Origin of the sequence: Pseudomonas sp. UBA6562 (assembly GCF_002434265.1) — a bacterium.
Classification (GTDB): domain Bacteria; phylum Pseudomonadota; class Gammaproteobacteria; order Pseudomonadales; family Pseudomonadaceae; genus Aquipseudomonas.
This window is the reverse complement of record NZ_DJJS01000001.1, coordinates 1-403,138: the sequence shown is the minus strand read 5'-3', so window position 1 is coordinate 403,138 and position 403,138 is coordinate 1. Positions and strand designations below refer to the sequence as shown.

The 403,138-nt window shown below is 64.4% G+C and carries 368 protein-coding genes, 5 tRNA genes and 2 pseudogenes; 161 read left to right on the top strand and 214 right to left on the bottom strand.

Annotation, left to right across the window (positions count from 1 at the left end; translation table 11 throughout):
* From B4M43_RS01865 to B4M43_RS01855, 3 genes are all read left to right on the top strand, one after another.
* Nucleotides 1–198, top strand: a 198-nt coding sequence (locus B4M43_RS01865; RefSeq protein ID WP_296263594.1) for a hypothetical protein, incomplete at its 5' end; no start/stop codon positions are given.
* A 27-nt stretch (nucleotides 199–225) separates the two neighbouring features.
* Nucleotides 226–1,125, top strand: coding sequence for a formate/nitrite transporter family protein (locus tag B4M43_RS01860; RefSeq protein ID WP_296263591.1), 900 nt, complete (start codon nucleotides 226–228; stop codon nucleotides 1,123–1,125).
* Between the two features lie 184 nt (nucleotides 1,126–1,309).
* Nucleotides 1,310–2,383, top strand: coding sequence for a diguanylate cyclase (locus tag B4M43_RS01855; protein ID WP_296263588.1), 1,074 nt, complete (start codon nucleotides 1,310–1,312; stop codon nucleotides 2,381–2,383).
* On the opposite strand, the gene B4M43_RS01850 is transcribed toward B4M43_RS01855, so the two are convergent.
* The 5 genes from B4M43_RS01850 to B4M43_RS01830 form a co-directional block, all read right to left on the bottom strand.
* Nucleotides 2,352–2,699, bottom strand: coding sequence for a DUF2025 family protein (locus B4M43_RS01850; protein ID WP_296263586.1), 348 nt, complete (start codon nucleotides 2,697–2,699; stop codon nucleotides 2,352–2,354). The genes B4M43_RS01855 and B4M43_RS01850 overlap by 32 nt on opposite strands.
* A 123-nt stretch (nucleotides 2,700–2,822) precedes the next feature.
* On the bottom strand, nucleotides 2,823–2,939 hold the full coding sequence (ccoM, locus tag B4M43_RS01845; protein WP_296263584.1) for a cytochrome c oxidase subunit CcoM: 117 nt from the start codon (nucleotides 2,937–2,939) through the stop codon (nucleotides 2,823–2,825).
* Between the two features lie 133 nt (nucleotides 2,940–3,072).
* On the bottom strand, nucleotides 3,073–3,234 hold the full coding sequence (locus B4M43_RS01840) for a hypothetical protein (protein ID WP_296263581.1): 162 nt from the start codon (nucleotides 3,232–3,234) through the stop codon (nucleotides 3,073–3,075).
* A 62-nt stretch (nucleotides 3,235–3,296) separates the two neighbouring features.
* Nucleotides 3,297–3,629: an aspartate-semialdehyde dehydrogenase gene (locus B4M43_RS01835; RefSeq protein ID WP_296263579.1), complete on the bottom strand. Its 333-nt coding sequence runs from the start codon at nucleotides 3,627–3,629 to the stop codon at nucleotides 3,297–3,299.
* 115 nt (nucleotides 3,630–3,744) lie between these two features.
* Entirely contained in the window at nucleotides 3,745–4,437 is a 693-nt protein-coding gene (locus B4M43_RS01830; RefSeq protein WP_296263577.1) for a M949_RS01915 family surface polysaccharide biosynthesis protein, read from the bottom strand.
* A gap of 117 nt (nucleotides 4,438–4,554) precedes the next feature.
* On the opposite strand from B4M43_RS01830, the gene rapA reads away from it, so the two are divergent.
* Entirely contained in the window at nucleotides 4,555–7,404 is a 2,850-nt protein-coding gene (gene rapA, locus B4M43_RS01825; RefSeq protein WP_296263575.1) for an RNA polymerase-associated protein RapA, read from the top strand.
* Between the two features lie 51 nt (nucleotides 7,405–7,455).
* Here the strand turns inward: rapA and B4M43_RS01820 are convergent, their stop codons facing one another.
* Complete coding sequence (locus B4M43_RS01820) at nucleotides 7,456–8,343, bottom strand: NAD(P)-dependent oxidoreductase (protein WP_296263573.1); 888 nt, start codon at nucleotides 8,341–8,343, stop codon at nucleotides 7,456–7,458.
* Nucleotides 8,344–8,500: 157 nt separating this feature from the next.
* Nucleotides 8,501–8,812, bottom strand: a complete 312-nt coding sequence (locus B4M43_RS01815; protein ID WP_296263571.1) for a DUF2288 domain-containing protein — start codon at nucleotides 8,810–8,812, stop codon at nucleotides 8,501–8,503.
* 357 nt (nucleotides 8,813–9,169) lie between these two features.
* On the opposite strand from B4M43_RS01815, the gene B4M43_RS01810 reads away from it, so the two are divergent.
* From B4M43_RS01810 to B4M43_RS01780, 7 genes are all read left to right on the top strand, one after another.
* A complete protein-coding gene (locus B4M43_RS01810) occupies nucleotides 9,170–10,285 on the top strand; it encodes a branched-chain amino acid ABC transporter substrate-binding protein (RefSeq protein ID WP_296263570.1) in 1,116 nt (371 codons plus the stop codon).
* 222 nt (nucleotides 10,286–10,507) lie between these two features.
* Nucleotides 10,508–11,431, top strand: a complete 924-nt coding sequence (gene livH, locus B4M43_RS01805; protein ID WP_296263568.1) for a high-affinity branched-chain amino acid ABC transporter permease LivH — start codon at nucleotides 10,508–10,510, stop codon at nucleotides 11,429–11,431.
* Nucleotides 11,428–12,684, top strand: coding sequence for a high-affinity branched-chain amino acid ABC transporter permease LivM (locus tag B4M43_RS01800; RefSeq protein ID WP_296263567.1), 1,257 nt, complete (start codon nucleotides 11,428–11,430; stop codon nucleotides 12,682–12,684). The genes livH and B4M43_RS01800 overlap by 4 nt, the downstream gene beginning before the upstream one ends.
* A complete protein-coding gene (gene livG / locus B4M43_RS01795) occupies nucleotides 12,681–13,448 on the top strand; it encodes a high-affinity branched-chain amino acid ABC transporter ATP-binding protein LivG (RefSeq protein WP_296263563.1) in 768 nt (255 codons plus the stop codon). The genes B4M43_RS01800 and livG overlap by 4 nt, the downstream gene beginning before the upstream one ends.
* Nucleotides 13,449–14,150 (top strand): ABC transporter ATP-binding protein, encoded by a 702-nt coding sequence (locus tag B4M43_RS01790; protein ID WP_296263562.1) that lies wholly within the window; start codon nucleotides 13,449–13,451, stop codon nucleotides 14,148–14,150.
* A gap of 121 nt (nucleotides 14,151–14,271) precedes the next feature.
* On the top strand, nucleotides 14,272–14,946 hold the full coding sequence (locus B4M43_RS01785) for a COG3650 family protein (RefSeq protein ID WP_296263560.1): 675 nt from the start codon (nucleotides 14,272–14,274) through the stop codon (nucleotides 14,944–14,946).
* 104 nt (nucleotides 14,947–15,050) lie between these two features.
* Nucleotides 15,051–16,667, top strand: a complete 1,617-nt coding sequence (locus B4M43_RS01780) for an NAD(P)/FAD-dependent oxidoreductase (RefSeq protein WP_296263558.1) — start codon at nucleotides 15,051–15,053, stop codon at nucleotides 16,665–16,667.
* A gap of 92 nt (nucleotides 16,668–16,759) precedes the next feature.
* Here the strand turns inward: B4M43_RS01780 and B4M43_RS01775 are convergent, their stop codons facing one another.
* The 6 genes from B4M43_RS01775 to dinG form a co-directional block, all read right to left on the bottom strand.
* Nucleotides 16,760–17,224 (bottom strand): glycine zipper 2TM domain-containing protein, encoded by a 465-nt coding sequence (locus B4M43_RS01775; protein ID WP_296263556.1) that lies wholly within the window; start codon nucleotides 17,222–17,224, stop codon nucleotides 16,760–16,762.
* A 194-nt stretch (nucleotides 17,225–17,418) separates the two neighbouring features.
* The gene (gene pdxH, locus B4M43_RS01770) at nucleotides 17,419–18,066 is read right to left on the bottom strand and encodes a pyridoxamine 5'-phosphate oxidase (protein WP_296263555.1); all 648 of its coding nucleotides are present in this window, start codon (nucleotides 18,064–18,066) and stop codon (nucleotides 17,419–17,421) included.
* Nucleotides 18,067–18,084: 18 nt separating this feature from the next.
* The gene (locus B4M43_RS01765) at nucleotides 18,085–19,095 is read right to left on the bottom strand and encodes an OmpA family protein (protein ID WP_296263553.1); all 1,011 of its coding nucleotides are present in this window, start codon (nucleotides 19,093–19,095) and stop codon (nucleotides 18,085–18,087) included.
* A 98-nt stretch (nucleotides 19,096–19,193) separates the two neighbouring features.
* A complete protein-coding gene (locus tag B4M43_RS01760) occupies nucleotides 19,194–20,339 on the bottom strand; it encodes a serine hydrolase domain-containing protein (protein WP_296263551.1) in 1,146 nt (381 codons plus the stop codon).
* Nucleotides 20,340–20,463: 124 nt separating this feature from the next.
* On the bottom strand, nucleotides 20,464–22,701 hold the full coding sequence (locus B4M43_RS01755; protein WP_296263549.1) for a beta-galactosidase: 2,238 nt from the start codon (nucleotides 22,699–22,701) through the stop codon (nucleotides 20,464–20,466).
* Nucleotides 22,702–22,797: 96 nt separating this feature from the next.
* The gene (gene dinG, locus B4M43_RS01750; RefSeq protein WP_296263547.1) at nucleotides 22,798–24,942 is read right to left on the bottom strand and encodes an ATP-dependent DNA helicase DinG; all 2,145 of its coding nucleotides are present in this window, start codon (nucleotides 24,940–24,942) and stop codon (nucleotides 22,798–22,800) included.
* A 95-nt stretch (nucleotides 24,943–25,037) separates the two neighbouring features.
* Here dinG and B4M43_RS01745 point away from each other — a divergent pair, with 95 nt between their 5' ends.
* Nucleotides 25,038–25,502 (top strand): DUF4149 domain-containing protein, encoded by a 465-nt coding sequence (locus tag B4M43_RS01745; protein WP_296263545.1) that lies wholly within the window; start codon nucleotides 25,038–25,040, stop codon nucleotides 25,500–25,502.
* A 29-nt stretch (nucleotides 25,503–25,531) separates the two neighbouring features.
* On the opposite strand, the gene B4M43_RS01740 is transcribed toward B4M43_RS01745, so the two are convergent.
* Complete coding sequence (locus B4M43_RS01740) at nucleotides 25,532–25,798, bottom strand: DUF1145 domain-containing protein (protein ID WP_296263542.1); 267 nt, start codon at nucleotides 25,796–25,798, stop codon at nucleotides 25,532–25,534.
* 128 nt (nucleotides 25,799–25,926) lie between these two features.
* Entirely contained in the window at nucleotides 25,927–26,631 is a 705-nt protein-coding gene (locus B4M43_RS01735; protein WP_296263539.1) for an OmpA family protein, read from the bottom strand.
* 161 nt (nucleotides 26,632–26,792) lie between these two features.
* On the opposite strand from B4M43_RS01735, the gene B4M43_RS01730 reads away from it, so the two are divergent.
* From B4M43_RS01730 to B4M43_RS01715, 4 genes are read left to right on the top strand one after another with little or no spacing between them, the layout of a single operon-like run.
* Nucleotides 26,793–27,287 (top strand): DUF6231 family protein, encoded by a 495-nt coding sequence (locus B4M43_RS01730; protein WP_296263536.1) that lies wholly within the window; start codon nucleotides 26,793–26,795, stop codon nucleotides 27,285–27,287.
* A gap of 4 nt (nucleotides 27,288–27,291) precedes the next feature.
* A complete protein-coding gene (locus B4M43_RS01725) occupies nucleotides 27,292–27,768 on the top strand; it encodes a YchJ family protein (RefSeq protein WP_296263533.1) in 477 nt (158 codons plus the stop codon).
* A 3-nt stretch (nucleotides 27,769–27,771) separates the two neighbouring features.
* Nucleotides 27,772–28,248 carry an LEA type 2 family protein gene (locus tag B4M43_RS01720; protein ID WP_296263531.1) on the top strand — a complete coding sequence of 159 codons (477 nt, stop codon included), beginning with the start codon at nucleotides 27,772–27,774 and terminating at the stop codon, nucleotides 28,246–28,248.
* Between the two features lie 6 nt (nucleotides 28,249–28,254).
* Complete coding sequence (locus tag B4M43_RS01715) at nucleotides 28,255–28,455, top strand: SEC-C metal-binding domain-containing protein (RefSeq protein WP_296263529.1); 201 nt, start codon at nucleotides 28,255–28,257, stop codon at nucleotides 28,453–28,455.
* 29 nt (nucleotides 28,456–28,484) lie between these two features.
* Here B4M43_RS01715 and B4M43_RS01710 read toward each other — a convergent pair whose 3' ends face one another.
* Complete coding sequence (locus B4M43_RS01710; protein WP_296263527.1) at nucleotides 28,485–29,261, bottom strand: EAL domain-containing protein; 777 nt, start codon at nucleotides 29,259–29,261, stop codon at nucleotides 28,485–28,487.
* Between the two features lie 253 nt (nucleotides 29,262–29,514).
* Here B4M43_RS01710 and B4M43_RS01705 point away from each other — a divergent pair, with 253 nt between their 5' ends.
* The 6 genes from B4M43_RS01705 (at nucleotide 29,515) to pdeM (ending at nucleotide 39,126) form a co-directional block, all read left to right on the top strand.
* Complete coding sequence (locus B4M43_RS01705) at nucleotides 29,515–31,944, top strand: penicillin acylase family protein (RefSeq protein ID WP_296263524.1); 2,430 nt, start codon at nucleotides 29,515–29,517, stop codon at nucleotides 31,942–31,944.
* Nucleotides 31,945–32,014: 70 nt separating this feature from the next.
* The gene (locus tag B4M43_RS01700; RefSeq protein ID WP_296263522.1) at nucleotides 32,015–33,031 is read left to right on the top strand and encodes a ligase-associated DNA damage response exonuclease; all 1,017 of its coding nucleotides are present in this window, start codon (nucleotides 32,015–32,017) and stop codon (nucleotides 33,029–33,031) included.
* Entirely contained in the window at nucleotides 33,028–34,686 is a 1,659-nt protein-coding gene (locus B4M43_RS01695) for an ATP-dependent DNA ligase (protein WP_296263521.1), read from the top strand. Before B4M43_RS01700 ends, B4M43_RS01695 begins: the two co-directional genes overlap by 4 nt.
* A gap of 100 nt (nucleotides 34,687–34,786) precedes the next feature.
* Nucleotides 34,787–35,902 (top strand): succinylglutamate desuccinylase/aspartoacylase family protein, encoded by a 1,116-nt coding sequence (locus B4M43_RS01690; protein WP_296263519.1) that lies wholly within the window; start codon nucleotides 34,787–34,789, stop codon nucleotides 35,900–35,902.
* 70 nt (nucleotides 35,903–35,972) lie between these two features.
* Complete coding sequence (locus tag B4M43_RS01685) at nucleotides 35,973–38,435, top strand: ligase-associated DNA damage response DEXH box helicase (protein ID WP_296263517.1); 2,463 nt, start codon at nucleotides 35,973–35,975, stop codon at nucleotides 38,433–38,435.
* Nucleotides 38,436–38,472: 37 nt separating this feature from the next.
* Nucleotides 38,473–39,126 carry a ligase-associated DNA damage response endonuclease PdeM gene (gene pdeM / locus B4M43_RS01680; RefSeq protein ID WP_296263618.1) on the top strand — a complete coding sequence of 218 codons (654 nt, stop codon included), beginning with the start codon at nucleotides 38,473–38,475 and terminating at the stop codon, nucleotides 39,124–39,126.
* A 6-nt stretch (nucleotides 39,127–39,132) separates the two neighbouring features.
* On the opposite strand, the gene B4M43_RS01675 is transcribed toward pdeM, so the two are convergent.
* Nucleotides 39,133–39,348: a hypothetical protein gene (locus B4M43_RS01675; protein WP_296263515.1), complete on the bottom strand. Its 216-nt coding sequence runs from the start codon at nucleotides 39,346–39,348 to the stop codon at nucleotides 39,133–39,135.
* A gap of 100 nt (nucleotides 39,349–39,448) precedes the next feature.
* On the bottom strand, nucleotides 39,449–40,015 hold the full coding sequence (gene dcd / locus B4M43_RS01670; RefSeq protein WP_296263513.1) for a dCTP deaminase: 567 nt from the start codon (nucleotides 40,013–40,015) through the stop codon (nucleotides 39,449–39,451).
* Between the two features lie 324 nt (nucleotides 40,016–40,339).
* Here dcd and B4M43_RS01665 point away from each other — a divergent pair, with 324 nt between their 5' ends.
* Nucleotides 40,340–40,549: a cold-shock protein gene (locus B4M43_RS01665; protein ID WP_209872702.1), complete on the top strand. Its 210-nt coding sequence runs from the start codon at nucleotides 40,340–40,342 to the stop codon at nucleotides 40,547–40,549.
* A gap of 110 nt (nucleotides 40,550–40,659) precedes the next feature.
* Here the strand turns inward: B4M43_RS01665 and apbC are convergent, their stop codons facing one another.
* Nucleotides 40,660–41,754: an iron-sulfur cluster carrier protein ApbC gene (gene apbC, locus B4M43_RS01660; protein ID WP_296263508.1), complete on the bottom strand. Its 1,095-nt coding sequence runs from the start codon at nucleotides 41,752–41,754 to the stop codon at nucleotides 40,660–40,662.
* Between the two features lie 156 nt (nucleotides 41,755–41,910).
* Here apbC and metG point away from each other — a divergent pair, with 156 nt between their 5' ends.
* From metG to B4M43_RS01645, 3 genes are all read left to right on the top strand, one after another.
* Nucleotides 41,911–43,950: a methionine--tRNA ligase gene (metG, locus tag B4M43_RS01655; protein ID WP_296263506.1), complete on the top strand. Its 2,040-nt coding sequence runs from the start codon at nucleotides 41,911–41,913 to the stop codon at nucleotides 43,948–43,950.
* 114 nt (nucleotides 43,951–44,064) lie between these two features.
* Nucleotides 44,065–44,703, top strand: coding sequence for an endonuclease III (gene nth / locus B4M43_RS01650; protein ID WP_296263504.1), 639 nt, complete (start codon nucleotides 44,065–44,067; stop codon nucleotides 44,701–44,703).
* A gap of 105 nt (nucleotides 44,704–44,808) precedes the next feature.
* Nucleotides 44,809–44,982, top strand: coding sequence for a PA3496 family putative envelope integrity protein (locus tag B4M43_RS01645; protein ID WP_296263502.1), 174 nt, complete (start codon nucleotides 44,809–44,811; stop codon nucleotides 44,980–44,982).
* Between the two features lie 39 nt (nucleotides 44,983–45,021).
* Here B4M43_RS01645 and B4M43_RS01640 read toward each other — a convergent pair whose 3' ends face one another.
* Nucleotides 45,022–45,645: a response regulator transcription factor gene (locus B4M43_RS01640; RefSeq protein WP_296263501.1), complete on the bottom strand. Its 624-nt coding sequence runs from the start codon at nucleotides 45,643–45,645 to the stop codon at nucleotides 45,022–45,024.
* A 308-nt stretch (nucleotides 45,646–45,953) separates the two neighbouring features.
* Here B4M43_RS01640 and B4M43_RS01635 point away from each other — a divergent pair, with 308 nt between their 5' ends.
* Entirely contained in the window at nucleotides 45,954–46,403 is a 450-nt protein-coding gene (locus B4M43_RS01635) for a hypothetical protein (protein WP_296263499.1), read from the top strand.
* 63 nt (nucleotides 46,404–46,466) lie between these two features.
* Here B4M43_RS01635 and B4M43_RS01630 read toward each other — a convergent pair whose 3' ends face one another.
* On the bottom strand, nucleotides 46,467–47,684 hold the full coding sequence (locus B4M43_RS01630; protein ID WP_296263497.1) for an argininosuccinate synthase: 1,218 nt from the start codon (nucleotides 47,682–47,684) through the stop codon (nucleotides 46,467–46,469).
* Between the two features lie 100 nt (nucleotides 47,685–47,784).
* Nucleotides 47,785–48,816: a flagellar protein MotY gene (locus B4M43_RS01625; RefSeq protein ID WP_296263495.1), complete on the bottom strand. Its 1,032-nt coding sequence runs from the start codon at nucleotides 48,814–48,816 to the stop codon at nucleotides 47,785–47,787.
* Between the two features lie 154 nt (nucleotides 48,817–48,970).
* Between B4M43_RS01625 and pyrC the strand changes: the two genes are divergently transcribed.
* Together pyrC and rnt are read left to right on the top strand one after the other, a co-directional pair.
* On the top strand, nucleotides 48,971–50,017 hold the full coding sequence (pyrC, locus tag B4M43_RS01620; protein WP_296263493.1) for a dihydroorotase: 1,047 nt from the start codon (nucleotides 48,971–48,973) through the stop codon (nucleotides 50,015–50,017).
* Nucleotides 50,014–50,688 carry a ribonuclease T gene (rnt, locus tag B4M43_RS01615; RefSeq protein ID WP_296263491.1) on the top strand — a complete coding sequence of 225 codons (675 nt, stop codon included), beginning with the start codon at nucleotides 50,014–50,016 and terminating at the stop codon, nucleotides 50,686–50,688. Before pyrC ends, rnt begins: the two co-directional genes overlap by 4 nt.
* Before the next feature lie 68 nt (nucleotides 50,689–50,756).
* Here the strand turns inward: rnt and B4M43_RS01610 are convergent, their stop codons facing one another.
* Nucleotides 50,757–51,359 carry a peroxiredoxin gene (locus B4M43_RS01610; protein WP_296263489.1) on the bottom strand — a complete coding sequence of 201 codons (603 nt, stop codon included), beginning with the start codon at nucleotides 51,357–51,359 and terminating at the stop codon, nucleotides 50,757–50,759.
* A 207-nt stretch (nucleotides 51,360–51,566) separates the two neighbouring features.
* On the opposite strand from B4M43_RS01610, the gene B4M43_RS01605 reads away from it, so the two are divergent.
* Both B4M43_RS01605 and bfr read left to right on the top strand, forming a co-directional pair.
* Nucleotides 51,567–51,788, top strand: coding sequence for a bacterioferritin-associated ferredoxin (locus B4M43_RS01605; protein WP_296263488.1), 222 nt, complete (start codon nucleotides 51,567–51,569; stop codon nucleotides 51,786–51,788).
* 199 nt (nucleotides 51,789–51,987) lie between these two features.
* Nucleotides 51,988–52,461, top strand: coding sequence for a bacterioferritin (gene bfr / locus B4M43_RS01600; protein WP_296263486.1), 474 nt, complete (start codon nucleotides 51,988–51,990; stop codon nucleotides 52,459–52,461).
* A gap of 123 nt (nucleotides 52,462–52,584) precedes the next feature.
* On the opposite strand, the gene grxD is transcribed toward bfr, so the two are convergent.
* The gene (gene grxD, locus B4M43_RS01595; protein ID WP_296263484.1) at nucleotides 52,585–52,920 is read right to left on the bottom strand and encodes a Grx4 family monothiol glutaredoxin; all 336 of its coding nucleotides are present in this window, start codon (nucleotides 52,918–52,920) and stop codon (nucleotides 52,585–52,587) included.
* Nucleotides 52,921–53,184: 264 nt separating this feature from the next.
* Between grxD and argF the strand changes: the two genes are divergently transcribed.
* Both argF and B4M43_RS01585 read left to right on the top strand, forming a co-directional pair.
* Complete coding sequence (gene argF, locus B4M43_RS01590) at nucleotides 53,185–54,105, top strand: ornithine carbamoyltransferase (RefSeq protein ID WP_296263482.1); 921 nt, start codon at nucleotides 53,185–53,187, stop codon at nucleotides 54,103–54,105.
* Complete coding sequence (locus tag B4M43_RS01585; RefSeq protein WP_296263480.1) at nucleotides 54,102–55,202, top strand: ABC transporter ATP-binding protein; 1,101 nt, start codon at nucleotides 54,102–54,104, stop codon at nucleotides 55,200–55,202. The genes argF and B4M43_RS01585 overlap by 4 nt, the downstream gene beginning before the upstream one ends.
* A 51-nt stretch (nucleotides 55,203–55,253) precedes the next feature.
* Here the strand turns inward: B4M43_RS01585 and ybaK are convergent, their stop codons facing one another.
* Nucleotides 55,254–55,724, bottom strand: a complete 471-nt coding sequence (gene ybaK / locus B4M43_RS01580) for a Cys-tRNA(Pro) deacylase (protein WP_296263478.1) — start codon at nucleotides 55,722–55,724, stop codon at nucleotides 55,254–55,256.
* Nucleotides 55,725–56,012: 288 nt separating this feature from the next.
* Between ybaK and B4M43_RS01575 the strand changes: the two genes are divergently transcribed.
* From B4M43_RS01575 to glpD, 4 genes are all read left to right on the top strand, one after another.
* Nucleotides 56,013–56,858 (top strand): MIP/aquaporin family protein, encoded by an 846-nt coding sequence (locus tag B4M43_RS01575; protein ID WP_296263475.1) that lies wholly within the window; start codon nucleotides 56,013–56,015, stop codon nucleotides 56,856–56,858.
* Between the two features lie 59 nt (nucleotides 56,859–56,917).
* Nucleotides 56,918–58,417, top strand: a complete 1,500-nt coding sequence (gene glpK / locus B4M43_RS01570; RefSeq protein WP_296263473.1) for a glycerol kinase GlpK — start codon at nucleotides 56,918–56,920, stop codon at nucleotides 58,415–58,417.
* 130 nt (nucleotides 58,418–58,547) lie between these two features.
* On the top strand, nucleotides 58,548–59,303 hold the full coding sequence (locus tag B4M43_RS01565; RefSeq protein WP_296263471.1) for a DeoR/GlpR family transcriptional regulator: 756 nt from the start codon (nucleotides 58,548–58,550) through the stop codon (nucleotides 59,301–59,303).
* Between the two features lie 183 nt (nucleotides 59,304–59,486).
* Complete coding sequence (glpD, locus tag B4M43_RS01560; protein ID WP_414707806.1) at nucleotides 59,487–61,085, top strand: glycerol-3-phosphate dehydrogenase; 1,599 nt, start codon at nucleotides 59,487–59,489, stop codon at nucleotides 61,083–61,085.
* Here glpD and B4M43_RS01555 read toward each other — a convergent pair.
* On the bottom strand, nucleotides 61,028–65,200 hold the full coding sequence (locus tag B4M43_RS01555; protein ID WP_296263467.1) for an NEL-type E3 ubiquitin ligase domain-containing protein: 4,173 nt from the start codon (nucleotides 65,198–65,200) through the stop codon (nucleotides 61,028–61,030). The genes glpD and B4M43_RS01555 overlap by 58 nt on opposite strands.
* A gap of 338 nt (nucleotides 65,201–65,538) precedes the next feature.
* Between B4M43_RS01555 and B4M43_RS01550 the strand changes: the two genes are divergently transcribed.
* The 7 genes from B4M43_RS01550 (at nucleotide 65,539) to metR (ending at nucleotide 73,082) form a co-directional block, all read left to right on the top strand.
* Entirely contained in the window at nucleotides 65,539–66,456 is a 918-nt protein-coding gene (locus B4M43_RS01550; protein ID WP_296263465.1) for a glutamate/aspartate ABC transporter substrate-binding protein, read from the top strand.
* A 143-nt stretch (nucleotides 66,457–66,599) separates the two neighbouring features.
* Nucleotides 66,600–67,346, top strand: coding sequence for an amino acid ABC transporter permease (locus B4M43_RS01545; protein ID WP_296263463.1), 747 nt, complete (start codon nucleotides 66,600–66,602; stop codon nucleotides 67,344–67,346).
* A complete protein-coding gene (locus B4M43_RS01540; RefSeq protein WP_296263462.1) occupies nucleotides 67,347–68,018 on the top strand; it encodes an amino acid ABC transporter permease in 672 nt (223 codons plus the stop codon).
* Nucleotides 68,015–68,749: an amino acid ABC transporter ATP-binding protein gene (locus B4M43_RS01535; protein WP_296263460.1), complete on the top strand. Its 735-nt coding sequence runs from the start codon at nucleotides 68,015–68,017 to the stop codon at nucleotides 68,747–68,749. Before B4M43_RS01540 ends, B4M43_RS01535 begins: the two co-directional genes overlap by 4 nt.
* A gap of 59 nt (nucleotides 68,750–68,808) precedes the next feature.
* Nucleotides 68,809–70,713: a sensor histidine kinase gene (locus tag B4M43_RS01530; RefSeq protein WP_296263458.1), complete on the top strand. Its 1,905-nt coding sequence runs from the start codon at nucleotides 68,809–68,811 to the stop codon at nucleotides 70,711–70,713.
* Nucleotides 70,710–72,035 carry a sigma-54-dependent transcriptional regulator gene (locus tag B4M43_RS01525; protein WP_296263456.1) on the top strand — a complete coding sequence of 442 codons (1,326 nt, stop codon included), beginning with the start codon at nucleotides 70,710–70,712 and terminating at the stop codon, nucleotides 72,033–72,035. Before B4M43_RS01530 ends, B4M43_RS01525 begins: the two co-directional genes overlap by 4 nt.
* A 129-nt stretch (nucleotides 72,036–72,164) precedes the next feature.
* The gene (gene metR / locus B4M43_RS01520; protein ID WP_296263616.1) at nucleotides 72,165–73,082 is read left to right on the top strand and encodes a transcriptional regulator MetR; all 918 of its coding nucleotides are present in this window, start codon (nucleotides 72,165–72,167) and stop codon (nucleotides 73,080–73,082) included.
* On the opposite strand, the gene B4M43_RS01515 is transcribed toward metR, so the two are convergent.
* Together B4M43_RS01515 and B4M43_RS01510 are read right to left on the bottom strand one after the other, a co-directional pair.
* The gene (locus tag B4M43_RS01515) at nucleotides 73,066–73,479 is read right to left on the bottom strand and encodes an NUDIX hydrolase (RefSeq protein ID WP_296263455.1); all 414 of its coding nucleotides are present in this window, start codon (nucleotides 73,477–73,479) and stop codon (nucleotides 73,066–73,068) included. The genes metR and B4M43_RS01515 overlap by 17 nt on opposite strands.
* A gap of 75 nt (nucleotides 73,480–73,554) precedes the next feature.
* The gene (locus tag B4M43_RS01510) at nucleotides 73,555–73,818 is read right to left on the bottom strand and encodes a type B 50S ribosomal protein L31 (protein ID WP_296263453.1); all 264 of its coding nucleotides are present in this window, start codon (nucleotides 73,816–73,818) and stop codon (nucleotides 73,555–73,557) included.
* 268 nt (nucleotides 73,819–74,086) lie between these two features.
* Here B4M43_RS01510 and B4M43_RS01505 point away from each other — a divergent pair, with 268 nt between their 5' ends.
* The 3 genes from B4M43_RS01505 (at nucleotide 74,087) to B4M43_RS01495 (ending at nucleotide 78,630) form a co-directional block, all read left to right on the top strand.
* The gene (locus B4M43_RS01505) at nucleotides 74,087–77,251 is read left to right on the top strand and encodes a transglycosylase domain-containing protein (protein WP_296263450.1); all 3,165 of its coding nucleotides are present in this window, start codon (nucleotides 74,087–74,089) and stop codon (nucleotides 77,249–77,251) included.
* 87 nt (nucleotides 77,252–77,338) lie between these two features.
* A complete protein-coding gene (locus B4M43_RS01500) occupies nucleotides 77,339–77,872 on the top strand; it encodes a PadR family transcriptional regulator (protein WP_296263449.1) in 534 nt (177 codons plus the stop codon).
* A complete protein-coding gene (locus B4M43_RS01495; RefSeq protein WP_296263447.1) occupies nucleotides 77,869–78,630 on the top strand; it encodes a siderophore-interacting protein in 762 nt (253 codons plus the stop codon). The genes B4M43_RS01500 and B4M43_RS01495 overlap by 4 nt, the downstream gene beginning before the upstream one ends.
* A gap of 5 nt (nucleotides 78,631–78,635) precedes the next feature.
* On the opposite strand, the gene B4M43_RS01490 is transcribed toward B4M43_RS01495, so the two are convergent.
* Nucleotides 78,636–79,277, bottom strand: a complete 642-nt coding sequence (locus B4M43_RS01490) for a Pr6Pr family membrane protein (protein WP_296263445.1) — start codon at nucleotides 79,275–79,277, stop codon at nucleotides 78,636–78,638.
* Nucleotides 79,277–79,498 (bottom strand): VF530 family protein, encoded by a 222-nt coding sequence (locus tag B4M43_RS01485; protein ID WP_296263443.1) that lies wholly within the window; start codon nucleotides 79,496–79,498, stop codon nucleotides 79,277–79,279. The genes B4M43_RS01490 and B4M43_RS01485 overlap by 1 nt, the downstream gene beginning before the upstream one ends.
* Before the next feature lie 207 nt (nucleotides 79,499–79,705).
* Here B4M43_RS01485 and B4M43_RS01480 point away from each other — a divergent pair, with 207 nt between their 5' ends.
* The 4 genes from B4M43_RS01480 to lon all read left to right on the top strand — a co-directional run bounded on the left by B4M43_RS01480 (nucleotide 79,706) and on the right by lon (nucleotide 88,423).
* On the top strand, nucleotides 79,706–81,751 hold the full coding sequence (locus B4M43_RS01480) for a TonB-dependent receptor (protein ID WP_296263441.1): 2,046 nt from the start codon (nucleotides 79,706–79,708) through the stop codon (nucleotides 81,749–81,751).
* Between the two features lie 221 nt (nucleotides 81,752–81,972).
* Entirely contained in the window at nucleotides 81,973–83,346 is a 1,374-nt protein-coding gene (locus B4M43_RS01475) for a carbohydrate porin (protein ID WP_296263439.1), read from the top strand.
* A 34-nt stretch (nucleotides 83,347–83,380) separates the two neighbouring features.
* Complete coding sequence (locus B4M43_RS01470) at nucleotides 83,381–85,792, top strand: glucose/quinate/shikimate family membrane-bound PQQ-dependent dehydrogenase (protein ID WP_296263436.1); 2,412 nt, start codon at nucleotides 83,381–83,383, stop codon at nucleotides 85,790–85,792.
* A gap of 210 nt (nucleotides 85,793–86,002) precedes the next feature.
* Entirely contained in the window at nucleotides 86,003–88,423 is a 2,421-nt protein-coding gene (gene lon / locus B4M43_RS01465; protein WP_296263435.1) for an endopeptidase La, read from the top strand.
* Nucleotides 88,424–88,605: 182 nt separating this feature from the next.
* On the opposite strand, the gene B4M43_RS01460 is transcribed toward lon, so the two are convergent.
* From B4M43_RS01460 to B4M43_RS01450, 3 genes are all read right to left on the bottom strand, one after another.
* Nucleotides 88,606–89,715 (bottom strand): hypothetical protein, encoded by a 1,110-nt coding sequence (locus B4M43_RS01460; RefSeq protein WP_296263433.1) that lies wholly within the window; start codon nucleotides 89,713–89,715, stop codon nucleotides 88,606–88,608.
* A gap of 272 nt (nucleotides 89,716–89,987) precedes the next feature.
* The gene (locus tag B4M43_RS01455) at nucleotides 89,988–90,977 is read right to left on the bottom strand and encodes an alpha-xenorhabdolysin family binary toxin subunit B (RefSeq protein ID WP_296263431.1); all 990 of its coding nucleotides are present in this window, start codon (nucleotides 90,975–90,977) and stop codon (nucleotides 89,988–89,990) included.
* Nucleotides 90,970–92,169, bottom strand: coding sequence for an alpha-xenorhabdolysin family binary toxin subunit A (locus B4M43_RS01450; protein ID WP_296263429.1), 1,200 nt, complete (start codon nucleotides 92,167–92,169; stop codon nucleotides 90,970–90,972). The genes B4M43_RS01455 and B4M43_RS01450 overlap by 8 nt, the downstream gene beginning before the upstream one ends.
* 518 nt (nucleotides 92,170–92,687) lie before the next feature.
* Here B4M43_RS01450 and cmoA point away from each other — a divergent pair.
* Both cmoA and cmoB read left to right on the top strand, forming a co-directional pair.
* Nucleotides 92,688–93,431: a carboxy-S-adenosyl-L-methionine synthase CmoA gene (cmoA, locus tag B4M43_RS01445; RefSeq protein WP_296263427.1), complete on the top strand. Its 744-nt coding sequence runs from the start codon at nucleotides 92,688–92,690 to the stop codon at nucleotides 93,429–93,431.
* A complete protein-coding gene (cmoB, locus tag B4M43_RS01440) occupies nucleotides 93,428–94,384 on the top strand; it encodes a tRNA 5-methoxyuridine(34)/uridine 5-oxyacetic acid(34) synthase CmoB (protein ID WP_296263425.1) in 957 nt (318 codons plus the stop codon). The genes cmoA and cmoB overlap by 4 nt, the downstream gene beginning before the upstream one ends.
* A gap of 6 nt (nucleotides 94,385–94,390) precedes the next feature.
* On the opposite strand, the gene B4M43_RS01435 is transcribed toward cmoB, so the two are convergent.
* Nucleotides 94,391–95,182, bottom strand: a complete 792-nt coding sequence (locus B4M43_RS01435; protein WP_296263423.1) for a class I SAM-dependent methyltransferase — start codon at nucleotides 95,180–95,182, stop codon at nucleotides 94,391–94,393.
* Between the two features lie 91 nt (nucleotides 95,183–95,273).
* On the opposite strand from B4M43_RS01435, the gene B4M43_RS01430 reads away from it, so the two are divergent.
* Nucleotides 95,274–95,894, top strand: a complete 621-nt coding sequence (locus B4M43_RS01430; RefSeq protein WP_296263421.1) for an energy transducer TonB — start codon at nucleotides 95,274–95,276, stop codon at nucleotides 95,892–95,894.
* Nucleotide 95,895: 1 nt separating this feature from the next.
* On the opposite strand, the gene B4M43_RS01425 is transcribed toward B4M43_RS01430, so the two are convergent.
* The 6 genes from B4M43_RS01425 to ppc form a co-directional block, all read right to left on the bottom strand.
* Nucleotides 95,896–96,585: an extensin family protein gene (locus tag B4M43_RS01425; protein WP_296263419.1), complete on the bottom strand. Its 690-nt coding sequence runs from the start codon at nucleotides 96,583–96,585 to the stop codon at nucleotides 95,896–95,898.
* Between the two features lie 10 nt (nucleotides 96,586–96,595).
* The gene (locus B4M43_RS01420; protein ID WP_296263418.1) at nucleotides 96,596–97,465 is read right to left on the bottom strand and encodes a DUF72 domain-containing protein; all 870 of its coding nucleotides are present in this window, start codon (nucleotides 97,463–97,465) and stop codon (nucleotides 96,596–96,598) included.
* Nucleotides 97,466–97,468: 3 nt separating this feature from the next.
* Nucleotides 97,469–97,759: a hypothetical protein gene (locus tag B4M43_RS01415; RefSeq protein WP_296263416.1), complete on the bottom strand. Its 291-nt coding sequence runs from the start codon at nucleotides 97,757–97,759 to the stop codon at nucleotides 97,469–97,471.
* A gap of 144 nt (nucleotides 97,760–97,903) precedes the next feature.
* Nucleotides 97,904–98,578 carry a tRNA (adenosine(37)-N6)-threonylcarbamoyltransferase complex dimerization subunit type 1 TsaB gene (gene tsaB, locus B4M43_RS01410; protein ID WP_296263414.1) on the bottom strand — a complete coding sequence of 225 codons (675 nt, stop codon included), beginning with the start codon at nucleotides 98,576–98,578 and terminating at the stop codon, nucleotides 97,904–97,906.
* Between the two features lie 87 nt (nucleotides 98,579–98,665).
* Nucleotides 98,666–99,313: an adenylate kinase gene (gene adk / locus B4M43_RS01405; protein WP_296263413.1), complete on the bottom strand. Its 648-nt coding sequence runs from the start codon at nucleotides 99,311–99,313 to the stop codon at nucleotides 98,666–98,668.
* A 257-nt stretch (nucleotides 99,314–99,570) separates the two neighbouring features.
* Entirely contained in the window at nucleotides 99,571–102,198 is a 2,628-nt protein-coding gene (gene ppc, locus B4M43_RS01400; RefSeq protein ID WP_296263411.1) for a phosphoenolpyruvate carboxylase, read from the bottom strand.
* Between the two features lie 129 nt (nucleotides 102,199–102,327).
* Here ppc and B4M43_RS01395 point away from each other — a divergent pair, with 129 nt between their 5' ends.
* From B4M43_RS01395 to B4M43_RS01385, 3 genes are all read left to right on the top strand, one after another.
* Nucleotides 102,328–102,663 (top strand): pilin assembly protein, encoded by a 336-nt coding sequence (locus B4M43_RS01395; protein ID WP_296263409.1) that lies wholly within the window; start codon nucleotides 102,328–102,330, stop codon nucleotides 102,661–102,663.
* A 360-nt stretch (nucleotides 102,664–103,023) separates the two neighbouring features.
* Nucleotides 103,024–103,437, top strand: coding sequence for a DUF4398 domain-containing protein (locus tag B4M43_RS01390; RefSeq protein ID WP_296263407.1), 414 nt, complete (start codon nucleotides 103,024–103,026; stop codon nucleotides 103,435–103,437).
* A gap of 50 nt (nucleotides 103,438–103,487) precedes the next feature.
* Entirely contained in the window at nucleotides 103,488–104,270 is a 783-nt protein-coding gene (locus B4M43_RS01385; protein ID WP_296263405.1) for an OmpA family protein, read from the top strand.
* Between the two features lie 91 nt (nucleotides 104,271–104,361).
* On the opposite strand, the gene B4M43_RS01380 is transcribed toward B4M43_RS01385, so the two are convergent.
* From B4M43_RS01380 to B4M43_RS01270, 23 genes are all read right to left on the bottom strand, one after another.
* Nucleotides 104,362–104,679: a hypothetical protein gene (locus tag B4M43_RS01380; protein WP_296263403.1), complete on the bottom strand. Its 318-nt coding sequence runs from the start codon at nucleotides 104,677–104,679 to the stop codon at nucleotides 104,362–104,364.
* The gene (locus B4M43_RS01375) at nucleotides 104,676–105,599 is read right to left on the bottom strand and encodes an alpha/beta hydrolase (protein WP_296263401.1); all 924 of its coding nucleotides are present in this window, start codon (nucleotides 105,597–105,599) and stop codon (nucleotides 104,676–104,678) included. The genes B4M43_RS01380 and B4M43_RS01375 overlap by 4 nt, the downstream gene beginning before the upstream one ends.
* Nucleotides 105,571–106,848: a flavohemoglobin expression-modulating QEGLA motif protein gene (locus tag B4M43_RS01370; RefSeq protein ID WP_296263398.1), complete on the bottom strand. Its 1,278-nt coding sequence runs from the start codon at nucleotides 106,846–106,848 to the stop codon at nucleotides 105,571–105,573. Before B4M43_RS01370 ends, B4M43_RS01375 begins: the two co-directional genes overlap by 29 nt.
* 24 nt (nucleotides 106,849–106,872) lie before the next feature.
* Nucleotides 106,873–107,427: a hypothetical protein gene (locus B4M43_RS01365; protein ID WP_296263396.1), complete on the bottom strand. Its 555-nt coding sequence runs from the start codon at nucleotides 107,425–107,427 to the stop codon at nucleotides 106,873–106,875.
* Between the two features lie 29 nt (nucleotides 107,428–107,456).
* Nucleotides 107,457–108,161 carry a TetR/AcrR family transcriptional regulator gene (locus B4M43_RS01360; protein ID WP_296263614.1) on the bottom strand — a complete coding sequence of 235 codons (705 nt, stop codon included), beginning with the start codon at nucleotides 108,159–108,161 and terminating at the stop codon, nucleotides 107,457–107,459.
* A gap of 94 nt (nucleotides 108,162–108,255) precedes the next feature.
* A complete protein-coding gene (gene lysS, locus B4M43_RS01355) occupies nucleotides 108,256–109,758 on the bottom strand; it encodes a lysine--tRNA ligase (protein ID WP_296263395.1) in 1,503 nt (500 codons plus the stop codon).
* Nucleotides 109,759–109,867: 109 nt separating this feature from the next.
* Nucleotides 109,868–110,963, bottom strand: a protein-coding gene (gene prfB, locus B4M43_RS01350; protein ID WP_296263393.1) for a peptide chain release factor 2 whose coding sequence is annotated in 2 segments (ribosomal slippage) — nucleotides 109,868–110,890 and nucleotides 110,892–110,963 — 1,095 coding nt in all. Because the reading frame shifts where the segments join, the coding sequence is not laid out codon by codon here.
* Between the two features lie 109 nt (nucleotides 110,964–111,072).
* Nucleotides 111,073–112,077, bottom strand: a complete 1,005-nt coding sequence (locus B4M43_RS01345; RefSeq protein WP_296263391.1) for a response regulator — start codon at nucleotides 112,075–112,077, stop codon at nucleotides 111,073–111,075.
* A 48-nt stretch (nucleotides 112,078–112,125) separates the two neighbouring features.
* Nucleotides 112,126–113,139, bottom strand: coding sequence for a chemotaxis response regulator protein-glutamate methylesterase (locus B4M43_RS01340; RefSeq protein ID WP_296263389.1), 1,014 nt, complete (start codon nucleotides 113,137–113,139; stop codon nucleotides 112,126–112,128).
* On the bottom strand, nucleotides 113,136–115,415 hold the full coding sequence (locus B4M43_RS01335; protein ID WP_296263387.1) for a hybrid sensor histidine kinase/response regulator: 2,280 nt from the start codon (nucleotides 115,413–115,415) through the stop codon (nucleotides 113,136–113,138). The genes B4M43_RS01340 and B4M43_RS01335 overlap by 4 nt, the downstream gene beginning before the upstream one ends.
* Entirely contained in the window at nucleotides 115,412–116,077 is a 666-nt protein-coding gene (locus tag B4M43_RS01330; RefSeq protein WP_296263385.1) for a chemotaxis protein CheW, read from the bottom strand. The genes B4M43_RS01335 and B4M43_RS01330 overlap by 4 nt, the downstream gene beginning before the upstream one ends.
* Nucleotides 116,074–117,414, bottom strand: coding sequence for a CheR family methyltransferase (locus B4M43_RS01325; RefSeq protein WP_296263384.1), 1,341 nt, complete (start codon nucleotides 117,412–117,414; stop codon nucleotides 116,074–116,076). The genes B4M43_RS01330 and B4M43_RS01325 overlap by 4 nt, the downstream gene beginning before the upstream one ends.
* Entirely contained in the window at nucleotides 117,411–117,929 is a 519-nt protein-coding gene (locus B4M43_RS01320) for a chemotaxis protein CheW (RefSeq protein ID WP_296263382.1), read from the bottom strand. Before B4M43_RS01320 ends, B4M43_RS01325 begins: the two co-directional genes overlap by 4 nt.
* A gap of 6 nt (nucleotides 117,930–117,935) precedes the next feature.
* The gene (locus B4M43_RS01315) at nucleotides 117,936–119,558 is read right to left on the bottom strand and encodes a methyl-accepting chemotaxis protein (protein WP_296263380.1); all 1,623 of its coding nucleotides are present in this window, start codon (nucleotides 119,556–119,558) and stop codon (nucleotides 117,936–117,938) included.
* Nucleotides 119,559–119,931: 373 nt separating this feature from the next.
* Complete coding sequence (locus B4M43_RS01310) at nucleotides 119,932–120,897, bottom strand: 2-hydroxyacid dehydrogenase (protein WP_296263378.1); 966 nt, start codon at nucleotides 120,895–120,897, stop codon at nucleotides 119,932–119,934.
* Nucleotides 120,898–120,905: 8 nt separating this feature from the next.
* The gene (locus B4M43_RS01305) at nucleotides 120,906–122,198 is read right to left on the bottom strand and encodes an MFS transporter (RefSeq protein ID WP_296263376.1); all 1,293 of its coding nucleotides are present in this window, start codon (nucleotides 122,196–122,198) and stop codon (nucleotides 120,906–120,908) included.
* Between the two features lie 59 nt (nucleotides 122,199–122,257).
* Entirely contained in the window at nucleotides 122,258–123,208 is a 951-nt protein-coding gene (locus tag B4M43_RS01300) for a sugar kinase (RefSeq protein ID WP_296263374.1), read from the bottom strand.
* Nucleotides 123,201–123,980, bottom strand: a complete 780-nt coding sequence (locus B4M43_RS01295) for a sugar phosphate isomerase/epimerase family protein (protein WP_296263372.1) — start codon at nucleotides 123,978–123,980, stop codon at nucleotides 123,201–123,203. The genes B4M43_RS01300 and B4M43_RS01295 overlap by 8 nt, the downstream gene beginning before the upstream one ends.
* 82 nt (nucleotides 123,981–124,062) lie before the next feature.
* A complete protein-coding gene (locus B4M43_RS01290) occupies nucleotides 124,063–125,085 on the bottom strand; it encodes a LacI family DNA-binding transcriptional regulator (protein ID WP_296263370.1) in 1,023 nt (340 codons plus the stop codon).
* 248 nt (nucleotides 125,086–125,333) lie between these two features.
* On the bottom strand, nucleotides 125,334–126,065 hold the full coding sequence (locus tag B4M43_RS01285; RefSeq protein WP_296263368.1) for a tellurite resistance TerB family protein: 732 nt from the start codon (nucleotides 126,063–126,065) through the stop codon (nucleotides 125,334–125,336).
* A gap of 424 nt (nucleotides 126,066–126,489) precedes the next feature.
* Nucleotides 126,490–127,596: an NADH:flavin oxidoreductase/NADH oxidase gene (locus B4M43_RS01280; protein ID WP_296263367.1), complete on the bottom strand. Its 1,107-nt coding sequence runs from the start codon at nucleotides 127,594–127,596 to the stop codon at nucleotides 126,490–126,492.
* A 160-nt stretch (nucleotides 127,597–127,756) separates the two neighbouring features.
* The gene (gene recJ / locus B4M43_RS01275; RefSeq protein WP_296263366.1) at nucleotides 127,757–129,466 is read right to left on the bottom strand and encodes a single-stranded-DNA-specific exonuclease RecJ; all 1,710 of its coding nucleotides are present in this window, start codon (nucleotides 129,464–129,466) and stop codon (nucleotides 127,757–127,759) included.
* Nucleotides 129,467–129,496: 30 nt separating this feature from the next.
* The gene (locus B4M43_RS01270; protein WP_296263365.1) at nucleotides 129,497–130,039 is read right to left on the bottom strand and encodes a YaeQ family protein; all 543 of its coding nucleotides are present in this window, start codon (nucleotides 130,037–130,039) and stop codon (nucleotides 129,497–129,499) included.
* A 143-nt stretch (nucleotides 130,040–130,182) separates the two neighbouring features.
* Between B4M43_RS01270 and B4M43_RS01265 the strand changes: the two genes are divergently transcribed.
* Nucleotides 130,183–131,394 (top strand): CaiB/BaiF CoA transferase family protein, encoded by a 1,212-nt coding sequence (locus B4M43_RS01265; RefSeq protein WP_414707800.1) that lies wholly within the window; start codon nucleotides 130,183–130,185, stop codon nucleotides 131,392–131,394.
* 161 nt (nucleotides 131,395–131,555) lie between these two features.
* On the opposite strand, the gene B4M43_RS01260 is transcribed toward B4M43_RS01265, so the two are convergent.
* The 14 genes from B4M43_RS01260 to ffh all read right to left on the bottom strand — a co-directional run bounded on the left by B4M43_RS01260 (nucleotide 131,556) and on the right by ffh (nucleotide 142,302).
* A complete protein-coding gene (locus tag B4M43_RS01260) occupies nucleotides 131,556–131,837 on the bottom strand; it encodes a DUF3509 domain-containing protein (RefSeq protein ID WP_296263363.1) in 282 nt (93 codons plus the stop codon).
* A gap of 75 nt (nucleotides 131,838–131,912) precedes the next feature.
* The gene (locus tag B4M43_RS01255) at nucleotides 131,913–132,332 is read right to left on the bottom strand and encodes a histidine kinase (RefSeq protein ID WP_296263362.1); all 420 of its coding nucleotides are present in this window, start codon (nucleotides 132,330–132,332) and stop codon (nucleotides 131,913–131,915) included.
* A gap of 240 nt (nucleotides 132,333–132,572) precedes the next feature.
* Nucleotides 132,573–133,982: a threonine synthase gene (gene thrC / locus B4M43_RS01250; protein WP_296263361.1), complete on the bottom strand. Its 1,410-nt coding sequence runs from the start codon at nucleotides 133,980–133,982 to the stop codon at nucleotides 132,573–132,575.
* 160 nt (nucleotides 133,983–134,142) lie between these two features.
* Nucleotides 134,143–135,447 (bottom strand): homoserine dehydrogenase, encoded by a 1,305-nt coding sequence (locus tag B4M43_RS01245; RefSeq protein ID WP_296263360.1) that lies wholly within the window; start codon nucleotides 135,445–135,447, stop codon nucleotides 134,143–134,145.
* Nucleotides 135,448–135,527: 80 nt separating this feature from the next.
* Nucleotides 135,528–136,286 (bottom strand): DsbC family protein, encoded by a 759-nt coding sequence (locus B4M43_RS01240; protein WP_296263359.1) that lies wholly within the window; start codon nucleotides 136,284–136,286, stop codon nucleotides 135,528–135,530.
* 153 nt (nucleotides 136,287–136,439) lie between these two features.
* Nucleotides 136,440–137,336: a site-specific tyrosine recombinase XerD gene (gene xerD / locus B4M43_RS01235; protein ID WP_296263358.1), complete on the bottom strand. Its 897-nt coding sequence runs from the start codon at nucleotides 137,334–137,336 to the stop codon at nucleotides 136,440–136,442.
* A gap of 172 nt (nucleotides 137,337–137,508) precedes the next feature.
* On the bottom strand, nucleotides 137,509–137,715 hold the full coding sequence (locus tag B4M43_RS01230) for a hypothetical protein (RefSeq protein WP_296263357.1): 207 nt from the start codon (nucleotides 137,713–137,715) through the stop codon (nucleotides 137,509–137,511).
* A 64-nt stretch (nucleotides 137,716–137,779) separates the two neighbouring features.
* Nucleotides 137,780–137,992 carry a cold-shock protein gene (locus B4M43_RS01225; protein WP_296263355.1) on the bottom strand — a complete coding sequence of 71 codons (213 nt, stop codon included), beginning with the start codon at nucleotides 137,990–137,992 and terminating at the stop codon, nucleotides 137,780–137,782.
* Nucleotides 137,993–138,151: 159 nt separating this feature from the next.
* Nucleotides 138,152–138,556, bottom strand: a complete 405-nt coding sequence (locus tag B4M43_RS01220; protein ID WP_296263354.1) for an acyl-CoA thioesterase — start codon at nucleotides 138,554–138,556, stop codon at nucleotides 138,152–138,154.
* A 195-nt stretch (nucleotides 138,557–138,751) separates the two neighbouring features.
* On the bottom strand, nucleotides 138,752–139,102 hold the full coding sequence (gene rplS / locus B4M43_RS01215; protein ID WP_296263352.1) for a 50S ribosomal protein L19: 351 nt from the start codon (nucleotides 139,100–139,102) through the stop codon (nucleotides 138,752–138,754).
* Between the two features lie 42 nt (nucleotides 139,103–139,144).
* Entirely contained in the window at nucleotides 139,145–139,897 is a 753-nt protein-coding gene (gene trmD / locus B4M43_RS01210) for a tRNA (guanosine(37)-N1)-methyltransferase TrmD (protein ID WP_296263350.1), read from the bottom strand.
* A 3-nt stretch (nucleotides 139,898–139,900) separates the two neighbouring features.
* Entirely contained in the window at nucleotides 139,901–140,437 is a 537-nt protein-coding gene (gene rimM / locus B4M43_RS01205; protein WP_296263348.1) for a ribosome maturation factor RimM, read from the bottom strand.
* A gap of 5 nt (nucleotides 140,438–140,442) precedes the next feature.
* Complete coding sequence (rpsP, locus tag B4M43_RS01200) at nucleotides 140,443–140,694, bottom strand: 30S ribosomal protein S16 (protein ID WP_296263346.1); 252 nt, start codon at nucleotides 140,692–140,694, stop codon at nucleotides 140,443–140,445.
* 231 nt (nucleotides 140,695–140,925) lie between these two features.
* Nucleotides 140,926–142,302, bottom strand: a complete 1,377-nt coding sequence (gene ffh, locus B4M43_RS01195) for a signal recognition particle protein (RefSeq protein ID WP_296263344.1) — start codon at nucleotides 142,300–142,302, stop codon at nucleotides 140,926–140,928.
* A 246-nt stretch (nucleotides 142,303–142,548) separates the two neighbouring features.
* Here ffh and B4M43_RS01190 point away from each other — a divergent pair, with 246 nt between their 5' ends.
* The 3 genes from B4M43_RS01190 to B4M43_RS01180 all read left to right on the top strand — a co-directional run bounded on the left by B4M43_RS01190 (nucleotide 142,549) and on the right by B4M43_RS01180 (nucleotide 146,146).
* Nucleotides 142,549–143,358, top strand: a complete 810-nt coding sequence (locus B4M43_RS01190; RefSeq protein ID WP_296263342.1) for a cytochrome C assembly family protein — start codon at nucleotides 142,549–142,551, stop codon at nucleotides 143,356–143,358.
* 9 nt (nucleotides 143,359–143,367) lie between these two features.
* Entirely contained in the window at nucleotides 143,368–144,573 is a 1,206-nt protein-coding gene (locus B4M43_RS01185) for a transporter associated domain-containing protein (protein ID WP_296263340.1), read from the top strand.
* Between the two features lie 274 nt (nucleotides 144,574–144,847).
* On the top strand, nucleotides 144,848–146,146 hold the full coding sequence (locus tag B4M43_RS01180) for an MFS transporter (protein ID WP_296263338.1): 1,299 nt from the start codon (nucleotides 144,848–144,850) through the stop codon (nucleotides 146,144–146,146).
* 50 nt (nucleotides 146,147–146,196) lie between these two features.
* Here the strand turns inward: B4M43_RS01180 and purT are convergent, their stop codons facing one another.
* From purT to B4M43_RS01155, 5 genes are all read right to left on the bottom strand, one after another.
* Entirely contained in the window at nucleotides 146,197–147,378 is a 1,182-nt protein-coding gene (purT, locus tag B4M43_RS01175; protein ID WP_296263336.1) for a formate-dependent phosphoribosylglycinamide formyltransferase, read from the bottom strand.
* 70 nt (nucleotides 147,379–147,448) lie between these two features.
* Nucleotides 147,449–147,916, bottom strand: a complete 468-nt coding sequence (locus B4M43_RS01170) for a VUT family protein (RefSeq protein WP_296263334.1) — start codon at nucleotides 147,914–147,916, stop codon at nucleotides 147,449–147,451.
* Nucleotides 147,917–148,038: 122 nt separating this feature from the next.
* On the bottom strand, nucleotides 148,039–148,236 hold the full coding sequence (locus tag B4M43_RS01165) for a DUF1289 domain-containing protein (RefSeq protein ID WP_296263332.1): 198 nt from the start codon (nucleotides 148,234–148,236) through the stop codon (nucleotides 148,039–148,041).
* Nucleotides 148,229–148,753, bottom strand: coding sequence for a gamma carbonic anhydrase family protein (locus tag B4M43_RS01160; RefSeq protein ID WP_296263330.1), 525 nt, complete (start codon nucleotides 148,751–148,753; stop codon nucleotides 148,229–148,231). The genes B4M43_RS01165 and B4M43_RS01160 overlap by 8 nt, the downstream gene beginning before the upstream one ends.
* Nucleotides 148,754–148,793: 40 nt before the next feature.
* Nucleotides 148,794–149,393: a CoA pyrophosphatase gene (locus tag B4M43_RS01155; protein WP_296263328.1), complete on the bottom strand. Its 600-nt coding sequence runs from the start codon at nucleotides 149,391–149,393 to the stop codon at nucleotides 148,794–148,796.
* Between the two features lie 138 nt (nucleotides 149,394–149,531).
* Here B4M43_RS01155 and B4M43_RS01150 point away from each other — a divergent pair, with 138 nt between their 5' ends.
* The 6 genes from B4M43_RS01150 to B4M43_RS01125 all read left to right on the top strand — a co-directional run bounded on the left by B4M43_RS01150 (nucleotide 149,532) and on the right by B4M43_RS01125 (nucleotide 161,548).
* Nucleotides 149,532–150,098, top strand: a complete 567-nt coding sequence (locus B4M43_RS01150) for an NUDIX hydrolase (protein ID WP_296263326.1) — start codon at nucleotides 149,532–149,534, stop codon at nucleotides 150,096–150,098.
* Between the two features lie 6 nt (nucleotides 150,099–150,104).
* Nucleotides 150,105–150,659 carry a L,D-transpeptidase family protein gene (locus B4M43_RS01145; protein ID WP_296263325.1) on the top strand — a complete coding sequence of 185 codons (555 nt, stop codon included), beginning with the start codon at nucleotides 150,105–150,107 and terminating at the stop codon, nucleotides 150,657–150,659.
* A 160-nt stretch (nucleotides 150,660–150,819) separates the two neighbouring features.
* Nucleotides 150,820–152,517 carry a ShlB/FhaC/HecB family hemolysin secretion/activation protein gene (locus tag B4M43_RS01140; protein WP_296263323.1) on the top strand — a complete coding sequence of 566 codons (1,698 nt, stop codon included), beginning with the start codon at nucleotides 150,820–150,822 and terminating at the stop codon, nucleotides 152,515–152,517.
* Between the two features lie 23 nt (nucleotides 152,518–152,540).
* Nucleotides 152,541–157,082, top strand: coding sequence for a hemagglutinin repeat-containing protein (locus B4M43_RS01135; protein WP_296263321.1), 4,542 nt, complete (start codon nucleotides 152,541–152,543; stop codon nucleotides 157,080–157,082).
* 140 nt (nucleotides 157,083–157,222) lie between these two features.
* On the top strand, nucleotides 157,223–159,277 hold the full coding sequence (locus B4M43_RS01130; RefSeq protein ID WP_296263319.1) for a PhoX family protein: 2,055 nt from the start codon (nucleotides 157,223–157,225) through the stop codon (nucleotides 159,275–159,277).
* 150 nt (nucleotides 159,278–159,427) lie between these two features.
* Nucleotides 159,428–161,548, top strand: a complete 2,121-nt coding sequence (locus B4M43_RS01125) for an HET-C-related protein (protein WP_296263317.1) — start codon at nucleotides 159,428–159,430, stop codon at nucleotides 161,546–161,548.
* Nucleotides 161,549–161,595: 47 nt separating this feature from the next.
* Here B4M43_RS01125 and B4M43_RS01120 read toward each other — a convergent pair whose 3' ends face one another.
* The gene (locus B4M43_RS01120; protein WP_296263315.1) at nucleotides 161,596–161,907 is read right to left on the bottom strand and encodes a YqfO family protein; all 312 of its coding nucleotides are present in this window, start codon (nucleotides 161,905–161,907) and stop codon (nucleotides 161,596–161,598) included.
* Between the two features lie 3 nt (nucleotides 161,908–161,910).
* Entirely contained in the window at nucleotides 161,911–165,810 is a 3,900-nt protein-coding gene (gene purL, locus B4M43_RS01115) for a phosphoribosylformylglycinamidine synthase (RefSeq protein WP_296263313.1), read from the bottom strand.
* A 233-nt stretch (nucleotides 165,811–166,043) separates the two neighbouring features.
* Here purL and mltF point away from each other — a divergent pair, with 233 nt between their 5' ends.
* On the top strand, nucleotides 166,044–167,501 hold the full coding sequence (mltF, locus tag B4M43_RS01110; protein ID WP_296263311.1) for a membrane-bound lytic murein transglycosylase MltF: 1,458 nt from the start codon (nucleotides 166,044–166,046) through the stop codon (nucleotides 167,499–167,501).
* Nucleotides 167,502–167,532: 31 nt separating this feature from the next.
* Here the strand turns inward: mltF and tadA are convergent, their stop codons facing one another.
* The 3 genes from tadA to B4M43_RS01095 all read right to left on the bottom strand — a co-directional run bounded on the left by tadA (nucleotide 167,533) and on the right by B4M43_RS01095 (nucleotide 170,108).
* Nucleotides 167,533–168,012 (bottom strand): tRNA adenosine(34) deaminase TadA, encoded by a 480-nt coding sequence (gene tadA, locus B4M43_RS01105; protein WP_296263309.1) that lies wholly within the window; start codon nucleotides 168,010–168,012, stop codon nucleotides 167,533–167,535.
* Nucleotides 168,012–169,394 carry a multicopper oxidase family protein gene (locus tag B4M43_RS01100; RefSeq protein ID WP_296263308.1) on the bottom strand — a complete coding sequence of 461 codons (1,383 nt, stop codon included), beginning with the start codon at nucleotides 169,392–169,394 and terminating at the stop codon, nucleotides 168,012–168,014. Before B4M43_RS01100 ends, tadA begins: the two co-directional genes overlap by 1 nt.
* A 111-nt stretch (nucleotides 169,395–169,505) precedes the next feature.
* Nucleotides 169,506–170,108, bottom strand: a complete 603-nt coding sequence (locus B4M43_RS01095; RefSeq protein WP_296263306.1) for a class I SAM-dependent methyltransferase — start codon at nucleotides 170,106–170,108, stop codon at nucleotides 169,506–169,508.
* Between the two features lie 396 nt (nucleotides 170,109–170,504).
* Here B4M43_RS01095 and B4M43_RS01090 point away from each other — a divergent pair, with 396 nt between their 5' ends.
* Together B4M43_RS01090 and B4M43_RS01085 are read left to right on the top strand one after the other, a co-directional pair.
* Nucleotides 170,505–176,222 carry a hypothetical protein gene (locus B4M43_RS01090; RefSeq protein ID WP_296263303.1) on the top strand — a complete coding sequence of 1,906 codons (5,718 nt, stop codon included), beginning with the start codon at nucleotides 170,505–170,507 and terminating at the stop codon, nucleotides 176,220–176,222.
* 96 nt (nucleotides 176,223–176,318) lie between these two features.
* Nucleotides 176,319–178,154 carry a tetratricopeptide repeat protein gene (locus tag B4M43_RS01085; protein WP_296263301.1) on the top strand — a complete coding sequence of 612 codons (1,836 nt, stop codon included), beginning with the start codon at nucleotides 176,319–176,321 and terminating at the stop codon, nucleotides 178,152–178,154.
* 81 nt (nucleotides 178,155–178,235) lie between these two features.
* Here B4M43_RS01085 and B4M43_RS01080 read toward each other — a convergent pair whose 3' ends face one another.
* Complete coding sequence (locus B4M43_RS01080) at nucleotides 178,236–179,111, bottom strand: isocitrate lyase/PEP mutase family protein (RefSeq protein ID WP_296263300.1); 876 nt, start codon at nucleotides 179,109–179,111, stop codon at nucleotides 178,236–178,238.
* Between the two features lie 464 nt (nucleotides 179,112–179,575).
* On the opposite strand from B4M43_RS01080, the gene B4M43_RS01075 reads away from it, so the two are divergent.
* Complete coding sequence (locus B4M43_RS01075) at nucleotides 179,576–181,027, top strand: MDR family MFS transporter (RefSeq protein ID WP_296263297.1); 1,452 nt, start codon at nucleotides 179,576–179,578, stop codon at nucleotides 181,025–181,027.
* 55 nt (nucleotides 181,028–181,082) lie between these two features.
* Here B4M43_RS01075 and B4M43_RS01070 read toward each other — a convergent pair whose 3' ends face one another.
* Complete coding sequence (locus B4M43_RS01070; RefSeq protein ID WP_296263295.1) at nucleotides 181,083–181,718, bottom strand: TetR family transcriptional regulator; 636 nt, start codon at nucleotides 181,716–181,718, stop codon at nucleotides 181,083–181,085.
* Nucleotides 181,719–181,969: 251 nt separating this feature from the next.
* Between B4M43_RS01070 and B4M43_RS01065 the strand changes: the two genes are divergently transcribed.
* The 5 genes from B4M43_RS01065 to B4M43_RS01045 all read left to right on the top strand — a co-directional run bounded on the left by B4M43_RS01065 (nucleotide 181,970) and on the right by B4M43_RS01045 (nucleotide 189,972).
* Nucleotides 181,970–183,124 carry an efflux RND transporter periplasmic adaptor subunit gene (locus tag B4M43_RS01065; protein ID WP_296263293.1) on the top strand — a complete coding sequence of 385 codons (1,155 nt, stop codon included), beginning with the start codon at nucleotides 181,970–181,972 and terminating at the stop codon, nucleotides 183,122–183,124.
* Between the two features lie 3 nt (nucleotides 183,125–183,127).
* Nucleotides 183,128–186,289 (top strand): multidrug efflux RND transporter permease subunit TtgB, encoded by a 3,162-nt coding sequence (ttgB, locus tag B4M43_RS01060; RefSeq protein WP_296263289.1) that lies wholly within the window; start codon nucleotides 183,128–183,130, stop codon nucleotides 186,287–186,289.
* Nucleotides 186,286–187,725, top strand: coding sequence for an AdeC/AdeK/OprM family multidrug efflux complex outer membrane factor (locus B4M43_RS01055; protein ID WP_296263287.1), 1,440 nt, complete (start codon nucleotides 186,286–186,288; stop codon nucleotides 187,723–187,725). The genes ttgB and B4M43_RS01055 overlap by 4 nt, the downstream gene beginning before the upstream one ends.
* Nucleotides 187,726–188,052: 327 nt before the next feature.
* Entirely contained in the window at nucleotides 188,053–189,306 is a 1,254-nt protein-coding gene (locus tag B4M43_RS01050) for an OprD family porin (protein ID WP_296263285.1), read from the top strand.
* 165 nt (nucleotides 189,307–189,471) lie between these two features.
* Nucleotides 189,472–189,972 (top strand): DUF962 domain-containing protein, encoded by a 501-nt coding sequence (locus tag B4M43_RS01045; RefSeq protein WP_296263284.1) that lies wholly within the window; start codon nucleotides 189,472–189,474, stop codon nucleotides 189,970–189,972.
* A gap of 45 nt (nucleotides 189,973–190,017) precedes the next feature.
* Here B4M43_RS01045 and pcaC read toward each other — a convergent pair whose 3' ends face one another.
* The 9 genes from pcaC to pcaR form a co-directional block, all read right to left on the bottom strand.
* Nucleotides 190,018–190,398 (bottom strand): 4-carboxymuconolactone decarboxylase, encoded by a 381-nt coding sequence (gene pcaC, locus B4M43_RS01040; protein WP_296263282.1) that lies wholly within the window; start codon nucleotides 190,396–190,398, stop codon nucleotides 190,018–190,020.
* Between the two features lie 9 nt (nucleotides 190,399–190,407).
* On the bottom strand, nucleotides 190,408–191,199 hold the full coding sequence (gene pcaD / locus B4M43_RS01035) for a 3-oxoadipate enol-lactonase (RefSeq protein WP_296263280.1): 792 nt from the start codon (nucleotides 191,197–191,199) through the stop codon (nucleotides 190,408–190,410).
* A gap of 11 nt (nucleotides 191,200–191,210) precedes the next feature.
* Nucleotides 191,211–192,575, bottom strand: a complete 1,365-nt coding sequence (locus B4M43_RS01030) for a 3-carboxy-cis,cis-muconate cycloisomerase (RefSeq protein WP_296263278.1) — start codon at nucleotides 192,573–192,575, stop codon at nucleotides 191,211–191,213.
* A gap of 9 nt (nucleotides 192,576–192,584) precedes the next feature.
* Nucleotides 192,585–193,874, bottom strand: a complete 1,290-nt coding sequence (locus B4M43_RS01025; protein ID WP_296263276.1) for an MFS family transporter — start codon at nucleotides 193,872–193,874, stop codon at nucleotides 192,585–192,587.
* Between the two features lie 237 nt (nucleotides 193,875–194,111).
* Nucleotides 194,112–195,320: a 3-oxoadipyl-CoA thiolase gene (gene pcaF, locus B4M43_RS01020; protein ID WP_296263612.1), complete on the bottom strand. Its 1,209-nt coding sequence runs from the start codon at nucleotides 195,318–195,320 to the stop codon at nucleotides 194,112–194,114.
* A complete protein-coding gene (locus tag B4M43_RS01015) occupies nucleotides 195,317–196,096 on the bottom strand; it encodes a CoA-transferase subunit beta (RefSeq protein ID WP_296263275.1) in 780 nt (259 codons plus the stop codon). Before B4M43_RS01015 ends, pcaF begins: the two co-directional genes overlap by 4 nt.
* Nucleotides 196,093–196,953 (bottom strand): CoA transferase subunit A, encoded by an 861-nt coding sequence (locus B4M43_RS01010; RefSeq protein ID WP_296263273.1) that lies wholly within the window; start codon nucleotides 196,951–196,953, stop codon nucleotides 196,093–196,095. The genes B4M43_RS01015 and B4M43_RS01010 overlap by 4 nt, the downstream gene beginning before the upstream one ends.
* 168 nt (nucleotides 196,954–197,121) lie before the next feature.
* Nucleotides 197,122–198,480: an MFS transporter gene (locus B4M43_RS01005; RefSeq protein WP_296263272.1), complete on the bottom strand. Its 1,359-nt coding sequence runs from the start codon at nucleotides 198,478–198,480 to the stop codon at nucleotides 197,122–197,124.
* A 300-nt stretch (nucleotides 198,481–198,780) separates the two neighbouring features.
* Entirely contained in the window at nucleotides 198,781–199,650 is an 870-nt protein-coding gene (gene pcaR / locus B4M43_RS01000; protein WP_296263270.1) for a pca regulon transcriptional regulator PcaR, read from the bottom strand.
* 587 nt (nucleotides 199,651–200,237) lie between these two features.
* Between pcaR and B4M43_RS00995 the strand changes: the two genes are divergently transcribed.
* The 7 genes and pseudogenes from B4M43_RS00995 (at nucleotide 200,238) to B4M43_RS00970 (ending at nucleotide 207,217) form a co-directional block, all read left to right on the top strand.
* Complete coding sequence (locus B4M43_RS00995) at nucleotides 200,238–200,447, top strand: hypothetical protein (RefSeq protein ID WP_296263268.1); 210 nt, start codon at nucleotides 200,238–200,240, stop codon at nucleotides 200,445–200,447.
* 141 nt (nucleotides 200,448–200,588) lie between these two features.
* Nucleotides 200,589–202,061, top strand: a complete 1,473-nt coding sequence (locus tag B4M43_RS00990; RefSeq protein ID WP_296263266.1) for an inorganic phosphate transporter — start codon at nucleotides 200,589–200,591, stop codon at nucleotides 202,059–202,061.
* 207 nt (nucleotides 202,062–202,268) lie between these two features.
* Nucleotides 202,269–203,288 (top strand): annotated as a pseudogene (locus B4M43_RS21050) (HAMP domain-containing protein); the annotation flags it as partial.
* 93 nt (nucleotides 203,289–203,381) lie between these two features.
* Entirely contained in the window at nucleotides 203,382–204,146 is a 765-nt protein-coding gene (locus tag B4M43_RS21045) for a methyl-accepting chemotaxis protein (RefSeq protein WP_409522250.1), read from the top strand.
* Between the two features lie 203 nt (nucleotides 204,147–204,349).
* Nucleotides 204,350–205,471, top strand: a complete 1,122-nt coding sequence (locus B4M43_RS00980) for a glycosyltransferase family 4 protein (RefSeq protein ID WP_296263609.1) — start codon at nucleotides 204,350–204,352, stop codon at nucleotides 205,469–205,471.
* Nucleotides 205,464–206,228, top strand: coding sequence for a polysaccharide deacetylase family protein (locus tag B4M43_RS00975; RefSeq protein WP_296263261.1), 765 nt, complete (start codon nucleotides 205,464–205,466; stop codon nucleotides 206,226–206,228). The genes B4M43_RS00980 and B4M43_RS00975 overlap by 8 nt, the downstream gene beginning before the upstream one ends.
* Nucleotides 206,225–207,217: a lysylphosphatidylglycerol synthase transmembrane domain-containing protein gene (locus B4M43_RS00970; protein WP_296263260.1), complete on the top strand. Its 993-nt coding sequence runs from the start codon at nucleotides 206,225–206,227 to the stop codon at nucleotides 207,215–207,217. The genes B4M43_RS00975 and B4M43_RS00970 overlap by 4 nt, the downstream gene beginning before the upstream one ends.
* Nucleotides 207,218–207,220: 3 nt before the next feature.
* On the opposite strand, the gene purU is transcribed toward B4M43_RS00970, so the two are convergent.
* The gene (purU, locus tag B4M43_RS00965; RefSeq protein ID WP_296263258.1) at nucleotides 207,221–208,072 is read right to left on the bottom strand and encodes a formyltetrahydrofolate deformylase; all 852 of its coding nucleotides are present in this window, start codon (nucleotides 208,070–208,072) and stop codon (nucleotides 207,221–207,223) included.
* A 285-nt stretch (nucleotides 208,073–208,357) separates the two neighbouring features.
* Between purU and mvaT the strand changes: the two genes are divergently transcribed.
* The gene (mvaT, locus tag B4M43_RS00960; protein WP_296263256.1) at nucleotides 208,358–208,735 is read left to right on the top strand and encodes a histone-like nucleoid-structuring protein MvaT; all 378 of its coding nucleotides are present in this window, start codon (nucleotides 208,358–208,360) and stop codon (nucleotides 208,733–208,735) included.
* Nucleotides 208,736–208,813: 78 nt separating this feature from the next.
* On the opposite strand, the gene sbcB is transcribed toward mvaT, so the two are convergent.
* From sbcB to B4M43_RS00945, 3 genes are all read right to left on the bottom strand, one after another.
* Nucleotides 208,814–210,244, bottom strand: a complete 1,431-nt coding sequence (gene sbcB, locus B4M43_RS00955) for an exodeoxyribonuclease I (RefSeq protein ID WP_296263254.1) — start codon at nucleotides 210,242–210,244, stop codon at nucleotides 208,814–208,816.
* Nucleotides 210,245–210,310: 66 nt separating this feature from the next.
* The gene (locus tag B4M43_RS00950; RefSeq protein WP_296263252.1) at nucleotides 210,311–210,670 is read right to left on the bottom strand and encodes a PilZ domain-containing protein; all 360 of its coding nucleotides are present in this window, start codon (nucleotides 210,668–210,670) and stop codon (nucleotides 210,311–210,313) included.
* 120 nt (nucleotides 210,671–210,790) lie between these two features.
* Nucleotides 210,791–211,177, bottom strand: coding sequence for a tetratricopeptide repeat protein (locus B4M43_RS00945; RefSeq protein ID WP_296263250.1), 387 nt, complete (start codon nucleotides 211,175–211,177; stop codon nucleotides 210,791–210,793).
* Nucleotides 211,178–211,367: 190 nt separating this feature from the next.
* Between B4M43_RS00945 and pyk the strand changes: the two genes are divergently transcribed.
* The 4 genes from pyk (at nucleotide 211,368) to B4M43_RS00925 (ending at nucleotide 218,977) form a co-directional block, all read left to right on the top strand.
* Nucleotides 211,368–212,822, top strand: coding sequence for a pyruvate kinase (gene pyk / locus B4M43_RS00940; protein ID WP_296263248.1), 1,455 nt, complete (start codon nucleotides 211,368–211,370; stop codon nucleotides 212,820–212,822).
* A 164-nt stretch (nucleotides 212,823–212,986) separates the two neighbouring features.
* Nucleotides 212,987–213,925 carry a hypothetical protein gene (locus tag B4M43_RS00935; RefSeq protein WP_296263246.1) on the top strand — a complete coding sequence of 313 codons (939 nt, stop codon included), beginning with the start codon at nucleotides 212,987–212,989 and terminating at the stop codon, nucleotides 213,923–213,925.
* Between the two features lie 19 nt (nucleotides 213,926–213,944).
* Nucleotides 213,945–216,539 carry a hypothetical protein gene (locus B4M43_RS00930; RefSeq protein WP_296263244.1) on the top strand — a complete coding sequence of 865 codons (2,595 nt, stop codon included), beginning with the start codon at nucleotides 213,945–213,947 and terminating at the stop codon, nucleotides 216,537–216,539.
* Nucleotides 216,536–218,977: an RHS repeat domain-containing protein gene (locus tag B4M43_RS00925; protein WP_296263242.1), complete on the top strand. Its 2,442-nt coding sequence runs from the start codon at nucleotides 216,536–216,538 to the stop codon at nucleotides 218,975–218,977. Before B4M43_RS00930 ends, B4M43_RS00925 begins: the two co-directional genes overlap by 4 nt.
* Nucleotides 218,978–218,996: 19 nt before the next feature.
* Here the strand turns inward: B4M43_RS00925 and B4M43_RS00920 are convergent, their stop codons facing one another.
* Nucleotides 218,997–219,917: an iron-sulfur-binding ferredoxin reductase gene (locus B4M43_RS00920; RefSeq protein WP_296263240.1), complete on the bottom strand. Its 921-nt coding sequence runs from the start codon at nucleotides 219,915–219,917 to the stop codon at nucleotides 218,997–218,999.
* A gap of 229 nt (nucleotides 219,918–220,146) precedes the next feature.
* Here B4M43_RS00920 and B4M43_RS00915 point away from each other — a divergent pair, with 229 nt between their 5' ends.
* Nucleotides 220,147–221,670 (top strand): fumarate hydratase, encoded by a 1,524-nt coding sequence (locus B4M43_RS00915; protein ID WP_296263238.1) that lies wholly within the window; start codon nucleotides 220,147–220,149, stop codon nucleotides 221,668–221,670.
* A 199-nt stretch (nucleotides 221,671–221,869) separates the two neighbouring features.
* On the opposite strand, the gene B4M43_RS00910 is transcribed toward B4M43_RS00915, so the two are convergent.
* Nucleotides 221,870–222,460: a GNAT family N-acetyltransferase gene (locus B4M43_RS00910; RefSeq protein ID WP_296263236.1), complete on the bottom strand. Its 591-nt coding sequence runs from the start codon at nucleotides 222,458–222,460 to the stop codon at nucleotides 221,870–221,872.
* A gap of 115 nt (nucleotides 222,461–222,575) precedes the next feature.
* Between B4M43_RS00910 and B4M43_RS00905 the strand changes: the two genes are divergently transcribed.
* The gene (locus tag B4M43_RS00905; protein WP_296263235.1) at nucleotides 222,576–222,974 is read left to right on the top strand and encodes a ketosteroid isomerase-related protein; all 399 of its coding nucleotides are present in this window, start codon (nucleotides 222,576–222,578) and stop codon (nucleotides 222,972–222,974) included.
* A 43-nt stretch (nucleotides 222,975–223,017) separates the two neighbouring features.
* On the opposite strand, the gene B4M43_RS00900 is transcribed toward B4M43_RS00905, so the two are convergent.
* Both B4M43_RS00900 and B4M43_RS00895 read right to left on the bottom strand, forming a co-directional pair.
* The gene (locus B4M43_RS00900) at nucleotides 223,018–224,169 is read right to left on the bottom strand and encodes a phospholipase D-like domain-containing protein (RefSeq protein ID WP_296263233.1); all 1,152 of its coding nucleotides are present in this window, start codon (nucleotides 224,167–224,169) and stop codon (nucleotides 223,018–223,020) included.
* Between the two features lies 1 nt (nucleotide 224,170).
* Nucleotides 224,171–224,752: a YceI family protein gene (locus B4M43_RS00895; protein WP_296263231.1), complete on the bottom strand. Its 582-nt coding sequence runs from the start codon at nucleotides 224,750–224,752 to the stop codon at nucleotides 224,171–224,173.
* Nucleotides 224,753–224,999: 247 nt separating this feature from the next.
* Here B4M43_RS00895 and olsB point away from each other — a divergent pair, with 247 nt between their 5' ends.
* Together olsB and B4M43_RS00885 are read left to right on the top strand one after the other, a co-directional pair.
* Entirely contained in the window at nucleotides 225,000–225,755 is a 756-nt protein-coding gene (olsB, locus tag B4M43_RS00890; protein WP_296263230.1) for an L-ornithine N(alpha)-acyltransferase, read from the top strand.
* Nucleotides 225,755–226,543, top strand: coding sequence for a lysophospholipid acyltransferase family protein (locus tag B4M43_RS00885; RefSeq protein WP_296263228.1), 789 nt, complete (start codon nucleotides 225,755–225,757; stop codon nucleotides 226,541–226,543). The genes olsB and B4M43_RS00885 overlap by 1 nt, the downstream gene beginning before the upstream one ends.
* Before the next feature lie 59 nt (nucleotides 226,544–226,602).
* On the opposite strand, the gene B4M43_RS00880 is transcribed toward B4M43_RS00885, so the two are convergent.
* On the bottom strand, nucleotides 226,603–227,187 hold the full coding sequence (locus tag B4M43_RS00880) for an ACP phosphodiesterase (protein WP_296263226.1): 585 nt from the start codon (nucleotides 227,185–227,187) through the stop codon (nucleotides 226,603–226,605).
* 146 nt (nucleotides 227,188–227,333) lie between these two features.
* Here B4M43_RS00880 and B4M43_RS00875 point away from each other — a divergent pair, with 146 nt between their 5' ends.
* From B4M43_RS00875 to B4M43_RS00850, 6 genes are all read left to right on the top strand, one after another.
* Nucleotides 227,334–227,636 carry an ArsR/SmtB family transcription factor gene (locus tag B4M43_RS00875; protein ID WP_296263224.1) on the top strand — a complete coding sequence of 101 codons (303 nt, stop codon included), beginning with the start codon at nucleotides 227,334–227,336 and terminating at the stop codon, nucleotides 227,634–227,636.
* Between the two features lie 43 nt (nucleotides 227,637–227,679).
* Nucleotides 227,680–228,729, top strand: coding sequence for an alkene reductase (locus tag B4M43_RS00870; protein WP_296263223.1), 1,050 nt, complete (start codon nucleotides 227,680–227,682; stop codon nucleotides 228,727–228,729).
* A gap of 293 nt (nucleotides 228,730–229,022) precedes the next feature.
* Nucleotides 229,023–230,408 carry a diguanylate cyclase domain-containing protein gene (locus B4M43_RS00865; protein ID WP_296263220.1) on the top strand — a complete coding sequence of 462 codons (1,386 nt, stop codon included), beginning with the start codon at nucleotides 229,023–229,025 and terminating at the stop codon, nucleotides 230,406–230,408.
* Complete coding sequence (locus B4M43_RS00860) at nucleotides 230,405–231,733, top strand: glycosyltransferase family 2 protein (protein ID WP_296263218.1); 1,329 nt, start codon at nucleotides 230,405–230,407, stop codon at nucleotides 231,731–231,733. The genes B4M43_RS00865 and B4M43_RS00860 overlap by 4 nt, the downstream gene beginning before the upstream one ends.
* 16 nt (nucleotides 231,734–231,749) lie before the next feature.
* Nucleotides 231,750–233,846: a hypothetical protein gene (locus tag B4M43_RS00855; RefSeq protein ID WP_296263216.1), complete on the top strand. Its 2,097-nt coding sequence runs from the start codon at nucleotides 231,750–231,752 to the stop codon at nucleotides 233,844–233,846.
* Nucleotides 233,843–234,877 carry an HlyD family secretion protein gene (locus tag B4M43_RS00850; RefSeq protein ID WP_296263215.1) on the top strand — a complete coding sequence of 345 codons (1,035 nt, stop codon included), beginning with the start codon at nucleotides 233,843–233,845 and terminating at the stop codon, nucleotides 234,875–234,877. The genes B4M43_RS00855 and B4M43_RS00850 overlap by 4 nt, the downstream gene beginning before the upstream one ends.
* A 150-nt stretch (nucleotides 234,878–235,027) precedes the next feature.
* Here B4M43_RS00850 and B4M43_RS00845 read toward each other — a convergent pair whose 3' ends face one another.
* The 3 genes from B4M43_RS00845 to B4M43_RS00835 all read right to left on the bottom strand — a co-directional run bounded on the left by B4M43_RS00845 (nucleotide 235,028) and on the right by B4M43_RS00835 (nucleotide 237,923).
* Nucleotides 235,028–235,849, bottom strand: coding sequence for an ATPase (locus B4M43_RS00845; protein ID WP_296263214.1), 822 nt, complete (start codon nucleotides 235,847–235,849; stop codon nucleotides 235,028–235,030).
* Nucleotides 235,850–235,996: 147 nt separating this feature from the next.
* Nucleotides 235,997–236,983, bottom strand: coding sequence for an NAD-dependent epimerase/dehydratase family protein (locus tag B4M43_RS00840; RefSeq protein WP_296263212.1), 987 nt, complete (start codon nucleotides 236,981–236,983; stop codon nucleotides 235,997–235,999).
* 49 nt (nucleotides 236,984–237,032) lie between these two features.
* Complete coding sequence (locus tag B4M43_RS00835; protein WP_296263210.1) at nucleotides 237,033–237,923, bottom strand: LysR family transcriptional regulator ArgP; 891 nt, start codon at nucleotides 237,921–237,923, stop codon at nucleotides 237,033–237,035.
* A gap of 127 nt (nucleotides 237,924–238,050) precedes the next feature.
* On the opposite strand from B4M43_RS00835, the gene B4M43_RS00830 reads away from it, so the two are divergent.
* From B4M43_RS00830 to rlmF, 9 genes are all read left to right on the top strand, one after another.
* On the top strand, nucleotides 238,051–238,650 hold the full coding sequence (locus B4M43_RS00830) for a LysE/ArgO family amino acid transporter (protein ID WP_296263208.1): 600 nt from the start codon (nucleotides 238,051–238,053) through the stop codon (nucleotides 238,648–238,650).
* 192 nt (nucleotides 238,651–238,842) lie between these two features.
* On the top strand, nucleotides 238,843–239,439 hold the full coding sequence (locus B4M43_RS00825) for a superoxide dismutase (RefSeq protein WP_296263206.1): 597 nt from the start codon (nucleotides 238,843–238,845) through the stop codon (nucleotides 239,437–239,439).
* A 273-nt stretch (nucleotides 239,440–239,712) separates the two neighbouring features.
* Nucleotides 239,713–241,764: a putative bifunctional diguanylate cyclase/phosphodiesterase gene (locus tag B4M43_RS00820; protein WP_296263204.1), complete on the top strand. Its 2,052-nt coding sequence runs from the start codon at nucleotides 239,713–239,715 to the stop codon at nucleotides 241,762–241,764.
* 147 nt (nucleotides 241,765–241,911) lie between these two features.
* Nucleotides 241,912–243,252, top strand: coding sequence for an imelysin family protein (locus B4M43_RS00815; RefSeq protein WP_296263202.1), 1,341 nt, complete (start codon nucleotides 241,912–241,914; stop codon nucleotides 243,250–243,252).
* 367 nt (nucleotides 243,253–243,619) lie between these two features.
* Nucleotides 243,620–245,041, top strand: coding sequence for a di-heme oxidoredictase family protein (locus tag B4M43_RS00810; RefSeq protein WP_296263200.1), 1,422 nt, complete (start codon nucleotides 243,620–243,622; stop codon nucleotides 245,039–245,041).
* A gap of 20 nt (nucleotides 245,042–245,061) precedes the next feature.
* Complete coding sequence (locus B4M43_RS00805) at nucleotides 245,062–246,126, top strand: imelysin family protein (protein WP_296263198.1); 1,065 nt, start codon at nucleotides 245,062–245,064, stop codon at nucleotides 246,124–246,126.
* Between the two features lie 2 nt (nucleotides 246,127–246,128).
* Nucleotides 246,129–247,226 carry a DUF1513 domain-containing protein gene (locus tag B4M43_RS00800; RefSeq protein WP_296263196.1) on the top strand — a complete coding sequence of 366 codons (1,098 nt, stop codon included), beginning with the start codon at nucleotides 246,129–246,131 and terminating at the stop codon, nucleotides 247,224–247,226.
* A 318-nt stretch (nucleotides 247,227–247,544) separates the two neighbouring features.
* Complete coding sequence (locus B4M43_RS00795) at nucleotides 247,545–250,391, top strand: valine--tRNA ligase (protein ID WP_296263195.1); 2,847 nt, start codon at nucleotides 247,545–247,547, stop codon at nucleotides 250,389–250,391.
* A gap of 123 nt (nucleotides 250,392–250,514) precedes the next feature.
* Entirely contained in the window at nucleotides 250,515–251,480 is a 966-nt protein-coding gene (gene rlmF / locus B4M43_RS00790) for a 23S rRNA (adenine(1618)-N(6))-methyltransferase RlmF (protein ID WP_296263193.1), read from the top strand.
* Between the two features lie 46 nt (nucleotides 251,481–251,526).
* On the opposite strand, the gene B4M43_RS00785 is transcribed toward rlmF, so the two are convergent.
* Nucleotides 251,527–251,808, bottom strand: coding sequence for an HU family DNA-binding protein (locus B4M43_RS00785; RefSeq protein WP_296263191.1), 282 nt, complete (start codon nucleotides 251,806–251,808; stop codon nucleotides 251,527–251,529).
* Between the two features lie 391 nt (nucleotides 251,809–252,199).
* Here B4M43_RS00785 and yejK point away from each other — a divergent pair, with 391 nt between their 5' ends.
* Nucleotides 252,200–253,207 (top strand): nucleoid-associated protein YejK, encoded by a 1,008-nt coding sequence (yejK, locus tag B4M43_RS00780; RefSeq protein ID WP_296263189.1) that lies wholly within the window; start codon nucleotides 252,200–252,202, stop codon nucleotides 253,205–253,207.
* On the opposite strand, the gene B4M43_RS00775 is transcribed toward yejK, so the two are convergent.
* Nucleotides 253,188–253,493, bottom strand: a complete 306-nt coding sequence (locus tag B4M43_RS00775; RefSeq protein WP_414707799.1) for a GIY-YIG nuclease family protein — start codon at nucleotides 253,491–253,493, stop codon at nucleotides 253,188–253,190. The two genes, yejK and B4M43_RS00775, sit on opposite strands and share 20 nt — an antisense overlap.
* Nucleotides 253,494–253,548: 55 nt before the next feature.
* On the opposite strand from B4M43_RS00775, the gene B4M43_RS00770 reads away from it, so the two are divergent.
* Complete coding sequence (locus B4M43_RS00770) at nucleotides 253,549–254,421, top strand: hypothetical protein (protein ID WP_296263187.1); 873 nt, start codon at nucleotides 253,549–253,551, stop codon at nucleotides 254,419–254,421.
* On the opposite strand, the gene B4M43_RS00765 is transcribed toward B4M43_RS00770, so the two are convergent.
* The 13 genes from B4M43_RS00765 to B4M43_RS00705 form a co-directional block, all read right to left on the bottom strand.
* Nucleotides 254,408–254,890 (bottom strand): nuclear transport factor 2 family protein, encoded by a 483-nt coding sequence (locus B4M43_RS00765; protein ID WP_296263185.1) that lies wholly within the window; start codon nucleotides 254,888–254,890, stop codon nucleotides 254,408–254,410. The two genes, B4M43_RS00770 and B4M43_RS00765, sit on opposite strands and share 14 nt — an antisense overlap.
* An 81-nt stretch (nucleotides 254,891–254,971) precedes the next feature.
* Entirely contained in the window at nucleotides 254,972–256,252 is a 1,281-nt protein-coding gene (locus B4M43_RS00760; protein WP_296263183.1) for a CynX/NimT family MFS transporter, read from the bottom strand.
* A 12-nt stretch (nucleotides 256,253–256,264) separates the two neighbouring features.
* The gene (locus tag B4M43_RS00755) at nucleotides 256,265–256,912 is read right to left on the bottom strand and encodes a FadR/GntR family transcriptional regulator (protein WP_296263181.1); all 648 of its coding nucleotides are present in this window, start codon (nucleotides 256,910–256,912) and stop codon (nucleotides 256,265–256,267) included.
* 135 nt (nucleotides 256,913–257,047) lie between these two features.
* On the bottom strand, nucleotides 257,048–258,094 hold the full coding sequence (gene hisC, locus B4M43_RS00750; protein WP_296263180.1) for a histidinol-phosphate transaminase: 1,047 nt from the start codon (nucleotides 258,092–258,094) through the stop codon (nucleotides 257,048–257,050).
* A gap of 2 nt (nucleotides 258,095–258,096) precedes the next feature.
* A complete protein-coding gene (gene hisD, locus B4M43_RS00745; protein WP_296263178.1) occupies nucleotides 258,097–259,422 on the bottom strand; it encodes a histidinol dehydrogenase in 1,326 nt (441 codons plus the stop codon).
* Nucleotides 259,423–259,545: 123 nt separating this feature from the next.
* Nucleotides 259,546–260,181: an ATP phosphoribosyltransferase gene (hisG, locus tag B4M43_RS00740; RefSeq protein WP_296263176.1), complete on the bottom strand. Its 636-nt coding sequence runs from the start codon at nucleotides 260,179–260,181 to the stop codon at nucleotides 259,546–259,548.
* Nucleotides 260,182–260,273: 92 nt separating this feature from the next.
* Nucleotides 260,274–261,539 carry a UDP-N-acetylglucosamine 1-carboxyvinyltransferase gene (murA, locus tag B4M43_RS00735; protein ID WP_296263175.1) on the bottom strand — a complete coding sequence of 422 codons (1,266 nt, stop codon included), beginning with the start codon at nucleotides 261,537–261,539 and terminating at the stop codon, nucleotides 260,274–260,276.
* A 23-nt stretch (nucleotides 261,540–261,562) separates the two neighbouring features.
* Nucleotides 261,563–261,802 carry a BolA family protein gene (locus tag B4M43_RS00730; protein WP_296263173.1) on the bottom strand — a complete coding sequence of 80 codons (240 nt, stop codon included), beginning with the start codon at nucleotides 261,800–261,802 and terminating at the stop codon, nucleotides 261,563–261,565.
* A 114-nt stretch (nucleotides 261,803–261,916) separates the two neighbouring features.
* Nucleotides 261,917–262,222 (bottom strand): STAS domain-containing protein, encoded by a 306-nt coding sequence (locus tag B4M43_RS00725; RefSeq protein ID WP_296263171.1) that lies wholly within the window; start codon nucleotides 262,220–262,222, stop codon nucleotides 261,917–261,919.
* Entirely contained in the window at nucleotides 262,219–262,872 is a 654-nt protein-coding gene (locus B4M43_RS00720) for an MlaC/ttg2D family ABC transporter substrate-binding protein (protein WP_296263169.1), read from the bottom strand. Before B4M43_RS00720 ends, B4M43_RS00725 begins: the two co-directional genes overlap by 4 nt.
* Nucleotides 262,873–262,881: 9 nt before the next feature.
* Nucleotides 262,882–263,367, bottom strand: a complete 486-nt coding sequence (mlaD, locus tag B4M43_RS00715; RefSeq protein ID WP_296263167.1) for an outer membrane lipid asymmetry maintenance protein MlaD — start codon at nucleotides 263,365–263,367, stop codon at nucleotides 262,882–262,884.
* On the bottom strand, nucleotides 263,367–264,161 hold the full coding sequence (gene mlaE, locus B4M43_RS00710; RefSeq protein ID WP_296263165.1) for a lipid asymmetry maintenance ABC transporter permease subunit MlaE: 795 nt from the start codon (nucleotides 264,159–264,161) through the stop codon (nucleotides 263,367–263,369). The genes mlaD and mlaE overlap by 1 nt, the downstream gene beginning before the upstream one ends.
* Nucleotides 264,161–264,970, bottom strand: coding sequence for an ATP-binding cassette domain-containing protein (locus B4M43_RS00705; protein ID WP_296263163.1), 810 nt, complete (start codon nucleotides 264,968–264,970; stop codon nucleotides 264,161–264,163). The genes mlaE and B4M43_RS00705 overlap by 1 nt, the downstream gene beginning before the upstream one ends.
* 242 nt (nucleotides 264,971–265,212) lie before the next feature.
* Here B4M43_RS00705 and B4M43_RS00700 point away from each other — a divergent pair, with 242 nt between their 5' ends.
* The 10 genes from B4M43_RS00700 (at nucleotide 265,213) to B4M43_RS00655 (ending at nucleotide 272,214) form a co-directional block, all read left to right on the top strand.
* Nucleotides 265,213–266,187 carry a KpsF/GutQ family sugar-phosphate isomerase gene (locus B4M43_RS00700; RefSeq protein ID WP_296263161.1) on the top strand — a complete coding sequence of 325 codons (975 nt, stop codon included), beginning with the start codon at nucleotides 265,213–265,215 and terminating at the stop codon, nucleotides 266,185–266,187.
* Complete coding sequence (locus B4M43_RS00695) at nucleotides 266,187–266,711, top strand: KdsC family phosphatase (RefSeq protein ID WP_296263160.1); 525 nt, start codon at nucleotides 266,187–266,189, stop codon at nucleotides 266,709–266,711. Before B4M43_RS00700 ends, B4M43_RS00695 begins: the two co-directional genes overlap by 1 nt.
* A gap of 8 nt (nucleotides 266,712–266,719) precedes the next feature.
* Nucleotides 266,720–267,295, top strand: coding sequence for an LPS export ABC transporter periplasmic protein LptC (gene lptC, locus B4M43_RS00690; protein ID WP_296263158.1), 576 nt, complete (start codon nucleotides 266,720–266,722; stop codon nucleotides 267,293–267,295).
* Nucleotides 267,282–267,806, top strand: a complete 525-nt coding sequence (gene lptA, locus B4M43_RS00685) for a lipopolysaccharide transport periplasmic protein LptA (RefSeq protein WP_296263156.1) — start codon at nucleotides 267,282–267,284, stop codon at nucleotides 267,804–267,806. Before lptC ends, lptA begins: the two co-directional genes overlap by 14 nt.
* Nucleotides 267,806–268,531 carry an LPS export ABC transporter ATP-binding protein gene (gene lptB, locus B4M43_RS00680; protein ID WP_296263155.1) on the top strand — a complete coding sequence of 242 codons (726 nt, stop codon included), beginning with the start codon at nucleotides 267,806–267,808 and terminating at the stop codon, nucleotides 268,529–268,531. The genes lptA and lptB overlap by 1 nt, the downstream gene beginning before the upstream one ends.
* 176 nt (nucleotides 268,532–268,707) lie before the next feature.
* On the top strand, nucleotides 268,708–270,201 hold the full coding sequence (locus B4M43_RS00675) for an RNA polymerase factor sigma-54 (protein ID WP_296263153.1): 1,494 nt from the start codon (nucleotides 268,708–268,710) through the stop codon (nucleotides 270,199–270,201).
* A 77-nt stretch (nucleotides 270,202–270,278) separates the two neighbouring features.
* Complete coding sequence (gene hpf / locus B4M43_RS00670; RefSeq protein ID WP_296263151.1) at nucleotides 270,279–270,587, top strand: ribosome hibernation-promoting factor, HPF/YfiA family; 309 nt, start codon at nucleotides 270,279–270,281, stop codon at nucleotides 270,585–270,587.
* 12 nt (nucleotides 270,588–270,599) lie between these two features.
* On the top strand, nucleotides 270,600–271,064 hold the full coding sequence (ptsN, locus tag B4M43_RS00665; RefSeq protein ID WP_296263149.1) for a PTS IIA-like nitrogen regulatory protein PtsN: 465 nt from the start codon (nucleotides 270,600–270,602) through the stop codon (nucleotides 271,062–271,064).
* A 2-nt stretch (nucleotides 271,065–271,066) separates the two neighbouring features.
* Nucleotides 271,067–271,921 (top strand): RNase adapter RapZ, encoded by an 855-nt coding sequence (gene rapZ, locus B4M43_RS00660; protein ID WP_296263148.1) that lies wholly within the window; start codon nucleotides 271,067–271,069, stop codon nucleotides 271,919–271,921.
* 20 nt (nucleotides 271,922–271,941) lie between these two features.
* Nucleotides 271,942–272,214, top strand: coding sequence for an HPr family phosphocarrier protein (locus B4M43_RS00655; RefSeq protein ID WP_296263146.1), 273 nt, complete (start codon nucleotides 271,942–271,944; stop codon nucleotides 272,212–272,214).
* Between the two features lie 28 nt (nucleotides 272,215–272,242).
* Here the strand turns inward: B4M43_RS00655 and B4M43_RS00650 are convergent, their stop codons facing one another.
* The 6 genes from B4M43_RS00650 to pmbA all read right to left on the bottom strand — a co-directional run bounded on the left by B4M43_RS00650 (nucleotide 272,243) and on the right by pmbA (nucleotide 277,501).
* Nucleotides 272,243–273,136 carry a ZIP family metal transporter gene (locus B4M43_RS00650; protein ID WP_296263143.1) on the bottom strand — a complete coding sequence of 298 codons (894 nt, stop codon included), beginning with the start codon at nucleotides 273,134–273,136 and terminating at the stop codon, nucleotides 272,243–272,245.
* Between the two features lie 11 nt (nucleotides 273,137–273,147).
* Nucleotides 273,148–273,759 carry a superoxide dismutase gene (locus tag B4M43_RS00645; protein ID WP_296263141.1) on the bottom strand — a complete coding sequence of 204 codons (612 nt, stop codon included), beginning with the start codon at nucleotides 273,757–273,759 and terminating at the stop codon, nucleotides 273,148–273,150.
* Between the two features lies 1 nt (nucleotide 273,760).
* A complete protein-coding gene (locus B4M43_RS00640; RefSeq protein WP_296263139.1) occupies nucleotides 273,761–274,222 on the bottom strand; it encodes a hypothetical protein in 462 nt (153 codons plus the stop codon).
* Between the two features lie 24 nt (nucleotides 274,223–274,246).
* Complete coding sequence (locus tag B4M43_RS00635; RefSeq protein WP_296263137.1) at nucleotides 274,247–275,623, bottom strand: class II fumarate hydratase; 1,377 nt, start codon at nucleotides 275,621–275,623, stop codon at nucleotides 274,247–274,249.
* Nucleotides 275,616–276,017, bottom strand: a complete 402-nt coding sequence (locus tag B4M43_RS00630) for a FagA protein (protein ID WP_296263135.1) — start codon at nucleotides 276,015–276,017, stop codon at nucleotides 275,616–275,618. The genes B4M43_RS00635 and B4M43_RS00630 overlap by 8 nt, the downstream gene beginning before the upstream one ends.
* Nucleotides 276,018–276,154: 137 nt before the next feature.
* Entirely contained in the window at nucleotides 276,155–277,501 is a 1,347-nt protein-coding gene (gene pmbA, locus B4M43_RS00625) for a metalloprotease PmbA (RefSeq protein ID WP_296263133.1), read from the bottom strand.
* A gap of 108 nt (nucleotides 277,502–277,609) precedes the next feature.
* Here pmbA and yjgA point away from each other — a divergent pair, with 108 nt between their 5' ends.
* On the top strand, nucleotides 277,610–278,131 hold the full coding sequence (gene yjgA, locus B4M43_RS00620) for a ribosome biogenesis factor YjgA (protein WP_296263131.1): 522 nt from the start codon (nucleotides 277,610–277,612) through the stop codon (nucleotides 278,129–278,131).
* Between the two features lie 63 nt (nucleotides 278,132–278,194).
* Here yjgA and tldD read toward each other — a convergent pair whose 3' ends face one another.
* The 8 genes from tldD to mreB all read right to left on the bottom strand — a co-directional run bounded on the left by tldD (nucleotide 278,195) and on the right by mreB (nucleotide 289,467).
* Nucleotides 278,195–279,634 carry a metalloprotease TldD gene (tldD, locus tag B4M43_RS00615; RefSeq protein WP_296263129.1) on the bottom strand — a complete coding sequence of 480 codons (1,440 nt, stop codon included), beginning with the start codon at nucleotides 279,632–279,634 and terminating at the stop codon, nucleotides 278,195–278,197.
* A gap of 2 nt (nucleotides 279,635–279,636) precedes the next feature.
* The gene (locus B4M43_RS00610; protein WP_296263125.1) at nucleotides 279,637–280,488 is read right to left on the bottom strand and encodes a carbon-nitrogen hydrolase family protein; all 852 of its coding nucleotides are present in this window, start codon (nucleotides 280,486–280,488) and stop codon (nucleotides 279,637–279,639) included.
* A gap of 10 nt (nucleotides 280,489–280,498) precedes the next feature.
* Entirely contained in the window at nucleotides 280,499–284,323 is a 3,825-nt protein-coding gene (locus B4M43_RS00605) for a YhdP family protein (RefSeq protein ID WP_296263124.1), read from the bottom strand.
* 70 nt (nucleotides 284,324–284,393) lie between these two features.
* Entirely contained in the window at nucleotides 284,394–285,851 is a 1,458-nt protein-coding gene (rng, locus tag B4M43_RS00600; protein ID WP_296263123.1) for a ribonuclease G, read from the bottom strand.
* Nucleotides 285,852–285,905: 54 nt separating this feature from the next.
* A complete protein-coding gene (locus B4M43_RS00595) occupies nucleotides 285,906–286,508 on the bottom strand; it encodes a Maf family protein (protein WP_296263122.1) in 603 nt (200 codons plus the stop codon).
* A gap of 153 nt (nucleotides 286,509–286,661) precedes the next feature.
* A complete protein-coding gene (gene mreD, locus B4M43_RS00590) occupies nucleotides 286,662–287,150 on the bottom strand; it encodes a rod shape-determining protein MreD (RefSeq protein WP_296263121.1) in 489 nt (162 codons plus the stop codon).
* Nucleotides 287,150–288,217 carry a rod shape-determining protein MreC gene (gene mreC / locus B4M43_RS00585; protein WP_414707805.1) on the bottom strand — a complete coding sequence of 356 codons (1,068 nt, stop codon included), beginning with the start codon at nucleotides 288,215–288,217 and terminating at the stop codon, nucleotides 287,150–287,152. The genes mreD and mreC overlap by 1 nt, the downstream gene beginning before the upstream one ends.
* Before the next feature lie 212 nt (nucleotides 288,218–288,429).
* Nucleotides 288,430–289,467 (bottom strand): rod shape-determining protein MreB, encoded by a 1,038-nt coding sequence (gene mreB, locus B4M43_RS00580; RefSeq protein WP_296263119.1) that lies wholly within the window; start codon nucleotides 289,465–289,467, stop codon nucleotides 288,430–288,432.
* 205 nt (nucleotides 289,468–289,672) lie between these two features.
* Between mreB and gatC the strand changes: the two genes are divergently transcribed.
* From gatC to B4M43_RS00555, 5 genes are all read left to right on the top strand, one after another.
* Nucleotides 289,673–289,960, top strand: coding sequence for an Asp-tRNA(Asn)/Glu-tRNA(Gln) amidotransferase subunit GatC (gene gatC / locus B4M43_RS00575; RefSeq protein ID WP_296263117.1), 288 nt, complete (start codon nucleotides 289,673–289,675; stop codon nucleotides 289,958–289,960).
* A gap of 15 nt (nucleotides 289,961–289,975) precedes the next feature.
* Nucleotides 289,976–291,427, top strand: coding sequence for an Asp-tRNA(Asn)/Glu-tRNA(Gln) amidotransferase subunit GatA (gatA, locus tag B4M43_RS00570; protein ID WP_296263115.1), 1,452 nt, complete (start codon nucleotides 289,976–289,978; stop codon nucleotides 291,425–291,427).
* 11 nt (nucleotides 291,428–291,438) lie between these two features.
* Nucleotides 291,439–292,884 carry an Asp-tRNA(Asn)/Glu-tRNA(Gln) amidotransferase subunit GatB gene (gene gatB / locus B4M43_RS00565; protein WP_296263113.1) on the top strand — a complete coding sequence of 482 codons (1,446 nt, stop codon included), beginning with the start codon at nucleotides 291,439–291,441 and terminating at the stop codon, nucleotides 292,882–292,884.
* Nucleotides 292,885–292,981: 97 nt separating this feature from the next.
* Nucleotides 292,982–293,353: a septal ring lytic transglycosylase RlpA family protein gene (locus B4M43_RS00560; RefSeq protein WP_296263111.1), complete on the top strand. Its 372-nt coding sequence runs from the start codon at nucleotides 292,982–292,984 to the stop codon at nucleotides 293,351–293,353.
* A 77-nt stretch (nucleotides 293,354–293,430) separates the two neighbouring features.
* On the top strand, nucleotides 293,431–294,456 hold the full coding sequence (locus B4M43_RS00555) for a calcium/sodium antiporter (RefSeq protein ID WP_414707804.1): 1,026 nt from the start codon (nucleotides 293,431–293,433) through the stop codon (nucleotides 294,454–294,456).
* A gap of 23 nt (nucleotides 294,457–294,479) precedes the next feature.
* Here B4M43_RS00555 and B4M43_RS00550 read toward each other — a convergent pair whose 3' ends face one another.
* The 4 genes from B4M43_RS00550 to B4M43_RS00535 all read right to left on the bottom strand — a co-directional run bounded on the left by B4M43_RS00550 (nucleotide 294,480) and on the right by B4M43_RS00535 (nucleotide 298,778).
* A complete protein-coding gene (locus B4M43_RS00550) occupies nucleotides 294,480–295,841 on the bottom strand; it encodes an amino acid permease (protein WP_296263110.1) in 1,362 nt (453 codons plus the stop codon).
* Nucleotides 295,842–295,895: 54 nt separating this feature from the next.
* Nucleotides 295,896–296,837, bottom strand: coding sequence for an AEC family transporter (locus tag B4M43_RS00545; RefSeq protein ID WP_296263108.1), 942 nt, complete (start codon nucleotides 296,835–296,837; stop codon nucleotides 295,896–295,898).
* 124 nt (nucleotides 296,838–296,961) lie between these two features.
* Nucleotides 296,962–297,522: a response regulator transcription factor gene (locus tag B4M43_RS00540; RefSeq protein WP_296263107.1), complete on the bottom strand. Its 561-nt coding sequence runs from the start codon at nucleotides 297,520–297,522 to the stop codon at nucleotides 296,962–296,964.
* Nucleotides 297,519–298,778 (bottom strand): ATP-binding protein, encoded by a 1,260-nt coding sequence (locus tag B4M43_RS00535; RefSeq protein ID WP_296263104.1) that lies wholly within the window; start codon nucleotides 298,776–298,778, stop codon nucleotides 297,519–297,521. Before B4M43_RS00535 ends, B4M43_RS00540 begins: the two co-directional genes overlap by 4 nt.
* Before the next feature lie 203 nt (nucleotides 298,779–298,981).
* Here B4M43_RS00535 and B4M43_RS00530 point away from each other — a divergent pair, with 203 nt between their 5' ends.
* The 9 genes from B4M43_RS00530 (at nucleotide 298,982) to B4M43_RS00490 (ending at nucleotide 310,494) form a co-directional block, all read left to right on the top strand.
* Complete coding sequence (locus B4M43_RS00530; RefSeq protein WP_296263102.1) at nucleotides 298,982–299,707, top strand: SIMPL domain-containing protein; 726 nt, start codon at nucleotides 298,982–298,984, stop codon at nucleotides 299,705–299,707.
* Between the two features lie 324 nt (nucleotides 299,708–300,031).
* Nucleotides 300,032–301,654 (top strand): ABC transporter substrate-binding protein, encoded by a 1,623-nt coding sequence (locus B4M43_RS00525; protein WP_296263101.1) that lies wholly within the window; start codon nucleotides 300,032–300,034, stop codon nucleotides 301,652–301,654.
* Nucleotides 301,655–301,717: 63 nt separating this feature from the next.
* Nucleotides 301,718–303,310, top strand: a complete 1,593-nt coding sequence (locus B4M43_RS00520; protein WP_296263098.1) for an ABC transporter substrate-binding protein — start codon at nucleotides 301,718–301,720, stop codon at nucleotides 303,308–303,310.
* Nucleotides 303,311–303,473: 163 nt separating this feature from the next.
* The gene (locus B4M43_RS00515) at nucleotides 303,474–304,847 is read left to right on the top strand and encodes an OprD family porin (RefSeq protein ID WP_296263096.1); all 1,374 of its coding nucleotides are present in this window, start codon (nucleotides 303,474–303,476) and stop codon (nucleotides 304,845–304,847) included.
* Between the two features lie 66 nt (nucleotides 304,848–304,913).
* Nucleotides 304,914–306,509 carry an ABC transporter substrate-binding protein gene (locus B4M43_RS00510; RefSeq protein ID WP_296263094.1) on the top strand — a complete coding sequence of 532 codons (1,596 nt, stop codon included), beginning with the start codon at nucleotides 304,914–304,916 and terminating at the stop codon, nucleotides 306,507–306,509.
* A 91-nt stretch (nucleotides 306,510–306,600) separates the two neighbouring features.
* Nucleotides 306,601–307,611, top strand: coding sequence for an ABC transporter permease subunit (locus tag B4M43_RS00505; protein WP_296263091.1), 1,011 nt, complete (start codon nucleotides 306,601–306,603; stop codon nucleotides 307,609–307,611).
* Nucleotides 307,612–307,644: 33 nt separating this feature from the next.
* The gene (locus tag B4M43_RS00500; protein WP_414707803.1) at nucleotides 307,645–308,547 is read left to right on the top strand and encodes an ABC transporter permease subunit; all 903 of its coding nucleotides are present in this window, start codon (nucleotides 307,645–307,647) and stop codon (nucleotides 308,545–308,547) included.
* Nucleotides 308,548–308,557: 10 nt separating this feature from the next.
* Nucleotides 308,558–309,526 (top strand): ABC transporter ATP-binding protein, encoded by a 969-nt coding sequence (locus B4M43_RS00495; protein ID WP_296263087.1) that lies wholly within the window; start codon nucleotides 308,558–308,560, stop codon nucleotides 309,524–309,526.
* Complete coding sequence (locus B4M43_RS00490; protein ID WP_296263086.1) at nucleotides 309,526–310,494, top strand: peptide ABC transporter ATP-binding protein; 969 nt, start codon at nucleotides 309,526–309,528, stop codon at nucleotides 310,492–310,494. The genes B4M43_RS00495 and B4M43_RS00490 overlap by 1 nt, the downstream gene beginning before the upstream one ends.
* Nucleotides 310,495–310,660: 166 nt before the next feature.
* Here the strand turns inward: B4M43_RS00490 and B4M43_RS00485 are convergent, their stop codons facing one another.
* On the bottom strand, nucleotides 310,661–311,569 hold the full coding sequence (locus B4M43_RS00485) for a hypothetical protein (protein ID WP_296263084.1): 909 nt from the start codon (nucleotides 311,567–311,569) through the stop codon (nucleotides 310,661–310,663).
* A gap of 255 nt (nucleotides 311,570–311,824) precedes the next feature.
* Between B4M43_RS00485 and B4M43_RS00480 the strand changes: the two genes are divergently transcribed.
* Complete coding sequence (locus B4M43_RS00480) at nucleotides 311,825–312,631, top strand: AraC family transcriptional regulator (RefSeq protein WP_414707798.1); 807 nt, start codon at nucleotides 311,825–311,827, stop codon at nucleotides 312,629–312,631.
* 25 nt (nucleotides 312,632–312,656) lie between these two features.
* Here B4M43_RS00480 and B4M43_RS00475 read toward each other — a convergent pair whose 3' ends face one another.
* On the bottom strand, nucleotides 312,657–313,004 hold the full coding sequence (locus B4M43_RS00475; protein WP_296263080.1) for a hypothetical protein: 348 nt from the start codon (nucleotides 313,002–313,004) through the stop codon (nucleotides 312,657–312,659).
* 469 nt (nucleotides 313,005–313,473) lie between these two features.
* On the opposite strand from B4M43_RS00475, the gene B4M43_RS00470 reads away from it, so the two are divergent.
* Genes B4M43_RS00470 through B4M43_RS00460 form a run of 3 tightly spaced genes read left to right on the top strand, consistent with a single transcriptional unit; the run spans nucleotide 313,474 to nucleotide 316,391 of the window.
* Nucleotides 313,474–314,880 carry an NAD(P)/FAD-dependent oxidoreductase gene (locus B4M43_RS00470; RefSeq protein ID WP_296263078.1) on the top strand — a complete coding sequence of 469 codons (1,407 nt, stop codon included), beginning with the start codon at nucleotides 313,474–313,476 and terminating at the stop codon, nucleotides 314,878–314,880.
* Between the two features lie 32 nt (nucleotides 314,881–314,912).
* On the top strand, nucleotides 314,913–315,254 hold the full coding sequence (locus B4M43_RS00465) for a cupin domain-containing protein (protein ID WP_296263077.1): 342 nt from the start codon (nucleotides 314,913–314,915) through the stop codon (nucleotides 315,252–315,254).
* Nucleotides 315,255–315,311: 57 nt separating this feature from the next.
* Complete coding sequence (locus B4M43_RS00460; RefSeq protein WP_296263075.1) at nucleotides 315,312–316,391, top strand: polyamine ABC transporter substrate-binding protein; 1,080 nt, start codon at nucleotides 315,312–315,314, stop codon at nucleotides 316,389–316,391.
* 57 nt (nucleotides 316,392–316,448) lie between these two features.
* On the opposite strand, the gene B4M43_RS00455 is transcribed toward B4M43_RS00460, so the two are convergent.
* Nucleotides 316,449–318,032: a peptide chain release factor 3 gene (locus B4M43_RS00455; RefSeq protein ID WP_296263074.1), complete on the bottom strand. Its 1,584-nt coding sequence runs from the start codon at nucleotides 318,030–318,032 to the stop codon at nucleotides 316,449–316,451.
* Nucleotides 318,033–318,535: 503 nt separating this feature from the next.
* Here B4M43_RS00455 and B4M43_RS00450 point away from each other — a divergent pair.
* The 5 genes from B4M43_RS00450 (at nucleotide 318,536) to B4M43_RS00430 (ending at nucleotide 323,598) form a co-directional block, all read left to right on the top strand.
* Entirely contained in the window at nucleotides 318,536–319,222 is a 687-nt protein-coding gene (locus B4M43_RS00450; protein ID WP_414707802.1) for an ABC transporter permease, read from the top strand.
* A gap of 12 nt (nucleotides 319,223–319,234) precedes the next feature.
* On the top strand, nucleotides 319,235–320,146 hold the full coding sequence (locus B4M43_RS00445) for a glycine betaine ABC transporter substrate-binding protein (protein WP_296263069.1): 912 nt from the start codon (nucleotides 319,235–319,237) through the stop codon (nucleotides 320,144–320,146).
* A complete protein-coding gene (locus B4M43_RS00440) occupies nucleotides 320,143–320,796 on the top strand; it encodes an ABC transporter permease (protein WP_296263068.1) in 654 nt (217 codons plus the stop codon). Before B4M43_RS00445 ends, B4M43_RS00440 begins: the two co-directional genes overlap by 4 nt.
* A complete protein-coding gene (locus tag B4M43_RS00435) occupies nucleotides 320,793–321,947 on the top strand; it encodes a betaine/proline/choline family ABC transporter ATP-binding protein (protein ID WP_296263066.1) in 1,155 nt (384 codons plus the stop codon). Before B4M43_RS00440 ends, B4M43_RS00435 begins: the two co-directional genes overlap by 4 nt.
* A gap of 487 nt (nucleotides 321,948–322,434) precedes the next feature.
* The gene (locus B4M43_RS00430) at nucleotides 322,435–323,598 is read left to right on the top strand and encodes a type III PLP-dependent enzyme (protein WP_296263064.1); all 1,164 of its coding nucleotides are present in this window, start codon (nucleotides 322,435–322,437) and stop codon (nucleotides 323,596–323,598) included.
* A gap of 66 nt (nucleotides 323,599–323,664) precedes the next feature.
* Here B4M43_RS00430 and B4M43_RS00425 read toward each other — a convergent pair whose 3' ends face one another.
* From B4M43_RS00425 to trmJ, 21 genes are all read right to left on the bottom strand, one after another.
* Entirely contained in the window at nucleotides 323,665–324,459 is a 795-nt protein-coding gene (locus tag B4M43_RS00425; protein ID WP_296263062.1) for an amidohydrolase, read from the bottom strand.
* Complete coding sequence (locus B4M43_RS00420; RefSeq protein WP_296263060.1) at nucleotides 324,447–325,595, bottom strand: pyridoxal phosphate-dependent aminotransferase; 1,149 nt, start codon at nucleotides 325,593–325,595, stop codon at nucleotides 324,447–324,449. The genes B4M43_RS00425 and B4M43_RS00420 overlap by 13 nt, the downstream gene beginning before the upstream one ends.
* 112 nt (nucleotides 325,596–325,707) lie before the next feature.
* A complete protein-coding gene (gene der / locus B4M43_RS00415) occupies nucleotides 325,708–327,171 on the bottom strand; it encodes a ribosome biogenesis GTPase Der (protein WP_296263058.1) in 1,464 nt (487 codons plus the stop codon).
* Nucleotides 327,172–327,287: 116 nt separating this feature from the next.
* Entirely contained in the window at nucleotides 327,288–328,430 is a 1,143-nt protein-coding gene (gene bamB / locus B4M43_RS00410; protein WP_296263056.1) for an outer membrane protein assembly factor BamB, read from the bottom strand.
* 1 nt (nucleotide 328,431) lies between these two features.
* Nucleotides 328,432–329,073, bottom strand: a complete 642-nt coding sequence (locus B4M43_RS00405) for a tetratricopeptide repeat protein (RefSeq protein WP_296263054.1) — start codon at nucleotides 329,071–329,073, stop codon at nucleotides 328,432–328,434.
* 39 nt (nucleotides 329,074–329,112) lie between these two features.
* Nucleotides 329,113–330,402 (bottom strand): histidine--tRNA ligase, encoded by a 1,290-nt coding sequence (hisS, locus tag B4M43_RS00400; protein ID WP_296263052.1) that lies wholly within the window; start codon nucleotides 330,400–330,402, stop codon nucleotides 329,113–329,115.
* Nucleotides 330,403–330,426: 24 nt separating this feature from the next.
* A complete protein-coding gene (gene ispG, locus B4M43_RS00395; RefSeq protein ID WP_296263049.1) occupies nucleotides 330,427–331,536 on the bottom strand; it encodes a flavodoxin-dependent (E)-4-hydroxy-3-methylbut-2-enyl-diphosphate synthase in 1,110 nt (369 codons plus the stop codon).
* Between the two features lie 3 nt (nucleotides 331,537–331,539).
* Nucleotides 331,540–332,523: a RodZ domain-containing protein gene (locus B4M43_RS00390; RefSeq protein WP_296263047.1), complete on the bottom strand. Its 984-nt coding sequence runs from the start codon at nucleotides 332,521–332,523 to the stop codon at nucleotides 331,540–331,542.
* Nucleotides 332,520–333,281, bottom strand: a complete 762-nt coding sequence (gene pilW, locus B4M43_RS00385) for a type IV pilus biogenesis/stability protein PilW (RefSeq protein ID WP_296263046.1) — start codon at nucleotides 333,279–333,281, stop codon at nucleotides 332,520–332,522. Before pilW ends, B4M43_RS00390 begins: the two co-directional genes overlap by 4 nt.
* A gap of 14 nt (nucleotides 333,282–333,295) precedes the next feature.
* Nucleotides 333,296–334,441, bottom strand: coding sequence for a 23S rRNA (adenine(2503)-C(2))-methyltransferase RlmN (gene rlmN / locus B4M43_RS00380; RefSeq protein ID WP_296263044.1), 1,146 nt, complete (start codon nucleotides 334,439–334,441; stop codon nucleotides 333,296–333,298).
* 28 nt (nucleotides 334,442–334,469) lie between these two features.
* The gene (gene ndk, locus B4M43_RS00375) at nucleotides 334,470–334,895 is read right to left on the bottom strand and encodes a nucleoside-diphosphate kinase (protein ID WP_296263042.1); all 426 of its coding nucleotides are present in this window, start codon (nucleotides 334,893–334,895) and stop codon (nucleotides 334,470–334,472) included.
* 88 nt (nucleotides 334,896–334,983) lie between these two features.
* Nucleotides 334,984–335,184: a Fe-S cluster assembly protein IscX gene (gene iscX, locus B4M43_RS00370; protein ID WP_296263040.1), complete on the bottom strand. Its 201-nt coding sequence runs from the start codon at nucleotides 335,182–335,184 to the stop codon at nucleotides 334,984–334,986.
* A 10-nt stretch (nucleotides 335,185–335,194) separates the two neighbouring features.
* Nucleotides 335,195–335,536: an ISC system 2Fe-2S type ferredoxin gene (fdx, locus tag B4M43_RS00365; protein ID WP_296263039.1), complete on the bottom strand. Its 342-nt coding sequence runs from the start codon at nucleotides 335,534–335,536 to the stop codon at nucleotides 335,195–335,197.
* A 3-nt stretch (nucleotides 335,537–335,539) separates the two neighbouring features.
* Nucleotides 335,540–337,402 carry a Fe-S protein assembly chaperone HscA gene (hscA, locus tag B4M43_RS00360; RefSeq protein ID WP_296263038.1) on the bottom strand — a complete coding sequence of 621 codons (1,863 nt, stop codon included), beginning with the start codon at nucleotides 337,400–337,402 and terminating at the stop codon, nucleotides 335,540–335,542.
* A 42-nt stretch (nucleotides 337,403–337,444) separates the two neighbouring features.
* The gene (hscB, locus tag B4M43_RS00355) at nucleotides 337,445–337,966 is read right to left on the bottom strand and encodes a co-chaperone HscB (protein ID WP_296263035.1); all 522 of its coding nucleotides are present in this window, start codon (nucleotides 337,964–337,966) and stop codon (nucleotides 337,445–337,447) included.
* 8 nt (nucleotides 337,967–337,974) lie between these two features.
* Entirely contained in the window at nucleotides 337,975–338,298 is a 324-nt protein-coding gene (gene iscA, locus B4M43_RS00350; protein ID WP_028695982.1) for an iron-sulfur cluster assembly protein IscA, read from the bottom strand.
* A 42-nt stretch (nucleotides 338,299–338,340) separates the two neighbouring features.
* Nucleotides 338,341–338,727, bottom strand: a complete 387-nt coding sequence (gene iscU, locus B4M43_RS00345) for a Fe-S cluster assembly scaffold IscU (protein WP_296263032.1) — start codon at nucleotides 338,725–338,727, stop codon at nucleotides 338,341–338,343.
* Between the two features lie 47 nt (nucleotides 338,728–338,774).
* Entirely contained in the window at nucleotides 338,775–339,989 is a 1,215-nt protein-coding gene (locus B4M43_RS00340; RefSeq protein ID WP_296263031.1) for an IscS subfamily cysteine desulfurase, read from the bottom strand.
* A 42-nt stretch (nucleotides 339,990–340,031) separates the two neighbouring features.
* On the bottom strand, nucleotides 340,032–340,523 hold the full coding sequence (gene iscR, locus B4M43_RS00335) for a Fe-S cluster assembly transcriptional regulator IscR (RefSeq protein ID WP_296263030.1): 492 nt from the start codon (nucleotides 340,521–340,523) through the stop codon (nucleotides 340,032–340,034).
* Nucleotides 340,524–340,689: 166 nt separating this feature from the next.
* The gene (gene cysE / locus B4M43_RS00330; protein ID WP_296263029.1) at nucleotides 340,690–341,478 is read right to left on the bottom strand and encodes a serine O-acetyltransferase; all 789 of its coding nucleotides are present in this window, start codon (nucleotides 341,476–341,478) and stop codon (nucleotides 340,690–340,692) included.
* A gap of 6 nt (nucleotides 341,479–341,484) precedes the next feature.
* Nucleotides 341,485–342,243, bottom strand: a complete 759-nt coding sequence (gene trmJ, locus B4M43_RS00325) for a tRNA (cytosine(32)/uridine(32)-2'-O)-methyltransferase TrmJ (protein ID WP_296263027.1) — start codon at nucleotides 342,241–342,243, stop codon at nucleotides 341,485–341,487.
* A 150-nt stretch (nucleotides 342,244–342,393) separates the two neighbouring features.
* Here trmJ and suhB point away from each other — a divergent pair, with 150 nt between their 5' ends.
* Entirely contained in the window at nucleotides 342,394–343,212 is an 819-nt protein-coding gene (gene suhB / locus B4M43_RS00320) for an inositol-phosphate phosphatase (RefSeq protein ID WP_296263025.1), read from the top strand.
* Nucleotides 343,213–343,469: 257 nt separating this feature from the next.
* The gene (locus B4M43_RS00315) at nucleotides 343,470–344,531 is read left to right on the top strand and encodes an SDR family oxidoreductase (protein ID WP_296263023.1); all 1,062 of its coding nucleotides are present in this window, start codon (nucleotides 343,470–343,472) and stop codon (nucleotides 344,529–344,531) included.
* Between the two features lie 172 nt (nucleotides 344,532–344,703).
* Here the strand turns inward: B4M43_RS00315 and B4M43_RS00310 are convergent, their stop codons facing one another.
* The 6 genes from B4M43_RS00310 to queA all read right to left on the bottom strand — a co-directional run bounded on the left by B4M43_RS00310 (nucleotide 344,704) and on the right by queA (nucleotide 350,789).
* Nucleotides 344,704–345,252 (bottom strand): glycine zipper 2TM domain-containing protein, encoded by a 549-nt coding sequence (locus tag B4M43_RS00310; protein WP_296263021.1) that lies wholly within the window; start codon nucleotides 345,250–345,252, stop codon nucleotides 344,704–344,706.
* 121 nt (nucleotides 345,253–345,373) lie between these two features.
* The gene (gene secF, locus B4M43_RS00305; protein ID WP_296263019.1) at nucleotides 345,374–346,282 is read right to left on the bottom strand and encodes a protein translocase subunit SecF; all 909 of its coding nucleotides are present in this window, start codon (nucleotides 346,280–346,282) and stop codon (nucleotides 345,374–345,376) included.
* A 10-nt stretch (nucleotides 346,283–346,292) separates the two neighbouring features.
* The gene (secD, locus tag B4M43_RS00300; protein WP_296263017.1) at nucleotides 346,293–348,155 is read right to left on the bottom strand and encodes a protein translocase subunit SecD; all 1,863 of its coding nucleotides are present in this window, start codon (nucleotides 348,153–348,155) and stop codon (nucleotides 346,293–346,295) included.
* A 62-nt stretch (nucleotides 348,156–348,217) separates the two neighbouring features.
* Complete coding sequence (gene yajC, locus B4M43_RS00295; RefSeq protein ID WP_028695973.1) at nucleotides 348,218–348,550, bottom strand: preprotein translocase subunit YajC; 333 nt, start codon at nucleotides 348,548–348,550, stop codon at nucleotides 348,218–348,220.
* Nucleotides 348,551–348,609: 59 nt separating this feature from the next.
* Complete coding sequence (tgt, locus tag B4M43_RS00290; RefSeq protein WP_296263599.1) at nucleotides 348,610–349,725, bottom strand: tRNA guanosine(34) transglycosylase Tgt; 1,116 nt, start codon at nucleotides 349,723–349,725, stop codon at nucleotides 348,610–348,612.
* A gap of 14 nt (nucleotides 349,726–349,739) precedes the next feature.
* On the bottom strand, nucleotides 349,740–350,789 hold the full coding sequence (queA, locus tag B4M43_RS00285; RefSeq protein WP_296263012.1) for a tRNA preQ1(34) S-adenosylmethionine ribosyltransferase-isomerase QueA: 1,050 nt from the start codon (nucleotides 350,787–350,789) through the stop codon (nucleotides 349,740–349,742).
* 107 nt (nucleotides 350,790–350,896) lie between these two features.
* Between queA and B4M43_RS00280 the strand changes: the two genes are divergently transcribed.
* Nucleotides 350,897–350,981 (top strand) — tRNA-Leu (locus B4M43_RS00280).
* A 211-nt stretch (nucleotides 350,982–351,192) separates the two neighbouring features.
* Here B4M43_RS00280 and B4M43_RS00275 read toward each other — a convergent pair.
* From B4M43_RS00275 to nhaA, 3 genes are all read right to left on the bottom strand, one after another.
* Nucleotides 351,193–351,621 (bottom strand): type VI secretion system amidase immunity protein Tai4, encoded by a 429-nt coding sequence (locus B4M43_RS00275; protein WP_296263011.1) that lies wholly within the window; start codon nucleotides 351,619–351,621, stop codon nucleotides 351,193–351,195.
* Complete coding sequence (locus B4M43_RS00270; protein ID WP_296263009.1) at nucleotides 351,621–352,121, bottom strand: type VI secretion system amidase effector protein Tae4; 501 nt, start codon at nucleotides 352,119–352,121, stop codon at nucleotides 351,621–351,623. The genes B4M43_RS00275 and B4M43_RS00270 overlap by 1 nt, the downstream gene beginning before the upstream one ends.
* 525 nt (nucleotides 352,122–352,646) lie before the next feature.
* Nucleotides 352,647–354,002 carry a Na+/H+ antiporter NhaA gene (gene nhaA, locus B4M43_RS00265; protein ID WP_296263007.1) on the bottom strand — a complete coding sequence of 452 codons (1,356 nt, stop codon included), beginning with the start codon at nucleotides 354,000–354,002 and terminating at the stop codon, nucleotides 352,647–352,649.
* A gap of 540 nt (nucleotides 354,003–354,542) precedes the next feature.
* Between nhaA and B4M43_RS00260 the strand changes: the two genes are divergently transcribed.
* On the top strand, nucleotides 354,543–355,196 hold the full coding sequence (locus B4M43_RS00260; protein WP_296263597.1) for a S1 family peptidase: 654 nt from the start codon (nucleotides 354,543–354,545) through the stop codon (nucleotides 355,194–355,196).
* A 43-nt stretch (nucleotides 355,197–355,239) separates the two neighbouring features.
* Here B4M43_RS00260 and B4M43_RS00255 read toward each other — a convergent pair whose 3' ends face one another.
* Nucleotides 355,240–356,313 (bottom strand): diguanylate cyclase, encoded by a 1,074-nt coding sequence (locus B4M43_RS00255; protein ID WP_296263006.1) that lies wholly within the window; start codon nucleotides 356,311–356,313, stop codon nucleotides 355,240–355,242.
* A gap of 181 nt (nucleotides 356,314–356,494) precedes the next feature.
* On the opposite strand from B4M43_RS00255, the gene B4M43_RS00250 reads away from it, so the two are divergent.
* Complete coding sequence (locus B4M43_RS00250) at nucleotides 356,495–357,400, top strand: bestrophin family protein (RefSeq protein WP_296263004.1); 906 nt, start codon at nucleotides 356,495–356,497, stop codon at nucleotides 357,398–357,400.
* Here B4M43_RS00250 and B4M43_RS00245 read toward each other — a convergent pair.
* The 13 genes from B4M43_RS00245 to B4M43_RS00185 all read right to left on the bottom strand — a co-directional run bounded on the left by B4M43_RS00245 (nucleotide 357,397) and on the right by B4M43_RS00185 (nucleotide 369,403).
* The gene (locus B4M43_RS00245) at nucleotides 357,397–357,789 is read right to left on the bottom strand and encodes a lysozyme inhibitor LprI family protein (RefSeq protein ID WP_296263002.1); all 393 of its coding nucleotides are present in this window, start codon (nucleotides 357,787–357,789) and stop codon (nucleotides 357,397–357,399) included. The two genes, B4M43_RS00250 and B4M43_RS00245, sit on opposite strands and share 4 nt — an antisense overlap.
* Nucleotides 357,790–357,954: 165 nt before the next feature.
* The gene (locus tag B4M43_RS00240) at nucleotides 357,955–358,518 is read right to left on the bottom strand and encodes a GNAT family N-acetyltransferase (RefSeq protein ID WP_296263000.1); all 564 of its coding nucleotides are present in this window, start codon (nucleotides 358,516–358,518) and stop codon (nucleotides 357,955–357,957) included.
* Nucleotides 358,519–358,634: 116 nt separating this feature from the next.
* Complete coding sequence (locus tag B4M43_RS00235) at nucleotides 358,635–359,021, bottom strand: YkgJ family cysteine cluster protein (protein ID WP_296262998.1); 387 nt, start codon at nucleotides 359,019–359,021, stop codon at nucleotides 358,635–358,637.
* Between the two features lie 163 nt (nucleotides 359,022–359,184).
* The gene (gene alaC / locus B4M43_RS00230; RefSeq protein WP_296262996.1) at nucleotides 359,185–360,393 is read right to left on the bottom strand and encodes an alanine transaminase; all 1,209 of its coding nucleotides are present in this window, start codon (nucleotides 360,391–360,393) and stop codon (nucleotides 359,185–359,187) included.
* A gap of 175 nt (nucleotides 360,394–360,568) precedes the next feature.
* Complete coding sequence (locus B4M43_RS00225) at nucleotides 360,569–361,696, bottom strand: hypothetical protein (protein ID WP_296262993.1); 1,128 nt, start codon at nucleotides 361,694–361,696, stop codon at nucleotides 360,569–360,571.
* Between the two features lie 124 nt (nucleotides 361,697–361,820).
* Entirely contained in the window at nucleotides 361,821–362,708 is an 888-nt protein-coding gene (gene cyoE, locus B4M43_RS00220) for a heme o synthase (RefSeq protein ID WP_296262992.1), read from the bottom strand.
* A gap of 11 nt (nucleotides 362,709–362,719) precedes the next feature.
* A complete protein-coding gene (cyoD, locus tag B4M43_RS00215) occupies nucleotides 362,720–363,061 on the bottom strand; it encodes a cytochrome o ubiquinol oxidase subunit IV (protein WP_296262990.1) in 342 nt (113 codons plus the stop codon).
* A complete protein-coding gene (cyoC, locus tag B4M43_RS00210; protein WP_296262988.1) occupies nucleotides 363,061–363,684 on the bottom strand; it encodes a cytochrome o ubiquinol oxidase subunit III in 624 nt (207 codons plus the stop codon). The genes cyoD and cyoC overlap by 1 nt, the downstream gene beginning before the upstream one ends.
* Nucleotides 363,685–363,687: 3 nt before the next feature.
* The gene (gene cyoB, locus B4M43_RS00205) at nucleotides 363,688–365,706 is read right to left on the bottom strand and encodes a cytochrome o ubiquinol oxidase subunit I (RefSeq protein ID WP_296262985.1); all 2,019 of its coding nucleotides are present in this window, start codon (nucleotides 365,704–365,706) and stop codon (nucleotides 363,688–363,690) included.
* A gap of 3 nt (nucleotides 365,707–365,709) precedes the next feature.
* The gene (gene cyoA / locus B4M43_RS00200) at nucleotides 365,710–366,654 is read right to left on the bottom strand and encodes a ubiquinol oxidase subunit II (RefSeq protein WP_296262984.1); all 945 of its coding nucleotides are present in this window, start codon (nucleotides 366,652–366,654) and stop codon (nucleotides 365,710–365,712) included.
* Between the two features lie 560 nt (nucleotides 366,655–367,214).
* A complete protein-coding gene (locus tag B4M43_RS00195; protein ID WP_296262982.1) occupies nucleotides 367,215–367,721 on the bottom strand; it encodes a disulfide bond formation protein B in 507 nt (168 codons plus the stop codon).
* A gap of 385 nt (nucleotides 367,722–368,106) precedes the next feature.
* The gene (locus B4M43_RS00190) at nucleotides 368,107–368,295 is read right to left on the bottom strand and encodes a hypothetical protein (protein ID WP_296262981.1); all 189 of its coding nucleotides are present in this window, start codon (nucleotides 368,293–368,295) and stop codon (nucleotides 368,107–368,109) included.
* A 151-nt stretch (nucleotides 368,296–368,446) separates the two neighbouring features.
* Entirely contained in the window at nucleotides 368,447–369,403 is a 957-nt protein-coding gene (locus B4M43_RS00185) for a LysR family transcriptional regulator (RefSeq protein ID WP_296262979.1), read from the bottom strand.
* A gap of 79 nt (nucleotides 369,404–369,482) precedes the next feature.
* On the opposite strand from B4M43_RS00185, the gene B4M43_RS00180 reads away from it, so the two are divergent.
* The 3 genes and pseudogenes from B4M43_RS00180 (at nucleotide 369,483) to B4M43_RS21035 (ending at nucleotide 372,398) form a co-directional block, all read left to right on the top strand.
* Nucleotides 369,483–370,400 (top strand): DMT family transporter, encoded by a 918-nt coding sequence (locus tag B4M43_RS00180; protein WP_296262977.1) that lies wholly within the window; start codon nucleotides 369,483–369,485, stop codon nucleotides 370,398–370,400.
* A gap of 357 nt (nucleotides 370,401–370,757) precedes the next feature.
* Nucleotides 370,758–371,282 (top strand): annotated as a pseudogene (locus B4M43_RS21040) (MCP four helix bundle domain-containing protein); the annotation flags it as partial.
* A 57-nt stretch (nucleotides 371,283–371,339) separates the two neighbouring features.
* A complete protein-coding gene (locus B4M43_RS21035) occupies nucleotides 371,340–372,398 on the top strand; it encodes a methyl-accepting chemotaxis protein (protein ID WP_414707801.1) in 1,059 nt (352 codons plus the stop codon).
* 97 nt (nucleotides 372,399–372,495) lie between these two features.
* Here the strand turns inward: B4M43_RS21035 and B4M43_RS00170 are convergent, their stop codons facing one another.
* The 3 genes from B4M43_RS00170 to B4M43_RS00160 all read right to left on the bottom strand — a co-directional run bounded on the left by B4M43_RS00170 (nucleotide 372,496) and on the right by B4M43_RS00160 (nucleotide 373,952).
* Nucleotides 372,496–372,714: a hypothetical protein gene (locus B4M43_RS00170; protein WP_296262973.1), complete on the bottom strand. Its 219-nt coding sequence runs from the start codon at nucleotides 372,712–372,714 to the stop codon at nucleotides 372,496–372,498.
* Between the two features lie 681 nt (nucleotides 372,715–373,395).
* Nucleotides 373,396–373,471, bottom strand: a tRNA-Thr gene (locus B4M43_RS00165).
* 52 nt (nucleotides 373,472–373,523) lie between these two features.
* Complete coding sequence (locus B4M43_RS00160; protein WP_296262972.1) at nucleotides 373,524–373,952, bottom strand: pilin; 429 nt, start codon at nucleotides 373,950–373,952, stop codon at nucleotides 373,524–373,526.
* A 222-nt stretch (nucleotides 373,953–374,174) separates the two neighbouring features.
* On the opposite strand from B4M43_RS00160, the gene B4M43_RS00155 reads away from it, so the two are divergent.
* From B4M43_RS00155 to B4M43_RS00130, 6 genes are all read left to right on the top strand, one after another.
* Nucleotides 374,175–375,380 carry a type II secretion system F family protein gene (locus tag B4M43_RS00155; protein WP_296262970.1) on the top strand — a complete coding sequence of 402 codons (1,206 nt, stop codon included), beginning with the start codon at nucleotides 374,175–374,177 and terminating at the stop codon, nucleotides 375,378–375,380.
* Between the two features lies 1 nt (nucleotide 375,381).
* Nucleotides 375,382–376,248 (top strand): prepilin peptidase, encoded by an 867-nt coding sequence (locus B4M43_RS00150; RefSeq protein ID WP_296262969.1) that lies wholly within the window; start codon nucleotides 375,382–375,384, stop codon nucleotides 376,246–376,248.
* Nucleotides 376,248–376,871, top strand: a complete 624-nt coding sequence (gene coaE / locus B4M43_RS00145; protein ID WP_296262967.1) for a dephospho-CoA kinase — start codon at nucleotides 376,248–376,250, stop codon at nucleotides 376,869–376,871. The genes B4M43_RS00150 and coaE overlap by 1 nt, the downstream gene beginning before the upstream one ends.
* Nucleotides 376,868–377,068 carry a DNA gyrase inhibitor YacG gene (gene yacG, locus B4M43_RS00140; protein WP_296262966.1) on the top strand — a complete coding sequence of 67 codons (201 nt, stop codon included), beginning with the start codon at nucleotides 376,868–376,870 and terminating at the stop codon, nucleotides 377,066–377,068. The genes coaE and yacG overlap by 4 nt, the downstream gene beginning before the upstream one ends.
* Nucleotides 377,069–377,152: 84 nt before the next feature.
* Nucleotides 377,153–377,782 carry a DUF1780 domain-containing protein gene (locus B4M43_RS00135; protein ID WP_296262964.1) on the top strand — a complete coding sequence of 210 codons (630 nt, stop codon included), beginning with the start codon at nucleotides 377,153–377,155 and terminating at the stop codon, nucleotides 377,780–377,782.
* Nucleotides 377,783–378,131: 349 nt separating this feature from the next.
* Nucleotides 378,132–379,427 (top strand): NAD(P)/FAD-dependent oxidoreductase, encoded by a 1,296-nt coding sequence (locus B4M43_RS00130; protein WP_296262962.1) that lies wholly within the window; start codon nucleotides 378,132–378,134, stop codon nucleotides 379,425–379,427.
* 189 nt (nucleotides 379,428–379,616) lie between these two features.
* Here the strand turns inward: B4M43_RS00130 and B4M43_RS00125 are convergent, their stop codons facing one another.
* From B4M43_RS00125 to rluD, 7 genes are all read right to left on the bottom strand, one after another.
* The gene (locus tag B4M43_RS00125) at nucleotides 379,617–380,828 is read right to left on the bottom strand and encodes an MFS transporter (RefSeq protein WP_296262960.1); all 1,212 of its coding nucleotides are present in this window, start codon (nucleotides 380,826–380,828) and stop codon (nucleotides 379,617–379,619) included.
* A 472-nt stretch (nucleotides 380,829–381,300) separates the two neighbouring features.
* A tRNA-Lys gene (locus tag B4M43_RS00120) sits at nucleotides 381,301–381,376 on the bottom strand.
* A gap of 6 nt (nucleotides 381,377–381,382) precedes the next feature.
* A tRNA-Pro gene (locus B4M43_RS00115) sits at nucleotides 381,383–381,459 on the bottom strand.
* A 4-nt stretch (nucleotides 381,460–381,463) separates the two neighbouring features.
* Nucleotides 381,464–381,539 (bottom strand) — tRNA-Asn (locus B4M43_RS00110).
* Between the two features lie 386 nt (nucleotides 381,540–381,925).
* Nucleotides 381,926–384,490, bottom strand: coding sequence for an ATP-dependent chaperone ClpB (gene clpB / locus B4M43_RS00105; RefSeq protein WP_296262958.1), 2,565 nt, complete (start codon nucleotides 384,488–384,490; stop codon nucleotides 381,926–381,928).
* A gap of 123 nt (nucleotides 384,491–384,613) precedes the next feature.
* Nucleotides 384,614–385,354 carry a peptidoglycan editing factor PgeF gene (gene pgeF / locus B4M43_RS00100; protein ID WP_296262957.1) on the bottom strand — a complete coding sequence of 247 codons (741 nt, stop codon included), beginning with the start codon at nucleotides 385,352–385,354 and terminating at the stop codon, nucleotides 384,614–384,616.
* Nucleotides 385,351–386,313, bottom strand: coding sequence for a 23S rRNA pseudouridine(1911/1915/1917) synthase RluD (gene rluD, locus B4M43_RS00095; protein WP_296262956.1), 963 nt, complete (start codon nucleotides 386,311–386,313; stop codon nucleotides 385,351–385,353). The genes pgeF and rluD overlap by 4 nt, the downstream gene beginning before the upstream one ends.
* A 148-nt stretch (nucleotides 386,314–386,461) precedes the next feature.
* On the opposite strand from rluD, the gene B4M43_RS00090 reads away from it, so the two are divergent.
* Entirely contained in the window at nucleotides 386,462–387,481 is a 1,020-nt protein-coding gene (locus B4M43_RS00090; protein WP_296262955.1) for an outer membrane protein assembly factor BamD, read from the top strand.
* A gap of 92 nt (nucleotides 387,482–387,573) precedes the next feature.
* Nucleotides 387,574–387,804: a PP0621 family protein gene (locus B4M43_RS00085; protein ID WP_296262954.1), complete on the top strand. Its 231-nt coding sequence runs from the start codon at nucleotides 387,574–387,576 to the stop codon at nucleotides 387,802–387,804.
* A 48-nt stretch (nucleotides 387,805–387,852) separates the two neighbouring features.
* Here B4M43_RS00085 and thiO read toward each other — a convergent pair whose 3' ends face one another.
* From thiO to pilV, 5 genes are read right to left on the bottom strand one after another with little or no spacing between them, the layout of a single operon-like run.
* On the bottom strand, nucleotides 387,853–388,950 hold the full coding sequence (gene thiO, locus B4M43_RS00080) for a glycine oxidase ThiO (protein ID WP_296262952.1): 1,098 nt from the start codon (nucleotides 388,948–388,950) through the stop codon (nucleotides 387,853–387,855).
* A 47-nt stretch (nucleotides 388,951–388,997) separates the two neighbouring features.
* Nucleotides 388,998–389,396 carry a type IV pilin protein gene (locus tag B4M43_RS00075; protein ID WP_296262950.1) on the bottom strand — a complete coding sequence of 133 codons (399 nt, stop codon included), beginning with the start codon at nucleotides 389,394–389,396 and terminating at the stop codon, nucleotides 388,998–389,000.
* 1 nt (nucleotide 389,397) lies between these two features.
* A complete protein-coding gene (locus B4M43_RS00070; protein ID WP_296262948.1) occupies nucleotides 389,398–389,868 on the bottom strand; it encodes a hypothetical protein in 471 nt (156 codons plus the stop codon).
* A complete protein-coding gene (locus tag B4M43_RS00065; RefSeq protein ID WP_296262946.1) occupies nucleotides 389,865–390,503 on the bottom strand; it encodes a PilW family protein in 639 nt (212 codons plus the stop codon). Before B4M43_RS00065 ends, B4M43_RS00070 begins: the two co-directional genes overlap by 4 nt.
* Nucleotides 390,500–390,862 carry a type IV pilus modification protein PilV gene (gene pilV, locus B4M43_RS00060; RefSeq protein ID WP_296262944.1) on the bottom strand — a complete coding sequence of 121 codons (363 nt, stop codon included), beginning with the start codon at nucleotides 390,860–390,862 and terminating at the stop codon, nucleotides 390,500–390,502. The genes B4M43_RS00065 and pilV overlap by 4 nt, the downstream gene beginning before the upstream one ends.
* A 110-nt stretch (nucleotides 390,863–390,972) precedes the next feature.
* On the opposite strand from pilV, the gene B4M43_RS00055 reads away from it, so the two are divergent.
* Nucleotides 390,973–391,464 (top strand): GspH/FimT family pseudopilin, encoded by a 492-nt coding sequence (locus B4M43_RS00055; protein WP_296262942.1) that lies wholly within the window; start codon nucleotides 390,973–390,975, stop codon nucleotides 391,462–391,464.
* 3 nt (nucleotides 391,465–391,467) lie between these two features.
* Here B4M43_RS00055 and ispH read toward each other — a convergent pair whose 3' ends face one another.
* The 6 genes from ispH to murJ form a co-directional block, all read right to left on the bottom strand.
* Nucleotides 391,468–392,415, bottom strand: a complete 948-nt coding sequence (gene ispH, locus B4M43_RS00050) for a 4-hydroxy-3-methylbut-2-enyl diphosphate reductase (protein WP_296262941.1) — start codon at nucleotides 392,413–392,415, stop codon at nucleotides 391,468–391,470.
* Between the two features lie 14 nt (nucleotides 392,416–392,429).
* Nucleotides 392,430–392,867: an FKBP-type peptidyl-prolyl cis-trans isomerase gene (fkpB, locus tag B4M43_RS00045; RefSeq protein WP_296262939.1), complete on the bottom strand. Its 438-nt coding sequence runs from the start codon at nucleotides 392,865–392,867 to the stop codon at nucleotides 392,430–392,432.
* Nucleotides 392,860–393,375 (bottom strand): signal peptidase II, encoded by a 516-nt coding sequence (gene lspA / locus B4M43_RS00040; RefSeq protein WP_296262938.1) that lies wholly within the window; start codon nucleotides 393,373–393,375, stop codon nucleotides 392,860–392,862. The genes fkpB and lspA overlap by 8 nt, the downstream gene beginning before the upstream one ends.
* Entirely contained in the window at nucleotides 393,368–396,199 is a 2,832-nt protein-coding gene (gene ileS / locus B4M43_RS00035; protein ID WP_296262936.1) for an isoleucine--tRNA ligase, read from the bottom strand. Before ileS ends, lspA begins: the two co-directional genes overlap by 8 nt.
* Nucleotides 396,196–397,146 (bottom strand): bifunctional riboflavin kinase/FAD synthetase, encoded by a 951-nt coding sequence (gene ribF, locus B4M43_RS00030; protein WP_296263596.1) that lies wholly within the window; start codon nucleotides 397,144–397,146, stop codon nucleotides 396,196–396,198. The genes ileS and ribF overlap by 4 nt, the downstream gene beginning before the upstream one ends.
* Nucleotides 397,147–397,264: 118 nt before the next feature.
* Nucleotides 397,265–398,803: a murein biosynthesis integral membrane protein MurJ gene (gene murJ, locus B4M43_RS00025; RefSeq protein WP_296262934.1), complete on the bottom strand. Its 1,539-nt coding sequence runs from the start codon at nucleotides 398,801–398,803 to the stop codon at nucleotides 397,265–397,267.
* A gap of 253 nt (nucleotides 398,804–399,056) precedes the next feature.
* On the opposite strand from murJ, the gene rpsT reads away from it, so the two are divergent.
* Nucleotides 399,057–399,335, top strand: a complete 279-nt coding sequence (gene rpsT, locus B4M43_RS00020) for a 30S ribosomal protein S20 (RefSeq protein ID WP_028695915.1) — start codon at nucleotides 399,057–399,059, stop codon at nucleotides 399,333–399,335.
* 119 nt (nucleotides 399,336–399,454) lie between these two features.
* Here rpsT and B4M43_RS00015 read toward each other — a convergent pair whose 3' ends face one another.
* The 3 genes from B4M43_RS00015 to B4M43_RS00005 are packed head-to-tail and all read right to left on the bottom strand — an operon-like array spanning nucleotide 399,455 to nucleotide 403,017.
* On the bottom strand, nucleotides 399,455–401,755 hold the full coding sequence (locus B4M43_RS00015; RefSeq protein WP_296262930.1) for a PqiB family protein: 2,301 nt from the start codon (nucleotides 401,753–401,755) through the stop codon (nucleotides 399,455–399,457).
* Nucleotides 401,748–402,371 carry a paraquat-inducible protein A gene (locus tag B4M43_RS00010; RefSeq protein ID WP_296262928.1) on the bottom strand — a complete coding sequence of 208 codons (624 nt, stop codon included), beginning with the start codon at nucleotides 402,369–402,371 and terminating at the stop codon, nucleotides 401,748–401,750. Before B4M43_RS00010 ends, B4M43_RS00015 begins: the two co-directional genes overlap by 8 nt.
* Complete coding sequence (locus B4M43_RS00005) at nucleotides 402,358–403,017, bottom strand: paraquat-inducible protein A (protein WP_296262925.1); 660 nt, start codon at nucleotides 403,015–403,017, stop codon at nucleotides 402,358–402,360. The genes B4M43_RS00010 and B4M43_RS00005 overlap by 14 nt, the downstream gene beginning before the upstream one ends.
* Between the last annotated feature and the right edge of the window lie 121 nt (nucleotides 403,018–403,138).

The following is a 403,138-nucleotide window of genomic DNA, read 5'->3' as shown; positions in this document are numbered from 1 at the left end:
CCTGCTGTCAACTGCCTTTTTGAAGATTTCGTCTGCTTGGCAAAGCCACTTCAGTTCCCACTTCAAACCCGCTTCGAAGTGCATCGCTGCGGGAGGCGAATAATACGTTATTCCAAAGCCGTGTCAACGCCTAAAGTAAAAAAAGGTGCTCCCCTCCCTTCATTCCAAGCAACTATTCAAATCCTCACCGATCTGTAGATAATCCCCTCCTTCGAGCACACCGGCATGAACGACGAGAACAACGACGAAAAGACCCCTGGCCTCTCTGCAGACGAGGAGCAGGAGGTCGACGAGCGCCAGCCCCCGCGCGCGGCCGTACTCCACGAAATGATCAGAGCGCAGGGCGATCATGAGCTGGAGCGCACCATCGCCGCTCTATGGTGGTCGGCACTCGCAGCGGGCCTGACCATGGGCCTATCGTTCATGGCCATGGGCTTGCTCTCTTCGCGACTTCCCGAAGGCGATGCGTCCCATGCCATTGCAAGCTTCGGTTACTGTGCAGGTTTTCTGGCCGTGATCATTGCGCGTCAACAGCTATTCACAGAAAACACCCTCACTGCCGTCCTGCCGGTCATGACCAAACCGACACTGAGCAACTTCGGCCGCTTGCTACGCCTTTGGGGCATCGTGCTATTAGGCAACCTCGTCGGTACCATTTTCGTGGCCTGGGTCATGCTCGAGCTGCCGATCTTCGACCATAAGACCGACATCGCCTTCCTGGAGATCGGTCGCAAGGTCATGGAAAACGACATTGGCCAGATGTTCGCCAAAGGCATCATCTCTGGCTGGATGATCGCAACCTTGGTCTGGATGATCCCGTCGGTGGAAAACGCCAAGATCTGGATCATCGTGCTGATCACCTACCTGATGGCATTGGGCGATTTCACCCACATCGTCGTAGGCACCGTGGAAGTCTCCTACCTGGTATGGGCAGGTGAAGAGACCTGGCAACGCTTCGCATTGGAATTCGCCTTACCCACGTTGGCCGGGAACATCGTAGGGGGTAGCTTGATCTTTGGCCTGATCAGTCATGCACAGGTACGCAGCGACACTGGCCAGGGCCTGTCGAAACTACTCAAGGACGAATCGCCTTCCGACGATAAGCAACGATCCGTAAAAAAGTGACCTAAAAGGCCGCTGCCCCACCTTTAACGGTGCAGCGGCCTCTATATAAGTAAGCCGCTACCCTTCCCTGCCCCCACCAACCATGATTTGGCCTGCAAGGTCAGTAGCTACAGCCTGTCGAATGTTCAACAATATTTGGGAACTTATGCGATAACGCGCACCTTCCCAAAGAATCGACGCCATCATGGACACCACCTCGGGCAAAGGCTTTTCCTTCGTCAAGCGCATCTACGTGCCTCGCATCCTCGGCAAGACCGTAGGAATGCTGGCCGTGACCGCTGCGCTGGCTCCGATCGCGCCGCCCATTTGGGTATGGGTACTGATGCTCGTCAACGGAGTGCTCTGGCCACATGTCGCATACCGTTGGGCCATGCGCTCCCATGCGCCTTATCACGCCGAGCAACGCAACTTGGTGATCGACTCGCTGATGGCCGGCTTCTGGGCGGCCGCCATGCAATTCAACCCTTTGCCGAGCCTGACCATCCTCTCGATGGTGACCATGAACAATGTCGCCGCCGGCGGGCGCACCCTGGTGCAGCGCGGCGCCTTGGCTCAAGCCAGCGGCATGCTGCTCGGCATGGCGCTACTGGGACCGCATTTGCAGTTGCACGCCACCGACCTGCAGGTCTATGCCAGCCTTCCCATGCTGACGCTGTACCCCATGGCCTTGGGCTGGGTGTCCTACCAGCTGGCCACGCACCTTGCCGAACACAAGAAACGCTTGAGCGACCTGAGCCGAACCGACAGCCTCACAGGCTTGTTCAACCACGGTTACTGGAAGGATCGACTGCGCCGCAAGTTTCTCATCTGCCAGCAACGCGATGGCATGGCGGTTGTCGCGTTGATCGATATCGATCATTTCAAGACGATCAACGACACCTATGGCCATGTGATAGGCGACCGCGTATTGCGCCATCTAAGCACCGAGCTCAAGCAGAGCTTGCGGGAAACCGACTTGGCCGGTCGCTACGGTGGTGACGAATTCTGTGTGATCTTCCCGAAAACGACTCAGGAACATGCCTGCCTGGCCATGGAGCGCCTACGCGAACGAGCGGCCAGTTACCAAAACCCCGAGCTGCCGGAACTACGCATCAGCCTGAGCATAGGCCTTTCCGCATTCCATGGTGACTTCGCCGACTCCGAACAGTGGCTGGAAGACGCCGATCGCGCGCTCTACAACGCCAAGCGCCAGGGACGCGATCGTGTCGATGTCGCCAAACCGGTCTTCACTGGGCTTCGACTGGCCTGGCCGGAGTGACCGCGACCCGCTCGGCAACGATCTCGGGCACGTCGCTGCGTTTGAGGTACAGCCGCAACGGCTCGCCAATATTCAGCCGATCGTCCACATGCTGTTCGAGCAGCAGGGTCAGCCGCGCGCGGCATAACGCTACGCGCTTTCCCCCCACCGGACGCCAGACGAACTCGCTGCAGGGCTGAAGGCTGTCCTGGGCTACGTCGAGGCCAAAAGCGTCTTCGGAAAACCTGACGATGTGCGTACCACGCTTGAGATGGAAGCCGACCAGTCCTTTGAGCTGGTCAGCCGCTGTGCAGATGTCGTGGGACGTGATGGACATGCCTAACCTCCTGGACTGCCAAGTGCCCGCTTGCGCCAAGCGGGGCGAACCTGAAACGCCAGGCAAAAAAATGGGCGACCGAAGTCGCCCTAAATGCCTTGCGTGCTCGTGTAACTGGAAGAATCAGCGCGGTTTGCGCTTGCTGGAATCCTTCCAGATGAAAATGCCTAGACCGACAAAGAACGCCACCATCAAACCGACCGTTACCACGCCTGCGACAACCACATTGTCGAGGAACATGCCGACCTCCATTCGTTTGCCGTCGTCCGATGGATGCAAGGTAACCCGTTGCGCAGGGCTGGGAATTGATCGAAGTCAATGGCGCCCAGGAGCGAGCGCGCGAAGGGGTGCGGAAATTGACGCAAGTCAGCGCTCAGCGCTTCTTGGACTTGCCTTTGCGCTTGGGCTTGCCGGCTTTGGCCAGCGGCATAACCTGCTCGAACGCCTGGCGCATCTCGTCCAGACGCTTGTCGTTGAGGTCGTGAATGCGCTTGGCGCGCTCGGCGCCGAAATTGATCAGGTTGTCTTGACTCATCACAGGCTCGACTGGGGGCAGAGAAGTGAATGATGCCGGGGCGTACCGGCGCTGACCAGCCCTCAGATCTCGATGTCCACCAGCAGGCCTTGGCGCACTGGCTCACCCATGGCTATCACCGGTACGGTGTTGTCAGCGTTGAGTTCATGGCCGGGCTCTGCGCTGTAGCGCTCGTCCGCATCTTGACCCTGCTGCCTTTGCTGTTGGCGCCTACGTTGCTCGTCTAGCAACAGCAAGGCTTGCTCCTGAGGGTCCTGACGCTGACGAAGATCGACGCCGGTATCGTCCGATGTGGTCTGTACCGGAACCACCGGTGGAATGTCCGGGGTCGGTTTGACCGGATCGAGCTGGGACGTAACGGGTACGGCGCTGAGTGGAATGATCGGGGGCAGCATGGCGGGTCTCCTTTATTAGCGTTGTATCGGCTCCATACCGATCGCCATGAGCGGCCATGGCGACATGGAGCGCGTACGACGACCAAAGGCAGAACACCCGCGAAACGCCACGCCTTTATTGAGTGTCGTCCTCAGGGTCGACGTCCGATGGCGCACTGACTTCACTCCACGGCCGCTTATAGACCTGCTGCCAGACGCTCTCCATGTGCTCGCGCAAGGCCTTGGGCGTACTCTTGAAAGAAGCGCCGTCTTCACGCTCGCCGCCGAAGGGTTCCTCACCTGCCGGGCTAATGAGCGATTGGCCGGTCAAAGCGTAGACCGACTGCCCTTCACGCAGTTCGATGGTGATGCCCTGCGGTTCGATGCCACCCCCACAATAGGCATGGCTGGCGATGGTCACTTCGGCGACACCGTTGTCGTCGAGGTCGGTCACGTCGCTGACGTCGGTATAGAAGTCGACGTCCAGGTCGAGCCCGGCGCAGGTGGTTTCCTGTTCGGTGTTCCAGCGCGGGGTGAAGGCTTTGTCGCCGGCGCGTTCATATAAGGTGGCCTTGAGCACGACACGGTCGACTTCCTGCTCGGTATCGGCGTCGGTGGCCTGCCCATCGACCCGGCTCAGCACCAATAAGCCTTCGCCCTGCTTATCGCGGAAATGCACGCTCTTGAGCGGTGCCTGTACGCCTAGCACTTCCAATTGATCGGTTGGAATGGGCGGCAGTATTTCGAAAGGTTTCCGCTCACAGCCCGATAGCAGCACAACGCCACCCATGGCCACACAAGCGTTCAACCAGCGGTACTTGGCAGGCATCTCGATCCTCGCTCCTCATGGCAAAGCAGTATTGTTCAATGAACGCACTAGACTGATTGGTCCGGCCGAACCTATCCGTTACCATAGGCGGCTTTTCATCGCGGGAGTTCAGCCAGTATGGCGCAGCAGTATCAACCCGGGCAACGTTGGATCAGCGACAGCGAAGCCGAGCTTGGCCTTGGCACCATTCTGGCGCAGGACGGCCGCCTGCTCACTGTGCTCTATCCGGCGACCGGCGAAACCCGGCAATACGCCGTGCGCAACGCGCCGTTGACACGGGTGCGCTTCTCGCCAGGTGACCAGATCACCCACTTCGATGGCTGGAAACTGACCGTACGCGAAGTCGACGACGTCGACGGCCTGATGGTCTATCACGGCCTGGACGCGCAGAACCAGCCACGCACGCTGCCCGAAACGCAGTTGTCGAACTTCATCCAGTTCCGCTTGGCCAGCGACCGTCTGTTCGCCGGGCAGATCGACCCCATGCCGTGGTTCTCGCTGCGCTACAACACGCTGCTGCACACCAGCAAGCAGATGCAGTCTTCGCTGTGGGGCCTGGGCGGCGTACGCGCTCAGCCTATCGCGCATCAGCTGCATATCGCCCGTGAAGTCGCCGACCGTATCGCGCCGCGCGTACTGCTGGCCGACGAGGTGGGCCTGGGCAAGACGATCGAAGCGGGCTTGGTGATCCATCGCCAACTGCTGTCAGGGCGCGCCAGCCGCGTGCTGATCCTGGTGCCGGAAAACCTCCAGCACCAGTGGCTGGTGGAAATGCGCCGTCGCTTCAACCTTGAAGTGGCCCTGTTCGACGCCGAACGCTTCATCGAAAGCGATGCCAGCAACCCGTTCGAAGATGCGCAACTGGCCCTGGTCGCGCTCGAGTGGCTGGTCGAGGATGAAAAGGCCCAGGACGCGCTGTTCGCGGCCGGCTGGGACTTGATGGTGGTCGACGAAGCGCACCACCTGGTCTGGCACGAAGAGCACGCCAGTCGCGAATACGCGCTGGTCGAGCAGTTGTCCCAAGTGATCGACGGCGTCCTGCTGCTCACTGCCACCCCAGAGCAGTTGGGTCAGGACAGCCACTTCGCGCGCTTGCGTCTGCTCGACCCGGATCGTTTCCACGACCTGACCGCGTTCCGCGCCGAGAGCGAGCACTACCGCCCCGTCGCCGAAGCCGTTCAGGCGCTGCTCGACGAAGGACGCCTATCCAGCCAGGCACACGACACCATCCGAAATTTCCTCGGTGCAGAAGGCGAAGCCCTGCTCACCGCCGTCAATGACGGCGACAGCCAGGCCAGTGCTCGTCTGATCCGCGAATTGCTTGACCGCCACGGCACCGGCCGCGTGCTGTTCCGCAACACCCGCGCCGCCATCCAGGGCTTCCCAGAGCGTCAGTTGCACGCCTATCCCCTGCCCAATCCCGAGCGCTATACCGAACTCGATGCCAGTGAGCGCGCCGAGCTGTATCCGGAGGTGGCCTTCCAGGCTCAGGGATTGGGCGACATCGAAGAAGTGCGCTGGTGGCAATTCGATCCGCGCGTGGACTGGCTGATCGACACTTTGAAGATGCTCAAGCGCACCAAGGTTCTGGTGATCTGCGCCCACGCCGAAACCGCGATGGACCTGGAAGACGCCCTGCGCGTGCGTTCAGGCATTCCTGCCACGGTTTTCCACGAAGGGATGAACATCCTCGAGCGCGACCGCGCCGCGGCTTACTTCGCCGATGAGGAGTTCGGCGCCCAGGTGCTGATCTGCTCGGAAATCGGTAGCGAAGGTCGCAACTTCCAGTTCGCCCATCACCTGGTGATGTTCGACCTGCCGGCGCACCCCGACCTGCTCGAGCAGCGCATCGGCCGTCTGGACCGGATCGGCCAGAAGCACACCATCGAGCTGCATGTGCCGTATTTGCAGGACAGCCCGCAAGAGCGCCTGTACCAGTGGTATCAGGATGGGCTCAATGCGTTTCTGGCCACCTGCCCGACCGGCAATGCCTTGCAGCATCAATTCGGCGCGCGCCTGCTGGCGCTCTTGGCCAGTGGCGACAGCCAGGCCTGGGACGCGCTGGTGGCCGACGCGCGCAACGAACGCGAGCGCCTGGAAGCCGACCTGCACAGTGGCCGCGACCGCTTGCTGGAGCTCAACTCCGGCGGGGCCGGCGAAGGCGAGGCATTGGTCGAGGCGATCCTCGAACAGGACGACCAGTTCGCCCTGCCGATCTACATGGAAACGCTGTTCGACGCCTTCGGCATCGACAGCGAGGACCACTCCGAGAACGCGCTGATCCTCAAGCCCAGCGAGAAAATGCTCGACGCCAGCTTCCCGCTCGGCGACGACGAGGGTGTGACCATCACCTACGACCGTGGCCAGGCGCTGTCGCGCGAGGACATGCAGTTCATCACCTGGGAACACCCCATGGTGCAGGGTGGCATGGACCTGGTCTTGTCGGGCTCGATGGGCAACACCTCGGTGGCGCTGATCAAGAACAAGGCACTCAAGCCCGGTACCGTATTGCTGGAGTTGTTGTACGTCAGCGAGGTGGTCGCGCCGCGCCATCTGCAGTTGGGTCGTTACCTGCCGCCAGCCGCTCTGCGCTGCCTGCTCGATGCCAATGGCAACGATTTGGCTTCCAAGGTCGCGTTCGAGACCCTCAACGAGCAGCTCGAAAGCGTGCCGCGCGCCAGCGCCAACAAGTTCGTCCAAGCCCAACGCGACGTGTTGTCCAAGCGTATCGCGGCGGGCGAAGAGAAGATCATGCCGGCCCACATCCAGCGGGTGGCCGACGCGCAGCGCCGCCTGGCGGCGGAAGCGGATGAAGAGCTGGCGCGCATGACCGCCCTCAAAACGGTCAACCCCAACGTTCGTGACACCGAACTCGATGCGCTGCGCAAGCTGCGTGAGGATGGGGTCGCCATGCTCGACAAAGCGGCCTTGCGCTTGGAAGCCATCCGCATTCTGGTCGCCGGCTGAGCTGATCCCTGCTGGGCCTATGCGCGCTACTACAAGCGCGTATAGGCCGACTCAGGATTTCTGGCGATACAGCTGCACCAGGGTGGCAGGGTCGTGATCCAGATGACCCTTGCCACCATGCAGCCGCATCAGTTGCGCCGCCAAGCCGCTCACTGGCGTCGCCGAGCCCTGTTCGTGGGAAAGCTTCACCGCGCCGTCCAGATCCTTGAGCAGAGTCCGCACGTGCCACTTGACCGGCGTGAAGCGATTTTCGGCCATTTGCGGCGCCAGGATCTGCAAAGGTTTGGAATCGGCAAAGCCACCAGCCAGGGCTTGCGCGAGCAAGCGCGCATCCACCCCTGAACGCTCGGCCAAGGCCACGGCTTCGGCAATCACCAGCGCATTGCAGGCCACGATCATCTGGTTGCAGGCCTTGGTCACCTGCCCCGCCCCCACCCCACCCATGTGTGTGACGCGCTCGCCTAAGGTCAGCAAAACGTCGCGCACCCGCCGCAGCGGTTCGGCTTCCCCCCCTACCATGATCGCCAGGGTGCCGGCCTGGGCGCCTTGCACGCCGCCCGACACGGGAGCGTCGACCCAGGCCATGGCGCAAGTGGCAGCGAGTTCCGCGGCCATCTCACGGGTTGCTGTCGGCTCGACACTCGAGAGGTCTACCAGCACTTGATGGGCGCGCCCGGCCGAAGCGAGGCCCTGCGCGCCGAACACCACCTCACGCACCGCCGCTACGTCCGCCAGGCAGGTCAGGACGATGTCGGCTTCCTGGCACAACTGCGCGGGCGTACTGGCAAGACGAGCACCGGCCGCCAGCAATGCATCGCACTTGCGAGGGCTGCGGTTCCATACCGTCAGCGGATAACCCGCTGCCAACAGGCGTTTGCACATGGGCAACCCCATCAGGCCGATGCCAGCAAAGCCCAATGAAGGTAATGCAGTAGTCATGGATACCCCCTCGAGATGATTCGCAAGTTATTACGCCCTGCGTAAGTTGTTACCTCAGTGTGCAAAGCGGCGACGCGTTGTTACCAACCTGCACCCTTGCCACGACCAGGATTGCCCTGAAATGGCGCCAAGCGCAAAGCCCTCGCACCAAAACAAATCACTTGTTGTTACGAGTCTTTTCCTGAATCAGAACGAAAGGCGATACCACCACTGCCCATATCTCTGGATCGCGGGTTTGCAGGCTGAGCGCCACCTCGCTCGACACGGCCGAAACAGTGCCATCAGAACGCCATTTGGCCACGTGTTCGCTATGGTTTTGCGCCATCGCGGCGGCGACTTCGATCAGATCGAGCTCGGGCGCGACCCAAATCAGGTCACCTTTGGCCCAGAAGCGCTCCAAGGCTTTCCATTCGATGATTGCCGTCTCGCCGAGCAATTTGGCATAGAGGGTGCTTGTGTGATCGGTCATGGGGCCCTTGCATTGAAAATGGCTGATGAAAAAAGGCCGCTATTTTTGCAGAAAACCCTGGTTTCAAACACGTAATTGATCGATTGGCCTCGAACGCGTATGTGTACCGGGCAACCAGCAGAGCCCAATGGCGCGTTTATATATCTTTGTATCGATCACGCGACACCCCCTGAATTCGAAGCGCTGTGCCGGCTTTTCAAGCGCTCGAACAGCGCTCTACACTGTACCGGTACAGTTCCGGAGCATGTTCCAGGGGAAGCAAGGCTTGCAGTGGCAGTCTCGCACCGCAATCCTCGCGCCGGTCTGTAGCCCTGGCCGCCAGGACTATAAAAATTACAACAGGATGAGTGGAGCACTATGATCAAGATTTCCAAGCTGTTCGCTGCAATGGTACTGGCCGGTGTGGCCAGCCATTCCTTCGCTGCCGATACCATCAAGATCGGTATCGCCGGGCCCAAGACCGGCCCTGTCACTCAGTACGGCGACATGCAGTTCGTAGGCGCCAAGCAGGCCATCAAGGACATCAATGCCAAGGGCGGCATCGATGGCAAGATGCTCGAAGCCAAGGAATACGACGATGCGTGCGATCCCAAGCAGGCCGTGGCCGTCGCCAACAAAGTGGTCAACGATGGCGTCAAGTTCGTGGTCGGCCACCTGTGCTCCAGCTCCACTCAACCTGCTTCGGACATCTACGAAGACGAAGGCGTGATCATGATCACCCCGGCCGCCACCAGCCCGGAAATCACCAGCCGCGGCTACAAGATGATCTTCCGCACCATCGGTCTGGACAGCGCCCAGGGCCCGGCCGCGGGCAACTACATCGCCGACCACGTCAAACCCAAGGTCGTTGCGGTGCTGCACGACAAGCAGCAGTACGGCGAGGGCATCGCCACTGCGGTCAAGCAGACCCTCGAAAGCAAAGGCACCAAGGTCGCCGTGTTCGAAGGCCTCAACGCCGGCGACAAGGATTTCTCCTCGGTCATCCAGAAGCTCAAGCAGAACAACGTCGACTTCGTCTACTACGGTGGTTACCACCCAGAGCTGGGCCTGATTCTGCGCCAGGCTCAGGAAAAAGGCTTGAAAGCCAAGTTCATGGGGCCTGAAGGCGTCGGCAACGACTCCATCTCGCAGATCGCCCAGAACGCTTCGGAAGGCCTGCTGGTGACCCTGCCGAAATCCTTCGACGCCGACCCAGAGAACAAGGCCATCGTCGACGCCATCAAGGCCGACAACAAAGACCCGAGCGGTCCGTTCGTGTTCCCGTCCTACTCGGCCGTGGAAGTGATCGCCGAAGGCATCAAGCAAGCCGGCAGCGCCGACACCGACAAAGTGGCCGCAGCCATCCACAAGGGCACCTTCAAGACGCCGACCGGCGAACTGTCCTTCGACGACAAAGGCGACCTGAAGGACTTCAAGTTCGTGGTCTACGAATGGCACTTCGGCAAGCCTAAAACCGAAGTGTCCCCTCAGTAACGGTCCGATCACTGGTTGACCCACAAGCCCACTGTGCGAGCAGTGGGCTTTGTTTTACGAGGTTCATGGGCCGATTGCCGCGATCCGGCAACCCCCCACCTGAAAATCTTAAAACCGTCACCCGCGGTTCCCTGGCCAAGCCCGTCTTCGTCGCCCAGGCCATGAAGCGTGCCGGGTTATCCCCCGCCAGCGAATGCACGTCAGGTTTTTAGGAGCGCTTCAATGCCCGAGCTCTATCACTTCTTCCAACAACTGGTTAACGGATTGACCATCGGCAGCACCTATGCCCTGATCGCCATCGGCTACACGATGGTGTACGGCATCATCGGCATGATCAACTTCGCCCACGGCGAGGTGTACATGATCGGTTCCTACGTGGCCTTCATCGCCCTGGCGGGGTTGGCCATGATGGGCATCGACTCGCTGCCGATCCTGATGACCGTCGCGTTCGTGGCGACCATCTTCGTCACCAGTGCCTATGGCTACAGCATCGAGCGGGTGGCCTATCGGCCGCTGCGCAACAGCAACCGCCTGATTCCGCTGATTTCAGCCATCGGCATGTCGATCTTCCTGCAGAACACCGTGCTGCTGTCGCAAGACTCCAAGGACAAATCCATCCCCAACCTGATTCCGGGAAGCTTCTCCTTCGGGCCGGGCGGTGCGGAAGAGGTCCTGGTCTCGTACATGCAGATCCTGGTGTTCGTCGTCACCCTGGTCGCCATGACTCTGCTGACCCTGTTCATCTCCCGCTCACGCCTGGGCCGCGCCTGCCGCGCCTGCGCCGAAGACCTGAAGATGGCCAACCTGCTGGGCATCAACACCAACAACATCATCGCCCTGACCTTCGTCATCGGTGCCGCGCTGGCAGCCGTCGCGGCGGTGCTGCTGAGCATGCAATACGGCGTGATCAACCCCAACGCAGGCTTCCTGGTCGGCCTCAAGGCATTCACCGCCGCGGTACTGGGCGGCATCGGCAGCATCCCGGGCGCCATGCTCGGTGGGCTGGTGCTTGGGGTGGCCGAAGCCTTCGGCGCCGACATTTTCGGTGACCAGTACAAGGACGTCGTGGCGTTCGGCCTGCTGGTCCTCGTCCTGCTGTTCCGGCCGACCGGCATTCTGGGCCGTCCGGAGGTTGAGAAAGTATGAACAAAAATCTTAAACAGGCGCTGTTCAGCGCCGTGCTGGTCTGGGCGGTGGCGTTTCCGGTGCTGGGGCTGAAGCTGAGCATCGACGGCATCCACCTGGTGGTGCACAGCCAAGGCGAGTTCACCCTGACGGTGATCGCCGTGTGCTCGGTGCTGATGTTCCTGCGCGTATTGTTCGACCGGCAATGGAGCGCGACCCTCGGCCAACGCTCAGGGCGCACGCTGGTACCCGCCTCGGTCAGCAACTTCCTGACCCTGCCCAAGACGCAACGCTGGATCATCCTCGGGCTGGTCGTGGCGGCGCTCGCCTGGCCGTTCTTCGGCTCGCGCGGGGCGGTGGACATCGCCACCCTGATCCTCATCTACGTGATGCTGGGCCTGGGCCTGAACATCGTGGTGGGCCTGGCGGGGCTTTTGGACCTGGGCTACGTGGGCTTCTACGCCGTCGGCGCCTACAGCTACGCGATGCTCTCGCACTACCTGGGCTGGGGCTTCTGGATCTGCCTGCCGATCGCCGGCCTGATGGCCGCGACCTTCGGTTTCCTGCTGGGCTTCCCCGTGCTGCGCCTACGCGGCGACTACCTGGCCATCGTGACCCTGGGATTCGGCGAGATCATCCGCCTGTTCCTGCGCAACCTCACCGACTGGACCGGCGGGCCGAACGGCATCAGCAACATCGAAAAGCCGACCTTCTTCGGCCTGACGTTCGAGCGCCGCGCCGCCGAAGGCATGCAGACGTTCCATGAGTATTTCGGCTTGCCGTACAACTCGATGAACAAGGTCATCTTCCTGTACCTGGTCGCCCTGGTACTGGCGCTGGTGGCTTTGTTCGTCATCAACCGGTTGCTGCGCATGCCCATCGGCCGCGCCTGGGAAGCGCTGCGTGAAGACGAGATCGCCTGCCGCGCCCTGGGTCTGAACCCGACCATCATCAAGCTCTCGGCCTTCACCCTGGGCGCGACCTTCGCAGGTTTCGCCGGCAGCTTCTTCGCCGCACGCCAAGGGCTGGTGACGCCGGAATCCTTCACCTTCATCGAATCGGCGATCATCCTCGCCATCGTGGTGCTGGGCGGCATGGGCTCGCAACTGGGCGTGATCCTCGCGGCCATCGTGATGATCCTGCTGCCCGAGCTGATGCGCGAGTTCAGCGAGTACCGGATGCTGATGTTCGGCGCCATGATGGTGCTGATGATGATCTGGCGCCCGCAAGGTCTGCTGCCAATGCAACGTCCCCACATGGAGCTGCGTCGATGAGCCGCGAAATTCTGAAGGTCAGCGGCTTGAGCATGCGCTTTGGCGGCTTGTTGGCGGTCAACGGCGTGGCCTTGACCGTCAAGGAAAAACAGGTAGTGGCGCTGATCGGCCCGAACGGGGCCGGCAAGACCACCGTCTTCAACTGCCTGACGGGCTTCTACAAGCCCAGCGGCGGCAGCATCCTGCTCGACGGCCAGCCGATCCAGGGCTTGCCCGGCCATCTTATCGCCCGCAAGGGCGTGGTGCGCACGTTCCAGAACGTACGCCTGTTCAAGGAGATGACCGCGCTGGAAAACCTGCTGATCGCCCAGCACCGTCACTTGAACACCAACTTCTTCGCCGGTCTGTTCAAGACGCCAGGCTTTCGCCGCAGCGAAAAGGAGGCCATGGAGCGCGCGGCCTATTGGCTGGACAAGGTCAACCTGACCGAATTCGCCAACCGCACCGCCGGCACCCTCGCCTACGGCCAGCAACGGCGCCTGGAAATCGCCCGCTGCATGATGACCCAGCCGCGCATCATCATGCTCGACGAGCCCGCTGCGGGCCTGAACCCGAAGGAAACCGAGGACCTGAAGGCGCTGATCGGCTATCTGCGCGAATCCCATGACCTGACCGTGCTGCTGATCGAGCACGACATGAAACTGGTGATGAGCATTTCCGACCACATCGTGGTGATCAATCAGGGCACGCCCTTGGCCGACGGCACGCCCGAAGCGATTCGCGACAATCCTGACGTGATCAAGGCCTACCTGGGGGAGGCGTAAATGCTCAAGTTCGAAAACGTTTCCACCTTCTACGGCAAGATCCAGGCGCTGCACAGCGTCAACGTCGAGATCAACCAGGGCGAGATCGTCACCCTGATCGGCGCCAACGGCGCGGGCAAGTCGACCCTGCTGATGACGTTGTGCGGGTCGCCTCAGGCCCACAGCGGCAGCATCAAGTACCTGGGTGAAGAGCTGGTGGGCCAGCCCTCCTCGCTGATCATGCGCAAGAGCATCGCCGTGGTGCCCGAAGGCCGCCGCGTGTTCGCCCGCCTGACGGTGGAAGAGAACCTGGCCATGGGCGGCTTCTTCACCAACAAGGGCGATTACCAGGAGCAGCTCGACAAGGTGCTGCACCTGTTCCCGCGGCTAAAGGAACGCTACGTGCAACGCGGCGGCACCATGTCGGGCGGGGAACAGCAGATGCTGGCCATCGGTCGGGCGTTGATGAGCAAGCCCAAGCTATTGCTGCTCGACGAACCCTCGCTGGGCCTGGCGCCGATCATCATCCAGCAGATCTTCGACATCATCGAACAGCTGCGCCGCGATGGTGTGACGGTATTCCTGGTCGAACAGAACGCCAACCAGGCGCTGAAAGTGGCCGATCGCGCCTATGTGCTGGAAAACGGCCATGTGGTGATGCAGGGCACGGGCGAGGCGCTGCTGGTGGACCCGAAAGTGCGCGACGCGTACCTGGGCGGTTGAACCAAGGGCCTTCGGGCCCTTTTTTCTGCCCACCCTTTTTGCCATGAATCCAGCGCCCCTTGAGCTCGACGTTCTGGCTCGGTAACGTGCCCCTCTTTTCGCCATAACGCTGGAGCTACCCATGCGCGCCACTTCCACGCTGTTGCTCGCCGCCTTGTTGCCGCTGTTCGCCGGCTGCCAGTTGCTGGCCGATCCCCCAAGCGACCCGAACGTCGGCGGTACCCGCCTGCAAGGCGAGCTGAGCGCCAGCGACGGCAAGCTGCTGTTCCAGCCGTGCAACGAGAGCCGTCGTTTCGTAGTCAACGACGCTGGCAACACTGGCCTGTTGCAGGAAGCCGACAACCTGGCGCCAGACGCCAAGACCCGGCTGTTCGCCGACTTGCGCGGTCGCCTGGGCGGTAGCCGTCAGGTCGACAGCCAGGGGCAGTTCGACGTGCAGCGCCTGTACCGCCTGGAGCCTGCGGGCGATGGCTGTATGGACCCTAATTTCAAGCAGTTGACCCTGCGCGCCGAGGGCCACTCCCCCGACTGGAACGTCAAGGCCAGTGGCCGCGGCATGATCGTCGAGCGCGCGGGCAAGGAGCCGCTGCCCTTGCCGTTCCTCGAAGAGGAAATTCCCGGCGGTGGCCTGAGCCTGACCAGCGAGGCCAATGGCCAACATGTGGAACTGTGGGCCGCCCCACAGCGCTGCGTCGACCCTTCCACCGGCGCCATTCGCCACCTGCGCACCGAGCTGCGCATCGACGGCCAGACCTTGCAGGGCTGCGGCTACTTCGGCGGCGCGCGGGACAACTGATCGGAAGGATGCGTTTACGCTGCCAGCGATGGCAGCGAAACCCTTATACTCCGCCGTTTGTTTAAAGCCGCCGGCCATCCCGGGCCGGGAGAGTGGACCTTGTCATGCTACGAATCAACGAACTGAAGCTGCCCCTGGATCATCCCGATGAAGCGCTGCGCGAAGCCATCGTGCAGCGCCTGGACATCGCCGATGAACAACTGCTCGGCTTCACGCTATTCAAGCGCAGCTACGATGCGCGCAAGAAGAACAGCGAGCTGCTGTTCATCTACACCATCGACCTGGAGACCAGCAACGAAGCCGAGCTGCTACGCAGGTTCGAGGACGACCGCAACGTCGGCCCGGCGCCGGAAGTGACCTACCAATACGTCGGCCATGCGCCCAGCGAGCTCGAGGAACGCCCCTTGGTCGTGGGATTCGGGCCTTGTGGCATTTTTGCTGCGCTGCTACTGGCGCAGATGGGCTTCAAGCCCATCGTGCTGGAGCGTGGCAAGGAAGTGCGCCAGCGCACCAAGGACACCTGGGGCCTGTGGCGCAAGAGCGAACTCAACCCCGAGTCCAACGTGCAGTTCGGCGAAGGCGGTGCGGGCACGTTCTCCGACGGCAAGCTGTACAGCCAGATCAAAGACCCCTTGCACCACGGCCGCAAGGTGCTGGAAGAGTTCGTCAAGGCCGGCGCGCCGGACGAGATTCTCTACATCAACAAGCCGCACATCGGCACCTTCCGTCTGACCGGCATGGTCGAGACCATGCGTCAGGAGATCATCGCCTTGGGCGGCGAAGTGCGCTTCGAGCAAAAAGTCAGCGACCTGCTGATCGAAGGCGACCAGCTGGCGGGCGTGGTGCTGGAAAGCGGCGAGCAGCTGCTGTCGCGGCATGTAGTTCTGGCCTTGGGCCATAGTGCCCGCGACACCTTCCGCATGCTGCACGCCAAGGGTGTGTTCATGGAGGCCAAGCCGTTCTCCGTGGGCTTTCGTATCGAGCACCCGCAGACGCTCATCGATAAGGCGCGCCTGGGCAAGTATGCCGGCCACCCGAAACTGGGCGCTGCGGATTACAAACTGGTCTACCACGCCAAGAATGGCCGTTCGGTCTACAGCTTCTGCATGTGCCCTGGCGGTACCGTAGTGGCTGCGACCAGCGAGCCAGGACGGGTCGTCACCAACGGAATGAGCCAGTACTCGCGTAACGAACGCAACGCCAACTCGGGGCTGGTGGTCGGTATCGATCCAGAGCGTGACTACCCAGGCGGACCATTGGCCGGCATCGAGTTGCAGGAACGCCTCGAAACACTGGCCTATGAGATGGGCGGTCGCAACTATCAGGCACCGGCGCAATTGGTCGGGGACTTCATCGCAGGCCGGCCGTCGACGGCGCTGGGCAGTGTCGAGCCGTCCTACAAACCCGGCGTCACCCTGGGCGATCTGGCGACGAGCCTGCCGGCCTTCGCCATCGAAGCGATCCGCGAGGCGTTACCGGCCTTCGAGCGACAGATCAAGGGCTATAGCCTGCACGACGCGGTATTGACCGGTCTGGAAACGCGCACCTCTTCGCCGCTGCGCATCACCCGCGGCCTGGATTTCCAGAGCGTCAACCTCAAGGGCCTGTTCCCGGCGGGTGAAGGGGCCGGTTATGCGGGGGGCATTCTTTCGGCAGGCGTCGACGGTATTCGCATCGCCGAGGCGGTGGCCACTGCAATGCTCGGTGCGCACCAGGCTTGATCCCGCTCGCCTGAATGGCTTGCGCTGTTTGGATCGAAACCATAAAAAAACCCGACAGGCTAGGCCTGTCGGGTTTTTTGTTGCCAGCGTGATCAGTGGGAAACGCGGCTGGTGCCATCGACCGTCATGATGCGAACGCGCTCGCCGACGCGAAACACTTCGTTCTGCTGCACCTGCTGCACGTAGGAGCGCATGCTGCCGTCGTCTTCACGCACGGTGATCTCGACCCCTTGGGTGCGGGTCAGGCCCTCTTCGGCTGCCGAGCCGGCCAGGCCACCTGCGACCGCACCGATCACAGCCGCCACCAAGCTGCCACGACCGCCACCGATGGCGCTGCCCGCCACACCGCCGACCACTGCGCCCGCGCCACCGCCGATCGGCGTTTTGGTGCCCTCGATCTTCACCGGACGCAGGGATTCGATGGTGCCCAGGCGTACGGTCTGCACGCGGCGGGCTTCGTCACGGGAGTAGCTGTCGCCGGTCAGGTTGGAAGCACAGCCTCCAAGCAACAGCGACGCGGTAGTGAAGGTCGCTACCAGCAAAGCGGATTTACGCATGGGTGGAATCTCCGTTGGTAAGGTGTTCATTAGACGCCGCGCGGTGACGGCTGTCACGGTCATGGCGAAGAAAAAAGCATGTCGTTCAGCCCGCGGACAGCTTGCACCGTTCACGACATGAATGCCTTATGGAGATGTGACAGAAAGGGGGCGCCGATTGTTGCATTGTGTGTGCAGCAACGGCGCCAGTCGGCTCAGGGCGCTAGACGCTCGCGTTGCCAATGCCCCTGGTCGAGACGGTAGTTCAGCCGGTCGTGCAGCCGGCTGGGGCGTCCCTGCCAGAACTCGATGCGATCAGGCACCAGGCGGTAACCGCCCCAGTGCTCGGGGCAATGGGGCTGGGTGTCGGAAAAGCGCGCTTCGGTTGCCTTGACCAAGGCTTGCAACGCTTCACGATCAGCGATCACCTGGCTCTGTGGCGAGGCCCAGGCGCCCAGGCGGCTGCCCAAAGGGCGAACCTGGTAGTAGGCGTCCGACTCTTGCGCCGAGACTTTTTCGACCCGGCCCTCGATCCGCACCTGACGCTCCAGCGCCGGCCAGAAGAAGGTAATGGCGGCGAAAGGCCGCGCAGCCAGTTGCTGGCCTTTTGCGCTGTCGTAGTTGGTGAAGAAGGTGAAGCCTCGGTCGTCCAACCCCTTGAGCAGCAACACCCGGCAATGCGGGCGACCGTCGGCGTCGACCGTGGCCAGGGTCATGGCGTTGGCTTCGACCGGCGCCTGCTCGGTCTGCACGGCGTCGGCGAACCATTGTTTAAAGAGGCTGAAGGGCTCGTCAGGGGCTTGGTCCTCGACCAAGCCATCCCGGGTGTAGTCACGGCGCATGTCGGCCAGAGACGAAGTCATTCCAGCGTTCCTCGCCGATCAGTTGGTCTTGGTGTTGGCCGCGACGCGTTTGTCATCGGTCTTGCTTTTGGCCGCAGCTTTGGCGGGTGCAGCCTTCTTGGCGGCGGGCTTGGCCGATGCCTTGGCTTTGGCCACGGGCTTTTTCGCAGCGGGTTTGGCCGCAGCCTTGGCAGCAGGTTTGGCTTTGGCCGGTGCCTTGGTGGCTGGCGCAGCGGCGACAACCGGTTTGACGTCTTGAGCAGCGACCATGGCCGCAGGGGCCTGGGCTGGGGTCTGGTATTTGGCCATCAGCGCCAGCATGGTGTTCTGCGGAGTCAGCAGCAGCTCGACGCGGCGGTTGAGGGCACGGCCTTGCGGGCTGTCGTTGGCCGCGCGCGGCATGACCGAGCCCATGCCCTTGAGGTTCAGGCGGTCACGCTGCAAGCCGCTGAGGCGGAAGATCGCCGACACCGAAGCCGCACGCTCCAGGCTCAGGCGTTGGTTGGCCACGGCGGCGCCGGTGCTGTCGGCATGGCCCAGGACCAGTACGGCGGTCTTGGGGTCGCCTTCGACCACCTTGGCTACGCGGGTGATCGGTGCCAGCGTGATCGGCAGCAGCATGTTCGGGCGGTCGGGGTTGTACGAGCCATCGACGGGAATGGTCACGGCCAGCACATCGTCGCGGCGCTCCAGCTCGAACGTGCTGTCTTTGAGCGCTTCGCGCAACTTGGGCTCGTATTGGTCGAGCCAAGCCTGGGTCGCTTTCTGGTCGATCTTCGGTACCGCAGCCACAGGCGCCTGGTCCTGTTTGCCCTCACCACCGAACGGCCACCACCAGCGGTTGCCCGAACCGCTCTTGCTGGCCGCCTTGGCATCGGCCTGGGCGACCTTTTCGGTGACGGCGTCCTTCACATCCTTGTCGGCGACCTGGTCCGAGCCGAACGGCCACCAGCTACGGCCGCTGTCGCTCGAGGCATTCTGTTGCGAGTGCTGAGCGCAGCCAGTCATGGCCAGGCACAGGGCGAGAGCTAAGGTTTTATGTGAGGACATCAGCGATACACCATGAATTGAAAAGGAATTTTGCCAGCGCACATCGAGCAGTGGCCCTCAGAATAGACAAAGCATTCGAGCAATACCGAACTACCCGATCAAAGGCATGTCCGCAGCACCTGCACCAGGCGCTGAGCCCTTGGGTCCATCAACACGTAGGGGCCCAAGGTATTGGTGACGAAGCCGAAAGCCACATCGTGTTCGGGATCGGCGAAGCCTACCGAGCCACCCGCGCCCGGGTGTCCGAAAGCGCGCGCGCCCAGGCCGAACGTGGCGTTGGCGACCTGCGGTTGGTCGAGCATGCAGCCCAGCCCGAAGCGCGTCTGCGTCAGCAACGTGCGGTCTTCGCCCAGGCTGTGCTCGCGGGTGAGTTCGTCGAGCAGTTCGGACTCGAGCAGGCTGCCGTCCAGCAAACCGGCGTAGAACCCCGCCAGGCTGCGCGCATTGCCATGGCCGTTGGCGGCCGGCTGCTGCATGCGCCGCCACTCGGGCTTGTTGGTGCTGGTCAGGATCGCCGGGGGGTTGGTGAAGGCGCGGGTCGAGAGCGCTTCCGGCTCGCGCAAGGTGACCTGTAGCAAGCGTTGGGCCGCTGCATCCCCGGCGTTGCCTTTGCCACGGGCGATGTGCGCCACGCGGTGGAACTCCTCGTCGGCCAGGCCGATGTGGAAATCGAGGCCCAGCGGCTTGGCGGTGCGAGCGACGATCGACTCGCCGGGGCCACGGCCGTCGACCCGGCGAATCAGCTCGCCGATCAGCCAGCCGTAGGTGATGGCGGCGTAGCCGTGCTCGGCTCCGGGGGTCCACCACGGGCGTTCGGCGGCCAGGGCATCGGTCATCGCCTGCCAGTCGTACAGCGACTCGGCCGGCAGCAATTGGCGAATGGCCGGCAGGCCGGCGCGGTGGCTGAGCAACTGGCGCAGGGTCACGCCTTCCTTGCCGGCCTGGGCGAACTCGGGCCAGTAGCGCGCTACCGGCGCATCGAGCGCCAACTTGCCCTCGCCCACCAGTTGCAGCGCGGTGACGGCGGTGAAGGTCTTGGTGCAGGAGAACAGGTTGGCGATGGTGTCGCTGTGCCAGGCCTGCTGCCCGTCGCGGTCGGCGGTGCCGGCCCATAGGTCCACTACCGTCTCGCCACCGACCTGCACGCACAACGCCGCGCCGCGCTCCTGGGGATCGTCGAAGACGGCGGCGAAGGCCTCGCGCAGCGCTTCGAATTGCAGTTCGTAATGCCCCTGGATCTGCACGGCCTGGTTCTCCCGACGGGTTGAAAAAGGCGTGCATTGTTTCAGCACTCGAAGCGTTTGCATACAGGCCAGCGGCAACGAATGCAGGGCAAGGCCGATGCCCCGGCCTTGAACCTGACAAAGGTCAAGGCGCGGGAGCGATCAGGCGCTTGGCCAGTTGTTGATCGAGCAGCAGGTTGCGCTTGCGCACTGCCTCGACGAAACCGCTCCAGGCCACATCGGTGATCGCGACCAGGCCCAGATGGCCGTTTTCACCATCGAGCAGACGCCCACTGGCGGGCTGGTCGAGGTACTGGAACCAGTGCGCGCCGACGATCGTCGGCTGTTCCAGGGCAGCGTCGAGGAAGGCGGCATAGGCAGCGCCGCGATCTTCCTCGCGCGGCAGCTCCAGCGGCCCCGGCCAGAACGGGCCACGGTCGCGCGAACCGAACTGGAATTCCGAGACCAGCAGCGGCTTGTCCAGCTCGGCCAACTGCGCGAAGTCGTAACCGTCCTGGGGTTTGAGGGTGTAGAAGTTGAAACTCAACACGTCGCAGAACTCGGCACAGGCCTTGACCGCCTCCGGCGAAGTGACGCCATAGCGGCCGCCCAGCAGCAAATGGTTGGGCGCGTGCCATTTCAGGGCATCGGAAATGGTCTTGAAGTAGGTCTGGGCGAAGACATCCTGGAAATGCTGGTAGTCGCGTTCGATTTCCGGGTGCTCGGGCGTCGGCAATGGCGCTTCGAAGCCTGGATCTTCCATCAATTCCCAGGCTTGCAGGTCGATGCCCCAGGCCTTGGACAGCCCCTGCTGGTTGCGGTACTTGTCGCGCAGTTGCTTGAGGAACGCACGCTTGGCCGGCACGTCGGTGGTCAGGCGCAAAGTGCCGAAGGCCAGGCCATAGCGAGCCTTGGCATCGGCGCCGGGCGCAGCCCAGGCCAGTTCGTTGTCGGCGAAGTAACCGATCAGCCAGGGGTCGTCGCGGTGATCGCGGGCGGCGATGGCCACGGCGCGCTCGGTGGCCATGGCGAAACGCGGGTCGAACGGGTCGGGCATGCGCCCCCACCAGTCCATGCCCGTGCTGATGCTGGCGTAGTCGCCGACGATGGCCAGCGGCAAGGTGTAGGGTACACGTTGGGCCTGGCCCAGGGCCGGATCGCTCCAGTTGCCCAGGGTGTTGAAGCCCCAGGCCAGCAAGCGATCGATGGCCTGGGTTTGCCACCGCTCGGCAGCCGCTTTCGGCGCAGGGCAATCGCTGCCCGGCTGGCCTTCAACCGGCGCAGGACAGGGCACCGCATGGCTGCGGTGGAGGTTGGCCGCATAGAAATCGTACCAACGGCCTTGTTTGAACCCTCGGCCTTGCGAGGAGGCATTGCCATCGTCGTTGTTGCCTTGTCCGTAGAACGCGGCGAGCGGTTCGCCTTCGGTCGGCAGGGCTTTGAACATGCCCTCGCGACCGGTGACGTACGTGCGCCCACCGTCGGCGGCCACGGCGTTGACGCCCAAGGAGAAGAAGCCGTGCCCATCTGGCGTCACCAGGTACCAGCGCCCATCGCGCTTTTCAGTGCGAAAAAAACCACTGGCCTCGAACGCGGGGCCTGCCAGCACGCCGCCATAAGGGTCGAGCTTGCGCCCCTCGCGTTCGGCCAACCAGCCCTTGAGCTGTTGCCGTTCTCGCTGCGCCGCAGCGTTGAGTTGTTCGTCGGTAGCGATCTTGTCGGGCCAGTTGGCGCGAGTCGACTGGCCATAGGTGTCGATCAGTTCGGCATAGGCGGCGCTGTAGGCCTGGTCGTCGTCCTGCAGGCCGACCTTTTCGATCAGCAGGCTTTGCGCGACGTTGGGCTTGGGAATGCTCAAGCTGACCGAACTGACCTGCTTGAGGTCGACTGCGCCGACACTGCTGGTGAATAACAGCCGCTGCCCCTGGTGGTTCCACGGCATCGGCGGCCCGGCGCGCATGCCTTGGCCGAGCGGAGAACGTGCGGTCAGGGGCACCAGCACCGTTTGCGCCGGCCCCGAGGGCAAATCGACACGGCTGGTCAGGCGCTGGCCGTCGCGGCTCTCGACCACCACGTCCACGCTCAAGGCCCAGTCCATGCCGCTTTGCAAACGCAGGGTGAGGAACTGCCCGCTCGACCAGTCCCAGTTGCCGCTCTGCGGTGCGAGCTGCAAGGTCGGGCGCTCGGCCGGGTTGAACACGACCCGCCTCAGCACTTCGCCTTGGGCGGTCTGCTCGGCGTTGTACTGCGGCAAGGCCGTGTCCTGCGTGTTCACATTGATGACCGAAGTGGGCCGAACGAAGCTGAACACCGCCTGCTGCCCAGCCCACAGGGGCGAGGCGAACATCAGGGCAAGCACGGCAGGCAGGCTGCGAGGGATCATGGGGCGGTGTCACTCCTTGTAGAGACCGGCCCTTATAGAGCTACAGGGCTCGCGACCGAATGGAAGGCAATAGGCCGACGCATCGTGCGCCGGCGATCAGCCGATTTCCCGCCGGAACGGCGGTAGCGCGTTGAGAATAGCCTTGCCGTAGCGCTGCGTGACCAGACGCCGGTCGAGCAAGGTGATGACGCCGCGGTCCTGCTCGGTGCGCAGCAACCGGCCACAGGCCTGGATCAGGCGCAACGAGGCATCGGGCACGGCGATCTCCATGAACGGGTTGCCGCCGCGGGCTTCGATCCACTCGGCCAGGGCCGCTTCGACCGGATCGTCCGGCACGGCGAAGGGAATCTTGGCGATGACCACGTGCTCGCAATAGGCGCCCGGCAAGTCGACGCCTTCGGCGAAGCTGGCCAGGCCGAACAGCACGCTGTGCTGGCCATCGTCGACGCGCGCCTTGTGCTTGTTCAGGGTTTCCTGCTTGGACAGGTTGCCCTGGATCAGCACCAGCTTGCGCCACTCGCGGTCCAGGCCGTCGAACACGTCCTGCATCTGCTTGCGCGAAGAGAACAGCACCAGCGCGCCGCGCGCGTCTTCGACGATGCCCGGCAGGTCGCGGATGATGGCCGCGGTATGCGCCGTGGCGTCGCGCGGGTCGGCGCGCAGGTCGGGCACGCGCAGCACGCCGGCGTCGCCGTGCACGAAGGGGCTGGGCACCACGCAGGTCATGGCGTCGCGCGGCAGCCCCGAGCGCATGCGGAAGCGGTCGAACTTGCCCAGTGCGGTCAAGGTGGCCGAGGTGACCAAGGCGCCGTAGGCCACGTTCCACAAATTGCGGCGCAGCATTTCGGCGGCCAGGATGGGGCTGGCATTGACCTCGATGTCGAACTGCGCACCGCTGTCGGCCAGCGACAGCCAACGCGCCATGGGCGGGCTGTCTTCGGGGTCTTCGGCGGTGAAGGCGGTCCACAGTTCCCAATTGCCCTGGGCGCGGGTCAGCAGGCTGCCGAACAGCGGGTACCACTCCTCGGCCTGGTGGCTGGGAATACCGATGCTGACTTCGGCGTCCATGCCTTCCTTGAGCAGGTCGGCCAGGCGGGTGAACAAATCGTTGAGCCGGGCGAAGCCTTTCTTCAGTTCGATGCCCGCCTCGCGGATGGCTTCGGGCACCACGCCGCCCTCGAAGCGGTAGCGCGGGCGCTCGCGCCCTTCGTTGTCTTCGCTGGGGCGGAAATCGGCGACCTGTTCGCACAGGGTGAACATGAACTGCTGTTGGGTACGGATTTCCCGCGCCAGCTCAGGCACCTGCTCAATCCATTTGCCCAGGTCGCCCGGCAGGGCTTGTTGGGCCAGCAGCTTGGTCAGGTTCTTGGCCGTCTGCTCCAGCCAGTCGGCGGTGGAGCGCAAGCGCGAGAAGTGGGCGAAGTGGCCGATGGCCTTGTCGGGCAGGTGGTGGCCTTCGTCGAACACATACATCGTGTCGCGCGGATCGGGCAGCACGGCGCCACCGCCCAGGGCCAAATCGGCCAGGACCATGTCGTGGTTGGTGACGATGACATCGACCTTGCCCATGCCTTCGCGCGCCTTGTAGAACACGCATTGCTGGAAGTTGGGGCAATGGCGGCCGGTGCACTGGCTGTGGTCGGTGGTCAGGCGCGCCCAGTCCTGGTCTTCGAGGGTTTCCGGCCAGCTGTCGCGGTCGCCGTCCCAGCGGTTGCCGGCCAGCTTCTCGATCATGCTGCTGAACAGCTTCTGGCTGCGCTCGTCGACCTCGATGTGGAAGCCCTCCTCCTCGAACAACTGCGCAGTGGCCGACTGCGCCTGGCCTTCCTGCAGGAGGATGTCGAGCTTGGACAGGCACAGGTAGCGGCCGCGGCCTTTGGCCAAGGCAAAGCTGAAGTTCAGGCCGCTGTTGCGCATCAGGTCGGGCAGGTCCTTGAAGACGATCTGCTCTTGCAGGGCGACCGTGGCGGTGGCGACCACCAGCCGCTTGCCCGCCGCCTTGGCGGCGGGAATGGCGGCCAGGCTGTAGGCCACGGTCTTGCCGGTACCGGTGCCGGCCTCGACCGCGACCACGGCCGGGTCGCCGCTGCGCCGGCCTTCTTCGTCCACCGCGATGTCGCCGAGCACCTTGGCGACCTCGGCGATCATCAAGCGCTGGCCATAGCGCGGCTTGAGGCTCTTGGCTTCGAGAAAACGCGAATAGGCGCCTTGGATGGTGGCTTTGAGTTCGTTGCTGATCATGGTCTGCGTGCCCGAGGGCTGGATATATTTTCAGTGCTTTACACGGGCCGGGTACTATACCCGGCAATTGTCCGTTACGCCCCATGGAGATCCACATGCTTGCCCTTGCCCTGCCCTACACACTGCATGTGCTTGCCGCGCTGATCTGGGTCGGCGGCATGTTCTTCGCCTGGCTGGTGCTGCGCCCGGCGCTGGCTGCGGCCCTGGACGGGCCAAGCCGACTGAAGGTCTGGGGGGAAGTTTTCCCACGCTTCTTCGGATGGGTCTGGGTGGCCATCGCGACCTTGGCGATCAGCGGTGTGGCCATGATCCATCAGCGCTTCACCGGTTTCGAAACGGCGCCGCGCTATGTGCAGTGGATGATCGGCGGGGGCATCGTGATGGTCGCGTTGTTCCTGCGCGTGCAGACACTTCTGTTACCGCAACTGCACACCGCCGTGCAGAAAGAAGACTGGGCCGAAGGCGCGCGCGTCATGGCCTCGATCCGACGGATGGTGGGCTGCAACCTGCTGCTCGGGCTGGCGGTGGTGGCCCTGGCCAGCGCGCGCTGGAGCCTGTGACTGAGCGCTCGGCCAAAGGGCTGCCAGGTCTAGGACCGGGACAAGGGCCGTGGAATGGACATGACGTGAAAGATGCCGGTCAAGAGGATTTGCAGACGGTCGAACCAACGGTGGCTGCGCTCGCGCAGGCTGCCATTGAAGGCGAGCATTTCCAGCACGTGCAGGCCGAACAGCAGCACGCCGGCAGCCTTGATCAACAACGCGAACGGCATGGCCTGGGGCAGCAACTGGTTGAACAGCACAACGCCCCAGAACAACACGGTCAGCGCTTTACCCAGCATCAGTACGGCTTTCATCCCGCTCTCCTCGATGACTCCCGATGGCTGCCCAGCATGCCGCAGATCGTCGTCCGGCACGATCCCGGTCATCGCCTGGCTCGAAGGGAGACCCGCGCACCTTTAGGTGGTACGCGGGCGCGGCCCACTCAACGCTCGATCTTGATTTCCGTGCGGCGGTTCATGGCACGGCCCTCGGCCGTGGCGTTGTCGGCCACCGGCTGGCTTTCCCCGGCACCGCTCACCGAGACGAAGCTTGCGCGGGGCACGCCGCTGCTGACCAGGTAATCGGTCACCGAATGGGCGCGGCGGTCGGACAGCTTTTTGTTGTAGCCATCGGCACCGACACTGTCGGTGTGCCCGGTCACGCTCAAGCGAGCGCTGGCCGCTTCCTGCTTGAGGCGGGTGGCGATGGTGTTGAGACGGTCCTTGTCGGCGGCGGTCAGGCGCGCCGAATCGAACTCGAAGTGCACGTCGCGGATCACGATCACTTCTTCTTTCTCGACCACGACGACTTCTTCGACCACCGGCGGCGGCGCTGGCGGCTGCAACGGGCAGCCCGTGGCGTCGACCTGCACCCCGCGCGGCGTGCCTGGGCACTTGTCGCGACTGTCCGGCACACCGTCGCCGTCTTCGTCGCCGTCGCCATGGGCCCAGCAATAGCCGGCCGCCAGGCCGCCACCGAGCAGCGCGCCCCAACCCGTCCAACTGGAACTCTCGATGGCGCCGAGGGCGGCACCGCCTACGCCCCCTACTGCGGCGCACTTGGGCCAATCGGTTTTCTGCAGGCCGGCGCAACCGGTCAACAGACCGGAAAGCAGCACCAGAGGTAACGCCGTACGGACTATGCTCATGCGTGGCTTCTCCCAGGGATAGGGCCGGCCTGGTGGTCGGCTCATCGCAGTAAAGACGCTGCCTTGCGGTACTGCCAGCGTTACGCCAGCATTGCACCCGGCGGCCTCTATGCCCACGGGCTGCAGAGGGCTAGTCTTGAGCGTCACAACGAGGAGCGGCAATGACCACGAGTTTTTCCGAACGCACTCCGCAACAAGCCCTGGCGGCCCTGCTCGAAAGGGTGCGCCCACAGCGCCTGCTCCTGGTCGGTAGTCAGTTCCCCGCATTGACGGCATTCACCCAGGCGCATCCGCAGTGCGTCATCGATGTCGCCGCCCCAGGCCCCTTGCCCGCCGCCATGGCGGGCCAGCGTTACGACTTGGCGATAATGGTCGAATGCCTGGAACACCTGCCCAAGCGCAGCGGCTTGGAACTGCTCGGCGGCATCCGCAATCTGAACGCCAGCAAAGTCGCGGTGCTGGCCGATCTGCACGCCTGCGGCTGGCAGGACACCGACTTCTTCGCCCTGGCCCTGTCGGCCAGCGAGCGGTTCCGCCGCGATCGGCAGCAGCTGTGCCTGTTCACCTATGATCTACGCGACTACAAGCACGTCCCGGACTGGCTCAACGCCCGGTTCTGGGCCAATCCGGAAAATTTTGGCAAGTACTGGTGGTGAATTCATGAGCGTTTCGGTCTGCCCTTGCGGCAGTGGCAACCTACTCGACGCCTGTTGCGGCCATTGGCATGCCGGCACGCCGGCGCCCGATGCCCAGGCCTTGATGCGCTCGCGCTACAGCGCCTATGTGCTGGGCCTGCTCGACTACCTGCACGACACCACCCTGCCCGCCCAGCGCGCTGGCCTGGACCGCGCCGCGATCGCCGCTTGGAGCGCCCAGAGCACATGGCTGGGGCTGGAGGTTCATGACGTGGAAGTGCTCGGCGGCCAACCGGAGCATGCCTTCGTCACGTTCACCGCACGCTGGCACGATGCCGAGGGCGACCATCAGCACCGCGAACGCTCGGCCTTCGTGCAACACGAGGGTCGCTGGTACTTCATCGACCCCACCGTAGCGCTCAAAGCCGGCCGCAACGATCCCTGCCCCTGCGCCAGCGGGCAAAAATTCAAGAAATGCTGCGCCAGCTACCTGGCAGGATGACCCATGACCCTTTCAAGCCGTCTGCTGGTTCTGAGTACGTTGCTAGGCCTGCTGACCGGCTGCGTGAGCTGGGGCGGCAACGAATGGCGCCAGCCGCAGGTGCACCTGGTGAAGGTGAAAACGGTCAAGGCCAGCCTGCACCAGCAGGAGTTCGTCCTGCGCCTGCGGGTCGACAACCCCAACGACAGCCGCCTGTTCATCCGCAGCATCGACTACACCGTCATGCTCAACGACATCCCGTTGGTGGTCGACCAGGCCAGCCTCTGGCGCAGCGTGGCAGGCGAGGATTCGCGCAGTTTCAACATCACCGTACGCACCAACCTATGGCGGCACATGAAACCCCTGGCGAAACTGATCCGCAGCAAGCAGCCGCTCGCCTATCGGCTCAAGGCCGACCTGCATACCGGCCTATTCTGGTTCACGGACCTGCATGTCTCGCGCAGTGGTGAGATACTGCACGGCGATTTTCTACCGGAGTGACCCGTAATGACCCAACAACCCCACGTTCATGGCCCCGACTGCGACCATGGTCACGATCATCACGATCACGACCACGGCCATGTGCACGGCCCGCACTGCAACCATGGCCACCAGGAGCCGGTGCGCAACGCCCTCAAGGACGTAGGCCGCAACGACCCCTGCCCATGCGGCAGCGAGAAGAAATACAAGAAGTGCCACGGCGCCTGATCGGCGTTCGGCCTTGAGGGTCGCTGGGATCAGCCCAGCGGCCATTCCACGGGCGGTAGCGCCTCGTAGCTGGGTTTGGCGAACAGGTAGCCCTGGAACAGCGAGATCCCCAGCGCTTTCAGCACCTTATATTCGTCGAGTTGCTCGACGCCTTCGGCGATCAGGCGAATGTTCAATTTCCGGCAGATGCCGACGATGCCTTCGACGATGGTGAAACGCGTCGAGTCCAGGTGAATGTTGCGTATCAGCTCCATGTCGAGTTTGACGATGTCCGGCTGGAATTCGGCCAGCAGCCCCAAGCCTGCGTAACCGGCGCCAAAATCGTCGATGGCGGTCTTGAACCCTTGCCGTTGGTATTCCAGCAGAATGTTCTTCAGGTGCGCACGGTCAGTGAGCTGCTCGCCCTCGGTGACCTCGAACAGAATGCGCTGGGTGGGAAAACCGACCCGACGCGCCGCTTCGAGCGTGGCACGGATGCACGCCGCCGGCTGATAGACCGCGTTGGGCAGGAAATTGATGCTCAGATAGCCTTGCAACTGCAACTTGGCGGCCAGTTCCACCGCCTTGATCCGGCAGTTCTGGTCGAAGGTGTAGCGGTTGTCTTCGTTGACCTGCCGCAGAATGCTGTACGCGCCACTGCCGTCGGTACCCCGCACCAATGCCTCATAACCGAACACACGCCGCTCGTCGGCATCGACGATCGGCTGGAACGCCATGCTGAAATCGAAGGGCAGCGGCGCCTGGTCGGCGCACCGGCTGCAGCCGACCGGGCGGGGTGAGTCGGTGGAGGTGGGTGGACGTGTCATGCTGTTTACCTCAGATGGCCTATTGCCGTCATGCTTCGACGCGCTCAATGCCCACAGGTTCTACGCCTGGCCGAATCATCTCCATGACTTTGCGGGCCATATCGCATGCCGCTGTCCGCAAAACCAGGCAGCGCCGCCTGTCCGACCTCGTCTGAGGGCGCAAAAAAGCCCGCCCCGCCGCTTGCTTACCGGACAGCCCGTCACTAACGTAGCGCCTTTCGCAAACCACCCTCGCCTTGCAGGAGCTCCCGCCATGGCCGCCGCCGCCTTCGCGCCCTTTCGCCCACGCCTTAGCGTCATCGCCACGCTGCTCGGCACGCTCGGCCTGGCCGGCTGCCAGATGGCCGCAGAACCGGGCAACGTGCCGCCCAGCGTTGGGGTGCAACCGCTCAAGGGCCTGGCCCAGGGCGCCTCGGTGCGCCGCAACGAGATGGGCGCGCCGCTGATCGAGAGCGGCAACTTCCACGATGCGCTGTTCAGCCTCGGCTACGTGCAGGGTGTGGACCGTATCGAACAGATGGTCACCCTGCGCTTACTGGCCCAAGGCCGCCTGGCCGAATTGGCCGGTGCCGATGCCCTGGACATCGACCGCCTCATGCGTGCGGCGAACCTGCGCCAGACCGCTGCCCAGCAATACGCCGATGCTTCCCCGCGCCTGCAGCGCTTCTTCGAGGTCTATGCCCGCGGCGTGAACGCCTACCTGTACCGCTACCGCGACAACCTGCCCGCGGGCCTCGCGCGCAACGGCTACCGCATCGAGTACTGGAAACCCGAAGACTCGGCGCTGATCTTCAGCCTTTATGCCTTCACCCAATCGGTGAACCTGCACGAGGAGCTGTCGGCCTTGACCCTGGCCCAGCACGTCGGCAGCGACAAGCTGGCCTGGCTGTTGCCGGTGGCCGCCGACGAGCCGTTGGCCGAGGCCGAAGTCGACAAGCTCAAGGGCCTGGACCTCGCCCGCCAGCTACCGGGCTTGGCTGCCGTGGCGGCCGCCGCCAAACGCCTGGCCGATGCGCAACTGTTGGGCACCCCAGGCTCGACCAACCTTGCCCTCGGTCCGCAACGCAGCCGCAGCGGCAACAGCCTGCTGGCCAGCGACAGTCGCGCCGCCTGGGCACTGAGCCCGGTGCAACTGCACACCGGCAAGTACCAGGTCGCAGGCCTTGCGCTGCCGGGCCTGCCGCTGGTGCTGGCCGGCTACAACGGCAAGCTGGCCTGGAGCAGCAGCGCGGTGCTGGCCGACGACCAGGACCTGTACCTGGAGCAGGTCCGCCGCCAGGGCGACCGCCTGACCTACCTCGCCGACGGCAAATGGCTGGCGGCGCGGGCGCGCACCGAAACCTTCCTGGTCAAAGGCCAGCGCCCGGTGCGCGAGGTGCAATACGAAACCCGCCACGGCGTCCTGCTCGGCCAACCGGACAACGGTGGCCTGGCGTTGGCGCTGCACCTGCCCTCGCTCAAAGGCGATCGCAGCCTCGATGCGCTGTTCGACCTGACCCGCGCCACGTCGGTGGAAAAAGCCTTCGACAGCACCCGCGAGATCGGCGCCGCCGCGCTCAACTTCGTCTTCGCCGAACCACAGCACATCGGTTGGCAGGTCAGCGGTCGCTACCCGAACCGCCGCGAAGGCCAGGGCTTGCTGCCCTCGCCCGGCTGGGACGCGCGCTACGACTGGGACGGCTACGCCGACCCGATGCTGCACCCCTACGATCAAGACCCGACCAGCGGCTGGATCGGCCACGCCAACGAGCGCAGCCAGCCCAAGGGCTACGGCATGCAACTGTCGAGCAGCTGGTATTACCCGGAGCGCGCCGAGCGCCTGGCGCAGTTGGCTGGCAACGGTCGGCACGACAGTCGCAGCCTGACGGCGCTGCTCAACGATCAGGTCACGCCCATGGCCGACAAGCTCAAGCGCATGCTCCAAGCGCCTGGCATGGCGCAGCCGCTCAAGCAGGCCATCGACGCCCTGCCGGCCGCTGAGCGCGACCAGGCCCGCGAAGCGCTGGCGCGGCTCTTGGCCTTCGACGGCCGACTCAGTGCCGGCTCGGCGGATGCCGCGCTGTATGAGCTGTTCCTCCAAGCAGTGGCGCGACAGACCTTCCTCGACGAGCTTGGCCCCGAATCGGGCGCGGCCTGGCAGGCCTTCGCCGGCAACGCACGGCTGTCGTATTCGGCCCAGGCCGACCACCTGCTGGGCCGTGACGACAGCCCGTTCTGGGATGACCGCAGCACCGCGCAGCGCGAAGACAAGCCGACCATTCTGGCGCGCAGCCTGGCCGCCGCCATGCGCGACGGTATCCAGCGCCTGGGCGCCGACCGCCGCGCCTGGCAATGGGGAGCGCTGCACCAGTACCGCTGGCCTGCCCCAGCTTTGCCCGGTGCGACCGACGGGCCAGAACGCCCGCCCCTGGCCACTGGCGGTGACTTCAGCACCCTGGCGCTGACGCCTTATGCCTGGGGTAGCGACTTCGACACAGCGCTGCCAGCCTCGGCCCGCATGCTGGTCGACTTCGGTCAGGCCGAGCCGCTGCAACTGCTGACCAGCACCGGTGCGTCCGACGCCTTCGCCGGCAGAGGCCTCGACGCCTGGTTCAAGGGCCGTTACATGACCCTACCCCTGCAGCCGCAGCATTTCGAGCGCGCCTATGGCAAGCAGCGCCTGTCGCTGGTGCCCGGCAAGTAAGCGCCCGATTCGGTCGAACTTCCATCGCGGCGGTGCGCTCCCAACAGGAACATCCTGAGGGGCGCACCGCATGGACCTCGTCATCGCTCGACCCGAAGGGCTGTACTGCCCGCCGGGAGATTTCTACATCGACCCGTGGCGCCCGGTTTCCCGTGCGGTCATCACCCACGGTCACGGCGACCACTCGCGGCCCGGCAACGGCCACTACCTGACCGCGGCCCCCGGCGAAGGCGTACTGCGCAGCCGCCTTGGCCAGGACATCAACCTGCAGACCCTGCCCTATGGCGAGCGCCTGGTGCACAACGGCGTGACCCTGAGCCTGCACCCGGCCGGCCATGTACTGGGCTCGGCGCAGGTGCGCCTGGAATACCAAGGCGAGGTGTGGGTCGCCTCGGGCGACTACAAGGTCGAGCCCGACGGCACCTGCGACCCGTTCGAGCCGGTGCGCTGCCACACCTTCATCACCGAATCCACCTTCGGCCTGCCGATCTACCGCTGGCCCAGCCAGGCCGAGATCTTCGCCCAGGTCAACGAGTGGTGGCGCGGCAATGTCGAACAGGGCAAGGCCAGCGTGCTGTTCAGTTATGCCTTTGGCAAGGCCCAGCGCCTGCTGCACGGCATCGATGCGAGCATCGGGCCGATTCTGGTGCATGGCGCAGTGGAGCCGCTGAACCGGGTCTACCGCGAGGCCGGTATCGCCTTGCCCGACACCCGTTACGCAGGCGATGTCGCACGCAACGACCCGTTGCTGCGCAGCGCCCTGATCGTCGCGCCGCCATCGGCCGGCGGCAGCAGCTGGATGAAGCGCTTCGGCGACTACAGCGACGCCTTCGCCAGCGGCTGGATGCGCCTGCGCGGCACACGCCGCCGCCGCGGTGTGGACCGCGGCTTCGTGCTGTCCGACCACGCCGACTGGCCTGGGCTGCTGTGGGCCATCGAGCAGACCGAGGCGCAGCGGGTCATGGTCACCCATGGCTCGGTCAACATCCTGGTGCGTTACCTCTGCGAACAGGGTCTGGATGCGCGTGGCTTCGTCACCGAGTACGGCGAAGAAGACGACACCACAGCGGCGGAGCCACACCCATGAAGGCCTTCGCCGAGCTGTACCTGCGCCTGGACGCCACTACTTCCAGCAATGCCAAACTCCTGGCCCTGCGCGAATACTTCGCTGAAGCGCCGCCCGACGATGCCGCCTGGGCGGTGTACTTCCTGGCCGGCGGCAGGCCGCGGCAACTGGTGCCGACCCGCGTGCTACGCGAGCTGGCCACGCACCTTTCGGGCCTGCCGGACTGGCTGTTCGAAGAGAGCTACCAGGCCGTGGGCGACATGGCCGAGACCATTTCGCTGCTGCTGCCCGAATCCGAATACCTCAGCGACGAAGGCCTGGCCCATTGGGTCGAGGCCTACTTGCTGCCGTTGCGCGGGCAGACGCCTGAAGAACTGCACGAGCGCCTGCCCAACCTCTGGGCGCAGCTCGACCGGCCCAGCCTGATGCTGTGCCTGAAGCTGATCACCGGCAGTTTCCGCGTCGGCGTGTCCAAGCTGCTGGTCACCCGCGCCCTGGCGCAATTGGCCGAGCTGGACCCCAAACGCGTGGCCCAGCGCCTGGTGGGCTACACCGACCTCAGCCACCGGCCCACCGCCGAACGCTACCTCAAGCTGATCGCCGAAGAGTCCGACGCCGAGCACAGCGAGCGTGGCGGCCAGCCCTACCCCTTCTTTCTCGCGCATGCCTTGCAGGCGCCCACCGACCAGTTCGACGGGCTGCTCGGCGCACCCAGCGACTGGCAGATCGAATGGAAGTGGGACGGCATCCGCGCCCAAGTGGTCAAACGCGACGGCCAGCTATGGATCTGGTCGCGTGGCGAAGAGCTGGTCACCGAGCGCTTCCCGGAGCTGCACAGCCTGGGCGAAACCCTGCCCGACGGCGTGGTGCTGGACGGCGAGATCCTGGTATGGAAACCCGGCAGCACGGCCGAGGACGTCGCCGTGCAACCTTTCGCCCTGCTGCAACAGCGCCTGGGGCGCAAGACCTTGGGCAAGAAGCTGCTCACCGACGCGCCCGTGGTGTTGCAGGCCTACGACCTGCTCGAATGGCAAGGCGAGGACTGGCGCAGCCGCCCGCAGCACAAACGGCGCAGCCAGCTGGAACGCTTGGTCGACGAGCATCCGTTGGCCCCGGTGCTGCTCTCGCCCCTGATCCAGGGCAAGGACTGGGCCGACCTCGACCGTCAGCGCGAAGCGTCGCGGCGCCTGGGCGTCGAAGGCATGATGCTCAAGCAGCGCGAAGCCTTGTATGGGGTGGGCCGCACCAAGGACATGGGCGTGTGGTGGAAATGGAAGGTCGACCCGTTCAGCGTCGATGCCGTGCTGATCTATGCGCAGCGCGGCCACGGCCGGCGGGCCAGCCTGTACAGCGACTACACCTTCGCCGTGTGGGACGGCCCGCCCGGCACCCCGGGGCGCACCCTGGTGCCCTTCGCCAAAGCCTATTCGGGCTTGAGCGACGAAGAGATGCGCAAGGTCGATGCGATCGTGCGCAAGACCACGGTCGAGACCTTCGGTCCGGTGCGCAGCGTCACCCCGACTTTGGTATTCGAGCTGGGCTTCGAAGGCATCGCCCTGTCCAAGCGGCACAAGAGCGGCATCGCCGTGCGCTTCCCGCGCATGCTGCGTTGGCGCCAGGACAAGACCGTCGAACAGGCCGACGACCTGGCGATCCTGCAAGGGCTGCTGGCCTGAAGCGATAGCGGGCAGGCGCGGCGATCCTGTGCTTTCATTGGCAGGCGCCGCGCCGTTGCAGCGCCGCTTGCCCACTCGCACCGCATTTTCAGGACCCTCCATGCACCTCGTCAGCCACGACCTGCTTTCGCCCGTTCCCGGCGTCACCCGCCAACTGCACAGTTTCCACTTCGGCCCGCATGGGACCGGCAAGGTGTATATCCAGGCCGCGCTGCATGCCGACGAATTGCCGGGCATGCTGGTGGCATGGCACCTCAAGCGCCAGTTGCTGGTCCTGGAGCAGGCCGGGCGCCTGCGCCGCGAGATCGTGCTGGTGCCCATCGCCAACCCCATCGGTTTGGAGCAGGTATTGCTCGATGCGCCGCTCGGCCGTTTCGAACTGCACAGCGGCGAGAACTTCAACCGGCGCTTCGTCGACTTGGCCGACGAGGTCGGCGACCGTATCGAAGCCCAGCTTGGCGAGGACGCCGAACGCAACCAGGCGCTGATCCGCCGGCAACTCTGCGCCGCCCTGGCCGAGCACCGCGCCCACACGCCGCTGCAGTCGCTACGCCTGGCCTTGCAGCGTCTGGCCTGCGACGCCGAGCTGGTGCTCGACCTGCACTGCGATTTCGAGGCCGTCGAGCACCTCTACACCACGCCGGACGCCTGGCCGCAGATCGAACCGCTGGCACGCTACCTGGGCGCCGAAGCCAGCCTGTTGGCCACCGACTCGGGCGGGCAGTCGTTCGACGAATGCTTCAGCCTGGTCTGGTGGCAGTTGCAACAACGCTTCGCCAAGCGTTTCCCGATCCTGTTGGGCAGTCTGGCCGTCACGCTGGAGTTGCGGGGGCAGAGCGACGTCAGCCATGAGCTGGCCACACGGGATTGCCAGGCGATCCTGGACTTCCTCACTCACCGCCAAGCCATCGACGGCCTGGCGCCTGCCCTGCCTGCACTGCGTCGCCCCGCCACGCCCTTGGCCGCGGTGGAGCTGGTGGCGGCGGCCAGCGGCGGGCTGTTGGTATTCCACGCCCGCCCCGGACAGTGGCTGGAGGCCGGCGCCCTGATCGCCGAGGTCATAGACCCGCTCACCGACCAGGTGCAGCAGCTGCACAGCACACAGCCGGGCCTGCTCTACGCGCGCAGCGTGCGGCGTCTGGCCACCAGCGGCATGGTGGTCGCCCATATCGCCGGCGAGCAGGTCTGTCGCAGCGGTTACCTGCTGGGTAACTGAAGCGCCGGTAAAACCAACCGGGACGCCGTGCGGTCTGTTGCAGCACAGCCCCAGCCAGGATCGGCCGCGCATGCCTGCACCCTCTGACCCCGCCAGCTCATGGTTCGCCACCCGCGGCTGGACGCCCTTCGCTTTCCAACGCAAGGTCTGGGCGGCCGTCGGCCGGGGCGAGTCCGGCCTGCTGCACGCCAGCACCGGCGCCGGCAAGACCTACGCGGTATGGCTGGCCGCCGTCCGCGCCCTGGCCGGCAAACGCGGCGCCAGCGGCACGGTGCGCCAGCCCGCACCCTTGCAGGTACTGTGGATCACACCCATGCGCGCCTTGGCCGCCGACACCGCCAAGGCCTTGCAAGCGCCGCTCGAAGACCTGCAACTGAACTGGTCGGTGGGCGTGCGCAGCGGCGACACCCGCAGCGCCGAGCGCGCCCGGCAGGCACGCCGCCTGCCCACCGCACTGATCACTACGCCGGAAAGCCTTACCCTGTTGCTGACCCGTGCCCAGGCAGAGCAAGACTTCACCAGCCTGCGCATGGTGGTGGTCGACGAATGGCACGAATTGCTCGGCAGCAAGCGCGGGGTGCAGTTGCAACTGGCCCTGGCACGTCTGCGCCGCTGGCATCCGGGTTTGGTGGTGTGGGGCCTGTCGGCGACCCTGGGCAATCTGGACCATGCACTGGACGTCCTGCTGCCAGGCGGCGGCCAGTTGATCCAAGGGCGGCAGGACAAACGCATGGACGTCGACACCCTGCTACCGCCCGACATCGAACGCTTCCCCTGGGCCGGGCATATGGGCCTGAAGTTGCTGCGCCAGGTCATCGAACAGATCGAGGCCAGCAGCAATTGCCTGGTGTTCACCAACACCCGTGCGCAATCCGAGCTCTGGTACCAGGCCGTGCTCGATGCGCGGCCCGACTGGGCCGGGCTGATCGCGCTGCACCATGCGTCCTTGGCGCGCGACACCCGCGATTGGGTCGAGCGCAGCCTCAAGCAGGGCACGCTTAAGGCGGTGATCTGCACGTCGAGCCTGGACCTGGGCGTGGACTTCCTGCCGGTCGAGCGCGTATTGCAGATCGGCTCGACCAAAGGCATCGCACGCCTGGTGCAACGTGCCGGCCGCTCCGGTCACGCGCCGGGCCGGCCGTCGCGCATCACCCTGGTGCCGACCCACAGCCTGGAACTGGTGGAAGCCGCGGCCTGCCGTCAGGCCCTGGCGGCCGGTTACCTGGAAGGTCGACGCTCGCCCCGGCTGTGCATGGACGTGCTGGTGCAACACGTGGTGAGCATGGCGCTGGGCAGCGGTTTCGTCGCCCAAGAGCTGCTGGCCGAAGTGCGCAGCACCTGGGCTTTCCACGAGCTGCGCGACAGCCAATGGCAATGGGCGTTGAGCTTCGTCTGCCATGGCGGCGACTCGCTCAGCGCCTACCCCGATTACCAGCGTGTGGAACTGCACCCCGACGGCCGCTACCGCGTCGTCAGCGAGCGCCTGGCGCGGCGCCACCGCATGGGCATCGGCACCATCGTCAGCGACGCGACCCTGCAGCTCAAATACTGGAGCAAGGGCGGTGGCGGCAAGCACTTGGGCAGTGTCGAAGAATCCTTCATCTCGCGCCTGCGCCCTGGCGACACCCTGGTCTTCGCCGGCCGCGTGCTGGAATTGGTGCGGGTGGAAAACATGACCGCCTACGTGCGTCGCAGCACCGCGCGCAAGGCTGCCGTGGCGCGCTGGAGCGGTGGGCGCATGCCTTTGTCGGGCGAACTGGCGCAAGCCTTGGTGGCCCAGTTGGACGCCGCCGCCCATGGTCGCTACGACAGCCCGGAGATGCGCGCCGTGCGCCCCCTGTTGGCGGTGCAGGCCGGCTGGTCGGCGCTGCCCACTGCCGACACGCTGCTGGCCGAAACCCTCGACACGCGGCAGGGTTCGCACCTGTTCCTCTACCCCTTCGCCGGGCGCTTGGCCAACCTGGGCCTGGCCAACCTGATCGCCTGGCGCGTGAGCCAGACGCAGCCGCTGTCGATTTCCATCGCCGTCAACGACTACGGCTTCGAGCTGCTCAGCCCCAGCGCCGTGGATTGGGCTGCGCACTTGCCGGCGGCGCTGTCCACCGACAACCTGCTCGAAGACGTGACGGCCAGCCTCAACGCAGGTGAGATGGCCTTGCGGCGCTTTCGTGAGATCGCCCAGATCGCCGGGTTGGTCTTCGGCGGCTACCCGGCGGCGCAAAAGAGTACGCGCCAGATCCAGGCGTCCAGTGGCTTGTTCTATGAGGTGTTCCGCAAGCACGACGCGGACAACCTGCTTCTGGGCCAGGCCCGTGACGAGGTGTTGCGTGAGGAGCTGGAAATCGAGCGTTTGAACGAACAACTGCTGCGCATCACCGGGCTGCGCCTGGACCTGCATCGCCTGCAACGCCCCAGCCCTCTGGGTTTCGCACTGTTGGTCGAAGGGCTGCGCGACACCATGAGCAGCGAGAAACTGGCTGATCGCATCGCCCGGATGGTGGCAGATTTGGAGAAGGTAGCGGACCGTGGATAAACGGCTGTTGTCCAGCGGCGCCGTAGCGCCGGAGTCGATTGGCGAACACCGCGTGATCGAGCATTGTGGCGAGCCTTTGTGGCTACTGGCGGATAAGGCGATCTTCTGGCCGGCACAAAAGGCATTGCTGGTGGCCGACGTGCACATCGGCAAAGCCGCCAGCTATCGGGCGCTGCACCAGCCTGTGCCGCGGGGCACAACGCAAGCCACGCTGGACCGCCTGACGGCCTTGCTGGCGCACTACCCATGCGAGCGGTTGATCATTCTGGGCGACTTCCTGCATGCCCGCAGCGGTCGTTCGCCAGCTACCCTCGCGCGTTTGCAAGCCTGGCGCGAAGCGCATCCCGCGCTCGACATGGTGCTGGTGCGTGGCAACCACGACCGCCATGCGGGCGACCCGCCGAGCGAACTGGGCATCGATATAGTCGAAGAACCCTGGTTGCTTGGGCCCTTCGCTTTGCAACACGAGCCCGACCCGCACTTGGAACGGCCAGTGTTGGCCGGTCACGTGCATCCTGCGTTTGTCCTACGCGGGCGCGGCAGGCAGCGCTTGCGCCTGCCGTGTTTCGTAATCGACGAGCGCGTCAGCCTACTGCCAGCGTTCGGCGAGTTCACCGGGGGGTGGAACGTAGACCGCCAGCCAGGCACCCGATTGTTCGTCGCGGGCGCTGGACAGGTCTGGCCGGTCTGAACCCGATCAGGCAACAGGCGTGGGTGGCGGCTCGTCGGGTACGGTCGGCTCACCGGGTTCTTGCGGCTGAGGGAAATCGGGATCGGGCTGGCCAGGTATGCCACCGAGGTAATGCGGCATGGGCGGCACGGGCGGGTGGGCGAGGAGCGACCAGACAGGTGCGCCAATCTGGTTGGGTTGAAGTCCTGCCAGCTTGGCGCTGACGGCAGCGTGAAGTTTCATAGGCTTCTCCTGTCGAAGCGCTGCGGCGCGTTATGCGCCCGCAGCGTTACTGACTGTTTGGAGTGCCTATCTTGGAAACAATTCCCGCAGCTTGTCGGGCTCAGGTACGTGGCAATGTGACGCCACGCTGCCCCTGGTACTTGCCGCCACGGTCTTTGTAGGACACTTCGCATTCCTCATCCGATTCGAGGAAGAGCATTTGCGCCACGCCTTCGTTGGCGTAGATCTTCGCCGGCAGCGTGGTGGTGTTGGAGAATTCCAGGGTCACGTGCCCTTCCCATTCCGGCTCCAACGGCGTGACGTTGACGATGATGCCGCAACGCGCATAGGTGCTTTTGCCCAGGCAGATGGTCAGCACGTTGCGCGGGATGCGGAAGTATTCGACGGTACGCGCCAGGGCGAACGAGTTGGGCGGGATGATGCAAACGTCGCTCTTGATGTCGACGAAGCTGCCGGCATCGAAGTTTTTCGGATCGACGGTGGCCGAATTGATGTTGGTGAAGACCTTGAATTCGTCGGCGCAGCGCACGTCGTAGCCGTAGCTGGAAACGCCGAAGGAAATCACCCGGCTGTCTTCCTCGCCGCGCATCTGGCGCTCGACGAACGGCTCGATCATGCCGTGCTCCTGTGCCATGCGGCGAATCCACTTATCCGATTTGATGCTCATGGCGGGGTGTCCTGAAAATACGAAAGAAAACGAGAGGCGCATCTTACCGGTCCCGGCGCCAGGGTTAAAGTTCCCGGTCCAGGCCCCTTGTACGGCGCGGCTTGGGCCGTCGGTCGAGCTGAATCGATGCAATGCGCATCTAGACCATTGGCAGGCTGTGGAAAGTGGGTTAAGGTGTCGCCACTGTGCTGCACGTGACACCGAGAATCTCTAGTTTGATGCACGATTTCCATCGGCCCATCGCTGAATTTTCCTACTCTTTGCACTCAGTCCGGCCGGGGCGTTTCCTGTGCCGAAATCAACTTTGTCCAAGGAGACAGACACATGTCCAACCGTCAAAACGGTACTGTTAAGTGGTTCAACGATGAGAAAGGCTACGGCTTCATCACCCCGCAATCGGGCGATGACCTGTTCGTGCACTTCAAAGCCATCCAAGCTGACGGCTTCAAAACCCTGAAAGAAGGCCAAGCTGTTACTTTCGTCGCTACCCGCGGCCAGAAAGGCATGCAGGCTGAAGAAGTACAACTCGCCTAAGTCGAGTTCGCTTCCTCGCTTCGAAAAAACCCGCCTCGGCGGGTTTTTTTATGGGCGCGATACAGGCGACCCTTGCAGCGGCAGCGGTAGTGCCGCTGCAAGGGTTTGGATCAGTCGTCGCTGACGGTGATGTTCGGCATGGCCGGTGCGACGCTCGCCTGCCGGGCGATACGCGCGCCCACCGAACGTGCCAGCTCCTGGTACACCAGGGCTATCTGGCTGTCCGGCTCGGCGATGGCCGTGGGTTTGCCATTGTCGGCCTGCTCGCGGATCAGCATCGACAAAGGCAGCGAAGCCAACAGGTCGACATCGTAATGGCTGGCGAGCTTCTCACCGCCACCTTCGCCGAACAGGTGTTCGGCATGGCCGCAGTTCGAGCAGATGTGCACGGCCATGTTCTCGACCACGCCCAGCACCGGTATGTTGACCTTGCGGAACATCTCCACGCCCTTCTTGGCATCGAGCAAGGCCAGATCCTGGGGTGTGGTCACGATCACCGAGCCGGCCACCGGCACCTTCTGCGCCAAGGTCAGCTGGATGTCGCCCGTGCCCGGCGGCATGTCGATGACCAGGTAGTCGAGATCGTCCCAGGCGGTTTGCGTCACCAACTGCAATAGCGCGCCCGAGACCATCGGGCCACGCCAGACCATCGGCGTGTTCTCGTCGGTCAGGAACGCCATCGACATGACTTCGACGCCATGGGCCTTGATCGGCACGAACCATTTCTGCTCACGCACCTGGGGCCGCGTGCCCTCGGCGATGCCGAACATGATGCCTTGGCTGGGCCCGTAGATGTCGGCGTCTAGAATGCCTACCCGAGCGCCCTCGCGCGCCAAGGCCAACGCCAGGTTGGCCGCGGTCGTCGACTTGCCCACCCCACCCTTGCCGGAGGCCACGGCGATGATGTTCTTGACGTTGCTCATGCCCGGCACCTGGGCCTGGGCCTTGTGCGGCGCAATGACGCAATCGACGCTGACCGACGCCTGCTCGACACCCTCGATGTGTTCGAGGGCGGTGGACAGCACCTGCGCCCAGCCCTGGACGAACAGCCCAGCGGCGTACCCCAACTGCAGTCGCACGCCGACGCGGCCACCGTCGATGTCGATGGCCCTCACGCAACCGGCGCTGAGCGGATCTTGATTCAGATAGGGGTCGGTGTACTGGCGCAGTACATCTTCTACTGCGGCACGTGTGACGGCACTCATGGAGGCTCCCGCTGCAAGACAGTCAATGGATCGAGGGGGCTATGCTAACCCGTCAATCGTCAGCAGATGTGCACGCGGGGTGAAATATATCGCCTGGCACTTTATAGTGGCCGATCAACTTTTCGTCATTCAAAGCAGATAAGTAGCCGAGCCACCATGTCCGAGCCACGTCAGATCCTAGTCACCAGCGCCTTGCCATATGCCAACGGTTCGATCCACCTTGGCCATATGCTCGAGTACATCCAGACGGACATGTGGGTGCGCTTCCAGAAGATGCGCGGCAACCAGTGCATCTATGTCTGCGCCGACGACGCGCACGGTTCGGCCATCATGTTGCGCGCCGAGAAGGAAGGCATTACGCCCGAGCAACTGATCGCCAATGTCCAGGCCGAGCACAGTGGCGACTTCGCCGATTTTCTGGTCGATTTCGACAACTTCCATTCCACGCATTGCGAAGAGAACCGTGAACTTTCGGCCTGGGTCTATACCCGCCTGAAAAACGCCGGACACATCGCCACGCGCTCGGTCACGCAGTATTTCGACCCTGAAAAAGGCATGTTCCTCGCCGACCGGTTCATCAAGGGCACCTGCCCCAAATGCGCTGCCGACGACCAGTACGGCGACAACTGCGAAAAGTGCGGCGCCACTTATGCGCCTACCGAACTGAAAAACCCGAAGTCGGCCATTTCCGGCGCCACGCCCGAACTGCGCGACTCCCAACACTTCTTCTTCAAGCTGCCCGACTTCCAGTCGATGCTCGAGCAATGGACGCGCAGCGGCACCTTGCAGGATGCGGTCGCCAACAAGCTGTCCGAATGGCTCGATGCCGGCCTGCAGGAATGGGACATTTCCCGCGACGCGCCGTATTTCGGCTTCGAGATTCCAGGCGAGCCCGGCAAGTTCTTCTATGTCTGGCTGGATGCGCCGATCGGCTACATGGCCAGTTTCAAGAACCTCTGCGCGCGCCGCCCGGAGCTCGATTTCGATGCGTTCTGGGGCGCCGATTCCACGGCCGAGCTGTACCACTTCATCGGCAAGGACATCGTCAATTTCCACGCCCTGTTCTGGCCCGCCATGCTCGAAGGCGCCGGCCTGCGCAAGCCGACGGCGGTCAACGTGCACGGCTACCTGACGGTCAACGGGGCGAAGATGTCCAAATCGCGCGGCACCTTCATCAAGGCCCGCACCTACCTGGACCACCTGGCCCCCGAATACCTGCGTTATTACTACGCGGCCAAGCTGGGCCGCGGGGTGGACGACCTCGATTTGAACCTCGAAGACTTCGTGCAGAAGGTCAACTCCGACCTGGTGGGCAAGGTGGTCAACATCGCCAGCCGCTGTGCAGGCTTCATCCACAAGGGCAACGACGGCATGCTGGTGGCCGGCGATGCCGCACCGGCGCTGACCGAGGCGTTCGCCAACGCCACGGCGTCGATCACCGAGGCCTACGAACACCGCGATTTCGCCCGTGCCATGCGCGAAATCATGGCACTGGCCGACCGCGCCAATGCCTGGATCGCCGAGCAGGCACCTTGGGCGCTGGCCAAGCAGGAAGGCAAGCAGGCTGAAGTCCAAGCCATTTGTGCGCAGGGCATCAATCTGTTCCGCCAACTGGTGATCTTCCTCAAGCCGGTGTTGCCGCTGCTGGCCGCCGACGCTGAAGCCTTCCTCAATGTGCCGCCGCTGCGCTGGAACGATCTGGGCTCGCGCCTGGAAAACCACCAGCTCAATGTCTTCAAGCCCTTGATGAGCCGTATCGAGCCGACCAAGGTCGAGGCGATGGTCGCGGCCAGCCAGGAAGACCTGGCTGCCGCCAACGCCGAAGCCGCGACCGGCAACGGCGAGCTGAAGAAAGACCCGCTGGCCGCGCAGATCGAATTCGATACTTTCGATGCGGTAGACCTGCGCGTCGCGCTGATCGTCAAGGCCGAGGCGGTCGAAGGCGCCGACAAGCTATTGCGTCTGACCCTGGATATCGGTGACGAGCAACGTAACGTGTTTTCCGGGATCAAGTCCGCCTATCCGGACCCAAGCCAGCTCGAAGGCCGGCTGACCATGATGGTCGCCAATCTCAAACCGCGGAAAATGCGCTTCGGCGTGTCCGAAGGCATGGTCATGGCCGCAGGCCCTGGTGGCACGGAAATCTATCTGCTCAGCCCTGACAGCGGCGCCAAACCAGGCCAACGCATCAAGTGACTCTTGGCCGGTACTGGTCACGGCGCGAACGCCTGGCCAGTACCCTCATCGTTCAATACGACGTCCGCCGGCTTGCGCGCCCGACACGGACATCGCCACGCCATCGACGGAACCATGAACGCGACCAAACGCCTGGAAATCTTTCGCAGGCTGCATGAAGACAACCCCGAACCCAAAACCGAACTGGCCTACACCACGCCGTTCGAGTTGCTGATTGCCGTGATCCTGTCGGCGCAGTCGACCGATGTGGGCGTCAACAAGGCGACCGCTCGCCTTTACCCAGTCGCCAATACGCCTGAAGCGATCCACGCCTTGGGCGTAGAGGGCTTGAGCCAGTACATCAAGACCATTGGCTTGTACAACAGCAAGGCCAAGAACGTGATAGAGACCTGCCGCCTGCTGGTCGAACGGCATGGCAGTCAGGTGCCTGAAACCCGCGAGGCCTTGGAGGCGCTACCAGGCGTGGGTCGTAAAACGGCCAACGTGGTGCTGAACACGGCCTTTCGCCAGCCAGCCATGGCGGTGGACACGCATATTTTTCGGGTCAGCAACCGCACCGGTATTGCGCCGGGAAAGAACGTAGTGGAAGTTGAACAGAAGCTGGTCAAGTTCGTGCCCAAGGCCTATCTGCTCGATGCCCATCACTGGCTGATCCTGCACGGCCGCTACGTGTGCCAGGCGCGCAAGCCGCGTTGCGGTAGCTGTCGAATCGAGGACCTGTGCGAGTACAAGCACAAAAGCTCTGACGATTGAAGCAATAGAAACTACCTGCGCTGTTGATTGAAAAAATCTTTTTTACCGCACTCCGCATTCTCGCTATAAGGACGGCCATTGGCCCCTTATGCCGTGGAGTGATGGATGAGTACCGATAAAGACGACGACCTGCTCGATGACGACTTCACCGCCGAAGAGGAAGCGCCTGCTCCCATCGAGCAAGCGAAAATCAATCTGAGCAGACGCCGGACCATCGACAACCTGCTCGAAGAGCGGCGATTGCAGCGGCAGCTTACGGACTTCGACTACGACTTTTGACGGTCGTCGACCCTGCCCAGGCCGCCCTTGGCGTTTCGATCAGACCAGGCTATGGCGCTGGGCAAGCTCGATCAGATCGACCAACGAGCGAGCATTGAGCTTGAACAATAGGCGGCTCTTGTAGGTGCTTACCGTCTTGTTGCTGAGAAACATGCTGTCGGCAATCTCTTTGTTGGATCGGCCTTTAGCCAACTGTTGCAATACCATCATCTCGCGACTGGACAGTCGCTGGACCATCTCCGATTCGCTGCCGCCTCCGGGACTACGCGTAGTGTGAATGGCCTGGTTGGGGAAGTAGCTGTAACCCGACAAAACCGCCTTGATCGCGCTCAACAACTCCGTCAGTTCCTGTTGCTTGCAGACGTAGCCGGCAGCTCCTGCCTGCATGCAACGCATGGAGAAATGCCCAGGCGATTGCGAGGTCAGCACCAGCACCTTGCTCTCAGGGCTCAAGGCCTTCATTCGGGCGATGACCTCGAGCCCGTCGAGCTTGGGAATACCGATATCGAGAATGACGATGTCGGGCAGCAGGTCCCGGGTGAGTTGCAGCGCATCGACCCCATTGTCGGTTTCTGCGACGACGTCGTACCCATGCCGCTCCATCAACATGCGTACGGCCAGACGAATGACCGGGTGATCGTCCACGATCAGCACTTTGTTCATGCGATATCCATCTACTCGTTGTTGAATTAGAGAAGCGCAATAACGAGCAAGACTAACTCCAGGAATCCATGCTGTCCGGCCAGTAATGACCGCCAGGATCAGGCCTACAGCAAGTAAGGAAAATTCCTACATTTTGTTAGAAATTTAAACACTATTGGTTGGCACAACAGGCTTGTACAACGGCAAGACCCAAGGGTACCCAAATGTCGCGAAGGGTCTGCTTGACACGAACATAGGGAAGTCGCCCAGGTGTCAATCCGTGCCGGGCAAGCGTAGATAGCTTAAAAGCCCTTGCAGACACCGCCGCCATGAACAAGACAGATCCCATCAGCCCACTGTCCATCATCGCCATCTTCGCTGGAATCATCGAAGCCTCGGCGCTGGCGTCGCTGCCGTTCCTGAGCCGCGAAAGCCAATACATCTATACCTGGTTCCTGGTCGGATTCCCTTTCTTCCTGACCGTGCTGTTCTTCCTCACCCTCAACTTCAACTACCGCTCGCTGTGGAAACCTGCTCCCCGGCCCACTTCGCCTACAGTCGTCGCCATGGCGCCGGGCATCCTGTCCTTCGCGCCAGTCGAGCCGCCGTTGACCCTGGCGCTATCGGGCACCGACACCCAACGAGAAATCGAGCAGCGCTTACTCAAAGCCATGGTTCAGGAACTGGACCAGGAACGCGCCTGGGTCATCTATGATCTCGAAAAGCGCAGGCGTGTCTGCTTGGTACTTAGCCCGAACATGGTCCCGTCCGGCTATTGAGGTGAAGCGAAGGGCAAAAAAAACCCCAGCCATCGGCTGGGGTTCTTGCACAACAGCGACGACTCAGAGCAGCGAGCGACCCTTATTCGCGGCAATGCGCATGCGCAGGGCATTGAGCTTGATGAAGCCTGCGGCGTCGGCCTGATTGTAGGCGCCGCCGTCCTCTTCGAAGGTCGCGATGTTGGCATCGAACAGCGAGTCATCGGACTTGCGGCCGACCACGGTCACGTTGCCTTTGTACAGCTTGAGGCGCACGACACCGTTCACGTTCATCTGCGAGGCGTCGATCATCTGCTGCAGCATGACGCGCTCCGGGCTCCACCAGTAGCCGGTGTAGATCAGGCTGGCATACTTGGGCATCAGCTCGTCTTTGAGGTGGGCCACTTCACGGTCGAGGGTGATCGACTCGATGGCGCGGTGGGCGCGCAGCATGATGGTGCCGCCTGGGGTTTCGTAGCAACCACGGGACTTCATGCCCACGTAACGGTTCTCCACGATGTCCAGACGACCGATGCCGTTCGCGCCGCCGATCTTGTTGAGCTCGGCCAACACGGTGGCTGGGCTCTTCTCGACGCCGTCGATGGCGACGATGTCGCCATTGCGGTAGGTCAGTTCCAGGTAGGTGGCCTGGTCCGGCGCGTTCTCCGGAGAGACGCTCCAGCGCCACATGTCTTCTTCGTGCTCGGTCCAGGTGTCTTCCAGAACGCCGCCTTCATAAGAGATGTGCAGCAGGTTGGCGTCCATCGAGTACGGCGATTTCTTCTTGCCGTGGCGCTCGATCGGGATGGCGTGCTTCTCGGCGTAGTCCATCAGTTTTTCGCGCGAGAGCAGGTCCCATTCACGCCATGGGGCGATGACTTTGACGCCCGGTTTGAGCGCGTAGGCACCCAGCTCGAAGCGCACCTGGTCGTTGCCTTTGCCGGTGGCGCCGTGGGAAATGGCGTCGGCGCCGGTTTCGTTGGCGATTTCGATCAGGCGCTTGGCGATCAGCGGGCGAGCGATGGAAGTACCCAGCAGGTACTCGCCTTCGTATACGGTGTTGGCGCGGAACATCGGGAAGACGAAGTCGCGCACGAATTCTTCGCGAAGGTCGTCGATGTAGATTTCTTTGACGCCCATCGCCTGGGCCTTGGCGCGGGCCGGTTCGACCTCTTCGCCCTGCCCCAGGTCAGCGGTGAACGTCACCACTTCGCAGTCGTAGGTATCTTGCAGCCACTTGAGAATCACCGAAGTATCAAGGCCGCCGGAATACGCCAGTACGACCTTTTTTACGTCCGCCATGCCATCACTCCACGGGTTGTACGGAAAGCCTCGGATTCTACCGGCCTTGCGCGCAGATTTACAGGGGCGCGACAGCTTGTGACGGCAAAGCGACAGGACCTCAGGTGCCGGCTGCTTTCGCGGCACCCTGCACGGGGCCCTTGGCGGCGGCCGGCGCGGGGGCGGACGACGTAGTGGATGGGGTGCTGCCAGGCGTTACCGGTGCGCTGCCGCTTGCCGGCGCCTGTGCCGGATTCGGCGAAACGCTCTCTGCAGATTTGGCGGCAGGCTTGGCCGCAGGTGCGACACGATCGAGCTGAATGCTCACGCGGCGGTTGCGCGCGCGATTGGCGGCGCTGTTGTTCTTGGCCAGCGGATACCGCTCGCCATGGAAGCGCACCACGATCTGCTCCATGGGCACGCCCTGGCTCACCAGGTAGTCGGCCACCGCCAGCGCGCGTCGCCGTGAAGTGTCGCGGTTGGTCAGGCGGTTGCCGCTGTTGTCGGAGTGGCCGTCCAGCTCGATGTGGTTCACCGTCGGATCGGCCTTGAGGTAGGCGAGGATCAGGTCCAGGCGCGCACGGGCGGCGGCGTCCAGCTCGACGCCCGCGCCGGGGAAGCCGACCTGGGTCTGGCGCACCTGGTCGTAATTCATCGGCAGCAGCTTGCCAGCACAGGCCAGGTAATCTTCGAAGCCCTTGCTGAAGTTCACCGGCAAAACCCGCACTTCGATCGGTTGACCGCCCTCGCCCGAAGCCTTGCGTACCACCGCGCTGCGCCCGTCGAGCAACCCGCTGATCACGCGGCTGGCCTGGGCTTGGGTCGAGCTGAACAACACGCCACCGGCGCCCAGGCGCACGCTACCCAGGCCGATGTCGCCGCGCCCGGGCTGCCAGGGCGCGGCGGCGGCCGACAGCGTGGCGCTGCCAGTGCCGAGCAGGTGGCTGTCCGAGCGCAGGCCGAAGGTCGGCTGTTCGCCGGCGCGGCGGGTGAACTCACCGCTGCCGAACCCCTTGATGGGCTGGATCAGACGACATTCGAACTGATCGCCCTCGACCTTCCAGGCCGCGTCTTCAAGGCGGCTTTGCAAGGTCACGGCGCCCGCCGGCAAAGTAGCGAACAGGGTAAACAGGATCAGGTAACGCTGGCGCACGGGCGGCTCCATGAATCGTTGCGGCATACCTGCAGGCTATCGGACGCACCCGACAAAACTTGATAGTGGCCACCCGACCCTGGCTGCGCTGATGCTCGAACGGCGGTTTTCCGGTAGCATGGGCGCCCTGAGTTCGACCCGCCTGGAATCCTCAATGTCCGATCGCCTGACCCTCCTGCGCCCCGACGACTGGCACATCCACCTGCGCGACGGAGCGGTGCTGCAGCACACCGTCGCGGATGTGGCACGCACCTTCGCCCGCGCCATCATCATGCCCAACCTGGTGCCTCCGGTCCGCAGCGCCGACGAAGCAGGCGCCTACCGCGAGCGCATCCTCGCCGCGCGCCCGGCGGGCAGCCGCTTCGAACCGCTGATGGTGCTGTACCTCACCGACCGCACCCGTCGTGAGGACATCCTGGCAGCCAAGGCCAGCGGCATCGTCTATGCCGCCAAGCTCTACCCTGCCGGGGCGACGACCAATTCCGATTCGGGTGTGACCAGCATCGACAAGATCTTCCCCGCCATCGAAGCGCTGGCCGAGACCGGCCTGCCGCTGCTGGTGCACGGCGAAGTGACACGTCCCGAGATCGACGTGTTCGACCGTGAAAAGCGCTTCATCGACGAGCACATGCGGCGCCTGGTCGAGCGCTTCCCTGACTTGAAAGTGGTGTTCGAGCACATCACCACAGGCGATGCCGCGCAGTTCGTCAGCGAGGCGTCGGCCAACGTCGGGGCGACCATCACCCCGCAGCATCTGCTGTACAACCGCAACCACATGCTGGTTGGCGGCATCCGTCCGCACTTCTACTGCCTGCCGATCCTCAAGCGCAACACGCACCAGGTGGCGCTGCTCGATGCGGCCACCAGCGGCAGCGCGAAGTTCTTCCTGGGCACCGATTCGGCGCCCCATGCACGCCATGCCAAGGAAAACGCCTGCGGCTGCGCCGGATGCTATACCGCCTTCGCCGCCATCGAGCTGTATGCCGAGGCCTTCGAATCGCGCGGTGCGCTGGACAAGCTCGAAGGCTTCGCCAGCCTGCACGGCCCGGCCTTCTATGGCCTGCCGGCCAACACCGATCGCATCACCCTGGTACGCGAAGAATGGACGGCTCCGGCCAGCCTGCCCTTCGGCGAGCAGACCGTAGTTCCGCTGCGCGCAGGTGAAGCCCTGCGCTGGCGTTTGCTGGAGAATCAAGCGTGACCGACGAACATTACGAAGACGAGCAGGACGCAGCTGGCAGCCCAGGCTCGCGCCACCCGATGGCCGAGCGTTTCCGTGGCTACCTGCCCGTGGTGGTGGATGTGGAAACCGGCGGTTTCAACAGCGCCACCGACGCCCTGCTGGAAATCGCCGCCGTGACCATCGGCATGGACGATAAAGGGTTTCTGTTTCCCGAGCACACCTACTTCTATCGGGTAGAGCCGTTCGAAGGCGCCAACGTCGAACAGGCCGCGCTGGAATTCACCGGCATCAAGCTCGACCATCCGCTGCGCATGGCGGTCAACGAAGACGTGGCCCTGACCGACATCTTCCGCGGCATCCGCAAGGCGCTCAAAGCCAATGGTTGCAAGCGGGCGATCCTGGTCGGGCACAACAGCAGCTTCGACCTGGGCTTTCTCAACGCCGCCGTTGCGCGCAACGACCTGAAGCGCAATCCCTTCCACCCCTTCTCCAGCTTCGACACCGCCACATTGGCGGGCCTGGCGTACGGGCAGACCGTGCTGGCCCGTGCCTGCCAGAGCGCCGACATCGATTTCGATGGGCGCGAAGCGCATTCGGCGCGTTACGACACCGAGAAGACCGCTGAACTGTTCTGCGCCATCGTCAACCGCTGGAAAGACATGGGCGGCTGGCGCGACTTCAACGACTGATCCGTCGCTGAATCGCAACCATGAAAAAACCGGCCATCGCGGCCGGTTTTTTCGTACCTGGCGTAGCCTTACAGCTTGCCAGCGTTCTCGCTCAGGTAGGCAGCGACGCCTTCCGGCGAAGCGTTCATGCCTTTGTCGCCTTTTTTCCAGTTGGCCGGGCACACTTCGCCGTGCTCTTCGTGGAATTGCAGGGCATCGACCAGACGCAGCAGCTCATCCATGTTACGACCCAGCGGCAGGTCGTTGATGATCTGCGAACGGACCACACCGTTGGTGTCGATCAGGAACGCGCCACGGAAGGCTACGCCGCCTTCGGACTCGACGTCGTAGGCCTTGCAGATTTCGTGGGTCATGTCGGCGGCCAGGGTGTACTTGACCGGACCGATGCCGCCGTTGTTGACCGGGGTGTTACGCCAGGCGTTGTGGGTGAAGTGCGAGTCGATGGACACGCCGATCACTTCCACGCCGCGAGCGACGAAGTCAGGAATGCGGTTGTCCAGGGCGATCAGCTCGGACGGGCAGACGAAGGTGAAGTCCAACGGGTAGAAGAACACCAGGCCGTACTTGCCCTTGATGGCCGACGCCAGGTTGAAGCTGTCGACGATCTCGCCGCTGCCCAGCACGGCAGGAACGGTGAAGTCAGGGGCTTGCTTGCCTACGAGTACGCTCATTCTTTATCTCCTGATGGTGGAATGATGAAGGGCCGGAGGAACCTGTCCTCTGGCATCACACAAGGCCGACCATCATACACGCCTTGCAGGAACAGGCCGAATCTACCGCCGGTCGCGCGGCTGGAATCAAGCGCCTTGGCGTTTTGACAAGCATTATCATTACCATTAAGCTCCAAGCCATCGAATCACCCAGCGATGGTCAGCCCCATGTATGTGTGTCTTTGTGTCGGCGTCACCGATGGACAGATCCGCGAAGCGATCTACGAAGGATGCTGCAGTTACCGGGAAGTCCGCGAAGCCACGCAAGTGGGTACGCAGTGCGGTAAATGCGCCTGCTTGGCCAAACAGGTGGTTCGAGAAACCCTGACCGAATTGCAGGTCAGCCAGCAGACGACCCTCGCCTACCCGGTCGAATTCACTGCAGCGTGACACCCCCTTTTTCAGAAGCCGGACCTCAGGTCCGGCTTTTTTATGCCTGCAATTCAATAAGTTAGGCCACCAACGCGGTTCACAAACATTCTTATTCCTATTAATTTTCACTTAGTATTCAAATACTTAGGTTTGACAGCCTGCTTAGCCACGCTCAAACTTGCAGCATTGGCACACTTCCTATGGCAGGCATTCAGACATGAAAGGCGACATCAGCGTCATCCAGCATCTCAATAAGGTCCTCGGAAACGAGCTGGTCGCCATCAACCAGTACTTCCTGCATGCCCGCATGTACGAAGATTGGGGCCTCAATGCCATCGGCAAGCACGAATACAAAGGGTCGATCGACGCCATGAAACATGCCGACAAATTGATCAAGCGCATCCTGTTCCTGGAAGGCATTCCCAACGTGCAGGACCTGGGCAAGCTGCTGATCGGCGAGCATGCCAAGGAAATGATCGAGTGCGACCTGGTGCTCGAGCGGCGCGGGTTGGCCGAGCTCAAAGGTGCCATCGCACACTGCGAGACCTCGGGCGACTTCGGCAGCCGTGAAATGCTCGAAGACATTCTCGAATCCAAGGAGGAGCAGATCGACTGGCTGGAAACCCAGTTGGGCCTGATCGACAAGATCAGCATCGAGAACTACCTGCAGTCGCAGATGGGCGAAGAGTAAACGCCCACGCGCACCGCCAATGAAAAAAGCCCCGCTACTTCGACGAGTAGCGGGGCTTTTTCGTAGGACGAGCCCTTTGCACTGGAAGGCCGACTTGGCGCCGGCCCACAGGCTTCGACAGACTCAGGCCTCGGCGGACTTGGCCTTGGCAGCGGCGTCCTTGATCAGGGTTTGCAGCTCGCCGTTGTCGAACATTTCCATGACGATATCGCTGCCGCCGACCAGCTCACCGCTAACCCACAGTTGCGGGAAGGTCGGCCAGTTGGCGTACTTGGGCAGGTTGGCGCGGATTTCCGGGTTCTGCAGGATGTCGACGTAGGCGAACTTTTCACCACAGCCCATCACGGCTTGCGAAGCCTTCGCCGAAAAGCCGCATTGCGGGGCGTTGGGCGAGCCTTTCATATAAAGCAGAATGGTGTTGTTGGCGATCTGCTCTTTGATTGTTTCGATGATATCCATGAAGCACCTCTGCTGAACTTTCCGACAGATTCGTCGGCACGGTGCCGCATTGTATCGGAAAGCCGACGACCCTGCTCGGCCGGTCCGACACACGCCTTAACCAAAGGCGCAGCTGTGCGCCCCTTGGTTTCGAGCGACATTTAATTATAGTATTGCGTCCTCCCCTTTTTCTGTCCGCCCCGTGCGGCTTACGCCGCAGGTTTTGGCCGTTGTCGAAAAAAACGACGGCACGCCTGCCGAACGTTGCAATTAAGGTATTCAATCATGAGCGCTAGGCACTTTCTCTCCCTGATGGACTTCACCGCTGACGAATTGCTCGGCGTGGTCCGTCGCGGCATCGAGCTAAAAGACCTGCGTAACCGCGGCGTGGTGTTCGAGCCGCTGAAGAACCGCGTACTGGGGATGATCTTCGAAAAATCCTCGACGCGTACCCGAGTCTCGTTCGAGGCCGGCATGATCCAACTGGGCGGCCAGGCGATCTTCCTTTCGCCACGCGATACCCAACTCGGCCGCGGCGAGCCGATCGCCGACAGTGCCAAGGTGCTCTCGCGCATGGTCGATGCGATCATGATCCGTACCCATGCCCACACCACCCTCACCGAGTTCGTCGAGCACTCGCGGGTACCGGTGATCAACGGCTTGTCCGAAGAGTCGCATCCTTGCCAGTTGCTGGCCGACATGCAGACCTTCCTCGAGCACCGTGGCTCGATCCAGGGCAAGACCGTGGCCTGGGTGGGCGACGGTTTCAACATGTGCAACTCCTACATCGAAGCGGCCGTGCAGTTCGGTTTCCAGCTGCGCATCGCCTGCCCCGAAGGCTACGAACCCGATCCACGCTTCCTGGCCCTGGGTGGCGAGCAGGTGCAGATCGTGCGCGACCCCAAGGCAGCGGTCAGTGGTGCGCAACTGGTGACCACCGACGTCTGGACTTCGATGGGCCAGGAAGAGGAAACTGCACGTCGCCTGGCGCACTTCGCGCCGTACCAGGTCACCCGCGATCTGCTCGACCTGGCGGCACCCGATGCCCTGTTCATGCACTGCTTGCCCGCCCACCGTGGCGAGGAAATCAGCCACGACTTGCTCGACGACCCGCGTTCGGTCGCCTGGGACCAGGCTGAGAACCGCCTGCATGCGCAGAAGGCGCTCCTCGAATTCGTCATCGAACCGGCTTATCACCACGCATGAGTGCTCCCCTACTGCTGAACCTGCGCAACCTGGCCTGCGGCTACGGCGATCAACGCATCGTCCAAACGCTGAACCTGCACCTCAATGCCGGCGACATCGGTTGCCTGCTGGGCTCGTCCGGGTGTGGCAAAACCACTACCCTGCGCGCCATCGCCGGCTTCGAGCCGGTGCACGAGGGTGAAATCCAGCTGGCGGGCGAAGTGATCTCCCGCCCAGGTTTCACCCTGGCTCCGGAAAAACGCCGGATCGGCATGGTGTTCCAGGACTACGCCCTCTTCCCTCACCTGACCGTGGCGCAGAACATCGCCTTCGGCATCGGCAAGCACCCGCGGCAGCCGGCGGTGGTCGAGGAAATGCTCGACCTGGTCAAGCTGACGGGGCTAGGTGGGCGTTATCCGCATGAGCTTTCCGGCGGCCAGCAGCAACGCGTGGCCCTGGCCAGAGCGCTGGCGCCCGAGCCGCAGTTGCTGCTGCTCGACGAGCCGTTCTCCAACCTCGACGTGGAGCTGCGTCGGCGCCTGAGCCATGAAGTGCGCGACATCCTCAAGAGCCGCGGTACCAGTGCCATTCTGGTCACCCACGATCAGGAGGAGGCTTTCGCCGTCAGCGATCAGGTGGGAGTATTCAAGGAAGGCCGCCTGGAGCAATGGGACACGCCCTACAACCTCTATCACGAACCTCAGACGCCATTCGTCGCCAGCTTCGTCGGCCAGGGCTATTTCATTCGCGGCCAGATGAACAGCCACGAAGCGGTGGGCACCGAGCTGGGCGAGCTGCGCGGCAACCGCGCCTACCCCATGACTGCGGGCACGCCGGTGGATGTGCTGCTGCGTCCGGACGACATCGTGCATGCGCCGCAGAGTCCCCTGCGCGCTCAGGTGACGGGCAAGAGCTTTCTCGGTGCCTCGACGCTCTACCGCCTGCAACTGCCGACCGGCAGCCAGCTGGAAGCGATCTTCCCAAGCCATGACGATCACGCGCTGGGCGATGAGGTCGGCATCAGCGTAGCCGCCGATCACCTAGTGCTGTTCGCCGTGCCTGGCAGCGTCGCCGCGCAATTGCATCCCGCGCAGGCTGGCGTGCGGCGCCACAGCTAAGCGCCCAGGTCGTCCGCCTGTCCCTTCGTGGCGACAGGCGCATCTGTTCTCTCAAGCGCGACCGATTGGCGCAAAGCTGCCTTGGGTATGCTGCGCCAGAACTGCCGCCGACAGCTCCACTTCCAGACCGCGGCGCCCTGCGCTCACATGCACGGTCGGCACCTGTTGCGCCGAGGTGTCGATGAAGGTGCGCAGGCGCTTCTTCTGCCCCAGCGGACTAATCCCTCCCACCAGATACCCAGTGGCCCGCTGCGCCGCAGCAGGGTCGGCCATTTCGCATTTCTTGGCTCCGGCCGCTTGGGCCAACGCCTTCAGGTCCAAGGTGCCCACCACCGGCACGACCGCCACCAGCAGCTCGTGCTTTTCCGTGCAGGCCAGCAAGGTCTTGAATACCTGCCGAGGGTCGAGACCCAGCTTTTCCGCCGCCTCCAAACCATAGGACGCAGACTTGGGATCGTGCTCGTAACTGTGCACTCGGTGCTCGGCACGGGCTTTGTTCAGCAGGTCGAGGGCGGGGGTCATGCGCAGCTCCGATGGCCATTGGGGGAGGAAGCCCACTTTAAGGGATGGAACCAGTTGCAGCCAGTCAGGCGATGACGCTCGCAAGGTCACGTTCCCTGCGCTTGGTCAGAATGTGGCCGAACGTTCACTTTCGACCTTTGACATCCGCGTTTCTTGTCTATATTTTTTCGTTTTTGAATAGAAGGTGCACTTTCCTGGTGCGCATTTCTGCTTGCCCGCCCGCGTTTGGGTAGTTGCGAGCGTTGCTGTCAGCCATCACGGCGCATTACAACAAGAACGAGGTCCTACATGACGACTGCACTACGCCAGCCTACCCTGGCCGCTCAATGCTTGGCCGAGTTTCTCGGCACCGCACTTCTCATCTTCTTCGGTACAGGCTGCGTCGCCGCGCTCAAGGTCGCCGGCGCCAGCTTGGGCTTATGGGAAGTCAGCATCATCTGGGGGGTCGGCGTGAGCATGGCGATCTACCTCACCGCCGGTGTTTCGGGTGCGCATTTGAACCCTGCGGTCAGCGTCGCACTGACGGTGTTCGCCGACTTCGACAAGCGCAAGCTAGCGTTCTACATCCTCGCCCAAATCGCCGGCGCCTTCTGCGCGGCCGCGTTGGTATACACCTTGTACAGCGCGCTGTTTTTCGATTACGAAAATGCCCATGCCATCGTGCGCGGCAGCGAAGCCAGCCTGGAGCTGGCAGCGGTGTTTTCCACCTACCCCCACCCGTCGCTGTCGATCGGCGGTGCGTTCCTGGTGGAGGCGGTGATCACCGCGATCCTGATGGCAGTGATCATGGCCTTGACCGACGACAACAACGGCCTGCCCCGTGGCCCCATGGCGCCTCTGCTGATCGGCTTGCTGATCGCCGTGATCGGCAGCGCCATGGGCCCGTTGACCGGCTTCGCCATGAACCCGGCGCGCGACCTGGGCCCCAAGTTGATGACCTTCTTTGCCGGCTGGGGCGAGATCGCCTTCACCGGCGCACGCGACGTGCCCTATTTCCTGATCCCGATTTTCGCCCCCATCCTGGGCGCTTGCGTCGGTGCAGGGCTGTATCGCGTGCTGATCGCCCGCCATCTGCCGGTTGGGCTGCCCGCCCAGGCCGGCGATAATGCCCAGACCGAAACCCAGACTTCCTGAGGTCATGCCGGGTGGCCACACCCGCAAGACCGTCCCATATCTATTCCAGGCCAACGACCATGACCGACACCCAGGATAAGCAGTACATCATCGCCCTCGACCAGGGCACCACCAGCTCGCGCGCGATCATCTTCGACCGCGACGCCAACGTCGTCGGCACCGCTCAGCGCGAGTTCGTCCAGCACTATCCGCAAGCCGGCTGGGTCGAGCACGACCCGATGGAAATCTTCGCCACCCAGAGCGGCACCATGGTCGAAGCCCTGGCCCAGGCCGGCATCAGCCATGCCCAGGTGGCGGCCATCGGCATCACCAACCAACGGGAAACCACCGTGGTCTGGGACCGCGAAACCGGGCGTCCGGTGTACAACGCCATCGTCTGGCAATGCCGCCGCAGCACCGACATCTGCGCGCAGCTCAAGCGCGACGGCCACGAAGACTACATCCGCGAAGCCACGGGCCTGGTGATCGACCCCTACTTCTCCGGCTCCAAGCTCAAGTGGATCCTGGACAACGTCGAAGGCGTGCGCGAACGCGCCGAGCGCGGCGAGCTGATGTTCGGCACCATCGATACCTGGCTGATCTGGAAATTCACTGGCGGCAAGGTGCACGTCACCGACTACACCAACGCTTCGCGCACCTTGATGTTCAACATCCACACCTTGGAGTGGGATGCCAAGCTGCTGGAGATTCTCGGCATTCCCCGGCAGATGTTGCCCGAGGTGCGCGCTTCCTCCGAAGTCTATGGCCACACCAAGAGCGGCATCGCCATCGCCGGTATCGCTGGCGACCAGCAGTCGGCGCTGTTCGGCCAGATGTGCGTCGAGGCCGGCCAGACCAAGAACACCTACGGCACCGGCTGCTTCCTGTTGATGAACACCGGCAACAAGGCGGTCAAGTCGTCCCACGGCCTGTTGACCACCATCGCCTGCGGCCCTCGCGGCGAAGTGGCCTATGCCCTGGAAGGCGCTGTGTTCAATGGCGGTTCGACCGTGCAATGGCTGCGCGACGAGTTGAAGATCGTCAACGACGCGCTCGACACCGAATACTTCGCCAGTAAGGTCAAGGACAGCAACGGCGTGTACCTGGTGCCGGCCTTCACCGGCCTCGGTGCGCCCTACTGGGACCCTTACGCCCGCGGCGCACTGTTCGGCCTGACCCGTGGCGTGAAGGTCGACCACATCATTCGTGCGGCGCTGGAGTCGATCGCCTACCAGACCCGCGACGTGCTCGACGCCATGCAGCAGGACTGCGGCGAGCGCCTGTCCGAGCTGCGGGTGGACGGCGGTGCGGTGGCCAACAACTTCCTCATGCAGTTCCAGGCCGACATCCTCGGTACCTGCGTCGAGCGCCCGAAAATGCGCGAGACCACTGCCCTGGGCGCAGCCTACCTGGCGGGCCTGGCCTGCGGCTTCTGGAGCAGCCTGGACGAGTTGCGCAACAAGGCGGTGATCGAGCGCGAGTTCAGCCCGCAACTGGACACGGCGCAGAAGGAGAAACTCTACGCCGGCTGGAAAAAAGCCATCGCGCGCACCCGCGATTGGGAAGACCACGACGCCTGAGCCTGACCGTGCCGTCGCTCCGGAACCGCTCGAGGCGCCGGAGCAACGGCAAGCGCCGCCCCTGCGCTGGTCGCCAGACGCTTCCTACGGCATGATTGCAGGATTTTTCGGCTGCCCCAAAGGACCGCCCATGAACCTGCCCCCACGCCAACAACAAATCCTCGAGCTGGTCCGCGAACGCGGCTATGTCAGCATCGAGGAAATGGCGCAGTTGTTCGTCGTTACCCCGCAAACCATTCGCCGCGACATTAACCAACTGGCCGAGCAGACCCTGCTGCGTCGCTACCATGGCGGCGCGGCTCATGACTCGAGCATCGAGAACACGGCCTACACCATGCGCGCCGACCAGATGCGCGACGAGAAACAGCGCATCGCCGAGACCGTGGCGCGGCAGATCCCCGACCATGCCTCGCTGTTCATCAACATCGGCACCACCACCGAATCCATTGCCCGCGCCTTGCTCAACCACCATCACTTGAAGGTCATCACCAACAACCTGCACGTGGCCTCGATCCTGGGCGCCAAGGAAGACTTCGAAGTGCTGATGGCCGGCGGCACGGTCCGCCCGGATGGCGGCGTGGTGGGCCAGGCCAGCGTCGACTTCATCAGCCAGTTCAAAGTGGATTTCGCCGTGGTCGGCATCAGCGGGATCGACGAAGACGGTAGCTTGCTCGACTTCGACTACCAGGAAGTTCGGGTGTCCCAGGCCATCATCGCCAACGCACGGCAGGTGATCCTAGCTGCCGACTCGAGCAAGTTCGGCCGTAATGCCATGGTGCGCCTGGGCTCGATCAGCCTGGTGGATTGCCTAGTGACCGACCGTCAGCCCAGCGCTGCGCTAAGCCAGTTGCTGGCGCAGAACAAGGTCCGCCTAGACGTGGTCTAGCCCCCTGGGGTGCGGCAGCGGGTACACCCCCTTCATCAAAATGTTCGTTTATGTTCACTTAGCTGTCACGTCGTCGATTTATCGATACACGGGCTGGCAGACGACCCACACATGCGCTAGTATTTTCGCAAACGAACACAAATGTTCATTTTCGATGATTCGAGCACCCAGGAGACCGTTACCGTGTCCCAGCCAGCCCGCCCCACCTCTTCCCCTGCCGACTGCTACGACGTTGCCGTGATCGGTGGCGGCATCAACGGTGTCGGCATCGCCGCTGACGCGGCCGGGCGTGGTTTGAAAGTCTTTCTGTGCGAGAAGGACGATCTGGCGCAACACACCTCCTCGGCCAGCAGCAAGCTGATCCATGGCGGTTTGCGCTACCTGGAGCATTACGAATTCCGTCTGGTGCGCGAAGCGCTGGCAGAGCGTGAAGTGCTGTTGGCCAAGGCGCCCCACATCGTCAAACCGATGCGCTTCGTGCTGCCGCACCGCCCGCACCTGCGCCCTGCCTGGATGATCCGCGCCGGCCTGTTCCTGTATGACCACCTGGGCAAGCGCAAACGCCTGGGTGCCTCGCGCAGCCTGCGCTTCGGCCCGGGCTACCCGCTCAAGACGGCCATCACCCGCGGTTTCGAATACGCCGACTGCTGGGTGGACGACGCGCGCCTGGTAGCACTCAATGCCATGACCGCCCGCGAACACGGTGCCGACATCCGTACCCGTACCCGCTGCCTGAGCGCCCAGCGCGTCGGCGGTCTGTGGCAAGTGGAGCTGGAGCATGCAGACGGCCGCCGCGAATCGATCAAGGCACGTGCGCTGGTCAACGCTGCCGGGCCATGGGTCGCCAAGTTCATCAAGGACGACTTGCAGCTCACCGCCCCTTACGGCATCCGTTTGATCCAGGGCAGCCACCTGATCGTGCCGCGCTTGTACGAAGGCGAACAGGCCTACATCCTGCAGAACGAAGATCAACGCATCGTGTTCTGCATTCCTTACCTGGACCGCTTCACCCTGGTCGGCACCACCGACCGCGAGTACAGCGGCGATCCGGCCAAGGTGGCGATCACCGAGGCGGAAACCGACTACCTGTTGAACGTGGTCAATACCCATTTCAACCACCAGATCAGCCGTGGCGACATCAAGCACACCTTCTCGGGCGTACGCCCGCTGTGCAACGACGAGTCCGACAACCCGTCGGCGGTCACCCGCGACTACACCCTGGCGCTGTCGGACGAAGCCGGGCAGGCGCCGCTGCTGTCGGTCTTCGGCGGCAAGCTGACCACCTACCGCAAGCTGGCCGAGTCGGCCATGGTACGGCTCAAGCCGTTCTTCTCGCAGATGGGCGATAGCTGGACGGCCACCTCGCCCTTGCCCGGTGGCGAGCAGATGAGCAGCGTGTCGGCGTTGGTCGAAGCGCTACTGGCCAAGCATGCCTGGCTCCCGGCCGACATCGCTCAGCGTTGGGCGCAGACCTACGGTAGCCGTGCCTGGAAGTTGCTCGAAGGCGTGGCCGGGCCAGAGGGCCTGGGCCAACGCATCGGCGGTGGGCTGTTCGCCCGGGAAGTCGATTACCTGTGCGAGCACGAATGGGCCGTGGAGGCTGACGACATCCTCTGGCGCCGGTCCAAGCTGGGTCTGCTGACCACGCCTGCCGAGCAGCAGACGCTGCGCGATTATCTCGCCCAGCGCCATGGCGCCCCTGTCCAGGCTTTCGTCGCCGACGTCTACTCCCCTGCCCCGCTGACCATTGTGGGCGGCGTCGAGCCGGCAGTGCGGGCGTAGGCTTCGTCGGCCAAGGTTCGGATCAGCGCCTGTTCGGCGCTGTCCAGCTCTTCCTTCAACCGATTGCTCGACTCGACCCACTGTGCAGAGTCGAGCCCCTGTGCTTCGAGCGCCTCCAGCCGTTCGTAGAAGGGCGCGGTGAGGGCCTCGAAACGCTCGGCGTAGCGAGTGCGTACGAACTGCTGCCAGAACGGACGCTGCGCCAGCGATGCAGCCAGCGCCTCCGGCGTTTCCACCGCCAGCACCGCACTGGCCGCGCGACGCAGATCATTGCGGCTGACGTTGGCGAACTCACCGTAGTACATGCTGTCGGGTGTCGCCGGCAAGTCCAGTTCCTGCTTGAGTTTGACCCGGTAGAACAACCGGACTTCGATTTCGTCCAGATGCCTGACGCCGGCCTCACGCATGTACTCGATGTGCCTCGTACAGATTTCGTCCAGCACATCGAGACGGAACAGCGAACGCTGGAGTTTGAGCAGTCTGCTCTCCACTTCTGCCGCTGGGCCGTCGACCATCGCACGCTCGACCAGCACGCTCAGTTCCAGCTGGGACATGACGAGCAGCAAGCGGTCTTCGCAGGTCCGCTCCCCGGCCGCGGTTTCGAACAGACGCAGGCGCAAAGCCTCATGCTCATGCGCCGCTTCCAACATGTACCAGACGCGGCTTTGGTACTGGCCCGGTCGCTCTTCGAACTCGGTGGTGTCGGCGAAGTCCGCCAGGAAACGGAACAGGTCGTTCGAACCTTCCTGCGCATTCAGCTCGCTCCACAACTGCAAGCGGCGCGAGCGCTCGACCAGGCTGCTTGAGCCCATCCACCGCTCCAACACCGCATCGGTGATGGCGGCATGGACGCGCCGAAGGCTGCGCCGGCCGCTTGGGCCGTTGGCCCGGCTGAGTCGGTCATGGGCCTGGGCGCTTGCCGAATCCAGGGGATTGTCGTGCAGGCTGACGCGCTGCAGGTCGTGCCACAGGCCGAGCACGTGCTGGCGCAATTGCGTGATGCGGTTGTTGCGCAAATCCAGATGGGCGCGCCATGGCAACGTTTCGGCCAGGTCGGGTAACGTCTCCAAACCGGTCGCACGTAGGTTGAGGTGGTTCAAGCGCTGCAAGCTGGTTAAGCGAGGGGCCTGTCCCAGAGGATTGTGGCTGAGGCTAAGTATCTGCAGATACGTCAACTGTGACAGCCGCTGACTGCTTTGTTCGGTGATGACGATTCGATTGTGGGCCAGGTTCAGGATGCGCAATTGGGTCAGGTGTTCGAGCCCGGCCGGCACTTCGGTGAGCCGATTGTTGCGCAGGTCCAACTCCGTGATCTTGCTGAACCGGCGCAGGAAATCCTCGTCGATGCTGGCAAGCCCCATATCGCGCAGGATCAGCCGTCTGACATGGGAGAAATCCACCTCAGCCGGCAACGATGGCAAGCTGCCGACACGCTCGCCCTGGATGTCGAGGACGTATTCGTCCGCATAGTTGACCAGCTTGCGCCGCCAGCAACGGCGCAACTGGGTAGCCACGCGTCTGCGCCCGATGGAAGCGACCAGTCCGGCCTCGTCGCGCCAGCGTTGCAACGCCTGGTTGAGGCTGGAGAGGGTTCGCTCGAGTTGGGCGCAGTGTTGCCACAGGTCGGCGCGACTGTTGACCAACTCGAGAATGTAGACTTCCAGCTGGGTATCACTGAGCGTGGGGTAGATACGCCGCACACCGTGGCGAAGGGTCTCGCGACCTCCTGGCAGCCTACCGCTGAGCGGATAACCCAGGCGCCCATCGGCCAACCGCATCGGCGGCCGCAGGCCGATGCCCACAGGTGCCATGCCCAACACATCGGCACAGCGCTGGCGGTCGGCGCCGGCCTGTTCGGCCAACCATATGCGCAACTGCTCAGCGGTCGGCGCCGCATCGTCCAGCAGTCGCTCGTGTACGGGCTCGAGGCTCGACAGCAGCGCCTGCCACAGGCTGCCGGGGCCGTCGGCCGGAGGCGTAGGTCGCTCGGAATGTGTCAGGTAGCCATCGTCTGTGCGTACGATGATTCTGGGGGTCGCGCCGTGCTCCAGCACGGTCGAAGCGACGACGGGCCCCGCTTCGCTACCCTCGCGTATTTGCACCCCCGTATCGCTCGACCAGCGTGCCGAGCGCTCGAGCAACCCCAATGCCAGATGTTCGGTATCGGCATTGGCCGCCTGTTCGATGTGAAGACCCAGGCAAGCCCGATCCAGACGGGCATCGCGCACAGCCCAGCGCGCTTGTTCGGCGATACCCAGCGGGACCCGGCCGCTAGCATGCATGGCGTCGATCTGCGCACTGCTGGCGCGTTCCAAGAGTTCGGCGGCCTGGCGCTTCGACAGGCTGGGGAACGAACGGATCAACAGAGCCTCATCGGGCAACGCTGGCGGTTGCAGGCGTGCCCACTCGGCCTCGAAGGCTGCGCCGCGCAATGTCGGCGACCGCTCGTGCAGCATCATGCGCGCATGGGCATCGTGCAACCTGGCCGGCATCGGTGCGCCTTCGGTATGCAACCGTCGCAGTCGATCGGGCGTCAGGTCCATTACCTGCAGAAGCGCTTCGGCCTGCCAGTCTGGAACTTGGGCGAAAGGGCCGCCCATACGCCTGAACAGGTCGCCCGGCTTTGCCAGGACATGCACGGGGGGGTCGGTATGCAGCAAGCGCAGTTGCCCCGTCGTGCCCACGGCAGGCGTCAGCGCGTCGACGAACGCGACCCGTTTGAGGGTATTTACGGCAGCGTATCCGGCAGCGCCGGTGGCGGCTGCGACAGCGACCATCTCCACCACCGCGAACAGGTGGTCCAGCGCGCCCTGACGGTCGCCGATGCGCCAGTCTTCGTAGCCTTCGTATACCTGCGAAGCGATCTGCGCCGCAGAAACGACCAGCATGATTTCACCGAGGCCGGGCACGAACAGCGCGGCGAGGCTGAGCAGATCCAGACCCGCCCCGAGCGCGGCCTGCAGGCGCGCATGGCGGCTGGCCAGGTCTTCGTCGCCTGTGGGCACTGCGAGCACGCGGGCGTCGTCGAGCATCTTGCGGGTCTGCAGCCGCCGCAAGTGTTGAACCAGCGGCCTGTCGATGGCCAGGTTACGCCCGTCGAGTTGCGGCGCAGTGCCGAGCGGGGCGGCGTTCAGCGCGCCGACCAAAGCCTGCACGAATGCGGTGCGGTCGCGCTCGCCGATGAAGCGTGCGAAGAATCGTCGAAAGCGCGCGTTGCGCAACCGCCTGCCGAGCCAGCGATAGAGCGCCTCCCAGGACAGATGGCGGGTGACCGGAACCAAGGGGTCCTGCGCAATCCACAGAGTAATCGACTGCAGGGCCCCGCCTTCGGTCTCGCGATGCTCCACGGTGACCACACCCTGTATGGGCTTGCCCAGCAGATAAAGCTGCCGTGGCGTCGCTGCGCCCTGGGGTAGAACAACGTCTTGCAAGGGCATCCAGAGGGGCAGCATACGGTTGAAATCGGCTTCGTCGAGATCGCCCTCGAACCTGGCCAGGCGCATGGCCACTTCCATCTGCGCCTGAAGGTTGCCCTCCAGCAATTCCTCCACGGCCTTGCTCGCGGTCCCTGTAGGCGCGGTAGGCCTGTCCTTGGGCGAGAGCAACGCCGCCAGCAGTCGCTGGTACCGTCCGCCTAGATCGAGCTGGCGGCAACAGCGTGCGAACGCTTCGAAGCTCAGAGGCAATCGTTGCCCGTCGCTACCGACCAGCCAGGCCCGACGCGACAGGTCCGGTGCGAGCTCCTCTGCATGGAAATTGTGCAACGCAGCAGCCAGCAGGCTACGACGCGAGCGGTAGATGTGGCGGTTGGCCAGCAGCTTGGGCGACACGGCAGGCAGCTCGACCGTCTGTTCGATCTGCACGCTCATGGCGCGGACGTCGGCATTAGGCAGGCCAATGTGTCGCAGTGCCTGAACCAGTAGAGGCGTGGCAAAGACGTCGATCGATGGCAGTGCCTCGAAATGGCCGGCGACCTGCTCTGCCGACTGCTGCTCACGACGCATCGCCTGGTGCAGGGCACGGATCTGATCGACATCGGTGTGGATCAACCCTGCCGGCAAGCGGTCGGCGATCAGGCGATCGACTGAGTCGGCTGGAATGAAGTGAGTCTTCATGGTGCGTTTTCCTGTGCAGAAAACCGCAGAAGACCCGGTTCGCCAGACGCGATGGGACGACAGTGTTACCGCAGCACATCGGAGCGGATGCTGCATGGCGTAGTTTGTTCGGTATTCCGAATGCCCCGACCCGCTCTTAGTCGGAATACCGTACAAAAAGCCGTTGAAACATAGAAATTCACCCTTTCGACAGCCTAATCCCAGCAGGTTTGATCTTATTTCGCACCATTGGCACGACTCATGCTCTACACTTTGCAGCCGAATGCACTTGTATTCGTTGAAGCTAAAGAGTCCGCCAACGGCTCAATAAAAAAAACAAACACGTCGAGGAAAATTTGATGCGAATCGTTCGTCAATTGCTGGGCGCAGCCATCGCGGCTGCAGTCATCGCCTCTCCGGTCATGGCTGAAGAGCTGACTGGCACGCTGAAGAAGATCAAGGATTCCGGCACCATCACCCTGGGCCATCGCGACTCCTCCATTCCGTTTTCCTATCTGGCCGGCACTGCTGAACCCGTCGGCTACTCCCACGACATTCAACTCGCAGTGGTCGATGCGCTGAAGAAGCAACTGGGCACCGACATCAAGGTCAAGTACAACCTCGTCACCTCGCAGACCCGTATCCCACTGGTGCAGAACGGCACCGTCGACCTGGAATGCGGCTCCACCACCAACAATGTCGAGCGCCAACAGCAAGTCGACTTCTCGGTAGGCATCTTCGAAGTCGGCACTCGCTTGCTGACCAAGGTCAAAGACGGCCAACCTGCATACAAAGACTTCGCCGACCTGGCCGGCAAGAACGTCGTCACCACCGCTGGCACCACGTCCGAGCGCCTGCTCAAGGCGATGAACGCCGACAAGCAGATGAAGATGAACATCATTTCCGCCAAGGACCACGGCGAGTCCTTCAACATGCTCGAAGGCGGCCGTGCCGTGGCTTTCATGATGGACGACGCCCTGCTGGCCGGCGAAATGGCCAAGGCCAAAAAGCCTTCGGACTGGGTGATCACCGGCACGCCACAGTCTTATGAAATCTACGGCTGCATGGTCCGCAAGGGCGACCCAGCCTTCAAGAAAGCCGTCGATGACGCCATTGTCACCTACTTCAAAGCCGGCGAGGTCGAGAAGAGCTACGACAAGTGGTTCCAGCAGCCCATCCCGCCAAAAGGCTTGAACCTGCAGTTCCCGATGAGCGACGAGCTCAAGAAGCTGATTGCCGAGCCGACCGACAAAGCCGCCGACGACAAGAAAGCCTGACCCCTGTCCCAGGCCTGCAGCGCAGCGCGCGCACGATTTAACCCGGCAGGCCTTCCGTAAGTGTCTAACCTCTCATCCGAGGGCGCCCGCGCCCTCGGATGTTGGAAGGTGCCTGTGAAACAACCGTCTGAGGGGAAATCCCGATGAATTACAACTGGGACTGGGGCGTTTTCTTCAAGTCCACCGGCGTAGGCAGCGAAACCTACCTCGACTGGTACATCACCGGTCTAGGCTGGACCATCGCCATCGCCGTCTCCGCCTGGATCATCGCCCTGTTGCTGGGTTCGGTGCTCGGCGTCATGCGCACCGTGCCGAACCGCTTGGTATCGGGAATCGCCACCGCATACGTGGAACTGTTCCGTAACGTGCCACTGCTGGTACAACTGTTCATCTGGTACTTCCTGGTACCGGACCTGCTGCCCGAGGGGCTGCAGGAATGGTTCAAGCAAGACCTCAACCCCACTACCTCGGCGCTGATCAGCGTGATCGTCTGCCTGGGCCTGTTCACCGCCGCACGGGTCTGCGAGCAAGTGCGCACCGGTATCCAGGCATTGCCTCGGGGTCAGGAATCGGCGGCCCGCGCCATGGGCTTCAGCCTGCCGCAGATCTACAGCAACGTGCTGCTGCCGCAAGCGTTCCGCATCATCATTCCACCGCTCACCTCCGAATTCCTCAACGTGTTCAAGAACTCGTCGGTAGCGTCGCTGATCGGCTTGATGGAATTGTTGGCGCAAACCAAACAGACCGCGGAATTCTCCGCCAACCTGTTCGAAGCCTTCACCCTCGCCACGCTGATCTACTTCACCTTGAACATGGGCCTGATGCTGCTGATGCGCCTGGTCGAGAAAAAAGTGGCCGTGCCTGGCCTGATTTCCGTAGGAGGCAAGTAAATGGAACTGGATTTCAGCGAAATCATTCCTGCCCTGCCAGCCCTGTGGAATGGCATGTTGCTGACTCTGCAACTGATGGTGATGGGCGTCGTCGGAGGTATCGCACTGGGTACCGTACTGGCGTTGATGCGGCTGTCGTCGAGCAAGCTGCTGTCGCGTGTGGCGGGTGCCTACGTCAATTACTTCCGCTCCATTCCACTGCTGCTGGTCATCACCTGGTTCTACCTGGCGGTGCCGTTCGTGCTGCGCTGGATCACCGGGGAAGACACGCCGATCGGAGCGTTCACCTCCTGCGTCGTGGCCTTCATGATGTTCGAGGCGGCGTACTTCTGCGAAATCGTGCGCGCCGGCGTGCAGTCCATCTCCAAGGGCCAGATGGGCGCCGCCCAGGCGCTGGGCATGAGCTACGGCCAGACCATGCGCCTGATCATCCTGCCCCAGGCGTTCCGCAAGATGACGCCGCTGCTGCTGCAACAGAGCATCATCCTGTTCCAGGACACCTCGCTGGTCTACACCGTGGGCCTGATTGACTTCCTCAACGCCTCGCGCGCCAGCGGCGACATCATCGGTCGTTCCCATGAGTTCCTGCTGTTCGCCGGTGCCGTGTACTTCATCATCAGCTTCTCCGCTTCTTGGCTGGTCAAGCGTCTGCAAAAAAGGATCGCCGTATGATTTCCATCAAGAACGTCAACAAGTGGTACGGGGACTTCCAGGTACTGACCGACTGCAACACCGAAGTGAAGAAAGGTGAAGTGGTGGTGGTGTGCGGTCCGTCCGGTTCGGGCAAGTCGACCCTGATCAAGTGCGTCAACGCACTGGAGCCCTTCCAGAAAGGCGACATCGTGGTCGACGGCACGTCGATCGCCGATTCGAAGACCAACCTGCCCAAGCTGCGCTCGCGGGTGGGCATGGTGTTCCAGCACTTCGAGCTGTTCCCGCACCTGAGCATCACCGAAAACCTGACCATCGCCCAACGCAAGGTGCTGGGCCGCAGCGAAGCCGAAGCCACCAAGAAGGGCCTGGCCCTGCTCGACCGCGTCGGCCTCAGCGCCCATGCCAAGAAGCATCCAGGGCAGCTGTCCGGTGGTCAGCAGCAGCGCGTGGCCATCGCTCGTGCCCTGTCGATGGACCCGATCGTCATGCTGTTCGACGAACCGACCTCGGCGCTCGACCCGGAAATGGTCAACGAAGTGCTCGACGTGATGGTCGAGCTGGCCCACGAAGGCATGACCATGATGTGCGTCACCCACGAGATGGGCTTTGCCCGCAAGGTCGCCAACCGGGTGATCTTCATGGACAAGGGCCACATCATCGAGGACTGCCAGAAGGAAGCCTTCTTCGGCGACCCGAGCGCGCGCCACGAGCGGACCCAGCACTTCCTAAGCAAGATCCTGCAGCACTGAGTGCCAGCCAGCCCGCGCCGCCGCGAGCGGCGCAGGCTGGCGATGACAAGGCCACTGTGATGAAATGCACCCCCGCGCTCGTGCGCCTCAACCAGCCTGCCGTGAAATCCCGCCTGCTTCGCCAACTGCTCATCCCGCCTTTGATCATCCTGCTGATGCTCGGCTTCGGCGTGGTCGCCTACCTGATCAGCGAAAGCAACGGCATTCGCGTGCTGAGCGAAAACGGCGAGCGCCAGCTCGAGCTGCATGCGCGCACGGTGGAAAGCGAGATCAGCAAATACACCTACCTGCCCAGCCTGCTGGAGCTGGAAAACAGCGTCTCCCGTCTACTGACCGACCCCGACGCCACCGACCGACAATCGGTCAACGAATACCTCGAAGGCATGAAGCGCCGCAGCAACGGCCGGGCGATCTTCGTGCTCGACACCGAAGGCCGTGTGCAGGCGACCAGCAACTGGCGCGACGCCGACTCGTTCCTTGGCGAAGACCTGGCCTTCCGCCCCTATTTTCAGGATGCGGTGCGCGGCAAGCCCGGACGCTTCTACGGCATCGGCAGCACCACTGGCGAAGCCGGCTACTACCTCGCCCACGGCCTGGAGGAGCACGGCAAGATCATTGGCGTGGCGGTGGTGAAGGTGCGTCTGGACACGCTCGAGGAACGCTGGCAGCGGGCGCGCCTGGAAGCGTTCGTCAGCGACGAGAACGGCATCATCATCTTGTCCAGCGACCCGACGCGCCGCCTCAAGTCGCTGCAGCCGCTGACTCCGCAGGTTAAAGAGCGCTTGGCGCGCAGCCTGCAATACTACTGGTGGCCGATCAACGAACTGCAACCGCTGGACCGCGAGTCTCTGGGCGATGGCGTGGAAAAGCTCACCTTCCCGGTGAACAGCGAAACCGACCCAGGCGGCCCGGAGGCGGTGAGCTATCTGTCGCAAACCCGCCGCCTGGCCGATACCCCCTGGCACTTCACGCTGCTGACGCCCTTGCAGGACCTGCGCCGCGAATCGATGGTGCAAGGCGCGCTGGTGGCCTTCGCCTTCGCCCTGTTGACCATTCTCGGCATCGCCTGGAACGAGCGGCGCAAGGTCATCGCCACGCGGCTGGCTGCCCGTGAAGCGTTGCAGGAAGCCAACAACCAATTGGAGCGGCGCATCACCGAACGCACCGCCGACCTGCGCGCCAGCAACGAACGGCTCAAGGGGCAGATCCGCGAGCGCAGGCACGCCGAACAGACTTTGCGCCAGGCCCAGGACGAGCTCGTCCAGGCCGGCAAACTGGCGGCCATCGGTCAGATGTCCACCAGCATCGCCCACGAATTGAACCAGCCGCTGGCGGCGCTGCGTACGCTGTCGGGCAACACCGTGCGCTTCCTCGAACGCGGCGCCATGGACGTGGCCTCGACCAACCTGCGCACCATGAACGACCTGATCGATCGCATGGGTCGCATCACCGCCAGCCTGCGCTCCTTCGCCCGGCGTGGCGACGACAGCGGCCAGGCGTCCTTGTGCAAGGCGGTCGATGCCTGTCAGCAACTGCTGGCGGCGCGCCTCTCCAGCAGCGGCTTGCGGGTGCACCGCGACTTCGACGAGCAACGCCTGGCCATCGACCAGACGCGCCTGGAACAGATCCTCGCCAACCTGATCAGCAATGCGCTGGATGCCACCGCTGACCGGGAGCGTCCCACGCTATGGCTGGAAGGCGAGCTGCAAGGCGACAAGTACCGTTTGCAGGTGCGCGACAACGGCCATGGCATAGACGCCGAAACGCGCAAGCACTTGTTCGAGCCCTTCTTCACCACCAAACCGGGCGAGCATGGTCTGGGCCTGGGCCTGACCCTCTCGGCCAGCCTGGCCGCTGCTGCCAAAGGCAGCCTCAGCGTCGAACACCCGTCTGAGGGCGGCAGTGCCTTCGTGCTGTTGCTGCCCCTGGTCACCCCATCCACCGACACGGCCGAGCTCCCATGACCCAAGCCCCCCTTACCGTCCTGATCGTCGAGGACGATCCCCATGTGCTGCTCGGCTGCCAACAGGCGTTGGCCCTCGAAGACATCGCCTGCGAAGGCGTGGGCAGCGCGGAACTGGCACTCGAACGCATCGGTGAGGACTTCGCCGGTATCGTGGTCAGCGACATCCGCCTACCCGGCATCGACGGGCTGGAGCTGCTCGCCCGGCTCAAGGCCCGCGACCGCAGCCTGCCAGTGGTGTTGATCACCGGCCATGGCGACATCGACATGGCGGTCGGGGCCATGCGCAACGGCGCCTACGACTTCATGGAAAAGCCCTTCTCGCCCGAGCGTCTGGTCGATGTGGTGCGGCGCGCCCTGGAACAGCGCGGGCTGTCGCGCGAGGTGAGCGCGCTGCGCCGGCAATTGGCCGGGCAAGGTTCGCTGGAAGCGCGGATCATCGGCCGTTCGCCGGCCATGCAGCACTTGCGCGAGCTCATCAGCAACGTGGGCGACACCTCGGCCAACGTGCTCATCGAAGGCGAAACCGGCAGCGGCAAGGAGCTGGTGGCGCGCTGCCTGCACGAGTTCAGCCGGCGCCAGGGGCAGCCGTTCGTGGCGATCAACTGTGGCGGGTTGCCGGAAAACCTGTTCGAAAGCGAAATCTTCGGCCACGAGGCCAACGCCTTCACCGGCGCCGGCAAGCGCCGCATCGGCAAGATCGAACATGCCAACGGCGGCACCTTGTTCCTCGACGAGGTCGAGAGCATGCCGATCAACTTGCAGATCAAGCTGCTGCGGGTGTTGCAGGAGCGCACTTTGGAGCGACTCGGTTCGAACCAGAGCATCCCGGTGGACTGCCGGGTGATCGCGGCGACCAAATCCGACTTGCAGAGCCTGGGCCAGCGTGGCGAGTTTCGCAGCGACCTGTATTACCGGTTGAACGTGGTGACTTTAGAGCTGCCGCCGCTGCGCGAGCGCCGCGAAGACATCCTGCAACTGTTCGAGCATTTCCTCGAACAGGCAGCCTTGCGGTTCGACCGCCAGGCGCCGGAACTCGACAGCCAGACGTTGTCGCAGATCATGGCCCACGAATGGCTGGGCAACGTGCGCGAACTGCGCAACGTCGCCGAGCGTTTCGCCTTGGGCCTGCCAGCGTTCAAGAAGAGCGTGGCCGGTGCCAGCCAGGGCTTGGGGTTCGCCGAGGCGGTAGAAGCTTTCGAGCGCAACCTGCTCAGCGAGGCCCTGCTGCGTACCGGCGGCAACCTCAGCCAGGCCAGCCAGGAGCTGGGTATGGCCAAGACCACGCTGTTCGACAAAGTGAAGAAATACGGCTTGGGGTAAGGCTGGCCGCTTGCGTCAACGCAGCCAGCAAACCATCGCCCCCAACACAGCACCGGTCGACAGCTCCGGCAACATGAGGGAAACTCATCCGCCTTCTCGATGCCATCTCTCTTCACCCCGGAGCTGCAAGTGCTGGAAATCCGCCACCTGAAAACCCTTCACGCCCTGCGCGAGGCCGACAGCCTGGTGGAGGCCGCCGAACGCCTGCACCTGACCCAGTCGGCGCTGTCCCACCAGTTTAAGGAGCTGGAAGAGCGCCTGGGTTTGCCGCTGTTCGTACGCAAGAGCAAGCCGCTGCGCTTCACCAGCGCCGGCCTGCGCCTGTTGCAACTGGCCGACGCCACCTTGCCCCTGCTGCGCGGCGCCGAGCGTGACATCGCGCGCTTGGCAGGCGGCACGGCCGGGCGCTTGCACATGGCCATCGAGTGCCACAGTTGCTTCCAGTGGCTGATGCCGACCATCGACCAGTTCCGCGACTCGTGGCCGGAAGTGGAACTGGACCTGGCCTCGGGGTTCGCCTTCGCGCCCTTGCCGGCCCTGGCTCGTGGCGACCTCGACCTGGTGGTAACCTCCGACCCGCTGGACTTGGCCAACATCACCTACGTGCCGCTGTTCACCTACGAAGCCATGCTGGCGGTGGCCAACCAGCATCCGCTGGCCAGCAAGCCCTACGTGGTGCCCCAGGACCTGATCGACCAGACGCTGATCACCTACCCGGTCGAACGCGATCGCCTGGAAATCTTCACCCGCTTTCTCGAACCTGCCGACATCGAGCCTGCCGCAGTGCGCAACTCCGAACTGACCGTGATGATGATGCAACTGGTGGCCAGCGGCCGGGGCGTGTGCGGCATGCCGCATTGGGCGCTGCACGAATACAGCGACCGCGGTTATGTGAAGGGCAAGCGCCTGGGTGAGAAGGGCCTGTTCGCGACCTTGTACGCGGCGGTGCGCACCGACATGCTCGATGCGCCCTATATGCGCGACTTCCTGCTGACCGCGAAGGACACCTCCTTCGCCACCCTTGACGGCGTCAGCGCAGCGCGTTGAGACGCGCGCGGTACAGCGGCAGGATCTGCTCGGCGGTCAGCGGGGCCAGATCCACGGCAGGTGTGTCGTCGGCGGCCAACCACAGCACCTGCTCGATCTCGGCTGCAGGCATCACGGCTTGCATGGTGAGCACTTCGAACAGCTCGGCCTGCACCTGGCAGCCGGGTTCGTTGGCCGCTGGCGCACTGAAACTGCCCAGCGCCACGGCCTGCTCGGGGTCGATGCGCAAGCCCAGTTCTTCGAACAGCTCGCGGGCCAAGGCCTGCCGCGGTGTTTCACCGGCGTCGATCTTGCCGCCCGGCTGCATGAAGGCGTGGGTGCCGCGTTTGCGTACCAGCAGCGTGCGCCGGTGGGCGTCGATCAACAACGCCGCGGCAACGCGAATGACAGTGGACATGATGGAGCGACCTCGAACGATGGGCGGGCGAGCTTCCCATGCCCGCCCCCTTCCAGCAACGTCGAGGCGTTGATGTCACCCGCTGCGCTTGGCGGAAAACCCGGCGAAGCGCTTGTTGAAGCCGGCCACCCGGCCTTCGACGGTGGTCTTGCGCTGCTGGCCGGTGTAGACCGGGTGCGAGGCGCTGGAGACGTCCAGGGCCACGTAGGGGTAGGTCTGGCCATCGCTGTGCAGGTGGGTGCGGTCGGTGCCCACGGTGGAACCGATCAGAAAGTAGACGTCGGCGGCGGTGTCGTGGAACAGCACGTCGCGGTAGTGGGGATGGATGGCTGGTTTCATGGGAAGGGCCTCGGGTGATTTATTGATACAATATAACATATCACTCAAGAACTATTCTCGAAAACCTCGACCCGATGAACGATACGTCTCGCTTTGCTCGATGCCGTATGCGTACGAATAAGCGAAATGACGCAAAACCCGCGCAACCTCTGCGAGCCAACGACGGTCACAGTAAGTCGCGACAATCATTGACAAAATTTTCACATCAGCCGCTCACCGTCTAAGCTTCAGACCAGTACGATGAAACCACTCGGTCGGATCTTGAACTATGGGTAAACTGCGGCACACGGAATCTCCCCGAATGGAATCGCCCGATACCGAGCAGGCCCCTGCCACTGCGCCAAAGCCCCGCCGCTGGCGTCGGTTGTGGTGGTTGCTGCTGGCCTTGATCCTCCTGCTGGCCGTCGCTGTGGCGGGCAACGCCGTTTATGAGGAAGTCCAAACCTCCAAGCTGCAAGCGCGCACCTTCAGTCGCCTGGCCAGCACCCTCACCTATTCCTTGCAGCCAGGCCCGAGCGACGCGGTGGTCTATCCCGGCGAAGGCCCGTTCGACAAGCGCCTTGGCTACAGCAGCATCGGCGAATTCCTGCCGCGCCTGCTCAAGCGCGACTACGTGATCCAGGCGCAGACCCGCTTCTCCCCCGCCCTGCTCGACTATGTCGGCCACGGCCTGTTCGTGCCCTACGAAGAAAAGGGCCAGGCCGGGCTGTCGATCACTGATTGCCGCGGCGACATCCTCTACCAGTACAACTACCCGCAGCAGCTCTACCCCACCTTCGCCGACATTCCTCCGGTGATGGTCAAGAGCTTGCTGTTCATCGAGAACCGCGACCTGCTCGAGACCCGCAACCTGCAGAGCAACCCCGCCGTGGACTGGCCGCGCTTCGCCAAGGCCGCCTACAGCCAGATCGCCAAGTACCTGGCCCTGCCCGGTCAATCGGCCGGCGGCAGTACGCTGGCCACCCAGCTGGAAAAATACCGCCACTCGCCCGACGGGCTGACCGTGTCGGGCGCCGAAAAGCTGCGGCAGATGTTCTCGGCCAGCGTGCGCGCCTACCAAGGCGGGCCGGACACCACCCTGGCGCGCCAGCGCATCGTGCGCGACTATCTCAACAGCGTGCCGCTCTCGGCCGTGCCCGGCCACGGCGAGGTGCACGGTATGGCCGAGGGGCTGCGGGTCTGGTTCGGTGCCGACTTCGACCAAATCAACGCCGCGCTCAACGGCACCGCCGTCGATGCCAAGAGCTTGGCCGAGCGCGGGCTGGCGCTGCGCGAGGTGCTGTCGTTGATCATCGCCCAGCGTCGCCCCTCGCATTACCTGTCCAAAGGGCGGGTGGAGCTTGCCGAACTGGTCGATGCGCACCTGCGCGTACTGGCCGCCAACGGCATCGTCACGCCGCCGCTGGCCGACGCGGCGCTGGCCAGCAAGGCGATGTACCGCGACTGGGTCGCACAACCGACCATCGTGCCGATCGTCACCAACAAGGGCATCAGCCTGGCGCGCAATCGCCTGGCGGCGATGTTCAGCCGCCCGCTGTACGACCTCGACCGCCTCGACCTGTCCGCCACCAGCACGCTGCAGGCCGGCCTGCAAGTGCAGGTCAGCCAGTACCTGAAGAACCTCGCCGACCCGGCCTTCGCCGCGCAGATCGGCCTGATCGGCCACCGCTTGCTGACCGCCAGCACCACCGACCAGGTCAGCTATAGCTTCACGCTGTTCGAACGCACCGCCGACGGCTCGCGGGTACGGGTACAGACCGACAGCACCAACCAGCCCTTCGACATCAACGAAGGCAGCAAGCTGGAACTGGGCTCGACGGCCAAACTGCGGGTGCTCACCACCTACCTGGAAATCATCGCCGAGCTGCACGAGCGCTATGCCGGCAAGCCAGTGGCCGAACTGCGCAAGGTCGAGGTGGCGGATCTGGACCGCCTCAGCCGCTGGTCGCTCGATTGGCTGATGCAGCACAGCCGCGACCAGAACCTCGATGCCATGCTCGACGCCGCCTTGGAGCGCACGTATTCGGCCAGCACCGGCGAAGGCTTCTTCACCGGCGGCGGCATGCACCGGTTCAACAACTTCCGCCGTCAGGACGACGGCCGCAACCCCAGCCTCAAGGATGCGCTGCGCGAGTCGATCAACCTGCCCTTCATCCGCCTGATGCGCGACGTGGTGCGCTACGTCACCTACCAGCAGCCCTACAACCGCGAACCGCTGCTCAAGGACGATGCCGATCCACGGCGCCAGGAATACCTGGCGCGTTTCGCCGACCGCGAGGGCACCAACTACCTGCTGCGCTTCTGGAAGAAATACCAGCGCAAGACCTCGCAGCAACGCCTGGACACCTTCCTCGACAGCTTGCGCACCACACCGCAGCGGCTGGCGGCGGTGCACCGCTATCTGTTCCCCGAGGCGCGCCAGGAAACCTTCAACGCCTTCGTGCGCGCTCATAGCCAGGACAACAAGGCTGCGCTGGCCAAGCTCAACGACGGTCGCTTGGCCGAGATGTACGAAGCCTACGGCCCCGGCAAGTACGACTTGCCCGACCAAGGCTACATCGCCAAAGTGCACCCGCTCGACCTGTGGCTGCTCGGCTATCTGCTGAAGAACCCCGGCGCGAGCCAACGCGAGGCGATCAACGCCAGCCGCTTCGAGCGCCAGGAGGTTTACGGCTGGCTGTTCAAGAGCCGCCATCAGGGCGCGCGCGACAGCCGCATCCGCACTATGGTCGAAATCGAAGCCTTCCTCGACATCCATCAGCGTTGGAAGCGCGTGGGCTACCCGTTCGACCACCTGGTACCGTCGCTGGCCACTGCCATCGGCAGTTCCGGCGACCGCCCGGCAGCGTTGTCCGAGCTGGTCGGGATCATCCAGAACGATGGCGTGCGCTTGCCCACCCTGCGCATCGACACCCTGCACCTGGCCGCCGATACGCCTTATGAAACAAAGCTGGTCAGCGACCCGGACCGCGGCAAACGGATTCTGCCGGTCGAGGTGGCGCGGGCGCTCAAGGGGGCGATGTCGCAAGTGGTCGATGCCGGTACGGCGCGGCGCATCGCCGGTAGCTTCACGCGGCAGGACGGCACCGCGCTGGTCATGGGCGGCAAGACCGGCACTGGCGACAACCGCATCGAGAGCTTCGGCGCCGGCGGGCGCTTGATCGGCTCGCGTTCGCTCAATCGCACCGCCACATTCGTGTTCTTCCTCGGGGACAACCACTTCGGTACCTTGACCGCCTTCGTGCCAGGGCGCTCGGCCGAGGCCTTCACGTTCACCTCGGCGCTGCCGGTGCAAGTGCTCAAAGGCATGGCACCGATTCTGATGCCTTATCTTGAACCCAATGGCGAGACCCAATGCAAGGCGCCAGGATTCGTCGCAGCGGGAGCCCTACGCCCCGGGTCAACGGGGGCAAGTGAGCATCCATCGATTTAGTCGATGATAATCATGCGCATTTAGAGCTGACATAAAGATATATCTTGAGTAATATCTCAAGCTACTTCAGATGCTCAGGTTACCTAAATGCGCCATTCTTCTTCCCCAAACCCTTTCGAACGCCGAGGCGGCCGCGGCCCGCGGGTGTTCGCGGCGGGCGATCTGAAACTGTTGCTGCTGTCGTTGCTGGCCGAACAGCCCGGCCACGGCTACGACTTGATTCGCCAGATCGAGCAACTGTTCGATGCCAGCTACAGCCCAAGCCCCGGTGTCATCTACCCCACCTTGAATTTTCTCGAGGAAGCCGAGCTAGTGCGCGGCGAGGCGCAAGGCAGCAAGCGCCTGTACACCGTCACCGAGCAGGGCCGCGAACGCCTGCGCGAGCAGGCCGTGGCCCTGGAGGGCGTGCGCATGCGCATCGAAGTCAGCAAGCGCGCCTTGAATGGGCACGAGCGCCCCGAGCGCATTCATCAGGCCGTGGGCAACCTGCGCCATGCCCTGCACCTGCATAGCGGCCACTGGGGCGAAGAGGAAATCGAGCGCGTCAGCCGCCTGCTCAACGACGCCGCCAAGGCCATCGCCGGCGGTCCCCACCCCAAGCCTGAGGAGACGTCGCAATGACAGAAGTCATCTACCGCGTGAACCACACCCTCCATCGCCGCGCGCTACACGTGCTGCGGGTCACCGACCTGACCCCACGCATGCGCCGCGTCACCCTTGGCGGTGCGGCGCTCGAAGGCTTCGTCAGCCTGGGCAGCGACGACCACGTCAAGCTGCTGTTCGCCAACGACGCGGCGCAACAAGCGGCCCTCGACGCCGGCGAGCTGAGTGCGGAGCCCAGCGCTCGCCCGACGATGCGCGAATACACGCCCCGGCGCTTCGACCCGCAGGCCCTGGAGCTGGACATCGATTTCGTCCTGCACGGCGACGGCCCTGCCTCGACCTGGGCCGCGCAGGCTGCACCAGGCCAGACCCTGCACATCGCCGGGCCTCGGGCGTCACTGGTCGTCACCGATGCCTTCGACAGCTACCTGCTGATCGGCGACGAAACCGCCATCCCTGCCATCGCCCGGCGCCTGGAAGAACTGCCGGCCGGACGCCGCGCCTTGGTGCTGGTGCAGGTCGAAGACGCGCAAGAGCGGCAGCCGCTGGCCAGCCCGGCGGACGTCGAGGTGATCTGGGTGTTGCGCCATGAGCAGGACCTGGTCGAATGCGTGCGCGCCCTCCCCCTACCTGCCGGCAGCCTGTACAGCTGGGTAGCGCTGGAGAAGCGCCTGAGCCGCGAGGTCAAGGGGGTGCTGCTGGACAAAGGCGTCGACGAACAGGCGCTGAAGGCCGTGGCCTACTGGCGCGCCGACGATACGCCAGAAGAAGACTGAGCCTTTCAGCCTTGGGCTGGCGCGCGCGCACCGCGCCAACGGTCCAGGGCGATGAACAACAGGCCCGTGGCGCAGAAACCGACCAGCACGCCCAGGGCATTGAGCATCACCTGGAGATAGCCGAGGCGCGCCACGTCGATGAAGGGGTACGGGTAGACTCCGATCTCGAAACCGCGCCACAGCGCGAAGGCAAAGTACAGAGCCGGGTACAGGCTCCACAACGCCAGATGGCGCAGACGTAGCGAGCCCTTGGGCACCACCCGCCACCAGTACACGACGAACAGCAGCGGCATCACATCGTGCAGCAGCTCGTCGGCCAGCCACTGCCAACCCTCCGGGTGCCACAAGTGCCGCAGCAGCAGGCTGTAGGCCACCGCCACCACCACGATGCTCACCGCCACTCCCGTGCTCACCGCCGGTGACAGGAACCAGCGCCGCGTCGCGCCTACACGCCCCCAGGCGGCATAACTGAACACCGTGGCCACCAGGGTGTTGCTCAGTACGGTGAAATAACCGAACACGCTCACTAAGCCTCCTACCAGGCTCGCCTCGGCCTGCCAGCGCGCCAGCAGCACCAGCCAGACCTGCACGGCCAGGCCCGTCCAGCCCAGCACGGCGGCCAGCAGCAGCCAGGGATGGCGAGGCATCAGCGGCCGCGCTGCAGGTTCACGTAAAGCTGCTCGACCTTGGCGCGGGCCCAAGGCGTCTTGCGTAGGAAGGTCAGGCTCGACTTGATGCTCGGATCGCTCTTGAAACAGCGCACGTCGACCTGCTCGGCCAGGCCCTGCCATTGGTAATGGGCGACCAGCGCGGTGAGGATCTGTTCGAGCGTCTTGCCATGCAGGGCGTTGTGTTCGGGGATGCTCATGGAAGGCTCCGGAAGAAAAGGGGCGCACTGTACACCGGCGAGGCACGCCGTGGTGGATTCAGACCCCGGGCGCGCCGTGCGGTTTCCCAGGTAAGCGCCAAGACAACGAGCGAAACACAAACTGCTGGCCAAAGGGCGCGCCGTCATGCTGCAATAGAAACGTTATACTGTAACGATATGGCTATCTTTCAAGGACGCTCCCTCCCCATGCGCCGCTACTCCTCCACACTCTCACCTCTTGCCGCCGCCCTGTACCTGGCTTCGATGCCGAGCCACGCCGTGGAACTGCAACCCCAGGTCATCACCGCCAACCCATTGGGCAACGCACAACTGGCCGCTCCCAGCACCGTGCTCGAAGGCGATCAATTGTTCCAGCACCAGCATTCGAGCCTCGGCGAAACCCTCAACGGCCAGCCCGGCGTGGCCTCGACCTGGTTCGGCCCGGGCGCCAGCCGCCCGGTGATCCGCGGCCTGGACGGCGACCGCATCCGTATCCTGCGCAATGGCGTAGGCGCACTGGACGCCTCGTCGCTCTCCTACGACCACGCCGTACCGCTGGACCCCAACGTCGTCGAGCGCATCGAAATCGTCCGCGGCCCGGCCGCCCTGCTCTATGGCGGCAACGCCATCGGCGGCGTGGTCAACACCTTCGACAACCGCATCCCGGACACGCCCATCGATGGCATCCACGGCGCCGGCGAACTGCGTTATGGCGGCGCCGACACCACGCGCAGCCGCGCGGGCAAGCTCGAAGCCGGCGACGGCACCTTCGCCCTGCACCTGGATGCCAACAGCCGCCAGTTCAATGATTTGCGCATCCCTGGTTACGCGCGCAGCGGCAAAGTTCGCGAAGCGGACGAGCCAGGCAGCCACGGCCGCCTGGACAACAGCGACGGCCGTCAGGACGGTGGCGCCATCGGCGGTTCCTACCAGTGGGACCATGGCTACGGCGGGCTGTCGTACAGCCGCTACGACAGCAATTACGGCTCTGTCGCAGAGCCCGGCGTGCGCCTGGACATGCAGCAGGACCACTATGCGTTCGCGTCCGAGCTGCGCGACCTCGAAGGTCCCTTCAGCTCGGTGAAGCTCGATGCCGGCTACACCGACTACCAGCACCGCGAAATCGAAGAAGGCGAGGTGCACACCACGTTCAAGAACAAGGGCTACGAAGCACGGCTCGAAGCGCGTCACCAGCCGCTCGGGCCGGTCGAGGGGGTGGTCGGCGCGCAGGTCAGCCGTAACGAATTTTCCGCGTTGGGCGAAGAAGCCTTCGTGCCGCACACCGACACCGACAGCCTGGCGCTGTTCCTGCTCGAACAGTGGCAGGCCAGCGAGCGCCTCGACCTGAGCTTCGGCGCACGCCTGGAACACACCCGCGTCGACCCTGATGCCAAAGGCAACGAAACCTTCGCCAGCGCCGACGGCAGCCGGGCGTTCAATGCAGTGAGCCTGTCGTCGGGCGCGGTGTACCAGCTCGACCCGACCTGGGCGCTGGCCGCCAACCTCGGCTACACCGAGCGCGCACCGACGTTCTACGAGCTGTACGCCGACGGCGCCCACGTGGCCACCGGTGCCTATGAAGTGGGCGATGCCGCGCTGAATAAGGAAAAGGCCGTTTCCGGCGACCTGGCACTGCGTTTCGACAAGGGCACGCACAAAGGCAGCGTGGGCGTGTTCTACAGCCACTTTCGCAACTACATCGGCTTGATCGGCAGCGGCCACCTACGCGAAGGACACGATCACGGCCATGAAGACGAAGACGCCCATGACCACGACCACGACGAAGGCATCCCGGAGTACCTGTACCAAGGCGTGCGCGCACGCTTCTACGGCATCGAGGCGCAAGACCGCTGGCAACTGACGCAGAACCGCTACGGCAACTTCGCCCTGGAGCTGTCGGGCGACTACACCCGGGCGAAGAACCTCGACAGCGGCGAGCCGCTGCCGCGCATCGCGCCGCTGCGCCTGAACAGCGGCTTGGTGTGGTCGCTGGAGCGCTGGCAGGCGCGTCTCGACGTGCAGCATGCCGCCGCCCAGCGCCGCACCCCGGCCAACGAGACGCAGACCGGCGGCTACACCACCCTCGGCGCCAGCCTCGACTACCGTTTCGACGTCGGCCAAAGCCAGTGGACGGCCTTCGTGCGCGGCGAAAACCTGACCGACCAGACCGTGCGCTACGCCAGCTCCATCCTGCGCGACATCGCGCCGGCAGGCGGGCGCAGCGTGGAAGTCGGCCTGCGCACCACGTTCTGAGCCTTCCTTGGATGCACCCTGCGCGCTATGGAGGCGCGCAGGGTCAATGCAGTACCCCGCACTGTTGCACGCCAGGCAACAGTGCCCTGCGACATTTTGTCTTTTTTTCCGCAGCGTTCCTCTATATCCTCCCGGCTCGCTGAAACGCTTCAGCTTCCTGACTATCCGTGTTCCATCGTCGGTGCCCGCCACCCTCGGTGCCTTTGGCATTCGTTCTAACCATGACAAGACAGCTCTACCTCCCGAGTTTTCGGGCTCGGCCCTCGTTCGTATCTGCCGCCCTCACGCTTGCCCTGTCCAGCCTCGCGCCTAGCGTGCGTGCCGAAGAACACCCCGCGTTCAGCACCGATTCGCCCTGGATGCTCGGCGACTGGAACGGCACCCGCAGCCAGCTCAAGGCGCAAGGCTATGACTTCACCTTCGGCTACACCGGCGAGATGGGCAGCAACCTGCGTGGCGGCTACGACCATGACCGCACCGCGCGTTACAGCGACCAGTTCACCTTCGGCAGCCATCTGGACCTGCAGAAGATCCTCGGTTGGCACGCCACCGATCTGCAGTTCACCGTGACCGAACGCAGCGGCCAGAACATCAGCAACGACCGCCTTAACGACCCGCGCGTCGGTGGCTTCACCTCGGCCCAGGAAGTCTGGGGCCGCGGCCAGACCTGGCGGCTGACGCAACTGTGGCTGCGCCAGCAGTACCTGGACGGCGCCCTCGATTTGAAAGTCGGCCGCTTCGGCGAAGGCGAAGACTTCAACAGCTTTCCCTGCGATTTCCAGAACCTGGCGTTCTGCGGTTCGCAGGTCGGCAACTGGGTGGGTGGCATCTGGTACAACTGGCCGGTCAGCCAATGGGCGCTGCGCGCACGCTACAACCTGAGCGACACGCTGTTCGCCCAGATCGGGGTGTTCGAGCAGAACCCGTCGAACCTGGAAACCGGCAACGGCTTCAAGCTCAGCGGTAGTGGCACGCAAGGCGCGGTGATACCCATCGAACTGGTGTGGAGCCCGATGGTCAATGGCCTTAAAGGGGAGTATCGCGCCGGCTACTACTACAGCAGTGCCAACGCGAACGATGTGCTCAAGGACGAACACGGACAGCCCGCCGCACTCAGTGGCGCCGCCTACCGCAGCAGTGCCAGCAAGCATGGCCTGTGGTTGGGCGTGCAGCAGCAAGTGAGCGCGCAGGCCAGCGATTCGTCTCGCGGCCTGGCCCTGTTCGCCAATGCCACGCTGCACGACAAGAAAACCAATGCCATTGACCACTATGTGCAAGCCGGCCTGGTCTACAAAGGCCCCTTCGACGCCCGTGCCAAAGACGATATCGGCTTCGCCGTGGCCGCCGTCCACGTCAACCCGGCCTTTCGCAAGAACGCCCGCATGGCCAACCTGGCACGCGGCATCGACGACTACGCCAACCCTGGTTTTCTGCCTGTGCAGGACACCGAATACAGCGCCGAACTCTACTACGGCATCCACCTTGCCAACTGGCTCACCCTGCGCCCCAACCTGCAATACATCCGCCATCCCGGCGGTGTCGAACAGGTCGACGACGCACTGGTGGCCGGGCTGAAACTGCAGAGCAGCTTTTGAACACTTATCACTTTGACACGACGGAGAACCTGCAATGAGCACTGACGGTGCCAAACACGCCTCGCCCTGGCTACCACGGCTGATGGGCGTCCTGCTGTTGCTGATGGGCCTGGCGTTGGTTGCCGGGGGTGTTCGCCTGATTCAGGTGAACGGATCGCTGTATTACATCCTCGCCGGGGTCGGCTTCGCCCTGTCCGGCCTCCTGCTGCTGGCTCGCCGCCGCCTGGGCCTGGGCCTGTACGGTTTGGTACTGCTGGCCAGCACGGTCTGGGCGCTGAGCGAAGTGGGCCTGGACTGGTGGCAGCTGGTGCCGCGCCTGTCGCTGTGGTTCGCCCTCGGCGTGGTCCTGCTGCTGCCTTGGGCGCGTCGCCCGCTGGTAGGCTCGGCCGCGGGTGCCAACACCGCGCTGCTGACCGTCGCGGTGCTCGCGTCCGGTGCCTGCGCCGTCGCCAGCCAGTTCACCCACCCCGGCGAGATCGCCGGCGAACTGGGTCGCGACAGCAGCGAAATGGCCAGCGCCGCGCCGAACATGCCTGAAGGCGATTGGCAGGCCTACGGCCGTACCGAGTACGGCGACCGCTACTCGCCGCTGCGCCAGATCACCGCGCAGAACGTCAAGCACCTGGAAGAAGCCTGGCGCATCAGCACCGGCGACCTGCCGACCGGCGACGACCCGATCGAGCTGACCAACGAAAACACCCCGCTCAAGGCCAACGGCATGCTCTATGCCTGCACGCCGCACAGCAAGGTGCTGGCGCTGGACCCGGACACCGGCAAGGAGATCTGGCGCTTCGACCCGCAGATCACCAGCCCGAACAAGTCGTTCAAGGGCTTCGCCCATATGACCTGCCGCGGCGTGTCGTACTACGACGAAAACCGTTACGTCAGCCGTGACGGCAGCCCTGCGCCGCAGATTTCCGACGCCGGCAAGCAAGTCGCCCAGGCCTGCCCACGGCGCATCTACCTGCCGACCGCCGACGCCCGCCTGATCGCCCTCAATGCCGACACCGGCAAGGTCTGCGAAGGCTTCGCCAATCAAGGCGCCGTCGACCTGACCCGTGGCCTGGGCCCGTTCACCCCCGGTGGCTACTACTCCACTTCGCCCGTTTCGGTCACCCGCGACCTGGTGATCATCGGCGGCCACGTGACCGACAACGAGTCGACCAACGAGCCGTCCGGCGTGATCCGCGCCTATGACGTGCACGACGGCCGTCTGGTGTGGAACTGGGACAGCAACAAGCCCGAAGACACCGCGCCCCTGGCCGACGGCCAGATGTACACGCGCAACTCGGCCAACATGTGGTCCATCGCCAGCGTCGACGAAGGGCTGGGCATGGTCTACCTGCCGCTGGGCAACCAGACCCCCGACCAATGGGGCGCCGACCGTACCCCCGGTGCCGAGAAGTACAGCGCCGGCCTGGTCGCTCTGGACCTGGCCACCGGCAAGGTGCGCTGGAACTACCAGTTCACCCACCACGACCTGTGGGACATGGACGTCGGCAGCCAGCCGACCCTGACCCACCTCAAGACCGACGACGGCGTCAAGCCTGCGGTGATCGTGCCGACCAAACAGGGCAGCCTGTACGTGCTCGACCGCCGCGACGGTACGCCGATCGTGCCGATCCGCGAGATTCCGGTGCCGCAAGGCGCGGTCAAGGGCGACCATACCGCGCCCACCCAGGCCCGTTCCGACCTCAACCTGCTGGGCCCGGAACTGACCGAACAGGCCATGTGGGGTGCCACGCCGTTCGACCAGATGCTGTGCCGCATCCAGTTCCGCGAGCTGCGTTACGAAGGCCAGTACACCCCGCCGTCCGAGCAGGGCTCGCTGGTCTACCCAGGCAACGTCGGCGTGTTCAACTGGGGCGGCGTGTCGGTCGACCCGGTGCGCCAGCTGCTGTTCACCTCGCCGAACTACATGGCCTTCGTGTCGAAGATGGTGCCGCGCGAGCAAGTCGATGCCAACAGCAAGCGCGAGAGCGAAACCAGCGGCGTGCAGCCCAACACCGGCGCACCCTACGCGGTGACCATGCACCCGTTCCTGTCGCCGTTCGGCCTGCCGTGCCAGGCACCGGCCTGGGGCTATGTGGCGGCCATCGACCTGTTCACCCACAAAGTGGTGTGGAAGCACAAGAACGGCACCACCCGTGACAGCACCCCGGTGCCGATCGGCCTGCCGGTCGGCGTACCGAGCATGGGCGGTTCGATGGTCACCGCCGGTGGCGTGGGCTTCCTCAGCGGTACGCTGGACCAGTACCTGCGCGCTTATGACGTCAACAATGGCAAAGAGCTGTGGAAAGGCCGCCTGCCGGCTGGCGGTCAGGCCACGCCCATGACCTACACCGGCAAGGACGGCAAGCAGTACGTGCTGGTCACTGCGGGCGGGCATGGGTCGTTGGGGACCAAGATGGGCGATTACATCATCGCTTACAAGCTGGCCGACTAAACCTCGGCGCCCCGTTCGTGGGGCGCCTTCGCTTACGCAACGTGTCGGACATGCGGCGTAAGCAATCCCTGCTTTCAGCTGCGACGGTTCACTTATCGAACCAGAACCGTCGCCATGCTGCCACGCACGTCCCCGCCTTCGCCTGCTGTTCATTGAAACCAGTGCCTGCCTGCCCCATCTAAGCACCATTGCCCATAACGCAGGTGCCCCATGAGCGACCAGCAGGATCATCCGGATCACGACGAAAGCAGCGAAGTCGAGCATATCGAAGCCGACGCCGATGCAGGCCGCTACCTGGCCCTTCCCGGCCAGCAGCTACCGGACAAAGTCCACGTCATCCCCATCCACAACCGTCCGTTCTTCCCCGCCCAGGTGTTGCCGGTCATCGTCAACGAAGAGCCATGGGCCGAAACCCTCGACCTGGTCGCCAAGACGCCGCACCATTCCCTGGCGCTGTTCTTCATGGACACCCCGGCCGAAGACCACCGGCACTTCGACACCCAGGCGCTGCCCGAGTACGGCACCCTGGTCAAGGTGCACCATGCCACCCGGGAAAACGGCAAGCTGCAGTTCGTCGCCCAGGGCCTGACCCGTGTGCGCATCCGCACCTGGCTCAAGCACCACCGCCCGCCGTACCTTGTGGAAGTCGAGTACCCGCGGCAATTGTCCGAGCCCACCGACGAGGTCAAGGCCTACGGCATGGCCCTGATCAATGCGATCAAGGAACTGTTGCCGCTCAACCCGCTGTACAGCGAAGAGCTGAAGAACTACCTCAACCGCTTCAGCCCCAACGACCCTTCGCCGCTCACCGACTTCGCCGCCGCACTCACCTCCGCCACCGGCAGCCAGTTGCAGGAAGTGCTCGACTGCGTGCCCATGCTCAAGCGCATGGAAAAGGTCTTGCCGATGCTGCGCAAGGAAGTCGAAGTGGCGCGCTTGCAGAACGAAATCTCCGCCGAGGTCAACCGCCAGGTGGGTGAGCATCAGCGCCAGTTCTTCCTCAAGGAACAGCTCAAGGTCATCCAGCAGGAACTGGGCCTGAGCAAGGACGACCGCAGCGCCGACCTGGAACAGTTCGAACAGCGCCTGGACGGCAAGACCCTGCCCGAGCAGGCGAAAAAGCGCATCGACGAAGAGATGGGCAAGCTGGCCATCCTGGAAACCGGTTCGCCGGAATACGCCGTGACCCGCAACTACCTGGACTGGGCCAGCGCCCTGCCCTGGGGCGTGTACGGCAAGGACAAGCTCGACCTCAAGCACGCGCGCAAGGTCCTGGACCAGCACCACGCGGGCCTGGACGACATCAAGGAACGCATCCTCGAATTCCTCGCGGTCGGTGCCTGGAAAGGTGAGATCAGCGGCTCCATCGTGCTGCTGGTCGGCCCGCCTGGCGTGGGCAAGACCAGTATCGGCAAGTCCATCGCCCAATCCCTGGGCCGGCCGTTCTACCGCTTCAGCCTGGGCGGCATGCGCGACGAGGCCGAGATCAAGGGCCACCGCCGCACCTACATCGGCGCCCAGCCGGGCAAGCTGGTGCAGGCGCTCAAGGATGTGGAGGTGATGAACCCGGTGATCATGCTCGACGAGATCGACAAAATGGGCCAGAGCTACCAGGGCGACCCGGCGTCGGCGCTGCTGGAGACCCTGGACCCGGAGCAGAACGTCGATTTCCTCGATCACTACCTGGACCTGCGTCTGGACCTGTCCAAGGTGCTGTTCGTCTGCACCGCCAACACCCTCGACTCCATTCCCGGCCCGCTACTCGACCGCATGGAAGTCATCCGTCTGTCGGGCTATATCACCGAGGAAAAGCTGGCCATCGCCAAGCGCCATCTGTGGCCCAAGCAGTTGGCCAAGGCCGGTGTGGCCAAGACCAGCCTGAGCATCAGCGACAGCGCCTTGCGCCTGGTGATCGAAGGCTACGCCCGCGAAGCCGGCGTGCGGCAGCTGGAGAAGCAGCTGGGCAAGCTGGTGCGCAAGGCGGTGCTCAAGCTGCTGGAAAACCCCGAAGCCAAACTCAAGATCGGTCCTAAAGACCTGGAGCCTGCCTTGGGCGTGCCAGTGTTCCGCAGCGAACAGGTGCTGTCGGGCAAAGGCGTGATCACGGGCCTGGCCTGGACCAGCATGGGCGGCGCCACCCTGCCGATCGAAGCAACGCGCATCCACACCCTCAACCGCGGCTTCAAGCTGACCGGCAAACTGGGCGATGTGATGAAGGAATCGGCGGACATCGCCCTGAGCTACGTCAGCTCGAACCTCGAGCAGTTCGGCGGCGATCCGCGCTTCTTCGACGAAGCGTTCATCCACTTGCACGTGCCCGAAGGCGCCACGCCCAAGGACGGCCCGAGCGCGGGTGTGACCATGGCCAGTGCCTTGCTGTCGCTGGCCCGGGACCAGGCTCCGAAGAAAGGGGTGGCGATGACCGGCGAGCTGACCTTGACTGGGCAAGTGTTGCCCATTGGCGGGGTGCGCGAGAAGGTCATCGCGGCGCGCCGGCAGAAGATTTTCGAGTTGATTCTGCCGGAGGCCAATCGGGGCGATTTTCAGGAGTTGCCCGAGTATTTGCGCGAGGGTGTGACGGTGCACTTTGCGCGACATTATGCCGATGTTGCGAAGGTGCTATTCGGATGAAAAGAGAGCATGACACCCGAACGATTCGAGACCAACGTATGTTGATTCAGCATAGCGTGTAGAGGCGCAATGCGGACCGACTAGATCGATGCCAAAAGGCGGGCTCCGTCGCGAGACGACAGCCCTGCCGCCTTAGACGCTTCGCAACTAATTCGTCGACCCGGTGAGAGATCGGCGCGTCTTCAGGCGCTACCGGCAGGGTCAGCCTCGGTAAAAATGGATACCGATTTTTGACACGCGCTTGAAATGAAATTCCAGTAACGCATAAGATTTTTTAAGCTCGCGATTAAAAACGCTACATCATGGTTAGTTTGAAGACCTTTTACCTTCACCGCCGCTTCAGCCATGTGGGCATCGAGCCCCAGAAGAAACGTCTCGACATGCGCAAAGACCGCGAGGATGTTTCTAAAATTGAAATTCAACGCATTCAAAAACGCCGACAGCTTTAGCAGATCACCTTTGATCGGACTATGGATAGCTAACTGCTGCTCGGCATCGAGTTTCAACTGACGCGCTATGGCAATTTCCTTTCGAGCGTGTGTCGCGCGCTCGAGGCAGCTCAACGACACAGACACCTCCATTTCATTCGAAATTTCGAACATATCCCGGACAGCGGTGCTGTATATCTTTTCAGCTTGTGCGATTTTCTCTGCATAATTTTCTACCTGCAGCCATACTCCATCACCATGAAGGCTCTGTAGCGCTCCGCTGATCGCCCGCCGAATGTTTGCCGCTGATTGAATCAGATCATCATTGAGCGTTGAAAAAAATTTTTGCAACAAGCCCGCTTCATGCTCAAGCACGAACTGATAAACTGCGATTCGCTCTTTTATATCCTGTAGATCCTCAATAAAACCCGCGAGGCTCTCTTTATTCTTCTCCTCCAGAGAGGATGGCGGCGCCGCTAAAACGGCCTCCCACATTTCGTCCCCATCCAGCGCGCAGATTGCCTGGGCGGTTTGCGCAAGCTTTTCACTCCGGGTGTTTATGGTCTCCGATATTTCGGCAAAGTGGCTAGCCACACTTTTCATGTCTTTGATAATCACCGTGCCTTGCTCAGCATGTTCACGGACTTTTTCGAACAAAGCGCTCAACTTGGAGACTGCGAATTCCGGGTGCTCAATCGGGAGCTGGCCGAGCCAGGCGGCTGTCGCGGGAACCCCTTTGGGCAGGGAGTTCGAATAATCGATATATTGGTACAAAGCAATAATATGTTCTCGCTCGAAAAACACGTTAAGGCTGTCAAGGGATTGGTAAGCCTCCTGTTCGGAGGGTGCTGGTGTTGCCTTCATGATATCGCCTCATTAGTTGGCACTCAGCGTGGCCAGCCATCCGCATGTCCTTCAGCCCCACTCTTGAGAAACTACACACTGCCTGAGCGTGCAGCAACACAAGACGGTCTGATACTCATACAGTAGCGCTGTGCGGTTTGAAAGGGTCGGCGCATTGCCTCAGCGCCTGTATGCGCTAGGGCAATGCGCCGACTGATCGAATGGAGTGCGCTCATCCGCGACTGAAGGATGGCTTTATAGGCACGAGCGACATTCCATCAGCACTCAACGGCTCAAAAAAACACCGCGCTCTGTAAGGCGCGCTCGAACGCTAATATCTCACTGGTCTGCTTTTGAACCGCCTCCCAGACAACCGGCTCCTGCGTCAAAGCAGCGCTAATATTCGCCTGATATCGAATCAATATATTTTCCAGCTTACTGGCTTCAGCACGGACTGCCTGAATATTTCCTTTGAAAACAGGCAATTGTTTGAGCAATTCGACCTGGTCATTCAAAGCTCTTTTTTTATTATTAAGCTCGAACGAATCCTCAGTCTCTTTACTCAGCGTATCGCGTAACTTCAGGGCGTCATCGTACAAGCTTTTGAGCTTCAATCCGTCCGCCGTAACCTCGAGGCCTTTTCCAAGCGTCTGGATGACCGTATCAATCGCTTTTATGGACAGATTCAGTTTTGCCGCGGGATCAGCGAGCTCGGCCAAACTTGATATAGGCGGTGCAATCTCGGCAAATTTTTTGCCAAGGTTGGTTTTCTTCAAAGACTCGATGGCCTCCTCGATTTCGGCGATTTTTTTCTGCGTTTCTTCAGAAGCCTTTTGGGAGGCCTGAATAAGCGCAGCGTTTCTATCGATTTTTCCTTGCAGATCATTGAGCTGGAGCGACGCATCAAGCGTCGACAGCGATTGCAGAGTGCCGATCTGATCGTGGACAATACTCATTTGCTGGTCAAGCAAACTTGTCACATTCGAGACTTCTTTTAGCACAGCCGTTTTTACCGCTGCTCGGTCGCTACGCAGCAGGGTTTGTATGAGTCCATCCAAGGTAGATGAAGACAACTTGGCTTCCAATTTCTGGGCTGACCCGATCAGGCGCCGCCGGAAAGATTCCAGCCCTTCAACACAGCCTTTTATTTCATCTTCGAAATATGCGAAATCACTGAAGTTATGCTGGCGATAAAATTCCACCCCTTCTTTGAGGGCAGTCGCCATGGGCGCTACATTAAAACCATCATTCTGGCCTGGGAATGCTAGGATTTTATCAGACATAGTATACCTCTGGGGAATTATACGCTTGCTCGAAAATATCGTTCAACTGCTCTGACTTCTTTTCTATACGCACCCACTGCCTTACAAAACCCTGAAAGTAAGTTCGGAAAAGACCTATATCTTCCACGCTTTCGATGTCATCGAGCTTTCCTTTCGAATCCTCGAGGAAGGATTTTATGCCAAGCCATGCGGTGTGGAGCAACCCGGCCGACACGTCGGCATCCCTCAAGTGGAAAACCAACTCCAACAGATTCGTATTCAGCTCCTCAACCGCGCCGTCGATCTTATGAAACTTTGCCAATTCCAGACTCAGCTGGCGCCGCTCTGTCTGATGTTCATTTCGGGTTTTCCGAGTCTGCTCTGCCTGGACCCCAAAAAATATGCCCGATATAATGAAACCAATTACCCCGCCCGCTATACCTTTGAGCGCATCCTGCACTTGCTCTTCATATTGCTTTTGCAACACAGCGATTTTTTTGTCGAGGTCTGCGATTTTAGTTTTGATATCTTCAGTTTTTTGTTCTTTCTGGTAATTTCCAACTGCTGCCTGTTTAGCTTCGGCCTTTTTGATCAGCTCAGTGAATGCATTAGCGAACGTCTCAGTTTTCTTGACAACATCGTCCACTTTCACAAGGTAATCATCAGCCGCCTTCTGCATGATATCGATATAACGGGCGATGGATTTTACTCCTTTTCTCTGATCATCCGTCAACGGAGTCAGCGTAGTGCCGACCTCCGGCGCCGGCAGTTCCCGCCATGGATCCTCATCTTTGTTAGCGAGAATTAAAGCATCGCATTTTTTGATTAAGCTCGTACCACCGTCTATAATATCACCAGCTGCAATTTTCAGCTGAAATGTCAACGTTTTATTGTCCGTCACGATAGGCTGCCATTGAGCACCGTGGTCACGGACTTCTGAAAAGAACTTTGCCAAACTGACTGGCTGAAGTTCTGGCTGGGAAATAGTTGTATAGCCCAACCAAACCTCGACATCCTCTTTGGTAGAGGGCAGCCCCTTCGAGTATTCGTGGTATTTCTTGATACTTAAAATATGCTGTTTGGTGAGCGTGACGCCTCCCTCATTTTCGCCACCGCTATCGATCATTGCATCAAACAACTCGTTAGGCTCTTCAGAGGCTCTCTTCGCCACCTCTGCAAAATCAGGGTCCTTAAGCTTGCTTTCCGCACTCATGCCTTAACTCCTGCAAGGGCCGTTATTGGCCCGACAGGACCACGTTAATTGCAGCCTTCCTTCCATGTCAGCAGGCATAACTTCCCTGAAGGCATCAACCGCATAGTCGTGGAACGACCGTCGGCGATTGGTCACATAACGCGCTGCTATTCTTTCAAACGCTCGACTCCGGCACACGCAGTGTGGGATGGCAGTGGCGTGGATGACGCCCAACGTGGGCATGCACTTTGAGGATGAAAGATTATCGGTACACCAATATTGCTCTCCAGGCAGTTTCCACCCCGAACATGCTCAAGCGTAAGTGCGCGGCTGGAAGCGATTAGGGTCTACCGCAACGACATCGAGCGTGAGCGTTGGTCATACGGGGCTTGGGGGCTGCTCACCCCAGGCCCTTGCTCACCGCTAGTCGTGCAGGGCGCCTGCGTTCCGTGCCTCACCCTTCTAAATGCATTGCTTACAGCGGCTGGATACTTTCGCTAGAATGCCGTGCCTTTCGCCGACCCCCGCCTGAGCTTGCAGTGAATCAACCATCCGACCGTCTTTTCGCCCAACCGCTAGAACAAGTCCCCGACTTCGTCTTCAACGAAGACGTGGTGCAGGTCTTCCCCGACATGATCAAGCGTTCGGTGCCCGGCTACCCGACCATCGTCGAAAACCTTGGCGTGCTGGCTGCTCGTTTCGCCCAGCCGCACACCGCGCTGTACGACCTCGGCGCCTCGCTGGGTGCCGTCAGCCAGGCCTTGCGCCGGCATGTGCGCAGCGAGGGCTGCCGGGTGATTGCGGTGGACAATTCGGCGGCCATGGTCGACCGCTGCCGGCAATACCTGACCGCTCAGGATTCGATGTTCCAGGAACTGTTGCCGGTGCAGGTGCTGGAAGCCGACATCCTTGAGTTGCCCCTGGAACCCGCCTCGGTCGTAGCGATGAACTTCACCCTGCAATTCATCGCCCCGCAACGGCGTCTGGAATTGCTAACACGCATCCATCAAGCGTTGCTCCCGGGCGGTGCGTTGATCCTTTCGGAAAAGCTGCTGATGGCCGACCCGCAGGAGCAGGATCTGCTCAACGAGCTGCACCTGGATTTCAAACGGGCCAATGGCTATAGCGAGCTGGAAATCGCCCAAAAGCGCAGCGCTATCGAACACGTGATGAAACCCGACACCCTGCAAACCCACACCGAGCGTTTACGCGCCGCCGGCTTCTCCAAAGTCGTGCCTTGGTTCCAATGCCTCAATTTCGCTTCGTTGATAGCCCTGCCATGATCGATCTTTCCCCTCTCGTCCAGCGTCTGGCTGGCACGCCCCTACAGCGTTGGGCCAATGGCCTGCAAGCGCAGCTCGACGCCAAGCTGGACAAAGGCCATGGCGACCTCGAACGATGGCGCGGCGCCCTGGCGGCCTTGCCCGCCTTGCAAGCCGCCGACGTCGATCTCGGTAACGGCCTGCGCCTGGACGGCCCTTGCGACGAGGCCACCCGCGCGCAACTGCACGGTGCGCTGATGGGCTTGTCGCCCTGGCGCAAAGGCCCTTTCGAGCTGTTCGGCGTGCACGTCGACACCGAATGGCGTTCGGACTGGAAATGGGCACGCATCGCCCCGCACCTGGACCTGGCCGGCAAGCGGGTGCTGGATGTGGGCTGCGGCAACGGCTACTACCAGTGGCGCATGCTCGGCGCCGGTGCGCAGACGGTGGTCGGCGTCGATCCCAACTGGCTGTTCTTCTGCCAATTCCAGGCCATGCAGCGTTACCTGCCCGAGCATGCCGCCTGGCATCTGCCCTTCGCTCTGGAAGAGCTGCCCGCACAGCTCGAGGGGTTCGACACGGTGTTCTCCATGGGCGTGTTCTATCACCGCCGCTCGCCTATCGAGCACCTGCTGGCGCTCAAGGACTGCCTGGTCAAAGGCGGCGAATTGGTGCTGGAAACGTTGGTCGTCGAAGGCGACGAGCAGCAGATGCTGGTCCCCGAGGACCGCTACGCGCAGATGCGCAACGTCTGGTTCCTGCCGTCGGTGCCGGCCCTGGAGCGCCTACTGCGCCGGGCCGGCTTCAGCGACGTGCGCTGCGTGGACGTGAGCGTCACCAGCGTCGAAGAGCAGCGCAGCACCGACTGGATGCGTTACCAGTCCTTGAACGATTTCCTCGACCCAAACGACCACACCCGTACCGTCGAAGGCTTGCCGGCGCCACGCCGTGCGACTCTGCTGGCACGCAAGTAGCGCCCCTCACGCGGCGGGCGCCTTGAGGGTCTTCTTCGGGTAGATGTCGTAGCGGCTCGATTTGCCGTCGATGCTGTGGCTGGGCTTGGCCCCCTCGATGATCGGCGCCTTGCGCGGGCGCTTGACCACCACCCGGTGGGTGGCCAGGGCCAAAGCGGCGGCCAGGAGCGCCGGCGCATCTTGATCGTCGCCCACCAAGGGCCGGAACACACGCATCTCCTTCTTCACCAGCGCGCTCTTGTCGCGGTGCGGAAACATCGGGTCGAGGTAGATCACCTGCGGCGCTTCGCCCTGCCAGTCGCGCAGGTGCTCGATGGCGTTGCCGGTCAGCAGGCGCATGCGCTCCACGATAGGGGCGACTTCGGCGTCCAGCCGGGCCCGGGCCAAGCCGTCTTCGAGCAGGGCGGCGATCAGTGGCTGGCGTTCGATGAGGGTCATCTCGCAGCCCAGGCTGGCCAACACGAAAGCGTCCTTGCCCAAACCAGCAGTGGCGTCGAGCACACGCGGCCGGATGCCTTGAGCGACGCCGACGGCCTTGGCGATCATCTGCCCGCTGCCACCGCCGAACAGGCGCCGATGCGCGGCTTGCCCCTCGACGAAATCGACCCGTACCGCTCCCGGGGCGTCCGGCCCCAACTGCTGGATCTGCAAGCCGTCGCCGCCCACTTGTACGGCGAAGCCTGCCTGCTCGTCGTGCAACGGCAACCCCAGTCGCTGCGCCCAGGTCTCGGCTTGGACCTGAAACGGCGCGGCCAGGGCCTCGACGCGGATTGCTGTGCTGTGCTCTTGCTCGACCATGACCCACTACCCAAAAAATTAATGAAACCTCGGCCGTGGCCGATAGATGCTATATCGCCCATTGTGCCAGAGCGTCCCGCCCGCGACCGCCATGACTGACTCCCTTCCCATCGGCCTGACTTACCTGTCCCCTGTCGGCCACTATGGCCAGCAGAACACCCAGGCCCTGGGCGGCGTCAGTCAGTTGTGGCAGGACTTCTTCGCCAGCGCCATGGCCGAGCAGCAGGCAGTGCCGGTCGATGCCTTTAGTGAGTCGCTGGTGCGGTACGATCCGAACAGCGGCGAGCCCTTGGGCGGCGCGCGCGCCCTGGAACTGATCGACGCACAGCGCGCCTGCACCGTGCAGGACCACACCGTCGAGCCACCCGAGCCGTTGTTCCTGCCCAAGGCCGAACTGGAAGCCGCGCTGCTGCCACCGGCACCCGAGCCTTTCGGCGCAGCCGAGCTGATCGCCCAGCAACGCGATCTGGACCTGAACAACAGCTGGCTGCGACCCGTCGTGATGAGCCAGGGTCAGGTCCTTGCCGAACCAGGGCCAGGCCCCTCGCCACGCCCCCTGCACCTGCCCATCGCCGAATTCGAACTGGACTTGCTGGAACCGGCCGCCGAGCCTTTCAGTAAATCGGCCTTGGCCGAACAGGAACAGGCACTGGCCTTCGACCTGCACTGGGCACGCCCCGTGGTGCTGAACAACGTGCGCGCCTACGCCTGATTCAGCGGCAGGCTTGCCACAGGCCCATGTCCAGATGGAAGTGGTTGGCGTGGGCGGCATTGTACTCAGGCCCCAGCACCGTGTTGAACGCCTTGCACGCCGCTCGCTGGACCTCGCGCAGGAACTGGGCGTCACGCCCCTCCTTCTTCCAATCTCGAGCCAGCACGATGCGCCGTCCGTCTTGCAGGCGGAAGCCGCTGATGTCCAGGGCGTTGGCAGTGGCGTGCTGGCTCAGGCGCCCCTGCTTGCGGTGATAGACATTGCGGCAGGCGAAGCTGCCGAGGTGGTCGACCTGCGCCACGGGCTGGCCATAGAGCCGTTGCGCGGTCGGTTGCAACCCGTTGCGTTCGAACAACGCGTAGGCCACGGCCAAAGGACAGGTGGCCAGAAAGCTGCTGCTCAGGCGCGCCTGCCCGGCCTCGATGCGCCAGACGTTGCGCAGCGGGCAGTTGGCGGTTTCGGGGCTGTCGTCTTGGGCGCGGTAGCGCAGCTGTGACGTTTCCAAGGCCTGGCGGCACAACGCCGGATCGTCGCGCAGGCGCGACAGCTTGTACGCGGTCAATGCGTTGGGCGGTTGCCGCACGTCCAGCACCGCCCACGGGTTCCAGGCGTCCGGGGGGCGCCAGCCCAGGTGCCAGGCTTGCCCGGCGGCCAGCAACAGGACGAACAGCACACTCCCAAATACGCGCATGAAGGGTCGCTCAAAGCAGGCCGAGTTGTTCGGCCTCGGGCGCTCGAGGAATCGTCGCCAGTGGCGCAAGCCCCGGCAGGCGTTCGCTCAGGCGTTCGTAGAAACGCATTGCCAAGGCCGCCGCCAGGTGGTTGTCGGCGGTGTGGAGGAACACGTAAGGGTGCTTGCCCTCTTCGATCCAACCCGCGACCTTGTCGATCCACGGCGTCATGAACGGCTCGTTCTCGGCCAACTGCGGATGGCCGATGAAGCGCACCTGCGGGTGGTCGGTGAAGGCCGCCGGTCGTAGCGGCACGCGCGGCTTCTTGGCCTGCGCTTCCAGCACCGAAGGCGCGGTGGACGTGCAACTGAACAGCGCCCTGGGATCGAGGCAGATACGCTCCACGCCCAACCCATGCAGCATGCGGTTCAGCTGTCGCTCTTCGGTGCCGCGGGCGAAGAACGCTTGATGGCGCACCTCCACTGCAACGGTCACGCCGATTTCGCGCAGGAAATGCTCCAGTTCGACCAGCCGGTGCGGCCCGAAGCTGGCCGGGAGTTGCAGCCAGTAGGGCGACACGCGTTGCCCCAACGGCGCCAACAGCCGTACGAAATCCGCAGCCGATTCCACGTTGTCGCGCAGGTCGCCTTCATGGCTGACTTCGCGGGGAAATTTGGCGGTGAAGCGAAAGTCTTCGGGCATGATCTGTGCCCAGCGTTCGAGGGTCTTGGGCGAAGGACGCGCATAGAAGGTGGTGTTGCCCTCCACGGCGTTGAAGACGTGGGCGTAGTGGCCAAGAAACTCGGCTGGCTTGGCGTCGTCCGGATAGAAATAGTCGCGCCAGGTGCTGTCGGCCCATGATGGGCAACCCAAATGGTAGGGCATGGCAGGCACGGTCATGGCTCAGATGTACAGGTCAAGCCCGAGCACATCCATGTCCCATTCGCTGCTGTAACCTGCGGTAGCCAGGTAGCTGGCCAGCGCGCTCGCGGTGCGCCGATCGCGGGCACGGGGAAAGATGAGATCTTGCTGACGAGCAGGCAGGCCGCCACGGCGCTGGCCCTTGGCCAGAGCAACCAGATCGGCCTCTTCGAAGGTATCGGCCTCTTCCACACTGTCGTCGGCCACGGGCGCCTTGCGCGGCGGCAAGCGCTTGACCGGGTAGGACTGTGGGGAAAAACCGTCGATACGCATAGCGGCAGACTCGGAGGCAGTAATGGCAATCTAACAGTAATTACGCGGATAGCGTTACTGCCTGACTGATAACTGGACCACAGGTAGTAGAGAAGGTTTAACACGACGGCCGGAAGCCGACGGGCGCCCCTCTTCACCCCTGGCTCACCGCGCCTTGGGCGTCGCCACGTTGTCGCGCAGGTAGACAGGTTGCGCCTGGTCGGCTGCGACCGCTTCGCCGCGTGCCCAAGCAAAACGGGCCAAGGCCAGAATGTCTTGTGCGGTGGGCAACAGCTGGGCGTCGGCCTGCTCGACGGTGGCGGCCAAGCGCTCGCCATAGCCCCAGCCGGTACCAGCACCGAACCATGTCGTATCGGCAGCCTGCGGCAACGCCACCTGTTCGGGCGGCAACACCGCCTCATGCCCCAACAAGCGCATCTCGCCTTGCTCGGCCCGATAGCAGCCCCAGTAGACCTCGTCCATCCGCGCATCGATGGCCGCCGCCACCTGCTGCACACCACGGGCGCGCAACGCACCCTGGGCCAACGCGGCCAGGTTGGAGACCGGCAGCACCGGCCGCTCGAGGGCGAAACCCAGGCCCTGGACCACGCCGATGGCGATCCGCACGCCGGTGAAAGCGCCCGGGCCACGGCCGAAGGCAATGGCATCCAGGGCGCTCAAGGGCAGGCCGGCTTCGGCCAGGATCTGCTTGATCATCGGTAGCAGCTTCTGCGCATGCTGGCGCGGAATGACCTCATGGTGGCTGGTGACCTCGCCCGCATGCAGCAGCGCGACGGAACAGGCTTCGGTGGCGGTATCCAGGGCCAGCAGGGTGGTCATCGAACGGGGTATCCAGGCAAGGGAAAAGGGGCAGCAGTATAAACGACAACGGCCCGCAAGCGGGCCGTGGCGAGACGCGAGGTGTGCTTAGCTCAACGCGGCCAGCACCTTGTCGGTGATCGCCTGGACCGAGCCCACACCTTCGATGTGGCTGCACTTGGGCTTGCCGTTCTGGGCGGACAGTGCCTGGTAGAACGCTACCAGCGGCTTGGTCTGGGTGTGGTAGACCGATAGGCGATTGCGCACGGTCTCTTCGAGGTCGTCCTCGCGCTGGATCAGGTCTTCGCCGGTGGCGTCGTCCTTGCCTTCGACTTTCGGCGGGTTGTACTGGATGTGGTAGGTGCGGCCCGAAGCCAGGTGCACGCGGCGGCCGGCCATGCGGCCAACGATTTCTTCGTCGTCGACGGCGATCTCGAGCACGTGGTCGATTTCGACACCCGCGTCGCGCATCGCTTCAGCCTGGGGAATGGTGCGCGGGAAGCCGTCGAACAGGCAGCCGTTGGCGCAGTCGGGCTGGGTCAGGCGTTCTTTCACCAGGTTGATGATCAGTTCGTCGGAAACCAGGTCGCCGGCGTCCATGACCTTCTTCAGTTCCAGGCCCAGTGGCGTGCCGGCCTTGACCGCAGCACGCAACATGTCGCCGGTGGAGATCTGTGGAATACCGAACTTTTCGGTGATGAACTTTGCCTGAGTACCTTTGCCGGCCCCGGGAGCTCCCAGCAGAATTACGCGCATCTCGTGCTCCTCATAATTTTTATGTAAATCAATGGATTCGGCTGAACGGGCCAACTCCGGAAAAACGGTCTCGACCGCAAAAGCGGTCAAAAGGCTGCTCAAGATACACAGCGCCCGGCAGCCAGACAAGCATCCCAAAGTGGCAGGAATACGCCCCTTGCGACCTTGGGTCGCAGGGGTTGCGACCGGCGCAACCCCTTGTTCCCTCCCTGCTCGGAGCACCCGTGTAGCACAGGTCGGGTGACTGCCGGGTCAGCTCAACCGGTGTTGCGCAAACCGGCGGCGATCCCCGCCACGGTGACCAGCAGCGCCTGTTCCAATGGGCTGTCCAGCGCCGCTTCGCGGCCTCGGGTGCGCGCCAGCAGCTCGGCTTGCAGCCGGTGCAGCGGGTCGAGGTAGGTGTTGCGCAGACGGATGAACTCCAGAGTCTCCGGGCTGTGGGCCAGTAGCACCGGCTGCCCGGTCAGGCCCAGCACCACCTGGCACGACTGCGACAATAGGTCGCGCAGATGAGCCCCCAGCGGCAACAGATGCGGTTGCACCAGACGTTGGTCGTAGGCTTCGGCGATTTGCGCATCGGCCTTGGCCAAGACCATCTCCAGCATGTCGATGCGGGTGCGGAAGAACGGCCATTGCTCGCGCATCTGCGCCAACAGCTCGCCCTGCCCGCGTGCCAATGCGTTGCTCAGCGCGGTTTCCCAACCAAGCCAGGCCGGCAACATCAGCCGCGTCTGGGTCCAGCCGAAAATCCACGGAATCGCACGCAGGCTCTCGATGCCTCCGGCGCGGCGCTTGGCCGGCCGGCTGCCCAGCGGCAGGCGACCCAGCTCCTGTTCGGGGGTCGACTGACGGAAGTATTCGACGAAGTCGGCATGTTCTCGCACTACCCCGCGGTAGGCCGCCACGCCGTCGGCCGCCAGCTGGTCCATGACCTCGCGCCAGGCCGGTTGCGGCAGCGGTGGCGGTAGCAAGGTCGCTTCCAGCACTGCGGCCAAGTAGAGGTTGAGGTTCTGCTCGGCGATGCCCGGCAGGCCAAACTTGAAGCGGATCATCTCGCCCTGTTCGGTGGTGCGGAAGCGTCCGGCCACCGAACCTGGCGGCTGCGACAGGATGGCCGCGTGCGCCGGGCCGCCGCCACGCCCTACCGTGCCGCCGCGACCGTGGAACAGGAGCAGCTCCACGCCATGCGCCTTGCAGATGTCCACCAGGCTTTCCTGGGCCCGGTACTGCGCCCAGGCTGCGGCTGTGGTGCCGGCGTCCTTGGCCGAGTCCGAGTAACCGATCATCACCTCCTGCGGGCCTTGCAGGCCGGCGCGGTAGCCCGGCAGTTGCAACAACTGCTCGATCACCGGCCCGGCGTGGTCCAGGTCGGCCAGGGTCTCGAACAGTGGCACCACGCGCATGGCACGGGTCAGCCCGGCTTCCTTGAGCAGCAGCTGCACGGCCAGCACATCGGACGCCGCGCCGGCCATGGAGATCACGTAGGAGCCGAGCGATGCCGCCGGTGCCGCCGCCACCTCACGGCAAGTCGCGAGCACTTCGGCAGTGTCGTCCTCGGCGCGGAAATGCGCCGGCAGCAAGGGCCGCGGATTGGCCAATTCGGTTTGCAGAAACTCTACGCGCTGGGTTTCGTCCCACTCGGCGTAGTCGCCCACGCCCAGGTAGCGGGTGATTTCGGCCAGCGCATCGCGGTGCCGCGCGGCGTCCTGGCGCACGTCCAGACGCACCAGGAACAGACCGAAGGTCACCGCCCGGCGCAAGCAGTCGAGCAGTGGGCCGTCGGCGATCACGCCCATGCCGCAGGCATGCAGCGAGTCGTGGCACAGACGCAGGGGCGCGATCAGGTCGTGGTTGTCGACCAGCACGTCGGCCGTGGCAGCGTGCGGGCCGCTCAACGAGGCCTGAGCCCAGGCGCGGGTGGCGCGCAGGCGTTCGCGCAATTGCTTGAGCAGGGCGCGGTACGGCTCGCGACTGTCACCGACCTGCTCGCGCAGCGCAGTGCTGGCGGCCTGCATGGACAGCTCGGCGGCCAGGGCGTCGATGTCGCGCAGGAAGAGGTCGGCGGCCATCCAGCGCGCCAGCAGCAGCACCTCACGGGTAATCGGCGCGGTGACGTTGGGGTTGCCGTCGCGGTCGCCGCCCATCCACGAGGCGAAGCGAATCGGCGCCGCGTCCAGCGCCAAGCGTTGGCCGGTGGCGGCGAGCAGCGCCTGGTCGACCTGGCGCAGGTGGTTGGGAATGGCCTGCCACAGCGAATGTTCGATGACGGCGAAGCCCCATTTGGCCTCGTCCACCGGGGTGGGCCGGCTGCGGCGTATCTCCTCGGTGTGCCAGGCCTCGGCGATCAGCCGTTGCAGGCGTGTGCGCACCTGCTGGCGCTCGGCGTCGGTGAGGTCGCGGTGGTCCTGCACGGCCAATTGCGCGGCGATGGCGTCGTATTTCTGGATCAGCGTGCGGCGCGCCACTTCGGTGGGGTGGGCGGTGAGCACCAGTTCGATGTCCAGCGTGCCCAACTGCGTGGCCAGCGCTTGAGGTTCATGGCCGGCGGCCTTGAGTCGTTCGAGCAGTTCGGGCAGCACCCGCGACTCGAAGGGTGTCGGCTGGTCGTCGCCACGGCGGTGGATCAGTTGGTACTGCTCGGCGATGTTGGCCAGGTTGAGGAACTGGTTGAACGCTCTCGCCACCGGCAACAGTTCGTCATCCTCGAGCGCATCGAGGGTCGCGCTCAATTGCTGGTCGGCGCCGCCGCGGTCGGCCTTGGCGCTGTGGCGGATGGCTTCGATCTTGCGCAAAAAATCGTCGCCGTGCTGCTGGCGAATCGTTTCACCCAGCAGTTCTCCCAACACATGGACATCTTCACGCAGGCGCACATCGATATCGGTCATCGGCCTTTCTCCGGTCCTGGAAACAGCTCGTGACCAAGAGTGCCCACGCGGGCTGCGCCAAGGCAAGCGCAACTAACCCGTGCCGGTGCCTCTCTGAAACAGTGTCATGCCCAAACCCTGGAGGTGATCATGAAAATCCGCGAATTGGCCCAGCATTGGGAACACACTGCCAAAGGCTCGCTGAGCCCGACCGGTCATGTCCTGCACCTGGATCCGGAAGCCGAAGCGCGCCTGGCCGCACTGGTGGAGATGTATCCCAAGCGTATGGCTCAAGAGCTTTTAGGCGAGTTGGTCGGCGCGGCCCTGGAAGAGCTGGAGGCAAGCTTTCCTTATGTGAAAGGCACGCAGGTGATCGCGACGGACGAAGAAGGCGATCCGCTGTATGAGGACGTGGGCGCCACGCCCCGGTTTCTGGCGCTGGCGCGTGAGCATTTGCACCGCCCTGATGAGCCAGAGCCCAGATAAGCGCGGTAATGGCTGCAGAGGTCGAGGGCGAGCGGAGACCGGACGGTGCCGGCTTGCAAAGAGCTCAGGCGGGCCTCGTATGGGGCCGCTTTGCGGCCCATCGCGGCTGAAGCCGCTCCTACAGTTGGGGCACCTGCCAGAGCCCTTTCCATAGTGGTTAGTTCCATGAAAAACGCCTGACCAATCAGTCAGCTAAAAAGATCGTTAGCGCACGAATTTATCGGAACTATTCAAAAAACGGCCCGGTCACACCCAGTAGCCATCACGGCAGAACCCTGTAAACACGGGCGTTGCGGCGCTCGATACGACCAGGGAAACAGCGATAGATCCGTCGGACATCGTCGTTATCAGGAGTGACCAATGGAGTTGACCACCATGAAGACCCGCATCGCAAAATCCTCTTCCTTCAACGTGCGCGGGCTCAAGCTGGCAGCACTGGCCCTGGGCAGCAGCCTGGTTCTGGCCGGTTGCGCTGGCAAGCCCCCGACCGAGCAGTATGCCGTGACCCAGTCGGCGGTGAACTCTGCGGTCAGCGCTGGCGGCACCGAGTTCGCGGCAGTGGAAATGAAAGCTGCCCAGGACAAGTTCAAGAAAGCCGAAATCGCCATGCACGACAAGAAGTACGAAGACGCCAAAGTCCTCGCCGAGCAGGCCGAATGGGACGCCCGCGTAGCCGAGCGCAAGGCTCAGGCCGCCAAAGCCCAGAAAGCCGTACAGGACGCTCGCCAAGGGGTCCAGGACGTACGTGAAGAAGGTCTGCGCGCCGCCGAATAAGCGTCGCCCCACCCTCTCCAGACTTCGTTAACGATCAAAGGAAGAACACAATGCGCAAACACGTCATGATCCCTGCCCTTCTGGCCCTGAGCGTCGGTCTTGCAGCTTGCTCGCACGATCCGAACCCTAACCTGGAATCGGCCCGCACCAACTTCTCGGCCCTGCAGAGCGATCCGCAGTCGAGCAAAGTCGCCGCCCTGGAAACCAAGGACGCGCAAGACTTCCTGAACAAGGCCGACAAAGCCTACCTGGACCGCGAAGACGACAAGAAAGTCGACCAGTTGGCCTACCTGACCAACCAGCGCGTCGAAGTCGCCAAGCAGACCATCGCCCTGCGCACCGCCGAAGGCGAGCTGAAAGGCGCTGCCGCCGAGCGCGCCAAAGCCCGTCTGGACGCCCGTGACGCACAGATCAAGAAACTGCAGAACGAGCTGAACGCCAAGCAGACCGACCGTGGCACCCTGGTGACCTTCGGCGACGTGCTGTTCGACTTCAACAAGGCCCAGCTCAAGCCTAGCGCCCTGCCGAACATCACCAAGCTGGCTCAGTTCCTGTCCGAGAACCCAGAACGCAAAGTGATCGTCGAAGGCTACACCGACAGCGTCGGCTCGCAGAGCTACAACCTGTCGCTGTCCGACCGCCGTGCCGGCGCCGTCAGCACTGCCCTGGTGCGTGCCGGTGTCGACCCATCGCGCATCGTCTCGCAAGGCTATGGCAAGGAATACCCGATCGCCGACAACTCCAGCAACTCGGGCCGTGCCCAGAACCGTCGCGTGGAAGTCACCATTTCCAACGACAATCAGCCAGTGAAAGCGCGTTCCACCATGCGCTAAGCCCTACGGCTGAAAATAAAAACCCTGCCTCGATGGCAGGGTTTTTTTATGCCTTCGCCGCACCGGCGAATGCGCAGGAACGCCAATCGGTTCAGGGTTGCGTAGGCGCTGCCGTGCAGCGCACTGCGCGCTTGCGATTGTCCACCAGCACCCCGGTCAGACCCTTCTGTTGGGTGTCGAACAGCACCAGCACGCCGTCGATGCACTGCGCCACCTGGTCGGCCGGGGCCAACGACACCTTGTAGTCCTCGCCGGGCAAGGTCTTGAGCATGGTGTAGTCCTGCAACAGCAAAGCGTCTTCGGGTTTGGCGAAATGCAGGTAGCCGTAGTACCACAGCGCACCGACCGTCACGGCGATGCTGCCGATCCCGGTGAGGATCAGTGGGATGGCGTTGCGTTCTTCACTCATTGCGGGCTCTTGGGTTCTGGGTAGTTGGGCACTTCGGCAAGGCGCCGCAGCCCGTTGAAGCGGTTGGGGTCGTCGAGGAAGCGCAGCATCACCTCACGCCAGTTGGGGTCGGCGAAAGTCTGCACATGGCCGCCACGGGTCAGTTGCAGCACCCGTGGCGGCGGCGCGTGCTGATACAGACGGATGCCGTTGTCCAGCGGCACGAGGTTGTCGTCGATGCTGTGGAAGAACAGCTTGGGCGGGCTGTCGAGCCGCTCGATGGAACGGATCGCGCTGTCGCCGTCGGGCACCAGCCAGGCCAGCGGCACTTGCAACGGCCAGGTCAGCCAGGACGTGCCGAGCGCATAGCGGCCGACGTCGCGGTAGCTGGCCGGCACGCCGTCGAACACCAGCGCACTGAAGCGCTGGCGCTGCTCGGGGTGGGCCGCCAGGTAATGGATGGCCATGGCGCCGCCCAGGCTCTGCCCCAGCAGGTAGCGCGGCTTGCCCTGCACCTCGGGCGCACGGTCGAGCCAGTCCAGTGCCGCAGCGATGTCCTGATACACGGCCGGCAGGCTCGGCGTGCCCTGCGACAGGCCGTAGCCGCGGTAGTCGACCATCAGCACCTGATAACCCTGCTCGGGCAGCCAGTAGCTGCCGCCCAGGTGGCCGGCCAGGTTGCCGCCGTTGCCATGCAAATGCAGCACCGTACCCTTGACCGCCACCCCGGCCTTGGCCGGCAGCCACCAGGCATGCAAGCGTACGCCGTCGGTGGTGGTCAGGGTCAGGTCGCGCCAGGCGATCTTCGCCCGTTCCGGAGTGAAGGGTTGGCCGGGTTCGGGGTAGAACAGCAGGCTGCTGCACCCGCTGACCAGCAACAGGGTCGAGGCCAGGGCCAGGGCGCGCAGGCGCTCAGAGAATGTTCGCGTAGTCGGCTTCAATGCGGTCGAGGCTCAGGTGGTTGAGGAAGTTGGAGAAGCACATCCAGGCCGCCAACGCGTTGATGTCGCGGAACTGCTCGGGTAGGTATTTGGGCGGCTCCACCAGGCCCTCTTCGACCAGTTGGCGCAAGGTGCGCATGTCTTCGAGGGTGGTCTTGCCGCAGAACAGCAAGGGAATCTGTTCGAGCTTGCCCTTCTTCACGGCCAACTGAATGTAGTTGTAAACCATGATGAAGCCCTTGAGGTAGGACAGGTCCTTGGTGAACGGCAGACCATTGGGCACCGACCCGCGGAACACACGGCTGGCGTTGCTGTAGCTCTGGCCGAGGTCGAAGCCCTGCTCGCGGAAGAAGGCGTACACCTGCATGAAGTCGGCGCCCTGCTCGACCATGTGGATGGCCCGGGTGCGGTTGGCCAGTTTGCGCAGGCGGCTGGGGTAGGAAGCGAAGGCGATCACTTCCATGAGGATCGCCAGGCCCTCCTGGGTCACGGTCGACGAGGGCGGACCTTTGGCCAGGAAGGTGCAGATCGGCTGGTTCAACCCGTTCAGGGTAGTGCCCACGTGCACCAGCCCTTCGTGCACTTCCAGGGCGCGCACGTCGCGGCTGTTGAACAGCGCGTCGGCGCGCACCTTGATGTAGTCGGCACCGGCGGCGGCGTCGGCGACGATACCGTCGGACTCGAACACGCGGATGGTGCTTTCCGCTTCGCCGAACACCTTGTTCAGACGCCGCTGGAGAATCTCCACCGCTTCCTTGGCGGTGAGGTTCTTGGGTTCGTCCTTCAAATCGCCGCGGCCATCGATGTTGTCCAGGTAGTCGGACAGCATCAGGCCCAGGTCGGCCAGGGTCGGGTCGCCGGCATGGAAAGCGTCGGAAGCCGCGCCGTACAGCTCTTGGGAAATCAGGCCGAAATCCTCGGTGCCGCGCGCTTCGAGCATGCGCACCACCATGCGGTACTCCTTGCACATGCGCCGCATGATCTGCCCGACCGGGTTGAACTGGCCCAGGCGCCGAGTGATGTCGCGCTCGATGCTCTGGAACTCGGCCTTGACCGCGTTGGAGTCGAAACCCAACGGCCGGTTCTGGTAATAGGCACGGTCCACTGCCGGCGGCACCGTGCCGTTGTGCTCGATGAACGCCTGCTTGATGCCGTCGTCCCACTTCACCGCATCGAGCACGCGGATCGGCGTCTGCGCCGCGACGATGCGGTCGGACAGCGCACGGATGGTCTGTTGGTACTCGTCCACGACGGACTCCTTGGAGGCGAACGCTTAAGGGCGGACGCGCTGGAAGCGTGCGGCTTCCACGAACACGTCGGAATTGGCCGGATCGTCCAGGTAGGACATCACTTGCGCCGCTGGGCTGTCGATGTGCAGGGCCGGACCGCTGGCATCGTCTTCGTCGCTGGGCGCCGCACTGCGACCGCTCAGCGCGTGCTGCTCGACCGCCTGGCGCAGTTGTTCGGGGTCGAGGCTGTAGAGCAGCAGTTGCTGCTCGGCGTTCAGTTCGAAGCCGCCGATGACGAAGCCCTGCCCCGCTGCCTCCGGCGCCGGACCCGAGACGTACCAGCGGTTGGCATGCTGCGCGACGCTGAAGCGATAGGTCCGCGCCGGCTTGCCCTTGGCCCGCGCCACAGCCTGGTAGGCGTTGCCCTTGGCTTGGCTGATGGTCAAGGTCAGCGGCTCGCCCCAGGCGTCCTTGCTGCGCCATTGCCCGAGCAGGGCCTTGGGCGCGGCCTGGGCGCCGGGCACGGGGTGTTCGAAGGTGTCCAGGCAGCCGCCCAACAGCAGCAACGACATCGCCAACAGCACGGGCCAGGGTTTCATCGGGCTCTCCTTGAAAGGGTCGGGGGCGCTCAACCAGCCGCCAGCACCAGGTGCAGGAAACGGCTGAGGATGGCCAGCATCTGCGCTTCGCTCTGGGTATCGGTCCGCTCGAGCAGCCCCCGATATTCCATCTGCTCGATGATGGCCGTCAACATCAGCGCGTCCTGCTCCGGCTGGGGCGAGCCGATCACCTGCAGCAACTGGTGCGCGCCGTGCAGCAGGATCTGCTCGTGGGCCCTGACCAGTTCGGCCAGGCGTGGGCACAGCAGCGCTTCCTGGCGGAAGGCCTGTTCGGCGATCAGGTAGTCGCGGCGGCCTTGCAACTGGCGCATCACGTAATCGACCGCCATGCGCGCCACCTCGTCGGCCAGCTGGGCACGGGCCGCCGCGCCGCCGTCGCCACGGGCGATCATCTCGCGCAGCAGGATTTCGGTGCTGGCCCAGCGGGTGGCCATGTAGTCGGCGCTGCGCGCGACGTACTGGGCGAAGGTATCGGTCAGCAGATCTTCGATGTCTTTGAAGTAATAGGTGGTGGCCGACAGCGGCACCTGCGCCTCGGCGGCCACGGCGCGGTGGCGCACGCCACGCACGCCGTCGCGCACGACGATGCGCATGGCCGCGTCGAGAATCTGCTGGCGGCGCTGTTCGCTGCCCTGGCGCACGGTCTTGCGCCCTTGGTACTGCACGCTTTCGGCAACGGCGCTGGCGATGCCGGCGGCACCTGGGTGGGGCATGGCGGGGGTCATTGAGCAATCTCCTGTAATGATGCCCGGCGCACCTACGACATACACAGGCAATAAAAAGCCGCCTCGAAAGGCGGCTGGTTCGTCAAGCCTGTGGGCGCATGTGCGGGAACAGGATGACGTCGCGGATCGACGGGGAATTGGTCAGCAGCATCACCAGACGGTCGATGCCGATGCCCTCGCCCGCCGTCGGCGGCATGCCGTACTCCAATGCGCGTACGAAGTCGGCGTCGAAGTGCATGGCTTCGTCGTCGCCGGCGTCCTTCTCGGCCACCTGGGCCAGGAAGCGTTCGGCCTGGTCTTCGGCATCGTTGAGCTCGGAGTAGGCGTTGGCGATTTCGCGGCCGCCGATGAACAGCTCGAAGCGGTCGGTGACGGCCGGGTTGTCGTCGTTGCGGCGCGCCAGGGGCGAGACCTCGAACGGGTACTCGGTGATGAAGTGCGGCTGCTCCAGCTTATGCTCGACCAGCTCTTCGAAAATCATCACCTGCAGCTTGCCCAGGCCTTCGTGGCCGAGGACCTTGGCACCGGCCTGTTTGGCGATCGTGCGGGCGCGCTCGACGTCTTGCAGGTCGGCGGCGGTGAGCTCGGGGTTGTACTTGAGGATCGAATCGAACACCGACAGGCGCACGAACGGCTCGCCGAAGTGGAACACCTTGTCGCCGTACGGCACGTCGGTGCTGCCCAGCACCTTGTGCGCCAACTCGCGGAACAGTTCCTCGGTCAGGTCCATGTTGTCGCGGTAGTCGGCGTAGGCCTGGTAGAACTCGAGCATGGTGAACTCGGGGTTGTGCCGGGTCGAGACGCCTTCGTTGCGGAAGTTGCGGTTGATCTCGAAAACCTTCTCGAAGCCGCCGACGACCAGGCGCTTCAGGTACAGCTCCGGCGCGATGCGCAGGAACATGGCCATGTCCAGGGCGTTATGGTGGGTTTCGAACGGCTTGGCCGCCGCGCCGCCGGGAATGGTCTGCAACATCGGTGTCTCGACTTCGAGGAAGTCGCGCTCGATGAGGAACTGGCGGATGTGCGAGATCACCTGCGAGCGTACGCGGAAGGTGTGGCGGGTGTCTTCGTTGACCATCAGGTCGACGTAGCGCTGGCGGTAGCGCTGCTCGGTGTCGGTCAGGCCGTGGTGCTTGTCCGGCAGCGGGCGCAGGGATTTGGTCAGCAGGCGCACGTCGGTCATCTCGACGTACAGGTCGCCTTTGCCGGAACGGGCCAGGGTGCCTTCGGCGCTGATGATGTCGCCCAGGTCCCAGGTCTTCACGGCGGCCAGGGTTTCGGCCGGCAGGGTCTTGCGGTTGACGTAGACCTGGATGCGCCCGGTCATGTCCTGGATCACCATGAACGAGCCACGGTTGAGCATGATGCGACCGGCGACCTTGACCGGAATCGCTGCGGCTTCCAAGGCTTCCTTGGTCTGGTCGGCGTACTGCTTCTGCAGGTCGTCGCAGTAGCTGTCGCGGCGGAAGTCGTTGGGGAAGGCCTGGCCCTTGGCGCGTTCGGCCGCCAGCTTTTCCTTGCGCAGGGCGATGAGGGCGTTTTCTTCCTGTTGCAGGTCTTGGGCTTCGGTCTTGAGGTCGCTCATTTCGTCATTCTTTCCATCAGGTGTTCGTGGCCCTCGCGGGTGAGGGATCGCCGGGTCGCCGGACCGCCTGGCCGGCACGCGGCGACGGTACCGGCCAGGGACTGGAGGCTTACAGGCCCTGCTTGAGGCTGGCTTCCAGGTACTGGTCGATGTCGCCGTCCAGCACCTTGTTGCAGTCGCTGCGCTCGACGCCGGTACGCAGGTCCTTGATGCGCGAGTCGTCCAGCACGTACGAGCGGATCTGGTGGCCCCAGCCGATGTCCGATTTGCTGTCTTCCAGCGCCTGGGACGCGGCGTTGCGCTTCTGCATCTCCAGTTCGTACAACTTGGCCCGCAGCATCTTCATGGCGGTGTCCTTGTTGGCGTGCTGGGAGCGTTCGTTCTGGCAGGCCACCACGGTGTTGGTCGGCACGTGGGTGATCCGCACCGCCGAGTCGGTGGTGTTGACGTGCTGGCCACCGGCACCGGAGGAGCGGTAGGTGTCGATGCGCAGGTCCGACGGGTTGATGTCGATCTCGACCTTGTCGTCGATCTCTGGGGACACGAACACCGCCGAGAACGAGGTATGGCGACGGGCGCCGGAGTCGAACGGGCTCTTGCGCACCAGACGGTGCACGCCGATCTCGGTGCGCAGCCAACCGAAGGCGTACTCGCCCTTGATGTGCACGGTGGCGCCCTTGATGCCGGCGACTTCGCCTTCGGACAGTTCGATGATGGTGGCGTCGAAGCCGCGCTTGTCGGCCCAGCGCAAGTACATGCGCAGCAGGATGTTGGCCCAGTCCTGCGCTTCGGTGCCGCCGGAACCGGCCTGGATGTCGACGTAGGCGTTGTTCATGTCCATCTCGCCGCTGAACATGCGGCGGAATTCGAGCTTGGCCAGCTCGGTCTCCAGGCCGTCCAGCTCGGCGACCACATCGGCGACCGCGCCTTCGTCGTCTTCCTCGACGGCCATGTCGAGCAGGTCCTTGCAGTCGGCCAGGCCGCCGGACATCTTGTCCAGGGTCTCGACCACCTGCATCAGCATGGCGCGCTCACGGCCCAGGGCCTGGGCGTACTCGGGCTTGTTCCAGACGTTGGGGTCTTCCAGCTCGCGATTGACTTCGATCAGGCGGTCATGCTTGTGATCGTAGTCAAAGATACCCCCGAATCGACTGGGACCGCTCGGTGAGGTCCTTGATGGTATTGAGGATCGGTTGGATTTCCATGGTCGGCGGGCTCTCGTACGGGATTCGGTGAAAAGCCGGAGAGTATAAACGACTCTGCCGGCTGGCGGCAGGCCATCCGGCACTCCCCCTCATCGGCTCCTTCCGTGCCTCAGGCCACCACGACGCGATTGCGGCCTTCGGCCTTGGCCTGGTAAAGCCCTTTGTCCGCCGCCGAAATCAATTGCCGGCAATGGCTGCCGATCTCCGGCGTCTGGGTGGCCAGGCCGATGCTCACGGTCAGCCGCGCGTCGGGCTGCGGCCGGGTGTGGGCGATGTCCAGGGCCAGCACGGTCTGGCGCAGTTTCTCGGCGACCAGGCGCGCGCCGCCGGGCGAGGTGTTGGGCAGCACCAGGGCGAACTCTTCGCCGCCGTAACGGGCCGGCAGGTCGCTGGGCCGCGAACAGGAACGGCGGATGGCGTCGGCCACCTGGCGCAGCGCCTCGTCGCCGGCCAGGTGGCCGAAGGTGTCGTTGAAGGCCTTGAAGTAGTCGACGTCGATCATCAGTAGCGACAACTGCTGCTGTTCGCGCATGGCGCGGCGCCATTCCAGCTCCAGGTACTCGTCGAAGTGGCGACGGTTCGACAATGCGGTCAGCCCGTCGGAGTTCATCAACCGTTGCAGCATCAGGTTGGTGTCGAGCAGTTGTTGCTGGCTCACGCGCAGGGCGCGGTAGGCCTCGTCGCGTTGCAGCAGGGTCATGTAGGAGCGCGAGTGGTAGCGGATGCGCGCCACCAGCTCGATGGTGTCGGGCAGCTTGACCAGGTAGTCGTTGGCGCCGGCGGCGAAGGCCGCACTTTTCACCAGCGGGTCTTCCTTGGTCGACAGGACGATGATCGGGATGTCCTGAGTGGCCGGGTTGTTGCGGTATTCGCGCACCAGGGTCAGGCCGTCGAGGCCCGGCATGATCAGGTCCTGCAGGATCACCGTGGGCTTGATGCGGATGGCCTGGGCCACTGCCTGGTGCGGGTCGGCGCAGAAGTGGAAGTCGATGTTGTCTTCCTGGGCCAGCCCGCGGCGTACCGCCTCGCCGATCATGGCCTGGTCGTCGACCAGCAGCACCATCGCCGAATTCTCGTCGGCCCCGTTGAAGCCCTCCAGCCGTAACTCACTCATGCCTGTTCACCTGGCCTGTACCGATGTCACGGCACGACTCAACTATCGTCATTTTGAAAAGATTTCCGTCAAGCGCCCGGCGATGCGTTCCAACGGGCGGATTTCCACAGCGGCACCGATCGCCGCTGCGGCTTTGGGCATGCCATACACAGCACTGCTCTGCTGGTCCTGGGCCAAGGTCAGGAAACCGTGCTCGCGCATCAGTTTCAGGCCTTGGGCACCGTCACGGCCCATGCCGGTGAGCAGCACCCCGACCGCATCGCCGCTCCAGTAGCGCGCCACGCTTTCGAAGAACACGTCGATCGACGGCCGGTAGATCTCGTTGACCGGCTCCGGCGTATAGGCCAGCGTGCCGTTCTGCAACAGCCGCAGGTGATGGTTGGTGCCGGCCAGCAGCACTTGCCCCGGCTGCGGCGTTTCGCCCTCCTGCGCCAGGCGCACCGGCAGGCCCGAGGCCCCGGCCAGCCAGTCGGCCATGCCGCTGGCGAACACCTGGTCGACGTGCTGGACCAACACGATGGCCGCCGTGAAGTTCTTCGGCAGCCCCTTGAGCAGCACCTCCAGCGCGGCCGGCCCGCCGGCCGACGAGCCGATCGCCACCAAAGTGCGGCGTTGCGCGTCCAGGCGCGGTGCGGTGGTGACCGTGCGGGCGGCAGTAGGCTTTTGCTGGCCGATCAGCCAACTGATGTTGAGGATCTTGCGCAACAAGGGCGCTGCGGCTTCGCGCGGATCGCCGGCGCCCAGCGCGGGCGTGTCCACCACATCCAGCGCGCCATGGCCCATGGCTTCGAACACGCGGTGCACGTTCTGCTTGCGGTCCACCGTGACGATGACGATGGCGCAGGGGGTCTGCGCCATGATCAGCCGCGTGGCCTCCACCCCATCCATGACCGGCATGATCAGGTCCATCAGCAGCAGGTCCGGCGTCTGTTCCAGGCAACGCGCGACCGCGTCGGCGCCGTTGCTGGCCACCCACACCACCTGGTGCGCCGGTTCCAGGGCAATGGCGCGGCGCAGGGCCTCCACGGCCATGGGCATGTCGTTGACGATGGCGATCTTCATCCCTGGGCTTCTCCAATGAGCTCGACCACCGCATCCAGCAGCGCATCATCATGGAAGCTGGCTTTGGCCAGGTAGTAGTCGGCACCAGCGTCCAGCCCGCGGCGACGGTCCTCTTCGCGGTCTTTGTACGACACCACCATCACGGGCAATGACTGCAACCGATTGTCGCGCCGCACCAGGGTCACCAGTTCGATGCCATCCATGCGCGGCATGTCGATGTCGGTGATCAGCAGGTCGAACGGGTCGCTGCGCAGCGCGTTCCAGCCATCCATGCCGTCCACCGCCACGGCCACCTCATACCCGCGGTTGCCGAGCAGCTTGCGCTGCAGCTCGCGCACGGTCAGCGAATCGTCGACCACCAGCACGCGCTTGCGTGCCTGGCCCGGCCCTTGCGCGCCGCGTTCGATGCGCTCCAGACGCCCGGTGGTGAGCAGCTTTTCCACCGAGCGCAAAAGGTCTTCGACATCGATGATCAGCACCACCGAGCCATCGTCGAGCAAGGCGCCGGAGGAAATGTCCTGGACCTTGCCCAAGCGCGGATCGAGCGGCATCACCACCAGCACCCGCTCGCCGACCAAGCGCTCGACGGCCACACCGTAAAGCTGGTCGTGCTCACGGATCACCACCACCCGCAGGCTGCTGCGCTCGCCTTGGGCAGGCGGCCGATTGAGCAACTGGCTGGCCGCGACCAGCCCAATGTGGCGGTCTTCGTGCCAGAAGTGCTGGCGGCCTTCGATCTGCACGATGGCCTCGGCCGGCACGTCGAGGGTGCGCTCGATGTGCACCAGCGGGAAGGCGTAGGCTTCGCCGCCGACCTCCACCACCAGGCTGCGCACCACCGACAGCGTCAGCGGCACCTCGATGTGGAAGCGACAGCCCTGCCCCGGCGTGTGGCTCAGGGCGATGGCGCCGCGCAGGTTGCGTACCATGTGCTGCACCGCATCCAGGCCGACGCCGCGACCCGACACCTCGGTGACCTGGTCGCGCAGGCTGAAGCCGGGCAGGAACAGGAAGCTGAGCAGTTCCTCCTCGCTCATCTGCGCCACGGTCTCGGCCGGCGACAGGGCACGGGCAACGATGCTGCGGCGCAGGCGTTCCAGGTCGATGCCGGCGCCGTCGTCGGTCAGCTCCAGCACCAGCAGACCGGCCTGATGCGAGGCGCGCAGGCGGATCTCCCCCGCTTCGGGCTTGCCGGCGCGCAGACGCTGCTCGGGCGCTTCGATGCCGTGGTCGACCGCGTTGCGCAGCAGATGGGTCAAGGGCGCATCGAGCTTCTCCAGCACTTCGCGATCGACCTGGGTCTTCTCGCCGTCGATCTGCAGTCTCACCTGCTTGCCCAGCGAGCGGCCCAGGTCGCGGACCATGCGGCCCTGGCCGGTGAGCACGTCGGCGAACGGGCGCATGCGACAGGCCAGCGCGGTGTCGTAGAGCAGTTGCGCGCGCTGGCTGGCCTGCCAGCCGAACTCGTCGAGGTCGGCGGCCTGCTGGGCGAGGATCTGCTGGGTTTCGACCAGCATGCTTTGGGTCTGCGCCAGCGCTTCGAGCACTTCGGGGCTTTGCCCGCCACTGTCGAGCTGCGCCTTGAGCCCGTCGAGGGCGCGCAGACCTTGGCCGTGCATGCGTTTGAGGCGCTGCAGGGTGGCCAGGTAGGGCTTGAGCCGCTGAGTTTCCACCAGCGACTTGCTCGACAGGTCGAGCAGGCTGTTGAGCCGGTCGGCAGTGACCCGCAATACGCGCTCGCCGCCCTCCCCCGCGCTACGTCGTGGTCCCGGCTCGACGCTGGGGTCGGCCGGTGCAGGCGCCGGTTCTGCCACAGTGGGCGTGGGCAGCGCAGGCGCAGGGGTCTGTGTGGGCGGTGCCAGGTGGCGGCCGGCAGCGGCCTGGGCCGTCGGGTCGAGCAGGCGGGCCATCTGTTCGAGGAACGGCGCGACCGCCGTCGCCGCCGCCATGTCGCCTGGGGTGGCGATACGCATCAGCAGGTCGGTGCCCTGCAACAAGGCGTCGATATGCTCGGGGCGCAGCAGCAGGCGCCCTTCCTGCGCCGCCACCAGGCAGTCCTCCATCACGTGGGCGACGCTGACCCCGGCGTCGATGCCGACGATTCGCGCTGCGCCCTTGAGCGAGTGTGCAGCGCGCATGCAGGCTTCGAGCTGGTCGGCCTGGGTCGGGCTACGCTCCAGGGCCATCAGGCCGGCGCTGAGCACTTGGGTCTGCGCCTCGGCTTCCAGGCCGAACAGTTCGAGCAACGAGGCATCGCGCATTTGCTCGGGGGTCATGACAGGCTCCGGTCGACGGCCGACAACAATTGGCGCTCATCGAGGATGCGCACGCTACGGCCCCGCCACTGCAGCACGGCCAGGGTGAATTCGGCGCCGTTGCGGTCGCTGTGCAGACGCGCCGGGTCGAGCCGATGGATGCCGTCCACCTCATCGACCGGCAACACCACCGGCCCACCTGCGGCCGAGAGGATGAGCATGCGCGGCAGGGTGCGCGTGGCGCGCTCCACGACAGGCGCAGGCGCCAGCCCTAGAAGCTGGGTGAGCGACAGGCACGGCACCAGCGCGCCCCGCACGTTGACCACGCCTTGCAAGGCCCGCGCGCGCTGGTGCGGCAAGGCATGCACGCGTTGGGTCGGGGCGATTTCGGCCAGGCACGCGGTGGCCAACGCCATCCACTCCTCGCCCAGGCGCAGCAGCAGCATCGAGCGGCCGCTGTCCTCTTCCACGGGGAGCGGTGCCTCCAGTTGCTCGTCGGCCATCAGCGCATAGCGGTCGAGCAAGCGCGTGGCCGCCTCGGCGTAGACCTCGCAATTGCGGCAGTGGATGTGCCGGGCGAGCAGCGGGCATTGCTTGTCGCCCTGCACGCCAATGCGGTTCCAGCAATCGTCGATGAGCTGGTCGGTCTGGGCGACTACGTTCAGGACATCGATCTCGCTCATGCGTCAGTCCTCCGGCCGGCGCGCGCGGCGCGCTCCTGCAAACGCCGCGCGCCGCTGTGGTCGCCTTGCGCCGCGAGCAGCGCGGCCAGGTGCACCAACGTATCGGTGTGCTGCGGTTCCAGGTACAGCGCCTTGCGGTAATGGGCCAGGGCCTGCGAGGTATCGCCCTCGGTGTCGCTGAGCAGGCCAAGCCAGTAATAGACCTGGGCCTTGGGCGCGAACTGGCGCAGGTACTGTTCGCAACTGACGCGGGCTTGACGGCTGTCGCCGGCATTGGCCTGCGCTGCGATGTGCGCCAGCAGGGCAGCTTCGTTCTGCGTTGGCGTGCTCGCGGTCGGCGCGCTGGGGTGGGCCAAGCGCGGCGTTGCCGCAACCTGCGCTCGGACCGAATCGGACCGAGCCGCGCTTGGTCGAGCCGTTTCGGAGAGGGTCGCGCCAGACCGGGTCGCGCCAGACCGAGCAGGCTGCGCAGGTAGTGCCTTTTGCAGCGACTGGGCCTGGCCGGGCACGGTGCGTGGTGGCGAACTTTGCGCGGCAGTGGGCGTCTGCTCGCGCACATAGGCGAAGGATTGGGCGATGCCCACCGGGCGCATGCCCAGACGCGCCAGCAGGCTGCCCTCGGCCGGGCCGATGAACAGCACGCCGTTGGCCGCCATCAGGCGCTTGAGCACCTCGAACACGCGTTGCTGGGTCGGCAGGTCGAAATAGATCAGCAGATTGCGGCAGAAGACGAAGTCGTACAGGGCCTCGCGCGATAACAGCGCCGGGTCGAGGACATTGCCCACTTGCAGGGTCACCTGACGCCGCACCCGCTCGTGCAACTGCTGACCCCCTTCGCGCTCATCGAAATGGCGAGCCTTGAAGGCCTGTTCGCCGCCGCGGAACGAGTTGCGTCCATACAGCGCCTGCTCGGCCTTGGCGATGGACAACGGGCTGATGTCCAGCGCATCGATGCTGAAACTGTCCGGCGCAAGACCGCCGTCGAGCAGGGCCATGGCGATGGAATAGGGTTCCTCGCCGGTCGAGCACGGCAGGCTGAGCAGCCGCAGGGCACGTTCGCGGCCTGGCTCGGCCAGGCGCTGGCGGGCCAGGCTCAATAGGGCCGAGAACGACTCGGCATAGCGGAAGAACCAGGTTTCGGGGACGATCACCGCCTCGATCAGCGCCTGTTGCTCTGCAGCCGACTGCTGCAGGTGCAGCCAGTAGTCGTCGAGATCCTGGGCCTGCACCGCCATGCAGCGCTGCTGCAGGGCCCGCTCGACCATGGCGGCGCCGACCGACTCGACGTCCAGGCCGATGCGTTGCTGCAGGAAACGGAAGAAACGGGTGTCGTTCATCGCCTGCCCTCGGCGCCGACGCGCGGGAACAGCAACTGGCGCACGGCGTCAGTCAACAGGTCGTTGACCTGGATGCGCTGCACCAGACCGCGACCGTCCTGGCGGACCGGCCCCAAGTAGGTGGCGTCGGGGTTGTCCAGGCCATAGGGTTGGAACTCGTCGGCATGGCAGCGCAAGGTGTCGCTGGCCTGTTCGAGGATCAGGCCCAGTTGCAGCTCGCGGCCATCGCCCGGCCGGTAATGCACGCGCACCAAGCGCGTGCTGGTGCGCTGCTGCGAAGGCGTGGCGAAGGTCAGTTGCGCCAGGTCGATCACCGGCACCAGCACGCCGCGGTGGGCGAACACCCCGGCCACCCAGGCCGGAGCCTGGGCGATGGGCTTGAGCGGGCGATGGTGCAGGACCTCGATCACTTCGCGCACGTCCAGGGCGAAGCGTTCGGCATTGAGCCGAAAGAGCAGGTACAGGTTGCCCTTGCCGGCGCGCACAGGCGCCACGCGATCATGCGGGTCGGTCATGGCGGTTCAGACTTTGAACCGCGACACGCCGCCGCGCAGGCCGGCGGCGACCTGGCTCAGCTCGTCGATGGCGAAGCTCGCCTGGCGCAGCGATTCCACGGTCTGCGTGCTGGCGTCGCTGAGCTGGGCCAGCGCCTGATTGATCTGCTCGGCGCCGGTGGCCTGGGCCTGCATGCCTTCGTTGACCATCAGCACGCGCGGCGCCAAGGCCTGCACCTGCTGGATGATCTGCGTCAGTTGCTCGCCGACCTGGGTCACTTCGAACATGCCGCGGCGCACTTCTTCGGAGAATTTATCCATGCCCATGACCCCGGCCGAGACCGCCGACTGGATCTCGCGCACCATCTGCTCGATGTCGTAGGTGGCCACGGCGGTCTGGTCGGCCAGGCGCCGCACTTCGGTGGCGACCACGGCGAAACCGCGACCGTACTCGCCGGCCTTTTCGGCTTCGATGGCAGCGTTGAGCGACAGCAGGTTGGTCTGGTCGGCGACCTTGACGATGGTCACCACCACTTGATTGATGTTGCCGGCCTTCTCGTTGAGGATGCCCAGCTTGGCGTTGACCAGCTCGGCCGCGCCCATCACCTGGTGCATGGTGTCTTCCATGCGCGCCACGCCCTGCTGCCCGGCGCCCGCCAGGCTCGAAGCCTGGTCGGCGGCGTTGGTCACTTCGCTCATGGTGCGCACCAGGTCGCGCGAGGTGGCGGCGATTTCCCGTGAGGTGGCGCCGATCTCGGTAGTGGTGGCCGCGGTTTCGGTGGCGGTGGCCTGCTGCTGCTTGGAAGTGGCGGCGATCTCGGTCACCGAGGTGGTCACCTGCACCGAAGAACGCTGGGCCTGGGCCACCAGGTTGGCGAGGGCCTCGGCCATCTCGTTGAAGCCGGTTTCGATGGCGCCGAACTCGTCGCGCCGGGCCAGGTTCAAGCGCATGCTCAAATCCCCCGAGCGCAGACGGTCGAGGGCCTGGACGATCTTGTGCATGGGATCGAAGATCGCGCGCATCAGCAACAGCCCGCAGATGCCGGCGGCCATGATCGCCAGCACCAGCGACACGCTCATGCTGAACTTGGCCGTGGCCACGGCATCGACGATGTCGCGCGAGGCGTCGTTGGCGCGGTCGCGGTTGCGCTCGATGACTTCGTTGAGGTGCTTGCGCCCTTCGGCCCAAGCCGGGCTGAGCACCTCGATGATCAGCCGCTCGGCCTCGGCGTAATTCTGCTGGCGGTAGGTCTGCAACACCTGCTCGATCAGCTCGACGTAGCGCTGCTGCATGACCACGAAGGCGTCGAAGCTGGCACGGTCGTCGGGCGTGCGGATGGTCTGTTGGTAGCTGGCCATCGATTGCTGCAAGCGCTGCTCGAAACTCTTGAACATCTCCACGTCGGCCGTGGTGATTTCACGATGACGCGACAACCCGACCAACTGCTGGCTGCTGACGTAGCTGTCGACCCAGGCGCTGCGGATCATCGAGCTGTAGTACACGCCCGGAATGCTGTCCGAACCCACCGCCTCCTCGCTGGACTCGATGGCCATCAGGCGCGAGTAGGCGGCCACGATCATCAGCAGCATGATGGCGATGATCACGGCGAAACTCGCCAGAATCCTTTGGCGCATGGTCCAGTTCTTCACATTCAGCCCTCGGCGACACTCTAGGAGTGGGAAAAATCGCCAGAGTATAGCCCAGCCTTCCTACACGTTTGCGGGATAGTTCTTACGGCTTACACCCCCTATTCCTTACGAAATCGGGCCAAGCCGTGATGTACAGCGGCATGCGCGGCAAGAACCTGATGGGCCGATCAAGATAAACCGCTATGGCAGGTAGCCAGTATTCTGCGCGCTGGCGTGCCGATACCTCAGCCGACACTCAGGCCATGCCCGCGATGGGCGGCAGAGCCGCCATCGGTGGAGTGCACTGTGGAGCCAAACGCCGATTAGCCAGCGAGCGAAGCATCGCAGTGATGGATGGCGGTGCAGAAGTGCTGAGCGCCACCCTCTCGCAGCCTCAGAACGGGTTGACCCAATACCTCGGCCGCTCCCCTGCCAACGCCTCGAGCAGATTGTCCACCGCGCAACGGGCCATCGCTTCACGGGTTTCATGGGTCGCCGAGCCGATGTGCGGCGTCGCCACCACGTTGCTCAGGCGCAACAGCGGCGAGTCGGCCGGCAGCGGTTCCTGCTCGAAGACATCCAACCCCGCGCCGCCGATGCGGCCGTCGCGCAGGGCCTCGATCAGCGCGGCTTCGTCGACCACGCGTCCGCGGGCGATGTTCACCAGGATCGCCCCAGGCTTCATCAGCGCCAGTTCCCGGGCGCCGATGAGGCCTTCGGTGCTGGCGCTCAAAGGTACGGTCAGGCAGACGAAGTCGGCTTCGCCCAGCAACGCGTCGAGGCTGCGATAGCGTGCCCCGTGGCGTGCCTCGGCGTCGGGCTTGCGATGGTTGCTGTGGTACAGCACGCGCATACCGAAGCCGGCAGCGGCCCGCCGCGCCAGGGCGTCGCCGATGCGGCCCATGCCGACGATGCCGAGGGTCTTGCCTTGCACGTCGGTGCCGAAATGCGCCGGCCCCAGGCTCTTGTGCCAATGGCCGTCGCGTACCCAGTTGGCCAGCTCGACCACGCGCCGCGCGCTGGCCAGGAGCAGCGCGAAGCCCGTGTCGGCGGTGGTTTCGGTGAGCACGTCCGGGGTGTGGGTGAGCATCACCCTGCGCCGTGTCAGGTCGGGGATGTCGTAGTTGTCCACGCCCACCGAGATGCTCGACACCACTTGCAGGTCTGGCGCCAAGTCCAGCAAGTCGCTGCCCAACGGCAGGCTGGCGCCGAGCAGGCCGTGGGCACCTGGCAAGACCTCGCGCAGGCGGGCCAGCCCATCGCTGGCGGTGAGGTCCACCTGGGTGACGGCGACGTGCTGTTGCAGCCGCTCGAGCAGCGCAGGGGACAGCGTTTTGTACACGACGATACGTTTGTTCATGTCAGTTCCTAATGGCTGGTCGCCAGCGGTGCGGCGCCCAAGGCGTCGCGCCTGGCGCTATGGGGCGGTTTGAAGGCGGCGGTCAGCACCACGGCGAGCAGCAGCGCCCCGGCCATGAACAGGTACGAACTGCCCGGCCCGCCGGTGATGCCGTTGAGGTAGCCCACCAGCCACGACCCGCCGAACGAGCCCAGCGCGCCCATGCTGTTGATCAGGGCCATGGCGCCGCCGGCGACGTTGCTCGGCAGGATCTCCGGCACGATGGCGAAGAACGGCCCGTAGGGCGCATACATGCACGCACCCGCGATGACCAGCAACGCGTACGACAGCCAGAAATGCTCGGTGCCCAATGCGTAGGATCCATAGAACGCCACGGCCGCGACCAGCAGCGGCGGCCAGACGAAACGCTTGCGCACTTGCAGGCGGTCTGAGGCCCAGGACACGCCGACCATCGCCAGCACGGCCGCGAGGTACGGCACCGAGGCCAGCCAGCCGGCTTCGACGATGTCGACCTGGGCGGCCTGCTTGAGGATCGACGGCAGCCACAGCACGAAGCCGTACACACCGATGCTCCAGCAGCAGTACTGCAGCGACAGGATGATCACCTGGGGGGAGCGGAAGGCCTCGCGGTAGTTCTTCACCGGCTTCAACCCCTGCTGCTCGTCGGCCAACGCCTGTGCCAAGCGGGCTTTGTCTTCCTCGCCGAGCCATTTCGCCTGGGCCGGCCGATCGTCCACCAGCCGCCACCAGACGAAGGCCCAGAGCACCGCCGGCAAGCCTTCGATGATGAACATCCAGCGCCAGTCCAGGTGCTTGATCAGGTAGCCGGACACCACCGACATCCACAGGATGGTCACCGGATTGCCGAGCATCAGGAAGGTGTTGGCCCGCGAGCGCTCGGCGCGGGTGAACCAGTGGCACAGGTACACCAGCATCGCTGGCATCACCACCGCTTCCACCACGCCGAGCAGGAAGCGGATGGCGATCAGCAGGTACACGTTGCTCACCATCCCGGTGAGGGTCGCCAGGCCACCCCAGAGGATCAGGCTGACGAAGATCAGCTTCTTGACGCTGCCTTTCTGCGCGTAGAGCGCACCGGGCACCTGGAAGAAGAAGTAGCCCAGGAAGAACAGCGCCCCCAGCAGCGAAGACAGCGCCGGGGTGATGTGCAGGTCGTCGGCCATCCCTGAGGCCGCGGCGAAGCCATAGTTGGCGCGGTCCAGGTAGGCCAGGCTGTAGGTGATGAAGACGATGGGAATCAGGTACCACCAGCGCCGCGGCGCGAGTTTGTTCGAGTGCATGGAATTGCTCCTGAGCGAATTGTTGTTGTCTCAGCAGGCCGGCGAGCCGGCGATGTTCATCAAGCGCTGGCGCGCAACTCATGGGCGGCCAGTTCTTCGCGCAGCGGCAGGCCCTCCATGTCGCCCAAGCTTTGTACGGCGCGGCTGCCGCACCAGTTGCCGCGGGCCACGGCCTGCGCCAGGGGCAGGCCGTCGAGCAACGCACTGATCACGCCCACGGCGAAGGCGTCGCCAGCACCGACGGTGTCGATGACCTTGGCCACCGGCACCGGGGCGACCAGGCCATGGCCGGCGGCGTCACGGTAGTAGGCACCCTCTGGGCCCAGCTTGATCGCCACCCGTTGCACACCCTGGTCGAGGTAGAACGCGGCGATGTCGGCTGGGGTGGTCCAACCAGTCAGCACACGGCCTTCCTCGAGGCCCGGCAGCACCCAATGCGCCTTGATCGCCAGGGCGTTGATCTCGCGCACCATGGTCTGGCGGTCCGGCCACAGGGACGGCCGCAGGTTGGGGTCGAAGGAAACGCTCGCGCCCGCGGCCCGCATACGCTCGATCAACGCATGGGACAACTGCCGGCAACGCTCGGACAGGGCCGGAACGATGCCGGTGGCGTGCAGGTGGCGTGCTTGGGGCACGGCGACGTCCAGATCCTCGACCGACAATTTGCTCGCCGCCGATCCGGTACGGAAGTATTCGACCGCCGGGTCGCCGCCGTCGTCGCGACGGGCCTTGAGCTGGAAGCCGGTGGGATGGCAGGGATCGACCGCCACCTGGCTGCAGTCCAGGCCCTCGCGGCGCAGGCTGGCGAGCACGAAGCGGCCCAGCGCATCGTCGCCCACACGGCTGAGCCAGCGCACCCGCCAGCCCAGACGCGCCAAGCCGATCGCCACGTTACTGTCGGCGCCGGCGATACGCCGGCCGAAGGTCTCCACCTGGTCCAGGTCGCCCGTCTGCTGGGCCACGAACATCGCCATGGTTTCGCCGAAACACAGCACGTCATGCTCAGGCATGGCTCACCTCCGGGTGGGTGCCGAGCCTTGCCAGTGCGTTGGCGTGCAGCTGGGTCACGGCGGTGAGGTCGGCGCCAACCAGCGGATACTCCACGGCCCGCGGCACGCCCGGCGGAAAACACGCGAACAAGCGCTGCCAGTCCGACAGTTCGCTTGGCTGCGGCGGTACGGCGACCAGGCGACCATCGGCGTTGCGCGCCACCGCCTTGCAATGCACGTAGCGTACCCAGCCCCCCAGGTGACGCGCCGCATGCGCGGCCGATTCACCCTGCCATTGCCAGTTGCCGATATCGAACGTCATGCCCACCGGCAGTGCGGCCTGTTGCGCGCGCTGAAAGAAGCTCAGCAGCCCCTCGAGCCGACCGCCGTGCGCCGTCTGGTCGTTTTCCACCAACAGCAGCGGGTCGCCTGGCCTGAGCCAGGGCCCGAGCTCGGCGAGGTCGCATTCGGCGCGGAAATGGCCGAGGGACACCTTCAGGGCAACGGCGCCCAGCGCACGGGCCGTGGCCAGTGCCTGCGGCAACTGCGGATCGGGTCGACCATGACGCGTCCACAGCTCCAAAGGCGTGGAGTACAGGCATTCCAAGTCCCGGCTGGCGACTGCGGCTTTGAGCCTGGCGGTGTCGGGCGGTTCGGCGAAGAGCTCTTCGCGCAACTCGACGCGGTCGACGCCGGCGTCGGCCAGCACGTCGATGAAGGCGGCCTGACCACGCTTGCGCACCAGGTCGGCACCGTAGCTGGAAAGGCTGATGGAAACAGGATTGGGCTGCATTGTTATTGTCCTCGTCTGCTTCGGATGAAACCGGTTTCATTTTTAGCGCAGCGGCAGGCTGCGGTGTGTCATTGCAATCTCGTCAGGGGATAAGGGAGGTGGAGCCGCGCACGATCAACTGCGCTTTGAAATCCAAGCGCCGAGCCGACCCTTGACTGCCGCGCACACGTTCGAGCAGGCACTCGAACGCGGCCGCGCCGATACGCTCGGTAGGTTGGGCCAGGGCAGTGATGCCAGGGCCGACCAGCGGGCACCAGTCCAGCTCGTCGATGGCGATCAGGCCCAAACCGTTGCTCAATGCTCGCCCGACCGCCTGCAAGGCGCGGGTCACGGCCAGCGTAGCGACGCCATTGAAGGTCAGCAGCGCCTGGGGGCCGTGCCGGTCGCTGGCCAGACACTGTTCGAGTGCTTGCGGCAACTGGGCGTCGAGGCTCAGCACGCGACCGCGCATGCCGGCTCGTCGTTGCAGGGAGGCGGTGAACGCCTGCACGCGCTCATGCCGCGAACTGGTGCCGTCCAGTGGTTCGCCAACGGCAACGATGTCGCGGTAGCCCTGGGCCTGAAGGTGGTCCAGGGCCTGTTCGACGGCATCGTGGTTGTCCAGCCCGACCATGTCGACCTGCAGGTCCGCCAGTTGTCGATCCACCAGCACCATGGGCAGGCGGCGGTGCAGGTCGAGCAGTTGGCTGGGCTGGTGGCCGAGGGTGTTCACGATCAGGCCTTCGACGTTGTACGACTGCAACGCCTCCAGGTGGTGGCGTTCCTGTTCGTCGTCGCGGTTGGTGTTGCACAGCACAAGGCTGTAGCCGTGCTGGCGGCAGGCCGTTTCCACACCGCGGATCACCGCGACGGAATAGGGGTTGAGAATGTCGGCGACCAGCATGCCGATCAGGCGCGTCTGTCCGCGCTTGAGGCCACGGGCCATCTGGTTGGGGCGGTAGCCCAGGTGCTGGATCACCTCGTCCAGGCGCCGGGCGGTGGCCTCGGCCAGCAACTGCCGGTCGCCGCCGATGAAGCGCGACACGGTGGCTTTGGACACACCGGCGGCTTTGGCGACTTCGCTGATGGTGACCCGCGTGTGGGACGAGGGTGATCGAATGGTCATTGCGAGCCTTATTGGCGTTGTAATGGGCGAATGAAACCGGTTTCAATACATCAAATGTTCAGAGATTCGTCAATCTACCGTTGGTCGGAAGTTAAGCGGGCAGACGTGCAGGCGCGTGTCGGGTGCTCCCAACTCCGCGCCCTGGAAACTTCAACACTCGGACTTTTCGTTCCCTTTAAAAGAGTGCTGGCCTGCGAAGTCCGAAGGCAGGCGAGCGTGACGGTCGGGGTGCGCCCGTCGCAACACTCTCACTGCGCGCCGGCCAGATGCGCCTGGTTTTCCAGCTCTTGGCGCAAGGCCGGATCGAGGCGCAGTTGCCGGGCCAGCTCATCGAGGTAGGCGCGCTCCATGAAATTTTCCTGATCGACCATCATCAGGCTGGCGAGGAACATCTCGGCGGCCATTTCCGGAGTTTGTGCAGCTTGCGCCACTGCGGCCGGGTCGAGCGGCTTGGCCAGTTCGGTCTGGAGCCATTGGCGCACTTCGGCATCGCCGTCCAGACGACTGAATTCGCCTTCGATCAAGGCGCGTTCGCGATCGTCGACATGGCCATCGGCCTTGGCTGCCGCCACCAGTGCCTGGAGAATCGCCTGGCTGTGCCGTTCGGCTTGATCGGCAGGGACACGGTCGAGGGTTTGCGGCTCGCGCGGCGCAGTGTTGCCGGCAGTGGCTTGGCCGGTCTGACTGGCCTGGTTGGCCTGCCAGGCGCCATAGGCCTTGTAGGCCAGCATGCCGAGCGCGGCCAGGCCGCCGTAGCTGATGGCCTTGCCGCCCATCTTGCGGGTTTTCTTGCCGCCGAGCAGTGCGCCCAACGCACCGGCACCCAGAGCTTTGCCGCCGACACCCGAGAGCAGCCCGCCCAGTCCGGCGCCCATGCCGGCATTGGCACCGCCAGGCGTGCCGTTCGCCTTGCCGGCGTGTTGCTTGAGCAAGTCTTGGCCGGATTTGAGCAGTTGATCGAGCAAGCCGCGGGTATTCATGGCGTATCTCCGTAGACGGATGAGGTATGCCAGGTACGACTGATGCGCGCTGAGGGCGGTTCAGATGTCGGCGCTGAGCGGCGGGGAGATTTGCTTCGGAATGTTGCTCAGGACGGGGTCCGATAGGCGTAGTGTACAGGCGCCACACGTGATCCGAATTGCCGCCGCAGCACGCCGGTGCCGTACAGCAGGCTGTATCGGCTCCGAATTAGATTCGGTTGTCGCCACGGTACGCAACTCTAGGTTGTTGAGGTTGAGCCGGGCTTCAGATAAGCGCCGCAGCCTGTGGTTCCATGCGGCCAGGCAGTGTTGCCTCAAAGCACGAGCTCGAATTGCGACTGCGCTGTGATCGTGCATGCGCGCAGGCTGCATTGGTCCGAGCCGGCAACCTTGAGGCCAGGGCCGCAATGCGGCCCGTCGTCGATCAGTCTCGCAAATCGGATTCATGAATCGGGCTGGACCGGCTGGTCGCGCGCTGGTACTGCGCAGGCCAAGTCGCTTGGTGGCCACCCAGGTCGTCGTCGGCATGCAGCGGCCAGTACGGGTCGCGCAGCAGTTCGCGGGCCAGGAAGATCAGGTCGGCCTGGCCGGTACGCAGGATGTGCTCGGCTTGGGCAGGTTCGGTGATCATGCCCACCGTGCCGGTAGGGATCTCCGCTTCCTTGCGCACGGATTCGGCGAAACGGGTCTGGTAACCCGGGCCGGTGGGGATTTCGGCGTTGGCCGAAGTGCCACCGGAAGACACATCGATCAGATCGACGCCCATGGCCCGCAGACGCCGCGCCAGCTCCACGGTTTCCTCGGGGTTCCAGCCGTCTTCCACCCAGTCGGTGGCCGACACCCGCACGAACAGCGGCAATTCGGCCGGCCAGGCATCACGCATGGCTTGGGTGATCTCCAAGGTCAGGCGGATGCGGTTTTCGAACGAGCCGCCATAGTTGTCGCGGCGCTGGTTGCTCAGCGGCGAGAGGAACTGGTGCAACAGATAGCCGTGCGCGGCATGCACTTCGACCACCTTGAAGCCTGCGGTCAGCGCGCGGTGCGTGGCGGCGACGAAGGCTTGGACGATATCGGCGATCTCAGCCTCGCTCAGTTCACGCGGCGCGGCATGCTCGGGGTCGAAAGCGATCGGCGACGGGCCTACGGTCTGCCAGCCGCCCTCGCCTTCCGGCACGCTGCCATGCTCGCCGGTCCACGGCCGATGGGTACTGGCCTTGCGCCCGGCGTGGGCCAGCTGCAGGCCCGGCACGGCGCCTTGTGCGGTGATGAAGCGGGTGATGCGCTGCAACGGCGCGATCTGCTCGTCGTTCCACAATCCCAGATCGCCGGCCGTGATGCGGCCATCGGCGGTGACGGCGGTGGCTTCGGCGATCACCAGCCCGGCGCCACCGACGGCGCGGCTGCCCAGGTGCACCAGGTGCCAGTCGTTGGCCAGGCCGTCGGCCGACGAGTACTGGCACATGGGCGAGACGACGATGCGGTTGGGCAACGTCAGTTGACGCAGGGTGTAGGGCTCAAGCAACAGGCTCATGGACAGACCTCCCAGGGGCTCCAAGGTTATGCGGCGCAGGGGCGCGTCTGACGACTACCCCGCTACCGCTCTCAGAAACTAGACCCGCCCGGACAGGCCAATGGTTCCACCCGATTGCCTACCCCGCCGCCACGTGGCACGAGCTGTACACCAGGCCCTGTCAGCGCGCTTCGATGTGGGCGATCAGCAACTGCACGCTTTCGTTGCCGCGAAACTCGTTGACGTCCAGTTTGTAGGCCAGTTCCACCCAGCGCACGCCGGGGTTGGGCCACACCTCGCGGTCCACGCCGAAGGCGATGCCATCCAGACGCAGCGACCCGCACTCGCTCTTGAGCACCACCTTCAGGTGCCGCTCGCCGACGATGCGTTGCTCCACCAGCTCGAACACCCCATGGAACAGCGGCTCGGGAAAGTGCTGCCCCCAAGGCCCGGCATTGCGCAGGGCGCGGGCCAGTTCCAGGTGAAACTCCTCCACCGCCAGGGTGCCGTCGGACAACAGCCGCCCGGTCAGATCGTCTTCGACCAGTTGCCGTCGCACTTCCTCGTCGAAGGCCTGGGCGAAGGTGGCGAAATGTTCGGCCGGCAGAGTCAGCCCCGCGGCCATGGCATGGCCGCCGAACTTGCTGATCAGCGCCGGATGACGGGCCGCGACCGCATCCAGCGCATCGCGGATGTGGAAGCCCGGCACCGAGCGCGCCGAGCCTTTGTACAGACCGTCGCCGGCGTCGGCGAAGGCGATGGTCGGGCGGTGGTAGCGCTCTTTCAGACGCGAGGCGAGGATGCCGATCACGCCTTGGTGCCAGTCCGCGTCGAACAGGCACAGGCCGTAGGGCATGTCGTCCAGCGAGAGGTCCTTGAGCTGGGCCAGGGCTTCGCGCTGCATGCCCTGCTCGATGCTCTTGCGGTCCTGGTTCAGGCCGTCGAGCTCCTGGGCCATGGCCAGCGCCGTGGCCGGGTCTTCGCAGAGCAGGCATTCGATGCCCAGGCTCATGTCGTCCAGGCGGCCAGCGGCGTTCAGCCGTGGGCCGAGAATGAAGCCGAGGTCGGTGGACGTGAGCCGGCGATGATCGCGGCGCGCCACTTCCAGGATAGCCTTCAGACCGGGACGCGCCCGCCCTGCCCTGATCCGCTCCAAACCCTGGTGCACCAGGATGCGGTTGTTGGCATCGAGCGGCACCACGTCGGCGACGCTGCCCAGCGCCACCAGGTCGAGCAACTCGCCGATGTTCGGCTGCGGCTGGTGCTCGTAACGGCCCAGGCTGCGCAGGCGCGCGCGCAAAGCCATCAGCACATAGAAGATCACCCCGACGCCGGCCAGCGCCTTGCTGGGAAACTCGCAGCCCGGCTGGTTGGGGTTGACGATGGCGTCGGCCGCAGGCAACTGCGCGCCCGGCAAGTGGTGGTCGGTGACCAGCACAGTGAGGCCCGCCGCCTTGGCCGCCGCCACGCCCTCGACGCTGGAGATGCCGTTGTCCACGGTGATCAGCATCTGCGGCTGGCGTTGCAGGGCCACCTCGACGATTTCCGGGGTCAGGCCATAGCCGTATTCGAAACGGTTGGGCACCAGGTAATCGACGTGCGCAGCACCCAGCAGACGCAAGCCCAGCACCCCGACCGTGCTGGCAGTGGCGCCATCGGCATCGAAGTCGCCGACGATCAGCAGGCGCTGGCCCTGGTCGATGGCGGTCACCAGCAGGTCGACCGCAGCGTCGATGCCCTTGAGCTGCTGATACGGCAGCAGGCGTGCCAGGCTCTTGTCCAGCTCGGCCTCGCTCTGCACGCCGCGGGCGGCGTACAGGCGGGTCAGCAGGGGCGGAAGGTTGCCCAGCACAGGCAACGGCGAAGGCAGTGCTCGAGGTTCGATACGCATGGGGTCTTGGGTAATCCGTGGAAAGTCAGGTCAGCCGCGCTCACCGAGCAGCCATTGCAGCTGTACTTCGTGCTGGCCATGGTCGTCGGTGACGAACACCGTACCTTCGCTGATCATGACGTCCCACTTGATCGTGCGCGGCATGTCCTTGGCCAGGGTTTCCAGCACCTCCTGCGGCACGGCGGCGATGTTCAGGTTCTTCAGCGACTTCACCGCGCCGACCACTTTGGTCTCCCAGACGCGCAGGCTGCCATAGGCCAGCAGGCTAGTGCGCTCGGTACGGCGCGAGCACCAGGTCAGACGCTCGGCGTCGGGCTGGCCAACTTCGATCCAGTGCAGGATGCGATCGTCCAGGCTCTTTTCCCACAGCGCCGCCTCATCGACGTCTGACAGACCGCGACCGAACGACAGGTTTTCGTTGTACCAGAGCGCGTACGCCAGCAGACGCACGGCCATGCGCTCTTCGGTTTCCGAAGGGTGGCGGGCGATGGTCTGACGGACGTTTTCGTACACACCTCGGTCGAGGTCGGTCAGGTTCAGTTCGAATTTGTAGGTGGTTGACGGCTGGGCCATAGGAAGGGCTTCGTGCTCGATGTAAAAAAAGTCCGCCAGTCTACCCGATCGCGACCCCGAGCGGCGGACCGTCGACCCGACCGCGCTGGGCGGTACCGGCTGGTCGCCGCCTGTGATACAACCCCCCGCTCTGCCCCGCCGCCATGGAACCGCGCATGTCTACGCCCAGCAAACCGCTCGCCGGCCTCAAGGTCATCGAACTCGGCACCTTGATCGCCGGCCCCTTCGCTTCGCGCATCTGCGCCGAGTTCGGCGCCGAGGTGATCAAGGTCGAATCCCCCGACGGCGGTGACCCGCTGCGCAAATGGCGCAAGCTCTACGAGGGCACTTCGCTGTGGTGGTTCGTGCAGGCGCGCAACAAGCAGTCGCTGACCCTCAACCTCAAGCACGAGGCCGGGCGCGAAGTGCTCAAACGCCTGCTCGCCGAGGCCGACATCCTGATCGAGAACTTCCGCCCCGGCGTGCTGGAAAAGCTCGGCCTGGGCTGGGACGTGCTGCACGCGCTCAACCCGCGCCTGGTCATGGTGCGCCTGTCGGGCTTTGGCCAGACCGGGCCGATGAAAGACCAACCCGGTTTCGGCGCGGTCGGCGAATCCATGGGCGGGCTACGCTACATCACCGGCTTCGAGGACCGTCCGCCGGTGCGCACCGGCATTTCCATCGGTGATTCGATCGCCGCGCTATGGGGCGTGATCGGGGCGCTGATGGCCTTGCGTCACCGCGAGGTCAACGGCGGCAGTGGCCAGGTGGTGGACGTGGCGCTGTACGAAGCCATCTTCGCCATGATGGAAAGCATGGTGCCGGAGTTCGACGTGTTCGGCTTCATTCGCGAGCGCACCGGCAACATCATGCCGGGCATCACCCCCTCGTGTATCCACACCAGCGCCGATGGCCGCCACGTGCAGATCGGCGCCAACGGCGATGCCATCTTCAAACGCCTGATGCATGCACTGGGGCGCGTGGACCTGGCCGACGACCCGAGCCTGGCCAGCAACGATGGCCGCGACCTGCGCCGCGACGAGCTGTACGGGGTGATCGACCGCTGGGTCAACGGCCTGACACTGGATGAGGTGATGCGCGCGCTGAACGCGGCCGAGGTGCCGGCCAGCCGCATCTATTCGGCCGAAGACATGTTCGCCGACCCGCAATTCCTGGCCCGCGACATGCTTTTGCAAGCCACCCTACCGGACGGCAAGCCGTTCAAGATGCCGGGCATCGTGCCCAAGCTGTCGGAAACACCGGGTGGCGCCGAATGGGTAGGGCCGGCCTTGGGCGAACACACCGACAGCCTGCTGGCCGGACTTGGTTTGGACGCTGCCGCCATCGCCGTGCTGCGCCGCGACGGTACGATCTGAGCGCCGACGCCGAGCTTGAAACGCGGACAAAAGAAACCCCGGTCGCTGGGGAAAGACGACCGGGGTCGAAGCCAAAGCCAAGTTTGGGCTTTGCGTGGACGTCGGGCCGATACCGGAGCCAAGTACCGTACCGACGGCCATTGATAAATCTGACGGTGCGCTCAGGCGAAGGTTCCCTGCGGCACTTTGCATTGTTGCAACGCCGCGATCACGCAGGGCTGCAAGCGACCTTCCGCGATCTGCAAGTCGCGGTGCAGACCGTCGACCAGATCGATCAGCAAGCGCTGATCCTGCAATTGGTGCTGGCTGACGGTGCGGCTCAGCGTCTGCTGGCCTTGGCTGTTGAGGACGGTGAGCAAGCGCTGGCCGCTGGCATCTTCTGCGCCGAGCTGGGTGTGGTAAGGCGTCAAGGCATCGTTGAGCAGTCTGCAGATTCGTTCCATCCGGCGTACTCGCTTGTTGTGTTGGATACAAGGGTAGAGACCCGCAAGCGAAGCGGAAAGTTCGCGTACCGCGCGCTAGAGCGGCGCTGCCGGCGTTGGACGGAGGGGCTTGGCGATTTGGCGCGCATGGCGTAAGGCCCGGCTGAGCGCTGGGGTGGACAATGGCCAGTGCAGTTCCCCTACCACGCACAATCCCTGCTCACGCGCCAAACGCGCCAAATTGGCTTGCTTGGGCCGCGCTCGCCCTACGAACAGCAAGGCTGGGGCACGTGCCGTGCTGCGCAGGCGTTCGATCAGCTCCTTGGCCGGTTGTGCAGGCATGGCCTGATCGAGGATCAGCAAATCTGCAGGGGGGCCGGCACGCAACGACTGTGGGGCCAGCAAGGGGTCGTCGAGCAGGCGCACGCGGTAGATGCCTTGCGCATTGCAGGCCTGGTGCAGGGCGATTTGATGAAAGGGATGCTGCTGATGGATCAGGACGCTGAGCCGTTGCATGGATCGCTCCGCATGCCGCCTGCGCGGCGAGAAAGACGCGCCACTTTAGGAAAGCATCCGGGGGTAGATATATAGGAAATTACTTAATCGGCGATCGGAAGCGTCCCATACCCTAAGGTGGGGTATGGGACCTCTGGCGTCTGCGCAGCCCAGGAACCCGAGGCGCGACTGGCATCACCACCCGGAGCGCACTGCGCCCCAGTGTGGCAGTACCCGCTCCAAGGGTTGAAGCGGGTCGGATTACAGCGGCTTGCCGCGGTTGCCATGCTGACCGACGAAGGCCTGCACGGTCTTCAGATCGTTGGCCAACACCGTGCAACGCTCTTCCCGGCTGAACAGGTCGCTCAGGTGCGCCGGCAGCTCCAGGGCCTTGTCGACACCGGCCTGCTCCACCGCCTCGGGGAATTTCACCGGGTGCGCCGTGCCCAGCACCACCATCGGCGTGCTCAGGCTGCGACGGCATTCGCGTGCGGCATGCACGCCGATGGCGGTATGCGGGTCGAGCACTTCGCCGGTGCTGGCGAACACCGAAGCGATGGTTTCGCAGGTCTGCTCGTCGGTCACCGCCAGGGAATCGAACAGCTTGCGCGCTTCGGTCCAGCGGTCTTCTTCGACGCTGAACCCCCCGCCTTGGCGGAAGTTGCCCATCAGGTCGGCGATGGCGGCGCCGTTACGCCCGTGCAGGTCGAACAACAGACGCTCGAAGTTCGACGAGACCATGATGTCCATGGACGGCGACAAGGTGGCGTGCAGGGTTTCCTTGACGTACTGGTTGCCGCTCATGAAGCGGTGCAGGATGTCGTTGCGGTTGGTCGCGACCACCAGCTGGCTGATCGGCAGGCCCATGTTGCGCGCCAGGTAACCGGCGAAGATGTCGCCGAAATTGCCGGTCGGCACCGAGAACGCCACCGAACGTGCCGGGCCGCCCAGCTGCAAGGCCGCATGGAAGTAGTAGACGATCTGGGCCATGATCCGCGCCCAGTTGATCGAGTTGACCGCCACCAAGCGCGTGCCCTTGAGGAACGACTGGTCGGCGAAGCTGGCCTTGACCATCTCCTGGCAGTCGTCGAAGTTGCCCTCGATGGCGATGTTGTGGATGTTGTCGCCCAGGATGGTGGTCATCTGCCGGCGCTGCACTTCCGACACGCGCTGGTGCGGGTGCAGGATGAAGATGTCGACGTTGTCGCAACGGCGGCAACCTTCGATGGCGGCCGAGCCGGTGTCGCCGCTAGTGGCACCGACGATCACCACGCGCTCGTTGCGTTTGGCCAGCACATGGTCGAGCAAGCGCCCCAGCAATTGCAGGGCGAAGTCCTTGAATGCCAGGGTCGGGCCGTGGAACAGCTCCATCACCCACTCGTTGCCGTCGAGCTGGCGCAGCGGTGCGACCGCCGCGTGGGCGAAGGCGCCGTAGGTCTCTTCGAGGATCTTCTTGAAGTCGGCGTCGGCGATGCTGCCTTCGACGAACGGGCGCATCACCCGGAAGGCCAGCTCGTGGTACGGCAGACCGGCCCAGGAGGCGATCTCCTCCTGGGTGAAGCGCGGCAGGTTTTCCGGCACGTAGAGGCCGCCGTCGCTGGCGAGGCCGGCGAGCAGCACGTCTTCGAAGTTCAGGGCAGGCGCCTGGCCACGGGTACTGATATAGCGCATGGGTGCAAACCTTTGGTGGGTGGCTGGCGTATGACCGCAAGCGGCAAGGGGATCGGTGTCGCCCTGGTGCGCTGCGGTTGTCCGCTGCCACGGGTATTCACGGTATGAAGCCTGCGGGCGGCGCTGCTGTCTGTGCAGCTCGCAGCCCGAGGCCCGCCACTTAATTCAACTGTTCGACGCGAATGCGCACGACTTTGCCGACCACGTCCTGCAAGTCTTCGAGCGCGACGATGGCGTCGTCGATGCCTTTTTCGATCACACGGTGGGTCAGCAGGATCATCGGTACCAGGCCGTCCTGCTCCTCGGCTTCCTTCTGCATGATCGATTCTATGTTGATGCCACGCTCGGACAGGATGCTCGCCACTTGGGCCAACACGCCCGGATGGTCCTTGGCCTGGATGCGCAGGTAATAGGCGCTTTCGCAGGCCTCGATCGGCAGGATCGGGTGTGCCGACAGCGAATCGGGCTGGAAGGCCAGGTGCGGCACGCGGTTCTCCGGGTCGGAGGTCATGGCGCGGACCACGTCGACCAGGTCGGCCACCACCGACGAGGCAGTAGGCTCCATGCCGGCGCCGGCGCCGTAGTACAAGGTCGAGCCGGCGGCATCGCCGTTGACCATGACCGCGTTCATCACGCCATTGACGTTGGCGATCAGGCGGTCGCTGGGGATCAGGGTCGGGTGCACGCGCAACTCGATACCGGCCGCCGTGCTGCGCGCCACGCCCAGGTGCTTGATGCGGTAGCCCAGGGCTTCGGCGTAGTTCACGTCGGCCGTGGTCAGCTGGGTGATGCCTTCGGTGTAGGCCTTGTCGAATTGCAGCGGGATGCCGAAGGCGATGGACGCCAGGATGGTCAGCTTGTGCGCGGCATCGATGCCTTCGACGTCGAAGGTCGGGTCGGCTTCGGCGTAGCCCAGGGCTTGGGCTTCGGCGAGCACGTCGGGGAAGGCACGGCCTTTCTCGCGCATTTCGGTGAGGATGAAGTTGCCCGTGCCGTTGATGATGCCGGCCAGCCAGTTGATGCGGTTGGCCGACAGCCCTTCGCGGATGGCCTTGATCACCGGAATGCCACCGGCCACGGCCGCTTCGAAGGCGACGATCACGCCCTTCTCGCGGGCCTTGGCGAAGATTTCGTTGCCGTGCACGGCGATCAGCGCCTTGTTCGCGGTGACCACGTGCTTGCCGTTGTCGATGGCCTTGAGCACCAGGTCGCGGGCGATGGTGTAGCCACCGATCAGCTCGATGACGATGTCGATCTCGGGGTTGCTGGCGATCTCGAACACGTCCGCGGTAATGGGGGTACCGGTAATCTGGCAGTTCGGGTTGGGCGAGCGCATGGCAATCTGTGCCACTTCGATACCACGCCCGGCACGGCGGGCGATCTCCTCGGCGTTACGCTGAAGCACATTGAAGGTACCGCCACCGACGGTCCCCAACCCACAGATGCCTACTTTGACCGGTTTCACTGTGAACTCCCCATAGAACGGCCGGCGCCCTGCGCCGCCCGTGAAACGTGCCGTCGCCCCATAGCGACGGCGTGCTGAAATTATTTGGCCAAGGCCAGTTTGGCCAGTTGCGGCGCCGGCTGGTAGCCCGGAATCACCTGACCGCTTTCGAGGACGATGGCCGGCGTGCCGTTGACGCCGATCGACTGGCCCAGCTCGAACTGCTTGCTGACCGGGTTGGCGCACTTGGCGGCCTTGATGTCCTTGCCCTCGACCATCTTGTCCAGCGCCGCGCGGCGGTCGCTGGAGCACCAGACCGCCTGCAACTGCTTGTCGCCGTCCGAACCCATGCCCTGGCGCGGAAAGGCCAGGTAACGGACTTCGATGCCTTGGCGGTTGAGCTCGGGCACTTCGGCGTGCAGCTTGTGGCAGTACGGGCAGGTGGTGTCGGTGAAGACGGTAATGTGCGACTTGGTTTCGCCCTTGGCTGGATAGATCACCATCTCGCCAGTCGGAATGCCGTTGATGAGCTTGGCGACGCCCTGGCGCTCGGTCTTCTCGGTGAGGTTGACCGGCTTGCCGTCCTTGATCTGGTACAGGTAGCCCTGCATGACGAACTGCCCGTCGGGGCTGGCGTAGAGCACACGACCGCCTTGCAGCTTGACTTCGTACAGCCCGCCCACAGGGCTGGCGGCCACGCTTTCCACAGGCACGTCCAGTTCGAGGGTTTGCAAGGTCTTGCGGATGGCCTGTTCAGCGCCTGGGTTGCTGTCGGCAGCGGCCGGCGCAGCCGGGGCCGCAGCGACGAAAGTGCTGGCCAGCGCCAAGGCGGCAGCAGCGAAAATCCGGGTCATGCGCATGGATACTCCTGAGATCGGACGGGGCGTGCGGGTGTGGCCTGCGCACCTGGCGCGACGACCGAGCGGCCCCTGCTACAAAACCGGCCAAGCCTACCACACTGCGCCCGTGCTGGCTGTGGCTGCGGGCGCCGCTTGGCCGAACATGAATTTCGTTCACCCTCGAGGATGATGCTGGGCATGCAACTGCTGCAGGCGCGCTTTGGCCACATGGGTGTAGATCTGCGTGGTCGACAGGTCGCTGTGGCCTAGCAGCATCTGTACGACGCGCAGGTCCGCGCCATGGTTGAGCAGGTGCGTGGCGAAGGCGTGGCGCAGGGTGTGCGGCGACAGCGGCTTGTCGATGCCGGCCACCCGCGCATGGTGCTTGATGCGGTGCCAGAAGGTCTGCCGGGTCATCTGTTCGCCGCGCAGGCTGGGAAACATCACATCGCTCGGCCTGCCGTGGAGCAGTTCGGCGCGGCCGTCGCGCAGATAGCGCTCGACCCAGACGATGGCCTCTTCGCCCATGGGTACCAGCCGTTCCTTGCTGCCTTTGCCCATCACGCGCAGCACACCCTGGCGCAGGTTGACCTGATCGAGGGTCAGGCTCACCAGTTCGGTGACACGCAGGCCGCAGGCGTACAGCACTTCGAGCATGGCGCGGTCGCGCTGGCCGATGGCTTCGCCCAGGTCTGGCGCACGCAGCAGAGCCTCGACGTCAGCCTCGGACAGCGATTTGGGCAGCGGCCGGCCCAGCTGCGGCATCTCCACCAACAGCGTCGGGTCGACCCCGATGTGCTTCTCCCGCAGCAGGTAACGATAGAAACCGCGCAACCCGGAAATGAAGCGCGCGGTCGAGCGCGGCTTGTAACCCTGGTCGAGGCGCCAGGCCAGGTGGTCGAGGATCAACGGGCGGTCGGCATCGGGCAGCCGTACACTGCGCGCGTGCAGCCAACCGTTGTACAGGGTCAGGTCGCTGCGGTAGGACGCCCGGGTATTGTCTGACAGGCCTTTTTCGAGCCAGAGGGCGTCCAGGAATTGGTCGATCAGGGGGTGTTCGAGGGCGGACATGGCAAGGTGCTGGTTGGCGGATAGCCGATAAGTGTTTCACAGGGCGACCGCCTTGTCTGCCTTGCCGGTACGTGCGCGCGGTACGGAGCGTCACCCCAATGGGCCGATGGCGGCCTGACCGCTGGCAGCCCGCGGGAACCAAGCGGCTCATAGTAATAGGTGCCAGGCTGTGTCAATGCACCGAAGGTTCGTCGACGATCTGCACGTTGAGTGCATAGTGCCGACCCGCTTCGTCTATGCCGACTTCATAAGTGACGGCTTGACCCTCACGAAACTGCTGGCCGACTTCGGGTAGGAAGTAGACCTCTTGCGCTGCCGACTCGGTCGTTAAGTCTGGAACTGCGGGTGACAGGTTTGGCTCGACATATTTTCTGGACATGATGGCATCTCCATGCGACACGCCCTTGTTCGAGCGTGTCTCGGATGGGCAAAAGACAACATCGCTAAACCACTTGAACCTCTTCAGCCTGCATGCCTTTCTGCCCTTGGGTGGCTATGTAAGACACCTTCTGCCCATCCTTCAAACTTTTGAAGCCGGCCGACTGGATCGCTTTGAAGTGAACGAACAAGTCGGCGCTGCCATCCTCCGGCGTAATGAAACCAAAGCCTTTCTCATCATTGAACCACTTCACGGTTCCTTCTTTTCTGTTGCTCACGTCGCTCACCTTTATCGTTTGAAGATCGGATAGCTGACAGCGTCGATGCCAGGCATCGTCCAGCCGTATGCAATCCTGCGCTCGAAGCGACCAGGCAGCTACTGGCATTTTTATCAGCCCAATCACGCGGCTTTGGCAAGCGACGAGCAGATGTCGAACCTAGGGCAGCACGGGCATCGGCCGCTTGTCCTCGTCGATGGCGACGAAGCTGAACACGCCGTGGATCGCCCGCTCGCGGCCATCGAGGTACATGTTCTCGACGAACACATCGACCTGCACCTGCAGGCTGGTGTTACCCACCTTGACCACCGTGCCCACCAGCTCGACGATGGTGCCTGCCGGGATCGGGTGCTTGAAGTCGATGCGGTCGGTGGACACGGTCACCAGCGGCAAGCGACAGAAGCGCGTGGCGGCGATGAACGACACTTCGTCCATCCAGGCCAACGCGGTGCCGCCGAACAGGGTGTTGTGGTGGTTGGTGGTGTTGGGGAACACCGCTTTGGTCACGCGGGTGACCGACAGCTCGGTGCGGCGTTGGATTTCCTGCTCTCGGGGAGTGGTCATGGGCTATTCCATCTTGAGGTAAGCGGGTCAGTGTAATTGGGGCCGCTCAGCAGCCCCGATTGCTTAACTGACCGGCATTAGGCCATTGGCCGCGTTTTCGTGCGTCGGTCGTCTGGCAAATCGCGCCCACAAAAAAGCAGCCCTAGGGCTGCTTTCTCTTTCGCATGGCAACCTGGGTTGCCGGTCAAACTGCACTCAGGACAGTTTTTCCTTGATGCGAGCTGCTTTACCGGACAGGTCACGCAGGTAGTACAGCTTGGCTTTACGCACGTCACCACGACGTTTCACGGCCATGCTGTCGATCTGCGGGCTGTAGGTCTGGAAGGTACGCTCAACGCCGACGCCGCTGGAGATCTTGCGCACGGTGAAGGCGCTGTTCAGACCGCGGTTACGCTTGGCGATGACGACGCCTTCGAACGCCTGCAGACGGGAACGCTCGCCTTCCTTCACTTTGACCTGGACGACAATGGTGTCGCCCGGTGCGAAGGTTGGGATTTCCTTGCTCATCTGCTCGGCTTCGAGCTGCTGGATGATCTTGTTGGTCATGCTGTGCTCCTAAGATGGATAGCTTTATCCACCATCGATACGTTAACTATCGTTCCGCTCGCGGAGGTATTCCTCGAGCAGCTTTTTCTCTTCTCCAGAAAGTGAGCGACTTTCCAGAAGATCGGCGCGTCGTTCGAAGGTCCTACCTAAGGACTGCTTCAAGCGCCACTGCCGGATGTGTGCATGGTTGCCGCTGAGCAACACGTCGGGTACACGCTGATCCGCATACACCTCGGGTCGGGTGTAGTGCGGGCAATCGAGCAGGCCATCGGTGAAGGAGTCTTCCTCCGCCGAGCCTACATGCCCTAAAGCTCCGGGCAGCAGCCGTGTAACCGCATCGATCAGGACCATGGCTGGCAGCTCGCCACCAGACAGTACATAGTCGCCAATCGACCACTCTTCATCGACATGAGCTTCAATGAAACGCTCGTCGATGCCTTCGTAACGACCGGCGATCAGGATCAACGATTCCTGTTCTGCCAGGTCTTTGACCGCTTGCTGAGTCAGCGTGCGGCCTTGTGGCGAGAGGTAGATCACCTTCGCCGTTGCTCCGGTCGCCTGCTTGGCGTTGGCCAAGGCATCTTCCAGAGGCTTGATTTTCATCACCATTCCCGGACCACCCCCGAAAGGCCGATCGTCCACCGTGTGGTGGCGATCCGTGGTGTAGTCCCGCGGATTCCAGCAGGTCAGTCGCAACAAACCCTGCTTCACCGCGCGGCTGGTAATGCCGTACTCGGTAATGGCCGAAAACATCTCGGGGAACAACGTGATGACGTCTACGCGAAGGTTTCCCATCGTTTAGAAGTCCGCGTCCCACTCGACCCGCATCACACCGGCTTCGAGGTCGATGGCCAGCACACATTGCCGCGTATAGGGCAACAGGCGCTCGCGATCATCCAGGCTGCCCGCGCAAGGCTTGACCACTACTACATCGTTGGCGCCGGTTTCCAACAGGTGATCGACCTTGCCGAACAATTGCTCGTCTTGGTTGATGACGCTCAGACCGACCAACTGGTACCAGTAGTACTCGTCGTCGTTCAGGTTGGGCAAAAGGCTGCGCGAGATACAGATCTCGTAACCGCTCAGAAGACGTGCTTCGTCACGATCGTCTAGCCCTTTGAGTTTCGCGACCAAATCCTTTTTATTGGAACGGCAACTCACCAGCTCGACCTGCTTGACCGACTCTTCGCGCCGAAGCGTCCAGTGGCGGTAGTCCAACAGGTTTTCAATCGGATCGGTAAAGGAAAAGACCTTCACCTCGCCACGAACGCCGTGAACCGAAAAAATCTTGCCAACGACGATCAGGTCGTCAGCCTTTTCTGGCGTCGCGTTCATACGGTTCAGGCTGCAGCCTTGGCCGCTTCCTTCAGCAGCTGAGCGACACGCTCAGACGGCTGCGCGCCGACGCTCAACCAGTGAGCAACGCGATCTTCTTTCAGGGACAGGCGAACTTCCTGACCACGAGCGACAGGGTTGAAGAAACCAACCTGCTCGATGTGCGAGCCGTCACGCGGGTTGCGCGAGTCGGTTACGGTCAGTTGGTAGAATGGGCGCTTTTTGGAGCCGCCACGGGCAAGACGGATGGTTAGCATTGAACATCGTTCCTGTAGTCGGTGCTGCAAATCGTGATCCTTTCGGGCACACGGGCGCTCGAAAGGCCGCATATTCTCAGGGAATACACGGACATTTGCAAATGCCTTTTGCATCGAGCAAAGGCCTGCAAGACGATCTGCACGGTAAGCTGCCTGCCGGGGCGGGCAGCGATGACCCCGCCGAAACGGGGGTTCCGGGCCTGGCGGCGAACCACCAGCGCCCTGAATGGGTTACAGCTTCGGCATGCCACCACCGGGCATCATGCCGCCCAGGCCACGCATCATCTTGGCCATGCCACCTTTGGTGGAGAATTTCTTCATCATTTTCTGCATTTGCTTGTGCTGCTTGATCAAGCGGCCGACGTCCTGCACCTGGGTGCCGGAACCCAAGGCGATGCGGCGCTTGCGCGAGCCGCTGATCAGCTCGGGGTCGCGGCGCTCGGCCGGGGTCATGGAACTGATGATGGCATCCATCTGCTTGAACTGCTTCTCGGCGGCACCCTGGGCGTTGCCCATCTGCGACAGGTTGACCCCACCGATGCTCGGCAGCTTGTCCATCAGGCCGCCCAGGCCGCCCATGTTCTTCATCTGTTGCAGCTGGTCGCGGAAGTCTTCGAGGTCGAAGCCTTTGCCCTTCTTCAGCTTCTTGGCCAGCTTGTCGGCCTTGGCCTTGTCGATGGTCTGCTCGGCCTGCTCGATCAGGCTGAGCACATCGCCCATGCCGAGGATGCGCGAGGCGATACGATCGGGATGGAACGGTTCGAGCGCATCGCTCTTCTCGCCCATGCCGAGGAACTTGATCGGCTTGCCGGTGATGGCGCGCACCGACAACGCCGCACCGCCGCGGGCATCGCCGTCGACCTTGGTCAGCACCACGCCGGTCAGCGGCAGCGCTTCGCCGAAGGCCTTGGCGGTGTTGGCGGCGTCCTGGCCGGTCATGGCGTCGACCACGAACAGGGTTTCGACCGGCTTGACCGCAGCGTGCAGGGCCTTGATCTCGTCCATCATGTCGGCGTCTACGTGCAGACGGCCGGCGGTGTCGAGGATGACCACGTCGATGTATTTGAGCTTGGCCTCGCGGATCGCCGCTTCGGCGATGGCCACCGGCTTTTGCGACAGGTCCGAGGGGAAGAAGGTGACGCCCACTTCGTTGGCCAGGGTTTCCAACTGCTTGATCGCCGCCGGGCGATAGACGTCGGCCGAGACCACCATCACGCTCTTTTTCTTGCGTTCCTTGAGGTGGCGGGCCAGCTTGCCGGCGGTGGTGGTCTTGCCCGCGCCCTGCAGGCCGGCCATGAGCACCACGGCAGGCGGCGCGGCGTTGAGCGCCAGCTCTTCGTTGGCCGCGCCCATCAGGCTTTCGAGTTCGGCCTGGACGATCTTGACGAAGGCCTGGCCCGGCGTGAGGCTGCGCGAGACTTCGGTACCGACCGCGCGCTCCTTGACGCTGTTGACGAAATCCTTGACCACCGGCAAGGCCACGTCGGCCTCGAGCAACGCCATGCGCACTTCGCGCAGAGTGTCCTTGATGTTGTCTTCGGTCAGCTTGGCCTTGCCGGTAACATGGCGCAGCGTCTGTGACAGGCGGTCGGTCAGGTTTTCGAACATGGTGATCCTTTCAGGCCCAGTTAAAGCCGAGGGTGGTCAGGCGTCCGGGGGCAAGGTGGACATGCCCGAGGCGCAGCAAGCCGGCGATTATAGCGCAGACCTGGGATCGCGCACAGCGTGCAGCCGATAGACACGCACTTCGCTGACCCAGTACCGGTGAGGCATGCGCGGCACTGGCGCAGACTTCCTTGCCCGCTATCTTCTATGCCACACTCCGCTTCTTTCAGGGCTTGCCTCCCAGGACTTATGCTCTCTTCACCCAGCCTCATCCCCAATCTGCTCGCCGCTGGCCTGTATCTGCTCGCCACGTTCTATCAGGCCTCGCGCATCCGCCAGGGCACCCTGGCCGACAAACGCCTGCTGGGCCTGTTCGGCGTGCTGGCTGTGCTCGCTCAGAGCGGCGCGCTGTTCTTCCAGCTGATCACGCCCCTGGGCCTGAGCCTGGATTTCTTCAGTGCCGCCAGCCTGATCGCCGTGGCGGTGATCGCCCTGACCCTGCTCGCCTGCCTGAGCATCCCGGTGGAAAATCTGCTGGTGCTGCTGTTCCCGCTCGGCGCCGTCACTGCGCTGCTGTCGCAGTTCGCGCCAGCCGGCACCGTGCCGCTGATCAACGAAGAGCCGGGCATCCTGGCGCACATCCTGTTGTCGATCCTGGCCTACGGCCTGTTCACCATCGCCGTGTTCCAGTCGCTGCTGCTGTTGCTGCAGGACCACCAGCTCAAGCACAAGCATCCGTCCGGACTGATCCGCAACTTCCCGCCGTTGCAGACCATGGAAAGCCTGCTGTTCGGCTTCCTCTGGGCCGGCTGGATCCTGCTCAGCGCCTCGTTGCTCTCGGGCTGGTTGTTCCTCGACAACCTGTTCGCCCAGCACTTGGTGCACAAGACCCTACTCTCCTGCGTGGCCTGGGTCGTGTTCGGCGTGTTGCTGTGGGGCCGCACCCGCCTCGGCTGGCGGGGCCACAAGGCCATCCGCTGGACCCTGGCCGGTTTCTGCCTGCTGATGCTGGCCTACTTCGGCAGCAAGCTGGTACGTGAATTCATCCTGCATATCTGACGATCGCCCATGACCACCCTGCCGCCTGCCACCCTGTACGGCATGCTCGCCCTGGCGCTGCTCTGGTCAGCGCTGTTCACCGCCGTCGACGCTGCCCGGCGCGCGCCAAGCGCCAGTGCGGACAACCCGCGTCCGCCGCCTGCCCTGCCCGCGCAGGCGCTGGTGTTCGGCGCGTCCCTGGGCAAATGGCTGGTGCTCTGCCTGGCCTGCCTGCTCGGTTACCGCCAGGCCGGCGAACAAGGCTTCTGGCTGGCCGGGCTGGGTGCAGCCCTGGTGCTGCTGGTGGTGGCCGAATACCTGCCGCGACGCCTGGCGCGCCGTCACACCGCTGCCTGCCACAGCCTCGGCATGCACTTGCTCAAACCCCTCTTGGTGGTCATGCAACCCCTGGCCTGTGTGCTCGACGCGTGTGCCCGCCTGGTGCTGCTGCCATTCAAGCGGCCAGCGCAAGCCTTCGATGCGACGGGGCTTGCGCAAGACGACGTGCTCGAAGACGAGCCACTGCCAGCGCCCAAGCGCACGGGCCTGAGCGATAGCCTGCAAGCCCTGGCGCGGGTCACCGTGCAAGACATCCTGATTCCGCGCAACGAAGTCGACGGCATCAACCTGGACGATCCCATTGAGCTGATCGACGCTCAATTGCGCGCCAGCCGCCATACCCGCCTGCCGGTGTTCCACGCCGACATCAACCAGATCGAGGCCGTGCTCAACGTCAAGCTGGTCAAGCACCTGCTCGACGCCGGCCAGCTGTGCAAGGACAGCCTGCGGGCGGCGTGCCATGCCCCCTACTTCATCCCCGAGACCACACCCCTGCACTTGCAGTTGCTCAATTTCCACAAGCAGCAGCGGCGCATGGCGATCGTGGTCGACGAATACGGCGAGGTGCTGGGCATCGTCACCCTGGAGGACCTGCTCGAAGAAGTGGTCGGTGAGTTCGAAAACGAGCAGACCCTCGAAAACCCGCACATCGCCCTGCAAGACGACGGCCGCTTCCTGATCGACGGGCCGACCCCACTGCGCGAGATCAACCGTTGCCTGGGCTGGCACCTGCCCTGCGACGGCGGCCCGAAGACCCTGAACGGGCTGATCACCGAAGCACTGGAAAGCATTCCGCAAAGCGCGGTGTGCCTGAAGATCGGCAAGCATCGCCTGGAGGTCTTCGAGACCGAGGACAATTGCGTCAGCAAGGCGCTGGTCTGGACCGCCGAGCGCTAGTTATACTCGGTCCACGCTTATCCAGCCCTGCCGTCCCGCCCGCTACCCGCACCCGGCGCCCCACGGCCAGCCCGCTTCGCTGACGCCCTCACGGTTCTGCTTCCATACCCCGAACAGCGCCCACCCGCCCCTACCCACTTGGGCTATCGTCAGTTCGGCGAGCACGACAACAACAATAAGCTCCGGCCTTCGCCCACCCGCGCCCGTCTTGCCTCATGACGACATGCCCGTGGGTAGATCCGCGTAGCGAATCCGACCGTCAGGGACCTATTCGATGACCATCAGCGACACCTCCGTCCGGCCGTCCGCGCCAGTCAACTCACCTGCCCGCGTGGCGACCGCCAGCTTCATCGGCACCGCCATCGAATTCTACGATTTCTACGTCTACGCCACCGCCGCAGCGCTGGTGATCGGGCCGATCTTCTTTCCCTCCGGATCCGGCACGGTGCAGATGCTGGCGGCCTTCCTCACATTCGGCATCGCCTTTCTGGCCCGCCCCCTGGGTTCGGCGCTGTTCGGCCATTTCGGCGACCGCATCGGGCGCAAGTCGACCCTGGTCGCCTCGCTGCTGCTGATGGGAGTGTCCACCACCCTGATCGGCGTACTGCCAGGCTACGACAGCATCGGCGTCTGGGCGCCGATCCTGCTCTGCCTGCTGCGCTTCGGCCAGGGCCTGGGCCTGGGCGGCGAATGGGGCGGCGCAGCCTTGCTGGCCACCGAGAACGCACCGGCGGGCAAGCGCGCCTGGTTCGGCATGTTCCCGCAGCTCGGTCCGTCGATCGGCTTTCTCGCCGCCAACGGCCTGTTCCTGACCCTGGCCCTGCTGCTGAGCGACGAGCAGTTCCGCGCCTGGGGCTGGCGCATCCCCTTCCTGCTCAGCGCCGCACTGGTGCTGGTAGGTCTGTACGTGCGCCTCAAGCTCGAAGAAAGCCCGGTGTTCGCCAAGGCCGTGGCGCGCCAGGAGCGGGTCAAACTGCCAGTGGTCGACCTGTTCGCCCACTATTGGCGCCCGACCCTGCTGGGCGCCGCCGCCATGGTGGTGTGCTACGCGCTGTTCTACATCTCGACGGTGTTCTCGCTGAGTTACGGCGTCACCACGCTGGGCTACAGCCGCGAAACCTTCCTCGGCCTGCTGTGCCTGGCCGTGGTGTTCATGGCCCTGGCAACGCCGTTGTCGGCCTGGCTCAGCGACCGCTACGGGCGCAAGCCGGTGCTGATCGTCGGCTGTCTATTGGCCGTGGCGTCGGGCTTCACCATGGAACCGCTGCTGACCTCGGGCTCGACCACGGGCGTGGCGCTGTTCCTGAGCCTGGAGCTGTTCCTGATGGGGGTGACCTTCGCGCCGATGGGGGCCTTGCTGCCCGAACTGTTCCCGACCCATGTGCGCTATACCGGCGCCTCGGCCGCCTACAACCTGGGCGGCATCGTCGGGGCTTCGGCGGCACCGTTCTTCGCGCAAAAGCTGGTGAGCATGGGCGGTTTGAGCTGGGTGGGCGGGTACGTGTCGGCAGCAGCGGTGCTTAGCCTGATCGCGGTGCTGTGCCTGAAGGAAACCCGCGACACCGAACTCTAGGCCGAACCGGCACGAGGCGTTGCACCTTGTGCCGGTGATTCGGACGGATTTCAGAACTCGACGCTGACCGCCTGCGCGGCGCGGCTCGCCTTGGCCCGCGCAGCCTCGATGGACTCGTCGCGCGCCAGACACACGCCCATGCGCCGCTGGCCGTCGATCTGCGGCTTGCCGAACAGGCGCAGGGCCGTGTCGGGTTCGCTCAGGGCAGCGCCCAGGTTGGCGAAAACGGTCTGGGTCGAGGTGCCCTGGGGCAGGATCACCGCCGAGGCCGACGGGCCGAACTGGCGCACCACCGGAATCGGCAGGCCGAGGATGGCCCGGGCGTGCAGGGCGAACTGCGACAGGTCTTGGGAAATCAGGGTCACCAGACCGGTGTCGTGCGGGCGCGGCGAGACTTCGCTGAACCACACCTGGTCGCCCTTGACGAACAGCTCCACACCGAACAGGCCACGCCCACCCAGGGCATCGGTCACCGTCTTGGCCACGTGCTGGGCGGCGGCCAGGGCCGTGGCGCTCATCGCCTGGGGCTGCCATGACTCTTGATAGTCGCCCTTTTCCTGACGATGGCCGACCGGTTCCAGGAAGGTGGTACCGCCCACATGGCGTACGGTCAGCAGGGTGATTTCGTAGTCGAAGTCGATGAAGCCTTCGACGATCACCCGCCCCCCGCCGGCACGGCCGCCTTCCTGGGCATAGGTCCAGGCGCTCTGCAGGTCGGCGTCGCTGCGCAGCAGGCTCTGGCCCTTGCCCGAAGAGCTCATCACCGGCTTGACCACGCACGGGTAGCCGACGTCGGCCACGCCCTTGGCGTAGTCTTCGTAGGTGTCGGCGAAGTGGTAGGGCGAGGTGGGCAGGTCCAGCTCTTCGGCGGCCAGGCGGCGAATGCCTTCGCGGTTCATGGTCAGCTGGGTGGCGCGGGCGGTGGGCACCACGTTGAAGCCTTCGCTCTCCAACTCCACCAGGGTGGCGGTGGCGATGGCTTCGATTTCCGGGACGATGTAGTGCGGCTTCTCCGCTTCGATCACCGCGCGCAATGCCACGCCGTCGAGCATGTTGACCACATGGCTGCGGTGCGCCACCTGCATGGCCGGGGCATCGGCATAGCGGTCGACGGCGATCACTTCCACGCCCAGGCGCTGCAGCTCGATCACCACTTCTTTGCCCAACTCGCCACAGCCACAGAGCAGTACACGGGTCGCGGTCGGCGACAAGGGGGTTCCGATACGGGTCATCACAGGTTCTCCAGGTGGATAGCGACGCTCGCCCAGGGGCGAACGCGGGATGCGAAAGTATGGATGTCGCTTACGACAAGGCCGCGCCACGCCGCGCGCGCCAGCTCATGGCCAGCCACACGGCGGTGACGCCCGCGAACTTGGAAGCCATGGCCGTGCCGATCACGGCGGGCGTCAGCGCACCGATCATGCCGAAGAAAATCAGGGTGTCGACCGGGATGCTCAGCGCCGAGCTCAACCACAGACGGTCACGCAGCGGGCGGCGGGTGATGCTGAAAACCAGCCAGTCGATCAGTTCGGAGATGAAGAACGCCGTGGCACTGGCCAAGGCGATGGCAGGCTCGGAGGTGACGTACGACAGCACCAGTGCCGCCAACATCGCCAGCAGCGCGCCATGGCCGTAGCGGGTCTGCACCATGTCGCGCAGGATGAACACCAAGCCACCCCAGGCGGACCAGATCACGTCCAGGTGCGGGGCGCTGGAGAAGGCGAAGTTGATCAGCACGACGCTGCCGATGTAAGCGATGAGAAAGAGCATGCACATAGACCTTCGGACAAGCCGCACAGGGTACTAAATTTCCCTGGGCAATGCAGCCGGCCCGGGTTGGGGTGGCGTTGCGCATCGACTGGCGACAAAGGGTGAAGCGAAGGCTGGGCAGCTCAGGAGAACACCAACCCCGCCGCGACCGCCCGCTCGTGACACATCATCAAGACCGCCCGCCGCTCGTCGTCGTCCATCTTCGACCAGCGGGCGATCTCCGCGACGCTGCGCTGGCACCCGGTGCACACGTCCCGCTCGTCCAACGCGCAGATGTTCACGCATGGCGAGGCCACCGGCCGCCCTACCCGCTCACTCATCGTCGGCCACCAACTCGGCGGCATAACGCTGGGCGTTGCTCACGTAATGCGCGGCGCTGGCTTCGAGCATCCGCTTCTGCGCGTCGGTCAACTCCCGCACCACCTTGCCGGGCGAGCCCATCACCAGCGAACCGTCGGGAATGTCCTTGCCTTCGGGGATCAGCGCGTTGGCGCCGATGATGCAATGCTTGCCGATGCGCGCGCCGTTGAGGATCACCGCATTGATGCCGACCAGGCTGTAGTCGCCGACCGTGCAGCCGTGCAGCATGGCCTTGTGGCCGATGGTCACGCCCTTGCCCAGGCTCAAAGGCGAGCCGGGATCGGTATGGATCACCGCGCCATCCTGCACGTTGCTGTCTTCGCCGATGTCGATCAGCTCGTTGTCGCCGCGCAGCACGGCGTTGAACCAGACGCTGGCGCGTGCTTGCAGGCGTACGTTGCCGATCAGCGTGGCGGTCGGTGCCGTCCAGCTGGTGGGATGGGCTTCGACCCGCAACGGGCCCAGGCGGTAATGCATAAGGATGTCCTCAGGTTGCACGGCTGGCGGGTGGTCCCGCTCAAATGGGGGTGAAGCGCGCAGGCGGCTCATGCAGGCTGATGCCGGCGTCGAACAGCAGGTTGACCAGTTCGACGATCATGATCGCCGACAGTCCCCAGATCTTGTAGCCGCCGTAACGATAGCTGGGCACGTACCAACTGCGACCCTGATAGTCGATGCGGTGGGTGTGCTCGCGCGGATCCTGGGCGAAGAAGGCCAGCGGCACGCTGAACACGGCGGCGATTTCAGCGTCGTTGGGCCGGTAGTCGACGTAGTCGGGGATCAGCCCGACGAATGGCGTCACCTTCAGGCCGTGCAGCGAGATCAGCGGGCTCAATGGACCGAGCACTTCCACCAGCCCGGGCGGCAGGCCGATTTCCTCTTCGGCTTCGCGCAACGCCGTGAAGACCAGGTCGGGGTCTTCCGGATCGCGACGGCCGCCGGGAAAGGCCACCTCCCCGCCATGGGTCGAAAGGCCTTGGGCGCGCAGGGTCAGGACCAGCTCGGGCGCCTCGCCGCGGGTGATGGGCAGCAACACCGCCGCTTCCGGGAAACGGCGGTCCGTCTTCACCACAGCGGGGGTATGGCTGCCCATTCGGCGAACAAGCTCGTCCAACATTTACGCACTCTCGGTTGCATGGCCTGCCCAGCATGATGCACCAAAAGCCGTCGCCCGCCCAAGCCCTGGCAAGGCCCGCTTGCCGAGCCTGCCTGCGGCGCGCCAAGATGACCGCACTTTCGAAAGACGGCCATCGACATGAATTTTTGCAGCGCCTGCGGCAACCCGGTGATCCAACGCATTCCCGAAGGCGACAGCCGTTTGCGCTTCGTGTGCCCGAACTGCCACACCATCCATTACCAGAACCCCAACATGGTCGCCGGCGTGCTGCCGACCTGGGGCAGCCAAGTGCTGCTGTGCCGTCGCGCCATCGAGCCGCGCCGCGGCTTCTGGACGCTGCCGGCCGGCTTCATGGAAAACGGCGAGACCCTCGAACAGGCCGCGCGCCGCGAAACCGAAGAAGAAGCCTGCGCGCGGGTCGGTGCGGCCAGCCTGTACCAGCTGTTCGACCTGCCGCACATCAACCAGGTGCACGTGTTCTTCCGCGCCGAACTGCAAGACCTGGATTTCGCCGTGGGCGTCGAGAGCCTGGAGGTGCGTCTGTTCGAAGAGCACGAGATCCCCTGGGACCACTTGGCGTTTCGTACCGTGGCGCGCACCTTGCAATGCTACTATCGCGACCGCATCGAGCAGCACTACCCCGTTGGCCATGAATACGTGCAGCCGATGAACCTCGCCTCTGCCAACCCTCTTTCCCGGGAATAACGTTTCATGCGTCGCTTGCTTGCCGTGCTCTGCCTGTGCCTGACTTCGACGGCCCAGGCCGCTTTCACCGAAGTCATCATTCGCAAACCGCTGACACCCGCCGCCGCGCCTGCGGTGACCACGGTGCGACCAGCCGCGGCGGTGGACAAGATCCTGGTGATCAAATCCGAGCGCCGTCTGCAACTGCTCAGCCGCGGCGAGCCGCTCAAGACCTACCGTATCTCCCTGGGCAAGCAACCCAAGGGCGCCAAGCTGCGCGAAGGCGACAAACGCACGCCCGAAGGCTTCTACTGGATCGACTGGCGCAAGAACAGCACCCGCTACAACCTGGCCATGCACGTCTCCTACCCCAACGTCGCCGATGCCGCGCGCGCCAAGCAGGAGGGTGTACCCCCCGGCGGCATGATCATGATCCACGGCACACCACTCGACGAGCAGTACCCGGAGTGGTATTTCCACACGCTGGACTGGACCGAAGGCTGCATCGCCATGCGCAACGCCGACATGCGCGAGGTCTGGAGCCTGGTCAAGGACGGCACCATGGTGGAAATTCGTCCGTGACCCTGCGGTCTCGTTTTGATCGTGAAGAAAACGCCTACAGACTTTGCACACCTGCCTGACACCCCATGTAGGTGAGATATGGCAGCGCGCCAGCGACCTGAGCTCATAGACTTTTGCGAACAAAAAGTACGAATACGTACGCCGTTTGCGGAATCGAGCGATGTTCAAAGCAACCCGTTTGTACGCAGAGTCAGGCTTGATTGCGCTGCTATTAGGTTTGACGGTCGCACCCGCGACCCGGGCCGAAGATCTCGCTACACGCCTACTGCGCGAACAACAGCAGACGTTGCAGACCGAACAGGAACGTCAGCGCCTCGAGCGCTGGCAACGCCGACACGCGCCTGCCGAAAACGACCCCGAGCCCCCCCCACACACCGATACCCAATGCTGGCACCTCAAAGGCGTTCGCCTGCACGGCAACCGGCGGCTCGATGAGCAAACGCTGCGCCAAACGCTGCAACCCTTGCTCACCGCCTGCATCGGCGTCGAAGGCATCAACCGGATACTGCGCGCCCTGACCCAGCGTTACGTGGCAGCCGGCTATCCGACCAGTCGACCGACGCTGTCCCGCCAGCCCGAAGACGGCGCGCCATTGGACATCCTCATCGACGAAGGCTTCGTCGAACGCATCGAATTGGCCGATTCCACCGCCGCATTATCGCTGCGCGGCGCCTTTCCCGGCGTGCTCGGCGAACCGCTGTACCTGCCCGACCTCGAACAGGGCCTGGACCAGCTCAACCGTCTGCGCGCCTTCGAATTCGGCCTCGATGTGCTGCCAGGCGAACTGCAGGGCGGCTCGCGCATACGCCTGCACAATCGACAGCCTGACAAGCGCTGGCATTTGGACGCCAAACTCGACAACCGCGGGACGGCACTCGGCGGCCGGCATCGACTCAATCTCACGTTCGGCCTGGACAGCCCGCTGGGGCTCAATGGCGACCTGCGCCTGTACGCGCAGCGGCTGGCGTTCCAGGCGCCGGGCCAGAGCCTGGCCTGGGGCGGCTCCTACAGCCTGCCGTACGGGGCCTGGACCTTCGCCGGCTTCGTGGCGCAGACCCGCCACGAAACGCCCATTCCACACACGCGTCTGCGCAGCAATGGCGACACCCAACTGCTGGGCCTGAATGTCGATCGGATGCTCTGGCGTGGGCAGCGCGGCTTGCTCAGCAGTGGCCTGCGCGTGTCGCACAAACGATTGCACAGCGACCTCAACGGCTGGCGCATCGACGTGCAGAGCCCGCAACTGTTGACCGCCGACCTTGGGGTGAACCTGCTCTGGCGCGGAACCGGCCTGTGGTATGCCTCGCTCGGCCTGGGCTACGGCCAAAGCGTCAGCGACGACCCCAAACGCCGCGGCGCCGCGCCACGCTTCAGCCAGTACCGCGCCAGCCTCCTGCACCGCCGGGCGCTGTCGGCCGACGCCAGCCTCAGCCTGCAAAGCCAGCTAGATGCCCAATACAGCCCCGACCCGCTGCCAGCCATCGAACAGTTCGCCCTCAACAGCGACACCGCCGTGCGCGGTTTTCGCGAGCGCAGTGTGGCCGCCGCCAGCGGCCTGAGCTGGCGCAACGAACTCAGCCAGACCTTCCCGCTTGCTCGATGGCCTGGCCTGGCGGCACGCCCCCATGTGGCCCTGGACATCGGCTGGGCCCGCCACCATCGCACCGCACATCTCCAGCGCCGCCAGGGCGAGGTCGATTCGCAGCGGCTGATCGGTGCGACCGTGGGCCTGGACCTGCAACTGTCCGGCAGGCAACAGCTTCGCCTGCAATACCAGCGCGCCTTGCACGCCAGCGACCTTCCCCACCATGCCCTGGAGCGCGGCTTCTGGTCCGTGGAGTGGCAACTGAACCTGTGATTCACCCACAAGAGAGCATCACCATGAATGAAGCCCGAGAATCCTTGAGCCGCCGCCCCGACCTACTGCGCTGGACCATCTTCCTGTGCCTGGCCAGCCCTGGGGTCGGCGTCGCCGCCGAGGCCCTGCAAGCCGTCGGCGGCCCCGGTGGCACACCGTTGATAGACCTGGGTCATGGCGTACCGGTAATCGACATCGTCGCGCCCAATGCCAACGGCCTGTCGCACAACCAATTCCTCGATTACAACGTCGGCCAGGCGGGGGTAGTGCTGAACAATTCGCTAAGCGAGGGGCAGTCGCAACTGGCCGGCGCCCTGGCCGGCAACGCGCAGTTCCAGGGCCAGGCTGCGTCCACCATCATCAATGAAGTGGTCAGCCGCAATGCCTCGCTGGTCGCCGGCACCCAGGAAATCCTCGGCCGCCCTGCCGACTACATCCTCGCCAACCCCAATGGCATCACGGTCAATGGCGGGCACTTCATCAATACGTCGCGGGCCAGCTTTCTGGTCGGCACCCCCGTCATCGAAGACCAGCAGCTCAAACGCCTCGACACCCTGGAGGCCACCGGCCAGTTGCACGTGCAGGACGGTGGCATCAACCACAGCGGCGGCGGTCTGGACCTGATCGCGCCGAAAGTGACGAGCAGCGGCCAACTGCTCGTGGGCGGCGACCTCAACGTGCTGGTCGGACGCAACCGCCTGGCCAGCGACACCCTGGAAGTGCTGGAGCACCTGCCTGGCGAAGCCGGCAGCGTCGACGCCAGCCTGTTCGGCGCCATGCAAGCCGGGCGCATCCGTATCATCTCCACGGCCGAGGGCGCCGGCGTGCGCATGGGCCCCACACAAGCGATAGCGGACAAGGAACTGACCGTGCGTTCGGCCGGGGCCTTGACCGTGGAAGGCAGCGACCGTGGTTACAGCCGTTTGCAGGTGAGCGACGGCGACCTGACCCTACAGGCCGCCGACGACCTGCGCTTGAGCGCGGTCAGCGGCAGCGCACGCACGGTAGAGGTGGCAGCCGGCAAAGCGCTGACCCTCGACGGCAAGACCCGTGAGGAGATCAGCCGCAGCCGCGACGAGTGGGACAAGAAAGCCTGGTTCGTCACCACCGAAACCTACAGCAAGCAAGACACCCGCACCCAGCGCACGCACTTCGGCGTGATGCTCACCGCCAAAGACGACATCGACCTGCGCGCCGGCGGCGACATGCGTCTGACCGGCAGTGAGCTCGAGGCCGCCGACCAACTACGCCTGGACACCGGCGGCCGGCTCGACCTCCTCGCCGCCAGCGACAGCGACCGGCGGCAGAGCCAGGTTCGCCACCGCAAGCACCTGTGGCGCGGCGACAGCGACAGCGACCAGTACCGGGAAACCGCCGTGCCCAGTGTGCTCAAGGGCGCCGATGTGCAGCTCGGTGCGGGCGGCGACGTGCACATCACCGGCAGCCAGGTGCTGAGCCAGAACGACCTGCAGATCAGCGGCCGCCACGTGCAGATCGACGCCCAGCGCCTCAACGAGCGTGAGCAGAACCGCGACTACCGGGGGGATCTGGTATCTGGCACCTTCTTCGGTGACCGCCAGGGTCATGACGGCGACGCCGGAAAAATGGTCGGCAGTAAAGTCCGCGCAGGCGGCGTGCTGAAGGTCAGCGCCGAGCAGGCCGGCATCAGCGGCAGCGAAGTGTTCGGCGAAAAGGACGCACTGCTGTTCAGCACGGTGGGTGCGTTGGACGTGACGGCGGCCATCGGCGAAAGCACCCAGACCCGCAGCGCATCGAGCAGCAAACTGTTCGGCGCGCTGGGCAACAGCAGCGAGCGCACCGACCGCGAACAGCAGGTGCTGTCGAGCGACATCCACTCGCGCACCAATCTGCGCCTGGCCAGTGCCGGCGACCTGCGCATCGAAGGCGCCCGCCTGCATGCCGACCAACAACTGACGGCCGAGGCCGGCGGCGATCTGAGCATCCTCAGCGCAGCAAGCCGCAGCGACAGCCAGCAGAGCGAGCAGCAACGCCACTTCAACGCGCACGCCAAACAGACCCGTGAGGCCGAAGGGGAAAAAGCCGGCTCGCGGCAGTTCGACGCGGGGGTTGGTTACGAGGTGGCGAGCACGGAAAAAACAAACAGTGCCACTCGGCAGACCGCTAGCGAACTCAGCGGCGCCAGCGTCGCACTGCGCAGCGGCAACACCTTGCAGGTCAAAGGCTCGAAGGTCAGCGCCGAGCAGGGCGACCTCACTCTGGCCGGGCAAAGGGTCGAGCTGGGCGTGGCGCGCAATGACAGCAGCGAACTCACTACCCGCACCGAAAGCGGCGGTGGTCTGGTCGTTACCGGAGGGATCGACCGGGTCGGCAGCGCGTTCCACGGCAAGCGCGACCAAACCATCACCGAACACCTGGAAAGCCTGGTCCAGCGCAGTGAGCTCAGCGCGGGCGGCGAAGTCCGCATCGATGCGCCGGATGTGCTCAACGAGGCCACCCTGATCAAAACGGGTTCCAACTTGAAAGTGGTTGCCGAACGGGTGGAGAACCGCGCGGCGGACGACATCAAGCACACCGACACGCGTACCCAGAACTGGAACGCCAGCCTCGGCGCGAGCCTGGAATACCGCGACATCACCCGACCCATCGAACGCCTGGTGCAGGGTGAGGAAGCCGCGCGGTTCCAGCAGGCGTCCCCTGAAGATGCGATGGCGCCACCCAGCGTCGGCGCTGACGCCACCCTCGCCCACGTCAGCAGCCAGCACCTGGACACCCAGACCACAGCGCAAGTGACCGAGCTGGACGCAGGTGCCATCGCGATCAAGGCCGACACCCTCACCGACGTCGGCACCGCCTACAAGGCTGGCGCGGGCCAGGTGGCGATAGATGCGCAACAGCATCATCTGCTTGCCGCACACGACAGCCGAACGGTCATCGACGACACGCTGAAGGCCGAGGGCAGCTTGCGCGTCGACACCAGCACCGGCACCGACCTCAACGCACGCGTCACCGGCGCGGTGGAAAAGAACCACAGCCACCTTGCCACGCGCACTGCCAAGGTCGGCAGCTTGCAGGGGCAAAGCGGCATCCAGGTGCAACTGGGCAGCGATGGCCTGTACGAAAGCACGCGCCTGGACGGCGGCGACGGCCCGATTCTGATCGAAAGCGCCGGTCCATTGACGGTCAGCGCCGCCAGCGACTCGGTGGACAAGATCAGCAGCGAGCTCGATGCCAGCCTGTGGAGCAAAGGGGGCAACGCCCCTACCAAGATCGGCCTGGACGCGCGCGCCTATGGCGACTACAACAGGGCTCAATCCAGCGACCGCAAAGCCCAGGTCGCGCAGCTCGACGCCAAAGGCGACGTGACCTTGCGCAGTGGCGGCGACCTGACCCTCGAAGGGGTAAAAATCGGGCGCCGCGAAGCGCCGGTCGGCGAAGTGACGCTCGACAGCGCTGGCGTGATCAAGGATCTGGCCGCCTACGACACGCACCAGGCCAAGGGCAACGTCCTCGGCGGCGGCGTGGAGCTGGCAGGCTCGCATGGCTTGACCAGCGGGGGCGCGGTGGGCGGCCACCTGACCTCGGGCAAGGTCGACGAAGACAGCCGAACCGCCCAGGACCCGAGTGTGCACAGCCGTGGCACCCTGACCGTCGCCAGCCAGGCTCGCGAAGACCAGGCCATCCACCTGCAAGGCTTGCAGGTCAATGCCCAGGCCCTGGCGCTCGATGCCGCCAAAGGCGGTGTACTGGCCGAAGCTTCGAGCAATTACGACCGACGCGACAACCTGGCGATCACCGCTGGCGCCGGTTTCAACCTGAGCAAGGCCGCACTGGCAGCCGACGATGTGCGCGGCCTGCATGGCCGGGTCAAGGTGGAACTGGACAAGCGCGACAACCTGACCTGGAACGACAGCGCCTGGCGCGCCGACCAGGTGACCCTGAACAGCGCCGGCGATATGCGCATGGAGGGCGTGCGCGTCGAAGCCGAGCGCATTGGCGGTGCCATCGATGGCAACCTGACGGTCGCCAGCCGCAAGGACCACGTCGACAGCACCCACGTGCAAGTGGATGCGCGCCTGAGCCATGAGAAGAACCCGCAGGGCTACCTCAATGCGGCCACCTCTCTGGCAGGCCCGGTAGGCGGCAAGGTGCAGGAGAAAGCCGGTTCGGCCATCGGCAAGGTCGACCCGGGCCTGTCGCCCACTCTGCGCGTAGAAGCTTCGCGCATCGCCCGCGACAGCGTGGCCCAGCAGAGCGGGCTCAAAGGCAGCGAAGGCATCGCCTTGAGCGTCGCCGGCGACACGCAACTGGTCGGTGCCCGTCTGCAGGCGCCACGCGGCAGCGTCGATCTGGGCGCCAGCGCCATCACCCAACAGACCCTGCGCGGGCAGGACTACCGCCGCGACGTCAGCGTCGATGCGTCCAATTCGGCCCCCGACCTCGGCACGGCCATCGCCGAACTGGCCAAGAGCAGAGGCGCGGCGGACGGCGAAAACGCTCTGGACCTGGGCCTGCTACGTACCAGCGGGTACAGCCGCGACGGCGAATGGGCCGCTGCGATCCAGCAGCAGACGGCCAAACCCTGACCCCACCGGCAAACGACCAACGGCCCCTAGCGGGCCGTTGGCGTTTCGAGCCGCCAACAGGCGGGCCTGACGTCACAAAATCATCACGCTGCGGCTCTACAGTCGCCCTTCTCTCCCCTCTATAGGAAAAAGGGCACCCGATGAGTCGAGCAAGCGGCGACAGTGTGGATCGCAACACCAGTGGCAACCTCGGCCTGGATCGGATCATGGACGCTCGCCTGAGCCGTCGCAGCGTGCTGCATGGCAGCCTCGGCGCCGCTGTCGCCATGATCGCCGGCGCAGGGCTTGGCAGCGGGGCCATGGCCCATGCCGCAGAACCGGTCTCCGGTCGGCGACCGCCCGCCTCTGTCGCCGCTGGGCCTGTAGCGCTGGGCTTTACCGCCATTCCCGGTTCGCGCACCGACGGCTGCGCCGTGGCGGCGGGCTACAGCGCCCATGTGCTGGCTCCCTGGGGAACGCCGCTCAACGAACGCGGCCACCCCTGGCAGCGCGACGGCAGCAACAGCGCCGCCGACCAGGCCAACGCCATGGGCATGCACCATGACGGCATGCACTTCTTCCCCATCGACGGCAGTGCCGAAGACGGCCTGCTGGCGATCAACTTCGAATACATCGACCCGGCCGCATTGCATCCCGCCGGCCCCACCACTACAGCCGACGGCAAGCGCCCGGTCGAAGAGGTGCGCAAGGAGATCAACGCCCACGGCGCGGGGGTGGTGCGCCTGAGCAAACGCCAGGGGCGCTGGCAGGTGGTCGACAACCACCCGCTCAACCGCCGCTTCACCACCGCCTCGCGCATGCGCATCGCCGGTCCGCTGCGCGGTAGCGAACACGTAAAAACCCGCTATTCGCCCGACGGCAGCCATTGCCGCGGCACCAACAACAACTGCGGCAACGGCTACACCCCCTGGGGCACCTACCTGACTTGCGAGGAAAACTGGCCGGCGATCTTCGTCAACACCGCCGCCCCCAGTGCCGACCAGGCGCGCCTCGGGGTGTCCACCAGCACCGGGCAGTACCGCTGGGAGAGCGCGGCGGGCGCACCGGACGAAGACCGGGACGAGTTCGCCCGCTTCGACGTCACCCCACGCGCCGCCCATGCCACCGAGGACTACCGCAACGAAGCCAGCACCTACGGCTACATCGTCGAGATCGACCCCTATGACGCGCGCACCCTGGCCACCAAACGCACGGCCCTGGGTCGCTTTCGCCACGAAGGCTGCTGCCCGGGCTTGGCCCAGGCCGGCAAGCCGTTGGTGTGGTACATGGGCGACGATTCCAACAACGAATACCTGTACAAGTACGTCTCGGATGCGCTCTGGGACCCGGCCGACGCCAACCCTGCCGATCGGCTGGCCACCGGGGCCAAGTACCTGGACCACGGCACGCTCTACGTCGCCCGGTTCGACGCCGATGGCAGTGGTCTGTGGCTGCCGCTCGACGCCACCAGCCCCACCCGCGACGGCAGCACGCTCGGCGCCCGCTTCGGCGACCTGGCGGGCATTCTGCTCGATACGCGCAGCGCCGCCGATGCCGTGGGCGCCACGCCAATGGACCGCCCCGAGTGGACCGCCGTCAATCCGCTCAACGGCGACGCCTACGTGACGCTGACCAACAACAGCGTGCGCAGCGCCGACAAGACCGATGCCGCCAACCCACTCGGCCCGAACCGCCACGGCCATATCATCCGCTGGCACGATGCAGAGGATCAGCGCAGCTTCACCTGGGACATCTTCGTATTCGGCGCCAATGCCACCGGCAGCGGCGAACTCAACCGCTCGGGGCTGACCGAGCTAAACCAGTTCGCCAGCCCCGACGGCATGCGCTTCGATAGCCGCGGCGTGTTGTGGTTCGAGACCGACAACAGCGAGGCGAGCGTCGCCGACTACACCAACGACCAGTTGTTGGCCGTGGTGCCGCAACGCCTGGTCGATGCGGCGGGTAGGCCGGTGCCGATCAACCCCGACAACCAGACCGAGCTGCGACGTTTCTTCGTCGGCCCCAACGGCTGCGAAGTGACCGGCATCGCGTTCACCCCCGACAACAAGACCTTGTTCGTCAATATCCAGCATCCGGGCAACTGGCCCTACAGCGACAGGGCCACCGAGCCGACCCCGGCCGGGCAGCGCGTGCGACCGCGCTCGGCGACGGTGCTCATCCAACGCGACGACGGTGGGGAGATCGGGACGCTATGAGCTGACATCGCACCGTCGAACGCATCAGAGCCCTGCCACTCCTTCGGGCAGGATAAGGGCCGCTTTCCTCATGGGGTAAGCGTCCCTGCTTCTTACTCCTACGAGATTTGCACATCCTGGCCGCCCCTCTCCGGACAGTGAGCCCCTTCCATGAGCGACGCAACGCAATCCCCGCAGGACGCACCTCCCATGCTGCATAGCAGCTTTGCTCTGGAGCAGTTCAGAAGCAGTGCCACACAACTGGACGCGCAGTTGTTCACCCACCTGTGGCGCCCGGTATTCAACGTCGACATCGCGCCCTCGCACCTCGTCGCACTGCACCAGGCGTTGAAGACAGATACGCTGGCGAACGTCATTCACGAGGTCGTCGACTCCTCGGCGCCGGCCGTGCTCTACAAGGCCGAACGCAAGGTCATCGAAGTCAGCAAGGCCGAGATCGAGTTGGCGCTGGCCGAGCCTGAGCGGACACCGGCGCTGTTGCTGAACATGCTCACAGGCTTTGCGCAATACATCAGCAGCGTGCTGGACGACTATCAGGCACAGAGCGAAGGGGAGGATGCGCCTTCGTCGCCCGTACCGAGCGCGTCCGAAACGACGTCGGAGGCCTTCGCCCAGACGTTGCTGTTCTACAACACGCCGGTGGCCTCGGGCAGCGAATTCGCCCTGTACGAACAGGCTGGAGCCATCCAGGCCTTGCTTCTGACACTGCCCGAGCAAGATCCGCCAACGCCTTCGCGCTTTTCAGCAGGCAACGGCAATCAGAAATCCCATGCCTCGTTCGGCCATGAATCGATCGAACAGGTGTTGCAGGAGGTAGGCTTCAGCGAGGATCAGCGCAAAGCGATCTATTACGGCAATTGGCTGCGCGATTACTCCCAGCTCATCGACCCCAAGCTCGTGCTGCCCGCAGACAAGGCCAATACGACAGGTTCGGAAGTGCTACAGGCCATCATCGAGGGCAGTACCCCGCGCATCTCGCGCAAGAAGCTGACGGCCATCGTCGATCTATTCGCCCTGAAAGAATTCAACAGCCTGCAAACGAGCCCGCAAGGCCGCCAGGACTATATCGTCACCACCAAACGGCTAGGCGTCTACCTGGCTCACGAGCACGTCGACAACCCCACCACCTTCGACATCGACGCCGCCGATCCGAAGCTCATCGATCCGGACTTCGCAGCGCTGGTATTGCCAGACCATGTGAATAACCAAGTCCTGCCCAAACGCTCGATGAAACGCTACATCCGCCGACCGATCGCGTACATGAAGAAAAAACTCGACCACGCGCAGAAAGCCGGCATGACGCCCGAAGGTATGCGCTGTCTCGGCGAGGGGCTGCATGTGCTGGAAGATTATTTCGCTCACTCCAACTATGTGGAACTGATGCTCAGAAAGATCGGCCACGACGCGGTGCTGGTGTGGACGACGCGTGTCGAATCGCGCAAACGGTCACGGCACGAGTGGCCCGTGGTTACGGGGCTGTTCGGCGCGCTGGACATCGTCGGCAGCGTGCTCGACCCGCTCGCCAACCTGCTCTACCCAAGCGAAAGCCTGAAACCCCAAAACCTGGCGCCTGGGGAGCGAAACGACTTCGACAAGGCCATGCTGATCCTGTTGGAAGACGAGCCGCTGCTGCTCAAGGCCTACGGACTTTACTTGGAAGCGCGAGACTCATTGAGTCAAAACTGGTTCTACAAGTTGTTCAACAACGCTGCAGCCGTCGTCGAACTGCCGAAAAAAACCATCGATTACGCTACGGGTCAGATCAAGCGGCCGTTACTGAAATGGTCGGGGGATCATATCGCGACCTTCCAGGTCCACTTGGACAAAGATCCCAATGTCGACGCCACTGCACTGGTGACCCATTCGCAGCTGTCGAAGGATCACGACACGCACCCCTTCCACACTCTGGCGGTCGGGTTGGCGTCGGAAGCGGTCAGGACGGTAGGCAGGGCCATGTTCGAGCAGTGGAACGGCACTGCCGGGGACGCCGAGCAGCCGAGTGCATTGGCCGAACGCTTCCTGGTCCACCCCAACGATTCAGAGTGCTTCGACGAATTCGTCAGGCAATGGGCACAGGCCAATGCACAGAAAGTCGAACAGGGGACTTCGCTCGAGACGCTCCGGACGTTGCAGGCCGAGGAGCTGGATCACACCCTCGAAGAAATCAAGAGCGCATGGCAGGCGGCCGAAGAGCAGGTGCAGGAAATCGAGGAACTGACCAATACCAGCTTCTGGAGCTTCGCCAACGCACCGTCCGGCGGACCGTTCTAGGGCCGGCACGCCTTGGTTTCGATAGACGGGCGCTGTCCCAAACGGGATCAGAGGTCCAGCAGGCGCCAGACCTCGTATGCAGGGGTTTCGTAAGGGTGGTGGGCTTTCAACGAGGCGATCGCCTGAGCAATCAGCGCATCGGCCACCACCAGCTCGACCTTCCACTCCTCCACCCGTTCGACCTGGCCCTGCCGCCCGGCGAACGGCTGGCTGCCGTCCAACGGGCGGAACTGGCCATGGCCCAGGGTCTGCCAGGCGCATTGGTCGTAGCTGCCGATGTGCCCGCCGCCAACGGCGAACACAGCGGCCTTGACCGTTTCGACGTGGCTGTCAGGCACGAAGAAGGCCAGCTTGTACACGTCTTAGTCCACCCACACCCGCGCATTGCGGAACATGCGCATGAGCGCCGCGTCTTCCTGCCACTCGTCCGGGCGCCAGGAGTTCTGCACCGCGCGGAAGACCCGCTCGGGGTGCGGCATCATGATGGTCACGCGGCCGTCGAGGCTGGTCAGGCCGGTGATCCCGCGCGGCGAACCGTTGGGGTTGGCCGGGTAGGTTTCGGTGACCTTGCCATGGTTGTCGACGAAACGCAGCGCCACGCAACCCGAGGCATCGGCTTGCTGCAGAGCCTGTTCGCTGGCGAACTCGGCATGGCCTTCACCGTGGGCGATGGCGATCGGCATGCGCGAACCGGCCATGCCGTCGAGGAAGATCGAGTTGGACTTCTGCACCTCGACCATGGCCACACGGGCCTCGAACTGCTCGGAACGGTTGCGCACGAAATGCGGCCAGTGCTCGGTGCCGGGGATCAGCTCGTGCAGGTTGGACATCATCTGGCAACCGTTGCACACACCCAGCGCGAAGCTGTCGCTGCGGGCGAAGAAGGCCTGGAAAGCGTCACGCGCACGGCTGTTGAACAGTGCCGACTTGGCCCAGCCTTCGCCGGCACCCAGGACGTCGCCGTAGGAGAAGCCGCCGCAGGCGACCAGGCCCTTGAAGGCTTCGAAATCGACGCGACCGGCGAGGATGTCGCTCATGTGCACGTCGATGGCGGCGAACCCGGCGCGGTCGAAGGCCGCAGCCATCTCCACCTGACCGTTGACGCCCTGCTCGCGCAGGATCGCCACTTGCGGGCGAATGCCCTTCTTGATGTACGGCGCGGCGATGTCGTCGTTGACGTCGAAGCCCAGCTTGACCGACAGGCCGGGGTTGTCCTCTTCGAGCAGCGCGTCGAATTCCTGGTCGGCGCATTCGGCGTTATCGCGCAGGCGCTGGATGCGGTAGCTGGTTTCGGCCCACTGGCGCTGCAAGCTGGAACGCTTGCCGCTGTAGAGCACGTCATCGCCCAGGCGCACGTAGATGTCGTTGTTGTTGATCGGTTGGCCGATGACCGCGGCGCAGTTCTCGCCCAGACCTGCCGCGCTGAACTGGCTCAGCACCACGGGGGTGGAATCGCGACGCACCTGGATCACCGCACCCAGCTCTTCGTTGAAGAGCACGGCGCAGGCTTTGTCGGCGCTGCCGGTAAGGGTCTTGAGGTCGAGGTTCACGCCGCAGTGGCCGGCGAAGGCCATCTCCAGCACGGTGGTCATCAGGCCGCCGTCGGAGCGGTCGTGGTAGGCCAGCAGGTGGCCGTCGGCGTTGAGGCCCTGGATCACCGCGAAGAAGGCCTTGAGGTCTTCGGCGTTGTCGACGTCGGGGGCCTTGTCGGCCAGCTTGCCGTGGGTCTGCGCCAGGATCGAGGCGCCCATGCGGTTCTGCCCGCGGCCCAGGTCGATCAGGATCAGGTCGGTTTCGCCCTTGTCCATGCGCAGCTCTGGGGTGAGGGTCTTGCGCACGTCGGTGACCGGAGCGAAGCCGGTGATGATCAGCGACAGCGGCGAGGTCACGCTCTTGTCGACGCCGTCCTCGTTCCACTGGGTCTTCATGGACATGGAGTCCTTGCCGACCGGGATGGTGATGCCCAGCGCTGGGCACAGCTCCATGCCAACGGCCTTGACCGTGTCGTACAGACGCGCGTCTTCGCCCGGGTGGCCGGCGGCGGACATCCAGTTGGCCGACAGTTTGACGTCGGACAGCTTGGCGATGGGTGCGGCGGCCAGGTTGGTCAGGGTTTCGCCGATGGCCATGCGCCCGGACGCCGGGGCGTCGAGCAGGGCCAGCGGGGTGCGTTCGCCCATGGCCATGGCTTCGCCGGTGTAGACGTCGAAGCTGGTGGCGGTGACGGCGCAGTCGGCGACCGGCACCTGCCACGGGCCGACCATCTGGTCGCGGGCGACCAGGCCGGTGATGGTGCGGTCGCCGATGGTGATCAGGAAGCTCTTGCTGGCCACGGCCGGGTGGTGCAGCACGCGCTGGAGGCAATCTTCCAGTTGCAGGGTGGCCGGGTCGAAGGCATCGCCCAGTTCCGCTTCGCGGGTGGCCGAGCGGTGCATGCGCGGCGGCTTGCCCAGCAGCACGTCGAGCGGCATGTCCACCGGGGTGTTGGCGAAGTGGCGGTCGGTGACGGTCAGGTGCGGCTCGGCGGTCGCCTCGCCGACCACGGCGAACGGGCAGCGCTCGCGCTCGCAGATGGCCTGGAAGCGCTCGAAATCGACGGCGCTGACGGCCAGCACGTAACGTTCCTGGGACTCGTTGCTCCAGATTTCGTGGGGCGCCATGCCCGGCTCGTCGTTGGGCACGTCGCGCAGCTCGAAGCGCCCGCCGCGGCCGCCGTCGTTGACCAGCTCCGGCAAGGCGTTGGAGATGCCGCCGGCGCCCACGTCGTGGATGAAGGCGATGGGGTTGTGCTCGCCCAACTGCCAGCAGCGGTCGATGACCTCCTGGCAGCGGCGTTCCATTTCCGGGTTCTCGCGCTGCACCGAGGCGAAGTCGAGGTCGGCCGAGCTGGCGCCGGTGGCCACCGACGAGGCGGCGCCGCCGCCCAGGCCGATGAGCATGGCCGGGCCGCCGAGCACGATCAGCTTGGCGCCGACGGTGATTTCGGCTTTCTGCACGTGGTCTTCGCGGATGTTGCCCATGCCGCCGGCGAGCATGATCGGCTTGTGGTAGCCGCGCACTTCACTGCCGTGGGGTGTGGCAATGGACTGCTCGAAGGTGCGGAAGTAGCCGGTCAGGGCCGGACGGCCGAACTCGTTGTTGAACGCCGCGCCGCCGAGCGGGCCCTGGATCATGATGTCCAGGGCGTCGACGATGCGCTCGGGCTTGCCGTAGGCCTGTTCCCACGGCTGGGCGAAGCCCGGGATGCGCAGGTTGGACACGGTGAAGCCGGTCAGGCCGGCCTTGGGCTTGGCGCCGCGGCCGGTGGCGCCTTCGTCGCGGATTTCGCCGCCGGAGCCGGTGGAGGCGCCGGAGAACGGCGCGATGGCGGTCGGGTGGTTGTGCGTCTCGACCTTCATCAGGATGTGCACAGGCTCCTGCACCGCGCCGTATTCGCGGCTGTCCGGGTTGGGGAAGAAGCGCCCGGCGACGTTGCCGACGATGACCGAAGCGTTGTCCTTGTAGGCCGACAGCACACCTTCGCTGTGCATCTGGTAGGTGTTCTTGATCATGCCGAACAGGCTTTTTTCCTGGGCCTGACCGTCGATGTCCCAGGTGGCGTTGAAGATCTTGTGCCGGCAGTGCTCGGAGTTGGCCTGGGCGAACATCATCAGTTCGATGTCGTTGGGGTTGCGCTCCAGGTTCTGGAAGGCGGCGACCAGGTAGTCGATCTCGTCGTCCGCCAGGGCCAGGCCCAGGTCGACGTTGGCTTGCGCCAGGGCCGCGCGGCCACCGCCGAGCACGTCCACCGAGGTCATCGGCCGCGGCTGGGCGTGGCTGAACAGGTCGGCGGCCTCTTCCAGACGGCCCAGCACGCGCTGAGTCATGCGGTCGTGCAGCTCGGCCGCGACCTGCTGGGCCTGGGCCTCGCTCAGGTCGCCGGCGACGTAGTAGGCGATGCCGCGTTCCAGGCGCTGGATGCTCTGCAGGCCGCAGTTGTGGGCGATGTCGCTGGCCTTGCTGGCCCAGGGCGAAATGGTGCCCAGGCGTGGCACCACCAGGAACAGACGGCCTTCGGGCGCCTGTACCGCGACGCTCGGTCCGTACTTGAGCAGGCGACCCAGCACCTGCTGCTGGTCGGCGCTCAACTCGCCGTCGACGTCGGCAAAGTGGGCGAATTCGGCATACAAACCGGTAACAGCGGGGACTTTCTGGCTCAGTTGCTCGAGTAACTTACCGTGGCGAAAGGCAGAAAGGGCAGGAGCGCCGCGCAGGATCAACATCGTCGGGACAGCCTCAAGAAGGGGTGTGCTTGGAGGCCGGGCATTCTAGCCTAAGTCAGTGGAAATCGGCACCCGCCACAGGGCAGAAAGCGCTGTCCGGTCGCACGTCGCGGGTACTACCCCCCGCCACAGGCGCCCCGACGCGGGCGCTGCCGGCCGGCGCCCGGCGCTATCAGACAACATCGGCGTTGTCGAGATATGGCGAAACCGGCCCTTTGCGTATACTGCACCCCATGTTCGCCCACACTGCTTTGCGCCAGCGCTGCGCCAGATGGCTCATCGCAACCGGACTCTTCCTGATGCTCGCTGCCTGTGTTGAAAAACCCAGCACACTCGAGCGGGTCAAGGAAGACGGCGTGCTGCGCGTCGTCACCCGCAACAGCCCGGCCACCTATTTCCAGGACCGCAACGGCGAAACCGGCTTCGAATACGAGCTGGTCAAGCGTTTCGCCGACGAGCTGGGGGTGGAATTGAAGATCGAGGCCGCCGACAACCTCGACGACCTTTTCACCCAGCTGGGCCAGCCCTCCGGCCCGGTCCTGGCCGCCGCAGGACTGGTCAGCAGCGCGCAGCGCAAGACCCAGGCGCAGTTCTCCCACCCCTACCTGGAAGTCACCCCGCAGGTGATCTACCGCAACGGCCGTCCGCGCCCGACCCAACCCAGCGGCCTGGTGGGCAAGAAGATCATGGTGCTCAAGGGCAGCAGCCACGCCGAGCAGTTGGCCGAGTTGAAAAAGCAGTACCCGGCCCTGGAATACGAAGAATCCGACGCCGTCGAGGTGGTCGACCTGCTGCGCATGGTCGACGAAGGCCAGATCGATCTGACCCTGGTCGACTCCAACGAACTGGCCATGAACCAGGTGTACTTCTCCAACGTGCGCGTGGCCTTCGACCTGGGCGAGGCTCGCGACCAGCGCTGGGCCGTGGCCGCCGGCGCAGACACCAGCCTGCTCGACAAAGCCAACGCCTTCCTCGACGAAGCCGAAAAGAACGGCACGCTGCAACGCTTGAAGGAACGCTATTACGGACACGTCGACGTGCTTGGCTACGTCGGCGCCTACACCTTTGCCCAGCACCTGCAGCAGCGCCTGCCCAAATACGAGAAGCAGTTCAAGGCCACCGCCAAGACCGAGCAGGTCGACTGGCGCCTGCTGGCCGCTATCGGCTACCAGGAGTCTATGTGGCAGCCGGAGGTCACCTCCAAGACCGGCGTGCGCGGCCTGATGATGCTGACCCAGCGCACCGCCCAGGCCATGGGCGTGTCCAACCGCCTCGACCCGCGCCAGAGCATCATGGGCGGTGCCAAGTACTTCATGCTGGTCAAGGACCAGCTCGACGACAGCATCAAGGAGCCGGACCGCACCTGGTTCGCCCTGGCCGGCTACAACGTCGGCAGCGGCCACCTGGAAGACGCCCGTACCCTGGCCAAGCGCGAAGGCCTGAACCCGAACAAGTGGCTGGACGTGAAGAAGATGCTGCCACGCCTGGCGCAGAAGCAGTGGTACAGCAAGACCCGCTACGGCTACGCCCGTGGCGGCGAACCGGTGCATTTCGTGGCCAACATCCGCCGCTACTACGACATCCTGACCTGGGTGACGCAGCCGCAGCTCGAAGGCCAGCCGGCCGATGCCAACTTGCACCAGCCGGGAATCAACAAGGACAAGCCGGCGGAGCAGCCGGACCAGCGCTAGGCCCTAGGCCGAAGCCAGTGCTGTGCAGGCCTCAGCCACGTGCGCGCCGCGCCTTGAAGAACGCACTCAATGCCTGCCCGCATGCCTCCCCCAACACCCCGCCTTCGACCAGCACCCGGTGGTTGAGAAACAGCTGGTCGAAGAAGCGACCCTGGCTCTGCACCACGCCGGCCTTCGGTTCGCTGGCGCCGAACACCACGCGGGCGATGCGCGCGTGCACGATCAAGCCCGCGCACATGCTGCACGGTTCGAGGGTGACATACAGGGTGCTGCCCGGCAGCCGGTAGTTGCCGGCCGCCTGCGCCGCAGCGCGGATGGCGACCATCTCGGCGTGGGCACTGGGATCGCTGTCGAGGATCGGCCGGTTGAAGCCGGCGCCGACCACCTCGCCGTCCTGCACCAGCACGGCACCCACCGGCACTTCGCCGAGGGCCGCGCCCTGGGCGGCGAGGTCCAGCGCCTGGCGCATGAAGTCCTGATCGCGGCTGCGATCGATGATCCGGTTACGCATCAGACCACCGCGATCGCCGCCATCAGGCCGGTTTCCATGTGGTCGATGACGTGGCAGTGGAACATCCAGGTGCCGGGGTTATCCGCGACCAGCGCCACCTGCGCGCGTTCGTTCTTGCCCAGCAGGTAGGTGTCGGTGAACCATGGCTCGCGGATGTCGTGGCGGTTGGAATTGATCACCTTGAAACTCATGCCATGCAAATGGATGGGGTGCTGGTACTGGGTCATGTTCTTCAGTTCGAAGATGTAGCTCTTGCCCTTCTGCAGGGTGGCGATGGGGCGGTCGGCGCAGGTTTTGTCGGTGATGTCCCAGGCCTGGCCGTTGATCTGCCACAGGCTGGGCGGCCGGCCGTCTTCCACGCCCACCGACACTTTGCCGGCCCACTCGAAATTGAAGTTGAGCTTTTCCGCGTTGGCCAGATCCGGTTCGGCGATGGGATTGGGCGGCAACGCCGGCGGCCAATCGCTGGGCGCTTGGTTGCTGGCGACCGAACGCAGGGTACCCAGGCGCACGAAACCGTCGCGCAGGGAAATCTCTTCGCCCGCCTCGGGAATACGGATGGCCAGGCAGATGCGCATGCCTGGACCGAGCCAGTAGTCGTCATCCAGTGGGCGTGGGGTGATGGGGTTGCCGTCGAGGGCATAGATGCGCGCCTCGCAGTTGCCCTTGAGGTTGATGCGGTAGGTCCAGGTGTTGTCCAGATTCAGCAGACGCACGCGCACCACCTGCCCGGCCGGCAGTTCGCTGACCGCCTCGGCCTTGCCGTTGATGGTGATCAGACGCCCGGCGGTGCCGTTGCGCGCCGCTTCGCGCGGCACGCTGAAGGGCATGAAGGCGCCCTGCTCGTCGACGTGCCAGGTTTTCAGGCTCAGCGTGCGTTCGTGCAGGAAGCCCGTGGGCTCGCGCTCCTCGACAATCAGCGGCCCGACCAGACCGCGGCCGAGTTCTTCCGAGCTGCTGACATGGGGGTGGTACCAATAGCTGCCAGCGTCCGGCACGCGGAATTTGTAGTCGAAGTACTCGCCCGGCTTGACCGGCAATTGCGACACATAGGGCACGCCGTCCATTTCCAGCGGCAGGCGGATGCCGTGCCAGTGGATGGTGGTTTCGACCGGCAGGTGGTTGATGAAGCGCACGCGCAACCAAGTGCCCTGGCGCACCCGCAGCTCGGTGCCGGGCGCCGAAGGGCCGAAGGCCCAAGCCTGGGTGGTGTGCCCCGGCACCAGTTCCACGTCCAGGGGCGCTGCGATCAGTTGGTAGTCGTGCCCGGCGTTTTCGTCTTCGACCCGGCCCAGCCAGTAGCGTGTCGCCCCTCCGGCGCCCAGGCCCACCACTGCCAGACCGGTGAGGCCCGTAAGAATCTGTCGACGGGTAAAGGACATTGCAGCGGGCACCTCGTAAAACGCAATCAGTCTGCCAGCATGGCCGGCGCTCAAGGGCGAATACGATACACCTGCATTTGCGAAAGATTAAGTGAAGCCTGCGCCATGTACCTACTCGGGGAAGTGCTGCTTGGCAATCTCCACGACTTCTTCCTGGGTGATGGGCGCCAGCGCGGCCACGGCCCACAGGTCGAACGCCGGGTAACCGCGCTGGATCGGCAGCACCATGTCGAACCCCGCCGCCTGCAGTGAGCCGGTCAGCACGCGCTTGGTGAAGCCGCAGCGGTGGGCCATGTACAGGTTGCCGTTGGCCATGGCCGGGCGATGGCCGTAGAGGATGTCGATGGGGGCGATGGGGCCGGCCGGCGAGCGGTAGGCTTCGTCGGTCAGCTTGTCTTCGGCGACCAGCGCGCACACCGATTGCAGGTCCGGGCAGGTGACCACCAGGAAACCGCCGGGCTTGAGCACACGCTTGAACTCGGCCAGGGCCACCGGCACTTCGTGCGGGTACAGGTGCTCGATGTTGTGGCTGGAGAACACCGCATCGACCGAAGCGTCGGCGACCTGGGACATGTCGGTCATGGTGCCGATCAGGTCCGGGTTGACGCTCTGGTCGATGTCGAAACGCAGCTCGTGCCAATCGGCGGAAGCGAAGCCCGGCGTGGTGCCGCTCTTGTTCTTGGGACCGCAACCTACATGCAGGAAGGTTTTCACAATCGGCTACTCGCGCGGGAATACAGGGAAAAGTTGGCGGCTTTCAGGCCATGCCTGAGACAGGCCGCGTCTGGCGCACACTAGTGCGCCGGGCCTTGGCGGTCAAGCCAGCGAAAAATGCGCTCGAATGGTTCCCTACCGCTCATCCGAAAGTCTTTTCCGCTTGTTTTCGAAGGCGGCCCCTCGCAACGGGCCAACCCGCGCCGTTACAAGCTCAGCCTATAGATAGCTTGCTTTTTATAACCAAAAAGCAGCAAACGGCAAAACGCCATCAAAAAAGATTCTTAATGTTTCGCAGGTCCATGTCGCTAAACGACTGGGAGGCCACCAAATGTCCTGCCCAAGGCTACGGCGACAACGCTGGCAGCGCACTAAAACCCTAGACAGGATGCGTTCATGAGCTACATCTCTTCGTTGACTCCAGCGCAAGTCGCTGCCTTGAGTACGACCACGATCGCCGGGCTGGCAACCCAGGACGTCGCGGCGCTGAGCACCGCTCAGCTCGCCCAGATGACCACCGCGCAGATCGCCGTCATCAGCAAACCCAACATCGCCGTACTGTCCACCAGCCAGTTGCCGGCCCTGACCACCGCTCAGGTCGTGGCCTTGACCACCGCCCAGGTGAGCGCGCTCAAAGCCACTCAGGTCACCGCCCTGACCACGACCCAGGTCGCCGCCCTGGAAACCGCCGATGTCGCCGCCCTGCCCGCCACGCTGCTGGCCAGCCTGACCACCGCGCAGACCGCCGCGCTGACCACGGCGCAAGTGGTGGCCCTGACCACCGCGCAAGTGGCCGCGCTGAAGACCACGCAAGTGGCCGCCCTGACCACCACGCAAGTGGCGGCCCTGGAAACCGCCGATCTCGGTGCGCTGACCACCGCCGGTGTCGTGGCCCTGACCACCGCCCAGGTGGCCGCCTTGACCACGGCCCAGATCGCCGCGCTCAAGGTCGCCCAAGTGGCGGCGCTGGAAACCGCCGACGTCGCCGCCCTGACCACCGCCCAAGTAGTAGCCCTGACCACTGCCCAGGTGGCTGCGCTCAAACCCGCGCAGGTCGCGGCCCTGACCACCACGCAAGTCGCGGCCATGGAAGCGGCCGACGTCGCCGCCCTGCCCGCCGCGAGCATCGCAGCGCTGACCACGGCACAGACCGCCGCCCTGACCACCGCGCAAGTGGTGGCCTTGACCACGGCCCAGGTCGCCGCGCTCAAACCCGCGCAGGTCGCAGCCCTGACCACCACGCAGGTGGCGGCCTTGGAGCCTGGCGACCTGGCCGCGCTGACCACCGCCGGCATCGTTGCCCTGACCACCGCGCAAGTGGCTGCATTGACCACTGCTCAAGTCGCCGCGCTGAAACCGACGCAGGTCGCGGCCATGGAAACCGCCGACCTCGCCGCCCTGACCACGGCCCAAGTCGTCGCCCTGACCACCGCGCAGGTCGCCAACCTGACCACCGCGCAAGTGGCCGCCTTGACCACCACGCAAGTGGCCGCCCTGGGCACCGCCGATGTCGCCGCGCTGACCAACGCCAGTGTCGTGGCGCTGACCACGGCGCAGGTCGCCGCCCTGACCACCGCCCAGGTCGCCGCGCTCAAGGCCACACAGATCGCGGCGATGCAGACCGTCGACGTCGCCTCGCTGACCACCGCCCAGGTCGTCGCCCTGACCACCGCGCAGATGAGCGCCTTGACCAGCGCGCAAGTGGCGGCGCTGACCACCGCACAGGTCGCCGCCCTGGAAACCGCCGATCTGGCCGCCCTGCCGGTCACCAGCATCGCGGCCCTGACCACGGCGCAGACCGCCGCGCTGACCACCGCCCAGGTCGTGGCCCTGACCACCGCCCAGATCGCCGCGCTCAAGCCGGCCCAGGTCGCGGCCCTGACCACCACCCAAGTAGCCGCCCTGCAAACTGCGGATGTGGCGTCGCTGACCACCGCTGGCGTGGTCGCCCTGACCACCGCCCAGGTCGCGGCACTGACCACCGCCCAAGTGGCCGCCTTGAAGGCGACCCAGGTCGCCGCGCTGGAAACCGCCGATGTCGCCGCGCTGACCACCGCGCAGATCGTTGCCCTGAGCACAGGCCAGGTCGCCGCCTTGACCACCGCTCAAGTGGCGGCGCTGACCACCACCCAAGTGGCCGCGCTGGAAACGGCCGACATCGCCGCCTTGCCGGTCAACAGCGTGGCCGCGCTGACCACCGCGCAAACTGCGGCCCTCACCACGGCCCAGGTCGTGGCCCTGACCACCGCACAGGTCGCCGGTCTGAAGGCGACCCAGGTCGCCGCCTTGACCACCACCCAGGTCGCCGCCCTGCAGCCCGCCGACGTGGCGTCGCTGAGCAACGCCGGCGTCGTGGCCCTGACCACCGCCCAGGTCGCCGCACTGACCACCGCCCAGGTCGCAGCGCTCAAGCCGACCCAGGTCGCAGCCATGGAAACCGCCGATGTCGCGGCCTTGACCACCGCACAGGTGGCGGCCCTGACCACGGCCCAGGTCGCAGCCCTGACCACCGCCCAAGTGGCCGCGCTGACCACCACGCAAGTCGCGGCCATCGTCACCGCCGACATCGCCGCGCTGAGCGCGGCCAGTGTCGTGGCCCTGACCACCGCACAAGTCGCCGCACTCACCACTGCCCAGGTCGCGGCGCTGAAACCGGCCCAGGTCGCCGCCTTGCAGACCGTCGACGTCGCGGCTTTGACCACGGCCCAGGTGGTGGCATTGACTACCGCTCAGGTCGCGGCACTGACGACCGCGCAAGTCGCAGCCCTGACCACCACGCAAGTGGCGGCCATGGAAACCGCCGACATCGCCGCCCTCACCGTCGCCAGCGTCGGGGCGTTGACCACTGCGCAGACCGCCGCATTGACCACGGCCCAGGTGGTGGCCCTGACCACGGCCCAGGTGGCCGCCTTGAAGCCGACCCAGGTCGCCGCCTTGACCACCACCCAGGTCGCAGCGCTGCAAACCGTCGATGTGGCGGCGCTGTCCACTGCCGGCATCGTCGCCCTGACCACCGCCCAGGTCGCGGCCCTGACCACCGCGCAGGTGGCCGCGCTCAAGCCGACCCAGGTCACGGCACTGGAAACCGCCGACGTGGCCGCGCTGACCACCGCGCAAGTCGTGGCGCTGACCACGGCGCAGGTGGCGGCCCTCAAGCCGACGCAAGTCGCCGCACTCACCACCACGCAGATCGCGGCGCTGGAAACCGTCGATGTCGCCGCGCTGACCACCGCGCAAGTCATGGCGCTGACCACGGCGCAAACGGCCGCCCTCACCACCGCGCAAGTGGCGGCGCTCAAGCCGACCCAGCTGGTGGCGTTGGGGACCGCCGACGTGGCTGCGCTGACCACCGCCCAGGTGGTGGCCCTGACCACCGCCCAGGTAGCCGGGCTCACGACGGCCCAGGTGGCGGCACTGACCACCACCCAAGTGGCCGCGCTGGAAACCGCCGACGTCGCCGCGCTGAGCGTGGGCAGCATCGCCGCCCTGACCACGGCGCAGACCGCCGCGCTGACCACCGCGCAAGTGGTGGCCCTGACCAACACCCAGGTGGCCGCACTGAAACCGGCCCAGGTGGCCGCCTTGACCACCACGCAAGTGGCAGCCCTGCAGCCGGGCGATCTGGCCGCGCTGACCACCGCCGGCGTCGCCGCCCTGACCACCGCTCAGGCAGCCGCCCTGACCACGGCCCAGGTCGCCGCGCTCACCGCCACCCAGGTGGGCGCGCTGACCACTGCCGATGTCGCCGCGCTGACCACCGCGCAAGTGGTGGCACTGGGCACCGGCCAGGTCGCCGCCTTGACCACCGCCCAAGTGGCGGCCCTGACCACCACGCAAGTGGCAGCCCTGGAAACCGCCGACCTCGGCGCGTTGACCACCGCCGGCATCGTCGCCCTGACCACTGCGCAGGTCGCGGCCCTGACCACCGCCCAGGTCGCTGCGCTCAAACCGACGCAGATCGCTGCGATGCAGACCGTCGACGTCGCCTCGCTGACCACGGCCCAGGTCGCCGCCCTGACCACCGCGCAGATGGGGGCCTTCACCACCGCGCAAGTGGCAGCGTTGACCACCGCACAAGTGGCGGCCCTGGAGACCGCCGACCTGGCCGCCCTGCCGGCCAACAGCATCGCAGCCCTGACCACGGCGCAGACTGCCGCGCTGACCACCGCCCAGGTGGTGGCCCTGACCACCGCCCAGGTAGCCGCGCTCAAGCCGGCCCAGGTCGCGGCACTGACCACCACGCAAGTGGCGGCCCTGGAAACCGCCGACGTCGCCGCGCTGACCACCGCCGGCATCGTCGCCCTGACCACCGCGCAAGTGGCGGCCCTGACCACGGCACAAGTCGCCGCGCTCAAACTGGCGCAGGTCAGCGCCCTGGAAAACGCCGACCTCGCCGCCCTGACCACCGCGCAAGTGGTGGCCTTGACCACGGCCCAGGTCAGCGCGTTGAAAGCCACCCAGATCGCCGCCATGACCACCACGCAAGTGGCGGCCCTGGAAACCGCCGACCTGGCCGTGCTGAGCAACGTGCAGCTGGCCGCCCTGACCACCGCGCAGGTCGCGGCCTTGACCACCGCACAGATCGGCGCCCTGAAGCCGGTCCAGATCGCCGCGCTGGAAACGGCCGACGTGGCCGCCCTCACCACCGCCCAGGTCGTCGCGCTGAGCACCGCGCAGGTCGCCGCGTTGACTACCGCGCAGGCGGCAGCCCTGACCACCACGCAAGTGGCCGCGTTGGAAACCGCTGACGTGGCTGCCCTGTCGCTCACCAGCATCGCCAGCCTGACCACCGCGCAAACCGCGGCCTTGACCACCGCCCAGGTGGTGGCCCTCGGCACCGCCCAGGTCGCGGCGCTCAAGGTCGGGCAGATCGCGGCCCTGACCACCACGCAAGTGGCGGCCATGGAAACCGCCGACATCGCTGCGCTCACCGCGCCGCAGATCGTCGCCCTGACCACCGCGCAAGTCGCGGCGCTGACCACCGCCCAGATCGTCGCGCTCAAGCCGACCCAGATCAGCGCGTTGGAAACCGCCGATGTCGCGGCCTTGACCACCACGCAGATCGCCGCCATCGAAACCGCAGACATGGCGGCGCTGACCACCGCGCAAGTGGCGGCTCTGACCACGGCCCAGGCCGCGGCCATGACCACCGCGCAGTTGTCGCACCTGTCGATGAACCAGGTCGATGCCTTCACTTCGGCGCAACTGCAAGCGATGAGCGCCACGCAGATCGATGCCCTGGCGCTCTCCACCCCGCTGGTGCTCGACCTCAACGGTGACGGCGTGCAAACCCAGCACCTGCGCGCCGGGGTGCAGTTCGACCTCAACGCCGACGGCCACAAGGAAACCACCGGCTGGGCCAGCGGCGGCGACGGGCTGCTGGTGCTCGACCGCAATGGCGACGGCCAGGTCAACGACGGCAGCGAACTGTTCGGCTCGTCCTTCCGCCTGCCTGACGGCTCGCTGGCCAAGGACGGTTTCGAAGCGCTGACCAGCCTGGACAGCAACCATGACGGTGTGGTCAACGCCAGCGACACGCTGTTCTCGGCGCTGCAGGTGTGGGTCGATCGCAACAACGATGGCGTCACCGATGCCGGCGAGCTGCACAGCCTGCACGACCTGGGCATCACCCAGTTCAACCTGGATGCGCACAAGACCGCCGAGCTCAACCACGGCAACCTGATCGGCCTGAACGGCAGCTTCGAAACCAGCGACGGCCAGAGCCATACTCTCGCCGACGTGTGGTTCCGCACCGACGGCAATGGCGCGCAGTCGATCGACCTGACCCAGCTCGACCCGCAAGCGGTGGGTGCCCATGCCTTGGGCCACCTGGACCTCGCGGCCGACGGCGGCCAGGCCACCACCCTGACCGTCGATGCGGCCGCAGTGGCGGCCCTCGGCCAGGCGGGCCAGGTCGATGCCGGCAACGGCGCGGCGGCACCGGTGCAGATGATCGTCGACGGCAACGCCAACGACACCCTCAACGTCACCGGCGATGCCGGGCAGTGGCAGGCGGCGGGCACCACCGAGGTGAACGGCGCGAACTACAACGTGTTCAACGACGGTGACGTGCAATTGCTGGTGGCGACCGACGTGCAGACTTGGATTCACTGATCGTCGGTGTTAAACCTTGACTGACCGGATACCGGGCTCGAAAGAGCTCGGTATTTTTTTATACGCAGCTGTACTTATTCGGAGACAGTGGCGTTCATGCCTACCGATCCTTTTCCGCCACTCGAGCTCGACAGCCTGCTGGCCAGCAGCCTGCAAGCGATCGAACGCGTAGCCTTGGAACCGATGCAACTGCTCGACATCGCCGAGCGGCTCAATGCAGCGCAACGCCCGCACGATGTGGCCGCGCTGTACCGACACTGGCTTCAGCACTGCCAGTCGGCGGTCAATTACATCGTCCAATTCAACCTCGGCGCGACCCTGACCCTGTTGGGTCAACTGGACGCCGCCGAACAGGCCTACCGCGCGGCCATCGCGCAGAACCCGCGCTTCGCCCAGGCCTGGTTCAACCTCGGCGCCCTGCAAGAGCGTCAGCAGCAGCCGCAGCGGGCGCTGACCACCTGGCAGTCGATACTCGACGAGCAGTTGGTCGACACCGGAGAGGGCCGTGAGCTGTACCTGATGACCTGCAACGCCATCGGCCGCCTGAGCGAAGAAACCCGGCAGTTGCAGGCGGCCGAGCGTGCGCTGGAGGCGAGCCTTGCCGCCGATCCTCGACAACCCAAGGTCATCCAGCATTGGCTGCACCTGCGTCAGAAGCAGTGCGTGTGGCCGACCTATGCGCCGCCCGCCGGCCTCAGCCAAGGGGATCTGCTCAAGGCCTCGTCGCCCCTGGCGTTGCTGGCGGCCAGCGACGATCCGGGCTTGCAACTGGCGGCGGCCATGCGTTTCGTGCGCGACCGGGTGAATGCGCCGGGGACGGCTTTGGCACCTAGCGGCGGTTATGGCCACGGCAAACTGCGCATCGGTTTCCTGTCTTCGGACTTCTGCCTGCATGCCGTCTCGCTGCTGACCGTGGAGCTGTTCGAGCTGATCGACCGCGCGCAGTTCGAGGTCTACGGCTTTTGCTGGAGCCGCGAGGACGGCTCGCCGCTGCGCGAGCGGGTCAAGCGGGCGATGGACCGTTTCGTGCGCATCGACACGCTGGACGACGCCGCCGCCGCGCGCTGCATCCGCGAGCACGAGATCGACATTCTCATCGACCTGCATGGCCTGACCGCTGGCGCCCGCCCGGACATTCCCGCCTGGCGCCCGGCGCCGGTGCAGATCACCTACCTGGGCTTTCCCGGCACTACGGGCCTGCCCGGCATCGACTACGTGATCGCCGACCGCTACCTGATTCCCGACAGCGAGCAGCCCTATTACAGCGAAACGCCGCTGTACCTGGCGCAGATCTACCAGTGCAGCGACCGCCAGCGCCCGGTGGCCGAGCTGCCCAGCCGCGCCGCGTGCGGGCTGCCGGAGGATCGCTTCGTGTTCTGCTCGTTCAACAACAACTACAAGTTCAACGAGGCGATGTTCGACTGCTGGCTGCGCATCCTCCAGCGCAGCCCGAACAGTGTCCTGTGGCTGCTGGCGGACAATCCCTGGGCCCAGGCCAACCTGTGCGCCCGCGCCGCTGACCGCGGCGTCGACCCGCAACGTCTGCTGTTCGCCCCGCGCGTGGCACCGGCGCAGTACCTGGCGCGCTACGCCGCCGCCGATCTGTTCCTCGACACCTACCCGTTCAATGCGGGCACCACGGCCAACGACGCGCTGTGGATGGGCCTGCCGGTGCTGACCCGCTCCGGGCGCACCTTCGCCTCGCGCATGGCCGGCAGCTTGTTGACGGCACTGGGGTTGCCCGAGCTGATCTGCGATTCGTTACAGGCGTACGAAGACCGCGCCGTGGCGCTGGCTGCCCAGGCGGGTGGGCTAGCGACCTTGCGCGAGCGCTTGCGGGCAGGACGGGAAACGTCGGTGCTGTTCGATACGCCGCGTTTCGTGCGGGATTTCGAAGCGGCGTTGAAGCAGGTGGCGCTGGGCGTGCGGTAAGACGCTGGGCGATCCGGGCAGATACCGTCTTGACGCTGCGAGCGCGCCTGCGCGGCTGACGTCAGGACGGTATCGACGGCTTCACTCCTCGACGTTCATGTATTCCTTGGCCCAGCGGATGTAGTCCTCCGGCTGGGTGTAGGTGTGCGACAGCTCGGTGGCGCTGAGGTTTTCCGACTTGCTCTGCTTCTGCTGGCCGCGCTGCAAGCGCAGGCAGTCGTACGTCGCCTTGATGGCGGCGAAGTAAGCGGCATGGCCGTCGACCACGATACGCACGCCCAGCTCGGCCAGACGCTGGTCGTCGCGCAAGTTCGGGTTGCCGTAGCTGACCAGCATCAGCGGCACGCTCAGATGTTGGGAGATCTGCTCGAGGTGGGCGAAATCCTTGATGCCGACCATGCAGATGCCGTCGGCCCCGGCTTTCTGGTAGCTCTGCGTGCGGTGGATGACTTCCTCGGTGCTGAGCACGCCGGCATTGGTGCGGGCGATCACAGCCATGGCCGAATCGACCCGGGCCTCGACGGCGGCGCGGACCTTGCCGGCGCCCTCCTCGACCGAAATCAGATCGGTCGACTTGCGCCCGAACTGCGCAGGCAGCAGCGTGTCCTCGATGGTCAGCGCGCTGACCCCGGCACGCTCCAGCTCGACCACCGTGCGCATGACGTTCAGCGCGTTGCCATAGCCGTGGTCGGCATCGGCGAGGAACGGCAGTTGCGCGACGCGGCCGATGCGCGTGGCCTGCTCGACGAACTCGCTGAGGGTGATCAGGGCGAAATCCGGGGCGGCCAACACCTGCAAGGAAGCGACAGAGCCACCGAGGATGCCGACTTCGAAGCCAAGGTCGGCCGCGATGCGCGCGGACATGGGGTCGAAGACCGAGGCGGTGTGGTAGCACGCGTTCGAAGCGAGCAACTCGCGGAACGCCAAACGCAGATCGTGGTGGGAAGCCTTGGGCATGGTCACTCCGCTAGTACGTCAAATATTAACTGGCTCCCAGAGCCGGCCTTGCCGACCTGTTCCAATCATTGCCATGGGAAGCACTCCATGCGTCGCATGCAGGCAGGGAATAGAAGGCGTGGGATGCTGTGTAGAGAAATACTGCGGCAATATGCTGCACCAAGGTGGTGCAAAGCCAGGTATTCCGCCTGTTGGGCGCTGCCACGATAGCACGCGGCCAGGTTTCCCAGAATGAAAGCCGCTATGCCGATCATGCATAGGGGATGCATGTTTTACATAGATAGCTATGTAACTCGGGATACACTTCGTTGTCATCGAGCCTGGTAGCTCTTCTTTTCCAGGCTCTGTCTGAAAGGTTTTGGGACAAAGCCAGGCAGGGCCGATGGCGGCCTCGCCGGTTTTCCACGCGGCGTGGGCAAGTCTCGGATTTCAGACCCAGCCCAATCTGCATGCGAAGGTAAACCGTGACCGTTGCCCTTTCCGATTCCGCGCTGCGCACCGTACTCACGGCGTTGATGCTGGCCATTTTTTTAGGTGCGTTGGACCAGACCATCGTGGCGGTGTCCTTGCCGGCCATTTCCACCGATTTCAACGACGTCGGCCTGCTCGCCTGGGTGATCTCGGGATACCTGGTGGCCATGACCGTAGCCGTACCCATCTACGGCAAGCTCGGCGACCTGTATGGGCGGCGGCGGATGATCCTGACCGGCACCGCCGTGTTCACCTTGGCGTCGATCGCCTGCGCGCTGGCGCAGAACATGGAGCAACTGGTGTTGGCGCGAGTGCTGCAAGGGGTGGGCGCCGGCGGCATGGTCTCGGTCAGCCAGGCGATCATCGGCGATTACGTGCCGCCCCGCGAGCGCGGGCGCTACCAGGGCTATTTCAGCAGTATGTATGCCTTGGCCAGCGTCGCCGGGCCGGTGCTGGGCGGTTGGCTGACGGCCTACCTGTCGTGGCACTGGGTGTTCTGGATCAATCTGCCGCTGGGCCTGGTGGCGCTGTGGGCGCTGCACCGTGCGCTGGCCGGCTTGCCGGTCACGCGGCGCCAGGCGCAGGTCGACTATCTGGGCGCGCTGCTGATGATCCTCGGCCTTGGCAGCTTGCTGCTGGCCATCAGCTTGGTCGGCCACGGTCAGGATTGGCGCTCGCTGCCGGTGCTGGGATTGTTCGCGGGCGCCGGCATCGGGCTGTCGCTGCTGCTGGCCCACGAACGGCACTTCCCCGAGCCGTTGCTGCCGCTGGGGCTGTTCCGCAACCGAGTGGCGGTGTTGTGTTGGTGCGCGATCTTCTTCGCCAGCTTCCAGTCCATCTCCCTGACCATGCTCATGCCGCTGCGCTACCAGGCGATCACCGGCGCCAGCGCCGACAGCGCGGCCCTGCACCTGCTGCCGCTGGCCATGGGCTTGCCGCTCGGCGCCTTTACCGGCGGGCGCCTGACCACGCGCACCGGGCGCTACAAGCCGCAGATCCTCGCAGGCGCCGTGCTGATGCCGCTGGCAATCCTGGGGATGGCGTTCAGCGCGCCGCAGTCCACCGGGTTGAGCGCGCTGTTCATGTTGTTGGCAGGGGTGGCCGGCGGTTTGCAATTCCCGACCTCGCTGGTCGGTACGCAGAGCGCCGTGGCCCGGCAGGACATCGGTGTGGCGACCAGCACCACCAACCTGTTCCGTTCGTTGGGTGGCGCAATGGGGGTGGCGATCGTCTCCACGCTACTGCTGGCGCTGCTGCAGCAGGGCGGCCTCACGCTGTTGGGCGACCCGCTGCTGGGCAGCCAGGGCGATAGCCCGGTGGACGCGCAGGCTGCCCAACAGTTGCTCAAGGTGTTTCGTCAGGTTCTATTAGGCAGTACGGCGGTGGCGCTGCTGGCCGTGGCGGCGGCGGTGGCGCTGCCGGACCGGCAACTGCGCGGCCATTGAGAGGAAGGCGGCTTGCCCGCACCTGGGAAACGCTGCCCTCACAAACCTTCACAAATCACCGTTTGCGCAGGGCCGGGCTCAAGCGCAGCATGTCCAGCCCGGCATCCACCCATTTTTCCGCATCGCCGAGCAGGTCGAAGCTCTCGGGCAGCAGCAACCAGCTGCCAAGCAAGCCATCGACATAGGCGAACAGCACCACGGCGGCCTGCTCGGGGTCGAGGTCGGCGGGCAATTGCCCACGGCGCATGGCATTGTTCATGGCAGCGATCATGCCGCGGTGGCAGTCCAGTACGGCGTGCTGGCGCTGCTGGCGAATCTCGCACATATCGTCGGTGAACTCGCACTTGTAATGCAGAATCTCATTGATGCGCCGAGTCCGGGCATCCATCACCAGCTCGCGACACACCTGCAACAGCAGCTTGCGCATGCAGCCGAGGGGGTCGACCTCGTCCTCGCTCTCGCTGGCCCGGGCCAGGTGGTCGTGGGTTTCATGCAGCATGTCGAGCAGCGCCTGCACCAGCTCGGCCTTGTTGTTGAAATGCCAATAGATGGCACCGCGGGTGACGCCGGCCAACTGGGCGATATCGGCCAGGGTGGTGCGCGCCACGCCACGGCGGTAAAAGGCTCTTTCCGCGGCCTCGATGATCTGGGCGCGGGTTTCCTGGGCTTCTTCTTTGGTACGACGGACCATGGCAGCACATACCTCAATCAGGTTCCGAGCCAAAACGACGACGCGGGATCTGCCGGAGCGCCTCTAACGTGCGCCTTCCGGAACTGAATTCTTCGGCGTGCGGAGGCAGTCGATTGCCAGCGCACGGTATTTACAAACAACCATGAACGTAAGTATATTCCTTAGCAAGCTATTTATCCAACCGGTAGCCTTTTCGTAAAACCCTACCCATTACCCTCGAGCTCTCCTGCTCTTGCGATCCGAGGATCTCCATGCACTTCAAGCCAGCTGTCACCGCTCTGGTTTCCGCCGTCGCCCTGGCCACACTGCTCAGCGGCTGTAAGAAAGAAGAGGCGCCGCCAGCTGCGCAGGCTCCTCAGGTCGGCGTCGTCACCCTGCAACCGCAAGCCTTCACCCTCACCCAGGAACTGCCGGGCCGGACCACGGCCTTCCGCGTGGCCGAAGTACGGCCTCAGGTCAACGGCATCATCCTCAAGCGTCTGTTCAAGGAAGGCAGTGACGTCAAGCAGGGCCAGCAGCTCTACCAGATCGATCCAGCGGTGTACGAAACCACCCTCGCCCAGGCCCAGGCCAACCTGCAGGCCGCGCGTTCGTTGTCGGGTCGCTACAAGCAGTTGATCGACGAGCAGGCCGTCAGCCGTCAGGAGTACGACGATGCCAACGCCAAGCGCCTGCAAGCCGAAGCCACCTTGAAGAGCGCGCAGATCGACCTGCGCTACACCAAGGTACTGGCACCGATCAGCGGCCGCATCGGGCGCTCGGCCTACACCGAGGGGGCCCTGGTCAGCAACGGCCAGACCAACGCCATGGCCACCATCCAGCAGCTCGACCCGATCTACGTCGACGTCACCCAATCCACCGCCGAGCTGCTCAAGCTGCGCCGGGACCTGGCCAGCGGCCAGTTGCAGAAGGCCGGCGACAACGCCGCCGAAGTGCAACTGGTGCTCGAAGACGGCAGTCTGTTCCAGCAGAAGGGCCGCCTGGAGTTCTCCGAAGTGGCGGTCGACGAAACCACCGGTTCCGTGACCCTGCGCGCGATCTTCCCCAACCCCGACCACACCCTGCTGCCCGGCATGTTCGTGCACGCGCGGCTGCAGGCCGGGGTCAACGCCAACGCCATCCTGGCGCCGCAGCAGGGCGTGACCCGCGACCTCAAGGGCACGCCGACCGCACTGGTGGTGAACAAGGACAACAAGGTCGAGCTGCGCGAGCTCAAGGCCAACCGTACCCTGGGCAGCGACTGGCTGATCGAGGAAGGCCTCAACCCGGGCGACCGCCTGATCACCGAGGGCCTGCAATACGTGCGTCCCGGCGTCGAGGTGAAGGTCAGCGAAGCCACCAACCTGAAGAAGTCCAACGACCCCGATCAAGCCAAGGCCGGCCACGCAGACGCCAAAGCGGAGTAAACCATGTCGAAGTTCTTTATCGATCGCCCGATCTTCGCGTGGGTGATCGCCTTGGTGATCATGCTGGTCGGCGCCCTGTCGATCTTCAAGTTGCCGATCAACCAGTACCCCAGCATCGCGCCGCCGGCCATCGCCATCGCCGTGACCTACCCGGGCGCTTCGGCGCAGACCGTGCAGGACACCGTGGTGCAGGTCATCGAGCAGCAGCTCAACGGCATCGACAACCTGCGTTATGTGTCTTCGGAAAGTAACTCCGACGGCAGCATGACCATCACCGCGACCTTCGAGCAGGGCACCAACCCCGATACCGCGCAGGTCCAGGTGCAGAACAAGCTCAACCTGGCCACCCCACTGTTGCCGCAGGAAGTGCAGCAGCAGGGTATCCGTGTGACCAAGGCGGTGAAGAACTTCCTCATGGTCATCGGCCTGGTGTCCGAAGACGGCAGCATGACCAAGGACGACCTGGCCAACTACATCGTCTCGACCATGCAGGACCCGATCTCGCGCACCTCGGGCGTCGGCGACTTCCAGGTGTTCGGTGCGCAGTACGCCATGCGCATCTGGCTCGATCCGGCCAAGCTGAACAAGTTCCAGCTGACCCCGGTCGACGTGCGCACGGCAGTCACCGCGCAGAACGTGCAGGTGTCTTCCGGCCAGCTCGGCGGCCTGCCTGCGGTACCCGGCACGCAGCTCAACGCCACCATCATCGGCAAGACCCGCCTGCAAACCGCCGAGCAGTTCGAGAAGATCCTGCTCAAGGTCAACAGCGACGGTTCCCAGGTGCGCCTGCGTGACGTCGCCAAGGTCGGCCTGGGTGGCGAGAACTACTCGGTCAGCGCCCAGTTCAACGGCAAGCCGGCTTCCGGCCTGGCGGTCAAGCTGGCCACGGGTGCCAACGCCCTGGACACCGCCAAGGCGCTGCGCAAGACCATCAGCGACCTGGAGCCCTTCTTCCCGCCTGGGATGAAGGCGGTATTCCCGTACGACACCACCCCGGTGGTCACCGAATCGATCAGCGGGGTGATCCACACCCTGATCGAGGCCGTGGTCCTGGTGTTCCTGGTGATGTACCTGTTCCTGCAGAACTTCCGCGCCACCGTCATCACCACCATGACCGTGCCGGTGGTGTTGCTCGGGACCTTTGGCATCCTCGCGGCCTTCGGTTTCAGCATCAACACCCTGACCATGTTCGCCATGGTCCTGGCCATCGGCCTGCTGGTGGACGACGCCATCGTCGTGGTGGAAAACGTCGAGCGGGTGATGTCCGAAGAAGGGCTGCCGCCCAAGCAGGCGACCAAGAAGTCCATGGAGCAGATCCAGGGCGCTCTGGTGGGTATCGCCCTGGTGCTTTCGGCGGTACTGCTGCCGATGGCCTTCTTCGGCGGCTCGACCGGTGTGATCTACCGGCAGTTCTCGATCACCATCGTCTCGGCCATGGGCCTGTCGGTCCTGGTCGCGCTGGTGTTCACCCCGGCGCTGTGCGCCACCCTGCTCACGCCGCTGAAAAAGGGCCAGCACCATGTCGCCAAAGGCGGCTTCTTCGGCTGGTTCAACCGCACCTTCGACCGCAGCGTACAAGGCTACGAGCGCAGCGTCGGCTTCATCCTGTGCCGCAAGATCCCGTTCCTGCTGGCCTATGCGCTGATCGTGGTCGGCATGATCTGGCTGTTCACCCGCATCCCGGCCGCGTTCCTGCCCGAGGAAGACCAGGGCGTGCTGTTCGCCCAGGTGCAGACCCCGGCCGGTTCGAGTGCCGAGCGCACCCAGGACGTGGTCGATCAGATGCGCGCCTACCTGCTCAAGGACGAAGCCGACACCGTGTCGTCGGTGTTCACCGTCACCGGCTTCAACTTCGCCGGTCGCGGGCAGAGCTCGGGTATGGCCTTCATCATGCTCAAGCCGTGGGGCGAGCGCAGCGCCGAGAACAGCGTGTTCGGCCTGGCCCAGCGTGCGCAGCAGCACTTCTTCAGCTTCCGCGACGCCATGGTGTTCGCCTTCGCCCCACCGGCGGTGCTGGAACTGGGTAACGCCAGCGGCTTCGACGTGTTCCTGCAAGACCGTGCAGGTGTGGGCCATGAGAAACTCATGGAGGCGCGCAACCAGTTCCTGGCCAAGGCCGCGCAGAGCAAGATCCTCGCCGGCGTGCGCCCCAACGGCCTGAACGACGAGCCGCAGTACCAGCTGATCGTCGACGACGAGCGCGCCAGTGCCTTGGGCGTGACCATCTCCGACATCAACAACACCCTGTCGATCGCCTTGGGCGGCAGCTACGTCAACGACTTCATCGACCGCGGTCGGGTCAAGAAGGTGTACATCCAGGGCGAATCCAGCGCCCGAATGAGTCCTGAAGACCTGCAGAAGTGGTACGTGCGCAACGGTCAGGGCGAGATGGTGCCGTTCTCTTCCTTCGCCAGCGGCGAGTGGACCTACGGTTCGCCCAAGCTGTCGCGCTACAACGGTGTGGAAGCGGTCGAGGTGCTTGGCACCCCGGCGCCTGGCTACAGCACCGGCGAAGCCATGGCCGAGGTCGAGCGCATCGCCGGCGAGCTGCCGGACGGCATCGGCTATGCCTGGACCGGCATGTCGTACGAGGAAAAGCTCTCGGGTTCGCAGATGCCGGCACTGTTCGCGCTGTCGATCCTGTTCGTGTTCCTCTGCCTGGCGGCCCTGTACGAAAGCTGGTCGATCCCGATCGCGGTCGTGCTGGTGGTGCCGCTCGGTATCATCGGTGCGCTGATCGCCACCAGCCTGCGCGGGTTGTCCAACGACGTGTACTTCCTGGTCGGCCTGCTCACCACCATCGGCCTGGCGGCGAAGAACGCGATTCTGATCGTCGAGTTCGCCAAGGAACTGCACGAACAGGGCCGCAGCCTGTACGACGCCGCCATCGAGGCGTGCCGCATGCGTCTGCGTCCGATCATCATGACCTCGCTGGCGTTCATCCTCGGCGTGGTACCGTTGACCATCGCCAGCGGCGCCGGCTCTGGCAGCCAGCATGCCATCGGTACCGGTGTGATCGGCGGCATGATCAGTGCGACCGTGTTGGCCATCTTCTGGGTGCCGCTGTTCTTCGTCGCCGTTTCGTCGCTGTTCGGCAGCAAGGAACCGAAAAAAGACGACACCCCCGACAATCCTGAAACTCCACGTTATGAGGCTGGGCAATGACCAAGTCGCTGTTGTCCCTGGCGGTCACCGCCTTCATCCTGGGCGGCTGCTCGCTGATCCCCGACTACCAGCGCCCCGAAGCGCCGGTGCCGGCACAGTTCCCGCAGGGGCCGGCGTATTCGCCGGCCGAATCGGCCAACGTCGCCGCCGCCGAACAAGGCTGGCGCCAGTTCTTCACCGACCCTGCGCTGCAACAGCTGATCCAGACGTCGCTGGAAAACAACCGCGACCTGCGGGTCGCGGCGTTGAACATCGACGCCTACCGCGCGCAGTACCGCATCCAGCGCGCCGACCTGCTGCCAGCGGTGTCGGCTGACGGCGCCGGTACGCGCCAGCGCTTGCCGGCCGACCTGTCGACCACCGGCCAGTCGGCCATCTCCAGCCAATACTCGGCCACCCTGGGCGTGAGCGCCTACGAACTCGACCTGTTCGGCCGGGTGCGCAGCCTCAGCGAGCAGGCCCTGGAAACCTACCTGTCCAGCGAAGAAGCACGGCGCTCCACGCAGATCGCCCTGGTGGCCAGCGTGGCCAACGCCTACTACGCCTGGCAGGCCGACCAGGCCCAGCTCAGGCTGACCCAGGACACCCTCAAGGCGTACGAGCAGAGCTTGAGCCTGACCCAGCGCGCCAGCGACGTGGGCGTGTCCTCGGCGCTCGACCTGAGCCAGGCGCGCACCGCCGTGGAAGGCGCGCGGGTCAAGCTGGCGCAGTACCAGCGCCTGGTCGCGCAGGACGTCAACAGCCTGGCCGTGCTGATCGGCACCGGCATTCCGAACAACCTGCCCGAGCCGCTCAAGCTCGACGCCGACCAGTTGTCCGAAGTGCCCGCCGGGTTGCCCTCGGACCTGCTGCAACGCCGTCCGGACATCCAGGAAGCCGAGCACCTGCTCAAGGCCGCCAACGCCAACATCGGCGCGGCCCGCGCGGCCTTCTTCCCGCGCATCAGCCTGACTGCCAACGCCGGCACCCTGAGCCCGGACATGGGCGGGCTGTTCAGCGGCGGTTCCGGCACCTGGCTGTTCCAACCGCAGATCAGCCTGCCGATCTTCAACGGCGGTGCGCTGCGCGCAAGCCTGGACTACGCGAAGATCCAGAAGGACATCAACGTCGCCCGCTACGAGAAGACCATCCAGACCGCCTTCCAGGAAGTCGCCGATGGCCTGACCGCGCGCAAGACCTACAAGGAACAGTTGCAGGCCCAGCGCGATCTGGTGGCCGCCAACCAGGACTACTACCGCCTGGCCGAGCGCCGCTACCGCATCGGCATCGACAGCAACCTGACCTTCCTCGACGCCCAGCGCTCGCTGTTCAGCGTGCAACAGGCGCTGATCACCGACCGGCTGTCGCAGCTGACCAGCGAGGTCAACCTGTACAAGGCCCTCGGCGGCGGTTGGTATGAGCGTACCGGCGAGGCCAATCGGCAAGCCGCTCGCTGATCCTGCGACTGGCCCGTCCTGCGCGACGGGCCAGCTCCTTTCAGGGCATTCGAAGCCCCATCCGTCACCTCGACCACTCCCAGTCGTGCGCCTGCGTTGCCCCCCCCTCCCCCTGCTGATCCGTGCACTTGCTCCGGCATCCGGGCAAAATGAACCAACTGGAACATTCCGTTCGGTAATCGCCCCCTTTCGTTCGCGTGCAATTGTCCTGCCCTGCCCTGCGCAGCACCATCGGCGTGGCCCGTACTGCCGCCCATCGACCCGGTGAAGGTGCAGGTTCGACAGCGACGTACCGCCGTACCGATAACAACAAGAGATCTTCGACAGATGAACACTTCGTATCCCGCACGCCACCTGCTGCCGGGCCTGTTGGCCGTGTCTTGCAGCCTGCCGGCCCTGGCCGTCGAAAGCGGTTTTCTTGAGGACGGCAAAGCCTCGCTTAACCTGCGCAACTTCTACATCAACCGTAATTTCGTCGATCCCGACAATGCCCAGGGCAAGGCCGAAGAGTGGACGCAAAGCTTCATTCTCGACGCCCGCTCCGGCTTCACCCAAGGCGCCGTCGGTTTCGGGGTGGACGTGCTGGGCCTGTATTCGGTCAAGCTCGATGGCGGCCGTGGCACGGCGGGCACGCACCTGTTGCCCGTGCACGACGACGGCCGTCCGGCCGACGACTTCGGCCGCCTGGGGGTAGCGTTCAAGGCCAAGGTGTCGGAAACCGAAGTGAAGGTAGGCGAATGGATGCCGGTACTGCCGATCCTGCGCGCCGACGATGGCCGCTCGCTGCCGCAGACCTTCCGTGGCGCGCAGATCGCCTCGCGGGAGATAGCAGGCTTGAGCCTGTACGGCGGCCAGTTCCGCGGCAACAGCCCGCGCAACGATGCCAGCATGGACGACATGTTCCTCAACGGCCGCCCGGCCGCCACCTCGGACCGCTTCAACTTCGCCGCCGGCGAGTACGCGTTCAACGACAAGCGCACGCTGGTCGGCCTGTGGCATGCGCAGCTCAAGGACATCTACCAGCAGCAGTACCTGAACCTGCAACACAGCCAGCCCGTCGGCGACTGGACCCTGACGGCCAACCTCGGTTACTTCATCGGCCAGGAAGACGGTAGCGCGCGGGTCGGCGACTTGGACAACCGCACCGCCTCGGGCCTGTTCTCGGCGCGCTACCAAGGCCACACCTTCTATGTCGGCCTGCAAAAGGTCAGCGGCGGCGAAGCCTGGCTGCGGGTCAACGGCACCAGCGGCGGTACGCTGGCCAACGACAGCTACAACTCCAGTTTCGACAACGCCAAGGAGCGCTCCTGGCAGGTGCGCCACGATTACAACTTCGCCAGCCTCGGCGTGCCGGGCCTGACCCTGATGAACCGCTACATCAAGGGCGACCACGTGCAGACGGCGGCGGTCGACGACGGCAAGGAATGGGCACGGGAAAGCGAACTGGCCTATGTGGTGCAGTCCGGCGCGCTCAAGGACCTGGCGCTGAAGTGGCGCAACTCCACCATGCGCCGCGACTACAACACCAATGCCTTCGACGAGAACCGCCTGATCGTCAGCTATCCATTGAGTTTGCTGTAACCCGTGGAGGCGCACGGAAATCCATCATGTTCGGTGCGCTGCGGACAAGCTTTCAAAAGCCTCGATACCGTCGCAGCCGGCGCGGCGCTTGCACACCCTGCCAACGTGCAAGCGCCCTACAACCCGCTATGCTCAGCGCTCTCTGGATAACCTCTCGAGGCGCGCATGAAAACCTTGGTCGACCACCTCAGCCAGTATGCCGGTTACCACCGCGACCGGCGCAACCTGCTCAGTCATTTCCTCGGTATTCCGCTGATCGTCCTGGCCGTAGCCGTCCTGCTGTCACGCCCCGGTGTGTCGGCGGCCGGTCTATGGCTGTCGCCCGCCCTACTGGCGGTGTTGGCGAGCGCTGTGTTCTACCTGCGGCTTGATCGACGCTTCGGTCTGGCCATGAGCGTGCTGCTGGGCCTGTGCCTATGGGCCGGACAAGCGCTGGCGCGGCAGCGCACCGGCCTGTGGCTGGGCAGCGGTGTGGGCTTGTTCGTGCTGGGTTGGGCGATCCAGTTCGTCGGGCACTACTTCGAGGGGCGCAAGCCGGCCTTCGTCGACGACCTCAGCGGCCTGATCATCGGGCCGCTGTTCGTGGTGGCGGAAGTGGCGTTCATGCTCGGCTGGCGCCGAGAGGTGCAGCACGCTGTGGAAGCGGTGGCCGGCCCGGTCGCGTGAGCCTGAGCCCGGAACCCTGTGGGAGCAGCCGCATTGGCACTGCGCTCAGCCGTCGACCTCGTCCCACACCGACTCGGCCAGGTGGAACGTGGCATTGGCCGCAGGAATGCCGCAATAGATCGCGCTCTGCATCAGCACTTCCTTGATCTCCTCGCGAGTCACGCCGTTGTTGGCGGCGGCGCGCAGGTGCAGTTTGAGTTCGTCGTTGCGGTTCATGCCGATCAGCATGGCGATGGTGATCAGGCTGCGGGTATGCCGCGGCAAGCCGGGGCGGGTCCAGATGTCGCCCCAGGCGTGGCGGGTGATCATGTTCTGGAATTCGCCGTTGAAGTCGTTCAGCTTGTCCAGGCTGCGGTCCACGTGGGCATCGCCCAGCACCTCGCGGCGCACCTGCATGCCGGCCTCGTAACGTTGTTGCTCGTCCATGGAAAATCCTCAGCAGGCTTGCAGGAAGGTCAGCACGCGCTGGGTGAAAGGCGCGCCCACCTCGACGTTGGACAGGTGCGCCGCTGGAAACTCGACGAACTGCGCCCCGGCGATCTGCGTTTGCAGAAAGCGCCCATGCGCTGGCGTGGTCACCGCATCGTCGCTGCCGGCCACGATCAGGGTCGGCACCGTGATCCGCGCCACCTGCTCGCGGTAGTCGGCATCGCGCACCGCCGCGCAATTGGCGGCGTAGCCTTCGGGCGAAGTGGTAGCGAGCATCTGGGTGATGCGCTGAGCCCGGGCCGGCTGCGCCTGCACGAACGCAGGGGTGAACCAGCGCGCCAACGAGGCTTCGCCCAGGTCGCGCATGGCCTGCTCGCCGCCTATGCGCACGGTGTCGATGCGCGTGTTCCACACCTCGGCCGTACCGATCTGCGCGGCGGTGTTGCACAGCGTCAGGCTGAGCAGGCGTTCACCGGCGTTGATGCCCAACCATTGGCCGATCAGGCCGCCCATGGACAGGCCGACGAAATGCGCCTCGGCGACATCCAGCGCGTCCAGCAGCGCCAGCACGTCGGCGCCCAACTGGGCGATGCTGTATGGCCCCGCCGTGACCAGTGAAGCGCCATGCCCACGGGTGTCGTAGCGCAGCACGCGGAAATGCTCGCGCCACACCGCCGCCTGGGCGTCCCACATGCCCAAGTCGGTGCCCAGGGAATTGGACAGCACCAAGACCGGAGCCGCTTCGGGCCCTTCCAATCGATAGTTCAGTACGCCATCGGCCAATTGCACATGCGCCACAGCGGTCTCCTTCAGGCAATGAAACGTTGATGTTCGGCCACGGCGCGCGCCACCCAGACGCGGGCCTGGCCGAGGTAATGGGCAGGGTCGAGCAAGCGGTCCAGCTCGTCGCCCGACAACTGCTCGGCCACCTGCGGCTCCTCGCCCAGCACGTCGCGCAGATGCCGGCGCTCGGCGACCGCACGTTGGCAGCATTGCTCCAGCAGATGGTGGGCGCGGTCGCGGCCCAGACGTTGGGCGAGGACGATGCTGACCGCTTCGGCCAGCACCAGGCCTTGGGTCAGGTCAAGGTTGCGGCGCATACGCTCGGCATCGACCTCCAGGCCCTCGGCGATGGTCTGGGCATGGTGCAAGGCGCCGGACACCAGGCAGCAGATCTGCGGCAGGGTTTCCCACTCGGCGTGCCACAGGCCCAGGCTTCGCTCGTGCTCCTGGGGCATGGCGGCGTACAAGGTCGAGACCAGACCCGGCACGCGCGTGGCGGCGCCGATCAGCGCCGCCGCACCCACCGGGTTGCGCTTATGCGGCATGGTCGACGAGCCGCCCTTGCCCGGTGCCGAGGGCTCGAACAGCTCGCCCGCTTCGGTCTGCATCAAGAGGCTCACGTCACGGCCGAACTTGCCCAGGCTGCCGGCGACCAGGCCGAGCACCGCAGCGAATTCCACCAGACGGTCGCGTTGGGTGTGCCAGGGTTGCTCGGGCAGGCTCAGGCGCAATTGCTCGGCCAGCGCTTCGGCCACTGGCAAGGCCTTGCTGCCCAGGGCGGCGAGGCTGCCCGAGGCACCGCCGAACTGCAGCACCAGCAAGCGCGGGCGCAGTTCGCGCAAGCGCTCGCGGTGGCGGGTCAGCGCGCCCAGCACGCCGGCCAGCTTCATGCCCAAGGTCACAGGGGTGGCGTGCTGCAGCCATGTGCGCCCCACCATGACCGTGTCGGCATGCTGCAAGGCCCGTCCGGCCAGGGATTCGGCCAGCTGGGCCAGGTCCGTTTCGATCAGCTCCAGCGCCGAGCGTAGTTGCAGCACCAGGCCGGTGTCCATCGCATCCTGGCTGGTAGCGCCCAGGTGCACGTAGCGCTCGGCCTCGGCCACACCGCTGGCCACCACCTTGCCCAGCGCCTTGACCAAGGGAATCGCCGAGTTGCCCGCAGCGCACACCGCTTCGGCCAACGCACCTACGTCATAACGCTCGGCCTTGCACGCAGCTTCAATGGCCGGCACCGCGCTGGCCGGCACCAGCCCCACCGACGCCTGGGCACGGGCCAGCGCCGCTTCGAAATCGAGCATGCCTTGCAGGCGACCCTGGTCGGAAAACACCGCGCGCATGGGCGCGGCGGTGAAGTAGGCGTCGAACAGTCGGTTGTCCGCGTGCGAGGTCATGGTCGCTCCTTAGTGATCGTCATGCAGGTACGCGGCCCGCTTGGGCAGACGCAGGCTGAACAGGAAGGCCACGGCCATCATGGCGGTGACGTACCAATAGAAGGTATTTTCGATGCCCATCGACTTGAGGTTCAACGCCACGTACTCGGCCGAACCGCCGAACACGGCGTTGGCCACCGCGTAAGCCAGGCCCACGCCCAAGGCGCGCACCTGCGGCGGGAACATCTCGGCTTTGACCAAACCGCTGATCGAGGTGTAGAGGCTGACGATGCACATCGCCACCGTCACCAGGGCGAAGGCCAGCCACGGGCTGGTCACGGTCTTCAGCGCCAGCAGCAGTGGCACCGTGAACAACGTGCCCAGCGCACCGAACAGCATCATCGAATTACGCCGGCCGATACGGTCCGAGAGCATGCCGAACAACGGCTGCATGAGCATGAACAGGAACAGCGCACCGGTCATCACATAGCTGGCGTCCTTTTTCGGCATGCCGGCGGTGTTGACCAGAAACTTCTGCATGTAGGTGGTGAAGGTGTAGAAGATCAGCGAACCGCCGGCGGTGTAGCCGAGCACGGTGACGAACGCCGCGCCGTGGTTGCGGAACAGCCCGCCGATGGAACCGGCGTCCTTGTCCTGACGGGTTTCGGCGCTGCTGGTCTCTTCCAGCGAGCGGCGCAGCATCAGGGAAATCACCGCCGCCACGGCGCCGACCACGAACGGAATGCGCCAGCCCCAGGCGCTCAGTTCCTGCTCGGTGAGCAGTTGTTGCAGGATCACCACTACCAGCACCGCCAGCAGCTGGCCGCCGATCAGGGTCACGTACTGGAACGAGGCGAAGAAGCCGCGCTGGCCGCGCAGCGCCACTTCGCTCATGTAGGTGGCGGTGGTGCCGTATTCGCCGCCGACCGACAGGCCCTGGATCAGACGCGCCAGCAACAGCAACGCCGGCGCCCAGGTGCCGATGCTGGCATAGGTGGGCAGACAGGCGATCATCAGGGAACCGGCGCACATCATCAGCACCGAGATCATCAGGGAGTTCTTGCGCCCATGGCGGTCGGCCAGACGGCCGAAGATCCAGCCGCCGATGGGCCGCATCAGAAAGCCTGCGGCGAACACGCCGGCAGTGTTGAGCAACTGCACGGTGGGGTCGTCGGAGGGGAAGAAGGCCGGGGCGAAATAGATGGCGCAGAAGGCGTAGACGTAGAAGTCGAACCATTCCACCAGGTTCCCCGAGGAGGCGCCGACGATGGCGAAGATGCGTTTTTTGCGTTCTTCGCCGGTGTAGTGGGTGGTAGTCATGGGCAGAGTGCTCCTGGAAGGTCACAGGTAAGTCTAGACATACCCAGTTACAAGCTTGTTCAACGGTGCCGGTTGGCTTGGGACGCTGGCTTATCCTCGATACGAGCGATCTCGCTCCTCAACGACTGCTACTGCGGATACCTGTAGCTGTGTGGCGCTTGGCGTGGGGCGGCGTTGCCGCCCATCGCGGCTGAAGCCGCTCCTACAGTCGAGTGGCAGGTGAAAGACGGTTGGCGCCTACGACACCCGCTCGATGGCCAGGGCCAAGCCCTGGCCGACACCCACACACATCGTCGCCAGCGCTTTGCGGCCGCCGCTTTTCTCCAACTGATGCAGCGCCGTCAACACCAACCGCGCGCCGCTCATGCCCAGCGGGTGGCCCAAGGCGATCGCGCCGCCGTTGGGGTTGACCTGGGGCGCATCGTCGGCCACCCCCAGCTCGCGCAACACTGCCAACCCTTGGCTGGCGAACGCTTCGTTGAGCTCGATGACGTCGAAGTCGGCCATCGCCAAGCCCAGGCGCTCGGTCAGCTTGCGCACCGCAGGCACCGGGCCGATGCCCATCACCCGTGGCGCCACGCCGGCGCTGGCCATGCCCAGCACCCGTGCGCGCGGGGTCAGGCCATGGCGCTTCACCGCTTCAGCCGAGGCCAGTATCAGCGCCGCCGCGCCATCGTTGACGCCCGAAGCGTTGCCGGCGGTGACCGTCTTGTCCGCGCCGTTGACCGGCTTGAGCCGGTTCAGGGCTTCGAGGGTGGTGTCCGGGCGCAGGTGTTCGTCCTGGGTGACCACCGTCTCGCCCTTTTTATGCGCGACGCGCACCGACACGATCTCTTCGGCGAAGAACCCGGCCGCCTGCGCCGCTGCAGCCTTGTGCTGGCTGCGCAGGGCGAAGGCGTCCTGATCGGCGCGCGACACCTGGTAATCGTCGGCCACGTTGTCGGCCGTCTCGGGCATCGAATCGACGCCGTACTGCTGCTGCATCGACGGGTTGACGAAGCGCCAGCCGATGGTGGTGTCTTCCAGCTTCATGCTGCGCGAATAAGCGCTCTCGGCCTTGCCCATCACGAACGGCGCGCGCGACATGGACTCCACGCCCCCGGCGATGGCCAGCTCCATTTCGCCGCTGGCGATGGCGCGGAAGGCCGTGCCGATGGCGTCCATGCCCGAGGCGCACAGGCGGTTGAGGGTCACGCCGGGAACGCTCGGCGGCAGGCCCGCCAGCAGCAGCGCCATGCGCGCCACGTTGCGGTTGTCTTCGCCGGCCTGGTTGGCGCAGCCGAAGAACACTTCGTCGAGCTGCGCCCACTGCACGCCCGGGTTGCGTTCGATCAGCGCCTTGAGCGGCACCGCCGCCAGATCGTCGGCGCGCACGCTGGCCAGGGCACCGCCGAAGCGACCGATGGGGGTACGGATGGCATCGCAGATGAATACGTCACGCATCAGGCTTCTCCTGGCGCTTGGCCGTGGGCGGTGGCCGTGCGCGCTTCGAGGTCGCGCAGGGCGGCAAGCTCTACATCGCTGGGCGCTTCGGTAGTCTGCACATCGTCGGCGAAACGAATCGCCCAGCCGGTGGCGGCGACGATCTGCTCGCGGGTCACGCCGGGGTGGATGGAGGTGACCACGAACTCATGGCTGCCGGCTTCGGGCTGCAGGATGCACAGATCGGTGATGATGCCCACCGGCCCTTCGCCAGGCAGGCCGAGACGCTGGCGCGAGTCGCCGCCTTCGCCGTGGCCGAACGAGGTGATGAAGTCGAGCTTCTCGACGAAGGCCCGCGGCGTCTGCTTGAGGATGATCAGCACCTGTTTGGCGGAGCCGGCGATCTCCGGCGCGCCCCCTGCCCCCGGCAAGCGTGTGCGCGGCGTGTGGTAGTCGCCGACCACGGTGGTGTTGATGTTGCCGAAGCGGTCGACCTGGGCGGCACCGAGAAAACCCACGTCGATGCGCCCGCCTTGCAGCCAGTAGCGGAAGATCTCGCCGGTCGGCACCACGGTGTCGGCGGTCTCGGCCAACTCGCCGTCGCCGATCGACAGCGGCAGCACACTGGGCTTGGCGCCGATCGGGCCGGATTCGTAGATCAGCACCACATCGGGCGACGAGGTCAGGCGCGCGAGGTTGGCGGCCTTGGACGGCAAGCCGATGCCGACGAAGCACACCGCGCCGTTGCGCAGGCGTCGCGCAGCGGCGACGGTCATCATTTCGGACGTGGAGTAGCTCATTGCGCAGCCTCCGAGGTGCTGGCCAGGCGGGCCTTGAATGCATTGAAATCGGCGGTGCCGTGGATGTGCGTGTCGATCCAGGCGGTGAAGGCTTCGCGGCTGCGGGCGATCGGGTCCCAGGCCTGGTAGAAGCGGTTGTCGCGTTCGTAGTAGCCGTGGGCATAGGACGGGTGCGCACCGCCCGGCACCAGGCACACGGCGCTTAAAGCCCAGGTTGGCAGCACGCAGGCGTTCATCGGCGCCTGCAGATCGTCGACGATTTCCTCGACGGTGACGATGCAGCGCTTGGCCGCCAGCGCCGCTTCCTTCTGCACGCCGAGAATGCCCCACAACAGCACGTTGCCCTTGCGGTCGGCCTTCTGCGCGTGGATCACCGTCACGTCGGGGCGTACCGAGGGCACTGCGGCCAGCACTTCGCCGGTGAACGGGCAGGTGACGCTTTTGATCAGCGGGTTGACCTTGGGCAGGTCGGAGCCGGCGTAGGCGCGCAGCACCGCGAACGGCAGGCCCGAGGCACCGGCGACGTAGGCGTTGGCCAGGTCCGCGTGGCTGTGCTCTTCGATCTCCAAGGCATGCGGCCACTGCTTTTCCACGGCGTCGCGCAGCCGGTGCAGCGAGCCTACGCCAGGGTTGCCGCCCCAGGAGAAGATCAGCCGCTTGGCGCAGCCGGCGCCGATCAGCTGGTCGTAGATCAGGTCGGGGGTCATGCGCACCAGGGTCAGGTCGCGCTTGCGCTGGCGGATGAGCTCATGCCCGGCGGCGGTCGGGATCAGGTGGGTGAAGCCCTCCAGCGCGACGGTGTCGCCATCGTGGACGAACTGCTTCACGGCCTCGTGAAGCGAAAGGATTGCTGCCATTGGAGACTCCTGGTCAGGAAGCGTCGATGCGGTGGGCAGTGCGCGCGGGCGGCACTGCGATGGGTTCAGATTAAGGAGCCAGGCCAGGGCTTTACAATCCGATAATCGTCTATCTGGGCGATTATCGAACGGTATGTGCTGATACGTGGATGTCTGGCAAACGAGGTTTCACGTGGCGTCCGCATGGCTGACCAAGCCCTTGATCACCACGCCCAGCGCAGCGAGGGCCGCCGGCACCAGCAAGGCGGTGAGCACCTGCGTGAAGGTCCAACCCAAGCCCAACAGCGTCGCCCCGCTCCAGGCACCGAGAATGGCGCCGAAGCGGCCGATGCCCAGCATCCACGACACGCCCGTGGCGCGGGCTTGGGTCGGGTAGAAGCGCGCCGCCAGCGACGGCATGGCCGATTGCGCGCCGTTCACGCACATGCCGGCGACCAGCACCAGGGTCGCCAGCAGCGCCATGTTGCCCAGGCTCTGCCCCACCGCATAGGCAAAGCCGCCGGCCAACAGGTAACAGACGCCGATGACCTTGTGCGGGTTGTAGCGGTCCATCGCCCAGCCCACCACCACCGCGCTGAGCACCCCGCCGAACTGGAACAGGGCGCCGATGAACGCGGCCTGCTCCAGGCTCGCGCCGCTGTCGCGCATCAGCGTCGGCAGCCAGCTGGTGAGCAGATAGACGATCACCAGGCCCATGAAATAGGTCAGCCACAGCAACAGGGTTCCGGCCCCATAGGTGCCCGAAAAGATCACCGCGAAGACGTTGCGCGCGGCCACGGCCTTCTGCTCCGGTACGCTGAAGCTTTGCGCCTGCGCGACCAGGGCCGGGGCGATCGGCGCCAGGGTCTTGCGCACCTGCTCGGTGCCGCGCTTGCGCACCACCAGAAAGCGTGCCGACTCCGGCAACCACAGCGCCAGCGCCAGCACCAGCAGCAAAGGCAGCACCCCACCCAGCACCAGCAGGCTGTGCCAGCCGTAGGCCGGGATCAACTTGGCGGAGACGAAGCCACCGCCGGCCATGCCCAGGTTGAAGCCGCAGAACATGCTGGTGACCAGCAACGACTTGAGCCGTTCGGGGGTGTACTCCGAGAGCAAGGTGGTGGCGTTGGGCATGCCCGCCCCCAAGCCCAAGCCGGTGAGAAAACGCAGCATCAGCAATTGGTCGACCGAGGTGGCGTAGGCCGAGGCCAGGCTGAAGCCGCCGAACACCAACACGGCGCCGATCAGCACACCGCGTCGGCCGAAGCGGTCAGCCAGCGGCCCGGAGCCCAGGGCGCCGAAGACCATGCCGACCAAGGCCGCGCTCATCACCGGGCCCAGGCTGGCACGGTCGATGCCCCATTCCTGGGACAGTGCCGGGGCGATGAAACCCATGGCCGCCGTGTCCAGCCCGTCGAGAAAGACGATCAGAAAACACAGCAGCACCACCCGCCACTGGTAGCGCGACAGGGGCTGCTGGTTGATCAGCCGTTGTACATCGAGGATCTGCCCGGCAGGCGCGGGGGCTTTGTCGAAATTCAGGGTCATGGGATCGTCCAGACGGTGCGCACAAACGGACGCCTGCACTGTCGGCAGTGCAGCCGTGGGAAATGGATGTGGTGCAACTTTTGGCTAGACGGGGTGCGGGGGCACGGCGGGCGCACACGGCCGCGGCAGCGAAGCAGTCGTTTTCATGGAGGGTTCTCGCCTGTTGTTATTGTGCGGTCGGCAGGGTCGACCGATGCGAGCAACAGTAATCAGCGAGCACCTGGGGCGCAATTGACGCGCCCCGAGTGTGTGCGGTTACCGAACGCTAAACGCCAGGCAGGGTTGCCGCTCCCGTGCGTTTCAGCCGAACAGCTGGGTGCACAGGTCCTGGCTGGTGGCCAGCAGGATGGGCAGAAAGCGTTGCTCCAACTCGCCTCGGCTGACCCGGCCCACGTGGGTGCTGACGTTGAGCGCCGCCAGCACCTGCCCAGAGGCGTCGTAGATGGGCACGGCGATCGAACGCAGGCCTTGCTCCAGTTCCTGGTCGACCACGCAGAAGCCCTGCTCGCGCACTTGCTGGATGCAGGCGAACAGCGATTCGGCGTCGTGCAGGGTGCGGCTGGTGCGGGCCTTGAGGTCGGCGCGTTCGAGGTATTCGCGCAGGCTGGCATCGTCCAGCGCCGCCAGCATGATCCGCCCCATCGACGTGCAATAGGCCGGCAGACGCCCGCCGACGGACAGGTCGACCGAAATCAGCCGCTCGACCGTGGCCGAACGGGCGATGTAGAGGATGTCGTCGCCTTCCAGGGTGGCCATGTTGGCCGCTTCGTGAAGTTTTTCGCTGATGCGGTCGAGATAAGGCTGCGCCGAGACCGCCAGCGGCGTGGACGACAGGTAGGCGTGGCCCAGGGTCAGCACCTTGGGCAGCAGCGAATACGTGCGCCCGTCAGTGGTGGCATAGCCAAGCTTGATCAGCGTATGCAGGCAACGCCGTACCGCGGCCCGGGGAATTTCCGTACGGTGGCTGATCTGGGCGATGGTGAGGTGGCGTTTGCGTTCCTGGAAGGCCTGGATCACCGCCAGGCCGCGGGCCAGCGACGTCATGAAATCAGGATCGCCGGTGAACGCCTGAATGCGTTTGGCCGCCGAGGCCACGATGGGCGGTGCGAGCGCTGCACTGGCGGCGCGCAGGGAGTTGGCGCCTGCGCTGTCGAGGGTTTCTTCGCTCATGGACTTGCCTCAGAAAAAACGGTGCGTTGTGCGATTATCGAACAAGCGGCCGATAATCGCAATTGACCGCCGACACGTTTGCTTATACCTTTCCCTCTGCCCATGTGGCTTCTTTGGAGAGACTGGTCAGGTACCCACCGTGGAAGCTTCAAGGCAGCGGCCTCGCCCTTCAGCGAGGCCGTTTTCATTTGTGCGGAGGCGGCGAACTTTCCTGTTGTCGCACACCTCCAAGGTATATCGATAGAACTTCGCTCGACCGACTGTTTCGTTGAACACAGCGCCACTTACTTCATAGGGCATTGCGCTTTGTAAAAGCCTACATTTGCCTGCGCTGCAAGTTGGCTATAATCTCGCCGTCTTCATCGCTCGATGTCGTACCGTATTCGATCGATCGTTCATGCCGACCGCTTCTGCCCTAGAGCGCACCCCATCCGCCTCCCCCGCGGGTAGGCGCTCCGGCGAGCGGCGGCATCCAGACAGGCTGCAACCTGACGTTACGGCAGCGCGACGTCCCCAGGTCCGTAACCGACAGACACTCACACAACTGTCGCCGACCGGGATATAACTTTTCATGGGCAGGTATTGTTGTGACAAAAGATGAACTGCGCGCCGAACTTGAGCGCCAGGCCGAACGTTTTACCGGACTCTATGGTGGCGAAGTCACTACTTATGCCGCGCAACCGGAACCGGAACGCAAACCGTGGCGCAAACGCTCCACCATCCACGACCAGGCCTTCGCCGAAGAGCTCGACAAGATGGAAAAGGAATTGCGTGGCGAAGGCGTCGAGAAGCGCTGATGCCTTGCTGAAGACAGCGAAGGGACCTGCAGCGGCACGTTGATGTGACCTGGCGCAAGATTTTAGAGTCAAAGCGGGTGCTTCGAATCTCTGGTTTTTCTGGCATAATCCGGCCCCCTTTCGACCGCCAGAAAACTTTTCATGATTGATTTATTCAGCGGACTGGATGCCTGGGTAGCCGTGAGCTTGGTGCTTGCGCTGACCTTTGTGCTCGCTTTCGAGTTCATCAATGGCTTTCATGACACCGCCAACGCGGTAGCCACCGTCATCTACACCAAAGCCATGCCGCCGCACTTGGCGGTGTTCTTCTCGGGGGTGTTCAACTTCTTGGGAGTGCTGCTCGGTGGGGTGGGCGTGGCCTACGCGATCGTCCACCTGCTGCCGGTGGAACTGCTGATCAACGTGAACACCGGGCATGGATTGGCCATGGTCTTCTCTCTGCTCGCCGCAGCCATCGCCTGGAACCTGGGCACCTGGTACTTCGGCATTCCCGCTTCCAGTTCGCACACGCTGATCGGCTCGATCCTCGGCGTGGGCCTGGCCAATGCCTTGATCAACCACATCCCGTTGGGCGATGGCGTCAACTGGCAGAAAGCGATCGACATCGGCCTGTCGCTGGTGTTCTCGCCCCTGGCCGGCTTCATCGTCGCTGCCCTGGTGCTGCTGATGCTCAAGCGCTGGCGGCCGCTGTCGAAAATGCACAAGACCCCGGAACAGCGGCGCAAGCTGGACGACAAGAAGCACCCGCCCTTCTGGAATCGCCTGGTCCTGGTGATCTCGGCCATGGGCGTGAGCTTCGTGCACGGCTCCAACGACGGCCAGAAGGGCATCGGCCTGATCATGCTGGTGCTGATCGGCATCGTGCCTTCGCAGTTCGTGCTCGACCTGGGCAGCAGCACCTACCAGATCGAGCGCACCCGCGACGCCACCCTGCACCTGAGCCAGTTCTACCAGCGCAACGCCGACACCCTCGGCGAGTTCCTGGCCTTGGGCAAGGCCGCAACCGGCGACCTGCCAGGCCAGTTCAGCTGCGACCCCCAGCAAACCGAACCGACCATCAGCGCCTTGCAGCGCTCGCTCAAGGGCGTGACCGACTACCACGACCTGGGCGCCGAGAAGCGCGTGGAAGTGCGTCGCTACCTGCTGTGCCTAGACGACACCGCGAAGAAAGTCGGCAAGCTGCCGGGCCTCGAAGCACGTGAACGCGCCGACCTCGACAAGCTGCGCAAAGACCTCACCGCCACCACCGAGTACGCGCCCTTCTGGGTCATCGTCGCGGTCGCCCTGGCGTTGGGTCTGGGCACCATGGTCGGTTGGAAGCGCGTGGTCCTCACCGTCGGCGAGAAGATCGGCAAGCAAGGCATGACCTACGCCCAGGGCATGTCGGCGCAGATCACCGCGGCCTGCGCGATCGGCATGGCCAACGTGTTCAGCCTGCCAGTGTCGACCACCCACGTGCTGTCTTCGGGCGTGGCCGGCACCATGGTCGCCAACAAGAGCGGCCTGCAAGGCGGCACGATCAAGACCATCCTGCTGGCCTGGGTCCTGACCCTGCCCGCTACCGTGGCCCTGTCCGCCGCGCTGTTCTGGCTGGCGACGCGCTTCATCGGCTAAGAGGCGTATGCGGTATCGCGATAAGGCGCCCTCAAGGGCGCCTTTTTCGTGGGCGGGTAAAAAACCGACGACACGGCAGATTTCTGCTTTTTTCTGCCCATCGATGCTCAAGATCAAGGCATTGCTGGCCGATACCGTCAGGCCATCGCTGCGCAGCGCGCAGGCGGCAACCACTCGACACATAAGCCCAGCGGACCCGAGCACGCCATGCGCAAAAGCCTCCGATTCAGCCACAAGATCCTCCTTGCCGCGTCACTGATCGTGATCGTCGCCTTCAGCCTGTTCACCCTGTTCAACGACTACCTGCAACGCAACGCCATCCGCGAAGACCTGGAGAGCTACCTGGCCGAAATGGGCCAGTCCACCGCCACCAACGTCAACGGCCTGTTCGACGGGCGCATCCGCATGGTCGACAACCTGGCGCAGAACATTGCCCAGGCACCGGCCGAGGCCGCCACTCTGCTCGGCCAGCCGGCGCTGACCTCGAGCTTCCTGACCGTCTACCTCGGCCAGGTCGACGGCCGCTTCACCGTGCGCCCCGACGCCAAGATGCCCGATGGCTACGACCCGCGTATCCGGCCCTGGTACAAGGACGGCATGGCCGCCAACGGCGCCATCCTCACCGAGCCCTACATCGACCTGACCACGCAGAAGATGGTCATCAGCATCATCAGCAAAGCCGCGACCAACGTCGGCGTGGTCGGCGGCGACCTGGCCCTGGACGGGCTGGCCAAGATCATCAACGCGCTGAACTTTGGCGGCATGGGCTATGCCTTCCTGGTCAACGACCAGGGCAAGATCCTCGTGCACCCGCAACAGGAGCTGGTGATGAAGTCGCTGGGCGACCTGTTCCCCGGCCAGGCACCGAAGCTGAGCCAAGACCTCAGCGAGGTGCAGGAAGCCGACGGTCAGAGCCGCCTGCTCAGCTTCACGCCGATCAAGGGCCTGCCCAACGCCAACTGGTACGTGGGCCTGTCCATCGACAAGGATCAGGCATTCGCCATGCTCAGCACCTTCCGCACCTCGGCGGTGATCGCCACCCTGGTGGCGGTGGCGATCATCATCGCCCTGCTCGGCCTGCTGATTCGCGTACTGATGCAACCGCTGCACGTCATGACCCGCGCCATGGAGAACATCGCCGAGGGCGAAGGCGACCTGACCCGCCGCCTGGATATCCAGCACCACGACGAATTCGGCATCCTGGGCAATGCCTTCAACCGCTTCGTCGAACGGATCCATAGCTCGATCCGCGAAGTGTCGTCGGCCACCGAGCAGGTCAACGAAGTGGCCCTGCGGGTGATCAGCGCCTCGAACTCGTCGATGAGCAACTCCGACGAGCAGAGCAACCGTACCAACAGCGTGGCCGCAGCGATCAACGAGCTGGGCGCCGCCGCCCAGGAGATCGCCGGCAACGCGGCCCTGGCTTCGCAGCACGCCAGCTCCGCACGGGTACTGGCCGAAGAGGGCCAGCAGGTGGTGGAGCGCAACATCCAGGCGATGACGCGTTTGTCCGACTTGATCGTCACCTCCAGCGCCCACATCGAAACGCTCAACGGCAAGACCGTGAACATCGGGCAGATTCTCGAAGTGATCACCAGCATCTCCCAGCAGACCAACCTCTTGGCGCTCAACGCCGCCATCGAAGCGGCGCGCGCGGGCGAAGCCGGTCGCGGTTTCGCCGTGGTGGCCGATGAGGTGCGCAACCTGGCGCACCGCACCCAGGAGTCGGCGCAGCAGGTGCAGGGCATGATCGAAGAGCTGCAGGTCGGTGCGCGCGCTTCGGTGGACACCATGGACCAGAGCCAGCGCCACAGTCAGGAGAGCGTCGAGATCGCCAATCAGGCCGGTGAGCGCTTGGGCAGCGTGACCGGGCGCATCGGCGAGATCGACGGCATGAACCAATCGGTCGCCACCGCCACCGAAGAGCAGACCGCCGTGGTAGAAGCGATCAACGTCGACATCAGCGAGATCAACATGCTCAACCAGGAAGGCGTGGAGAACCTGCAGGCCACTCTGCGCGCTTGCGCCGACCTGGAACAGCAAGCCAGCCGCCTCAAGCATCTGGTCGGCACGTTCAGGATCTGATCCCTCCCCGCCTAGCCGTGGTGCCGCATCCAGCGCGGGCCACGGCGTGTCGAGCACGGTGCATCGCATACCGCAGAACAGCGCCAAACCCTTGATCGCACAGGTCGATCGAACAAATCCCCCCTTTTCAAGGTCCACCTTCAAGCGCGTTCTGTAACGGTGTGTTACAGCCGTAGGACAGGACCGAAGATGATCCCGGAGGGATACCGATCGTGCACATTGCTGACATCACCATGTTCTATGCCCCGGCAAGCGGGGGCGTACGGACGTACCTTGATGCCAAACACCGACGCCTCGACGCCATGTCCGGCGTGCGTCACAGCTTGCTCATCCCAGGGGCGTCGGCCAGCGAAGACAACGGCGTCTATCGAGTGCCGGCCATGCCCCTGCCGTTCGGCAAGGGCTACCGCTTCCCCGTACGCCTGGCGCCGTGGTGCAACACGCTGCGCACCCTGCAGCCCGACCTCATCGAAGTCGGCGATCCGTACCTCACGGCCTGGGCGGCGCTCGAAGCGCGGCGCCAGCTCGATGTGCCGGTGATCGGCTTCTACCATTCCGACCTGCCGCTGCTGGTCAGCAACCGCATGGGCAACTGGTTCACGCCCAATGTGGAGGCCTACGTCAGCAAGTTGTACGGCAACTTCGACCGGGTCTTGGCGCCAAGCCAGGTGATGGCCGACAAACTCACCCGCCTGGGCGTCAAGGACGTGCACGTGCAGCGCCTGGGCGTGGACTTGAACATGTTCAACCCCTCGCACCGCGACACGCAGCTCAAGGCCCGTCTGGGTATCCCCGACACCACACGCCTGCTGGTCTTCGCCGGCCGCGGTTCGCGGGAGAAGAACCTGCCGGTGCTGCTCGACTGCATGCGCCAGCTGGGCAGCCGCTACCACCTGCTGCTGGTGGGCTCGAGCATGCCGGCCAACGTGCCGGACAACGTCACGGTGATCAACCAGTTCTGCCCGCCCCAGGAAGTCGCCAATCTGCTGGCCAGCGCCGACTTGCTGGTGCATGCCGGCGACCAGGAAACCTTCGGCCTGGTGATCCTCGAAGCCATGGCCAGCGGCACGCCGGTGGTGGCCGTACGCGCCGGGGCCTTCAGCGAGATCGTGCGCGAAGACTGTGGCCGCCTGTGCGCGCCGAACGACGGCAGGGCCATGGCCGTCACCGTGCACGAGGTCTTCGAAGAGGGCGTGCGCAAGCTCGGTGCCCAGGCCCGCAGCCATGTGGAACAACAGTATTCGTGGACCAGCGTGGTCAACGGCCTGCTCGACCACTACCAGGCCGTGCTCGGCCACCAGCCGATGGTGCGTGCCCATGCGTGAGTCCTCGTCCAATCCGCCCAGCGTGATGCTGGTGCTGCACGATGTGGCGCCGGAGACCTGGCCGGACTACCGTCCCTTCGTCGAAGCGGTCGATGCGCTGGGCAACGTGCCCATGACCTGGCTGGTGGTGCCGGACTTCCACCACCGCAATGCCCTGCAACACGCCCCCGACTTCTGCCGCTTGCTGGACAAGCGCCTGGCCAAAGGCGATGAGCTGGCGCTGCACGGCTTCTACCATGCCGATGATGGTCCGGCGCCGCGCACGCCGCGCGAGTTGTTCATGCGCCGGGTGTATACCCATGAAGGCGAGTTCTATGGCTTGGACCAGGCGCAGGCCCTGCACCGGCTGCGCGAAGGGCTGCAACTGTTCGAAGCGCAAGGCTGGCCGGTCGCCGGTTTCGTCGCGCCGGCCTGGCTGATGAGCGAAGGCACCCGCCAGGCCCTGCGTCAGTTGCCGCTGCGTTACACCAGCACCCCGCAGCACCTGTATCGTTTGCCGGATTTCGCCGCCATCGACGCGCCGGGGCTGGTATGGAGCGCGCGCAGCGCCTGGCGGCGCGGCATGTCCAAGGTGATCAGCGACTGGCAACGCAAGCGCCTGGCGTCGGCCGATACCTTGCGCCTGGGCCTGCACCCGGTGGACATGCGCCACCGCTCGTCCCGCGACTATTGGATGAATACCCTGCGCGAGCTGATGGCCCAGGGCCGGGAGCCTGTGACCAAATCCGTCTGGCTCGACCGCCGGCTCGCTTCATGACGCGTTGGGTCTGGCTGGGGCTGGCCGTGTTGCTGGCACTGGCCGTCCCGATGTTTCTCGGCGGCAGCGAACTGCTGCCGCGCCTGCGCAGCTTCCCGCCCGGCCTATTGGCCAGCTTGCTGGGCATGATCGTGCTGTGCTGGGTGATCAATGCCTGGCGCCTGCGCTTGCTGCTCGGCCAGCAAGGCGCGCACTTGGGCCGGATGCGCAGCGTAGGCGTGCTGATGGCCACCGAGTTCGCCATCTGCACCACACCCGGCGGCGGCGGCGGCCCCTTGGCGCTGATCGCCCTGCTCAACCGCGAAGGCATCGGCGCGGCGCGCAGCGGTGCGGCGTTCGCCATGGACCAGCTCAACGACTTGCTGTTCTTTTTCTGCGCCATGCTGGCCATCGCCGGCTATGCGGTGTTCAACCGCCTAGGCCACAGCCAACAGACCATGTTGATGGGCAGCGCGTTGATGCTGTGCGCGGCCTTGGCGCTGCTGTTGGCGCTGATGCGCTGGCGGCGGCACGTGATGCGCTGGAACGGCCGGGTGCTGAGCCGGATCGGCCTGTCGGCGGCAAGGCAACGGCGGTGGGCGCGAAAACTGCTGCGCTTCCTGCATGCCCTGGCGCAGACCTGGCGGCTGCCCAAGCGCACGCTGGCGCTGGTGTTCGCCCTCACCTGCGCGCACTGGAGTCTGCGGTTCAGCGTCATGTATCTGGTGTTGCGAGGGTTGCAGGCCGACCTGGGCTGGATACCGAGCTTTCTGGTACAGATGCTGGCCCTGAGCGCTGGCCAGTTCAGCCTGCTGCCGGGCGGTGCCGGGGCCGCCGAACTGACGTCAGCCACCCTGCTGACGCCCTTGGTAGGCAGCTCCACGGCGGCGGCGGCGATCGTCATCTGGCGGGCGATCACCTATTACTTCTATCTTCTGGCCGGGGGGCCGGTGTTCGTCTGCCTGCTGGCGCGCCCGCTGTTGCAACGTGGGAGGCGCCAGGCCGGCTGAGCCTCAGTCGAAGACCACGGTCTTGTTGCCGTGCACCAGTACGCGGTCCTCGAGGTGGTAGCGCAGGCCGCGTGCCAACACCATTTTCTCCACGTCACGGCCGAAGCGCACCATGTCTTCGATGGTGTCGGCATGGCTGACACGTACCACGTCCTGCTCGATGATCGGGCCTGCGTCCAGCTCTTCGGTGACGTAGTGGCAGGTCGCGCCAATCAGCTTCACGCCGCGCAGCGCAGCCTGGTGATACGGCTTGGCACCGACGAACGACGGCAGGAAGCTGTGGTGGATGTTGATCACCCGCTCGGCGTAGTCCTGGCACAGCTGGGGCGGCAGGATTTGCATGTAGCGCGCCAGGACCACGACATCGGCGCCGTGCTCGGCGACCAGGCGCGAGACTTCGGCGAAGGCCGGCTGTTTGTTCTGCGGATCGACCGGCACATGGAAGAACGGAATGCCGTGCCACTCGACCATGCTGCGCAGATCGTTGTGGTTGGAAATCACGCAGGGAATGTCGCAATCGAGCTCATCGGTATGCCAGCGGTGCAATAGGTCGGCCAGGCAGTGCGATTCGCGGCTGGCCATCAGCACCACGCGCTTCTTCTGCGCCGAATCGGTGATCCGCCACGTCATGGAGAACTCTTCGGCGATCGGCGCGAACGCTTCGCGCAAGGCTTCGATGCCGAACGGCAGGGTCTCGGCACGGATTTCGTGACGCATGAAGAACCAACCGCTCTGCTCATCGGAGTGGTGGCTGGCTTCATTGATCCAGCCGTTGTACAGCGCCAGGAAATTACTGACCTTGGCCACGATACCGACACGGTCGGGGCACGCGATCACCAAACGATAGGTGCGCATCAAACAGACTCCAGAACTTCGCAAAGGCGGCGATTGTAGCGGCATGCCGGGAAAAACGCAGTAAGCATCGTCGCCCGGCGACGGCGGGCTTTTGCGCCACGGGCAATGTGTTGAACGAACACAGGCGGCGAAGGGTCGGCCGATAATTAAAAATTTTTTTACCAAATACATCGTCCTGTGTGTGCTTTGAAATATGCAGCCGGCAGCGTTAGTTGTTTACTTGCCCCTGACGCGTGTCTATTATTGCCCCACTGTCTCCCACAATTGTTATCCAAGGAACGTCCCATGTCCCTGATCAACGAATACCGTGCCACCGAAGAAGCCATCAAAGAACTTCAAGCGCGCCTGGCCAATCTCTCGCAAGATGACAAGCTGAAAAAAGAGCTGGAATTCGAAGGCAAACTGCGCGCGCTGATGGGTGAATACTCCAAGTCGCTGCGCGATGTCATCGCCCTGCTCGATCCCGATGCGAAAATCAGCAAAGCGCCACGTGGCGCGGCCAAGCCAGCGACCACCAAACGTGCGCGCAAGGTCAAGCAATACAAAAACCCACACAACGGTGAAGTGATTGAAACCAAAGGTGGCAATCACAAAACCCTGAAAGAGTGGAAAGCCAAGTGGGGCGGTGACGAGGTAGAAGGTTGGTCGACCCTGCTGGGCTGATTATCCGTCACGTACTTGCTTGATCGAAAACGCCAGCACTCGCTGGCGTTTTTTTATGGCCTTCGAATACAGAGCGCGTTACAGCGCATAGCGCGCTTGCACGTTCAGCGCATGGGTGTGCCAGGCCTGCAGCACACGCCGTCCGGCCTCGTCCGCTGTGGCGAGGCTGCCGTGCAACGCCTGCTGGAAGTCGCCCAAGGTATTGGGCGCGCCCGCCTGCGGCAGGCTCAGGCGCTGTTGGCAGAAGGCATGCCAGCGCTGACGTTCCTGTTCGTTCAAGGTTGCGGGAAAGTTACGCGCGCGGTAGCGGAACAATAGTTCCGGCAGACGCGCATCGTCGAACATCCATTGCCCTTGGCCGAGTTGTTGCGGATCCAAGGCACGCACTTGCTCGCACAAACGACGATCGCGCTCACCGATGAAACCGTCATACAACTGCTGCTCAGGATCTTCATTGACTTGAAAATCTTGCGCGCTATACATCGGCGCGAGTTTGTCTTGCCAATGGGTCTGTTGCTGGATCAATTCGTCGGCGCGTTGCAGATACAGCCGTCGATCAATGCCCAGACGCTGCTCATCGTCGGCGCGCACTACCGACAATGGCGCCAGTACAGGGCAACGGTTGATCTGCACCAGTTTGAGCGGCACCGGTAGTTGATCGGCGCCCAAATCTTCGCGCCGGGTGTATAAACGCCGACGCAGTTCGTCAGGACTTTCCTGCAACAACGGCAGAATGTCCTGATGTAAATCGCAGACTATCAGTGCATTCCGATTGCTCGGGTGCCACGCCAAGGGCAACACCACGCCCAGGTATTTGCGTTGCGCCGAGAAACGCCCGGATATATGTACCAGCGGCTCCAACAGCCGAATCTGTTCCAGCACCTTGTGCTTGCTGCGCAGTTCGAACAGCCAGTTGTACAACTTCGGTTGGCGGTCGCGAATCAAGCGTGCCAGCGCCAGAGTGGCGCGTACGTCCGACAACGCTTCGTGGGCATGGCCGTGGTCGATGCCATTGGCGCGGCTGAGCAGCTCCAGACGCAGGCTGATGCGCCCGTCCTGCTCAGGCCAGTTCAGGCCCTCCGGGCGCAAGGCGCAGGCGGTGCGCACCAGGTCGATGAGGTCCCAGCGGCTGTTGCCGCCCTGCCACTCGCGGCCATAGGGGTCAAAGAAATTGCGGTAGAGGCTGTAGCGGGTCACTTCGTCGTCGAAGCGCAGGGTGTTGTAGCCGGCGCCGCAGGTGCCCGGACGCGCGAGTTCGGCGTGTACGCGGGTCATGAACTCAGCTTCGCCCAAGCCTTCTTCGGCCAGGCGCTGGGGCGTGATGCCGGTGACCAGGCAGGCGGCCGGGTGCGGCAGGATGTCGTCGCTCGGGCGGCAGTACAGGCTGATCGGGGCTTCGATTTCGTTGAGGTCGAGGTCGGTGCGTACCCCGGCCATTTGTAGAGGCCGGTCGCAGCGTGGGTTGATACCGGTGGTTTCGTAGTCGTGCCAGAAGATGCTGGAGCTCACGGGGTCTTCCTGTCAGTAGGTCGACCCGAGTCTAGCGGGGCGCGGGTGCCCGCGGCGAGGCCTGCGTCAGGCCGAGGCGCCGATCTGGCGGAAGGTGAAGAACTCCTGCAAGGCCAGGACGAAGGAATCGTAGTCGCGCGGCGCCTGCAACAGCATGAAACCGGAATTGTAGTGGCCCGGCGTTTCGTCTTCCTGGCACCACACGCAACTGGCGGTCAGGTTGATGAACTGCTCGCCGCCGCCCTTGAGCGGCACGCGGATCTGCAGTTCGAAGTCCGGGCCGACCATCAGCGGCAGTTCGCTGATCAGCATCAGGCCGCTTTCCGAGACATTGCCCAGGTAACCCAAGGAGTAGCCGGTGATGCGGTTGAAGACTTCCAACACGCGGCGCAGTTCGTGGCGTTCGATTTGTCGGGCAGTGAACATGGCGTTTATGGCTTTCCTACGTGAGGCCAGGAAAACTCGCGACTGGCAGGTGGGTTTCGATCATCCGAAGACACAATCCGTTGGGTATAGCAGATAAAGCGGAGGGTTCACCATTACCGTTCAGCGCCAGGTGGCACCGGGCACCGGCCGGGCCACCGCCGCTTCGGCGGGGCGGTAGTGGCCCAAGCGCTCCAGCGTTTCTAGGCGCGCAGCCGCGCGGTAGGCGTATTCGTTGCCCGGGAAGCGCTGAATCAGATACTGGTAGGTCTGCGCCGCATCGACATACAGCTTCTGCCGCTCCAGGCACTGCCCGCGCAGCAACGAGACCTCCGGATGGATGAACGGTCGTGCCCGGCTGGTACGGTCGACCTGCGACAGCTCAAGCATCACGCGCGCGCAGTCGCCGCGGTCGTAGGCGCGGTAGGCATTGTCCAGGTGATGGTCCATCGACCAGCGGGTACAGCCGCCAAGGCCGGCCAGCACGGTCAGCAGGATCAGGGTTCGCATGGGCATTCTCCTTTGATGGCCACTGTATCGGCGGGTGCCGGCAAATCTTCACACGGCGCTGCCACCTTGGGCATGTCGCGTCCGGCGCGCGGCAACGCAGCGCTACCTGGCGCAGGTAGTGCAACCGAACGATGACTACAGCCCGATTGAGGAGTAGCCTCTCGCTGCGCTTCACTATAGGAGTCTATGCATGACCATCCGCCGTACCAAAATCGTCGCCACCCTGGGCCCTGCCAGCAACTCGCCGGAAGTGATCGAACAGTTGATCCTCGCCGGCCTCGACGTGGCGCGTCTGAACTTCTCCCACGGCACGCCCGACGAGCACAAGGCTCGCGCGCGGCTGATCCGCGAAATCGCCGCCCGCAACGGCCGCCACGTGGCACTGCTCGGCGACCTGCAAGGGCCGAAGATCCGTATCGCCAAGTTCAGCGACAAGCGCATCGAGCTCAAGGAAGGTGACCGCTTCACCTTCTCCACCGCGCACCCGTTGACCGAAGGCAACCAGAGCATCGTCGGCATCGACTACCCCGACCTAGTCAAGGATTGCGGCGTGGGCGACGAGCTGCTGCTCGACGACGGCCGTGTGGTCATGCGCGTCGAAACCGCGACCGCCGATGCCCTGCATTGCGTGGTGCTGATCGGCGGCCCGCTGTCGGACCACAAGGGCATCAACCGCCGCGGCGGTGGCCTGACGGCGCCGGCCCTGACCGAAAAGGACAAGGCCGACATCAAGCTGGCTGCGGAAATGGACCTCGACTACCTCGCCGTGTCCTTCCCGCGCGACGCCAAGGACATGGAATACGCCCGCTCGCTGCGTGACGCATCCGGTGGCAGCGCCTGGCTGGTCGCCAAGATCGAACGCGCCGAAGCGGTGGCCGACGACGAGACCCTCGACGGCCTGATCGCCGCCTCCGACGCCGTGATGGTCGCCCGTGGCGACTTGGGCGTGGAGATCGGCGACGCCGAGCTGATCGCCATCCAGAAGAAGATCATCCAGCACGCCCGGCGCAACAACAAAGCGGTGATCGTCGCCACGCAGATGATGGAGTCGATGATCCAGAACCCGATGCCGACCCGCGCGGAAGTGTCGGACGTGGCCAACGCCGTACTGGACAACACCGACGCGGTGATGCTCTCGGCCGAAAGCGCCGCCGGCGCCTACCCCATCGAAGCGGTCAAGGCCATGGCGCGCATCTGCCTGGGCGCGGAGAAGCATCCGACCAGCCAGAAGTCCAGCCACCGCCTGCACACCACCTTCGAGCGCTGCGACGAAAGCATCGCCCTGGCGGCGATGTACACGGCCAACCACTTCCCCGGCGTCAAGGCGATCATCGCCCTCACCGAAAGTGGTTACACGCCGCTGATCATGTCGCGCCTGCGCTCGCACGTGCCGGTCTATGCGCTTTCGCCGCACCGCGCCACCCAAGCGCGCGCCTCGATGTTCCGCGGCGTGTACCCGATCGCCTTCGACCCTGCCGCCCTGCCGGGCGACAAGGTCAGCCAGGCGGCCGTGGACGAGCTGCTGCAACGCGGTCTGGTGCAGCAAGGCGACTGGGTGATCCTGACCAAGGGCGACAGCTACCACACCATTGGTGGCACCAACGGCATGAAGATCCTGCACGTGGGCGACCCGCTGGTCGGCTGATGCAGGTGTTGTGACGACAGCGTCCCTGTCAGCAGTAAAGACCGCTCCCCGGAGCGGTCTTTTTTTGCCCGCTCGCCGGCGGTTTCGCCAGGCGAGCGATATGTAGCGCGCCGCGTTGGCGCCCTTGCCCTTCAATCGACGCTTCCCTGTATGGAGCGTTTCCCATGAGCATCAGTGCAACCCAGTGGCTCAGCCGCTTGCGTGTCGACATCATTTCCAATTCCAACCGCGTCTATGCCAATGGCCGGCAACAAGTGGCAGTAGCCGTCAGCCTGACCCCGCGCGACGGCCAGACGATCAGCGCCGAGCAGCTCGACAGCGTCACCCTGTTCGAGATCGACGACGACGGTCAGTATCGCTCGCTGGAGCACGAACTCGTGGCGCATCCCACGCGCGACCCACGTTTCGATTACTTCAATGCCTCGGGCAGCGCGCCGCACCCTGTGCTCGACGCCAGCAGACAAACTCGGCGCCGTACCTTCTACCTCAGCTCGACGCGCCCGGGCGGTTCGCTGACCACGGTCTACGCAGGCGTGTACGTCGATGCACACACCCTGTTCGTGACCGACACCGCGCCGTTCAAGTCGTCGGTCGTCGTCGAGTCGGTAGCACCGCCCACGGCGCACAGGTCGATGTTCGCATTGGAGATGCAACCCAAGGAAACCTACAAAGAGGCGTCGGAAAGCTATTGGGACGACGAGGTCGAAGAGCAGGTCGGCCTGTTCGGTTTCGCCGCACCTGGGCAAAGGATCGTCGACAGCGTCGCCCACGGTACGGCTGCCGAGATACCGTTTTACGAGCGCCATGGCTGGGACAACACGCTGATCTCCTTCGAACTGACCAATGACTACAGCTCGACCACTACGATCACCGTCTATCAGCCCGATCAATACGTGGACCAGCACGGCTCCAGCCCCAGCCCCCATCACATGGCCCTGCACCTCTACCACCGTCGCTTCTACAGAAGGCACCGCAACGACCTAAGGTCCGATGTCAGCGCATGGACCCTGATCGACCAGCATGGCAACGGCTACCGCGTCGATTTCCTGGCGCTCGCGGACGGCAGATCGGTCGACTTCCGCATCATCGACAGCGAACGTTGAAACGGCCCTGGAGGTTCACATGCCGACACTGCATACCCAGGCCAGCAACTTCACGGACTTCGTGAAGACGGGCGTCGATGCCCGTACCGGCCAATTCACGCTCGCCCTGGCCCTGCCCTTGCCGCCCGCCAATCAGCTCGCCGGGCCGGCCGCGTCCTTGAGCTTGTCGTTCAGTACGCTCGCCAGCATGGCCGACCAGGGCTACGGCCTCGGTTGGAACCTGGGGCTGTCAGAGGTGGACCTGGACCAGAACAACCCTCGCCTGAGCCTGGGCTCGGGCGACCGCTACGCCATCGACCCGTCCCGTTCGGGAATGGCGGTCGGCGAGTCGCTGCGGTTTCTCGACCTCAAGCTCGAAACCCTGAACGCCGTCTGGCAAGACGACGGCAGTGTGCGGGTGGACAAGAAGTCGGGCGAAAGCGAAGTGCTGCGCAAACCGCACAGCGACAGCAGCCGTTACCTGCTCAGCGAACTGCGCTCGCCCGAGGGCCGCCGGCTGCATTTCGACTGGCAGCCGTTCGGCGATGGCGGCTTCACCTTGCAAGGGGTGCGCGACGAAGCACGTACCTTGCTGCAACTGGCGAGCAGCGACGACCAGGTGGTCATCACCCTCAATCCACAGACCCCTGCAGCGGCAGTCATCGCGTTGCACTTGAGCAACCAGTTGCTGACCCACGTGTACCTGCCGGAAGTACCGCAGCCCATTGCCATCGAATACGATGCGATCGCCTCGGGCGCCGCCCCCCTGTACCTGCCCGTCAAGGTGCAAAGCCCTTTGGGCGCGTGCGACACCCTGCACTGGGCCGTCGACGAGGACGCGCACCGCCTGCCGACCGGCGCGCCACTGCACAGTCTGCCCAGGGTCAGCACCTGGCTGCATTCGAGCGGCACCCCACACAACGCGCTCAACCATGCGTACACCTGGATCGGCGAGCACAATTTCCTGGGTTTTGGCAGCGACCAGGCGTTCGACTGGCAGTCGGGGCGCGACAACCTGTATCAGGTCGAAAGCGATTACCGCTATCAAGTGGTCGAAACCCTGAGCGATGGCGAGGGGCGGCCGCTGGGGCGCATCGAACGGGTCTGGGATCGCTTCCACCTGCTGGTCAGCGAAGCGCATCGCCTGGGCGATTGCGAAGTGCTGACCAGCACCCGCCACGGCATGGACCCTGCCCTCGACTGGGCGCAGCAGCCGCCTTGGTGCCAGCTGCCCCATGAGGTCTGCACCACCTACATCGACCATGCGCAGACGGACGCCAGACGCTGCGAAACCACCACCTACCGCTATGACGCCTTCGGCAACATCGTGCACGCGGTGTACCCGACCGGCGTCGAGGAGCTCAGTACCTACTACCCAGCGGCGGGCGCCGAGGGTTGCCCGGCCGATCCGCTGGGCATGGTGCGCTGGTTGCGGAAGAAGGTCGTACGCCCAGCGCAACCGAGCAAAGGCGCGCCGACCCTGAGCACGAGTTATACCTATCAGCCCATAACGTCCCTGCTCCAGGCCGCAGCGGACCACGTGGTCATCGCCAGCGAAACGCTGCTAGAGGAAGACGACGAACGGGTGCTGGAGCACAGCGCCTACGCCTATGTCTCGACGCCGGGGCCGCACTACGGCCGCTTGCAGCAGACGGCGGTGACGCTCAACGGCAAGACCACGACGACCCGCCACGACTATCTCCTGAACGAAGACGAACTGGTGACCACCCTCACCACCCTCGGTTTCGAAGACAACGCGTTGAACCGTTCGAGCAAGGTCTCGGCGCAGACGCTGCTTAGCGGCCAGACCGTATGGGAACGCAGCGAAAGCAATAGCCTCACGCGCTATGTCTACGACTCGATCGGACGGATCGTGCGCACGACCCACGCAGCCGAGAGCCCTTACCAGACCGAGCAACTGGCCCGTTACCACCTCGGCGACGAGATCGCCCTCGCCTTGCAGGCCGACAACTGCCTGCCGACCCTGGTCGAGCACCTGGATGTCACCGGACGTTGTCGGCGCCAGTGGCTCGATGGCGACGGCCGAGTGCTCAGGATCGACTTGCAAGACCTCGACCACGCACCGGAACGCTTCCGTGAAGTGTCGCGAACCGACTACGACGCGCTGGGCCGGCAAATACGCGAAACCGTGCAGGACTGGATCGCTGGGGATGAGACCGCTGCCTTGACGCTGACCTCGACCCAGCACTTCGACCATTGGGCGCGCATGGACCTGAGCGTCACCCCCGACGGCGTGCACAACCACTTGCGCCATGACCCGATCGCCCTGTGCAGCGAGCAGTGGCAAAGCCATGGAGACCTCGTCGGGCCCAGGTTGCAGACCTTCTTCAACGTGGCCGGCAGCCCCATCGAGCAACGCCATTTCGACGCCGACGGCCACCTGGTCCGTAGCCTCGTCCTGCTACGCGATGGCCTGGACCGAATCGTCGAAGAGCAAGTGCTCCTTCCCGGCAGCACACCACGGGTTACCCGGATGCGCCATGACCATTACTCGCGCCTGGTCGAAAAACGTCTCGCGGACGGTACCGTCCTGAACTGGCAGTTCGCAGCGCACAGCGACGGCCAGCACCCCGAATCGATCACGCTCACCGCCGCTCAGGAGGTGGCACCATGAACCCTTCGACGTCAGTGCTTGGCAGGCAAACATTCGACGGTCTGGGCCGTCCGTGCAGCGTAGAGGTCGCCGGACGCCTCACCCGCTACACCTACCTGCCGGGCCAACTGCCACCGCAGGCCAATACCCTGGCCGACGGTCGACGCGTGGCATTCACCTACGAGCCGCACCTGGGCAACGCCCTGCTCAGCAGCGAAGCCGAAGGGCAACCGATCGAGCGCCTGGCCTATCACCCGACACTGGGCGTTGCCGTCAAGGCCGAAGGCGAGCTGGGCACCCGCCGCTGGCAGTTCTCGGCCGGCGGCCAGATGCAAGCGGAACAGTGGCAGGTCGATGACGAGGACCACCTGACCCGCTGGCAGCATTCGCTGGGCGGACGGCCCTTGAGCCTGGCCGACAGCGCAGGCACGCGCCACGAACGCCAGTACGATGCGCTCGGCCGGATCAGTGCGTTGACCTCGGGCGCTGTTCGAACCCACTTCACCTACGATGCGTTTTCCCGCCCAGGCACCATCACTAGCCAGGACACGGCATCCGACAAACGCCTGAGCAGAACCTTCAGCTACGACGCGATGGGCCGTCCATCGTCCATCCTTTTCAGCGCAACGGCCGAGGGTGAGACGCATACCCTCAAGCAAACCCTGGAATACTCCGGGCTCGACCAACTGGTCTCGCGCCGCTGGTTCGAAGCGCAGCAGGCGTGCGGCGAAGAGCAGTTCGAATACGACGCGCGCGGGCGCCTGACGCGCTACAGCGCCACCCCGGAGGCCGGCATCCAGGATCCGTTCGGCAACCTGTTGGTCGAACAGCGCTTCACCTTCAACGCCCTGGACGGCTACCGCGAAGTGCTCAGCCTGTATGCCGACGGCAGCCAGGACCAGGCCCTGTTCAGCTACGCCGAGCACGACCCCAGCCAGCCCGTGGCGATCAGTCACAGCCACCCCAGTTGGCCGGCGCACATCACCCTGAGCTACGACGCCTGCGGGCGCCTGATCGCCGACAGCCTGGGTCGCCAGCTCGAATGGGACACGCAGGGACGCTTGCGCAAGGTCACGCTGGGCGGGCGAACCTGCCAGTACCGCTATGACACCAGCGGCCGCGTCTGCGACAGGCTCGTCGACGGCGAGCTGCGGCGCAGTTTCTTCAGCGGGGCGCAACTGACCCACGAACGCCGGGGCGAGCACTGCCTCGCCCTGCACGGCGACGGCCAGGGCCTGTTCGCCCTGACGCGGATCGCCGAAGAGGTGCGCCAGGCGCGCTTGCTCGGCTGCGACGGTCAGGGCAGCGTTCGTCTGCAGCTCGACGTACGCGCCGAACGTTGCATGTACAGCGCGCACGGCGTTACCGGCCCGGCCGAAGAAGATTTACCCTTCGGCTTCGCCGGCGAACGCCGCGAGCCGCTGACCGGCTGGTACATCGCCAACGGCTACCGCCCCTACGACCCCTTGCTGATGACCTTCCTCGCCCCCGACGACGAAAGCCCGTTCGGCCGCGGCGGCCTCGATGCCTACGCCTATTGCGGCGGCGACCCGGTCAACCGCACCGACCCCGACGGCCACAGCTGGATCACCTGGACCGCGGCCGGTATCGGTCTGGGGTTGGCGGCCATCACCACGGCCGCTTCGCTGGGTAGCGTGCTGCCTGCCGTCGCGGCGCTGGCCGGCGGTGCCGGACTCAACATCACGGCGGCGCTGGCCGTCAGCAGCGCGGCACTCAATGTCGTCTCGCTGGGCACCGGCGCCGCTGCTCTGGCGCTCGAAGCAAGCGGTAGGGATCAGCAGGCGGCCGGCGTGTTGGGCTGGGTCTCGCTGGGCAGCGGCATTGCCGGCGCCTTGACCGGCATGGCACCCAGCGTGATCCGCAGTGCGGTGCGGCTGCGCGACGCATCGGGCCAGGCGGCCAGCCGGGCGGCCGGTTTCAAGCCTTACAACATCGGTCCGGGAGGCAATACGCGGCCCGCCAGCGTGCTGTTCGGCACCGGCCCGCGCAAGGAGGACGTCGCCTTCATCCCCAGTCTGTTCGGCGAAGGCAATGCCGCGCTGGTGACCCATGGCAATCTGCTGGGCGACTTGATGAACACCCAGGGCCTGGCCGACAAGGCTGCCAACGTCGCGCGCAGCGTGCTGGTGCCCCGACTGGCCGAGATGGGTTACGAGCCGGGACGCAAGGTGGTCTTACTGTCGTGCTGGGGCGGCAGGAGCGGCGCGGCGCAAAGCATCGCCAATGTGCTGGGCAGGCCGGTGGAAGCCTATGACGAAATGCTCTTCATCCGAGGCGTCGCCTCGTTGCAGACGGCCCGATCGGTGGGGCCGACGCTGCAGTCGACCAACGTGCCCATGTACCAGGCCCCGTTGTGGAGCCGCTGGTTCGACAAGGCCCACTTCGCCGACACCGACAAGTTCCGCCTCGCCGCTCCCAAGCTCTACCTGCCGCAATAGCACCACGTGCGGCTACGCCTCAGGCATGTTCGACGAAGCTGTCGGCCAGCACCTGGTTTCTGGGCACACCGGCGATGAACAGCCGGCGTGCGAGGCGCTCGACGAAGGTCGGCGCCCCACACAGCAAGGCGAGGGTCTGGCGGGAAGCGGGGCGCAGATTCGCCAGCGCCGCGTCGAGATCCGCGTGCAGCACGCAGACGCTGTCGATGCCGGGGGTCTGCCGCAGGGTTGGTGCCAGGTAATGGCCAGCCGCGTCGTGCGCCACGTGCAGCAAGGTGATGCCTGCCTGGTGCCCCTGGCGCAGCGCTTCCCGCGCCACACCCCACAGGGGCGCGAGACCGGTGCCCGCTGCGAGCAGCCAGAGCGGCCTGTCCTGCCAGTCGGGGTCGTAATGCAGGGCGCCACCGCTGAGTTCGCCCAGCCCTACCCAATCACCGGTTTTCAAGCCGCGGGCCCGGTCGCGAAAGGCTCCCGAGTGTCGGCAGTCGATATGGAACTCTAACCCATCGTCCTCCCCCGGCAGGCTGGCGAGCGAATAGGGCCGTGCCACCGGGCCCAGCCACAGCACCAGGTGCTGTCCGGCGCGGTAGCGCAGCGCCCGCTCGAGCCGCAGGCGCAGGCGCAACACATCGCCCAGCCAGTCGACCGAGTGCACCTGCGCGGGTTGACCGTCGCGCGCGGGGTCGAACACGGCGACACGCAGGTCGCCGCTCACCCGGCATTGGCAGGCCAGGCGCCAGCCGTGCAGGCGCTGCGCGGCGGACAGCGCGTCGGGGCGGGCGTCGTCCGGGGCGCCTTCGAGGCAGCGCACCAGGCAGGCATGGCAGCTTCCGGCGCGGCAGCTGTAGGGCACGTTCAGGCCTTGCTGGTTGAGGGCGTCGAGCAGGTTGCTGCCGTCGGGCACGGACCAGCGGCGTGTACCTGCGCAGAGTTCGGGCATGGCCAACGGTCTCCAGGAACAAGGCGCACAGCATGGCACGAGTGCGCGCGAAAGGCTGCCCATCGAGCCGATGGGCGCGGATGTTTCACACCGGCAGGTGCGCTATAATGCCGCGCCTTTTTCCGTGGCGGCCCGACCAGCCGACACTTCCTGCAAGGCGCTTCGGCCCGCCGCATGCGAGCGTCGAGGGTCTTTACGAATGTTCCCGTCTTAGAGAGGAGCGCGCTGCATGACCGTGATCAAGCAGGACGACCTGATTCAGAGCGTCGCCGATGCCCTGCAATTCATCTCGTACTACCACCCCGTCGATTTCATCCAGGCGATGCACGAGGCCTACCTGCGTGAAGAGTCGCCCGCCGCGCGCGACTCCATCGCCCAGATCCTGATCAACTCGCGCATGTGCGCCACCGGCCACCGGCCGATCTGCCAGGACACCGGCATCGTCACCGTGTTCGTGCGCGTGGGCATGGACGTGCGCTGGGACGGCGCCACCCTGAGCGTCGACGACATGATCAACGAAGGCGTGCGCCGCGCCTACAACCTGCCGGAAAACGTCCTGCGCGCCTCGATCCTGGCCGACCCGGCCGGTGCGCGCAAGAACACCAAGGACAATACCCCGGCAGTCATCCACTACTCCATCGTGCCCGGCGACAAGGTCGAAGTGGACGTCGCAGCCAAGGGCGGCGGTTCGGAGAACAAGTCGAAGATGGCCATGCTCAACCCGTCCGACTCGATCGTCGACTGGGTGCTCAAGACCGTGCCGACCATGGGCGCCGGCTGGTGTCCGCCGGGCATGCTCGGCATCGGCATCGGCGGCACCGCCGAGAAGGCCGCGGTGATGGCCAAGGAAGTGCTGATGGAGTCCATCGACATCCATGAGCTCAAGGCCCGCGGCGCGCAGAACCGCATCGAAGAGATCCGCCTGGAGCTGTTCGACAAGGTCAACCAACTGGGCATCGGCGCCCAGGGCCTGGGCGGCCTGACCACCGTGCTCGACGTCAAGATCATGGACTACCCGACCCACGCCGCCTCCTTGCCGGTGTGCATGATCCCCAACTGCGCGGCCACCCGCCACGCGCACTTCGTGCTCGACGGCTCCGGCCCTGCCGAGCTGGAAGCACCGTCGCTCGACGCCTATCCGGAAATCGTCTGGGAAGCCGGCCCGAGCGCCCGCCGCGTCGACCTCGACAGCATCACCCCGGAAGAAGTGGCCAGCTGGCAACCAGGCGAGACCATCCTGCTCAACGGCAAGATGCTCACCGGCCGCGACGCCGCGCACAAGCGCATGGTCGAGATGCTCAACCGCGGTGAGGAACTGCCGGTCGACCTCAAGGGCCGCTTCATCTACTACGTCGGCCCGGTCGACCCGGTCGGTGACGAAGTGGTCGGCCCGGCCGGCCCCACCACCGCCACGCGGATGGACAAGTTCACCCGGCAGATCCTCGAGCAGACCGGCCTGCTGGGCATGATCGGCAAGTCCGAGCGCGGCCCGACCGCCATCGAGGCGATCCGCGACAACAAGGCCGTGTACCTGATGGCAGTCGGCGGCGCCGCCTACCTGGTGGCCCAGGCCATCCGCAAGTCCCGGGTGCTGGCTTTCGCCGAGCTGGGCATGGAAGCGATCTACGAGTTCGAGGTCAAGGACATGCCGGTGACCGTGGCCGTGGACAGCAAGGGCGAGTCGGTGCACATCACCGGGCCTGCGCTGTGGCAGGGCAAGATCGCCCAGAGCCTGGCGGTGGAAGTGCAGTAAGCGCAGGCGTCATGAAAAAACCGCGCCCTTACCGGCGCGGTTTTTTTTCGCCTGCGTACCGCGCTTTGCGCCCAAATCGCGCCGGCCAGTGGCGATGGGAAAACCCTGGCCGTGCTTGGCGTACGTGGGCCGCGCACTGGTTGCCGGGCCGGCATCGGGCATCGGGCATCGGGCATCGGGCATCGGGTGTGGAGGTAGATCATGCTGGCAACGCTTTGACCCAGAACGACACGATCTTGTCCGACGCCTGGTCCTCGTTCAAGTCGCGCCAGGCATGGCGGGTACGCAGCGAGGGTTCGTGGAGGAAGCCGCGATTGCGCCAGAAACCTTGCAGGGGCTTGTAATCGGCAGGTCGCAGCGGGTGTCCCGAGGGCCGCTCGACCGCGCAGAAGGCACAGTAGTCGAACTCGGCCAACTTGTGCGCGTAGGACTCGCGCTCGATGAAGAAGCGCACCCCTAGACCCTGGTTGCGGTATTCGGGCAGCACCAGCGACCCGCCGAAGTAGTACACCGCGTTCGGGTCGCGGCCGTGTTCGAGGAACGGTTGCTGGAACTCGGCCGAATGGTCCACCAGCGGCAACCCGGTGGAGGCGCCCACCACCCGCCCCTGATCGAGGGCCAGCACCAGCAGGCTGCGGCCCGAGCGGGCGTAGCCTGCCAGATAATCGGCTTCGTATTCCGGGGAGCCGTCGTAGAGGTAGGGAAACTCGCGAAACACCGTCAGGCGCAGGCGAGCGAGGTCATCGATGTAAGGCGCGATCGCAGCGCCATGCAGCAGGCGGATTTCCATGCGAGTTGGTGGTTTCCCCGATGTGGATGGCGCGCTCGGCTAAGCCGGGCCTGAGGGGAAACCCTATCATCCGGCCCTTGTTGCGCCCTTTCCCGTACACGACAGGAACTTTGCCATGACCGCTACGGAACTCGTCCACGCCTACTACGCCGCATTCGACGCCGGCGACATGCCTGGCCTGCTCGCCCTGCTCAACGAAAACGTTATCCACGACATCAACCAGGGCGAACGGCAGATGGGCAAACGTGCGTTCGCCGCCCTCATGGACAAGACGAGCCACTGCTATCGCGAGCGCCTGGAAGACCTGGTGGTGATGCAGAACACCGAGGGCAACCGCGCTGCCGCCGAGTTCACCGTGCATGGCCAGTACCTGGAGGGCGACGAAGGCCTGCCGGTGGCCAAGGGCCAGACCTATGTGCTGGCGGCCGGCACGTTCTTCTACCTGCACTGCGGCAAGATCGCGCGGGTCAGCCATTACCGCAACCTCAACGACTGGCTCGAACAGGTGAGCTGACGCGGTCGACGCAAGGCTAGCGCTACGGCAGTGGCCGGCGCCTTCAGCTGCGCCGGTCGAACAGGTTGGCCACCAGACGGTCGAGCCAGCCCCACAGCCGCTGCTTGACGCGCCGCCACAGGGGACGGGCGCGCCAGCCGGCCAAGTCGACCTCCTGGCTCAGGGCGAAGTCGCGCTGGAAGCTGGCCGCCACCTGGGCGGTGAGCACCGGGTCCAGGCTTTCGATGTTGGCCTCGAGGTTGAAGCGCAGGTTCCAGTGGTCGAAGTTGCAGGAGCCGACACTGACCCAGTCGTCCACCAGCACCATCTTCAGGTGCAGGAAGCACGGCTGGTATTCGAAGATCTTCACCCCCGCGCGCAGCAGCCGCGGGTAGTAGCGGTGGCCGGCATAACGCACCGCCGGATGGTCGGTGCGCGGCCCGGTCAGCAGCAGGCGCACATCGACCCCGCGCTGGGCAGCGCGGCGCAACGAGCGGCGCACGCCCCAGGTGGGCAGGAAATACGGCGTGGCCAACCAGATGCGCCGCTCGCCGGTGTTCAGCTCGCGCACCAGCGAACGCAGGATGTCGCGGTGCTGCCGGGAATCGGCATAGGCCACCCGGCCCAGGCCATGGCCCACCGGCGGCGTGCGCGGCATGCGCGGCAGCCCCTGCTCCGGGCGCCAGGCGGTACGCCGCTGGTTGGCCTGCCACTGGCGGTCGAACAGGGCCTGCCAGTCGCTGACGATGGGGCCTTGCAGGGTCACCATCACTTCGTGCCACTCGCTGGCGGCTTCGCTCGGCACCCAGAATTCGTCCGTCACCCCGGTGCCGCCCACCACCGCCCAGGCCTGGTCCACCAGCAGCAGCTTGCGGTGGTCGCGGTACAGATTGCGCACGCCGCGGCGCCAATGGATGGGGTTGTACTCGCGCAGGTCGACCCCGGCCGTCAGCAGGCGCTGACGGAGGGGACGACCGAAGGCCTGGGCGCCATAGCCGTCGAACAGGCAACGCACCCGCACCCCACGACGCGCCGCCGCTTCCAGGGCCTCCACGACCGCTTCGGCACAGGCGCCCGCCTCGACCAGGTACAACTCAAGGTCGACCTGGGCCTGCGCGCCGGCGATGGCGTCGAGCATGGGCGGAAAGAACGCGGGGCCGTCGATCAGCAGTTCGAACTGGTTGCCTTCGCGCCAGGGAAACACCGGGCCGGGCATGTCAGCGCGCCGTGAAGATCAGCACCGCATTGACCGGCACCGACGGGTTGATGGCCTTGAGCTTGGCGAAGGTGCGCAGGCGCTCCAGGCCAGGCAGCAGGTCGTAGTCGGCGGCACGCAGCACCAGCGGTTCGAGGGTCACCACCTGGAAGCGGCGCTCGTCCAGGCGCGTGGCCAACAACGGCGCGTCGTAGGTGTGCGACTTGCCGTGCAGGTTCACCGTCACCGGGAGGCGCAGCTCGATCTGCGCGCCGTTGGCCAGATCGTTGAGCGGTTGCAGGTCGATCTGCGTCTTCACCGTGGCGTCGGCGAATCGCTTGACCTCGAACAGGTTGTCGCGCATCTGCTCGTCGAGCAGCGGCGTGCCGCTGCTGACCGAGTCCATCTCGATGCGCAGGCCGGCCACGCCTTTGCGGTCGACCGCGCCGTGTAGCACCAGGAACCGGTGCACGTCGACCTGCTCCCCGTTCTTGCCAGTCACGAAGGACACCCGCGACGACTCGCCGTCCAGGTGCCAGTTGGCGTGGGCGGGCAGGCAGAACAGCAGGCACAGGGCGGGAAGCAGACGCGACAGTCTGAACATGTGGAATCTCTGCAAAAGATCGCAACATTACCCGGCCATCCACAGGGCAGCAAGCCGTACTCCCCGCTCCCTTGGCCGCTGCCGCAAGCGCTGCGGCCCTGGCCCTAGGCCAGGACCGGGCACCGGGCCGACCTGTCACGCAAGCATCACCGAAGCTTCACGGCCATGACACGCCCCCTGCCTAGCCTGACCCTGCCCCTTACACCGCCGCTCGACCGGCCGCCCGGCTGGCATATGGAGACGCGTCATGACCTGCATCGCCCGTTCCGCCGACACCGCCCCCGAACGTCGCCTGCACGCCGAACGCCTGATCGGCGCGCCCGCCCTCGCCGAGGCCCAGGCCCTGCGTTTCGAAGTCTTCAGCCAAGCGTTCGCGGCCCGTCTGCACGGCGCCGAACACGGCCTGGACAGCGATGCCTTCGACCCGCACTGCCAGCACATCGGTGTGCGCGATCTGGCCAGCGGCAAACTGGTCGCCACCACACGCCTGCTCGATCACCGGGCCGCCAACAGCCTGGGCCGCTTCTACAGCGAAGAGGAATTCAGCCTGCACGGGCTGCGCGACTTGCAAGGGCCGATCCTGGAGCTGGGCCGCACCTGCGTGCACCCGGCCTACCGCAACGGCGGCACCATCGCCGTGCTCTGGAGCGAGTTGGCCGAGGTGCTCAACGAGGGCGGCTACCGCTATCTGATGGGCTGCGCCAGCATTTCCATGCAGGACGGCGGCCTCCAGGCCCATGCGGTGATGCAGCGCCTGCGCGAGCGCTACCTGTGCACCGAGCATCTGCGTGCCGTACCGAAGAAGCCTTTGCCGAGCCTGGCCGTGCCGGGCAACGTCATCGCCGAGCTGCCGCCGCTGCTCAAGGCCTACATGCGCCTGGGCGCGAAGATCTGCGGCGAACCCTGCTGGGACGAAGACTTCCAGGTCGCCGACGTGTTCATCCTGCTCAAGCGCGACGACCTCTGCCCGCGCTACGCCCGCCATTTCAAGGCCGCCGTGTGATGGGCCGCCTGCGCATCGCCATGCGCTTGGCGCGCCTGCTGCCGGTGCTGGCCCTGGGCGGCGCCATGGCCGCTGCCATCGCCCTGGCCGAGCGGTTGGGCCTGCGACCCTCGCTCGCCCGGCGCCAGCGCTGGGCCCAGACCTTCATGCGCCGCTTGGTAGCAGCCCTGCCCTTCGACGTAGAGGTCACCGGCCGATTGCCAAAACGGCCCATGCTGTGGCTGAGCAACCATGTGTCGTGGACCGACATTCCTCTGCTGGGCATGCTCATGCCGCTGTCGTTCCTGTCCAAGGCCGAAGTGCGCCACTGGCCGCTGGCTGGTTGGTTGGCGAGCCAGGCCGGAACCCTGTTCATCCGCCGTGGCGCGGGCGACGCGCAGTACCTGCGCGCGCAGGTCGGCGGGCAATTGAGCGCCGAACGGCCGCTGTTGATCTTTCCCGAAGGCACTACCGGCACGGGCCGGGCGTTGCGCCCCTTCCACAGCCGTCTACTGGCAGGCGCGATCGACACCGGCACACCGGTGCAGCCGGTCGCCATCGAATACCGACGCGACGGCGCGCCTGACGACGTGGCGCCGTTCGTGGGCGAAGACGACCTGCTCGGGCACCTGTTGCGGCTGTTGGCCCTGCCGCACGGGCAGGTGCGCATCCACTTGCTCGAACCGATCGCCAGTGTCGGCGTGGAACGCGCCGTGCTGGCCTGGCAGGCGCAGCAGGCGGTGCAGCAGGCATTGTTCGGACGGCCGTCGAGTGCCATCAGAAAGCGCCCACAGGCCTGCGCGGCCTGAGCGGCACACCCAGACGGGCCACTGGCGCGTCGAACACGCCGCAACCCGCGCTGTCAGGCTTAGGGCGTTTCGGCCTGCACCTGCGCCACGAACGCCTGCAAGTGCGGATAGAACGCGCGAAAATCGGCGGTCAGCGGTTCGTACAGCGCCTGCAACTGAACGCTGATACCCAGCAACCCCTCGGGCCGCGACAAACGCCGGGCGATACCGTTGAACACCGGCTCCAGCACCGAGAAATCCGCATAGCTGCCCAGCCAGTCGTCCGCCGCCATGAACGGCACCATGCGCGCCAGCCGTTCGGGCAGCGCGGGTTCGGCGAGCAGCACGCGGTACACCTGCTGCGTAAAGTCGTCCAGAGGCCGGTCGGCGTAGTCGGCCCAGTGCCGCGCCAGGCAATGGTCGAAGAACACATCCAGGGCGATACCGGCAAAGCGCCGCCGTTCGCGGGGAAAGCGACCCAGCGCGGTGAGTACCAAAGGGTGGCTGTCGGTGAACGAATCGATGCGCCGGTGCAAACGGATCGCCTGTTCCAGCGCTGGCGAAAAGCGCCCGTGCAGGTCGCCTTTGACGAAATCCCCGTACAGGCTGCCGAGCAGTTGCTCGGGCGCATCGCCGCCAAGGTGAAGGTGGGCTAGGTAGTTCATGGCGGCAGCTTAGCATTTATATCGTTATAACCCGATATAGCGATTTATTTGGAACTTGGTGCGGATCGGTATTTCCATATCGGAATGCAACGATTTATATTTCGCCACATTCCGATATTCAGTAAAGCCGATACGAGTCCGTTGCCGTGCCCCTCGACCTCGACGACATCATCAAAGCCCTGGCCCACCCGCTGCGCCGCGAGATCCTTGCCTGGCTCAAGGACCCGGCCACGCAGTTCCCCGACCAGTACCACAGCATCGAGCACGGCGTGTGCGCCGGGCAGATCGACCAGCGTTGCGGGCTGTCTCAGTCGACCGTCTCGGCGCACCTGGCTACCTTGCAGCGCGCCGGTCTGGTCAGCAGCCGCAAGGTCGGCCAGTGGCACTTCTTCCAACGCGACGAAGCGACGATCAAGGCCTTTCTGCAAGCCTTGGCCGAGCAGCTTTGACGCATACCTGTCCACCCCCCTCCCACGCCTCGAAGGTAATACCATGACCACGCTGTTCGATCCCATCACCCTAGGCGACCTCGAGTTGCCCAACCGCATCATCATGGCGCCGCTGACCCGCTGCCGCGCCGACGAAGGCCGCGTGCCCAATGCATTGATGGCCGAGTATTACGTGCAGCGCGCCAGCGCCGGCCTGATCCTCAGTGAAGCGACGTCGGTCACGCCCATGGGCGTCGGCTACCCGCAGACCCCCGGCATCTGGAACGATGAACAGGTACGCGGCTGGAGCAACGTGACCAGCGCGCTGCACGCCGCCGGTGGGCGCATCTTCCTGCAACTGTGGCACGTGGGGCGCATCTCGCACCCGCTGTACCTCAATGGCGAGCTGCCTGTGGCGCCGAGCGCCATTCAGCCGGCCGGGCACGTCAGCCTGGTTCGCCCCTACGCCGACTTCCCGACCCCACGCGCCCTTGAAACCGAAGAAATCGCCGACATCGTCGAGGCCTACCGCGTCGGTGCCGAGAACGCCAAAGCCGCCGGTTTCGATGGTGTGGAAATCCATGGCGCCAACGGCTACCTGCTCGACCAGTTCCTTCAGTCGAGCACCAACCAGCGTACAGACGCCTACGGCGGCTCGCTGGAAAACCGCGCACGGCTGCTGCTGGAAGTGACCGATGCAGTCGTCGGCGTATGGGGCGCGGGCCGTGTGGGCATGCACCTGTCGCCACGGGCCGACCTGCACGACATGGGCGACGCCGACCGCAGCGAAACCTTCACTTATGTGGCGCGCGAGCTGGGCAAGCGTGGCCTGGCGTTCATCTGCTCGCGGGAAAAGGAAGCCGCCGACAGCCTCGGCCCGCAGCTCAAGGAAGCGTTCGGCGGTCCGTACATCGTCAACGAGAAATTCGACAAAGCCAGCGCCAACGCCGCCCTGGCGGCCGGCACCGCCGATGCGGTGGCCTTTGGCGTGCCCTACATCGCCAACCCGGACTTGCCCGAGCGCATGGCCAAGGACGCGCCGCTCAACGAGCCGCACAGCGACACGTTCTACAGCCATGGGCCGGTGGGTTACATCGATTATCCGCGGCTGTAAGGCGTACCGCGCAGGCACCCGTCGAGCGCTTGCCTGACGCTCGTCGCTTGCCGGCGAGCAGCGCCTTAAGTTGTGCAAACGATTAAAGCCATCCTTTCGTTCACCGAAAGGATGGCTTTTTTGCATGAACCGTTTCACCTGCGAAGAAAAACGGAAAACTCCACCCATCAGCATCGATCCGGTACGGACAAGCGCGATTGGTACATTCGTTCAGACTTGTACAAACTGCCACTATTTGTAGAACTTTACCCGAAAGGCTTAGTCGGACCCCCTACTTTAGTAATGGACCGACCATGACCTACGTCAATGCAAACGTCGCCGAAGTAGGCTACGGCCAGGCTCCACTGCCTTTCCCTGCCACCCGCTTCGACGATCTCGCCACCCTGCTTCAGGCCCCCCCATTCGAAGCGCTGGTGCTCACTGCCGGACTGGATGAAACCCGGCGCCTGCTGCGTACCTTGCGCACCGCCGACAGCCCCTATGCGCTGACGCCGATCTACACCCTGCATGACCAAGATGCCTGGATACGGGCCCTGGCCGACGGCCCCGTGCCGGGCCAGCAGCGCGTGCTCGACGAGCAGGTGCGCCTGCACCGCGAACGCTTGGCGCTGTTCAACCAGGGACGGCCCGCGCAAGGCGCCGAAGCCCTGTTGCTCGCCTACCTGTGGTTGCGCACGCCCGGCCGGCTCGAGCCGCTGCGCGACCCAGGCAACCCGCAGCATTACGACTACCCCCTGGCCCGCGCGCTGGGCGGCGAGGCGCTCAACAGCCAGGCCCTGGTGCGTACCCTGGCCCAGCGCGGCTGGCTGCAGAGCGTGAGCCTGTGCGACCGCATCCGCCTGTGCCGGCGTTGCGGCAGCGGCATGCTCAACTACGTCGATGTGTGCACCGAATGCGCCGCGCTGGACATCCAACGCCTGGCCTCGCTGCACTGCTTCACCTGTGGCCATATCGGCCGTCAGGGCGACTTCCTCAAGGACGGCGCGCTGGTCTGCCCCAACTGCCTGAGCCGTCTGCGGCATATCGGCAGCGACTACGACCGCCCGCTGGAAAACTACGCCTGCAACCAATGCCAGGCGTTCTTCATCGATGCCGACGTGCAGGCGCGCTGCCTGGATTGCGGCGAGCAGCATGCGCCGGATGCCTTGCAGGTGCGCGAGCTGCGCGCCTATCAGTTGTCCGAAAACGGCCGCCTTGCCGCGCGCCAAGGCTTGGAGCGCAATGCCCCACCGCTGTTGGACGGCATCGCCATGATCGGCGACGAAGCCTTCCGCACCCTGCTCGACTGGCAACTGGAATTGATCGAGCGGCACCAGGCGCCGCGCTTCGCCTTGCTCGGCATGCGCTTCAAGCACCTGGGCCGCGTCATCGAGCGGCTCGGCCCGCAACGCGGCCATGCGCTGCTCGATGCGCTGATCGAGCGTATTCAGGTGGCCATTCGCGATACCGATCGCTGCACCCGCACCAGCGAAGAACAGCTCTGGTTGCTGCTGATGTACACCGACGCCCCTGGCCTGCAACGGGTGGTCGAACGGCTCAACGCCATCAGCGACCTGTTCGTCGGCCAGGACCTGCAGGACATCGAGTTGCACACCACGGCCTGCCTGGCGCCCGAAGGCGTGCTGGAGAAGGAGAATGCGCAACTGTTGATGGCGCGCCTGGCCGGGGAACTGGGATGAACGCCCTGGCCGAACACTGGCAGACCTGGTTCGCCGAGATGCAGGGGCCCGACGGCCACTGGCGACTGTTCCTGATGGTGTTCCCCTACTTCCTGCTGTTGGAAGTGCCGCTGAACCTGTTGGTGCTGCTCGGCACCCTGCGCTGGTTCGTGCGCCAGCGCAGCGTCGTGCCGGTACTCACGCCCTGGCATCCGCGGGTGTCGATCATCATCACCTGCTACAGCGAGGGCAAGGACGTCGAGCTGACCTTGCGCAGCCTGGTCGAACAGACCTACCCCGGGGTGATCGAGATCATTCCGGTGATCGACGGCGCCAGCGCCAATACCCTGACCACCGAAACCGTGCGCCGCTACAAGCGCACCCAGCGCCTGCCCGGCAATCGTCTGCTGCGCCCCATCGCCAAATGGCAGCGTGGCGGGCGGGTGTCGTCGCTCAACACCGGTTTGAGCTTCAGCCAAGGCGAGATCGTCATCAACGTCGATGGCGACACGTCGTTCGACAACGACATGGTCACGCACATGGTGGCGCACTTCCGCGATCCGGCCGTGCCCGCCGTGGCCGGCAGCTTGCGGGTGCGCAATGCCGCGCAGTCGCTGGTGGCGCGTATCCAGGCGCTGGAATACCTGCTGTCGATCCACATGAGCAAGATCGGGCTGGCCGAGTGGAACCTGGTGAACAACGTCTCCGGCGCGTTCGGCGCGTTTCGCCGCAGCTTCCTCGAACAGATCGGCGGTTGGGACACCCACACGGCTGAAGACCTCGACCTGACCTTGCGCATCAAGAGCTATTTCCGCCGCTACGGGCTGCGCATTCCGTTCGAGCCGCGGGCGATCGGCCACACCGACGCGCCGGCCACCTGGAAGGGCTTTTTGCAACAGCGACTGCGCTGGGACGGTGATCTGTTCTTCATCTACGCGCGCAAGCATCGCCACGCCTTCAATCCGCAACTGGTCGGCTGGCCGAACTTCCTCATGCTGCTGGTCAGCGGCCTGTTCTTCCAGCTGATGCTGCCGCTGATCATCGTCGGCTACAGCGTGGTGGGCCTGCTCATTCTGCCGACCACGGCCTTCATATTCTTCTCGCTGCTGATCTATGGCCTGTACCTGGTCATGGCCAGCGGGCTGTACCTGGCCATGCTGTTGATGGTCAGCGAACGTCCACGCCAGGACCTGCGCCTGGCCTGGATCCTGCCGGTGTACCCATTGGCCATGTACCTGCTGCGCTGCTGGAGCGTGGTGGCGCTGCTCAACGAGCTGCTGCGCCGTGGCCACGAAGAATCCAGCATGGCGCCCTGGTGGGTGCTCAAGCGTGCCAGACGCTTCTAACAAGACGACCCCTCACATGACTCCGATCCGTATACCTGCCGCCAGGCCGCTGGCCTGCTGTCTGGCGTTACTGGCCTGGCCCGCGCTGGCCATGGCCCAGCCGCTGACCCTCGAACAGGCCCTGCAACGCGCCGGCGACGGTGCCGGCGTGCAGTCGGCCAGCGAACAACTGCAAGCGCGCTATGCCGCCCACGAACAACGCCAGAGCGAAAGCGGCTGGGAGATGTTCGGCAATGCCACGGTAGGCCGCTACCACGAACTGGTCACCGAAGACCTGCGCAACGACTACTACGGCCGCAGCTTGGCCGTGGGCGTGCGCTACCCGCTGCTGGGCAGCCTGCGCAAGCGCCTCGACGCTCTGCACGACAGCGCGCGCGACGCCAGCCTGGCGCAGATCGAACAGGGCTACCGCCGCGCCCAGCAACGCCTGGCGGTGCGCAGCGCCTATGCCGACTGGTGGCGCGCCCGTGAAGAACAGCGTGTGTGCGAGGGCGTCGATGCCGTGGCCCGCGAGGCCAACGCGCAGATGGCGCAACGCCTGGCACAGCACTGGGTCCTACCTTCCGATGCGCAACTGGTGCGCAGCCAATGGCAGGCGATCGGCGACCGTTGCGCGTTGCAGCGCGACCTCATCGAAGACGTGCGCGCCAGCCTCGCCAGCCTCGGTGTACCGCTGCAAGCCGGTGACACCCCGCAGGCCCAGGCGCTGGCCGACCGACCCGAGCCGCTGCAAGCCTGGGAGCCGCAGTTGCAGCACAACCCGCGCATCGCCGGGCGCGACACCGAGCTGGCCAGTGCCGAGCAGCGCCGTAAGCAGCCGTGGTACAGCGCGGTCGACGCCTACTTCAATCTGTCGCAGTCGTTCGAACAACGCAGCGGCGCCGCCGACAACGGCAGTGGCCTGGCCGTGGGCGTGACGTTCTCGGCGCCGGTCGACCTGCTCGACTACGGCTCGGCGCGCCAGCGCGAAGGCGAAGCGCGCTACCAGGCGGCGCTGCAAGCGCGCGAGCAGGCACAAGGCGAGCTGCTGCGCGAAGTGGGCAAGGTGATCGCCCAGCAGCGCCGCAGCGTCAACGAATACCAACGCCTCAGCCAGCGCCGCCAGGGGCTGGGCACGCTGCTCGACGAGCGGCGCCAGCGCCGCGATTTCGATGCGGGCCAAGCCGCGATGGCCCTGCAACAGGCACAGATCGACGACTACAACGCCCGCTTCGCGCAGATCGCAGCGTGGCACCGGGTGTGGTTGCAGGAGTCGGCGCTGCGCCTGTTCGGCGACGACAGTCCGGCCTTCGACGCGCTGCTGGGCAGCAGCCGCGCGCACTGGCAGGCCAGCGGCGAGCGTTCTGACTCGGCCCGCCCCGCCTGGCGCCAAGGCGTGTACATCTGGGACAGCCAGGCGCTGCTTGACCCGGCCCGTCGGGCGCGGGAGCTCGCGCAGCTGCGCAGCGCCGGTTTGAGCGAGCTGAATGTCGGGCTGTCCAGCCGCCAAGTCGCTGCGCCGGCCACCCACGGCCAGTTGCAGGCACTGCTCGAGGCGGCCCATGGTCAGGGCCTGCGGATCAACCTGCTACTGGGCGATCCAAGCTGGATTCAAACGGCGCATCGACCCGGCCTGATCGCCTTGATCGGCCAGTACGCCGACCTGCCCTTTGACGGCCTGCACCTGGATCTGGAGGTCGAGCAGTTGGGTTGGCCGGTGCCCGACGCCCACGTGCGCGAGTGGCTGTCGACCCTGCGCGAAGCCAAGGCGGCCAGCCCCTGGCCGCTGATGCTGTCGAGCCATCCGCGCTGGTTCGAAGGCCAGAACGCTGGCGCCAATTGTGTGCCCTGCACCTTGCAGAACCTGGGCGTGACCCAGGTCAGCCTGATGATCTACACCCGCGCCGCCGACAAGAGCGCCCAACGCGCCCTGGACATCGCCCAGCGTTGGCCCGCCCTCAAGCTGCGCCTGGCGCAGAGCGTCGAAATCGATCAATCGCCACGCATCAGCTGGGCCGGCAGTTCGGCCGCAGACCTGCGCCAGCAGGCGACGCACTGGCGCCAAGCGCTGCAACCGGCCGGCCTGAGCGGCATCGACTGGCAATCCTGGACCGACTTTCCGAGAAACAAATGAAAATCCGATTCGATAGCCCCAAGGAGCACCACCCCACCCAGGACAACGGCATGCAGGTGCTGTACGCGCCCGGCAAACGCCTTGCCTTCCGCTTGCGCTGGTACCTGATCGTGCTGCTGATCCTGATTCCGCCGGCATGGCTGGCCGCGCGCTACGGTCTGGACCTGATCCGCGTCGAAGCGCCGGCGCTGGTGCGCCTGCCGACGCTGGAAGTGCGCGCCATGCAACCTGGGCAGATCGCCGAGCTCAAGGTGCAGGTGGGCGACCACGTGCAGCCCGGTGCGCCGCTGTTGCAGATGGACAACCCCGAATGGCGCCTGCGCCTGAACCTGCTGCAAGGCCAGGATGAGGCGGTGGTGGCAGGCTCGCCCGAAGTCGTCACGCGCAACCGCCAGGTGCTGCAACGCCTGGTCGACCGTGCGGCGCAGCGGGTGCGCGAAGTCCGTGGTTTGCTCGCCCGCCAGGCCGCGACCCAAGGCGAACTGCTCGACGCGCAGAACCAACTGGACAACCGCGAGGCCGAGCGCCTGGCCTGGGAGCGCAGCGTGACCGGCGGCAGTAGCGACCTGCGTTACCAACAGCAGCAGCGCCGCGAAGCGCATTGGTTGCAACAGCGCCTGCAACAGATGCAGGTCACGGCGGCAGAGGCGGCGCGGGTCGCCGAAGTGGTCGCCGCACCCGGCGAGAACGTCGGCCCTGGCACGCTGCTGATGCGCCTGGAACGTACCGGGCCCGCGCAGCTGTGGGTCTACCTCGACCCCAAGGATGTGCGCTATTCCACGCCCGGCACGCCGCTGGACGTGCGCTTGCCCGACGGCAGCTGGACGCATGCCACGGTGATCAACCCGGCCGAAAGCGCCAACCCTTTGCCGAGCGATCTGCGCAAACCGTTCAGCAGCCCGACCCGCGGCCTGATGGTCCCGGCCAGTTTCGACGCGGCGCTCGACTCGGCCTGGCGGATCGACTCCCTGCCGGTCCGCGTACGCTTCGCCCGCGACGACTGGAGGACCTGGTTCGGCCTGGACGCTTGACGCCGCACGTAGGGCGGTTCGCCGAGCCGCCCTGCTTGGGGGCGGCTCAGCTTTGGAGACAAATGCCGATGTGCAGGTGCTCCACGGGTGGGTCGCACCGAGCACCGACGCCCGGCTGCAAAGCGGCCCATCGCGCCTCGATGCCGGGCTTCAGGGCCGTGCGTTGATCTGCTGCTGGAGGTTCTGCACCTGGCTCTGCAAGGTGTTGAGCGAGCGGGTGGTCTGCCCGCGGAACGCATCGAACTCCTGTACCGACGCACCACCGCCCGAGGCGGGCCGATTGTCAGCCTGGCTTTTGAGCACCAGCACGTCTTGCGTGAGGCTGTCGATGGCGGCCTGCGGGTCGCCCTGTTGCTTGAGCGCGGCGACCTCGCCGCTCAGGCGCTTCAACTGCTCTTCCAGCTTGCCCGTGTCGGTCTGCCCGGCCTTGAGCGCGGTCAGCTGGGCGTCGATCGCCTTGAGCTGGGCCGCCAGCTGGTCCTGCAACGCGCTGGCGGCCTGCTGCTGCTGGCGGGCCTCGGCCAGCACCTGCTCCAGACGCTTGTCCAGATCGCCCGTCTGACCGGCGACGCCCTGCTGTTGCTTGTTCTGTTCAGCGAGGCTGGCCTGCAACTGACGAAGCTGCTGCTGCAAGGTTTCGTTCCCGGAACTGACGTTCGACTCGCTGGCCGCGACCTTGCCGCTGATCGCTTGCAGGCGTCCGGCCGCCTCTTCGCTGATGCGCGCGAAGGATTCCTGAGTGGCGATCAACTGCCGTTCGAGCATCGAGATCTGCTGCGCGCTCCACCAACCCAGGCCCGCCAGGGCGATGAAGGCGGCGCACAGCAGTGTCCAGAGCAGGCCGTTGCTGGCCGGGCGCGCGGCCTTCTGGCGGCTGCGGGCCACACGGGCAGGCAGCAGCTCGTCGTCGTCGCGGGTGCCGGCACGCAGGCTCGGAACGTGGTCTAGGGTGTCGGGTTCGTCGTTGCGCATGGGCGGTTTCAACTGGGGTGGAGGCATGGAGGCGAGAGTATAAACCGCAGCGCCCGATCCGTTGCGAACCGCGAGCGCCCCTGCAGTTGGGCGAGCTGGACGGCGACCTGCCAAGGCGTACAGGCCGCACCCACCCACCGTGGGTCGTCAGGTGCTGGCCTGCCACCAGGCGCAAAACTCGTCCAGCGCGCTCCACAGGCAGGTCTTGGGTCGGTAGTCCAGATGCTGGCGGGCGCGGCCGATGTCGAGGGTGAAGTCGCGGCAGTCGCGCTTGACCGCCGCCCGCGTGCTACGCGGCTCGGGTTGCCCCGGCCAGGCCAGGCACGCCGCCTCGGCGAGCACCGCCCGAGCATAGGCCGGACCGGGCGCACGATAGCGCGTGGCTTGGGGCAGTTGCAGCCGGCGCATGACGTAGTTGATCGCGTCCCACAGCGGCACGGGTTGGCCGTTGCCGATGTTGTAGGCCTGGCCCAGCGCCTGGGCGTCGACGAACAGCGCGCTCAGCAAGGCGCCGTTGAGGTTGTGCACACTGGTGAAGTCGACCTTGTTCAAGCCGTTGCCGACGATCGCCAGGCGGCCCTGGCGCTGGCGCTCGATCCAGGCCGGAAACAGCCGGGTGTCGCCCGCGCCGACCACCGGGCTGGGGCGCAGCACGAGCACTTCCAGGCCGAACTCGCCGGCGCCGAAGACTTTCTGCTCGGCCACCTGCCGGGTGGCCGCATAGTGGTCGTGGAAACGCCTGGGCAGCGGCGCCTCGCGCACGTCCAACAGCCCCGGCCCGTCGCCGTACAACGCCGCGGACGACAGGTGCACCAGGCGCCGCACGTGCTCTTTCAGGCAGCCTTCGACGATGTTTTCGGTGAGCACCACGTTGCCTTGGTGGAAGTCCTGATAGTGCCCCCAGGTGCCGACCGCGCCCGCGCAATGCACCACGATGTCGACGCCCTGGCAGACGCGCCGGGCCACTTCGGCATTGCCCAGGTCGCCGGGAATGAATTGCGCGCCGCGCTTGACCAGGTGCGCCACGGCGTCGGCGCGACGCCCGTTGACCCGCACGTCCAGCCCCTGTTCCAAGGCAAAGCGGGCGAAGCGTCCGCCGATGAAACCGCTCGCGCCTGTGACCAGAATTCGCATGTAAGACTCCGCCTTGCCAGATTTCAGATGCAACTGACGCTGCCCGTGCCTACAAGGGCACCAGCCAGACCGACGCCGAGCGGCGCAGGTGTTCGGTCAGTTGGCCGAGCAGTTGCCCGCCGGTGCGCCAATGATGCCAGTAGAGCGGCACATCGATGGGCGTGTCGGCGCAGATTTCCACCAGCGTGCCTTGCGTCAGTTGCGCGCTGGCCTGCAATTCGGGCACCAGGCCCCAGCCCATGCCGGCTTCGAGCAGACGCACGAACCCCTCCGAAGACGGGCACAAGTGGTGCAGAAACCCGCCTTCGATGCCCAGCGAAGCCAGATAGCGGTGCTGCAGGAAATCGTCCGGGCCGAACACGATACCCGGCGTCCGCGCCAGGCGCGCAGCTTGGAAGCCTTGGGCAAAGTGCCGCGCCATGAAGTCAGGGCTGGCCAGCGCACGGTAGCGCATCGCCCCCAGGGCCAGGCTGCGCGCACCGGCCACCGGCCGCTCGCTGCTGCACAGGCTGGCGGCCACTTCGCCGGCGCGCATGCGTTTGAGGCCCACCTCCTGGTCCTCCACCACCAGGTCGAACAGCACCCGCTGCTCGGTGCTGAAGGCGCCCACCGCCTCGGCCCACCAGGTCGCCAGGCTGTCGGCGTTGAGCGCTATGCGCAGGCGTTCGGGCAGGCCGTGCTCGTCCAGCGCCGGCACCTGGCGTTGCAGATCGCGCTCCAACAGGCGCACCTGTTGCACATGGTTGAGCAGCTGCCGGCCGACCTCGGTGGGCTCGGGCGGCAAGGCACGGATCAGCACCGGTTGCCCGACCCGCGCTTCGAGCAGCTTGATGCGCTGGGAAACCGCCGATTGCGACAGGCCCAGCGCTTGCGCGGCACGTTCGAAACCGGCCTGTTCGATCACCGCCGCCAAGGCGGACAACAGTTTATAGTCGAACATCGATTTACCTAATGGCTTATCAGCATTATTTGTTTTGCTTATACCCTGCCGCTGCGCACAATCGCCAGCCTTCCTTTTAGGCAAATCCGCGCGCAGCCTGCCTGCGCGTCTGTGGAGATCGATCGCGATGTGGCAAAGCTATGTGAACGGCCTCTTGGTGGCTTTGGGCCTGATCATGGCCATCGGCGCGCAGAACGCTTTCGTGCTGGCGCAGAGCCTGCGCCGCGAGCATCACCTGCCGGTCGCGGCGCTGTGCATCGTGTGCGACGCGCTTCTGGTGGCGGCCGGGGTGTTCGGCCTGGCCACGGTCCTGCTCAGTAGCCCTACCCTGCTGGCGGTAGCGCGCTGGGGCGGCGCGGCGTTTCTGCTCTGGTACGGTATCAAGGCGCTGCGCAGCGCCTGCTCGGCACAGCGCCTGGAGCGCCAGCAGGGCCAGGGCAGCCGGTCGCGGCGCGCGGTGCTGTTGAGCGCCCTGGCGGTGACCTTGCTCAATCCGCATGTGTACCTCGACACGGTTTTGCTGATCGGCTCGCTGGGCGCGCAGCAACCGGTGCCCGGCGCCTATGTGGCGGGTGCCGCGAGCGCGTCGCTGCTGTGGTTCTCGACCCTGGCCCTGGGCGCGGCCTGGCTGGCCCCGTGGCTGGCGCGTCCGGCCACCTGGCGGCTGCTCGACCTGATGGTGGCGGTGATGATGTTCAGCGTGGCTGCGCAACTGATCTTTGCCTGAACCCCATCGGTCATGCCCGGGCCAGGGCCGCGCAACCGCTATTCCCTATACTTGTCGCGTGGTTATGCGTGGGGGCCGGTGCTATGATCGACCGCTTGCGTCGCAAAGGGTAAAGACCCGCCGGCGCGATGAGGCCGCCCGTGATCGGCCTTGCGTCCATCGCAAACCAGACCCGAATGAGGAGAATCAACCATGGCTTTTGAATTGCCGCCGCTGCCCTACGCCCACGATGCCCTGCAGCCGCACATCTCCAAGGAAACCCTGGAGTTCCACCACGACAAACACCACAACACCTATGTCGTGAACCTGAACAACCTGATCCCGGGCACCGAATTCGAAAACAAATCCCTGGAAGAGATCATCAAGGCCTCTTCGGGCGGCGTGTTCAACAACGCGGCCCAGATCTGGAACCACTCGTTCTACTGGGAATGCCTGGCGCCAAACGCCGGTGGCCAACCGACCGGCGCACTGGCCGAGGCCATCGACAGCGCCTTCGGCTCCTTCGACAAGTTCAAGGAAGAGTTCACCAAGACGTCCGTCGGCACCTTCGGCTCCGGCTGGGGCTGGCTGGTGAAGAAGGCCGACGGTTCCCTGGCCCTGGCCAGCACCATCGGCGCCGGCTGCCCGCTGACCAGCGGCGACACCCCGCTGCTGACCTGCGACGTCTGGGAACACGCCTACTACATCGACTACCGCAACGTCCGTCCGAAGTACGTCGAGGCGTTCTGGAATCTGGTCAACTGGGACTTCGTCGCCCAGCAGTTCGAAGGCAACACCTTCAAGGCCTGAGCCCTCAGCCCACCTTGAACGAAAAAACCCGGCCAACGCCGGGTTTTTTTTGGCCATTCAAAAGGGTGCCCTGCTTGCTCCTTGGATAGGTGGCGCTACGATGAGAGGGCTGGAGACGTTCGCGGATGGATTCAAGTTTCGACGCTGCACAACCGATAAAGTACGGGACGATTCGCCGCCATCAAGGTCGTAATCGGTACTGCATGGAGCCAATAGTGCGCCACCCTGGTTGGTGGCAGAATGCCGCCAGGCGCACGGACTAAGGAAACCCCATTGAAGCTGGAATTTCGGCACAGCTTGACCATCAAGTTGCTCAGGGTCGTGTTGCTCTCGGCGCTGGGCGTGGGCGTGGTGCTCAGCTGTGCGCAGATCGTCTACGACGCCTACAAGATGCGCCAGGCCGTCAGCGACGACGCCCAGCGTATCCTCGACATGTTTCGCGACCCCTCCACACAGGCGGTATACAGCCTGGACCGCGAGATGGGCATGCAGGTCATGGAAGGGCTGTTCCAGGACAAGTCCATGCGCATCGCCTCCATCGGCCACCCCAACGAAACCCTGCTCGCCGAGAAAAGCCGCCCGCTGCGCGACACCTCGATGCGCTGGCTCACCGACCTGATCCTGGGCCAGGAGCGCACCTTCAGCACGCAGCTGGTCGGCCGGGGGCCGTACAGCGAGTACTATGGCGACCTCAACATCACCCTCGACACCGCCGCCTACGGCGAGGCCTTCATGGTCAACGCCGTGGTCATCTTCATCGCCGGCGTGCTGCGCGCCCTGGCCATGGGCCTGGTGCTGTACCTGGTCTACCACTGGCTGCTGACCAAACCGCTGTCGAAGATCATCGAGCACCTCACGCAGATCAACCCCGACCGCCCCAGCCAGCACCAGATCCCGCCGCTCAAAGGCCACGAGAAGAACGAGCTGGGGATCTGGGTCGATACGGCCAACCAGTTGCTGGCCTCCATCGAGCGCAATACCCACCTGCGCCATGAAGCCGAGAACAGCCTGCAACGCATGGCCCAGTACGACTTTCTCACCGGCCTGCCCAACCGCCTGCAACTGCAACAGCAACTGGACAAGATCCTGGTCGACGGCGGCCGCTTGCAGCATCGCGTGGCGGTGCTCTGCGTCGGGTTGGACGATTTCAAGAGCATCAACGAGCAATTCGGCTACCAGGTCGGCGACCAACTGCTGCTGGCCCTGGCCGACCGCCTGCGCGCCCACAGCGGCCGGCTCGGCGCCCTGGCCCGGCTCGGCGGCGACCAGTTCGCCCTGGTCCAGGCCAACATCGAACAGCCCTATGAAGCGGCCGAGCTGGCGCAGTCGATCCTCGACGACCTCGAGCAACCCTTCGAGCTCGACCAGCAGCCCATCCGTCTGCGTGCCACGGTCGGCATCACCCTGTTCCCGGAAGACGGCGACAGCACCGAGAAGCTGCTGCAAAAGGCCGAGCAGACCATGACCCTGGCCAAGGCCCGTTCACGCAACCGCTACCAGTTTTACGTCGCCAGCATCGACAGCGAGATGCGTCGGCGTCGCGAACTGGAAAAGGACCTGCGCGAGGCGCTGCCGCGTCAGCAGTTGTTTCTCGTGTATCAGCCGCAGATCAGCTACCTCGACCAGCAGGTGGTCGGTGTCGAAGCCTTGCTGCGCTGGCAGCACCCGCAATTGGGCCTGGTGCCGCCCGACCAGTTCATCCCGCTGGCCGAGCAGAACGGCTCGATCATCGCCATCGGCGAATGGGTGCTCGACCAGGCCTGCCAGCAACTGCGCGAATGGCACGACCAAGGCTTTGCCGAACTGCGCATGGCGGTCAATCTGTCGACCGTGCAGTTGCACCACAACGAGCTGCCACGGGTGGTCAACAACCTGTTGCAGCGCTACCGTTTGCCCCCGCGCAGCCTCGAACTGGAAGTCACCGAGACCGGCCTGATGGAAGACATCGGCACCGCCGCCACGCACCTGCTGAGCCTGCGCCGCTCCGGCGCGACGATCGCCATCGACGATTTCGGCACCGGCTACTCGTCGCTGAGCTACCTCAAATCCTTGCCGCTGGACAAGATCAAGATCGACAAGGGCTTCGTGCAGGACCTGCTCGACGACGATGACGACGCCACCATCGTTCGCGCCATCATCCAGTTGGGCAAGAGCTTGGGGATGCAGGTGATCGCCGAAGGCGTGGAGACCGCCGAGCAGGAGGCCTACATCATCGCCCAGGGCTGCCATGAGGGTCAGGGCTACCACTACAGCAAGCCCCTGCCCGCTCGCGAGCTCACCGCCTTCCTGCGGCAGAGACGGCGCCATCAGGTCCCGCTGTCCTGACTGCGCCGCCATTACCTGCAATTACGCCCCGCCCCTTTACAGCGAATGCAAATCTTTCGCATGATGTCGCGTTTTCGCGTGCGCCAGGGCCTGTTTCACACAGCGCGCCGGCCCACCTGTCCAACCCACGACGCAGGAAGACCGATAATGATTCGTATGCCTCTGGCCTCCGCCAGTCTGTTGGCCATGGCCATCGCGCTGGCCGGTTGCGGTGAAAGCAAAGACGACAAGGCCGCAGCGCCTCAAGCCCAGGCGCCTGCTGCTGCGGCCAGTACGCCTGCCGCCACGCCCGGCGCGGTCGACGAAGCGGCGGCCCAGGCCGTGGTCAAGCACTACGCCGACATGGTCCACGCTGTCTACAGCGACTCGCTGAGCACGGCCAAGACCTTGCAGAGCGCCATCGACGCCTTCCTCGCAACGCCCAACGACGCCACCCTCAAGGCCGCCCGCGAAGCCTGGTTCGCCGCGCGCGTCCCTTACCTGCAGAGCGAAGCCTTCCGCTTCGGCAACACCATCATCGACGACTGGGAAGGTCAGGTTAACGCCTGGCCGCTGGACGAAGGCCTGATCGACTACGTCGACGCCGGCTACGAACATGCCCTGGGCAACCCGGCCGCCAGCGCCAACATCATCGCCAACCCGGAGATCCAGGTGGGCGAAGAGAAGATCGACGTCAAGGACATCACGCCCGAGAAACTGGCCAGCCTCAACGAGCTGGGCGGTTCGGAAGCCAACGTCGCCACCGGCTACCACGCCATCGAATTCCTGCTCTGGGGCCAGGACCTCAACGGCACCGGCCCAGGGGCCGGCAACCGTCCGGCGTCGGACTACCTCGAAGGCGAAGGCGCCACCGGTGGGCACAACGACCGCCGCCGCGCCTACCTCAAGGCCGTGACCGACCTGCTGGTCAACGACCTGGAAGAGATGGTCGGCAACTGGGCACCGGGCGTGCAAGGCAACTACCGCGCCACCCTGGAAGCGGAGCCCGCCAACGACGGCCTGCGCAAGATGCTGTTCGGCATGGGCAGCCTGTCCCTGGGCGAACTGGCCGGCGAGCGCATGAAGGTGTCGCTGGAAGCCAACTCGCCGGAAGACGAGCACGACTGCTTCAGCGACAACACCCACTGGTCGCACTTCTACGACGCCAAGGGCATCCGCAATGTCTACCTGGGCGAGTACACCCGCCCCGACGGCAGCAAGCTGACCGGCCCGAGCCTGTCCTCGCTGGTCGCCAAGGCCGATCCGGCCACCGACGCCACGCTCAAGGCCGATCTGGCGGCGACCGAAGCCAAAATCCAAGTGATCGTCGACCATGCCCTCAAGGGCGAGCACTACGACCAACTGATCGCTCCGGACAACACCGCCGGCAACCAGATCGTACGCGACGCCATCGCTGCGCTGGTCAAGCAGACCGGTGCCATCGAGCAGGCTGCGGGCAAGCTGGGCATCACCAACCTGAACCCGGATACGGCTGATCACGAGTTCTGATCCCGCGCTCGCGTTTCAGCGAGGCGGCCTTCGGAGCAGTGCCGGTCCGTTGAGCGGGCATTGTGTCAATTGGGGCTGCTTTGCAGCCCATCGCGGCTAATCGGAGCGCCGAACCGGCCGCTCCTACAGGGGGCCTGTGATAGCCGCCTCCATAAGAGCCTCTGTAGGAGCGGCTTTAACCGCGATGGGCCGCAAAGCGGCCCCAATCGGTCAACCGATCGGCATGGGCCTTCAGGCCGTTTTTTGCTAGGCCGCTTCTTACCTCGTTAACACCAGTTTCATCTGCCAATTGCAAATTGCTCTTATTCAAACATCCCCATCCTGCTAAGCTTGCCCGCCGGTTTTCAGCCTGAACCCAGGATCGTGGATGTCCCTGCTCCGTCTCTCTCCCCTGCTGCTGGCCACCTTTCTGGCCGCCTGTGACGACGCGCCGCGTTTCACCCAGGCCGAGCCGGGCGAGGCGTTGTCCGGTGGCAAGACCACGGTGTCGCGCAGCGATCGCAATGCGTTTTCCCTGCCTTCGGCGAACCTTTCGCCCGAGCGGCGGCTGGATTTCGCCGTGGGCAACAGCTTCTTCCGCAACCCCTGGGTGATCGCGCCCTCCACCACTACCGCGCGTGATGGTCTGGGACCGCTGTTCAATACCAATGCCTGCGTCAACTGCCACCTGCGCGACGGTCGCGGCCACCCGCCCGAAGCCGATGCCAGCAATGCCGTGTCGATGCTGGTGCGCCTGTCGATCCCCGACCAGCCGCCGTTCATGAAGGAGATCGAGCGCCTGGGTGTGGTGCCCGAGCCGGTCTATGGCACGCAATTGCAGGACATGGCCATTCCCGGCGTGCGCCCCGAGGGCAAGGTGCGGGTCCGTTACGACACGCACACCGTCGCCTTCGAGGACGGCAACACCGTGGAGCTGCGCACCCCGCAGTTGCAGATCACCCAGCTCGGTTACGGCCCGATGCACCCCGACACGCGTTTCTCGGCGCGCATCGCCCCGCCGATGATCGGTCTGGGCCTACTCGAAGCCATTCCCGAGGCCGACATCCTGGCCAACGCCGACCCGGACGACCGCAACGGCGACAGCATCCGCGGCCGGCCCAACCGGGTGTGGGACCAGGCGCAGCAGAAGACCGTGCTCGGCCGCTTCGGCTGGAAGGCCGGCCAGCCCACGGTCGAGCAGCAGAACGTGCACGCCTTCGCCGGCGACATGGGCCTGACCACCACCCTGCAACCGCTGGACGACTGCACCCAGGCGCAGACCGACTGCCGCAACGCGCCCAACGGCGATGGTGCCGACGGCGAAAAGGAAGTCAGCGACAACATCCTGCGCCTGGTCACCTTCTATACCCGCAACCTGGGCGTGCCGGCCCGGCGCAAGGTCGACGCGCCGCAGGTGCTGGCCGGCAAGAACCTGTTCTTCGAAGCCGGCTGCCAGGCCTGCCACACCCCGCAATTCACCACCGCCGCCAACGCCGACGAGCCCGAGCTCGCCGGCCAGACGATCCGCCCCTACAGCGATCTGCTGTTGCACGACATGGGGCCGGGCCTGGCCGACAACCGCAGCGAGTTCGCCGCCGGTGGCCAGGATTGGCGCACCCCGCCGCTGTGGGGCATCGGCCTGACCGAAGCCGTCAGTGGCCACACCCAGTTCCTCCACGACGGGCGCGCCCGCAATCTGCTCGAGGCCGTGCTCTGGCACGACGGCGAAGCGGCGTCGGCACGCCGGCATGTACTGACCTTCGATGCCGAGCAGCGCGCCGCGCTGCTGGCGTTTCTCAACTCACTCTAAACACGCGCAAGGAGCCGGGCATGTTCCGACCCAAACTGTTGTTCACCAGCCTCGCCGCACTCGCCCTCGGGGCCTGCGCGCCGCAGGACCCGCAAGCCGTCACCTCGGCCGCCATCGCCAAGCAGGTGATCCTGCCGACCTACAGCCGCTGGGTCGAAGCCGACCGGCAATTGGCCGCCAGTGCCCTGGCCTTCTGCGAAGGCAAGGAATCGCTGGACAAGGCCCGTACCGACTTCCTCAACGCGCAGAAGGCCTGGGCCGAGCTGCAACCGCTGCTGGTCGGCCCCCTGGCCGAGGGCAACCGCCCGTGGCAGGTGCAGTTCTGGCCCGACAAGAAGAACCTGGTCGGCCGCCAGGTCGAGCAATTGGTCAACGGCGACAAGCCGGTCGATGCGCAGACCCTGGGCAAATCCAGCGTCGTAGTACGCGGCCTGTCGGCCTATGAGTACATCCTCTTCGACAGCAAGCCGGACGTGGCCAGCGCCGAACAGAAGGCCCGCTACTGCCCGCTGCTGGTGGCCATCGGCGAGCACCAGAAAGCCTTGGCCGAGGACATCCTCAAGGGCTGGAACAGCACCGACGGCATGCTTTCGCAGATGACCAAGTTCCCTAACCAGCGCTACGCCGATTCCCACGAGGCCATCGCCGACCTGCTGCGCGCCCAGGTCACCGCGCTGGACACCCTGAAGAAGAAGCTCGGCGCGCCGATGGGCCGGCAGAGCAAGGGTTACGTGCAACCGATGCAAGCCGAGGCCTGGCGCAGCCACGCCTCGATGAAGAGCCTGGAGGCCAGCCTCAAGGCGGCCCAGGCGGTCTGGCAAGGGGTCGACAACAAGGGCCTGCGCGGCCTGCTGGGCAAAGACCAGGACGCCTTGGCCAAGCAGATCGACGAGGCCTACGCCAATTCGATCAAGCTGCTCGAAGCCAACCAGAAGAACCTCGACGAGCTGCTCGCCGACGACGCCGGCAAGCAGACCCTGAACCAGATCTACGACAGCCTCAACGTGGTCCATCGCCTGCACGAAGGCGAGCTGGCCAAAGCGCTGAACATCCAACTCGGCTTCAATGCCAACGACGGTGACTGACCATGTTGCGACGCCAGGCCCTGAAACTCGGTAGCGCCCTGCTCGGCGCCCTCAACCTGAGCGGCTGGAGCCTGTCACGCCGCCGCGGCAGCCCTGCGCTGCTGCTGTCGGCCCGTGACGACGGCGACGGCAAGCACTACGCCGTCGGCTATCGCCTCGACGGCAGCCAGGTGTTCGCCACGCCCGTGGGCCAGCGTTGCCACGCGATCATCAACCACCCGACCCGGCCGCTGGCGCTGTTCGTCGCGCGCAGGCCGGGCACCGAGAGCTACCTGATCGACCTGCGCGACGGACGCCTGGTGCAGACCCTGACCTCGCAGCCCAACCGGCACTTCTACGGCCACGCGGTGCTGCACAAGGACGGCGAGTGGCTGTACGCCACCGAGAACGACACCACCGACCCCGGTCGCGGCGTGCTCGGTGTCTACCGTTTCGAGGGCGAGCGCCTGGTGCACAGCGGCGAGCTGTCGACCCACGGCATCGGCCCGCACGAACTGGCCTGGATGCCCGACGGCGAAACCCTGGTGGTGGCCAACGGCGGCATCCGCACCGAGGCCGAAAGCCGCGTCGAGATGAACCTCGACGCCATGCAGCCCAGCCTGGTGCTGATGCGCCGCGACGGCACCCTGCTCAGCCAGGAGACCTTGAGCCAGTCGATGAACAGCGTGCGCCACCTGGCCATCGGCCAGGACGGCACCATCGTCGCCTGCCAGCAGTTCATGGGCGGCAGCGAGGAAACCGCCGAGCTGCTGGCCATCAAACGTCCGGGCCAGCCTTTCCAGGCCTTCCCGGTGCCGGAGGCGCAGTTGCAGAACATGGCGCAGTACACCGCCAGCGTGGCCATCCACGACGAACTGCGTCTGGTGGCGCTGACCGCGCCGCGGGCCAACCGCCTGTTCATCTGGGACTTGGACACTGCGGCGGTGCGCCTGGACGCGCCGATGCCCGACTGCGCCGGCGTGGGTGTGGTGCCGGACGGTTTCGTGGTCACCTCGGGGCAGGGTCGCTGCCGGCTGTACGATTGCCGCAAACCGACTCTGGTGGGCCAGCCGCTGGAGCTGCCGTCGGGGCTGTGGGACAACCACTTGCACCTGGTCTAGGGCTTCTTAGGGGCGATGGTTCGACGCGCTACGTCGAGCCTGGGTGACTTGGGTAAGGGTCGTTGGGCCGGCTTTGCCGGCCATCGCGACTAAACCGGAGCGCCGGCCGGTCGCTCCCACAAGTGACTTGGGTAAGGACCGTTGGGCCGGCTCTGCCGGCCATCGCGACTGAACCGGTTTGCCGGCCACCGGAGCGCGGCCGGTCGCGCCCACAGGATGGGGCGCTGAACCGGTCGCCCCTACACCCTGTCGCACCATGGCCTGCGTTGGTTATACTGCCCGGCTTTCCCGAACGAATGCCTAAGGGTCCCGCCGCGCATGGATAAGACCTACCAGCCGCACGCCATCGAATCTTCCTGGTACACCACCTGGGAGTCCGAGAACTACTTCGCCCCGCAAGGTGCAGGCGAGTCGTACACCATCATGATTCCGCCGCCGAACGTCACCGGCAGCCTGCACATGGGTCACGGTTTCAACAACGCCATCATGGACGCCCTGATCCGCTTCCGCCGCATGCAGGGTCGCGACACCCTGTGGCAGCCCGGCACCGACCACGCCGGCATCGCCACCCAGATGCTGGTGGAGCGTCAGATCGAGGCCCAAGGGCAGAACCGCCACGACCTCGGCCGCGAGGCCTTCCTCGACAAGATCTGGGAGTGGAAGGCGCAGTCCGGCGGCAACATCAGCCGGCAGATCCGCCGCCTGGGCTCGTCCGTCGACTGGAGCCGCGAGCGCTTCACCATGGACGACGGCCTGTCCGAAGCGGTCAAGGAAGCCTTCGTGCGCCTGCACGAGGACGGCCTGATCTACCGCGGCAAGCGCCTGGTGAACTGGGACACCAAGCTGCACACGGCGATCTCCGACCTCGAAGTGGAAAACCACGACGAAAAGGGCCACCTGTGGAACCTGCGCTACCCGCTGGCCGATGGCGCCACCACCGCCGACGGCGACGCCTACCTGGTGGTTGCCACCACCCGTCCGGAAACCCTGCTGGGCGACGCCGCCGTGGCGGTCAACCCCAACGACGAGCGCTACCAGGCGCTGATCGGCAAGTTCGTCGAGCTGCCCCTGGTCGGGCGCCTGATCCCGATCGTCGCCGACGACTACTGCGACCCTGAGTTCGGCACCGGCTGCGTGAAGATCACCCCGGCCCACGACTTCAACGACTACGAAGTCGGCAAGCGCCACAACCTGCCGCTGCTCAACATCTTCGACAAGAACGCCTGCGTGCTCGCCGCCGCCCAGGCCTTCAACCTCGACGGTCGCCTCAACGAAACGGTCGACACCGCCCTGCCCGCCGCCTACGCCGGCCTCGACCGCTTCGCCGCGCGCAAGCAGATCGTCGCCGACCTCGACGCCCAGGGCCTGCTGGTCGGCGTCGACGACCATGCCTTGAAGGTGCCCAAGGGCGACCGCTCCGGCACCGTCATCGAGCCATGGCTGACCGACCAGTGGTACGTCTCCACCAAACCGCTGGCAGAGCCGGCCATCGCCGCCGTGGAAGACGGGCGCATCGAGTTCGTGCCCAAGCAGTACGAGAACATGTATTTCTCCTGGATGCGCGACATCCAGGATTGGTGCATCAGCCGCCAGCTGTGGTGGGGCCACCGCATCCCGGCCTGGTACGACGAGTCGGGCCGCGTCTACGTGGGCCGCGACGAAGCCGAAGTGCGTGCCAAGCACAACTTGGGCAGCGACATCGCGCTGCGCCAGGACGACGACGTGCTCGACACCTGGTTCAGCTCGGGGCTGTGGACCTTCTCCACCCTCGGCTGGCCGGAACAGACCGAATTCCTGAAGAAATTCCACTCCACCGACGTGCTGGTCACAGGCTTCGACATCATCTTCTTCTGGGTCGCCCGGATGATCATGCTGACCATGCACCTGGTGAAGAACGAAGACGGCACTCCGCAGGTGCCGTTCAAGACCGTGTACGTGCACGGCCTGGTGCGCGACGGCCAGGGCCAGAAGATGTCCAAGTCCAAGGGCAACGTGCTCGACCCGCTGGACATCGTCGACGGCATCACCCTCGACGCCCTGCTGGAAAAACGCACCAACGGTCTGATGCAGCCCAAGCTCGCCGAGAAGATCGCCAAGCAGACCAAGGCCGAGTTCCCCGAAGGCATCGCCAGCTACGGTACCGACGCGCTGCGCTTCACCTTCTGCTCGCTGGCCTCCACCGGCCGCGACATCAAGTTCGACATGGGCCGTGTCGAGGGCTACCGCAACTTCTGCAACAAGATCTGGAACGCCGCCCGCTACGTGCTCGACAAGGGCGAGGACTGCGGCCAGAACGGCGAAGCCTACGAGCTGTCGCTGGCCGACCGCTGGATCATCTCGCAGCTGCAGCGCACTGAAGCCGAAGTCACCCGCCAGCTGGAGCAGTTCCGCTTCGACCTGGCCAGCCAGGCCCTGTACGAATTCATCTGGAACCAGTACTGCGACTGGTACCTGGAGCTGTCCAAGCCGGTGCTGTGGGACGAACACGCCCCGGTCGAACGCGCCCGTGGTACCCGCCGCACCCTGGTGCGCGTACTGGAAGTGGCGCTGCGCCTGGCGCATCCGTTCATGCCGTTCATCACCGAAGAAATCTGGCAGCGCATCGCGCCGCTGGCCGGCGTTCAAGGCAAGACCATCATGCTGCAGCCCTGGCCGGTAGCGGTCGACGAGCGTATCGACAGTGCCGCCGAAGGCGACATCGAGTGGCTCAAGGAACTGATGGTCGGCCTGCGCAACATCCGCGCGGAAATGAACATCGGCCCTGGCAAGCCGCTGCCGCTGTTCCTCAAGAACGCCAACGCCGACGACCAGCGCCGTTTGCAGGAAAACGAAGCGCTGCTCAAGAAGCTGGCCAAGGTCGAGTCCTTCACCGTCCTCGGCGAGGCCGACGAGGCGCCGCTGTCGGCCACCGCGCTGGTGGGCGATTTGCAAGTGCTGGTGCCGATGGCCGGGCTGATCGACAAAGATGCGGAGCTCGCGCGCCTGAACAAGGAAATCCAGCGCCTGCAAGGCGAAGTACAGCGCGTGGGCGGCAAGCTGTCCAACGCCGCCTTCGTCGACAAGGCGCCACCGGCGGTGATCGACAAGGAACGCGCGAAGCTGGCCGAAGCCGAACAGGCCCTGGCCAACTTCACCGAGCAGCACGCGCGCATCGCCGCGCTGTAACGTTCACCGACGCGCTAGGTGCTGCCCTGGCAGCGCCCTATCGCACACGCGGGGCAAGCCCGCTGTCGTTGCCCTCCCGGGTGCGGCAGTCGGCTTGCCCCGCGCCGTTTCACAGGATCGACCATGACCGACAGACCCACGCTGCACCCGCGCAACCGCCACCAGGGCCGTTACGACTTTCCGGCGCTGATCAAGGCCCACCCGGACCTGGCGCGCTTCACCCTGACCAACCCGTACGGCAAGCCCAGCATCGACTTCGCCAACCCCGAGGCGGTACGGGTGTTCAACCGTGCGCTGCTCAAGGCCCAGTACGGCATCCAGCACTGGGACATCCCCGCGCAGTACCTGTGCCCGCCGATCCCCGGCCGCGCCGATTACGTGCACGTGGCCGCCGATCTGCTGGCCAGCGATGCAGGTGGCGAGATACCGTGCGGTGCCCAGGTACGCGCGCTGGACATCGGCGTCGGCGCCAACTGCATTTACCCGTTGCTGGGCCACAGCGACTACCGCTGGCGCTTCGTCGGCTCGGACATCGACCCGGTGGCACTGGCTTCGGCCAAGGCCATCGTCCAGGCCAATGGGCTGGGCAAAGCCATTACCCTGCGTCAGCAGAGCAATACCAAGACCATCCTCGGCGGGCTTTTGCAGGCCGACGAACGCTTCGAGCTGACGCTATGCAACCCGCCTTTCCACAGCTCGCGCGAAGAGGCCACGCGCGGCAGTGCGCGCAAGTGGAAAAGCCTGGGCAAGCAGGACCCCAAACGTGCCCTGCCGGTGCTCAACTTCGGCGGGCAGAACAACGAGCTGTGGTGCGCGGGCGGCGAGATCCGCTTCGTGACCCAGCTGATCGACGAGAGCAAGGCCTGCGCGGCCCAGGTGCTGTGGTTCACCACCCTGGTGTCCAAGGCCAGCAACCTGCCGGCCATCGAAGCGGCGCTGAACAAGGCGGGCGTGGCCGCTCGGCAGGTGGTGGAGATGGGCCAGGGGCAAAAACGCAGCCGCATGGTGGCGTGGAGCTTCCATGACACAGCGGCGCGGCAGGCATGGATCGGGCAAGCGAAACCCGGCCCGGCCAAATCCCAGGCATGAAAAAGCCGCGCCCGGCAGCCGGGCGCGGCTCTCATCGCGTCGACAATTACTTGTTGACGGCGTCGGTCAGACCTTTGGCAGGTACGAACTTGACGACTTTCTTGGCCGCGATTTCGATGGCCTTGCCAGTCGAAGGGTTACGACCGGTACGAGCAGGACGCTCGGAGACTTTCAGCTTGCCGATGCCTGGCAGGGTGATCTCGGCGCCGTTTTCCAGCTGGTCGGCAACGATCTGGCCCAGTTGCTCCAGTGCGTGCTTGGCGGTGGTTTTCGGCGCATCGATCGCTTCGGCGATGTCGGCAATCAGTTGGTCTTTGGTCAAAGCCATGGTGAATTCCTTAACTAAAAAATCAATGGTTGAGCAGCGTGGCAGGTACGTATCCAGCCGCTGCAGACAGCCTCGAAGGCAGCGCCAATCGGGTATGTAGATACACGAAAAAGCGATTGGTTCGACACGCCGCGCGCTGGCTGCCAGCAATGCGCCAGCCTATGGGGCGCAAGAACGCGCAAAACTAACACAGGTTGTCGTCAAATTCCCCTGGAGACATAGGCTTTGCTGAGGTTTTTCAGGGGTTTGCGTGAAAAAACAGGCGTTTTGCTTAAAAAATGAACAGAGGCCATTTCTGCCAGCCTGCGGCCACTGCGACACGGCGTCCCTGGGTTAAACTCACTCCCTTTCTCGCGCGGGTACAGACCCGCCCCTTCACATCGAGACGTTCATGCCAATCCGACACTGCATCGTTCACCTGATCGACAAGAAGCCCGATGGCACGCCCGCCGTGCTCCATGCCCGAGAGGCCGAGCTCAGCGCCTCGGAGGCCATCGAACACCTGTTGAGCGACCTCAACGACAGTTACAACGCCAAGCAAGGCAAGGCCTGGGGATTGTTCCATGGCGAATCCGGCGCCTACCCGTTCAGCGGCTGGCTCAAGGGCTACCTGGACGACGAGCAGGACTTCACCGCCTTTACCCGCACGGCGGTCGAGCACCTGCAAAAGCTGATGGAAGAGTCCAACCTGTCCACCGGCGGCCACGTGCTGTTCGCCCACTACCAGCAAGGCATGACCGACTACCTGGCCATCGCCCTGCTGCACCACAGCGAAGGCGTGGCGGTGAACGCCGAGCTCGACGTCACCCCCTCGCGCCACCTGGATCTGAGCCAATTGCACCTGGCCGCACGGATCAACCTGTCGGAGTGGCGCAACAACCCCAACTCCAAGCAGTACATCTCGTTCATCAAGGGCAAGAACGGCAAGAAGGTCTCCGACTATTTCCGTGACTTCATCGGCTGCCAGGAAGGCGTCGACGGCCCCGGCGAAACCCGCACCCTGCTCAAGGCCTTCAGCGATTTCGTGGAAAGCGAGGACATGGCCGAGGAAGTGGCGCGGGAGAAGACCCAGACCCTGGTCGAGTATGCCACCAGCCAGACCAAACAGGGCGAGCCGGTCACCCTCGACGAGCTGTCGAGCCTGATCGACGAAGACCGCCCGCGGGCCTTCTTCGAGCACATCCGCAACAAGGATTACGGCCTGTCGCCGGAAATTCCCGCCGATAAACGCACACTCAACCAGTTCCGCCGTTTCACTGGCCGTGCCGAAGGCCTGTCGATCAGCTTCGAAGCGCATCTGCTGGGCTCGAAGGTGGAATACGACGAAGAAGCCGGCACCCTGGTGATCAAGGGCCTGCCGACCCAGCTGATCGATCAGCTCAAGCGTCGCAAGGATTGAGCGCCACGCCCTGGTAGCTGGCGACCAGGGTTTCCTTGGCCGACTTGCGCAGCTTCTTCACCAGGCGTTCCTGGCGCAGGGCTTCGGACTTGTCGGGCCAGCGCTCGACATACACCAGCGCCTGCGCCGGGCTGGTCTTGAAGTAGCGAGCGCCCTGCCCTTTCTGGTGGCGCAGGAAACGCCGCTCGGGGTCGTCGCTGATGCCGCAGTACAGCGAGCCGTTGGCCGCACGCACCAGGTAGACGTACCAGGGTTTGCTTGCCGGTACAGGCAATTGTTCACTCACGACGTTCGTTCTTCCCATCATTAGTTTGGTGAGCCCACCACAAGAGGGCTTCACCATGTTCCGTACAGTATCCCGATGGATCGCCTGCGCCAGCCTGTCCACCCTTGCCGTCGGCGTGCACGCCGCATCCGGTGCGCAAGTGGCCGAACGCATGCAGAACAACTTCGACGCCACGCCGGCACGCTGCGACGGCAATGCCGTTCCGGCCCATGTCTGTTCCGGCGTGCTGATCCGTGCCACCAAGCCGTCGCCCAGCTACCACACCTGGCACCACAGCCCCAACACCAAGCTCAAGGGCGGCTTGTCGTTCTCCTACCTGCGTGCCGATTTGCCCGTGACGGCGCTGGCGGCCGATGCGCGCAGCGGCTTCACCTTATACCCACAAGCGCAACGCCCTGAAAACACGCTGCCCTACAGCGTGCTCTGCGCCTGGCCCACCGACGGCGACAGCTGGACCCGCAACGGCCATGGCTGCGGCGACAACGATCAGACCGCCAACCGCGAGCAGGCCTGTCACGAACAAGGCGTGCACACCGCCGAAGACTGGATCGCCCGCTTCCGTCAGACCGGCGACTATAAGCAGCAATGTGCGTTCGACACGCGTTTTGCCCGCGTCCCCGGTCGCGACGAGGCCTTCCATCAAAGCCTGCGCGTCCAACAGATGTATGGCAGTGAATTGCCGTTCGCCTGGAACGAGCTGATTCTCAACGCCTGGAAAGAAGAAGAGTCGAACCGGCTACCGATCCAATCCTTCTTCTACATCGCTGGCATGCCGGACGCACTGGAACAGGCCCAAGCCGATCAGCGGGATTGGCACGCGACCTATGGCCAGATCGTTCCTGTGGTCAGGATCGAATTGGCCCGCTCAGCGGCGCAGCGCACCCAGTTCAGTTATCAAGACGCGGATCAGGCCATCACGGCTCACTGATCACCTTCGCCTGAAATGCGCGCAGGCCTCGCAAGGCCTGCGCGCGCACCTTGCTGCGCAACATGGGCGACCATCCCAGCAGCCGACCGGGTACGCCCAGGGCTTGGCGCGACCAGCGCCAGAAATCGAAGCTGTCTCGATGTCGGCAGATCAAACCGTCGCGAAAGCCGAAGCGGGCCTGGCAATCGTTGACCACCAAGCGCTGCTTCGGCCCGAATCGATAGCGCGCCAGCCAATGGGCCTGGCCCTGGTCGGCATCGGCAGCGACCTGATCGACGCTCACCTGCAACTGTTCGGCGCGGCCCACCAGCATGCGCCACATGTCGCCGGCGTCCTGGCCCTGCAAGCGGCCGAACACCGGATCGTCGAACACGACGTCATCGCTGTAGCAGGCGATCATGGCCTCGGCGTCGCGGCGTTGGAAAGCCTGGTAGAAGCGCTCGATCAGGGCGCGGTGGGTGTCGGTCATGGCAAGGTCCTGACGGGGCTCGGGAAACGCACGATAATCCCTCGCGCACGCCGACGCCATGCCCTGTGAAGGTCGGCAGCGCTAAACGCGCTCGCTGACCGCCTGCACGTGCAACGCCCGCCCGGCCTTGAGGCCGAAACCGATCGCGCCCAGGCCCAGGCCCGCGAAGATCCAGCCCACGGCGGCCCAGCCGTCGGTGAGATCGTGCACCAGGCCCACGGCGAACGGCCCCATCGACGCCAGGGTGTAGCCCACGCCCTGGGACATGCTCGACAGGTTCGACGCCACGTGGGCGTCCTTGGAGCGCAGCACGATCAACGTCAGGGCCAGGGCGAAAGTACCGCCCTGCCCCAGGCCGAGCAGCACAGCCCAGCCCCACAGCCCGGACAACGGCGCATACAGGCAACCGAACAGCCCGCCCAGGGTCATCAGCATCACCAGCACGATGGCCAGGCGCTGGTCCTTGCCGCGGGTCGCCAACCAGGGCGCACTGAGCGAGCTGACCAGTTGCACGATGACCGAACCGGACAGCACCAGGCCCGCCTGGGTCGGGCTCAGGCCGCGCCCGATGAGGATCGACGGCAACCAGCCAAACACGATGTAGGCCAGCGACGACTGCAAGCCCATGTACAAGGTGACCTGCCAGGCCAACGGGTCGCGCCACAGCCCGCGCACGCGGTAGGCGACCTTGTGCAGGCCGTGCCCCTGGCGCGCTTGGGGCGACCAGACCAGCATGGCAACCAGCGCCGGTACCAGCCATACGCCCAGGCCGATGGCCCAGCTGTCTGCGAAGTGATGACTGATCGGCACGCTCGCACCCGCCGCCAGGGCCGCGCCTAGGCACAGGGCCATGGTGTAGACACCCATCAGGGTCCCGGCCTGCTTGGGAAAGTCGCGCTTGACGATGCCAGGCAGCAGCACGCCGATGATGCCGATGCTGGCGCCGGCCAGCAGGCTGCCGACGAACAGGCCGGTCACGCCCAGCGTGCTGCGCAGCAGGATGCCGATGGCCAAGGTCAGCAGGATGCCGAGAATCACCCGCTCGGCGCCAAAGCGCCGGGCCAGGCGCGGCGCCAACGGCGCGAACAGGCCCAGGCAGAGTACCGGCAAGGTGGTCAGCAACCCGGCAGAGGACGCGCTCAGGCCCAGGCGCTCGCTCACCTGACCCAACAGCGGCGACAGGCTCGACAGCGCCGGGCGCAGGTTCAGTGCCACCAGCACCAGGCCCAGCAACAGCAGCCAAGCGCGCTGTGTGGGCGGTGCAGCCTGTTGCACCTGGACATCGTCGACTTCGGCGTCGATCAGCAAGTCGTCGAGCTCGCCGGGGTGGCGAGCGTTTGCAGCGGTCGTTGCAGTGCTCATGGATGTACTCGCTCAGGATTCGATCAGGTCGCGGCTCAGGCGCTTGGCCCGTTCGGGGTCGCGCTGGGTGAGCGCTTCGAGAATCTGTTCGTGCAGATCGAAGGTGTGCTGACAGCGCGCGGTGTGGCTCATGTTGTGCTCGACCGCAGCGCGCACCAGGCCGGAGAAGTAGCGGTACAGCTCGCTCAACGCCGGGTTGTGCGCGGCATCCACCAAGCGTTGGTGGAAGACCATGTCGGCCTCCAGGTAGGCCTGCAAGTCGCCATGGAAATGCGCGCCGCTGTGGGTCAAGGCTTGTCGAAGCCCCTGCAGATCGGCCTCGGTGCAGCGCTGCGCGGCCAGACCGATGGCCTCGGCTTCGAGGATGTGCCGCGCTTCACGGGCGTGATCCACGGAGCAGCGCGACAAAGCCAGGACCGCCTGCAGAGGGTCCTGCACGGTGCGCAGGTAGCTGCCGTCGCCTTGACGGATCTCGATCAGGCCGCTGAAGGCCAGCACGCGCATGGCCTCGCGCACGGTGTTGCGGCTGATGCCCAACTCCTGGGCCAGTTCCGGCTCGGTGGGCAGGCGCTCGCCCACGGCCCAGTCGCCGGCGGCGATACGCGCGCGCAGTTGCTCGACGGCCTGCAAGACCAACGAACGTTTGACGATAACAGACATAGGGTCAACCAGTCATAGGATGAATTTAGGTAGGCGGCAGCATAGGCTGTGTTGTTCTGACGGGCAAGGGTTGTTGACAGGGGTCGAATCAGTGAGGCCGACCGGCTGACCTTGTGGCCGGCCGGTCGTGGAGCATCAGACCAAGGCGTCGAGCAGTGCCTGGTTCATCTCTGGGGTGCCGACGGTGATGCGCAGGAACTGGGCGATCCGCGCTTGCTTGAAATGCCGCACGATCACGCCGTGTTCGCGCAGACGCGCAGCCAACTCGGCGGCATCCTGCTGCGGATGGCGCACGAAGATGAAGTTGGCCGCCGAGGGCAGGACTTCGAAGCCTTTGGCCTCAAGCTGCGCCGCCAGGTGTTCGCGGCTGTCGATCACCTTCTGCCGGGTGGCATCGAAGTATTCGCGGTCGTCGAAGGCGGCGCTGGCACCGGCGATGGCGGCGCGGTCCAGCGGGTAGGAGTTGAAGCTGTTCTTGATCCGCTCCAAGGCTTCGATCAAATCCGGGTGCCCCACTGCCAAGCCTACCCGCAACCCGGCCAACGAGCGGGACTTGGACAGGGTCTGGGTCACCAGCAGGTTGTCGAAGCGCGACACCAGGGCGATGGCGCTGTCACCGCCGAAATCGATGTAGGCCTCGTCCACCACCACCAGCGAATCAGGGTGCGCGGTGAGCAGCGCTTCCACCGCGTCCAGCGGCAGCAGGCAACCGGTGGGCGCGTTCGGGTTGGGGAAGATGATGCCGCCATTGGGCTTGGCATAGTCGGCGATGCGGATCTGGAACTGCTCGTCCAACGGCACCTGCTCGTAGGCAATGCCGTACAGCCCGCAGTACACCGGGTAGAAGCTGTAGCTGATGTCGGGGAACAGCAGCGGCGCGTCGTGCTGCAACAGGCCGTGGAAGATGTGCGCCAGCACCTCGTCCGAGCCGTTGCCGACGAACACCTGGGCCGTCTCGACACCGTAGTGGTCGGCCACCGCTTGCTTGAGGCGGTCGCTGTTCGGGTCGGGGTACAGGCGCAGGTCGTCGTTCAGCTCGGCGGCCATGGCGGCCAGGGCCTTGGGCGACGGACCGTAGGGGTTTTCGTTGGTGTTGAGCTTGACCAGGCGGTTCAGCTTGGGCTGCTCGCCCGGCACGTAGGGCACCAGATCCTTGACGAAGGGGCTCCAGAATCGACTCATGTTCAGTTCCCCTTGTCTTGGTCGAGGATGCGGTATTCGGCGCTGCGCGCGTGGGCGGTCAGCGATTCGCCACGGGCCAGGACCGACGCGGTCCGGCCGAGCTCGGAGGCGCCCTGCTCGGAGCAGAAGATGATCGAAGAGCGCTTCTGGAAGTCGTACACCCCCAGCGGCGAGGAGAAGCGCGCGGTGCCCGAAGTGGGCAGCACGTGGTTGGGGCCTGCGCAATAGTCGCCCAAGGCCTCGCTGGTGTGGCGGCCCATGAAGATCGCGCCGGCGTGGCGGATCTGCGGCAGCCAGGCCTGCGGGTCGGCCACCGACAACTCCAAGTGTTCCGGGGCGATGCGGTTGGCCACGTCGATGGCCTGCTGCATGTCGCGCACCTGGATCAACGCGCCGCGGCCGTTGATGGACTTTTCGATGATCTCGGCGCGTTCCATGGTAGGCAGCAGCTTGTCGATGCTGGCGGCCACCCGATCAAGGAATTCGGCATCGGGGCTGACCAGAATGGCTTGGGCGTCTTCGTCGTGTTCGGCCTGGGAGAACAGGTCCATGGCGATCCAGTCCGGGTCGGTCTGGCCATCGCACAGCACCAGGATTTCCGAAGGCCCGGCGATCATGTCGATGCCGACCTGGCCGAACACGTGACGTTTGGCGGTGGCGACGTAGATGTTGCCGGGGCCGACCACCTTGTCCACCTGCGGCACGCTCTCGGTGCCGTAGGCCAAGGCCGCGACGGCCTGGGCACCGCCGATGGTGAACACGCGGTCGACACCGGCGATGCAGGCCGCAGCCAGCACCAGCTCGTTGACCTCGCCGCGCGGGGTCGGCACCACCATCACCACCTCGCCCACGCCCGCCACCTTGGCCGGAATGGCGTTCATCAGCACCGAAGACGGGTAGGACGCCTTGCCGCCGGGCACGTACAGCCCGGCACGGTCCAGCGGTGTGACCTTCTGCCCCAGCACCGTGCCGTCGGCCTCGGTGTATTGCCAGGAGTCCTGCTTCTGCCGCTCGTGGTAGAGGCGCACGCGCTCGGCAGCCTTTTCCAGGGCCGTGCGCTGGGCCGGGGAGATGCGCGTCAGCGCCAGTTCCAGGCGCGCGCGATCGAGGATCAGATCGGCCATGTGTTGCGCCTGCACGCCGTCGAAGCGCTGGGTGTATTCCACCAGCGCCGCGTCGCCGCGCTCGCGTACGCCTTTGATGATCTCCAGAACGCGCTGGTTGACCGCGTCATCGGAAACACTTTCCCAGCTCAGCAGATGGTCCAGATGGCGAGCGAAGTCGGCATCGGCAGCGTTGAGACGGGCAATTGCAGTAGACACGGTCATGACGTGGACCTCGAGTGAGTGACGGATGGTCAGGCGCCCAACGCTACCGTCCCTCCACGCGGGCGCCTGACGGAAAGGGCGTTGACGCGCAGGGACGGGCGCGACCTGCAAGTCGCGCGGCGATCAGCCGCGGTGTCGCGACTCGACCGCCTGACGCAGGGCGTCGATCAGGTTCTGGATGCGCCCGTGCTGCATCTTCATGGAGGCTTTGTTGACCACCAGGCGCGAGCTGATGGTTGCGATCAGCTCCTGTGGCTCCAGGCCGTTGGCGCGCAGCGTGTTGCCGGTGTCGACCACGTCGATGATCTTGTCGGCGAGGTTGATCAAGGGCGCCAGCTCCATGGAGCCGTACAGCTTGATGATGTCGACCTGGCGGCCCTGTTCGGCGTAGTAGCGCTTGGCGACGTTGACGAACTTGGTGGCCACGCGCAGGCGCCCTTTGGGTTCGGCGGCGCCCACGGCGCCTGCGGTCATCAGCTTGCACTGGGCGATCTGCAGGTCGAGCGGCTCGTACAAACCCTGCCCGCCGTATTCCATCAGCACGTCCTTGCCGGCCACGCCCAGATCGGCCGCGCCATGCTCGACGTAGGTCGGCACGTCGGTGGCGCGCACGATGAGCAGACGCACGTCGTCCTGGGTGGTGGGAATGATCAGCTTGCGGCTCTTGTCCGGATTCTCGGTTGGCACGATGCCGGCTTCCGCCAGCAATGGCAGGGTGTCGTCGAGGATACGGCCTTTGGATAGCGCGATGGTCAACATGGGAAACGTCGTTCCTTAAGCGGCTGCTGCCGGCCAGGCCCACAGGCCCGGCCGTCTTCGATTCGGCTGGCGCATCCCTGCGCCGAGACAGACTAGCCCGGCACGCGACGGATCTTCGCGCCCAGCATCTGCAGTTTTTCTTCGATGCACTCGTAACCACGGTCGATGTGGTAGATGCGGTCGATCAACGTATCGCCCTCGGCGACCAGAGCCGACAGCACCAGGCTGGCCGAGGCGCGCAGGTCGGTGGCCATGACCGGCGCACCCTTGAGCTGTGGCGTGCCGGTGACGATGGCGGTGTTGCCTTCGACCTGGATCTGCGCACCCATGCGGTGCATTTCGTAGACGTGCATGAAACGGTTCTCGAAGATCGTCTCGATCACTGCGCCCGTGCCTTCGGCGATGGCGTTGAGCGAGATGAACTGCGCCTGCATGTCGGTCGGGAACGCCGGGTATGGCGCGGTCCGCAGGTTGACGGCCTTGGGCCGCTTGCCGTGCATGTCGAGGCTGATCCAGTCGGCACCGGTTTCGATTTCGGCGCCCGCTTCCTTGAGCTTTTCCAGCACCGCTTCGAGGATGGTCGGATCGGTGTCCTTGAGCTTGACGCGACCGCCGGTCACGGCAGCGGCGACCAGGTAGGTGCCGGTCTCGATACGGTCGGGCATGACGCGGTAGGTAGCCGAGTGCAGACGCTCGACGCCATCGATGGTGATGGTGTCGGTGCCGGCGCCCTGGACGTTGGCGCCCATGGCGTTGAGGAAGTTGGCCAGATCGACCACTTCCGGCTCGCGCGCCGAGTTCTGCAGCACGCTGCGGCCGCGCGCCAGGGCGGCGGCCATCATGATGTTCTCGGTGCCGGTGACACTCACGGTGTCGAAGAAGAAGTGCGCACCGCGCAGCCCGCCTTCCGGCGCCCTGGCCTTGATGTAGCCGCCTTCGACCTCGATGGTCGCGCCCATCGCTTCGAGGCCGCGGATGTGCAGGTCGACCGGACGCGAACCGATGGCGCAGCCGCCCGGCAGCGCTACTTCGGCCTCGCCGAAACGCGCGACCATGGGGCCGAGCACCAGGATCGAGGCGCGCATGGTCTTGACCAGTTCGTACGGCGCAACCAGGGTCTTGATGGTGCGCGGATCGATTTGCACGGCCAGCTTTTCGTCGATCACAGGCTCGATGCCCATGCGCCCGAACAGCTCGATCATGGTGGTGATGTCGTGCAGGTGCGGCAGGTTGCCGACCGTGACCGGCCCATCGGCCAGCAGGGTCGCGGCCAGAATCGGCAGGGCAGCGTTCTTCGCCCCGGAGATGCGGATCTCGCCATCGATGCGAGTGCCGCCAGTGATAATCAGTTTGTCCATTGGTGTCTCGCCGCCAAGTTGGCTCAGGTGCGCTCAGCCCAGGCTGCGCTGCTGAAAAATTTCATGGTGACCGCGTGGATGCTGCCGTCGGCGATCCAGGGGTTCAGGTGAGCGTAAATCGCTTGCTGACGCTTGACCGGGCTCTGGCCGGCCAGCTCGTCGCTGATCACGTTCAGTTGAAAGTTGCAGCCCTGGCCTTCGACTTCCACCAGGGTTCCGGGCAATTTCTGTTCAAGGAAGCTCTTAACGTCTACGGCCTGCATGCTCAACCTCAATCGGCGCCCAGTGCGCGGGGGTCGGCCATCATACAAAAAAGCCCCTCGCCTGCGAAGCCCAACGAGGGACACGCTGACCGAGGGGCCGCTGAGCACTCGCCATCAATCGCCGCTGAGCACCTCGCCCAGGTCGTAGACCTCGGCGATTCCACGCATCTCCTGAGGCAGCCCGCGCAGCTCCCAGAATTTGCCGGCGGCCTCGGCGTCACGTATGAAGCTCAGCAGCAGGGCCAGGCCCACGCTGCTGGAACGGGTGACGGCCGAGCAATCGAGCACCATGCGCGATTCGCGGCTGGCGGCGATCAGGGCCTTGCCCTGGCTGCGCAAGGCCGCGCCGGTGGTGTAGTCGAGCACGCCACTCAAGCGCAGCACGCCCGGCTTGTCCATGCTGACAGCGGCCGCAGTCATTTGACGGCCTTGTCCGGCGAGCCGTCGGCGGTCTGCTTGGCCTTGGCCACTTCGCCCGCCCAACCGTCGATGGTCTTGTCCAGGTCGTTGCCGTTGCGCTGCATGGCGTCGGCGAACTGATCCCGGAACAGCTTGCCGATGTTGATGCCGTTGACGATGACGTTACGCACTTTCCATTCGCCACCGAGCTTTACCAGGGTGTACTGCACCGGGAATACCGCGCCGTTGTTGCCCGACACCTTCATGCCGACGCTGGCGCGGTCGCCATCTTCGCTACGCGCAGGATCGACGGTGATGCCCTGGTTGTTGTATTCGAGCAAAGCGTTGCCATAAAACTGCATCAGGCTGCGCTTGAAGTTTTCCTGGAAGCGCTGCATCTGCGCAGGGCTGGCCTTGCGCGAATACTTGACGGTCATGATGCTCTTGGAGATGCCGTCGGCATCCACCACCGGCCCCAGAATGCCGTTGAGGGCGTTGTAGAACGCCTGCGGATCGGACTTGTAGCGTGCCTTGTTGGCTTGCAGGTCCGAGAGCAGCGCGTCGGTGGTGCTCTTGATCACTTCGTGGGCCGACTGCCCGGGAGCGGCCGTCGCCAGCATCGGCAGGCAGGCCAGGATGACCAGCAGGCCACGTCGCAGCATCGAAATCATGGAAACTCCTTAATTAGCCGGGGCGGCTTCTTTAGCGTCTTTACCAACCGAATTGAGCAGGAACTTGCCGATCAAATCTTCCAACACCAATGACGACTGGGTGTCGTGGATGGTTCCGCCGTCTTTGAGCACCTGATCTTCGCCACCGACGCTGATGCCGATGTATTTTTCGCCCAGCAGGCCGGCGGTGAGGATCGAAGCGGTGGAGTCGGTCGGCAGGTTGTTCACGCCCTGCTCGAGTTCCAGGGTGACGCGGCCGGTGAAGCTGTCGCGGTCCAGGTCGATGGCCGTGACCTTGCCGATGGCGACGCCAGCCATGGTGACCTTGGCACGCACGGTGAGGCCGGCGATGTTGTCGAAGTAGGCGTAGACCTTGTACGTGTCGCTCGCAGGGCTGGCCGACAGGCCGCTCACGCGCAGGGCGAGGAGCAACAACGCCAGAATCCCGGCCAGCAGGAACAGGCCGACACCAATTTCCAGGGTGCGGTTTTGCATCAAAAGTCTCCAAACATCAGGGCGGTCAGGATGAAGTCCAGACCCAGGACTGCCAGCGAGGCATACACTACGGTCTTGGTCGTGGCACGGCTGATCCCCTCGGACGTGGGCTCGCAGTCATAGCCTTGGAACACGGCGATCCAGGTGACCACGAAGGCGAACACCAGGCTTTTGATCACCCCGTTGAGCACGTCGTCGGTAAACGACACGCTGTTTTGCATGTTGGCCCAGAACGAGCCTTCGTAGACGCCGAGCCAGTCCACGGCGACCCACGAGCCGCCCCAGATGCCCACGACGCTGAAGATCAGCGCCAGCAGCGGCAGGGAGATGAAGCCGGCCCACAACCGTGGCGCGACGATGTACTTGAGCGGGTCGACGCCGATCATCTCCAGGCTCGACAGCTGCTCGGTGGATTTCATGTTGCCGATTTCGGCGGTCAGCGCCGAACCCGCGCGCCCGGCGAACAGCAAGGCGGTGACCACTGGCCCCAGTTCGCGCAGCAGGGTCAGGGCGATCATCTGCCCCACCGCTTGCTCGGAACCGTACTTGGTGAGGATGCTGTAACCCTGCAGCGACAGCACCATGCCGATGAACACGCCCGACACGGCGATGATCGCCAGGGACATGACGCCCACCGAATAGAGCTGCTTGACCAGCAACTGGAAGCCACCGCCGGTGCCGCGGCCGATCAGCGCGTTGCCGAGGAACAGGCAGGAGCGCCCGAGGATGGCAACGATGTCGATGGCCGCACGCCCAAACAGGCGAATACGTTCGAGAATGGATGTCTTGCGCATCAACGCGCCCCCAGCAGAGCGGCGCGATAATCGGACGCAGGAAAATGGAAAGGCACCGGGCCGTCTGGATCGCCCTTCATGAATTGGCGAATGCGCGGATTGTCGGAGTTCATCAGCTCGTCCGGCGTGCCTTGGCCCAGGACCTGACCGTCGCCCACGACATAGAGGTAGTCGGCGATACTGGCGGTTTCCGCCAGGTCGTGGGAGACCACGATGCTGGTGATGCCCAGCGCGTCGTTGAGCAGACGGATCAGGCGCACCAACACGCCCATGGCGATCGGGTCCTGGCCGACGAAAGGTTCGTCGTACATGAGGATCTGCGGGTCCAGGGCGATGGCCCGGGCCAGCGCCACCCGGCGTTTCATGCCGCCGGACAGTTCGTCCGGGCGCAGGTTGATGGCACCACGCAGACCGACCGCTTGCAGCTTCATCAAAACGATGTCGCGAATCATCTCTTCGGGCAGTTCGGTATGCACGCGCAAGGGAAACGCGACGTTCTCGAACACGTCGAGATCGGTGAACAGCGCACCGCTCTGGAACAGCACACCCATCTGCTTGCGCGCATCGAACAGGTCGGCGCGCGACAGGCTCGGCAGGTTCTGCCCAGCCACCCAGACTTCGCCTTTGGCCGGGCGCAGCTGCGCGCCCATCAGCCGCAGCAGCGTGGTCTTGCCGCAGCCCGAAGGGCCCATGATGCCGGTCACCTTGCCACGGGGAATGCGTATATCGACGTTGTTGAAAATACTGCGCGAGCCGCGCTGGAAGGACAGGCCCTTCAACTCGACCGCGTAGGCGCTATCCCCACTCATCTAGACTCCTTGCGATACAGCCCAGTGTTCATGGACGCGCGTCCTCGTCAGGAAGACACAAGCGTCGCGGGCGGGCCGGTTAGCCGCGAACTATACCACCGCGCCGAAGCCCTTCCCAAGGCTACCGCCCGAGCATTCAGGCTATCGACAGTAAGGGAAAGTTTCAGTCTGACGATCAAAGGTGAGGGTTTTGTGCATTACAGCTATAATCGCCGCCTTTCCCGCAAGCCATATGTTCGACCATGAGCCAATCCAGCGAGCTAATCCATTCCGCCCAGCGCACTTTGCGTCTTGAGCTTGAAGCCGTACAGGGCCTGCAAGCCCGCATCGACGGCGAATTCGTGCGTGCGTGCGAACTGATCCTGGCCAGCAAGGGCCGCGTGATCGTGCTGGGCATGGGCAAGTCTGGGCACATCGGCAGCAAGATCGCCGCCACCCTCGCCAGCACCGGCACGCCCGCGTTCTTCGTGCATCCGGCCGAAGCCAGCCATGGCGACATGGGCATGATCACCCGCGACGACGTGATCCTGGCCCTGTCCAACTCCGGCACCACGGCCGAAATCGTCATGCTGCTGCCGCTGATCAAGCGGCTCGGCACACCCTTGGTGAGCCTGACCGGCAACCCGCAGTCGACCCTGGCCCTGGCAGCCGCCGCCCGGCTCGACGCACGCGTCGAGCACGAAGCCTGCCCGCTCAACCTGGCGCCGACCTCCTCCACCACCGCAGCCCTGGTGCTGGGCGACGCCTTGGCCATCGCGCTGCTCGAAGCGCGCGGTTTCACCGCCGAAGACTTCGCCTTCTCGCACCCGGGTGGCGCCTTGGGCCGCCGCCTGCTGGTCAAGGTCGAAGACGTGATGCATGGCGACAGCGCGCTGCCGGTGGTGGAGCGCTCCACCCCGCTCAAGGACGCGCTGTTGGAAATGTCGCGCAAGGGCCTGGGCATGACCGTGGTGCTGGAAGCCGACGGCACCCTGGCCGGCATCTTCACCGACGGCGACCTGCGCCGCGCGCTGGACCGCAACATCGACGTGCACGGCACGCCCATCGAGGCGGTGATGACCTCCCACAGCAAGACCGTCACCGCGCAGATGCTCGCGGCCGAGGCGCTCAAGCTCATGGAAGACTACAAAATCAGTGCACTGGTGGTGGTGGACGCTCACGATCGCCCCGTTGGTGCGCTCAACATGCACGACCTGCTGCGCGCTGGAGTAATGTGATGAACCCGGATCTACTGCAACGCGGCAAAGCGATCAAGCTGGCCGTCTTCGATGTCGATGGCGTGCTCACCGACGGTCGCCTGTACTTCCTCGCCGACGGTAGCGAGTTCAAGTCGTTCAGCACCCTCGACGGGCAAGGCATCAAGATGCTGCGCGCCAGCGGCGTGATGACCGCGATCATCACCGGTCGCTCCAGCCCGGTCGTGGAACGGCGCGCCCGCAACCTGGGCATCGACCACCTGTTCCAGGGCCGCGAAGACAAGCTGGTGGTGCTCGACGGTTTGCTAGCGGAACTGAACCTGAACTATGAACAGGTTGCCTACCTGGGAGACGATCTGCCCGACCTGCCGGCGATCCGCCGCGTCGGCCTCGGCATGGCGGTGGCCAACGCCTCGCCGTTCGTGCGCCAGCATGCGCGCGGCATCACCCTGGCGCGTGGCGGCGAAGGCGCCGCAAGGGAGTTCTGCGAACTCATCATGCAGGCCCAGGATACGTTGGACACTGCCCACGCCCATTACCTGTAGAGCTGCACATGTTTAGCAAAAAAGCCAAGAACATCGTTCTGTTCAGCGTTATCGCCGCTCTGCTGGGCGCCGTGGGCTACTGGAACCTGAGCCCGGAAAGTTTTCTCGACGACGCGCCACAGGCCCAGGTCGACGAGAACGCGATCGACTACTATGCGATCAACGCCCACAGCGTGCAGTTTCTGCCCGACGGCAAGCGTCAGTACGAAATGACCGCCGACAAGATCGAGCACGTCAAGGCCAGCGAAGTCACCCTGGTGACCGAGCCGGACCTGCAGATGTACCGTGGCACCGCCTTTCCCTGGCACATCCAGAGCAAGCATGCCGAGGTCAATCCCGATGGCACCGAGGTGGAGCTGATCGACTCGGTCAGGATCGCCCGCACCGATGAAAAGAACCGCGACACGCTGATCACCAGCAGCCGCATGACCGTGTTCCCGCAGAAGCAATATGCGCAGACCGAGCAAGCCGTTAGAATCGACGGCGCCGGTGGCACCACTACGGGCACAGGCATGAAGGCGTACTTGAAAGACGGCAGGATGGACCTGCTGTCCAACGTAAGAGGACAGTATGAGGCTCGTTAAAACCCTTCCCCTTTTGCTCAGCCTGAGCGCAGCACTGGGTAGCGCGAGCGCTTGGGCCCTGCCGACCGATCGCGACAAGCCGATCCGCATCCAGGCCGACAACGCGCACCTGGACGACAAGCAAGGCGTGGCCACCTACACCGGCGATGTCATCATCACCCAGGGTTCGATGATGATCAAAGGCAATACCGTGACCATCACCCGTGCGGCGTCCGGCGACATCGACGTGCTCACTTCGGTGGGCAACCTGGCGTACTTCGAGCAGCAGCAGAGCGCAGCCAAGCCCGACAAGATGAAAGGCTGGGCGGTGACCATCCAGTACCAGGCGCAGAAAGACCTGGTCGTGCTTACCGATCGCGCCAAGGTGGAAAACGAAGGCAACACCACCGAAGGCGAGAAGATCGTCTACAACACCAAGTCCCAGATCGCCACGGCGGGCCGCGGCGGCAACGTCACCGCACCGCGCCAGCGTATCGACATGGTGATCCAGCCGAAGAAGAAGGCCGAGTGATGGCAACCCTCAAAGCCCAACATCTGGCCAAGAGCTACAAAAGCCGGCAGGTCGTGCGCGACGTCAGCCTGTCCATCGACAGCGGTCAGATCGTCGGCCTGCTCGGGCCCAACGGCGCGGGCAAGACCACCTGCTTCTACATGATCGTCGGCCTGGTCCAGGCCGACCAGGGTCGGGTGCTGATCGACGACCTCGACGTCAGCCACCAGCCCATGCATGGTCGCGCCAAGGCCGGCATCGGCTACCTGCCGCAGGAAGCTTCGATCTTCCGCAAGCTGTCGGTGGCCGACAACATCATGGCCATCCTCGAGACCCGCAAGGAGCTCGACAGCGACGGCCGGCGCCAGGCGCTGGAAAGCCTGCTTCAGGAATTCCACATCACCCATATCCGCGACAACCTCGGCATGAGCCTGTCGGGCGGTGAGCGTCGCCGCGTGGAGATCGCCCGCGCGCTGGCGACCGCGCCGAAATTCATCCTGCTCGACGAACCTTTCGCCGGGGTCGACCCGATTTCCGTGGGCGACATCAAACAGATCATCCACCACCTCAAGGCCAAGGGCATTGGCGTGTTGATCACCGACCACAACGTGCGTGAAACGCTCGACATCTGCGAAACGGCATACATCGTCAACGACGGTCAGCTGATCGCCGAGGGCGATTCGGCTACCATCCTGGCCAACGACCTGGTGAAAGAGGTCTACCTGGGGCACGAGTTCAGGCTCTGAATGCTCGGCGGGCGTGCCCGCCGTAGCGCTCAAGGTTGGATCGCACTTTATTTGACACAGCGCCCTAGGCAAACGTTACAGTTTCAGGCATATAACTTGCTTAAAATTGGCGCCGCGGCGCCCTCGTGTAGTGGATGGCGCTTGCGCGCCGGCGAACAAGGTAATTAGCCCCAGCCATGAAACCATCGCTCGTCCTAAAAATGGGCCAGCAACTGACGATGACCCCGCAGTTGCAACAGGCCATTCGTCTGCTCCAGCTTTCCACTCTGGATCTTCAACAGGAAATCCAGGAGGCCCTGGAATCCAACCCGATGCTCGAACGCCAGGAAGAAGGCGAAGACTTCGACAACAACGATCCGATGGCCGACAACGCCGAGAGCAAGCCTGCCAGCGAAGCGCACGACACCTCTTTCCAGGAAACCACCACCACGGTCGAGAACCTCGAAGAAGGCGATTGGGGCGAGCGCATTCCCAACGAGTTGCCGGTCGACACGGCCTGGGAAGACATTTACCAGACCAGCGCCAGCAGCCTGCCCAGCAACGATGACGACGAGTGGGACTTCACCACGCGCACGTCGGCCGGAGAAAGCCTGCAAAGCCATCTGCTGTGGCAACTCAACCTGGTGCCGATGTCGGATGTCGATCGCATGATCGCCGTCACCCTGATCGACAGCATCAACCCCCAGGGTTACCTGGAAGACTCCCTCGAAGAAATCTGCGAAGGGTTCGATCCCGAACTGGACATCGAACTCGACGAAGTGCAGGCGGTGCTGCACCGCATCCAGCAGTTCGAACCTGCCGGCATCGGCGCCACGAGCCTGGGCGAGTGCCTGCTGCTGCAACTGCGCCAGCTGCCGGCCAATACGCCGTGGATGGCAGAGGCGCAACGCCTGGTCAGCGACTTCATCGACCTGCTCGGCAGCCGCGACTACAGCCAGTTGATGCGCCGCATGAAGCTCAAGGAAGACGAGCTGCGCCAGGTCATCGAGCTGGTGCAGAGCCTCAACCCGCGCCCGGGCTCGCAGATTGAATCGAGCGAACCCGAATACGTGGTGCCCGACGTCATCGTGCGCAAGGACAACGAGCGCTGGCTGGTGGAGCTGAACCAGGAAGCGGTACCGCGCCTGCGGGTCAACGCCCAGTACGCAGGCTTCGTGCGCCGCGCCGACACCAGTGCCGACAACACCTTCATGCGCAACCAGCTGCAGGAAGCGCGCTGGTTCATCAAGAGCCTGCAAAGCCGTAACGAAACCCTGATGAAAGTGGCCACGCAGATCGTCGAGCACCAGCGCGGTTTCCTCGACCTGGGCGACGAGGCCATGAAACCGCTGGTCCTGCACGACATCGCCGAAGCCGTGGGCATGCACGAATCGACCATTTCCCGGGTCACCACGCAGAAATACATGCACACGCCGCGTGGCATATACGAGCTGAAATACTTCTTTTCCAGCCACGTCAGCACGGCCGAAGGCGGGGAATGCTCGTCCACGGCAATTCGCGCGATCATCAAGAAACTGGTGGCGGCGGAAAATCAGAAAAAGCCATTGAGTGACAGCAAGATCGCTGGTTTACTGGAGGCTCAAGGCATCCAGGTAGCACGTCGTACCGTAGCCAAGTACCGCGAATCGCTGGGCATCGCGCCTTCCAGTGAACGCAAGCGGCTGATGTAACGCCTGGATGTGCCACAGCGTTTCAGTGGCAGGTGCAACACCTGCCTCTTTATGCACGGCAATTAAGGAGAAGCTGTATGCAAGTCAACATCAGTGGACACCATGTAGAAGTCACCCCACCTCTGCGCGATTACGTGGAGCAGAAGCTCAAACGTCTGGAGGGTCATTTCGACAAGATCACCAACGTGCAGGTCATCATGAAAGTCGAGAAGCTGCAGCAAAAAGTCGAAGCGACGCTGCAGATTCCTGGTGGTGAAGTGGTTGCCAACGCCGAACACGAAGACATGTATGCAGCGATCGATGCGCTGGCTGACAAGCTTGATCGCCAACTGAAAAAACACAAGGAAAAACAGCAAAGCCTGCTGCAAGGCGCAGCGGCCCGCTGACACCCCCCATCCATGATCCGACTTGAAACCATCCTGACCCCCGGCCGTTCGCTCGCGAATGTGCCGGGCGGCAGCAAGAAGCGCGCCCTGGAAAAGGTCGCCACCCTCATCGCCGAACAGGTACCGGAACTGGAGATGCACGACATCTTCGAAAAGCTGGTCGCCCGTGAAAAACTGGGCTCCACCGGCTTCGGCAACGGCATCGCCATTCCCCATTGTCGCCTGCCCGGTTGCACTGCGCCGGTCAGTGCCCTGCTGCACCTCGACGCGCCTATCGACTATGACGCCATCGACGGCGCCCCGGTAGACCTGCTGTTCGTGTTGCTGGTCCCAGAAGCGGCCACCGATGCCCACCTCGAGCTGCTGCGCCAGATCGCCAGCATGCTGGACCGCAAGGAAGTGCGCGAACGCCTGCGTGCGGCCACCACCAGCGAGGCCCTGTACCAGGTTGTCCTGGACGTTCAGAACGAGGCCTGACCATGCGCCTGATCATCGTCAGCGGTCGCTCCGGCTCCGGCAAGAGCACTGCTCTGGATGTACTGGAAGACCACGGTTTTTACTGCATCGACAACCTGCCGGCAGGCCTGCTTCCGCAGTTGACGGAAAACGTCCTGCTCAAAGCCGAGTTGCAGCAGCCCAAGGTTGCCGTTTCCATCGACGCGCGCAACCTGCCGGGTCACCTGTCGCGTTTCCCCGCTCTGCTGGAAGACGTTCGATCAAAACGCATCCAGTGCAACGTCGTGTACCTGGACGCCGATGAAGACATCCTGCTCAAGCGCTTCTCCGAGACCCGACGCCGTCACCCGCTGACCACTGCGGACCGTTCGCTGGCCGAAGCCATTCGCGTGGAAACCGATCTGCTTGGCCCCATCGCGGACTTGGCCGACCTCAAGATCAACACCAGCAACCTCAACCTGTATCAGTTGCGCGACTCGCTCAAGCTGCGCTTGCTCAACCAGCCCGAGCCTGGCACGGCGTTTCTGGTCGAATCCTTCGGGTTCAAGCGGGGCATGCCGGTCGATGCCGATCTGGTGTTCGACGTGCGCTGCCTGCCCAACCCTTACTGGAACTGCGAGCTGCGCGACCACTCCGGGCTCGAGCAGCCAGTGATCGACTATTTGGCTGCGCAACCCGACGTCGAGGAAATGTTCCAGGATATCGCCAGCTATCTGCTCAAATGGCTGCCACGCTTCGCCGCCAGCAATCGGGCCTACGTCACCATCGCCATTGGCTGCACCGGCGGCCATCATCGCTCGGTCTACCTCACCGAACGCCTTGGCGCCCTGTTGCAACAAACACTGAAAAATGTCCAGGTTCGCCATCGCGACCTCTAGCCCACAGGATCCACCCCTCGATGCCCGCCCGTGAAATTACCATCGTCAACAAGCTCGGCCTGCATGCCCGGGCCGCCGCCAAGTTCGTGGGTGTGGCCGGGCGCTTTCCCTGCCAGGTAAAGGTAGGACGCGCACCCGACAAGCTGGTCGACGGCAAGAGCATCATGGCCGTGATGATGCTGGCCGCCGGTAAAGGCACGCAGGTGCATTTGCACACCGAGGGCGAGCAGGAAGACGAGGCATTGGCAGGCTTGGTGGAACTGATCGAGAACAAGTTCGACGAAGGCGAATAAACCGCCCTCCCCGTACCTGCTCGGATTTTCAGGACATCGCAGTGTCCATCACCATCATCAGGCAGAAGCCGATACACAGCCCCAGGCTAGCCAAACGGTGATGCCCGTTGCTACGGGACTCGGGGATGATTTCCTGGGTGACCACCAACAACATGGCGCCAGCCGCACAAGCCAGGCCCAGCGGCAATAGCAGCTCGGCCACATTGACCAACCAGGCGCAGACCACTGCCGCCACAGGCTCGACCAAACCGGAAGCGGCGCCGATCAGAAATGCCCTGAAGCGCGACATGCCCGCACCCGCCAGAACCAAGGCGATCACCAACCCTTCGGGTACGTCCTGCAAGGCGATGCCCATGGCCAGGCTGTCGGCGTCGGGCATGCCGCCGCCGGCGGAGACGCCGATGGCCATGCCTTCCGGAATGTTATGGGCGATGATGGCGATCACGAACAGCCAGATCCGCGCCGCGATCGCCGGCTGCTTGCCATTGCCTACCAAGGCCTCGGGCGAAGCGCCAGAGACCTTCAGGTCGACCAGAAACAGGCACAGCGCCCCGCCCAACAGACCCACGCTGATCAGGGCGCCGGCGCCCCAAGGGCTGTAGCCGATCAACTGCGCCGCTTCCAGCCCTGGAATGATCAGCGAGAACGCCGTAGCCGCCAGCATCACGCCGGCGCCGAAGCCCAGTAGTGTGTCGGCCAGCGCTACCGGCATGCTGCGCACGACCAAGACCGGCACCGCGCCGAGTGCAGTGCCCAGCGCGCACAGCGCGCCCCCTTCGAGCGCACGCAGCATGCGTGGCTCAAGCTCCAGCCAGGCGATGCCTCGTGCGACCAGCAGCGCGGTGCCGACCAGCACCAGCAAGACACCCAACGCTTGCCTGAACAGGCGTACGCTACCGACCGACATCACCTGTGAGCGCATGGGCGATCAGCTCACCGAGTGGCTTCGAGATAACGACGCTCGACTTCCTGCCAGTCGATGACGTTGTAGAAGGCCCCGATGTATTCCGGGCGGCGGTTTTGGTATTTCAGGTAGTAAGCATGTTCCCACACGTCCAGGCCCAGAATCGGCGTGTTGCCATGCATCAGTGGGCTGTCCTGGTTACCGCTGCTCTCGACCACCAGTTTTTTCTCCGGCGTAACGCTCAGCCAGGCCCAGCCACTGCCGAAGCGGGTCAGTGCAGCCTTGGTGAAGGCTTCCTTGAAGGCTTCGAAACCGCCCAGCTCGGTCTTGATGGCTTCGGCAACCTGGCCGACCGGCTCGCCGCCGCCGTTGGGCGACATGACGGTCCAGAACAGGCTGTGGTTGGCATGGCCGCCACCATGGTTGGTGACCGGGCCGCGCAGGTTCTCGGGCAGTTGCTTGACCGCAGCGACCAGTTCCTCGACCGGTTTGTCGGCCCACTCGGTGTTTTCCACGGCGGCATTCAGGCCGTTGACGTAGGTCTGGTGGTGTTTGGTGTGGTGGATTTCCATGGTCTGCGCATCGATGTGCGGCTCGAGCGCGTCGTAGGCGTAGGAGATTTTTGGCAATTCGTAAGACATGTCAGTGAATTCCGTAGGCAGGAGTTGTGGAGGTCACGTCCGGCTGAGCGCTCAGCTCGCTGGCCACGGCCGCATTGCGATTGAGCAATCGTTCGGTACGAGGGTATTGACCGTATTCGGCGATGAAATTCAGCAATTCTGTGTAGGTTCTGGCGCTATGACGCAAGGCGGCGTCGCGCAGAGCCTGTGAAAGGCGCATGTCCTGGCTGGCCTGCAGCAGGCGCTGATGCGCCGAGCACAGGTAGTCGGCGCTCTCGTGGGGCTGGTTCAAGCCCAGGTGCAGGTCCGCCAGGTTATGGTGCGCGATGACGAACACCGCCACCGCTTCGTCGACGTCATGCCAGCGCTCGAACAGCACCTGGGCCAAGGCCAGGGCTTGCAGATAAAGCTCCCGGGCATCGACCAGATCGCCCTGCTCGAACAGCGCGTTGGCGTGTTGCGTGGTGCGTTTCCAGTGCTGCATGACGAACCTCCTCGGCGCGGCGGGTCAGAGACCGCCGGCAGTCAGTTTTTCCGGGTCCAGCAGGGTTTGCAGCTGGTCGCGGGACAGATCGGTGTGTTCGAGCGCCACCTCGATGATCGGACGCCCTTGCTTGTAGGCGGTCTTGGCGATCTCGGCAGCCTTGAGGTAGCCGATGATGGGGTTGAGCGCCGTCACCAGGATCGGATTGCGCGACAACGCTTCCTTGAGCTTGGCGTCATTGACCGTGAAACTGCTGATGGCTTTGTCGGCCAGCAGGCGGCTGGTGTTGGCCAACAGCTCGATGCTTTCCAGCAGGTTGCGGGCGAGGACCGGCAGCATCACGTTCAGCTCGAAATTGCCCGACTGCCCGGCCACGGCGATGGTGGCGTCGTTGCCGATGACCTGCGCGGCAACCATCGCCGTGGCTTCCGGAATCACCGGATTGACCTTGCCCGGCATGATCGAAGAACCCGGCTGCAAGGCTTGGAGTTCGATTTCGCCAAGGCCGGCCAGAGGGCCGGAGTTCATCCAACGCAGGTCGTTGGCGATCTTCATCAAGGCCACGGCAGCGGTCTTGAGCTGACCGGACAACGCCACGGCGGTGTCTTGCGAGCCGATCAGGGCGAACAAGTTGGCGCCGGGTGCGAATTCGACACCCGTCAGCGTGCTTAGCTCGCGAGCAAAACCTGCGGCGAACTCGGGATGGGCATTGATGCCGGTGCCGACCGCGGTGCCGCCTTGTGCCAAGGCCTGCAACGCCGGCAAGGTGGACTCGATGTGCGCCTGGGCACCCTTGACCTGCGCGGCCCAGCCACCGAGCACCTGGCTCAGGCGCACGGGCATGGCATCCATCAGGTGGGTGCGGCCGGTCTTGATATGGTGGTGCACCTGGCCGGCCTTGGCCTCGATGGCCTGGGCCAGATGCTGCAAGGCCGGCAGCAACTGCTCGCGCACCGCGAGCGCCGTGCTGACGTGGATGCTGGTGGGGATGATGTCGTTGCTGCTCTGCCCACAGTTGACGTGGTCGTTGGCGTTGACCGCTTCGCCCAGCACGCGGCTGGCCAAGGTGGCGATCACTTCGTTGGCGTTCATGTTGGAGCTGGTGCCGGAACCGGTCTGGTACACGTCGACCGGGAAGTGCTGGATGAAGTCTTCGGCCAGCAGCTGCTCGACCGCCTGGACGATGGCCTCGCCCTGGGCCGCGCTGATCTGTTCCAGCTTGATGTTGGCTTTGGCCGCTGCGGCCTTGGCCAGCAGCAGCGCGCGGATGAACTGCACCGGCATGCGCTGGCCGCTGACCGGAAAATTGTCGACCGCGCGCTGGGTCTGGGCGCCATACAGGGCCTGAGCCGGCACCTGCAACTCGCCCATGCTGTCACGCTCGATACGGGTCTCACTCATCGTCAAATCCTTGCATCAGTTCTTCGTGGGAAATGGATGGCAGCAACACGCACTTGGCCAGTTGCAGCGCGTAGGGTTGCCAGAGCTGGTTGCATTCGCTGCGGTTGAGGTTGCGCAGATCGAGCAGCGGCCGCCAGGCCTGGTCCAGGCACTGGCTGCGCCAGTGCCACGGCAGCATGCGGTCGCAGGCGGTGTCGAGCAGCAGGCGGAACGACGTGAGGGCCACGGTCCAGGGCGCGGTGTCGGTACAGCACACCAGGTAACGCCCTTCGGCCAGGTAGTGTTCGATCAGGCGCGGCTCATCGGGCTCGATGGCACAACGGATGCGGCGGCTCAGCCAGCGCCAGTTTTCCAGGTAGGGCAATTCGTGGAGAACGGTGTTCATGAACAGCATCGACCATGAGCTTCAGAATGATATTCATTATTAATTGATAAATAGAATCACTTCAAGCTTTGCCCCACAAACGAAAAACCCGGCGCGATGGCCGGGTCTTCTTTCCAACAGGAAGTTTTACAAAGGCCATCAGCCCGTCAGTTGCCTGCTACGGTCATCCGTTCGATCAACACCGAGCCCGTATGGATGTTGCTGCGGGTTTCCAGATCGTTACCGATGGCGACGATTTGCTGGAACATGTCCTTCATGTTGCCGGCGATCGTGACTTCCTGGACGGCGAACTGGATCTCGCCGTTTTCCACCCAATAGCCAGCAGCGCCGCGGGAGTAATCCCCGGTCACCATGTTCAGGCCATGCCCCATCAGCTCGGTCACCAGCAGGCCACGCCCCATTTTCCTGATCAACGCGGTCTGGTCGTCGTCGCCATGGGTCACGAACAGGTTGTGCACGCCTCCGGCGTTGGCCGTGCTCGGCAGCTTCAGCTTGCGCCCGGAATAGGTGCCCAGCACGTACGAAACCAGCTCGCCGTTTTCCACGAACGGCTTGGCGTAGGTGGCCAAGCCATCGCCGTCGAAACCGGCGCTGGCCAAGGCGCGAGGAATGTGTGGACGTTCGTCGAGGGTGAGCCAGCTCGGGAACAGGCGCTGGCCGATGCAGCCTTCGAGGAACGAGGATTTGCGGTAGAGGTTGCCGCCGGAAATCGCCCCCAGGAAGCTGCCGAACAGGCCACCGGCCAACTCGGCGGAAAACAGCACCGGCACTTCGCAGGTCGGTACCGGGCGGGCGCCCAAGCGGCTGGCGGCACGCTGCGCCGCACGCCGGCCGATGCTCACGGGGTCGGCCAGCAGCGTGCCCTGGCGATTGACGTCATACCAGTAGTCGCGCTGCATCTGCCCGTCGCCTTCGGCGATCATCACGCAGCTCAGGCTGTGCCGGGTCGAAGCGTAACCACCGATGAAACCGTGGCTGTTGCCATATACCCGTACGCCTTGGTGGGTGCTGAGCGAGGTGCCGTCGGCATTGCGGATGCGCGGGTCGGCTTCGAAGGCAGCCGCTTCGCAGACCAGGGCCTGCTCGATGGCCTGCTCGGGGCTGATGTCCCAAGGATGGTAGAGGTCCAGCTCGGGGATGTCGCGGGCCATCAGTCCGGCGTCGGCCAGGCCCGAGCATTCGTCTTCGGAGGTGTGCTTGGCGATGGCCAACGCCGCCGCCACGGTCTCGCGGATCGCCTCCGGGCCACTGGCCGAAGTGCTGGCCGAGCCTTTGCGCTGACCGACGTACAGGGTGATGCCGAACCCCTGGTCACGGTTGAATTCGACCGTTTCCACCTCGCGCTGGCGCACCGTGGTGGACAGCCCCTGTTCCAACGACACCGCCACTTCGCAGGCGCTGGCGCCCTGGCGTCTGGCCTCGGCGACGATCGCCTCGACCTGCTCCTGCAACGCCGGCAGGTCCTTCGGGCCTACGCTCTGGACTGCACTCATGGTTATCTCCCATCAAATTCTGCGTTCGGCACGGGCCATGCTACGACCGGGCCGGACAAGCGGCCCCCGACTGGTTATCATGGCGACGATTTCCTGCGGACTGCCACCATGGTTGATTCATACGACGACGCCTTCGACGGCGAAAAAAGCAAAACCCAGATCAAGCGCGAGCTGCTTGCGCTGGTCGAACTGGGCGAACGCCTGACCACTCTCAAGGCCGATACCCTGGCCCGCCTGCCGCTGACCGACGCCTTGCGCAAGGCGCTGGCCGATGCCAGCAAGCACACCTCGCACATCGCCCGTAAACGGCACATGTCGTTCGTCGGCAAGCTGATGCGCGACCAGGACCTGGAAGCCATCAACGCGGTGTTCGAACAGGTCGACACCTCCAGCCGCCAATACAACGAGCGTTTCCATAATCTGGAGCGCTGGCGCGACCGGCTGGTCGACGGTAACGACGAAGACCTGGAACGCTTCGTCAACGAGTTCCCCGACACCGACCGCCAGCACCTGCGCTCGCTGATCCGCCATGCCCAGCACGAGAAGGCGCGCAACAAGCCGCCGGCCGCCGCGCGCAAGGTGTTCAAGTACATCCGCGACCTCGACGAGCTGCAGCGCGGCCTGCGCTGAGCCCGGGCCGCTCGCCCATCGTGGGGCGCGCCGGTTCGGCGTCTCGTCCCCCGATGGCGCCCTTCACGCCCCCGTACCGCCGACCGTGATGGCATCGAGCTTCAAGGTGGGCTGACCGACGCCGACCGGCACCGATTGGCCGTCCTTGCCACACGTACCCACGCCGCTGTCCAGGGCCAGGTCGTTACCGACCATCGACACCCGGCTCATGGCTTCCGGGCCATTGCCGATCAGCGTCGCGCCCTTGACCGGTGCGGTGATCTTGCCGTCCTCGATCAGGTACGCCTCGCTGGTGGAGAACACGAACTTGCCGCTGGTGATGTCGACCTGGCCACCGCCCAGGTTGGCGCAGTACAGGCCACGCTTGACCGAACGGATGATCTCTTCGGGGTCGCTTTCGCCGGCACGCATATAGGTGTTGGTCATGCGCGGCATGGGCAGGTGGGCATAGGACTCGCGGCGACCGTTGCCGGTGACCGCCATGCCCATCAGGCGCGCGTTGAGCTTGTCCTGGATGTAGCCCTTGAGCACACCGTTCTCGATCAGGGTGGTGCACTCGGTGGGCGTGCCTTCGTCGTCGACGCTGAGCGAGCCACGACGGCCTTCCAGGGTGCCGTCGTCGACGATGGTGCACAGTGGAGAGGCGACCATCTCGCCGATGCGCCCACTGAACGCCGAGCTGCCCTTGCGGTTGAAGTCGCCCTCCAGACCGTGGCCCACCGCTTCGTGCAGCAGCACGCCGGACCAGCCGGAGCCCAGCACCACCGGCAAGGTGCCGGCCGGCGCGGGTACCGCTTCGAGGTTGACCAGCGCCTGGCGCAACGCTTCGCGGGCATAGCCCATGACCTTTTCTTCGGTGAAGAAGCGATAGTCGGTACGCCCGCCACCGCCCTGCCCGCCCCGCTCGCGGCGGCCGTTCTGCTCGACGATGACGCTGACGTTGAAGCGCACCAGCGGCCGCACGTCGGCGGCCAGACTGCCATCGGCGGCGGCGACCAGGATGCGTTCCCAGACCCCGGCCAGGCTGACGCTGACCTGCTGGATGCGCGGGTCCAGGGCGCGGGTCGCGGCGTCTACGCGCTTGAGTAGTTCGACCTTCTCGGCGCGGCTGAGCACGTCCAAGGGGTTGTCGGCGCCGTACAGTGCGGTCACGTCGCGGCTCTGGAATGCCTGCACACGGCCATGCTGACCGGAACGGGAAATCGAGCGTGCGGCAGTGGCGGCGGCGGTCAGCGCTTCGAGGTTGATGGCGTTGCTGTAGGCGAAGCCGGTCTTCTCGCCCGACTGGGCACGCACGCCCACGCCCTGGTCGAGGTTGAAACTGCCTTCCTTGACGATGCCGTCTTCCAAGGCCCAGGTTTCCGAGACCTGGCCCTGGAAATACAGGTCGGCGGCGTCGATGCCAGGGCCTGCCAGGGCGCCCAGCACGCTCTGCAGGCTGTCCAGGGTCAAGCCGCCGGGGGCCAGGAGTTGCTCACTGACGGTGGATAACATCTGGCTCATAGTCACTCCAAAAGGTGCGCAGGCCGCACGGCGTCCTGCGAGAAAAAGCGCCGGTGCGCGAACACCGGCATTCGCGTCCGTATGGACGCCTGTTCGTCGGCGTCGCGCGTGGCCAGCAACACGGCCTCGCCCTGCGCCTGTTCGGCGAGTATCCGCCCCCAGGGATCGACGATGGCCGCATGGCCATGGGTCTCGCGCGGACCTGGGTGCAGCCCGCCCTGGGCCGCCGCCAGCACATAACATTGGGTCTCGATGGCCCGCGCACGAATCAAGACCTCCCAGTGCGCGGCGCCCGTCACCGCCGTGAAGGCCGAGGGCGCGCTGATCAACTGCGCGCCTGCCGCACGCAAGGCGCTGTACAACTCGGGAAAGCGCAGGTCGTAGCACACCGTCAGGCCCAAACGACCGACTGGCGTGTCGGCCACCACCACTCGATCACCTGAAGCATAGTCATCCGATTCGCGATAACGCCCACGGTTGTCGCTGACATCGACGTCGAACAGATGCAGCTTGTCGTAGCGTGCGGCGATCTCGCCGTCTTCATCGATCAACAAGGAACAGGCGCAGGCCTTGCCATGGGGTGTGTCGGCCGGGGGCAAGGGCAAGGTGCCTGCGACTATCCATAACTTGAGGGCGCGGGCGGTGCGTTTCAACCACGGCAGGATCGGTCCGCGGCCCAACGCTTCGTCCAGGCCAATGCGCGCAGCGTCGCGGCGCCCCATGGCGGCGAAGTTTTCCGGCAGCACCGCTAGACGGGCGCCGCCCGACGCGGCCTGTTCTAGTAGCCGCTCGGCTTGGCGCAGGTTGGCCAGCAAGTCCTCCTGGCTGACCATCTGGATCACGGCAATGCTCATGGACAGGCTCCTAACGACCGCGGGTAAAGGGTTTCACGAAGGTGATCTTAGGCTCTTTCAGAGGGCCCACGACGCGGTAATTGACGCTGGCGAAACGCGCCACCCGGTCACCGAGCAGCCGGTCGACGATGAACAGCGCCCCGCCGACCACCGGCGCACCCACTAGCAGGGCCGCCAGCGGCAGGTTGTTGGTGACCGGCAGCGCCACTTTGACGTTGGCCACCACCCGCTCGCGCGCCATGTCCACGGTACCGTCGATCTCGATGTCGCTGGAAGGACCGGTCATGCGGATCGGCTCGCGGGTGACGTAGCGGCCGCGGCTGACTGCCAGTAACGCCTTGACCCGGTCGTAGGCCAAGCCCTTGCCGAACAGGTCCGAGAAGTCCAGGCGCAAGCGCCGGCCCAAGGCGTCGAAATTGAGCAGGCCAAACACACGCAGGGCTTGGGCGCCGCCTTCCACTTGCTTGAACTGACCTTCGCGCATCGACGCCCGCAAGCTGCCCGACACCTTGTCCAGCCCGACCCAGGCCGGCGAGCCAGGCCAGCGCGCGTCCACGTCCAGGCGGAAGTCGCGGCTGGTGACCGAAGGCGCGAAGCCCCAGGCCTCTAGGACATCGGCCAGGTTGCGGCCCGACACGCGACCCTTGTACCAACTGTTGCTACGGCCGGTGCTTCCCTCCCACGCGGCGCTGCCATTGGCTTGCAGGCCCTTGAGGTCGACGTCGATGTCGTCCACCGACACGCCGCGCCCGGTCGGGCGCAACTTCAGCGCCACCCGCCCGTAGAGGTCGTCGCCGCGGTAGAGCTTGTCGATGCTGAGGTCAAGGGCGGGCGCCTGGTGCGGATCGTAGCTGGCCAGTGGGTCGCTCGACGGCGCGTTCGGATCCTGTTCGGGCTGCGCAGGGGGTAGCCGCAAGGTTTGCAGGCGCACGACCAACGGCGCCGCTTTGGCATCGGCCAAGTGGGCATCGCCAATCACTTCGCGGCTGTCCAAGCGCAGGTCCCAGGCGCTGGCACCGCGCCGCAGGCGGACCACGGCCTGGTTCAGGGTCATGCCCGAGGCGTCGATGCGACCGATGCTCAAGTCCGCGCCTTGCAGCACCTGGCGCGCACTGCCACCCGGATCGCCGCCGGCGAGCTGGCTGGCCTGCTGTTGCCAGGCCCCCAGGTCCAGGCTTTCCAAACGGCCACGCACCCACAGGCCCTGACCGGCGGGCGGTGTGGGCTGCCCGCCACTACCCAACAGCAGCTCGCCCCGGCCCTCGGTCAGACGCTCGGCTGGGGCGATGTAAGCCAGTTGCGCGAGATCGGCATAGCGTGCGTCCATACGCCGTTCGGCGCCGTCGAGGGCCATGCTGAAATGACCGTCGCGCGCGGTCGAGGCGGCTTTGCCGAAAGGCGCGGGCAGATCGATGCGCAGCCCTTTGAGGTTGGAATCGACCAGCAGACGGTTTTCCCGGCTGCCGAGGTTGACCTGCAACCGGTACGGCAATTCACCGTCCAGAGGCAGCGCCTGCTTGAATTGCAGCCAGTCGCTCAGGGCCTTCAGCGCGATCTGCCCGCTCGCGTCGATACGGGTCTGCATCTGCCCGCCCTGGCCTTGCGCGGTGATCTGCGCAGTCACCGGCCGGTCGAAGGCGCGCAGGCGGATGTCGCGGCCGCTCAAGCCCTTGGCCAGGTCGAACTGGAAGTCGCCCGTGACCTGACTCAATTGCAACTGTGGGGACGCGATGTTCAGGGTCGCGTCGCGCGTGGCGAAATCCACCAGCACCTTGGGCGTTGCGCCTTTGGCCAGCGGAATGTCCAGGCTCAGCTCGCCGCTCAACGGGCCTTTGCCTTCCCAGCCGGCGAACACGTCTTCGGTGCCGATCGGCGCCTCCTGGAGAATCTTCAACCCATCGGACAGCTTGCCGTCGACCTTGCCACGCACCTGCAAGTGGCTGGGCTGGCCTGGCTTGGCATGGGGAATCTCGACCTTGACCTGGCTCAACCCGGTATCGAGTATCCGACCACGCTCGGCCACCACGCGCACGCCGGCATCGTCGACATAGACCTTGCCATCGACCTGCTGCAAGTGCGGCCAGCCTGGCTGGAAGTCGAGCGCGGCGTTGCGCACCGCGAAGAACAGGCTGAGGGTGCGCGAATGGGCCGGCGCATCGTGGTGCAGCGAACCCTGATACTGGAAGTAGCCCTCGTCCACATCGCCTTGCAGGATGGCGCTGCGCAGCCACTTGTCGACGTCGTCGCCCAGCACTTCGGGCAGGTACTTGGCGGTGTAGCGGCCGTCACCCTCGGTCAGGCCCACGCGCAGGTCCATGTAGTCTTCGTGCCCAGGTTCGAGGAACAGGCGAATGAGAAAGTCGCCGGCGATGTTGCCTTCCTTACCCTTCACCTTCAGGTACGGCGCCGCCAGGGTGAAGCTCTGCTTGTTCAGGGCCCAGGTGAGCCGCGCGTTGGCCTGTTCGTAGTGCCAGGGTTTGGCGAAGATCGGGTAGAGGTGCAGCATGAAGGCTTCGCTGTCCAGACGCAGTTCGCCATGCCCCAGGTCGCCCTGGATACTGCCGCTGACGTTACCGGCACCCGGCGCGCCGTGATAGGCGTCGAAGCCTACCCGCTCCAGGTTGGCGGCGAACTGCGCACGCTGGTCGCCCTCGGCCTTGGGACGCAGGTCGAGGCGCAGGTTGCGCAGCGCGCCGGTCACCTGCAAGGCGTCGACGGCCTTCAAGGCGGGCTCCGGCAGAGGTGCCAGTGCGTGGATCACCGGGGTCAGGGGGGTCAGATCGATACGGTCGGCCTGGACTTGCCAGAGCTCTTGTTCGGGCGTCTGAGCGTCGGTCTGTTGCAGTTTCAGGCGTGCCTGCCATGGCGTCTCGCCGATCCGCGCCGCCAACGAGTCGACCTGTACGGCCAAGCCTTGGGCATTGCGCTCGAGCCAAGCCGACAAGGCCACCTCTTTCACGCTGATCGGCTTGCGTCCTTCATGGGCACCGCGCAGCTGCGGCGCCTGCACTCGGACCACAGCTTTTTGCAGTTTGCGTTCGCCCCATTCCAGCCACACCTGACCGCCCGCCTGCAACCGATCGGCCTGCCAGGCGCCGAGCAGGCGTGGCGGTATCCACTGCGCCCACTCGGCCTGCGGCAGGCTTACATAGGCCTGCACCGCGCCGTCGCGCCACTGCTCGGCGCGGGCCTGGCCATGCAGCACGGCCGACAGCGGCTGACCGTCGGGCAGCGTGGCGCGCATTTCGAGCGATTGCCGTTGGCTGCCGGCGCGCAGGCCGAGTTCGACGTAGGTGAGCGTCAGCGGTTCACGCTGCCATGGGTGCAACGTGACCTGGCTGTCGAACAGATCGACCCGGCCCAGTTGACGCAACTGCTTGAGGATCTGCTCCGGGTCGCTGGGTGCGTCGTCGCGCTGCGGCAGGCCTTCGAGCGTCCACCGGCCTTCCTGGTTTTCGCGCACGATGAGCTGCACCCCGCTGACCTGTAGATTGGCCAGCCGTATCTCGCGCGCCTTGAGGCTGCCCCACAGGTCAGGCACCGCCTTGACGTCGTCCAGGCGCAGCGAGGACTGCCCCTCGCCGATCTGCACATCGTGCAGGCTGATCATGGGCGAAAGCCGCAGCCAACGGCCTTCGAGCGCGCCGATGTGCACCGGCACACCCACCGCCTCGCTAACCTTGCGTTCGATCTCGGCGCGGTACTCGGCCACTAGCGGCACCAGCACGCGGCCCAGGCTGGCATACAGTGCCAGCAGTACCGCCAGCAGCGCGCAGGCGCCCAAGCCCCAACGGGTCAAGGCGCCCGGAACGCGCGTCATACGTCCCATGGCCATGGCCCTCGCAGTCGTATTTCGATAATGGCCACGGGTAGCGCGCAGGCCGTGCCTGCGCCATCAACCCCGCTCAGAGCAGCACCACGTCGTACTGCTCTTGCGAATACATGGACTCGACCTGGAAGCGGATGGTTCGACCGATGAACGCCTCCAGTTCGGCCACGTTGCCCGACTCTTCATCAAGCAGCCGGTCGACCACCTTCTGGTTGGCCAGCACCCGGTAGCCTTCGGCCTGATAGGCGCGCGCCACGCGCAGAATTTCCCGAAAGATTTCGTAGCAAATGGTTTCCGGCGTCTTCATCCGCCCGCGCCCGTGGCAGGCGCTGCACGGCTCGCACAGCACCTGATCGAGGCTTTCGCGGGTACGCTTGCGGGTCATCTGCACCAGGCCCAGCTCGGTGATGCCGATGATGTTGGTCTTGGCATGGTCGCGTTCGAGCTGCTTTTCCAGGGTACGCAACACCTGGCGCTGGTGCTCTTCGTCTTCCATGTCGATGAAGTCGATGATGATGATGCCGCCCAGGTTGCGCAGGCGCAGTTGCCGGGCGATGGCGGTGGCGGCTTCGAGGTTGGTCTTGAAGATGGTTTCTTCGAGGTTGCGGTGACCGACGAACGCCCCGGTGTTGACGTCGATGGTGGTCATGGCCTCGGCCGGATCGACCACCAGATAGCCCCCCGACTTGAGCGGCACCTTACGCTCCAGCGCACGCTGGATTTCGTCTTCGACGCCATACAGGTCGAAGATCGGCCGCTCGCCGGGATAGTGCTCCAGGCGGTTGGACAGCTCCGGCATCAGCTCGCCGACGAACTGCGTGGCGCGCTGGAAGGTTTCCCGCGAGTCGATGCGCACTTTCTCGATCTTGGCATTGACCAGGTCGCGCAGGGTGCGCAGGGCCAGGTCCAGGTCCTGGTAGATGACCGTCGGCGCACCGCAGGTCTTCATCTGGCTGGCGATCTGTTCCCATAGGCGGCGCAGGTAGCGGATGTCCTGCAGGATGTCGTCGGCGCGCGCGCCTTCGGCGGCAGTGCGCAGGATGAAGCCACCGGCGTCCTTCATCTCTTCCTTGGCCATGCAGTCGCTGACCACCTGCTTGAGGCGCTCGCGCTCGGCTTCGTCTTCGATCTTCAGGGAAATGCCGACATGGCTGCTGCGCGGCATGTACACCAGGTAACGCGACGGAATCGACAGTTGCGTGGTGAGCCGCGCGCCCTTGGAGCCGATCGGGTCCTTGGTGACCTGCACCACCAGGCCCTGGCCTTCGTGCACCAGGGCGCTGATGGTTTCCACCGCCGCGCCTTCGCGCAGGGAAATCTCCGAGGCATGGATGAACGCCGCGCGCTCCAGACCGATGTCGACGAAGGCCGCCTGCATGCCGGGCAGCACCCGCACCACCTTGCCCTTGTAGATGTTGCCGACGATGCCGCGGCGCTGGGTGCGCTCGACGTGCACCTCTTGCAGCACCCCGTTTTCGACCACTGCCACGCGTGATTCCATCGGCGTGATGTTGATCAGAATCTCTTCACTCATGGCAGGTTCTCGTCGGAGGTAGCGGCTAATGATGGGGGGCGGCGAGGTGCCTGGCTAGTGGCTATGTACGATCTGCGGCACCGATTGCCAGCACGCGACACCGAACTCGCCGAGCAATGCGGCGGTTTCCTGCAAGGGCAACCCCACCACGGCCGAATAACTGCCGCTCAAATGGCTGACGAAGACGGCGCCCAGCCCCTGGATCGCGTACCCGCCCGCTTTGTCGGCCGGCTCGCCGCTGGCCCAGTAACGCTGCGCTTCTTCGACGCAGATGGTACGAAAACTGACTTGGCTGGCGACGCACAGGCTGCGCGTATGCGTGCCATCGGTGACGGCGACGGCGGTCAATACCTGATGCTCGCGTCCGGACAGACTGAGCAGCAGCGCCTGGGCATGGGCGGCGTCGCGCGGCTTGCCCAGCACCTGACCGTCGAGCACCACGACGGTGTCGGCGCCCAGCACCACGCCGGGCGCTTGCAGCAGAGCGAACCCGGCATGGGCTTTCGCCCGGGCCAGACGCTCGACATAGCGCTCGGCCGCTTCGGTGGGGAGCAGGGCTTCGTCGACCGGCGCGCCGAGCACGGTGAACGACACGCCCACCTGGGTCAGCAGTTCGCGGCGTCGCGGTGAGCCTGAGGCCAGGTAGAACGGGGGCATGGTCATCTCCTTGAAGGTCGCGCCGGGCCGCTGGGCCTTGCGACGGAATCCGCGGCAGGATCGTTGCCGGGGTAAAGCCTGCTTCTGGGTAGGCCTGGGCGCGCCGTTCACGCGCCAGGCCAGCGTGCCGCCAGTCCTGGCGGCACGCTCGGGCTAGTTGATGCGCAACCTGCGGCGCACGTCGCGCAGGGCGAAGCTCAGCCACGGCCAGAGCACCGCACTGATGAACGCCGACCAGACCAGCGCCAGGGTCGGCAAGCGGTTGCCGGTCAAGGCGCTGAGCCACAGTTGGACCAACTGGGCGATGCCGAAGATCACCAGGATCACCAGGCTCTGTTGCCACATGGGAAAATTGCGCATGCGCTGTTGCAGGCTCAATACCAGGAAGGTGATGAGCGTAAGCACCAGTGCGTTCTGGCCCAGCAGCGTGCCGTACAGCACGTCCTCGGCCAAGCCCAGAAAGAAGGCGGTGGTCATGCCGACCCGGTTGGGCAAGGCCAGGGCCCAGAACGACACCAGCATCGCCAGCCACATAGGGCGGAACACTTCGAGGAAATTGGGCATCGGCGACACGCTGAGCAGCAGGCCGACGGCGAAAGTCAGCCAGATTACCCAGCCGTAGTTGCTACGCGGACGAGCCATCATTGCCTCCGGGGTTGTGCTGCGGACGCGGGCGATTGCGCAGGCGTCGCGGTGCCATTGGCAGGCGTGGCGGTGGACGGTGTCGCCGCAGGCACGGTAGCGGGCGAAGTGCCGGTCGCCGGGGCGCCACTTTGCGCTCCTTGGCCCTGGGCGGGGCTGGCCGAAGTATTCGGCGCGGCGGCGCCCTGCCCCGTCGCGGGGGCAGACTGCCCGCCAGCGGCGCCCTTGCGGTCGGCCTCTTCCTGGGCCATGGCCGCTTCGGTAGCGCGCTGCTCCGGGGTGCGGCTGTCGCTGAACACGAGCAGCATGTAGCGGCTGCGGTTCAGCGAGGCGGTGGGAATGGCACGGACGATGGCGAACGGTTGGCCGGAATCGTGGATCACTTCGTTGACCGTGGCCACCGGGTAACCGGCCGGGAAGCGCTCGCCCATGCCGGAACTGACCAGCAGGTCGCCTTCCTTGACGTCGGCGGTGTCGGCGACATGGCGCAACTCCAGGCGCTCCGGGTTGCCGGTGCCGCTGGCGATGGCGCGCAGGCCGTTGCGGTTGATCTGCACCGGGATGCTGTGGGTGGAATCGGTCAGCAGCAGCACCCGCGCGGTGTAGGGCATCAGCTCGACCACCTGGCCCATCAGGCCGCGGGCGTCGAGCACCGGCTGGCCGAGGAACACGCCGTCGCGCTCGCCCTTGTTGATCAGGATGCGGTGGGTGAAGGGGTTGGGGTCCACACCGATCAGCTCGGCCACTTCGACCTTCTCGTTGACCAGCGCCGAGGAGTTGAGCAGCTCGCGCAGGCGCACGTTCTGCTCGGTCAAGGCCGCGAGCTTCTGCAGCCGCCCCTGGAGCAGCAAGGCTTCGGTCTTGAGCTTCTCGTTTTCCGCGATCAGTTCGGTACGGCTGCCGAACTGCCCGGCCACGCCCTGCCAAATGCGCTGCGGCAGGTCGGTGACCCAGTACGACTCCATCAACACCAGGCCCATCTGGCTGCGCACCGGCTTGAGCACGGTGAAACGCGCGTCGACCACCATCAGCGCGACCGACAGCACGACCAGCACCAGGAGGTGGATGCCCAGCGAGGGGCCTTTGGAGAAAAGCGGTTTAATGGGCCGTTCCTCGTGGACGACTCAGGAGGTCATTGGACATGGGACAACGCACCAGCCTGGTTGCAGGTTGACGGAAACGACGCGTCGAGCGGCGTCAGACGACGCACACAGGTAGCACTGTGGGTGCTACCTGTAAAGCGCGGAGAGAGGCTTCGGCACGCTTGCGCCTACGCGGGTCATTCGCTCGAGAGCAGGTCCATCGCGTGTTTGTCCATCATTTCCAGCGCACGGCCACCGCCACGCGCCACGCAGGTCAGCGGGTCTTCGGCGACGATCACCGGCAGGCCGGTTTCCTGGGCCAGCAGCTTGTCCAGGTCGCGCAGCAGTGCGCCGCCACCGGTCAGCACCAGGCCGCGCTCGGCGATGTCGGAAGCCAGCTCCGGCGGGGACTGTTCCAGGGCGCTCTTGACCGCCTGGACGATGGTCGCCAGGGACTCCTGCAGCGCTTCGAGCACTTCGTTGGAGTTGAGAGTGAAGGCACGCGGCACGCCTTCGGCCAGGTTGCGGCCACGCACGTCGACTTCGCGGGTTTCGCCACCGGGGTAGGCGGTACCGATTTCCTGCTTGATGCGCTCGGCGGTGGACTCGCCGATCAGGCTGCCGTAGTTGCGACGCACGTAGGTGACGATGGCTTCGTCGAAGCGATCGCCGCCGACGCGCACGGACTCGGCGTAGACCACGCCATTCAGCGAGATCAGGGCGATTTCGGTGGTGCCGCCGCCGATGTCGACGACCATCGAACCGCGGGCCTCTTCGACCGGCAGGCCGGCACCGATGGCAGCGGCCATGGGCTCTTCGATGAGGAACACTTCGCGTGCGCCGGCACCCAGGGCCGACTCGCGAATGGCGCGGCGCTCAACCTGGGTGGACTTGCACGGCACGCAGATCAGCACACGCGGGCTGGGCTGCAGGAAGCTGTTTTCGTGCACTTTGTTGATGAAGTACTGCAGCATCTTTTCGCACACGCTGAAATCGGCGATGACGCCGTCTTTCATGGGGCGGATGGCGGCGATGTTGCCAGGTGTACGGCCGAGCATGCGCTTGGCTTCGGTACCGACAGCGACGACGCTTTTCTGGTTGCCATGGGTACGGATGGCAACAACCGAGGGTTCATTCAGTACGATACCGCGCTCACGCACGTAGATTAGAGTGTTGGCCGTGCCCAGGTCGATCGACAGATCGCTGGAAAACATGCCACGCAGTTTCTTGAACATGGGAAAGGGACCCTGGGGAAAGCGTGGGTAAAAAAGAGCGGCAAACTCTAACAATGGCGGGGATTTTGGGCAAGGAGCCAATATGTTAAATTGGCAGTTTTTCCGAGCACGCCAGCAGAAGATCGCGGCCCTTCGACCATCAAAAGCCCGCCATGTTCCCTGTCGGGCAATTGTTCCTTTTTGTTTCCTAGTCCTGGAGAACCCCATGGCGCTTGAACGCTGCGACGTGGAAAAGATCGCTCACCTGGCCCGCCTGGGCCTCGATGAAGCCGAACTGCCACGCACCACCGACGCCTTGAACAGCATCCTCGGGCTCGTCGACCAGATGCAGTCGGTCGACACCGACGGTATCGAGCCCCTCGCCCACCCCCTGGAGGCCAGCCAGCGCCTGCGCGCCGACCAGGTCACCGAACACAACCAGCGCGACCGTTACCAGGCCGTCGCGCCGGCGACCGAAAACGGTCTGTACCTGGTTCCGAAAGTCATCGAGTAAGGGATAGAGCCTGCCATGCACCATTTGACCCTGGCCGAGATCGCCCGCGGACTCGCCGACAAGTCGTTTTCCTCCGAAGAGCTGACCGCAGCGCTGCTGCAGCGCATCCGGTCGCTCGACCCGCAGCTCAACAGCTTCATCACCGTCACCGACGAGCTGGCCTTGCAACAGGCGCGTGCCGCCGATGCGCGCCGCGCCGCCGGTGAAAACGGCGCGCTGCTGGGTGCACCGATCGCCCACAAAGACCTGTTCTGCACCCAGGGCGTGCGCACCAGCTGCGCCTCGAAGATGCTCGACAACTTCACCGCGCCCTACGACGCCACCGTGGTCGCCAAACTGGCCGAGGCCGGCATGGTCACCCTGGGCAAGACCAACATGGACGAGTTCGCCATGGGCTCGGCCAACGAGTCGAGCCACTACGGCGCCGTGAAGAACCCGTGGAACCTCGAACACGTGCCCGGCGGCTCCTCGGGCGGTTCGGCCGCCGCGGTCGCCGCGCGCCTGGTTCCGGTCGCCACCGGCACCGACACCGGCGGCTCGATCCGCCAGCCCGCCGCGCTGACCAGCCTGACCGGCCTCAAGCCCACCTACGGCCGCGTCTCGCGCTGGGGCATGATCGCCTATGCCTCCAGCCTCGACCAGGGCGGCCCGATGGCGCGCACCGCCGAAGACTGCGCCCTGCTGCTGCAAGGCATGGCCGGCTTCGACGCCAAGGACTCCACCTCCATCGACGAGCCGGTGCCCGACTACAGCGCCAGCCTGAACCACCCGCTCGAAGGCCTGCGCATCGGCCTGCCGAAGGAATACTTCGGCGCCGGCCTCGACCCGCGCATCGCCGAGCAGGTGCAGGCCACCGTCGACGAGTTGAAGAAGCTCGGCGCAGTCGTCAAGGACATCAGCCTTCCGAACGTGCAGCACGCCATCGCCGCGTACTACGTCATCGCCCCGGCCGAGGCCTCCTCGAACCTGTCGCGTTTCGACGGCGTGCGCTTCGGCCACCGCTGCGACAACCCCAAGGACCTGACCGACCTGTACAAGCGCTCGCGCGGCGAGGGCTTCGGCCCCGAAGTGCAGCGGCGCATCATGGTCGGCGCCTACGCGCTGTCGGCCGGCTACTACGACGCCTACTACCTCAAGGCGCAGAAGATCCGCCGCCTGATCAAGAACGACTTCATGGCCGCCTTCGAAGGCGTCGACCTGATCCTCGGCCCGACCACGCCGAACCTGGCCTGGAAACTCGGCGCCAAGGGCAACGATCCGATCGCCGCGTACCTGGAAGACGTCTACACCATCACGGCCAACCTGGCCGGTCTGCCGGGCCTGTCCATGCCCGCCGGTTTCGTCGACGGCCTGCCGGTCGGCGTGCAGTTGCTGGCCCCGTACTTCCAGGAAGGCCGCCTGCTCAACGTCGCGCATCGCTACCAGCAGGTCACCGACTGGCACACCCGTGCCCCCAACGGCTTCTGAGGAATTCATACATGCAATGGGAAGTTGTGATCGGGCTGGAGATTCATACCCAGCTCGCGACCCAGTCGAAGATTTTCTCCGGCAGCGCCACCACCTTCGGCTCCGAGCCTAACACCCAGGCCAGCCTGGTCGATCTGGGCATGCCGGGCGTGCTGCCGGTGCTCAATGAAGAAGCCGTGCGCATGGCGTGCATGTTCGGCCTGGCGATCGACGCCGAGATCGGGCCGCGCAACGTGTTCGCGCGCAAGAACTACTTCTACCCCGACCTGCCCAAGGGCTACCAGATCAGCCAGATGGACCTGCCCATCGTCGGCAAGGGCCACCTGGACATCGCCCTCGAAGACGGCACCGTCAAGCGCATCGGCGTGACCCGCGCGCACCTGGAGGAAGATGCTGGCAAGAGCCTGCATGAAGACTTCAACGGCGCCAGCGGCATCGACCTCAACCGCGCCGGCACGCCGCTGCTGGAGATCGTCTCCGAACCGGACATGCGCAGCGCCAAGGAAGCCGTGGCCTACGTCAAGGCCATCCACGCCCTGGTGCGCTACCTGGGCATCTGCGACGGCAACATGGCCGAAGGCTCGCTGCGCTGCGACTGCAACGTGTCGATCCGCCCCAAAGGCCAGACCGAGTTCGGCACCCGCTGCGAGATCAAGAACGTCAACTCGTTCCGCTTCATCGAGCGCGCCATCAACAGCGAAATCCAGCGCCAGATCGAGCTGATCGAAGACGGCGGCAAGGTCATCCAGGAAACCCGCCTGTACGACCCGAACAAGGACGAGACCCGCTCCATGCGCAGCAAGGAGGAAGCCAACGACTACCGTTACTTCCCCGACCCCGACCTGCTGCCGGTGGTCATCGAGCCGGCGCTGCTCGACAGCATCCGCGCGTCCCTGCCCGAACTGCCGACGCAGAAGGTCGAGCGCTTCCAGGCCCAGTACGGCCTGTCGGCCTACGATGCCAACGTGCTGGCGGCCAGCCGCGAGCAGGCCGACTACTTCGAACAGGTGGCCAAGGTCGGCGGCGACGCCAAGCTCGCGGCCAACTGGGTGATGGTCGAATTGGGCAGCCTGCTCAACAAGCTGGGCCTGGACATCGACGAATCGCCGGTCAGCGCCGATCAGCTCGGCGGCATGCTGCTGCGCATTCGCGACAACACCATCAGCGGCAAGATCGCCAAGACCGTGTTCGAGGCCATGGCTGCCGGTGAAGGCGACGCCGATGCCATCATCGACAGCAAGGGCCTCAAGCAGGTCACCGACAGCGGCGCCATCGAAAGCATGCTCGACGACATGCTGGCGGCCAACGCCGAACAGGTCGAACAGTACCGCGCCGCCGACGAGGCCAAGCGCGGCAAGATGTTCGGCTTCTTCGTCGGCCAGGCGATGAAGGCGTCCAAAGGCAAGGCCAACCCGGCCCAGGTCAACCAGTTGCTCAAGGCCAAGCTCGAAGGCTGATCGCTGCTGCCCCGCCGCCCACGCGGGCGACCGCTGCGTGCTTGCCTTGGGCAGGCGCGCAGCGCGTCACCTACGTCCGCCAAGGAGCCCCTCTCCGATGCACACCCCACGACTTCTTCTGCCGCTCATCGTCCTGTTAGGCGGCTGCGCCAGCCACAACGTCGATCCCCGTAGTTACAACGACACCGGTATGGCGTCCTATTACGGCGCGCGCCATCAAGGCAAGCGCACCGCCAGCGGCGAACCCTTCAACCAGTACGCCCTCACCGCCGCCCACCGCGAGTTGCCGTTCGGCAGCCGCATGCGCGTGACCAACCTGGCCAACCAGCGCAGCGTGGTGGTGCGCATCAACGACCGCGGCCCGCACCGCCGTGGCCGGCTGATCGACCTGTCGCGCGGCGCGGCGGAAAAAATCGGCATGCTGCGTAGCGGAACAGCACGCGTGCGGGTACAAGGGTTGGGCCGTTAACCCGTGGAGCCTTGACCATTTCCCTGCTCGCTACCCTCCCCCCGTTCAGCCTGCTGCAACTGTGCGCAGGCCTGGTCCTGCTGGTGCTGGGCGCCGAACTGCTGGTGCGCGCCGCCCTACGCCTGGCCACCCGCCTGCATGTGCGCCCACTCATCATCGGCCTGAGCCTGGTGGCCTTCGGCAGTACCGCTCCGCAATTGACGGTCAGCCTGCAAGCGGCCTACCAAGGTGCGCCCGACGTGGCGGTGGGCAGCGTGATCGGCAGCAACATCTTCAACATCCTGGTGATCCTGGGCCTTACGGCGCTGATCATCCCACTGCGGGTCTCGCGGCAACTGGTGCGGGTCGACCTGCCATTGATGATCGGCGCCAGCGCCCTGGCCTACCTGCTGGCGGCCAACGGCTACCTGGGCCGCCTCGAAGGCAGCCTGCTGCTGCTCGGTCTGGTCGCTTACCTGCTGGTGCTGTGGCGCCAATCGCGCCACTACGCCCGCGCCTACACCGCGCCCTGCACCCAGCATGTGGGGCGCGCGCGCTTCTGGAGCGTGACTTCGCTGCAAGTGGCCGGCGGCCTGCTGCTGTTGAGCCTGGCGGGGTATCTGGTGCTGGAAGCGGCGATCGAACTGGCGACCGACCTGGGCTTGTCGGAAAGGGTGATCGGGCTGACCGTGGTCGCCGTATGCACCTCCTTGCCGGAGCTGGCGGCGGCACTGGTCGCCGCGGTGCGCGGCGAGCGCGAGGTGGCGGTGGGCACGGTGATCGGCAGCAACCTGTTCAACCTGCTGGGCGTACTGGGGCTGACGGCACTGGTTACGCCCGACCCGCTGTCGATCTCGCCCAACGCCTTGGCCTTCGACCTGCCGGTGATGCTCGGCGTGGCGGCGCTGAGCTTGCCGGTATTCTATTCGGGTTACCGCATCACCCGCGCCGAAGGCCTGGTGCTGCTGGGCCTGTACGTGGCCTACGGCCTGCACGTCATGACGTTCACCGTCGGCATGCCGCTGGCCGGGCGCTTGGAGCACTTGATGTTCTTCTATGTATTGCCGGTATTGGGCGCGGTCCTGCTCTACACCACCCTACGCGCCTGGCGCCGCCAGCACTGAGCCGGCTGGCACGGGCGCCGGCGTCAGGCCTTGGCCTGGCGCAGTTTCTTCAGTTTGAAGGCCACCCACAGCACCGCGATCCAGGCCGGAATCAGCAGCACCGAAATGCGGATCGGCGGCGTCAGGTACATCACCACCAGAATCACCACGATGAAGGCCAGACACAGGTAGTTGGTGAACGGGTGCCCCAGGCTGCGGTAGAACGGCGTCTGCCCCTGGGCCAGCTTGGCCTTGCGGAATTTCAGGTGGGTGATGCTGATGCTCGCCCAGTTGATCACCAACGCCGACACCGCCAGGGCCATGAGCAGGCCGAAGGCTTCACCGGGCATGAGGTAGTTGATCACCACGCACAGGCCGGTCGCCAACGCCGACATGCCCAGCGCCACCAGCGGCACGCCGCGTTTGTTGAGCTTGAGCAGCGGCCGCGGGGCGTCGCCCTGGCTGGCCAGGCCGAACAGCATGCGGCTGTTGGCGTAGACGCAGCTGTTGTAGACCGACAGCGCCGCCGTCAGCACCACCACGTTGAGCACCGTGGCCACCAGGTCGCTGTCCAGTTCATGGAAGATCATCACGAACGGGCTGCCGCCCTGCACCACCTTCTGCCATGGGTAGAGCGCCAGCAGCACCGCCAGGGCGCCGATGTAGAAGATCAGGATGCGGTACACCACCTGGTTGGTGGCCTTGGGGATGCTCACCCGCGGGTTGTCGGCCTCGGCGGCGGTGATGCCCACCAGTTCCAGGCCGCCGAAGGAGAACATGATCACCGCCAGGGCCATGACCAGGCCGGTCACGCCATGGGGGAAGAAGCCGCCGTGCTGCCAGAGGTTGGCGACGCTGGCTTCAGGGCCGCCGTTGCCGGTGCCGAGCAACCACACGCCGAAGCCGATCATGCTGACGATGGCCGCCACCTTGACCAGGGAGAACCAGAATTCCATCTCGCCGTAGACCTTCACCTGGGTCAGGTTGATGGCGTTGATCAGCACGAAGAAGATCGCCGCCGTGGCCCAGGTGGGGAAGTCCGGCCACCAGTATTTGATGTAGATGCCCACGGCGGTCAGCTCGGCCATGCCCACCAGCACGTACACCACCCAGTAGTTCCAGCCCGAAACGAAGCCTGCGAATTCGCTCCAGTAGCGGTGCGCGAAATGGCTGAAGCTGCCGGCGACCGGCTCTTCCACCACCATCTCGCCCAGCTGGCGCATGATCAGGAACGCCATCAGGCCGGCGATGGCATAGCCCAGCAGCACCGACGGGCCGGCCAGCTGGATGGTCTGGGCGATGCCCAGGAACAGGCCGGTGCCGATCGCCCCGCCCAGGGCGATCAGCTGGATATGGCGGTTCTTCAACCCGCGCTGCAGCGGATCGGGCGTGTTCTGCTCGTGCATGAGGTGTCCTTTGGCTCAGAAGGCAGTGGCGGGAAGGTAGACGGCAGGGAGCATCTAGATCCATCCGCCCCACTGCAAGACGAAAATGCCGATGTTGGTGGTGATCGCCGCCATCAACGTGGTGATGACGATGATCGAAGCCGCCAGCTCGTGGTTGCCGTCGGCCGCGCGGGCCATGACGTAGCTGGCCGCCGCCGTGGGGCTGGCCACATAGAGGAAGAGGATGCCCAGCTCGGCGCCGCGGAAGCCGCACAGCCAGGCGCCCAGGGTGCCGAGCAGCGGCAGCCAGACCATCTTCATCAGGCTGGCGTGCATGGCCAGCCGGCCGCTGTCGCGCAGCGCCGCCAGCGACAGGGTGCCGCCGATGCAGATCAGCGCCAGGGGCAGGCTCATCTGCGCCAGGTAGTCGCCGGAGGTCAGCAGCCAGTTGGGCAACGGTACCTGGGCGTAGGCCATGGGCGTGGCGATGACCACGCTGAGGATCAGCGGGTTGCGCGCCAGGCTCTTGCACAGGCTCCAGGGGTCGGACTTGAGGCTGGGGCTGTACACCGCCAGCACCACCGCCGACAGGCTGTTGTAGAACAGGATCACCACCCCGGCCAATACCGCGCCCAGCGAGACGCCGACATCGCCGTACAGGCTGGCCGCCAGGGCCAGGCCGATGACACCGTTGTTGCCGCGAAACGCGCCCTGGGTGTAGACGCCGCGCTCGTGCGGCGGACAACGCCAGATCGCCACCCCCCAGCACAAGGCGAAACCCAGCACCGTGGCCACCACGAAAAAGCCGATCAGACCGGGGCGGAAGGCCGACGACAGGTCGGCGTGGTAGATGCCGAGGAACAGCAACGCCGGCATGCAGACGTTGAACACCAGGTTGGAGGCCACCCGGTTGAAGTTGTCGTCGATGACGTGGATGCGTTTGAGCAGCACACCGAGGAACAGCATGGCGAATACGGGCGCCGTGACGTTCAGGGTCTGGATCAGCAGGGCGAGCATGTACGGGGGTGTCCTGGGCGGTGCGGTCAGGGCGTCGATGATACGCCAGTGCTCAGGGATTGAGGTTTTTTACCCCTAAGAAAAGGCAGTTTCCTACGAAACTGCCTTGAAAAGCATCCAGTGCTCAGCGCCGTACGGGGCGCTTCTGCAGCTTGCGCTGCAAGGTGCGGCGGTGCATGCCCAAGGCGCGGGCGGTGGCGGAAATGTTGCCTTCGTGCTCGGCCAGCACGCGCTGGATGTGCTCCCACTGCAAACGGTCGACCGACATCGGGTTGTCCGGCACCAGGGTGTCGAGGTTGGCGTGCTCGGACAGCAGCGCCGCCAGCACGTCGTCTGCGTCGGCCGGTTTGCACAGGTAGTTGCAAGCGCCGCGCTTGATGGCTTCCACGGCCGTGGCGATGCTGGAGTAGCCGGTCAGCAGCACCACGCGCATGTCCGGGTCCAGCTCCAACAGCTTGGGCAGCAGCACCAGGCCCGAGTCGCCTTCCATCTTCAGGTCGAGGGTGGCGTAGTCGGGCAGGTCGCGCTTGGCCAACTCGTAGCCTTCTTCGGCCGAGGCCGCGGTGCTGACGCGAAAACCGCGGCGGCCCATGGCGCGGGCCATCACACGGGTGAAGGTGGCATCGTCGTCCACCAGCAGCAGGTGGGGCAGTTCTTCGCCTTCGACCTGGATTTCTTCGCTCATCGTTGTTCTCCTGGCGCGCCGTAGGGCAGGCGCAATTCGGTCAGGGTGCCGCCCTGGTCATGGCTGTAGAGTTTCACCGAGCCGCCGGCACGGGTCACGCTGGCCTTGCTCAGGAACAGGCCGAGGCCGAAGCCCTTGCCCTTGGTGGTGATGAAAGGCTTGCCGATGGCTTCGGCGATGGCCGGTGGCACGCCTGGGCCATGATCGCGGATGCTGATCAGAATGTCCTGCTCGTTCCAGTCCAGCTGCACTTCGAGGTTGTCCGGGCAGGCATCGGCGGCATTGTTCAGCAGGTTCAGCAGAGCCTGGGTCAGATCGGGTGGTGGCGACAGCTGCGGCACCTCGCCGTCGCGCAGACGCTGGAAACGATAGCTGGTTTCCGGACGCATCAGGTGCCAGCGGTTCAGCGCCTCGTCCAGCCAGGCGGTGACGTCCTGCTCGACGATGGCCATGCGCCGGTTGGCCTCGGCCGCGCGCACCAGTTGCTGCAGACTGTGCTTGCACGACTGCACCTGGTCCTGCAGCACGATCAGGTCTTCCTGCAACTGCGGGTCGGTGTGGTCCTGGCGCATCTCGTTGAGCAGCACGCTCATGGTTGCCAGCGGCGTGCCCAGCTCGTGCGCGGCGCCGGCGGCCTGGGTGGCGACGGCCAGCAGTTGTTCGTCGCGCAGGCTGTCTTCGCGGCGCTCGGCGCGCAGTTGCTCGGCGTTGCGCAGCTCCTCGGCCATGCGCGCGGCGAAGAAGGTGATCACCGCCGCCGCCAAGGCGATGCTCAGCCACATGCCGTAGACCTGCATGGTGTCGCGCGCCATGGGCATGCTTTCCAGCGGGTAGAACTGCACCAGCAGCAAGCTGTAGGCGGCCAGGGCGATGCCCGAGAGCACCAGCGAATAGATCCACGGCAAGGTCACCGCGGCGATGGCCAGCGGCACCAGGTAATACGACACGAAGGGGTTGGTCGAACCGCCCGAGTAGTACAGCAGCGCGCTGTGGATCAGCAGGTCGCAGGCCAGTTGCAGCGCGTATTCGAGCTCGGTGACCGGCAGCGACAGGCGCAGGCGCAAGGCGGTGAAGGCGCAGAGGATCGACGACAGCACCAGGGTCAGTACCAGCGACAGCCAGGGCAGCGGCAGCAGTTCGGTCCAGTAGGCGACGCCCACCGAGCCTGCCTGGGCGGCGAGCACCAGCACGCGGATGACGGTCAGGCGCCAGAGGTTCAAGCGGGTGGCGGACAACGGAGGTGGGGCGGCGAGCATGCGCTCTCCTGATGGTGAAAGCGGAAAAAACCCACGAAGTATACCCAAGCGGCCCACTTCGCTGAAGCGATGCGGCAAAGCGCCACACTTTGACACAAGCCCGATGGGGCGCCTTTGAACCGCATTCGCCGCGCCCGGTCTGATGGCCATGCGGGAAACAGTACCACCCGCACCCAGATGCCTTCACCGCCAAGGAGCTTCATATGACCATTCCCCGTCGCAGTGCCGCCGTGCTCATCGCCTCCGGCCTGCTCGCCAGTCTGTCGGCGCTGGCCGCCGACGAGCCGCGCTACAACCAGGTTTCGCTGCGCGCCGAAGTGAGCAAGGAAGTCGCCCGCGACCTGATGGTCGTTACCCTCTACACCGAAGCCCAGGACAACGACCCCGGCAAGCTCGCCAAGCAGGTCACCGACGTGATGAACAAGGCCGTGCAGCAGGCGCGCACCGTCAAGGACGTGAAGATCAGCCAGGGCAGCCGCAACAGCTATCCGGTCTACGACAACAAGGGCCAGAAGATCAACGGCTGGCGCGAGCGCGCCGAACTGCGCCTGGAAAGCGCCGACTTCCCGGCCCTGTCCAAGCTCACCGGCGAGCTGCTGCAAGACCTGAAGATGGGCGGCATGGACTTCTCCATCGCCCCGGCCACACGCAAGACCAGCGAAGACGCCTTGCTCAAGGAAGCGGTCGATGCCTTCAAGGCCCGCGCGCAACTGGCCACCGAAGCCCTGGGCGGCTCGGGCTACAAAGTGGTCAACCTCAACCTCAACAGCAGCGGCTACCCACGCCCTTACCTGCGCAGCGCACCGATGGCGATGAAGGCCATGAGCACCGACGAAGCGGCGCCGTCGCCGGACGTCGAGGCGGGCACCAGCGAAGTGAGCATGAATGCCGACGGCATGATCGAGATTCAGATGCCGCAAGGGCAGTGACGGCAGGGAACCGAGGCGCGCAAGGCGCCTCGGTTCAGTCTCTAAGGTAAGTATTCCTTCATGCTTTTGGGCAACTTCCTACATCGAATTACTATCTTTCTGATTATTTGAAAAATCGCGAAAACCGCCGATCAGGCGTTCAACACCCCCGCAAATCACGATAATTAAAAGCAACTTACATCGATGCGACATCGATGTACGTTCGTTCTACTTTTTCGCCTTCATTCCCCTTTCGAGCGTTGCAATGCCCCCTACCCTGGACAAGTATCCCTGGGTCGGCTCACGAGGCCATCTCACTCGAAAAAGTACAAGAATGAGGCCAACATGCTCAAAACCGCGGTTCTCCCTCTTCTGATCGGAGCAGGCTTCCTGCTCGGCAGCGTGCACGCCCACGCCGCGTCCAACCTGGTGTTCTGCTCCGAAGGCAGCCCAGCCGGCTTCGACCCCGGCCAATACACCACCGGCACGGATTTCGATGCCTCGGCCGAACCCCTGTTCAACCGCCTGACCCAGTTCGAGCGCGGCGGCACCGAGGTGATTCCTGGCCTGGCCGAGCGCTGGGAGGTGTCCGAAGACGGCAAGGCGTACACCTTCCACCTGCGCGAAAACGTCAAGTTCCACACCACCGACTACTTCAAGCCCAGCCGCGCCTTCGATGCCGACGACGTGCTGTTCACCTTCAACCGCATGCTCGACCGCAACCACCCGTTCCGCAAAGCCTACCCGTCCGAGTTCCCGTACTTCACCGACATGGGCATGGACAAGAACATCGCCAGCATCGAAAAAATCGACCCGCACACCGTGCGCTTCACCCTCAACCAGGTGGATGCCGCGTTCATCCAGAACCTGGCCATGAGCTTCGCCTCGGTGCAGTCGGCCGAATACGCCGAGCAACTACTGAAAAAGGGCAAGCCCGCCGAGATCAACCAGAAACCCATCGGCACCGGCCCGTTCGTGTTCGGCAAGTACCAGAAAGACGCCCTGATCCGCTACAAAGGCAACAAGGACTACTGGAAACCCGAAGACGTGAAGATCGACAACTTGATCTTCGCCATCACCACCGACCCCTCGGTGCGCATGCAGAAGCTGCGCAAGAACGAATGCCAGGTCACCCTCTTCCCACGCCCGGCCGACATCGCCGAGCTGAAGAAGGACCCCAACCTGCAGATGCCCGAGCAGGCCGGCTACAACCTGGGCTACATCGCCTACAACGTCATGGACAAGATCAAGGGCAGCGACCAGCCCAACCCCATGGCCCAGCTCAAGGTGCGCCAGGCGCTGGACATGGCGGTGAACAAGGGGCAGATCATCGAGTCCGTGTATCAGGGCGCCGGGCAACTGGCGGTCAACGCCATGCCGCCGACGCAATGGTCGTACGACACCAGCATCAAGGACGTGCCCTACGATCCGGAAAAGGCCAAGGCCCTGCTCAAGGAAGCCGGCATCAAGGAAGGCACCGAAATCACCCTTTGGGCCATGCCCGTGCAACGCCCCTACAACCCCAACGCCAAGCTGATGGCCGAGATGCTGCAGGCCGACTGGGCCAAGATCGGTATCAAGGCCAAGATCGTCAGCTACGAATGGGGCGAGTACATCAAGCGCTCCAAGGGCGGCGAGAACGGCGCCATGCTGATCGGCTGGAGCGGCGACAACGGCGACCCGGACAACTGGCTCGGCACCCTGTTCGGCTGCGACGCGCTGGAGGGCAACAACTTCTCCAAGTGGTGCTACAAGCCCTATGACGCCCTGATCAAGCAGGCCAAAGCCACCACCGACCACGAGCAGCGCAGCGAGCTGTACAGGCAGGCGCAGCGCATCATCAAGGAGCAGGTGCCGATAACGCCGATCGCCCACTCCACCGTGTACCAACCGATGCGCAGGAACGTCGAGGGCTTCAAGATCAGCCCGTTCTCGCTCAACTCGTTCTATGGCGTCAGCGTGAAATAACCCGCGCTATCCAGTCGAACCGCATGCCCAAGGAAGGGCCACGCACCGCTACAAGGAGTTGCCATGCGTATCCCCTTCCTGCTCTGCGCCCTGCTCGGCGCCGGGTTGCTGAGTCACACCCCCACCACCCTGGCCAAGAGCCTGGTGTTCTGCGCCGAAGCCAGCCCGGCAGGGTTCGACATCGCGCAGTACACCAGCGCCACCGACAGTGACGCCAGCACGCCGATCTACAACCGCCTGGTCGAATTCGAGCGCGGCGGCACGGCCGTGCACCCTGCCCTGGCAACGGCCTGGCAGGTGTCCGAAGACGGCCTGCGCTACACCTTCCAATTGCGCGAAGGGGTCAAGGTGCACAGCAACAAGGCCTTCACCCCCAGCCGCGACTTCAACGCCGACGACGTGCTGTTCACCTTCCAGCGCATGCTCGATCGCCAGCATCCGTTTCGCCTGGCCTACCCCGCCGAATTCCCCTACTTCGTCAGCATGGGTTTCGACAAGAACCTGCTCAAGGTAGAAAAGAACGGCCCGTTGAGCGTGACCTTCCACCTGGCCGAGGTCGACGCCGCATTTGTCCAGAACCTGGCCATGGCCTTCGCCTCGATCCTCTCCGCCGAATACGCCGAGCACCTGCTGGCCGAGGGGCGCCCCAGCGACATCAACCAGCAGCCGATCGGCACCGGGCCGTTCGTCTTCCAGCGCTACCAGAAGGACGCGCAGATCCGCTACCGCGCCAACCCCGCCTACTGGGCGCCGGACGAGGTCAAGGTCGACACCCTGGTGTTCTCCATCAATACCGACCCCTCGGTGCGGGTGCAGAAACTGCGCCGCAACGAATGCCAGGTCACCCTCAACCCGCGCCCGGCCGACCTGCCTGCGCTCAAAGCCGACCCGGCCATCGAGGTCTTGCAACAGGCCGGCTTCAACCTCGGCTACATCGCCTACAACACCCACCGCGCGCCCTTCGACCAGTTGGCGGTGCGCCAGGCCCTGGACATGGCGGTGAACAAGCGCGCGATCATCGACGCGGTGTACCAGGAGGCCGGGCAGATCGCGGTCAACGCCATGCCGCCGACCCAATGGTCGTACGACACCCGCATCGAGGACGCCCCCTTCGACCCAGAAAAGGCCAAGGCGCTGCTCAAGCAGGCCGGGATCGCGCAAGGCACCGAGATCACCCTCTGGGCCATGCCCGTGCAGCGCCCCTACAACCCCAACGCCAAGCTCATGGCGCAGATGCTGCAGGCCGACTGGGAAAAGCTGGGCTTGAAGGTGCGCATCGTCAGCTACGAATGGGGCGAATACCTGAAGCGCCTCAAGCAGGGCGAACACGACATCGCCTTGGTCGGCTGGACCGGCGACAACGGCGATCCTGACAACTGGCTCGGCACCCTCTTCGGCTGCGCCGCCATCGGCAGCAACAATTATGCGCGGTGGTGCGACCAGCCCTATGACGCCCTGGTGACCCAAGCCAAGCGCATTACCGACCCGGCCGAGCGCAGCGTGCTCTACCAGCAGGCGCAGCAGCGGCTCAAGCAGCAGGTGCCGATCACTCCGGTGGCGCACTCGACGGTGAGCCAGCCGCTGCGCGCCACGGTGAGCGGCTTCAAGGTCAGCCCGTTCGGCCGTAACACCTTCTCCGGCGTCAGCACCGAATAACCCTATCCGTATAGCCCGGGAGCGCTTCTGGCACTCCCGTGGCCGTGTGCGTCCGGCATTCGCCTGTGGCCCTGCGCCTGGCCGAGCGACACGCAGTGTGAACCCCCTGTGCGACACCCCCACCCGCGCCAACGCGGGCCATAACTAGAAAGGAGCATGCACCATGAAAACACCCTACCTTGCCGCGGCTTTAGCCTTGGGCAGCTTCAGCGAAGCGGCCCTGGCCGAAGCGGTCAGCCAGGCGTTCATCCCCCTGCAACGCGCGGCCTCCGCACAGGAGCAGGCACCCGGCTTCGTCGAAGGGCAAAGCCTGTCCGGCACCACGCGCAACTGGTACGCCCGCGAAACCGCCGCGCGCGGGCCGCTATGGCGCTACTACAAGGCCGATGGCACGCGCCACGACAGCCACAGCCGGGAAAACTGGCTGCAAGGCACCATCCTCAACTACAGCTCGGGCTTCACCCAGGGCACGCTGGGTTTCGCGGTAGAGGCCGCCGGCTACAACGCCGTGGCCCTGCTGCAAGACCGCGAGAAAGTGGCCGGCCCCAACAACCGCACCCTGACCCACAGCGACGGCGACGTGATCGCGCAATGGAGCAAGCTGGGCTTGGGCAACCTCAAGGCGCGCCTCTCCAATACCACCCTGACCGTCGGGCGCCACACGGTGGATACGCCGGTGATGGCCTACATCGGCAACCGCGCCCTGCCGTCGAGCTTCCAGGGGGCCAGCCTGCACAGCGCCGAGTTCGACACCCTGAGCTTCGATGCCGGCACCTTCGACCGCGTCTCGCCGCGTACCGAACAGAGCCTGAGCAAGTTCCGCAGCGAGTACGGCGCCACGGGCGTTGAAACCGACCGGGTGAGCATGTTCGGCTTCAACTACCAGCCGCTGGCGAGCTTGACCACCAGCCTATACGCGTCCAAGGTCGACGACTTCTGGAACCAGTACTACTTCGGCGCGGTGCACGAACTGGGCGACAGCGACACGCTGAGCCTGTCGACCGGCCTCAACTACTACAAGACCCGCGACACCGGCCAGCGCAAACTCGGCGAAATCGACAACGACACCTACAGCCTGTCCCTGGCCCTCACCCACCAGGCGCATACCGTTCAGGTGGCCTGGCAGCAGGTCAACGGCAACGAGTATTTCGACTACCTGCACGAAACCAACGGCATCTTCCTGGCCAACTCGCTGCTGTCGGACTTCAACGGGCCCAACGAGAAATCCCTGCAGCTCTCGTACGTGCTGAACATGGCGCCCTTCGGCGTACCGGGGCTCAAGTTCAACGTGTACAACGCGCGCGGCTGGGGCATCGACGGCACCCATTACCGCGGCACCGGCTACGACGTGGCCGGGTTGCAAGGCGAAACCCACTATGAGTACGGCATCGGCACCAGCTATGCGATCCAGAGCGGCCCGCTGAAGGACACGGCGATCCGCGCCACCTATACCACCCACCGCGCCAGCAAGAACCAAGGCGATGGCAGCCTGAACGAGTTCCGCGTGGTCACCACCGTACCGTTCAACATCCTTTGACAGCCACTGCCATGGCGCCCTGCCGCGCCATGGCAGCTATCCTGCAACGATCGCTCAGGAGATCGCATGAAAACGCCCGCACTCAACGCCGCCTTGCTGTCGCTGTGCCTGGGCCTGGCCGGCCAGGCGCTGGCCAAGCCCCTGGTGGTCTGCACCGAAGCGAGCCCCGAGGGCTTCGACGTGGCGCAGTACACCACCGCCGTGACCTTCGATGCCGCCGCCCAGACCCTGTTCAACCGCCTGGTCGACTTCGTGTCCGGCAGCACCGAACTGCAACCCTCGCTCGCCGAACGCTGGACGGTCAGCGACGACGGCCTGGTCTACACCTTCCACCTGCGCCGCGGGGTGCAGTTCCACCGCACCGCCTATTTCACCCCCACCCGCGAATTCAATGCCGACGACGTGCTGTGGAGCTTCCAGCGCCAGCTCGACCCCAAGCACCCCTGGCACGACAAGGCCAGCGTGGGCTTCCCCTATTTCGAAAGCATGGCCTTCAGCCAGTTGATCCGTTCGGTGGAAAAGACCGACCCCTATACCGTGGTCTTCACCCTCAAACGCCGCGAAGCGCCGTTCCTGCACGACCTGGCCATGGGCTTCACCTCGATCTACTCCGCCGAATACGCCGACCAACTGCTGGCCGCAGGCAAGACCGCCGAACTCAACAGCAAGCCAGTCGGCACCGGCCCGTTCGTGTTCCAGCGCTACCGCAAGGACGCGCAGATCCGCTACACCGCGCACCCCGACTACTTCCTCGGCGCGCCGCCGGCCGACACCCTGGTGTTCGTCATCACCCCCGACAACAACGTGCGCCTGCAAAAGCTGCGCGCCAACGAGTGCCAGGTGGCGCTGTACCCCAAGCCCGACGACGTACCGAGCATCGAGGCCGACCCGCAGTTGAAGGTGGCCTCGATCGAAACCCTGGTCACCAGCTACATCGCCCTCAACACCCAGCACCCTTTCCTCAAGGACGCGCGCGTGCGCAAGGCCATCAACCTGGCCTTCGACCGGCGCACCCACGTCGAGCAATTGTTCGGCCCTGGCAACGCGCTGGAGGCGACCAACCCCTTCCCGCCCACGGTGCTGGGTTTCAATAGCGACCTGCGCAACCCGCCCTACGACCCCGAGCAGGCCCGCGCCCTGTTGCAGGAAGCCGGTGTGCCGACCGGCACGGTGCTGACCCTGTTCACCCGCAACGGCGGCGGCCCGAGCAACCCCAACCCGCGCCTGTCGGCCGAACTGCTGCAAGCGGACTTGGCCAAAGTCGGTCTGGTGGTCGACATCCGCGTGATGGAGTGGGCCGAGATGTTGCGTCGCGGCAAACGCGGCGAACACGACCTGCTGGCCAGCGGCTGGGCGGGCGACAACGGCGACCCGGACAACTTCCTCACCCCCCTGCTGGGCTGCGAAGGGGCCAAGAGCGGCGAGAACTACGCCCGCTGGTGCGACCCGCGCTTCCAGACACTCATCGACCAGGCACGGGAAATCATCGAACCTGCGGCGCGCGGCAAACTCTATGAGCAAGCGCTGACGGTGTACGATGAGGCCCGGCCGTGGTTGAACATCGCCCACCCCAAGGTGTTCACCGCCATGCGCCGGAACGTCGAGGGCTTCCAACCCAGCCCGCTGACCAACAACAACTTCGCCACCACCCAGGTGAAGTAGTTCAGAACAACGATCGCCGGCACCGACAGGCAGCCGGCGGCACCTGCCGTGCCGGCTGACCGTCGCACGGCCTGAAGAGGTATCGACATCCATGCTGAGTTTCATTGCCCGCCGCCTGGGCCTGCTGATCCCGACCTTCTTCGGCATCACCCTGCTGACCTTCGCCCTCATCCGCCTGATTCCCGGTGACCCGGTCGAGGTGATGATGGGCGAACGCCGGGTCGACCCCGAGATGCACGCCCAGGCCATGGAGCGCCTGGGCTTGAACAAGCCGCTGCCGGCGCAGTACCTGGACTACATCGGCAAACTCGCCCACGGCGACCTGGGCGAATCGCTGCGCAGCCGCGAAAGCGTGTGGAGCGAATTCACCACCCTGTTTCCCGCCACCCTGGAGCTGGCCGGCGCCGCCTTGCTGTTCGCCGGGGTCGTCGGCCTGCTGGCCGGGGTGATCGCCGCGCTCAAACGCGGGTCGCTGTTCGACCACGGGGTGATGGGCATTTCGCTGGCGGGCTATTCCATGCCGATCTTCTGGTGGGGCCTGGTGCTGATCATGTTCTTCTCGGTCAGCCTGGGCTGGACACCGGTGTCGGGGCGCAACGACGTGCTGTTCGACGTGGAGCCGGTGACCGGCTTCATGCTCATCGACACCCTGCTCAGCGGCGAGGAAGGCGCGTTCAAGGATGCAGTGATGCACCTTATCCTGCCGGCCATCGTACTGGGCACCATTCCCCTGGCGGTGATCGCGCGCATGACCCGCTCCTCGATGCTCGAAGTGCTGCGCGAAGACTACATCCGCACCGCCCGTGCCAAGGGCCTGTCGCCGGCGCGGGTGGTGTTCATCCACGGCCTGCGCAACGCGCTGATCCCGGTGCTGACGGTGTTCGGCCTGCAAGTCGGCGCGTTGCTGGCCGGGGCCGTGCTGACCGAAAGCATCTTTTCCTGGCCGGGCATCGGCAAATGGCTGATCGAGGCCATCGGCGCGCGGGACTACCCCGTGGTGCAGAACGGCATTCTGCTGATCGCCTGCCTGGTGATCCTGGTCAACTTCGTCGTGGACATCCTCTACGGCCTGGTCAACCCACGCATCCGCCATCAGCGCTGAGGACTCGCCATGACCACGCCTACGCTCAAACCCATGGCCGCCGCCCAGCCGGTGGACCAAAGCCTGCTCTACCCCTCCCCCTACAAGGAGTTCTGGCACGCCTTCTCGCGCAACAAGGGCGCGGTGGCCGGGCTGTTCTTCATGTGCCTGGTGGTGTTCTGCGCCCTGTTCGCCCCCTGGGTGGCGCCGCACAACCCCAGCGAGCAGTACCGCGACTTTCTGCTCACCCCGCCGGTATGGCTCGACGGCGGCACCTGGCGCTTCGTGTTCGGCACCGACGAACTGGGCCGCGACCTGCTCTCGCGGCTGATCCAGGGCGCGCGCCTGTCGCTGCTGATCGGCCTGTCGTCGGTGGTGCTGTCGCTGATTCCGGGCATCCTCATGGGCCTGTTGGCCGGCTTCTTCCCGCGCATCCTGGGCCCGGCGATCATGCGCCTGATGGACGTGATGCTGGCCCTGCCGTCGCTGCTGCTGGCGGTGGCCATCGTCGCCATCCTTGGCCCTGGGCTGATCAACACGGTGATCGCCATCGCCATCGTGTCCCTGCCCTCCTATGTGCGCCTGACCCGCGCGGCGGTGATGAGCGAGCTGAACCGCGACTATGTCACGGCCGCACGCCTGGCCGGTGCCGGCCTGCCGCGGCTGATGTTCGTGACCGTGTTGCCCAACTGCATGGCGCCGCTGATCGTGCAGGCCACCTTGAGCTTCTCTTCGGCGATTCTCGATGCCGCCGCGCTGGGCTTCCTCGGCCTGGGCGTGCAACCGCCGACGCCCGAGTGGGGCACCATGCTGGCCTCGGCCCGCGACTACATCGAACGCGCCTGGTGGGTGGTGAGCCTGCCCGGGCTGACCATCCTGCTCAGCGTGCTGGCAATCAACCTGATGGGCGACGGCCTGCGCGACGCGCTGGACCCGAAACTCAAGAACGCCGCCTGAGGAGAACGCCATGTCCCTGTTGACGATCAACAACCTGAACGTGCGCTTCGGCGACGCCCATGCAGTACCCGTAGTCGATGGCCTCGACCTGTCGGTGGAGGCCGGCGAGATCCTGGCCATCGTCGGCGAATCGGGGTCGGGCAAGTCGGTGACCATGATGGCGCTGATGGGCCTGATCGATGCGCCCGGGCGCATCACCGCCGACACCCTGAATTTCAATGGCAGCGACATGCTGACCCTGAGCCGCCGGCAACGGCGCAAGGTGGTCGGCAAAGACATCGCGATGATCTTCCAGGACCCGATGACCGCGCTCAACCCGAGCTACACGGTGGGTTACCAGATCGAAGAGGTGCTGCGCCAGCACCTGGGTCTGAAGGGCCGTGCGGCACGCCAGCGCGCCCTGGAGCTGCTGCGCAAGGTCGAGATTCCCGCCCCCGAGAGCCGCCTGGACGCCTACCCGCACCAACTGTCGGGCGGCATGAGCCAGCGTGTGGCGATCGCCATGGCGATCGCCGGCGAGCCGCGCCTGCTGATCGCCGACGAGCCGACCACCGCGCTCGACGTGACCATCCAGGCGCAGATCATGGAACTGCTGGTGGCCTTGCAGAAGGAGCAGGACATGGCGCTGATCCTCATCACCCATGACCTGGCCGTGGTCGCCGAAACCGCGCGCCGGGTGTGCGTGATGTACGCCGGCCAGGCCGTCGAACTGGGCCAGGTCCCGACACTCTTCGACCTGCCGGCCCACCCCTACAGCGAGGCGTTGCTGGCGGCGATCCCCGAGCACAGCCTGGGCGCCGAACGCCTGGCCACCCTGCCCGGCATCGTGCCCGGCCGCTACGACCGCCCCCACGGCTGCCTGCTGTCGCCGCGCTGCCCGTACGTGCAGGACGACTGCCGCCAACAGCGCCCACCCCTCGAGCCCAAGGCGCATAGTCTGGCGCGTTGCTTGCACCCATTGAACCAGGAGGTGGCGTGATGGCCGTCGTTCTCACCGCTCGCGACCTGACCCGTCACTACAGCGTGTCCCGTGGCCTGTTCAAGGGCACGGCCGTGGTCCAGGCGCTCAATGGCGTTTCCTTCGAACTCGAAGCCGGCAAGACCCTGGCCGTGGTGGGCGAATCCGGCTGCGGCAAGTCCACCCTGGCCCGCGCCCTGACCCTGATCGAAGAGCCCAGCGCCGGCTCCCTGCAGATCGACGGCGTGGAAGTGGCCGGCGCTGGCAAGGCCGAACGCAAGCAATTGCGCCGCGACGTGCAGATGGTGTTCCAAAGCCCCTATGCCTCGCTCAATCCGCGGCAGAAGATCGGCGACCAATTGGCCGAGCCGCTGCTGATCAACACGTCCCTGAGCAAAGCCGAGCGCCGTGCACGGGTGCAGGCGATGATGGAGCAGGTAGGCCTGCGCCCCGAGCACTACCAGCGCTACCCACACATGTTCTCCGGCGGCCAGCGCCAGCGCATCGCCCTGGCCCGGGCGATGATGCTACAACCCAAAGTGCTGGTGGCCGACGAGCCGACCTCGGCGCTCGACGTGTCGATCCAGGCCCAGGTACTCAACCTGTTCATGGATTTGCAGCAGAAATTCGACACCGCCTACGTCTTCATCTCGCACAACCTGGCCGTGGTGCGCCATGTGGCCGATGACGTCCTGGTGATGTACCTCGGCAAACCGGTGGAGATCGGGCCGAAGACCGACCTCTACGACAAGCCGCTGCATCCCTACACTCAAGCGCTATTGTCAGCCACTCCGACCATCCACCCCGACCCGGCCAAGCCCAAGCTGCGCATCAGCGGCGAACTGCCCAATCCCTTGAACCCGCCCAGCGGCTGCACCTTCCACAAGCGCTGCCCCTATGCCACCGAACGCTGCGTCAACGAAGTGCCTGTGCTGCGCCCGGTGCATACCCGGCAGGTGGCTTGCCACTACGCCGAGCAGTTCCTCTGACGCTTGAAACGTCGACACGAAAAAGGGGCCGCGATTGCGGCCCCTTCTTCGTTCGACGCTCTTCGACTCAGTGCACGAAGATGGCGATCAGGATGATGATTGGAATTGGGATCCCGAGGAACCAAAGCAGCAATGAACGCATGGTGAATCTCCTTGATGAGTCGTCTTAACGAACGGTACGGGTAGTGGCGTAGGTGTCTTCGACGTAGACCACGCGGTCACGACGACGGCCACCGAACAGCGCGGCGAGGCTGGCGAAGAAGGCGCCGCACAGCAGGGCGACGAAGGTCCACAGCGCGGTCCAGGCAGCGACCTTGGTCGCGGTGTCGGCGGCTTGTTGGGCTTCGACCTTGGCTTGTTGCACTTGAGCCAGGACCTGGTCGACACGGGCTTCGGCTTCAGGCTGGGTCAGACGGGTGCGTTGGGCGACCAGTTGCGCGAGGTAGGTACGGTCGGCCGGCTCCAGGCTGCCGCCTTGGGCGATGCCGCGGGCCAGGATGCGGGTGGCGACGCCGTTGGCGGCATCTTCGCTCACGCTTGCAGGTGCATCGCTACGGAACAGACCGTCGACGAAGTAGCCCATAGGGTCGGCATTGTTCGACGAGCCATCGGCGGTGGCAGCAGCGGCGGCGCCTGCACCCGCTACTACGCTGGCACCGGCTTTGGCGCCTGCACCGATCACGTTACCGGCAGCGCTGACGATCAGCACGCCAGCAACCAGCACCGAAACGGCCCACGACAGGAAGCCATGCGCGGTATCACGGAAATACACCTCGTCGCCATGCAGGTTGGCCCACTTCACCCGCAGACGACCGGCGAGGTAACCGCCCGCACCCGAGGCGATGATCTGCGTCACCAGCAACCATACGATGGTCGAGATACCCAACGCTTGTGCGCTGGCGCCTTCGTTTTCCCAAGGCGAGGTCGCGGCGAAACCTAAACCGGTTCCCAGTACGACAAGGATGAGTGACAAGGACGCTGCGGCAGCAGCACCGGCGAAGATAGCGGCCCAGGATACGCCCGAGCGGTTCGGGGCCTCGGAGACAGCGGTTGGCAGATCGGCAGTGGTTATCATGACTCGGCGCCTTATGAAGGTGAGCAAAACTTTTGTGGGGCTTGCATAAGGGGACAGTGCAGCCTGCGTGCCAGATATGACCAAAAATGACTTTCAATTAAATCAAAGACTTACAGAAAATTTATTTCCTAGGATCGTGCGAAACGCCCGAAGCTATCCAAATGGAGTGGGCGTATTGCAGGGTCGCTGCGGCAACTGGACGCACACAGGCTCACCAGGCTTGTCGGCGCTGGTGCGGCGATGCACTATCGCGTCATGACTGCCCCCCTTCTTCGCGATGGCCCTGAGCAAACGCCGCTGACGGCAGACGTGGTCATGCGCTATCACCTGAGCTGGAAACACCGCGACCTAGACGCTGTGATGGCGCTCTATCACCCGCAGGTGCGCTACCACGACTATTTTCAGAACCGTGTGCTCGACTACGTCCAACTGCGCGACTACGTGAAGGTCTGCCTGCCCCACCACGCCGGGGAAGACATCGTGCACAGCGATCGGATTCGCGTGGACGGCTGCAAGGCGTTCATCCAGTACGAGGTGACGGTGCAGGGGGGCGAAGGGCTGGTCACCTTCCAGTCCAGCGAGGTCATCACCGTCAGCGACGGGCTGATCTGCCAGGTGAACGAATACGCGACCCTGGTGCGCGAGGCGCTCGCCAGCCGCGGCAACCGGCAAGCCCGCCCGGCCACGAGCCGCTTGGGGTTGTCGCCACGCCAGTTGAGCACCATGGCCCAAGATCTGGAACAGTACTTCCAGCGTCGCCGCCCCTACCTGGATCCCGAATTGGATCTGCAACGGGTGGCCAGCGAAAGCGGCTACAGCCGCAATCAGATTTCCTACCTGCTCAACCAGGTGCTGGGGCAGAGCTTCTACCGCTACGTCAACCAGGCGCGCTTGCAACATCTGCTGGGGCAACTGGAGACGGATTCGAGCGGCGCGCGTATCGACGAATTGGCCTTCGCTGCAGGGTTCAACTCGCTCTCGGCCTTCTACAAATGCTTCCGAGAACGGACGGGGCTTTCGCCCAAAGCGTACCTTTGCCAACAAGGAGCACGCTTCGACTGAAGCGCGCTCAGTGGATGGCGGTCGATCAGGTCATGGCGTCGGGGAAGACGACTTCTCCATCAGCCGTGATCTTGCCTTGCACTTGAGTACCGTCTTTGAAGACGAAGAGCCCGTCCGGATACAGCAACCCTTCATCGGGGTATTCGATGACGCCGTCCGGACTCAGCACGCTTTGATCGGGGAAGACGATGCTGTCGTCGGGCTGTAGTTGCGCATCGGGTATAAGCTTTTGAACATAGGGCCATGTATAGCTCCCCACACCCAGCACTGCCAGCACCGACCCTGCCAAAGACCCTAGTTGTTCCAAGCGTTTGAGCGCCTCGATCAGAGGTTTGGTCGCCGTCGGGGCGGGTTTGGGACGCGGCTTGGGCAATGGCGGTTTCTTGTAACCAGGGGGCGCCACAATGTGCGAACTGGCGGGGTGAGCAGGTTTTTTTGGAGGGCTCACCGGTGGCTTTATCGGTGGGTGCACGGGTGGATGCACGGGCGGCTTTCTCGGTGGGTGCACGGGCGGATGCGCGGGAGGCTTTTCCGGTGGATGCACAGGCGGATGCACGGGGGGCTTTACAGGGGGCTTCGCAGGATGGTGAGCAGGCGTGCCAGCCCCAGGCTTCTTGGGCGCTTTGGCGCATTGCTTGGGTAAATGAGCGTAACTTTTCATTGCAGTATCCTTATGGCAAAGAGTGCAGCGGCCATGAGGTTACAAATGTCCGAGCGTCTATAGAGCTGGATAGATACCGCTCGCTGGACCCGTTTTCTCTGCGTGCACGCACACAAGACATCGCCCCCATTCCCCGACTAGCATCCTCCGCACACCTGCAACGACAGTAGGAGCGGTAGCGATGCAAGCCTGGCGCACGATCAGCCTGTGGATGGACCAGCTCGACGAACCGCTCGACCCACGTCCGCCCCTGCAACACGACCTGGACGTCGACGTGTGCATCGTCGGCGCCGGCTACACCGGCCTGTGGACCGCCTACTACCTCAAGCGCCAGGCCCCGCACCTGCGCATCGCCATCCTCGAAGCCAACACCGCAGGCTTCGGCGCTTCGGGCCGCAACGGCGGCTGGCTGATGGGCAACCTGCTCGGCGAAGACCGCATGCTCGCCACGCTTTCGGCCCAGCAACGCCGCGCCAGCGTCGACCTGCTGCACAGCATCCCCGACGAAGTGCAGCGCGTGCTGCAGCGCGAAGGCATCGACTGCGACTACCGCAAGGCCGGGGTGATCTACTGCGCCGCCCGCTATCCGGAGCAGGAACGCCACCTGCGCGCCTACCTCGACGACCTGTACCGCCAGGGCATGAACGAGGACGACTACCGCTGGCTCAAGCCCGAGCAACTGGCCGGGCAACTGCGTGCCAGCAATGCCTATGGCGCGATTTTCTGCCCCCATGTGGCGACGATCCACCCCGCCAAGCTGGTGCGCGGGCTGGCGCGGACGGTCGAAGCGCTGGGCGTCACGATCTACGAAGGCACCCCTGCGCACGATTGGCATACCGGCGAAGTGCTGACTGCCCGAGCCCGCGTGCGCTGCCAATGGGTGGTGCCGGCCGTCGAAGGCTATGCCGCCAGCCTGCCGCCGCTTGGGCATTACCAGCTGCCGGTGCAGAGCCTGCTGGTGGCGACCGAGCCGCTGCCCCCCTCGGCTTGGGAGCAGATCGGCCTCAGCCAAGGCCAGGCGTTCAGCGAGGGCAGCCGTCAGGTGACCTACGGCCAGCGCACGCTCGACGACCGTCTGGTGTTCGGCGCGCGCGGCGGCTACCGCTTCGGCGGCCGTCTGCGCGAGGACTTCACCCTGAGCGAAGCCGAGGTCGAACTGCGCCGCTACCTGTTCGGCGAACTGTTCCCGCATTTGAAGCACGTGCGCATCAGCCATTCCTGGGGCGGCAACCTGGGCATGGCCCGGCGTTTCCGGCCGCACATGCTGTGCGACCGCCAACGCGGCCTGGCCCTGGCCGGCGGCTACGGCGGCGAGGGGGTGGGCGCCAGCAACCTGGGCGGTCGCACCCTGGCCGCACTGATCCTCGGCCAGCACAACGCACTCACCGCCCAGCCCTGGGTGCACGACAACCGTCCCCTGTCGAGCCTGGCCAGGTGGCCGCCCGAGCCGTGCCGCTGGCTGGGCTACAACGCGATCATCCGCAGCTTCGTGCACGAGGACCGCGTGCTCGCCGACCCGGCCAGCCCAGCCTGGCGTCGCCGCTTCGCCATCGGCCTGGCAGGGTTCATGGAAGGCTTCATGCACTGAGTTGCGCCCACCTTCATAGGAGACCCATCGCCATGCGCATCACCCAGTTCAAACACACCGACAGCACCGTGCTGGACACCTCCAGCCCGGTCGCCGTACCGCTCGGCGAGCCTGTGGCCGTCACCTCGGTCACCTGCGTGGAGCGCAGCGACGGGGTGGAAACCGGCATCTGGGAATGCACCCCGGGGCGCTGGCGGCGGCAGATCGTGCAGCAGGAGTTCTGCCATTTCATCAAGGGCCGCTGCACCTTCACCCCCGATGGCGGCGAGCCCCTGCTCATCGAAGCCGGAGACGCCCTGATGCTACCGGCCAACAGCACCGGCACCTGGGACATCCAGGAGACCGTACGCAAGACCTATGTGTTGATTTTCTGATCCGCCGATCCGCCTGCCGTTCTTCGACAACAACAGACCACGCAAGGTAAACCGGACATGCGCACACTCCTCCTCGCCCCCCTGATGCTGACCGCAGGCCTGGCCAACGCCGCCGACTCGGTGAAGATCTACAACTGGTCGAGCTACATCGCGCCCGACACGTTGCAGAACTTCCAGAAAGCCACTGGCATCGTGCCGACCTACGACGTCTACGACAGCAACGAAACCCTCGACGGCAAGCTGATGACCGGCCACTCCGGCTACGACGTGGTGTTTCCGTCCAACCACTTCATGGCCCGGCAGATCCAGGGCGGGGCCTTGAAACGCCTCGACAAGGCGCAGTTGCCGAATTGGCAGAACCTCGACCCGCGCCTGCTCAAGGTGCTGGAGGTGAACGACCCGGGCAACCAGTACGGCTTCCCCTACCTCTGGGGCAGCACCGGCATCGGCTACAACGTCGACAAGGTCAAAGCGGTGCTGGGCGAGGACGCGCCGCTCGACTCCTGGGACCTGATCTTCAAGCCCGAGTACCTGAGCAAGCTGAAAAGCTGCGGCGTGGCGATGCTGGACAACGGCCCGGAGCTGCTGCCCATCGCCCTCAACTACCTGGGCCTGCCGCACCACAGCCAGAAGCCCGAGGACTACGAGAAAGCCAAGGCGCTGCTGATGAAGGCGCGGCCGTACATCAGCTACTTCCACTCGTCCAAGTACACCGGCGACCTGGCCAACGGCGACGTGTGCGTGGTGGTGGGCTTCTCGGGCGACGTGTTGCAGGCGAAGAACCGCGCCGAAGAGGCGAAGAACGGGGTCAAGGTGGGCTACTCGATTCCCAAGGAAGGTGCGCCGCTGTGGTTCGACATGGTCGCCATGCCGGCCGATGCGCCGAACGAGAAGGCGGCCTACGCCTACATGAACTACCTGCTGCAGCCCGAGGTGATGGCCAACATCAGCGACTCGGTGCAGTACGCCAACGGCAACCTCAAGGCCAATGCCCTCGTGCAACCGGCGTTGACCCAGAACAGCATGGTCTACCCGAGCGACGCCGTGATGGGCAAGCTGTTCGCCCTGGAATCGATGCCGGCGAAGATCGACCGCATTCGCACGCGGATCTGGACGAGCATCAAGGCCGGCAACTGACGGTGTCGACGCGGACGAGCGTGCGGTCGGAACACCGGCGCACGCTCGTTCGGGCGATCAATGGTGCTCGCGGGTGGCGCGGAATTTCACGTCCGGCCAGCGCTCTTCCATCAGCGCCAGGTTGACCCGCGTCGGGGCCAGGTAGGTCAGGTGGCCGCCGCCGTCGATGGCCAGGTTCTCGAAGGCCTTGGTCTTGAAGTCTTCGAGCTTCTTCTTGTCGTCGCACGTGATCCAGCGGGCCGACCATACGGTGATCGGCTCGTAGGCGCACTCGACCTTGTATTCCTCCTTCAGACGGCTGGCGACCACGTCGAACTGCAGCACGCCGACCGCGCCGAGGATGATGTCGTTGCTGCGTTCTGGGAAGAACACCTGGGTCGCGCCCTCTTCGGCCAGCTGTTGCAGGCCCTGGCGCAGCTGCTTGGACTTGAGCGGGTCTTTCAGGCGCACGCGGCGGAACAGCTCCGGGGCGAAGTGCGGAATGCCGGTGAAGCCCAGCACTTCGCCTTCGCTGAAGGTGTCGCCGATCTGGATGGTGCCGTGGTTGTGCAGGCCGATGATGTCGCCGGCATAGGCCTCTTCGAGCTGTTCGCGCTCGGAGGAGAAGAACGTCAGCGCATCGCCCACGCGCAGGTCCTTGCCCAGGCGCACGTGGCGCATCTTCATGCCCTTCTCGTAACGGCCCGAGCAGATGCGCATGAAAGCGATGCGGTCGCGGTGCTTGGGGTCCATGTTCGCCTGGATCTTGAACACGAAGCCGGTGAACTTCTCTTCCACAGGCTCGACGGTGCGCTCGTTGGCTACCCGGCCCAGTGGGCGTGGCGCCCAATCGACCACCGCATCGAGCACGTGGTCGACGCCGAAGTTGCCCAGCGCGGTGCCGAAGAACACTGGGGTCAGCTGACCGTTGATGAACTCGTCCTGATTGAACTCGTGGCAGGCGCCCTGCACCAGTTCCAACTGCTCGACGAAGCTGTCGTACTGGTCGCCCAGGTGCGCGCGGGCCTCGTCGGAGTCGAGCTTCTCGATGATCTTGGTTTCGGTGCGCTCGTGGCCGTGCCCTGGGGTGTAGACGATGATGTAGTCGCCGGTCAGGTGGTACACGCCCTTGAAGTCGCGGTAGCAGCCGATCGGCCAGGTGATCGGCGCGGCCTTGATCTTGAGCACCGCTTCGATTTCGTCGAGCAGCTCGATGGGGTCGCGGATGTCGCGGTCGAGCTTGTTGATGAAGCTCACGATCGGCGTGTCGCGCAGGCGGCAGACGTCCATCAGGGCGATGGTGCGTGGTTCGACGCCCTTACCGCCGTCGAGCACCATCAACGCGGAGTCGACCGCGGTCAGGGTGCGGTAGGTGTCTTCGGAGAAGTCTTCGTGGCCGGGGGTGTCGAGCAGGTTGATCATCTGTTCGCGGTAGGGGAACTGCATCACCGAGGTGGTGATGGAGATACCGCGCTGCTTCTCCATTTCCATCCAGTCGGAGGTGGCATGGCGGTCGGACTTGCGCGACTTCACGGTACCGGCGACGGCAATGGCCTTGCCCATCAGCAGCAGCTTCTCGGTGATGGTGGTCTTACCGGCGTCGGGGTGGGAAATGATGGCGAAAGTGCGGCGCTTCGCGACTTCGGCGGCCTGTTGGGTCATGGGAAATCGCCTGACTGGGTCTTTGAAAAAGGGGCGGTATGATACCCGATCTTGCCGCCAGACCAAAGCTGTGGCAGCGGCCGGCCCGCGCTACCCCGCAGCACCCGGCCCGCCTGGCCGAAACACTAAACGGTAAGCGCGCTGGCGCTTGGCGTGAAACCAGTGTTTTCACTGGCCTAATCGCCTTCCAATGCCTGTTTTTTCCTGCCGAGCGCCACCCCAGGCAGTGGATCAACGCTAGCCAAATGCCTGCCAACGTGTAAACCTTTGTGCCCTTCGGAGACGTCCGCTCCCCTGCCGCACCCCGCGTTCCAGGGCTGGCGACACCTGCTTCACGAGCCTGACGAGGCTTGGCTCATGGCGTGATTGGCTGCCGCTCGCCGGCGCTGCGCCGCTACTCGCGAACCCACTGCCCGCCGCCGGCGATGTCGGTCTACCGGGACGTGCGTTCGCCGACCTGACAAAGGAGTCCACCTGTGGCTAGACGCTACGGAAAGGGGCTGATGGGATGGGCCGCCGTGCTCGTCATCCTGGCCCTGCTGATCCACTGGATCGGCCTCGACACGATCGCCCGCTACCAAGGCGACCTTGGCTTTTACCTGCAAGCGCACCTGGTGCTGGTGCTGGCTTCGATGGCGGCGGCGTTGGCCGTGGGCATCCCCGCCGGCATTGCCTTGAGTCGGCCGCACAGGGTCGACAAAGCCGAGCGCTTCATGCAGTTCTTCAACGTTGGCAACACCATCCCTCCCCTGGCCGTTCTGGCCATCGCCCTCAGTGTCCTAGGCATTGGTGCCGGCCCCGCGATCTTCGCGCTGTTCCTCGCCTCCCTGCTGCCCATCGTGCGCAACACCTACGAAGGCCTGAAGAACGTCCCGGCCTCCCTCAAGGAAGCCGCCACCGGCATCGGCATGACGCCGCGCCAGCAACTCTTGCAGGTGGAGCTGCCCAACGCCGTGCCCATCATCGTCGGCGGCGTGCGCGTGGCCCTGGCCCTGAACGTCGGCACTGCGCCCCTGTCGTTCCTGATCGGCGCCAACAGCCTGGGCAGCCTGATCTTCCCCGGCATCGCCTTGAACAACCAGCCGCAACTGCTGCTCGGCGCCGCCTGCACTGCACTGCTGGCACTGCTGCTCGACGCGCTGGTGAGTTTTTCCAGCAAGCGCTGGCTGGAACGCGGCCTGGCCCACTGAACGAGGACTGTCATGAAACGATTGATCGCCATTGCCCTGGGCGCGGCCTTGCTGTGCGCAAGCGTCGCCCAGGCCGCGCAGAAACCGCTGATCCGCATCGGCGCCCGGGTCTTCACCGAGCAGACCATCCTCGCCGAAATCACCGCGCAGTACCTGCGCGCCAACGGTTTCGACGTGCGCATCACCTCGGGCCTGGGCAGCAACATCGCGCGCCAGGCCCAGGAGACCGGGCAGCTCGACATGCTCTGGGAATACACCGGGGTGTCGCTGGTCTCCTACAACCACATCGAAGAACGCATGCCCAGCCCCGAGGCCACCTACGCCAAGGTCAAGCAGCTCGATGCGCAGAAAGGCCTGACCTGGCTGGCCCCGTCGAAATTCAGCAACACCTATGCGCTCGGCCTGCCGCAGAAGGTGGCCCAGGCCTATCCGCAGATCGATAGCATCAGCGACCTGACCCGCGTGCTCAACGACGAATCCGAGCGCAGCCACCTGGTGGCTTTGGACACCGAGTTCGCCAACCGCCCCGACGGCCTGGTCGGCCTGCGCGAGCTATACGGCATGCCGCTCGACCGCCGAAACATCCGCCAGATGGACTCGGGCCTGGTGTACACCGCCATGCGTAACAATCAGGTATTCGCCGGCCTGGTCTACACCACCGACGGCCGCCTGAACGCCTTCAACCTCAAGCTGCTCGAGGACGACCTGCACTATTTCCCCGACTACACCGCCGCCCCCGTGCTGCGCACCGAAGTGCTCGAGGCGCATCCGCAACTGGCGACACTGCTCGAACCCCTGGCCGCGGCGCTCGACGACCAGACCATGCGCACGCTCAACGCGCGCATCGACGTCGAGCACCAGAGCCCGAGCCGCGTAGCCGCGGCCTTCCTGCGCGACCACGCACTCGGCGAGGTGAAACCATGAGCCTGTTCGACACCTTCAGCCATCTCGACTGGGCGCTGGTGCTGCAATTGACCTTGCAGCACCTGACCCTGGTCGGCGTCGCCGTGGGCCTGGCGATCCTCTTCGGCGTGCCGCTGGGCATCCTGATGACCCGTTTTCCGGCCGTGGCCGGCCCGGTGCAGGCCTGCGCCACCGTGCTGCTGACCATCCCATCCATCGCCCTGTTCGGCCTGCTGCTGCCGTTCTACTCCAAGTTCGGCCAGGGCTTGGGCCCGCTGCCGGCGATCACCGCCGTGTTCCTCTATTCGCTGCTGCCGATCCTGCGCAACACCTACCTGGCCCTGACCAGCGTCGAGCCAGGCATCCGCGAAGCGGCGCGCGGCATCGGCATGACCTTCGGCCAGCGCTTGCGCATGGTCGAGCTGCCCATCGCCGTACCGGTGATCCTCGCCGGGGTGCGCACCGCCGTGGTGATGAACATCGGCGTCATGACCATTGCCGCGACCATCGGCGCCGGTGGCCTGGGCGTGCTCATCCTCACCTCCATCAGCCGCAGCGACATGTCGATGCTACTGGTCGGCGCCGTGCTGGTCAGCCTGCTGGCCATCCTTGCCGACCTGCTCCTGCAAACCCTGCAACGTGCCCTGACTCCAGAAGGACTGCGCTCATGATCGAACTGAAGAACCTCAGCAAAACCTTCACCGCCAACGGCAAGCAGATCAAAGCCGTCGATGCGGTCAGCCTGACCGTCAACGAAGGCGAGATCTGCGTGTTCCTGGGGCCTTCGGGCTGCGGCAAGAGCACCACGCTGAAGATGATCAACCGCCTGATCGCGCCCACCTCGGGCCAAGTCTTTATCAATGGCGAAGACACCACGGGCCTGGACGAAGTGACCCTGCGCCGGCACATCGGTTACGTGATCCAGCAGATCGGCCTGTTCCCCAACATGACCATCGAAGAGAACATCACCGTGGTGCCGCGCCTGCTGGGCTGGGACAAACAGCGCTGCCACGACCGCGCCCGCGAGCTGATGAGCATGATCAAGCTCGAACCCAAGCAGTACCTGCAACGCTACCCGCGCGAACTGTCCGGCGGCCAGCAGCAGCGCATCGGCGTGATCCGCGCCCTGGCGGCCGACGCGCCGGTATTGCTGATGGACGAGCCCTTCGGCGCGGTCGACCCGATCAACCGGGAAATGATCCAGAACGAGTTCTTCGAAATGCAACGCGCCTTGAACAAGACCGTGATCATGGTCAGCCACGACATCGACGAAGCCATCAAGCTGGGCGACAAGATCGCCATCTTCCGTGCCGGCAGGCTGTTGCAGCTCGACCATCCCGACACCCTGCTCGCGCACCCGGCCGACGAGTTCGTCAGCAGCTTCGTCGGCCAGGACAGCACCCTCAAGCGCCTGCTCCTGGTCAAGGCCGAAGACGCGGCCGACAACGCCCCGTCGGTCAGCCCGGAAACGCCGGTGGCCGACGCCCTGGAGCTGCTCGACGAACACGACCGCCGCTATGTGGTGGTGACCGATGCGGCGAACAAGGCGCTGGGCTATGTGCGGCGCCGCGACATGCACCGCCAGCAGGGCACCTGCGGCGACTTCCTGCGCCCGTTCAACGCCACCGCCTCACACGAAGAGCACCTGCGCATCTTGTTGTCGCGCATGTATGAGTTCAACCGCGCCTGGCTGCCGGTGCTCGATGCCGAGCAGGTGTTCTTGGGCGAGGTGACTCAGGAGTCGATCGCGGCGTACCTGAGCTCGGGTCGCTCGCGCGGTGCGAAGACCAGCATCGTGTCGCCGGCGGAGGCGGTGTCCTGAAGCGCTGACGAAAAATGAGTCAGTAACAAAAAATTTATGGCCGGCCGTCTGCGCGTTCGAACAGGCGGCGTGGCCATAAATATGCACAGTTGTAGGAGCGGCTTGAGCCGCGATGGGCTGCCTAGCAGCCCCTCCCAGACACCGCAGGGTCCGTGCGGTACAGCCTTCGGCCGGTTGGGCCGACTGCGTCGGCCATCGCGGCTCAAGCCGCTCCCATACTGCCCCTTCCACAATATTTAACGCTTGCCGATCCCACCGGAACATCCGCCCGCCGGGCCAGTCGATCACTCAGGGTGCAGGCCCGATTCGCCTGTTGATTCCACGGTCCCCACGCCCTACAGTGCGCGCCGAACGTCCATGCTGGAAACGATCCATCCGGCTCCGACCTGCGCCGTCCAAGGCCCCGTCGAGCCCTCCAACGTGGGGATACGGAGGGCGTTCGTCTGCAACCACTTATTCATTCCGTTTGCCCATGGAGTCCTTGAGCATGTCGATCCAAGTCGAAGACTATTTCGCACGTGACACTTTCACCAAGATGAAGGCGTTCGCCGACAAGCAGGAAACCCCGTTCGTCGTCATCGACACGCAGATCATCAGCAAGGCCTACGACGACCTGCGCGCCGGTTTCGAATTCGCCAAGGTCTACTACGCGGTCAAGGCCAACCCGGCCGTGGAGATCATCGACCTGCTCAAGGACAAGGGCTCGAACTTCGACATCGCCTCGATCTACGAGCTGGACAAGGTGATGAACCAGGGCGTGAGCGCCGACCGCATCAGCTACGGCAACACCATCAAGAAGTCCAAGGACATCCGCTACTTCTACGAGAAGGGCGTGCGCCTGTACGCCACCGATTCCGAAGCCGACCTGCGCAACATCGCCAAGGCCGCACCGGGCTCGAAGGTCTACGTGCGCATCCTCACCGAAGGCTCGACCACCGCCGACTGGCCGCTGTCGCGCAAATTCGGCTGCCAGACCGACATGGCCATGGACCTGCTGATCCTCGCCCGCGACCTGGGCCTGGTGCCGTACGGCATCTCCTTCCACGTCGGCTCGCAGCAGCGCGACATCAGCGTGTGGGATGCGGCCATCGCCAAGGTCAAGGTGATCTTCGAGCGCCTGAAGGAAGAAGACGGCATCGAGTTGAAGCTGATCAACATGGGCGGCGGCTTCCCGGCCAACTACATCACCCGTACCAACAGCCTGGAAACCTATGCCGAAGAGATCATCCGCTTCCTCAAGGAAGACTTCGGCGACGACCTGCCGGAAATCATCCTCGAGCCGGGCCGTTCGCTGATCGCCAACGCCGGTATCCTGGTCAGCGAAGTGGTGCTGGTGGCGCGCAAGTCGCGTACCGCCGTGGAGCGCTGGGTATACACCGACGTGGGCAAGTTCTCCGGCCTGATCGAAACCATGGACGAATCGATCAAGTTCCCGATCTGGACCGAGAAGAAAGGCGAGATGGAAGAGGTGGTGATCGCCGGCCCGACCTGCGACAGCGCCGACATCATGTACGAGCACTACAAGTACGGCCTGCCACTGAACCTGGCCATCGGCGACCGCCTGTACTGGCTGTCGACCGGCGCCTACACCACCAGCTACAGCGCGGTGGAATTCAACGGCTTCCCACCGCTGAAAGCGTTCTACCTGTAAGCTTCGATCGAGGGCCACCCAGCGGTGGCCCTTGTTCCGAGCGCTCTACCCTCCCCCTCGTTTCGCTCAATACTCCAGTTGGAAGCCATCGGCATCCAGATTGGCGGGGAAGCGTGCGCGGTAGGCGGCCAGTTCCGTGGCGCGCAGTTGCACGGTGAACACGCCGTCGGCCTCGCCTGCGCTGAGCAGGCTTTCGCCATGGTAGTCCAGCACCTGGCTGTCGCCGCTATAACCGAAGCCTTTGCCATCCGTGCCCACGCGGTTCACCGCGGCGACGAAGCACAGGTTCTCGATGGCGCGCGCCGGTAGCAGGCGGTTCCAGTGCAGGCGGCGGGCGGCTGGCCAGTTGGCCGTATAGAGCAGCAGGTCGGTGTCGGCAGCGTCGCGGCTCCACACCGGGAAGCGCAGGTCGTAGCAGATCAGCGGGCGAATGCGCCAGCCGTTGAGCTCGAACTGCACCTGGCGCTCACCGGGGGTGTAGTGCTTGTGCTCGCCGGCCATGCGGAACAGGTGGCGCTTGTCGTAATGCAGCACCTCGCCGTCGGGCCGCGCCCACAGCAGACGGTTGCGGTGGCTGCCGTCGGCGGCGCGGACGATCACGCTGCCGGTCACCACCGCACCGAGCTTCTTGGCCTGGGCCTTGAGCCACTTGCTGGTCGGGCCGTTGTCGGCTTCGGCCAGGCGCTCGGACTCCATGGAAAACCCGCTGGTGAACATCTCCGGCAGCACGACCAAGTCGGCACCGGCCGCTTGCTCCAACAAGGTGTCGAAATGGTCGTAGTTGGCTTGGCGGTCCTGCCAGGCCAGTTCGGTCTGCACCAGGGCGATAGTCAGGTCGGGCAGTTGGCTCAGATCGCGCATAGTTTCTCCGCCGCGTGTTGCAGCGTCTCCTCACGTTTGGCGAAGCACAGACGCAGCAGGCGTTGCTCGGCGATGGGTTGCTGGTAGAACACCGAGACCGGAATGCTCGCCACACCGTGCTCGCGGGTCAGCCACACGGCCATCTCCTGGTCGTTGAGGTCAGGGCGGATTGCCGAGTAGTCGACCAGCTGGAAATAGGTGCTTGGGGTGGGGGTAAAGCGCAGCCGCGAACCCTGCAAGAGGCTGCAGAACAGGTCGCGCTTGGCTTGGTAGAAGCCCGGCAACTCGTCGATGTGCTCGGGATGCGCGGCCATGAATTCGGCCAGCGCGTGCTGCAAGGGCGTCACGGCGCAGAAGTTGACGTACTGGTGCACCTTGCGCAGCTCGCGGCTCAGGGCCGGTGGCGCGACCACGTAGCCGATCTTCCAGCCGGTCACATGGTAGGTCTTGCCGAACGAGCTGACCACGAATGTGCGCGCGTACAACTGTTCATGCGCCAACACGCTGGCGTGCTGGGCCCCGTCGTAGACCAGGTGTTCGTAGACTTCGTCGCTGATCAGGTAGAGGTCGCGCTCGGCGACCAGTTGCGCCAGCCGGTCCAGGTCGGCACGGCTGATCAGGGCGCCGCTGGGATTATGCGGCGAGTTGAGCACCACCAGCCGTGTGCGCGGCGTCAGGGCGTCGCCGAAGGCTTGCCAATCGATGCCGAAAGCGCCGTCGCTCAGTTGCACGTGCACGCAGCGGCCACCGGCCAGGGTCACGGCCGGGTCGTAGGCATCGTAGCAAGGGTCGAAGATGATGGCCTCGTCACCGGGCTGGATCACCGCCTGGATCGCGCAGAAGATCGCCTCGGTGGCGCCCGGGGTGATGGTCACCTCCAGCTCGGGATCGACCTTGGCGCCATACAGCCGCTCCACCTTGCTGGCCACCTGCTCGCGCAAGGCGGCCAGCCCGATCATGGGCGCGTACTGGTTATGGCCGGCGCTGACGTGACGGCCCACCGCGTCGAGCAAGGGCTGCGGCGCGGTGAAGTCGGGAAAACCCTGGGACAGGTTCAGCGCACCGGTCTGCGCCGCCAACTGCGACATGGTGGTGAAGATGTTGGTGCCGACGTGGGGCAGCTTGCTGCGGATCATGTAGCCCTCTTCCTACAGGTGCGAGGACTATAAGCTACAAGCTCTGGGCCATAAGAAAAAGCGGCATGGGTCACCCCATACCGCTTTCTTACCAATGGCCGCTATGCGTCGATCAGCGCTTGTCGCGGCGCTTCTTCTCGGCCTTCTTGTGGTGCGACATCAAGCGGCGCTTCTTGTTGACCTGACGGTCGGTGAGGGTGTTCTTCTTGCCCTCGAAGGGGTTCTCGCCGCCTTTGTACTCGATGCGGATCGGCGTGCCAACCAGCTTGAGCACGCGGCGGTAGGTGTTCTCCAGGTAGCGCGAGTACGAGCGCGGAATCTTCTCGGTCTGGTTGCCGTGGATCACGATCAGCGGCGGGTTGGCGCCACCCAGGTGGGCATAGCGCAGCTTGATGCGCCGCCCGTTGACCAGCGGCGGCTGGTGCTCGCTGATGGCGTCTTCGAGGATCTGCGTCAGGCGGCTGGTGGGCCAGCGGGTCACGGCCGACTTGAACGCGGCCTGCACCGACTTGTACAGGTTGCCCACGCCGGTGCCATGCAGCGCCGAGATGAAGTGGATGTCGGCGAAGTCGACGAAGAACAGCCGGCGTTCCAGCTCGGTCTTCACGTAGTCGCGCTCGCCCGGCTGCATGCCGTCCCACTTGTTCAGTGCGATGACGATGGCGCGGCCGGCTTCCAGGGCGAAGCCCAGCAGGTTGAGGTCGTGGTCGACCACGCCTTCGCGGGCGTCCATGACGAAGACCACGACGTTGGCGTCCTTGATCGCCTGCAACGTCTTGACCACCGAGAACTTCTCGACTTCCTCGTGGATCTTGCCGCGGCGACGCACCCCGGCGGTGTCGATGAAGGTGTACTTCTCGCCGTCGCGCTCGAAGGGAATGTAGATGCTGTCACGGGTAGTGCCGGGTTCGTCGTAGACCACCACGCGCTCTTCGCCGAGCATGCGGTTGACCAGGGTCGACTTGCCGACGTTGGGGCGTCCGATGATGGCGATCTTGATGCCATCCTTTTCGCTCGGGCCGGGAATGCGCACCGCTTCTTCGCCTTCGGCGACGTCGGCGTCCAGCGCTTCTTCCTCGGCATCGCGCGGGATATGCCCCAGCACCGATTCCATCAGCGCATTGATGCCACGCCCCTGGGCGCCGGCCACTGGCACGGCGTTGCCCATGCCCAACGGCGAGAACTCGGCGCGGGCCACGTCGGCATCGATGTTGTCGATCTTGTTGGCGACCAGCACGGCGGATTTGTTGCGCTTGCGCAGGTGCTCGGCGATCATCTGGTCGGCTGCGGTCATGCCCGCGCGGGCATCGACCAGGAACAGCACATAGTCGGCTTCCTCGATGGCCATCAGCGATTGCTCGGCCATCTTTTCGTCCATGCCGACTTCGTCGCCGGTGATGCCACCGGTGTCGACCAGGATGTAGGAGCGACCCTGCCAGCTGGCATCGCCGTACTGGCGGTCACGGGTCAGACCCGACAGGTCGCCGACGATGGCGTCGCGGGTCTTGGTCAGGCGGTTGAACAGGGTGGACTTGCCGACATTCGGCCGCCCTACCAAGGCGATTACGGGAACCATGCGGCTCTCCACTGGTTAATTCTTGAAAATGCAAAGGCCGCTGCAGGGCAGCGGCCGGAGTTCGTGCGGTGCCGAGGGCACCGCGGCTCAAGGTCGGCAAGACCCTGAGCATAGCGTCAGCGCAGGGTCAGTGCCTCGAGCTTGCCGCTGTTGCCGAAGACATAGATGGTGTCGTCGACCACCAGGGGCCGGGCGCGCAGGCCATCGCTGTCGATCCGCTCACGGCCGACGAAACGGCCGTCGACCTGGCTGAGCAGGTGCAGATAGCCTTCGAAGTCGCCTACGGCTACGTAGCTGGAGAACACTTCCGGCGCCGAGAGCTGACGGCGCGCCATGCTGTCGTTGCTCCACAGGGCGCTGGAGGAACGCTCGTCGACGCTTTCCACCGTGCCCGACGCTTCGCTCACGTAGACGTTGCCGAAGCCCTGGGCCACGCCCACGTAGCTGGAAGCGTCGCGCTGCCACAGCACACGGCCGCTTTCCACATCCAGACCCGCGACGCGGCCCTGGTAGGTGCTGACGTACAAGGTGCCACCGGACAGCAGCAAGCCGCCGTCGATGTCCACCACGCGCTCGAGCTCGGAACGGCCTTGCGGCACGGCCACGCGGCTTTCCCAGACCGGCACGCCGTTCTGGATGTCCACGGCCACGACCTTGCCGGTCGACAGGCCGGCGATGGCCAGACGGTTGGTGACGACCGGCGCGCCGGTGCCGCGCAGGGTCAGCACGGCCGGCGAGCTTTCGTAGATCCAGCGACGCTCGCCGGTGGCGGCGTCCAGGCCGATCAGGCGATCGTCCTGAGTCTGCACCACGACCACGTCACCGTTGTTGGCAGGCGGCGCCAGCACTTCGCTGTTCACCCGCGAGCGCCAGCGCTCGGCGCCGGTGCTCGAGTCCAAGGCGATCACTTCGCCCTTGAGGGTACCGAGGGTCAGCAGGCCATAGCCCACGCCCACCGCACCCGAGACGGGCAGGTCGAGGTCCTTCTCCCAGACCACGTCGCCGGTGCGGCGGTTGAGGGCATACACCTCGCCGTTCACATCGGAGGCGAAGATGCGGTCGTTCTCGATCGCCGGCACCAGCAGGTTGTATTTCTCGCCCTGACCGTCGCCGATCGAACGGCTCCAGAGTTTCTGGAGCGCCACTTCCTCCTTGAACTGGGTCAATTCGGCCGGTGGCAGTTCTTTTTTGCCGTTGCTGCTGCAACCTGCGGCCAAAACGGCCAGGGCCAGCACTGCTGCTTGTTTCCAACCGATCACGTCACGCGTCCCCTTTGGCCAAGTCGTCCAGCTTCAATTGCAGTCCACCGGTCGCGGCGTCATCGGACAGCGCGGCCTTGGCCTTTTCGTAGGCGCCGTGCGCATCGTCGGCACGCCCCAGTTGTACCAGCAAGTCACCCTTGAGCTCCTCGCGGCTGGCGAGGAAGGCCTTCTCGGCGTCGCCGTCGAGCAGCTTGAGGGCTTCTTCGGCCTTGTCTTGCGCGGCCAGTACACGGGCCAGGCGCTGACGGGAAATCTCGCCCAGGGTGGCGTCGGCCGGCTTGTCCATCACGCCCTTGAGTTCGGCAGCGGCGTCGTCGAGCTTGCCGCTCTCGACCGCGACCTTGGCCACGAACAGGCTGCCGTATTGCGCATAAGGCGTGCCGCCGAAGTCGCTCTTGAGCTTGCCGGCCAGTTCCGCCACCTTGGCCGTGTCCGGCGTGCCGGTCGGCGTCAGGGTGGTTTCCAGCAGCGCCTGGTACAGGCTCGAGGCCCCCTGGGACTGGTTGGTCTGGTACTTGTGCCAGGCCTGCCAGCCCATCACCACGGCAGCGGCGAGCAAGGCACCGGTGAGCAGCGGCTTGCCGTTGCGGTTCCACCAGTCCTTGGCGCCAGCCAGGCCCTCATCATCGATACTCGACACCCCAATACTCCTTCTCAGCAATTCGGCTATTGAACCGCGTCACGCTTGCGCGATGGCGGCTTGCAGGTGCTCGGCCAGAGCATCCCAGGCAATGTTCTGTTGTTCGCCCTGGCCACGCAGGGGCTTGATACCGACGGTCTCGCCGGCCAGTTCGTCGTCGCCCAGGATCAGCGCGAACAGCGCACCGCTCTTGTCGGCCTTCTTGAACTGGCTCTTGAAGCTGCCGCCGCCGGCGTTGACCGCCAGGCGCAGGGCCGGCAGGCCGTCGCGCAGACGTTCGGCCAGGCGCAGGCCGGCCAACTCCGCCTGCTCGCCGAAGGCGCACAGGTAGACGTCGATCTGCCGGCTGATGGCGGCGGGGACTTTGTCGAGGGTTTGCAGCAGCAGGATCAGGCGCTCGATGCCCATGGCGAAACCGACGCCAGGGGTAGGCTTGCCGCCCATCTGCTCGACCAGGCCGTCGTAGCGGCCACCGGCGCAGACCGTGCCCTGGGCGCCGAGCTTGTCGGTGACCCATTCGAAGACGGTCTTGCTGTAGTAGTCCAGGCCGCGCACCAGCTTGGTGTTGATGACGAAGGGAATGCCGGCGGCGTTCAAGCGCGCCTTCAGGCCTTCGAAGTGGATGCGCGATTCTTCGTCGAGGTAGTCCTCGAGCTTGGGCGCATCGACCAGCACCGCCTGGGTGCCGGCGTCCTTGCTGTCGAGCACGCGCAGCGGGTTGCTCTTGAGGCGGCGCTGGCTGTCTTCGTCCAGATGTTCGAGACGCGCCGAGAGGAACTCGACCAGCGCGTCGCGGTAGCGGGCGCGGGCTTCGCTGGTGCCCAGGCTGTTGAGCTCCAGGGTGACCGCGTCGCGGATGCCCAATTGGCCCCACAGACGCCAGCTGAGCATGATCAGTTCGGCGTCGACGTCCGGGCCATCGAGGTTGAACACCTCCACGCCGATTTGGTGGAACTGCCGGTAGCGCCCCTTCTGCGGGCGTTCGTGGCGGAACATCTGGCCGATGTACCAGAGCTTCTGCACCTGGCCATTGCCGGTGATGCCGTGCTCGAGCACCGCACGCACGCAGGCTGCGGTGCCTTCGGGGCGAAGGGTCAGCGAATCGCCGTTGCGGTCCTCGAAGGTGTACATCTCTTTTTCGACGATGTCCGTGACCTCGCCGATCGAGCGCTTGAACAGCTCGGTGAACTCGACGATCGGCGTGCGGATCTGGCTGTAGCCATAGCCGTCCAGCAGGCCGGCCACGGTGCCTTCGACATAGCGCCACAGCGGCGACTGGTCGGGCAGGATGTCGTTCATGCCACGAATGGCTTGCAGCGATTTGCTCACGGAAAGTCCTTACGAATCTGTTTCTCAGCCACGGGCGATCAGTGCCGCGTCGGCGTCGGCCTTTTCGGCCGCTTTCTGGCGGATGAGCCTTTCCAGCTCATCGACCAGGTTGTCGTTGCCCAGCTTCTGCGACGGTTTGCCGTCGATGTACACCAGGTTCGGCGTGCCGCCAGTCAACCCCACGTGGGCTTCCTTGGCTTCGCCGGGGCCGTTGACCACGCAGCCGATCACGGCGACGTCCATCGGCACCAGCAGGTCTTCGAGGCGCCCTTCCAGGTCGTTCATGGTCTTGACCACATCGAAGTTCTGCCGCGAGCAGCTCGGGCAGGCGATGAAGTTGATGCCACGCGAGCGCAGGCGCAGGGACTTGAGGATGTCGTAGCCGACCTTCACTTCCTCGACCGGATCGGCCGCCAGGGAAATGCGGATGGTGTCGCCGATGCCTTCGGCCAGCAGCATACCCAGGCCCACGGCGGATTTCACCGTGCCCGAGCGCAGACCGCCGGCTTCGGTGATACCCAGGTGCAGGGGTTGCACGATCTGCTTGGCCAGTTGCCGGTAGGCATCGACCGCCATGAACACGTCGGAGGCCTTGACGCTGACCTTGAAGTCCTGGAAATCCAGACGGTCGAGATGCTCGACATGGCGCAGGGCCGACTCGACCAGCGCGGCTGGGGTCGGCTCGCCGTACTTCTTCTGCAGGTCTTTTTCCAGCGAACCTGCGTTGACGCCGATGCGGATCGGGATGCCGCGGTCGCGGGCGGCATCGACCACGGCGCGTACGCGATCTTCACGGCCGATGTTGCCCGGGTTAATGCGCAGGCAATCGACGCCCAGCTCGGCCACGCGCAAGGCGATGCGGTAGTCGAAATGGATGTCGGCGACCAGGGGCACGCTGACCTGCTGCTTGATGCGGCCGAAGGCTTCGGCCGCGTCCATGTCCGGCACCGAGACCCGCACGATGTCCACACCGGCGTCGACCAGGCGCTGGATCTGCGCCACGGTGGCGGCGACATCGTTGGTGTCGGTGTTGGTCATGCTCTGCACGGCAATGGGCGCATCGCCGCCTACCGCTACGTTGCCGACCCAGATTTTCCGGGATTCGCGCCGTTTGATCGGAGATTCACCGTGCATGTCTTACTGTCCCAACTTGAGGCGAGCGGTCTCGCCACTGGTGAACGGTGCCAGGTTGACCGCCTGGCCGTTGTAGCTGACCTGCGCGCCGCGGGCGAAGCCCAGGCGCACGGCGAACGGCGGCTTGCCGCTAAGTTCGAGGGTGTCGCCCTTGCGCTTGACCGAGCTGGTCAGCACCTTGCCGTTGCCGTCGGTGACCTGGGTCCAGCAGTCGGCCACGAAGGTGATGGCGACCTTGCCCGCCCCTTCGGGCACGGCAGTGGCGCTTTCTGCGGTAGGCACGGATGCGGTGGCTTGGGCAGGCGCTGCCGGCGTGGTGCTGGGCGCGGTCGAAGCGACGATCGGCGCCTGAGGGGCAGCAGGCTGGCTTGGGGTGGCGGCCGGCGCTGTCGCTTCGGTCGCCGTCTGTTCGGTTGGCGCCGGTTGCAGCGCCAACTCGGTCGATTGGGGCTGCTGCGCCGCGGAGACGGCCTGGTCTTCGGGCTCGTCGAGCGGATGGATCTGCGTGGTGCCGTCGGCGCTCTCGACCTCGACGTGCTCCAGGGCCATCTGGGTCAGGTCCTTGCCGCGCAGGCTGCCTTGGTCCTGCCACCAGACGAAGCCGCCGCCGATCACCGCGATCAGCACCAGCAGGCTGACGCCGCGCAGGATGTTCTGCGACAGGCGCCGCGGCTCTTCGATGCGGCCCAGCGAATGCACGTCGCTGCCTTTGGCGTTGGAACCGGTGACCTGGTCGAACGCGGCGACCAGCGGGGCCTGGTCCATGTCCATCAACTTGGCGTAGGCGCGGATGTAGCCACGGGCGAAAGTGTGCCCCGGCAGCTTGTCGAAGGCGCCGGTTTCAAGGTTGTTCAGCGACGTGACCGTCAGGTTGAGCCTGCGCGCGACCTCGGTCTGCGACCAGCCACGCTGCTCACGGGCCTGGCGCAGGGTATCCCCTGGATGCTGGTGAGTCGCTGATGCTGCTTCGGGATGCACGGCGTTCATCGTTGCTCCGACACGTATTGCTGATATTCCGGCGTACCCGGATAAAGGCGTTGTAGTTGCTGCCCCAGGTGGGCGGCATCGATCTCTTCGGTAAACACTCGACCCAGGCGCGTCCCGAGCAGCAGGCTGCGGGCGTCCGGCTCGCTCAGCTGGCTGAAACGATGGTAGTAGTCCCGAGCCGGCACATAATGCCTGTTTTCGTAGGACAACTCAGCCATTTCCAACAATGCCCTGGGCTGGCGGGGATCGAGTTGCAGCGCTTTGTGCAAATACGCCTGCGCCTGCTGGCGCTCGCCTTGCCTGAGCGCGGTCAGGCCGAGGTTCTCGTAGATTCGCGAGCGCTGAGGATACAGGGTATCGCCGGCCGCTTGGCGAAACATCTGCTCGGCCTGGCGAAAATCACCCTGGGCGTAGAGAAACGAGCCGTAGTTGTTGCGGATTCGGGTGTCGCCGGGCCGTTGCTTCAAAGCCTCGACGAAATGCGTGCGGGCCAGCGCCGGTTCGCCCTGCGCCTGGAACACCAGCGCCAGGGCGGCATGGGCATCGGCACTGCCGGCATCGAGGGCCAGGGCGCGGCTCAGCGGCGCCTTGGCCTGCTCGGCGAGGCCTTGCTGGAGATAGCCCAGGCCCAACTGCACGTAGGCGTGCACAGCCCGCTCGCGCCCTTCGCGGGTCGCCAGAGGATCGCCGGCGCCGCTCGACACGCAGCCGACCAACAGCGAAAACCCAAGAATCGACAGCACGGCGCGCAGGCTCATGGGCGAAGTGTCCGTCAGGGGCGCGCGGCGTTGTCTGACAGTTCGGTGTCGGCAGCCACCTGGCGCACGGCGATGTAGCGCTCGCTGCGGCGGGTGCGGTCCATCACCTGACCGACCAACTGGCCACAGGCCGCGTCGATGTCCTCACCGCGCGTGGTGCGGGTGGTGACGTTGAAGCCGGCATGGTGCAGCAGGTCTTGGAAGCGGCGGATGGCGTTGTTGCTCGGCCGTTCGTAGCCCGAATGCGGGAATGGGTTGAAGGGGATCAGGTTGATCTTGCACGGTACGTCGCGCAGCAGCTCGATCATCTCGGTGGCGTGCTGGGGCTGGTCATTGACGTCCTTGAGCAGCGTGTACTCGATGGTCAACACGCGCTTGCCGCCCAGGGTGGACATGTAGCCCATGCAGGACTCGAGCAGCATCTTCAACGGGTACTTCTTGTTGATCGGCACCAACTGGTTGCGCAGCGCATCGTTGGGCGCATGCAGCGACAGCGCCAGCGAAACGTCGATGTGCTTGGCCAGTTCGTCGATCATCGGCACCACGCCCGAAGTGGACAAGGTGACGCGACGCTTGGAAATGCCATAGCCCAGATCGTCCATCATGATCTTCATGGCGGCAATGACATTGTCGAAATTGAGCAACGGCTCGCCCATGCCCATCATCACCACGTTGGTAATCGCGCGGTCGACTTTGGCCGGAACGGTGCCGAAGGATTTGTTCGCAAGCCACACCTGACCGATCACTTCGGCGGCGGTGAGGTTGCTGTTGAAGCCTTGCTTGCCGGTGGAGCAGAAACTGCAATCCAGGGCGCAACCGGCTTGCGACGACACGCACAGGGTGCCGCGATCGTCGGTGGGAATGTAGACGGTCTCGACGCAGCTGCCGGAGGCAACGCGGATCACCCACTTGCGGGTGCCGTCTGCGGAAATGTCTTCGCTGACCACTTCCGGCGCACGAATTTCGGCAACGGCCTCGAGCTTTTCGCGCAAGGCCTTGCCGACGTTCGTCATGGCGGCGAAGTCGTCGACGCCAAAGTGGTGAATCCATTTCATCACCTGGCCGGCGCGGAAGCGCTTCTCTCCGATCGAATCGAAGAACTGTTCCATTTCCTGCTGGGTCAGACCCAGCAAGTTGATTTTGCCAACAGATGTCGTCATGGATTCACCCTCACTCGTAAGCGTTCGCTTAGCGAGCGGTTACCTCGGTAGCAGCGAAGAAGTAAGCGATTTCGCGAGCGGCAGCGGCTTCGGAGTCCGAACCGTGGACGGCGTTGGCGTCGATGGACTCGGCGAAGTCGGCGCGGATGGTGCCGGCAGCGGCTTCTTTAGGGTTGGTGGCGCCCATCAGCTCACGGTTCTTGGCGATGGCGTCTTCGCCTTCCAGCACCTGGACCACGACCGGACCGGAGATCATGAAGGCAACCAGGTCACCGAAGAAGCCGCGCTCTTTGTGCTCGGCGTAGAAGCCTTCGGCCTCGGCCTTGGACAGTTGCTTGAGCTTGGACGCGACCACGCGCAGGCCGGCTTCTTCGAAGCGCGAGGTGATCTTGCCGATCACGTTCTTGGCAACGGCGTCAGGCTTGATGATCGAGAAAGTACGTTGAACAGCCATGGAAAACTCCAGAAGTTTTAGTGTTACGAAAAATTAAACCCGCGAATTATACGCGGGTTCGAGGGCATTGCCTAACCTGCAAGTGTCGCTAATCGGCTTCTTCGATCCAGGCCGCCTGAATGGCCTCCAGGACCTTCTCGCCGCCACGCGCCGGATCGTCGCTGAAATCGGGCAATTCCTGCACCCAACGGCTCAGGTTGACGAAATTCAGGTAACGAGGATCGACTTCCGGCTTGCTTTGCGCAAGCTGGATGGCGATCTCAAGTACATCAACCCATTTCAGACTCATGTTGCACTCCTCAATGCGGCGCTTCAGCGGCGTGGTTGAGCGAATACTTGGGAATCTCGATGGTCAGGTCTTCGTCGCCGACCACCACCTGGCAACCCAGGCGCGACTGCGCCTCCAGGCCCCAGGCCTTGTCGAGCATGTCTTCTTCCAGTTCGTCGGCCTCCTCCAGGGAGTCGAAGCCCTGGCGCACGACGCAATGGCAGGTGGTGCAGGCCTTGACGCCGCCACAGGCGCTTTCCATCTCGATATGGTGTTCGTGGGCCAGTTCCAGGATGTTGGTCCCGGACGGCACGTCCACGGTCAGCCCCTCGGGACAGAACTTTTCATGCGGCAGGAATGTCACCAGCGGCATCGGTTACTCCTCGATCTCATTCAGGTTGCGCCCGGCCAGTGCGGCTTTGACCGTCGAATCAAGGCGACGGGCGGCAAATGCATCGGTCACCTGCGACAGACGCTTGGTCTGTTGCTCAATGGCGGGGCCATCGGTGCCGGTCAGCAAATCACGTAGGTCCTGCATCTGGAATTGGATGGCTTCGCGCTCTTCGGCGCTGAGCAGGCGCTCGCCATCGGCGTCCAGGGCGCCTTGTACCGCTTCGAGCAAGCGCTCGGCATCGACCTGGTGCTCGCGCAACTGGCGGGCGTTGCGGTCGGAGCCGGCGTGCTCGAAGGAGTCGGTGAGCATGCGGGCGATTTCACCGTCGGTCAGGCCATACGACGGCTTGACCTGGATGCTCGCCTCCACGCCCGAACCGAGTTCGCGCGCGGCCACGCTGAGCAGGCCGTCGGCATCCACTTGGAAGGTCACGCGGATCTTCGCTGCGCCTGCCACCATGGCCGGAATGCCGCGCAGCTCGAAGCGCGCCAACGAACGGCAGTCGCTGATCAGCTCGCGCTCGCCTTGGAGGACGTGGATCATCATGGCCGACTGGCCATCTTTGTAGGTGGTGAACTCCTGGGCGCGGGCCACGGGAATGGTGGTGTTGCGCGGAATCACCTTCTCCATCAGGCCGCCCATGGTCTCGAGCCCCAGCGACAGCGGAATGACGTCGAGCAGCAGCAGTTCGCCGCCTTCGCGGCGGTTGCCGGCCAGTGTGTCGGCCTGCACGGCCGCGCCGATGGCGACCACCTGGTCGGGGTCGATGGAGGTCAACGGCTCACGCCCGAACAACGCGCCCACCGCTTCGCGCACACGCGGCACGCGGGTCGAACCGCCGACCATCACCACCGCCTGCACTTCGTCGAACTCCACGCCGCTGTCGCGCATGGCGCGACGGCAGGCTTTGAGGCTGATGGCAATCATCGGCTCGATGAGGCTTTCGAACGTGGTGCGGCTCAGCTCGCCGGCCCAATCACCGTGGGCCAGCGAAACACTGGCCTGGTCGGTCAGCGCTTCCTTGGCCTGGCGCGCGGTCTGCAGCAACAGCCGCTGGGTGGCCGGATCGAGATCGGCAGATAGCCCGGCCTGGTCGATGATCCAACCGGCGATGGCATGGTCGAAATCGTCGCCGCCCAAGGCCGTGTCACCGCCGGTGGCGAGCACTTCGAACACGCCGGCGGTCAGGCGCAGGATGGAAATGTCGAAGGTGCCGCCGCCCAGGTCGTAGATCGCCACCACGCCTTCGGCGTTCTGGTCCAAGCCATAGGCCACGGCTGCGGCGGTCGGCTCGTTGAGCAGGCGCAAGACGTTGAGGCCGGCCAGACGCGCAGCGTCCTTGGTGGCCTGGCGCTGGGCGTCGTCGAAATAGGCCGGCACGGTGATCACCGCGCCGACCAGCTCGCCGCCCAGGCTTTCTTCGGCGCGCAGGCGCAGCACCTTGAGGATGTCGGCCGAGACCTGCACAGGGCTTTTCGGGCCTTGCACGGTGTCGATGAACGGCATGTGCGACTCGCCGCCGACGAAGCGGTAAGGCAATTGTTCGCCCAACTGCTTGACGTCGGACAGCCCGCGGCCCATCAGGCGTTTGACCGACAGGATGCTGTTGAATGGGTCGCTGGGCGCCGCATCGCGGGCACTCAGGCCCACCTCGGTGCGGTCTTCGAGGTAACGCACCGCCGACGGCAGGATGAGGTTGCCTTGGGCGTCGGGCAGCGGTTCGCTGCGACCGCTGCGCACGGCAGCTACCAGGGAATTGGTGGTGCCCAGGTCGATCCCCACGGCCAGACGGCGCTGGTGCGGCTGGGGGCTCTGACCGGGTTCGGCGATCTGCAATAGGGCCATGCTTATCTGAATACCTTAGGCGTCATCACGGGTAACGCCGGGTTAATCGTCGAGGCGCTCTTCGAGCTGGCGCACTTCTTGGGAGAGCTTGTCGAGGAACTGCATGCGGCGCATCAGACGCTCGGCCTGCTCGCGCTCGGCCGGTACGTCCCAGCACTGCGCGAACTCGTCGTCGAGCGCGGTCTGGGCGAGCTTGAGGCGGCGCTTGAAGGCGCCCACGCCGTCGATGTCGGCCTCGTCCTGCAGGTCTTCGAGCTCTTCGCGCAACTGCATCTGCTGAAGCAGGAACTCGGGATCGTGCACCGTGACTTCCTGCGGCACCTCGTGACCACCGATGGCCAGCAGGTAGCGGGCGCGGCGTGGCGCACTGCGCAGGGTCTGGTAGGCGTCGTTGAGGGCGGCGGATTTCTCCAGGGCGACACGTCGCTCGCGCTCGGAAGCGTCGGCGAAGCGGTCGGGATGGACCTCGCGGGCCAGTTCGCGATAGCGAACGGCCAGCTTGTCGAGGTCCAGGCGGAAGGCCGGCTGCAGGTCGAACAGCGCGTAATGGCAGACAGTACCCACGTCAGGCCTCAGACATTGAAGCTTTCGCCGCAGCCACATTCGCCGCGCACGTTGGGGTTGTTGAACTTGAAGCCTTCGTTCAACCCTTCCTTGACGAAATCGAGCTCGGTGCCGTCGAGGTAGACCAGGCTTTTCGGGTCGATGATGACCTTCACGCCATGGTTCTCGAACACTTGGTCTTCGCCCGCCAGTTCGTCGACGAACTCGAGCACGTAGGCCAGGCCCGAGCAGCCGGTGGTGCGCACGCCCAGGCGGATGCCCTCACCCTTGCCGCGCCCGTCGAGGGAGCGGCGGATATGGTTGGCGGCGGCTTCTGTCATGCTGATAGCCATCGAAACTCCTTACCTCAACATCGGTGGTCGGCTACAGGTAGCTCAGACCAGGCCTTTCTTCTGCTTGTAGTCGCGCACGGCTGCCTTGATGGCGTCCTCGGCGAGTACCGAACAGTGGATCTTGACCGGCGGCAGCGCCAGCTCTTCGGCCAACTGGGTGTTCTTGATGGTCTCGGCTTCGTCGAGGGTCTTGCCTTTCATCCACTCGGTGGCCAGGGAGCTGGAAGCGATGGCCGAACCGCAACCGTAGGTCTTGAACTTGGCGTCTTCGATCACGCCCTGTTCGTTGACCTTGATCTGCAGACGCATCACGTCGCCGCACGCCGGGGCGCCGACCATGCCGGTGCCGACATCGGGGTCTTCAGCGTTCATCTTGCCGACGTTACGTGGGTTTTCGTAATGGTCGATGACTTTTTCACTGTATGCCATGGTGCAATTCCTTCTTCATCAGGTGAGCCGCTCTTGCCGGCGGCTGCTTAGTGGGCAGCCCACTCGATCTTCGAGATGTCGACGCCGTCTTTGTACATGTCCCACAGCGGCGACAGTTCGCGCAACTTGTTCACGGCCTGGCAGACCTGCTGCGCGGCGTGGTCGATCTCTTCTTCCTGGGTGAAACGCCCGAAGGAGAAGCGGATGGAGCTGTGTGCCAGCTCGTCGTTGCGGCCCAGCGCGCGCAGCACGTAGGACGGCTCGAGCGACGCGGAGGTGCAGGCCGAACCGGAAGAAACGGCGATGTCCTTGAGCGACATCAGCAGCGACTCGCCTTCGACGTAGTTGAAGCTCAGGTTCAGGTTGTGCGGTACGCGGGCGGTCTGGCTGCCGTTGATGTACAGCTCTTCGAGGTCGGAGACCTGCTTGAAGAAGCGATCGCTCAGCGCCTTGACGCGGACGTTCTCGCTGGCCATTTCCTGCTTGGCGATGGCGAAGGCTTCGCCCATGCCGACGATCTGGTGGGTCGGCAAGGTGCCCGAACGCATACCGCGCTCGTGACCGCCGCCGTGGACCATGGCTTCGAGGCGGACACGCGGCTTGCGGCTGACGTACAGCGCGCCGATGCCTTTGGGGCCGTAGACCTTGTGCGCCGAGAACGACATCAGGTCGACTTTCATGTTCTGCAGGTCGATCTCGACCTTGCCGGCCGACTGCGCGGCATCGACGTGGAACAGCACGCCGCGCGAGCGGGTCAGTTCGCCGATGGCGGCGATGTCGTTGATCGAGCCGACTTCGTTGTTCACGTGCATCAGCGAGACCAGGATGGTGTCGTCGCGCAGCACCGCCTCGACCATGGCCGGGGTGACGATGCCGTCGGCGCCGGGTTCGAGGTAGGTGACCTCGAAGCCTTCACGCTCCAGCTGGCGCGTGGTGTCCAGGACCGCCTTGTGCTCGATCTTGGAGGTGATGATGTGCTTGCCCTTGGTCTGGTAGAAGTGCGCCACACCTTTGATCGCCAGGTTGTCGGACTCGGTGGCACCGCTGGTCCAGACGATTTCGCGCGGGTCGGCGTGGATCAGCTCGGCGACCTGGCGGCGAGCGTTTTCCACCGCTTCCTCGGCGCGCCAGCCGAAGGCGTGGGAGCGCGAGGCCGGGTTCCCGAAGTTGCCGTCCATGGTCAGGCAGTCGACCATTTTCTGGGCGACACGGGGATCGACCGGGGTGGTCGCGGAGTAATCGAGGTAGATCGGCAACTTCATTGAATCTCTCCTATCAGGCGTTGGCGTCGCTCGTCGTCACGGTCAGTCGACGGCGGACGTCTCAATCTTGTCCATGTGCGCGCTATGGCCCGCTACACGGCGTAGGTCCTGGCGATGGGCAACTTCTTGCACCTCGCGGCGCGTGACGAGGTCGGCCAGGCTGATGCCACTGAGGAACGTGTGGATCTGCTGGCTGAGGTCGCACCACAGGTGGTGGGTCAGGCAGGTATCACCGGAATGACAATCTCCAAGCCCCTGGCAGCGGGTGGCGTCGACCGACTCGTTGACGGCGTCGATGACCTGGGCCACCTCGATCGTTCCCATGGCACGGGACAGCTGATAGCCGCCACCTGGGCCACGAACGCTGGAAACCAGGCTGTTGCGCCGCAATTTGGCGAACAGTTGCTCCAGGTAGGAAAGCGAGATGCCTTGGCGCTCGGAGATATCAGCCAGTGACACCGGCCCGTGCTGCGCGTGCAACGCCAGGTCGAGCATGGCGGTTACGGCGTATCGGCCTTTGGTTGTGAGTCGCATGGCTATGGGCACCACGGGAGTTACGGAATGAGTGCAATTATGCTATTTCCGAGCATTTGAGTCAACTATAAGACCTAGCGCTTTAGTCGGGATTAGCTCGGGAAGTGGTCGCGAGTGTAGCAGACCGCGGCGCAGGTGCACACGCCGCGGTGCCATCATGGCGAAATCAATGCGGCCCGATGTCGCTGGGCGTCGCGGCCGCAGGCTCGACGAAATCCTCTTCGGGCAAGGCTGGCAACGCTTTGCCGCTATAGTCGCTGCCCAGCTTGGTCAAGGCGCCGCACATGCCTTCGAGGCGCTCGTCCACGGCCTGCAGGTGGTCGAGCATCTGGCCGATGGCGCGCGCCACCGGGTCGGGCATGTCGCCGCTGACCCCATAGGCGTCGAAACCGATCTTCTCGGCCATGGCCTTGCGCCTGGCCTCGACCTCGCTGCCCTCTTCGGGCCTGACGATGATGCGCCCCGGAATGCCCACCGCCGTGGCCCCGGCCGGCACCGCCTTGGTCACCACCGCGTTGGAGCCGATCTTGGCCCCGGCGCCGACCGTGAACGGCCCCAGCACCTTGGCCCCGGCGCCGACCACCACGCCGTCTTCCAGGGTCGGGTGGCGCTTGCCCTTGTTCCAGCTGGTGCCGCCCAGGGTCACGCCCTGGTAGAGGGTGACGTCGTCGCCGATCTCGGCGGTTTCGCCGATGACGATGCCCATGCCGTGGTCGATGAAGAAGCGGCGACCGATGGTGGCGCCGGGGTGGATCTCGATGCCGGTCATCCAGCGGCCGAAGTTCGACACCAGGCGCGCCAGCCACTTGCAGTCGCGCACCCACAGGGCATGCCCGACACGGTGCAGCCAGATGGCATGCATGCCGGGATAGCAGGTCAGCACCTCGAACATGTTGCGGGCGGCCGGGTCGCGGTGGAACACGCTCTGGATATCTTCACGCAGGCGTTCGAACATGGCTTTTCAGTCCTTCCGTTTATGCGGCTCGCCGCGCGCGACTTTCTGCGTCTCGGTGAGGATGCCGCGCAAGATGCTCATTTCCGAATGGTTGACCGTGCTGCGCCCGTACAGGCGGCGCAGGCGCGCCATCAGATGCCGGGGTTTTTCCGGATCGAGGAAACCGATCTGCACCAGGGTCTGCTCCAGGTGCTCGTAGAAGCGCTCCATCTCGTCCATGGTCGCCGGCTCTTCGCTGGCGTCGGCCTTCTCCGCGACCGGTGCCGCCTGCTGCGCCGCCAACCAGGCGGTACGCACCTCATAGGCGAGCACTTGCACGGCGGCGGCCAGGTTCAGCGAGCTGAACTCGGGATTGGACGCGATGTGCACATGGAAGTGGCAGCGTTGCAGCTCTTCGTTGGTCAGCCCCGCATGCTCACGGCCGAACACCAGGGCGATCTGCTCGCCGCCGGCGGCCTGCGCGACGGCCTTGGCGCCGCACTCGCGCGGGTCGAGCATGGGCCACGGCAGGCTGCGGTCGCGGGCGCTGGTGCCCAGCACCAGGCTACAGCCGACCAGCGCCTGCTCCAGGCTGTCGACCACTTCGGCGCCGGCCAGCAAATCGTCGGCACCCGAGGCACGGGCACTGGCCTGCTCGGACGGGAAGTCTCGGGGCTGCACCAGCACCAGGCGCGACAGGCCCATGTTTTTCATGGCACGCGCAGCGCCGCCGATGTTGCCGGGGTGGCTGGTATTGACCAGAACAACACGAATATTGTGCAACAAGGCGATGTGCTCACTGTGGCGGGTTTTGGGGGCAGCAATCTTACAGAAGCGACCCCGGCAACGCCACGCGGGCTAACGTGGCACTTTTGCGTACGCGGATTTCTGATAGAATGTCCGGCTTTCTTCTTTAACATTCCAGGTGACCCGACCATGCAGCCTATGCTGAATATCGCGCTGCGCGCCGCTCGCAGCGCCAGCGAACTGATTTTCCGCTCCATCGAACGCCTGGACAGCCTCAAGGTCGACGAAAAGGGCGCCAAGGACTACGTGTCCGAGGTTGACCGCGCTGCCGAAGACGCCATCGTCAAAGCCCTGCGCAAGGCCTACCCGAACCACTCGATCCAGGGTGAGGAAACCGGTTTCCACGCCGGCAGCGGCGAAGACGGCAAGGACTACCTGTGGATCATCGACCCGCTCGATGGCACCACCAACTTCCTGCGCGGCATTCCGCACTTCGCTGTCAGCATCGCCTGCAAATACCGTGGTCGCCTGGAGCACGCGGTCATCGTCGATCCGGTTCGCCAGGAAGAGTTCACCGCCAGCCGTGGCCGTGGCGCCCAGGTCAACGGTCGCCGCCTGCGGGTCAGCTCGCGCAGCAGCCTCGACGGGGCCCTGCTCGGTACCGGCTTCCCGTTCCGCGACGACCAGATGGCCGACCTCGACAACTACATGGGCATGTTCCGCGCCTTGACCGGCCAAACCGCAGGCATCCGCCGCGCCGGCGCCGCGAGCCTCGACCTCGCCTACGTGGCGGCCGGTCGTTTCGACGGCTTCTGGGAATCAGGCCTGTCCGAATGGGACATGGCCGCAGGCGTGCTGCTGATCCAAGAGGCCGGCGGCCTGGTCAGCGACTTCAACGGCGGCCACGACTTCCTCGACAAGGGCCACATCGTGGCGGGCAACATCAAGTGCTTCAAGGCCATCCTCACGGCCATCCAACCGCACTTGCCCGAGCACCTGAAGCGCTAAGTCGGCACGCAGCACCGAGCCCCCGCCAAGCCCACCTGGTCGCGGCGGCCCGGTGCCTCGGCCCATCGGCCGGGGCTGCACCGCAGCCCCTTGCCCACTCCTCCTCCAGACCCTTTCCCCAGACTCACTCGGCAAGCCGCACGCTGCCGGGCACTCTCGCCCACCCTCCCGAAACCCACCGCCAATCCGAAGGAATCCGCCGGACCATAGGTGGTCACCTGTAGGCAATCGATGACGATCACCTACAGGACAGCATCATGACCCAACTCGCATTAGTCGTAGGCGCCAGCGGCATCGTCGGCAGCGCCACCACCCAATTGCTGCTGGACAGCCAGTGGCAGGTCGCGGCCCTGTCCCGCCAACCGTCCACCCTGCCCGGCGTGATACCGGTCGCGGCCGACCTGCAAGACCCGCAGTCGGTGCGCGACGCGCTGGCCGATCTGCGCCCAACCCACGTGTTCATCACCACCTGGTCGCGCCAGGCCACGGAAGCGGAAAACATCCGTGTCAACGCCGCCATGGTGCGCAACCTGCTCGACGCCCTGCGTCCGGCCAAGAGCGTGCAGCATGTGGCTTTGGTGACGGGTCTGAAGCACTACCTGGGCCCCTTCGAGGCCTACGGCAAAGGCACCCTGCCGCAGACCCCGTTCCGTGAGGAGCAGGGCCGCCTGGATGTGGAAAACTTCTACTACGCCCAGGAAGACGAAGTCTTCGCCGCCGCCAAGCAGGACGGCTTCACCTGGAGCGTGCACCGCCCGCACACGGTGATCGGCGTGGCCGTGGGCAATGCCATGAACATGGCCACCACCCTGGCGGTGTATGCCTCGATCTGTAAGCACACCGGCCGGCCGTTCGTGTTCCCCGGTTCGCGCGTGCAGTGGGACAGCCTGACCGACATGACCGACGCCCGGCAGCTGGCCAGCCAACTGCTGTGGGCCGCTACTACGCCCTCGGCTGCAGACCAGGCCTTCAACATCACCAACGGCGACGTGTTTCGCTGGAAGTGGATGTGGAGCCGGATCGCCGAGTACTTCGACATCCCTGCTGCGGACTTCCCAGCCTCTCCTGCCCCGCTGGAAACGCAGATGGCCGACGACCAACGCGCCTGGACGCAACTGGCGGCCGAACATGGCCTGAAGGAAAGCGACATCGCTCGCCTGATCTCGCCGTGGCACACCGACGCCGACCTCGGCAGGCCGATCGAGGTGGTGACGGACATGTCGAAGAGCCGCCTGCTAGGCTTCACCGGCTATCAGGCCAGCGATCGGGCCTTCTTCGATGCCTTCGACCGGCTGCGCAGGGAACAGCTGATTCCTTGAACGATGCGGCCCGGCGGATCGGCCTGGTCCGTCGCCACCGCTGACACCCAAGCAAAAAAAATCCGACACCCTGAAGGGGGTCGGATTTTTGATTCGATGCCATGATGGGCACAGGGACTAGAGGCAGCGCATCGCCTTCAATCAGTGCTTACCGGCGACCCCGCCAATCGCCTCACTGCCCCGGCTGCGCCTGGCTCAAGACCAGCTTGCCATTCTTGTCCAACGGAATGCTCGAACCGGGGTCGCGGTCCATCTTGATCTGCCCGGCCTGGTCGCCGATGGTGTACTTGACGTTGTAGCCCACCACCTTGTCGCTGATGTCGTTGACCGTGTTGCAGCGGGTTTGCGTGGTGGTGTAGGTGTCGCGACGCTGCATGCCTTCCTGCACCTTGTTGCCTGCGTAACCACCGCCCACCGCACCGGCCACGGTGGCCAGCTTCTTGCCGGTGCCGCCACCCACTTGGTTGCCCAGCAGACCGCCCGCCAATGCGCCGACCACCGTGCCGGCAATCTGGTGCTGGTCCTTGACCGGCGCCTGGCGCGTCACGGTCACATCCTTGCACACTTCACGCGGCGTCTTGATCTGCTGCTTGATGGGCTGCACGTCGGTCACCTGAGCGTACTCCGGGCCTTTGTTGACCAAGCTGTAGGTAGCAAACGCCCCACCGGCCGTCACCGCCACGGCACCCAGCACCGTCCCTACCAGCATTGATTTGTTCACGTGAACCTCCTGATCTATCCAGCGGGTCCGCGCCCGCGCTTGTCCCAGCCTTGGAGCAAAAAAAAAGGCGCGAGTTCAACACTCGCGCCTTTCGTTTCGCCCAATGGCGTAGGACTTTTCCTTACGGGCGGTCGTCCACACCTTCAGCTTTGACCGGTGGGATCAGGTCTTCGCTGTTCAGGTTCAGCCAGATCAGCACCACGTTGGCGATGTAGATCGACGAGTAGGTTCCGGCCAATACGCCGATGAACAGCGCCAGGGAGAAGCCGAACAGGTTGTCGCCACCGAAGAACAGCAGCGCGGCGATGGCCAGCAGGGTCGACACCGAGGTGGCGATGGTGCGCAGCAGGGTCTGGGTGGTCGAGACGTTGATGTTCTCGATCAACGACGCCTTGCGCATGACCCGGAAGTTCTCCCGCACCCGGTCGAACACCACGATGGTGTCGTTGAGCGAGTAACCGATGATCGCCAGGACCGCCGCCAGCACGGTGAGGTCGAAGGTGATCTGGAAGAACGACAGGATGCCCAAGGTCACCACCACGTCGTGGATCAGCGAGATGATCGCACCGACCGCGAACTTCCACTGGAAACGGAAAGCCAGGTAGATGAGGATGCCGCCGAGCGCCAGGAGCATGCCCAGGCCGCCCTGGTCGCGCAGCTCTTCACCCACCTGCGGGCCGACGAACTCGACGCGCTTGAGGGTGGCCGGGTTGTCGCCGCCGGCCTTCTTCAAAGCCTCGGCCACTTTGCTGCCCAGTTGCGGATCGTCGCCGGGCATACGCACCAGCAGCTCGGTAGTGGCACCGAAACTCTGCACGATGGCTTCGTGGAAGCCCGAGCTGTTGAGTTCTTCACGCACGGCTTTCAGGTCGGCCGGACGCTCGTAATTCAGCTCGATCAGCGTACCGCCGGTGAAGTCCAGGCCGAAGTTCAGACCCTTCTGCCACCAGCTGAACAGCGCCAGCACGGTGAGCAGTACGGTGATGGCGAACGCGCTGTTGCGCACGCCCATGAAGTTGATGGTTTTCATGGTTATTCCCTCAGACCCACAGCTTCTTGATGTCACGCCCGCCGCAGGTCAGGTTGACCATGGCGCGGGTCACCATGATGGCGGTGAACATCGAGGTGAAAATCCCGAGGGACATGGTGACCGCGAAGCCCTTGACCGGGCCGGTACCCATGGCGAACAGGATACCGCCCACCAGCAGGCTGGTCAGGTTGGCGTCGATGATCGCGGTGTAGGCACGGTTGAAGCCTTCGTGGATGGCGCGCTGGGCCGACATGCCGTTCTTCAGCTCCTCGCGGATACGCGAGAAGATCAGCACGTTGGCGTCGACCGCCATGCCCATGGTCAGGACGATACCGGCGATGCCCGGCAGGGTCAGCGTGGCCCCCAGCAAGGACATCAGCGCCAGCAGCAGCACCATGTTGCCCGCCAGGGCGATGGTGGCGATCACGCCGAAGCCGCGGTAGATGGCGATGATGAACAGCGAGACGAAGAGCATGCCCCACAGCGACGCATCGATACCCTTGGTGATGTTGTCGGCACCCAGGCTCGGACCGATGGTGCGCTCTTCGGCGAAGTACATCGGCGCGGCCAGGCCACCGGCACGCAGCAGCAGGGCCAGCTCGGACGATTCGCCCTGGCCGTTGAGCCCGGTGATGCGGAACTGGCTACCCAGCGGCGACTGGATGGTCGCCAGGCTGATGATCTTCTTCTCTTCCTGGAAGCTCTGGACCGGCACTTCCTTCTCGACGCCGTCGACCGTCTGCTTGACGTAGCGGGTGGTCGGCTTCTGCTCGATGAAGATCACCGCCATGCTGCGCCCGACGTTGCTGCGCGTGGCGCGGCTCATCAGTTCGCCGCCATGGCCGTCGAGACGGATATTGACCTGCGGACGGCCGTGCTCGTCGAAGCTGGCCTGGGCATCGGTGACCTGGTCACCGGTGATGATCAGACCGCGCTCGACCGGCGCCGAACGGCCGCCCTCGCGGAACTCGAACACTTCGCTGGTGGCCCGCGACGCGCCGGGCTCGGCACCGAAGCGGAACTCCAGGTTGGCGGTCTTGCCGAGGATGCGCTTGGCTTCGGCGGTGTCCTGCACGCCCGGCAGCTCGACCACGATGCGGTTGGCGCCTTGGCGCTGCACCAGCGGCTCGGCGACGCCGAGTTCGTTGACCCGGTTGCGCACGGTGGTGAGGTTCTGACGAATCGAGTATTCACGGATTTCGGTGACCTTGGCCTGGGTCAGCGCCAGGCGCAGCACGGCGAGGTCGTTACGCTCGGAGGTGGTCAGGTCGAAATCGTTGAAATTCTTGCGGACCAGGCTGCGGGCCTGTTCGCGGGTGGCGTCGTCGGCAAAGCCGAGCATGATGCCGCCGTCTTGTTGCGGCAGGCTGCGGTAGCGGATGCGTTCCTTGCGCAGCAAGGTCTTCACTTCGCCTTCGTAGACCTTCATGCGCGCGCTCATGGCCTTGTCCATGTCCACTTCCAACAGGAAGTGCACACCACCGGACAGGTCCAAGCCCAACTTCATGGGGCTTGCGCCGATCTTGCGCAACCACTGCGGGGTGGTCTGCGCCAGGTTCAGGGCCACGACGTAGTCGTCGCCGAGGGTCTTGCGCACCACATCCTTGGCCGGCAGTTGCGCTTCCTGATCGCTCAGGCGGATCAGGCCGCTGCCCTTTTCACCCAGGCTGGCGCCCTTGACCGCGATACCGGCTTCGGTCAGTGCTTTGCTCACGCGATCCAGGTCGGCCTGGTTGACCTGCAGCGCCGAGCTGGCACCGCTGATCTGCACGGCCGGATCGTCCGGGTAGAGGTTGGGAGCGGAATAAATGAAACCGATCGCCAGTACCAGCACGATCAGTGCGTATTTCCACAGAGGGTATTTGTTCAGCATCACGCCGCCCGTTCAAGACGCGGGGCGCGTTGCGCGCCCCGACTGGAAAAAAAATCGCTGCCTCAGATCGCCTTGAGCGTACCTTTGGGCAGGGTGGCCGCGATGGCGCCCTTCTGGAACTTCAGTTCGACGGTATCGGACACTTCCAGCACCACGAAGTCATCGGACACTTTGACGATCTTGCCGGCGATACCGCCGTTGGTGACAACTTCGTCGCCTTTCTGCAAGTTGCCCAGCAGGTTCTTTTGCTCTTTGGCGCGTTTGGCCTGTGGACGCCAGATCATCAAGTAGAAGATGACCAGGAAGCCGACCAGGAAGATCCACTCAAAACCAGCGGGGCCGGCAGCGGCAGGTGCTGCGGCGTCCGCGTAGGCGGCGGGAATCAGAAAGCTCATGTGACACTCCAGTTGCTAGCGTTATGCAAAGACGGGGTTTGCAATTCGGTGAAGAACACTTAGTCCAAAGGCGGCACGGGAAGCCCGCGCTTGGCGTAGAAGGCGTCGACAAAGGCGGCCAATTTACCCTGTTGAATAGCCTCGCGCAAACCAGCCATCAGGCGCTGGTAATGGCGCAAGTTGTGGATCGTATTCAACATGCTGCTGAGCATTTCCCCGCACTTGTCCAGGTGGTGCAGATAGGCGCGGGAGAAGTTGCTGCAGGTGTAGCAATCGCAGGTCGGGTCCAGTGGCGATTCATCGTGGCGATGGAACGCGTTGCGAATCTTGATCACGCCGGTGTCGATGAACAGATGGCCGTTGCGCGCATTGCGCGTGGGCATCACGCAGTCGAACATGTCGACGCCGCGGCGCACACCCTCCACAAGATCTTCGGGTTTGCCCACCCCCATAAGGTAACGAGGTTTGTCAGCGGGCATCTGACCCGGCAGGTAGTCGAGCACCTTGATCATTTCGTGCTTGGGCTCACCCACCGACAAGCCGCCGATGGCCAGGCCGTCGAAACCGATCTTGTCCAGGCCCTCGAGCGAGCGCATGCGCAAGTCCTCGTGCATACCGCCCTGGACGATGCCGAACAGCGCCGCAGTGTTGTCGGCATGGGCATTCTTCGAGCGCTGCGCCCAGCGCAGCGACAGCTCCATCGAGGTGCGCGCCACGTCGTGCTCGGCCGGGTACGGCGTGCACTCGTCGAAGATCATGACGATGTCCGAGCCCAGGTCGCGCTGCACCTGCATGGATTCTTCCGGGCCCATGAACACCTTCGAGCCGTCGACCGGCGAGGCGAAGGTCACGCCCTCTTCCTTGATCTTGCGCATGGCGCCCAGGCTGAACACCTGGAAGCCGCCCGAGTCGGTCAGAATCGGCCCTTTCCACTGCATGAAATCGTGCAGGCCGTTATGCTTCTTGACCACCTCGGTGCCTGGGCGCAGCCACAAGTGGAAGGTGTTGCCCAGGATGATCTCGGCGCCGGTGGCTTCGATGTCCCGCGGCAGCATGCCCTTGACCGTGCCATAGGTGCCCACCGGCATGAACGCCGGGGTCTCGACCGTGCCACGGGGGAAGGTCAGCCGACCGCGACGGGCCTTGCCGTCGGTGGCCAGCAGTTCGAACGACATTCGACAGGTGCGAGTCATGCTTGATCCTCGGGGCCGCGCGGCGCCGGATTGCGGGTGATGAACATGGCATCACCGTAACTGAAGAAGCGGTACCGCTGTTCGACCGCCGCCGCGTAGGCGGCCATGGTCTCGGGGTAACCGGCGAAGGCCGAGACCAGCATCAGCAGCGTGGACTCGGGCAGATGGAAGTTGGTGACCAGCGCGTCGACCACGTGGAACGGCCGACCGGGGTAGAGGAAGATGTCGGTGTCGCCGCTGAAGGCCTTGAGCACGCCGTCGCGCGCGGCGCTTTCCAGCGAGCGCACGCTGGTGGTGCCCACCGCCACCACACGGCCGCCACGCGCGCGGCAGGCGGCCACGGCGTCGACCACGTCCTGGCCGACTTCCAGCCATTCCTTGTGCATGTGGTGGTCTTCGATCTTGTCGACCCGCACCGGCTGGAAGGTGCCGGCGCCCACGTGCAGGGTGACGAACGCCTGTTCCACGCCCTTGGCCGCGATCTGCGCCAGTAGGTCCTGGTCGAAATGCAGGCCGGCGGTAGGCGCGGCCACGGCACCGGCGCGTTCAGCGTAGACAGTCTGATAGCGCTCGCGATCGGCGCCTTCGTCCGGGCGGTCGATGTAGGGCGGCAGCGGCATGTGGCCGACGCGCTCGAGCAGCGGCAGCACCTCTTCGCCGAAACGCAGCTCGAACAAGGTGTCGTGCCGCGCCACCATCTCGGCCTCGCCGCCGCCGTCGATCAGCAACTGGGTGCCGACCTTGGGCGCCTTGCTGGCACGCACGTGGGCCAGCACGCGGTGGCTGTCGAGCACGCGCTCGACCAGCACTTCCAGCTTGCCGCCGGAGGCTTTCTGGCCGAACAGCCGCGCCGGAATCACCCGGGTGTTGTTGAACACCATCAGGTCGCCCGGGCGCAGGTACTCGAGCAGATCGGTGAATTGCCGATGCGCCAACGCCCCGCTCGGCCCATCGAGGACCAGCAGGCGGCTGCCGTGGCGCTCGGCCAACGGATGGCGAGCGATGAGGGAATCGGGGAGTTCGAAGGAGAAATCGGCGACGCGCATGATCAGGTTCGGTTCGACAAAGCCGGGAAGTTTAGCCCACTGAGTGAAAATTGACTATGAAACACGATTGACCGACGGACGGAGCCTCTCTATACTGCGCCGCGTTGGCCCTGATGGCGGAATTGGTAGACGCGGCGGATTCAAAATCCGTTTTCGAAAGGAGTGGGAGTTCGAGTCTCCCTCGGGGCACCATGTACATCGTTCCAAACTTCCCCAGGAAGCCAGGAGCAACGAAGAAACCGGCCACTGAGCCGGTTTTTTTGTGCCTGCCGTTTTGCGGTGCTTCGGGCAACTGCCGAATCCATCGCTACGGCCTTTGCCGATGTGAGGGCAACGCCAAAAATGTAGGCATGGATGCCTACCCAGCAATCAAGCTTGCGCGGGCCCGCCACCGTTCCGAGGCTTAAGGGTTGTCCTGCTTATAGGTATGGTCGGGGTTGAGGACCACTTCCTTCGCGAGAGCATCCAGTTCTTCGCTGTGATAAAGATCCAGGCACTTCAAGAAATCGAACCGGACACCTTTGACTTCAGCCTCGACCAGTGGATTTTTATAATCCCTGGCCAGATAACCATTCACCAAGGCTTTGACCTTATCCGGACTCTTCTCCAAGTCGTAGTACGTCCAGTCGCGCAAGGCGCTGACACTACTTCCGGCATCGGTCGAAGCACCCTTGTCATCTGCGTAGGCGTTTGCCACGCAGGTCGCGAACACCATGTCCTTATAGTTCTGTCCGTAGCTTCGCTCGATACTTTGCGGGGACGAGTGAACATCAGCTGCGAAGGCTGGCAGCGCGGTCAGCGCACAAGCCAGGAAACCCAAGAACCCTTTCATCAAATCAAGCTCCAGAAATTCGCCCGGTCCGTCCGATAGTTGACACCTGGCTCATTGAAATAACAATGGTCGTAACACGTGGTGCCGTCGAACAACGTCGCATGGCCTTGCGCGTCACCCCAGCCAGACACCTCAAAAAGGACTACACCCCTTTTGCCAGACAGTGCGCCGCCGCCAGTGGGGGGATATTTGACCACATCCGGTTTGCCCCATCTGGACTCCAGGAACGTGATCAGATTCTTCACCCGGAAAAAATATTGCCGCTGGTCTCCCCCTGACACCGTCTGCCCCGGCATCTTGGGAATGGTCAGCCCTGCCTGGTTCAAGATGTAGCTCATGCGCACGGCGCAGGTATTGCTCCACTTCTGGGAGGGGTCTGGATTATTGATATTTTTTTCGACATACCCTCCTATCAGGGTGGCAACCTTTAGCCCCGAGTTGGCCGGATCGTAGATTTTTTGAGACGCCGCCCAAGCAGCTGCGAAAGAAGGCCTAGCCATTATTCATCCTTGCTGAAAACCATTGATGAAGGCGAATGGAGTACACGACATCAAGAACGGGTCTTCCTTACTACGACCCCATGCGCGTGACACGTGGAAATCTATCACTGCGTTCAAGAGACCGGCAAGCCATGCGGCCTCCTTCGATCCGGTCATCGCGGACCGCCGGATTCGGGCAGAAACAACCTACCGTCGAATCGAGTAAGTTTGCATACGGGCATGACACTACTCCGCCACATACTGGGCATCCGAGCACGGCTTGTTATCAATTGGCCATTGCTGAGTGTTCGCTTTCGCTATCGTAGCCTCGAGCTTGATTACCACTCCGCTGAACACTCGCCCATCCCTATCTTGCCGAGGCAGCCGTGTACTGCTTCGCACCCGCCGCACTTCCAAACTGTCAGGCAATTGCCACTTACCCAAATCATTGAAAAAGGCCAAGCGCGCGGCTGCGCGCTTGGCCTTTTGATTACCCTGCAACCCCTCGACGATCGGTCGAGGGGCGGTCGAAAGAATGCTCAGGCGCTACTTCCCGCTCCCGATCTTCCACTTGAAGTGCAGCACACCCCACGCCAGGCCAATCACCGCCGACAAGGTCGACGCGCACAGCACGCTCAATTTGGCCACCGCCAGCAGATGCGCGTCGTCGAAGGCCAGGCCCGCGATGAAGATGGACATGGTGAAGCCGATACCGGCCAGCAAGCCCACCAGCACCACCCCGCCCCACTTCACGTTCTGCGGCAAGGTGCACAGGCCGCTGCGCACCAGAACGAGCGTGGCGAGGAAGATGCCCACCGGTTTGCCCAGCACCAGCGCCATGACCACGCCATAGGCGACGGAGAAGCTGATCGGCACGTCCAGTTGTGCGCCTTGCACGTTCACCCCGGCGTTGGCCAAAGCGAACAGCGGCATGATGGCGAACGCCACCCAGGGGTGCAGGCGCTCCTGCACGCGCTGTACCGGCGGCACCACTTCGCGCTCGGCCAGGCGAATCTGCTTGAGCGGCGTGGAGACTTTCTTCTCGCCCTGGTCGACGCGGTGCAACAGGTCGCGGAAGGCCTTGGACATGATATCCAGCGGCCGCTCGTGGGACGGTGCGGAACGCACCGGCGTGATCAGGCCCAGCACCACGCCGGCCAGGGTCGGGTGCACGCCCAACTTGAGCAGGCCGGCCCAGATGATCGCGCCCGGCACCACATAGGCCCAGGCCGTGCCGATGCCCATGCGCTGCATGAGCAGCACCAGCGCAAGGCCGGCGCCGGCGATGCCGAGCCCGGCGAAGTCCAGGCTGGCGGTATAGAACACGGCGATGATCAGGATCGCGGCGATGTCGTCGATGATCGCCACGGCCAGGAGGAAGATGCGCAGGTTGGCCGGAATCGACTTGCCCAGCAGCGCCAGCACACCGACGGCGAAGGCGATGTCGGTGGCGGTCGGCACTGCCCAACCGTGGCTCGAGGGCAGGCCCCAGTTGTAGGCGAGATAGATGCCGGCCGGCACCAGCACGCCACCCAGGGCGGCACCCAGAGGCAAGGTGGCCATGCGCGCGTTGGACAAGGCGCCGTCCTGGATTTCCTGGCGGATTTCCATGCCGACCACTAGGAAGAAGATGGTCATCAGGCCATCGTTGACCAGAAAGTGCAGCGACTGGCCCAGGCTCAACGAGCCGATGCTGAGTACCACCTGGGTGTGCCAGAAGGCTTCATAGGAGGCACTGGCCGAGCTGTTGGCCCAGATCAGTGCGGCGATCGCGGCAATGACCAGAGCGATGCCGCTGACGGCTTCGATATGGGCGAAACGCTCGAACGCGGCCAGGGCCTGGCTGGTGAGACGCTGCGGACGGGGAATGACGGTGGATGCGGGGGTATTGGGTGCGGGCATGTTGACGCCTCACCAGCGGCCCGACCGGTGTTGGATGTTTAACCTGCGAGCCAGCGACATGCCTTACGCACCCAGGCGGCATTGTAGGCCCAGCACCGGCCTGGTGCAAAAGACTCCGGTCGGGAAGAGGGCCAATTTCCATGCTATGGCCCGGTTGTAGATTTTTCTTACACAGTCCATGGCGTGGAGGCGGATGACCGAACTCCGCTCGACCCGACACAGGATTCATTGAGCCCTCCAAGGCTACGGTCGCTTCCCTTCGGATCGCACGCACTACCTGGATTGGCCACCCAATACGGCTCAAGCCGCCCCCGCAATAAATCCCTGCAGTCTGCACATACCGGCATACGGCATACCACTCAGCGGATTCTATCCCTACCATCGCTAATTTCGATTGGCAATAGCTATGTGCCACCATTACCCTCACTTACATTGGACCTAACCCATAAGTTATGCATGCCGATAGCCTTCGTCATGCTGCCCATCCGCCCCCCAGAAACCTAAATCATGAAATCGACTGTGCCCTGCCTCGCAGCACTGATGCTGTTGAGTGGGTGCAATGGAATGCCCACCAGTTCGTTCGCTTCAAACCCCACCTATGACCAAGCGTTCGTCGTCTATTCCGGCGGCCCGCTGCCGTTGCTGCTGATGGCCTCGGCCATCCAGTGGAACGAGGACTACGCCGTTACTGCCAAGCACACCCCTTTCCTTCCAGGAGTGGTGCACGAAGGGCTGGGCGATGTCGTCTTCTTCCGCCACAAGGCCAAGCAGATTCCGCAATGGCGCCAGTTCGTGCCAGGCGAGTCGGTCACGGCCGTAGGCTTCAATGGGCTGGCGATGCCCATGCAAGGCCATGGTCACGCATTGACTTCGCTGGTACGTCTACCGGGTACCGGTGGCGGCGTGTTCTATTCCGTGCATGACGGCCCGCTGGTCAAGGGCATGTCGGGGGGGCCGCTGTTCGCCGACGACGGCAAGGTGGTCGGCATCAACGTCGCCTACATCGACAAGGACGGCATCGATGCCGCTCGCCGTCCGGACCTGGCCAAGGCCAAACGCATCAGCGTGTTCATGCCCTACGCCGAGATAGACCGGGAATGGCAACGCTACCAGTACAAACTGGCGCACCAGGGCGCCGAGCCGAAACGGCCACAGCCGATCGCGGCGCTGGTCGCCAAGGCCCCCGGCAACTGATCGCCAGCGGTTGCGCCTCTGCATCCGGCACGGCGCGTGCGCCTCAGACCGGCGCTGCCGACGCCTCGCCGGCCAGCACGAAACCGGCCAGGACCACCCGGTTGCGGCCGCCGTGCTTGGCCTGGTAAAGGGCCATGTCGGCGGCGTGCAACCACGCGTCGGCATCCACCAGCGCCGGGCCATGGGCGGCTACGCCGATGCTCAAAGTCACGCGCAGTTGACCTAGCTCGGGGTGGCGGAAGTCTTCGACGGCCTGGCGCAGGCGCTCGAGGATCTCTTGCGCCTGTAAGGTGGACGTTTCCGGCAGCAGTACGCAGAACTCGTCGCCGCCATAGCGCGCCATCGGGTCGCGCTTGCGCAACTGCGCGGCAAGGGTGGCGCTGATGGTGCGCAGAATGCTGTCGCCCACCAGGTGCCCGTAGGTGTCGTTGATGTGCTTGAAGTGGTCGACATCGATCAGCGCCAGGTGCGTGGGGGCCGCTTGCGCACGGCAGCGCTCGAACTCGCGCAGCAGCAAGTCTTTCAAGGCCCCATGGTTGGTCAAGCCGGTCAGGCTGTCGGTCTGGCTCAGCCGAGCCAGGGCACGCTTGTGCTGATTGAGCTGGGTCATCACTTGGTAACAGACCATGCCGACGGCGATGGGGTAGATGAGCAGGATCGGCAAACATGCCAGCATCTGTTGCTGGGTCGTGGGCGGCAGCAACGGCGGGCCGTATAGCCAAAATCCGACGACTATGCCCATGGCTTGCGCGGCGAAGGTCTTGACCAGCATGTGCCAGCCGCCGGCGGCGATCTTGTCCATGGCGATCATCGACAGGACGATCACGCTGGGCAGCGGGTTGAGGCCCATCACCCCAACCCAAGCGCCGCCGGCAAAACCGTCGAACAGCAGGTTGCGCTGTTCGGTGCGAAATGGGTTGGCCGATCCGCGCGCCAGCTGAAACGCCACATGCGGCCAGACGAAGCCGTGCGCCAACAGCACCAACCAAACCCAAGCCCCGGGTTGCAACGGCCAGATGCCGATCGCCACGCAGAAGAAGCCCAGACCGGTGCCGATGGCGCGCGGCAGATACATGCGCCTGGCGAACGACAGACCCTTACCGGTGGGCTGATGCATGGATGAGTACCGAATGGATGGTGTGACGGGTTCGACACGGATCGAAGTAAAGGTGGCTAGGCCACAGGAAGGCATTGTGCCATCACTGCTCGAATCGGTACACATCCGCTCAAACGCCCGCGCGAACCTTGTTCCCTTGGTGGCGTCGGATGCTCACTGTTCATGCACACGAGGTCGTGCCTTGAAAGATTTCATTGCCCGCAAAGTCCATCTGGTGACCAAAACCTTCGGCTACATCGGTTGGTCGCTGTTCTGGCTGCTGATCTGGGACGTAGTCGTCACCATCGATTTCATGCTGTTCCTCAACAGCAAGTTCAACTTGCCGCTGATCCCGCTCACCCTGCTCGGCTCGGCGCTGGTGGTGCTGGTGAGCTTTCGCAACAGCAGTGCCTACAACCGCTGGTGGGAAGCGCGCACCTTGTGGGGCGCGATGGTCAACAACTCGCGCAGCTTCGCCCGGCAAGTGCTGACCCTGGTCGACGATGCCGACGAGCGTCTCAACCCGGTCAAGGCCACCTTGCTGCGCCGCCAGGTGGCCTACGTGAACGCCCTGGCCGCGCAACTCAAGGGCGAGCCCTGCCGGCCGGAGCTGAAGGCGTTCATCCCGCACACCGAATTCGAGCGGCGCAACGGGTCGAACAACTTCGCCAACGACATCCTTGCCGGCTCCGCCGCGCTGTTGGCGAGCGAGTACAAGGCCGGCCGACTCGACAGCATCCGCCTGGCGCGGCTGGAATCGACCATGGTCGACATATCCAACGCACAGGGCGGCATGGAGCGTATCGCCAACACGCCCCTGCCCTTTCCTTACGTGTATTTCCCCCGGCTGTTCATCAGCTTGTTCTGCCTGATCGTGCCGGTCGGTATCGTCGAGTCGCTGGGCTGGTTCACGCCGCTGGCCTCGACCGTGGTCGGCTTCATGCTGCTGGCCATCGAGCGCATCGGCACCGACTTGCAGAGCCCGTTCCGCGCCAGCGAACACCAGATCAAGATGGACACCATCTGCGAAACCATCGAGCGCAACCTGGAGTCGATGCAGCGCGAAGCGCTGTGCGACGAGCCGGTGCCGGCACTGGAGCGGGTCTAGCCTTCGGGGTTGGCCAGCTGCTCGAGTTCGCTGGCGCGATCGCGGGTCATGTCTTTGACGCACATCGAGGCATCGACCCGAGACAGGGTGCCGCCGCCCAGGCTGCCATGGAAGCTGCAATTGGCATCACGGTAAGCCAGCCAGCTTCGCTGGACCGTGCGCAGGGTCTGCTTCTGCTCGGTGTCGAGCTTGCCCATCAGTTGTTTGTAAGCGGCATTGAGGCGCTTGTCCTGGGCTTCGTGCTCGGTCTGGATGCAGGTCAGCATCAGCGTCGTGCTGGAGGCGGTGTCGATGCATTGGGTGTAGGCCGCAGAATCCTCTGCCGCCTGCGCGCCGGTGGCGGTGAGCAGCAACGCCAGGCCGGCGCCGATCAGGGAACGAAGAACCATATGAACTCCTTTCGATTGGGTGGAAGGGCCGTCTGCCCGGCGCGCAAAAAGCGAGCGCCGGTCGATTCGGCGCCGCGGATCGCACGCGTGGATGCGGGTGCCATCGGCCCTGACCGCGCAGTGTAGCGCTGCCCTGCTCCGGGTGCAGCGCCTCGGCTACCGCGTTCAGGCCACCGGCGGTTCCAGCAACAGACCGTACAGCCCGGAATCGGACAACGCCCCCGCCACGCACCAACGCGCCCGCAAGGTGCCTTCCAGCACGAACCCCTGGCGCTCCAAGGTACGCGCCGAGCCCTCGTTGCGGGGGTCGATCTCGGCCTCCAGACGGCGCAGTTGCAGGGTGTGGGCCAGGTAGTCGATGAAACAGGTCAGGGCTTCGTCCATGTAGGCGCGCCCCTGCACGGCCGTGGCCAGGCAGTAACCGATCTCGCCACGGCGCGACACCTCGTCGAGGTTGAACAACTGCACCATGCCGATCAGTTCGCCATTGTCGCGGCGGTACATGCCCAGCTTGAGTTGCTGGCCTGCGAGGTAGGCCCGGTGGTCGTCTGCCAACGCGGCCTGCGCCTCGACCACGCTTTGCCACGGCGCGTGGTGCCAATATCGCATCACCTGCGGGTCGGCCATGATGGTCAGCCAGGCCGGCGCGTCGGCCTGGGTCATGGGGCGCAGTTGCAGGCGCGGGCTTTCCAGGCAGAGATCGAGGGGGAAACTGCGAAGCTGGGTCAAGCCGGACCTCCTTGGCATGTGCGGTCGTGTGACCGGGTAGTGTCGGCCGACCGGGCGCGCCGGGCGTCCCGGCCTTGGTCGAATGGACACGCCGATGCTACCCCGCCACGCCCGTGCTACGCCACGCGCGCGCCGTCGTCGTCCGGCCAGTGCGGCTCGTTGGCGCCGGGCGGCGTCAGCGGTGGCAGGCCGTAGGCGGCGCGTGCCTTGTCGCAACTGGGGTTGTGCACGCCGTCGACCCACGACGCTTCGAACTCCCGGCAGGGCGTCGAGCGGTTGGCGTAGATGCTGCAGCCGACCTGCTTGCCGATCTCGCCTTGCAGGCTGGTACAACGACAGGGCTTGGCGTCGGTGCCGATCATGGCCACCCGCGACGGGCTGATCTGCACCACCAGATCGTCGGGCACCAAGCCGCCGGACGACTGGCATTCGCCCCAGAAGAAGGACACACGGAAGTACCCGCAGCAGGCGCCGCAGTCAAGGCAAGGGTTGTTTTCGGACATGATGCCACGGAGGGGGAAGGATTGAGGGAAGCGGGTCTGGCCCGCCGCTCTTTGTAATCCAAGCCCAGGCGGCTGAGAAGAGGGGCGATGAAAAATAAATGGGCAGCCGATGGCTGGTCGAGCGGCCTCGCCACGGGTCGGCATCCGTGGCGAGGCCGATGCTTTACTTGTGGATCAAGCCATCGGCCCGGAACATCTGCCGGATGCCGCGGATGGCCTGGCGGATGCGGTCCTGGTTCTCGATCAGGGCGAAGCGCACGTGGTCGTCGCCATAATCACCGAAACCGATGCCCGGCGACACGCAGACCTTGGCCTCGGCCAGCAGCTTCTTGGCGAACTCTAGCGAACCCAGGTGCGCATAGGCCTCGGGAATCTTGGCCCAGACGTACATCGACGCCTTAGGGTTCTCGACCATCCAGCCCAGCTCGTGCAGCCCCTTGACCAGCAGGTTGCGCCGCTGGCGGTACTGCTCGGCGATGTCGCGCACACATTGTTGGTCGCCTTCCAGGGCCGCGATGGCCGCCACCTGCAAGGGCGTGAAGGTGCCGTAGTCGTGGTAGCTCTTGATCCGCGCCAGGGCGCTGACCAGCTCGGGGTTGCCGACCATGAAGCCGATGCGCCAGCCGGCCATGTTGTAGCTCTTGGACAAGGTGAAGAACTCCACTGCGATGTCCTTGGCGCCGGGCACTTGCATGATCGACGGCGCTTTCCAGCCGTCGTAGACGATGTCGGCGTAGGCCAGGTCGTGGATCACCAGCACGTTGTACTGCTTGGCCAGCGCCACCACGCGCTCGAAGAAGTCCAGCTCGACGCACTGCGCAGTGGGGTTGGAGGGGAAGCCCAGGATCATCATCTTCGGCTTGGGGATCGACTCGCGGATCGCCCGTTCCAGCTCGTTGAAGAAGTCCACCCCCGGCACCAACGGCACCGAACGCACCTGGGCACCGGCGATCACCGCGCCGTAGATGTGGATGGGGTAGCTGGGGTTGGGCACCAGCACCGTGTCGCCTTGGTCGAGGGTGGCCAGCATCAGGTGCGCCAGGCCTTCCTTGGAGCCGATGGTGACGATGGCTTCGTCGTCCGGGTCGATGTCGACGGCGTAGCGGTCCTTGTACCAGCGGGAAATGGCACGGCGCAGGCGTGGGATACCGCGAGAGGTGGAATAGCCGTGGGTGTCGTCACGCTGCGCGACCTGCACCAGTTTCTCGACGATGTGCGGCGGCGTGGCGCCGTCGGGGTTGCCCATGCTCAGGTCGATGATGTCCTCGCCACGGCGGCGGGCGGCCATCTTGAGTTCGGCGGTGATGTTGAAGACGTAGGGAGGAAGACGATCGATGCGCGCGAAACGGCGCGGCGAAGGGGTATCAGCCATGGAAGCCTCTAAGACGTAAGCGCCCGGAACCGTCCGAGCGACGTTGGCCACTGCGGTGGCCGAAACAGACGATACTGCTGCTCGACCACCTTTGCAAAGAAATATTTCCTGTTTAATCCGTTAATTCAGGCCTTTTCATCGAATCTTCTTTTGATGCTGAGCCGGGGCGCCCACCTCAACGCAGGTAACGGTAACTGTCCATGCTGATCTGAGTCGCGTGCAGCCCCTCCGAAGGCTCCAGCGATTCGCCGGTGATGTGGCTGAAGGCGGTGTCTTCGCTGCCTAGGTGCACCAATCGATCGTCCACCTCCCCTTCGGTCAGCATCGTGTAGGACACCGTACGCATGGCCACGTACTGCTCGTCGTCCTGAGTCATGCGCTGGTGGTGGGCCATCACCTGCCCATCATCCAGATCCAATGTCTTGTCGAGTTTGACGCCCCACCGCGCAAGACACACCTCAGCGAAATGCCGCACCACCAAGCCCGGTTCTTTCAGCTGATCGCCTTCGGCGTCGCCGTGTATCGAAGCATTGCCGACCAGCGTGGCGTGGCGGCCGGGCATGGGATAGACGTGCAGGTGCGTCGTCGGCTTGGCCTTGGGAACCACGCAGGCGAATCCCTTGGAACGCTCGTCGCGCGAGTAGAAGCCCACGTACTCCTTGACGTTCCCTGCCAGCTCGACCCGCTCGGTGCTCATGTTGCCCACCCCCGGCACCGGATCGATGGCGAAGATGTTCACCGGCACCGCGCTCAACTCCGGATCCTGAGCCATGGCATTGGCCAGCATATGGCAACTGATCCCGCCCCGGCTCCAGCCGACCAGATTCACCTGCTCGGGAATCACCGGCTTGCGGAACTGCTTGATGATCTGTTCCTGCAACTGCTGTGGCGTGGTCTTGCGTTCGCCGTAGTCGTAGGTGCGCCAGAACCAGCTGCCCGTTTCGCTGGGCGGCGGGATTTCGACGCCTGCGCTTTGCAGCTTCTGATACTCCTCTTCGCTCAAGTGCTGGCGCTGCCAATCGGCCTTGCCCTTGATGACCTGCAGGGCATGCTGGACGTTTTCCTCCCAGCCCTTGCCGAACAGCTGGCCGGTCCAATTGAAGTAGCGGCCGGGTTCGACGAACAGCTGGTCGTCCTGAAGATTGCCGCTGCCGGGCCCGTCCATGACGATCCAGTCGGCGAACTCGCGGCCCTGGTCGTGGCTGGCCAGGGTCGAGACCAGCTCGCCGTTCCAGTAGTTGGCGTTGTGGGCATCGAAGCTCTGCGAGCCGGTGCCACAGAAATATACGGTGAATACGCTCATGGGTTTGCGTCCTGTTCGGTAGGGAGACGCAAGACTGAAGCGATTTTCGCCGTTACCGCAGAGGGAATCGCGCGCATAAAAAAACCCTGGCACCAGGCCAGGGTTTTCGATTACCGCACTGTCGTTACCGCGCGTAGGTCATCAGCACATCGGCGGCGGTCTGACTGTCCACCGACATCATCAGGCTCAAGGCCATGACGGTGAGGATGGAGAAGCCGAACACCTTGCGTGCCCACTTGCTGTCGTCCTGGGCCTTGTAGCCGCCCCAGGCCATGTACAGCCAGTACAGGCCCATCGCCGCCGCCACCACCAGGTAGCCGATGCCGGCGTAACCGCCGAGGGTCAGCATGAGGGTGGCGAGCACGAAGGCCAGGATGTACAGCAGGATCTGCTTCTTCGCGGCCAACACGCCACGCGCCACCGGCAACACCGGAATGTTGGCGGCGCGGTAGTCGTTGAAGCGGAAGATGGCGATGGCGAAGCTGTGCGGCATCTGCCACAGGCTGAACATCACCAGCAGGGTCACGGCGGCCAGGTCGAAACTGTTGCTCACGGCGCAGTAGCCGATCACCGGAGGCATGGCACCGGACAGGCTGCCGACCAGGGTGCCGTGCACCGATTTGCGCTTCAACCACAGGCTGTAGAAGCCGACGTAGACCACGAAGCCTGCCAGCGCGCAGTAGGCCGCCAGCGGGTTGGCCTGGACGTACAGCAGGCCGAAGCCGGCCACGCCCAGCAGCGTCGCGTAGACCAGCGCCACGGTCAGGGACATGCCGCCCTGGACCATGACGCGGTTCTTCGTACGCTCCATCTTCTGGTCGATGTCGCGGTCGATGCAGTTGTTGAATGCACAGCCGGAAGCCACTACCAGGCACGTGCCGACGATCACTGCCAGCAGCAGCATGAAGTCGACGTGGCCCTTGGCAGCCAGAAAGAAACCGCCTGCCACGGAAATCACGTTGCCGAAAATGATGCCGGGCTTGGTGATCTGGATGAAGTGCTTCACGGACATGCAGTCTTACCTCACTTGGCCATCATTTCGAAGTGGATGCTGAAGATGATCCACAGCGACAGGCCGACCAACAGTGCGATCACCATGACGGTGAAGAGGAACGTCGTCAGGTTGTTGCGTTGTTGCTTCGAGCGGTCCATGTGCAGGAAGTAGAACAGGTGAACCACGACCTGGACCACGGCGAGCGCGACGATGACCATGATGGTCGTGCTCTTGGTCAGGTTGAACATGCCCGGGTACATCGCCATCGCGAACGGAATCGCGGTCAGGATCACCGACAACACGAAGCCGATGGCGTAAGACTTCACGCTACCGTGGTTGTCTTCGTGGTGCGTGTCGTGTGCATTGGCCATTACAGAACCCCCAGCAGGTAGACGACGGTGAAGACGCAGATCCAGACCACGTCCAGGAAGTGCCAGAACAGGCTCAGGCAGCTCATGCGGGTCTTGACGCTCGGGGTGATGCCTTGGGTCTGGAGCTGGTACATCAGTACCGCCATCCAGATCAGGCCCGAAGTCACGTGCAGACCGTGGGTGCCTACCAGGGCGAAGAAGCCCGACAGGAAGCCGCTACGGGTCGGACCGAAGCCTTCGTTGATCAGGTGGTGGAACTCGTAGACTTCCATCCCGATGAAGCCGGCACCGAACAGGAAGGTGACGGCCAACCAGCCCAGCACACCGCCCTTGTTGCCCTTGAACATCTGCAGCATGGCGAAGCCGAAGGTGATACTGGACAGCAGCAGCAACCCGGTTTCGACGGCCACGAACGGCAGTTCGAAGATGTCGTGACCCGACGGGCCGCCGGCAAAACTGCCGGACAGCACCGCGTAGGTGGCGAAGAGCGACGCAAACAGGATGCAGTCGGTCATCAGGTAGAGCCAGAAACCGAAGACGGTCATCTGGCCCGAGTCGTGGTGGTGATCGTCGTGACCATGGTCGTGACCATGATCACCAGCGTGGATTACATGACTGGACATTGATTAAACCCGTTCAAACGTTTCGACACGAGCGCTACCGGTAGGTACGCCGGCGAGCTGCAGGGCCCGTTGACGTTCACCTTCGATGCGCGCCACTTCCTCGGCAGGAACCATGTAGCCCTGGTCGTCACGTGCAGCGTGGCGAACGAAGACTGCGATGGTCGCGACCAGGCTGACGCCGACCAGCCACCAGATGTGCCAGACGAAGGCGAAACCGAAGACCGCCAGCAAGAGGCCCATGAACACACCGGTCGAGGTGTTGTTCGGCATGTGGATCGCTTCGTACTTGGCCGGAGCCTTGTACGCAACGCCCGCATCCTTGGCTTCGTGCCAGGCGTCCAGGCCGACTTTTTCCGGCATGGTGGCGAAGTTGTAGAACGGTGGTGGCGACGAAGTCGACCATTCCAGGGTACGGCCGCCCCATGGGTCGCCCGACACGTCCAGGTTCTGGTTGCGGTCGCGAACCGATACGTAGAGCTGGATCAGCTGGCAGGCGATACCGCAAGCGATCAGCGCGGCGCCGGCGACGGCGACGTACAGGTAGGGTTCCCACAGTGGGTTGTCGGTGTGGTTCAGACGACGGGTCATGCCCATGAAGCCCAGCGCGTACAGCGGCATGAAGGCCACGTAGAAGCCGGAGATCCAGAACCAGAACGCTGCCTTGCCCCACTTCTCGTTCAAGGTGAAACCGAACGCTTTCGGGAACCAGAACGCGAAGCCCGCGATGTAACCGAAGACGGCGCCACCGATGATCACGTTGTGGAAGTGCGCGATCACGAACAGGCTGTTGTGCAGCACGAAGTCCGCGCCCGGTACGGCCAGCAGTACGCCGGTCATGCCACCGATCGAGAAGGTGACCATGAAGCCAAGGGTCCACAGCATCGGCGGGGTGAAGCGCACGCGACCTTGGTACATGGTGAACAGCCAGTTGAACAGCTTCACACCGGTCGGGATGGAGATCAGCATCGTCGCCAGGCCGAAGAAGGTGTTGACGCTCGCGCCGGCACCCATGGTGAAGAAGTGGTGCAGCCAGACCGCAAAGCCGAGGATGGCGATCGCACCCGATGCGTAGATCATCGCGTGGTGGCCGAACAGGCGTTTGCTGGAGAACGTCGAGGTGACTTCCGAGAACACGCCGAAGGCCGGCAGGATCAGGATGTAGACCTCAGGGTGACCCCACGCCCAGAACAGGTTGACGTACATCATCGGGTTCCCACCAAGCGAGTTGGTGAAGATGTGGAAGTCCAGATAACGGTCAACGGTCAGCAGCGCCAGTGCGGCGGTCAGGATCGGGAACGAAGCCACGATCAGGACGTTGGCCCAGGTGCAGGTCCAGGTGAAGATCGGCATGTCCATCAGTTTCATGCCAGGCGCGCGCATCTTGGCCACGGTGACCAGGAAGTTCACGCCGGTGAGCGTCGTGCCTAGACCCGATAGCTGTAGCGCCCAGATGTAGTAGTCGACGCCTACCCCCGGACTGTACTCGATGCCGGACAGCGGCGGATACGCGACCCAACCGGTCTTGGCGAACTCGCCGACACCCAGGGAGACGTTCACCAGGATGACGCCTGCAACCAGCAGCCAGAAGCTCAGGGAGTTCAGGAACGGGAAGGCAACGTCGCGCGCACCGATCTGCAGAGGCAGGGCCAGGTTCATCAGGCCGGTGAAGAACGGCATCGCCATGAAGATGATCATGATCACACCGTGGGCGGTGAAGATCTGGTCATAGTGCTCAGGCGGCAGGTAGCCTTCGGAGCCGCCGGTGGCGAGGGCTTGCTGGGAACGCATCATGATGGCGTCGGCGAAGCCGCGCAGCAGCATGACCATGGCGACGATGATGTACATCACGCCGATCTTCTTGTGGTCGACCGAAGTCAGCCACTCGCTCCACAAGTAGTTCCACTTGCGGAAGTAGGTGATGCCACCTGCCACAGCGATACCGCCGAGCGCGATGATGGCAAGCGTCACCATCACGATCGGCTCGTGATACGGTATCGCCTCCAGACTTAATTTACCGAACATCTCTTACTCCTCTGCCCCGGCAGCTGGTTGCTTACTCGAATCCACACCCTGGGTTGTGGCCAGATCCTTGCTGCCTTCTTTTTCGTGGCTAACACGGCCGCGGTTCATGCCTTCGTACTTGTCGACGATCAGCTGGAACTGCTCAGGCGATGCCTCGCTGTACAGCACGACTGGATTGTTTTCAGTAGGTTTGGCCAAGGCGTCGTAGGTGGCCTTGTCCAGCTTCAACGGCGAACGCTTCACTTCGGCGACCCATGCATCGAAGTCAGCCTGGGAAGTGGCGGTCGCCTTGAACTTCATGCCGGTGAAACCGGCGCCGCTGTAGTTGGCGCTGATACCGTCGAATACACCTTCCTCGTTGGCGATCAGGTGCAGCTTGGTGGTCATGCCCGCCATCGCGTAGATCTGGCCACCCAGGCCCGGGATGAAGAACGAGTTCATCACGGCGTCGGAGGTGACGCGGAAATTGATCGGGGTGTTGGCCGGGAAGTTGATCTTGTTCACCGTGGCAATGCCTTGCTCGGGATAGATGAACAGCCATTTCCAGTCTAGCGCGACCACGTCGATCTGCACCGGCTTGACGTCGGAGTCGAGCGGACGGTACGGGTCCAGGCGGTGCGTGGACAGATAGGTGACATAACCCAGGGCGATGATGATCAGGATCGGGATGATCCACACCGCGGCCTCGATCTTGGTCGAGTGCGACCAGTCGGGGGTGTAGGTGGCCGACTTGTTGGAAGCGCGATACTTCCAGGCAAAGGCCAGGGTCATGATGATGACCGGCACTACCACAAGCAGCATCAGGCCGGTTGCGATCAGGATCAGGTTCTTTTGCTCAATGCCGACCTGGCCCTTGGGGTCGAGCAGGGTCCAGTTGCACCCACTGAGTAAAAGCATGCCTAAAACGGGCAATATGCCAAACAGTCTGGGGTAACGCTTTTTACTCATCTCACGACCTCTAGATCAGCTTGCTTCAATGCAATTGTGTTTTGGTAGCCGACGTTCCTTCCTGCCAAACGCCAGCATTTCTTAGCTCGAATACGCGCCGGCCAATGATCCGACTGCAGGATTTGGCGAGGAACGTGTTCGACGGTGCTTTAGGTACTATAGGCAAACGGCCTGTGCTGCAGACCAAGTCCATTTGGTGCGAGAAAAACGCGGAGGGGTATCCGCCCGGAATCGCCGCAGGCGAAACTTGACGAAGTCAGCAAAAAGGAGCGCTGAGGCTTCCTTCTATCCTGCGACTCGCAAGCAGTTGCCGAACGGAAATTGGGGGCGATTGTAGTTAGCTAGCCAGACGGTGACTATGACTTATTGAGCAACAGTCCTTTACATAAACCGTAACAATAGGCCATGCAAAATCAACTTTGCGACAGTTTGTCGCACCCCCTCTTAAGCCCCTGAAAGCCTTTGGCTATGCGGCTTTCAGCGCTCCCGCAAGGTCTTTCGGGCTGGTTGCCGCAGTTACCGGGGACTCCTTGAAAGCCCCCTACCCTGCGGCATTTTGTCTAACCCTTGCGGCGGTTGCGCACGATCCCCAGCGGTACCAGCACTGCGGTGAGCACGAAGGCCACCAAGGCCCACTGCGCCAGCGACAGACCCAGGATCGGTGGGTAAGGCGTGCTGCAGAAACCGTCGACCTGGAACGCCAGGGGCCACAGCTTGGCGAGCGGCAAGTCGTCGACGATCGGCTGCAAGGTGTCGATGCCGCAACTGACCATGGGGTTGGCGAGTATATAGACATGGTTGCCCGCCGCAACAATCCCACCCAGGGCACTGACCACCACCAGCGCCTCGCACACCGTCAGGCTGCGCCGCCCAGGCATGGCCGCGCCGAGGAAGGCGAACACCGCGATGAACAGCAAGGCATAGCGTTGCAGGATGCACAGCGGGCACGGCGCTTCGCCCAGGACGACTTGCATGTACAGCGCGCCGCCGATCAGCGACAGGCAGATGACTCCAAGCAAAACCAGAAAGCGCCGTTCCCGGTTCAAGGTGGAGGAGAGTTCGTTCATTGCCGGGTCCTTCGATGGAAGAGGCTTCGATGGAAAATCACAGCGCACGCCTGAGTCGCTAGGACTCGAGCCAGGTGAATCGGTTCAACGAGGGGGCCGATCCGGTATACGCCCAATGTCGGCAACAGAGGTTGCGACAGCGGGAGTGAAGAATACAGAGATTAATGAAGGATTAAAGGTAAACGAGAGGGATGCGCTTTCATTTAAGACGCGCACGGGTGCAGGTGCCTATACGGCAGCCGGGATAGCAGGAAGTGGAAGATTCGCAAGATGGGCTACGCGCAGAGCGCATGCGAGGGCGTTCGGTAACGCTACCGGGCCCTCGTGTGTGCAGACCTGCCCTGACGAGCACCTGTCGGGCGCAAGCCGCGCCCCAGGGCTACGATCACGGACGTTTCTCGTTCAGCGACTCCTGCAGTGCGAGGGACGCCGCCAGGCGGGTCACTTCCAGATCGTTGTCGGAATACAACCGCTGACCGGTTTCGTCTTCGATGCAAAACGCTTGGGTGACCCCTGACTCACGCAGTTCTTCAGGGACATCGCTACCGTGAACCTTGATGACATGAATGGACATGACGCTCTCCTAACCAGGACGTTGAATCATTTGGATGGAGGCGAACGGCGATAGGTTCGAACGGGGGTGGGGGGGATCCCGACCAACGGATTTGCGGGGATAGTTCCGTTGAAAAGATATAATGCCGAGCGTTTTGCAGGTGCTGACAAGGTCATGCCGACCCGCCGAGGTGAGCAATCAGATGGTCGATGAGTACGCGCACCTTCGCCGGCAAAAAGCGCGTCGGATGGTAGAGCAACCAGATCTCGCCCTGGTACTTGCCCGGATCGAGCTCCCACTCGGGCAACACGTGCAAGACCCTTCCCTGCGCCAGGGCGTCTCTGGCGATGAAGTCCGGAAGATTGGCAATGCCCAGATCGTTCTCGGCGGCACTCAACCGTGCGCCCGCATGGTTGGCGATGTAGCGACCGTTGACCTGGACGGACTGCGTCCGATCTCCACGCCGTAACTTCCAGCGACTGTCATCGGGCGTCTCCCCCAGATACACGCACTGATGCTGGGCCAGGTCTAGAGGTACGCTTGGAATGCCATGGTTTTTCAAATACCCGGGGGATGCGCAAAGCAGCCAGCGGACCCTTCCCAATGGCCGCCCGGCCAGCCCTTGCGGAGGGCGATCAGTCAAACGGATCACCAAGTCCAAATCATCTGCGAGCGGGTCGGCGTCGAGGTCGTTGAATACCAGTTGCACCTCGATCTGCGGATGATGCTTTAGAAATTCGAGCACGAGCGGGTGCAGTACCGTTCGCGCGAACTGCGTGGGCGCGCTCAGCCTGACCCGCCCTTTAGGCGAAGCGGCAAGCTCGCCGGCCACGTCCACCGCACTGTTGGCGGCTTCGAGCATTCGCGTGCAGTGGCGGTAGACCTCCATTCCCGATTCGGTCGGACGGATCCGCCGCGTCGTACGCTCCAGCAGCTGCGCCCCCAACGATTGCTCGAGGCGCTTGATCTGCCGGCTCACCGAAGAAGGCAGACTGCCAAGCTGGCGGGCCGCTTCCGAGAAGTTGCCCGCGTCGATGACGCGCACCAGCAGCGCCATGTCGGCCAGGGATTCATGCAACTGGGCTGGGGTCATCGGCATGCCGTCACGGGATTTATGCAAACGCAGCATAACTGATGTGTCAGACCGATGCGTTGTCTCGTCCTGTGTGCGACTCGATACTGCCCGCCTCTACAACAGGGGCCTGCCCATGGACAGCCAGCGTAAATCGTTACTCGTCAGCGACCTCATGCTGCTAGCCGTGGCGGTGGTATGGGGCACGAGCTATGGGGTCGTGAAATCGGCCCTGGTGTTTTACCCGGTGCTGGGGTTGCTCGCCCTGAGGTTCACGATCACCTTCGTCCTCCTGAGCCCGGCGCTACGGCAACTGGCTGGATTGTCGTGGCGCGAATACTTGGGATTGCTGAGCACAGGGCTCCTGCTACTGGGGATTTTCCTGAGCGAGACGTTTGGAGTGCTCCATACCTCTGCCACGAACGCGGCGTTCCTCATCAGCCTGTGCGTGATGCTCACGCCTTTGGTCGAGTGGATATGGCTGAACAGAAGGCCGACCCGACTGGAGTGGTTGGCTGTAGGCATCTCCATGGTCGGGGCTGCGCTGATGGCACTGCACGGCGAGTTCGGAATGAACGTGGGGGATGCACTGATCTTGCTGGCCGCAGTGTGCAGAGCCGTGCAGGTGTGCCTGGTCAAGCGCGTCGTGCAATGCAGCCAGATTCCAGCCTTGGCTGTGACCGCGTTGCAGTCTGGGGTCGTTGCAGTGGGTTGCGTGTTGTTGGCGCTCATCACTCTACCGACGCCGATGCAAAGCCTTGCCGAGGTGTCCGGCCCGACGGCTTTTTGGAGCTACATCGCCTACTTGGTCCTGGCGTGCACGCTGTTCGCTTTTTTCGCCCAGAACTACGCGATAAAGCGCAGCAACCCGACCCGGGTTTCGCTGCTGATGGGCAGCGAACCCTTGTTCGGCGGGCTATTTGCGATGCTCTGGCTCAATGAACCCATCACCGTTCAAGGCTGGATAGGGGGCGGGTTGATCTTTGCGTCGTGCATTCTCGCCAGTCGGAAATGGTCGTTCTGGCGGCCGAAGGCGACGGCGGCCGTTTCTTGATAGCGCCGTAAGGCCATCGTTTGCAGCGCGGCGATCCATCCTTCAAGCAGTTGCATGGATATGGTCATCGAAAGCTCTGCATCTGCCTTCGCAGTTCGGGGTGACGCCGCAGGCAAGGATCTTTCCTCTGGGGGCACGAACCTTTTCGATGACCATTCATCGATTGACCACGGTCGTCTACACGACGCGTTCGGCCCCTGCGCTGATCCACCTTCGAATAGCCCTTCCCTATCGTGACAAATGCTAAGGATCAATTAGCGCAGGCGGCTGTCACTACATACTATCGCTTTGCCATTATCTGGCTTTACGCCAGTACTCGGTCCGGCACCCCTCCCGCCCGCGCAGGTTTACCCAGGCATGAACAGACCCATCCCCCTCGCTACCCGTATCGGCCTTGGCTTCGCCGCCATCGTCTCGCTGCTCGTGCTGGTCACCGCCGTTGGCATGCAACGGGTCGGCTTCATCGACTCGACGCTGGAACACGTCAGTGAAAACGCCGCCAAGATCCAGCGTTACGCGATCAACTTCCGCGGCAGCGTGCACAACCGCGCCATCGCCATCCGCGACGCCGTGCTGGTCGACAACGACCGCGACCTGGCCCGCCACCTGACGGAGATGACCGACCTGCAAAAGGCCTACACCGACTCGGCCGGCCCCATGGACCAACTCTTTGCCGAACGCGGCGTGTCACCGAACGAGCAGCAACTGCTGCAAGCGATCAAGGAAATCGAAACCCGTACCCTCGCCTCCTCCAAGGCCGTGCTCGACCTGCGCCAAGCCGGCGACATCGCCGGCGCGCAAGCCCTGCTGCTGCGCGAGACCTCGGCCGACTACAGCGAATGGCTCAAGCGCGTCAACGCACTGATCGACCATGAAGAAGCGTCGATCAAGCAACAGTTGAACGAAGTGCAAAACACCGCCAGCCAATTCCGCGGCCTGATGCTGGGCGCCACCGGCGTGGCCCTGGTGCTGAGCATCCTGCTGGCCATGGTGATCATGCGCTTCGTGCGCTCGACCCTCGGCGCCGAGCCTACCGACGTCGGCCAGGCCATCGAACGCCTGGCGGCAGGCGATCTGTGCCAGACCATCGACACGCCCTACCCGCGCAGCGTGATGGGCGTACTCAAGACCGCGCAAGACCGCCTGGCCGACACCATCGCCCAGGTGCGCCTGGCCGCACAGGCGGTCAACCAGTCGTCCACCCAACTGTCGCAGACTTCCAGCGCCAACAACGAACAGATCGGCCTGCAAACCCACGAAACCCAGCAGGTGGCCACGGCCATCGCGCAAATGGCAGCCACCGTCAACGAAGTGTCCGGCTATGCGGCCAAAGCGGCCGAGGCCACCCGCCAGGCCGACCAGGAAGTGGAGCAAGGCAACCGTCTGGTCGCTAGCTCCACCTCAGCCATCGAGCAGTTGGCGACCACTTTGGCCGACACCACCGACACCGTGGAAGAAGTGTCGCGTCAGGGCGAGCGGATTGGGACCGTGGTGGATGTGATCAACTCCATCGCTTCGCAGACCAACTTGCTGGCCCTGAACGCTGCTATCGAAGCCGCGCGTGCGGGTGAGCATGGTCGGGGTTTCGCGGTGGTGGCGGATGAGGTGCGGTCGCTGGCCAACCGCACGCAGCAGTCGACCGAGGAGATTCGCGAGATGATCAGCAGCTTGCAGACGGGGACCGAGGCGGCCAGCCGGACCATGCGTAGCAGTTGCGAGCTGGCGGACTCTACGGTGAGCCAGACGCGCGATGCGCAGCAGGCGCTGGCGCGGATCAGCCAGGAGGTGGGGGCGTTGAACGATATGAATGCGCAGATTGCTAGTGCTTCGGTGCAGCAGAGTGCGGTGGCGGAGGATGTGGCGCAGAATTTGACGCGGATTCATGGGTCGACGGTGCAGACGGCGACCGGGTCGATGCAGGTGGCTTCGTCGAGTCGGGAGTTGACGGAGTTGGCGGAGCGGTTGGCGGAGAAGGTGGCGATGTTTAAGGTGCGGTGATGGCGAGTAGGCCTGGCTGTCGATTGGGTTTGTTAGGCCTGGGGCTGCGCCAGCTGCGGGCTGGCGGCAGCGTGTGGCTCTAATCGGTCAGATCAGGTCAGGTCTTGTCTCTGGGGCTGATCAGCTTTCCGCACTCCTCGCCCGCTAGCTGGCTGATGATCTTGATCGCTTGGTGGATGCCTGCGGTTTTGCGGAAAGCCGAAGGAGCGTCGGGGTCGCATTCCAGCGTTTCATCGTGGTCGATCAGGGCTTCGCTTAGTAGTTCGAGCGTCCAGGCGTAGCTTTGAATTTTGGATAGTTGCTCTTGGTCGGTCACGGGTCGGCCCTCTTGGATTCAGAAGGAATGTGAACCAAGCTACTGGGCAAGCTAAGGCGCTGAAGCGCGAGTACGCACCAAGAGTGGTGGCGGTGAGCGGATGCGGGGATTTTGAAGCGGCTTCGGGTGGTCATTCATGAGTTCCTTTCGTAGTGGAACTGCCACCGCTTGCGGCCAAGCAAGTAGAGGTGGCAGCGGTACGCGGGTTGGCCGACCGGGACGAAAGGAGCCCGGCACACCCGAAGGTGTCCCACGCACCACCGCCATAACACGACACCGCGGGCGCAAAAAAAGCGCCTGAGGTGAAGACTGGGCGCTGCTGCGCCTTTCGATTCCGACCGGCCAAGGTCGCATCGCCGATGCTTCGGCGACGGGGTAATTTATTCGGGTGGGTGGGGTTGTGCAAGCTTGTTGCGCTACATTCGTAGGGCAAGCGGATTACGGCCTTGACCATCGAACAGGGTGTAATCCTTGTCTCGCGGCTTAGCGGCCTCGCATTTGGGTCTGATAATGGTGTAACAGCGCGAGCCACAGGTATGCGTTTTCTCATCGAATCGGCATATACCGAAAACCGGTAGATGGTCAGAGACAAAACGAGATGGACATAAACAACAAAGCCCGCACTGGGCGGGCTTTGTTGGATGCTTCGTAGGCGGTCGTGGACCGCTAGAAACCTATTTCTGGTGCCGGAGACAGGAATCGAACCTGCGACCTTCGCGTTACGAGTGCGCTGCTCTACCGACTGAGCTACACCGGCGTGTTGCGCAACGTACCATTGCCGCGAACGTTACGCAAACCTATGTTTCAACTCACGAATTCCCCGCCCCACCCGCCGCCACACACCCACTGGGCGCCAGGTCCTCCTCCACCGTCGTGGCGCAGCTCCACCCCGCGCCTGTACGGGTCAACGTCAGCGTTCTGCCAAGGATGCTCGCCGGCGCCTCGACTAGCGTGCATTCCAGGCTTCCCGTCCCTGCCGCCGCATCGCCCACCGCCGTGATCGCGCAGTGCCCGGTCGCCGCTTGGCCGCCGAGCGCGGTGACATCGGCGACGTCCTTGCCCTCCACCAAGCGCAGGTCCATGGGCGTCTTCAACGCCGAGATTTCCAACAGCGCCGCGGCCGCCTTCGAGCGCGCCTGGTGGCTGGTGTAGCTGGGAATGGCGATGGTCGCCAGGATACCGATGATCGCTACCACGATCATCAGCTCGATCAGGGTGATACCACGTTGTTGCTGCATGGCTAGCTCCTTGGTCAGTGCGTTGGCCCGTGGCGTGAACATGGGGCCGGGAGGCCCGTATGGGTAACGGCCCGGCAACCTTTTGTCACGCTCGCGGGGACGGACTTCGTGTCCGCTGCACTACTCTAGTGAGCCTCTCGCCCCGTGCACGGCACAAGCTGTTGCGGGAGTTTTCCCAGGGGTTGGACCCCTGCCCTTTCACGAGATGGAAAAGGATTTCCCATGACTCGATCTCTACCCCTGTTCGCCTGGGAAGGCGTCGATGCCCAAGGTGCGACCGTAAGCGGCCAGCACCCGGGACGCAGTCCGATGTTCGTGCGCGCTCGGCTGGAGGCGCAAGGCATTCGGGTGGCCAAGGTGCGGCCTGCCGGGCAACGGCAATGGCGCTGGCCGCAAATGACCAAGGCGGACCCTGCGGGTTTCAGCCGGCAACTGGCGACCTTGCTCAGCGCCGGTATTCCCTTGTTGCAAAGCTTCGAGGTGATGGGCCGCGCCGGGGCGGACGCCAGCCTGGCGGCATTGCTCAAGCGTTTGCATCAGCAGGTGTCGGCGGGGCTGTCGCTGGCCGATGCCATGCAGCAGCACCCGGCGTGGTTCGATGCGCTGTATTGCAACCTGGTGCGGGTGGGCGAGCAGTCGGGCACCTTGGAGCGGCAGCTGGAGCAGCTCGCAGGGGTGCTGGAGCGGCGGCAAGTATTGCGGCGCAAGGTACGCAAGGCGACGACCTATCCGGCGATTCTGCTGCTCACGGGTTTGGGTGTTGCGGCGTTGCTGCTGTTGGAGGTAGTGCCGCGCTTTCAAGGGCTGTTCGCCAGTTTCGACAAGGCGTTGCCGCCCTTCACGCAGTGGGTGATCGACCTGTCCGAGGGGTTGGCGCATTACGCGGGGGCCGCCTCGATCATCACCGTATTGTCTGGCCTGGCGCTGCGCTGGCTGTATCGCAGGCATGCGCCGGCGCGGCAGTGGATGCTCGAACGGGTGCTGGCGCTGCCGGTGCTGGGCACGCTGTTGGGCGAGGCGGCGCTGGCGCGGTTCTGCCGTAGTTTGGGTACGGCCTATGGCGCCGGGGTCGCACTGCTGGATGCCTTGGAAAGCGTGGCCAAGGCCTGCGGCTACGAGCTGCACGAACACGCGGTGCTGCGCTTGCGCCGGGGCATGGCCAATGGGTTGGGGCTGAACCAGGCGATGGCGGCGGAACGGGTGTTTCCGGCCATGCTGGTGCAGATGATCGCCATTGGCGAGAGCAGCGGCACCTTGGACCTGATGCTGGACAACGCGGCCAACCACTATGAGGTGCGGGTCGGGCAGTCGATGGACCAGTTGTCCACCTTGCTGGAGCCGGCGATCGTGCTGGTGCTTGGTGTGCTGGTCGGCGGGTTGGTGGTGGCGATGTACTTGCCTATCTTCCAGCTGGGGAGCTTGTTCTGAGATGCGGGCCTGGATGTTGCTGATGGACGACCCTGGCCTGTTCACCTTTTTCGCCGGTCTCTTGGGGCTGCTGGTCGGCAGCTTCATCAACGTGGTGGCGCATCGACTGCCGATCATGCTGCACCGCCGATGGCGTGCGGAAGCGCAGGGCATGCTGGAACTGCCGATCAAGAAGCGGCGCCGCTTCAATCTGGCGTGGCCCGGCTCGCACTGCCCCCGGTGCAACCATGGCCTACGCGTCTGGGAAAACGTACCGATTCTGAGCTATCTGATTCTGCGAGGCCGCTGTTCGAGCTGCTCTAGGGCCATCAGCCCGCGCTATCCGCTCGTGGAACTGCTGAGCGCGGTGTTGTCCGCGTTGGTCGCCTGGCGCGTGGGGCCGGGTGGGCAGGCATTGACGCTGCTATTGGTCACTTGGGCGCTGTTGAGCCTCAGCCTGATCGACCTAGAGAACAAGCTGCTACCCGATGTCATCGTACTGCCGGTGCTTTGGCTCGGGCTTCTGGTCAACACCTTCGATGTGCACGTCACGCCACAGAGCGCGCTATGGGGCGCTGCAGCCGGCTACCTCAGCCTATGGACATTGTTCTGGCTCTACAAACTCGCCACCGGCAAAGACGGCATGGGCTACGGCGACTTCAAGCTCCTGGCCCTGCTGGGCGCCTGGGGCGGCGTGCACATACTGCCCTTCACCCTGCTGATGGCCTCGGTCGGCGGCGCGCTGATCGGCCTTTATCTGATACGCCGAGGCCACGCCCGCCCAAGCCATGAAATGCCTTTCGGCCCCTGCCTGGCCACGGCGGGGTGGATCATGCTGCTGTGGAATGATGAAATACACACTTCCTACCTGCACATGATCGGCATCTGATGAGCACTGCGGCATTTCCCCCTTGGATTCTGGGCCTGACGGGCGGCATCGGCAGCGGCAAGAGCGCGGCCGCCGAGCGCTTCGTCGAGCTGGGCGTGCACCTGGTCGATGCGGACCAGGCAGCGCGTTGGGTGGTGGAGCCAGGCCGGCCGGCCTTGGCGAGCATCGTCGAACGCTTCGGCGCGGGCGTACTGCTGGACGACGGCCAGCTCAACCGCCCCGCCCTACGCGCGCTGATCTTCGCCGACCCCGAGCAACGCCGCTGGCTCGAAGCCTTGCTGCACCCATTGATCGGCCAGGAAATCTTCAGTTACCTGGCCAAGGGCGAGTCGCCCTATGCGGTGTACGTCTCGCCTTTGCTGATCGAATCAGGGCAGTACGCCAAGACCCAGCGCATTCTGGTGATCGACGCACCGCATGAGTTGCAGATGCAGCGCACCTTGCAGCGCGACGGTACCAACCCTGCGCAGGTGGAAGCGATCTTCAAGGCGCAGCTCAAACGCGAAGACCGTTTGCGACATGCCGACGACGTCGTGGTCAATGACCGGGACGTGCTCTGGCTGCGCGAGCAGATCGACCGGCTGCACCACTTTTACCTGACTTTGAAAGGAGGCCAGCCATGAGCCAGCCACTGACCGTAGACTGCCCCACCTGTGGCGCCCCCGTGGAATGGAAGGCGGCCAACACCCACCGGCCGTTCTGTTCCGACCGCTGCAAACTGATCGACCTGGGCGCCTGGGCCGCCGAAGAGCACAAGATTCCCGCCGCGCCCGAAGCCGAAGACGAGCTGTATTCGGGCGACCTGGAGCCGCGCCACTGATCCAAAAGCGCCTTGCCGGGACGAGGCGCTTTTTTCACGCGCAAACAGCATCTTACCGTCATCGATAGCAGCTAAGCTCAGTGCATGGACGACTCAGACTACCTGCGCCTGCTCACCATCCAGGCCGAACAGGCCAACGCCTTTCTTTCCAATGCCCGCAAATGGGAGCGTGAGCGTTGGGTCTGCCAGCGCCTGCTGCAAGGCCTGAACATAGCCTACCGCAACGAAGACTTCACACCGGCCGGGCAGGAACCGCCCGACGTGCTGTTCCACGACGCCGCCTTCGAAGTGTTCTTCGTGCTCGACGAAGGTCGGCGCCTGAACGACGAATGGCGCGAAGAGCTGCAACGTCGGCGCAGCGCCTTCTCTCTCGCGCAACTGGTCCGCCGCGAAGCCCGGCCGCGACGCATCAGCGCCCAAGAGCTGCTGGCGCGCCTGGGGCCGACCTTGCGCAAGAAAGCCCACAACTATGTCGAGCGTGGGCTGGACCTCGGCGACCTGGACATCATCGCCTTCGCCAGCCTCAAGCGCGAAGTGCTCGACCTCAACAGCCACTTCCCGCCGCCCACCGAGTACCTGCGCCAGGGCTGGCGTTCGCTGTCGCTGGTGGGGCCGACCTTCGCCCGCGTGCTGTTCGCCCACCCCAACGCGCCGGACTTTCTGCGCAGCAACCTGGGCCGCAGCATCGTCTTCGACGTGGGCATCAGCCTGTAGGCCAACCCGACCGTTGGACACATTTCCACGGTATGGATGAAAAGGCTTATCATCGCCCCATTGCCAGAACACTGTGGCGTTTGCGCAGTCACATGCGTCTACCTGAGGCCCATTCATGAGCCGCTGCCTGAATCGCCACGATCAGTGCCGCACCGATCCATACCTGTCAGCCCCTGCAACGTGTCGAGCCCTGGCTCCACAAGCGGGTGGCTGCGGTCGACGCTCCAAGATCGTTCAGCCAATCGCTTTGGGGACTGGTGCTATGAGCCGCTTCGCGCTCGCCCTCCCCTCGCCCGCGCTGACGCCGGCCCTTGCGGCCAAGCATTTTTCAACCTTAAGGGATGTCTCCATGACTCATCGTATCGTGATCGTCGGCGGCGGCGCCGGGGGCCTGGAACTGGCGACCCGCCTGGGCAAAGGCCTGGGCAAGCGCAAGCAGGCCGAAGTGACCCTGGTCGACGCCAACCTGACCCACATCTGGAAGCCGCTGCTGCACGAGGTGGCCGCCGGCTCGCTTAACTCGTCGGACGACGAGCTCAACTACGTCGCCCAGGCCAAGTGGAACCACTTCAATTTCCAGCTCGGGCGCATGAGTGGCCTGGATCGCCAGAGCAAGATGATCCAGCTCGCCGCCACCCTGGACGAAGAAGGCCGCGAACTGCTGCCGGCGCGCACCCTGGGCTACGACACCCTGGTCATTGCCGTGGGCAGCAATACCAATGACTTCGGCACCCTGGGCGCTGCGCAGCACTGCCTGTTCCTCGACACACGCAAGCAGGCCGAGCGCTTCCATCAGCAACTGCTCAACCACTACCTGCGCGCCCATGCCGGCGATGTGGCCAGCGAAAAGATCAGCGTGGCCATCGTCGGCGCGGGCGCCACGGGTGTGGAACTGGCGGCTGAGCTGCACCATGCCGCCCACGAGCTGGCGGCCTATGGCCTGGACAGCATCCAGCCGCAAGACATGCACATCACCTTGATCGAGGCCGGCCCGCGCGTGCTGCCGGCGTTGCCCGAGCGCATCAGCAAGCCGGTACACCGCACCCTGGAAAAACTCGGCGTCACGGTGATGACCGGCGCGTCGGTCAGCGAAGTGACGGCCGACAGCCTCAAGACCAGCAGTGGCGAAGTCATTCAGGCGAGCTTGAAGGTCTGGGCGGCGGGCATCCGTGCGCCGGCGTTCCTCAAGGGTATCGACGGGCTGGAAAGCAACCGCATCAACCAGTTGGTGGTGCGCCCTACCCTGCAAACCACCTTGGACGACGATATCTTCGCCTTTGGCGACTGCGCGGCCTGCCCGCAGCCGGACAGCGACCGCACCGTGCCGCCACGCGCCCAGGCGGCGCACCAGCAGGCGTCGATGCTGGTCAAGAGCCTGACTGCGCGGCTGGAAAACAAGCCGCTGCCGACCTACGCGTACAAGGACTACGGCTCGCTGGTGTCGTTGTCGCGCTTCACTGCGGTGGGCAACCTCATGGGTAACCTGATGGGCAGTGTGAAGCTCGAGGGCTGGCTGGCGCGGATGTTCTACGTGTCGCTGTACCGTATGCACCAAGTGGCGCTGTACGGGTTCTTCCGCACGGCGTTGATGATGCTGGGCAGCAAGATCGGCCGAGGTACCGAGCCGCGGCTCAAGCTGCACTGATGTCTGCACCCGCGCGGTCTGGTCGAGGGCCGCGCGGGCTTGGCGAGTTTCAACGCCACCTTGCCTCAAGCTGTCGTTGCACGGCTATTTCAGGGCGGGCGACGCATGGCTAACGTCCCCTCTGCGAGCCGTCGCTCACACAGCTAAACCAGACGCTCGAGCTTGAGCCATCTGGATCACGTGCCGACCTCAGCCCTCGCTGAGTTGGGCGCCATCGGCCGCGCGCCGACTGCGCAGCAGCAACAGCAGGCACCATCCGGCCGTTACCAACAGCACCAGGCTGGTCGCACCGAAAACGAAACGCAGGCCCAACGAACCGGCCGCAAACCCGCCGAGCACAGGCCCGACGACTTGTCCCAGGTACTGTGCCGAGGTCGCATAGCCCAGCATCTTGCCGACCTTGTTCGCCCCGACGTTCTGCCGGATCACCGCCAACACGCAGGGAATCAACCCGCCCAGGGCCAGCCCCATTGCCAGACGCAGCACGATAAGCTGCCAGACCTCGGTAACCAACGCCTGCGGGATCAGTAGCAAACCGGCGACGCCCAAGCACACCACCACTACCTTCAAAGCGCCGATCCGGTCGGCCAACTTGCCCAAGCGCGGCGCCGAAAGGATGCTGCCCAAGGCCGAGGCTGCCATGCACAGGCCTGCCAGCCAGGTCACCGATTGTGTGTCGACGCCGAGGGTGCGCACGTACAGCGTGACGATCGGCTCGATCGACATGTTGGCCATCATCAGGATCATCGCCACCAGCAGCATGGTCAGCACGACGGACATGTCGGGCCGCACCACGGCTTCACTGGCGACCTTCGCCTTGCTGCTTTTCGTCACCCCCTTGGGCGAGGTGATGAACAGGCAAGTGGCCAGGAAGTTGAAGAAGATCAGACCGCTGGCGCCCAGAAAGATGGTGCGGATGTCCATGACCGTGGGCAGCACACCGCCCAGCAGCGGGCCCACCAACCCTCCCGCCATGATGCCCGACGACAGCATGCCCAGCGCCCAGCCGGAACGCTCCTTGGGCGTCTGCGCCGCGACCAGGACATAGGAGCCGGAGGTGTAGCCACCGGCGAGCCCGACCAGCAGACGCAACGCCACCAGTTGTTCGACGTTTTGCGCCATGCCGATCAGCCCCATGCTGACCACCATGCCGAAACTGGCACGGATCAAGTTCTGGCGACTGCCGTAGCGGTCGGCCAGATGGCCCCACAAAGGTGCGACCAAAGCGGCGCTGAGGAAGGTGGCGGCGTAGGCGATGCCGGACCAGCGGGCGATTTCGGCATCGCCTGTGGCGCCTAGATGTTCTACGTAGATAGGCAGGAAAGGCAGTAGAACGGTCATGGCGATGATGTTGACGAACGATCCGAAGAAACAGATTGCCAGGTTCCGCTGCCACTGCATTGCCTTCGCTCCTGCGATAGGGATGGGGAGTGTGCTCAAGTGGGCGTGTGCGTCGTGGCGCACGTTGCCGTGTTCGTTTGCGCGAGTGCTACTGCATTCAAACACAACGGGTTGGTTGGCAACATCCCGTTACTTCTGAGTAGAGCACTTCAGTTCAATGCAGATGGGTGTAGGGCATAGAGGCGGCTGGCGCTTCGGGTCGTCCGCAATATTTGGCAAGGTCGGTCCCATCCTGCAGGTTTCGCAGCGCCTGTATCGGGGCTGCTTCGCAGCCCATCGCGGCTGAACCGGAACGCCGGCCGGCCGCTCCTACATGTCGTAATGTTCGGGATTAGGATTTGGCTCATGCCGATGAGTTAAGGGTGAGTGAGCTTGGTTTTTCGAGCGCACACGAAAAAGCCCGCCATTAAGGCGGGCTTCTTCACATTTTCGGCTAACAAGCGACTTACACATCGCTTCGTCATCTTGAAAATGGTGGGTCGTGTAGGATTCGAACCTACGACCAATTGGTTAAAAGCCAACTGCTCTACCAACTGAGCTAACGACCCTAAAAATGGTCGGGGTGAGGGGATTCGAACTCCTGACATCCTGCTCCCAAAGCAGGCGCGCTACCGGACTGCGCTACACCCCGAGATTGGCTCCGCGACCTGGACTCGAACCAGGGACCCAATGATTAACAGTCATTTGCTCTACCGACTGAGCTATCGCGGAACTGAACTTCGGTACATCTTTACTGCTTTTTACTGCTTCGAAGTTTGTTTCATCTTCGATCTCTTTGGCTATCCGCTTTCGCGTTATCGCTGCTGAGGCCGGCTATTCTACATTCTTCGTTTTGCTTGTCAACCACTTTTTTTCATTCAACTTACTGATTTCTAAGTAAGTTTTGCGAGCCCCGATGCTGCTGGTGATTCGCTTAGTGCCTGACAACGCGGCGTATATTAGGGGCACTCGAAATCGGATGCAAGCAAAAAAATCACATTTTTCAGCAAGTTATCCAAAAACCCTGGGAAGCCTCGATTTTACGGGGCTGACGCCCGCTGCATGCCAGGCTCAGACAAAAAGAACCCCGCCTGGGCGGGGTTCGGGAGCAACGGTTTTTACTCGAAGACGATCTCGTCCGCCTCCACTTTGCCGGTAATCGCCGTGCCCGGCATGAAGGTGCCCGACAAGATCAGCTGCGCCAGCGGGTTTTCGATCCAGCGTTGGATCGCCCGTTTCAGCGGCCGCGCGCCATATACCGGGTCGTAGCCGACGGCGATGAGCTTGTCGATGGCCTCGGGTTGCAGGTTCAGCGTCAGCTCGCGCTCTGCCAGGCGGCTGCGCAGCCGGCCCAACTGGATCTCGGTGATGCCGGCGATCTGCTCGCGGCCGAGCGGTTCGAACACCACCACTTCGTCGATCCGGTTGATGAACTCCGGACGGAAGTGCGAACTCACCGCATCCATCACCGCCGCACGCTGCGCATCACGATCGCCGACCAGTTCCTGGATCTGCGCCGAGCCCAGGTTGGAGGTCATCACGATCACCGTGTTGCGGAAGTCCACGGTACGCCCGTGGCTGTCGGTCAGGCGTCCGTCTTCGAGCACTTGCAGCAAGACGTTGAACACGTCCGGGTGGGCTTTTTCCACCTCGTCGAGCAGCACCACCGAGTAAGGCTTGCGCCGCACAGCTTCGGTCAGATAACCGCCCTCCTCGTAGCCGACATAACCTGGCGGCGCACCGATCAGCCGTGCCACGGAATGTTTCTCCATGAACTCGGACATGTCGATGCGCACCATGGCCTCTTCGGTATCGAAGAGGAATTCGGCCAAGGCTTTGCACAGCTCGGTCTTGCCCACCCCGGTCGGGCCGAGGAACATGAACGAGCCGCTAGGCCGGTTCGGATCGGACAACCCGGCACGCGAACGGCGCACGGCGTTGGCCACGGCGATCACCGCTTCTTCCTGGCCAATCACGCGTTGGTGCAGCAACCCTTCCATCTTCAGCAGCTTGTCACGCTCGCCTTCGAGCATCTTCGAGACCGGAATGCCGGTCCATTTCGACACTACTTCGGCGATCTCTTCCTCGGTCACCTTGTTGCGCAGCAACTGGTTTTCGGTTTTGCCGTGCTGGTCGACCATCTGCAGGCTGCGCTCCAGGTCCGGGATGACCCCGTACTGCAGCTCGGCCATGCGGCTCAGGTCGCCCTTGCGCCGTGCGGCTTCCAGTTCCTGACGGGCTTGCTCGATCTTCTGCTGGATCTGCGCGGAACCTTGTACTTCGGCTTTCTCCGAAGCCCAGATTTCTTCCAGGTCGGAATACTCGCGCTCCAGACGCTCGATTTCCTCGGTGAGCTTTTCCAGGCGTTTCTTCGCCGGCTCGTCCTGCTCCTTCTTCAGCGCCTGAGACTCCACCTTCAACTGGATCAGACGGCGGTCGAGGCGGTCGAGCACTTCGGGCTTGGAGTCGATCTCCATGCGGATGCGGCTGGCGGCCTCGTCGATCAGGTCGATGGCTTTGTCCGGCAACTGGCGGTCGGTGATGTAGCGATGGCTGAGCTTGGCCGCGGCGATGATCGCGCCATCGGTGATGGCGACCTTGTGGTGCACTTCATAGCGTTCCTTCAGGCCACGCAGGATGGCGATGGTGTCTTCCTCGCTCGGCTCCTCGACCAGCACCTTCTGGAAGCGGCGCTCCAGAGCGGCGTCCTTCTCGATGAACTGGCGGTACTCGTTCAAGGTGGTGGCACCGACGCAGTGCAGCTCGCCGCGCGCCAGGGCCGGCTTGAGCATGTTGCCGGCATCCATCGCACCTTCGCCCTTGCCGGCGCCGACCATGGTGTGCAGTTCGTCGATGAACAGGATGATCTGCCCTTCCTGCTTGGACAGCTCGTTGAGCAGGCCCTTTAGGCGCTCTTCGAATTCGCCGCGGTACTTGGCGCCAGCGATCAGTGCGCCCATGTCCAGCGCCAGCAGGCGCTTGCCCTTGAGGCCATCGGGCACTTCGCCATTGATGATGCGCTGGGCCAGGCCTTCGGCAATGGCAGTCTTGCCCACGCCTGGCTCGCCGATCAGCACCGGGTTGTTCTTGGTGCGGCGTTGCAAGACCTGCACGGTGCGGCGGATCTCGTCGTCGCGGCCGATCACCGGGTCCAGCTTGCCTTCCTCGGCGCGCTTGGTCAGGTCGACGGTGTACTTGTCCAGTGCCTGGCGCGACTCTTCGGCGTTGGCGTCGTTGACGGCCGCGCCGCCGCGCAGGTTGTTGATGGCGTTTTCCAGGGCCTTCTTGCTCACGCCTTGGCTGAGCAGCAGTTTGCCCAGTTTGCTGTTCTCGTCCATGCCCGCCAGCAGCACCAGTTCGCTGGAGATGAACTGGTCGCCGCGCTGCTGCGCCAGACGGTCGGCCTGGTTGAGCAGACGTGCGAGATCCTGCGACATGTTGACGTCGCCAGTAGGGTTCTGGATCTTCGGCAGTTGGTCGAGGGCACCGACCAAGGCCTGGCGCAGGGCATTGACGTCGAAGCCGACCTGCATCAGCAGCGGCTTGATCGAGCCGCCTTGCTGGTCGATCAGGGCCTGCAATAGATGCAGCGGCTCGATGGCAGGGTGGTCCATGCCAACGGCCAGGGATTGGGCATCGGATAACGCCAGTTGTAACTTGCTGGTCAAACGGTCTATGCGCATGGGAGTACCTTCCTAATAAGGGCAGGCCGGAGCGATGGACACACCTGATGAAGAAACCTGCCAGAGATAACCAATAGATGAGGTTGATTCTGGAAGATTCAAGCGCAGTGGGGTTGATGCAGGTCAGCGCGGCTTGAGCCAGACCAAAGAGGCGAAGCGCCCGCCTTGTGGCGTGCGGCGGTAGGAATAGAAGCGTGGGTCGGAGACAGTACAAAGGCCGCCGCCATAAACGGCGGTGATGCCCCGGGCGGCCAGACGGATACGCGCCAGGGCGTAGATGTCGGCCAGCAGCTTGCCAGGCTGTTCGCCAGGCACGAACGCTGTGTGCGCTTCGGGATGCTGACGGGTGAAGGCCTCGCGCACTTCCAGCCCGACTTCGAACGCCTGCGGGCCTATGGCCGGGCCGAGCCAGACCAGCACTTGGTCGGGCGCGATCGCCAAGGTGTCGAGCGTGGCCTCCAGCACACCCGCCGCCAACCCGCGCCAGCCGGCATGGGCCGCCGCCACGCGGCTGCCGGCGCGGTCGCAGAACAGCACGGGCAGGCAGTCGGCGGTCATGGCGGTGCAGGCGATGCCGGGAGTGGAAGTCCAGCAGGCGTCGGCCTGGCACACCCGCTCGGGATCGGCGTGCGCCACGTCTACCCCGTGCACCTGTTTGAGCCAGGCCGGACGCACCTGCAAGGTGCTGCTCAAGCGCTGGCGATTCTCGGCCACCGCTTGCGGCGCATCGCCGACATGGTCGCCAAGGTTGAAGGTGTCATAAGGCGGCAGGCTGACGCCGCCCGCACGCGTAGTGACGCAGGCGCCGACGTTGGCCGGCGCGGGCCAGTCGGGAAACAACAGTGCCTGCGCCAGGGGTGTCATCCGATGAAGTCGCTACGGTCTTGCTTGAGCAGCGACAGCAACCAGACGAAATCGTCCGGCAACGGCGACTCCCAGCCGATGGTCTCGCCCGTGGCTGGGTGCACCAGCTTGAGAAAGCGGGCATGCAGCGCCTGGCGCGGGAAGGTCTTGAGCGCATCGACCAGGGTCGGGCTGGCGGCAGGCGGGATACGGAAGCGACCGCCGTAGGTCTGGTCGCCGATCAACGGGAAGTTGACGTGGGCCATGTGCACACGGATCTGGTGGGTACGCCCGGTTTCCAGCTTGACCCGCACATGGGTGTGCAGGCGGAACCGCTCCAGCACACGGTAGTGGCTGATGGCCGGCTTGCCGCCTTCGGTGATCGCCATGCGCTGGCGCTGACCGCCGTGGCGGCCGATGGGCGCGTCGATCTTGCCGCCTGCGGTGACCACGCCGAGCACGATGCATTCATATACGCGGCTGACGCTGCGGCGCTGCAACTGATCGACCAGGTTGGTCTGCGCCTGCAGGGTCTTGGCGACCACCATCAGACCGGTGGTGTCTTTGTCCAGGCGGTGCACGATACCGGCGCGCGGCACGTTGATGATGTCCGGCACATGGTGCAACAAGGCGTTGAGCAGGGTGCCGTCGGCATGCCCGGCAGCCGGGTGCACGACGAGCCCTGCCGGCTTGTTGATGACCAGGATGTGCTCGTCTTCGTAGACGATGTCCAGCGCGATGTCCTGGGCTTCCCATTCGCCCTGGGCTTCGTGCTCGGCTTCGAGCACCAGGACCGAGCCGCCATGGACGGTATCGCGCGGGCGCAGCACCGCACCGTCGACCGTCAGACGGCCGTCCTTGATCCACGACGAGAGGCGCGAACGCGAGTACTCGTCGAACAAATGGGCGGCGACCTGGTCGAGGCGTTGACCGCCCAGTTCGGACGGGACTTCTGCACTAAGTTGGATGATCTCGGACATGCTCGATTCAGCGGGCGTACAGCCTTTGGTTTCGGCTGCGTGCTTGTGGTTAAATACGGCTTCTTTTGCCCCGGGTCTTTCCGGGGGCGCTCATCATAACAGGACGGCACCGCCCAAGACAGCGGCCGTCAAAGGGACGCAAGCCGCCATGCAAGTGAAACACCTGCTGCTGATCGCCATCCTCGGACTCACTGCTGCCTGTTCCTCGAACAAGGAAGTCATTGATGAGAACCTCAGCGAAGCCGAACTGTACCAGCAGGCGCAAGCTGATCTGGACAACCACAGCTATACCAGCGCCACCGACAAGCTCAAGGCGTTGGAGTCGCGCTATCCGTTCGGTCGCTATGCCGATCAGGCGCAGCTCGAGCTGATCTACGCCAACTACAAGAATGCCGAGCCCGAAGCCGCCAAGTCGGCCGCCGAGCGCTTCATTCGCCTGCACCCGCAGCACCCGAACGTCGATTACGCCTACTACCTCAAGGGCCTGACCTCGTTCGACCAGGACCGCGGCCTGCTCGCCCGCTTCCTGCCGCTGGACATGACCAAGCGTGACCCAGGCGCTGCCCGCGACTCGTACAACGAATTCGCCCAGCTCACTAGCCGCTTCCCCAACAGCCGCTACGCGCCCGATGCCAAGCAGCGCATGATCTACCTGCGCAACCTGCTGGCGGCCTACGAAATCCATGTGGCCGACTACTACCTGACCCGCGACGCCTATGTCGCCGCCGCCAACCGCGGTCGCTACGTAGTGGAAAACTTCCAGGAAACGCCATCGGTGGGCGACGGCCTGGCGATCATGGTCGAGTCGTACCAGAAGATGCACCTCGACGACCTCGCCGCGACCAGCCTGGAAACATTGAAGCTCAACTACCCCGATCACCCGAGCCTGGTCGACGGCCAGTTCGAACCCAAACGCAAAGAAGCCGACGATCGCTCCTGGCTGTCCAAGGCCACGCTGGGCCTGATCGAAAGCGAGACGCCGCTGCCGCCAGGCGAAACCCGCGCCAACCAAGACGTGGTCAAGCAGTTCCAGGACGCCCGTGACGACATCCCGCGCGAACTGCTGCCCAAGGACGAAAACGGCGACCCTATCGCGCCGGCCGGCCCGAAAGACGCCGACGCCGACCGCTCGTGGTTCAGCTATGCCACCTTCGGCCTGTTCGACTGATCGACCGCTGTAACGCGAAGGGAGGCTCAGGCCTCCCTTTTTCATGGGCTGCGCCCTAGACTGTGCCTTTCCCTTCCGACAAGCCCGACACCATGATTCGTCTCCTATTCTGGATCGCCCTGATCGCCGCCGCCTTCTGGCTGTGGCGCAAGTTCAAGATCAGCCAGCAGCCCAACCGCCAGGCATCGCTCGACGACCCGCTGCGCATGGTGCGCTGCGCCCATTGTGGCGTGCATTTGCCCGATGACCGGGCCCTGCAGCGCGGCAGCCATTGGTATTGCAGCCAGCACCATCTGGAACAAGGGCCGACCGAACCGCGTTGAGCCCGAAGTCTTTGCCAGGCGCCTCGTGCGCCTGGCAAAGACCGACCCTCAGCCCAGTCGGCCCTCGGGCGCATAGGGCGCGGGATCGATGATCGGCGGCTCGCCGGTCAGCAGATCGCAGAACAGTTGGCAGGAGGCCGGCGCCAGTACCAGGCCGTTGCGGAAATGTCCGCAGTTGAGCCATAGCCCTTCGTGCTGCGGCACTGGCCCGATGTAGGGCACCCCCTCGGGCGAACCCGGCCGCAGCCCGGCCCAGTGCCCTACCACGCTTGCCTCGGCCAACGCCGGCAACAGATCGCTGGCCGAGGCCACCAGGCTCGCCAATGCATGGTGGGTGGGTTGCTTGTCGTAGCCGACATACTCCAGCGTACTGCCTACCAGGATGTGGCCGTCCTTGCGCGGAATGGCATAGCGCCCGTTGGCCAGCACCATGCTCGGCAAAAAATCCTCCTCGCACTTGAACAGGATCATCTGGCCCTTGACCGGTTGTACCGGCAGGTCGATGTCGAGGGTGCGCAGCAGGTCGCCACTCCAGGCGCCGGCACATAACACCACTTCGTCCGCCGGTAAGATGCCGTCTGCGGTCAGCACGCCGGTCACGCGCTCGCCTTCCCGAGCGAAGCCGCTGACGGGGCAATGTTCGCGCAGGGTTACGTTGGGCAGGGCCTGTAAGGCTGCCGTCAGGGCTTTCACCAGACGCGGATTGCGCACATTGGCCACATCGGCCATGTGTATGGCCTGGGCAAAGCCTGGGCCCAACGCGGGCACGGCCTTGTAGACCTTATCGATTGCCACCTCGGCCAGCGCCCGCTGCTGTTGCGCGGCCCAGGCCAGGGCCTCGTCCTGGTCGTCCAGGTCGAGCCAGTAAAGCCCCGTGGTATGCACCTGCGGGTCGATACCGGTGACCGCCAGCAGGCGCTCGGCCAATTGCGGATAGAAGTCTTGCGACCAATGCGCCAGCGCCGTCACGGCTGCGCTGTAGCGCCAGGGATAGAGCGGCGAGACGATGCCCCCGCCCGCCCATGAAGATTCACGACCCACCTCACCCTGGTCGCACACCGTCACCTGCTCAACCTTGGCCGCCAGATTCAACGCGGTCAGCAGGCCAATGACGCCGCCCCCGACAATCACTATTCGTTCGCTCATTCGCTCGATCCAAACTCCGAAATGGTCTGTGGTGCCCCTCGCACCCTTCAGCTTCCCCAACACGCCTGCCCGCTGTGCTCGCCACCTGGGTTGGCGCGCACCCCCGCGTGATCGAGCTGGAAATCGCCGCAGGCGTCGTTAGCCATTATGGCCTGCGGCCGTCGAGCGGCGAGCAGGGTGAAACCCGTAGCGTGACGTTGCGCACTCAACCGGTAGTAGGAGGTGCCAGCGGGTAACGCCACCTGCCGCGGTTCGGTGTCGACATACTGCCCGGTAATGGCGTAGTGGCGTTCCAGGCGTTGCGCCGCATCGTGCAGGAGCGCGACGACCTCGCTGCGGGCGGCGCTGTGCAGTGACGCTTGGTAGCTGGGATAGGCAATGGCCGCCAGCATGCCGGTCAGCGCCAGGACAATCAATAACTCGAGCAAGCTCAAACCGCGCTGCATGTCAGCCCTCCTGCGCGCGGTGGCGCCATAGGATGCGCTGGGGTGCATCGGGTTGGTTCGGGGAAACCGCGTACACGGCCTCGAGCACCTGCCGCGCGGTAGGCTGGGCGCTGACGGCGGTGATGCGGAACAAGCGCACCGGCTCGCCGGTTGGCATGTGCGCGGCACGCTCGGTCAGCCCCAGGTTCTGCACGCTGAAAAATCCATCACGCCCGCGCTGCCATTGCCCTTCGAGCGCGTAGGGTCGCGCCGGGGGCAGGCAAGCCGGACACTCGACGAGGACCCTGTCCAGCACAGCCGAGGCTTCGAGCAAGGTAGCCTCGGCCTGCTCGAACGCCTGCGCTCTGCTGAGCAGGTGCCCAGCCAGGCGCGTCTCCAGCAACGCGTCGCTCAGTGCCGAGGCGGCCAACATGCTCATGAGCACCGTCAGCACCAGACACACCAGCAGGACCACACCGCGCTGGTGCTTCATGGCGTTGCCAGTGGGTTGCGCAAGGCAACGCTGAGTGCGTAATGCTGGGTCAGCTGCCACTGCGGTTCGTACAGTTCCAGCTGCAGGTCGATACGCTGCTGGTCGACCTGGGTTACGCGCAGGTGCCGGACGTGATCGAGCAAGGGTTGCTTAGAGCGAGTGCGCACGAGCATGAGACGATCGTTTTCGAGTCGATACTCCAACTGCCTGATCGGCAACACCATGGCATCGGGGGCGGGGGCGAAGCGGCCGTCGCCTACCCGGGCCCACGTCAAGCAATCGGTGTGTAACGTCCAGTCTGCGGCGCCCGTGTGCCCCGGCAGCTCGGCGACGACCAGGCTCAAGCGCTCACCGTCTGCCACCATTGGTCGCGCAAAGGCCGCTGCGGCTGTGGTGCTGGCGAAATCCTCAGGGCCCAAGCGCAGGCAGCCGAAGGCGCCGGCCATGCGGATGTCCTGGGCGATACGCGTCAGTGCCAGCCGCGCATCGCCTTGTAGTTGCTGCGCGACGGCCTGCAAACGCCAGGTCTGGTAGGCGGCGATGAAGACCTGGCTAGCCCCTGCCAGCACCATCAGTCCAAGCGCCAGTGCGAGCAACGCCTCGATCAGACCGAAGCCCGTTTGGCGGACGCTCATCGCTCCACCCTTCCCTGCAGGCTGACGACGAGGGGATCGTCCTTCTGCACGCGCCCCCAGCGCACTTCTACCTGCACGCGCCCGGCATCACGACGCACGCTACCTTCGGCAGCTTCCCCCAGCGTTCGCTTGAGCTCGGCCTGCCATCTGCTCTGATCGATCGGGCCCACGCCCCTACCGGCACGCACACGCTCCAACCACCCCTGCGCCAGCCATGCGGCCTGGCTATGTCCGCGAGCCTGCTCACTGACCTGCAAGGCACGTAACTGCATGCCCGCCGCGCCCAACACACCGACCGCCAGCACCACCATGCTCAGCGTCACCTCGATCAACGTCAGCCCGCCCTCGCCTGCTCGCATCCTTGCTCCCCCTGCGACATTTCCTGCTGCAACCAAGCCTGTGGCCCGACTGACGCGACGTCAGCCGAGCGCGATGCTGAAGAAAAGCACGGGTTTGGAGGGCACGCACGGTGAAGCAACAAGGCGCAACACTGATTCAAATGATGTTGGCGCTGGCGCTGGTCGGCGTGCTGACGCAGCTTGCCGCACCGGCCTACACCGCGATCAGGCATGACCTACACCTGGCCAGCGCAGCACGGGAGCTGGCCCAGGCCCTGCGTTACGCGCGCAACCATGCCGCACTGTTGGGGCAATCGGTGCAGGTGACAGCGCTTGAAGGGGATTGGAGCAAAGGCTGGCAGATCGGGCTGGCAACACCACAGCAGGTGCTGCGTGAACGTCGCTTGACGGGAGGGTTGAGGATCGTCAGCAACGGCGGCACTCGAGTGACCTTCAGCGCACTGGGTGTGCCCTTGGGGCCTGGCGCTTCACTGTATGCCGCCACCTTGAGCGTATGTCAGCAGCGCCGGGCCATCAGGGCTCACCAAGTGGTGATCGCCTCCAGCGGCCGCGTCGACCTGCGCACCGAACCCCAAGCGGAACCACGGTGCGCAACAGGGTGAGCCTTACAACAGCGAGCGCACCCGCAACTCTTTGGGCATGGAGAACGTGACGTTCTCCTCGCGGCCGTCCAACTCTTCGGCAGGGCTCGCGCCCCAAGCCTTGAGCTGGTCGATCACGCCGCGCACCAGCACTTCGGGTGCCGAGGCGCCTGCCGTGATGCCGATATGGGCGACGCCGTCGAACCAGCCTCGCTGCAGGTCTTCAGCGCCATCGATCAGATAGGCCGGCGTACCCATGCGCTCGGCCAACTCGCGCAGGCGGTTGGAGTTCGAGCTGTTGGGGCTGCCCACCACTAGCACCACATCGCTCTCGTCGGCCAATTGCTTGACCGCGTCCTGGCGGTTCTGGGTGGCGTAGCAGATGTCGTCCTTGCGCGGCCCGCCGATCTGCGGGAAGCGCGTGCGCAGGGCGTCGATGACGCGGCTGGTGTCATCCATCGACAGCGTGGTCTGGGTGACGAAGGCCAGATGCTCGGGGTCGCGCACCTGCAAACGGGCGACGTCTTCCTCGTCTTCGACCAGGTAGATGGCGCCGCCATTGCTAGCGTCGTACTGGCCCATGGTGCCTTCGACTTCCGGATGACCGGCGTGGCCGATGAGAATGCACTCACGGCCATCGCGGCTGTACTTGGCCACCTCGATGTGCACCTTGGTCACCAGCGGGCAAGTGGCATCGAACACCTTCAGGCCACGCCCCTCGGCTTCCTGGCGCACGGCCTGGGAGACACCGTGGGCGCTGAAGATGACGATGACGTCGTTGGGCACCTGATCGAGCTCTTCGACGAAGATCGCGCCGCGGTTGCGCAGGTCTTCCACCACGAACTTGTTGTGCACCACTTCGTGGCGCACATAGATCGGCGGGCCAAAGACTTCCAGGGCGCGGTTGACGATCTCGATCGCCCGGTCGACCCCGGCGCAGAAGCCGCGGGGGTTGGCGAGTTTGATTTGCATGCGCGGCTCCAGGCTCAGAGCGCCGTGACCTCGAGGATTTCCACCTCGAAGGTCAGGCGCTTGCCGGCCAATGGGTGATTGAAGTCGATCGTGACCTGGTTGTCGTCGAAGGCTTTGACCACCCCCGGCAACTCGGCGTTGGCCGCGTCATTGAAGATCACCAGCAAGCCTTCGGACAGCTCCATGTCGTTGAACTGCGAGCGTGGCATGACCTGCACGTTCTGCGGGTTGGGCTGACCGAAGGCGTTTTCCGGCGCGATGCTCAGGGTGCGGCGGTCGCCGGCCTTGAAGCCGAACAACGCCGCTTCGAAGCCTGGCAAGAGGCTGCCGTCACCCACTTTGAACGTGGCCGGACCCTTGTCGAACGTACTGTCGACAGTGTCGCCATTCTCCAGATGCAGCGCGAAGTGCAGAGTCACTTCGGTGTTCTGGCCAATACGGGTGTCAGTCATGGACGGGCTCCTGAGGTTTCTTGCTCTTGAACATGTCCAGCGCCAGCATCACCGCACCCACGGTGATTGCGCAGTCGGCCAGGTTGAACACGGGGAAGCGCCAGACGTCCTGCCAGTGCACAAAAATGAAGTCGATCACATGGCCGTGCGCCATCCGGTCGTACAGGTTGCCCAGCGCACCGCCCAGCACCAGGGCCAAGGCAATGGCCAACCAGGTGTCGCTACGGCCAAGGCGCTTGAGCCAGACCACCAGCACGCCGCTGACCACCACGGCGATGGCTGCGAACAGCCAGCGCTGCCAGCCGGCGCTGTCGGACAGGAAGCTGAACGCCGCACCGGTGTTGTACGCCAACAGCCAGCTGAGCAGCCCAGGAATGACGCTGATCTCGCGGCCGTCGGCCAAGGCGCTGTCGAAGTAGACCTTGGTGGCCTGGTCAAGGACCACGACCACCACGGCCAGCCACAACCAGGCCAGGCGGCCGAACCGCCCAACGTCGGGGTTAGGCATAGTGGCGCACCTCACCGGAACCGCACAGGTTGTCGACGCAACGGCCGCAGATTTCCGGATGCTCAGGATGGCTGCCGACGTCGGCGCGGAAGTGCCAGCAACGGCCGCACTTGGTATAGCCGGACTTGACGACCGTCAGTTTCAAACCTTCGACATCGGTAGGCACGGCTTCGGCCGGTGCCTGCGCCAATGGCGCGACACTGGCCGCCGAGGTGATGAGCACGAAACGCAGTTCGTCGCCCAGCTTGTGCAGGTCGGCCGCGACCGCCTCTTCGGCGTACAGGGTGACTTCGGCCTGCAGGTTGCCGCCGATGACCTTGGCCGCACGCTGGTTCTCCAGCTCCTTGTTGACCGCAGCCTTGACCGCCATGACCCGATCCCAGTACGCACGGTCCAGCTCAAAGCCTTCCGGCAGTTCGGACAAGCCTTCGTACCAGGTGTTGAGCATCACCGATTCGTTACGCTCGCCCGGCAGGTACTGCCACAGCTCGTCGGCGGTGAACGCCAGGATCGGCGCGATCCAGCGCACCAGCGCTTCGCTGATGTGGTACAGCGCGGTCTGGCAGGAACGCCGTGCGACGCTGTTGGCACCGGTGGTGTACTGGCGGTCCTTGATGATGTCGAGGTAGAACCCGCCCAGCTCCTGCACGCAGAAGTTGTGCACCTTGGAGTAGACGTTCCAGAAACGGTACTCGCCGTAGTGCTCCTGCAGCTCGCGTTGCAGCAGCAGGGTGCGGTCGACGGCCCAGCGATCCAGCGCCAGCATCTCATCGGCAGGCAGCAGGTCGCGCGCCGGGTCGAAGCCGGTCAGGTTGGAGAGCAGGAAGCGTGCGGTGTTGCGGATACGCCGGTAGGCGTCGGCGCTGCGCTGCAGGATCTGGTCGGAGACGGCCATCTCGCCGGAATAGTCGGTGGCCGATACCCACAGGCGCATGATGTCCGCGCCCAGGGTGTCGTTGACCTTCTGCGGCTCGATGGTGTTGCCCAGCGACTTGGACATCTTGCGGCCGTTCTCGTCCACGGTGAAGCCGTGGGTCAGCAGCTCGCGGTACGGCGCGTGGCCGTCGATGGCGCAACCGGTCAGCAAGGAGGAGTGGAACCAGCCGCGGTGCTGGTCGGAACCTTCCAGGTACAGGTCGGCGCGCGGGCCGGTGGAGTGGCCGATGTCGTGCGAGCCACGCAGCACGTGCCAGTGGGTGGTGCCGGAGTCGAACCAGACGTCGAGGGTGTCGCTGATCTTGTCGTACTGGTCGGCTTCGCTGCCCAGCAGTTCGGCGGCGTCGAGCTTGAACCAGGCTTCGATGCCCTGCTGTTCGACGCGCTTGGCCACTTCCTCCATCAGCTCGACGGTGCGCGGGTGCAACTCGCCGGTCTGCTTGTCGAGGAAGAACGGAATCGGCACGCCCCAGTTGCGCTGGCGCGAGATGCACCAGTCGGGACGGGTGGCGATCATCGAATGCAGGCGCGCCTGGCCCCAGGCCGGAACGAACTTGGTGTCTTCGATGGCGGCCAGTGCGCGTTCACGCAGCGGTGCCCCGGTGTGTGGCTGCTTGTCCATGCCGACGAACCACTGCGCGGTGGCGCGGTAGATCAGCGGGCTCTTGTGGCGCCAGCAGTGCATGTAGCTGTGGGTGATGGTTTCGGTGTACAGCAGCGCACCCACCGCCTCCAGCTTCTCGACGATCGCAGGGTTCGCCTTCCAGATGAACTGGCCGCCGAAGAATTCCAACGAGGGCGCATATACGCCATTGCTCTGCACGGGGGTCAGAATCTCGTCGTTGACCATGCCATAGCGTTTGCAGGTCACGAAGTCGTCTTCGCCGTAGGCGGGCGCGGAGTGCACCACGCCAGTGCCAGCGCCCAGTTCGACGTAGTCGGCCAGGTACACCGGCGACAGACGGTCGTAGAACGGATGCTGGAAGTTGATCAGTTCCAGGGCCGAGCCGGAAGCGGTGGCCAGCACCGTACCTTCCAGGCTCCAGCGCTTGAGGCAAGCCTCTACCAACTCCTCGGCCAGCACCAGCAGACGCTCGCCGGTATCGACCAGCGCGTAGCTGAACTCCGGGTTCACGTTCAGCGCCTGGTTGGCGGGGATGGTCCAGGGTGTGGTGGTCCAGATCACGATGGCCGCAGGCTTGCTCAGGCTTGCCTGGCCGAAAGCGCTCGCCAGCTTGTCAGCGTCGGCGATCGGGAAGGCCACGTCGATGGTCTGCGACTTCTTGTCGGCATACTCGACTTCGGCTTCGGCCAACGCCGAACCGCAGTCGAAGCACCAGTTCACTGGCTTGAGGCCCTTGAATACGAAGCCCTGCTTGACCATCTCGGCCAGCGCACGGATCTCTCCGGCTTCGTTGGCGAAGTCCATGGTCTTGTAGGGGTTGTCCCAATCGCCCAACACGCCCAAACGGATGAACTCGCGCTTCTGCCCTTCGATCTGCTCGGCGGCATAGGCACGGCACAGTTCGCGGGTCTGGTCGGCGGACAGGTGTTTGCCGTGGGTGACCTCGACCTTGTGCTCGATCGGCAGGCCGTGGCAGTCCCAACCAGGCACGTACGGCGCATCGAAGCCCGACAGGGTCTTGGAGCGCACGATCATGTCCTTGAGAATCTTGTTCAGCGCGTGACCGATGTGAATCTTGCCGTTGGCGTAGGGCGGACCGTCGTGCAGGACGAACTTCGGACAATCCTTGCCAATTTCGCGCAGCTTCCCGTACAGGCCAATGCTGTCCCAGCGCTGCAGGATCTGCGGTTCGCGCTGAGGCAGGCCGGCCTTCATGGGGAAGGCGGTGTCCGGTAGGTTTAGCGTGGCTTTGTAGTCGGTCATTTCAGGCTCTTGGTTAGCGGTTGAGCGTGCCAGTGGGCACGTGCGGCGGCGATGTCCGCGTCGATCGCCGACTTGAGCGCCTCCAGGGAGGCGAAACGCTGCTCTTCGCGCAGCTTGTGGTGAAATTGCACGGCCAGGCGTTGGTCGTACAGGTCACCGGTGTAGTCCAGCAAATGAATCTCCAGATGCGGGCGGCCATCGCCGGCCACGCTGGGGCGCACGCCGATGTTGGCGATGCCGGGCCAGCGCTGACCGTCGATCTCGGCGCTGGTGAGGTACACGCCGGTCAAAGGCACGTGGCGACGCTTGAGCTGGATGTTGGCCGTGGGCGTACCGAGCTGGCGCGCCAGCTTCTGGCCATGCAGTACCCGCCCGCAGATCTGGTAAGGCCGCCCAAGCAAGTGCTCGGCCAAGGCGAAGTCGGCTTCGGCCAGGGCCTTGCGCACCTGGGTACTGCTGACGCGCATGCCGTCGTGCACCACCGTTTGCGCCGCCTCTACGGTGAAACCGTGGCGACGCCCGGCGTCTACCAGGTAAGCGAAGTCGCCGGCGCGGTCGCAGCCGAAACGAAAGTCGTCGCCCACTTCCAGATGCTTGATGCGCAAGCCGTCGACCATGATCGCATCGACGAAGGCGCTGGCGCTGAGATTGCTCAGGTGTTCGTTGAACGCCAGGCACAGCACTTGATCGACACCCTCGGCAGCGAGCAGCTCGATCTTGTCACGCAAACGCGACAGCCGAGCGGGCGCAGCATCGGGCGTGAAGTACTCGCGCGGCTGCGGCTCGAAGATCACGACACAGGTGTGCAGCCCAAGGGCCTGCCCGCGCTCGCGCAAGCGCGCCAGGAGCGCCTGGTGGCCGCGATGGACCCCGTCGAAATTGCCAATGGTGGCAACGCAGCCCCGGTGCTCAGGGCGCAGGTTGTGAAAGCCTCGGACCAGCTGCATAGCGCGCTTCTTGCTCATAAAGTGGTCGATTATAACCACACCCGGGCGCTGACGACAGGCAGCAGTGTCCGGCTGTGGCATTGGATAAGGGAAACCGATGCCCGGCGTGCCAGGCGCTTCAATGCAACGCCTTGCGCGCGAACTGCCGGGGGCGCAGACCACACAGGAACAGGCAGCCGAAGTAGGTCACCACACCTGCCGCGATCAGCGCCCCCAAGCGCAGGAACCGCGCCAGCATGTCGCCCTGGGCCCACGCGGGCATGTAATGCATGCCCGCCAGTAGTACCGCCGACATCAACAGCACCGCCACTATCAGTCGGCTTAGAAAACCCAGCCAGCCGGGTTGAGGCTGGAAAAGGTCGAGGCTGCGCAGCCGCCAGTACAGCAGGCCAGCGTTCAGGCATGCGCCAATGCTGATCGCCAAGGCCAGGCCAGCATGCTTGAACGGGCCGATCAGCGCCAGGTTCAGCAGTTGCGTGGACACGAGCGTGAAGATGGCGATCTTCACGGGCGTGCGGATGTTCTGCTGCGCATAGAAGCCAGGTGCCAGCACTTTCACCAGAATGATCGCCAACAGGCCCACCGAATAGGCCACCAGGGCGCGTTGGGTCATGGCTGCGTCGAAGGCGGTGAATTTACCGTACTGGAACAGGGTGACCGTCAACGGCTCGGCCAGAATCGCCAGGGCCAGGGTGCACGGCAATACCAGCAGGAAGCACAGGCGCAGGCCCCAGTCGAGGATCCGCGAGTACTCGTGGCGATCGCGATTGGCGTAGGTCTTGGCCAGGGTCGGCAGCAGGATGGTGCCCAGCGCCACACCCAATACACCGGAGGGCAACTCCATCAAACGGTCGGCGTAGTACATCCACGACACCGAGCCCGCGACCAAAAAGGAGGCGAAGATGGTGTTGATGATCAAGGAAATCTGGCTCACCGACACGCCGAGAATGGCCGGCAGCATCTGCTTGAGCACCCGCCATACCCCACTGTCGCGCAGGTTCAGGCGCGGCAGCACCAGCATGCCGATGCGCTTGAGGGCAGGCAGCTGGTACAGCAACTGCGCCAGCCCCCCCGCCAGTACACCCCAGCCCAAGGCCATGATGGGCGGATCGAAGTACGGCGTGAGGAACAGCGCGAAGACGATCATCGCAACGTTGAGCAGGGTCGGCGTGAAGGCCGGCACCGAGAAGCGGTTCCAAGTGTTGAGGATCGCGCCCACCAGCGAAGAGAGCGAGATCAGCAATATATAAGGAAAGGTCACCCGCAGCAGGTCGCTGGTCAGCTGGTATTTCTCGGCGCTGTCGACGAAGCCAGGCGCGGTGGCCCACACCACCCAGGGAGCTGCCAGGACACCGAGCACGGTCACCAGCGCCAATATCAAGGTCAGCAAGCCGCTGACATAGGCAACGAACGTACGCGTCGCCTCTTCGCCCTGTTGCGTCTTGTATTCGGCGAGGATCGGCACGAAGGCCTGGGAGAAGGCGCCTTCGGCGAAGATGCGCCGCAGCAGGTTGGGCAGCTTGAAGGCGATGAAGAAGGCATCGGTGGCGACGCCTGCGCCGAAAACGCGGGCCAGGATGGTGTCGCGCACGAACCCCAACACACGGGAAATCATGGTGATGGAGCTGACCGCAGCCAGGGATCTGAGCAAGTTCATGGAAAAGTTTACGCCAATGGACGAGGAGCGCTGCCAGTTGGCGCTCGAATGTGCGATACTCCCGCGCTCTTCGCAGGGGGAGCCAAATTTCCCGAGTTTACAGGTCGCGACGCAGAATGGAATCCACTCCGTTATGCGCTACGGCCACTCAGCGGAGCCCTGCATCTGGCCTTGACAACCGATGAACTCATCGGCATGATTCGCGGCCTTATTTGCTTGTCATTTATCCAAAAGTCTTTCGAGGAGCTCGACGGTGGCCAACTCACCTTCCGCCAAGAAACGTGCAAAACAGGCTGAGAAGCGTCGCAGCCACAACGCCAGCCTGCGTTCCATGGTCCGTACCTACATCAAAAACGTAGTTAAGGCCATCGACGCTAAAGATGCCGAAAAAGCACAATCGGCTTACACCCTGGCTGTGCCAGTTATCGACCGTATGGCCGATAAAGGCATCATCCACAAGAACAAAGCTGCTCGCCATAAAGGCCGTCTGAACGCGCACATCAAGGCGCTGAAAGAAGCTGCTGCTGCCTAAGCGAAGCACGTGTTCATAAAAAACCGACCCTAGGGTCGGTTTTTTGTTGTCTGTTATTTACCGCTGTCACCATGTGGCTCCCCCTCGACCGAGCAAGCGGTACGGTCGAGGGGAAGAGCTTATTTGGCTAGCGGGATCTTGGGGGCCCATTCCAACCACTGGTCTTCGGGCTTGTCGAACAATGCGAAGGTCTGTTTAGGCAGTGCCTGCGTCCCCATCTGCTCCCCTTCGGGCGTCGCGAAGGCGATACCGCCATCGATGAGGGTTTCCACCGACTCGGTGCGCAAGCTCACGCCCTTGATCAGCCCCCAGTCGATGCCGAAGCCGCTGCTGTTCCAGAATCGGCTACCGCCTCGTACCAGGGGTGCGTAACGGGGCTCGATCAGGATGTGGATGAGCACGCGGTTGGCGGTTTGTCCCAGCTCGTAACCGGTTACCTTGCCCACCGGGACTTCGCGATAGGTCACGGGCACACCCGGCTTTATCGAACCGCGACGCTCGGCACTCAACGTCAACGCCAGGCCATTCTCCGGCTCGGTCGCCTCAGGTGCCTGTGGCAGCGCGATGAAGTCGCGCTGAGGCGCGAGCATGCGCGGCGCCGGTTTGACCTCCAGGTATTGCCCACTGATCAACGTGTCCAGGTTCTCGGTGCGCACCAGCCCCAAAGCCGGCTTGACCACCCAGAACTGCGTACCGTTTCGGGCGATGCGCTCTGGCACTTCGGTGATGCGCGCGCGCAACAGGACCGCCTGCAAGTCGTCGGTAAGGTCGACGCTTTCGATATTGCCTACTTCCAGGCCGCGCAAACGGATGGGTGTGCCTGGCTTGAGGCCATCCCCCGTATTGACCCGGATGGTGATGAGCGTACCCGCACGGTTGGCGGCTTCTTCGCTCTCATGCAATCGGAAGCGTGGAATTCGCCGCTTCAACTTGACGTTGGCCTGCGGCGTATCGAAGGTGATGCCACCGGCCATCAAGGTTTGCAGGGATTCGCTTTGAATCTTGATACCCGAAAGCCCTCCAGTCAGGGTGATGCCGCTGGAATTCCAGAAGCGTGTCGAGCCGTTGACCAGGTTTTCGTATTCCTTCTCGATGTGCACGCCAATCAGGATGCGTTTGCTGTCGCGGGTGAACTGGTAGCTTTGCACGTTACCGACCTTGACCTGGCGGTACATGACCGGGCTGCCGACTTCGACCGAGCCGAGGCGATCGGCGAACAGCACCAAGTGCAGGCCAGGAGCCTTTAGGTCCAGTGGCGGCGCTTTGGCCCGCGCTTCGAACTCGCGGGATGGCGAAGCGCCCTTCTCACCTGGCCGGATGGCGATGTAGTTGCCTTTCACCAACGCCTCCAGACCGGTGATGCCCGCCAGGGAAATCGAGGGTTTGACCACCCAGAACTGCGTGCCGGAAACCAGGAAGTCTTCGGCCAAGGGGTCCATGGTGAGTTCGGCCGTGGCGCTGGACAAGTCTTCCTCGATCTTCAGCGCCTTCAACGAACCCACCTGAATGCCTTTGTACATCACTGGCGTGCGGCCGGCCTGCAAGCCTTCGAAGTCGGTCAGTTTGAGCTTGATGCGAATGCCGGCCTGGGCTGCATCGAAGTCTTCGTACAAGCGGAACGGCAAGTTCGGATCGGTCGGCGGGCTGTCCTTGCGGTGCTCGGGCGTCGCGAAGGCGATGCCGCCGGCCACGATGCTGGCCAGGGACTCGGTGCGTACTTTGACCCCCGAGAGGTCGGCATTGATGCTGACACCGCTGGCGTTCCAGAAGCGTGTGTGTTTTCGCACCAGATTGGCGTAGGCCGGCTGGATGAACACTTTGATCTCGACCAGGTCCTGGTCTTCGGAGAGGCGATAGCTCTTCACCCGACCGACCTTGATCTGTTTGTAGAACACCGGGCTGTCGCGATTCAGCGAGCCCAGGCGGTCGGCTTTGAGGGTCAGGTGCAAGCCTGGCTCGTTGTCCGATAAAGGCGGTGCTTCGGACAGTGCCGTAAAGCGTTTGGTGGGCTCGCCTTCACCGGGATCTATGGCGATGTAATTGCCCGAGACCAGGGTCTCCAGACCAGAAATACCGGCGATGGTCACACTGGGCTTGACCAGCCAGAAGCGAGTGCCGGTGGTGAGGTGCTCTTCTGCTGCGCGGTTCATCTCGATAGTAGCGATGACACCGGTGTTGCTGCCCTCTTCGTCCAGGATCAAGGATTTGACCTTACCCACCGACATGCCCTTGTACATGATCTCGGTCTTGTCGGCGACGATGCCTTCGCCCGTCTTGAAACGGACCTGAATCTCCACGCCCGCATCGCGGTAGGCCTGAAAGGCCAACCAGCCACCGATGATCAGCGCTATGAGCGGAAGTATCCAGATGGCCGACCAGTTGGAAGCAGGGCGGGTTTTAGCCGTAGGCAAGTCACTCATTGTCGTTATCCGACTCCGTGTTATCCCAGATCAGACGGGGATCGAAAGTTAACGCTGCAAACATGGTCAGGATGACCACCGTCGCGAAGGCGACGGCGCCTAGATTGGCTTCGACATTGGCGATACGGCCGAAATTCACCACTGCTACCAGAATGGCAATGACGAAGATGTCGAGCATCGACCAGCGCCCGATGAACTCGATGAAACGGTACATCCAGATTCTCTGCCGAGCCGATAGTGGCTGATGGCGTTGAACCGAATACAACAACAGCGCGATACCGATCAGCTTGAACGTCGGCACCAGAATGCTCGCCACGAACACCACACCGGCGATGGGCAGCATACCGTTCTGCATCAACGCAATGACGCCGGACATGATCGTATCAGGCGTCCCTCGCCCCAGGCTGCTGACTGTCATGATCGGCAGTACGTTAGCGGGTATGTAGAGAATCATCGCGGTGATCAGCAGCGCCCAGGTGCGAGCGATGCTATTGGGGCGCCTTACGTGCACCGCTGCCCCGCACCGGGTACAAGGCTGGGATTCGGCCTCTGGCTGCAGGCGGTTCAGCTGATGGCACTCGTTGCATACCACCAGGCCCGCATCAATCGCCCGCATGCACATCCTCCCCGGACAACGCGCTCCAGATCTGGTGCTCGGACATCACCACCTCCAACCAGACCTGCACCAGTAACAACGCTACGAAACACACCAGACCCAAGCCTATGGTGAGCTGCGCCATATCGACTAATTTGACGATCGCCACGAGCACACCCATCAGGTACACCTCGAGCATTCCCCAGTCACGCACATGGTGGTAGACCCTGTAGATGAACAGGCCATAGCTGCGTCCAGTGTCGAAACGGATGCTCAGCAGCACGATCAGCTGACACAGCAGTTTGAGTAACGGGATGGCCATGCTGCACAGGAAGACGACCATGGCGATACCACGCATATCGGACTCGTACAGGCCCACCACACCATTCCACACTGTGTCGTAGGAACTCTGGCCCAGGAGATGCAAGCGCATGATGGGCAGAAAATTCGCCGGGATGAACAAGACCAGCGCAGTGAGGACCAGCGCCAGGCTGCGATTCACCACATTGTGCCGATGCGCATAGAGCTCGTAACCGCAACGAGGGCATTGCGCTTTCTCATTTTGCTGCAGCTTGGGTTTGCGCATCAGCAGATCGCACTCGTGGCAGGCGATCAGCTCATCCAGGGGCAATGCTTGCAGCGAGTGGGGAGCGACGGTGTCGGGCATGGGCGGCTTCTGCGCAGTAGAACGGGCCTATTGTAGTGTTCAGAACACATGCAGAGGGAAAAGACTCCCCACTGACAGCTACTCACTATCACGCAGAAAGGACAAAACCCCTACCTGCGTG

Bases quoted from the DNA above. Each gene is read 5' to 3' on its own strand.
- B4M43_RS01860 (WP_296263591.1), top strand. From the start codon at position 226: ATGAACGACGAGAACAACGACGAAAAGACCCCTGGCCTCTCTGCAGAC.
- B4M43_RS01855 (WP_296263588.1), top strand. From the start codon at position 1,310: ATGGACACCACCTCGGGCAAAGGCTTTTCCTTCGTCAAGCGCATCTAC.
- B4M43_RS01850 (WP_296263586.1), bottom strand. From the start codon at position 2,699: ATGTCCATCACGTCCCACGACATCTGCACAGCGGCTGACCAGCTCAAA.
- ccoM (WP_296263584.1), bottom strand. From the start codon at position 2,939: ATGTTCCTCGACAATGTGGTTGTCGCAGGCGTGGTAACGGTCGGTTTG.
- B4M43_RS01840 (WP_296263581.1), bottom strand. From the start codon at position 3,234: ATGAGTCAAGACAACCTGATCAATTTCGGCGCCGAGCGCGCCAAGCGC.
- B4M43_RS01835 (WP_296263579.1), bottom strand. From the start codon at position 3,629: ATGCTGCCCCCGATCATTCCACTCAGCGCCGTACCCGTTACGTCCCAG.
- B4M43_RS01830 (WP_296263577.1), bottom strand. From the start codon at position 4,437: ATGCCTGCCAAGTACCGCTGGTTGAACGCTTGTGTGGCCATGGGTGGC.
- rapA (WP_296263575.1), top strand. From the start codon at position 4,555: ATGGCGCAGCAGTATCAACCCGGGCAACGTTGGATCAGCGACAGCGAA.
- B4M43_RS01820 (WP_296263573.1), bottom strand. From the start codon at position 8,343: ATGACTACTGCATTACCTTCATTGGGCTTTGCTGGCATCGGCCTGATG.
- B4M43_RS01815 (WP_296263571.1), bottom strand. From the start codon at position 8,812: ATGACCGATCACACAAGCACCCTCTATGCCAAATTGCTCGGCGAGACG.
- B4M43_RS01810 (WP_296263570.1), top strand. From the start codon at position 9,170: ATGATCAAGATTTCCAAGCTGTTCGCTGCAATGGTACTGGCCGGTGTG.
- livH (WP_296263568.1), top strand. From the start codon at position 10,508: ATGCCCGAGCTCTATCACTTCTTCCAACAACTGGTTAACGGATTGACC.
- B4M43_RS01800 (WP_296263567.1), top strand. From the start codon at position 11,428: ATGAACAAAAATCTTAAACAGGCGCTGTTCAGCGCCGTGCTGGTCTGG.
- livG (WP_296263563.1), top strand. From the start codon at position 12,681: ATGAGCCGCGAAATTCTGAAGGTCAGCGGCTTGAGCATGCGCTTTGGC.
- B4M43_RS01790 (WP_296263562.1), top strand. From the start codon at position 13,449: ATGCTCAAGTTCGAAAACGTTTCCACCTTCTACGGCAAGATCCAGGCG.
- B4M43_RS01785 (WP_296263560.1), top strand. From the start codon at position 14,272: ATGCGCGCCACTTCCACGCTGTTGCTCGCCGCCTTGTTGCCGCTGTTC.
- B4M43_RS01780 (WP_296263558.1), top strand. From the start codon at position 15,051: ATGCTACGAATCAACGAACTGAAGCTGCCCCTGGATCATCCCGATGAA.
- B4M43_RS01775 (WP_296263556.1), bottom strand. From the start codon at position 17,224: ATGCGTAAATCCGCTTTGCTGGTAGCGACCTTCACTACCGCGTCGCTG.
- pdxH (WP_296263555.1), bottom strand. From the start codon at position 18,066: ATGACTTCGTCTCTGGCCGACATGCGCCGTGACTACACCCGGGATGGC.
- B4M43_RS01765 (WP_296263553.1), bottom strand. From the start codon at position 19,095: ATGTCCTCACATAAAACCTTAGCTCTCGCCCTGTGCCTGGCCATGACT.
- B4M43_RS01755 (WP_296263549.1), bottom strand. From the start codon at position 22,701: ATGATCCCTCGCAGCCTGCCTGCCGTGCTTGCCCTGATGTTCGCCTCG.
- dinG (WP_296263547.1), bottom strand. From the start codon at position 24,942: ATGATCAGCAACGAACTCAAAGCCACCATCCAAGGCGCCTATTCGCGT.
- B4M43_RS01745 (WP_296263545.1), top strand. From the start codon at position 25,038: ATGCTTGCCCTTGCCCTGCCCTACACACTGCATGTGCTTGCCGCGCTG.
- B4M43_RS01740 (WP_296263542.1), bottom strand. From the start codon at position 25,798: ATGAAAGCCGTACTGATGCTGGGTAAAGCGCTGACCGTGTTGTTCTGG.
- B4M43_RS01735 (WP_296263539.1), bottom strand. From the start codon at position 26,631: ATGAGCATAGTCCGTACGGCGTTACCTCTGGTGCTGCTTTCCGGTCTG.
- B4M43_RS01730 (WP_296263536.1), top strand. From the start codon at position 26,793: ATGACCACGAGTTTTTCCGAACGCACTCCGCAACAAGCCCTGGCGGCC.
- B4M43_RS01725 (WP_296263533.1), top strand. From the start codon at position 27,292: ATGAGCGTTTCGGTCTGCCCTTGCGGCAGTGGCAACCTACTCGACGCC.
- B4M43_RS01720 (WP_296263531.1), top strand. From the start codon at position 27,772: ATGACCCTTTCAAGCCGTCTGCTGGTTCTGAGTACGTTGCTAGGCCTG.
- B4M43_RS01715 (WP_296263529.1), top strand. From the start codon at position 28,255: ATGACCCAACAACCCCACGTTCATGGCCCCGACTGCGACCATGGTCAC.
- B4M43_RS01710 (WP_296263527.1), bottom strand. From the start codon at position 29,261: ATGACACGTCCACCCACCTCCACCGACTCACCCCGCCCGGTCGGCTGC.
- B4M43_RS01705 (WP_296263524.1), top strand. From the start codon at position 29,515: ATGGCCGCCGCCGCCTTCGCGCCCTTTCGCCCACGCCTTAGCGTCATC.
- B4M43_RS01700 (WP_296263522.1), top strand. From the start codon at position 32,015: ATGGACCTCGTCATCGCTCGACCCGAAGGGCTGTACTGCCCGCCGGGA.
- B4M43_RS01695 (WP_296263521.1), top strand. From the start codon at position 33,028: ATGAAGGCCTTCGCCGAGCTGTACCTGCGCCTGGACGCCACTACTTCC.
- B4M43_RS01690 (WP_296263519.1), top strand. From the start codon at position 34,787: ATGCACCTCGTCAGCCACGACCTGCTTTCGCCCGTTCCCGGCGTCACC.
- B4M43_RS01685 (WP_296263517.1), top strand. From the start codon at position 35,973: ATGCCTGCACCCTCTGACCCCGCCAGCTCATGGTTCGCCACCCGCGGC.
- B4M43_RS01675 (WP_296263515.1), bottom strand. From the start codon at position 39,348: ATGAAACTTCACGCTGCCGTCAGCGCCAAGCTGGCAGGACTTCAACCC.
- dcd (WP_296263513.1), bottom strand. From the start codon at position 40,015: ATGAGCATCAAATCGGATAAGTGGATTCGCCGCATGGCACAGGAGCAC.
- B4M43_RS01665 (WP_209872702.1), top strand. From the start codon at position 40,340: ATGTCCAACCGTCAAAACGGTACTGTTAAGTGGTTCAACGATGAGAAA.
- apbC (WP_296263508.1), bottom strand. From the start codon at position 41,754: ATGAGTGCCGTCACACGTGCCGCAGTAGAAGATGTACTGCGCCAGTAC.
- metG (WP_296263506.1), top strand. From the start codon at position 41,911: ATGTCCGAGCCACGTCAGATCCTAGTCACCAGCGCCTTGCCATATGCC.
- nth (WP_296263504.1), top strand. From the start codon at position 44,065: ATGAACGCGACCAAACGCCTGGAAATCTTTCGCAGGCTGCATGAAGAC.
- B4M43_RS01645 (WP_296263502.1), top strand. From the start codon at position 44,809: ATGAGTACCGATAAAGACGACGACCTGCTCGATGACGACTTCACCGCC.
- B4M43_RS01640 (WP_296263501.1), bottom strand. From the start codon at position 45,645: ATGAACAAAGTGCTGATCGTGGACGATCACCCGGTCATTCGTCTGGCC.
- B4M43_RS01635 (WP_296263499.1), top strand. From the start codon at position 45,954: ATGAACAAGACAGATCCCATCAGCCCACTGTCCATCATCGCCATCTTC.
- B4M43_RS01630 (WP_296263497.1), bottom strand. From the start codon at position 47,684: ATGGCGGACGTAAAAAAGGTCGTACTGGCGTATTCCGGCGGCCTTGAT.
- pyrC (WP_296263493.1), top strand. From the start codon at position 48,971: ATGTCCGATCGCCTGACCCTCCTGCGCCCCGACGACTGGCACATCCAC.
- B4M43_RS01610 (WP_296263489.1), bottom strand. From the start codon at position 51,359: ATGAGCGTACTCGTAGGCAAGCAAGCCCCTGACTTCACCGTTCCTGCC.
- B4M43_RS01605 (WP_296263488.1), top strand. From the start codon at position 51,567: ATGTATGTGTGTCTTTGTGTCGGCGTCACCGATGGACAGATCCGCGAA.
- bfr (WP_296263486.1), top strand. From the start codon at position 51,988: ATGAAAGGCGACATCAGCGTCATCCAGCATCTCAATAAGGTCCTCGGA.
- grxD (WP_296263484.1), bottom strand. From the start codon at position 52,920: ATGGATATCATCGAAACAATCAAAGAGCAGATCGCCAACAACACCATT.
- argF (WP_296263482.1), top strand. From the start codon at position 53,185: ATGAGCGCTAGGCACTTTCTCTCCCTGATGGACTTCACCGCTGACGAA.
- B4M43_RS01585 (WP_296263480.1), top strand. From the start codon at position 54,102: ATGAGTGCTCCCCTACTGCTGAACCTGCGCAACCTGGCCTGCGGCTAC.
- ybaK (WP_296263478.1), bottom strand. From the start codon at position 55,724: ATGACCCCCGCCCTCGACCTGCTGAACAAAGCCCGTGCCGAGCACCGA.
- B4M43_RS01575 (WP_296263475.1), top strand. From the start codon at position 56,013: ATGACGACTGCACTACGCCAGCCTACCCTGGCCGCTCAATGCTTGGCC.
- glpK (WP_296263473.1), top strand. From the start codon at position 56,918: ATGACCGACACCCAGGATAAGCAGTACATCATCGCCCTCGACCAGGGC.
- B4M43_RS01565 (WP_296263471.1), top strand. From the start codon at position 58,548: ATGAACCTGCCCCCACGCCAACAACAAATCCTCGAGCTGGTCCGCGAA.
- B4M43_RS01555 (WP_296263467.1), bottom strand. From the start codon at position 65,200: ATGAAGACTCACTTCATTCCAGCCGACTCAGTCGATCGCCTGATCGCC.
- B4M43_RS01550 (WP_296263465.1), top strand. From the start codon at position 65,539: ATGCGAATCGTTCGTCAATTGCTGGGCGCAGCCATCGCGGCTGCAGTC.
- B4M43_RS01545 (WP_296263463.1), top strand. From the start codon at position 66,600: ATGAATTACAACTGGGACTGGGGCGTTTTCTTCAAGTCCACCGGCGTA.
- B4M43_RS01540 (WP_296263462.1), top strand. From the start codon at position 67,347: ATGGAACTGGATTTCAGCGAAATCATTCCTGCCCTGCCAGCCCTGTGG.
- B4M43_RS01535 (WP_296263460.1), top strand. From the start codon at position 68,015: ATGATTTCCATCAAGAACGTCAACAAGTGGTACGGGGACTTCCAGGTA.
- B4M43_RS01530 (WP_296263458.1), top strand. From the start codon at position 68,809: ATGAAATGCACCCCCGCGCTCGTGCGCCTCAACCAGCCTGCCGTGAAA.
- B4M43_RS01525 (WP_296263456.1), top strand. From the start codon at position 70,710: ATGACCCAAGCCCCCCTTACCGTCCTGATCGTCGAGGACGATCCCCAT.
- B4M43_RS01515 (WP_296263455.1), bottom strand. From the start codon at position 73,479: ATGTCCACTGTCATTCGCGTTGCCGCGGCGTTGTTGATCGACGCCCAC.
- B4M43_RS01510 (WP_296263453.1), bottom strand. From the start codon at position 73,818: ATGAAACCAGCCATCCATCCCCACTACCGCGACGTGCTGTTCCACGAC.
- B4M43_RS01505 (WP_296263450.1), top strand. From the start codon at position 74,087: ATGGGTAAACTGCGGCACACGGAATCTCCCCGAATGGAATCGCCCGAT.
- B4M43_RS01500 (WP_296263449.1), top strand. From the start codon at position 77,339: ATGCGCCATTCTTCTTCCCCAAACCCTTTCGAACGCCGAGGCGGCCGC.
- B4M43_RS01495 (WP_296263447.1), top strand. From the start codon at position 77,869: ATGACAGAAGTCATCTACCGCGTGAACCACACCCTCCATCGCCGCGCG.
- B4M43_RS01490 (WP_296263445.1), bottom strand. From the start codon at position 79,277: ATGCCTCGCCATCCCTGGCTGCTGCTGGCCGCCGTGCTGGGCTGGACG.
- B4M43_RS01485 (WP_296263443.1), bottom strand. From the start codon at position 79,498: ATGAGCATCCCCGAACACAACGCCCTGCATGGCAAGACGCTCGAACAG.
- B4M43_RS01480 (WP_296263441.1), top strand. From the start codon at position 79,706: ATGCGCCGCTACTCCTCCACACTCTCACCTCTTGCCGCCGCCCTGTAC.
- B4M43_RS01475 (WP_296263439.1), top strand. From the start codon at position 81,973: ATGACAAGACAGCTCTACCTCCCGAGTTTTCGGGCTCGGCCCTCGTTC.
- B4M43_RS01470 (WP_296263436.1), top strand. From the start codon at position 83,381: ATGAGCACTGACGGTGCCAAACACGCCTCGCCCTGGCTACCACGGCTG.
- lon (WP_296263435.1), top strand. From the start codon at position 86,003: ATGAGCGACCAGCAGGATCATCCGGATCACGACGAAAGCAGCGAAGTC.
- B4M43_RS01460 (WP_296263433.1), bottom strand. From the start codon at position 89,715: ATGAAGGCAACACCAGCACCCTCCGAACAGGAGGCTTACCAATCCCTT.
- B4M43_RS01455 (WP_296263431.1), bottom strand. From the start codon at position 90,977: ATGTCTGATAAAATCCTAGCATTCCCAGGCCAGAATGATGGTTTTAAT.
- B4M43_RS01450 (WP_296263429.1), bottom strand. From the start codon at position 92,169: ATGAGTGCGGAAAGCAAGCTTAAGGACCCTGATTTTGCAGAGGTGGCG.
- cmoB (WP_296263425.1), top strand. From the start codon at position 93,428: ATGATCGATCTTTCCCCTCTCGTCCAGCGTCTGGCTGGCACGCCCCTA.
- B4M43_RS01435 (WP_296263423.1), bottom strand. From the start codon at position 95,182: ATGGTCGAGCAAGAGCACAGCACAGCAATCCGCGTCGAGGCCCTGGCC.
- B4M43_RS01430 (WP_296263421.1), top strand. From the start codon at position 95,274: ATGACTGACTCCCTTCCCATCGGCCTGACTTACCTGTCCCCTGTCGGC.
- B4M43_RS01425 (WP_296263419.1), bottom strand. From the start codon at position 96,585: ATGCGCGTATTTGGGAGTGTGCTGTTCGTCCTGTTGCTGGCCGCCGGG.
- B4M43_RS01420 (WP_296263418.1), bottom strand. From the start codon at position 97,465: ATGACCGTGCCTGCCATGCCCTACCATTTGGGTTGCCCATCATGGGCC.
- B4M43_RS01415 (WP_296263416.1), bottom strand. From the start codon at position 97,759: ATGCGTATCGACGGTTTTTCCCCACAGTCCTACCCGGTCAAGCGCTTG.
- tsaB (WP_296263414.1), bottom strand. From the start codon at position 98,578: ATGACCACCCTGCTGGCCCTGGATACCGCCACCGAAGCCTGTTCCGTC.
- adk (WP_296263413.1), bottom strand. From the start codon at position 99,313: ATGCGCGTAATTCTGCTGGGAGCTCCCGGGGCCGGCAAAGGTACTCAG.
- ppc (WP_296263411.1), bottom strand. From the start codon at position 102,198: ATGACCGATATCGATGTGCGCCTGCGTGAAGATGTCCATGTGTTGGGA.
- B4M43_RS01395 (WP_296263409.1), top strand. From the start codon at position 102,328: ATGAAAATCCGCGAATTGGCCCAGCATTGGGAACACACTGCCAAAGGC.
- B4M43_RS01390 (WP_296263407.1), top strand. From the start codon at position 103,024: ATGGAGTTGACCACCATGAAGACCCGCATCGCAAAATCCTCTTCCTTC.
- B4M43_RS01385 (WP_296263405.1), top strand. From the start codon at position 103,488: ATGCGCAAACACGTCATGATCCCTGCCCTTCTGGCCCTGAGCGTCGGT.
- B4M43_RS01380 (WP_296263403.1), bottom strand. From the start codon at position 104,679: ATGAGTGAAGAACGCAACGCCATCCCACTGATCCTCACCGGGATCGGC.
- B4M43_RS01365 (WP_296263396.1), bottom strand. From the start codon at position 107,427: ATGAAACCCTGGCCCGTGCTGTTGGCGATGTCGTTGCTGCTGTTGGGC.
- B4M43_RS01360 (WP_296263614.1), bottom strand. From the start codon at position 108,161: ATGCCCCACCCAGGTGCCGCCGGCATCGCCAGCGCCGTTGCCGAAAGC.
- lysS (WP_296263395.1), bottom strand. From the start codon at position 109,758: ATGAGCGACCTCAAGACCGAAGCCCAAGACCTGCAACAGGAAGAAAAC.
- B4M43_RS01345 (WP_296263391.1), bottom strand. From the start codon at position 112,077: ATGAGTGAGTTACGGCTGGAGGGCTTCAACGGGGCCGACGAGAATTCG.
- B4M43_RS01340 (WP_296263389.1), bottom strand. From the start codon at position 113,139: ATGAAGATCGCCATCGTCAACGACATGCCCATGGCCGTGGAGGCCCTG.
- B4M43_RS01335 (WP_296263387.1), bottom strand. From the start codon at position 115,415: ATGACCCCCGAGCAAATGCGCGATGCCTCGTTGCTCGAACTGTTCGGC.
- B4M43_RS01330 (WP_296263385.1), bottom strand. From the start codon at position 116,077: ATGAGCGAGATCGATGTCCTGAACGTAGTCGCCCAGACCGACCAGCTC.
- B4M43_RS01325 (WP_296263384.1), bottom strand. From the start codon at position 117,414: ATGAACGACACCCGTTTCTTCCGTTTCCTGCAGCAACGCATCGGCCTG.
- B4M43_RS01320 (WP_296263382.1), bottom strand. From the start codon at position 117,929: ATGACCGACCCGCATGATCGCGTGGCGCCTGTGCGCGCCGGCAAGGGC.
- B4M43_RS01310 (WP_296263378.1), bottom strand. From the start codon at position 120,897: ATGAACAAACGTATCGTCGTGTACAAAACGCTGTCCCCTGCGCTGCTC.
- B4M43_RS01305 (WP_296263376.1), bottom strand. From the start codon at position 122,198: ATGCACTCGAACAAACTCGCGCCGCGGCGCTGGTGGTACCTGATTCCC.
- B4M43_RS01300 (WP_296263374.1), bottom strand. From the start codon at position 123,208: ATGCCTGAGCATGACGTGCTGTGTTTCGGCGAAACCATGGCGATGTTC.
- B4M43_RS01295 (WP_296263372.1), bottom strand. From the start codon at position 123,980: ATGCAGCCCAATCCTGTTTCCATCAGCCTTTCCAGCTACGGTGCCGAC.
- B4M43_RS01290 (WP_296263370.1), bottom strand. From the start codon at position 125,085: ATGACCATTCGATCACCCTCGTCCCACACGCGGGTCACCATCAGCGAA.
- B4M43_RS01285 (WP_296263368.1), bottom strand. From the start codon at position 126,065: ATGAATACCCGCGGCTTGCTCGATCAACTGCTCAAATCCGGCCAAGAC.
- B4M43_RS01280 (WP_296263367.1), bottom strand. From the start codon at position 127,596: ATGAGCCTGTTGCTTGAGCCCTACACCCTGCGTCAACTGACGTTGCCC.
- recJ (WP_296263366.1), bottom strand. From the start codon at position 129,466: ATGCGTATCGAACCTCGAGCACTGCCTTCGCCGTTGCCTGTGCTGGGC.
- B4M43_RS01270 (WP_296263365.1), bottom strand. From the start codon at position 130,039: ATGGCCCAGCCGTCAACCACCTACAAATTCGAACTGAACCTGACCGAC.
- B4M43_RS01265 (WP_414707800.1), top strand. From the start codon at position 130,183: ATGGAACCGCGCATGTCTACGCCCAGCAAACCGCTCGCCGGCCTCAAG.
- B4M43_RS01260 (WP_296263363.1), bottom strand. From the start codon at position 131,837: ATGGAACGAATCTGCAGACTGCTCAACGATGCCTTGACGCCTTACCAC.
- B4M43_RS01255 (WP_296263362.1), bottom strand. From the start codon at position 132,332: ATGCAACGGCTCAGCGTCCTGATCCATCAGCAGCATCCCTTTCATCAA.
- thrC (WP_296263361.1), bottom strand. From the start codon at position 133,982: ATGCGCTATATCAGTACCCGTGGCCAGGCGCCTGCCCTGAACTTCGAA.
- B4M43_RS01240 (WP_296263359.1), bottom strand. From the start codon at position 136,286: ATGCGCATGACCCGGATTTTCGCTGCTGCCGCCTTGGCGCTGGCCAGC.
- xerD (WP_296263358.1), bottom strand. From the start codon at position 137,336: ATGTCCGCCCTCGAACACCCCCTGATCGACCAATTCCTGGACGCCCTC.
- B4M43_RS01230 (WP_296263357.1), bottom strand. From the start codon at position 137,715: ATGTCCAGAAAATATGTCGAGCCAAACCTGTCACCCGCAGTTCCAGAC.
- B4M43_RS01220 (WP_296263354.1), bottom strand. From the start codon at position 138,556: ATGACCACTCCCCGAGAGCAGGAAATCCAACGCCGCACCGAGCTGTCG.
- rplS (WP_296263352.1), bottom strand. From the start codon at position 139,102: ATGACCAACAAGATCATCCAGCAGCTCGAAGCCGAGCAGATGAGCAAG.
- trmD (WP_296263350.1), bottom strand. From the start codon at position 139,897: ATGGGAAACCTTCGCGTAGACGTCATCACGTTGTTCCCCGAGATGTTT.
- rimM (WP_296263348.1), bottom strand. From the start codon at position 140,437: ATGAACGCGACGCCAGAAAAGGCTGACGACCTGATCGTCGTTGGCAAG.
- rpsP (WP_296263346.1), bottom strand. From the start codon at position 140,694: ATGCTAACCATCCGTCTTGCCCGTGGCGGCTCCAAAAAGCGCCCATTC.
- ffh (WP_296263344.1), bottom strand. From the start codon at position 142,302: ATGTTCGAAAACCTGACCGACCGCCTGTCACAGACGCTGCGCCATGTT.
- B4M43_RS01190 (WP_296263342.1), top strand. From the start codon at position 142,549: ATGCTCTCTTCACCCAGCCTCATCCCCAATCTGCTCGCCGCTGGCCTG.
- B4M43_RS01185 (WP_296263340.1), top strand. From the start codon at position 143,368: ATGACCACCCTGCCGCCTGCCACCCTGTACGGCATGCTCGCCCTGGCG.
- B4M43_RS01180 (WP_296263338.1), top strand. From the start codon at position 144,848: ATGACCATCAGCGACACCTCCGTCCGGCCGTCCGCGCCAGTCAACTCA.
- purT (WP_296263336.1), bottom strand. From the start codon at position 147,378: ATGACCCGTATCGGAACCCCCTTGTCGCCGACCGCGACCCGTGTACTG.
- B4M43_RS01170 (WP_296263334.1), bottom strand. From the start codon at position 147,916: ATGCTCTTTCTCATCGCTTACATCGGCAGCGTCGTGCTGATCAACTTC.
- B4M43_RS01165 (WP_296263332.1), bottom strand. From the start codon at position 148,236: ATGAGTGAGCGGGTAGGGCGGCCGGTGGCCTCGCCATGCGTGAACATC.
- B4M43_RS01160 (WP_296263330.1), bottom strand. From the start codon at position 148,753: ATGCATTACCGCCTGGGCCCGTTGCGGGTCGAAGCCCATCCCACCAGC.
- B4M43_RS01155 (WP_296263328.1), bottom strand. From the start codon at position 149,393: ATGTTGGACGAGCTTGTTCGCCGAATGGGCAGCCATACCCCCGCTGTG.
- B4M43_RS01150 (WP_296263326.1), top strand. From the start codon at position 149,532: ATGAATTTTTGCAGCGCCTGCGGCAACCCGGTGATCCAACGCATTCCC.
- B4M43_RS01145 (WP_296263325.1), top strand. From the start codon at position 150,105: ATGCGTCGCTTGCTTGCCGTGCTCTGCCTGTGCCTGACTTCGACGGCC.
- B4M43_RS01140 (WP_296263323.1), top strand. From the start codon at position 150,820: ATGTTCAAAGCAACCCGTTTGTACGCAGAGTCAGGCTTGATTGCGCTG.
- B4M43_RS01135 (WP_296263321.1), top strand. From the start codon at position 152,541: ATGAATGAAGCCCGAGAATCCTTGAGCCGCCGCCCCGACCTACTGCGC.
- B4M43_RS01130 (WP_296263319.1), top strand. From the start codon at position 157,223: ATGAGTCGAGCAAGCGGCGACAGTGTGGATCGCAACACCAGTGGCAAC.
- B4M43_RS01125 (WP_296263317.1), top strand. From the start codon at position 159,428: ATGAGCGACGCAACGCAATCCCCGCAGGACGCACCTCCCATGCTGCAT.
- purL (WP_296263313.1), bottom strand. From the start codon at position 165,810: ATGTTGATCCTGCGCGGCGCTCCTGCCCTTTCTGCCTTTCGCCACGGT.
- mltF (WP_296263311.1), top strand. From the start codon at position 166,044: ATGTTCGCCCACACTGCTTTGCGCCAGCGCTGCGCCAGATGGCTCATC.
- tadA (WP_296263309.1), bottom strand. From the start codon at position 168,012: ATGCGTAACCGGATCATCGATCGCAGCCGCGATCAGGACTTCATGCGC.
- B4M43_RS01100 (WP_296263308.1), bottom strand. From the start codon at position 169,394: ATGTCCTTTACCCGTCGACAGATTCTTACGGGCCTCACCGGTCTGGCA.
- B4M43_RS01090 (WP_296263303.1), top strand. From the start codon at position 170,505: ATGAGCTACATCTCTTCGTTGACTCCAGCGCAAGTCGCTGCCTTGAGT.
- B4M43_RS01085 (WP_296263301.1), top strand. From the start codon at position 176,319: ATGCCTACCGATCCTTTTCCGCCACTCGAGCTCGACAGCCTGCTGGCC.
- B4M43_RS01080 (WP_296263300.1), bottom strand. From the start codon at position 179,111: ATGCCCAAGGCTTCCCACCACGATCTGCGTTTGGCGTTCCGCGAGTTG.
- B4M43_RS01070 (WP_296263295.1), bottom strand. From the start codon at position 181,718: ATGGTCCGTCGTACCAAAGAAGAAGCCCAGGAAACCCGCGCCCAGATC.
- B4M43_RS01065 (WP_296263293.1), top strand. From the start codon at position 181,970: ATGCACTTCAAGCCAGCTGTCACCGCTCTGGTTTCCGCCGTCGCCCTG.
- ttgB (WP_296263289.1), top strand. From the start codon at position 183,128: ATGTCGAAGTTCTTTATCGATCGCCCGATCTTCGCGTGGGTGATCGCC.
- B4M43_RS01055 (WP_296263287.1), top strand. From the start codon at position 186,286: ATGACCAAGTCGCTGTTGTCCCTGGCGGTCACCGCCTTCATCCTGGGC.
- B4M43_RS01050 (WP_296263285.1), top strand. From the start codon at position 188,053: ATGAACACTTCGTATCCCGCACGCCACCTGCTGCCGGGCCTGTTGGCC.
- B4M43_RS01045 (WP_296263284.1), top strand. From the start codon at position 189,472: ATGAAAACCTTGGTCGACCACCTCAGCCAGTATGCCGGTTACCACCGC.
- pcaC (WP_296263282.1), bottom strand. From the start codon at position 190,398: ATGGACGAGCAACAACGTTACGAGGCCGGCATGCAGGTGCGCCGCGAG.
- B4M43_RS01030 (WP_296263278.1), bottom strand. From the start codon at position 192,575: ATGACCTCGCACGCGGACAACCGACTGTTCGACGCCTACTTCACCGCC.
- B4M43_RS01025 (WP_296263276.1), bottom strand. From the start codon at position 193,874: ATGACTACCACCCACTACACCGGCGAAGAACGCAAAAAACGCATCTTC.
- B4M43_RS01015 (WP_296263275.1), bottom strand. From the start codon at position 196,096: ATGAGCTACTCCACGTCCGAAATGATGACCGTCGCCGCTGCGCGACGC.
- B4M43_RS01010 (WP_296263273.1), bottom strand. From the start codon at position 196,953: ATGGCAGCAATCCTTTCGCTTCACGAGGCCGTGAAGCAGTTCGTCCAC.
- B4M43_RS01005 (WP_296263272.1), bottom strand. From the start codon at position 198,480: ATGACCCTGAATTTCGACAAAGCCCCCGCGCCTGCCGGGCAGATCCTC.
- pcaR (WP_296263270.1), bottom strand. From the start codon at position 199,650: ATGAGCGAAGAAACCCTCGACAGCGCAGGCGCCAACTCCCTGCGCGCC.
- B4M43_RS00990 (WP_296263266.1), top strand. From the start codon at position 200,589: ATGATTGATTTATTCAGCGGACTGGATGCCTGGGTAGCCGTGAGCTTG.
- B4M43_RS21045 (WP_409522250.1), top strand. From the start codon at position 203,382: ATGAGCAACTCCGACGAGCAGAGCAACCGTACCAACAGCGTGGCCGCA.
- B4M43_RS00975 (WP_296263261.1), top strand. From the start codon at position 205,464: ATGCGTGAGTCCTCGTCCAATCCGCCCAGCGTGATGCTGGTGCTGCAC.
- B4M43_RS00970 (WP_296263260.1), top strand. From the start codon at position 206,225: ATGACGCGTTGGGTCTGGCTGGGGCTGGCCGTGTTGCTGGCACTGGCC.
- purU (WP_296263258.1), bottom strand. From the start codon at position 208,072: ATGCGCACCTATCGTTTGGTGATCGCGTGCCCCGACCGTGTCGGTATC.
- mvaT (WP_296263256.1), top strand. From the start codon at position 208,358: ATGTCCCTGATCAACGAATACCGTGCCACCGAAGAAGCCATCAAAGAA.
- B4M43_RS00950 (WP_296263252.1), bottom strand. From the start codon at position 210,670: ATGTTCACTGCCCGACAAATCGAACGCCACGAACTGCGCCGCGTGTTG.
- B4M43_RS00945 (WP_296263250.1), bottom strand. From the start codon at position 211,177: ATGCGAACCCTGATCCTGCTGACCGTGCTGGCCGGCCTTGGCGGCTGT.
- pyk (WP_296263248.1), top strand. From the start codon at position 211,368: ATGACCATCCGCCGTACCAAAATCGTCGCCACCCTGGGCCCTGCCAGC.
- B4M43_RS00935 (WP_296263246.1), top strand. From the start codon at position 212,987: ATGAGCATCAGTGCAACCCAGTGGCTCAGCCGCTTGCGTGTCGACATC.
- B4M43_RS00930 (WP_296263244.1), top strand. From the start codon at position 213,945: ATGCCGACACTGCATACCCAGGCCAGCAACTTCACGGACTTCGTGAAG.
- B4M43_RS00925 (WP_296263242.1), top strand. From the start codon at position 216,536: ATGAACCCTTCGACGTCAGTGCTTGGCAGGCAAACATTCGACGGTCTG.
- B4M43_RS00920 (WP_296263240.1), bottom strand. From the start codon at position 219,917: ATGCCCGAACTCTGCGCAGGTACACGCCGCTGGTCCGTGCCCGACGGC.
- B4M43_RS00915 (WP_296263238.1), top strand. From the start codon at position 220,147: ATGACCGTGATCAAGCAGGACGACCTGATTCAGAGCGTCGCCGATGCC.
- B4M43_RS00910 (WP_296263236.1), bottom strand. From the start codon at position 222,460: ATGGAAATCCGCCTGCTGCATGGCGCTGCGATCGCGCCTTACATCGAT.
- B4M43_RS00905 (WP_296263235.1), top strand. From the start codon at position 222,576: ATGACCGCTACGGAACTCGTCCACGCCTACTACGCCGCATTCGACGCC.
- B4M43_RS00900 (WP_296263233.1), bottom strand. From the start codon at position 224,169: ATGCCCGGCCCGGTGTTTCCCTGGCGCGAAGGCAACCAGTTCGAACTG.
- B4M43_RS00895 (WP_296263231.1), bottom strand. From the start codon at position 224,752: ATGTTCAGACTGTCGCGTCTGCTTCCCGCCCTGTGCCTGCTGTTCTGC.
- olsB (WP_296263230.1), top strand. From the start codon at position 225,000: ATGACCTGCATCGCCCGTTCCGCCGACACCGCCCCCGAACGTCGCCTG.
- B4M43_RS00885 (WP_296263228.1), top strand. From the start codon at position 225,755: ATGGGCCGCCTGCGCATCGCCATGCGCTTGGCGCGCCTGCTGCCGGTG.
- B4M43_RS00880 (WP_296263226.1), bottom strand. From the start codon at position 227,187: ATGAACTACCTAGCCCACCTTCACCTTGGCGGCGATGCGCCCGAGCAA.
- B4M43_RS00870 (WP_296263223.1), top strand. From the start codon at position 227,680: ATGACCACGCTGTTCGATCCCATCACCCTAGGCGACCTCGAGTTGCCC.
- B4M43_RS00865 (WP_296263220.1), top strand. From the start codon at position 229,023: ATGACCTACGTCAATGCAAACGTCGCCGAAGTAGGCTACGGCCAGGCT.
- B4M43_RS00860 (WP_296263218.1), top strand. From the start codon at position 230,405: ATGAACGCCCTGGCCGAACACTGGCAGACCTGGTTCGCCGAGATGCAG.
- B4M43_RS00855 (WP_296263216.1), top strand. From the start codon at position 231,750: ATGACTCCGATCCGTATACCTGCCGCCAGGCCGCTGGCCTGCTGTCTG.
- B4M43_RS00850 (WP_296263215.1), top strand. From the start codon at position 233,843: ATGAAAATCCGATTCGATAGCCCCAAGGAGCACCACCCCACCCAGGAC.
- B4M43_RS00845 (WP_296263214.1), bottom strand. From the start codon at position 235,849: ATGCGCAACGACGAACCCGACACCCTAGACCACGTTCCGAGCCTGCGT.
- B4M43_RS00840 (WP_296263212.1), bottom strand. From the start codon at position 236,983: ATGCGAATTCTGGTCACAGGCGCGAGCGGTTTCATCGGCGGACGCTTC.
- B4M43_RS00835 (WP_296263210.1), bottom strand. From the start codon at position 237,923: ATGTTCGACTATAAACTGTTGTCCGCCTTGGCGGCGGTGATCGAACAG.
- B4M43_RS00830 (WP_296263208.1), top strand. From the start codon at position 238,051: ATGTGGCAAAGCTATGTGAACGGCCTCTTGGTGGCTTTGGGCCTGATC.
- B4M43_RS00825 (WP_296263206.1), top strand. From the start codon at position 238,843: ATGGCTTTTGAATTGCCGCCGCTGCCCTACGCCCACGATGCCCTGCAG.
- B4M43_RS00815 (WP_296263202.1), top strand. From the start codon at position 241,912: ATGATTCGTATGCCTCTGGCCTCCGCCAGTCTGTTGGCCATGGCCATC.
- B4M43_RS00810 (WP_296263200.1), top strand. From the start codon at position 243,620: ATGTCCCTGCTCCGTCTCTCTCCCCTGCTGCTGGCCACCTTTCTGGCC.
- B4M43_RS00805 (WP_296263198.1), top strand. From the start codon at position 245,062: ATGTTCCGACCCAAACTGTTGTTCACCAGCCTCGCCGCACTCGCCCTC.
- B4M43_RS00800 (WP_296263196.1), top strand. From the start codon at position 246,129: ATGTTGCGACGCCAGGCCCTGAAACTCGGTAGCGCCCTGCTCGGCGCC.
- B4M43_RS00795 (WP_296263195.1), top strand. From the start codon at position 247,545: ATGGATAAGACCTACCAGCCGCACGCCATCGAATCTTCCTGGTACACC.
- rlmF (WP_296263193.1), top strand. From the start codon at position 250,515: ATGACCGACAGACCCACGCTGCACCCGCGCAACCGCCACCAGGGCCGT.
- B4M43_RS00785 (WP_296263191.1), bottom strand. From the start codon at position 251,808: ATGGCTTTGACCAAAGACCAACTGATTGCCGACATCGCCGAAGCGATC.
- yejK (WP_296263189.1), top strand. From the start codon at position 252,200: ATGCCAATCCGACACTGCATCGTTCACCTGATCGACAAGAAGCCCGAT.
- B4M43_RS00770 (WP_296263187.1), top strand. From the start codon at position 253,549: ATGTTCCGTACAGTATCCCGATGGATCGCCTGCGCCAGCCTGTCCACC.
- B4M43_RS00765 (WP_296263185.1), bottom strand. From the start codon at position 254,890: ATGACCGACACCCACCGCGCCCTGATCGAGCGCTTCTACCAGGCTTTC.
- B4M43_RS00760 (WP_296263183.1), bottom strand. From the start codon at position 256,252: ATGAGCACTGCAACGACCGCTGCAAACGCTCGCCACCCCGGCGAGCTC.
- B4M43_RS00755 (WP_296263181.1), bottom strand. From the start codon at position 256,912: ATGTCTGTTATCGTCAAACGTTCGTTGGTCTTGCAGGCCGTCGAGCAA.
- hisC (WP_296263180.1), bottom strand. From the start codon at position 258,094: ATGAGTCGATTCTGGAGCCCCTTCGTCAAGGATCTGGTGCCCTACGTG.
- hisD (WP_296263178.1), bottom strand. From the start codon at position 259,422: ATGACCGTGTCTACTGCAATTGCCCGTCTCAACGCTGCCGATGCCGAC.
- hisG (WP_296263176.1), bottom strand. From the start codon at position 260,181: ATGTTGACCATCGCGCTATCCAAAGGCCGTATCCTCGACGACACCCTG.
- murA (WP_296263175.1), bottom strand. From the start codon at position 261,539: ATGGACAAACTGATTATCACTGGCGGCACTCGCATCGATGGCGAGATC.
- B4M43_RS00730 (WP_296263173.1), bottom strand. From the start codon at position 261,802: ATGCAGGCCGTAGACGTTAAGAGCTTCCTTGAACAGAAATTGCCCGGA.
- B4M43_RS00725 (WP_296263171.1), bottom strand. From the start codon at position 262,222: ATGACTGCGGCCGCTGTCAGCATGGACAAGCCGGGCGTGCTGCGCTTG.
- B4M43_RS00720 (WP_296263169.1), bottom strand. From the start codon at position 262,872: ATGATTTCGATGCTGCGACGTGGCCTGCTGGTCATCCTGGCCTGCCTG.
- mlaD (WP_296263167.1), bottom strand. From the start codon at position 263,367: ATGCAAAACCGCACCCTGGAAATTGGTGTCGGCCTGTTCCTGCTGGCC.
- mlaE (WP_296263165.1), bottom strand. From the start codon at position 264,161: ATGCGCAAGACATCCATTCTCGAACGTATTCGCCTGTTTGGGCGTGCG.
- B4M43_RS00705 (WP_296263163.1), bottom strand. From the start codon at position 264,970: ATGAGTGGGGATAGCGCCTACGCGGTCGAGTTGAAGGGCCTGTCCTTC.
- B4M43_RS00700 (WP_296263161.1), top strand. From the start codon at position 265,213: ATGAGCCAATCCAGCGAGCTAATCCATTCCGCCCAGCGCACTTTGCGT.
- B4M43_RS00695 (WP_296263160.1), top strand. From the start codon at position 266,187: ATGAACCCGGATCTACTGCAACGCGGCAAAGCGATCAAGCTGGCCGTC.
- lptC (WP_296263158.1), top strand. From the start codon at position 266,720: ATGTTTAGCAAAAAAGCCAAGAACATCGTTCTGTTCAGCGTTATCGCC.
- lptA (WP_296263156.1), top strand. From the start codon at position 267,282: ATGAGGCTCGTTAAAACCCTTCCCCTTTTGCTCAGCCTGAGCGCAGCA.
- lptB (WP_296263155.1), top strand. From the start codon at position 267,806: ATGGCAACCCTCAAAGCCCAACATCTGGCCAAGAGCTACAAAAGCCGG.
- B4M43_RS00675 (WP_296263153.1), top strand. From the start codon at position 268,708: ATGAAACCATCGCTCGTCCTAAAAATGGGCCAGCAACTGACGATGACC.
- hpf (WP_296263151.1), top strand. From the start codon at position 270,279: ATGCAAGTCAACATCAGTGGACACCATGTAGAAGTCACCCCACCTCTG.
- ptsN (WP_296263149.1), top strand. From the start codon at position 270,600: ATGATCCGACTTGAAACCATCCTGACCCCCGGCCGTTCGCTCGCGAAT.
- rapZ (WP_296263148.1), top strand. From the start codon at position 271,067: ATGCGCCTGATCATCGTCAGCGGTCGCTCCGGCTCCGGCAAGAGCACT.
- B4M43_RS00655 (WP_296263146.1), top strand. From the start codon at position 271,942: ATGCCCGCCCGTGAAATTACCATCGTCAACAAGCTCGGCCTGCATGCC.
- B4M43_RS00650 (WP_296263143.1), bottom strand. From the start codon at position 273,136: ATGCGCTCACAGGTGATGTCGGTCGGTAGCGTACGCCTGTTCAGGCAA.
- B4M43_RS00645 (WP_296263141.1), bottom strand. From the start codon at position 273,759: ATGTCTTACGAATTGCCAAAAATCTCCTACGCCTACGACGCGCTCGAG.
- B4M43_RS00640 (WP_296263139.1), bottom strand. From the start codon at position 274,222: ATGCAGCACTGGAAACGCACCACGCAACACGCCAACGCGCTGTTCGAG.
- B4M43_RS00635 (WP_296263137.1), bottom strand. From the start codon at position 275,623: ATGAGTGAGACCCGTATCGAGCGTGACAGCATGGGCGAGTTGCAGGTG.
- B4M43_RS00630 (WP_296263135.1), bottom strand. From the start codon at position 276,017: ATGCTGTTCATGAACACCGTTCTCCACGAATTGCCCTACCTGGAAAAC.
- pmbA (WP_296263133.1), bottom strand. From the start codon at position 277,501: ATGAGTGCAGTCCAGAGCGTAGGCCCGAAGGACCTGCCGGCGTTGCAG.
- yjgA (WP_296263131.1), top strand. From the start codon at position 277,610: ATGGTTGATTCATACGACGACGCCTTCGACGGCGAAAAAAGCAAAACC.
- tldD (WP_296263129.1), bottom strand. From the start codon at position 279,634: ATGAGCCAGATGTTATCCACCGTCAGTGAGCAACTCCTGGCCCCCGGC.
- B4M43_RS00610 (WP_296263125.1), bottom strand. From the start codon at position 280,488: ATGAGCATTGCCGTGATCCAGATGGTCAGCCAGGAGGACTTGCTGGCC.
- B4M43_RS00605 (WP_296263124.1), bottom strand. From the start codon at position 284,323: ATGGCCATGGGACGTATGACGCGCGTTCCGGGCGCCTTGACCCGTTGG.
- rng (WP_296263123.1), bottom strand. From the start codon at position 285,851: ATGAGTGAAGAGATTCTGATCAACATCACGCCGATGGAATCACGCGTG.
- B4M43_RS00595 (WP_296263122.1), bottom strand. From the start codon at position 286,508: ATGCCCCCGTTCTACCTGGCCTCAGGCTCACCGCGACGCCGCGAACTG.
- mreD (WP_296263121.1), bottom strand. From the start codon at position 287,150: ATGGCTCGTCCGCGTAGCAACTACGGCTGGGTAATCTGGCTGACTTTC.
- mreB (WP_296263119.1), bottom strand. From the start codon at position 289,467: ATGTTCAAGAAACTGCGTGGCATGTTTTCCAGCGATCTGTCGATCGAC.
- gatC (WP_296263117.1), top strand. From the start codon at position 289,673: ATGGCGCTTGAACGCTGCGACGTGGAAAAGATCGCTCACCTGGCCCGC.
- gatA (WP_296263115.1), top strand. From the start codon at position 289,976: ATGCACCATTTGACCCTGGCCGAGATCGCCCGCGGACTCGCCGACAAG.
- gatB (WP_296263113.1), top strand. From the start codon at position 291,439: ATGCAATGGGAAGTTGTGATCGGGCTGGAGATTCATACCCAGCTCGCG.
- B4M43_RS00560 (WP_296263111.1), top strand. From the start codon at position 292,982: ATGCACACCCCACGACTTCTTCTGCCGCTCATCGTCCTGTTAGGCGGC.
- B4M43_RS00550 (WP_296263110.1), bottom strand. From the start codon at position 295,841: ATGCACGAGCAGAACACGCCCGATCCGCTGCAGCGCGGGTTGAAGAAC.
- B4M43_RS00545 (WP_296263108.1), bottom strand. From the start codon at position 296,837: ATGCTCGCCCTGCTGATCCAGACCCTGAACGTCACGGCGCCCGTATTC.
- B4M43_RS00540 (WP_296263107.1), bottom strand. From the start codon at position 297,522: ATGAGCGAAGAAATCCAGGTCGAAGGCGAAGAACTGCCCCACCTGCTG.
- B4M43_RS00535 (WP_296263104.1), bottom strand. From the start codon at position 298,778: ATGCTCGCCGCCCCACCTCCGTTGTCCGCCACCCGCTTGAACCTCTGG.
- B4M43_RS00530 (WP_296263102.1), top strand. From the start codon at position 298,982: ATGACCATTCCCCGTCGCAGTGCCGCCGTGCTCATCGCCTCCGGCCTG.
- B4M43_RS00525 (WP_296263101.1), top strand. From the start codon at position 300,032: ATGCTCAAAACCGCGGTTCTCCCTCTTCTGATCGGAGCAGGCTTCCTG.
- B4M43_RS00520 (WP_296263098.1), top strand. From the start codon at position 301,718: ATGCGTATCCCCTTCCTGCTCTGCGCCCTGCTCGGCGCCGGGTTGCTG.
- B4M43_RS00515 (WP_296263096.1), top strand. From the start codon at position 303,474: ATGAAAACACCCTACCTTGCCGCGGCTTTAGCCTTGGGCAGCTTCAGC.
- B4M43_RS00510 (WP_296263094.1), top strand. From the start codon at position 304,914: ATGAAAACGCCCGCACTCAACGCCGCCTTGCTGTCGCTGTGCCTGGGC.
- B4M43_RS00505 (WP_296263091.1), top strand. From the start codon at position 306,601: ATGCTGAGTTTCATTGCCCGCCGCCTGGGCCTGCTGATCCCGACCTTC.
- B4M43_RS00500 (WP_414707803.1), top strand. From the start codon at position 307,645: ATGGCCGCCGCCCAGCCGGTGGACCAAAGCCTGCTCTACCCCTCCCCC.
- B4M43_RS00495 (WP_296263087.1), top strand. From the start codon at position 308,558: ATGTCCCTGTTGACGATCAACAACCTGAACGTGCGCTTCGGCGACGCC.
- B4M43_RS00490 (WP_296263086.1), top strand. From the start codon at position 309,526: ATGGCCGTCGTTCTCACCGCTCGCGACCTGACCCGTCACTACAGCGTG.
- B4M43_RS00485 (WP_296263084.1), bottom strand. From the start codon at position 311,569: ATGATAACCACTGCCGATCTGCCAACCGCTGTCTCCGAGGCCCCGAAC.
- B4M43_RS00480 (WP_414707798.1), top strand. From the start codon at position 311,825: ATGACTGCCCCCCTTCTTCGCGATGGCCCTGAGCAAACGCCGCTGACG.
- B4M43_RS00470 (WP_296263078.1), top strand. From the start codon at position 313,474: ATGCAAGCCTGGCGCACGATCAGCCTGTGGATGGACCAGCTCGACGAA.
- B4M43_RS00465 (WP_296263077.1), top strand. From the start codon at position 314,913: ATGCGCATCACCCAGTTCAAACACACCGACAGCACCGTGCTGGACACC.
- B4M43_RS00460 (WP_296263075.1), top strand. From the start codon at position 315,312: ATGCGCACACTCCTCCTCGCCCCCCTGATGCTGACCGCAGGCCTGGCC.
- B4M43_RS00455 (WP_296263074.1), bottom strand. From the start codon at position 318,032: ATGACCCAACAGGCCGCCGAAGTCGCGAAGCGCCGCACTTTCGCCATC.
- B4M43_RS00450 (WP_414707802.1), top strand. From the start codon at position 318,536: ATGGGATGGGCCGCCGTGCTCGTCATCCTGGCCCTGCTGATCCACTGG.
- B4M43_RS00445 (WP_296263069.1), top strand. From the start codon at position 319,235: ATGAAACGATTGATCGCCATTGCCCTGGGCGCGGCCTTGCTGTGCGCA.
- B4M43_RS00440 (WP_296263068.1), top strand. From the start codon at position 320,143: ATGAGCCTGTTCGACACCTTCAGCCATCTCGACTGGGCGCTGGTGCTG.
- B4M43_RS00435 (WP_296263066.1), top strand. From the start codon at position 320,793: ATGATCGAACTGAAGAACCTCAGCAAAACCTTCACCGCCAACGGCAAG.
- B4M43_RS00430 (WP_296263064.1), top strand. From the start codon at position 322,435: ATGTCGATCCAAGTCGAAGACTATTTCGCACGTGACACTTTCACCAAG.
- B4M43_RS00425 (WP_296263062.1), bottom strand. From the start codon at position 324,459: ATGCGCGATCTGAGCCAACTGCCCGACCTGACTATCGCCCTGGTGCAG.
- B4M43_RS00420 (WP_296263060.1), bottom strand. From the start codon at position 325,595: ATGATCCGCAGCAAGCTGCCCCACGTCGGCACCAACATCTTCACCACC.
- der (WP_296263058.1), bottom strand. From the start codon at position 327,171: ATGGTTCCCGTAATCGCCTTGGTAGGGCGGCCGAATGTCGGCAAGTCC.
- ispG (WP_296263049.1), bottom strand. From the start codon at position 331,536: ATGCACGGTGAATCTCCGATCAAACGGCGCGAATCCCGGAAAATCTGG.
- B4M43_RS00390 (WP_296263047.1), bottom strand. From the start codon at position 332,523: ATGAACGCCGTGCATCCCGAAGCAGCATCAGCGACTCACCAGCATCCA.
- pilW (WP_296263046.1), bottom strand. From the start codon at position 333,281: ATGAGCCTGCGCGCCGTGCTGTCGATTCTTGGGTTTTCGCTGTTGGTC.
- rlmN (WP_296263044.1), bottom strand. From the start codon at position 334,441: ATGACGACATCTGTTGGCAAAATCAACTTGCTGGGTCTGACCCAGCAG.
- ndk (WP_296263042.1), bottom strand. From the start codon at position 334,895: ATGGCTGTTCAACGTACTTTCTCGATCATCAAGCCTGACGCCGTTGCC.
- iscX (WP_296263040.1), bottom strand. From the start codon at position 335,184: ATGAGTCTGAAATGGGTTGATGTACTTGAGATCGCCATCCAGCTTGCG.
- fdx (WP_296263039.1), bottom strand. From the start codon at position 335,536: ATGCCGCTGGTGACATTCCTGCCGCATGAAAAGTTCTGTCCCGAGGGG.
- hscA (WP_296263038.1), bottom strand. From the start codon at position 337,402: ATGGCCCTATTGCAGATCGCCGAACCCGGTCAGAGCCCCCAGCCGCAC.
- iscA (WP_028695982.1), bottom strand. From the start codon at position 338,298: ATGGCTATCAGCATGACAGAAGCCGCCGCCAACCATATCCGCCGCTCC.
- iscU (WP_296263032.1), bottom strand. From the start codon at position 338,727: ATGGCATACAGTGAAAAAGTCATCGACCATTACGAAAACCCACGTAAC.
- B4M43_RS00340 (WP_296263031.1), bottom strand. From the start codon at position 339,989: ATGAAGTTGCCGATCTACCTCGATTACTCCGCGACCACCCCGGTCGAT.
- iscR (WP_296263030.1), bottom strand. From the start codon at position 340,523: ATGCGACTCACAACCAAAGGCCGATACGCCGTAACCGCCATGCTCGAC.
- cysE (WP_296263029.1), bottom strand. From the start codon at position 341,478: ATGTTCGAACGCCTGCGTGAAGATATCCAGAGCGTGTTCCACCGCGAC.
- suhB (WP_296263025.1), top strand. From the start codon at position 342,394: ATGCAGCCTATGCTGAATATCGCGCTGCGCGCCGCTCGCAGCGCCAGC.
- B4M43_RS00315 (WP_296263023.1), top strand. From the start codon at position 343,470: ATGACCCAACTCGCATTAGTCGTAGGCGCCAGCGGCATCGTCGGCAGC.
- secF (WP_296263019.1), bottom strand. From the start codon at position 346,282: ATGAAAACCATCAACTTCATGGGCGTGCGCAACAGCGCGTTCGCCATC.
- secD (WP_296263017.1), bottom strand. From the start codon at position 348,155: ATGCTGAACAAATACCCTCTGTGGAAATACGCACTGATCGTGCTGGTA.
- yajC (WP_028695973.1), bottom strand. From the start codon at position 348,550: ATGAGCTTTCTGATTCCCGCCGCCTACGCGGACGCCGCAGCACCTGCC.
- tgt (WP_296263599.1), bottom strand. From the start codon at position 349,725: ATGTCGTTCGAACTGCTGGCCACCGACGGCAAGGCCCGTCGCGGTCGG.
- queA (WP_296263012.1), bottom strand. From the start codon at position 350,789: ATGCGCGTCGCCGATTTCTCCTTCGAACTCCCCGATTCCCTCATCGCT.
- B4M43_RS00275 (WP_296263011.1), bottom strand. From the start codon at position 351,621: ATGAAAGGGTTCTTGGGTTTCCTGGCTTGTGCGCTGACCGCGCTGCCA.
- B4M43_RS00270 (WP_296263009.1), bottom strand. From the start codon at position 352,121: ATGGCTAGGCCTTCTTTCGCAGCTGCTTGGGCGGCGTCTCAAAAAATC.
- nhaA (WP_296263007.1), bottom strand. From the start codon at position 354,002: ATGCCCGCACCCAATACCCCCGCATCCACCGTCATTCCCCGTCCGCAG.
- B4M43_RS00260 (WP_296263597.1), top strand. From the start codon at position 354,543: ATGCTGTTGAGTGGGTGCAATGGAATGCCCACCAGTTCGTTCGCTTCA.
- B4M43_RS00255 (WP_296263006.1), bottom strand. From the start codon at position 356,313: ATGCATCAGCCCACCGGTAAGGGTCTGTCGTTCGCCAGGCGCATGTAT.
- B4M43_RS00245 (WP_296263002.1), bottom strand. From the start codon at position 357,789: ATGGTTCTTCGTTCCCTGATCGGCGCCGGCCTGGCGTTGCTGCTCACC.
- B4M43_RS00235 (WP_296262998.1), bottom strand. From the start codon at position 359,021: ATGTCCGAAAACAACCCTTGCCTTGACTGCGGCGCCTGCTGCGGGTAC.
- alaC (WP_296262996.1), bottom strand. From the start codon at position 360,393: ATGGCTGATACCCCTTCGCCGCGCCGTTTCGCGCGCATCGATCGTCTT.
- B4M43_RS00225 (WP_296262993.1), bottom strand. From the start codon at position 361,696: ATGAGCGTATTCACCGTATATTTCTGTGGCACCGGCTCGCAGAGCTTC.
- cyoE (WP_296262992.1), bottom strand. From the start codon at position 362,708: ATGTCCGTGAAGCACTTCATCCAGATCACCAAGCCCGGCATCATTTTC.
- cyoD (WP_296262990.1), bottom strand. From the start codon at position 363,061: ATGGCCAATGCACACGACACGCACCACGAAGACAACCACGGTAGCGTG.
- cyoC (WP_296262988.1), bottom strand. From the start codon at position 363,684: ATGTCCAGTCATGTAATCCACGCTGGTGATCATGGTCACGACCATGGT.
- cyoB (WP_296262985.1), bottom strand. From the start codon at position 365,706: ATGTTCGGTAAATTAAGTCTGGAGGCGATACCGTATCACGAGCCGATC.
- cyoA (WP_296262984.1), bottom strand. From the start codon at position 366,654: ATGAGTAAAAAGCGTTACCCCAGACTGTTTGGCATATTGCCCGTTTTA.
- B4M43_RS00195 (WP_296262982.1), bottom strand. From the start codon at position 367,721: ATGAACGAACTCTCCTCCACCTTGAACCGGGAACGGCGCTTTCTGGTT.
- B4M43_RS00190 (WP_296262981.1), bottom strand. From the start codon at position 368,295: ATGTCCATTCATGTCATCAAGGTTCACGGTAGCGATGTCCCTGAAGAA.
- B4M43_RS00185 (WP_296262979.1), bottom strand. From the start codon at position 369,403: ATGCTGCGTTTGCATAAATCCCGTGACGGCATGCCGATGACCCCAGCC.
- B4M43_RS00180 (WP_296262977.1), top strand. From the start codon at position 369,483: ATGGACAGCCAGCGTAAATCGTTACTCGTCAGCGACCTCATGCTGCTA.
- B4M43_RS21035 (WP_414707801.1), top strand. From the start codon at position 371,340: ATGCTGGGCGCCACCGGCGTGGCCCTGGTGCTGAGCATCCTGCTGGCC.
- B4M43_RS00160 (WP_296262972.1), bottom strand. From the start codon at position 373,952: ATGCAGCAACAACGTGGTATCACCCTGATCGAGCTGATGATCGTGGTA.
- B4M43_RS00155 (WP_296262970.1), top strand. From the start codon at position 374,175: ATGACTCGATCTCTACCCCTGTTCGCCTGGGAAGGCGTCGATGCCCAA.
- B4M43_RS00150 (WP_296262969.1), top strand. From the start codon at position 375,382: ATGCGGGCCTGGATGTTGCTGATGGACGACCCTGGCCTGTTCACCTTT.
- coaE (WP_296262967.1), top strand. From the start codon at position 376,248: ATGAGCACTGCGGCATTTCCCCCTTGGATTCTGGGCCTGACGGGCGGC.
- yacG (WP_296262966.1), top strand. From the start codon at position 376,868: ATGAGCCAGCCACTGACCGTAGACTGCCCCACCTGTGGCGCCCCCGTG.
- B4M43_RS00135 (WP_296262964.1), top strand. From the start codon at position 377,153: ATGGACGACTCAGACTACCTGCGCCTGCTCACCATCCAGGCCGAACAG.
- B4M43_RS00130 (WP_296262962.1), top strand. From the start codon at position 378,132: ATGACTCATCGTATCGTGATCGTCGGCGGCGGCGCCGGGGGCCTGGAA.
- B4M43_RS00125 (WP_296262960.1), bottom strand. From the start codon at position 380,828: ATGCAGTGGCAGCGGAACCTGGCAATCTGTTTCTTCGGATCGTTCGTC.
- clpB (WP_296262958.1), bottom strand. From the start codon at position 384,490: ATGCGCATAGACCGTTTGACCAGCAAGTTACAACTGGCGTTATCCGAT.
- pgeF (WP_296262957.1), bottom strand. From the start codon at position 385,354: ATGACACCCCTGGCGCAGGCACTGTTGTTTCCCGACTGGCCCGCGCCG.
- rluD (WP_296262956.1), bottom strand. From the start codon at position 386,313: ATGTCCGAGATCATCCAACTTAGTGCAGAAGTCCCGTCCGAACTGGGC.
- B4M43_RS00090 (WP_296262955.1), top strand. From the start codon at position 386,462: ATGCAAGTGAAACACCTGCTGCTGATCGCCATCCTCGGACTCACTGCT.
- B4M43_RS00085 (WP_296262954.1), top strand. From the start codon at position 387,574: ATGATTCGTCTCCTATTCTGGATCGCCCTGATCGCCGCCGCCTTCTGG.
- thiO (WP_296262952.1), bottom strand. From the start codon at position 388,950: ATGAGCGAACGAATAGTGATTGTCGGGGGCGGCGTCATTGGCCTGCTG.
- B4M43_RS00075 (WP_296262950.1), bottom strand. From the start codon at position 389,396: ATGCAGCGCGGTTTGAGCTTGCTCGAGTTATTGATTGTCCTGGCGCTG.
- B4M43_RS00070 (WP_296262948.1), bottom strand. From the start codon at position 389,868: ATGAAGCACCAGCGCGGTGTGGTCCTGCTGGTGTGTCTGGTGCTGACG.
- B4M43_RS00065 (WP_296262946.1), bottom strand. From the start codon at position 390,503: ATGAGCGTCCGCCAAACGGGCTTCGGTCTGATCGAGGCGTTGCTCGCA.
- pilV (WP_296262944.1), bottom strand. From the start codon at position 390,862: ATGCGAGCAGGCGAGGGCGGGCTGACGTTGATCGAGGTGACGCTGAGC.
- ispH (WP_296262941.1), bottom strand. From the start codon at position 392,415: ATGCAAATCAAACTCGCCAACCCCCGCGGCTTCTGCGCCGGGGTCGAC.
- fkpB (WP_296262939.1), bottom strand. From the start codon at position 392,867: ATGACTGACACCCGTATTGGCCAGAACACCGAAGTGACTCTGCACTTC.
- lspA (WP_296262938.1), bottom strand. From the start codon at position 393,375: ATGCCTAACCCCGACGTTGGGCGGTTCGGCCGCCTGGCCTGGTTGTGG.
- ileS (WP_296262936.1), bottom strand. From the start codon at position 396,199: ATGACCGACTACAAAGCCACGCTAAACCTACCGGACACCGCCTTCCCC.
- ribF (WP_296263596.1), bottom strand. From the start codon at position 397,146: ATGCAGCTGGTCCGAGGCTTTCACAACCTGCGCCCTGAGCACCGGGGC.
- murJ (WP_296262934.1), bottom strand. From the start codon at position 398,803: ATGAACTTGCTCAGATCCCTGGCTGCGGTCAGCTCCATCACCATGATT.
- B4M43_RS00015 (WP_296262930.1), bottom strand. From the start codon at position 401,755: ATGAGTGACTTGCCTACGGCTAAAACCCGCCCTGCTTCCAACTGGTCG.
- B4M43_RS00010 (WP_296262928.1), bottom strand. From the start codon at position 402,371: ATGCGGGCGATTGATGCGGGCCTGGTGGTATGCAACGAGTGCCATCAG.
- B4M43_RS00005 (WP_296262925.1), bottom strand. From the start codon at position 403,017: ATGCCCGACACCGTCGCTCCCCACTCGCTGCAAGCATTGCCCCTGGAT.